The organism is Leucobacter sp. WKLB1 (genome assembly GCF_059696215.1).
Genome location: NZ_AP046115.1, coordinates 3,199,097 through 3,595,062, shown reverse-complemented (window position 1 = coordinate 3,595,062; position 395,966 = coordinate 3,199,097). Strand labels below are relative to the sequence as shown.

The window sequence follows — 395,966 nt, the reverse complement described above, 5'->3', positions numbered from 1 at the left end:
CCGTGTGGAAATGCTTGCGCCAACGTTAGTCACAGATTTGTCCACAGGCAAGTCCGCCGGTCAAAGTTGCACGATTTCACCGCAGTCGGTGCCGGAGCGTCGGAGAACATGCCGCGCGATACGCTTGACAACTTTGACGGAACGGCCCGAAGCGCGTAGAGTAAAGACCTTGTATGGGTAGCTCGTAACACGCGAGCGCGTAGTCGCATGCCCACCGACGAACAACATTCATCGGTGAACGTACGAACGCGAGTTGCCAACATCCGACTTCCTCGACGCTCAGACGCTCGGGGATCTATTCCATAAGTCACGGAGCCTTCACTATGAGCAAGCGTACCTTCCAGCCCAACAACCGCCGCCGCGCAAAGGTGCACGGTTTCCGTGCCCGCATGCGCACCCGCGCCGGTCGCGCCATTGTTGCAGCTCGTCGCGGCAAGGGCCGCTCGAAGCTCACCGCGTAATTTCTGCACCCCGAAGCTCGATCATGCCCGCAAGGCGCAATCGTGTCACCCGGGGTGAGGACTACCGGCGCACTCTTCGTGCCGGCCGCCGCGTGGGTGGTGCACTATGCATCACCCACGCGGTTTTGCGTTCAGGGGAAGACACGCCAGCACGCTATGGCTTCATCATTTCCAAGGCTGTGGGGAACGCGGTCACGCGCAATCGGGTGCGCCGCCGAATGAAAACTGTCGTCGATCGACAGATCGCCGGCGGGGCCACCGGAATCGATGTGGTCTTCCGCGCGCTTTCTGGGGCGGCGGACGCGAGCTTCGCCGAACTCGAGCAAGAGATGACCCGGGCGCTTGCTCGGATCACCTCCACCAAAGAAGCAGCACGCGCATGATCCGAATCATTCACGAGATCTGGCTCCTCCCCCGAAATACTGCGATTGCCTGCATGCACGCCTACCGGCGTCTTGTCTCGCCACTGTACGGCGAAGTGTGCAGGTATTATCCATCGTGTTCCAGATACGCTGTGGAGGCGTATCAACTTCGCGGCTTCACGGTCGGAACCGCGCTCACTGCGTGGCGGTTGCTGCGCTGCAATCCTTTCACCGCCGGCGGCGTCGATGATGTCCCTCCGCGCGCGCATGCACACTACGTGACCAACACCCGCGGCTTCGTCCGCCCCATCGAGCGAAAGGCTTAACCCGGTGGACTTCTTCGAAACAATTCTCTGGCCGCTTCGCTGGCTCGTCGAGCTCGTGCTCGCGGTCTGGCACCAGGCGTTCACGTGGATCGGTATGGATCCCGAATCCGGTCTCACCTGGGTGCTCTCGATCATCGGACTCGTCGTCGTGGTGCGTTCGGCACTGATTCCGGTGACCGTACGACAGATCAAGTCGCAGCGTCGCATGATGGATCTTGCCCCGGAGATGAAGAAGATCCAGGACAAGTACAAGGGCAAGAAAGATCAGTTCTCCCGCGAGGCCATGAGCCGCGAGACGATGGCGCTCTACAAGAAGCACGGCACGAACCCATTCTCGTCGTGCTTGCCGATCCTGATTCAGATGCCCGTCTTCTTCTCGCTCTTTTACGTGCTGCGTCACGCTGCCGACAACTCGGTGGGCATCGGCTTCATGACCAAGGAGCTCACGAACAACTTCAACGCTGCGTCGCTGTTCGGCGCACCGCTGAAGATGACCTTTACCCAGGGCTGGGAATCGGGCAACTGGACCGTTGTCGTGCTGCTCGGTATCAACGTCGTCTTGATGATCGGCTCGCAGTTCTTCACCCAACTGCAGATCATGTCGAAGAATGTCTCGGATGAGACGAAGAACTCTCCGATGTACCGACAGCAGCGCATCCTGCTGTACATCATCCCGTTCGCGTTCCTCTTCTCGGGCGTCGCATTCCCCCTCGCACTCAACGTCTACTGGTTCACCTCCAACCTGTGGACGATGGCGCAGCAGTTCATCGTCATCCGCAACATGCCGACGCCCGGCAGCGACGCGTGGCGTGAACGTCAGGCGCGACTGAAGGCCAAGGGAAAGCTCACCGATGACGAAAAGCGTGCCCAGGCCCGTGGCGAAGAGATCGTCGCTCCCCCGGAGGGCCAGCGTCAGCAGCCCCTCAGCTCCAAGCGTGCGAAGAAGAAGGGCAAGTAGCGTGACCGCTGAAACGACAACTCCCGAGACGGAGACCGAAGAGCTGAGCCTGGCCGATCTCGAGTCAGATGGTGACCTTGCCGCCGACTACATTGAGGGCTTGCTCGATATCGCTGACCTTGACGGCGATATTGACATCGACGTCGCCAATGGTCGTGCCTACGTATCAGTGACGGGCGGCGGCGCCGATCTCGATCGGATCGCCGGCCCCGATGCGGTTCAGGCGCTGCAGGACCTGACGCGACTCGCCGTGCAGGCCAAGACTGGGCGATTCTCTCGGCTGATCGTCGATGTCGGTGGATCGCGCGACGCCCGAGCGATTGAGCTCAAACGCATGGTCGATGGCGCAGTTGCACAGATCGTTGCCGGGCGCAGTACCGTCGAACTCGAACCGATGTCATCGTACGAGCGGAAGCTCGTGCACGACGAGGTGGCATCACGCGGGTACCACTCCGAGTCGCGCGGCGAAGGTCGCGATCGCCGACTCGTGATCAGCGCCGCCTGAACTCGTACTCGTTTCACGTGAAACTCCGGAAGGAGCCCCATGTCCGATGACGTGGTCATCGAGCAGGAACCCGCGGCTGCAGCAGAGATCGTCGGAGACCGCATCGAGTTGCTGCGAGCCTTCGCTGCAGATCTCGGCGGGCGAGGAGAAGAGCTTGGCCTCATCGGCCCGCTTGAGGCACCTCGCCTGTGGACGCGTCATCTGCTCAACAGCGCGGTACTCGCACCGCTTATCCGCACTGGCGCACAGGTCGCCGACATCGGCACTGGTGGCGGCATGCCCGGACTCGTGCTGGCCATCGTGCGGCCCGAGGCACACTTCATCTTCATCGAACCCATGGAGCGTCGCTGCGCCTGGCTGCAAGAGCAGATCGACACCCTCGGCCTGACCAATGCCGAAGTGCGCCGGGGGCGTGCCGAGGAGTACCACGATGCGTTCGAGGTCGACCAGATCACCGCGCGGGCGGTGACTGCTCTTCGCAAGCTGGTGCCATTGACCGCTCCCCTGCTCGTCGACGGTGGGGAGATGCTGTTTCTCAAAGGGGCATCTGTCGAGGCCGAGATCGAGACCGCGGAGAAAGCGCTCCGCAAGTATCGGGTACGCGACGTCAGAGTTGAAGAGCTCGGGGCAGGATTGCTGGCTGAAACGACGCGCGTCTTTCGGGCTAAAATCGTGAGACATGGCTGAAGCGGAGAAATCGCTCGTCGGCGACCACCTCGTCGACAAGATTCGGCGACGGCGCAAACTTGCCGAGACCGTCTCGCCACTTCCCGATGCAACACGGATTATCACCGTGTCGAATCAGAAGGGTGGCGTCGGTAAGACCACGACGACCGTCAATCTCGCTTCGGCGCTCGCACGACGCGGCGCCAATGTACTCGTGATCGACATGGACCCGCAGGGCAATGCATCCACAGCCCTCGGAGTGCCGCATCGGCCAGAAATCACGAGCATCTATGACGTGCTACTCGGCGATGACGACATTCCTGATGCGCTGCAACCGACAACGGATCACGAGAATTTGTGGTGCGTTCCGTCCACGATCAACCTTGCGGGTGCCGAGATCGAACTCGTCTCGTTGGTTGCACGTGAGCAGCGACTGCGCACGGCACTCCAGAACTTCCTTGAAGCCTCGGAGCGCACGTACCACTACGTCTTCATCGATTGCCCGCCGTCACTGGGGTTGCTGACTGTGAACGCATTCGTCGCCGCTGACGAAGTTCTGATTCCCATTCAGACCGAGTACTACGCACTCGAGGGTTTGAGTCAGTTGCTCGGCAACATCCAGTTGATTCAGAAGCACCTCAATCCTGGGCTGCGCATCTCAACGATTCTGCTTACGATGTACGACGCCCGCACGAATCTCGCTCAGGAGGTCGCCGGGGAGGTGCGGTCGCACTTCCCCGAGCAGGTGCTCGGAGCGATCATCCCGAGATCCGTGAGGATTTCGGAGGCTCCAAGCTACGGCCAGACGGTGCATGCGTACGATGCGGCATCGATCGGAGCACTTGCATACCTCGAAGCGGCTGCCGAGATGGCGGATCGCGGAGCAGGCGAGCCGGTGGCGGCCGGCACTCACGAAGACGGAAAGGCGTAACGGAATGGCGACGAAGAAACGAGGCGGCCTCGGGCGCGGTATCGGCGCGCTCATTCCGCAGTCGCCGTCGACGGGCGAACGTCCGGTTGACGTCTTCTTCCCGGCGAGCTCGTCGCCGGTTGATGTCGAGAGCACGACTGTGGCTGCCACACCTCAGATCGCTGCACCGAGTGCAGCCGACGAACAGCTGCAAGAGGTGCCCGGCGCCCGCCTGACTCGACTCGATGTCAGCGACATCGTGCCCAATCAGGTGCAGCCGCGTACGGAGTTTGACGAGCAGGCGCTCGACGAGCTCACGCACAGCATCCGCGAGTTCGGGGTGTTCCAGCCGATCGTGGTCCGTGCTATTGAGCCGGTACCCGAGCAGGGGCCGCGATACGAACTCATCATGGGTGAGCGTCGACTGCGTGCTTCGAAGCGGGCGGAACTCGAGACGATTCCCGCGATCGTGCGCAGCACCGCCGATGAGCACATGCTCCGAGATGCGCTGCTCGAGAACCTGCATCGCGCACAGCTGAACCCGCTCGAAGAAGCCTCGGCGTACCAGCAGTTGCTCGCCGACTTCGGGATCACCCAGGAACAGCTCGCCGAACGCATCGGTCGTTCGCGCCCGCAGATTTCCAACACCATTCGCCTGCTGCGTCTCCCCGAGACGGTGCAAGCGCGGGTTGCTGCCGGAGTGCTGTCAGCTGGGCATGCTCGAGCGATCCTGTCACTCGATGGCGACATCGATGCCATGCAGCGTCTTGCCGACAAGGTGGTAAACGAGGGCCTGTCCGTGCGCGCCGCAGAATCTGCCGCATCTGATGAGCCGAAGCGTCGCGGGCCGAAGGCTCGGGCCGGCGGCGTGCAGGCGCAGCTGGGTGAGATCGCTGATCGTCTCGGCGACCGTTTCAATACGCGAGTCGCGGTGAAGCTCGGTGCGAAGAAGGGGCAGATCGTCATCGACTTTGCCACCATCGCTGATCTGAAGCGCATCCTTTCCGACCTCGGAGACCCGGGGTTCGGGGCATAGCGTTTACGAGGTCGCAGCTTCGCACAGCATTCAGATGTGTTTGACTGTCGTCATGAGCGAAGAATCCCGAATCGTCACAGCTGAGCGAGTCGTCTCAGCCGATGCCGCTGCACTGTTCGAACTGATCGCCGACCCGTCGCGGCAACCCGAGTGGGATGGCAACGACAATCTCAGCGAGGCCGCCGCCGGCCAGCGGGTGCACGGCATCGGCGACGTATTCGTGATGCACAACACCAGCGGTCACGTGCGTGCGAATCATGTGGTCGAGTTCGTCGAGGGCCGACTGATCGCGTGGAAGCCGAGCCCGGTGGACGAGCCGCAACCCGGCCATGTGTGGCGATGGGAACTCGAACCAATCGGCGACAGCACGACGCTGGTGCGGCACACTTACGACTGGAGCGGGCTCACCGATGAGAGTCGATTCGAGCGGGCGCGATCCTTCACCGCAGATGCGCTCCGTGCGTCGGTCGATCGCTTGGCCGAACTCGCCGAAAGCAACGAGCGGGGCTGATCTCGCCGAACCGCGCTATTGCACCGGGTCGCCTCTGCGCTTGGGCCCGGCAGCACCGAAGCACCCGAGGAGAGCGCTCATGACAAACGGCTGTGGCCGGGAACCTCATCGGGATCCCGGCCACAGCCGTTGAGCAGCGCGAGTGCGCTCAGATGATGCCGTTGAGGTGCTCCTCGATCATGGGCTTCGGCATGGCGCCGATGATCTCGCGCACCTCTTCGCCGCCCTTGAAGACCTTCATCGCGGGGATCGAGGTGATGCGGAATTGAGCTGCGAGGTTGGGGTTCTCATCGACATTGAGCTTCGCGATGATGATCTTGCCTTCTTGCTCGGCGGCGATCTGGTCGAGCACAGGTGCGACAGCGCGGCACGGGCCGCACCATTCGGCCCAGAAGTCGACGAGCACGGGCACGTCGCTCTGGAGCACGGCCTGCTCGAAATTCTGCTCGTCTACGGTGATTGCGTTGGACACGATGACTCCTTCTGACAGTTCTGCTGGTTAGACGGCGGCGAGAGCGGTGTGCTCGGCCTGCTCGCGTGCGGCGAGGTAGTGCTCCGCATCGAGCGCGGCGACCGTTCCGGATGCCGCGGCGGTGATGGCTTGGCGGTACGACGGGTCGATGACGTCACCCGCAGCGAAGACACCGGGCGACGAGGTGCGCGAGGTGCGCCCTTCTACCGCGATGGTGCCGTCTTCCGTGAGATCGAGCTTGCCGTGCACGAGGTGCGTGCGAGGGTCGTTGCCGATCGCGATGAACAAGCCTTCGAGCGCGAGTTCGCTCTCGGTGCCGTCGACGGTGTCGCGCAGCGTGACACCGCTGAGCTGCTCATCTCCATGAATTGCGGCGACCTCGGAGTTCCACACGAACTCGATCTTCTCGTTGTCGAATGCGCGCTGCTGCATGATCTTCGACGCCTTGAGCTCTTCACGGCGGTGGATCACGTACACCTTGTCGGCGAAGCGGGTGAGGAAGGTGGCTTCCTCCATCGCGGAGTCGCCGCCGCCCACGACAGCGATCGTCTTCTCGCGGAAGAAGAAGCCGTCGCAGGTCGCGCACCACGAGACGCCGTGACCGGAGAGGCGATCCTCATCGGAAATGCCGAGTTTGCGGTACGCCGAACCGGTCGCATAGATCACGGTGTGGGCTTCGTGCACGGAGCCGTCGCCGGCGGTGACGCGCTTGATCTCGCCGGTGAAGTCGACCTCGGTGATGTCGTCGTAGATGACCTCGGTGCCGAACTTTTCCGCCTGCTCCTGCATTTTCTGCATGAGGTCGGGGCCCTGCACCCCCTCCGGGAAGCCGGGGAAGTTCTCGACCTCGGTGGTGTTCATCAGCTCGCCGCCGATGCCGACGGAGCTCGCGAAGAGCACTGGCTGCAGGCCGGCGCGCGCAGCGTAGATTGCGGCGGTGAACCCGGCGGGGCCGGATCCGATGATGATGATCTGGTGCATGAGGCTCCTTGCACACCGGTGACGGAATTCGCGGCCGGGGCCGCTCGGTGGGTACAACCCATCCTAGGTGCGCGGTATTCCTGCCGCTTCGGAGTGCGCTGAGGCGTCAACAGTGGGCGTCGGCGCGGGATCGCCCTGCCGGTCGCGGCGTGCGCGTCGACGGCGAATGCTGCGCCAGATGCCGAATCCGAGCAGTGCTGAGGCGAGGACGCCCAGCACCCAGAATGCGATGGTCTCGACACTGCTGCGGATGGTAATGGAGAGCGTTCCCGTGAAGACGGTGTGGGTGCCGTCGACCGTCGAGATGCCGACGACCAGACCGGACTCGCCCGAGGAGACGCGACTGCGCACGGGGACGAGTACTCGTTCATTGGCCTCGGCGGACACGAGGACGTCGGTAAAGCGTCGCTCGCTTACCGAGAGGGCCGCCGATGCCGGATCGACCTGCACGGTGACGACTGCATCGAACGGGAGAGCGTTCTTGATCTGCACGGGAACCCGCGTCGAGCTGCCCACGAGCTGAATGTGCTCCGTGCTGATGGCCTGCACGCCATCGAGCAGTTCGGCATCGCGCGCGCGGAACGCGGCGGCCGCGTCGGCGAAGTCGACGTCCGGGTCGGCGTAGCGGGTGGCGAAGAGCTCGAGGAGTCGGGTGCGCTGGTAGCCCGACAGATATTCGGGGTGCACGAGTACGGCGCCAACCTCGGCGACCGAGGCCTCTCGGTTGGCGGCGGAGCGCAGCAGTTCGAGGCGATCTTCAGACGGGCCCGATTCGTCGAGGCGCGCGCTGCCGACGGGCTGGTCTGACACGGCGGTCGGTGTCGCCCAGGTGAAACGGTCGAGTGCGTCGAGCAGGGTTGCGGGATCAGCGGCATCGCCGACGGCGCCGCGGTCGAGACCGATGACCACGCCGGTGGAGCCGGACTGCGCTTCGATGACGAGTCGTGCGGCGAGGTCGGCGAGCCCGGCTGAGCGCTCGGTCTCTGAAGCACCCGCGAGCGCGCGGCGCGCAGCTGCGTCGAGGCCGGCATCGGTGACGGTTGCTTCCGCGTCGCCGAGTGCGGCTCGGGGCCCACCGGTGCGGGTGACGGCGTCCGAGCTCAACACGAGTTGGCGTATTCCACTGCGTTCGAGCAGCTCAAGCGTTTCGGAATCGGCGCGTCCGCCGGCAGGCCATGCGGTCGCTGCGGTTTCTGCGGGCCACTCCAGCAGCTCGGTGAGTTTCGGGAGTGCGACGTCGGGCTCGTCGGCATCGACCGGCGAATTCGCCTCGTCCGCGTCCGCGTTCGCCTCGTCACCTGCATCCTGTGCGGGATTCGGTGACGGTGACGGGGTGCTGCTCGGGGCGGGAGTATCGGTGCCGCTATCGCTGCCTGTCGCATCTGACGATTGACCGGAGGAGTCGCCGGAGATGTCGGTGCTCACGTCTGGGAATGTGCCGAATCGCGATACGAAGTCGAGGCTGGTGGGTTCAAGCAGCGAGGTGAACCCGAGGGCCGCTTGAGCAGCGGGGTCGGCATCGGCGAACTGCAGCAGGAACGACGGCAGAGCGGTCGACTCGAGGCGACCCAGCAGCAGCTGCGCACTGCGCGGTGCGTCGTCTCCGTACGCGCGAATCCCCGCGATGATGCGGGGATCGATCGCGAGGGTGGCGCGGTGCGAACGCGCCGCAGTGAGCAGACGATCCCAGTTGCGCGAGAGCTCGTCGAGCTGCTGCCGGGTGGGCAGGGTGCGGATGTCGGAGGGCAGCACGAATGGCACGATGAGGCTCGTGGGCACGGTGGCCTCGCCGGCGCCGCGCCAGACGAGCGGGGTGGTCGCAATGAGGTCGCCCGGTGATTCGGGGTCGTCGTCATCGAACTCCGCAGGCCCCGATGCCGGAGTCGCGGCGAACGTCAGGGTGCCCTGTACGCGATAGACGCCGGCATCCGACGACGCGGTGAGCGGCAGCTCGGAGCGCGCCACCGCAATCGTTGCCGTCTGTTCTTCCCCCGCAGCCGTTGCGCCGATCTCGGCCGCACCGATGGCCATGGCGACGCCGGGCGATTCACCGTCGAGTTCGGTGAGCGCATCGAGATCGGCGAGGGGCCGGGATCCGATGACAAGCGACAGTTGCCCCGCGGGCAGGTCGACGTCACCGGTATTGCGCACCAGCACACTGAACTGCACATCGCTCGTGCCGGGCTCGAGCACGGTGTCTTGCGGTGCGATGACCAGATCGGCACTCGGCGTCGCAGCGTCTGAGTCCTCGGAATCGGCCTGCTGCTCGGTCTGCCGTTCGACCGGTTGCGCAGCCGCTTCGGGCGATCCGACGCGAACCCCAGTCGCAGCAGCCGGTGCCGCCGCCACCGGCACGGCCCCGAGGAATCCGCCGAGTGCGACTGCGGCGGCGAGTCCCCAGGCGCCGGCGACGCGAAGAGAAACTCGGGGCAGAGAAGGCATAGCGCCAAGTGTAGGGAACGGGGTCGTGGAGCGGACCCAGGTACCCTGGGGAGATGCCCTCCCTCGCTGCCTCGATGGACGCCGTGCGCGCCATCGCCGATTCGGCGCCGGTCGCCACGCTGGCCGCGGCATTCGCCGAACGCGGCCACGAATTCGCTCTCGTCGGCGGGCCGGTGCGTGACGCTCTGCTCGGCCGCCCGGTCACCGATCTCGACTTCACGACGTCGGCTCGTCCCGATGAGACGCGTGCCATTCTCGATTCGATCTCGGGCAATGTGTGGGATGTGGGGCGCGACTTCGGCACCATCGCCGCAAAAGTACATGGCGAAACTGTTGAGATCACCACGTATCGTGCTGAGATCTACCGCGACGATTCCCGCAAGCCCGACGTGCAATTCGGCGACTCCATCGAGGGCGATCTCGTGCGGCGCGACTTCACGATCAACGCGCTCGCGCTGATGCTGCCGGATCTGCGACTCGTCGACGTTTCCGGTGGCGTTGAGGATCTGCTGGCGGGCACGATCCGCACGCCGGGTGCACCCGAGATCTCGTTCACGGATGACCCGCTGCGCATGCTCCGAGCCGCACGGTTCGCCGCGCAGCTCGGATTCGCGGTCACCCCCGAAACGCAGGCCTCGATGTACGAACTCGCGGAACGCCTCGACATCATCTCGGCTGAGCGCATTCGCGATGAGTTCGTGAAGCTGCTCTCGGCACCCGATCCGGAACCCGGGATTCGCCTGCTCGTCGAGACCGGACTCGTCGAGCGCTTCCTCCCCGAGCTGACCGCGCTCGTCGAGACGCAAGACGACCACGGACGCCACAAGGATGTCTACGAACACAGCCTCACAGTGCTGCGGCAGGCCATCGCGCTCGAGATCGAGCGGCGCGATCCCGAATCGACCGAACCCGATATCGTGCTGCGCATCGCCGCACTGCTCCACGACATCGGCAAACCGGCGACACGGCGATTCGAACGCGGAGGCGTCACCTTCCATCACCACGATGTGGTGGGTTCGAAGCTGGCGAAGAAGCGGCTGCGCGAACTCCGCTTTGACAACGACACCGTGAAGCGCGTCGCCCGACTCGTGGAACTGCACCTGCGCTTCTTCGGGTACAGCGACCAGCAGTGGACCGACTCCGCCGTGCGACGCTACGTGCGCGACGCCGGCGCCGAGCTCGAGCGACTGCACATTCTTACGCGCGCCGACGTGACCACCCGCAACCGCCGCAAGGCGGAGCGGCTTGAGCACGCCTACGACGACATCGAGCGGCGCATCGATGAGCTCGCCGAAGCCGAGGAGCTCGCCGCGGTGCGCCCCGAACTCGATGGCGAGCAGATCATGGCGTTGCTCGGTATCGCGCCCGGGCCGATCGTTGGCCGAGCCTATAAGTATCTGCTCGAGGTGCGACTCGACGAAGGGCCCATCGGCGAGGAAGCCGCGGCCGATCGCCTGCGCGCCTGGTTCGCGGAGCACGCAGCCGCTTCCCTTCCCCCTTCGTCTCGAACCGCCCGACAGGAGACCCCCGATGAGTGACGCAGCGACCTGGTTCGACGGGCGCCCCCGGGCGATGTTCGTGCATGCGCACCCCGACGATGAGACCATCGCGACCGGCGGCACACTCGCCGCGCTCGCCGAAGCCGGGCGCGAACCGTTGCTGGTCACCCTGACTCGTGGCGAGCAGGGCGAGGTCGTCGCCGGCCCGCTCGAGGCACTGGTCGCGGCGCACGGCATCGCTGTCGCGCGGCAGAACGAGCTGAAGACCGCACTCGGCATGCTCGGTGTCGAGCGCCACGCGTTTCTGGGGGTCGAACCCGCGCGGGCCGAAGGCTTCCCGCCGGTGATCTACGAGGACTCCGGCATGATGTGGGGGCCCGATGGCCGCGCAACTGCCGCGCCCGATGCCGGGCCCGACGCGCTCACCTCGGCGCCCGCCGTCGAAGCGCTGAACGATCTGCTCGCTGCTGCGTACCAGTCGGGTGCGCAGGTTATTGTGAGCTACGACGACGGGGGTGGATACGGGCACCCTGATCACGTGTTTGCGCATCGCCTCGCGCGTGCCGTGGCCCAGGCGCTCGATCTCCCGTTCTGGGAGATCGTCGGCGACCAGGCGGCTGCCGACGCGACCGACACCGACGCGACCGACACCGACGCGCTCGAGGTCCACGATGTCGCCGAGTGGCTCCCCCGCAAGGTCGCCGCGCTGCGCGGGTACGCGACGCAACTCACCGTCGATGGTGACGACATTGTTCACGTGGGCGGCCAGCGTGAGGCCATCCGCACGGTCGAGGCGTTCCGTCGTCTGACTCCGGCACCGGAGTCGCGCACGCCGAATGCCGAAGCGCGGGGCTGACCCCGAACCGCACGCCCCGTCTCGCTAAGCTGACTCGTTGGGCGTTCTCGCGCCCGAATCACACGGAGAACAGGGGTGCGATGAGTGTGAAGGTGGCCCTCGCGGGCGTTGGCAATTGCGTGAGCTCGTTGGTGCAGGGCGTGGAGTACTACCGCGGCGCCGCCGACGATGAGCAGGTTCCGGGCCTGATGCACGTGCGACTCGGCGGATACCACGTCTCCGATCTGGAGTTCGTGGCGGCGTTCGAGGTCGACGCGACGAAGGTCGGCCTCGATCTCAGCGAAGCGATCTGGGCGGGGCACAACAACACGATCAAGTTCTCGGACGTGCCGACGCTCGGCATCGAGGTGCAGCGCGGCCCGACGCTCGACGGGCTCGGTGAGTACTACCGCGACGCGGTCGAGGAATCGGAGCTCACCCCTGTCGATGTGGCGCAGGTGCTGCGCGACTCGGGTGCCGAGGTGCTCGCGTGCTACTTGCCGGTCGGCAGCGATGACGCCGTGAAGTTCTACGCCCAGGCGGCGCTCGAAGCGGGGGTGGCTTTCGTGAACGCGGTGCCCGTGTTCGTGGCGAGCGATCCGGAATGGGCCGCGAAGTTCGTAGACGCCGGGCTGCCCATCGTGGGCGACGACATCAAGAGCCAGGTCGGCGCGACGATCACGCACCGCGTGCTCGCTCGCCTCATGGAGAGCCGCGGTGTCGCGCTCGACCACACGTACCAGCTCAATGTCGGCGGCAACATGGACTTCAAGAACATGCTTGAGCGCAGCCGCCTCACGTCGAAGAAGATCTCCAAGACGCAGGCGGTCACCTCGAACATCGACGTCGACCTGCCGGCCGATGATGTGCACATCGGGCCGAGCGACCATGTGCCGTGGCTCGAAGACCGCAAATTCGCGTTCGTGCGACTCGAGGGCCGCGGCTTCGGAGACGTCCCGATGAGCATCGAGTACAAGCTCGAGGTCTGGGACTCCCCCAACTCCGCCGGAACGATGATCGATGCCATCCGCAGCGCGAAGGTGGCGCTGGATCGCGGCCTCGCCGGTCCCGTCGAGTCCGCCTCGGCCTACTTCATGAAGTCGCCGCCGGTGCAGAAGCCCGATCACGCGGCGCGCGAGGAGCTCGAGGTGTTTCTGGGCGAGTGACCCTGGTGCGCGAGGGCGAGTGCGCCCTCGCGCGAGCTTCAGGTGAGGCTCAGGCTCGCGTAAATGCGTTCGAGCGCGGCGGCGTGCGTACTCCAATCATGGGAGAGTGCGTGCCGCCGCGCACTCTGCCGCAGACGGGTGAGGCGCGCGGGGTCGCGCAGCAGTGCAGCGATGACGGTGGCCCACTGCTCCGGATCCCGCCCCTCGACGAGGGCACCCGCAATGCCGTCGGGCGCGGCTTCGACGAGCCCGGTGTGCGCCGCCGCGACGACTGGAGTGCCGCTCGCCGCGGCTTCGAGGGCGACCAGGCCGAAGGCCTCCGAGTGCGACGGTACGAGCACGAGCGTGCTCTCGGCGAGCAGTTGAGCGGCGCTCTCGCGATCCTGCGCGGGAAGAAACCGCACCTGCTTCGCGATGCCACCGAGACGGGCGAGCTCGCGCAACTGTCGCGCGAATGGTTCCGCGCCGGGGGTCGGTTCCCCCGCAATGATCAGTTCGGTGCGCGACCAGAGTTCGGGATCGCGCTGCGCGAGCGTGACCGCGGCACGCACGGCGAGATCCTGGCCTTTGAGGGGTTGCACGCGACCGAGCACCGTGAGACGCAGCGTCGTCGGTGTTTCACGGGAAACATCGCGCGGTCGAGGATGAAACGTCGACGTGTCGACTCCCGGGAGCACGAGTCGATCATTGGCAATCGGCAACGCAGACGCGTGGCGGATCGCCGCGGCCTCAGCACGACTCACCGCGACCGCGGCACCGCGCATCACGACTGCGCGCTCGGCGGCGAGGCGCAGCGGGGGCTCGGGGCGTGCTCCAGGCGCGAGCAGCGCATTCTTCTGCGCCCCGACGGTGTGGAGCGTGATCGCGGGCACGACGCGAGACGACGCCGCCAGAGGAAGGGCCGCAACTCCGCTCAGCCAGTAGTGCGCGTGCACCGCATCGAATGCGTGATCGTCCGCGAACCGCGAGACCATGGCCCGCGAGAAATCGGGAACGAGCGCGGGCAATGCCTCTTTCGGCGCATCGGGATCACCCGCGGCGATGGAGATCAATCGTGCCCCGGTGGGATGATTGGCATGCAGTGGCCTGGTGCCTGCGGGCTCGGCAGCGGTCGCCCGCGTGATCACCGAAACATCGTGACCGCGAGCGGCGAGAGCGCTGGCTGCTTCGCGGACCACCACGTTCATTCCCCCGGCATCGCCTCTCCCCGGCACCGCCGCCGGAGAGGTGTGCATCGAGATGAGCGCGATCCGCATGGTGATCAGCCTAGGCGGGGTGGCGGCGGCAGGTCAGCGCACAGGTGCCAACGAGGCCGCAAAGTGCTAAGCTGTTGAGGTTGTCTGCGTGCCGCGCACCGGTGCGTCACGGAGGCACGATGCACAAACACCCTCCTGTCACAGAAATCCTGTGGCCGTGAAGTCCGAAGGAGGTGGGTCAATAATGCATCCGTACGAACTGATGGTGATCCTCGATCCGGGTATCGACGAGCGCACCGTTGCCCCCAGCATTGAGAAGTTCCTCGGCGTCATCCGCAATGCGGGCGGCGAGATCGAGAACATCGACATCTGGGGCAAGCGCCGTCTGGCCTACGAGATCAAGAAGCAGTCCGAGGGCATCTACGTCGTGGTGAACTTCACCGCGTCGCACGAAGCCACCGCTGAGCTCGATCGCCAGCTGGGCCTGTCCGAGGCCGTGCTCCGCACCAAGGTGCTCCGCTCCGACGAGCTCATCGCCCAGCGCGCTGCTCAGTCGAAGCGCGACCAGGCCAAGGCGGCACGCGCCGCTGCAAAGGTCGGCGCGTAGCTCATGGCCGGTGAGCCGCTGATCACAGTCGTTGGCAACCTGGTTGCCGACCCGGAGCCGCGTGTCAGCCAGGCGGGTAAGTCCTGGGTGACCTTCCGGATCGCCTCGACGCCGCGCGTGCGCGATCGTCAGTCGGGTGACTGGTCGGACGGCGAACCGTTGTGGCTCGGTTGCCGCGCGTACGGAGAGTACGCCGACAACATCGCCGCATCGCTCACGAAGGGCATGCGCGTCATCGTGCAGGGCCGCCTCACCCAGCGCAGCTACACCGATAACCAGGGGCAGCAGCGCACCTCTCTCGACCTTGAGGTCGAAGAGGTCGGGCCGTCGCTCCGCTTCGCCACTGCTCAGGTCGCTCGCGGCCAGGCACGTGGTCAGGTTGGCGGCTTCGGTGGCGGCAACTCGAATCAGCCCGCCGGGCAGAGCAGCTGGGGTCAGCCCGCAGCTCAGCCCCAGCAGCAGCAGGACAACCCCTGGACCAACTCGGGCCAGGGCGATTCCGGCGGCGGCTTCGGCGGCGGTTTCGACGACGAGCAACCCTTCTAAACTTCTTGATCCGGCCCAGCCGGAACGCATCACGAAAAGAGACCAATTATGGCAGGCAAGTCCAGCGGCGCAGCCCGCAAGCCGGGTCGCGGTAAGAACGCCAAGACCCTCGCACCCGCGAAGAAGCAGACCGTCGGCGTCATCGATTACAAAGATGTCGCAACGCTCCGCAAGTTCATCTCTGAGCGCGGCAAGATCCGCGCCCGCCGTATCACCGGCGTGTCCGTCCAGGAGCAGCGACTCATCGCCAAGGCAGTTAAGAATGCCCGCGAGATGGCTCTCCTCCCCTACGCCGGTTCCGGCCGCTAAGGAGTAGAGCAACATGTCGAAGGTTATTCTGACGAACGAGGTCCAGGGCCTCGGTTCCGCCGGTGACGTTGTAGACGTCAAGACCGGTTACGCACGCAACTACCTCGTGCCCCAGGGCTATGCAGTGCACTGGACCCGCGGTGGCGAGGCTCAGGTCGCGCAGCTCCGTGCAGCCCGCGACGCGCGTGCGCTCGCTTCAATCGAAGACGCGCAGGCGCTCAAGGCGAAGCTGCAGGCGGGCAAGATCCGTCTCCAGGCGAAGACCGGCACCGGTGGTCGTCTCTTCGGTTCGATCAAGCCCGCTGCGGTTGCAGAAGCTGTTTCGGCTGCTGGTATCGGAGAGATCGACAAGCGCAAGATCACGCTTCCCGCGATCAAGACCACGGGCGAGTACCAGGCGATCATCCACCTTCACGAGGGTGTCGACGCCAAGATCACGCTGCAGGTGATCTCGGAGCGCTAAAGCTTCGTTCTCGCGACACGGCGGGGTGCGGTTCCGGTGATCCGGAGTCGCACCCCGCCGTCGTGTTCTCGGGGTCTGTGCGCTGAACGCCTCGTGAACAGGAAGTTTGGATGTGGATCTGAAAGCACTATCAATTGCGCTCGGCGTGGCGCAAGTTCTCCACATGTCGGGCGTTTCGTCAAGATTCAATGTGCACCTGAGACTTGAATAACTTTTTCCCTGTGGAAAAGTAAAAAGCCAGATCAGATAAGCTAAATGACTTCTCATCCACAAGCCATCCACATGTTTTCCCCAGCGTTGTGGAAAACATGTGGCTCAGATCGGTGAGTTATTCACCAAGTTATCCACAGGGTGGAAAGCGGTTCGCCATTGGGCGATTGATACCGGACCTCCTGACCCCTACCGTGAATGTCCGGGGTCTGGTGTCTGATCGATCAGTAACCGAATCCACCGCAGCGAGAGGAAGTGACCGAGTGTCGATCGCGCACCTGGGCATACCGGACCCATTTGTCGAAGAAGAGTCGCGCGGGCACGAGCGCACACCGCCGTACGATCTGCTCGCCGAGCAGAGTGCGCTCGGTGGCATGCTGCTCTCGAAAGATGCCGTCGCCGATGTTACGGGTCTGCTCAAGGGGCCCGACTTCTACGTGCCGAAGCACGAGGTCATCTACGAGGCGGTGCTCTCGCTGTACTCCCGCGGTGAGCCGACCGACGTCATCACCGTCACCGACGAGCTCACCAAGAGCGGTGAGCTGCAGCGCGCGGGCGGCGCCGAGTACCTGCACACCGTGACCAGCATCGTGCCGACCGCCGCAAACGCGAGCTTCTACGCCGAGATCGTCGCGGAGAAGGCCCTGCTGCGTCGTCTGGTCGAAGCGGGAACCCGAATCGTGCAGATGGGGTATGCCGGCGAAGGCGAGGCGATCGATCTCGTCAACGTCGCGCAGTCGGAGATTTACGGTGTGACGGGCGAGAGCCAGGGTGAAGATTATGTGCCCCTGCACCTCGCCGTCGACGCCGCCCTCGAAGAGATCAACAAGGCCAACAGCCAGACGGATGGCATGCTTGGTGTGCCCACGGGCTTCAGCGAGCTCGATGCGATGACGAACGGGTTCGCCGGCGGGCAGATGATCATCATCGCGGCCCGACCGGCCATGGGTAAGTCGACGTTGGCCATGGATGTGGCGCGCAACGCTTCGGTGCACGCGAACGCGCCGACCGTCTTCTTCTCGCTCGAGATGGGGCGAGCCGAGATCGCGATGCGTCTGCTCGCCGCAGAGGCCAGCATTCCGATGCAGACGCTGCGTAAGGGCGCGCTCGATCAGCGCGACTTCCAGAAGCTCGCAGCCACGCAGGCGCGTGTCGCCGAGGCGCCGCTCTACATCGACGACAGCCCGAACCTCACGCTGGTCGAGATCCGAGCGAAGTGCCGTCGTCTCAAGCAGCAGCACGGGCTGCGCATGGTGGTCATCGACTATTTGCAGCTGCTCTCGAGCGGCAAGAAGTCGGAGAGTCGTCAGCAAGAGGTCTCCGAATTCTCACGTGCGCTCAAGCTGCTTTCGAAAGAGCTCGACGTGCCGGTCATTGCGCTGTCGCAGCTGAACCGTGCATCTGAACAGCGCGCCGACAAAATGCCCGCCATCAGCGACCTGCGCGAATCGGGCTCGCTCGAGCAAGACGCCGACATGGTGATCCTGCTGCACCGCGAAGCCGTCGGCGACCGTGACAGCCCGCGCGCGGGTGAGGCCGACTTCATCCTCGCCAAGCAGCGCAACGGGCCCACGGGCACCGTTACCGTCGCATTCCAAGGCCACTACTCGCGCTTCCAAGACATGCCTCAGGTCTGACACCGAGCGCCAGCCGCACGCGGGTGCGACCGGGATTCTCTCGGGTGGCGCCGGGGTAGACTGGGGCGAGACGAAGAAAGGGGTGTCATGGCTGCTGCAGTACCGACAGCTGCGGAATCACCGACTCCTGAGACTCCGGTCGCACGCCCCGTTCGGCTCGTGCGCGTTGCCGTGCTGATCATCGCCGGCATCGCTATCGCATTCACCGCAACCCTGCACGAGCAGCTGGGCTTCGACCTCGGCGTGACCGCGGCCATTTTCGGCCTCATCGCCATCGCGCACCTGCTCGAGTGGTTCTCGGTACGCGCCTCGGGCGGTAACGCCGTGCCGCTCCTGCTGGCGGTCGTGTCGATCGCCGCTGCGGTCGCGCTGCCGATCACCGGCTCCGTCATCGGTTTCGCGGTCGTCGTCGCGGCCTGGGCACTCGTGAGCGCGCTGCTCGAGTTCGTCGGCTCGACCGTGCGTCCGGGCAGCCGCCAAGACGCGGTGTTCCTCGGCGCGATCGGCATCCTCCTCGCGCTGCTCACCATCCTGGTCCGCACCGACCAGGTGGCTATTCTTGGCTTCCTCGGCGCCTACGCCATGGTCGCCGGCGTATTCCTCGGCATTTCGGCCTTCGACACGCGTCGCACTGCGACGTCGGTCGCGGCCACCGAGCAGTAGTTTCCCTGCACCTCTTCGAAAGCACACGATGACCCAGCCTCCCGAGCCCGCCAATCAGGATCGCGTGACCCCGTCGCGTCGTGACCGCCTGAAGCCGCTCGAACTCATCGGCTTCTCGCTCGTGCTCGGCGTCTTCGCCGGCTTGGTCGTGCTGCTCACCACGCGCGACCTGGTGCTCGGTCTGGTCTTTCTCGGTGTCGGCTTCATCGTCTCCATCATGATGGTCGCCCTCGTGGGTCTCGGCGGCAAGCCGAGCCAAGAAGACATTGACGCGCGCAAAGATCTGCGCGGACCCGACGACAAGCCCAACTGGCACTGACCTCGCTCGTGCAAGGGGCACCGGGACTGGCCGCGACGCCTGCGAATCTCCGTCGTTACGCCCGGCGCAGCTGACGCTTGTGCTCCCGGCGCGCATCCCGTCGGCCGATGGTCCACGCACGGGCGTCCCGGCTCGAGAGGGCGAGCAGGAGCAGTATGTCGAGTGAGAGTGTCAATAAGGTCGTGCGTACCGTGATCTCCGCGCCCGACACGAAGTAGTTGATGGCTGACGCGGTGATGCTGGCGGCCGCCCAGCACATCGCGAGCATGCGCGCACGATTGCTGCCCCGCCACAGCGCCCAGGCGAAGAGCGCCAACGAGCAGATCCAGAGCGCCTCGAACGCGACGAACACTCCGAGCACCAAGCCAGAACTGACGCCGTCGAGGTCGACGTCGCGCATGAGGCGCGGCCAGGCGATGACGACGCTCACGACCCACAGGATGCCGCCGAGGCAGCGCAGCAGCACGAGCAGGGCGCCCCCGGCCAGCGACAATGGGCGCTTCGCTGTGGGCGGTGCCGGGGCCTGCGGGCCAGCGAGAACCGCTGCCGCCTCTGAGGCCGACCGCTTGGCGTGAAGCTCGCTCATGCCTCCCCCACATCGAGAATCGGCAGATCGCCATCGGTGTGGATCGAATCGCCGCCACCATTGCGCGAGTGATACCCGGTGGCGAAGTCGCGCAGCACCTCGAGGCCGACTCCGGCATCCGCTGAACGCACGGTCGCGATGACGTGGTCGCGCTCGACATCGGTATCGGCGTCGATCTTGTGGGTCACCTGCAGGGTGAACAGCGACAATCCCACGGCCCGATCGAACGTGCCGGCGGCCAACCAGTCGACGCGGGCGCCACCGGGCAGCAGCCAGCCGTCAGGAGTGCGCCAGAATCGCACGTGGTGACGCTTCGCCGGATTTCCTTCGACCTCTTGCTGGTACGCGAAGTCTTGCATGCGTGAGAAGAGGAAGAGCGGGCTGACCGGTGCGCGATCATAACTGCGCCGAGTGATGGTCGAGCTGATGATCCGCGACGATGAGCCGAGCGTGACGGGGTCGGCCTTGATCCACCCCGCACGTTCCATTGCGCGGTGGAGCGCGTCTTCGTCACCGCGCACCGCGAGATTGATCGGATCGCCCAACAGGCCATCGCTCGTGCGGGCGCGGCCGATGAAGTAGTCGGGCACGTAGATCGTCGTCAGGATGCGATGCAGGCGAGGCAGTACGAGATATGCGAGGATCACCCAGAAAGCGATCATGAAGAGGATGCCGAACCAGCCGATTTGGAAGCTCTCGGTGAAAATGAGCCAGGCGAGCCAAATCGCCGCGATGCCTGCGTAGACGAAGAATGCGTGGTCGAGCGCGGTTGTCAGCGAAAATCGGCGACTCGGCTCCGGGCTCATGGTCACATCGTAGCTCGCGCTCAGCTCCGTCGAACAGCGCGGAGCCGAGCGCACGACCATACGATCAAGCCCAGACGCACGAACGGGATCGTGCGAAGGCGGGGCGTGCGCCCGGACTCCGCGCGATCCCGCGTATGCGAGCCGCGTCAGCGCTGCAGGAAGTCGACCAGACGCACGGCATCGCCAATGTAGGTCGCGGGAGTGAGTGCGAGCAACCGCTGCTTCGCGGCATCACCGATTTCGAGGCCCTGCACGAACTCAACGAGTTCGGTCTGGCCGATACGACGGCCGCGAGTCAGCTCCTTGAGCGCGGCATAGGGGTCGCTAATCGTCGAGCGACCGGCGGTCACCTCGGCACGGATCACGGTCTGGATCGCCTCGCCGAGCACCTCCCAATTGCTGTCGAGATCGGCGGCGAGCACATCGGGGGCCGCATCGATCTGGCCGAGGCCCTTGAGGATGTTGTCGAGGGCGAGCACCGAGTGACCGAGGCCCACACCGATGTTGCGCTGCGCCGAGGAGTCGGTGAGGTCGCGCTGCCAGCGGCTCGTCACCAGCGTTGCGGCGAGCGAGTCGAGGATCGCGTTCGAGAGCTCGAGGTTGGCCTCGGCGTTCTCGAACCGAATCGGGTTCACCTTGTGCGGCATGGTCGACGAACCCGTCGCGCCGGCGACCGGGATCTGGCGGAAGTAGCCGATGGAGATGTAGCTCCAGATATCGGTCGCGAGATTGTGCAGAATGCGGTTCGCGTGCGCGATGCGCGTGTAGAGCTCGGCCTGCCAGTCGTGCGATTCGATCTGCGTGGTGAGCGGGTTCCAGTCGAGCCCGAGGCCCTCGACGAACTGCTGCGACACCTCGGCCCAGTCGGTGTCGGGGTCGGCGGCGAGGTGCGCCGCGAACGTGCCGGTCGCGCCCGAGAACTTGCCGAGGTACTCGATGTCGTCGATCTGATTGAGCTGGCGCTCGAGGCGGTGCACGAAGACGGCGAGCTCCTTGCCGAGCGTCGTCGGCGTCGCGGGCTGGCCGTGCGTGCGGCTCATCATGGGGAGCTCGCGGTACTGCTCGGCCTGGGCGGCGATCGCACCGATGACCTTTTCGAAGCGGGGGCGCCACACGTCGGCGACGGCCTGCTTGACCGTCAACGCGTACGAGAGGTTGTTGATGTCTTCACTGGTGCAGCAGACGTGGGTGAGCTCGGCGAGCTGTCCGAGTCCCTGCGCTTCGAGGCGTGCGCGCACGAGGTACTCGACGGCCTTCACGTCGTGCTGCGTCGTGCGCTCGGTCTCGGCGAGCTCGTCGATCTCGGCCTGGCCGAAGTCGGCGGCCCAGGCACGCAGTGCCGCGAGTTGCTCGGGCGCGATCGGGGTGCCACCGAGCAGCGAGTGCTCGGTGAGATAGGCGAGCCATTCGACCTCGACGTGCACGCGAGCCTTGTTGAGGCCCGCCTCTGAGAGCGTGTTGCCGAGGTCGGCGACCGCTGCGCGGTACCGTCCGTCGAGCGGGCTGATGGGCTGCGTGGGAAGCGGGGTCATGTGAGCCTCTCGAGATTCGGGATCGCGGTCCGCCTCCTATTCTCCCATGCGGGGCAGCCGCAGCCTCGCGCTCATGCCGACACCTGCGGTACGAGGATGTGCGGATCGTTGATCAGCTCCGCGAGCAGCGCCGCGCAGGCGCGCTCGACCTGCGCACGTACCTCGTCGAATGCGTCTTGGTCGGAGAAGTAGGGATCGAAGACATCGGGATCAGACGGTCGTTCGGGGTCGAAGCTCGTGAGCAATACGATGCGCTCAGGATCGGCACCGCGAGCGATTATCGCGTCGCGATGCTCACGGGCGAGCGCGACGAACAGGTCGATGTCGGTGATGTCGGCGCCCGACAGCTGCGCGGCGCGGTGGGAAGTTCCATCGAACCCTGCGCGGTGCAGGGCGGTGACGGCCCGGTGATCCGCCCCGTCACCCACGTGCCAGTCGCCCGTGCCGCGCGACGACACCGCAAAGCGATCGGCCGCACCGGCGAGCTCGGCGAGGCGCCGGAAGATCACGTCGCCCATCGGTGAGCGGCAGATGTTGCCCGTGCAGACGAATGAGATGCGCAGTGGATCGCTCATCTCTCCAGTGTGCGGGATACTCCGTGTCAGCGGTCCTTCTTCTTCGACGTGCCGAGCAGTCCGTTCAGAATGCCCGACAGGATCGTGAGCACGAGCGCCGCGAGCACACCCCACCAGAAGCCTCCGAGCCGCAGCCCGAAGCCGGCGAGATCGGAGAGCCACGCGACGACCCAGAGCATGACTCCATTCACAATGAGACCGAAGAGCCCGATCGTGATGATGTAGAGCGGGATCGAGACGAATCGCACCACACGGCCAAGCGTGCCATTGACGAGACCGAAGATCAGCGCAACAAGCACGAGCGTAATGAGGTACCCGGTGCTCTCGGTGTTGAGCGGAACCACCCACACCCCGTGATTGCCGGGGCCCCCCACGATGAGTGTCGTGAGCCAGAGGGCGAAAGCGTTGACCAGTACGCGGATGACGGATCGCATGCGCCCATTCTCGCACCGCCACTCCGGGCGCGCTCAGGGTCGGCCGCACGCGTCACTAGACTCGGTGACCATGAGTGAGCCCGCAGTCTCCCCCGTCCGTCTTCGCGCTGACGTACTGGCCGTGCCGGCCTACCGTCAGGGAGCTGCGCCGACGAAGCCCGGGTTCAAGCTCTCGAGCAACGAGAACCCGTTCCCTCCGCTCCCCGAGGTGCTCGACGCGATCGCGGGGCGCACCGACATCAACCGCTACGCCGCGGTCGCGATGCCCGAGCTGCGCGCCGCCATCGGCACCGACTTCGGGGTGCCGGGAACGCACGTGCACCTCGCCGCCGGCTCGGTCGCGATTCTCTTTCAGCTCGTGCACGCGGCAGCCGGCGCGGGTGACGCGTACGTGCACGCCTGGCCGAGCTTCGAGGCGTACCCATCGCTCGGACTGGCCTCGGGCGCCAAGAATGCTGCGGTGCCGCTCACCGATGGTGCCGAACACGATCTCGATGCCATGGCCGACGCGATTACCGACCGCACCCGCGTTGTGCTGCTCTGCTCCCCCAACAACCCGACCGGCCCGACGATTCGCCGCGTCGACTTCGACCGCTTCATGGCGCGAGTTCCCCGTGACACCCTCGTGGTGCTCGACGAGGCGTACCGCGAATTCGTGACCGACCCCGAAGCGGTGCGCGGTGAAGATGTGCTGCGCGATCACCCGAATCTCGTCGTGCTGCGCACGTTCTCGAAGGCGTACGGCCTCGCGGGGCTGCGCATCGGGTACGGCGTCGGCGATCCGGTGATCTTCGCGGCCGCGGCGAGCGTCTCGATTCCGCTCTCGGTCACCGGTATCGCAGAAACCGCGGCTCGTGCGTCACTGACTCCCGAGGCGCGCGCGGTCCACGCAGAACGGGTCGCGGAGCTCGCGACCCGTCGCGATGCGCTCGCCGCAGCTCTGCGCGAACTCGGTCTCGCGGTGCCGCAGGCGCAGGGCAACTTCGTATGGATTCCCGAGCAGGATCGCTCGGCCGGCGGGGTTCCCGACGCCTTGGCGCTGGCCGCGGAGTTCGCAGAGGCCGGCACGCTCGTGCGCCCGTTCGCCGGAACCGGTGTGCGCATCACGGTCGCAGAGGCCGAGAGCGCAGAGGTCGTCGTCGCCATCGTACGCGAACACCTGGAGGTCCTCGCGGCGGGCTGATCGACCCCGCGCATTCGGTCAACGAGTACGGGTATATCCCGCGATGCGCAGACCCGCTCACTACACTGAATCGAGATGAGCGAACAGATCACAGAGCGCCTGCTGCACGGCGACGATCCCGAGCCGATCCGCTTCCTGGATGCGGATGGCGGGTACGCGCCGTCAGACACTGCTGCCGAATACGCCGCCGAACTCGAGGGCGTCACCACTGCCGACCTGCAGCAGTGGTACCGCGACATGGTCGGCACTCGAGCCTTCGATACCGAGTGCACGCACCTGCAGCGACAGGGCCAGCTCGCCCTCTGGGTGCCGAGCGTCGGGCAGGAGGGCTGCCAGGTCGGCCTCGTGCGCGCGACCGAACCTCAAGACCACGTTTTTCCGGCCTACCGCGAGCACCTCGTCGCGAGTGTGCGCGGCGTCGACCTGCTCGACATCGCCGCGCAATTCCGCGGCGTGACGCACGGCGGGTGGGACATCACCGACCCGGCCAACGGCAACGTGCACCTTTACACCCTGGTGCTGGGTTCGCAGACCCAGCACGCCACGGGCCACGCGCTCGGGCAGGTGCTCGACGCGAAGCGCCGCAACGGCGACACTGCGCTGGACGCGGGGGAAGCCGGCACGGCGACCGGCGAAGCCACCATGGTCTTCTACGGCGATGGCACCTCGAGCCAGGGCGACCCGAACGAGGCCATGATCTTTGCCGCGAGCTACCAGACGCCCGAGGTCTTCGTCGTGCAGAACAACGGTTGGGCCATCTCAGTGCCTGTCGCGCGCCAGTCGCGTACCCCGCTGTACCGTCGCGCCCTCGGTTTCGGCCTGCGTGCGGTGCAGATCGACGGGAATGACCCGCTCGCGGCGTTCGCCGTCGGCCGCCGATTCCTGCGTCTCGCGCGCGAGGGCGCAGGGCCCGGCTACATCGAGGCGCTCACGTACCGCATCGGAGCGCACACGACCGCCGACGACCCGACACGCTACCGGCCCGACGGCGAGCTCGAGGTCTGGCAGCAGCGCGACCCGATCGCACGACTCGAGGCCTACCTGCGCAGCCTGGGTGTCGACGACGCGTTCTTCGCCGAGGTCGCCGAGACCGCGGATCAGCGTGCGAAGGCGGTACGCGATCAGATCTTGACCCTGCCGAAGCCCGAGCCCGAGTCGATGTTTGCGCACGTCTACGCCGAACCGCATCCGCGCATCGACGAGCAGCGCGCCTGGTTCGCGCACTACGAGTCGTCGTTTGAAGGAGGCGCCGCATGACCGAGATCATGACGCTCGCCGAACGCACCACCCTGCCGATTGCGAAGGCGATCAACGAGGGCCTGCGCACGGCCATGGCAGCCGACGACCGGGTGCTGCTGATGGGCGAAGACATCGGCCCGCTCGGCGGCGTCTTCCGCGTGACCGACAAGTTGCAGGCGGAGTTCGGCTCGGCGCGCGTGCTCGACACCCCGCTCGCGGAGGCCGGCATCGTCGGCAGCGCGATCGGTCTCGCACTCCGCGGCTACCGCGCGGTCGTCGAGATCCAGTTCGACGGGTTCATCTTCCCCGCCTTCAACCAGATCACGACGCAGCTCGCGAAGATTCGTGCCCGGCACGACGGCAAGGTTGACATGCCGATCGTCATTCGTGTGCCGTACGGCGGCCACATCAACTCGATCGAGCACCACGAAGAGAGCCCCGAAGCCTACTTCGCGCACACCCCCGGGTTGCGCGTCGTCGCTCCATCGACTGCGAATGACGCCTACTGGATGATCCAGCAGGCGATCGCCTCGAACGATCCGGTGCTCTTCTTCGAGCCGAAGGCGAAGTACTGGCAGAAGGGCGAGGTCGATCCCGCAGCCCCCGCGGCCGATTTGCACCAGAGTCGCATCGCCCGACCGGGCACCGACTGCACGGTCGTCGGGTTCGGTGCGATGGTCAACACGCTGCTGCAGGCCGCCGAGATCGCTCAGACCGAGGGCACGAGCATCGAGGTCATTGACCTGCGCACCATCTCGCCCATCGACTACGAGCCCATTCTGGAGTCGGTGCGCAAGACCGGCCGCCTGGTCGTCGCGCAGGAGGCCTCGGGCAACGCGAGTGTCGGCAGCGAGATCGCGGCGACCGTCGCCGAGCGCGCCTTCTACTCGCTGCAGGCCCCCGTGCTGCGCGTCTCCGGTTACGACGTGCCCTTCCCCGCTGCGGCGATCGAACCGCTCTTCTTGCCCGACGCCGATCGGGTGCTCGAGGCTGTCGATCGCACGATGCAGTACTGACACAGACCATCCCGAACCCAGGAGCACCCATGAGCGAGATGACCTTCCCCCTCCCCGATGTCGGCGAGGGGCTCACCGAGGCCGAGATCGTCACGTGGCACGTGGCGCCCGGCGATACCGTCGCGCTGAACCAGGTGATCTGCGAGATCGAGACGGCGAAGTCGCTCGTCGAACTACCGTCGCCGTTTACCGGCGTCGTCGCCGAGCTGCTGGTCGAGGTGGGTGACACTGTGCCGGTTGGCGACCCCATTCTGCGGGTGACGGTGGCCGGTGAAGCGACCGGTGATCCGGAGCCTGCCGCGTCCGCTCACGTATCGGCCGACACGCATCCCGCGCCCGTCGACAGCGATGAGACACGCGAAGCGGTTGCCGATGCATCGGCGAGCGTGCAGCACGAGGATTCCGAGGGCGGCGCGGTGCTCGTGGGGTACGGTACCGGCGGTGCCGTCACGTCGCGGCGACGTCGTGGCGGTGAGCCGCCGTTGGCCGCAGGCGGCGCTGGTGCCGCTGCCGCATCGATTCCGGTCGCCGAAGCGGCCCCGGTGCTCGCGAAGCCACCGATTCGCAAGCTCGCGAAAGACCTCGGCGTCGACCTGGCAGAGGTCGCCGGCACAGGCATCGCCGGCGAGGTGCTGCGCGATGATGTCGTGCGCCAGGCGTCGCAGGCCAGCCTGTTCCGCAACCTGTCGACTCCCGAGCCGCAGGCGGCGCGTGAAGAGCGCATTCCGCTCAAGGGCATGCGCAAGCAGATCGCCAAGGCGATGGTCGAGAGCGCCTTCGAAGCGCCGCACGTCAGTGTGTTCACCGATGTCGATGCAACGCGCACGATGGAGTTCGTGAAGCGTCTCAAGGCCTCGACTGACTTTGCGGGTGTCAAGGTGTCGCCGCTGCTGATCTTCGCGAAGGCGATGCTCTGGGCGATCCGGCGCAACCCTGAGGTCAACTCGACCTTCACCGACACCGAGATCATTCGTCATAACTTCGTGAACCTCGGCATCGCGGCCGCGACACCGCGCGGCCTCGTGGTGCCGAATATCAAAGATGCGCAGGAGTTGAATCTGCGCGACCTCGCGACCGCGATCGAGCAGCTCACGATCACCGCGCGCGACGGTCGCACGCAGCCTGCAGAAATGGCGAACGGCACGATCACGATCACGAATATCGGGGTGTTCGGCATGGACTTCGGCACGCCGATTCTGAACCCTGGCGAGTGCGGCATCATGGCGATGGGCACGATTCGTGAGAAGCCGTGGGTCGTCGACGGCGAGGTGCGCCCCCGTATGGTGACCACCGTTGGCGGTTCGTTCGACCATCGCATCGTGGACGGCGACGTGATTTCGCGCTTCGTCGCCGACGTCGCCTCCGTGCTCGAAGAACCGGCGTTGCTGCTCGACTGATCGCCGCTGCACGCGAACGGATCACCGATGTATCAGCCGCCGACGCCGCTCAACCCGATGCGAGGGTGGCGCGGCGTGGGCGTGCAGGCGCCCGACCGACCACGGTGGATGCGCCGAGCGGCTCCGGCGTGCGTTGCGCTGCCGTGGATCTGGCTGGCGGTGTTCTGGATCGGGTTCTTGGCGACTGCCGATAGCTGGGCCGGGCTCACGTGGCTGTCGGTGATGTGGATGATCTGTGTCGCCGTGCTGCCCGCCGGCGTGCTCGGCAGCGTGTGGGCCGGGATGCTGCGCGAACGCGGCATGATGTGGGGCGGCATTGTGGGGTCGGTGCTGCTGATTCCCGGGTTCGGATTCGGGTTCGTGTTGCTGATGCAGCTGCTGCACACGCTCCTCACTCGGTGAACGCCGAAGGGCCCGACCGGAGGTGATCCGATCGGGCCCTTCGGGGTGCGGCGCTCGGCCGCGGAGGGTGCTCAGGCGTCAGCCTTCGCGAGGTCGTGGCTGTTGAGCGCACGGAATGCGAGGGCGGCCAGCGCGCCGCCGACGAGCGGGGCGAGGAAGTAGAGCCAGATGTTCGACCAGGCGAAGTCGCCGTGCACGGCGAGGCCGAGCGCGACGGCGGGATTGAAGCCGCCACCCGAGATCGGGCCGACGACGAACGCGCCGATGACGACGACGGAGCCGATGGCGAGGCCGTAGAACGAGTTGCCCTCGGTGTCCTTCGAGGTCGCGACGTTGAGTACGACGTAGACCAGGATGAAGGTGAAGATCGCCTCGACGAGGAACGCCGGGCCGACCTCGATCTCCTTGGCTGCCTCGGCTGCCGGGAAGATGAGCCCTGCGATGAGGGCACCGAGCACGCCGCCGACGAGCTGGGCGATCACATAGGCGACGAAGTCACCGGCGCTGAGCGCGCCGCGCAGCAGCGCGCCGAGCGAAACCGCCGGGTTGAGGTGGGCGCCCGAGAGATGGCCGGTCGCGTAGATGAGCACCATCAGCGTGAAGCCGATGGCGAGCGGCGCGAAGTCGCCTGCGTTGTTGATCGCCGCGACGATCGAGAAGACGAACAGCAGGGTCGCCAGGGCTTCAGCTACCGCATTGCGAACGGTACCGGTCATGTGAGGTACTCACTTTCTGAGAATTAGCTTTGATACACAGCTAATACTCATTATGTCAAAGGGGTGGCGCGCAGTCACGGGTTACGACAGAGCGCGACACCAGAATTCACCCGCACGATCATGCGGATCTCGCGAGGTCAGGCGTGGACGTGCTCGCCGGCAGTCTCGTGACTGCGGGGTTCGAGTTGCAGAGTGACGTGCGAGGTGTCGAAATGCTCGTGCAGGCAGGCGCGTACCTCGTCGAGAATGGCGTGGTAGCCGCGCTCGCTCCACGCCGAATCGGAGACGGTGACATGCGCTGAGAACGCAGGCACCCCCGAGGTGATGGTCCAGGCGTGTACATCGTGAACCTCTTCGACGCCCGGTACCGCCTCCATGTGCGTGCGCGCGGTATCGACGTCGATGTTCTTGGGGGAGGCTTCGAGGAGCACATCGACGACGTCTCGGAGCAGGCTGATGGCACGGGGGAAGATGAGGATCGCGATGAGGATCGATGCGATCTGGTCGACGGCGTTCCATCCGGTGAACATGATGATGACGCCGGCGATGATGACGGCGACCGACCCGAGCAGATCGCCAAGCACCTCAAGATATGCCCCGCGCACATTAAGGCTCTCCTTTTGGCCCGACTGGAGGATGAGCAGCGAGACGAGGTTTGCGGCGGCGCCGATGATTGCCGCGATCAACATCGGCCCCGAGTGCACCTCGACCTCGGTGCCGAAGCGCGAGATGGCCTGAATGAGGATCACCACGGCGATGACGCCGAGCACGATGCCGTTGACCAGCGCCGCGAGCACCTCAACGCGCAGAAAGCCGAACGTGCGCTTCGACGTGGGGGCGAGCCCTGCGATCAGGCTCGCGATGAGCGCGATGGCGACGCCGGTGGCGTCGGTGAGCATGTGACCGGCGTCGGCGAGGAGCGAGAGCGAATTTGAGATGAGTGCGCCGACGACCTGCACGACGAAGACGGTGAGAGTGATGACGAGCACCAGAATCAGCTTGCGACGGTGCTTCGCGGTGCCTGACGCGGCCCCCTGGAGACCGTGGTCGTGACTGTGGCCGCCGTGGCCCTCGCCCGCAGTGCGCGCGGGTCGCGCCGGGTGGCCGGCGCTGAACTCGGGTTCGCAGGCTTCGGCGCCGTCGCCGTCGCGCCGGTCGCCGTGCGGGTGATCGTGCTGGCCCATGACCCTCCTCGAATGATCAGATGCCTCGATGATACCCCCGAGGGGTATCGGGAGTCGAGGGTGCGAATCGAATACCGCTCGACGCACCGGGTACCCCGATCCTGCCACTACGCTCGACGTATGGATACCGCTTCGCTGTCGATCGGCTTCGTCATGCTCCACACGTCGCCGCTCGACGTGCCGGGCACGAAAGACGCCGGAGGCATGAACGTCGTCGTGCGCGCTCAGGCTGAGGCGCTCGCCGCAGCCGGGCACCGCGTGCGCATCTTCACTCGGCGCAGTGATACTGATACCCCGTCGCGGGTCGAGCTGCGCCCCAATCTGACCGTCGTGCTGCTCGACGCAGGTGCACCGCGCCTGCTCGCGAAGGGCGAGCACGAGGCGGTGATGGTGCAGTTCGGTGATCTGCTGGCCGACGAACTGCGCACCGACCCGGTGCAGGTGCTGCATGCCGAGCACTGGTTCTCGGGTATCGCGGCACTGCCGGTGGCCCGTGCACTCGGTGTACCTCTCGTGCAGAGCTACCACTCCATCGCGGCGCCGCCCGAATCGCCGCTCGGCGAGGGGGAGCGCCCGGAGTCGCCGGGTCGCCTTGCGGGTGAGGCGCGACTCGCGAATGAAGCCGATCTCATCATTGCGGTGAGCGAGGCGGAGCGGGCGACGGTGCTCGAGCGCCTCGCGGGCGACCCGGGTCGTGTGCGCGTCGTGCCGCTCGGAGTCGACACCGAACTGTTCCACCCGTGCGATACGGCCGCTTGCGAAGAGCAGCGCGACTGGTTGCGCGGAGGTGGTCGGGCCGAAGTGATCCTCGTCGGGCGCCTGCACCCGCTCAAGGGCTTCGATCTGGCCATCGACGCGATCTCGCGCATTCCCGAGGATCAGCGCCCGAGCCTGCGCATCGTCGGGGCGCCGCCGCCCGACGGCGACGAGTACGTGCGTGCACTCCACGACGCCGTGGCGCAACACGGCATGCTGCGCACCACCGCATTCGACGGCGCACTGCGCCGCCGCGAGCTCGCCGAGCGCATCCGGTCGGCGACCCTGATGCTCGTTCCATCGCACTCCGAGACCTTCGGCCTGGTCGCGCTCGAGGCGGCCGCCTCAGGCGTGCCGGTGATCGCGCGCGACGCCGGCGGGCTGCGCGAAGCGGTCGTCGCGGGGGAGACCGGAGCACTCGTCGCGGGTGACGACGCCTCGGTGTGGGCTGACGCGGTGCTCGAGATGCTCGGCGACGCGGCGCGTCTCAAGGAGATGGGCGATGCGGCTCGCGCGCACGCCCTGCGCCGCAGCTGGCAGGCGTCGTCCGAACGCCTGGTCGAGGTCTACCGCGACGTCATCGGCTGACCGTCGCACCGGCTCATCGTCGAGCGAATGCTCTGAAGGGCCGGACCAGGCTCCCTGGCAGCATTTTCCCGTGCATTTCGCGACGTGGAATGTGGTTTGTCAACGCTTCACCAGGTTTGCAGAAGTCGCAACTGGGAGTGACCGTGGGCAACGTGAACGGAATCACAACGCTCGCGGCAAGGCCTGAGGGTGTTCGGGTGCCTCGTGACCAGGGACGTCGTGAGCAAGGCGGCGGCGAGGATCGCGAGTTCGCGGGAGTGTCTGGCGCTCTCGAGGAGACCCTCAGACCCAACGCGGGCCAAGGGAGGAGTTTGTCGAACTCGGTCAAGTCGTAGCTTCGCGGGCGGTGGCAGGCGAGTGGGGTCCTGCCGTCAGGTTGTTCGACTCCGTGAAATTCATATTTGTAAATACTTGATGGGTATCGTAACGTCACTTTCTATTGGTCGTCCAAATTGGTGTTTCGCGAGGTCGCGGCACCGTACGCATCTGAGGGGAACATCGCATGTCGAATATCAAGGTCAGTTATGGGGAGATCGAGTCGGCTGCGTCGCAGTTGGGTGCGGGTCGTGAGGAGATTACGACGAAGTTGCAGGGCATGCAGTCGCAGATTCAGAGTCTGGTGTCGTCGGGGTTTGTGACGGATCAGGCGTCGGGCAAGTTCAATGACGCGTACACGAAGTACACGACGTCGGCGAACACGTTGATTGCGCAGCTGAATGAGATTCAGCAGTTCTTGACGGGGACGGCGAACGCGATGCGGGATCTCGATTCGCAGATCGCATCCAAGATCAACTGACCCCGCCGCCGGCGAAGCCGCGTTGAGCAGGAGTTGGCCGGGATAGCGGCCACAGGAACTGCTCTTGCGGTTCACCGTACGCATGCGTGACGGAGGAATGCATGAAGGTCGACTACAGTGCCCTCAAGGGTGCCGCATCCAGCCTTACGGGTGCGGCTTCGCGCGTCACTTCGGAGGCAGCGGTGTCTGGCGAACTCGGATCCGCTTCCGAAGGGCCCGACGGTGCGCAATCCGAAACTGCCGGTGACCGAATAGCGACACTGCGGCGACTCGGCGAACTCATGGAAGCGCAGAGCCGCTCCTGCACCGAGATGGTCACGCTCTTCCAGCTCCTCGATGCGCAGATCGCTTCGCAGGTGATTTCACGATGAATCGGAGACACGCGAGATGACTGCAGGCAGCAAAGCGCTCGCGGGCGATCCGGAGATGGCGAAGCAGATCGGCGGGGACCTCAAGCTGCGCACCCTCGGTGTCGACATCTTCACGAAGCTGATGGAGGCAGTCGGCGGACTGGGCGGTCAGTCCGGAAGCGCGGTATCGGTCGAACGGATCCTGACGACCATTCAAGCGAGCTCGGGACCGGCGAATCTGACCCAGGAGGCCGACCAGGCGTGGGGTACCGCTCTCGGTGATTTCGGGCTGCAGGCCGACGACATTAAGCGGCGGGCACAACAGGCCCGGGCGGACTTGGGGTCGGCGAACACCGAGGTGTCGAAGGCCCGAAATCGGTTGAGTGACTTCGACGACTCCAAGAGCTCGCCCGATGACGCTTCGCGTCGGCGCGGTCTCGTGAGCGCGATCAGTGGAGCGGAGGAAGAAGCGGCCGGCGCGCAGCAGCGGCTCAAAGCGCTCGATGAAGAGCGCCGGGGAGTGGATTCAGTGGTCTCGAACTCCATCACCGCCCAGCGCTCGCAGTACGTCGCCGCCCGAAACGCGTTGCCTGAACCTCCGACGGTCTCGGCCGGTGTCACTGTCAGCGTGCGGATGCCGAACGGTACCGTGCAGCAAGTCTCGGCAGTCAGCCTGGCACAGCTCAAGGATCCCTCGGAGATCCGAAGTGTCTGGGACGCGATGACCGAAGAGCAGCGGCTACAGCTCACCAAAGATTTCCCGTCGCTCGTCGGCAACCTGGACGGGATTCCGCTCCGCGACCGGAACACCGCGAACGTGATCACGGCGAAGGCGTACCGGAGCGAACTCGAGAAGCAGATCGAGATGCTCGATCTGCTGCAGAAGCAGCCGGGGGCGGAAGGCATTTTCACGGACAAGATCGCGAGCCTCCGCGGTGAAGTGACGAGCATCGATGCGATTCTCGGAGATCGGAACGACCGACACGAAAAAGGCTTCGGGCAGTACACGGTCTACGACGAAAGCGGCAAGAGTAATACGCAGGCAGGGGTGACGCTAGTGGGGTTCAACCCGTTGCGCGACAGCATCGTGACGTTCCAGGGGGCACTCGACCCGAAGACGGGAGACGTTCCGGCGTGGATGCAGCACGTCAGCGTCTATGTGCCGGGCACCAACTCGAAGCTCTCAGGGTTCACCGATGAGCTGAGCCGAGGGGCGGATCTCATGAGCAAGTCCGGCCCCACATCCGGGTACTTCACCTGGCACGGAGCTCCCATGCCGCAGTTCGACCCACCCGGGCACATCGTCGACGCTGCCGAACGGGGGTTCGCGGATGTCGCCGCCCCGCGACTCGCGTCGTTCGCGAACAGCCTGCGGCTCGGCCCCGAGACCGAGGTGATCCCCGTCGCGCACAGCTATGGTGCGGCGGTGCTCGGCGGTGCCGAATACCTGGGGCTCAAAGCGACCAGGGTCGTCTACGTCGCGCCCGCTGGGCTCGGGCACAATGCGGACGGCATCGAGGACTTCCCGGACACCAAGGATGTGCCGCACTTCGTGTTGCAGGCACGCAACGACTCGGTCGTGGGGTGGAACCAGGGAAATCCGATCGCCGGTTGGTTGGGCCTCGGGCACGGCCCGACCAACCCACTGGACACTCCCGGCGTCGTGCGTTTGGAAACCGGATATCTCGATATCGATCACCCGGAAAAAGGCACCATCGAGAGTCTGGGCGGGGTGGAAACGCACTCAACCCCGTTCAAGCAACACAGCACCTCCATGCAGAACATCACGAGTGTCGTGCAGGGGAAACCGGTCGCGGTGTATCACCCGAACGACACGAAGCAGGTGCACGTCGGGGGGCGGGTGCCCCGGAGCATCACGGTTGAGGTGCAGGACAGCGGGGCGGCGAAGCCTGAGGAAATGATTTCTTCCTTGGACCTGTCGAAGGTGAAGTAATGATGAAACGGCGCAGAGCATTCACGGCCATGCTTTCGGCGATCCTGCTCGTCGGGACGCTCGCCGGGTGCGGGAGCGAGGAACGAAAGGCAGAGCAAGCGGTGGAGCAGCAGGCGCAACTTGACCGATACATGGCCCAGGCAGACACGTGGGGCGAGGAGATCTACGCTCAACTCCCGCCAGAGGAAGTGAAGAACGCGATTCCCGGTGACGGGGGGGTGAGCAAAGCGAGCGACAGCTACGCCGAATGGCCGAAATACTATGTTTGGGACAATCTGGTCACCCTTAAATCGGACGCGCCGCGGACTCCGAGCAAGCTGGCTGATGATCTGGAGCCGTGGCTGGAATCCCAGGGGTGGGTTCGGAATCAGAATCGAGAATTTCCTCCGGGCAAAGAGAGCTTCACGCGCTACTACTTCAGGGATCACTACTCCTTGACGGTTGAGGTCTACACGTGGGCTCCACCGAAGGCCCAGAACATCTTCTTTACGATTGTCACCCCGGACACCAAGCCGACCCCCTAGGCGGTAGCCCGGATCTGGATCAAGACCGACGTAATCAACGCACCCTAGCGCGAGACGAGCGTGGTCTCGAACGAGTAGAGGTCGGGGCGATAGCAGTGGTGGCCTGCCTCGATGACGCTGCCGCCCTGGTCGAAGGCCACGCGATCCATCGTCAGCACCGGGCTGCCCTTCGCGACGTCGAGCAGCTCGTGCTCGTCGCTGTGGGTGCGGCGTGCCCCGATGGTCTGGTTCGCGATCTTGATGGCGATCCCGCGCGCACGCAGCATCTCGTAGAGCCCGTGAGTCTCGAGATCGTCGAGCGTGATGTCGGCGTACTCGGGGGGCAGCAGGTTCTCGAGGATTGCCATCGGTGTGCCGTCGGCGCTGCGCAGGCGGCGAATGCGGGTGATCTCCGTGCCGACGGCAATCCGTAACCGCACTGCGGCTTCTTCATCGGCAGGGATCTTTTCGAGTGAGAGCACGCGGGTCGTGGGGTGATGGCCGGCGCGGGTGAGATCTTCTTGCAGGCTGGTGAGCTCAACGGGGCGGCTGACGCGCGCCTGTACGACCTGGGTGCCGATGCCGCGGCGTCGTACGAGCAGACCCTTGTCGACCAGCTCTTGAATGGCGCGCCGCACCGTCGGACGCGAGAGGCCCAGGTGGTGGCCGATCGCGATCTCGTTTTCGAGGCGGGCCCCTGCGGGGATGATGCCGTCGCGAATCGCGCGCTCAAGACGGCTCGAGATCTGGAAGTAGAGCGGGATGGGCCCATTGCGATCGAGGTCGGCGAATAGTTCGCTCGGCCACACGGGGTCTGTACTCATAGGTGCTCCTCGGCGCTGGGGTGGCACGCGGGCTCGCGACGAGGGACAGTCCCCAGCCCTAATGTGCTGACAACATTACCCCTTTCCCGTATTTCCGGATGGTTTCCGTTCATCTTCGTGCTATTGTTAGGACAAATGCAGCGGTGCACCGGGCCCGCGCACGTCACCACGAGAAGGCGGGTATCGAATGTCGGAAGTGCGGCGTCCAGATGACGTCCTGGCCATGGGTCGACTCGGAGTCGACATCTACCCGTTGCAAGACGGGGTCGGCCTGGAAGATGTCACGAGCTTCGGCAAGTACCTCGGGGGCAGTGCGGCGAACGTCGCCGTCGCCGCCGCGAAGTACGGTCGGGCGAGCGCGCTGGTGTCGCGCGTCGGCGACGATCCGTTCGGGCGGTACCTGGTGCGTGAGCTCGATCGTCTCGGCGTCGACCCGCGCGAGGTGAAGGTCGACCCCGAGTTTCCGACCCCGGTGACCTTCTGCGAGATCTTCCCGCCCGACGACTTCCCGCTCTACTTTTACCGGAAGCCGAAGGCGCCCGATCTGCAGATCGCGACGGCCGACCTCGACTTCGACGCGGTGCGCGAAGCGCGCATCCTCTGGTTCACGCTGACCGGCCTGAGCGAGGAGCCGAGTCGCTCCACGCACTTCGCCGCGCTCGAAGCCCGTGCTGGCAAGACCCACACCATCTTCGATCTCGACTACCGCCCGATGTTCTGGGCCGACCCCGCCGATGCCACTGCGCAGGCGGGCGCAGCGCTCGCGCACGCCACGATCGCAGTGGGCAATAAAGAGGAATGCGAGGTCGCGGTCGGCGAAACCGAACCCGATCGCGCGGCAGACGCGTTGCTCGAGCGCGGCATCGAGCTCGCGATCGTGAAGCAGGGGCCGAAGGGCGTGCTCGCGAAGACCCGCGACGAGCGCGTCGAGGTGCCCCCGCACTTCGTCGACGTCATCAACGGGCTCGGCTCGGGCGACGCGTTCGGCGGCGCCCTCATCCACGGTCTGCTCGAGGGCTGGAACCTCGAGCGCATCTTCCGCTTCGCCAACGTCGCCGGTGCGATCGTGGCCACTCGTCGCGAGTGCTCCACGGCCATGCCCGACGCCGCTGAGGTCGAGGCCCTGCTCACGAAGGGGGCCTGATCATGGCACTCGATTTCCAAGCCTTGCGTGATCTCCGTGCGGGCAATCCGGCGGCGATCGGCCGCGCGCTCGCCGAGCGACGCCGGCGCGACGTCATCGCGGGTGACGGCCGTCTGTTCATCGTGGCGGCGGATCACCCGGCCCGCGGCGCCATCGCCGTCGGCAGTGACGCCACCGCCATGGCCAACCGTTACGACTTGCTCGAGCGCATGGCGATCGCGCTGTCGCGCCCCGGCGTCGACGGCGTGCTCGGCACCCCCGACATCATCGACGACCTCGCGGCGCTCGGCCTGCTCGATGACAAGATCGTCGTCGGTTCGATGAACCGCGGCGGGTTGCGCGGGGCCTCGTTTGAGCTCGACGACCGCTACACCGCGTACGACATCGATGCGATGGTGCGGCAGGGACTCGACTTCGCGAAGACGCTCATCCGTGTCGATCTGAACGACGCCGGTACTGCGGCGACGCTACAGGCGACGGCTCGTGCCGTTGACGATGCGGCGGCGGCCGGTCTGCCGATCATGCTCGAACCTTTCATGAGCAACCGCGTGAACGGCAAGGTCGTGAACGACCTGTCGGCCGACGCCGTCATTCTCTCGACCGCGATCGCCTCCGGGCTGGGCAATTCCAGCGCGTACACCTGGATGAAGCTGCCCGTGGTGCCCGAGATGGAACGCGTCATGGAGGCCACCACGATGCCGACGCTGCTGCTCGGCGGCGACAACGGCGGCGACCCCGACGAGACCTTCGCCTCCTGGGAGAACGCGCTCGCGCTTCCAGGCGTGCGCGGCCTCACTGTCGGCCGCACCCTGCTCTACCCCCACGACGGCGACGTGGCCGGCGCGGTCGACACGGCTGCACGGCTCGTGCACCGCGACCTCGCTTAGACTCCACGCGATCCCGCATCTGATTTCTGACACGACCACGAAGGACTGCAATGAGCACCGATTCACTCCCCGTCATCCCGCACTGGATCGATGGCGCGCGCCGCACCTCGAACAGCGGCCGCACCGCCCCCGTCTTCAACCCCGCCACCGGCGAGGTGCAGGCCCACGTCGCACTCGCCGATGAGGCCGAGATCACCGAGGCCATCGCGTCGGCGAACCGCGGCTTTGCGGTGTGGAGCGAGTTCTCCATGGCCAAGCGCCAGACCGTGATCTTCAAGTTCCGCGAGCTGCTGAACGCCCGCAAGGGCGAGCTCGCTGCGATCATCACCCGCGAACACGGCAAGGTCGTCTCGGACGCGATGGGCGAGATTCTCCGCGGCCAGGAGGTCGTCGAGCTCGCGACCGGGTTCCCCCACCTGATCAAGGGCGCCTTCTCCGAGAACGCCTCGACCGGCATCGACGTCTACTCGATCAAGCAGCCGATCGGCGTCGCGGGCATCATCGCGCCCTTCAACTTCCCGGCCATGGTGCCGATGTGGTTCTTCCCGATCGCCGTCGCCGCGGGCAACGCCGTGATCGTGAAGCCCTCCGAGAAGGATCCCTCGGCCGCGCTGTGGCTCGCCGAGCTGTGGCAGGAGGCCGGTCTTCCCGACGGCGTCTTCACCGTGCTCAACGGCGACAAGCTCGCTGTCGACGGCCTGCTGACCGACCCGGGCGTGAACTCGATCTCCTTCGTCGGGTCGACGCCGATCGCGCAGTACATCTACGAGACCGCCTCGAAGCATGGCAAGCGCGTGCAGGCGCTCGGCGGCGCGAAGAACCACATGCTGGTGCTGCCCGACGCCGATCTCGACCTCGTCGCCGACCAGGCCATCAACGCCGGTTACGGTGCCGCGGGTGAGCGCTGCATGGCGATCTCGGTCGTGCTGGCCGTCGAGCCCGTCGCCGACGAGCTGATCGAGAAGATCACCGAGCGCATCGCGAAGCTCAACATCGGCAACGGCGCAGCGACGCCCGAGCCCGACATGGGGCCGCTGATCACCGACGTGCACCGCGACAAGGTCACCGGGTACATCGACATCGCCGAGCAGGACGGCGCGACGATCGTCGTCGACGGCCGTAACTTCCAGGTCGAGGGGCACGAGAACGGCTTCTTCGTCGGGCCCACGCTCATCGACAACATCCCCACCACCTCGCGCGCCTACACCGAGGAGATCTTCGGGCCGGTGCTCGAGATCGTGCGCGTGCAGACTTTCGAAGAGGGCGTCGAGCTCATCAACTCGGGCGCATTCGGCAACGGCACGGCGATCTTCACGAACGACGGGGGAGCGGCCCGCCGCTTCCAGCACGAGATCCAGGTCGGCATGATCGGCATCAACGTGCCGATCCCCGTGCCCGTGGCCTACCACTCCTTCGGCGGCTGGAAGGCGTCGCTGTTCGGCGACGCGAAGGCTTACGGCGTGCAGGGCTTCGAGTTCTTCACTCGCGAGAAGGCCATCACGAGCCGCTGGCTCGATCCTGCCAAGCACGGCGGCATCAACCTCGGCTTCCCGCAGAACGACTAATTCGAGTACGGATCGGAGCAGGGGACGAATATGACGCAGCAATCGCAGCAGGTCGAACGCTGGTTCCACCGGCGCGGTGAACTCGCCGAGGGTGGATGGGAATCCGTCGTCGACGAGCGCATCCCGGGCTGGGAGCACACCGGCGTGCGGGTGGCTCGCCTGGCCGAGGGCGCAACCATCGCGCTCGAGGGCACGGGCATCGAGCGTCTCATCGTCCCCCTCTCCGGTTCGTTCTCGGTGACCTACCGCGACGGCGCTGCTGACGCCTCGAACGCCGGTGCCGAGACGACCTCGGAGCTCGCGGGCCGTCGCTCGGTCTTCGACGGCCCGACCGACGTGCTCTACCTGTCGTCGGCCGCCACCGCGGAGGTCACCGCGACCTCCGCGCCGAACGGCGAGGCGCGCTTCCTCGTCGCGACTTCTCCGGTGCCCGCCGACCAGCCGCAGCTCGTGCGCCCCTCGCGCTACATGCCGGTCGCCGACGTGCCCGTCGAACTGCGCGGCGCAGGCGCCTCGAGCCGCCAGGTGCACAACTTCGGGCGCAAGGAGTCACTCGACGCGGCCCGCTTCATCGTCGTCGAGGTCATCACCCCGGCCGAGAACTGGTCGTCGTACCCGCCTCACAAGCATGACGAGCACATCCCTGGCCATGAATCGGAGCTCGAGGAGATCTACTACTTCGAGGTCGCCCCGACGAAAGACGCCCCGGCCGGAGTCGATCCTGAGCGCGCATTCGGCATGTTCAGTACGTACTCCTCGCCCGCCGGGCCCATCGAGATCGATTCGCAGGTGCACACCGGCGACATCGCCCTCGTGCCCCACGGCTACCACGGCCCCGCCGTGGCCGCCCCGGGCTACGACATGTATTACCTCAACGTGATGGCCGGGCCCGACCCCGAGCGCACCTGGCTCATCAGCGACGACCCGGCGCACGGCTGGGTGCGCGACACCTGGGAGGGGCAGCAGCTCGACTCCCGTCTCCCCTTCGCTCCCGCCGACACCGGCGCCGCGAGCACCGCAACCGCCACCGAAACGGAGTCCGCACGATGACCACCCGGCGCATGACGGTCAGCCAAGCGCTGATCGAATTCCTCGCGAACCAGTGGACCGTGGATCGCGCGGCCGACGGCACCGAGATTCGCGAGCGCACCATTCCGGGCGTCTTCGGAATCTTCGGGCACGGCAACGTGGCCGGCATCGGCCAGGCGCTGAAGCAGGCCAATGTCGAACAGCCCGATCTGATGCCGTACTACCAGGCGCGCAACGAGCAGGCCATGGTGCACCAGTCGGTGGGCTACGCCCGCATGCATCGGCGCCGCGGCACGTATGCATCGGCCGCGTCGGTCGGGCCGGGTGCGGCCAACCTGCTCACCGGTGCCGCACTCGCGACCACGAACCGCTTGCCCGCGCTGCTGCTGCCGAGCGACACCTTCGCGACCCGCGTCGCCGACCCCGTGCTGCAGCAGCTCGAGCAACCCCACGACATCGGCCTGACCGTCAACGACGCGTTCCGCCCCGTCTCGAAGTTCTTCGACCGCGTGCAGCGCGCCGAGCAGCTCTTCTCGATCGCGCTCGCCGCCCTCCGCGTGCTCACCGACCCGGCCGAGACCGGGGCCGTGACGATCGCGCTCCCGGAAGACGTGCAGGCTGAGGCGCTCGACGTGCCCGAGGAGTTCTTGCAGCCCCGCGAGTGGCGCATTCGTCGCCCGCGCCCCGAGCGCGACGCGTTCGCCCTGGCACTCGAGGCGATCCGCACCGCGAAGCGCCCGCTGATCGTCGCCGGTGGCGGCGTGCTCTACTCGGATGCCGAGCAGCAGCTGCGCGAGTTCGTCGAGGCGACTGGCATTCCGGTTGGCACGTCGCAGGCCGGCGGCGGAGTGCTCGAGTGGGATCACCCGCAGTACCTCGGCGGCATCGGTGCGACGGGTACGCTCGCCGCCAACCGCCTGGCGGCCGAGGCCGACGTCATCATCGGCATCGGCACCCGATACAGCGACTTCACGACGTCGTCGCGCACCGCGTTCCAGGACCCGGGCGTGCAGTTCGTCAACATCAACGTCGCGTCGTTCGACGCGTACAAGCACGGCACGCAGATCCCTGTGGTCGCCGACGCCCGCGAGACGCTCCTGGAGCTGCTCGACGCCCACGGAAACGGGGCGGCAGGGGATCTGCGTGTCGATTCCTCCTATGCCGAGCGCATTGCCGCCGAGAAGGCGGAATGGGACGGCCTGGTCGACGAGGCGTTCGAGCCCTCGGGTCTCGACTTGCCGGGCCAGCCCGAGATCATCGGCGCCGTGCAGCGCTCGTCGGCGCCGGCCGACGTCATCGTGCAGGCGGCAGGATCGCTGCCCGGCGACCTCCACAAGCTGTGGCGCGTGCGCGACCCCTTGGGGTACCACGTCGAGTACGCGTTCTCATGCATGGGGTACGAGATCGCCGGCGGTATCGGCGCGAAGCGCGGGCTCGTCGAAGCCGGAGACGACCGAGACGTCATCATCATGGTGGGCGACGGCTCGTACCTGATGCTCAACACCGAGCTCGTCACCGCGGTCGCCGAGGGCATCAAGGTGATTGTGATCCTGATTCAGAATCACGGCTACGCCTCGATCGGCCACCTCTCGGAGACGGTCGGATCGGAGCGCTTCGGCACCTGGTACCGCGAGTACGACGGGGTCGCGAAGAACTTCCAGGGCGAGCAGGTGCTGCCGATCGATCTCGCGATGAACGCCCGCAGTTACGGCATGGACGTTATCGAGGTCGACCCGGGTGCGAGTGCGATCACCGACCTCGAGGCCGCGATCGCGCAGGCCAAGGCCTCGGATCGCGCGACCTTCATTCACATCAACAGCGACCCGCTGATCTACGCGCCCGACGGTGCGGGCTGGTGGGACGTGCCGGTGCCGCAGGTGTCGACGCTCGATTCCACGCAGCGGGCGCGGGCCGAGTACGAAGAGCAGGTTGCGGCGCAGAAGCCCCTGCTGGGCTGATTCTTCGTCGCGCGTTTTCGATCGACGGGCCCGGTTCTCGCACTGCGCGAGGCCGGGCCCGTCGGCGTTGGTGGGCTCGTCGCAAGCGATTCGCGTGAGGGATCGCGAACCTGTGCGTCGCCGACTGGAAACTTCGGCGAAATGGTCTACTATGGCTTATTGTCAATACAAAGACCCCCTGCGATGATGGACGGGAACGATCCGGCACCGTCGCCGAAAGAGAGGTTCTCGCCCATGGGTGAAACGAACGCCGAAAACCCCGGTCTGCGCATCGGAACCGCCCCCGACTCGTGGGGCGTCTGGTTCCCTGACGACCCGAACCAGGTACCGTGGGAGCGCTTCCTCGATGAGGTCGTGGCCTCGGGGTACGAGTGGATTGAACTCGGCCCGTACGGCTACCTGCCGACCGACCCCCACCAGCTCGAAGACGAACTCGGCAAGCGCGGCCTGAAGCTGTCGGCCGGCACCGTGTTCACCGGCTTCCACAAGGGTGACGACGAATGGCAGCGCGCCTGGGATCAGGCGCTCAACGTGGCGGGGCTCGCCTCGAAGCTCGGTGCCGAGCACCTCGTCGTGATCCCGGACCTGTGGCGCAGCGACGCGACGAGCGAGGTGCTCGAGTCGCGCACGCTGACCGATGAGCAGTGGGCGAAGCTCGGCGCAGGCCACGACCGTCTCGGTAAGGCGCTGCTCGAGGAGTTCGGGGTGAAGCAGCAGTTCCACTCGCACGCCGACAGCCACATTGGCACGACCCGCGAGGTGCTGCGCTTCCTCGACGAGACCGACGCGCGATACACGAACCTCTGCCTCGACACCGGCCACTTCGCCTACTACGGCGGCGACAACGTGAAGCTCATCGAGGAGCGCCCCGAGCGCATCGGCTACCTGCACCTGAAGCAGGTCGACCCCACGCTGCTCTTCGACGTGCTGAAGAACGACGTGCCGTTCGCCGAGGCCGTGACCCAGGGCATCATGATCGAGCCGCCGCACGGCATTCCCGACCTCGCGCCGGTCATCGAGGCGGTTGCGAAGATCGACTCCGAGATCTTCGCCATCGTCGAGCAAGACATGTACGGGTGCGACGTCGACCGCCCGTTCCCGATCGCGCAGCGCACGCGCGAGCACATCTTCGGGTGCACGCACCTCGCGCGCGTCTCGTAAGCGCCCCCCACTCACTCCTCGAAAGGATTCACCCATGACTGAAGATCTCCGCGTCGCCGTCGTCGGCGCCGGCATGATGGGCGCCGACCACATCGCCCGCATCACCCACCGCATCAGCGGCGCCCGTGTCTCCGCGGTCGTCGAGCCCGATGCCGGCCGCGCGGCAGCTGCCGCAGAGCACGCCCCCGGTGCCCAGGTGTTCGCGAGCGTCGAAGAGGCCATCGCGGCCGAAGCCCTCGACGCCGTGCTCATCGCGGTACCCGGTAAGTTCCATGCGCCCGTGCTGAAGCCCGCCCTCGAGGCGAAGCTGCCCATTCTCTGCGAGAAGCCGCTGACGCAGGATTCGGCGAGCTCGTGGGAGGTGCTCGAGCTCGAGCAGCAGCTCGACAAGCCCCACATTCAGGTCGGCTTCATGCGCCGCTTCGACACCGAGTACCAGGAACTGCGCCAGCTCGTCGAATCGGGCGAGAGCGGCGAGCTGCTCATGGTACGCGCCGTGCACCGCAACCCGACGGTGCCCGAGACCTACACCAACGACATGCTCATCACCGACTCGGTGGTGCACGAGTTCGACGTGGTGCCGTGGCTCGCCGGGTCGCGCGTCGTCAGCGTCGAGGTGAAGCACCCGCGCCGCAACTCGCTCGCACCCGAGCGCCTGCACGAGCCGATCCTGGTGATCATGGAGCTTGAGAACGGCGTGCTCGTCGACGTCGAGATGAGCGTCAGCGTGCAGTTCGGCTACCAGGTCGCCACCGAGGCCGTGTTCGAGCAGGGCGTTGCCCGCATCGGGCAGCCCTCGGGCCTGCAGCGCTGGAGCGCCGGGCGTTTCAGCGTGAAGGATCACGAGTCGTTCACGACCCGCTTCGCCGATGCGTATGACGCGCAGATTCAGCGCTGGGTCAACGCCGTGCACAACGGATCGCTCATCGACGGCCCGAACGCATGGGACGGCTACCTCGTCGCCCTCTCGTGCGAGGCCGGCGTCAAGGCCATGCACGAGGGCGGCACGGTCGCCGTCGAGGCGCCCGAGCGCCCCGCGTTCTACGCCTGATTTCGCATCCACACCGCATAGGAGCACCATGGTTCGCATTGCCCTCGACCCGACCCCGTACAACGATTCGGTGCATCTGCTCGACTTCCCCGATCTCGTGGCACGCCTCGGGTACGAGTACCTGCAGCTCACGCCGAGCCCCGACTTCGGGCGCCACTTCCACTACCCGAAGGTCGACAGCGACCTGATCGCGCAGCTGAAGAAGCGTGCGAAGGATGCCGGCGTCACGATCACCTCGGTGCTGCCCGTGCAGCGCTTCGGCGGCCCCGAGCCGCACCAGGTCGATGCTGCCGTCTTCAACACGACGCGCTACATCGAGATCGCTGCCGAGCTCGAGGCGCCGATCGTGAACACCGAATTCTCTGGCCGCCCCGAGCGCGAAGAGGAATCGGAGTACGCGTTCTACCGGTCGATGGAGCGGTTGATCCCCGTGCTCGAGCGCGAGGGCGTGACGCTGAACTTCGACCCGCACCCCGACGACTTCGTCGAGGACGGGCTCGAGGCGTGGCGCATCATCCGCGGGCTGAACACCGACCGTGTGGGGTTCGTCTACGTCGCCTCGCACACGTTCCACTACGGGGATCGCGCGACCAGCCTGATCCCGCAGCTCGGCGAGCGCCTGGGCGCCGTCTACGCGGCCGATACCTTCGATCACAATCGCTCGAACGGGCTCCGCTACATCACGAACCCGCCGGGCAACGCCGTGCGCGTGCACCAGCACCTCGCGATCGGTGACGGCGACGTCGACTGGACCGAGCTCTTCGGCGCCCTCAAGCAGTCGGGCTATCTCGACCGCGACGACGCCCTCATCGTCTCGAACGTCTTCGCCGAAGACGAGCGTGCCGACGAGATTTCGAAGTTCCAGCTCGCCAAGATCCGCGAGCTGGTCGGCCTGGCGTAGGCGGCTAGGTCGCACCACCCCTGCGAGCGGGGTCACTTTGGGAGCGTGTTGCGCACCGCGCACCGTCCCAAAGTGACCCCGCTCGCAGTGTTTCGCCGGCTGCGCCCGGATCGGGGCAACTTCGGGTGGGTGCCTGCGGCGATTTTCGTCGCCGCACCCACCCGAAGTTACCCCGATCGCAGGTTTGGGGCGCAGCAGGGCAGAGCAAGGCAGGCCAGGGCAGAGCGGTGGGGCAGTGGTCAGTGGCTGCCACCCCGCCGTCTCAGAAGAGCAGGAGGTAGAGGGCGCCGAGCACGGTCACGACGAGCACGGCGCCCTCGAACACCTGCTGCTTGACGCGCACGGCGATCCAGCGCCCGAAGAATGCGCCGATGACGACTCCCGGCACCAGGCAGAGGTCGAGCAGCAGGCTGCTGCCGTCGATGAGCCCGAGCCCGATCGAGAAGGGCAGCTTGGTGAGGTTGATGATCGCGAAGAACCAGGCCGCCGTGCCGAGGAACGCCTGCACCGGGAAGCGGGCGGCAAGGAAGTACATCGACATCACCGGGCCGCCGGCGTTCGCGACCATCGTGGTGAAGCCCGCGAGCGAGCCGTAGCCGATACTCGCGGCGAGCGGGTTGCCGGCCGCCGCCACCGCACCTGGGCGCTGTGACACCCAGCGGCGCCACAGGGTGAATGCGACGACGATGATGAGGATCGCGCCGATGACGCGACGCACCCACCCGTCATCGGCGACCGCGAGAAATACAGCGCCGAGCGCGAGCCCTGCCACGACTGCGGGGGCGAGCCGCAGAATCGTCGACCAGTTCGCGTGCTTGCGATACGACCAGACGGCAAAGATGTCGCCGACGATCAATAGCACGAGCAGCGCCCCCGTCGAGTGCTTGGCCGGCAGCAGTGCCGCGAAGATCGCGATCGAAATGGTGTTGATGCCGGGCAGCGCGGTCTTCGAGAAACCGACGATGACGGCGGCGACGCCGAGGATTGCCCAAGCCCACGGAGCGATTTCGGGCAGCAGTGACGTCACGTTCCCACTGTACTCCCAGGGAGAGTTTGTCCAAATGTAACGACATTGTTAAGCTCACATGTGCGGCCCGTTACCCGGCGCGCCGCACGCAGGACGAAGGAGTCACAGAATGTCAGTCGGAACCCCAGGCACGAGTCGAACATCGTTGCCGCCGTTGGGCACCGGAGCGCACCGAAGCCGTCTCGGCCTCGTCGCACTGGTCGCGACCTTCGGCGGACTGCTGTTCGGTTATGACACGGGCGTCGTCAACGGCGCGCTCAGCCCGATGTCGCAGGAACTCGGCCTCACTCCGTTCCTCGAGGGCTGGTTCACCAGCTCGCTCGTCTTCGCCGCAGCGATCGGCGCCATGGTCTGCGGCCGCCTCTCTGACGGATGGGGTCGACGCAAGACGATCATTCTGCTCGCCGTGCTCTTCTTCGTGGGCACCGCGTTCGTCGTCTTCGCGCCCGGCGGCGAGACGCTCGGCACCCACACCACCTTCGGCTTCTCGACGCTCATCGTCGGTCGCGTGCTGCTCGGCCTCGCGGTCGGCGGCGCCTCGACCGTCGTACCCGTGTTCCTCGCCGAACTCGCCCCCTACGAGATCCGCGGTTCGATCGCGGGTCGAAACGAACTCATGATCGTCGTCGGCCAGCTGGCCGCGTTCGTCGTGAACGCCATCATCGGCAACGTGTGGGGCCACATCGACAACATCTGGCGCGTCATGTTCGCCGTCTGCGCGCTCCCCGCGATCGCGCTATTCTTCGGCATGCTGCGCATGCCCGAATCGCCCCGCTGGCTCGTCAACCGCGGCGACTTCGATGGTGCCGAGCGCGTACTCGCGACCGTGCGCACCCCCGAGCGAGCCGCTGCAGAGACCGCCGACCTGCGAGCACTCGTCGAGGAGGAGCGCGGTGAGGAGCACCTCGGCTGGCGCGCGATCCTCTCGAACCGCAACCTGCTCAAGATCGTCTTCATCGGCATCGGCCTGGGCATCGCGCAGCAGCTGACCGGTATCAACTCGATCATGTACTTCGGCAGCCAGGTGCTCGAGCAGTCGGGCTTCTCGCAGAACGCCGCCCTCATTGCCAACGTCGCGCCCGGGGTCATCGCCGTGATCGGCGCGATCATCGCCCTGCAGATGATGGACCGCATCGATCGCCGCAAAACCTTCATCATCGGGTTCACGCTCACCACCATCAGCCACTTGCTGATCGGCATTGCTTCGCTCACGCTTCCCGAAGGCAGCGCGGTGCGCCCCTGGATCATCCTGGCCCTCGTAGTCATCTTCGTGGGCTCCATGCAGACCTTCTTGAACGTCGCACTGTGGGTGTACCTCTCGGAGATCTTCCCGCTGCATATGCGCGGCATCGGTATGGGCATCTCGGTCTTCGCGCTGTGGATCATGAACGGCATCGTCGCGCTCTTCTTCCTGCCGCTCGTCGACGGCGTCGGCATCTCGAGCACCTTCTTCGTCTTCGCCGTCGTGGGAGCCCTCGCCCTCTTCTTCGTGTGGAAGTGGGTGCCCGAGACCCGCGGGCGCACACTCGAAGCGCTCGAGGAAGAAGTGACCACGGGCATGATCTACGTGCCACGAAAGAAGTAAGGATCACGGCGGGTGGCGCATCAGCGCCACCCGCCGTTGTTATCGGTGCGGGTGCACACCCGCGTGCGATCGAAAGGATCACCCATGCGCATCGGACTCGTCGGATTCGGGGTCGGCGGACGACTGTTTCACCTGCCCTATATTCAGGCTGCGAGCGAATGGGAGCTCGTGGGTGTGGTCGCTCGCGCGGAGGCGACGCGTGCGTCGCTTGCAGAGGCGGCCCCCGGGGTCGAGGCGTTCGCTTCGCTCGATGAACTCATCGACGCGGGCGTTGACGCCGTTGTCATCACGACGCCTCCGGCGACCCGCCGCGAGCTCGTGCTCCGTGCGCTCGAGCGCGGCGTGCACGTGGTCGCCGACAAGCCGTTCGCGCCCGACGCCGAGACGGCCCGCGAGCTCATTGCTGCGGCCGATGCCGCCGGGCGTGTGCTCACGGTCTTCCACAACCGGCGCTGGGACACCGACCTCGTGACGTTGCGCTCCGTGCTCGACTCGGGTGTGCTGGGGCCGGTGTGGCGGGCGGACTTCGCGCTTGAGCAAGACGACCGCACCGTGCTCGATCAGGGCCCCGACGAGGGCCTGCTGCGCGACCTCGGTGCGCACGTCGTCGACCAGCTCACGCAGCTCTTCGGCCCGGTCGCGCGCGTCGACGCGCACCTCGACTGGGTCGGTGCGGGCGACGAGCGGGTCGATGTCGGGTTCTTTCTCGGTCTGCACCACGCCTCGGGGGTCTTCAGTTCGGTGTCGTCGACCAAGGGCGCGCGCCGTCAGGATCGCCGCATGATCGTGACCGGACTCGAGGGCAACTACGAGTCGCACATGAGCGACGTGCAGTTCGAGCAGTTGCTCGCCGGGCTGCGACCGGCAACCGACGCCGACGTCTGGGGCGTCGAAGCCGAGGAGCGCTGGGGCGTGCTGACGGTCGGCGCGGAGCCGATCCGCGTCCCCTCGCTGCGCGGCGACTACAGCGATTTCTACCGCGACCTGCATCGCGCAATCGCCTCGGGCACCGCGCCCTCGGTCACCCTTGACGAAGCGCTGCACACCGTATTGGTGCTCGACGCGGCCCGTGAGAGTGCGGTGACGGGGGAGCGCGTCTCCGTCTCGCAATGAAGCAAATCTGAACGGTAATGCACCGAATTCCTCGCTTTTCTTGAATCGCGGGGCGCGAGACGATGGCAGCAGTCACTACTCGAGCCCGCACGCGTGCGCGCTGATTCGGAAAGGCCGCTCGTGACCCCCACCGCAGCCGGCAGTGTTGCCCACCCGTCACCTTCCGAGGCGACTGGCCAGACCCGTCCGCAGGAGCTCGCGGATGCCGCGATCGCCCTGGTGCAGCGGTGGCTGCGCGAGGCCGCCGAAATTCCGGCGGACGCCTCAGCGGAGCGCCTCGCCGGGGTGCTCAAAGACCCGAACGGTCTCGCCTTCACCGTCGGATTCGTCGACGGCGTCGTGCGGCCCGAAGATCTGGGGGCAGCGGCGAAGCGACTGCGCGAGCTCGTGCCGCTCACCCCGTCGTTTCTCCCCGCGCCCATGCGGGGCGCGATCGGCCTCGGCGGTGCGCTCGCCGCCCCGTTCAAGGGTGCCGTCGTGCCGATCGCCCGTCGCGTGCTGCGCGAGATGGTCAGCCACCTCATCATCGATGCGACCGACAGCAAGCTGGGGCCGGCGATCGCGAAGATCAAGCGCGACGACGTGCGCTTGAATCTCAATCTGCTGGGTGAGGCGATCCTGGGCGAGCATGAAGCCGAGCGGCGTCTCGCCGGCACCCACCGGCTGCTGGCCCGCGATGATGTCGACTACGTCTCCATCAAGGTGTCGGCGACCGTCGCCCCGCACAATCATTGGGCCTTCGACGAAGCCGTGCAGCACATCGAGCACCAGCTGCTGCCGCTCTTCGAGCGCGCGAACACGGCGAGCCCGCAGAAGTTCATCAACCTCGACATGGAGGAGTACAAAGATCTCGACCTGACCCTCGCTGTGTTCATGCGGATGCTGAATCGCCCCGAGTTCCGCGATCTCGAGGCCGGCATCGTGCTGCAGGCCTACCTGCCCGATGCGCTCGGGGCGATGATGCGGTTGCAGCAGTGGGCCGCGACCCGCGTGGACGCCGGGGGAGCTCCGATCAAAGTGCGCATCGTGAAGGGGGCGAACCTGCCGATGGAGCAGGTCGACGCCGCGATGCACGGCTGGCCGGTCGCGACGTGGAGCTCGAAGCAGCAGAGCGACACGAACTACAAGGCGGTCATCGACTACGCACTCACCGCCGAGCGCGTGCGCAACGTGCGCATCGGGGTCGCCGGGCACAACCTCTTCGACATTGCGCTTGCGTGGCTGCTGGCGCAGGCGCGCGGCGCGACCTCGGGGGTCGAGTTCGAGATGCTGCTCGGTATGGCGACCGGTCAGGCCGAAGCGGTGAAGCGCGAGGTCGGATCGCTGCTGCTCTACACGCCCGTCGTGCACCCGCAAGAGTTCGACGTCGCGATCGCCTATCTCATCCGCCGCCTCGAGGAGGGCGCGAGCTCCGAGAACTTCATGTCGGCGGTGTTCGAGCTGAACGATGCACCGGAGCTGTTCGCGCGCGAACAACAGCGCTTCCTCGCTTCGCTCGCCGACCTCGAAGCGATCACGGCCGATGGTGCGCCCGAGCACTTCGCGGTGCCCGCCGCGAACCGGCAGCAGGATCGCCGCACCTTCGACTCTGACGGCGTCGAGGGGCGGGTCGACGCCCGAGTCGCCGCAGGCCGCTCGGGTGCCTTTGACAACGCGCCCGATACCGACCCAGATCTGCCGGGCAACCGTGTCTGGGGTCGCGCGATCGCCGAACGCATGGTCGAATCGCGTCTCGGCATCGATCTCGTCGCTGCAGCGGAGGTCGCCGACCGAGACGCGCTCGATGCGATCATTGCGCGCGGAGTGCAGGCCGCCGAGGGATGGCAGGCGCTCGGTGCCGATGAGCGCGCCCGCATCTTGACCCGCGCCGGCGAGCGTCTCGAGGCGAAGCGCGCCGAGCTGCTCCAGGTCATGGGGGCGGAGTGCGGCAAGACGCTCGATCAGGGCGACCCGGAGGTGAGCGAAGCCATCGACTTCGCGAACTACTACGCGATGCTCGGGCAGATGCTGCCGCAGGTCGACGGGGCCGTGTACCAGCCGCAGCGCCTCATCGCGGTGATTCCGCCGTGGAACTTTCCGGTCGCGATTCCGGCGGGCGGCGTGCTCTCGGGCCTCGCCTCAGGGGCGTCCGTGATCATCAAGCCCGCGTCGAATGCCGCGCGCTCGGGCGCCATCATGATCGAGGCGCTCTGGGAGGCCGGTGTGCCGCGCGACGTGCTGCAGCTCGTGCAGTTTCCCGACCGCGTGCTCGGCTCAGCCCTGGTCGCCGACCCGCGAGTCGATCGGCTGATCCTGACCGGCGCATACGAGACCGCGGCTCGCTTCCGCGACCTGCGCCCCGATCTGCCGATCCTCGCCGAGACCAGCGGCAAGAACGCGATCATCGTCACCCCGAACGCCGACCTCGACCTTGCGGCGAGAGACGTCGCCCTCTCGGCCTTCGGCCATGCGGGGCAGAAGTGCTCGGCGGCGTCACTCGTGATTCTCGTCGGCTCGGTGGCGACGTCGAAGCGCTTCCGTGGGCAGCTGCTCGACGCGGTGCGATCGCTCACCGTCGGCACCCCCGACGACCTCGACACTCAAATGGGCCCCATCATCACGGCGCCCGAGGGCAAACTGCTGCGGGGGTTGACCACGCTCGGACCGGGGGAGCGATGGCTCATCGAACCGGCTCCCATCGAAAGCGACCATCCGCTCGCGCAAGACCGTCACGGTGCGACGAAACTGTGGACGCCCGGCGTGCGCGAGGGGGTGCGACGGGGTTCGGAGTACCACCTCACCGAGTACTTCGGGCCGATTCTCGGCATCATGACCGCCGAGACGCTCGACGAAGCCATCGACCTGGTCAACGACATCGACTACGGACTCACTTCGGGGCTGCACTCGCTCGACCGCGACGACCTCGACCTGTGGCTGCGCCGCGTGCAGGCCGGCAACCTCTACGTGAACCGCGGCATCACCGGCGCGATTGTGCGTCGGCAGAGCTTCGGCGGCTGGAAGAAGTCGGCCATCGGCGCCGGCACCAAGGCGGGCGGCCCCAACTACCTGCACGGGCTCGGCGACTGGATCGACGCACCCGTCAACGCTCCGCTGCGCGCCCCGCGCCCACGGGCCGCACGACTGCTCACCGCGGCCGAGCGCGCGGGCGTCGCGGGCGCCGAACTCGCGTGGTTGCGCGCGGCGCTCGGCTCAGACGCGCAGGCATGGGATGACGAGTTCGGTATCGCCAGAGACGCCTCGCAGCTCGGCATCGAGGTCAACGCGCTGCGCTACCTTCCCGTATCGACCATCGTGCGCTGGGCCGCGGACGCGGCGCCGCATCACGCGGTGCGCGTCATCGCCGCCGCGCTCGCCGCAGGGGCCACGCCGCAGCTCAGCACGCCGGTCGCGCTGCCCGCGCCGATCGCCGAAGCGCTCGCAGCAGCAGGGGTGCAGGTCGCGTACGAAGATGCCGAGGCCTGGGCTGCGCGCCTGCGCCGGCTCGCCGCGCAGCAAGGGCCGACCGCCGGAGCGCGCGTGCGCATCGTCGCGGGCGACTCCCGCACGGCGGAGGTGGCCGCCGTCATCGCCGCGACCGGAGGTGTGCCCGACATCGCGGTCTACGGCGGGCCCGTAGTGTCGGCCGGCCGCGTCGAGATGCTGCCGCATCTGCACGAGCAGGCCGTGTCGATCACCGCGCATCGCTTCGGCACGCCGAATGCGCTGTCGGAGGGGTTGCTGTAGGTCGCAAGCGGCCGCATCGCCACCCCGTCCGCGACTATGTTGCCCGTGGCTCCGCCCCGCCTCGCCCGCGATCTGCGAGCGGGGTCACTTTCGGAGGGTGTCGGCCATGCCGCACCCTCCGAAAGTGACCCCGCTGCCAGAGAGATGGGGCGGAGCCGCACGAGGCGGCTCAGAGCCCCGCTACAGCGAGGCCTGCAGCGCCGCGTCGGCGTCGCGCAGCACCTTCGCCGCGACCTCAAGCCCTTCGATGCGGCCGAGCGACAGGTCTTCGTGCTCGATGTTGACCCACATCTGGGGGTCGACCTCGTGGATCGCGCGCAGGAACTCGGTCCAGAACGCGGTGTCGTGCCCCTTGCCGAGCGCCACGAAATCCCACGCCGACTGCTTCGGCCACTCGTTGGCCCACTCGTCGCCGCCCAGGTTGGTGCGTGGTTCGTCGGCGCCGAGGCGGCGGAAGGAGTTGTCGAGCACGCCGTTGAGCGCGGCCCACTCGGGGTTCACGCGTACGTCTTTCGCCGCGGCGTGGAACACGAGCTCACCGAGGTGGCGCACGACGGCGACCGGGTCCATCTGCTGCCAGAACAGGTGCGAGGCATCGAGTTCGACACCGACGTGCGTCGCGCCGGTCAGCTCAATGAGCTTGTGCACGTCGGCGGAGTTGAAGACGAGGTTCTGCGGGTGCAGCTCAAGGGCGACTTTGACGCCGTGCTCGGCGGCGAAGCGGTCGGTCTCGCGCCAGAACTTCGCGGCGACCTCCCACTGGTAGTCGAGCACGTCGAGTGCTGCCGAGTTCCAGGCGTTGACCACCCAGTTGACCACGGTGGCGCCGGGCTCGCCCCCGGGCAGTCCCGACATGGTGACCACGCGATCCTGCCCCAACCGCTCGGCGAGCTGGATCGACCGCCGCACGTCACCTGCGTGCGCATCGCCGATGGCGGCCTTCGGGTGCAACGGATTGCCGTTGCAGTTGAGGCCGGCGATGGAGACCCCGGTGCCGTCAAAGAGGCCGAGGAAGTCGTCGCGTGCAGCGTCGGATTCGAGGATCTGGTCGAAGGTGGGGATGTGCAGGGACGGCAGGAATCCGCCCGAGTTGAGCTCGATGCCGGTGAGGCCGAGGTCGCGGACGACCTCGATGGCCTCGGGCAGCGTGCGGTCGTGGAGAATTGCGTTGTAGACGCCGAGTTTCATGGGAGCGCTCGTTTCTGGGGTTGTCAAGTTCGGGGTGTGCGGGATCAGCGGACCGCGACCGCTGCGCCGCCGTGGGCTGCCGACTCTGCGACGGCCGCGAGAAACTCCATGTTGTGCACGCCGTCGTCGAAGCTCTTGCAGCGCGGCAGCGATTCGGCGGCGGGGATGCCGGCGACCTCTTCGAGGAACGCGCGCGCCTGGTGCACGAACAGGTCGTTCTGGCCGATGCCGACGCCGGGGGCGTCCATCGCCCAGCCGCCCGCGTAGTGCGGGTGCGCCGGGCCGAGCGGAATGGTGCGGTAGCCGGCGACATCGGCTTGCTCGTCGTGCAGCATGACCTCGACCTGTGCGGGGTTGGTCTGCGACCAGCGAGCCGCGCCGCGCGAGCCGAAGACCTCGAGGTAGATGTCGTTCGGGTGCCCGGCGGCGACTCGTGACACCTCGATCGTGCCGACGCAGTGCGCGAACTCGGCGTTGAATGTGGCGTAGTCGTCGTTGGTGACGGGAGCGGTCTCGTCGCTGACGTTGCCGCGGCTGTGGCCGACGACCTGGCCGAGCGGCTTCGGGCGCTCGGTGATCGCGGTGTGGAAGCGGCCCCCCGAGACCTCGCGTACGGGGCCGCAGAGGTACTCGGCCACGTAGCTCAGGTGGCTGCCCACGTCGCCGAGCGCGCCGGAGCCGGCCGGACCCTGGTAGCGCCAGCTGATGGGCGCATCGGGGCGGCAGCCGTAGTCGGTCCAGTAGCGGCCCGAGAAGTGCTGTACGTCGCCAAGACGCCCGTCGTCGATGAGTTTGCGCAGGAAGGCGATGCCCGGGGCGCGGAGGTAGCTGAAGCCGATGCGCGCGATCGTGCCCGTCGCGTCGGCGGCGCGTGCGACGTCGGCCATGGCGCGCGCGTCTTCGATCGTGTCGCTGAGCGGCTTCTCGCAGAGCACATGCTTGCCGGCGGCGAGCAAGCCCTCGACAATCTCGCGGTGCAGGGAGTTGGCGACGACAACGCTCACCACGTCGATGTCGTCGGCCGCGGCGATGTCGCGCCAGTCGGCGACGTGCCGCTCGAATCCGAATCGCTTCGCGGTCTCTTCACCGAGCGGCGCAAAGACGTCGCCGATGGCGACGAGGCGGATCTCGGGCAGCACGGGGGAGTAGAGGGTGGAGGCTGCACGGTACGCGGCGGCGTGGGCTTTGCCGGCCATGCCGGCTCCGATGACGGCGACGCCGATGGATGCGTTCACGAGGTTCCTTTCGAGGGGCTTCATTGCTGCGAGAACGTGAGCGCTGTTAGTGTTGGAGCGCTCCAATCGGAATTACGGTAACCCTGGTTTCATGTCCTGTCAATACGGCGCGCGGGGGGCTCGAGGCTGCCGTAGTCTGGGGCAGCGCACGTATGCAGGGCACCGCCTCTCGGGGGCTCCTGGCCCGCCCGCGGCGCGCTCCAAACGACTGCACCCCGACTGAAAGGCGCTCGCATGCGACGTCCGACGATCTACGACGTCGCCGAGCGCGCCGGGGTATCGAAGTCGCTCGTCTCGCTGGTGCTGCGCGATTCCCCGAAGGTGAGCGACGAGAAGCGGTCGGCCGTGCTCGCAGCGGTGGCCGAGCTCGACTACACGCCGAGTCGCCTGGCAGCGGGCCTGGCCGGCACGCGGACCCGCAGTATCGGCGTCGTCATCGACGACTTCGCCAACCTGTGGTTCGTCGAGGCGCTGGCCGGGCTGCGAGCAGCGCTTGAGCCTGGCGGGTACGCGCTCAGTGTGGCCGATGCGCGGCTCAACGCTCACCTCGGCGTCGACCCGATCGATGCCTTCCGCGCGCTCCGCGTCGACGGCATCGTGCTCGCCGGTGAGGCCAGTGCCGCGGCGGTTGCGCGGGCCGGCGTGCCCGCGGTGATCCTCGGCACTCGTGCGCTCGAGGCGCCCGAACTGCCCGTCATTGCGAGTGACGAGGTCGAAGGGGGGCGACTGGCGACCCTGCATCTGCTCGAGCTCGGACATCGGCGCATCGCCTGCGTCAGTGGCCCGGGTGCCAGCGCCGCCGCGCGAGAGCGGGGGTACCGGGAGGCGATGGCGCAGGGCGGCCACGCGGTGCACGTGGTCACGGCGACTGAGACCTCGGAGCGCGAGGCCCGTGATGCAGCCGTCGAACTGTTCACTGCCCGGCGGCGTGATGGCGCGACCGGCGCTGATGCCCCCACCGCCGTCTTCGCGGTCAACGATCCGATGGCGGTCGGTGTGATGGGAGCCGCCTACGATGCCGGGCTTGTGGTGCCGGAAGACCTCTCGGTGATCGGATACGACGACTCGCCGCTCGCGGCATACGGCATCGTGGCTCTGTCGACGATGAGCGGCGATCCGCGCGAGCTCGGTGAAGCCGCTGGCGAGGTGCTGCTTGCAGAACTCGGGGTGGGCAGAACGGGTCGGGGCGGCTCTGCGGCATCGGGTGCCGGATCGCGCATCTTCGCCCCCCAGCTCGTGATTCGGGCCTCGACCGCCGCAGTCGCCCGCGAGTAGGGTGAGATTCCGCTGCCGCTCCGGTCATGTGGGGGCTTTCGATGGTGTGGTCAACAAGCTCGCGGACATCGACCTGGCGGTGCTTCCAGGGTTCATCGCCGTTGCCTGGCTCGCGGCGACGACCCCTTGCCCGGGCGACCGCAGATCTCGCCGATGACGTGACCGTGACGCGCCCATGACGCTGCGGTTTCGCGGCCGCGGTTGAGGCGCTACACTCGCTTTGTCACATCAAATTAGCTCGTGCTAGTACCTGGCGCCCGACACCCGACGCCGACGCAGGGCCAGCACCCCATCGCAAGGGACCACCGCAATGACGCAGACCCCCGTTCGCTTCGGACTCATCGGCACCGGCCGCATCGGCCAGGTGCACGCAGCCAGCATCGCAGCGTCGCCGAACGCCACGCTCGCGTGGGTCGCCGACCCGTTCGTCGACGGCGCACGCAGCATCGCCGAACGCTACAGCGCCACTGCCACCGAGTCGGCCGAGGCGCTGATCGCCTCGGGTGAGATCGACGCGGTGCTCATCGCCTCTCCGACCCCCACGCACGTCGATCTCATCGAGGCCTCGGTGCGCGCGGGCCTGCCGGTGCTCTGCGAGAAGCCGATCGACCTCGACATCGCGCGCGTCGACGCCCTCAGCCCGCTCGTTGCCGAAGCCGGCGTGCCGGTCGCGCTCGGCTTCAACCGCCGCTTCGACCCGAACCACGGCGCCGCTCGCGCGCGGGTGTACGCCGGCGAGATCGGCAATCTGGAGCAGCTGATCATCATCAGCCGCGATCCCGCAGCCCCGCCCGCCGACTACGTCGGCATCTCGGGCGGCATCTTCCGCGACATGACCATTCACGACTTCGACATGGCGCGCTTCTTCGCCGGCGACGACGCGATCGTCTCGGTCACGGCAACCGGCACGCGCACCTTCGACCCGGGCGCCCGCGAACACGGCGACTTCGACACCGCTGTTGCGACGTTGCGCACGCAGAGCGGCGCCGTCATCACCATCGTGAACTCGCGCCACAGCGCGGTCGGCTACGACCAGCGCATCGAGGCGTTCGGTGCGCGCGGCATGCTGCAGGTCGGCAACCCGCAGACCAACACGGTGGTGGTGTCGACGGCCGACGCGGTCGAGGCTCGGCCCGCGTACCCCGAGTTCTTCTTGGAGCGCTACGCCGAGGCGTACTCCGCCGAGCTCGAAGAGTTCGTGCGGCTCGTGCGCGGAGAAGCGTCGACCAGCCCGACCTTCGCCGACGGGCGGGCCGCGCTGATCCTCGCCGATGCCGCGCAGCGATCCGCCGAAACCGGCGTCGCGGTCGCGGTCGAGCTCTGAACGCCACGGTTCGAGCGCAGGATCGCCGCATGACCTATCGCCTCGCCGCGTGCGCAGAAATGCTCTTCGTCGACCTTCCGTTCGTGGAGCGCGTGCAGCGCATCCACGAGCGCGGGCTGCTCGTAGAGATCTGGGACTGGAGCACGAAAGACCTCGCGGCGCTCGCCGCCACCGGAGCCGAGTTCTCATCGATGACGGGGTATCTGCGCGGAGACCTGACCACCGCCGACGGCCGTCGCGAATTGCTCGCCACCGCGCGTGAATCGCTCGCGGCCGCAGAGATCATCGACTCGCCGCGCCTGAACCTGCACGGAACCGGCCTGGGCGAGGGCGGCCTGCCGGTCGTGCCGCACGAGTACGTGACCGGCGCCGACTGGGTGCACGCGGCCGAGACGCTGCGTCAGGTCGCCGAACTCGGCAGGGCGGCCGGGCGCACCTTCGTGCTCGAAAACCTCAACCTCGCGGTTGACCACCCGGGCACCCCGTTCGCCCGTGCCGCCGACACGCTCGCGCTCGTGCGGGCGGTCGACCACCCCAACCTGCGCCTGAACCTCGACCTCTATCACGCGCAGATCGGTGAGGGGAACCTCGTCGAACTGGTGCGGGAGGCGCAGCCCTGGATCGGCGAGATCCAGGTCGCCGACGTACCGGGGCGCTGCGAGCCGGGCACGGGCGAGATTCGCTACGAAGCCGTGGCTCGGGCACTCCGCGACCTCGGATACGACGGGGTGATCGGCATGGAGGCCTGGGCGAGCGGCGATCCCGAGGCCGCTCTCGACGCGTTCACCGCCGCGTTCGGTGCGGGTGGCGCCGCGTAGGCGATCCGGCACCGCGGTCACCCTCGCGACCTTCAGCACGACCCTCCTCGCCACCCGACCCCTAAGATGAACGGGACGCGAGGAGGGTCGATGACTGAGCAGACGAGGGCACCCGAGAGCGGCCCGACCGCACCTGCGCGCCCGCCGACGATTCGCGACGTCGCCCGTGTCGCGGGCGTCTCGAAGTCGCTCGTCTCGCTCGTGTTCACCGGCGGCGACAACGTCAGCGAGGAGCGTCGACTGCGCGTGCTGCACGCCGCCGCGCAGCTCGGCTACCGCCCCAACCTCGTTGCCCAGTCACTCTCGTCAGGGCGCCGCGACATCGTCGCGATTCTCGTCTCGAACCTGCACAATCCGCTCTTCGCCGAGATCGTGGGTGCCGCGAAGGCGCGGCTCGCCGAGGCGGGGAAACGCACGATGATCGTGAGCGCGCAGGTCGACGACGGCGCGGGTGGCACGGTACTGGATCGCGACAACCTCGACGTGCTCCGCGATCTGCGCCCGTCGGGCCTCATCACCGTCGGCACCATTCCCGAGTTCACCGAACTGGCCGGGCTCACCGCCGCGATGCCCACCGTCGTGGCCAGCGCGATCGACGCCACTGCCGACGTTGTCGCGACCGTGCGCACCGACGATGTGGCGGGGCTCGACCTCGTCGTCGACCACCTCGTCGGTCAGGGCGTCTCGCGCATCGCGTTCATCGGCGGCGACGGCGGCACCGTGTCGGCCTCGCGCGAAGCGGCGTTTCGCGCCGCGGTCGAGCGCCGTGAGTTCGGTGCGCGCGCCTGGGTCGAGCGCGCCGACTTCACCGAGGCGGGCGCGCGCCGGGCGGTGGAGCGACTGCTCGCCGCCGACCACCTGCCCGAGGCGATCATCGCGGTCAACGACCTCACCGCGATCGGCGTCATCACGGCACTCGAAGCGGCCGGCATTGCGGTGCCGAGCGGGTGCCGCGTCGCCGGCTACGACGACACGACACTCTCGGCGATCCCGCGCATCTCGCTCACCAGCGTCGACCCTGACAACCGTCGCATCGGGCGCGAAGCGGCGGAGGCGCTGCTCGATGCGCTGGAGGCTGCGGTGTCGGGCGAGGCATCGGCGACCGCGGGTGAAATCCTGATTCCGCCGACGCTCGTGGTGCGCGCCTCGGCGTGAGTGCGACGACGCGCTAATGCCCGCGCGGTGCCGCGGTGCTCGCCCGCACCGTCAGCGTCGGCGATACCTGGTGGATCGCGGGTGCCCCGCCTGGCGCAGTGAGCCTGGCATGCACCGTCTCGATGGCCAACTGCGCCATACGATCGGTGTCTGCGCGCACCGAGGTGAGATCTATATGCGGCAGCGCGGCAGCCGTACTGTCGTCGAATCCGATGATCGAAACGTCGTCTGGCACTCGAACTCCCGCCCGCACCAGAGAATGCATGACCCCGATCGCACAATGATCATTCACGCAGACGAGAGCAGTCGGGCGTGGGGCAGCCGGCGATACCGACAGCAGCGCCTGGGCGGCTCGGTGCCCGCCGAGTTCTGACTGGTCGCTGTCGATCACGCGCGCCTCCAGACCCGCCGCCGCCATCACCGACTCGTAGGCGTGCAGCCGCGACGCAGAGTTGGGGCCGGTCTCCGACCCCACGTACGCAATCGCGGTGTGTCCTTGCGCGATGAGATGGTCGATGGCAAGTGCGATCCCGCGCTCATTTTCGACATCGACACGGTCGTGGGGTTCGGGTGAGGTCGGCCCGCCGAGCAGCAGCGTGGGGATTCCGGGCGGCAGATCGGTGAGCACGTTCGTGCGCGAACTCGCACTCCTGTCGATGCCGGCTCCCGAGTCGAGCACGATGAGCGCTTCGATGCGCTGACGCATCAGCCCCGCGAGTGCGGGCTCGAGGTCGCGGTGCTCGCCCATGGTGCCCAACGCCAGGGTGTAACCGTGTTGCGCGGCGTGGCGGTACAGCGCGTCGACGAGGTCGACCTCGAACGGCTGGCGCATCGTGAAGAGCACACCGAGTTGCCCGCTGCGGCGACGGCGCAGCATTCGGGCGGAGTCGTCGGGGTGGTAGCCGATCTCGCGGGCGGCAGCCAGGATGCGCTCGCGCGACGCCTCACTGGCGCCCGGAGCACCGCGAAGCACGATCGAGACGAGCTGCCGCGACATGCCGACGCGCTCGGCGACATCGCGCATGGTGGGGCGGGAGGCCGGCTCAGGGGTGCTCACGCTCCCATGGTGCCATGCGCGGGTGGTTGCCCGCCGCCCTTCTGCCTTGGGGCCCTCCTGCCCTTGCGGCCCTCCAGCCTCTGCGGCCCGTCATTCCTCAGCCGAACGCTCCCTTTCTCGCCGAGGGCTGTCTTTGTGTGCGTGCAGATCGGAGGGTCTCGGCGAAAAAGGGGGCGTTCGGCGTATGATGCGCCGGCCGCGAGTGACCTCCGTGGCCCGCGAGTGACCGCCGCGGTCGCGAATTACCGCCGGGGTCGTGAGTCACCGCCGCGGTCGCGCATGGCGACGGTGATTCGCGAGGTGGGAGGTGGCTCGCGGAGTGCCGTCGTCCGCGCCAAGCGCGGCACCGCCCCGAAACATGCGCTTGACCTCCGCGAAACGTTGTGCGTACAATTTGGACCGGTCCAAATCAAAGATGAAGCGGCACGATGAGAGGCGATCATGGGCGATCAGACAGTACCGGCGGGCAGCGCGCAGGCAGTCCGAGCAGAGGCAGCACCGGCGGGCACGGCGCCCCAGACGGGCACGACACTCGCGGCCGGCTCCGCGCACCAGCCCAGCACCTCGCACGAGACGCACACCACCCGCAGCTACGGACTGCTGCTCGGCGGCGAGTGGCGCGAAGCGCGCGACGGCAAGCGCGCGGCGATCCGGAGCCCGTTCGACGGCAGCATCGTGGGCGAGGTGGCCCTCGCCACGGCGCAAGACGCTGACGACGCCATCGAAGCTGCAGCAAGAGGCGCAGCCCAGTGGCGGCGCACGCCGGCGCATGAACGCGCGGCGATCCTGCTCCGTGCCGCGGCGCTCGCAGATGCCCGCACCGAAGAATTCGCGACGACCATCTCGCTCGAAAACGGCAAGCCGTTCGCCGAGGCGAAGGGCGAGGCCGGCCGTTCGGGCGCGCTGATCCGCCTCGCGGCACACGAGGGCACGCAGCTGTACGGCGACAGCCTGCCGCTTGACGCGAACCCCGGCACAGGCCAAGACAAGGTCGGTTTCACACTGCGCCAGCCCGTCGGCATCGTCGTTGCGATCACCCCGTTCAACTACCCCGCGTTGCTGGTGCTGCACAAGGTTGGCCCGGCCCTGGCCGCCGGCAACGCGGTCATTCTCAAGCCGGCGAGCGCCACCCCGCTCACGGCGCTCGCGCTCGCGAGCATCTTCGTCGAGGCGGGGGTGCCCGAGGGCGTGATCTCGGTGCTGACCGGCCCGGGCGGCCCGATCGGCGACGCGCTCGTGCGCGATCCGCGTGTGCGCAAGATCTCGTTCACGGGGTCGACCGGGGTGGGGGAGCGCATCGCGAGCCTCGCCGGCGTGAAGAAGCTCTCGCTCGAGCTGGGCGCTTCGTCGCCGACCGTCATCTTGCCCGGCGCCGACATTGAGAAAGCGGCGGCAGCCGTCGCCGCAGGCGGATACGTGAACGCCGGTCAGGTGTGCATCTCGGTGCAGCGCGTGATCGTGCACCGCGATGTCGAGGCCGACTTCCTCGACGCGTTGCGCCCGAAGGTCGAGGCGATTCGTATGGGTGATCCGCTCGCCGAGGGCACGACGCTGGGGCCGCTCGTCGCCGAGCGCGAAGCCGAGCGCGTCGCGCAGAGCATCGCCCGCGCGGTCGATGACGGCGCGACGCTGCTCACGGGCGGCGAGCGCGAGGGCGCCTTCGTGTCGCCCGCGATCGTCACGGGCGTCGACACCCGCCAGGCGTTCGCACAAGAAGAGCTCTTCGGCCCCGCCGTCGCCGTGACCACGGTCGACAGCTTCGACGCCGCCATCGACGCCGCGAACGGCACGCCGTACGGGCTCGCGGCGGGCGTCTTCGGCGGCACGCTCAGCGAGGGCGTGCGGGCGATGCGCGAGATCGACGCCGGCAGCGTGCACCTCGGCTGGACGCCGCTGTGGCGCGCCGACCTGATGCCCTACGGCGGGCTCAAGGCGAGCGGTTACGGCAAGGAGGGCGTGCGCTCGACCGTCGAGGAGATGACCGAGGTGAAGACCGTCATCATCCACGGCTAGCGGCGCGGGATCGGGGCCGCCGCACCGCATCACCCGCGACGGCCCAGTACCCGCCGATCCCCCAACCCGCCGAACCGCCACCCCACCAACCCGGCACCCGCACAATCAAGAACACCACAGATTCACCTACCGCATCACCCCACCCCGGCTCGCAAAGGAGCAGCACACATGGTCCAGGGAACCTCCGGTCAGACCGTCCGGCTCACGGTCGCGCAGGCGATCGTGCGATACATCGCATCGCAGTACTCGGTCGCCGACGGCGTGCGCCAGCGCTTCGTGCCCGCCGCGCTCGGCATCTTCGGCCACGGCAACGTTGCGGGCCTCGGCCAAGCGCTCGCCGAGCACGCGGATCGCCTGCCCTTCGTGCAGGGCCGCAACGAGCAGGCGCTCGGCCATCTCGCGACCGGTTTCGCGAAGGCGTCGAAGCGTCGCCGCACGCTCGCGGTCACCGCGTCGGTCGGCCCGGGCGCGACGAACCTCGTCACCGCCGCGGCGCTCGCGACGGTGAATCGCATTCCGCTGCTCCTGCTGCCGGGCGACACGTATGCGACCCGTCGACAGGGCCCCGTGCTGCAGCAGCTCGACCTGCCCGGCACCCCCGACGTGACCGCGAACGACACGTTCCGCCCCGTCTCGCGCTTCTTCGATCGCATCACCCGACCCGAGCAGCTGCTCACCGCGCTGCCGCAGGCGTTCCGCGTGCTGGCGAATCCCGAGGAGACGGGTGCCGTGGTGCTCGCGCTGCCGCAAGATGTGCAGTCGCACGCGTACGACTACCCCGTGGAGTTCTTCGCGGAGCGCGACTGGGTGATCCGCCGCCGCGTCCCCGATGTCGCCGAGGTCGCACAGGTTGCGGAGCTGATCCGCAGCGCCGATCGCCCGTTGATCATCGCGGGCGGCGGCGTGCACTACTCAGACGCGACCGCGGTGCTCACCGAACTCGGCACGCAGACGCACCTGCCCATCAGCGAGACCTTCGCGGGCAAGGGGGCGGTGACCGCCGACGGCCCCTGGAGCGTGTTCGGCATCGGGCTTGAGGGATCCCCCACCACCAACGGCCTAGCCGAGCGCGCCGACCTGATCGTGCACATCGGCACGCGCCTCACCGACTTTGCGACCGCCTCGCAGTCGATCTTCGCGAACCCCGACGTGCGCTTCGCGTCGATCAACGTCGTCGAGCACGACGCCGTGAAGCAGGGCGCGACCGCGGTGATCGCCGACGCGAAGCTCGCGCTCGAGGCGCTCGCCGCAGCGCTCGACGGGTACCGGGTGCCCGAGGCCTGGGGCGCCGACGTGGTCGCCGCGCGCGACGCCTGGCTGCCGGTGCGCGATGCGGCGCTCGACGCCGACACCCGCTTTCCGCGCGAGGAGCACCCCGAGCTGCCCGACACCGGCGCGACGCTCACGCAGGGGCAGCTCATCGGCTTGCTGCAGCAGCACGCGCGCCCCGGCGACACGATCGTCGCGGCGGCCGGCGGCCCTCCCGGCGACCTGCAGAAGGTGTGGGACGCGACCGAGGGGCGCCACGCGCACCTCGAGTTCGGGTTCTCATGCATGGGCTACGAACTGCCCGCCGCGATGGGCGTGCGCCTCGCCGACCCCGACCCCGAGCACCGCGTGACCGCGTTCATCGGTGACGGCACGTTCGTCATGATGCCGACCGAGATCGTCACGGCCGCGCAAGAGGGCATCCCCTTCACCGTCGTCATCTCCGAGAATCACGGCTACCAGGTGATCCGCCGCCTGCAGATGTGGCGCACGGGCGAGCACTTCGGCAACGAGTTCCGGTACCGCGAGGCGGGCGGATCGCTCGCCGGTGCCGACGCGGGCCGCCTCGAGGGCGACTACCTGCGCATCGACCTCGCGCAGATCGCCGCGGGCCTCGGCGCCGAGGTGCGCGCGGCCGAGACACCTGCCGAGGTGCGCGCTGCGCTCAATGAGACGCGCGGAGTGCGCGGCCCGGTCGTGATCGTCGTGCCCACGATTCCGCACGCCGACCTGCCGTCGTCGGAGGTGTGGTGGGATGTCTCGCCCGCCGAGGTCTGGGAACACGTCGATACGTCTGAGAAGCTCGTCGAGTACGGTGCGGGCCTGGCCGAACAGCGGTGGCACGGATGAGTGGGGCGCAGGTGAGCGGGGCGCAGCAGAGCGGCAAGCAGATCGGGGCAGGATCGAGCCCGCTCACTCCCGACTGGGCGCTCCGTGAGCGCTTTCTCGCCGGCGAGCCGACGGTCGGCACGTTCATCGGGCTCGGCTCGGTGACTGCGGCCGAGGTGTGCGCGTCGGCCGGTCTCGACTGGCTGCTCGTCGACCTCGAGCACGGCGGCGGCGACGAGCATCAGGTCGGTGCGATCGCGGCGGCAGCGGGCGGCTACGGGGTGGCGACGCTGGTGCGCATCGAGCAGCCGGATCGCATTCGCATCGGGCGCGTGCTCGACGCGGGCGCCGCCGGTGTCATGCTGCCGCGCATTTCGAGCGCGGCCGAGGCGGCAGACGCCCTGCGGCACCGGCTCTACCCGCCCGAGGGAGACCGCGGGGTGGCGAGCTACAACCGCGCTGCTCGTTGGGGTCGCGACTTCGGAGCCATCGACGCGGCGAACGACCGCGCGGTGGGAGTGGTGCAGATCGAGACCGCGGGCGCGATGCGCGAGCTCGACGCGATCGCCGCGCTCGACGGCGCCGACGTGCTCTTCATCGGACCGCAGGATCTGAGCTACGCGCTCGGCGTGCCGCGCCAGTACGACGCCCCGGTGTTCCAAGAGGCGCTCGACGCGGTGATCGCCGCCTGCCGCACGCATGGCAAAGTCGCCGGCATCTTGACCAATGACCGTGCCGGCGCCGAGGCCTACCTCGCCCGCGGGTTCGGCTTCGTGGCCATTGGTTCGGATGCGACGCTGCTCGCGGCGACGGTGCGCGGAGCGATCCCGAACGGGCTCGGAGTGGATCGCGAGGCGATCTCGTGAGTGCGAGTGCGAGTGTCGGCGCGGCCTCTCGTGCCGAGTCCGCGCGGGCCGACGCCGATCGACCCGTCGTCGTCGCGCTGGGCCCGGTGGCGCCCGAGCACGTGGTGCCGTATCTGCCCGACGACGCGATCTTCGTACCCGACCCGTCGGCGGGCGACCTGGCCATCGCCGAGGGAGCAATCGTGCGCGCCGCGTATCGGCTCGACCGTGCAGCGCTCGACCGCATGCCGAGGCTGCGGGTGATCGCGCGCACCGGCGTCGGGGTCGACCACGTCGACGTCGCCGCAGCGCACGAGCGCGGCATTCCGGTGGCGATCACCCCGGGCAGCAACAGTCGCGCGGTCGCTGAGGGGGCGTTCGCGATGATCGCGTCGCTCGTGAAGGGCCTCGGCGAATCGAATCGCTATGTTTCGGCGAACGAGTGGGGTCGCGAGCCGGTGCCGCCTGCCGGCGATCTGCACGGGCTCACGCTCGCGATCCTCGGCTACGGTCGCATCGGCCGCATCATCGCGGGGTTCGGTCGTGCGTTCGGCATGGAGATCGTGGTGCACGACCCGTTTGTGACGGCTGAGGACGCCGAGAATGTCTCGCTCGAAGACGCGGTGCGCCGGGCGGATGCCTTGACGCTGCACCTGCCCGGTGGCGGCGGGGAACTGCTGCCTCCGGCGATCCTGCGCACCGCGAAGCCGGGTCTGGTGCTCGTCAACTGTGCCCGCGCCGATCTCGTGTCGACCGAGACGCTGGTCGACGCACTCGACACCGGTGTGCTCGGCGGGGTGGGGCTCGATGTGTTCGCGGACGAGCCGGTGCGGGATCACCCGCTCGCCGGGCGCACCGACGTGCTGCTGAGTCCGCACACCTCTGGATTTTCCGCGGCCGCACTGCGCGCCACGGTGCGGATGGCGGCGGAGGCTGTGGGGGACACCCTTGCAGGTCGTTATCCAACCTTTACCGCAAGTGATGCTTGAATGCGGAAGTTACGGTACTGTAATCGCAAAGCATCAGCTTTGTAACGACATTAGTTCAATAACACGATGGAGTGAAACTATGTTGAAATCACGTTTCGGGCGTTGGTCGAAGTTCGGACTTGCCGGTATCGCAGCGGCGGGCGCCCTCATGCTCGCAGCCTGCGGATCGCCGGCAGGAGCGGGCGGCGCCGCAGCGGGTGGCGGCGGTGTGGAAGAGGACGAGATCAAGGTCGCCCTCATCACCCACGCAGCTCCGGGCGACACCTTCTGGGACACGATCCGCGCCGGCGCCGAGAACGCGGCAGAGCGCAACAACGTCGAGCTGCTCTACAGCTCGGATCCTGACGGAGCTCGCCAGGCGCAGCTCGTGCAGCAGGCAGTCGACCAGAAGGTCGACGGCATCGTCGTCACGCTGGCCAAGGCGGACGCCATGGCCGGCGAGGTCAAGAAGGCCGTTGACGCGGGCATTCCAGTCTTCAGCATCAACGCCGGTGAGAACGACTACAAGGATCTGGGCGTGCTGGCCCACTTCGGCCAGAACGAGTTCATCGCCGGTCAGGCCGCGGGCGAGCAGTTCAACGAAGCGGGTCTGAAGAAGGCCATCTGTGTCATCCAGGAGCAGGGCCACGTCGGCCTCGAAGCTCGCTGCGAGGGCCTCGCCGACACCTTCGAGGGCACCTCTGAGGTGCTGTACGTGCAGGGCACCGACATGACGAACGTCGCGTCGACCATCACGTCGAAGCTGCAGACCAACAAGGACATCGACGCCGTGCTCACCCTCGGTGCTCCCTTCGCGATGACCGCGCTGGATTCGATCAAGGACGCCGGATCGAGCGCAACGCTCGCCACCACCGACCTGAACGCTGACGTCTACAAGGGCATCAACGATGGCACGATCCTCTTCGGTATCGACCAGCAGCCATTTGTGCAGGGCTACTCCTCGGTCGAGGCCGTGCGCCTCTACAAGGAGGGCGGTTACGTGCTCGGTGGCGGCCAGGCCGTGCTGACCGGACCGACCGTCATCAACGCAGACAACGCATCGAGCGTCGCAGCCCAGTTCGAGGGCGGCGACGACGAGGCCGCAGAGTAACGAAAGGGTCGAACCGGAAGGTCGTATCCATGAGTACAGCAACAGCTCCTAAATTCGACGAGCGCGTCGCCTCGGGCAACCTGTTCACCAGGTTCTTCACCAAGCCCGAGGCGGGCGCCACCGCAGCCGCACTGGTCCTCGCGATCATGTTCGCCGTCGTCGCTCCGCAGTTCACCCAGCCCAGCTCGATCGCGACGATCCTCTACGGAGCGTCCACGGTCGGCATCATGGCGGTGGGCGTATCGCTCCTGATGATCGGCGGCGAGGTCGACCTGTCGGCAGGTGTCGGCGTCATCTCGGCAGCGCTCTCCTCGTCCCTGTTCATGTACTGGTTCGGGGGGAACGTCTGGGTCGGTGCGATTGTCGGCCTCGTGTTCTCGCTGCTGGTCGGTTTGCTGAACGGGTGGCTGTTGACGAAGACGAAGCTCTCGAGCTTCATCATCACTCTGGCGACCTTCTTCATGCTGACGGGGTTGAACCTCGGTGTCACTCGCGCGTTGACGGGCGGCGTCGCCGCTCCGTCGATCGCCGAGTGGCCCGGGTTCGCCTCGGCAGAGGCGGTCTTCGCTTCAGACATTCCGGTCTTCGGCGTCAACGTCAAGATCACGGTGTTCTACTGGATCATCCTCGTGCTCATGGCGACCTGGATTCTGCAGCGCACTCGCGTGGGTAACTGGATCTTCTCCTCGGGCGGCGCCCCGGATGCGGCACGCGCCGTGGGCGTGCCCGTCGTGAAGACGAAGATCGGCCTCTACATGGGCGTCAGCTTCTGCGCGTGGCTGCTGGGCATGCACCAGCTCTTCGCCTTCAAGACGGTGCAGTCGGGTGAGGGCATCGGCAACGAGTTCCTCTACATCATCGCGGCCGTCGTCGGCGGCTGCCTCATGACCGGCGGCTACGGTTCGGCGATCGGCGGCGCGATCGGCGCACTCATCTACGGCATGGCTCTCAAGGGTGTCGTGTACGCCGAGTGGAACCCGGACTGGCTGAAGTTCTTCCTCGGTGCAATGCTTCTGGGCGCGACCGTGCTGAACTTCACCCTGCAGCGTCGAGCCGCCCGAGGAGGGAAAAAGTGAACGCCACAGCAACCGAGACGGCAGTAGCGCCGTCGCAGGTCACGGGCCCGCTCGTCGAGCTCCGTGACGCCGAGAAGCGATACGGCAACATCATCGCCCTGCGCGATGTCAGCCTCAAGGTGGGCTCGGGCGAGGTGATGTGCGTGCTCGGCGACAACGGCGCCGGCAAGTCCACGCTCATCAAGATCATCGCCGGCCTGCATCAGCACACCGCCGGTGAGTACCTCGTCGAGGGCGACCCGGTGAAGTTCAACTCGCCGCGCGAGGCCCTGAACCGCGGCATCGCCACGGTGTACCAGGATCTCGCGGTCGCACCGCTCATGCCGGTGTGGCGCAACTTCTTCCTCGGCTCCGAGCAGACGAAGGGGTGGGGGCCGTTCAAGCGCCTCGACGTCGACTTCATGCGGAAGACGGCGAAGCAGGAGCTGCTCGACATGGGCATCGATCTGCGCGACGTCGACCAGCCGATCGGCACCCTCTCAGGTGGTGAGCGTCAGTGCGTCGCCATTGCTCGCGCGGTGTACTTCGGCGCGAAGGTGCTGATTCTCGATGAGCCGACCGCCGCCCTCGGCGTGAAGCAGTCGGGTGTCGTGCTCCGCTACATCATCCAGGCGCGCGACCGCGGTCTCGGCGTGATCTTCATCACGCACAACCCGCACCACGCGTACCCGGTCGGTGACCGATTCCTGCTGCTGAAGCGCGGCCAGAGCATCGGCTACCACGAGAAGTCAGACATCACGCTCGAAGAGCTGACCGGTCTGATGGCCGGTGGCGCCGAGCTCGAGCAGCTCGTGCACGAGCTGCGCAACGTCGGCACCTCGACCGATACCGTGCGCACCATCCGCGACGAGATCCAGGAAGACTCCGCAGCCGGAGTTGGCCGGGTGAGCGTCACGGAAGCCGTCAGCGTGATCCCCGGCGAGTACGAGGATGACGAAGACGACGAGGGTGATGGCGGAACGCGCCGCTGAGCTATACCGCGTAACACCGCTGAGCCGCACTTCCGAGTGACCGCGCTCATCACGAGTGACCGCCCCGAGACATTCTTGGGGCGGTCACTCGGTGTATAAGGGGGTACTCATGGTGCAGGCGGCGGCCCGCGGCCCGCGGTCGGAAATGCCGAAGTGAGGAGTCGCGAATGCACGCGAACCGTGTGAGCGGGCCCGGTCGTATCGGGGCCGTGGTGCTGATCGCCGCGCTGGTGAGCGGCGGGTTCGGGATCGGTGTCAGCGAATTCATCGTGATGGGCCTGTTGCCGCGCATCGCGAGCGACCTGCTGCCTGAGACATTCGCCGAGCACCCGGATGCGTCGCTCGGGGCGACCGGCGGGCTCGCGTCGGCGTACGCACTCGGCGTGGTCGTCGGCATGCTGGTGACTCCGCTGCTCATTCGGCGACTCTCGGAGCGCGGTGCGCTGCTCGCCTGTGCCGGCAGCATGCTGTTCTGGACCGTGCTCACCGCTCTCGCCCCGACGCTCGGCATCGCGCTGGTGCTGCGCTTTCTCGCTGCGCTCACCCATGCGAGCTTCATCGGTGTCGGGGCGATGGCGACGGCGCACCTGCTCGGGTCGCAGAAGTACGGGCGGGGCGCCGCGATTGTGCACGGTGGGCTCGCGGTGGCGACCCTGCTCGGGGTGCCCGTGCTGACGGCGTTCGGCGAGTTCGCGTCGTGGCGACTCGTGATCGGGGCGTGCGCCGTGCTGTTCGGGGTGCCGGTGGTCGCACTGCTGATCGTGCCGCTCGCGCCGGCGCCGCTCGCCGCGGGTGGATCGGGCGCTTCGGTGGGTGGGAGACGATTCGGCGGTCGCCGGTTGTGGTTCACCGCGACCGCGGCGGTGCTTGTCGCGTCGGGTGGATTCGCCGTAGTGACGTACGTTGCACCGGTGGTCGCCGAGGTGCAGGGCGATCGGGTGATCCTGACCCCAGCGCTCGCGATGCTGGCATTCGGTGTCGGTATGAACCTCGGCAACTTCGGGGCCGGGTGGGTGGCGGATCGCGCGGCCGCCCCCACCTTCCTCGCCGTGGCGCTGATCGGCGTCGCCGGTGGAGCCCTGCTGCTGGTGCCCGGGGTCGGCGCGGTCGGGGCAGCTGCGGGTGTGCTGCTCATCGGCGTGCTGCTGGGTGGGGGCAGCCCGGCCGCGCAGGTGCTGTTCCTCGACGAGCTGCGGCGCTTTCCGCGCCTCGCCTCGTCGATGCCGTCGGGCACCGCGAACCTCGGCAGCTTCATCGGCTCGCTCGCCGGTGCCGGCCTGCTTGCCGGATTCGGCGCAGCATGGCTGCCGGTCGGCACGCTCGTGCTCGCGGGGCTTGGCCTGCTGGTGTTCGTGCTGCGGGGCGTGTCGCTGGCACGTTGAACGATTCGGTCGGTCCGGCGTGAGTGTGAGGGTTATGCGTGAATGTGAGCCGGATTTCGCCTCACACTCACGGTTTCGCCTCACACTCACGGTCTCGCCTCACACTCACGGTTTCGTCCCACGCTCACGATGGGGCGGGGCGGAGCGAGCCATAGTCTGGGCCGGCTGACGAGCGCGGTCGGCGGGCAAGGCGCAGGATCGGCCGCGCGCCGCATTGACATCCGTTCTCCCATGTACGTACAATTTGGACCGGTCCATTTCCATTGGATTCCGCGCGGATTTCCGGGCGAATTCGAGAGGGGCCACGTTGTGAGCAACACATCAGACATCGAGCAACGGTGCTCAGCACCATGAAGACGGAAGCGAACGACTATGCGGACTCTTGCAGACGGCACGACCGAAATCGGCGTCGGCCTCATCAGCGTCGGGTGGATGGGCCAGCTGCACAGCCGCGCGTACGCCAACCTGAAGTACGCCTACGCTGACCTGGGCATCAAGCCGCGTCTAGTGCACGCCGCCGATCCGGCGCCCGCCCGCGCTGAAGAGGCCGTGCAGGTGCTCGGCTACGAGCGCGCCTCGGCCGACTACCACGAGGTCTTGAACGACCCCGAGGTCGACGTCGTATCGATCTGCGCGCCCAACTTCTTGCACGCCGAAATCGGCATCGCAGCGGCAAAGGCCGGCAAGCACTTCTGGATCGAGAAGCCCGTCGGCCGCGGCGAGCACGAGACCCGCGAGGTGGCCGAGGCAGCCGCAGACGCGGGCGTCGTCAGCTCGATCGGCTTCAACTACCGCCACGCGCCCGCCATCGAGTACCTCCGCGAACTGGTGCTCGAGGGCAAGCTTGGCCGCATCACGAACGTGCGCGGCCAGATGTTTGCCGACTACTCGTCCGACCCCCGCGGCGCCCTCTCGTGGCGCTTCGTGCGCGGCCTCGCCGGCAACGGCGTGCTGGGCGATCTCATGGGCCACCTCGTCGACCTCGTGCAGTACACGCTCGGCCCGATCGGCGAGGTCAGCGCGGTCACGTCGACCGTCTACACCGAGCGCCCTGAGCTGCCCATGGGCACCGGAACGCACTTCGCGGTGATCGAGGACGGGGTGATGAAGCCGGTCGAGAACGAGGACTACGCCGGCATGCTCGTGCGTCTTTCAGACGATGCGGCTGCGGCCGGCGCCGTCGGCACGCTCGAGGCTTCGCGCGTCTCGGTGGGCCCGCGCGCCAGCTACGGCATCGAGGTCTACGGCACCGAGGGCTCGGCGCACTGGGACTTCGAGCGCATGAACGAGCTGCACCTCTCGGGCGGCCTCGGCGCAGAGAACCAGGGGTACACCCGCGTCATGGCGCGCCCCGGCATGGGCGACTTCGGTCGCTTCCAGCCCGGTTCCGGCACCTCGATGGGCTACGACGACCTGAAAGTCGTCGAGGCCAAGAAGTTCTTGCAGGCCGTGCTCGGCCGCGAGGCGCTGAACTCGAACATCCAAGACGCGCTGTCGGCGGCGCAGGTCGTCACCGCGGCCGAGCGCTCGGCCGAGTCGCGCGCCTGGGAGTCCAGCGCACCCGTCGCCGGCACCACGGCCGCCGGCGCCTGAGCCGAAGCGCTCGATCACCTCCAACACCACCATTTGAATCGACGAAGGAGTCGCCCATGACCGCACGCATCGCATCCGCCCCAATCAGCTGGGGGGTCATCGAGGTTCCGAATTGGGGCCTGCAGCTGGGGCGCGAACGCGTGCTCGGCGAGATGGTGTCGCTCGGCATTACGGCAACCGAGTTCGGCCCCGAGGGCTTCCTGCCCGACGCGCCCGCCGATCGGGCCGAGGCCCTGGCTGCTGCCGGGCTCGCGGCCGTGGGCGGGTTCTTCCCGGTGGTGCTGCACGATGCCGCGCAGGATCCGCTGCCCGCCATCGAGCGCGAACTCGAAGCGTACGTCGCCGCCGGGGCATCCACGCTGGTGCTCTCAGCGGTGACGGGAGCGGAGGGGTACGACGGTGCGGCCGAGCTGAGCGATGCCGAGTGGCAGACGCTGCTTGCGAATCTCGACCGCGCGCTCGATGCGGCCGCCGCGGTCGGCGTCGTCGCGACGCTGCACCCGCACCTCGGCACCGTGGTCGAAGCTCCCGAGGCCGTCGAGCGCGTGGTCGCGGGCTCGCGCATCGGGCTCTGCCTCGACACCGGGCACTACACGCTCGGCGGTGGCGATCCGGTCGCATTCGTGCAGCAGCACGCCCCTCGCATCGTGCACGCGCACTTGAAGGATGTGAACTTGAGCATCGCCGCCCGCGTGCGCGCCGGTGAGATCGATTACCGCGAGGGCGTGCGCCAGGGCATGTATCAGGCGCTCGGCGACGGCGATGCGCGCATCGGCGAGATCCTCTCGGCGCTGCAGGGTGCCGGGTACGACGGCTGGTACGTGCTCGAGCAAGACACGGTGGTCGAGAACGACGACGATGCGGCTCGAGCGCTCGACAATGCGCGCCGCAGCGTCGCGTTCGTGCGCGCCGCCTTCGGCGAGGCTGCGGAGGGCTCGGCATGACCGCCCCCGAATCGCACGATGCGGCGCGGCCGCTGCGTATCGGCGCGCTTGGTGCCTCGCGCATCGCCGATCTCTCGATCATCGAGGCGGCCGGCGAAACCGGTGACGAGTTGGCCGTGGTCGCAGCGCGGGATCCCGAGCGCGCCCAGCGGTACGCGGCTGAGAAGGGGTTCACAGCGGCCACCGACACCTACGAGCAGGTCATCGCCGATGACAGTCTCGACCTGATCTATATCGGCCTGCCCAACGGGCTCCACGCCGAGTGGACCGCGCGTGCGCTCGACGCCGGACGCAACGTGCTCGTCGAGAAGCCGTTCGCGGCGAATCTCGCCGAGTTCGATCGAGTCGCAGCGCGGCTCGAGGGCTCTGCCGGTTGGGCCTGGGAGGCCTTTCACTACGCCGACCACCCGGGGGTGCACCGACTGATCGACCTTGTGCGCTCAGGCGCGATCGGCGAGGTGCGGGCCATCGACGTGCACATGGACATGCCTGATCCCGGAGCCGACGACCCGCGCTGGAACTTCGACCTCGCCGGCGGCACGCTCATGGATCTCGGCTGCTACGCGATCAATGCACTGTTGCTGCTCGGCGATACGTTGGGTGGGGCCGGGCTGCCGGTCGGCCCGGAGCTCACGCTCGCAGGCGCGCGAACGGAGACGTACGCCCCGGACCCGCGGCTGGATGCCACGGTCGTCGCAGAGTTGCGTCTCGGCGACGTGCCGGCGACGATTCACACGAGCATGGAGTCCGATTGGAACTTCGGTCTGCGTGTCAGCGGAAGCCTCGGCGAGGTCGTGCTGCCGAACTTCGTGAAACCGCAAGAAGACGGGCGACTCATCGTGCGCACGACCACCGGCGCCGGTGTCGAAGAGCGCGTCGAGCAACTCGGCTCGGTGTCGTCGTACACCTACCAGCTCCAGCGCATCCGCGCGGCCGTGCGCAGCGGTGAACGCGATGCCCGAGGTCTCGAGCGGTCTCGTCGCACGATGGCGCTCATCGATGACATCTACACGGCGACCGGTCTGCCGCTGCGCCCCGGCGCGCTCACCGACTGAGTCGCACAGCGCCGACTGACCACACCGACACCCAGGGGGACCACCACCATGCAGCAGTTGCTCGCAGACAAGATTCTGCTCGTCACCGGCGGCACACAGGGCCTCGGCCGTGCCGTCGCCGAGGCGGCCGCACGCGAGGGCGCGACCGGCGTCGCGATCGTTGGCCGCATCGCCGAGAAGGCGGAGGTCGCGCTCGAAGCGATTCGCACGCAGGGCGCAGTGGCCGGCACCGCGGGCTTCGACGCGATCGCGATCATCGCCGACCTCAGCGTGCCCGGTGAGGCCGAGCGCGCCGTCGCAGACACCATCGCCCGCTTCGGCCGCATCGATAGCCTCGTCAATGCCGCCGGTGCGACCAGCCGCGGCACGCTGCTCGACACCACCCGCGAGCTGCTCGACGAGCACCTGCACCTCAACATCACCGTGCCGTTCATGACGATGCAGGGCGCGGTGGCCGACATGCGCAGCCGCAAGGCTCCGGGCACGATCCTCAACGTCATCTCGATGTCGATGCACGGTGGGCAGCCCTACCTCGCCCCCTACGTCGCCTCGAAGGCGGGGCTCGCGGGGCTCACCAAGAACGCGGCGTTCGCGCACCGCTTCGACCGCATTCGCATCAACGGGCTCAACATCGGCTGGACGGCGACGCCCGGCGAGGCCGTGACGCAGCAGACGTTCCACGACGCCGACAGCACCTGGCTCGAGCAGGCGGAGGCCGCGCAGCCGATGGGCAAGCTCGGCCAGCCCGACGAGATCGCCGACGCGATCGTCTTCCTGCTCAGCTCGCGCAGCGGCGTGGTCACCGGGTCGATCATCGACTGGGATCAGAACGTGCCCGGCGCCTACGACCAGTAACGACCGGTAACCGCCAGGGCCCAGACCGGCACTGAACACTGCAGCATTACCCCACACTCACCAGAGGAGCACCATGAAGATCGGCATCATCGGCACGGGCGTGATGGGCGCCTTCCATGCCCAGCTGCTGCACGAACAGGTCTCGGGGGCGACCGTCGTGGCCGTCGCCGACCCCGATGCCGAGCGCGCGGGGGCCGTCGTCGCGGCGATCCCGGGCGCGGTCGCGTACACCGACCCGCTCGAGCTGATCACCGCCGACGAGGTCGAGGCCGTGCTCATCGCGTCGCCCGATTTCTTGCACGCCGAGCAGACCCTCGCGTGCATCGCGGCGGGCAAGCCGACGCTGTGCGAGAAGCCGCTGTCGTATTCGGTTGAAGACGCGGATCGCGTGATCGCCGCGCACCGCGCCGCCGTGGGCGAGGGTACGCCGCTAGTGCACCAGGGCTTCATGCGCCGCTTCGATCCCGGGTACGTCGAGCAGAAGCGCGAGGTCGACTCGGGCGTGCACGGGCGCCCTGTCATGGTGCACTCGATCGGCCGCGGCGTCACGACCGGGCCCGGTGCGACCGACGAGACCGTGATCTACAACTCGGCGATCCACGACCTCGACATCGTGCCGTGGCTGCTCGGCTCACCCGTCACCGAGGTGTCGTGGCATGCGCCCGAGACCCCGAGCTCGACGAGCGGCGGCCTACGCGAGCCGTTCTTCCTGCTGCTGCGCACCGCCGATGGCGCACTGTCGACCGTCGAGAACTCGCTCAACGCGCGCTACGGCTATGACATGCGCTCCGAGGTGCTGTGCGAGACGGGTGCGGTCTCGATCACCGAGCCGCATCGCGTGCAGTCGTTCTCGAACCTGGCGGCGAGCACGGGTATTCCGGTCGACTTCCGCCCGCGCTACGCCGAGGCGTACCGCCTCGAGCTGCAGGAGTGGGTGACGGCGCTGAACGAGGGCCGCGCGCCCACGCTCGCGACGGTCGAAGACGGTGCGCAGGCGACCCGCGTCGCTGCGGCCGCCGTCGCCTCGATGCACTCGGGCGGCGCGTTCGTGCGTGTGGAGGCCGGCGCATGAGCCACGCAGCCGGGCGTGTGCTGCCGCAGCCGAACGTGCCCGATCCGCGCGCGGTGGCGCCGAAGCGCTGGGCGATCCTCGGCACCGGATGGATCGCGTCGAAGTTCGTCGAGGCGCTGCAGGCGTCGACCGTGCAACAGGTTGTGGCGGTCGGATCGCGCACGCTCGACCGCGCCCAGCAGTTCGCCGACCAGTACGGCATCGCGCACGCCTACGGCTCGTACGAGGAACTCGTGGCGAGTGATGTCGACGTCGTGTACGTCGCGACCGGGCACCTCGACCACGTCGCGCACGCGAGTCTCGCGATCGAGGCAGGCAAGCCCGTACTCGTGGAGAAGCCGATGGCACCGCGCCTCGCCGATGTCGATCGGCTGGTCGAGCTCGCGCGATCCCGCCGTGTCTTTGCGATGGAGGCCGTCTGGACGCTCGCACTGCCGCGCTTCTCAGTCGTGCGCCAGGTGCTCGAGGCCGGTCTGCTCGGCGAGATCGTCGAGGTGCACGCCAACCTCGGCGAGCGGCTCGTCGACCACCACCGCGCCATGGACCCCGCGCAGGGCGGCGGCGTCATGAATGACATCGGCTCGTACACGTTGATGTTCGCGAACGAGATCATTCGGGGGCTCGAGGTGCGTGCGGCTCACGGCCGGCGCCAGGTCGTGCCGGGGGTCGAGGCTCCGGGTGCCGTCGGCGCGTTCCATGCGTTGCTCGGTGACGCGCAGGATCGCCTCGCCACCGTCAGCGCCTCCATGCTGGCGGATACGCCCACCACCGCATACATCGCCGGTACCGAAGCGACCCTCGTGCTCGATGCGCCGTTCTACCAGCCCGGCCCGGTCGAGGTGCGCTTCCACGATGGCGAGGTGCTGCGGTGGCACGAGGAACCGCTCGCGCACACCCAGTTGTTCTGGGAGGCGCTTGAGGTGGCTCGATGCCTCGACGCCGGGCTCACTGAGTCACCGCTCCGCCCGCTCGACCGCACGGTCGAGACCATTGCGCTGCTCGAGCGCGCACGTGAGCTGATGGGGGATCCGCTCGACGTCGCTTAGCTGTCGGTGGATGACCCGCCCGGCGATCCCATGAGGCCCTCGGGCATCTCGAGCTGCACGGCCGGCGGCTGGGGAGGCGCGCTGGCCGCGTTGACCGCATACGCGGTGCCGAATCCGCCGCCGAAGGCGAGGATGGCGATGCCGAGAGCTGCGACGCCGGCGCGCAAGGGGGAAAGCCAGCGCCGGCGGCTTACGGAGGTGCCCGCGAACGTTTCCCCGAGGCGAGACCGATCGACCGTGTGCTCGACCGCCGCGGTGGGGGGCGCGGGGGTCGGGAAGGAAGGGGTGGTGCGGTCGGTTTCTGCCGCGGAATCCGGGATCGCTGGGCGGGTCATGATTCGAGTGTGGGCGCCGATGCAATGCGCAGGCTATGTGCGAACTGCGCGTCGGCTCCACGGGGCTCCGCGGTGCGCGCGCAGTAGGGCCGCGTACGGTGTGTATATGGAGATTCGCGCGCGCTTGGCTCGGCGTGCGGCAATCTGCGTGCTCGGGGCAGTCGTGCTCACTGCGCTCCTTGCGGTCGCCGTCGCGCTCCTACGTACTCCGCCACCCACGCAGGCATCTCCGGTCATCACATCGTGCATTGATCCGCGTGGATTGGCGTGCGACTCGCGTGACACAGTTGTCGACTACATCGAGCAGGAAGCGTCAGTGAGGTTGCCAGGTGGCGCCGAGCTGCTGCATACGCGGTCGAATATGAACGCGTTGCAGACCGCGGCATTCGGGTTTGCAGTCTTCTCGCTGTCAGCCTCGGATGCCTACGCGACCGTCGATGGCCTCGAGCCGGGAAGCCCTGATGAATTCTCGAAGAAGTCGCAGGTCATCGCCGGACTCGGCGGAGAAAGCTTGGAGGGCACGTTCACCGGAAACGGCGTCACGTTTTCAACGCTGCAGACCGCCGACCCCGATCGGCGGTTACTGGTCGTTTCGAAGCAGTTTTATTACTGAGCGTGCGGCTGCACGGTGGCTGTCGACACGTGTGGATTGCGGTGAGGGTACAAGCCCGTTCGCAATGAAACTCAGGCGAGCGAACCGTCTGGCTTGAAGCCCAGGCCTGCCAGTGTGCTGTCGACGTGCAGTGCGACGCCAGGGCCGTCGGGCGCTTCGGTCAGGCCGAGCAGGCGCCGTCGGTGCGCTTCGCCGGTGAGCGCAGAGAAGAGGAGTTCGGCCGATGGCCTCGCCGGGTGGTCGCTCAAGCCCGAAGTCGCGTTCGGCGTCGACTCGAGCAGCGCCGCCAGCTCGTCGATCGACCGCTGCGGCCCTTCGGTGTAGAAGGCTGTGGCAACCTCCGGGTATCGCGTCGCCGCAGCGATCACGGCGCGGTGCACCCCGATCGCCTCATCGCTCAGCAGGGTCGTGACGAGAGTGGTCGCATATTCGCGCAGCGGCTGAGGGGTGTGTGCCGGATCGCCCGGCCCCGACTCCCCCGCCCCATCGTGCAGTCGCCGCACCGCCGCGCGCACCAGCCCACCGCGGTCGACGTAGTCGCGGTAGAGCGTGCGCTTGGCTACGCGGGCCTCGACCGCGACCCGGTCGAACGTGAGGGCATCGAATCCGTCGCTCGTGAGTAGCTGCGCGACCACTGCGGCGATGCGCACGCTGCGCTCGGCGCTGTCGGCCGCTGTCGGTCGCCCACGTTTTGACTCCATGGGAGTAGTCTACTCGTGAATGCTACGAAACCGTTTCATTAGCGAGGAGACGAGAAGATGACCGACCTGATTCACCACATCGCGATCGCAGACGACTGGGAGATGAGCCGTGGTTTCGGCGAGTACGAGGTGGCGACGCGGGGCACGCACCTCGACGACGCCGGGTTCATTCACGCCGCAACCGCCGAGCAGGTGCCGCAGGTGCTGGCCTCTCGCTACGCCGACATCTCGCTGCCGCTGCTCGACATCGCGATTCGGCTCGACGCGCTCGCCGCAGCGGGCGTCGACGTGGAATGGCACGAGGGCTTTCCGCACATCATGGGTGCAATTCCGATGACCCGCGATGTGGTGGCGTCAGAGTCGCCCATTGCACGCTGATCGAGGCGGTGCGACCGCTACCGCTCCATGAGCTGCGCTGCGAGCTGCAGCAGCAGCGCCTCTGACCCGGTGCGCCCGATGAGCTGCACCCCCATTGAGTGGCCAGACGGCAGCCGCACGATCGGCACGGCCACCGCGGGCAGCCCCGACACGTTGACCATCGACGTGTACGGCGCCCACTCGCACTGCAGTCGGTAGTCGCCGTCGGCGTCTTGCGCGGTGAACGCGCCGACGCGTGGGGGCAGCATCGCGAGCCCGGGGGTGAGTACTGCATCGTAGGCGCCCCACTGTGCGCGCACGTCGGATGCGAATTCGCGCAGGCGCGATCTTGCAGCCCGGTGTGTGTCGTCGCTGCGCGCGAGTGCCCGCTCACGGAACGTGCGGGTGAGTGGCATAAGGCGATCCACTGCCGCGTCATCCAGTTCGAGTCGTGACAGCCCCGCCGTCCATGACGTCGTGAATGCGTCGGGGTACCCGGGGTCGTATGCAAAGGCAGCGTCTTCGACCTTGTGACCGCGCGCTGAAAGCTGCGTGATCGCCGAAACGAAGGCTTGCTGAGCCTCCGCCGAGAGCACGATGGGGTAGACCGGTGCGAACGGCGAGACCGTGCTCGCGCCGATGCGTAGCCCGGTCACGCTGCCCGCAGCGCGCACCGCTGCCAGTGCTGGTTCGCCCGTCGCACCGCGCTGCGCATCGAAGAGCAGCGCCGCGTCGGCCGCGTCACGCGCGAGGGGCCCGGTGACGGCGAGGCGCGGAGCACCGAATTCATCGTGCAAGCTGCCATTGGCCAAGGCGCCACCGTCGAGGTCGCTCGGCACGGCGCCCAAACCGGGTTTCAGGCCGACGAGTCCGCAGGCGAGCGCGGGGATGCGGATCGACCCGCCCCCGTCACTCCCCGGCGCGACCGGCAATACACCCGCGGCGACCGCCGCCGCACTGCCGCCTGATGATCCGCCCGCGGTGCGCTCGGAATCGAGCGGGTTGCGAGCCGGCGGGGCGATGACGTTTTCGGAGTAGCCGGTCAGCCCGAGCTCGGGCACCTGGGTCTTGCCGATCGGGATTGCGCCCGCCCGCCGCAGCACCGCGACTCCGGGGGCGTCGTTGGCTGCCCGAGCGTGCGGCAGCGCGGCGCTGCCACGGGTGGTGACGAAGCCGGCGACATCGGTCAGATCCTTGAACGCGGTCGGCAGGCCGTGGAGCCGGGGCAGCGCCTCGGCGCGTTGGTCGGGAGCGAGGCTCGCGAAACCCGCGTCGGCCATCGCGGCCTGTGCGAGAGCGAGCTCGCGATCCACCGCAACGAATGCGCCCAGACCGCTCGCCACTTCTGCCCGCTGCAGCACCTCGGTGACAGCGTCGCGCGCCGAGATCTCGCCGCTGCGCAGTGCATCGCGCCAGGCGACGGCGCTCGGCACGGAGGCGACGGCGGGCGATGCGGGCGTCGAATCGGTCACCCCATCAGCTTACGAGCCGCCGCCGCGTGCGCTCAGATCAGTGGTGCGATCTGCTCGGCGAGCAGCAGCAAGCCCACGCCGATCATCATCACGCCGGTGATGCGGCTGACGATCGATCCCGCCCGTGGGCGCCCGCCGAGCACGCGACCCGACACCGTTGCGACGACGGTGTAGACAACTGCGCAGTTGAGCAGATGGAGCCCGCCGAGCGCGAGCATCTGCATCGGCTGCGACCACTCACCGCCTGGCCCAGTGAACTGCGGCAGCAGGGCGAGCAGCAGCATGACGCCTTTAGGGTTGATGCCGCTCACACCGGCGCCGCGCAAGTACTGCTGCAAGCCGCCGGTGTGCAGCGGCTCCCCGGTGACGTCGAGCGGGGCAGCCGGTCGCATGAGGGTGGTGACGCCGAGGTAGACGAGGAAGGCGCCGCCGGCCACGGTGAGGGCGGTGAGTGCGAGCGGGAAAGCGGTGACGACGGCACCGGCTCCGACCGCCACGACGCCGATGACGAGTACATATCCGCTGAGCAGCCCGAGCACCGCGGGTGCGGGGTGCTGGCGTCGGGCGCCGGCCGAGATCACGAACGCCCAATCGGGCCCCGGGGTGACGGCGAGTGCCGCAGCGATGATCCAGAACTGCCCCGCCAGCGTCCAATCCATGGCACCGTCCTCCTTTGACGCTCAGAGATTACGGCCTTCTTGGGGAAATGTGCTTCCGTTTTCTGAGTCGTTTGCGGGCCGATCTGCAAGAATCAACCGCATGGATGCGTTGGATCGCGAGATTCTGTCACGACTGCAAGAATCGGGGCGGGTGAGCGCCACCGAGCTCGCCGAGCAGGTCGGCCTGAGTCTCTCGTCGTGCCATCGCCGGGTGAAAGAGCTGGAGCGATCCGGAGTCATCGAGCGCTATCGCGCGGTGGTCTCGCCTCAGGCGGTCGGCCTGGGGTTCGAGTCCGTGATCTTTGTGACGATCGGTGTCACCTCGATCGACGTGATCACGGCGTTCGAGGCCGCAGTGGTCGAGATTCCGAGCGTCGTCGAGGTGCAGCGACTCTTCGGTGAGCCCGACTACATTCTGCGCGTGCTCACCACCGACCTCGCGGCATATCAGGAGCTGTACGACACGGTGCTCACCGGGCTGCCGGGCGTGCAGCGGCTGCAATCGACCCTCGTGATGAAGCGGGTGGGGCAGGATCGCGGGGTGCCGATCCCCTGATCGGGCGCGGGCGGTCGGCCTACACTTGCACCGACATGTCTTCGCGCCCCTCACCCCTCATCATTCGTCCGAGCCACGGCTCGGTCGAATACCCGCGGCTCGTCGAGATCTGGCGCAGCGCCGTTCGGGCGACGCACGACTTTCTCGCCGAGTCTGACTTCGCGAGCATCGAAGGCAGGCTGGCGACCGCGTACTTTCCCGCGGTCACGCTGCTCGTCACAGAGCGCGACGGTCAGGCGGTCGGTTTCGCCGGAGTGCTCGACGGCAACCTCGAGATGCTCTTCGTCGCCGATGAGTGCCGAGGCCAGGGGGTCGGCAGCGCCCTGCTTGCGGAGTCGATCACTCGGTACGGCATCACCGCGGTCGACGTGAACGAGCAGAATCCGGGCGCGACAGCGTTCTATCTGAGCCAGGGGTTCATGCAGGTGGGTCGCAGTGATGTCGACGGGGAAGGGAAGCCGTACCCCATCTTGCATCTCGCGCTCGCCGGCTGACGCGGCGCACCCGATCAGTGCAGCAGTGCTTGATACAGATGGTGATCCTGCCAGGTTCCCGCAATCTTGAGGTACTTCGGTGCGTACCCGATCTGCTCGAACCCGGCTTTCGCGAGCACGCGCTGCGATCCAAGATTGTGCACCAGCGTGCTTGCCTCTATGCGATGCAAGCCGAGCTCGATGCGTGCCCAGTCGAGCAACGCGCGCACGGTGGCTGTGGCGAGCCCGCGCCCCTCTGAGTCTTGGTCGACCCAGTAGCCCAGCCCGGCGCTTTCGAACGGACCATGAACGACGCCGGCCAGATTGAATCGGCCCACGATCTTCCCTGACGAGAAGAGTCCGAAACTGAAGCCGGTACCGGCTTCGCTGGCAGTGATGCGCTGACCGATGTCTTCCCGTTGCCAGGCTGCGGTGAAGAACTCTTCAGACCGTGTGGGCTCCCAGGGGGCCAGGTGATCTCGATTGCGCACGTACGCGCGGGCCAGCGCGTCGGCGTCGTTTCGATGCAGTAGGCGGATGTCGACGCCGAGGGCGGGGGAGCTCGGGGAACGCATGCGTCGAGCCTAGGTGGTGTGGTCACTCTTCCACCGCGCGCCGCCCTCGTGCCGGAACACGCCTGAACTTGCCCGGCTATTGTCGTCGGCATGGGTGAGCATGCGAATCACACTGGTCGCCGAGAGGTGATGCCGCTCCGTGTGCCCCGACGCATCCCCGCGGGCGCGCTCATCGCGGTGATCGTGCTGCTGCCGCTACTCGCCCTCGTGGGTGCCGGTGTATGGGTGCACTCCGCGAACAACGCGGCAGCGCAGCAGCTCGAGTCGCGGGTGCAGCAGTTGCCCGTACCTCCAGGCGCTGAGGTCATCGATTCAGGGTGGGCGGCGCAGCGACTGTCGGGAACCGGCAACGGCATGCAGTACGCCGGCGCGCTCTTGATCCGTAGCCATTTGGGTCTTGCTGATCTTGAAGCGGTCTACGCTGACATTGATCCTGATGCGCAAGTGATCGCAACGGTTGACCCGCGTATCGAACGATCGACTCTGCTCTTCAGTGATCTCCATGACCTGGATGAGGCTGACCTATTCATGGTGATGCTGCGCGACGAGCCGCCGGGCGGCTCGATCCTGCAGCTCGACCTGCGATCTCGCTGATGGTCATTGCTTGCTCCCTGTGAGTGCTCCAAGGCTTCGCCGGGTGATCCCGATGTGGGTATACGATCAGGCTTGGGTGCCCCGGAGCCGAGGCTCCCAGGAAGGAAACCCTGATGACTACGAACGCTCGCGCCGCGGTACTGCACGAGGTGGACGGACCCTTTGTGTTCGAGGACGTAACCCTCGACGACATTCGACCGTCCGAGATTCTGGTGAAGATCGTCGCGACCGGTCTGTGCCACACTGACCTCGCGGTGCAGCACGGGCACATTCCCGCCGCGTTGCCGTTCGTGCTTGGGCATGAGGGCGCCGGCATCGTCGAAGCGGTCGGCGACGGGGTGACCGGGCTCGCTGTGGGCGATCGCGTGGCAGTCTCGTTCGCCTCGTGCGGGCACTGCCGCAACTGCGTGACCGGCAAGGTGGCCTACTGCCTCAACTTCATGGCGCTGAACATCGCCGGGGTGCGCGCCGATGGATCGACCACACTCACCGCTGCCGACGGCTCGACGGTGCACGGCTCATTCTTCGGCCAGTCGTCGTTCGCGACGCACGCAATTGTCGACGCCCGCAACGCGGTCAAGCTGCCTGCGGACGCACCCGTCGAGCTCGTCGGCCCGCTCGGCTGCGGCGTGCAGACGGGCGCAGGGACTGTACTGAACTCGCTTGAGGTGCCTGCCGGCGCTTCAGTGATCGTGGCTGGAACTGGCGCGGTTGGGCTCTCCGCCATCATGGGTGCGGTCGTCGCCGGGGCGACCACCATCATCGCCGTCGACATTCTGCCCGAACGCCTCGAGTTCGCGAAGCGACTCGGAGCCACGCACACGATCGACAGCCGCACCGAGAACACGGTCGAACTCGTGCAGCAGATCACCGGCGGTGTCGGTGCTGACTTCGCGGTCGACACGACCGCGGTACCGGCAGTCGTCGAGCAGCTCGTGGGCGCAACCGCATTCGGAGCGAAGATCGCTGTGGTCGGTGTGCCGAAGCCGGGTGTCGAGATTCCGCTCGGGCTCGTCTCGGGCTCGGGCAAGACGCTCGTCGGTGCGATCGAGGGCGATGCGGTTCCGCAGACCTTCATTCCTGAGATGCTGGCGCTGCACGCTGCGGGCAAGTTCCCCTTCGATCAGTTGATCACGCAGTACCCGTTCGACCAGATCGAGCAGGCGATCGCCGACACGCAAAGCGGCAAGGCGGTGAAGGCCGTTCTCGTAATGCCGTAAGAACGGGGAGCGGCGGCGGGGTGAGTCACCCGCCGCCGCAGGTATCCCGAGGTGAAGGGATCGTCACTTTACTCGTGGGTAGCGAGCCAGATATGGTCGACGCCGTCGACGACCGCGACGATGGCGAGATCTTCGTGCAAATCGTTCTCGCTGAAGAGCTGCGTGGCGAATGCGTGCACGCCGAACCGGGTGAAGAACCACTGGCTGAGCTCTTGCGATCGCACATCCTGCCAGGTGAAAAACACCCCCTGCTTCTTGTCGCGGCGCTTGTAGGTCGCCTTTTCATCTGCCCTCGTCAGAGACGGGGGCAGTGCGCTGGTGACCGCCGTGAATGCCGCGCCGACGTTCGCGGTATCGGAGTCCGCGTCCCAGATGAGGTGCACCAAGAGCCCGGTTCCGGTGCCGCCTGGGGCACGGAGTGCTCGATGCGCGAAAACGCTGCGTTGCTCTGCGCGCTCCCAGATCTCCGCTGCTCGCGCGGCTTGCTTCTTGGCTCCGAATACGCGTGGTTCGTCGCACAAAGCGAGAAATGTGTCTTTTGAGTGCAGCCCCGAGGCCACCGCGGCGTAATCGATCATGACATCCCCCTGGAGTATTTTAGATATTCAGCGTAGTATACAGAATGTTAAGTACGTAATTCGAGCGGGATGGACGCACATGGAACAGAATCAGGGCGCCCGGAGGCGGGCAAAAGGTGTCGCTTCGAGTGCGGCTATCGTCGGCGCATGCATCGCCGCGCTCGGGATTGGAGCGGCGCCCGCGAGCGCGGTAGATGTCACCTTCCCTGATGCGCATTTCGCAGATTGCATCAATGACGCTCTCGGGCAGCCGGCCGGATCCACGATCACCGACGCCCAGGCGGCGAGCCTGCCGGTGCTGAACTGCAATTTCCGCGACATCGCAGACATTACGGGTGCCGACGCGCTCACGGGCACGACCGAGTTGATGCTCAGCGTGAACAACATCACCGACATCTCGCCGGTCGCAAGCCTCACTGGGCTGCGCACGCTGCACTTCTCGAACAATGCGGTGACCGATGTCTCATCGCTCGCAGGCCTCACCCAGCTGACGAATCTGAGCATGGGGTTCAACCAGCTCAGCGGCATCAGCGCGGTCGCTGGCCTGACGGAGCTGACCGACCTTGACTTCCAGCACAACCCGAACGTCGATCTCTCGGCGGTCTCCGGTCTGACCAAGTTGACGTGGCTCTCGGTGACGAACATTGACGGTGCAGACCTGACTCCGCTCAGCGGTCTCACCGAGCTGACGTCGCTGATCATGATGTCATCCGGGGTCACGGACATCGCTCCGTTGGCGCCGCTCACCAAGCTGAGCGTGGTGTACCTCGGTTCGAACTCGATTAGCGACCTGTCGCCGCTGAGCTCGGTCGCGGCAGCGGATCCGAGCGAGCCCGGCCACTTCATTGACGCGACCGGGCAGTATTTTGCAGTGCCAGACGGGGTCGTGGGTGTCACTTCGCACACGCCCATCGTTGGACTCGACGGCCAGCCCGTTCCCGTTTCGGTCTCAGGCGATGTTGTGGCTGATCCCTCCGGCCTGAGCTGGGTGCCGACGGCGCCGGGATACATCTCGGCGGGGTGGGCGATCGATTACGCTGCGGGCGCGACACACTCCTTCAACGGCTCCTTCGTGCAAAGTGTTGCGGCCGCGCGGCCCACGACGCTCGTCGACGACGCGGTCAGCACACCCGCGCAGACCCCGGTGACCGTTGATGTGCTCGCCAACGACGGCGCGACGGGGGAACCCGCACTCGACCCCGACACTCTGACGCTGGTCGATGTCCAGGGTGATCCTCAGTCGCTCGTTACCGCCGACGAAGGAACCTTCGAGGTGTCGAACGGCCAGATCGTGTTCGCGCCGGCTGCCGGATTCGCTGGTGTCGCTTCAGTGACGTATCGGGTCACTAACGCAGATGGGATCACGGGCGACGCGACGCTGACGGTCACGGTTGCTGCAGCGGTCGATGCTGATGCGGAGAGCGACGCTGGGGCGGCGGCGAGCGGCAACGCCGATTCGGGCGCAACGGCCGCGGCCGATGGGGCCGACGCAGCAGCGAACGGAGGCCCCGCAACGGCGAGTACCTCGGTTGCCGGTGCGACGACGGTCTCGCAGCAGAGCCGACTCGCACAGACAGGCGCGTCGAACGGCGAGATGGCCTGGATCGCGGGCGCTGCGCTCCTGCTCCTCGGTGCCGGTGCGTTCATCACCCGCGTACGCACCCGGCACTGAGCTGCCCTCGAGCGTGTGCGCCGTGCTCAACCCGAATAAACGGTTAAGCACGGCGCACATGGTTGTTCGATGCCGCTTCACCCGGCTTTCCCAGGAATGCGCGTCGATGAGTGAGAGTTGCCACTTGATATGGCCACTTCTGCAGCCCGCTCTCGCAAGCCCCTCATCATTGCGCTCATCGTCGTCGCCGCATTGGTCGCGGCCGGTGCGATCACCTGGATTGCGATCGCGCAGTCGGCGAGCGCACAAGGCGACGCCCGACCCGTCGCCGCGCTGCCCGACGAGACGCACATGGGTGTGGTCGAGATCGCGGTGCACGATCTCGAAAAGGTGCAGCAGTACTACATCGACGCGGTCGGCCTGCGGGTGCTCGATGACGAAGCTGACGCTGACGAAGAAGCAACTGGGGGCGGCGTGCTGCTGGGCCTCGACGAGCCGATCCTGCGCCTCACGCCCGACGACTCGGGCGAAGCCGGATCTACCCTCACCGACCCCGGGCTCTATCACACGGCAATTCTGTATCCAGATGCGCCCGCGCTCGCCGCAACCATTCTGAACGTCGCAACGGTCGCCCCCGACACGTTCCAGGGTTCGGCCGACCATGCCGTGAGCCAGGCCTTCTACTTCCTCGACCCCGAAGGCAATGGACTCGAACTGTATGTCGACCGGCCTCGCGACGAGTGGAAGTGGCAGGGCGGCGAGGTGCAGATGGGGTCGGAGGCGCTCGACCCGAACCAATTCATTACCGAGCACCTCGGCACCGACGCCGACGCCGACGCCGACGCGATCGACGAGGCCGCGCCCGATGCAGCGACGATGGGGCACGTGCACCTCAAGGTCGGCGACTTGCAGCAGGCCGAAGACTTCTACGCCGGCGCGCTCGGCTTCGCGGTGACGTCGCGCGCCGACGGTGCGCTGTTCTACGCCGCGGGCGGCTACCACCATCACCTGGCAACGAATGTGTGGCAGAGCGAGGGCGCTGAGACGCGCACCAACGCGACGGGGCTCGCGGGCTTCACGGTCACGCTGCCCGATGCGGCCGCGGTCGATGCGGTTGAGGATCGCCTGGCCGATGCCGGCTATACGTCCCAGCGCAGTGATGATGCGCTCACCGCGTGGGATCCGTGGGGCAACGCGGTGCACCTGGTCGTGGGGTCAGCGCAATAACTACCTGATTCCTCGTGATTGTCTACGCATTGTTATTCCGATTGCTAGGCACGCGGCCGTCTGCGGCTTAAGCTCTCGAGTATGCGTGTGAAACTCGGGGCAACCCTGTTGGCTGTGGCCGTTGCGACCTTGGGACTGCCGGTCGTGGTTGCCGCGCCGGCTCAGGCGGATGCCGCGTGCACCGTCGACGCCGGCGTCGCCACCTGCGAATTCGCGTTCACCGGCGCGACGGAGCAGTGGACCGTGCCGACCGGCGTCACCTCTATCACGGCCGACGTCTTCGGGGCCGCGGGTGGAGACGCGACGCAGTGGAACAACATGGTCGGCGGTCGGGGCGGCCGGGCGACTGCGGTGCTGCCGGTGCAGCCGGGCGACGTGCTCAACTTCACGGTCGGCGGCGTGGGAATCTCGAATGTGCTCTGTGAGCCCGGTGGCGTCGCCGGAGGGTTCAATGGCGGCGGCCGCACGTCGGCCAAGGGCTGTGCGAACGCCAGCGGTGGCGGTGCGAGCGATATTCGTGTGGGCGGCGCGGGCCTGGAGCACCGGGTGCTCGTCGCCGGCGGTGGAGGCGGGTCCGTTGCGGTTACCAACTCGCAGTACGGCAACTTCATCGGCGGTGCTGGTGGTGGGTTGGTCGGCGGTGCCAAGGTCGTGAGCATTGCGGGCGACGGCGCCGGCGGCGATCAGAACGGCGGCGGGAGCGGCATGCTCGGCATCGGCGGCGACGGGCGCGATACCACTTCATCTGACCCGCAATCGCCGGGAAGCGGTGGCGGTGGCGGTGGGTACTACGGTGGCGCGGGCGGCGGGCCGGGCTACCTGACGGTGTGGGGCACCGCCGGGGGTGGCGGATCGGGCTATGGTCCCGCCGGCACGGTCTTCGAAAACGGGGTGCGCGACGGAAACGGTCTCATCACGATCACGTACAACACGGCGGCTTCTTCAGTAGCGCTCGGCACCTCGAGTGAAGAAGTCTTCGCTGATGAGACGATCGATCTGACGGCCACTGTAGAGGCTGATGCCACGGTCGGCGACCTCGCCGGTACGGCGCGGTTCTGGGCGGGCGAAGAGATGCTCGGTGAGGTGCCCGTCTCGAGCGATGGCCGCGCCGAACTGCCTGGCGTGCAGCTTCCCGTCGGCGAGCATGCGCTCGCCGTGGAGTACTCCGGCAACGCGGGTGTGAACGGGTCGCGTTCGGCTGAGACCACCGTGACGGTGCAGCAGCGGGTCGCGACGGTGACGTTGTCGCTCGATCGCGCCGGCACGAAGGTCGGCGAGACGGTGCAGATGAGCGCGTCGGTCGCTCCCGCCGAGTTGACGGGATCAGTCGAGTTCTTCGCGAATGGCGAGTCGTTGGGCAGTGCGCCGATTGAATCGGGCGTGGCAACGCTCGCGATCGCCTCGCTCCCCGAGGGTAGTTACGTCATCACGGCGCGATATTCCGGCAACTCGGTGTTCGCGATCTCGACGTCGCAGCCGGTATCGCTCGCCGTGGCGCCGGCGCCCGTGGACCCGATTGATCCCGTCGATCCGGTCGAGCCGACGAAGCCCGCGGAATCCGGTGCCGAAGGCGCCCCGCCGACCACCGTCGTGACAACCTCGGCCCCGGCGGTCGCAGAGAGTGCTGCCAAGCCGCGGCTCGCGGCCACGGGTGATGCGCACGGCGCATCCGTTGCCGCGGCGCTCGCGATGACGCTCTTGCTGCTCGGCGGCACCGCGGTGGCCGCGGCACGAATGCGATCACGAGGCGACGCAACATCTGAGTGAGTGTATAGTGATACTCGTTCTCATTTAGAAAGTGTGTCATGACTCGTTACTCACGCCCCCTCAAGCCCGTCCTCCTCGCCAGCGCAGCGCTCGCCTCGCTGCTCGCGCTCACCGCCTGCAGTGGCGGCGCCACCGCGGATTCGGGAGACGGCGGCGGGGGCGGGGGCCTCAAGGTCGTCGCGACCACGACGCAGCTCACCGACTTCACCGGTGAGGTGGGCGGCGACGACATCGAACTCACTGGGCTGCTCGCTCCGAACGCCTCGGCGCACCACTTCGACCCGAGCCCGGCTGACCTGCTGGCGCTCGGCGAGGCCGACGTGCTCGTCGTCAACGGCGCGGGTCTGGAAGGCTTCGTCGACGATGCGGTTGAGGCCTCAGGCTTCGACGGCACCATCATCACCGCCGCTGATGGCATCGACCTCGACGAGGCGAAGCAGATCACCATCGCCGGTGGCGGCTTCGTCGACGATCACGATGACGAGGAAGAGGGCCACGATCACGCGGCCGAAGAAGATCATGATCACGCGGAAGAGGATCATGATCACGCCGAAGAGCCCGGCGACCTGAACCCGCACATCTGGACCTCGCCGAAGTTCGCCGAAGGCATGGTGAACGAGATCGCGAAGGGCCTCGAGCAGGCTGACCCCGATCACGCAAGCGATTACCAGCAGCGCGCCTCGGAGTACACCGACAAGCTCGCCGACCTCGACACCTGGGTCGCGGCCGAGGTGGATCGCGTGCCCGCCGCCGAGCGCCAGTTCGTGAGCGGTCACGACTCGATGCGCTACTACCTCAACGAGTACGGCATCACGTTCGCCGGGTCGATCCTGCCCAGCTTCGAAGACAATGCCGAGCCGAGCGCCGCCGACATCGATGCGCTCGTCGCCTCGATCAAGGAGAACAAAGTCAAGGCAGTCTTCGTCGAGTCGTCGATGAGCCCGAAGCTCGCCGAGACCATCGCCGCCGAGGCGGGCGTGCAGGTCATCGATGCCGAAACGCTGTACACCGACTCCCTCGGCGCCCCCGACAGCGACGGCGCGACGTACATCGGTGCGACCGTGCACAACACCCAGACGATTCTCGATGCCTGGGGCGTGAAGGCTGACGCCGCGCCCGATAGTCTGCAGGGATGAACCCCGAGCACGACCCGCAGCACTGCGCAGTGCCCGCAGCGACCGACGCCGCGCCCCTCACCGGGCGCGGCGTCGCGCTTGCACTGGCCGGTGCGGCGTTCGGGTATGACGGCGTTGCGCGAGTCGAGGGGCTCACACTCGAGGTGCCGACGGGAGCTGCGGTTGCACTGATCGGGCCGAACGGCTCGGGCAAGTCGACGCTGCTGCGCGGCATTTTGGGGCTCGCAGATCGCACGGCCGGCACGGTGCAGGTGCTCGGTGAGGCTCCGGATCGCGCCCGCCGACACATCGGCTCACTGCCTCAGGCGGATACCCGCGACGCCACCCTGCCCATAACGCTGCGCCAGGTCGTGACAATGGGCCTGTACCGCTCGCGCGGTGCGCTGCGCCCGATCGGTCGTGACGGTCGCGCGGCCGTCGGCGATGCCATGGAGCGGGTCGGCCTCGGCGCGTTCGCGTCCCGTCGTTTCGGTGAGCTCTCTGGCGGGCAGCAGCAGCGCGGCATCCTGGCCCGTGCGCTCGTCTCCGACCCCCGGTTGCTGCTGCTCGACGAGCCGTTCAACGGCCTCGACCGCGAGAATCGCGACGTGCTGCTGCAGCTCGTGCGCGAACTGCGGGCCGAGGGGCGCACCATCATCGTGTCGACGCACGACCTCGAGATCGCGCAGGAGGCGTGCACCCACGCGCTGCTGCTCGCGAGCGGGCACCATCCCAACCAGCCCGGGCACCCAGCCGCGTTCGGGTCGGTCGCCGATGCCCTCACGCTCGATGCCGTGCAGCACGCGTTCCAAGACACGACCGTCGAACTCGATCAGCACACGGTGACCACGACACGGGAGACCGAGTGATGTCGGTCGATCTGCTGACGGCCCTCCATCTCGCGCAATCCAGCCCACTCGACATTTTCGCGCTGCCGTTCATGTGGCGGGCCCTGGTGACCGTCGGCATCTTGGCGGTCGCGGCCGGCGTCGTCGGCCTCTTCATCAGTTTTCGCGAACTCGAATTCGTGAGCGACGGCCTCGTGCACTCCGTGTTTCCCGGTCTGGTCGTCGGCTCGATGATCGGGGGCACCGCCTTGCTGCTGCCTGGTGCCGTGGTTGCGGCGATCCTCGCTGCCGTGCTCTTCACCGTCATCGAGCACCGCGGCGGAGTCGGCGCCGACGCCGCGATCGCGGTCGTGCTCACCGGCCTGTTCAGCTTGGGAGTCGTGCTCGTCTCTCGGCAGGAGGGCTACGTCGCGCAGTTGCAAGAGCTGCTCTTCGGGCGTCTGCTCACGGTGACCGAGACGCAGCTCTGGCAGATCCTGCTCGTCGCCCTCATTGCGGTCGCAATCGTCGGGGTGACGTGGCGGGCGCAATTGTTCCGTTCGTTCGACGCGGCCGGTGCCGAAGCCGCGGGCTTCCGGCTGCTGCGCGCCGACCTCACGTTGGGCGTCGCGGTCGCGCTGCTCGTCGTCGCCGGGGTACAGGCGCTCGGCGTGCTCATGGTGATCGCGCTGCTCACCGTGCCGATGGCGGCCGCGCGCCTGCTGACGCGCCGCTTCGCGCTGCTCATTCCGATCGCGGTGCTGCTGCCGCTCTTCGTCGGGGTGGCCGGACTCTGGATCTCGTTCGAGTGGTCGACCACCGGCGGCGCGACGGTCTCGCCGGGCGCGGTCGTCGTGCTGCTGCTCGTCGCCGCGTACGTGCTCGCCGCGCTTGTGCGCTGGGGCGTCGGCGCAGTGCGGAAGCCGGCGTGGAAGCCGGTGCGCGCATGAGCTACTTCGCGCTCGCCTCGCTCGAGCTCGCGCTGCTCGGCCTCCTCTCCGGGGTCGCGGGCACCCTCATTGTGCTGCGCCGTCGCTCGTTCTTCGCGGTCGCGCTGAGCCACGCGACGTTCCCGGGCGGTGTGGTGTTCGCGCTGCTCGGCTGGAACCTGCTCATCGGTCAGGCGCTGTTCGCGCTCGTGCTGGTGCTCGCCATGACCCTGCTCGCGAAGATTCCCGGTCAGGGGCGTCAAGTGACCAGCGGGGTGGTGCTGTCGTTCGGGTTCGCGCTCGGTACGCTGCTCGCCGCACTCAACCCGGGCCTCGGCGTGCCCGTCGAGGCGCTGCTCGTCGGCTCACCGCTCGGCGTCAGCGTCTCCGACGTGACCTCGACAGCCGTGGTGCTCGTGGTGTCGCTCGTGCTTGCGGCCGCGTACGGCCGCCGCATCCTCTTCCACACCTTCGAACCCGTCGGATACGTGGCCTCGGGCTACCGCACCTGGCCGGTCGAACTCGTCGTCACTGGCATCATCGCCGCCGCAGTGGTCGTGGCGATGCCCGCGGTCGGGGCGATCCTCGGCGTCGCCGTACTCATCGCGCCTGCTGCGGCCGCGCGGGTGCTCACCGATCGCGTCGAGTGGATTCCGGTGCTCTCGGCAGTGCTCGGCATTGCGGGCAGCATCGCGGGTCTCTGGATCTCGCGCGAATACTCGGTCGCCGCCGGGGGATCGGTCGGTCTGGTGCTCACCGCCGTGTTCCTGCTCTGCGTCGCATTTCGCGCCCTCAAGCCGCGATTCGCGCCAGCACGGTGACGGCTTGGTAACGATTGGACCGGCCGCAGGCACAGCTCTAGCAGCGAGTCGACGCTTCCCCACGCCGTCCCGTCCGTTCCCCAACTTCATCAGGAGTTTTGTAGAACCCTAGTCGGCTTTGTGCGGCGAGCACAAGACCTTTCGCACGGCTCGGCTCTCTCAGTACGATCGCCGCATGGGAGAGACGACAGCGGTCAGAGTGGTCCGCGACGATCGAGAGCCACTCGTCATCATCAACGAAGTCAACAAGCACTATGGCGATCTACACGTGCTCAACAACATCAACACCCAGGTCGGCCGCGGTGAGGTCGTCGTGGTACTCGGGCCGTCAGGGTCGGGCAAGTCGACGCTCTGCCGCGCGATCAACCGTCTCGAAACCATCGACTCGGGCACGATCACCATCGACGGCGAACCGCTGCCCGAAGAAGGCCGGGACCTCGCGACGCTGCGAGCCGACGTCGGCATGGTGTTTCAACAGTTCAACCTCTTCGCGCACAAGACGATCCTGCAGAACGTGACGCTCGGGCCAATGAAGGTCCGCGGCCTCTCGCGCAAGGCCGCGGAGGAGAAAGCGATGGCGCTGCTCGATCGCGTGGGCATCGCGAACCAGGCCCAGAAGCTCCCGTCGCAGCTCTCGGGCGGACAGCAGCAGCGCGTCGCCATCGCTCGGTCGCTGGCGATGGACCCCAAGTTGATCCTGCTCGACGAACCGACGTCGGCACTCGACCCCGAGATGATCAACGAGGTGCTCGACGTGATGATCGGTCTGGCGAACGACGGCATGACCATGGTCGCAGTGACCCACGAGATGGGGTTCGCACGGCGGGCCGCCGATCGCATCGTGTTCATGGCCGACGGGCAGATCGTCGAGGAGGCGACGCCCGAGCAGTTCTTCACCGACCCGACGACGTCGCGCGCCAAGGACTTCCTGTCGAAGATTCTCGGCCACTGACGCCCCGATTCCCACGAACCAGACTCAACGCAGAGAAAGCAGGAATCATGAGATTCGCCAAGTACGCAGCAGTCATCGCGGCAGCTGGAGCTCTCGCCCTCACAGCGTGCGCTTCAGGATCGCCGAACGACGCCGGGGGAGACACCTCGGCACCGGCACCCGCCGAAGACGTCACCTTCGACGAAGGCACCACGATGGCGAAGCTCCACGACGCCGGCAAGATCACGATCGGCACGAAGTACGATCAGCCGCTGTTCGGCCTCATGAACCCGACCACCAACAAACCCGAGGGCTTCGACGTCGAGATCGGCAAGATCATCGCCGCAAAGCTCGGCCTCACCGAAGACCAGATCACGTGGAAAGAGGCCGTGTCGGCCAACCGCGAGCCGTTCATCGAGAAGGGTGAGGTCGACATCGTCGTTGCGACGTACACGATTAACGACGACCGCAAGCAGGTCATCGACTTCGGCGGCCCGTACTACATCGCCGGTCAAGACCTGCTGGTACTCTCGGGCAACCCCGACGGCATCTCGGGCATCGACGACGTCAAGGGCAAGAAGGTCTGCTCGGTCACCGGCTCGACCTCGGAGGAGAACCTCAAGAAGGAAGGGGTCGACGTGCTCGCCACCGACACCTACTCGAACTGCCTCGAGCCGCTGCGCTCGGGTGAGGTCGTGGCGGTATCCACGGACAACGTGATTCTCGCCGGCCTCGCCGACCAGAACCAGGGCGAGTTCGAGGTCGTCGAGAACCCCTTCACCGAGGAGCCCTATGGCATCGGTTTGAAGAAGGGCGACGACGACTTCCGCGGCTTCATCAACGACACGCTGCAAGAGTCGTTCGATGATGGCGACTGGGCCGCAGCTTGGGAGAAGACGGCCGGCAAGGTGCTCTCGACGCCTGAGCCGCCGAAGATCGACAACTACTGATCGTTCACGGTCACCTCGCGATGCCGGTACGGCACTCGCGTCCAGTCAGTATTGAGTCGGCCGGGGGCGGCGCACGCCGCCCCCGGGAGCCGCTCCGCAGAAGGGATCCAGCCCGTGGAAGTGCTGATCGCGAACGCCGGCGACATCCTCGCCGGATTCTTGATGACCCTGAGGCTATTGCTGTTCGGTGGCCTGGGGGCGCTGCTCATCGGCCTCATCGTGGCCGTCATGCGCATCTGCCCCGTCGCCTCGCTGCGTGCATTCGCCACGGTCTACACCGAGCTGATCCGCAACATTCCGCTCACCCTGTTGCTCCTGTTCATGGTGTTCGTGCTGCCGCTCATCGTGCCTGACAAGCCACCGTACGCGATCCTCGCGTCGATCGGCCTCGCTGTCTACACCTCCCCATTCGTTGCCGAGGCGCTGCGCAGCGGCATCAACGGTGTGCCGGTCGGGCAGGCCGAAGCGGCCCGTTCCATCGGTCTCGGCTTCGGGCAGACGCTTTCGCTCATCGTGCTGCCGCAAGCATTGCGCATGGTGGTTCCGCCGCTCATCAACGTGTTCATCGCTCTGACGAAGAACACCTCGGTGGCCGGCGGGTTCTTCGTGGTCGAGCTCTTCGCGACGGCCCGACAGCTGACGAACAGCAACGGTCAGGCGGTGATCCCGATTCTCGTCGGCGTCGCCTGCTTCTACCTCCTGATTACCATTCCGCTCGGTCTCATCGCCGGGCAGATCGAGAAGAAGGTGCGGGTGCTGCGATGAGTACCGCGACAGTTCTCTACGACGCCCCCGGCCCCAAGGCGCGGGTGCGATCCCGCATCATTTCAGTAGTGGGCGTTGTCGCGCTCGCCGCACTGCTCGGCTGGGTCGTCTGGCGCCTGGCCCAGCCGCAGATCGCGGTCAACGGCAACGAGACGCTCGGCATGTTCGACGGCTCGCGCTGGGATGTGCTGGCCTATGGCGAAGTGTGGCAGTTCATCGGCCGCGGCGTGCTGAATACGCTGCGCGCCGCCGCCGTTGCGATGGTCGGCGCCGTACTGCTCGGCATGCTGTTCGCCTTCGGGCGCCTCGCATCGTCGGCTCTGGTGCGCGTGCCCGTGACCGTGCTGCTCGAGTTCTTCCGCGGCATGCCCGTGCTGCTGATGATGCTGTTCATCTTGCTCGTCGCCTCGACCGGTGCCTTCTGGGCCGTCGTGATCGCACTCATCATCTACAACGGCGCGATCATCGGCGAGGCACTGCGGGCCGGCATCGTCGCGCTGAATAAGGGCCAGCGCGAAGCCGGCCTGTCAATCGGACTGACGCCGGTGCGCACCCGCTTGCTCATCGAGTTTCCGCAGGCGTTCACGCAGATGCTGCCGATCATTATCGCCCAGCTCGTCGTGCTGTTGAAAGACACCTCGCTCGGCTACATCGTGGCCTACTCCGAGCTCGCCTCGACGGTGAAGCAGGCGTCGACCTTCTACGGCAACCGCTACCTCTTCACCTTCTGGGTCGTGGCCGTCGTGATCTACCTCGCCATCAACCTCACCGTCTCATGGCTCGGGCGACGGGCCGGGCGGATGGCCGCGATGCGCAGCGGCAAGCCGGCGCCCGCCGCGAAGCGCGCCGCGGTGGCGGCAGCGGTCGGTGGCGAAATCGGCGCCGCGGGTGGTGCGGGCGGCGGCGTTGGCGGCGGGCCGGGGCCCGACGGGCCGAAGGCGTAGTGCGCTGGCGGCGCTGTTGCTGTAGCTGCGGCTGCGCCGCGCTGGATGCGATCGGGGTAACTTTCGACGGGTGTTGCCGCCCATTTGTGGCCGCGCACCCACCGCAACTTACCCCGATCGTGATCAGCATGGTGGGAGCACGGCGTTGCTAGGCTGCGCTGCATGAGCAGTGACGCCGCCTACGTCGACCCGACATCCGGAGCGCGTGTGCCGATCGAGGCGGGGCGCTGGCGTTCGCACGCTGGTGATCCGCTGCTGCTGACGCCTGGTGGCGGCATCACGGCTGCAGACATCGATGCGGGATCGCCCGGACTCTGGCGGTACCGCGCCGCCTTCGCGGTTGACGTACCCGACCCGATCTCGCTGGGCGAGGGGCGCACGCCGTTGGTGCCGACCGAGTGGCACGGTGCTCGACCGCTGTGCAAACTCGAGTGGGCGTCGCCGACGGGCAGCTTCAAGGATCGCGGGGCCAGCGTGATGCTCTCCGTGCTGCGGCAGCAGGGCGCGACGTCGGTGATCGAGGACAGCTCGGGCAACGGCGGTGCCTCGATCGCCGCGTATGGTGCCGCAGGCGGCCTTGACGTGACCGTCTTCGCGCGGCGTCGACCACGCCCGCGAAGCTCGTGCAGGCGCGCGCATATGGAGCGCGCATCGAACTCGTCGACGGGCTCCGCGAAGCCTCGCAGGCTGCGGCGATCGCAGCGGCTGAGCGCGGCGACGGTTGGTACGCGAGCCACAACTGGCAGCCGTTCTTTCTCGAGGGAACGAAGACGCTCGCTTACGAAATGTGGGAAGACCTCGGGTTCCGGGCTCCCGACGCCGTGGTGATGCCGGTCGGCGCGGGCAGCAGCCTGCTGGGGTGTGCGTTCGGGTTCCGTGAACTACTGCGAGTCGGCGCGATCGATCGCTTGCCGCGTCTGTATGCCGCGCAGCCCCTGCACTGCTCGCCGGTCGACGCGGCGTTCCACGTGAAACCGGCGCCCGGTGCGGCGGCCGCGCGGGCGGCGGCACTGCAGGCCGCGACCGCCCGCCCGGTGCTGCCGACGATCGCCGAGGGCACGGCGATCTCCCGCCCGCTGCGCCTCATGCCCATGCTCGAAGCGCTGCGTGAGAGCGGCGGAGGCACGGTCGCGGTTCCCGAGGCGGGGATCCGCTCCGCGCACGCCGGGTTCGCGGCGCGCGGGCTCTACACCGAGCCGACTAGCTGTACTGACCTCGACCGTTGTTGACGCGATCGATCGAGATTGGCCCCCGATACCGAGATGGGGCCTGTCCAGGTTGTAATAATCGAGCCAGGCAGTCAACCCTGCCCGGCGATCCTCGTTCGACGCCCACGGCCGCGCGTACGCCCACTCCGTCGCGAGTGTGCGATTCAAGCGTTCGACTTTCCCATTCGTCCACGGGCAATGCGGACGAATGAACCGTTGCGCGATGTTGTGAGCGTCAAGAACACCACGAACACTGCGGAGTGCCGGTATGCGAAAGCGTTATCGCTGATGACACGCTCGACCCGCACCCCAAGCAACGCATAGAACGCGATCGCACGCTCCAAGACCCCAGCCGCGGTAACACCTTTCTCATCATCGTGGATCTCGGCGTACGCGACACGCGAATGATCATCGATCACGGTATGGACATAGTCGTACCCGTGTCCCCGTTTCCGGTTCGGTCGTTCGCGACGACCGTGTAGCCGCCAACCGCCACCGTCGGGGATGCGGCCGAGTTTCTTGACATCGATATGGATCAACGAGCCTGGATGATCGTGCTCGTATCGGTTCGCGGATCGTCGTTCTGCGCGGATCCGAGTTCCCGTGACGGGATCGATATCGCGCAGCAATGGTTCCCGGTGGCGGCGCAGCACCCGTCCGACCGTCGAGGCGCATGCCGAGCTTGCCCGCAATGAAGACCGGGCCGCGGCGGGTCAACTCACGCATGATCCGCACACGACTTCCTCCGCGCACGCATTGTGCGGTTGGGATGCGTGTGCGTGATGCTGGACGATCTTTGAAGCCGACGATCCCCAACTCACGGAATCTGCGCCACCACCGCCACGCAGTCGCGCGAGAAATCGCCATCTCAGCGGCGACATGCGCGACCGCACGCCCGGACCGGATGCTGCTGAATCATGATCAAACGGCCCGCGGGAGCCAGTCGGGCGTTAGCGTGGGACATGAGAAGCCTCCGTGGTTCTAGATGTAGAACTACAGCTCCAACTCGACACCGGGGCTTCTCTTATGTCAACAACGATCCGGGTCAGTACAACTAGCGCGACGGCGGCTGCCGCACTCGAGGTGCTGGTCGAACGCGGGGCGATCCATCCCGACGAGACCACCGTGGTGCTGCTCACAGGGTCGGGGCTGAAGTCGGCCGGGTGATCCGCCGCTGCTCACTGCCCGGATCCGCGGAGGAGGCAACCACACCCGCTGGTGCGCCAACGCGCTAGGGCTTGGAGTCGCACTTCAACCTGCAGCGTCACCGCGGGCACCACCACCGCGTGCCGATTTTGCCGGTCGTACTTCCTGTCGAGTGGCCCGAAATTGCGGAGATTTATGCATCAGCGGACCGATTGGCTCGATCTCGGTCGCTCATGCGTGAATCTCCGCGGTGTGGGCGGGCGGGTGGGGGTGGTCTAGTGAGCGCCCCCGGGCTGGGGTGGTGGAGCTGGTTGTTGCTGGTTGTTGGCTGGTGGCTGCTGGCTGCTGCGCGGCTGGCGCGCTGATGGGCGAGAACCGCAGAGCGGGTACATTTTCGGAGGGTTGGCGATCTGCGCACACTCCGAAAGTGACCCCGCCCACACGTGGCGCGCAGCGCAGCGGAGGCCGACCGCGTTGGCGGCGCTGGCGGGGCGTCAGCGGCGTCAAGGGACGTCAGGAGCGTCAGCGGCATCCGGCCCCTCGCGCCGCACCCGACGAGTTTGCTGCATCTGCGCCACCCCCTTCGCGGCATGCTGCTCGGCCTGAAGCGCAGCTCGCGCCTCGCGCTCGGCAGTCCGCGCTTGGCGCTTCGCCGCCTTCGCGTCGACCTTCGCCGCGCGCTTTCTGCTTCGCCAACTGCGATCTGCCGCAAATGCCAGCTGGGCCTCGCGCGCCTCCGCCGCGCTCCTGCATCATCGGCACGACGCTTCGTGCGCTGTGCATCTCGGCGAGCGCGGCGCTCGGTCTGCTTGGTGAACTTGCGCTGATGGCCGCGCTCCATGAGCGTGTAGAAATAGGCACGAGGATGGAGGTCAGCAGCGTCGACGAGATGAGCCTGCTCATCACCACGATCGCCGCAGGCTTCGAGATCAACACGCCCCCGCCGGTCAGTCCGAAGCGACATCGGCATCAACGCGAACACCGTCGCCGCGGCCGACATCAGGATGGGGCGCAAGCGAAGACGTGTGCGGCAGGCTCCACGGCCTCGTTGAGCCCGGCGCCGCCTCGCGTAGACGGTTGATGAGGTCCATGAGCATGATCGCATCGGTGACGACGATGCCGATCAGCATCCCAGCAGGCCGATGCAGGGCTGGGAGGCCGAAGGGGGTGCCGGTGATGAGCAGGCCGAGGATCGCCCCGTCGCGCGCGAACGGGATCGAGATGAGATATACCAGCGGCCCGCGAAGCTGCGGAAGGTCGCGACCATCGACAAGCAGCACGAGCATGATCGCGCCGAGCATCGCGAGCCCGAGCCGCCCGCAACGCCTCGTCTTGTTCGGCAGACGCGCCGCCCTGCTCGAACGTGCGCCGGCTGGCAGGCATCGGCGTCGGCGATCGCCTCGTCGATGGCAAGCTGGGCGACCGCCAGTTGGCTGTCTTGCGGCGTCACCGTCAAGCGTTACCTGGCGCTCGCCGTCGGCGCGGGTGATCACCGGGGTGGTCAGCTCCTCCTCAACGGTGGCGATGGCCGAGAGCGCAATCGCGCTGCTGGTGATCTCGGCCGCCGCCTTTCGCTCGGCCTCGGCGGCTTCGGCTTCGGCTTGCTGCGTGGCCGCTTCGCTTTCCGCGCGTTGCGCAGTGCAGCGATCTGCTCATCGATGCCGGCGATGCCGCGCCTGAGCGCTTTCGATTGCGCGCTGCAGCCCGGCGAGCTGCTCGGTGGTGTCGATTTGCGCCTGCACGGCGGCCTCGGCCTCCGGGCTGAGCGGGGTTTCAGGCACGATGGTGGGGCCGACAGCGCGGCGAGCTGCGCGTTCAGCTCACCAATCTGCCCGACGAGCTCGGCGCGCTGATTCGTGGCGCCGGCGATCTGGCGCGGCCCACATCGGTTCTCGGCCTTGACCTGAGCCTCCTCGGCCTTCGCCTTTGCCTGTTCTTCCAGCGCATCGGCAGCTGCCTTTTGGGCCGCAGCGGTCTTGCTGCGCCGTGACGGGCAGGTCGTCGGCCAGCTGGCCGCGTTCGTCGTGAACGCCATCATCGGCAACGTGCGGGGCCAACATCGTCGACAGCTGGTGCGTCATGTTCGCCGTTGCGCGCTCCCCGCGATCGCGCTGAATCTTCGGCATGCTGCGCATGCCCTAATCGTCCTGCTGGCGCGCATCCGCGGCGACTTCGATGGCGCCGAAGCGCGTACTTGCGACCGTGCGCACCCCCGAGCGAGCCGCTGCAGAGACCGCCGACCTGCGAGCACTCGTCGAGGAGGAGCGCGGTGAGGAGCACCTCGCTGGCGCGCGATCCTCTCGAACCGCAACCTGCTCAAGATCGTCTTCATCGGCATCGGCCTTGGGCATCGCGCAGCAGCTGACCGGTATCAACTCGATCATGTACTTCGGCAGCCAGGCGCTCGAGCAGTCGGGCTTCTCGCACAACCCGCCCTCATTGCCAACGTCGCGCCCGGGGTGATCGCCGTGATCGGCGCGATCATCGCCCTGCACATGATGACCGCATCGATCGCCGCAAAACCTTCATCATCGGGTTCACGCTCACCACCATCAGCCACTCGCTGATCGGCATCGCTTCGCTCACGCTTCCCGAAGGCAGCGCGGTGCGCCCCGGGATCATCCTGGCCCTCGTAGTCATCTTCGTGGGCTCCATGAAGACCTCCTTGAACGTCGCACCGCGCGTGTGCCTCTCGGAGATCTTCCCGCCGCATATGCGCGGCATCGGTATGGGCATCTCGGTCTTCGCGCTGTGGATCATGAACGGCATCGTCGCGCTCTTCTTCCTGCCGCTCGTCGACGGCGTCGGCATCGAGCACCTTCTTCGTCTTCGCCGTCGTGGGAGCCCTCGCCCTCTTCTTCGTGTGGAAGTGGGTGCCGAAGACCCGCGGGCGCACACTCGAAGCGCTCGAGGAAGAAGTGACCACGGGCATGATCTACGTGCCACGAAAGAAGTAAGGATTACGGCGGGTGGCGCATCAGCGCCACCCGCCGTTGTTATCGGTGCGGGTGCACACCCGCGTGCGATCGAAAGGATCACCGATGCGCATCGGACTGTCGGATTTGGGTCGGCGGACGACTGTTTCACCTGCCCTATATTCAGGCTGCGGAAGCGAACGGGAGCTCGTGGGCGTGGTCGCTCGCGCGGAGGCGACGCGTGCGTCGCTTGCAGAGGCGGCCCCCGGGGTCGAGGCGTTCGCTTCGCTCGATGAACTCATCGACGCGGGCGTTGACGCCGTTGTCATCACGAGGCCTCCGGCGACCCGCCGCGAGCTCGTGCTCCGTGCGCTCGAGCGCGGCGTGCACGTGGTCGCCGACAAGCCGTTCGCGCCCGACGCCGAGACGGCCCGCGAGCTCATCGCTGCGGCCGATGCCGCCGCGCGTGTGCTCACGGTCTTCCACAACCGGCGCTGGGACACCGACCTCGTGACGTTGCGCTCCGTGCTCGACTCGGGTGTGCTGGGGCCGGTGTGGCGGGCGGACTTCGCGCTTGAGCAAGACGACCGCACCGTGCTCGATCAGGGCCCCGACGAGGGCCTGCTGCGCGACCTCGGTGCGCACGTCGTCGACCAGCTCACGCAGCTCTTCGGCCCGGTCGCGCGCGTCGACGCGCACCTCGACTGGGTCGGTGCGGGCGACGAGCGGGTCGATGTCGGGTTCTTTCTCGGTCTGCACCACGCCTCGGGGGTCTTCAGTTCGGTGTCGTCGACCAAGGGCGCGCGCCGTCAGGATCGCCGTATGATCGTGCCACCGTACTCGAGGGCAACGACGAGTCGCACATGAGCGACGTGCAGTTCGAGCAGTTGCTCGCCGGGCTGCGACCGGCAACCGACGCCGACGTCTGGGGCGTCGAAGCCGAGGAGCGCTGGGGCGTGCTGACGGTCGGCGCGGAGCCGATCCGCGTCCCCTCGCTGCGCGGCGACTACAGCGATTTCTACCGCGACCTGCATCGCGCAATCGCCTCGGGCACCGCGCCCTCGGTCACCCTTGACGAAGCGCTGCACACCGTATCGGTGCTCGACGCGGCCCGTGAGAGTGCGGTGACGGGGGAGCGCGTCTCCGTCTCGCAATGAAGCAAATCTGAACGGTAATGCACCGAATTCCTCGCTTTTCTTGAATCGCGGGGCGCGAGACGATGGCAGCAGTCACTACTCGAGCCCGCACGCGTGCGCGCTGATTCGGAAAGGCCGCTCGTGACCCCCACCGCAGCCGGCAGTGTTGCCCACCCGTCACCTTCCGAGGCGACTGGCCAGACCCGTCCGCAGGAGCTCGCGGATGCCGCGATCGCCCTGGTGCAGCGGTGGCTGCGCGAGGCCGCCGAAATTCCGGCGGACGCCTCAGCGGAGCGCCTCGCCGGGGTGCTCAAAGACCCGAACGGTCTCGCCTTCACCGTCGGATTCGTCGACGGCGTCGTGCGGCCCGAAGATCTGGGGGCAGCGGCGAGCGACTGCGCGAGCTCGTGCCGCTGACCCCGTCGTTCTCCCCGCGCCGATGCGGGGCGCGATCGGCCTCGGCGGTGCGCTCGCCGCCCCGTTCAAGGGTGCCGTCGTGCCGATCGCCCGTCGCGTGCTGCGCGAGATGGTCAGCCACCTGATCATCGATGCGACCGACAGCAAGCTGGGGCCGGCGATCGCGAAGATCAAGCGCGACGACGTGCGCTTGAATCTCAATCTGCTGGGTGAGGCGATCCGCGGCGAGCATGAAGCCGAGCGGCGTCTCGCCGGCACCCACCGGCTGCTGGCCCGCGATGATGTCGACTACGTCTCCATCAAGGTGTCGGCGACCGTCGCCCCGCACAATCATTGGGCCTTCGACGAAGCCGTGCAGCACATCGAGCACCAGCTGCTGCCGCTCTTCGAGCGCGCGAACACGGCGAGCCCGCAGAAGTTCATCAACCTCGACATGGAGGAGTACAAAGATCTCGACCTGACCCTCGCTGTGTTCATGCGGATGCTGAATCGCCCCGAGTTCCGCGATCTCGAGGCCGGCATCGTGCTGCAGGCCTACCTGCCCGATGCGCTCGGGGCGATGATGCGGTTGCAGCAGTGGGCCGCGACCCGCGTGGACGCCGGGGGAGCTCCGATCAACGTGCGCATCGTGAAGGGGGCGAACCTGCCGATGAAGCAGGTCGACGCCGCGATGCACGGCTGGCCGGTCGCGACGTGGAGCTCGAAGCAGCAGAGCGACACGACAACAAGGCGGTCATCGACTACGCACTCACCGCCGAGCGCGTGCGCAACGTGCGCATCGGGGTCGCCGGGCACAACCTCTTCGACATTGCGCTTGCGTGGCTGCTGGCGCAGGCGCGCGGCGCGACCTCGGGGGTCGAGTTCGAGATGCTGCTCGGTATGGCGACCGGTCAGGCCGAAGCGGTGAAGCGCGAGGTCGGATCGCTGCTGCTCTACACGCCCGTCGTGCACCCGCAAGAGTTCGACGTCGCGATCGCCTATCTCATCCGCCGCCTCGAGGAGGGCGCGAGCTCCGAGAACTTCATGTCGGCGGTGTTCGAGCTGAACGATGCACCGGAGCTGTTCGCGCGCGAACAACAGCGCTTCCTCGCTTCGCTCGCCGACCTCGAAGCGATCACGGCCGATGGTGCGCCCGAGCACTTCGCGGTGCCCGCCGCGAACCGGCAGCAGGATCGCCGCACCTTCGACTCTGACGGCGTCGAGGGGCGGGTCGACGCCCGAGTCGCCGCAGGCCGCTCGGGTGCCTTTGACAACGCGCCCGATACCGACCCAGATCCGCCGGGCAACCGTGTCTGGGGTCGCGCGATCGCCGAACGCATGGTCGAATCGCGTCTCGGCATCGATCTCGTCGCTCAGCGGAGGTCGCCGACCAGACGCGCTCGATGCGATCATTGCGCGCGGAGTGCAGGCCGCCGAGGGATGGCAGGCGCTCGGTGCCGATGAGCGCGCCCGCATCTTGACCCGCGCCGACGAGCGTCTCGAGGCGAAGCGCGCCGAGCTGCTCCAGGTCATGGGGGCGGAGTGCGGCAAGACGCTCGATCAGGGCGACCCGGAGGTGAGCGAAGCCATCGACTTCGCGAACTACTACGCGATGCTCGGGCAGATGCTGCCGCAGGTCGACGGGGCCGTGTACCAGCCGCAGCGCCTCATCGCGGTGATTCCGCCGTGGAACTTTCCGGTCGCGATTCCGGCGGGCGGCGTGCTCTCGGGCCTCGCCTCAGGGGCGTCCGTGATCATCAAGCCCGCGTCGAATGCCGCGCGCTCGGCGCCATCATGATCGAGGCGCTCTGGGAGGCCGGTGTGCCGCGCGACGTGCTGCAGCTCGTGCAGTTTCCCGACCGCGTGCTCGGCTCAGCCCTGGTCGCCGACCCGCGAGTCGATCGGCTGATCCTGACCGGCGCATACGAGACCGCGGCTCGCTTCCGCGACCTGCGCCCCGATCTGCCGATCCTCGCCGAGACCAGCGGCAAGAACGCGATCATCGTCACCCCGAACGCCGACCTCGACCTTGCGGCGAGAGACGTCGCCCTCTCGGCCTTCGGCCATGCGGGGCAGAAGTGCTCGGCGGCGTCACTCGTGATTCTCGTCGGCTCGGTGGCGACGTCGAAGCGCTTCCGTGGGCAGCTGCTCGACGCGGTGCGATCGCTCACCGTCGGCACCCCCGACGACCTCGACACTCAAATGGGCCCCATCATCACGGCGCCCGAGGGCAAACTGCTGCGGGGGTTGACCACGCTCGGACCGGGGGAGCGATGGCTCATCGAACCGGCTCCCATCGAAAGCGACCATCCGCTCGCGCAAGACCGTCACGGTGCGACGAAACTGTGGACGCCCGGCGTGCGCGAGGGGGTGCGACGGGGTTCGGAGTACCACCTCACCGAGTACTTCGGGCCGATTCTCGGCATCATGACCGCCGAGACGCTCGACGAAGCCATCGACCTGGTCAACGACATCGACTACGGACTCACTTCGGGGCTGCACTCGCTCGACCGCGACGACCTCGACCTGTGGCTGCGCCGCGTGCAGGCCGGCAACCTCTACGTGAACCGCGGCATCACCGGCGCGATTGTGCGTCGGCAGAGCTTCGGCGGCTGGAAGAAGTCGGCCATCGGCGCCGGCACCAAGGCGGGCGGCCCCAACTACCTGCACGGGCTCGGCGACTGGATCGACGCACCCGTCAACGCTCCGCTGCGCGCCCCGCGCCCACGGGCCGCACGACTGCTCACCGCGGCCGAGCGCGCGGGCGTCGCGGGCGCCGAACTCGCGTGGTTGCGCGCGGCGCTCGGCTCAGACGCGCAGGCATGGGATGACGAGTTCGGTATCGCCAGAGACGCCTCGCAGCTCGGCATCGAGGTCAACGCGCTGCGCTACCTTCCCGTATCGACCATCGTGCGCTGGGCCGCGGACGCGGCGCCGCATCACGCGGTGCGCGTCATCGCCGCCGCGCTCGCCGCAGGGGCCACGCCGCAGCTCAGCACGCCGGTCGCGCTGCCCGCGCCGATCGCCGAAGCGCTCGCAGCAGCAGGGGTGCAGGTCGCGTACGAAGATGCCGAGGCCTGGGCTGCGCGCCTGCGCCGGCTCGCCGCGCAGCAAGGGCCGACCGCCGGAGCGCGCGTGCGCATCGTCGCGGGCGACTCCCGCACGGCGGAGGTGGCCGCCGTCATCGCCGCGACCGGAGGTGTGCCCGACATCGCGGTCTACGGCGGGCCCGTAGTGTCGGCCGGCCGCGTCGAGATGCTGCCGCATCTGCACGAGCAGGCCGTGTCGATCACCGCGCATTGCTTCGGCACGCCGAATGCGCTGTCGGAGGGGTTGCTGTAGGTCGCAAGCGGCCGCATCGCCACCCCGTCCGCGACTATGTTGCCCGTGGCTCCGCCCCGCCTCGCCCGCGATTCGAGCGGGGTCACTTTCGGAGGGTGTCGGCCATGCCGCACCCTCCGAAAGTGACCCCGCTGCCAGAGAGATGGGGCGGAGCCGCACGAGGCGGCTCAGAGCCCCGCTACAGCGAGGCCTGCAGCGCCGCGTCGGCGTCGCGCAGCACCTTCGCCGCGACCTCAAGCCCTTCGATGCGGCCGAGCGACAGGTCTTCGTGCTCGATGTTGACCCACATCTGGGGGTCGACCTCGTGGATCGCGCGCAGGAACTCGGTCCAGAACGCGGTGTCGTGCCCCTTGCCGAGCGCCACGAAATCCCACGCCGACCGCTTCGGCCACTCGTTGGCCCACTCGTCGCCGCCCAGGTTGGTGCGTGGTTCGTCGGCGCCGAGGCGGCGGAAGGAGTTGTCGAGCACGCCGTTGAGCGCGGCCCACTCGGGGTTCACGCGTACGTCTTTCGCCGCGGCGTGGAACACGAGCTCACCGAGGTGGCGCACGACGGCGACCGGGTCCATCTGCTGCCAGAACAGGTGCGAGGCATCGAGTTCGACACCGACGTGCGTCGCGCCGGTCAGCTCAATGAGCTTGTGCACGTCGGCGGAGTTGAAGACGAGGTTCTGCGGGTGCAGCTCAAGGGCGACTTTGACGCCGTGCTCGGCGGCGAAGCGGTCGGTCTCGCGCCAGAACTTCGCGGCGACCTCCCACTGGTAGTCGAGCACGTCGAGTGCTGCCGAGTTCCAGGCGTTGACCACCCAGTTGACCACGGTGGCGCCGGGCTCGCCCCCGGGCAGTCCCGACATGGTGACCACGCGATCCTGCCCCAACCGCTCGGCGAGCTGGATCGACCGCCGCACGTCACCTGCGTGCGCATCGCCGATGGCGGCCTTCGGGTGCAACGGATTGCCGTTGCAGTTGAGGCCGGCGATGGAGACCCCGGTGCCGTCAAAGAGGCCGAGGAAGTCGTCGCGTGCAGCGTCGGATTCGAGGATCTGGTCGAAGGTGGGGATGTGCAGGGACGGCAGGAATCCGCCCGAGTTGAGCTCGATGCCGGTGAGGCCGAGGTCGCGGACGACCTCGATGGCCTCGGGCAGCGTGCGGTCGTGGAGAATTGCGTTGTAGACGCCGAGTTTCATGGGAGCGCTCGTTTCTGGGGTTGTCAAGTTCGGGGTGTGCGGGATCAGCGGACCGCGACCGCTGCGCCGCCGTGGGCTGCCGACTCTGCGACGGCCGCGAGAAACTCCATGTTGTGCACGCCGTCGTCGAAGCTCTTGCAGCGCGGCAGCGATTCGGCGGCGGGGATGCCGGCGACCTCTTCGAGGAACGCGCGCGCCTGGTGCACGAACAGGTCGTTCTGGCCGATGCCGACGCCGGGGGCGTCCATCGCCCAGCCGCCCGCGTAGTGCGGGTGCGCCGGGCCGAGCGGAATGGTGCGGTAGCCGGCGACATCGGCTTGCTCGTCGTGCAGCATGACCTCGACCTGTGCGGGGTTGGTCTGCGACCAGCGAGCCGCGCCGCGCGAGCCGAAGACCTCGAGGTAGATGTCGTTCGGGTGCCCGGCGGCGACTCGTGACACCTCGATCGTGCCGACGCAGTGCGCGAACTCGGCGTTGAATGTGGCGTAGTCGTCGTTGGTGACGGGAGCGGTCTCGTCGCTGACGTTGCCGCGGCTGTGGCCGACGACCTGGCCGAGCGGCTTCGGGCGCTCGGTGATCGCGGTGTGGAAGCGGCCCCCCGAGACCTCGCGTACGGGGCCGCAGAGGTACTCGGCCACGTAGCTCAGGTGGCTGCCCACGTCGCCGAGCGCGCCGGAGCCGGCCGGACCCTGGTAGCGCCAGCTGATGGGCGCATCGGGGCGGCAGCCGTAGTCGGTCCAGTAGCGGCCCGAGAAGTGCTGTACGTCGCCAAGACGCCCGTCGTCGATGAGTTTGCGCAGGAAGGCGATGCCCGGGGCGCGGAGGTAGCTGAAGCCGATGCGCGCGATCGTGCCCGTCGCGTCGGCGGCGCGTGCGACGTCGGCCATGGCGCGCGCGTCTTCGATCGTGTCGCTGAGCGGCTTCTCGCAGAGCACATGCTTGCCGGCGGCGAGCAAGCCCTCGACAATCTCGCGGTGCAGGGAGTTGGCGACGACAACGCTCACCACGTCGATGTCGTCGGCCGCGGCGATGTCGCGCCAGTCGGCGACGTGCCGCTCGAATCCGAATCGCTTCGCGGTCTCTTCACCGAGCGGCGCAAAGACGTCGCCGATGGCGACGAGGCGGATCTCGGGCAGCACGGGGGAGTAGAGGGTGGAGGCTGCACGGTACGCGGCGGCGTGGGCTTTGCCGGCCATGCCGGCTCCGATGACGGCGACGCCGATGGATGCGTTCACGAGGTTCCTTTCGAGGGGCTTCATTGCTGCGAGAACGTGAGCGCTGTTAGTGTTGGAGCGCTCCAATCGGAATTACGGTAACCCTGGTTTCATGTCCTGTCAATACGGCGCGCGGGGGGCTCGAGGCTGCCGTAGTCTGGGGCAGCGCACGTATGCAGGGCACCGCCTCTCGGGGGCTCCTGGCCCGCCCGCGGCGCGCTCCAAACGACTGCACCCCGACTGAAAGGCGCTCGCATGCGACGTCCGACGATCTACGACGTCGCCGAGCGCGCCGGGGTATCGAAGTCGCTCGTCTCGCTGGTGCTGCGCGATTCCCCGAAGGTGAGCGACGAGAAGCGGTCGGCCGTGCTCGCAGCGGTGGCCGAGCTCGACTACACGCCGAGTCGCCTGGCAGCGGGCCTGGCCGGCACGCGGACCCGCAGTATCGGCGTCGTCATCGACGACTTCGCCAACCTGTGGTTCGTCGAGGCGCTGGCCGGGCTGCGAGCAGCGCTTGAGCCTGGCGGGTACGCGCTCAGTGTGGCCGATGCGCGGCTCAACGCTCACCTCGGCGTCGACCCGATCGATGCCTTCCGCGCGCTCCGCGTCGACGGCATCGTGCTCGCCGGTGAGGCCAGTGCCGCGGCGGTTGCGCGGGCCGGCGTGCCCGCGGTGATCCTCGGCACTCGTGCGCTCGAGGCGCCCGAACTGCCCGTCATTGCGAGTGACGAGGTCGAAGGGGGGCGACTGGCGACCCTGCATCTGCTCGAGCTCGGACATCGGCGCATCGCCTGCGTCAGTGGCCCGGGTGCCAGCGCCGCCGCGCGAGAGCGGGGGTACCGGGAGGCGATGGCGCAGGGCGGCCACGCGGTGCACGTGGTCACGGCGACTGAGACCTCGGAGCGCGAGGCCCGTGATGCAGCCGTCGAACTGTTCACTGCCCGGCGGCGTGATGGCGCGACCGGCGCTGATGCCCCCACCGCCGTCTTCGCGGTCAACGATCCGATGGCGGTCGGTGTGATGGGAGCCGCCTACGATGCCGGGCTTGTGGTGCCGGAAGACCTCTCGGTGATCGGATACGACGACTCGCCGCTCGCGGCATACGGCATCGTGGCTCTGTCGACGATGAGCGGCGATCCGCGCGAGCTCGGTGAAGCCGCTGGCGAGGTGCTGCTTGCAGAACTCGGGGTGGGCAGAACGGGTCGGGGCGGCTCTGCGGCATCGGGTGCCGGATCGCGCATCTTCGCCCCCCAGCTCGTGATTCGGGCCTCGACCGCCGCAGTCGCCCGCGAGTAGGGTGAGATTCCGCTGCCGCTCCGGTCATGTGGGGGCTTTCGATGGTGTGGTCAACAAGCTCGCGGACATCGACCTGGCGGTGCTTCCAGGGTTCATCGCCGTTGCCTGGCTCGCGGCGACGACCCCTTGCCCGGGCGACCGCAGATCTCGCCGATGACGTGACCGTGACGCGCCCATGACGCTGCGGTTTCGCGGCCGCGGTTGAGGCGCTACACTCGCTTTGTCACATCAAATTAGCTCGTGCTAGTACCTGGCGCCCGACACCCGACGCCGACGCAGGGCCAGCACCCCATCGCAAGGGACCACCGCAATGACGCAGACCCCCGTTCGCTTCGGACTCATCGGCACCGGCCGCATCGGCCAGGTGCACGCAGCCAGCATCGCAGCGTCGCCGAACGCCACGCTCGCGTGGGTCGCCGACCCGTTCGTCGACGGCGCACGCAGCATCGCCGAACGCTACAGCGCCACTGCCACCGAGTCGGCCGAGGCGCTGATCGCCTCGGGTGAGATCGACGCGGTGCTCATCGCCTCTCCGACCCCCACGCACGTCGATCTCATCGAGGCCTCGGTGCGCGCGGGCCTGCCGGTGCTCTGCGAGAAGCCGATCGACCTCGACATCGCGCGCGTCGACGCCCTCAGCCCGCTCGTTGCCGAAGCCGGCGTGCCGGTCGCGCTCGGCTTCAACCGCCGCTTCGACCCGAACCACGGCGCCGCTCGCGCGCGGGTGTACGCCGGCGAGATCGGCAATCTGGAGCAGCTGATCATCATCAGCCGCGATCCCGCAGCCCCGCCCGCCGACTACGTCGGCATCTCGGGCGGCATCTTCCGCGACATGACCATTCACGACTTCGACATGGCGCGCTTCTTCGCCGGCGACGACGCGATCGTCTCGGTCACGGCAACCGGCACGCGCACCTTCGACCCGGGCGCCCGCGAACACGGCGACTTCGACACCGCTGTTGCGACGTTGCGCACGCAGAGCGGCGCCGTCATCACCATCGTGAACTCGCGCCACAGCGCGGTCGGCTACGACCAGCGCATCGAGGCGTTCGGTGCGCGCGGCATGCTGCAGGTCGGCAACCCGCAGACCAACACGGTGGTGGTGTCGACGGCCGACGCGGTCGAGGCTCGGCCCGCGTACCCCGAGTTCTTCTTGGAGCGCTACGCCGAGGCGTACTCCGCCGAGCTCGAAGAGTTCGTGCGGCTCGTGCGCGGAGAAGCGTCGACCAGCCCGACCTTCGCCGACGGGCGGGCCGCGCTGATCCTCGCCGATGCCGCGCAGCGATCCGCCGAAACCGGCGTCGCGGTCGCGGTCGAGCTCTGAACGCCACGGTTCGAGCGCAGGATCGCCGCATGACCTATCGCCTCGCCGCGTGCGCAGAAATGCTCTTCGTCGACCTTCCGTTCGTGGAGCGCGTGCAGCGCATCCACGAGCGCGGGCTGCTCGTAGAGATCTGGGACTGGAGCACGAAAGACCTCGCGGCGCTCGCCGCCACCGGAGCCGAGTTCTCATCGATGACGGGGTATCTGCGCGGAGACCTGACCACCGCCGACGGCCGTCGCGAATTGCTCGCCACCGCGCGTGAATCGCTCGCGGCCGCAGAGATCATCGACTCGCCGCGCCTGAACCTGCACGGAACCGGCCTGGGCGAGGGCGGCCTGCCGGTCGTGCCGCACGAGTACGTGACCGGCGCCGACTGGGTGCACGCGGCCGAGACGCTGCGTCAGGTCGCCGAACTCGGCAGGGCGGCCGGGCGCACCTTCGTGCTCGAAAACCTCAACCTCGCGGTTGACCACCCGGGCACCCCGTTCGCCCGTGCCGCCGACACGCTCGCGCTCGTGCGGGCGGTCGACCACCCCAACCTGCGCCTGAACCTCGACCTCTATCACGCGCAGATCGGTGAGGGGAACCTCGTCGAACTGGTGCGGGAGGCGCAGCCCTGGATCGGCGAGATCCAGGTCGCCGACGTACCGGGGCGCTGCGAGCCGGGCACGGGCGAGATTCGCTACGAAGCCGTGGCTCGGGCACTCCGCGACCTCGGATACGACGGGGTGATCGGCATGGAGGCCTGGGCGAGCGGCGATCCCGAGGCCGCTCTCGACGCGTTCACCGCCGCGTTCGGTGCGGGTGGCGCCGCGTAGGCGATCCGGCACCGCGGTCACCCTCGCGACCTTCAGCACGACCCTCCTCGCCACCCGACCCCTAAGATGAACGGGACGCGAGGAGGGTCGATGACTGAGCAGACGAGGGCACCCGAGAGCGGCCCGACCGCACCTGCGCGCCCGCCGACGATTCGCGACGTCGCCCGTGTCGCGGGCGTCTCGAAGTCGCTCGTCTCGCTCGTGTTCACCGGCGGCGACAACGTCAGCGAGGAGCGTCGACTGCGCGTGCTGCACGCCGCCGCGCAGCTCGGCTACCGCCCCAACCTCGTTGCCCAGTCACTCTCGTCAGGGCGCCGCGACATCGTCGCGATTCTCGTCTCGAACCTGCACAATCCGCTCTTCGCCGAGATCGTGGGTGCCGCGAAGGCGCGGCTCGCCGAGGCGGGGAAACGCACGATGATCGTGAGCGCGCAGGTCGACGACGGCGCGGGTGGCACGGTACTGGATCGCGACAACCTCGACGTGCTCCGCGATCTGCGCCCGTCGGGCCTCATCACCGTCGGCACCATTCCCGAGTTCACCGAACTGGCCGGGCTCACCGCCGCGATGCCCACCGTCGTGGCCAGCGCGATCGACGCCACTGCCGACGTTGTCGCGACCGTGCGCACCGACGATGTGGCGGGGCTCGACCTCGTCGTCGACCACCTCGTCGGTCAGGGCGTCTCGCGCATCGCGTTCATCGGCGGCGACGGCGGCACCGTGTCGGCCTCGCGCGAAGCGGCGTTTCGCGCCGCGGTCGAGCGCCGTGAGTTCGGTGCGCGCGCCTGGGTCGAGCGCGCCGACTTCACCGAGGCGGGCGCGCGCCGGGCGGTGGAGCGACTGCTCGCCGCCGACCACCTGCCCGAGGCGATCATCGCGGTCAACGACCTCACCGCGATCGGCGTCATCACGGCACTCGAAGCGGCCGGCATTGCGGTGCCGAGCGGGTGCCGCGTCGCCGGCTACGACGACACGACACTCTCGGCGATCCCGCGCATCTCGCTCACCAGCGTCGACCCTGACAACCGTCGCATCGGGCGCGAAGCGGCGGAGGCGCTGCTCGATGCGCTGGAGGCTGCGGTGTCGGGCGAGGCATCGGCGACCGCGGGTGAAATCCTGATTCCGCCGACGCTCGTGGTGCGCGCCTCGGCGTGAGTGCGACGACGCGCTAATGCCCGCGCGGTGCCGCGGTGCTCGCCCGCACCGTCAGCGTCGGCGATACCTGGTGGATCGCGGGTGCCCCGCCTGGCGCAGTGAGCCTGGCATGCACCGTCTCGATGGCCAACTGCGCCATACGATCGGTGTCTGCGCGCACCGAGGTGAGATCTATATGCGGCAGCGCGGCAGCCGTACTGTCGTCGAATCCGATGATCGAAACGTCGTCTGGCACTCGAACTCCCGCCCGCACCAGAGAATGCATGACCCCGATCGCACAATGATCATTCACGCAGACGAGAGCAGTCGGGCGTGGGGCAGCCGGCGATACCGACAGCAGCGCCTGGGCGGCTCGGTGCCCGCCGAGTTCTGACTGGTCGCTGTCGATCACGCGCGCCTCCAGACCCGCCGCCGCCATCACCGACTCGTAGGCGTGCAGCCGCGACGCAGAGTTGGGGCCGGTCTCCGACCCCACGTACGCAATCGCGGTGTGTCCTTGCGCGATGAGATGGTCGATGGCAAGTGCGATCCCGCGCTCATTTTCGACATCGACACGGTCGTGGGGTTCGGGTGAGGTCGGCCCGCCGAGCAGCAGCGTGGGGATTCCGGGCGGCAGATCGGTGAGCACGTTCGTGCGCGAACTCGCACTCCTGTCGATGCCGGCTCCCGAGTCGAGCACGATGAGCGCTTCGATGCGCTGACGCATCAGCCCCGCGAGTGCGGGCTCGAGGTCGCGGTGCTCGCCCATGGTGCCCAACGCCAGGGTGTAACCGTGTTGCGCGGCGTGGCGGTACAGCGCGTCGACGAGGTCGACCTCGAACGGCTGGCGCATCGTGAAGAGCACACCGAGTTGCCCGCTGCGGCGACGGCGCAGCATTCGGGCGGAGTCGTCGGGGTGGTAGCCGATCTCGCGGGCGGCAGCCAGGATGCGCTCGCGCGACGCCTCACTGGCGCCCGGAGCACCGCGAAGCACGATCGAGACGAGCTGCCGCGACATGCCGACGCGCTCGGCGACATCGCGCATGGTGGGGCGGGAGGCCGGCTCAGGGGTGCTCACGCTCCCATGGTGCCATGCGCGGGTGGTTGCCCGCCGCCCTTCTGCCTTGGGGCCCTCCTGCCCTTGCGGCCCTCCAGCCTCTGCGGCCCGTCATTCCTCAGCCGAACGCTCCCTTTCTCGCCGAGGGCTGTCTTTGTGTGCGTGCAGATCGGAGGGTCTCGGCGAAAAAGGGGGCGTTCGGCGTATGATGCGCCGGCCGCGAGTGACCTCCGTGGCCCGCGAGTGACCGCCGCGGTCGCGAATTACCGCCGGGGTCGTGAGTCACCGCCGCGGTCGCGCATGGCGACGGTGATTCGCGAGGTGGGAGGTGGCTCGCGGAGTGCCGTCGTCCGCGCCAAGCGCGGCACCGCCCCGAAACATGCGCTTGACCTCCGCGAAACGTTGTGCGTACAATTTGGACCGGTCCAAATCAAAGATGAAGCGGCACGATGAGAGGCGATCATGGGCGATCAGACAGTACCGGCGGGCAGCGCGCAGGCAGTCCGAGCAGAGGCAGCACCGGCGGGCACGGCGCCCCAGACGGGCACGACACTCGCGGCCGGCTCCGCGCACCAGCCCAGCACCTCGCACGAGACGCACACCACCCGCAGCTACGGACTGCTGCTCGGCGGCGAGTGGCGCGAAGCGCGCGACGGCAAGCGCGCGGCGATCCGGAGCCCGTTCGACGGCAGCATCGTGGGCGAGGTGGCCCTCGCCACGGCGCAAGACGCTGACGACGCCATCGAAGCTGCAGCAAGAGGCGCAGCCCAGTGGCGGCGCACGCCGGCGCATGAACGCGCGGCGATCCTGCTCCGTGCCGCGGCGCTCGCAGATGCCCGCACCGAAGAATTCGCGACGACCATCTCGCTCGAAAACGGCAAGCCGTTCGCCGAGGCGAAGGGCGAGGCCGGCCGTTCGGGCGCGCTGATCCGCCTCGCGGCACACGAGGGCACGCAGCTGTACGGCGACAGCCTGCCGCTTGACGCGAACCCCGGCACAGGCCAAGACAAGGTCGGTTTCACACTGCGCCAGCCCGTCGGCATCGTCGTTGCGATCACCCCGTTCAACTACCCCGCGTTGCTGGTGCTGCACAAGGTTGGCCCGGCCCTGGCCGCCGGCAACGCGGTCATTCTCAAGCCGGCGAGCGCCACCCCGCTCACGGCGCTCGCGCTCGCGAGCATCTTCGTCGAGGCGGGGGTGCCCGAGGGCGTGATCTCGGTGCTGACCGGCCCGGGCGGCCCGATCGGCGACGCGCTCGTGCGCGATCCGCGTGTGCGCAAGATCTCGTTCACGGGGTCGACCGGGGTGGGGGAGCGCATCGCGAGCCTCGCCGGCGTGAAGAAGCTCTCGCTCGAGCTGGGCGCTTCGTCGCCGACCGTCATCTTGCCCGGCGCCGACATTGAGAAAGCGGCGGCAGCCGTCGCCGCAGGCGGATACGTGAACGCCGGTCAGGTGTGCATCTCGGTGCAGCGCGTGATCGTGCACCGCGATGTCGAGGCCGACTTCCTCGACGCGTTGCGCCCGAAGGTCGAGGCGATTCGTATGGGTGATCCGCTCGCCGAGGGCACGACGCTGGGGCCGCTCGTCGCCGAGCGCGAAGCCGAGCGCGTCGCGCAGAGCATCGCCCGCGCGGTCGATGACGGCGCGACGCTGCTCACGGGCGGCGAGCGCGAGGGCGCCTTCGTGTCGCCCGCGATCGTCACGGGCGTCGACACCCGCCAGGCGTTCGCACAAGAAGAGCTCTTCGGCCCCGCCGTCGCCGTGACCACGGTCGACAGCTTCGACGCCGCCATCGACGCCGCGAACGGCACGCCGTACGGGCTCGCGGCGGGCGTCTTCGGCGGCACGCTCAGCGAGGGCGTGCGGGCGATGCGCGAGATCGACGCCGGCAGCGTGCACCTCGGCTGGACGCCGCTGTGGCGCGCCGACCTGATGCCCTACGGCGGGCTCAAGGCGAGCGGTTACGGCAAGGAGGGCGTGCGCTCGACCGTCGAGGAGATGACCGAGGTGAAGACCGTCATCATCCACGGCTAGCGGCGCGGGATCGGGGCCGCCGCACCGCATCACCCGCGACGGCCCAGTACCCGCCGATCCCCCAACCCGCCGAACCGCCACCCCACCAACCCGGCACCCGCACAATCAAGAACACCACAGATTCACCTACCGCATCACCCCACCCCGGCTCGCAAAGGAGCAGCACACATGGTCCAGGGAACCTCCGGTCAGACCGTCCGGCTCACGGTCGCGCAGGCGATCGTGCGATACATCGCATCGCAGTACTCGGTCGCCGACGGCGTGCGCCAGCGCTTCGTGCCCGCCGCGCTCGGCATCTTCGGCCACGGCAACGTTGCGGGCCTCGGCCAAGCGCTCGCCGAGCACGCGGATCGCCTGCCCTTCGTGCAGGGCCGCAACGAGCAGGCGCTCGGCCATCTCGCGACCGGTTTCGCGAAGGCGTCGAAGCGTCGCCGCACGCTCGCGGTCACCGCGTCGGTCGGCCCGGGCGCGACGAACCTCGTCACCGCCGCGGCGCTCGCGACGGTGAATCGCATTCCGCTGCTCCTGCTGCCGGGCGACACGTATGCGACCCGTCGACAGGGCCCCGTGCTGCAGCAGCTCGACCTGCCCGGCACCCCCGACGTGACCGCGAACGACACGTTCCGCCCCGTCTCGCGCTTCTTCGATCGCATCACCCGACCCGAGCAGCTGCTCACCGCGCTGCCGCAGGCGTTCCGCGTGCTGGCGAATCCCGAGGAGACGGGTGCCGTGGTGCTCGCGCTGCCGCAAGATGTGCAGTCGCACGCGTACGACTACCCCGTGGAGTTCTTCGCGGAGCGCGACTGGGTGATCCGCCGCCGCGTCCCCGATGTCGCCGAGGTCGCACAGGTTGCGGAGCTGATCCGCAGCGCCGATCGCCCGTTGATCATCGCGGGCGGCGGCGTGCACTACTCAGACGCGACCGCGGTGCTCACCGAACTCGGCACGCAGACGCACCTGCCCATCAGCGAGACCTTCGCGGGCAAGGGGGCGGTGACCGCCGACGGCCCCTGGAGCGTGTTCGGCATCGGGCTTGAGGGATCCCCCACCACCAACGGCCTAGCCGAGCGCGCCGACCTGATCGTGCACATCGGCACGCGCCTCACCGACTTTGCGACCGCCTCGCAGTCGATCTTCGCGAACCCCGACGTGCGCTTCGCGTCGATCAACGTCGTCGAGCACGACGCCGTGAAGCAGGGCGCGACCGCGGTGATCGCCGACGCGAAGCTCGCGCTCGAGGCGCTCGCCGCAGCGCTCGACGGGTACCGGGTGCCCGAGGCCTGGGGCGCCGACGTGGTCGCCGCGCGCGACGCCTGGCTGCCGGTGCGCGATGCGGCGCTCGACGCCGACACCCGCTTTCCGCGCGAGGAGCACCCCGAGCTGCCCGACACCGGCGCGACGCTCACGCAGGGGCAGCTCATCGGCTTGCTGCAGCAGCACGCGCGCCCCGGCGACACGATCGTCGCGGCGGCCGGCGGCCCTCCCGGCGACCTGCAGAAGGTGTGGGACGCGACCGAGGGGCGCCACGCGCACCTCGAGTTCGGGTTCTCATGCATGGGCTACGAACTGCCCGCCGCGATGGGCGTGCGCCTCGCCGACCCCGACCCCGAGCACCGCGTGACCGCGTTCATCGGTGACGGCACGTTCGTCATGATGCCGACCGAGATCGTCACGGCCGCGCAAGAGGGCATCCCCTTCACCGTCGTCATCTCCGAGAATCACGGCTACCAGGTGATCCGCCGCCTGCAGATGTGGCGCACGGGCGAGCACTTCGGCAACGAGTTCCGGTACCGCGAGGCGGGCGGATCGCTCGCCGGTGCCGACGCGGGCCGCCTCGAGGGCGACTACCTGCGCATCGACCTCGCGCAGATCGCCGCGGGCCTCGGCGCCGAGGTGCGCGCGGCCGAGACACCTGCCGAGGTGCGCGCTGCGCTCAATGAGACGCGCGGAGTGCGCGGCCCGGTCGTGATCGTCGTGCCCACGATTCCGCACGCCGACCTGCCGTCGTCGGAGGTGTGGTGGGATGTCTCGCCCGCCGAGGTCTGGGAACACGTCGATACGTCTGAGAAGCTCGTCGAGTACGGTGCGGGCCTGGCCGAACAGCGGTGGCACGGATGAGTGGGGCGCAGGTGAGCGGGGCGCAGCAGAGCGGCAAGCAGATCGGGGCAGGATCGAGCCCGCTCACTCCCGACTGGGCGCTCCGTGAGCGCTTTCTCGCCGGCGAGCCGACGGTCGGCACGTTCATCGGGCTCGGCTCGGTGACTGCGGCCGAGGTGTGCGCGTCGGCCGGTCTCGACTGGCTGCTCGTCGACCTCGAGCACGGCGGCGGCGACGAGCATCAGGTCGGTGCGATCGCGGCGGCAGCGGGCGGCTACGGGGTGGCGACGCTGGTGCGCATCGAGCAGCCGGATCGCATTCGCATCGGGCGCGTGCTCGACGCGGGCGCCGCCGGTGTCATGCTGCCGCGCATTTCGAGCGCGGCCGAGGCGGCAGACGCCCTGCGGCACCGGCTCTACCCGCCCGAGGGAGACCGCGGGGTGGCGAGCTACAACCGCGCTGCTCGTTGGGGTCGCGACTTCGGAGCCATCGACGCGGCGAACGACCGCGCGGTGGGAGTGGTGCAGATCGAGACCGCGGGCGCGATGCGCGAGCTCGACGCGATCGCCGCGCTCGACGGCGCCGACGTGCTCTTCATCGGACCGCAGGATCTGAGCTACGCGCTCGGCGTGCCGCGCCAGTACGACGCCCCGGTGTTCCAAGAGGCGCTCGACGCGGTGATCGCCGCCTGCCGCACGCATGGCAAAGTCGCCGGCATCTTGACCAATGACCGTGCCGGCGCCGAGGCCTACCTCGCCCGCGGGTTCGGCTTCGTGGCCATTGGTTCGGATGCGACGCTGCTCGCGGCGACGGTGCGCGGAGCGATCCCGAACGGGCTCGGAGTGGATCGCGAGGCGATCTCGTGAGTGCGAGTGCGAGTGTCGGCGCGGCCTCTCGTGCCGAGTCCGCGCGGGCCGACGCCGATCGACCCGTCGTCGTCGCGCTGGGCCCGGTGGCGCCCGAGCACGTGGTGCCGTATCTGCCCGACGACGCGATCTTCGTACCCGACCCGTCGGCGGGCGACCTGGCCATCGCCGAGGGAGCAATCGTGCGCGCCGCGTATCGGCTCGACCGTGCAGCGCTCGACCGCATGCCGAGGCTGCGGGTGATCGCGCGCACCGGCGTCGGGGTCGACCACGTCGACGTCGCCGCAGCGCACGAGCGCGGCATTCCGGTGGCGATCACCCCGGGCAGCAACAGTCGCGCGGTCGCTGAGGGGGCGTTCGCGATGATCGCGTCGCTCGTGAAGGGCCTCGGCGAATCGAATCGCTATGTTTCGGCGAACGAGTGGGGTCGCGAGCCGGTGCCGCCTGCCGGCGATCTGCACGGGCTCACGCTCGCGATCCTCGGCTACGGTCGCATCGGCCGCATCATCGCGGGGTTCGGTCGTGCGTTCGGCATGGAGATCGTGGTGCACGACCCGTTTGTGACGGCTGAGGACGCCGAGAATGTCTCGCTCGAAGACGCGGTGCGCCGGGCGGATGCCTTGACGCTGCACCTGCCCGGTGGCGGCGGGGAACTGCTGCCTCCGGCGATCCTGCGCACCGCGAAGCCGGGTCTGGTGCTCGTCAACTGTGCCCGCGCCGATCTCGTGTCGACCGAGACGCTGGTCGACGCACTCGACACCGGTGTGCTCGGCGGGGTGGGGCTCGATGTGTTCGCGGACGAGCCGGTGCGGGATCACCCGCTCGCCGGGCGCACCGACGTGCTGCTGAGTCCGCACACCTCTGGATTTTCCGCGGCCGCACTGCGCGCCACGGTGCGGATGGCGGCGGAGGCTGTGGGGGACACCCTTGCAGGTCGTTATCCAACCTTTACCGCAAGTGATGCTTGAATGCGGAAGTTACGGTACTGTAATCGCAAAGCATCAGCTTTGTAACGACATTAGTTCAATAACACGATGGAGTGAAACTATGTTGAAATCACGTTTCGGGCGTTGGTCGAAGTTCGGACTTGCCGGTATCGCAGCGGCGGGCGCCCTCATGCTCGCAGCCTGCGGATCGCCGGCAGGAGCGGGCGGCGCCGCAGCGGGTGGCGGCGGTGTGGAAGAGGACGAGATCAAGGTCGCCCTCATCACCCACGCAGCTCCGGGCGACACCTTCTGGGACACGATCCGCGCCGGCGCCGAGAACGCGGCAGAGCGCAACAACGTCGAGCTGCTCTACAGCTCGGATCCTGACGGAGCTCGCCAGGCGCAGCTCGTGCAGCAGGCAGTCGACCAGAAGGTCGACGGCATCGTCGTCACGCTGGCCAAGGCGGACGCCATGGCCGGCGAGGTCAAGAAGGCCGTTGACGCGGGCATTCCAGTCTTCAGCATCAACGCCGGTGAGAACGACTACAAGGATCTGGGCGTGCTGGCCCACTTCGGCCAGAACGAGTTCATCGCCGGTCAGGCCGCGGGCGAGCAGTTCAACGAAGCGGGTCTGAAGAAGGCCATCTGTGTCATCCAGGAGCAGGGCCACGTCGGCCTCGAAGCTCGCTGCGAGGGCCTCGCCGACACCTTCGAGGGCACCTCTGAGGTGCTGTACGTGCAGGGCACCGACATGACGAACGTCGCGTCGACCATCACGTCGAAGCTGCAGACCAACAAGGACATCGACGCCGTGCTCACCCTCGGTGCTCCCTTCGCGATGACCGCGCTGGATTCGATCAAGGACGCCGGATCGAGCGCAACGCTCGCCACCACCGACCTGAACGCTGACGTCTACAAGGGCATCAACGATGGCACGATCCTCTTCGGTATCGACCAGCAGCCATTTGTGCAGGGCTACTCCTCGGTCGAGGCCGTGCGCCTCTACAAGGAGGGCGGTTACGTGCTCGGTGGCGGCCAGGCCGTGCTGACCGGACCGACCGTCATCAACGCAGACAACGCATCGAGCGTCGCAGCCCAGTTCGAGGGCGGCGACGACGAGGCCGCAGAGTAACGAAAGGGTCGAACCGGAAGGTCGTATCCATGAGTACAGCAACAGCTCCTAAATTCGACGAGCGCGTCGCCTCGGGCAACCTGTTCACCAGGTTCTTCACCAAGCCCGAGGCGGGCGCCACCGCAGCCGCACTGGTCCTCGCGATCATGTTCGCCGTCGTCGCTCCGCAGTTCACCCAGCCCAGCTCGATCGCGACGATCCTCTACGGAGCGTCCACGGTCGGCATCATGGCGGTGGGCGTATCGCTCCTGATGATCGGCGGCGAGGTCGACCTGTCGGCAGGTGTCGGCGTCATCTCGGCAGCGCTCTCCTCGTCCCTGTTCATGTACTGGTTCGGGGGGAACGTCTGGGTCGGTGCGATTGTCGGCCTCGTGTTCTCGCTGCTGGTCGGTTTGCTGAACGGGTGGCTGTTGACGAAGACGAAGCTCTCGAGCTTCATCATCACTCTGGCGACCTTCTTCATGCTGACGGGGTTGAACCTCGGTGTCACTCGCGCGTTGACGGGCGGCGTCGCCGCTCCGTCGATCGCCGAGTGGCCCGGGTTCGCCTCGGCAGAGGCGGTCTTCGCTTCAGACATTCCGGTCTTCGGCGTCAACGTCAAGATCACGGTGTTCTACTGGATCATCCTCGTGCTCATGGCGACCTGGATTCTGCAGCGCACTCGCGTGGGTAACTGGATCTTCTCCTCGGGCGGCGCCCCGGATGCGGCACGCGCCGTGGGCGTGCCCGTCGTGAAGACGAAGATCGGCCTCTACATGGGCGTCAGCTTCTGCGCGTGGCTGCTGGGCATGCACCAGCTCTTCGCCTTCAAGACGGTGCAGTCGGGTGAGGGCATCGGCAACGAGTTCCTCTACATCATCGCGGCCGTCGTCGGCGGCTGCCTCATGACCGGCGGCTACGGTTCGGCGATCGGCGGCGCGATCGGCGCACTCATCTACGGCATGGCTCTCAAGGGTGTCGTGTACGCCGAGTGGAACCCGGACTGGCTGAAGTTCTTCCTCGGTGCAATGCTTCTGGGCGCGACCGTGCTGAACTTCACCCTGCAGCGTCGAGCCGCCCGAGGAGGGAAAAAGTGAACGCCACAGCAACCGAGACGGCAGTAGCGCCGTCGCAGGTCACGGGCCCGCTCGTCGAGCTCCGTGACGCCGAGAAGCGATACGGCAACATCATCGCCCTGCGCGATGTCAGCCTCAAGGTGGGCTCGGGCGAGGTGATGTGCGTGCTCGGCGACAACGGCGCCGGCAAGTCCACGCTCATCAAGATCATCGCCGGCCTGCATCAGCACACCGCCGGTGAGTACCTCGTCGAGGGCGACCCGGTGAAGTTCAACTCGCCGCGCGAGGCCCTGAACCGCGGCATCGCCACGGTGTACCAGGATCTCGCGGTCGCACCGCTCATGCCGGTGTGGCGCAACTTCTTCCTCGGCTCCGAGCAGACGAAGGGGTGGGGGCCGTTCAAGCGCCTCGACGTCGACTTCATGCGGAAGACGGCGAAGCAGGAGCTGCTCGACATGGGCATCGATCTGCGCGACGTCGACCAGCCGATCGGCACCCTCTCAGGTGGTGAGCGTCAGTGCGTCGCCATTGCTCGCGCGGTGTACTTCGGCGCGAAGGTGCTGATTCTCGATGAGCCGACCGCCGCCCTCGGCGTGAAGCAGTCGGGTGTCGTGCTCCGCTACATCATCCAGGCGCGCGACCGCGGTCTCGGCGTGATCTTCATCACGCACAACCCGCACCACGCGTACCCGGTCGGTGACCGATTCCTGCTGCTGAAGCGCGGCCAGAGCATCGGCTACCACGAGAAGTCAGACATCACGCTCGAAGAGCTGACCGGTCTGATGGCCGGTGGCGCCGAGCTCGAGCAGCTCGTGCACGAGCTGCGCAACGTCGGCACCTCGACCGATACCGTGCGCACCATCCGCGACGAGATCCAGGAAGACTCCGCAGCCGGAGTTGGCCGGGTGAGCGTCACGGAAGCCGTCAGCGTGATCCCCGGCGAGTACGAGGATGACGAAGACGACGAGGGTGATGGCGGAACGCGCCGCTGAGCTATACCGCGTAACACCGCTGAGCCGCACTTCCGAGTGACCGCGCTCATCACGAGTGACCGCCCCGAGACATTCTTGGGGCGGTCACTCGGTGTATAAGGGGGTACTCATGGTGCAGGCGGCGGCCCGCGGCCCGCGGTCGGAAATGCCGAAGTGAGGAGTCGCGAATGCACGCGAACCGTGTGAGCGGGCCCGGTCGTATCGGGGCCGTGGTGCTGATCGCCGCGCTGGTGAGCGGCGGGTTCGGGATCGGTGTCAGCGAATTCATCGTGATGGGCCTGTTGCCGCGCATCGCGAGCGACCTGCTGCCTGAGACATTCGCCGAGCACCCGGATGCGTCGCTCGGGGCGACCGGCGGGCTCGCGTCGGCGTACGCACTCGGCGTGGTCGTCGGCATGCTGGTGACTCCGCTGCTCATTCGGCGACTCTCGGAGCGCGGTGCGCTGCTCGCCTGTGCCGGCAGCATGCTGTTCTGGACCGTGCTCACCGCTCTCGCCCCGACGCTCGGCATCGCGCTGGTGCTGCGCTTTCTCGCTGCGCTCACCCATGCGAGCTTCATCGGTGTCGGGGCGATGGCGACGGCGCACCTGCTCGGGTCGCAGAAGTACGGGCGGGGCGCCGCGATTGTGCACGGTGGGCTCGCGGTGGCGACCCTGCTCGGGGTGCCCGTGCTGACGGCGTTCGGCGAGTTCGCGTCGTGGCGACTCGTGATCGGGGCGTGCGCCGTGCTGTTCGGGGTGCCGGTGGTCGCACTGCTGATCGTGCCGCTCGCGCCGGCGCCGCTCGCCGCGGGTGGATCGGGCGCTTCGGTGGGTGGGAGACGATTCGGCGGTCGCCGGTTGTGGTTCACCGCGACCGCGGCGGTGCTTGTCGCGTCGGGTGGATTCGCCGTAGTGACGTACGTTGCACCGGTGGTCGCCGAGGTGCAGGGCGATCGGGTGATCCTGACCCCAGCGCTCGCGATGCTGGCATTCGGTGTCGGTATGAACCTCGGCAACTTCGGGGCCGGGTGGGTGGCGGATCGCGCGGCCGCCCCCACCTTCCTCGCCGTGGCGCTGATCGGCGTCGCCGGTGGAGCCCTGCTGCTGGTGCCCGGGGTCGGCGCGGTCGGGGCAGCTGCGGGTGTGCTGCTCATCGGCGTGCTGCTGGGTGGGGGCAGCCCGGCCGCGCAGGTGCTGTTCCTCGACGAGCTGCGGCGCTTTCCGCGCCTCGCCTCGTCGATGCCGTCGGGCACCGCGAACCTCGGCAGCTTCATCGGCTCGCTCGCCGGTGCCGGCCTGCTTGCCGGATTCGGCGCAGCATGGCTGCCGGTCGGCACGCTCGTGCTCGCGGGGCTTGGCCTGCTGGTGTTCGTGCTGCGGGGCGTGTCGCTGGCACGTTGAACGATTCGGTCGGTCCGGCGTGAGTGTGAGGGTTATGCGTGAATGTGAGCCGGATTTCGCCTCACACTCACGGTTTCGCCTCACACTCACGGTCTCGCCTCACACTCACGGTTTCGTCCCACGCTCACGATGGGGCGGGGCGGAGCGAGCCATAGTCTGGGCCGGCTGACGAGCGCGGTCGGCGGGCAAGGCGCAGGATCGGCCGCGCGCCGCATTGACATCCGTTCTCCCATGTACGTACAATTTGGACCGGTCCATTTCCATTGGATTCCGCGCGGATTTCCGGGCGAATTCGAGAGGGGCCACGTTGTGAGCAACACATCAGACATCGAGCAACGGTGCTCAGCACCATGAAGACGGAAGCGAACGACTATGCGGACTCTTGCAGACGGCACGACCGAAATCGGCGTCGGCCTCATCAGCGTCGGGTGGATGGGCCAGCTGCACAGCCGCGCGTACGCCAACCTGAAGTACGCCTACGCTGACCTGGGCATCAAGCCGCGTCTAGTGCACGCCGCCGATCCGGCGCCCGCCCGCGCTGAAGAGGCCGTGCAGGTGCTCGGCTACGAGCGCGCCTCGGCCGACTACCACGAGGTCTTGAACGACCCCGAGGTCGACGTCGTATCGATCTGCGCGCCCAACTTCTTGCACGCCGAAATCGGCATCGCAGCGGCAAAGGCCGGCAAGCACTTCTGGATCGAGAAGCCCGTCGGCCGCGGCGAGCACGAGACCCGCGAGGTGGCCGAGGCAGCCGCAGACGCGGGCGTCGTCAGCTCGATCGGCTTCAACTACCGCCACGCGCCCGCCATCGAGTACCTCCGCGAACTGGTGCTCGAGGGCAAGCTTGGCCGCATCACGAACGTGCGCGGCCAGATGTTTGCCGACTACTCGTCCGACCCCCGCGGCGCCCTCTCGTGGCGCTTCGTGCGCGGCCTCGCCGGCAACGGCGTGCTGGGCGATCTCATGGGCCACCTCGTCGACCTCGTGCAGTACACGCTCGGCCCGATCGGCGAGGTCAGCGCGGTCACGTCGACCGTCTACACCGAGCGCCCTGAGCTGCCCATGGGCACCGGAACGCACTTCGCGGTGATCGAGGACGGGGTGATGAAGCCGGTCGAGAACGAGGACTACGCCGGCATGCTCGTGCGTCTTTCAGACGATGCGGCTGCGGCCGGCGCCGTCGGCACGCTCGAGGCTTCGCGCGTCTCGGTGGGCCCGCGCGCCAGCTACGGCATCGAGGTCTACGGCACCGAGGGCTCGGCGCACTGGGACTTCGAGCGCATGAACGAGCTGCACCTCTCGGGCGGCCTCGGCGCAGAGAACCAGGGGTACACCCGCGTCATGGCGCGCCCCGGCATGGGCGACTTCGGTCGCTTCCAGCCCGGTTCCGGCACCTCGATGGGCTACGACGACCTGAAAGTCGTCGAGGCCAAGAAGTTCTTGCAGGCCGTGCTCGGCCGCGAGGCGCTGAACTCGAACATCCAAGACGCGCTGTCGGCGGCGCAGGTCGTCACCGCGGCCGAGCGCTCGGCCGAGTCGCGCGCCTGGGAGTCCAGCGCACCCGTCGCCGGCACCACGGCCGCCGGCGCCTGAGCCGAAGCGCTCGATCACCTCCAACACCACCATTTGAATCGACGAAGGAGTCGCCCATGACCGCACGCATCGCATCCGCCCCAATCAGCTGGGGGGTCATCGAGGTTCCGAATTGGGGCCTGCAGCTGGGGCGCGAACGCGTGCTCGGCGAGATGGTGTCGCTCGGCATTACGGCAACCGAGTTCGGCCCCGAGGGCTTCCTGCCCGACGCGCCCGCCGATCGGGCCGAGGCCCTGGCTGCTGCCGGGCTCGCGGCCGTGGGCGGGTTCTTCCCGGTGGTGCTGCACGATGCCGCGCAGGATCCGCTGCCCGCCATCGAGCGCGAACTCGAAGCGTACGTCGCCGCCGGGGCATCCACGCTGGTGCTCTCAGCGGTGACGGGAGCGGAGGGGTACGACGGTGCGGCCGAGCTGAGCGATGCCGAGTGGCAGACGCTGCTTGCGAATCTCGACCGCGCGCTCGATGCGGCCGCCGCGGTCGGCGTCGTCGCGACGCTGCACCCGCACCTCGGCACCGTGGTCGAAGCTCCCGAGGCCGTCGAGCGCGTGGTCGCGGGCTCGCGCATCGGGCTCTGCCTCGACACCGGGCACTACACGCTCGGCGGTGGCGATCCGGTCGCATTCGTGCAGCAGCACGCCCCTCGCATCGTGCACGCGCACTTGAAGGATGTGAACTTGAGCATCGCCGCCCGCGTGCGCGCCGGTGAGATCGATTACCGCGAGGGCGTGCGCCAGGGCATGTATCAGGCGCTCGGCGACGGCGATGCGCGCATCGGCGAGATCCTCTCGGCGCTGCAGGGTGCCGGGTACGACGGCTGGTACGTGCTCGAGCAAGACACGGTGGTCGAGAACGACGACGATGCGGCTCGAGCGCTCGACAATGCGCGCCGCAGCGTCGCGTTCGTGCGCGCCGCCTTCGGCGAGGCTGCGGAGGGCTCGGCATGACCGCCCCCGAATCGCACGATGCGGCGCGGCCGCTGCGTATCGGCGCGCTTGGTGCCTCGCGCATCGCCGATCTCTCGATCATCGAGGCGGCCGGCGAAACCGGTGACGAGTTGGCCGTGGTCGCAGCGCGGGATCCCGAGCGCGCCCAGCGGTACGCGGCTGAGAAGGGGTTCACAGCGGCCACCGACACCTACGAGCAGGTCATCGCCGATGACAGTCTCGACCTGATCTATATCGGCCTGCCCAACGGGCTCCACGCCGAGTGGACCGCGCGTGCGCTCGACGCCGGACGCAACGTGCTCGTCGAGAAGCCGTTCGCGGCGAATCTCGCCGAGTTCGATCGAGTCGCAGCGCGGCTCGAGGGCTCTGCCGGTTGGGCCTGGGAGGCCTTTCACTACGCCGACCACCCGGGGGTGCACCGACTGATCGACCTTGTGCGCTCAGGCGCGATCGGCGAGGTGCGGGCCATCGACGTGCACATGGACATGCCTGATCCCGGAGCCGACGACCCGCGCTGGAACTTCGACCTCGCCGGCGGCACGCTCATGGATCTCGGCTGCTACGCGATCAATGCACTGTTGCTGCTCGGCGATACGTTGGGTGGGGCCGGGCTGCCGGTCGGCCCGGAGCTCACGCTCGCAGGCGCGCGAACGGAGACGTACGCCCCGGACCCGCGGCTGGATGCCACGGTCGTCGCAGAGTTGCGTCTCGGCGACGTGCCGGCGACGATTCACACGAGCATGGAGTCCGATTGGAACTTCGGTCTGCGTGTCAGCGGAAGCCTCGGCGAGGTCGTGCTGCCGAACTTCGTGAAACCGCAAGAAGACGGGCGACTCATCGTGCGCACGACCACCGGCGCCGGTGTCGAAGAGCGCGTCGAGCAACTCGGCTCGGTGTCGTCGTACACCTACCAGCTCCAGCGCATCCGCGCGGCCGTGCGCAGCGGTGAACGCGATGCCCGAGGTCTCGAGCGGTCTCGTCGCACGATGGCGCTCATCGATGACATCTACACGGCGACCGGTCTGCCGCTGCGCCCCGGCGCGCTCACCGACTGAGTCGCACAGCGCCGACTGACCACACCGACACCCAGGGGGACCACCACCATGCAGCAGTTGCTCGCAGACAAGATTCTGCTCGTCACCGGCGGCACACAGGGCCTCGGCCGTGCCGTCGCCGAGGCGGCCGCACGCGAGGGCGCGACCGGCGTCGCGATCGTTGGCCGCATCGCCGAGAAGGCGGAGGTCGCGCTCGAAGCGATTCGCACGCAGGGCGCAGTGGCCGGCACCGCGGGCTTCGACGCGATCGCGATCATCGCCGACCTCAGCGTGCCCGGTGAGGCCGAGCGCGCCGTCGCAGACACCATCGCCCGCTTCGGCCGCATCGATAGCCTCGTCAATGCCGCCGGTGCGACCAGCCGCGGCACGCTGCTCGACACCACCCGCGAGCTGCTCGACGAGCACCTGCACCTCAACATCACCGTGCCGTTCATGACGATGCAGGGCGCGGTGGCCGACATGCGCAGCCGCAAGGCTCCGGGCACGATCCTCAACGTCATCTCGATGTCGATGCACGGTGGGCAGCCCTACCTCGCCCCCTACGTCGCCTCGAAGGCGGGGCTCGCGGGGCTCACCAAGAACGCGGCGTTCGCGCACCGCTTCGACCGCATTCGCATCAACGGGCTCAACATCGGCTGGACGGCGACGCCCGGCGAGGCCGTGACGCAGCAGACGTTCCACGACGCCGACAGCACCTGGCTCGAGCAGGCGGAGGCCGCGCAGCCGATGGGCAAGCTCGGCCAGCCCGACGAGATCGCCGACGCGATCGTCTTCCTGCTCAGCTCGCGCAGCGGCGTGGTCACCGGGTCGATCATCGACTGGGATCAGAACGTGCCCGGCGCCTACGACCAGTAACGACCGGTAACCGCCAGGGCCCAGACCGGCACTGAACACTGCAGCATTACCCCACACTCACCAGAGGAGCACCATGAAGATCGGCATCATCGGCACGGGCGTGATGGGCGCCTTCCATGCCCAGCTGCTGCACGAACAGGTCTCGGGGGCGACCGTCGTGGCCGTCGCCGACCCCGATGCCGAGCGCGCGGGGGCCGTCGTCGCGGCGATCCCGGGCGCGGTCGCGTACACCGACCCGCTCGAGCTGATCACCGCCGACGAGGTCGAGGCCGTGCTCATCGCGTCGCCCGATTTCTTGCACGCCGAGCAGACCCTCGCGTGCATCGCGGCGGGCAAGCCGACGCTGTGCGAGAAGCCGCTGTCGTATTCGGTTGAAGACGCGGATCGCGTGATCGCCGCGCACCGCGCCGCCGTGGGCGAGGGTACGCCGCTAGTGCACCAGGGCTTCATGCGCCGCTTCGATCCCGGGTACGTCGAGCAGAAGCGCGAGGTCGACTCGGGCGTGCACGGGCGCCCTGTCATGGTGCACTCGATCGGCCGCGGCGTCACGACCGGGCCCGGTGCGACCGACGAGACCGTGATCTACAACTCGGCGATCCACGACCTCGACATCGTGCCGTGGCTGCTCGGCTCACCCGTCACCGAGGTGTCGTGGCATGCGCCCGAGACCCCGAGCTCGACGAGCGGCGGCCTACGCGAGCCGTTCTTCCTGCTGCTGCGCACCGCCGATGGCGCACTGTCGACCGTCGAGAACTCGCTCAACGCGCGCTACGGCTATGACATGCGCTCCGAGGTGCTGTGCGAGACGGGTGCGGTCTCGATCACCGAGCCGCATCGCGTGCAGTCGTTCTCGAACCTGGCGGCGAGCACGGGTATTCCGGTCGACTTCCGCCCGCGCTACGCCGAGGCGTACCGCCTCGAGCTGCAGGAGTGGGTGACGGCGCTGAACGAGGGCCGCGCGCCCACGCTCGCGACGGTCGAAGACGGTGCGCAGGCGACCCGCGTCGCTGCGGCCGCCGTCGCCTCGATGCACTCGGGCGGCGCGTTCGTGCGTGTGGAGGCCGGCGCATGAGCCACGCAGCCGGGCGTGTGCTGCCGCAGCCGAACGTGCCCGATCCGCGCGCGGTGGCGCCGAAGCGCTGGGCGATCCTCGGCACCGGATGGATCGCGTCGAAGTTCGTCGAGGCGCTGCAGGCGTCGACCGTGCAACAGGTTGTGGCGGTCGGATCGCGCACGCTCGACCGCGCCCAGCAGTTCGCCGACCAGTACGGCATCGCGCACGCCTACGGCTCGTACGAGGAACTCGTGGCGAGTGATGTCGACGTCGTGTACGTCGCGACCGGGCACCTCGACCACGTCGCGCACGCGAGTCTCGCGATCGAGGCAGGCAAGCCCGTACTCGTGGAGAAGCCGATGGCACCGCGCCTCGCCGATGTCGATCGGCTGGTCGAGCTCGCGCGATCCCGCCGTGTCTTTGCGATGGAGGCCGTCTGGACGCTCGCACTGCCGCGCTTCTCAGTCGTGCGCCAGGTGCTCGAGGCCGGTCTGCTCGGCGAGATCGTCGAGGTGCACGCCAACCTCGGCGAGCGGCTCGTCGACCACCACCGCGCCATGGACCCCGCGCAGGGCGGCGGCGTCATGAATGACATCGGCTCGTACACGTTGATGTTCGCGAACGAGATCATTCGGGGGCTCGAGGTGCGTGCGGCTCACGGCCGGCGCCAGGTCGTGCCGGGGGTCGAGGCTCCGGGTGCCGTCGGCGCGTTCCATGCGTTGCTCGGTGACGCGCAGGATCGCCTCGCCACCGTCAGCGCCTCCATGCTGGCGGATACGCCCACCACCGCATACATCGCCGGTACCGAAGCGACCCTCGTGCTCGATGCGCCGTTCTACCAGCCCGGCCCGGTCGAGGTGCGCTTCCACGATGGCGAGGTGCTGCGGTGGCACGAGGAACCGCTCGCGCACACCCAGTTGTTCTGGGAGGCGCTTGAGGTGGCTCGATGCCTCGACGCCGGGCTCACTGAGTCACCGCTCCGCCCGCTCGACCGCACGGTCGAGACCATTGCGCTGCTCGAGCGCGCACGTGAGCTGATGGGGGATCCGCTCGACGTCGCTTAGCTGTCGGTGGATGACCCGCCCGGCGATCCCATGAGGCCCTCGGGCATCTCGAGCTGCACGGCCGGCGGCTGGGGAGGCGCGCTGGCCGCGTTGACCGCATACGCGGTGCCGAATCCGCCGCCGAAGGCGAGGATGGCGATGCCGAGAGCTGCGACGCCGGCGCGCAAGGGGGAAAGCCAGCGCCGGCGGCTTACGGAGGTGCCCGCGAACGTTTCCCCGAGGCGAGACCGATCGACCGTGTGCTCGACCGCCGCGGTGGGGGGCGCGGGGGTCGGGAAGGAAGGGGTGGTGCGGTCGGTTTCTGCCGCGGAATCCGGGATCGCTGGGCGGGTCATGATTCGAGTGTGGGCGCCGATGCAATGCGCAGGCTATGTGCGAACTGCGCGTCGGCTCCACGGGGCTCCGCGGTGCGCGCGCAGTAGGGCCGCGTACGGTGTGTATATGGAGATTCGCGCGCGCTTGGCTCGGCGTGCGGCAATCTGCGTGCTCGGGGCAGTCGTGCTCACTGCGCTCCTTGCGGTCGCCGTCGCGCTCCTACGTACTCCGCCACCCACGCAGGCATCTCCGGTCATCACATCGTGCATTGATCCGCGTGGATTGGCGTGCGACTCGCGTGACACAGTTGTCGACTACATCGAGCAGGAAGCGTCAGTGAGGTTGCCAGGTGGCGCCGAGCTGCTGCATACGCGGTCGAATATGAACGCGTTGCAGACCGCGGCATTCGGGTTTGCAGTCTTCTCGCTGTCAGCCTCGGATGCCTACGCGACCGTCGATGGCCTCGAGCCGGGAAGCCCTGATGAATTCTCGAAGAAGTCGCAGGTCATCGCCGGACTCGGCGGAGAAAGCTTGGAGGGCACGTTCACCGGAAACGGCGTCACGTTTTCAACGCTGCAGACCGCCGACCCCGATCGGCGGTTACTGGTCGTTTCGAAGCAGTTTTATTACTGAGCGTGCGGCTGCACGGTGGCTGTCGACACGTGTGGATTGCGGTGAGGGTACAAGCCCGTTCGCAATGAAACTCAGGCGAGCGAACCGTCTGGCTTGAAGCCCAGGCCTGCCAGTGTGCTGTCGACGTGCAGTGCGACGCCAGGGCCGTCGGGCGCTTCGGTCAGGCCGAGCAGGCGCCGTCGGTGCGCTTCGCCGGTGAGCGCAGAGAAGAGGAGTTCGGCCGATGGCCTCGCCGGGTGGTCGCTCAAGCCCGAAGTCGCGTTCGGCGTCGACTCGAGCAGCGCCGCCAGCTCGTCGATCGACCGCTGCGGCCCTTCGGTGTAGAAGGCTGTGGCAACCTCCGGGTATCGCGTCGCCGCAGCGATCACGGCGCGGTGCACCCCGATCGCCTCATCGCTCAGCAGGGTCGTGACGAGAGTGGTCGCATATTCGCGCAGCGGCTGGGGTGTGTGCCGGATCGCCCGGCCCCGACTCCCCCGCCCCATCGTGCAGTCGCCGCACCGCCGCGCGCACCAGCCCACCGCGGTCGACGTAGTCGCGGTAGAGCGTGCGCTTGGCTACGCGGGCCTCGACCGCGACCCGGTCGAACGTGAGGGCATCGAATCCGTCGCTCGTGAGTAGCTGCGCGACCACTGCGGCGATGCGCACGCTGCGCTCGGCGCTGTCGGCCGCTGTCGGTCGCCCACGTTTTGACTCCATGGGAGTAGTCTACTCGTGAATGCTACGAAACCGTTTCATTAGCGAGGAGACGAGAAGATGACCGACCTGATTCACCACATCGCGATCGCAGACGACTGGGAGATGAGCCGTGGTTTCGGCGAGTACGAGGTGGCGACGCGGGGCACGCACCTCGACGACGCCGGGTTCATTCACGCCGCAACCGCCGAGCAGGTGCCGCAGGTGCTGGCCTCTCGCTACGCCGACATCTCGCTGCCGCTGCTCGACATCGCGATTCGGCTCGACGCGCTCGCCGCAGCGGGCGTCGACGTGGAATGGCACGAGGGCTTTCCGCACATCATGGGTGCAATTCCGATGACCCGCGATGTGGTGGCGTCAGAGTCGCCCATTGCACGCTGATCGAGGCGGTGCGACCGCTACCGCTCCATGAGCTGCGCTGCGAGCTGCAGCAGCAGCGCCTCTGACCCGGTGCGCCCGATGAGCTGCACCCCCATTGAGTGGCCAGACGGCAGCCGCACGATCGGCACGGCCACCGCGGGCAGCCCCGACACGTTGACCATCGACGTGTACGGCGCCCACTCGCACTGCAGTCGGTAGTCGCCGTCGGCGTCTTGCGCGGTGAACGCGCCGACGCGTGGGGGCAGCATCGCGAGCCCGGGGGTGAGTACTGCATCGTAGGCGCCCCACTGTGCGCGCACGTCGGATGCGAATTCGCGCAGGCGCGATCTTGCAGCCCGGTGTGTGTCGTCGCTGCGCGCGAGTGCCCGCTCACGGAACGTGCGGGTGAGTGGCATAAGGCGATCCACTGCCGCGTCATCCAGTTCGAGTCGTGACAGCCCCGCCGTCCATGACGTCGTGAATGCGTCGGGGTACCCGGGGTCGTATGCAAAGGCAGCGTCTTCGACCTTGTGACCGCGCGCTGAAAGCTGCGTGATCGCCGAAACGAAGGCTTGCTGAGCCTCCGCCGAGAGCACGATGGGGTAGACCGGTGCGAACGGCGAGACCGTGCTCGCGCCGATGCGTAGCCCGGTCACGCTGCCCGCAGCGCGCACCGCTGCCAGTGCTGGTTCGCCCGTCGCACCGCGCTGCGCATCGAAGAGCAGCGCCGCGTCGGCCGCGTCACGCGCGAGGGGCCCGGTGACGGCGAGGCGCGGAGCACCGAATTCATCGTGCAAGCTGCCATTGGCCAAGGCGCCACCGTCGAGGTCGCTCGGCACGGCGCCCAAACCGGGTTTCAGGCCGACGAGTCCGCAGGCGAGCGCGGGGATGCGGATCGACCCGCCCCCGTCACTCCCCGGCGCGACCGGCAATACACCCGCGGCGACCGCCGCCGCACTGCCGCCTGATGATCCGCCCGCGGTGCGCTCGGAATCGAGCGGGTTGCGAGCCGGCGGGGCGATGACGTTTTCGGAGTAGCCGGTCAGCCCGAGCTCGGGCACCTGGGTCTTGCCGATCGGGATTGCGCCCGCCCGCCGCAGCACCGCGACTCCGGGGGCGTCGTTGGCTGCCCGAGCGTGCGGCAGCGCGGCGCTGCCACGGGTGGTGACGAAGCCGGCGACATCGGTCAGATCCTTGAACGCGGTCGGCAGGCCGTGGAGCCGGGGCAGCGCCTCGGCGCGTTGGTCGGGAGCGAGGCTCGCGAAACCCGCGTCGGCCATCGCGGCCTGTGCGAGAGCGAGCTCGCGATCCACCGCAACGAATGCGCCCAGACCGCTCGCCACTTCTGCCCGCTGCAGCACCTCGGTGACAGCGTCGCGCGCCGAGATCTCGCCGCTGCGCAGTGCATCGCGCCAGGCGACGGCGCTCGGCACGGAGGCGACGGCGGGCGATGCGGGCGTCGAATCGGTCACCCCATCAGCTTACGAGCCGCCGCCGCGTGCGCTCAGATCAGTGGTGCGATCTGCTCGGCGAGCAGCAGCAAGCCCACGCCGATCATCATCACGCCGGTGATGCGGCTGACGATCGATCCCGCCCGTGGGCGCCCGCCGAGCACGCGACCCGACACCGTTGCGACGACGGTGTAGACAACTGCGCAGTTGAGCAGATGGAGCCCGCCGAGCGCGAGCATCTGCATCGGCTGCGACCACTCACCGCCTGGCCCAGTGAACTGCGGCAGCAGGGCGAGCAGCAGCATGACGCCTTTAGGGTTGATGCCGCTCACACCGGCGCCGCGCAAGTACTGCTGCAAGCCGCCGGTGTGCAGCGGCTCCCCGGTGACGTCGAGCGGGGCAGCCGGTCGCATGAGGGTGGTGACGCCGAGGTAGACGAGGAAGGCGCCGCCGGCCACGGTGAGGGCGGTGAGTGCGAGCGGGAAAGCGGTGACGACGGCACCGGCTCCGACCGCCACGACGCCGATGACGAGTACATATCCGCTGAGCAGCCCGAGCACCGCGGGTGCGGGGTGCTGGCGTCGGGCGCCGGCCGAGATCACGAACGCCCAATCGGGCCCCGGGGTGACGGCGAGTGCCGCAGCGATGATCCAGAACTGCCCCGCCAGCGTCCAATCCATGGCACCGTCCTCCTTTGACGCTCAGAGATTACGGCCTTCTTGGGGAAATGTGCTTCCGTTTTCTGAGTCGTTTGCGGGCCGATCTGCAAGAATCAACCGCATGGATGCGTTGGATCGCGAGATTCTGTCACGACTGCAAGAATCGGGGCGGGTGAGCGCCACCGAGCTCGCCGAGCAGGTCGGCCTGAGTCTCTCGTCGTGCCATCGCCGGGTGAAAGAGCTGGAGCGATCCGGAGTCATCGAGCGCTATCGCGCGGTGGTCTCGCCTCAGGCGGTCGGCCTGGGGTTCGAGTCCGTGATCTTTGTGACGATCGGTGTCACCTCGATCGACGTGATCACGGCGTTCGAGGCCGCAGTGGTCGAGATTCCGAGCGTCGTCGAGGTGCAGCGACTCTTCGGTGAGCCCGACTACATTCTGCGCGTGCTCACCACCGACCTCGCGGCATATCAGGAGCTGTACGACACGGTGCTCACCGGGCTGCCGGGCGTGCAGCGGCTGCAATCGACCCTCGTGATGAAGCGGGTGGGGCAGGATCGCGGGGTGCCGATCCCCTGATCGGGCGCGGGCGGTCGGCCTACACTTGCACCGACATGTCTTCGCGCCCCTCACCCCTCATCATTCGTCCGAGCCACGGCTCGGTCGAATACCCGCGGCTCGTCGAGATCTGGCGCAGCGCCGTTCGGGCGACGCACGACTTTCTCGCCGAGTCTGACTTCGCGAGCATCGAAGGCAGGCTGGCGACCGCGTACTTTCCCGCGGTCACGCTGCTCGTCACAGAGCGCGACGGTCAGGCGGTCGGTTTCGCCGGAGTGCTCGACGGCAACCTCGAGATGCTCTTCGTCGCCGATGAGTGCCGAGGCCAGGGGGTCGGCAGCGCCCTGCTTGCGGAGTCGATCACTCGGTACGGCATCACCGCGGTCGACGTGAACGAGCAGAATCCGGGCGCGACAGCGTTCTATCTGAGCCAGGGGTTCATGCAGGTGGGTCGCAGTGATGTCGACGGGGAAGGGAAGCCGTACCCCATCTTGCATCTCGCGCTCGCCGGCTGACGCGGCGCACCCGATCAGTGCAGCAGTGCTTGATACAGATGGTGATCCTGCCAGGTTCCCGCAATCTTGAGGTACTTCGGTGCGTACCCGATCTGCTCGAACCCGGCTTTCGCGAGCACGCGCTGCGATCCAAGATTGTGCACCAGCGTGCTTGCCTCTATGCGATGCAAGCCGAGCTCGATGCGTGCCCAGTCGAGCAACGCGCGCACGGTGGCTGTGGCGAGCCCGCGCCCCTCTGAGTCTTGGTCGACCCAGTAGCCCAGCCCGGCGCTTTCGAACGGACCATGAACGACGCCGGCCAGATTGAATCGGCCCACGATCTTCCCTGACGAGAAGAGTCCGAAACTGAAGCCGGTACCGGCTTCGCTGGCAGTGATGCGCTGACCGATGTCTTCCCGTTGCCAGGCTGCGGTGAAGAACTCTTCAGACCGTGTGGGCTCCCAGGGGGCCAGGTGATCTCGATTGCGCACGTACGCGCGGGCCAGCGCGTCGGCGTCGTTTCGATGCAGTAGGCGGATGTCGACGCCGAGGGCGGGGGAGCTCGGGGAACGCATGCGTCGAGCCTAGGTGGTGTGGTCACTCTTCCACCGCGCGCCGCCCTCGTGCCGGAACACGCCTGAACTTGCCCGGCTATTGTCGTCGGCATGGGTGAGCATGCGAATCACACTGGTCGCCGAGAGGTGATGCCGCTCCGTGTGCCCCGACGCATCCCCGCGGGCGCGCTCATCGCGGTGATCGTGCTGCTGCCGCTACTCGCCCTCGTGGGTGCCGGTGTATGGGTGCACTCCGCGAACAACGCGGCAGCGCAGCAGCTCGAGTCGCGGGTGCAGCAGTTGCCCGTACCTCCAGGCGCTGAGGTCATCGATTCAGGGTGGGCGGCGCAGCGACTGTCGGGAACCGGCAACGGCATGCAGTACGCCGGCGCGCTCTTGATCCGTAGCCATTTGGGTCTTGCTGATCTTGAAGCGGTCTACGCTGACATTGATCCTGATGCGCAAGTGATCGCAACGGTTGACCCGCGTATCGAACGATCGACTCTGCTCTTCAGTGATCTCCATGACCTGGATGAGGCTGACCTATTCATGGTGATGCTGCGCGACGAGCCGCCGGGCGGCTCGATCCTGCAGCTCGACCTGCGATCTCGCTGATGGTCATTGCTTGCTCCCTGTGAGTGCTCCAAGGCTTCGCCGGGTGATCCCGATGTGGGTATACGATCAGGCTTGGGTGCCCCGGAGCCGAGGCTCCCAGGAAGGAAACCCTGATGACTACGAACGCTCGCGCCGCGGTACTGCACGAGGTGGACGGACCCTTTGTGTTCGAGGACGTAACCCTCGACGACATTCGACCGTCCGAGATTCTGGTGAAGATCGTCGCGACCGGTCTGTGCCACACTGACCTCGCGGTGCAGCACGGGCACATTCCCGCCGCGTTGCCGTTCGTGCTTGGGCATGAGGGCGCCGGCATCGTCGAAGCGGTCGGCGACGGGGTGACCGGGCTCGCTGTGGGCGATCGCGTGGCAGTCTCGTTCGCCTCGTGCGGGCACTGCCGCAACTGCGTGACCGGCAAGGTGGCCTACTGCCTCAACTTCATGGCGCTGAACATCGCCGGGGTGCGCGCCGATGGATCGACCACACTCACCGCTGCCGACGGCTCGACGGTGCACGGCTCATTCTTCGGCCAGTCGTCGTTCGCGACGCACGCAATTGTCGACGCCCGCAACGCGGTCAAGCTGCCTGCGGACGCACCCGTCGAGCTCGTCGGCCCGCTCGGCTGCGGCGTGCAGACGGGCGCAGGGACTGTACTGAACTCGCTTGAGGTGCCTGCCGGCGCTTCAGTGATCGTGGCTGGAACTGGCGCGGTTGGGCTCTCCGCCATCATGGGTGCGGTCGTCGCCGGGGCGACCACCATCATCGCCGTCGACATTCTGCCCGAACGCCTCGAGTTCGCGAAGCGACTCGGAGCCACGCACACGATCGACAGCCGCACCGAGAACACGGTCGAACTCGTGCAGCAGATCACCGGCGGTGTCGGTGCTGACTTCGCGGTCGACACGACCGCGGTACCGGCAGTCGTCGAGCAGCTCGTGGGCGCAACCGCATTCGGAGCGAAGATCGCTGTGGTCGGTGTGCCGAAGCCGGGTGTCGAGATTCCGCTCGGGCTCGTCTCGGGCTCGGGCAAGACGCTCGTCGGTGCGATCGAGGGCGATGCGGTTCCGCAGACCTTCATTCCTGAGATGCTGGCGCTGCACGCTGCGGGCAAGTTCCCCTTCGATCAGTTGATCACGCAGTACCCGTTCGACCAGATCGAGCAGGCGATCGCCGACACGCAAAGCGGCAAGGCGGTGAAGGCCGTTCTCGTAATGCCGTAAGAACGGGGAGCGGCGGCGGGGTGAGTCACCCGCCGCCGCAGGTATCCCGAGGTGAAGGGATCGTCACTTTACTCGTGGGTAGCGAGCCAGATATGGTCGACGCCGTCGACGACCGCGACGATGGCGAGATCTTCGTGCAAATCGTTCTCGCTGAAGAGCTGCGTGGCGAATGCGTGCACGCCGAACCGGGTGAAGAACCACTGGCTGAGCTCTTGCGATCGCACATCCTGCCAGGTGAAAAACACCCCCTGCTTCTTGTCGCGGCGCTTGTAGGTCGCCTTTTCATCTGCCCTCGTCAGAGACGGGGGCAGTGCGCTGGTGACCGCCGTGAATGCCGCGCCGACGTTCGCGGTATCGGAGTCCGCGTCCCAGATGAGGTGCACCAAGAGCCCGGTTCCGGTGCCGCCTGGGGCACGGAGTGCTCGATGCGCGAAAACGCTGCGTTGCTCTGCGCGCTCCCAGATCTCCGCTGCTCGCGCGGCTTGCTTCTTGGCTCCGAATACGCGTGGTTCGTCGCACAAAGCGAGAAATGTGTCTTTTGAGTGCAGCCCCGAGGCCACCGCGGCGTAATCGATCATGACATCCCCCTGGAGTATTTTAGATATTCAGCGTAGTATACAGAATGTTAAGTACGTAATTCGAGCGGGATGGACGCACATGGAACAGAATCAGGGCGCCCGGAGGCGGGCAAAAGGTGTCGCTTCGAGTGCGGCTATCGTCGGCGCATGCATCGCCGCGCTCGGGATTGGAGCGGCGCCCGCGAGCGCGGTAGATGTCACCTTCCCTGATGCGCATTTCGCAGATTGCATCAATGACGCTCTCGGGCAGCCGGCCGGATCCACGATCACCGACGCCCAGGCGGCGAGCCTGCCGGTGCTGAACTGCAATTTCCGCGACATCGCAGACATTACGGGTGCCGACGCGCTCACGGGCACGACCGAGTTGATGCTCAGCGTGAACAACATCACCGACATCTCGCCGGTCGCAAGCCTCACTGGGCTGCGCACGCTGCACTTCTCGAACAATGCGGTGACCGATGTCTCATCGCTCGCAGGCCTCACCCAGCTGACGAATCTGAGCATGGGGTTCAACCAGCTCAGCGGCATCAGCGCGGTCGCTGGCCTGACGGAGCTGACCGACCTTGACTTCCAGCACAACCCGAACGTCGATCTCTCGGCGGTCTCCGGTCTGACCAAGTTGACGTGGCTCTCGGTGACGAACATTGACGGTGCAGACCTGACTCCGCTCAGCGGTCTCACCGAGCTGACGTCGCTGATCATGATGTCATCCGGGGTCACGGACATCGCTCCGTTGGCGCCGCTCACCAAGCTGAGCGTGGTGTACCTCGGTTCGAACTCGATTAGCGACCTGTCGCCGCTGAGCTCGGTCGCGGCAGCGGATCCGAGCGAGCCCGGCCACTTCATTGACGCGACCGGGCAGTATTTTGCAGTGCCAGACGGGGTCGTGGGTGTCACTTCGCACACGCCCATCGTTGGACTCGACGGCCAGCCCGTTCCCGTTTCGGTCTCAGGCGATGTTGTGGCTGATCCCTCCGGCCTGAGCTGGGTGCCGACGGCGCCGGGATACATCTCGGCGGGGTGGGCGATCGATTACGCTGCGGGCGCGACACACTCCTTCAACGGCTCCTTCGTGCAAAGTGTTGCGGCCGCGCGGCCCACGACGCTCGTCGACGACGCGGTCAGCACACCCGCGCAGACCCCGGTGACCGTTGATGTGCTCGCCAACGACGGCGCGACGGGGGAACCCGCACTCGACCCCGACACTCTGACGCTGGTCGATGTCCAGGGTGATCCTCAGTCGCTCGTTACCGCCGACGAAGGAACCTTCGAGGTGTCGAACGGCCAGATCGTGTTCGCGCCGGCTGCCGGATTCGCTGGTGTCGCTTCAGTGACGTATCGGGTCACTAACGCAGATGGGATCACGGGCGACGCGACGCTGACGGTCACGGTTGCTGCAGCGGTCGATGCTGATGCGGAGAGCGACGCTGGGGCGGCGGCGAGCGGCAACGCCGATTCGGGCGCAACGGCCGCGGCCGATGGGGCCGACGCAGCAGCGAACGGAGGCCCCGCAACGGCGAGTACCTCGGTTGCCGGTGCGACGACGGTCTCGCAGCAGAGCCGACTCGCACAGACAGGCGCGTCGAACGGCGAGATGGCCTGGATCGCGGGCGCTGCGCTCCTGCTCCTCGGTGCCGGTGCGTTCATCACCCGCGTACGCACCCGGCACTGAGCTGCCCTCGAGCGTGTGCGCCGTGCTCAACCCGAATAAACGGTTAAGCACGGCGCACATGGTTGTTCGATGCCGCTTCACCCGGCTTTCCCAGGAATGCGCGTCGATGAGTGAGAGTTGCCACTTGATATGGCCACTTCTGCAGCCCGCTCTCGCAAGCCCCTCATCATTGCGCTCATCGTCGTCGCCGCATTGGTCGCGGCCGGTGCGATCACCTGGATTGCGATCGCGCAGTCGGCGAGCGCACAAGGCGACGCCCGACCCGTCGCCGCGCTGCCCGACGAGACGCACATGGGTGTGGTCGAGATCGCGGTGCACGATCTCGAAAAGGTGCAGCAGTACTACATCGACGCGGTCGGCCTGCGGGTGCTCGATGACGAAGCTGACGCTGACGAAGAAGCAACTGGGGGCGGCGTGCTGCTGGGCCTCGACGAGCCGATCCTGCGCCTCACGCCCGACGACTCGGGCGAAGCCGGATCTACCCTCACCGACCCCGGGCTCTATCACACGGCAATTCTGTATCCAGATGCGCCCGCGCTCGCCGCAACCATTCTGAACGTCGCAACGGTCGCCCCCGACACGTTCCAGGGTTCGGCCGACCATGCCGTGAGCCAGGCCTTCTACTTCCTCGACCCCGAAGGCAATGGACTCGAACTGTATGTCGACCGGCCTCGCGACGAGTGGAAGTGGCAGGGCGGCGAGGTGCAGATGGGGTCGGAGGCGCTCGACCCGAACCAATTCATTACCGAGCACCTCGGCACCGACGCCGACGCCGACGCCGACGCGATCGACGAGGCCGCGCCCGATGCAGCGACGATGGGGCACGTGCACCTCAAGGTCGGCGACTTGCAGCAGGCCGAAGACTTCTACGCCGGCGCGCTCGGCTTCGCGGTGACGTCGCGCGCCGACGGTGCGCTGTTCTACGCCGCGGGCGGCTACCACCATCACCTGGCAACGAATGTGTGGCAGAGCGAGGGCGCTGAGACGCGCACCAACGCGACGGGGCTCGCGGGCTTCACGGTCACGCTGCCCGATGCGGCCGCGGTCGATGCGGTTGAGGATCGCCTGGCCGATGCCGGCTATACGTCCCAGCGCAGTGATGATGCGCTCACCGCGTGGGATCCGTGGGGCAACGCGGTGCACCTGGTCGTGGGGTCAGCGCAATAACTACCTGATTCCTCGTGATTGTCTACGCATTGTTATTCCGATTGCTAGGCACGCGGCCGTCTGCGGCTTAAGCTCTCGAGTATGCGTGTGAAACTCGGGGCAACCCTGTTGGCTGTGGCCGTTGCGACCTTGGGACTGCCGGTCGTGGTTGCCGCGCCGGCTCAGGCGGATGCCGCGTGCACCGTCGACGCCGGCGTCGCCACCTGCGAATTCGCGTTCACCGGCGCGACGGAGCAGTGGACCGTGCCGACCGGCGTCACCTCTATCACGGCCGACGTCTTCGGGGCCGCGGGTGGAGACGCGACGCAGTGGAACAACATGGTCGGCGGTCGGGGCGGCCGGGCGACTGCGGTGCTGCCGGTGCAGCCGGGCGACGTGCTCAACTTCACGGTCGGCGGCGTGGGAATCTCGAATGTGCTCTGTGAGCCCGGTGGCGTCGCCGGAGGGTTCAATGGCGGCGGCCGCACGTCGGCCAAGGGCTGTGCGAACGCCAGCGGTGGCGGTGCGAGCGATATTCGTGTGGGCGGCGCGGGCCTGGAGCACCGGGTGCTCGTCGCCGGCGGTGGAGGCGGGTCCGTTGCGGTTACCAACTCGCAGTACGGCAACTTCATCGGCGGTGCTGGTGGTGGGTTGGTCGGCGGTGCCAAGGTCGTGAGCATTGCGGGCGACGGCGCCGGCGGCGATCAGAACGGCGGCGGGAGCGGCATGCTCGGCATCGGCGGCGACGGGCGCGATACCACTTCATCTGACCCGCAATCGCCGGGAAGCGGTGGCGGTGGCGGTGGGTACTACGGTGGCGCGGGCGGCGGGCCGGGCTACCTGACGGTGTGGGGCACCGCCGGGGGTGGCGGATCGGGCTATGGTCCCGCCGGCACGGTCTTCGAAAACGGGGTGCGCGACGGAAACGGTCTCATCACGATCACGTACAACACGGCGGCTTCTTCAGTAGCGCTCGGCACCTCGAGTGAAGAAGTCTTCGCTGATGAGACGATCGATCTGACGGCCACTGTAGAGGCTGATGCCACGGTCGGCGACCTCGCCGGTACGGCGCGGTTCTGGGCGGGCGAAGAGATGCTCGGTGAGGTGCCCGTCTCGAGCGATGGCCGCGCCGAACTGCCTGGCGTGCAGCTTCCCGTCGGCGAGCATGCGCTCGCCGTGGAGTACTCCGGCAACGCGGGTGTGAACGGGTCGCGTTCGGCTGAGACCACCGTGACGGTGCAGCAGCGGGTCGCGACGGTGACGTTGTCGCTCGATCGCGCCGGCACGAAGGTCGGCGAGACGGTGCAGATGAGCGCGTCGGTCGCTCCCGCCGAGTTGACGGGATCAGTCGAGTTCTTCGCGAATGGCGAGTCGTTGGGCAGTGCGCCGATTGAATCGGGCGTGGCAACGCTCGCGATCGCCTCGCTCCCCGAGGGTAGTTACGTCATCACGGCGCGATATTCCGGCAACTCGGTGTTCGCGATCTCGACGTCGCAGCCGGTATCGCTCGCCGTGGCGCCGGCGCCCGTGGACCCGATTGATCCCGTCGATCCGGTCGAGCCGACGAAGCCCGCGGAATCCGGTGCCGAAGGCGCCCCGCCGACCACCGTCGTGACAACCTCGGCCCCGGCGGTCGCAGAGAGTGCTGCCAAGCCGCGGCTCGCGGCCACGGGTGATGCGCACGGCGCATCCGTTGCCGCGGCGCTCGCGATGACGCTCTTGCTGCTCGGCGGCACCGCGGTGGCCGCGGCACGAATGCGATCACGAGGCGACGCAACATCTGAGTGAGTGTATAGTGATACTCGTTCTCATTTAGAAAGTGTGTCATGACTCGTTACTCACGCCCCCTCAAGCCCGTCCTCCTCGCCAGCGCAGCGCTCGCCTCGCTGCTCGCGCTCACCGCCTGCAGTGGCGGCGCCACCGCGGATTCGGGAGACGGCGGCGGGGGCGGGGGCCTCAAGGTCGTCGCGACCACGACGCAGCTCACCGACTTCACCGGTGAGGTGGGCGGCGACGACATCGAACTCACTGGGCTGCTCGCTCCGAACGCCTCGGCGCACCACTTCGACCCGAGCCCGGCTGACCTGCTGGCGCTCGGCGAGGCCGACGTGCTCGTCGTCAACGGCGCGGGTCTGGAAGGCTTCGTCGACGATGCGGTTGAGGCCTCAGGCTTCGACGGCACCATCATCACCGCCGCTGATGGCATCGACCTCGACGAGGCGAAGCAGATCACCATCGCCGGTGGCGGCTTCGTCGACGATCACGATGACGAGGAAGAGGGCCACGATCACGCGGCCGAAGAAGATCATGATCACGCGGAAGAGGATCATGATCACGCCGAAGAGCCCGGCGACCTGAACCCGCACATCTGGACCTCGCCGAAGTTCGCCGAAGGCATGGTGAACGAGATCGCGAAGGGCCTCGAGCAGGCTGACCCCGATCACGCAAGCGATTACCAGCAGCGCGCCTCGGAGTACACCGACAAGCTCGCCGACCTCGACACCTGGGTCGCGGCCGAGGTGGATCGCGTGCCCGCCGCCGAGCGCCAGTTCGTGAGCGGTCACGACTCGATGCGCTACTACCTCAACGAGTACGGCATCACGTTCGCCGGGTCGATCCTGCCCAGCTTCGAAGACAATGCCGAGCCGAGCGCCGCCGACATCGATGCGCTCGTCGCCTCGATCAAGGAGAACAAAGTCAAGGCAGTCTTCGTCGAGTCGTCGATGAGCCCGAAGCTCGCCGAGACCATCGCCGCCGAGGCGGGCGTGCAGGTCATCGATGCCGAAACGCTGTACACCGACTCCCTCGGCGCCCCCGACAGCGACGGCGCGACGTACATCGGTGCGACCGTGCACAACACCCAGACGATTCTCGATGCCTGGGGCGTGAAGGCTGACGCCGCGCCCGATAGTCTGCAGGGATGAACCCCGAGCACGACCCGCAGCACTGCGCAGTGCCCGCAGCGACCGACGCCGCGCCCCTCACCGGGCGCGGCGTCGCGCTTGCACTGGCCGGTGCGGCGTTCGGGTATGACGGCGTTGCGCGAGTCGAGGGGCTCACACTCGAGGTGCCGACGGGAGCTGCGGTTGCACTGATCGGGCCGAACGGCTCGGGCAAGTCGACGCTGCTGCGCGGCATTTTGGGGCTCGCAGATCGCACGGCCGGCACGGTGCAGGTGCTCGGTGAGGCTCCGGATCGCGCCCGCCGACACATCGGCTCACTGCCTCAGGCGGATACCCGCGACGCCACCCTGCCCATAACGCTGCGCCAGGTCGTGACAATGGGCCTGTACCGCTCGCGCGGTGCGCTGCGCCCGATCGGTCGTGACGGTCGCGCGGCCGTCGGCGATGCCATGGAGCGGGTCGGCCTCGGCGCGTTCGCGTCCCGTCGTTTCGGTGAGCTCTCTGGCGGGCAGCAGCAGCGCGGCATCCTGGCCCGTGCGCTCGTCTCCGACCCCCGGTTGCTGCTGCTCGACGAGCCGTTCAACGGCCTCGACCGCGAGAATCGCGACGTGCTGCTGCAGCTCGTGCGCGAACTGCGGGCCGAGGGGCGCACCATCATCGTGTCGACGCACGACCTCGAGATCGCGCAGGAGGCGTGCACCCACGCGCTGCTGCTCGCGAGCGGGCACCATCCCAACCAGCCCGGGCACCCAGCCGCGTTCGGGTCGGTCGCCGATGCCCTCACGCTCGATGCCGTGCAGCACGCGTTCCAAGACACGACCGTCGAACTCGATCAGCACACGGTGACCACGACACGGGAGACCGAGTGATGTCGGTCGATCTGCTGACGGCCCTCCATCTCGCGCAATCCAGCCCACTCGACATTTTCGCGCTGCCGTTCATGTGGCGGGCCCTGGTGACCGTCGGCATCTTGGCGGTCGCGGCCGGCGTCGTCGGCCTCTTCATCAGTTTTCGCGAACTCGAATTCGTGAGCGACGGCCTCGTGCACTCCGTGTTTCCCGGTCTGGTCGTCGGCTCGATGATCGGGGGCACCGCCTTGCTGCTGCCTGGTGCCGTGGTTGCGGCGATCCTCGCTGCCGTGCTCTTCACCGTCATCGAGCACCGCGGCGGAGTCGGCGCCGACGCCGCGATCGCGGTCGTGCTCACCGGCCTGTTCAGCTTGGGAGTCGTGCTCGTCTCTCGGCAGGAGGGCTACGTCGCGCAGTTGCAAGAGCTGCTCTTCGGGCGTCTGCTCACGGTGACCGAGACGCAGCTCTGGCAGATCCTGCTCGTCGCCCTCATTGCGGTCGCAATCGTCGGGGTGACGTGGCGGGCGCAATTGTTCCGTTCGTTCGACGCGGCCGGTGCCGAAGCCGCGGGCTTCCGGCTGCTGCGCGCCGACCTCACGTTGGGCGTCGCGGTCGCGCTGCTCGTCGTCGCCGGGGTACAGGCGCTCGGCGTGCTCATGGTGATCGCGCTGCTCACCGTGCCGATGGCGGCCGCGCGCCTGCTGACGCGCCGCTTCGCGCTGCTCATTCCGATCGCGGTGCTGCTGCCGCTCTTCGTCGGGGTGGCCGGACTCTGGATCTCGTTCGAGTGGTCGACCACCGGCGGCGCGACGGTCTCGCCGGGCGCGGTCGTCGTGCTGCTGCTCGTCGCCGCGTACGTGCTCGCCGCGCTTGTGCGCTGGGGCGTCGGCGCAGTGCGGAAGCCGGCGTGGAAGCCGGTGCGCGCATGAGCTACTTCGCGCTCGCCTCGCTCGAGCTCGCGCTGCTCGGCCTCCTCTCCGGGGTCGCGGGCACCCTCATTGTGCTGCGCCGTCGCTCGTTCTTCGCGGTCGCGCTGAGCCACGCGACGTTCCCGGGCGGTGTGGTGTTCGCGCTGCTCGGCTGGAACCTGCTCATCGGTCAGGCGCTGTTCGCGCTCGTGCTGGTGCTCGCCATGACCCTGCTCGCGAAGATTCCCGGTCAGGGGCGTCAAGTGACCAGCGGGGTGGTGCTGTCGTTCGGGTTCGCGCTCGGTACGCTGCTCGCCGCACTCAACCCGGGCCTCGGCGTGCCCGTCGAGGCGCTGCTCGTCGGCTCACCGCTCGGCGTCAGCGTCTCCGACGTGACCTCGACAGCCGTGGTGCTCGTGGTGTCGCTCGTGCTTGCGGCCGCGTACGGCCGCCGCATCCTCTTCCACACCTTCGAACCCGTCGGATACGTGGCCTCGGGCTACCGCACCTGGCCGGTCGAACTCGTCGTCACTGGCATCATCGCCGCCGCAGTGGTCGTGGCGATGCCCGCGGTCGGGGCGATCCTCGGCGTCGCCGTACTCATCGCGCCTGCTGCGGCCGCGCGGGTGCTCACCGATCGCGTCGAGTGGATTCCGGTGCTCTCGGCAGTGCTCGGCATTGCGGGCAGCATCGCGGGTCTCTGGATCTCGCGCGAATACTCGGTCGCCGCCGGGGGATCGGTCGGTCTGGTGCTCACCGCCGTGTTCCTGCTCTGCGTCGCATTTCGCGCCCTCAAGCCGCGATTCGCGCCAGCACGGTGACGGCTTGGTAACGATTGGACCGGCCGCAGGCACAGCTCTAGCAGCGAGTCGACGCTTCCCCACGCCGTCCCGTCCGTTCCCCAACTTCATCAGGAGTTTTGTAGAACCCTAGTCGGCTTTGTGCGGCGAGCACAAGACCTTTCGCACGGCTCGGCTCTCTCAGTACGATCGCCGCATGGGAGAGACGACAGCGGTCAGAGTGGTCCGCGACGATCGAGAGCCACTCGTCATCATCAACGAAGTCAACAAGCACTATGGCGATCTACACGTGCTCAACAACATCAACACCCAGGTCGGCCGCGGTGAGGTCGTCGTGGTACTCGGGCCGTCAGGGTCGGGCAAGTCGACGCTCTGCCGCGCGATCAACCGTCTCGAAACCATCGACTCGGGCACGATCACCATCGACGGCGAACCGCTGCCCGAAGAAGGCCGGGACCTCGCGACGCTGCGAGCCGACGTCGGCATGGTGTTTCAACAGTTCAACCTCTTCGCGCACAAGACGATCCTGCAGAACGTGACGCTCGGGCCAATGAAGGTCCGCGGCCTCTCGCGCAAGGCCGCGGAGGAGAAAGCGATGGCGCTGCTCGATCGCGTGGGCATCGCGAACCAGGCCCAGAAGCTCCCGTCGCAGCTCTCGGGCGGACAGCAGCAGCGCGTCGCCATCGCTCGGTCGCTGGCGATGGACCCCAAGTTGATCCTGCTCGACGAACCGACGTCGGCACTCGACCCCGAGATGATCAACGAGGTGCTCGACGTGATGATCGGTCTGGCGAACGACGGCATGACCATGGTCGCAGTGACCCACGAGATGGGGTTCGCACGGCGGGCCGCCGATCGCATCGTGTTCATGGCCGACGGGCAGATCGTCGAGGAGGCGACGCCCGAGCAGTTCTTCACCGACCCGACGACGTCGCGCGCCAAGGACTTCCTGTCGAAGATTCTCGGCCACTGACGCCCCGATTCCCACGAACCAGACTCAACGCAGAGAAAGCAGGAATCATGAGATTCGCCAAGTACGCAGCAGTCATCGCGGCAGCTGGAGCTCTCGCCCTCACAGCGTGCGCTTCAGGATCGCCGAACGACGCCGGGGGAGACACCTCGGCACCGGCACCCGCCGAAGACGTCACCTTCGACGAAGGCACCACGATGGCGAAGCTCCACGACGCCGGCAAGATCACGATCGGCACGAAGTACGATCAGCCGCTGTTCGGCCTCATGAACCCGACCACCAACAAACCCGAGGGCTTCGACGTCGAGATCGGCAAGATCATCGCCGCAAAGCTCGGCCTCACCGAAGACCAGATCACGTGGAAAGAGGCCGTGTCGGCCAACCGCGAGCCGTTCATCGAGAAGGGTGAGGTCGACATCGTCGTTGCGACGTACACGATTAACGACGACCGCAAGCAGGTCATCGACTTCGGCGGCCCGTACTACATCGCCGGTCAAGACCTGCTGGTACTCTCGGGCAACCCCGACGGCATCTCGGGCATCGACGACGTCAAGGGCAAGAAGGTCTGCTCGGTCACCGGCTCGACCTCGGAGGAGAACCTCAAGAAGGAAGGGGTCGACGTGCTCGCCACCGACACCTACTCGAACTGCCTCGAGCCGCTGCGCTCGGGTGAGGTCGTGGCGGTATCCACGGACAACGTGATTCTCGCCGGCCTCGCCGACCAGAACCAGGGCGAGTTCGAGGTCGTCGAGAACCCCTTCACCGAGGAGCCCTATGGCATCGGTTTGAAGAAGGGCGACGACGACTTCCGCGGCTTCATCAACGACACGCTGCAAGAGTCGTTCGATGATGGCGACTGGGCCGCAGCTTGGGAGAAGACGGCCGGCAAGGTGCTCTCGACGCCTGAGCCGCCGAAGATCGACAACTACTGATCGTTCACGGTCACCTCGCGATGCCGGTACGGCACTCGCGTCCAGTCAGTATTGAGTCGGCCCGGGGGCGGCGCACGCCGCCCCCGGGAGCCGCTCCGCAGAAGGGATCCAGCCCGTGGAAGTGCTGATCGCGAACGCCGGCGACATCCTCGCCGGATTCTTGATGACCCTGAGGCTATTGCTGTTCGGTGGCCTGGGGGCGCTGCTCATCGGCCTCATCGTGGCCGTCATGCGCATCTGCCCCGTCGCCTCGCTGCGTGCATTCGCCACGGTCTACACCGAGCTGATCCGCAACATTCCGCTCACCCTGTTGCTCCTGTTCATGGTGTTCGTGCTGCCGCTCATCGTGCCTGACAAGCCACCGTACGCGATCCTCGCGTCGATCGGCCTCGCTGTCTACACCTCCCCATTCGTTGCCGAGGCGCTGCGCAGCGGCATCAACGGTGTGCCGGTCGGGCAGGCCGAAGCGGCCCGTTCCATCGGTCTCGGCTTCGGGCAGACGCTTTCGCTCATCGTGCTGCCGCAAGCATTGCGCATGGTGGTTCCGCCGCTCATCAACGTGTTCATCGCTCTGACGAAGAACACCTCGGTGGCCGGCGGGTTCTTCGTGGTCGAGCTCTTCGCGACGGCCCGACAGCTGACGAACAGCAACGGTCAGGCGGTGATCCCGATTCTCGTCGGCGTCGCCTGCTTCTACCTCCTGATTACCATTCCGCTCGGTCTCATCGCCGGGCAGATCGAGAAGAAGGTGCGGGTGCTGCGATGAGTACCGCGACAGTTCTCTACGACGCCCCCGGCCCCAAGGCGCGGGTGCGATCCCGCATCATTTCAGTAGTGGGCGTTGTCGCGCTCGCCGCACTGCTCGGCTGGGTCGTCTGGCGCCTGGCCCAGCCGCAGATCGCGGTCAACGGCAACGAGACGCTCGGCATGTTCGACGGCTCGCGCTGGGATGTGCTGGCCTATGGCGAAGTGTGGCAGTTCATCGGCCGCGGCGTGCTGAATACGCTGCGCGCCGCCGCCGTTGCGATGGTCGGCGCCGTACTGCTCGGCATGCTGTTCGCCTTCGGGCGCCTCGCATCGTCGGCTCTGGTGCGCGTGCCCGTGACCGTGCTGCTCGAGTTCTTCCGCGGCATGCCCGTGCTGCTGATGATGCTGTTCATCTTGCTCGTCGCCTCGACCGGTGCCTTCTGGGCCGTCGTGATCGCACTCATCATCTACAACGGCGCGATCATCGGCGAGGCACTGCGGGCCGGCATCGTCGCGCTGAATAAGGGCCAGCGCGAAGCCGGCCTGTCAATCGGACTGACGCCGGTGCGCACCCGCTTGCTCATCGAGTTTCCGCAGGCGTTCACGCAGATGCTGCCGATCATTATCGCCCAGCTCGTCGTGCTGTTGAAAGACACCTCGCTCGGCTACATCGTGGCCTACTCCGAGCTCGCCTCGACGGTGAAGCAGGCGTCGACCTTCTACGGCAACCGCTACCTCTTCACCTTCTGGGTCGTGGCCGTCGTGATCTACCTCGCCATCAACCTCACCGTCTCATGGCTCGGGCGACGGGCCGGGCGGATGGCCGCGATGCGCAGCGGCAAGCCGGCGCCCGCCGCGAAGCGCGCCGCGGTGGCGGCAGCGGTCGGTGGCGAAATCGGCGCCGCGGGTGGTGCGGGCGGCGGCGTTGGCGGCGGGCCGGGGCCCGACGGGCCGAAGGCGTAGTGCGCTGGCGGCGCTGTTGCTGTAGCTGCGGCTGCGCCGCGCTGGATGCGATCGGGGTAACTTTCGACGGGTGTTGCCGCCCATTTGTGGCCGCGCACCCACCGCAACTTACCCCGATCGTGATCAGCATGGTGGGAGCACGGCGTTGCTAGGCTGCGCTGCATGAGCAGTGACGCCGCCTACGTCGACCCGACATCCGGAGCGCGTGTGCCGATCGAGGCGGGGCGCTGGCGTTCGCACGCTGGTGATCCGCTGCTGCTGACGCCTGGTGGCGGCATCACGGCTGCAGACATCGATGCGGGATCGCCCGGACTCTGGCGGTACCGCGCCGCCTTCGCGGTTGACGTACCCGACCCGATCTCGCTGGGCGAGGGGCGCACGCCGTTGGTGCCGACCGAGTGGCACGGTGCTCGACCGCTGTGCAAACTCGAGTGGGCGTCGCCGACGGGCAGCTTCAAGGATCGCGGGGCCAGCGTGATGCTCTCCGTGCTGCGGCAGCAGGGCGCGACGTCGGTGATCGAGGACAGCTCGGGCAACGGCGGTGCCTCGATCGCCGCGTATGGTGCCGCAGGCGGCCTTGACGTGACCGTCTTCGCGCCGGCGTCGACCACGCCCGCGAAGCTCGTGCAGGCGCGCGCATATGGAGCGCGCATCGAACTCGTCGACGGGCTCCGCGAAGCCTCGCAGGCTGCGGCGATCGCAGCGGCTGAGCGCGGCGACGGTTGGTACGCGAGCCACAACTGGCAGCCGTTCTTTCTCGAGGGAACGAAGACGCTCGCTTACGAAATGTGGGAAGACCTCGGGTTCCGGGCTCCCGACGCCGTGGTGATGCCGGTCGGCGCGGGCAGCAGCCTGCTGGGGTGTGCGTTCGGGTTCCGTGAACTACTGCGAGTCGGCGCGATCGATCGCTTGCCGCGTCTGTATGCCGCGCAGCCCCTGCACTGCTCGCCGGTCGACGCGGCGTTCCACGTGAAACCGGCGCCCGGTGCGGCGGCCGCGCGGGCGGCGGCACTGCAGGCCGCGACCGCCCGCCCGGTGCTGCCGACGATCGCCGAGGGCACGGCGATCTCCCGCCCGCTGCGCCTCATGCCCATGCTCGAAGCGCTGCGTGAGAGCGGCGGAGGCACGGTCGCGGTTCCCGAGGCGGGGATCCGCTCCGCGCACGCCGGGTTCGCGGCGCGCGGGCTCTACACCGAGCCGACTAGCTGTACTGACCTCGACCGTTGTTGACGCGATCGATCGGAGATTGGCCCCCGATACCGAGATGGGGCCTGTCCAGGTTGTAATAATCGAGCCAGGCAGTCAACCCTGCCCGGCGATCCTCGTTCGACGCCCACGGCCGCGCGTACGCCCACTCCGTCGCGAGTGTGCGATTCAAGCGTTCGACTTTCCCATTCGTCCACGGGCAATGCGGACGAATGAACCGTTGCGCGATGTTGTGAGCGTCAAGAACACCACGAAACACTGCGGAGTGCCGGTATGCGAAAGCGTTATCGCTGATGACACGCTCGACCCGCACCCCAAGCAACGCATAGAACGCGATCGCACGCTCCAAGACCCCAGCCGCGGTAACACCTTTCTCATCATCGTGGATCTCGGCGTACGCGACACGCGAATGATCATCGATCACGGTATGGACATAGTCGTACCCGTGTCCCCGTTTCCGGTTCGGTCGTTCGCGACGACCGTGTAGCCGCCAACCGCCACCGTCGGGGATGCGGCCGAGTTTCTTGACATCGATATGGATCAACGAGCCTGGATGATCGTGCTCGTATCGGTTCGCGGATCGTCGTTCTGCGCGGATCCGAGTTCCCGTGACGGGATCGATATCGCGCAGCAATGGTTCCCGGTGGCGGCGCAGCACCCGTCCGACCGTCGAGGCGTGCATGCCGAGCTTGCCCGCAATGAAGACCGGGCCGCGGCGGGTCAACTCACGCATGATCCGCACACGAGTCTCCGCGCACGCATTGGTGCGGTTGGGATGCGTGTGCGCGACGCTGGATCGATCTTTCAAGCCCACGATCCCCAACTCACGGAATCGGCGCCACCACCGCCACGCAGTCGTGCGAGAGACCCCCATCTCAGCGGCGACATGCGCGACCGCACGCCCGGACTGGATGCGCTGAATCATGATCAAACGGCCCGCGGGAGCCAGTCGGGCGTTAGCGTGGGACATGAGAAGCCTCCGTGGTTCGAGATGTAGAACTAGACAGCTCCAACTCGACACCGGGGGCTTCTCTTATGTCAACAACGATCCGGGTCAGTACAACTAGCGCGACGGCGGCTGCCGCACTCGAGGTGCTGGTCGAACGCGGGGCGATCCATCCCGACGAGACCACCGTGGTGCTGCTCACAGGGTCGGGGCTGAAGTCGGCCGGGTGATCCGCCGCTGCTCACTGCCCGGATCCGCGGAGGAGGCAACCACACCCGCTGGTGCGCCAACGCGCTGAGGGCTTGGAGTCGCACTTCAACCTGCAGCGTCACCGCGGGCACCACCACCGCGTGCCGATTTTCGCCGGTCGTACCTCCCGTCCAGTCGCCCGAAATTGCGGAGATTCACGCATCAGCGGACCGATCGGCTCCATTCGGTCCGCTGATGCGTGAATCTCCGCGGTGTGGGCGGGCGGGTGGGGCGGGTCAGTGAGCGCCCCCGGGTCGGGCGGTGGAGCTGGTTGGTTGCTGGCTGTTGGCTGTTGGCTGCTGGCTGCTGCGCGGCTGGGCTGGCTGATGGGCGACAACCGCAGAGCGGGGTCACTTTCGGAGGGTGTCGCGATCTGCGCACACTCCGAAAGTGACCCCGCTCACACGTGGTGCACAGCGCAGCGGAGGCCTACTGCGTCGGCGGCTGCGGGGCGTCAGGGGCGTCAGGGACGTCAGGAGCGTCAGCGGCATCCGGCCCCTCGGCCGCACCCGACGCGTCCGCCGCATCTGCGCCACCCTTCGCGGCACGCCGCTCGGCCTGAGCGGCAGCCCGCGCCTCGCGCTCGGCAGTCCGCGCTTGGCGCTTCGCCGCCTTCGCGTCGACCTTCGCCGCGCGTGCCTCCTGCTTCGCCGACCGGCGATCTGCCGCAAATGCCAGCTGGGCCTCGCGCGCCTCGGCCGGCGCCCCCGCATCATCGGCACGACGCTCCGCGCGCTGTGCATCTCGGCGAGCGCGGCGCTCGGCCCGCTTGGCGAGCTTGCGCTCACGGCGGCGCTCGATGAGCGTGTAGAGAATCGGCACGAGGATGAGGGTCAGCAGCGTCGACGAGATGAGCCCGCCGATCACCACGATCGCCAGAGGCTTCGAGATGAACACGCCCCCGCCGGTCAGTCCGAGCGACATCGGGATCAACGCGAACACCGTCGCCGCGGCCGTCATGAGGATGGGGCGCAAGCGAAGACGTGTGCCATGCTCCACGGCCTCGTCGAGCCCGGCGCCGGCCTCGCGCAGACGGTTGATGAGGTCCATGAGCACGATCGCATTGGTGACGACGATGCCGATGAGCATCAGCAGGCCGATGAGGGCTGGGAGGCCGAGGGGGGTGCCGGTGATGAGCAGGCCGAGGATCGCCCCGGTCGCTGCGAACGGGATCGAGATGAGCAGCACCAGTGGCCCGCGGAAGCTGCGGAAGGTCGCGACCATGACAAGCAGCACGAGCATGATCGCGCCGAGCATCGCGAGCCCGAGCTGGCCGAACGCCTCGTCTTGTTCGGCGGACGCGCCGCCCTGCTCGAACGTGACGCCGGCCGGCAGATCGGTGTCGGCGATCGCCTCGTCGATGGCAAGGCTGGCGACCGCCAGTTGGCCGTCTTGCGGCGTCACCGTCAGCGTGACCTGGCGCTCGCCGTCGGCGCGGGTGATCACCGGGGCGGTCAGCTCCTCCTCAACGGTGGCGATGGCCGAGAGCGGAATCGCGGTGCCGGTGATCTCGGCCGCCGCCTTCTGCTCGGCCTCGGCGGCTTCGGCTTCGGCTTGCTGCGTGGCCGCTTCGCTCTGCGCGTCGCGCAGTGCAGCGATCTGCTCATCCATGCCGGTGATGCCGGCCTGAGCGCTTTCGATCGCGCCCTGCAGCCCGGCGAGCTGCTCGGCGCGGTCCATTTGCGCCTGCACGGCGGCCTCGTCCTCCGGGCTGAGCGGGGTTTCAGGCACGATGGGTGCGGCCGACAGCGCGGCGAGCTGCGCGTTGAGCTCACCAATCTGCCCGACGAGCTCGGCGCGCTGATTCGTGGCGTCGGCGATCTGCGCGGCCAGATCGTTCTCGGCCTTGACCTGAGCCTCCTCGGCCTTCGCCTTTGCCTGTGCTTCGAGCGCATCGGCAGCTGCCTTTTGGGCCGCAGCGGTCTGCTGCGCCGTGACGGGCAGCAGAATCTCGCCGAGCTTCTCGGCGGTGCGCGTCGACCCGGGGGTGCGCACGACGATGTCGCGCTCCTGACCCTCGTACATGAGGGTGCCGACTGTGGAGCCGGCCAGCGCCTCCTGCACGGACTTCGCGATGGTGGCGCGATCGAAGCCGAGTCGGGCGGCCTGATCCTCATCCACCTTGATGCGCATCACCGGCTGCTCGCCGGCCAGCTCGCTCTTGACCGAGCGCACGCCCTTCGCGTCAGCGAGGCGTTCTTCGAGCAGATCGCTCGCCTTGCGCAGCGCTTCGGGGTCATTGCCCTGAATCTGCAGCGCGATGCCGTCGCCGGCGCCCGAGACGAACGCATCCTGCGAGGCGAGTGCGACCTCGCCGGCATCGGGAAGCGCATCGAGCGCATCTTGCACCCGCGATTCCACCTGGGCGACATCGGCACCATCGGTGAGCTGCAGGTCGTAGCTGATCGTTGACGGCGTGCCCGGCGTCGGTACCGGAATCGACGTCATGACGTCGGCGATACCCGAGATCTCGCCGAGCGCTTGCTCGACGGGTTCGGCGGCGGCGACCAGATCGTCGGCAGCCTCCTTCGGCGGGGTCTGCGTCAGCTGCAGGCTCTCTTGGCCCGAGGAGCCGAGGAAATCGGTCTGAATGAACGCGGTCATGCCGAGCGTCGCGACGAGCAGCAGGCCCGAGACCACCAGGGTGATTACCGGGTGCCGGCGGGTCGCGCTGAGCGCGGGCATGAAGGTGCGCTGCAGACGGTCGGGCTCGGTGTGGATCTCATCGAGTTCCGACGGCACGGCGGCAGGAGCGGTGACGTCGCTCGCGGGTTCGGTGAGCACCGCGGTGTCGGCGAGCGCGGTCGTCTGGTCGGGGGCGGCTTCGCTGGAGGGCTGAGGATCCGCAGCCCGTGATCGGTTCAAGAACCAGTACGCGAGCACCGGCACGATGGTGAGCGCGACGACGAGCGAGGCGATCAGGGCGATCGACACCGTCACGGCGAAGGGGCGGAAGAGCTGCCCGGCGATGCCCGAAACGAACGCGATCGGCAGGAACACCGCCACGGTGGTGAGTGTGGACGCGGTGATGGCGCCGGCGACCTGTCGCACCGAGGCGACCACGCCCTCGACCGTCAACGGCCCGTCGCCCCGGCGCCGGCTGATGTTCTCGATCACCACGATGGAGTCGTCGACGACGCGGCCAATCGCGATCGTGAGCGCGCCCAGGGTGAGGATGTTGAGGGTGTTGCCGCTCCACCAGAGCCCGATGAGCGTGATGAGCAGCGAGAGCGGAATCGAGATCGCCGCGATGATGGTGGATCGCCACGACCACAGGAACGCGAGAATCACGAGCACGGCGAACAGCAGGCCCAGCCCGCCCTCGACCGACAAGTCGTGAATCGACTGCTCGATGTACGGCGCCTGATCGAAGATCGTGACGAACTCGGCGTCGAGCGTCGGGGCGAGGCGATCGAGCTCGGCATTGACGCCGTGAGAGATGTCGACGACGTTCGCGCCCTGCGCCGGCGTGATCTGCAGCGTCAGCGACGGGTTGCCGTTGACGCGCGAAATGGTCTGCGCCGGCACGGCCTCGGTCGAGACATCGGCGAAATCGGAGATCTTGACCGCGCCGTCGGCGGTCGGCACAGGGAGGTTCTGAATGTCTTCGAGCGTTGCGAGGCGCGAGCCGACGGTGATGGAGATCGGGCCCTCGGCCGAGTCGGCCTGACCGGCCGGCAGCGCGGCACCGTGGGCCTCGAGAATCGGCCCGAGCGTGGACGGCTCGACCTTCAACCGGGTGACGTCGGCGGCGCGCAGATCGATCATGATGCGGTGCGCCTCTTGGCCCGCGAGGGTGACGGTGCGCACGCCGTTGACACCCTGCAGCGCCGGCACGACGGTCTGCTCGAGGGCGTCGCCGAAGGCCTCCTGATCGCCGGTCGTGCCGGCGCTCAGCATCATCGCGGGGATGTCGTCGGCGCCGCCCGACATCACCTGCAGCTCGGTGCCCGACGGGAAGCTCGGCTTCAGCGCCTCAGCGGCACTGCGAATGGTGCGCAGCGTCTCCTCGTCGTCTTCGCCGAACGTCCACTCGACGGTGATCTGGGCGTCGCCGCTCGACGTCGTCGAGGTCACACCCGTCACCCCCGGCACCCCGCGCACGGCCTGCTCGATCGGCTCCGTGACGCTGCTCGCCATCTCTTCAGGCGCGAGCCCCTGCGACTGCGCAGACACAAAGGCCATCGGCACCTGCATCGACGGCATCAGCTCTTGTTTGAGCGAGCCCATCGAGACGAGGCCGAGTACGGCGATCGCGAGGGTGGTGAGGCCCACGATGAGGCGGTTCTTGAGACTGGTGCGCGTGAGGAACGACATGAACGCTTTCGGCTGAGGCCGCGCGGTGCCTGGGCAGGCGCGCGACTCGGAGGTCGCCACCCGAAACGCGGCCGAGCGGCGTGATCGACCCTTTCAGCTTGTCGGGTCGCGCGGGCGCGGGCATCGTCCCGCAGTACCATTCGGGTCGTCCTCCCGGATGATTCGGGAAACCCGGAAAAGTGCTCACGCCCGCCCGGTCACATCCGCCCACGCAGCAGCGGGGTCAGTTTGAGCGGGTGTCGCACGCGACGCACCCTCCCCAACTGACCCCGCTCCGCAGGCCGAGGTGGCTCGCCCCTACCGCACGTAGCGGTCGCGGCCGGCCTGCAGCCCGAAGCCGATGAGTGCGACGCCGAGCACGCCGAGCGTCCAGAGCGCCGGCATCCACGAGCCGGTGACGTCGTGGAGCAGACCGATGATGGGGGTGCCCACGGCGGCGCCGAGGTACCCGACGGCCTGCGCCATGCCCGAGACGGCTGCCGCGTGACGGTGGTGGTGCGTGCGCAGACCGAAGAATGAGAGCGCCAGCACGATCGCCATGCCGCCCGCGAGGCCCCCGAGCCCGGCCCACACGGCACCCCAGGCGGGTGCGAACGCCAGGCCGAGCGCGGTGCCGATGAAGAGCACGCCCGGAATCGCGCTCAGCAGCGCCTGGTCGCGCAGGCGGGGGATCAGCGCCGAGCAGACGGTACTGCCGATGATGGCGACCGCGTTCATGATGAGCAGGTGCACCCCCGCAGCGGTCGGCGTGATGCCCGACGCGGCTTCGACCGACGGCATCCAGGTGATCAGGATGTAGTACCCGATCGACTGCAAGCCCATGAACGCGGTGATCTGCCAGGCCAGGCCCGATCGCCACGGCGAGAAACGATCGTGCGAGGTGCCGCCGCCGGGCAGCTCGATCGGGGTGCTCGGGGCCGCGGCGCTCGGCGACTCGGCGCGCAGAATGCGCGGCAGGAGCACGGCGAGCGCGAGCAGCGCGAACCCGGCCCAGATGCCGAGCGAGAGCCTCCAGCCCAGGGCCGACGATTCGGCGAGCGGCACCGATACGCCCGCGGCGATGGCGGCGAAGAGTGACTGCACGACCGAATACGCGCCCGTGACCTGCCCGATGCGGTGCGGAAAGTCGCGCTTCACGAGCGCCGGTAGGGCGACGTTGATCGCGGCGATCGCGATCCCGAGCGCAATCGTGCCCACCCACAGCCAGACGCCGCCAAGCGACCGCACCACAATGCCTACGGTGAGCAGCGCCATGCTGCCGCCGAGCAGTCGCTCGAGACCGACGCGCGCCGCGATCGCGGGAACGATCGGCGAGATGCCGGCGAACGCCAGCAGCGGCAGGCTGATGAGCATCGAGGCCGCGAACGAGGTGAGACCGAGCGAGCTCTCGAGCATGTCGAGGATCGGCCCCACCGACGTGAGTGCCGCGCGCAGGTTGCCCGCGACCAGCAGCAGACCGGCAAGAGCGAGCGCCGCCGAGGCCCCGTTCGCGAACCGCCCGTTTCCGCTCACTGCACTCACCGCTGCTCCTCAGTCTCATCTGCCGGGCACACCGTGCGGAGCGCCCGACCGGAGCGTATCACTCCGCAACGCATCACCGGCCGGCGCTGCGGTGCGCGACCGCCGACGTTCCGGCTGGTACCGTGCTGGCATCGGACCGACCGCGACGCCGGCGACCCCTCGAAGGAGCACACATGACGCACACCCCCGTCGCCCTCGTCACGGGTGCCACCTCCGGCATCGGCATCGAGATCGCGCGCCACCTGCGCGCGGATGGCTTCGCGGTGGTGATCTCGGGCCGCTCGCAACAGCGAGGTGCCGAGGTGGCCGCGCACCTGGGCGAGGGCGTGCACTTCATCGCGGCCGACCTCACCGAAGCGGGCGCGGCGGCGCGTCTCGTCGCCGGGGTCGTGGCCAAAGCGGGGCGTCTCGATGTGCTCGTCAACAACGCCGGCATCGACCATACGAAAGACCTGCTCGAAGTCCAAGACGCCGAGATCGATGCGCTCTTCGAGACCAATACGTTCGCCGCGATGAAGCTGCTGCTCGCCGCTGCGCGCCAGATGCGCGCGCAGGGCGATGGCGGTGCGATCATCAACATCACGTCGCGCCTCGCCAGCATCGGCGTGCCGACCATGGGCATCTACAGTGCCACCAAGGGGGCGATGCACGCCTTCACGACGGCGGCTGCGGTCGATCTGGCGCCGTACAACATCCGCGTCAACGCGGTCGCTCCGGGCATGACGCGCACGCCGCTGTATCAGGAGTGGCTCGACGGGCACGCGGATCCGTCAGGCGAGGCGGCGCGGGTGGCCGCGGCGATTCCACTGGGCCGGATCGCGGAGCCCGCCGACGTGGCCGCCGCCGTCCGCTTCCTCGCGTCACCCGGCGCCGCGTACATCACCGGGGCATCGATCCCGGTCGAGGGCGGGTACCTCGCGACGTAGCCGCGCTACACCGCGCGCGGCTCGACGCGGGTCCACTCCGCATACTTCGCCGTGCGCCCGTCGCCGCTCGAGCGGCCGGTGAGCCGACGCTGCACCCAGGGCACCACGTGTTCGCGGGTGTAGCGCAGCTGATCCCGCCGCGTCGGGCGCGGGATCGGGTCGGCCGTGACCACCCAGTCGCTGGGGGCCGAGTACCCCAGTGCACGCAGCACGTTGGACGCCACCCGGTGATGCCCGACCGGGGCGAGGTGCAGGCGGTCGGGCGACCAGTACTGGCGGCCGGTGAGCTCCGCGTCGCTCCAGTTGTCGGCATAGCGCACCCCGAGGCGGTCGGCGAGCACCGCGGCGGATCGCACCATCTCGTCACCCTTGACCCGCACGCGCTGACCGCTCGGCAAGCCCGCCGTCGGGTTGGCCCCCGCGAGCAGAATCGGTTCGGCGCCCGCTTCGCGGATGCGCAGCAGCGCGCGTTCGGTCTCGCGCATGATCCAGGCGATGTCGGTGCGGGGGCGCAGCATGTCGTTGCCGCCCCCATTGAGCGTGACGATCGTCGGGCCGAGCGCCAGCGCGGGTTCGAGCTGCTCGGCCAGAATGGGACCGAGCAGACGCCCCCGGATCGCGAGATTCGCGTAGTCGATGGCCGTGCCCGTGGCGTCGGCGATGCCCTGGGCCAGCAGATCGGCCCACCCGCGCACGCTGCCGTCGGGTTGCTCGTCGCCGACGCCCTCGGTGAAGCTGTCGCCGATCGCGACGTAGCGGATCAGTGCGTCGGAGCTGCGCGCAGCAGTAGGGTCGATCTCGTGGAGCTGTGACACGTCGTCAGCTTACGCCGCCGAGAGGGGAACGCACATGAGACGCCTGCCGCTGCCGATCGCGCTGGTGATCCTGAGCGTCGTCATCGCGGTCGTGCTGCTCGCACTCGCGCTCATTCCGCTCGTGATCGCGCCCTGGAGTCTCGTGTACGCGATCCCGTACCTCCTCGTTCCCGGCGTGCTGGGCAGCGTCGTCGCGGGCCTGTGCGCAGCGCTCGGTTCGCGCTGGGGTCGGCAGAGCTCGGTCGGGGCGCGGCTCGGTGCCGGGCTCGGTGCGCTCGTCGGCGGATTGCCGCTCGTTGCCTACCTGATCTGGGTGATGCAGGAGAACGTCTGGGCGATCCTGCTGATCATCGTCGCGGCGCTCGGTATCGCCGCGGTGCTCGGCTGGTTCGCAGGAGCGCACCCGCGTTCGTCTCGCGGATTCGAGCTTGCGACACGCGCGGACGTGAGCTAAGCTCGATCTTTGGCTGTGCGCCGTCCCAGTGCACAGACCGCGTGAGCTCTCGCAGCGAGACCGGATCCCCGGTCGCGACGCAGGCTCGTGCAGACAAGAAATCTTGGGTGAGGCCGTCCGGTCTCACGGTATGAGAGGAAACATCATGGCAGCAGTGTGCCAGGTGACCGGCGCCGTTCCCGGCTTCGGACACAACATTTCGCACTCGCACCGTCGCACCAAGCGTCGGTTCGATCCCAACATCCAGAAGAAGACCTACTTCGTGCCCTCACTCGGCCGCAAGGTGACGCTCACCCTGTCGGTCAAGGGCATCAAGCTGATCGATGCCCGTGGCATCGAGTCGGTCATCGCTGATCTGCAGAAGCGCGGGGTGAAGTTCTAATGGCGAAGGATAAGGACGTACGTCCGATCATCAAGCTCCGTTCGACGGCCGGCACCGGGTTCACCTACGTGACCAAGAAGAACCGTCGCAACACCCCCGACCGCCTCGTGCTCAAGAAGTACGATCCGGTCATCCGCAAGCACGTCGAGTTCCGAGAGGAGCGTTAATCATGGCGAAGAAGAGCATGATTGCGAAGAACAAGCAGCGCCAGGCGATCGTTGCCCGCTACGCGGAGAAGCGCCTTGAGCTGAAGAAGGCCCTCGTGGACCCGAACGGGACCGACGAGAGCCGCGAAGCCGCTCGCGTGGGCCTGCAGAAGCTGCCCCGCAACGCTTCGCCGGTGCGCGTGCGCAGCCGCGACGTCATCGACGGCCGCCCCCGTGGCGTGCTGACGAAGTACGGCGTCTCGCGTGTGCGTTTCCGCGACATGGCGCACCGTGGCGAGCTGCCCGGTATCACCAAGTCGAGCTGGTAACAGCTCGACCGATAAGCGCTGCTGGGCTCGAGGAGGCGCGTGAGCGACTGCTCGAGCTGGTAAGCACGATTTGAGCGGGTAACTCCGCTTGCAGAAACGGCCGTGGATCCTTCGGGATCCGCGGCCGTTTCGCGTTTGGGGGCCGGGCGGGCCCTCTCGCCGCCCTCTCGCCGCCTGCCTCGCCTGCCTCGCCTGCCCTCGCCGCCCCGCCCGTGCGCGGATCGGTGTCACTTTGTGCGGTCGATGAGCCGATTCCTGGCCGAAATCGAGCACACAGTGACACCGATTCGGCGTTTGGGGGCTCGCGAACGTGCGTGAGCTGTCCGCTGGGGGCGAAATCGACCCTTTACGACGCTTCCCTGGGGAATTTCCGACCGAAGTTCCGCATCATTCCGCCGAATTGGGGTAGATTCGAACCGATCATTCGATCGGACCCTCCATTCGGAGGGGTACCAGAACCAAGATCTAGAGGCATGACCGTTTCGGTTCATCGCCTTGGAAGGAAACAACATGGCACTCAACAAGACCGAGCTCGTCGCCAAGATCGCTGCCGAGACCGGCCAGAGCCAGGCCGCCGTCTCCAGCGTGATCGACGGACTGTTCTCCGCTGTTTCCGAGACCGTTGCCTCGGGCGACAAGGTTTCGATCCCCGGCTGGATCTCGTTCGAGACCGCGACCACTGCTGCTCGCACCGGCCGCAACCCCCGCACCGGCGAGACCATCGACATCCCCGCTGGCAAGCGCGTCAAGGTGTCGGTCGGCTCGAAGCTCAAGGCTGCGGTCAAGTAACCTCGTCTTCCTCAGCACCCCCGGTCGCACTGCGGCCGGGGGTGCTGTCGTTTGGAGGGGGTTTGCGGGCCGGTGATGCTGAGGGCCCCGAGTGACCCCGAGGAGCACCGAAGCAACGCCGAAAGAACCCCTGTATTGCGAGATGACATGTGAATCGCACCTGCTCTCGAGAGAAAGTGGTGCTTTCGCGAGCGTGGGCCAGGTGACTCTCGGCAGCGAGCGCGGGGCGGCACCCGAGGTCGTCGCTCGCATCGACCGAGCTCACACCGCGCAGCGCGTAGGCTAGGCGGGTGCCCCGTTACGTCCGCATCCTCGCCCCCGCTGTACTCCTCGGGGTGACACTGCTGGCACTCTGGCTCGGCCTCGCCATCGGCGGCGCGGCGGCAGAGCGCGCGCTCGCCGACCCGGGCGCCATCGTGCGATACGGCCTGCCCATCACACGCACGCTCGTCAACGTCGCGATGGCCGGGCTCATCGGCTCGGTCGTGATGGCCGTGTGGGTATTCGCGAGCGATCGCCCCGAGACGCGTGTGGCGATGGAATTCGCCGCGGGATCCGCCGCCGTCTTGACCGTCGCCAGTGCGGCGGCGACGCTCTTCACGTACATGGACGTGTCGAGCCAGCCGTTCTCGGGTGATGCTTCGTTCGGTGCTGGTCTGGCGCAGTTCTTGACGGAAATCGAACTCGGCCAGTTCTGGCTGCTCGAACTGCTGCTCGCCGCGATCACGACGGTGCTCGCATTCGCGGTGCGCGGCCGCAAACTCACACTCGTGGTGCTCGTCGCCGCCCTCGCCACGGCGCTGCCGCTCGCGCAGCAGGGCCACGCGGCCGGCGCGTCGGGCCACGGTGCTGCGGTCAACGCGCTGCTCGTGCACATCGTGGGTGCGGCCGTGTGGCTCGGCGGTCTGCTGACGCTCATCATCATCGCCAAGACGGTTGATCATCGGCGTCTGGCCGCGCTGACCGAGCGCTACTCGAGCCTCGCCCTGCTCGCGTTCATCGGTGTCGCCGCGTCGGGCGTCGTCAGCGCCTGGCTGCGCGTCGGCACGTGGGATGCCCTCTTCGGCACCGGTTACGGCCAGCTCGTGCTGCTGAAGACCGGCTCGCTCGTGGTGCTCGGTGCGTTCGGCGCGCTGCAGCGCACGCGACTGATCCCGCGCATCGCGAACTCCGCGAAGGGGCTGCGGCCGTTCGCCTGGTTCGTCGTCTGCGAGCTCGCCGTGCTCGGCGTCGCGAGCGGCATTGCGGGCGCACTCGGGCGCACGGCGACGCCGGTCGCGCTCGAGCCGGTGCGGGATCAGCCGGGCGGCATCGGCCCGGCCGAGTGGCTCACGGGCGACCCGTTGCCCCCCGAGCTCACACCGCTGAGCTACCTGACCGAGTGGAAGTTCGACCTGTTGTGGGCGCTTGTCTGCGCGTTCGGCGTGGGGATGTACCTGCTCGCGGTGATCCGACTGGCGCGCCGCGGAGACCGCTGGTCGGCGGGGCGCACCACGGCCTGGATTCTCGGCATCTTGCTGCTCGCCTACACGACGAACGGTGCGCTCAACGCGTACGAGCAGTACCTGTTCAGCGTGCACATGCTCGGGCACATGATGCTGACGATGCTGATTCCGCTCTTCCTCGTGCTCGGCGCTCCGGTCACGCTCGCGCTTCGGGCGACGCACAAGCGCTCCGACGGCTCGTGGGGCGGTCGCGAATGGATTCTCTGGGCGGTGCAGACGCCGTTCTCGAAGATCGTCACGCACCCGGCATTCGCTGCGGTGATGTTCTCGGGGTCGCTCTGGGTCTTCTACTTCACGCCGATCGCGCGCTGGGCGGCCGAGGAGCACCTGGGGCACCAGTGGATGATCATCCACTTCCTCATCTCGGGATACCTCTTCAACCTGTCGATGATCGGTGTCGACCCGGTGCCCTATCGATTCCCCTACCCCCTGCGCATCGTGACGCTGTTCGCGACGATGGCGTCACACGCGTTCTTCGGCGTGACGATCATGACGGGCGACGGTCTGCTGCTCGCCGACTGGTACGGCGCGATGGGACGCACCTGGGGTGCTCCGCCGCTCGAAGACCAGTCGACCGGCGGCGGCATCGCGTGGGGCATCGGCGAGCTGCCGACACTCGCACTCGCGCTCATCGTCGCGATTCAGTGGTCGCGCAGCGACGAGAAAGAGCAGAAGCGCAAAGACCGTGCGGCCGATCGCTCGGGTGACGCCGAGCTCAACGCGTACAACGAGATGCTCGCGCAGCAGGCCGTGCGTGACGCGCGGCCGATGAAGCGGCGCCGATGAGCCGGGCCTGGCTGTTTCTCGCGACGGCCATTGTGCTCGAGGTCACCGGCTCGATGAGTTTGAAAGCGGCGCTGGATCACCCGGCCCTCTACATCGTCGTCGCCGTCGGGTACATCGGGTCGTTCGTGTGCCTCGGCAAGGTGCTGTCGCTCGGCATGGCGCTCGGTGTCGCCTACGGCATCTGGGGCGCGACCGGGGTCGCGCTGACCGCGAGCCTGTCGACCGTGATCTTCCACGAACCGTTTACCGCCCTCATGGGGGCCGGCATCGTGCTCATCATCGGCGGCGTGCTGCTCGTCGAACTCGGGTCGCAGGCGGCGCACCGCAAGGCGGCTCGTGCGGCGGCTGAGCTGTCAGCGGAGCCCGCGAATGGTGCGGAGGCCAGCGCATGATGTGGGTGACGCTGTTTGTCGCGATCCTGAGCGAAGTGTCGGCCTCGTTGTCTTTACGTGCCGCGACGGCAGGGGATCAGCCCAAGCGCCGCTGGTACATCGTCGTGGTCGCCGGGTACCTGACGGCGTTCGTGATGCTGTCGCTGACCCTGCAGCTCGGAATGGCGCTCGGCGTCGCCTACGGCATCTGGGCGGCGCTCGGCGTCGCGTTGACCGCGGTGCTCAGCAAGTTCATCTACAAGGAGCCGCTGACCTGGGTGATGGGCGCCGGCATCGTGCTCATCGGCGCGGGCGTGCTGCTCGTGGAGCTCGGGGCTGCGCACTGAGGGTGCGGTGCTCTGGCGTATTCGCCGCACCGCACCCACGAATCGCGAGCTGCCTAGTTGGTGGTGAGCAGCACCTTCGTCGCGCGGCGCTCGTGCATTGCGCGGTAGCCTTCGGCGGCTTCTTCGAGCGGCAGCGTCAGGTCGAACACGACGCCAGGGTCGATCTTGCGGTCCCAGATGAGCTGGATCAGCTCGGGCAGAAAACGGCGCACGGGCGCCGGGCCGCCGTGCAGGTGCACGCCTGAGAAGAAGAGCTCGCGGCCTTCGAGCGAAACATCGTGTGAGACACCGACGAAGCCGACGTGGCCTCCGGCTCGAGTCGCCCGGATCGCCTGCTGCATCGCCTCTTGAGTGCCCACCGCTTCGATCGTGCTGTGGGCTCCGAGCCCACCGGTGAGCTCCTTGATGCGCGCCACCCCGGCATCACCGCGTTCCTCGACGATGTCGGTCGCGCCGAAGCGGCGCGCCAGAGCCTGACGGTCGGCGTGACGCGACATTGCGATGATGCGTTCGGCGCCGAGCTGCTGCGCTGCGAGAATGCCGAGCAGCCCGACGGCGCCGTCACCGACGAACGCGACCGGCTTGCCGGGGCCGACCTCTGCGGCGACCGCTGCAAACCAGCCGGTGCCGAGCACGTCGGATGCGGCGAGCAGCGAGGGGATGAGTTCGGGGTCGGGTTGCCCGGGCGTCGCGACGAGCGTGCCGTCGGCGAGGGGAATGCGTGCGTACTCTGACTGCGCTCCGGTCGGTGCGCCCGGCTGCCGATGGACGCAGTGCGTCTGGTACCCCGAGAGGCAGATGTCGCACGTGTTGTCGGAGGCGAAGAACGAACCGACCACGAAGTCACCCACGGCGATCGTGCGCACGTCGGCACCGATCTCGGTGACGACACCGACGTATTCGTGCCCCATCGGCGAGTGATCGACGGGCTCTGCGCCACGGTAGGGCCACAGGTCGGACCCGCAGATGCAGGATGCCGAGACCTTGATGACGGCATCGGTCGATTCGACGATCGTGGGGCGCTCGCGATCTTCGACACGAACATCGCCGGGGGCGTGCATGATGACACCGCGCATGGAAACTCCTTCTGCAATGTGGCCGCCTGACAGGTCGGCGCAACTGAACCCGTCCATACTGCCGCGCAGACCTGCGTGCGCGGAGTCTCTGGTGGAGGGTGTACTGGCAGGGTACGGTTCACCGCCGACATTTCGACTAGCCTGCTCGCATGGACAACCGAGCCGAGGTGCGCGAATTCTTGATGAGTCGGCGCGCCCGCCTAACCCCCCATGCCGCAGGCCTGCCCACCAGCACGAATCGCCGCGTCACCGGTCTGCGTCGTAGCGAGGTCTCGGGGCTGGCCGGCGTCAGCGTCGAGTACTACGCGAAGCTTGAGCGAGGCGCGATCGCGGGTGCGTCGGCGTCGGTGCTCGACGCACTGGCGCGTGCGTTGCAACTTGACGATACGGAGCGCGCGCACCTGCTCGATCTGGCGCGTGCCGCCGATGGCATTCCCACCAGCGGGCGGGCGCGTCGTCGACCGGTGAGACCGGCGCAGCCCCGACCGAGCCTGCAGTGGGCGCTCGATGCGATGGGCGGGAGCGTGGCGTTCGTGCGCGATCCTCGACAGAATCTCATCGCCGTGAATGCGCTCGGCCGCGCGTTCTACTCGCCCCTGATCGGCGACGGCGGGCGCACGCCAAACCTGGCGCGGTTCCAGTTTCTCGACCCGGCGGCTCGCGAGTTTTACCCCGACTGGGAGCTTTTCGCCGAGATGTGCGTCGGCATCATGCGCTCGGAGGCGGGGCGGGATCCCCATGACTCTGCGCTGCAGGACCTCGTCGGGGAGCTCTCCATGCACAGCGAAACGTTCCGCGCGCTCTGGGCCGCACACAACGTGCGCACGCACGGCACGGGAACGAAGCGATTCGTGCACCCGATCGTTGGAGAGCTCACGCTCGCCTACGAGGAGCTCGCCGTCACTGCGGAGCCGGGAAACGTGATGCTGGTGTACTCGGCGGAGCCGGGGTCGCCCTCGGCTGAGCGGTTGGCGCTGCTGGCGTCGTGGGGTGCTCGGCGCTTCGTCTCAACTCCGGAAGGTACGCAGCACGTCGACGGCTGACTGCAACGCGTCATTGGCGGGATGCTGCTGCGGCAGCACACCTTCGGTTCCGGGAGCTGAAGCGCGAGCCGCAGCTTCGCGACCGGTGATGTACCAGGTACCAACCGCGGGGGCGTCTGAGTGATTCACAAAGAGGTGTGGACGCTGGGAGTCGAATGCCACGGAATCGCCGGCGCTGATGACGTGGGTGTCGAATTCGAGCTGCAGCGTCAGCTCGCCTTCAAGCATGTACACGTGCTCGATGCCGAAGTGGCGCATCAGCCGGCCTTCGATCGAACTCGAGGCGCCGGGCTGGTAGGTGACGCGGAGCGCCTCGACATCGGTACCGCCGAGGACGATGAGGCGCTCCCACTTCACCCCGTTGTCCATCTCGAGCGTGGGATTCTCGTCGGCGCGCTGCGCTGCAAAGGTGGTGGCGGGACGTGGCGCGGGAGTGAAGTCGGCTCGGGGTGGCGCCGCGTGCGTCGAATGTTCGTCGCGACCGAGCAGCGCATCTGTCGAGATGTTCAACTGTGAGACCAAGGCGTACAAGGTGCTGACAGAAGGCTTAGTCTTCCCGGTTTCCACCTGCGAGAGCAAGCTCGGAGAGACGCCGATCGCAGTGGCGAGTGCGCGCAAACTCATGCCGCGCGCTTCGCGCGCCTCTCGCAAACGGCTGCCGATGGAATCGGACATGAGCTCTCCTTTGGTTGGGCGGCGCGTGCGAACCTCCCGCGCTGGTGTGCAGTTCAAGCTTACATTGGGGGTGGTTTCGTGGACGTTTCAGGTGAACCTCCGCGGAATTACGCCAATGGATGGCGCCTGAACGTTCAGTCTGGTGCGCGGCTGGTGAACACTTCGGCGAGGGGATAATCCACCACCGACTTCGATTCGACCAGCCGGGCAACCACTGCCAGGGCTGCCTGATGCTCGGGATGAGCTTGGTACGCAGCGAGTGCTTCAGCGGACTCGTGCACGGAGACGAGGGCGGCATCCCAGTGGCCGGGCACGCTGCCGTCGTCGACTCCAATCTCAAGTGAGATGATGCCCGGAATGCGGTCGGCAAGTGGTTCGAGTGCGGCACGCAACTGCTGCGCAGCCTGTGCACGATCGGGCGGGGTCTGCGCGATGAATGCGAAGGTGACGATGTGGCGAATCACGGGAGCTCCATTCTGTGTGCGGTGGTGTGCCGCGAGTTTCGTGCGGGAATGAGTACGGGCTCATGGACCAGTGCGCGCAGCATATCGGCGTTCGCCAGACTGGGAATGAGTTCTCCGCGCTCGATGCGTTCTCCGATGTGCAGGATCGCTTCAGTCACGGGAGCGCTGCCTCCGAGCGCTGCGCGGCGTGATACGACGAAACCGTTGAATCCATCGAGCTCCGCTCGTCGCCCTTTTTCCCAATCTTGCAGCACGGCCACGCGGGTATCGGGAAGGGAAAAGGTATTGAGTACCGCATCGAGCAGGTCGAGCGCGTATTGATCGGAGTCGGGCACGTCGTCGGCTGTCTTGCCGAGGATCGGCAGCATGATCGCGCCGTCGTCGAGTGCGAGGCGGTACGCCTCCCGGGCGGATGCGTCCATGACGGCCCGGATGCCTGGGTGTCCGACGGCACCCAGCAGGGGGAGCCCGAGGATCGCTGACGGCAGCATCTCCGGGATGTTGGTGATGAGCTTCATCCACTTCGAGGAGCGGATGTCGGTGGAGATCTCGACAGTGCCAGCATGGCGCAGCAATGTTGCGACGAGCTCGAGCTCGGGGCTGTTCTCGCCATCGAGCGTGCCGATGGTGAACCAGGTGCGTTCGACGGGTACCTGGCGCACCACTTGCCCTGGCTCAGGGAGGTTCGCGGCTATTCCGAGCACGGCACCGATCGTGCGCTCCGCGCCGACAATCTCGGCGACGTCGTCGATCGTCATGCCGTTCTGTAACCCGACGACCACGGAGCGATCGTGCAGCAGCGGCGCGATGAGATTCACTGACCAGCGCGTGTCATAGGACTTGGTTGACAGGAATACGATGTCGAAGGGCTCTCGCATCTCAGCGACTTCGCACAGATGGTGCGCTCGAACTCGAGTCACCGTGGTGCGATCGGGCGTCGTGACGGTGATCCCCGATGCGCGCATGGCTTCAACGTGAGCCGGCCACTGATCAATGAAATCTACGTGGTGCCCGGCATTCACCAGATCGGCCCCGATCGCTGCACCGTTCGCGCCGGCTCCGAGGACGGCAATGCGCGGCGCGGTCAACGGAGTGCCTCCGTTGCGTGAGGCGTACTCCGCGCGCCGCGCTGGCGTATGATCTCGGCGATAATCGACCAATCGCCCTCCGCGAGTTCTGGATCGTTAAGTGCCGCAGTGAACAACTCGCGCAGCACGGGTTCGGCGGGAAGTGCGGCGCCGAGTTCATCGGCTGCGTTGCGGGCGAGCGTGAGGTCTTTCAGTCCCAATGCGACCGAGAACGCTGCGGGGTAGTACTCCTGCTCCGCGATCAGATGGCCGTACCCCGTGTAGGCGGATCCGGTGAAGGAGGTGTCGGTGAGGAGTTCGACGAACTGGCGGGCATCGACTCCTCCGCGCGCGACCAGCGTGAGCGATTCGCCCAGAGCCTGCAACGCATGTATGAGGGTGTAATTCACTCCGATCTTGACCAGGTTTGCCTGGGCGGGGTCGTCGCCCACGTGCCAGATGCGCTTCCCGAAGTGCTGCAGAACGGGGCGAGCCCGGTCCAGATGCTCCGCTGAGCCGGCGGCCACGATGTTCAGCTGGCCGGCCACGGCGACCTCCGGGCGACCGAGCACCGGGGCGGCGAGATACCCGACGTCCGCTGAAGTGTGGCGGGCGGCGAGGATGCGACTCGCTGCGGGGCTGATCGTCGACATGTTCACATGGAGTGAACCCTGCGCGGCAGCCAGTGTGGGAGCGTTGAACGTCGCGTCGACAGCCTCATCATCGGCGAGCATGGAGCACACGACATCGGCCCCAGCGAAGATGTCTGCTGGGGTCGTGAGGTCGAGCGCACCGAGTTCGACCAGTCCCTTGGCGCGACCAGGCGTTCTGTTCCAGACGCTTACCTCGTTGCCTGCATGAATCAAACGCGTCGCCAGCGCGCGCCCCATCGTGCCGAGGCCGATAAATCCCACGCGTGTCGTCATGGTGCTCCTTAGGCGTGCTACTTGCAGATGTGATTTCACTACGTTTAGTCTAACTGTACATAATGTGCAATAGAACACCGCAACAACGCTGTGTCGGTGAACAAACGTGAAGGACTGGTGGGTCATGGCAATTCCAACCTTTGGTATGAACGATGTGGATTGGGAGACGCGCATCGATCGTGATGCACTGCGCGACGGGCGGGTCGCCCGATTGCGCGCAGAACTCGAGCGCTCGGATCTGGGGGCGTTGCTCGCGTTCGACTTCTCGAACATCCGTTACATGTCGGCGACGCACATCGGCACCTGGGCGATGGATAAAGCGATTCGCTTCTCGCTCATCACGCGCCACAGTGACCCGATCGTTTGGGATTTCGGCTCCGCCGCGAAGCACCACGACCTGTTCAACCCGTGGCTGCACACGACCACGACGGAGATGGACGCCGACCCGCACCAGCCCCACCACGGTGCGGTGAAGCCCCGTGCCGAATCCGGTGCACGCGCCGGTATCTCGACGCTGCGCGGCGCTTTCCACCCCGACGCGGGCATCGCTGAGGAGGTTGCGCGCAAGGTACAGCGCGAGCTCGAGAAATTCGGCTTGCTGGGCGAACCACTCGGCGTCGACATCGTCGAGATGCCGATCTTGATCGCGCTGCAGCGTGCGGGCGTCTCGGTGGTCGACGGGCAGCAAGTGTTCCTCAATGCGCGCTCGGTGAAGATGAAAGAGGAGATCCAGCTCCTCACGCAGGCCGCCTCCATGGTCGACGCGGCGTACGACGAGCTCTACCGATTCTTGAAGCCGGGCGTGCGCGAGAACGAAACCGTCGGGCTGGTCTCGAAGGTGCTGTACGACCTCGGTTCCGAATACGTCGAGGGGGTCAACGCGATTTCGGGGGAGCGGTGTTCGCCGCACCCCCACGTCTTCTCGGATCGCTTGATCAGGCCGGGTGATCCGGCATTCTTCGACATCTTGCACAGTCATCAGGGCTATCGCACCTGCTACTACCGCACCTTCGCCGTCGGCTCTGCGAGCCGCGCGCAGGTCGACGCCTACAAGCGCGCGCGAGAGTACATGGACCGCGCGATCGCACTCGTGCGGCCCGGCGCGACCACCGCCGAAATCGTGGCCGTCTGGCCGAAGGCCGAGGAGTTCGGCTTCCCGAACGAGGAGGCCGCGTTCGCCCTGCAGTACGGGCACGGCGTCGGGCTCTCGATCTGGGAGAAGCCGATCTTCTCGCGCCTCGTCTCGTTCGACCACCCGGAGGAACTGAAGGAAGGCATGGTGTTCGCGCTCGAGACCTACTGGCCGTCGGCCGACGGCATCGGTGCGGCGCGCATCGAGGAGGAGATCGTCGTGACCGCCGACGGGTGCGAGGTCATCACGAGGTTCCCCGCCGAGGAGCTGCTGGTCGCCGGACCGAAGTATCACGCGGTCGGCTTCGACCTGCCGACGATGCGCGACTCGCAGTCGCATCTGAACACCGCATGGGGTCGTGGGGAGGCGTAGGGCGTGATGGGCACTCCGACGAGCATGCGCGCCGCGGTCTACTACGGGCCGGGCAAAGTGGAGATCGAACAGCGCGCGGTGCCGCGCCCGGCTGCGGGTGAGGCGCTCATCAGGGTGACTCGAAGTGGAATCTGCGGAACCGACGCGTCGGAGTGGAAATCTGGCCCATCGGTGTTCCCGGTGCATCGTGCCCACCCGCATAGCGGCCATTTGGGGCCGCTCATCTTCGGTCATGAATTCGTCGGGGTCGTGGTGGAGAGCCGCGACCCTGACGTCGCTGTGGGATGGCGCGTTGCATCGGGTGCGGGAGTGTCTTGCGGAGTGTGTGCGCGGTGCGCTGAGGGGCGCACCAACCTCTGCGTGCGCTATCGCACCCACGGGCTGAATATTTCAGGAGGCCTGGCAGAATACGTCGCAGTGCCGACGACCACCCTCCTGCGCATACCGGATGAACTCGACGATGACGCGGCGGGGCTCGCGCAGCCCCTGGCAGTCGGACTGCATGCCGCGCGGCGCTCGGGAGTCAGGACGGGAGATCGGGTCATGCTGATCGGGGCCGGGGCGATTGGCACATTTGTGCTTGCCGGGTTGCTGCACCTCGCGGAAGCCGATGTCACCGTACTCGACTTCAGTGGGGTACGCCTCGAACGTGCGCTGCGTCTCGGCGCGGCTCAGGTGCTCGCCGTTGACGATCCGGAGTTCGATGACCAGTTCTTGGCGCTTGGCGCTGTGCACGATGTCGTGATCGAGGCGAGCGGTGCGCCCGGACAGCTCAACCGGGCGATCGCTGCAACCCGCGATGGCGGCACCGTGCTGCAGGTCGGGTTGCCGCGCGAACCGGAGGAAGTCGATGTCCACCAACTCGTCTTCCGTGAGATCACCATTCGCACGACGCTCGCGCATGTATGCGCTGAAGACCTGCCCGATGCGCTCGCGGTGCTATCTGGGTCGCATCTCGCCGAGGAAATGCTCGATTCGGTGCGTGATCTTTCCGCAATTGCGGAACAGCTCGACCTACTCGCGGGCGGCCGGATCGAAGGTAAGGTGCTCTTCGACCCGGCCCTGACGGCCGCTCATCGGTGACCGCTGGCTGCTGGGCGGTATTACGCCTCCAGCAGTTCGGAGAGATTGTGCATCCCACGCGAACGCGTGCCGGCTTCGATCTCGGCCGCGAGTGAGACGGTGCGCGTGTTGCACGGGGATGGTCGGCCGTGAGCGGTGAGCGTCGAGACCACGTGACCGTTGAGCTCGTGCACTTCGGAGCGACGGCCTTTCATCCAGTCTTGCAGCACGGTCGTCAGCGTGGTCGGGGAGGAGAAGGTCTCCGCGACCTCGTCGAGAAGACTTGCTGCGTAATTCGTCGCGTCGGCCGCGTGTGCGTCGTCGAGACCGAATATCGGCACGAGTGCAGCGCCGTCGAGCTGCGCAGCCTCGGTCGCCTCCTGGCCACAACGCACCATGAAGTCGCGCACGCCGGGCACGCGCAGCGAATCGACGAGCGCGAGATCAAGAATGGCTGAAGGGACGAGTTCACCGGCGTTGGCAACGAGCTTCATCCACTTCGACGAGTGGATGTCGGTGGCCATCTCTACGACGCCCGCATGGCGGAGAGCGGTCGCGGCCTCCTCGCTGCGCGAGTGAGCTCTCGGATGGAGCGCACCGAGTGCGAACCAGGAGTTTTCGGGGCGGTTCTCGCGATTGACCACGCCCGGTTCGAACATGTTGGACCCCAGTTCGAGCACCCCACCCGCGGTGCGCTCAAGACCCACGATGTCGGCGATGATCGGCATGGTCATGCCGTTCTGCAACCCGACCACCAGCGAATCATCGTGCAGGCGACTCGAGATCAGCTCGGTGGCCCAGCGCGTGTCGTAGGCCTTGACCATGACGAAGACCAGGTCGAATGCGTCACGCATTTCTGCGACTTCGCACAGGTGTCGCGCATTGACCGGCAATGTGATCGCCTCGTCGGGATACTGCACTGTCAGGCCGTTGCTGCGCATCGCCTCAACGTGCGCCGGCCACTGTTCGATGAAGGTGACGTCAAGTCCCGCGCGAACGAGGTCGGACCCGATACCTGCTCCCTGCGCGCCAGCGCCGACGAACGCGATCTTCGAAATGCTCACTGCGATCCTCCTGTGGATGGTGATGCTGCCGCGACCTGAGATGAACATCAGTGAACACCAGAACCGCGTCATTGTGGTTAGTTCTACTTACTATGTACAGTAACACTAATCGTTCGGAGTTCCGTGGACTGCGCGGCAGCGATTGGGCTGAGGCGCACACGGGGTACCGATCCGCCAGACAAAGGAGTTGCAGGTGGCACCACAGATTGTGATCAAGAACGCGGCAATTGCAAGCGTCGATCCTTCGATCGGAGACATTCCGCGCGGCGATATTCTCGTGCGCGACGATCGCATCGTGAGTGTCGGGCCCAGGGTTGACGTCGAAGACGCTGAAATCATCGATGCCTCTCAGATGATCGCGATCCCGGGCATGGTGGACACCCACCGGCACACCTGGCAGACGGGACTGCGGGGGATTCTTGCCGACGGCAACATCCCTGATTATCTCCGCGGAATTCGTCTCAACATGGCGCCCAGGTATCGCGCCGAAGACATGTACGCGGGCAACTATGTGGGCGCACTGGACGCCCTCAATAGTGGAGTGACAACGCTCGTCGACTACTGCCACAACATTCTGAGCCCCGACCATGCGTACGCCGCGGTCGAGGGATTGCGGGATGCGGGAATCAGCGGAGTCTTCGGCCACGGACTGACCCCGATCACTTCAAACACCTGGGGTGAAAGTAGAGGTGGAGGTTCGGGGGTTGGGGATCCTGCCGAGTTTGAAACCCGTGCGCGCCTTGCCCGTGCTGTACGCGCCGAATACTTCGCAGCTTCGGAAGGACTCCTGCGGTTCGGGATCGCTCCGCAGGAATTCGCCATCGCCCCTGCAGCGGAAGTAGTGCGAGAGTTTGCATTGGCGCGGGAGCTGGATGCGCGAATCACGATCCACGCGAATCAGGTAATGGTGCGGCAGCTGTTTCAAGATGTGCGTCAACTCGAAGCGCACGGGTTGCTCGGGGATGATGTGCTGCTGGTGCACTGCTCGTTCAATACCGATGAGGAGTGGGGACTGCTCGCAGGCACGGGGGTGCGCGTCTCCGTCTGCGCGGAGACCGAGATGCAGATGGGTATGGGGTACCCGGCAATCGCGGAAGCGACGCTCGCCGGCATGCATCCGAGCCTCGGCATCGACTGTGTGAGCGGCTGCGGCGGTGACATGATTTCCCACGCCAGGTTGGTGCTGCAAGCGACGCGGTACCGAGGCGATGAAGCGGGATACGCCCGCATGGTTGCTCCGCAGGAGATGCGGTGGACGACGCGGGACGCGTTGCGTTGGGCAACACTGAACGGGGCCGAGGGGGCCGGTCTGGCGCACGAAATCGGGTCGCTCACTCCGGGCAAGCGCGCGGACATCGTGCTCGTCGATATGAGTGGCATCAGCCAGGCGGGCTGGAACCGAAATGATCCGACGGGAGCCGTTGTCTCGCAAACGCACGCCGGCTGCGTGGATACGGTGCTGGTCGCAGGCGAGTGCGTCAAGCGCGACGGAGTCTTGACGCACGTCGACCTTGCTGGCGCCCGTCGTGCCCTGGATGCGTCGAGTGCATACCTGTACGAAGCGATGGGGCGCGACGGCGGGTTCATTCCTCAGCCGCCGGTGGAAATCCCGCTGTACGCCGAGCGTGCATGAGCGATACTTGAGTGTTCATTTAAACTAGACGAATTGTGTAGTTTCACTTACTATTGCAGGGACGGCGGGGCAGTGGCGCCCCGCGATATCAATCTCAGGAGCAAAGATGACCATGAGTACACGCACGCTACTTCGAGGCGGCATCGTAGTGACCTCGGCGTCGGCCGGTCAGTTGCTGCACGGCCACGACGTGCTGATTGCTGCGGACGGCAAGATCGAAGCCATCGGAGTAGCGCTCGACGCTGCAGATGCTGAAATCGTCGATGTCACCGGGCGAATCGTGATGCCCGGTTTCGTCGATACCCACCGGCACACCTGGCAGTCGATTGTGCGCAACATCGCCTCCGACTGGTCGCTCACCGAGTACCTCGCCGGTCTTCATACCGGTCTGAGCCGTTACTTCCGGCCCGAAGACACCTACGTCGGCAACTATCTCGGTGCGCTTGAAGCACTGGATTCCGGGATCACGACGCTCGTGGATTGGTCGCACAACCTGGCCACGCCGGATCACGCCGACTCGGCGATCGGCGCACTTCGTGACGCCGGCCTGCGAGCCGTCTTCGCCCACGGCGGCGGGGCGCAGCAGTGGGGCGGCCCGTTTCCCTCCAATGTTGCGCATCCCGAAGACGCGCGACGAATTCGTGCGGACGTGCTCTCCGATGACGACGCCCTGGTGACGATGGCGCTCGCTCTGCGCGGGCCGCAGTTCACCACTCCAGAGGTCAACCGTGGCGATTTCGCGCTCGCGAACGACCTCGACCTCCGCGTCACCGTGCATGTCGGCGACGGACATCTGGGGAAATCGGGACCGATCAAGCGTCTTGCGGAAGATGGACTCCTGTCCGATCGCACCACCTATGTGCACTGCTGCACGATCGGCGACGACGAACTGCAGATGATCGCCGATAGCGGCGGTACCGCATCGGTCTCGCCAGATGTCGAGATGCAGATGGGGCACGGCTTCCCGGCCACTGGTCGATTGCTCGCGCACGGTATCCGTCCGGCCTTCTCGATCGATGTTTGCAGCTCCAACGGGGGCGACATGTTCGGCACGATGCGCACGGCCATTGGTATGCAGCGGGCTCTCGATAACGCGCCTGCGGTCGAGTCGGGCGCCGTGATCGAGAGAATCGGTTTGGAGTGCGATGATGTGCTGCAGTTCGCAACGATCGATGGGGCCCGTGCCGCGGGTCTCGACCGGGTCACCGGTTCTCTCGAGGTGGGGAAAGCCGCCGACATCGTCGTACTGGAGAACCGAACCTTGGCGCTCACCCCGCTGAATCACGTTATCGGCGCGATCGTGTACAACGCTCACCCAGGACTCGTGCGCGATGTGTTCGTGCAGGGCCGCCGTGTGAAGCGCGACGGACAACTGGTCGGAGTCGATATCGACGCGCTGCGCGAGCGCGCACTGCATTCGCAAGAGCACGTCATTTCATCGATGGCTGGTGCATCGGTATCGGGCGCATGGCACCCTCAGGTCGGTGCCGAGTGACCTCCGTGGAACCGCGTGTCGCCGCGAATCCGCGCGCTGCCAATGCATCCGCTCCCGCAAACCGCCCCCCGCGCATCTCAGCGTTCTTCGGCCTCCCTGGGACGCGGGCACTCATCGCCGTCATCGCGCTCTTCGTGATCAGCGCATTACTTGCCCCCGGCAGCGTGAGCGAAGGGGCGTTGGCCTCGATGCTGCCGTTCGCGGCGCTGATCGCCGTCGTCGCGGTCGGCCAGACACTGGTGATTCAGCAAGGCGGGCTCGACCTTTCGATTCCTGGAGCAGTCACCCTGGGCGCGCTCCTGGTCGCGAAGTTCGGACACGAGAACTCATGGGGGCTGCCTGTCGCGCTGGTCGCCGCTGTCTGCGTCCCCGCACTCTTCGGTCTGCTCAGCGGCATCATGGTGTCGTTCGTCGGGCTGCCACCACTGGTGGTGACGATCGCGAGCAACGCGCTCATGATCGGCGTGGTCTTCGCGATCTCGGGAGGATTCGGCTCGCAAGTCACCGACGCGCTCAGCAAATTCTCGCTCGGCAAATGGTGGGGTATCCCAGTGCTTGCGGTGATTGCAACGGTCATCGTGTTCCTCGGACATGTGCTGCTGAAACTGACCCGCTGGGGGCGCCGATTCGAACTCGTCGGGGAGAATCCACGGAGCGCCGCGAACCTGGGAATCTCGACCCGCGCCTACATTGCAACGGCGTACATCGCAGCGAGCGCGCTCGCCGGCGCGGCCGGTGCGCTGCTTGCCGGCCTGCTCCGCTCCCCGACCCTGACCGCGGGCAACGACTATCTGCTTCCCTCGATTGCGGCGGTGGTGCTCGGCGGCACCGCGCTCACCGGCGGCAAAGGCAGCTGGATCGGCACCGCGCTCGGCGCGCTCTTCCTCGCGCAGCTCACGCAACTCGTGCAAACGTTCACGCAGGCCACCGCTGTGCAAAACATCGTCCAAGCGATCATCATCGGCGTCGGCATTGTCGCCCAACTCCAGCTCGGCGGCTCGACCGCGCGTCTGCGCCGTCTCTTCACCAGACCTCAACATGACACTGCATCGAATCACTCATAGGAGAGTACCCATCATGATTCAGACTCGAACCGTCAAGCGCACGAGCGCGGCGCTGTCCGCAATCGCTGTTCTGGCCCTGGTCGGTTGTTCATCGACGAACAGCACCGGTGCCTCGGAAGACAATCGACTCCAGGCCGATATCGCCGCTGGCAGCGTCGGCGACATGAGCCAATTCACTGACATCGCCGATGTTTGCGGCGACGAGCCGGTGACGGTAGGCGTCGTCGACGGCCTGGGCACGAACTCGTGGTCGAAGACGGTGCTCGCAGAGATCGAGAGCGAAGCCGCGAAATGCGATTCGATTACCAGCGTCGATTTCATCGCGGGTCGCGGCGACCTCGAAGCGACCACCTCTGGCATTACGAGCCTCGCATCGAAGGGCACCGACATTATCCTCGTCATCCCTGATGCGGGCCCCGGTGAGGCGCACCTGCCGGCGATCCGTCAGGCGACCGAGGCGGGTTCCATCGTCGTCAACTTCGCCTCCGATCCCAGCGGAGAAGCTGGCGTCGATTACCTTGACTACGTCGATCAGTCACCGAACTACGTGGGCAAGTCATGGGCTAACTGGGTGGTCGACCAGCTCGGCGACGCCGGTGGGACTGTTGCGTTCCTGGGGGGACCCGCGGGTGTCGCCGTCTCGGCTCAAGAATTCGAGGGGGTGCAGGAGGTTTTCGCAGACAACCCGCAGATCGACCTCATCACGCCCGAGCCGGTCGTCACGAACTGGGATCCGGCACAAGCGCAGCAGGCTATGGCGGGCCTCATTGCCCAGCACGATCAGATCGATGCGGTGATTGCCGACTACGGCGCTGCAGCAACCGGGATCATCCGTGCCTACGAGTCGGCCGGGGTCTCGGTGCCCCTACTCACCTCAACTGACGATAACTCGCTGAGCTGCGGTTTCGACGCGCTGAAAGCCGACAATCCCGAGTACGAACTCGCGACGGTATCGGGACGCACCTGGGTCGGCCGCGTCGCACTGCGGAAGGCGCTCGCCGCCGTAAACGATCGCTCGGATGGCGAACCGTCGATCTACAACCTGGAGCTCTTCGAGGATTCCACGGGGAGCACGCCGGGCTCGGTGACGCCGGCGAAGGCTTGCCTGGCTGATGCGCCGACGGACGCGACGCCCTCGACACTGCTCACGACCGATGAGCTGCAGAAGCTGTTCGGCTGATGCAGACGAACAACGCAATCGACCCGGTGCTCGAGCTCCGGGGGATCACCAAACAGTATCCGGGCGTGCGCGCTCTCGGGAATGTCAGCCTGGCGGCGTTCCCTGGTCGGGTACACGCGGTGCTTGGCGAGAACGGCGCCGGAAAGTCGACGCTGGTGGGCGTGGCGGCGGGATCGGTGATCCCTGACGACGGCACGGTATCGCTCGCCGGAGTATCTTCGGCGCGCGTATCGACGAGCGAGGCGCGTGATCGCGGGTTGGCGATTGTCTACCAGACGCCTGCGCTTGCACCCTCGCTCACCGTGACTGACGCCATGCTGCTCCTCTTGCCGGCGCGCATTCGGCCGAAGCGCAGCAAAGCTGCGGCGTGGGTGCGCGCGCTCTTCACGGAGTACGGCCTGAGTATCGAGGCGCACGCGACAGTCGCGGATCTGTCGCTGCGCGAGGCTCACCTGGTGGAGATCGCCGCAGCGCTTGCCGCGGAACCCGCTGTGCTCATCCTCGATGAGCCAACCGAGGCGCTCGGACCAGAGGAAACGGAGTGGTTGTTCGCCCGGGTGCATGAGCAGCTGCACCGCGGTACTGCGATCATCTACATAACGCATCGCATCCCCGAGGTCGTGGCCATCGGTGACGACCTCACCGTGCTCAGAGACGGTAGCGTCGTGGGCCGCGGCGTCGTCTCGGACTATTCCGCAGATGAAATCGTCGAACTCATCATCGGGCGGTCGCTCGAGACGACGTTTCCGGACAAGCCGATGTCATCAGAAGGGGCGACGCCGTCCTTCGTGGTCGACGGGCTCAGCGGCGACGGCTTCACTGAAGTTTCCTTCGCGGCGACGCGCGGTGAAATCATCGGGCTCGCGGGAGTCGAGGGCAACGGCCAACGCGAGGTACTTCGCGCGTTGGCGGGTTCGGGAGGAACTGCTGGAACCGTGAGCTTGGACGGCACTGCGGTCGATCTCCGGTCGCTTCGAGCGGCCGCTGCCGATGGTGTCGCGTTTCTGCCGGGCGACCGGATGGGCGAGGCGATGTTCGGCAAGATGTCGATTCGTGAAAACGTCATCGCCGCGGCAATTCCGCGGGCAATGCCGCAGGGCGTTGTCAGCAGTCGTCGCGAGTACGCATTGACTCGTGAGGCCATCGCGGGGTTCGCCGTGAAGACGCCAACGCTCGAAACACCGGTGGGGGCGTTGTCGGGTGGTGGCCAGCAAAAAGTGCTGCTGGCAAGATCCCGTGTCAGCGCTCCCCGGATCCTGCTCGTGGAGGACCCGACGCAGGGCGTCGACGCCGGCGCTCGCGTTGAGATCTACCAGTTCCTGCGCGAGGTCGCGGCAAGCGGCGTCGCCGTCGTCGTGCTGTCAACGGATGCCGTAGAGCTCGAGGGGCTCTGCGATCAAGTCGTCGTCTTCTCGCGCGGGCGGGTGCAGGCCGTGCTGCGTGAGCACCAGATCACCGAGCGGGCGATTACCGGTGCGGCCGTGCTCTCGACGGAGACCGGTGCGACCATCGTTCTGGATAAGGAAGCCGAGACGCGCGGCACGGTGAAGCCGAAGCGCGAATCTCAGGCGGTGATCCTCCTCGTACTCGCCGTCGTGCTCGCCGGGCTCACCGTGCTGCAGTCGTCCGCATTTCTCAGCCCGCTCAACGTCAGCCAGATGCTGCTCGCGTCATCGGTGCTGGTATTCGTGGGGCTCGCGCAACTGGTTGTCGTCATGACGGGCGGCATCGACCTCAGCGTCGGTGCCGTTGCCGCACTCTCCGGTGTGGTGATCTCGTACTTCGGCCAGGGCGGCCCCGCTGTCTTCCTCCTGGGTATTGTGCTCGCGATCCTCGTCGGAGCCGCGGCGGGCGCGGTAAACGGGCTCCTGGTCACCCGGCTCTCCTTGCCCCCAGTCATCGCGACACTCGTTGTTTCGATCGCGGTACTCGGAATTGCACAGGTGCTGCGTCCGAGCCCGGGCGGCTCGACAACTGCCGACATCATGACCGTATTGGGAACGACGATCGGCGGTGTGCCAATGCTGCTTGCGCTTGCGCTCGCCGTCGCCGTAGCGACCTGGTTCGTGCTGCAGCGCACGCATGTGGGGCGCAGCTTCCGGGCGGCAGGATCTGATGCGATCAAAGCGAATCGCATGGGTGTGGGCGTGCTGCAGATGCGCTTCTCGGCGCTCGTCGCGTCGGGAGCGCTTGCGTCGCTCGCAGGTGTCGTGCTCTACGCCAAGACGGGAATCGGTGATGCAAACACGGGGGACGCGCTGACGCTCATCTCGGTGACGGCGATCGTCATTGCCGGGGTCAGTATCTTCGGTGGGTCCGGTTCCGCTCTTGCTGTTGCTGCGGCAGGGATTCTGTTGCAGGTAATTACCAGTGCGCTCAGCTTCCTGTCGCTCAACCTCTCCTGGCAGTACTGGGTGCAGGGCGCATTCGTGCTCCTGGCTGCCGCCGTGCCGTTGATCGTCCACGCGGTGCGCAGTCGACGTGGGCGGGCAGCGGTGACGCAGCGCTGAGCTGTCACCGAACCGATCGGGGGCGTCGGGAGCGATTACGCTCCGGGCGCCCCCGCTTCGGTCCCGGTGACATTTGCCCGGTGAAAATTGAGATGCGAGCGAGAAGCAGTCGGCCCCCGCTGGCCGAGATAGCGTGAGAAGGTCGCTCCGGAGCCGTACGGCCGCTCGGCCGCTGAGGACAGCTGGAAGAAGCACAGCTGGCCGATCTTCATTCCGGGCCAGAGGCGAATCGGCAGCGTCGCAACGTTCGAGAGTTCGAGGGTGACGTGCCCCTCAAACCCGGGGTCGATGAACCCGGCGGTCGAGTGCGTCAGTAGGCCCAGACGCCCGAGTGAGCTTTTGCCCTCGAGACGCGCTGCGATGTTGTCGGGGAGCGAGACCTGCTCGAACGTCGAGCCGAGCACGAATTCACCGGGGTGCAAGATAAAGCCCTCGGTCGGGTCGACCTCGATGAGTCGTGTGAGCTCGGGCTGTTCTTCAGCGGGGTCGATCACCGCGTACTTGTGGTTGTCGAAGAGCCGGAAGTAACGGTCGAGGCGTACGTCGACGCTCGACGGCTGCACCATCGACGGCTCGCTCGGCGAGAGGCCGATGCGCCCCGATTCGAGTTCGGCTTTGATGTCGCGATCTGAGAGCAGCACGATCACAATTCTATGACAGCGGGGCGACTGCCGGACCGCCCGGCGCTGCGAAGATCTCGGGTGCTGGGCGCGCTGAACTTACTCGTGTTCTGCCTGCCCGCGCAGATGTTCGTTTGCGACGGGGTTGGGAAATGCGCCGCCAGGAGCCGCAGCCGAGACATCGTGCTGATCGAGGATGAACCAGATTGCTCGGACCTCCTGCGACGTGTTGTTCCAGAAGCGGTGGGGGATGCTTGAATCCAGGGCGATTGAATCGCCCGTGTGCAGCGTCGTCGCCTCGAAGCCAACGAGAACGTCCAAGCTGCCCTGCGTGATGATGCCGTACTCGCGCCCCGAGTGCCGCACGACATCTGTTGGCGGGCCGTTCGGGCCTGATGCCGGGGCGTAGATCACCTCTATGAACTCGGAGGATGCTTCGGCGCGAGGTGTGAGTCGTTCCCATCGGGGACCTGAATTCAGCGTGATCGACGGTCGACGGTCGGCGCGAAGAACGACACCGATTCGATCGAGTTCTGACGCATCGGCTGGAGTGCGCTGAGTGCTCTTGGCTCTCTGGGGGGCAGTCGAATCGTGTTCTGGTTCGAACAGGCTGTCCATCGAGACACCGAGTTCGCTGGCGACCGTGTAGAGCGCGCGAACACTGAACGATGCAAGCCCGCGCTCGACCTGGGAGACGTGGCTGGGTGAGACGTCGATGCGTCGAGCGAGCTCTCGCATACTGAGTCCGACTCGCTCGCGTGCCGCGCGTATGCGTTCGCCGACCACGGCCCATTCGTTGTGCTGAGTGTCGTCCATCGTGTCTCCCTCACAGCGGCTTCTTCGGCGGAGTCAGGGAGGTCTGGGCGCGAGGGGTGAGCCGCAATGCGTACTTTCGTTCTCTCAAACATAACGTAATTTCGATCTTGTTGCGATATGCGACCGAATATGTAAACTGTGGGAGAACACCACGCCAGCGAAGTCGCCGGTTTGTGGCGATCTGTATTTTCAGAGCAAACAATGTCAGCACTCAGAATGGACTGGGAACACATGGATACGACTCGACTTGCAGGCAAGCACGTTCTGATCACGGGAGCGGCTCAGGGCATGGGGGCCGCGATCGGCGCTCATTACGCAGCTCAGGGAGCGAGCGTTTGCTTGGCCGACGTAAACCTTGCGGGCGTCGAAGAGGTCGCCGCGCAGATTCGCGCTGATGGTGGCATTGCGACTGCCGTGCAGCTCGACGTCACTCAGCCCGAACAGGCCGCGGCCGCGGTCGCTCACACCGTCGCCGAGTTCGGCAGCATCAACGTTCTCGTCAACAACGCCGGCGTGAACAAGCCGATGTTCTTTTTGGACGTCACCGAGGAGAACTGGCGTCGTCTGAACGACATCAATACGTGGGGCACCTTCGTCTGCATGCAGGCGGCAGCGCGACAGATGCGCGAGCAGGGTCGCACTGACCAGCCGTACAAGATCATCAATGTTGGCTCGATCCTCTCTCGCGACGCATTCATCGATTCCCCGGTGTACACTGCGACGAAGCACGCGGTGCTCGGCCTCATCAAGGCGGGCGCGAAGTCGCTCGTCGAGTACGGCATCACAGTGAACGGGTACGCCCCGGGTGTGGTGCGCACCGAAATGTGGGAGCAGCTCGACAAGGAGCTGACCGAGATGGGCCTGTTCGAGAAGCCGGGCACCTCGATGGACACGATTGCGGCGACCGCGATTCCGCTGGGTCGCTACTCCTATCCCGCTGACATCGTGGGTGTGGCGTCGTTCCTGGCGAGCCCCGAGAGCGACTACATGACGGGACAGCTCATTCAGATCGACGGCGGCATGGTGATGATCTAGGCGGATCACCCGGCGCGCCCGCGCCCGCCGCTGGCGGGTGGGGTTCGTGTGGCATGCCATGACGCAGACGAAGAACGAAAGGAACGGAGGTGATGCTCGATGACTGACGCAGAGACGCGGGGTCAGCAGCCGCCCGTGATCGAGGCCATTGACGTGGTGAAGCGATTCGGTGGAGCGACCGCGGTCGACACCGTGTCGGCGGCCGTGCGACCGGGAGAAATTCACGCGGTCGTGGGTGAGAACGGTGCCGGGAAGTCGACGCTGATGCGCATGCTTGCCGGTGTGCTCACCCCCGACGCCGGCGAGATTCGCGTGGGCGGTGAGCGTCTCGCGAGCACTCCGCGCGCAGCGATCGACGCTGGCGTGGCGCTCGTGCACCAGGAGCTCAGCCTGGTTCCCGAGATGACGGTTGCCGAGAACATCGTGCTCGGGTCGACGCCCACGCGTGCGGGGTTCATCAGCCGCCGCAAGATGCACTCGCTGGCGAGCGCGGCGCTCGCCGAGATCGGTGTCGAGGTCGACCTCGATGAACGGATCGCGCGGCTTTCGATGTCGCTGCGCCAGTTCGTCGAGATCGCTCGCGCGGTGGCCCGCAAGCCTCGCGTGCTGATCTTGGACGAGCCGACCGCCACCCTGACTCCGGCAGAGACCGACTATCTGCTCGATATGCTGCAGCGCCTTGCGCACGGTGGCATGGCGATCATCTACATCTCGCACCGCATCCCCGAGGTGTTCCGCATTTGCGACGAGGTCACGATTCTGCGCGACGGTCGGTTCATCGACTGCGTCAGGATCTCGGAGACGTCGCCCGACGCCATCGTCGATGCGATGGTCGGCCGCGAGCTAGCGAAAGACATGGGCGTTCGTCGCGTCGCGAACCCCGGGGCGGTGGTACTCGAGGCCCGCGACATTCGAGCGAAGAAGGTGCACGGCATCGACATGCAAGTACGCGCCGGTGAAATCATCGGCTTGGGCGGACTCGTGGGCGCTGGCCGCACCGAGCTGGTGCGGGCCATCATCGGTGCGGACCCGCGCACTTCGGGCTCCGTCACGATGACGGTGAATGGGCGCACGCGCGCGATCGGCGGCTATCGCTCCGCTGTCCAAGCCGGAATCGGCTACGTCCCCGAGGAGCGTCGCACCGATGGCGCTGCGCTGACGATGACCGTGCAAGACAACATCGCACTGCCGCACCGCTGGGCGTTGGCTCCCGGTGGAGTGACCAGCGTGCGCAAGACCACAGAGTACGCCCGGCGGCTCGCATCAGAGGTCGGCCTGCGGCCGCCTCGCATTGACGCCGAGGTGGGCTCGTTCTCCGGGGGTAACCAGCAGAAGGTGGTGATCGCGAAGTGGTTGGGTCGGGAGCCCGACCTCATCATCCTTGATGAACCCACGCGCGGCGTCGACGTCGGCGCGAAGGCGGAGATCCACCGCCTGGTGCGCGCGCTCGCCGACCGCGGAGCGGCGGTGCTCATCGTAAGTTCCGATCTCCCCGAACTGCTGGAGCTCTCGGACCACATTCACGTCATTAGGGACGGCAAGATTGCCGGCTCGTTGACTCAGGACGAGGCGACCGAGCGGGCAGTGATGTCGTTGGCCTCAGGAGGACAGGCGGTGCAGGCATGACGCGGCAACCCACTCACACACAGCTCGTCTCCGTCGGCGATGAGCCCGTCGCTGCAGCAGCGGCCCCGCAGCGCGGTCGAGCCCTGCTGTGGGTTTCCGAGCGCGGCGTGGTCGTGGTGACGATCCTGCTGATCGTGTTCGCGCTGATCTTCGTAGATGGCTTCGCATCCACGGCGAACATCACCGACGTCTTCTATCGCGCTGCCCCCATCGGCATCGTCGCCCTCGGTATGACGTTTGTCGTGGTGAGCGGCAACTACCTCGACCTCTCGATCGTTGCGCAGATCGCGACCGCGGCCGTCATCCTTATCGGCGTGAGTAACCAGTACGGCATTCCGGTCGCGATTCTCGCCGCCTTGGCCGTCGCGCTGCTGTACGGCGTGGTCAACGGACTCGCCGTGGGCTTTTTCAAAGCCAATGCCGTCATCGTCACGCTGTCGACCACGTTCGTCGGGCTGGGCATCTTGCGCTGGCTCTCGGGCGGCAGCATCGTGTTCGGGCCCGAGGACGGCCCGATCCGGGCCTTCGGCCAGGCGAAGCTGGGGCCGATCCCGCTGTCGGCGCTCGCGTTGATCCTCATCGCGGTGCTGCTGTGGTTTGTCATGAGTCGCACCCCGTTCGGATTTTCGGTGCGTGCCTATGGATCGAACAAGGAGGCCACGCGTCTCGCAGGCGTGCGCACCGACGCGGTCGTGATCGGGGCGTTCCTCATCACGTCGATCGCCGCGATGCTGGCCGGGTTCACCCTGGCGGCGTTCTCGAATACCGCGGTCTCGTCGATGTCTGACGGCTACGACTTCCGGGCGCTGGCCGCCATCATCATCGGAGGCACGAGCGTCTTCGGCGGCAAGGGCAGCGTGCTGCGCACCCTCTTGGGTGTCGTGTTCGTGAGCGTCCTCACCAATGTCCTGGTGCTGTCGGGCATCGGGTTCGGATTCCAGCAGATGGCGATTGGCGCATTGATCGTCATCGCGGTCTCCATCGACGTACTCGCGCGAAGGGCGGCGAAGCGATGACTCAGACCATCAGACTCGATACGGCACCGGAGGGTGCATTCGGGAAGCTGCGCACGTTGATCGCGCGCCGCACCGAGGGGCGTGCCGTGGTGCTACTGATCGTGGTGGCCATCTTCGCCGCGACCACCGCTCCCGTCGTGTTCACGTCGTACCAGGTGACGCTGGGACGTGTGGCACTGATCGGCCTCGTCGCCCTGGGGCTCACGACCGTGATTCTGCTCGGCGAACTCGACCTGAGCGTCGCGAGCACCCTCGCGCTGTCGGGCGTCGTGATGGCTTCGGCACCGAACATCGGGTGGGGGATCGCGGCGGCGTTGGCGGTGGGGCTTCTGGTGGGCGCCATCAACGCGTTCTTCGTCATCGTCGTCGGCATCAACTCGTTTATTGCCACGCTGGGCATGCTGTTCGCGCTCCGCGGTCTCGCATTCGTGCTGTCGAACGAGGAGCCGATGCGCGTCGCAGACATCGACTTCGGGCTCGTCTTCGGGGCGCCGGTCATCGGGCCGCTGACGCCGCGCGTGCTGCTCTTCTTCCTCGCGTTCATTTTGCTACAGGTGTTCCTCACCCGCACCCGCGCCGGGCGTGAGTTCTACGCCGTGGGCGGCAACCGGCAGGCCGCGGTCGACGCGGGCATCCCGGTGCGTCGCCGACTCGTCACCGGGTTCATGATCTCCGGGTTCGTGGCGGCCCTCGCCGGCGTGATTAACACTCTGGAGCGCACCGCAGCAGACCCGACCGCGGGTTCGTCGGTGCTGCTCGCAAGTATCGCGGCGGCGATCATCGGCGGCGTGCTGCTGAACGGTGGTCGCGGTTCGGTGCTGGGGACGCTGATCGGGGCGTTCTCGCTCGGCATGCTGCAGGTCACGTTCACGCTGACCGGCGTGCAGGTCGACATTCAAGACATCTTCGTCGGCGCGATCCTGCTCATCGCCGTCATCACGGACCCCGCGAGCCTGCGTGCCGCGTTCAGCATGTTGCGCCAATCCCTCTTCGGCCGCCGTGCCGCGGTTCAGGCCGCGTCATCGAGCTCAGGCTGATCCTCAACGTGTCACTCCCAACCATCCACTCCGCATTACTACGAAAGAAGCACACTATGCGCGCACAACGAGCACTGGCGCTCACCGCAGCATCTGCTGCCGCACTCATCGCCCTCAGCGGCTGTTCCGCCACGAGCACCGGCGGTTCGGGGTCCGAGGGCGGTGACCAGACATACAACGTGTACGCCCTCCTGCCGCAGGGCACGGATCAGCCATACGGCACGACCTACCTGCCAGCGCTGCAGAGCAAGGCGGACGAACTGGGCCTGAAGCTCACCATTACGAACTCGAAGTACGACGCCGACCAGCAGGCCAGCGAGTGCGAGGTTGCAGTCGCCGCGCAGCCGAACGCCATCATTCTATGGCCCGCCGTCGGCGACACGGTGCGTCCGTGCCTCGCAGCCGCGCAGGCCGCCGGCATTCCCGTGACCATCACGAACTCGAACGTCAACAAGGAAGACCAGGCCTTCACCGCCGGTTTCTCGGGGCCCGACACGTACGGGCAGGGCGCTGCATCCGCTGAGATCATGTGCGACATTGTCGACGGCAAGGACGTCGGCATTCTCATGGTGAACGGGTTGACCGGAAACTCGACGGCGACCACGCGCCGCCAGGGCTTCGTGGACACCATTGAGAAGTCGTGCCCCAACGTCAAGGTGCTCGCTGAGCAGCCCGGCGATTGGAACAAGGACGACTCGCAGATCGCCGTCTCCGAGATGCTCACCTCCGTCGGTGCCGACAAGGTGCAGGGCATCTACGCGGCAGACGACACCATGGTCGCCGGTGCGATCGACGCGCTGAAGGCGCGCGGCATCGACCCCAAGCCGCTCTTCATCACGTCGATCGGCAACACCAAGCTCGGCAATCCGCTGGTGGTGTCGGGCGAGCTCGACGGCACGGTGTTCCAGTCGTCGTCCTGGGACGGATCGAACGCCGCAGTCTTGGCCGGCGAGGTGCTCAACGGGGGCAAGGCAGAAGATCTGTTCATGCCGTCCGTCAAGGTGACGCAGGAGAACGCGAGCGATCCGGACGTCGCGCCTGAGTGGTAAACCGCTCTGACTCGGGCCGGGCAGCGGAGGCAGCAGCCTCCCCTGCCCGGCATTGCACCCACCCCTGACAGGAGAAACAGATGTGCGCACCCAGCGCTTCCCTCGACCGTGCGTCAGCCGGCCCCTCCCCGGCGTATGACTGGTCGCGCCCCATCCCGGCGCCGGGTCACGCGGCAGTCGATTACGAAACCCGCGTCGACTTCGACCGGCTGCGACGCTACCGTCTCTCGCGCGCACAGGAAGCCCTGCACGCTTCGGGCTGCGGCGCGTTTCTGCTCTTCGACTTCTACAACATCCGCTACACCACGCAGACGTGGATCGGTGGTGCGCTGGGCGACAAGATGATTCGCTACGCGCTCCTCCTCCCCGGCAAAGACCCGATCCTGTGGGACTTCGGGTCGGCGGTGAAGCATCACCAGATGTACTCGCAGTGGACACCGGAAGATCACTACCGCGCGGGGTTCCTCGGGTTCCGAGGAGCCGTCGCGCCCCGCGCCGGACTGATGCGCACGGCCGTCGCCGAGATCAAGTCGATTCTGGCGGCGGAAGGCCTCGCTGACGCCCCCCTCGGCATCGACATCGTCGAACCGCCGTTCCTCTTCGAGCTCGAGCGCCAGGGTATTCGCATCGCCGACGCCCAGCAGCCGATGCTCGACGCGCGTGTCATCAAGTCGATCGACGAAATCTCGCTTCTCAACCAGGCGGCCGCAATGGTCGACGGGGTATACCAGAACATCGTCGACGTGTTGAAGCCTGGGGTCCGTGAGAACGAGATCGTCGCCCTCGCGAACGAGCGCCTCTACGCTATGGGCTCCGAGCAGGTCGAAGCGGTGAATGCGATTTCGGGCGAGCGTTGTAACCCGCACCCGCACAACTTCACCGATCGGGTAATCCGGCCAGGTGATCAAGCGTTCTTCGACATCATTCACTCGTTCAACGGTTACCGCACCTGCTACTACCGCACCTTCAGTGTTGGTTCGGCCACCCAGATTCAGCGCGACGCCTACAAGCAGGCCCGCGAATGGATGGACGCCGCGATTGATGCGATCCGCCCGGGAATCGGCAGCGATGACGTAGCGAAGGTATTGCCGAAGGCTGAAGAATTTGGCTTCGACAACGAGCTCGCCGCCTTCGGGCTGCAGTTCGCGCATGGGCTTGGGCTCGGCCTGCACGAACGACCGATCATCTCTCGACTGAACTCCTTCGAGGATCCGGTGGAGCTGCGTCCCGGCATGGTGTTCGCGATGGAGACCTACTTCCCCGCTTCCGATGGGATTTCAGCAGCCCGCATTGAAGAGGAATTGGTGGTGACGGATACCGGCACGGTGGTTCTGACGAAGTTCCCGGCCCAGGAACTCTTCGTGGCGAACGAGTACTGACGCACTGTCAACTGCCGCACATACTGCAGGCCCCGGTCCTCACCAAGAGGATCGGGGCCTGCAGTGTGTGCAAGGCCTGCGGCACGGCTCCGCGACTAGCTGTACTGACCTCGACCGTTGTTGACGCGATCGATCGGAGATTGGCCCCCGATACCGAGATGGGGCCTGTCCAGGTTGTAATAATCGAGCCAGGCAGTCAACCCTGCCCGGCGATCCTCGTTCGACGCCCACGGCCGCGCGTACGCCCACTCCGTCGCGAGTGTGCGATTCAAGCGTTCGACTTTCCCATTCGTCCACGGGCAATGCGGACGAATGAACCGTTGCGCGATGTTGTGAGCGTCAAGAACACCACGAAACACTGCGGAGTGCCGGTATGCGAAAGCGTTATCGCTGATGACACGCTCGACCCGCACCCCAAGCAACGCATAGAACGCGATCGCACGCTCCAAGACCCCAGCCGCGGTAACACCTTTCTCATCATCGTGGATCTCGGCGTACGCGACACGCGAATGATCATCGATCACGGTATGGACATAGTCGTACCCGTGTCCCCGTTTCCGGTTCGGTCGTTCGCGACGACCGTGTAGCCGCCAACCGCCACCGTCGGGGATGCGGCCGAGTTTCTTGACATCGATATGGATCAACGAGCCTGGATGATCGTGCTCGTATCGGTTCGCGGATCGTCGTTCTGCGCGGATCCGAGTTCCCGTGACGGGATCGATATCGCGCAGCAATGGTTCCCGGTGGCGGCGCAGCACCCGTCCGACCGTCGAGGCGTGCATGCCGAGCTTGCCCGCAATGAAGACCGGGCCGCGGCGGGTCAACTCACGCATGATCCGCACACGAGTCTCCGCGCACGCATTGGTGCGGTTGGGATGCGTGTGCGCGACGCTGGATCGATCTTTCAAGCCCACGATCCCCAACTCACGGAATCGGCGCCACCACCGCCACGCAGTCGTGCGAGAGACCCCCATCTCAGCGGCGACATGCGCGACCGCACGCCCGGACTGGATGCGCTGAATCATGATCAAACGGCCCGCGGGAGCCAGTCGGGCGTTAGCGTGGGACATGAGAAGCCTCCGTGGTTCGAGATGTAGAACTAGACAGCTCCAACTCGACACCGGGGGCTTCTCTTATGTCAACAACGATCCGGGTCAGTACAACTAGCCGCGCCAGACCGACTTCAGGTTGCAGAATTCGCGGATTCCTTCGGCCGAGAGCTCGCGGCCGATGCCTGAATCCTTGACCCCGCCGAATGGCAGTTCGGGGTATGAGATCGACATGCCGTTGACGAACACCGCGCCGGCATCGAGCCCGTTCACGAAGTACTCCTCTTCGTCGGCGTCGCGCGTCCACACCGCGGAGCTCAGTCCGAATGTGGTGTCGTTCGCGAGTTGCAGCGCTTCCTGACGATCGGCGACACGGAAGACGCTCGCCGCAGGCCCGAAGGCCTCTTCGGCGTAGAGGCGCATGTCTCGGGTGACGCCGGTGATCACGGTCGCGGGGTAGAACCAGCCCGGGCGATCGAGGCGCTCGCCACCCGTCGTGATGCGGGCGCCGTGCGCACGCGCGTCGACGACGAGTTCATCGAGGTCTTGCAGGCCGGCCTCGGTCGCGAGCGGCCCGAGTTCGGTCGCCTCGTCCATCGGGTCGCCGATGACGAGCGCGTCCATCGCCGCGGTGAATCGATCGAGGAAGGCTTCGTAGATGTCGGCGTGCACGATCACGCGCTTCGCGTTGATGCACGCCTGACCGTTGTTCGTCGTGCGTGAGGCTACGGCTGTCTGCACTGCGGCGTCGAGATCGGCAGAGGGCATCACGATGAATGGATCGGACCCGCCGAGTTCGAGCACCGCGTGCTTGACCTCGGAGCCGGCGATGCTCGCGACCGAGCGCCCCGCGGGTTCCGAACCGGTGAGCGTTGCGGCGACGACGCGTCGGTCGCGGAGCACCCCCTCGACGCGCGACGCCGGAATCAGCAGCGAACGGAAGCTGCCGCTCGGAAACCCGGCTCGATCGAACAGCGTGTCGAGGTAGATGGCGGCCTGCGGCACGTTCGAGGCGTGCTTGAGCACTCCGGCGTTGCCCGCCATCAGCGCGGGCGCGGCGAAGCGGATCACCTGCCACAGCGGGTAGTTCCAGGGCATCACGGCGAGCACGACGCCGAGCGGCTGGTACCGCGACTCGGCCGAGCTGGCGCCGATGGTCTCGGGGTCGTCGACGGTGCGCGGGCTGAGAAACTCCTCGGCCCGGTCGGCGTAGAAACGCATCCCCTTCGCGCACTTGAGTACCTCGCCGCGGGCCTGTGTGATGGTCTTGCCCATTTCGAGCACCAGCATTTTGGCGGCAGCGTCGAGGTCGGCCTCGAGCAGATCGGCGGCACGGTGCATCCATGCCGCTCGCGCGGCGAAGTCGGTGGTGCGCATCGCGAGATAGGCGGCGTGCGCTTCTGCGATGCGTGCATCGACTTCGGCGTCGGTGTGCGCGGTGAATTCGGCGACGAGTTCGCCGGTGGCGGGGTTGATGGTGGCGATGGCCATTGATGGTGCTCCTTTGCGTTCAGCGGGTCATGCGGAAGCTGCCGGATCGCCCGGAGCTGCGAAGATTTCGGGGTGCTGGGCGAGCTGTCGGCGCGTGCGCCGGATGTGCCCGGCGAGCACGCGCTCGGCCTCGTCGAGGTCGCCGTCGCGCAGCATCTCGATGAGCAGTCGGTGTTCGTCGTCCGCGAGCCGGCGCAGCCGCGGCGTCCACGTCGCCACGTATGCGCGTCGGTAGGGGGCGGTCGTGTTCCAGAGCTTGGTGATGAGTTCGCTGAGCTGCTGCGTATCGGCGTGCGCGTAGCTGGCGAGGTGGAACGCGCGGTCGGCGCGCAAAAAACCGTCGACGTCGCCGCTGGCCGACGCGTCGGCGACTTCGGCAGCCAGGCGTTCGAGCTCGGCGAGGTCGTCGGGAGTGAGATGGGGGGCACTGAAACGCAGCAGGAGCGGCTCGAGCCGTTCGCGCATGAGGTACACCTCTTCGCATTCGGCCGGGGTGAGCCGTGACACCCACGAGCCCGCATTGGGGCGCGTCGTCACCAGGCCCTCGTGCACGAGAATACGGATCGCCTCGCGCACCGGCACTCGGCTCGCGCCGAAACGCTCGGCGAGTTCCTCTTGGCGAATGCGGGCGCCTGGCTGCAGGTCGCCCCCGAGGATGTCGTCGCGAATGCGCCGGGCGATCCGCTCGCCTGCGTCGCCGCCGCGTGCCTGGCCCTGCTCGGCGGTCAGATGCTCGTGAGTGCTGCTCATTCGTTCACCGTAGTTCACGGTTCGGGCTTCCTGGGTCAGCGCTCGGGGTGCGCGGGATGCCAGAGCACGGTGTCGGCGTCACGCTCGTAGGCTTTGCCCCGCGGAAAGCTCACCAGTTCGAACTGCATGCCCCACGGTGAGCGGAAATAGATCCAGTGCTGCCCCTCGGCCGACTGCTTGCTCGCCGTCGGCGATCCCATTACCTCGACGCCCTCGGCTCGCAGATAGGCCACCGCCGCCTCCAGATCATCGACGTAGAACGCCAGGTGATGCCCCCCGATATCGCTGTTGCGCGGTTCGGGCAGCTGACCATCGGCGGATTCGTAGAGGAACACCTCGAAGTTCGTGCCGTGGCCGAGCCGGTAGAACCTGATCTCGGAAATCACGGTGCGCGGGTGCACGCCGATGTGCGAGTGCATCCAATCGTCATCGGCTCGTTTCGCGCCGAGCGTGTAGATCTGCTCGCAGCCGAGGATGTCGACCAGGAATCGGTGCGCCTCTGAGAGGTCGGGCACGGTGAAGCCGATGTGATCGGTGCCGCGCACGCCGGGAATCGGCATGAGTCCTCCTTGAATCGTTCGCTTAATTGTATCCAAATATGCGCCAAATGCGCCAGTATGTGCAAGAAATGCGCCGCAATGGATTGCATTTGTATCCAATCGGGCATATGTTCGTCACGACGATCGACGAACGAATCAACGGAGATGCACATGCCGCGACGCCGCCAACTCGAGACCGGGGTTCCCTGGGTCGAGCTTTCCACGACCGCTGCCGACTGGAAGCGGGCCGATCCCCAGCTGCTCGCCACGATGCTCGGCGAGATGCAGCTCATCCGCACGTTCGAGGAGACCGTGCTCGACTTGGCCGGCGCCGGGCTCGTGCACGGTCCGGCGCATTCGAGCATCGGGCAAGAGGGCGGTGCGGTCGGCTCGATCGTCACCCTGCGGTCAACAGACGGTGTCAACGGTTCGCACCGCGGGCATCATCAGTTCCTCGCGAAGGCCATCACCCATCTCTCGGGTGGTCGGCTCGATCTCGGTGCGCTCGTCGACGGCGACATGCAGGCGATGCTCCAACGAACTCTCGCCGAGATCCTCGGTCTCGCGCAGGGGTTCTCGGGGGGCCGTGGCGGCTCCATGCACCTGCAGTGGCTGGAGGCCGGGGCGCTCGGCACGAACGCGATCGTCGGCGGCGGGGCGCCGCTCGCCGCGGGCAACGCCTGGGCGCAGCACTTCGCCGGTACCGACGACGTCAGTATCAACTACTTCGGCGACGGGTCGAGCCAGATCGGCTCAGTGCTTGAATCGATGAACCTTGCCGCAACGTGGAATACGCCGGTGATGTTCTTCATCGAGAACAACCTCTACGCGGTGTCGACCCACGCCAGTGAAGCCACCGCCGACCCCCGGTTCTCGGTGCGCGGCCAGGGCTTCGCGGTGCCGTCGTGGCGCGTCGACGGCATGGATCCGCTCGCCGTGCACCTGGCCACGCAGGAGGCGCTCGAGCGCATGCGCGGCGGCGAAGGGCCCGCGATCATCGAAGCGGAGGTCTACCGCTTCTTCCACCAGAACGGCCCGTTCCCGGGCAGCGCATTCGGGTACCGCAGCAAGGACGAGGAGCGATCGTGGAAAGATCGTGACCCCATCGCGCTCGTCGCCGCCCAGCTGCAGGAGCTCGGGCACGCGAGTGAAGCCGAAGTCGGTGCGGTGCGCGAGCAGGCGAAGCAGGCGATGGCCGACATCGTGCGCGCCCTGATCGAAGACGACCCGGAGCGCGAGGGCAAGCGTCGCATCGTGCCCGCACTCTGGCCGGACCCGGCCGTCGTGGACACGGGGATCCGCAGCGATGCCGGCGAACTCGCCGAGCTCACCGCGAGCGAGCCGGCCGACATCGGTGGCGAATGGCGCGACGTGAAACTGGTCGATGCGATCGCGCAGACCATTGACCGACGCATGGAACTCGACGACCGCATCGTGGTGCTCGGTGAAGACGTGCACAAGCTCGGCGGGGGCACCAATGGGGCGACGAAGGGCCTGGCCCAGAAGTACGGGCCGCAGCGCGTCGTCGGCACCCCGATTAGCGAGAACGCGTTCTTCGGGTTCGCAACGGGCGCGGCGCTCGACGGGCGCATTCGGCCCATCGTCGAATTCATGTACCCCGACTTCATGTGGGTAGCTGCCGACCAGGTCTTCAATCAGGCGGGCAAGGCGCGTCACATGTTCGGCGACAACAACGACGTGCCGCTGGTGCTGCGCACAAAGGTGGCAATGGGGGTCGGCTACGGATCGCAGCACCTCATGGACCCCGCAGGCATCTTCGCAACGCAGGCCGGGTGGCGCATCGTCGCGGCCTCAAACGCCGCTGACTACGTCGGACTCATGAACGCGGCGCTCGCCCTTGAGGATCCGGTGCTCGTGATCGAGCATGTCGATCTCTATGGCAAGTCCGATCGGGTGCCCGCGGGCGACCTCGACTACGTCATTCCGCCGGGAAACGCGGCGGTGCGTCGCGCAGGATCGGACGTCACCGTGCTCACCTATCTGTCGATGGTCGATCACGCGCTCGAAGCCGTCGAGCAGACCGGCATCGACGCGGAAGTCGTCGATCTGCGCTGGCTCGATCGCGCGTCGATCGACTGGGAGACGATCGGGGAGAGCGTGCGCAAGACCAACGCCGTGTTGATCGTCGAGCAGGGGGCGCGCGGTTCGTCGTACGGCGCGTGGCTCGCCGACGAGATTCAGCGCCGATTCTTCGACTGGCTCGACCAGCCCATCGAGCGCGTCACCGGCGGTGAGGCCAGCCCGAGCATCTCGAAAGTGTTGGAGCGGGCGGCGATCGCCGGGACCGAGGAAGTGGTTGCGGGCCTGGAGCAGGTGCGCGCTGCCTGGGGAGGAAAGTAATGGCCATCATCGTGCGCATGCCCGAGATCGCGACCGGCTCGGCCGAGGCCGCGATCGCCGGGTGGCTCGTCGCCCCCGGCGATGAGATTCAGGCGGGTCAGGCGATCGTCGAGATCGAGACCGAGAAGGCGACGGTCGAGTACGAGGTCGAAGACGGCGGCGTCTTCGCCGGCACGCTTCTCGACGCCGGCGCCGCGGCGAACGTCGGCACGCCCATCGCCGTGCTTGCCACCGGGGGGCAGACAATCGAGAGTGCGCTTGCGGAGGCCGGCGGCCCGGCCTCGGCGAATGCGGGATCGGCGTCGGCTGATCCGGCACCCGAACCCACCACAGCGACCGAGTCTCGACCCGCCACGGCACCTGAACCCGCGGGCGGCGCGATCGACGTGATCGAAGCGGATGCAGCGCTCGGGGTGCAGGCGGGCGAGCGTCGGTTCGCGAGCCCGCTCGTGCGCAAGCTGGCGCGGGAGCGCGGCCTCGACCTGTCGAACGTGCGGGGCAGCGGGCCGCACGGCCGCATCGTGCGCCGCGACCTCGATGGGCTCGAGGCGGTGGCTCCCGTCGCGGCATCCAGCGAAGGCACGAACATGGCAGTGCCGACGACGGCACCGGCAGGCTCGTCCACGCCGCCCTCGGCGCCCGCCAAGTCCGCTCCGCCGGCTTCCGGTACCGGCAGCGCGTCTTACACCGACGAGCCGCACACCGGCATGCGCCGAGCGATCGCGCGGCGGCTCACCGAGAGCAAGAGCACGGTGCCGCACTTCTACCTCGTCGCCGATTGCCGGGTCGATGCGCTGCTCGCGCTGCGTGCCCAGATCAACGAGCTCGAGGGCACGAAGGTCTCGGTCAACGACTTCGTCGTGAAAGCGGTCGCGGGGGCCTTGCGTGATGTGCCGGGCGCAAATGCGATCTGGACCGACGACGCGACCCGCCGTTTCGACGGCGTCGACATCTCGGTTGCGGTCTCGGTGCCCGGAGGGCTGTTGACCCCGGTCGTGCGCGGCGTCGAGACGCTGTCGCTCGGCGCGCTCAGCGCTGCGATCAAGGATCTTGCGGGCCGCGCTCGTGATGGCAAACTGAAGCAGCACGAGCTTGAGGGCGGATCGTTCTCAGTGTCGAACCTGGGAATGTATGGCACGACGCAGTTCTCTGCGATTCTGAACCCGCCGCAGTCGGGCATTCTCGCGGTCGGAGCGGCCACGCGGCGGCCCGTGGTCGAGCCCGATGGGTCGCTCGGCGTCGCCACGGTGATGACGGTCACGCTCTCGGCGGATCACCGGGTGCTCGATGGGGCGCTCGCCGCAGAGTGGCTCGCCGCGTTCCAACGCCGCATCGAGCAGCCGATGAGTATTCTCGTCTCGTAACCCACGGAAGGGGCCGCAATGCCGACACTGCTGCAGCTCGACGGAGCTATCGCCGATGAAGCCTCGCGCACCCGCGCGCTGACTCGGGCCGTTGCCGATGCATGGACGGCGCGGGGTGACGAGTTCACGGTCGTGCATCGCGATCTCCACCTCGATCCGCCGCCGCACCTCGCCCAGCGCGCGCAGCACTGGCCCGAGTCGCTGAGGGGCGGTGCCGCGCTGGCGCCGCCGATGCAGTCGCTGCAGGATCACCTCATCTCCGAACTGCTCGCCGCCGATGCGGTGGTGATCGGTGCGCCGATGTACAACTACGCGATGCCGTCGACGCTGAAGGCGTGGATCGATCTGGTGCACGTGCCCGGCGTGACCTCATCGTGGGCAGACTCGGTGCTGCCGCTCGCCGGCCGTCCGGCGATCATCGCGACCGCGCAGGGCGGGCCGCTCGAGCCGGGGGTCGAGGACTTCGTGACGAAGCCGCTCGCCCACCTCTTCGGCGCGGCGTTCGGCATGGAAGTTCACGTCCTCGGCACGAGCCGCACGCTCGCGGAGATGATCCCCGAACTCGGCCCCGACTGGGCCGCCGCCGATTTCGCGCGCGCTCGCGGCGAAGCTTCGGCGCTGGGCGCGTCAGTCTGATTTCGCGGATCGGGGTAACTTTGCGCAGGTGTAGGCGTCCCATCCGGGCCCAACACTGGTCCGAAGTTACCCCGATCCGCAGAAGCGGGTGGGTTCAGCGGCACGGGCGGCACGAGCCGCGCTGAGCGGCGCGGCAACGGCGCCGCGGCTCAGCCGCGCAACAGTACTCAGCCGATCGGCTCCGTGACGGCGAAGAGCAGTTCGCCGATCTGGTGGGGCAGGGCCGCGATGCCGCGCGGGTGATCCTCGCCCTCGAGCACGGTGATGCGGATCGCCCGATCGCACATGCCGTCGATGATCTCGGTGGTGCGGTCGGCGGGAAAGATGAAGCGGCGACCCGCAGCGGCGATGGCGACCTCGACGAGCGCGGCGAAGCTCGCGGTGGCCCGGTCGAGCAGTGCGATGTAGCCGGGGGCGATCTCGGGATCGCGCATCGCGAGCAGTGCGAACTCGTTTTCGAGCACGAACCACTGCGGAGCGTGCTGTTCGGGGGCGATGAAGCGGGTGATGTATTCGGCGGCCTGCTCGGCGTCGATGTTGCCCTGCAACTGCTCGAGTGCCGGGGTGAGTTCGGCAATGGTGGCTTCGACCTCGACGACGCGACGGTCGAACTCGCGCTCGAGGAGAGCGAGGAAGAGCTGCTCTTTTGATGAGAAGTTCGAGTAGAAGGCGCCGCGCGAGAACCCGGCTCGGGCGCACACCTGCTCGACTGATGATGCCTGCACGCCGACTTCGGCGAAGACGTCGACGGCGGCGTCGAGCAAGCGCGTGCGCGTTTCGCGGCGGCGCGCGGTGGGTGCGTCGTGCGGGGCGGTGCTCATCGCGTCGCGCTCCTTCCGTCGGGTGGTCTCAGCATGCCGAGCATAGCCTGAGCGAATTCTGCATACATCAGTGTATCGAATCGGATACACTCGTGTATCGAACGCTCGATACACCCCTGTATCGGCACCGCGCGACGAAGCACGGCGGCTTCTCCGCGCAGCCGTCGTGCGTCTCGGGCGCCGCCGCGACGAAAGGCATCACCCGTATGTCCACACTGCTGCACGCGATCGGCCTGTGGGCCACTCGCGCCAAGTGGCTCGTGCTCGCGCTCTGGATCGCCGTGCTCGCCGTGCTCGGCGTCGGCGCGGGGCTGTTCTCGCAGGGCGCCAACGCCCCGATCACCATCCCCGGCACCGAGTCGCAGGAGGCGATCGACACGCTTTCGCGCACCTTTCCCGAGGTGAGCGGAACGAGCGCGACGATCATCGTGGTCGCGCCCGACGGCGACCGCGTCGACGCAGCGCCGTACGAGCAGGCGATCACGGATGCCGCCGATGAACTCGAGGGGCTGCCCGACGTCAACGCGGTGTCGTACCCGTTTGCCGAGCAGGCGGCCGCGGGCCTCAGCGACGACGGTCGAGCCGCGCTGCTCACTATTCAGATCGCCGATGCGCAGAGCGACGTGCCCGATGCCACGAAGGAGGGCATCCAGAGCGTCACCGGTGAGCTGCAGGATCACCTGCCCGCCGGCACCCAGGTCTCGTACGGTGGCGACGTCTTCTCCGTCTCGATTCCCGGCTTCACCGCCACCGAGGCGATCGGCGTCGTCGTCGCCTTCATCGTGCTGCTGTTCACGCTGGGTTCGCTTGTCGCAGCCGGCATGCCGCTGATCATCGCGATCCTGGGCGTCGGCGTCACCATCGCGGGCCTCTTCATCACGACGGCGTTCGCCGAGATGACCTCGACCACGCCGATGCTCGCCCTGATGCTCGGGCTCGCCGTCGGCATCGACTACACCCTCTTCATCGTGAGCCGGCATCAAGAGCAACTCCGCTCGGGCCTCGGCGTCACCGAATCGATCGCGCGCGCAACCGCGACCAGCGGCTCAGCCGTGGTGTTCGCCGGCCTGACCGTGATCATCGCCCTGCTCGGCCTCTCGGTCGCGGGCATCCCGTTCCTCACCGCGCTCGGCGTCGCCGCGGCTGCCGGTGTCGCCGTTGCGGTGCTCATCGGCGTTACGCTCACCCCGGCCATTCTCGCGATGGCGGGCATGCGCATTCTGCCGAAGAAGCAGCGCGCTGCGCTCGCGGCGGGCGAGACGATCGAGAAGCCGGTGCGCGCTGCTCACCGGCCGACCCGTGCAGACCGCTTCTTCAGCGGGTGGGTGCGCGGCGTCACGGCGAAGCCCGTCGCAACGATCCTGGCTGTGCTCGTCGTGCTGGGTGTCGCCGCGATTCCGATGACGCAGCTGCGCCTGGCGCTCCCCGGCGCCGAGACGCTCGAAGAGACCGACCCGGCGCGTATCACCTACGAACTCACCGGTGAGCACTTCGGGGAGGGGGCCAACGGTCCCCTGATCCTCACCGGATCGATCATCACGAGCGACGACCCGCTCGGGCTCATGGACGACCTCGCCGACGAGGTTCGCGCGATCCCGGGCGTCGCCGATGTGCCGCTCGCGACCCCGAACCAGAACGCCGATACCGGCATCATCCAGGTCACTCCCGAGGAGGGGCCGCAGGCCGAGAGCACATCGGCGCTCGTTGCCGAACTGCGCGCGCACCACGACGAGTGGCTCGAGAAGTACGGCGTCAGCCTCGCGGTGACCGGCTTCACGGCGGTCGGCATCGACGTGTCGAACCTGCTGGGCGAGGCACTGCTGCCCTTCGGCATCTTGGTGGTGGGGCTCTCGCTGATCCTGCTCGCCATGGTCTTCCGCTCCGTGTGGGTGCCGATCAAGGCGACCCTCGGGTACCTGCTCTCGGTGGGGGTCGCGTTCGGCGCGGTCGTCGCGGTGTTCCAGTGGGGCTGGCTCGGCGACGCGCTCAACGTGCACGCGACCGGCCCGGTGCTGAGCTTCATGCCGATCATTCTGATGGGCGTGCTGTTCGGGCTCGCGATGGACTACGAGGTGTTCCTGGTGTCGCGCATTCGTGAGGAATACGTGCACGGCGCCGACGCGCAGACTGCGATTCGCCGCGGGTTCGTGGGCAGCGCCAAGGTGGTGACCGCTGCGGCCCTCATCATGTTCGCCGTGTTCGCGGCCTTCGTTCCCGAGGGCGACCCGAGTATCAAGGTGATCGCGCTCGGACTCGCCGTCGGCGTCGCCGTCGACGCGTTCATCGTGCGCATGACGCTCGTGCCCGCCGTGCTCGCGCTGCTCGGCGATCGCGCGTGGCGCATGCCGCGCTGGCTCAGCCGCGTGCTGCCGTCGTTCGACGTCGAAGGCGAGGGGCTCGCGCGCGAGATCGCGCACGCCGAGTGGCCCGCCGACCAGCCGCAGGCGCGTGTCGCGGCAGACGGCCTGCTGCTGCCCGGCAGCATCGCCGTGCCCGATCTGCGCGTCGCCGGCGGTCAGGCGCTGCTGCTCGACCCGCGCGATGCGCGCACCCCGGGCATGGCGGCTCTCGCGCTGCCGCTCGCCGAAGCCCTCACCGGGCGCGGTGCGATCGTCACGGGCACCGTGAAGGTCGCCGGGCTGCTGCTGCCCGAGCGCGCCGCGTCGCTGCGGGCGCGATCGGCGTGGGCGACCCCCGCCACGCTGCGCTCTGCGCTGCAGGATCGCCCAGCCGTGCTCGTGCTCGACCTTCGAGAGGCGGGCGAAGCCGTCGTGCCGCTGCCGGTCGTCGACGGCATGCGATCAGCGCTCGCGGCGCAGTTCGCGTCGGCCGCTCGAGGCGTGGTGCCCGAGGTCACCGTGGTGGTGGTCGGCGAGGCCGCGTTGGCCGAGCGCGTGCTGCCCGCGGGGGTGGAACTGGTGCGACCGGGTGATCCCGCGCCGCCCGTGGGTGCTGCGCGAACCGCTGCGCAGACCGCCACCGCCGACCTGTCGAGTACCGCCTCGCTCAGCACTGCCACCGAAGGGACCGCACGATGACCGCCGCACTCACCCGGTTGAAGACCGACCGCCCGGTGCGCTGGACGACGCTGCTCGGCATTCTGCTCGTGCCGCTCACCGTCGCCGGCGTGCTGCTCTGGGGGCTGTGGAACCCGACCGATCGCCTCGAAAACGTCACCGCCGCGGTGGTGAACCTCGACGAGGCGGTCGAGCTCGACGGGCAGACCGTGCCGCTCGGGCGCGTGCTCGCCGGTGAGCTGATTGGCGAGGCGGGCTCTGGCGCTGCTGCTGCTGCTGCGGGCTCTGACTCCGATGCCACCAACTTCACGTGGGTGCTCACCGACGCCGATGACGCTGAGGCCGGGGTCGCCGACGGGCGGTACGCGACGGTCGTCACCATTCCGAAGAGCTTCTCGGCCGACGCCACCTCGCTCTCGGGCGACCCGACCGACGCGACGCAGGCGCGCATCGATGTGACCGAGAGTCACCGCGGCCGCCTCATCGACACGGCGCTCTCGAACATCGTGACCCAGACCGCGACGCGAGTGCTGAACGAGCAGCTCGGCGAGCAGTTCATCGACGGCGTGTACGTCGGCTTCAACACCCTCGGCGACGGGATTACCGATGCCGCAGACGGTGCCGCCCAGCTCGCCACCGGCACCACCTCGCTCACCGACGGAGCGAAGCAGCTCGACGACGGGGCCACGCAACTGGCCGACGGTACGCAGCAGCTCTCCGACGGTACGCAGCAGCTGGCCACCGGAGCGGGCACGCTGTCGTCGGGCGCCGGCGAGCTGTCGTCGGGCGTCGGGCAGTACGTCGCCGGGGCGCAGCAGCTGGCCGACGCGTACCCGCAGTTGCAGGCCGGGGCGACCGCCGTGGTGCAGCAGCTGCAGGGCGTCATCGCGGGCCTGGGCCAGATGCAGGCGGCGACCGAGGAGCCCACCGTGCAACTGCAGAACGGTCTCACGTCTGCGGGGGCCAGTGTGCAATCGTTGGTCGGCGATATCGAGCCCATCGTGACGCAGTGCATCACTGAAACCGGCAATCTCGTCTACTGTCAGGGGCTTGGTCAACAGTTGACGGGTCACGCCGAGGCCATTGGTGCGGGCGTGACGACGGCGGGGGACGGGGCCAAAGGCTTGTCGACGGTGCTGCAGGGTGCTTCCGACCAGATGGACGGGGCTTCCGCGGCAGACGCGAGCGCCCAGCTCGACCAGCTCACCGCCGGGCTTGACCAGTTCGGCACCGGCATCAGTCAGCTCGCCGCGCAGGGCGGCCAGCTCACTTCGGGCGCCGCCCAGCTCGCCGACGGTGCGTCTCAGCTGAGCGCGGGAACGTCCGAGCTCGCGGCCAACGCGCCGCAGCTCGCCGACGGTGCGACCCAGCTCGCCGAAGGCACCTCCGAGCTCGCCGATGGCAGCGCAAAACTCGCCGACGGTGCCGGCGACCTCGCGAGCGGACTCGACACGGCCGCCGACCAGGTGCCGACCACGACCGACGCCGAGCGCGAGCAGCTCGCGAAGACGGCGGCGACCCCGGTGACCGCCGAGGGCGGTAGTGACGAACTCTTCAACGCGTCAGGAGTGCCGCTGTTTGCCGGCATCGCGCTCTGGGCGGGGGCCCTCGCGGCCTTCTTGGTGCTCGCGCCGCTGTGGCGCCGCACCCGCGACGCCGCGCGCGGAGTCGGATACATCACGCTGCGCAGCGCACTGCCGGCGCTCGCGCTCGGCGCGGTGCAGGGCGCGCTCGCAGGCATCGTGCTGCCGATCGCGCTCGGCTACGACCTCGGTCAGGGTGCCCGGTTCTTCGGGTTCGCGCTGCTCGCCGGCATCGCGTTCGCCCTCATGGTGCAGGGACTCTCGGCGCTGCTCGGCGGGTTCGGGCGCTTCATCGCGTTCGCGCTGCTCGTCGTCGCCTTCGCCGTGGGCATTGTTTCGACCGTGCCGGGCGCGCTCGCCGCAGTCGGAGACTTCAGCCCGCTCGGATCGGCGCTCTCGGGATTCCAGTCGATCGCGACGGGCGGCGGCTCGGCAGGCGGGGCCGCGGTGATCCTGACCCTGTGGGGGGCGCTCGGCCTCGTGTTCACGGCGTTCGCCGTGATGCGGGCTCGTCGCGCCCGGTAGCGGGGCGGCGTCGTGCTCGCGCACTTGCGCACCGGGGTCGCTTTCGGAGGGTTGTGAGGTCATGACACCCTCCGAAAGCGACCCCGCTGCAGAGGCGGCGGGCGTGAACCCTTCGTGAACGCCGACCGCACTCTGCCGCACCCGGCCGACGATCGGCGTAGGGTGGAGAGCGATAGCGCCTAGGGTTCCGGGGCCGCGCGGAGGTGCGGCCCGACTGGTCCGAGCGGCGCCACGCTCGGTTCCACGACCGGGCGTCATCTGACAGGACAAAAGCCCGGAGGAACCGCGCTCGCCTGCCCAGAATCGGCGAGCAGAAGGTTCCGATGTCTGCCACCGCTTTCGCCCTCGTTCTCGCCGCGGCCTGCGCCCACGCCGCATGGAACATCATTGCCCACGGCGCCAGTCGCACCGGCGTTCCGTTCCTCTGGTGGGGCTCGGTGTTCGGCACGCTGCTGTGGGTCGGGGTCATTCCATTCACCGGGGGCATCGGGAGCGCGGCAGCACACGGTGCCGGATCACCCGGCGCTCTCGACCCCGCCCCCTGGGGCGGTTTTCTGCTCGGCGCCGCCGTCTCTGCCCTGCTGCACGTGGGCTACATGTTCGTGCTGCAGCGCGGCTATGCGGTCGGCGATCTCTCGACCGTCTACGCGACGGCCCGCGGCACCGGCCCGCTCATCACTGTGGTCGTCGCGGTTACGCTCCTCGGGGAGCGCCCGGCCCCCCTCGCGCTCGTCGGGGTGCTCGTCGTGGTGTGCGGCATCGTCGCGATCGGGGTGATCGGGCGGCCGGATCCCGCACCGCGCACCGCGCCGGGAACCGCGCCTCGCAGCGGAGCACCGCGTCGCCGATTCCGTCTCGACCCGGGCATCGCCGCGGGCCTCGCGACCGGGGTCGCGATCGCGGCCTACACGGTGTGGGACGCGCACGCGCTGCGTGAGTGGAACCTGTCGCCGGTGGCGTTCATGGTGGGGTGCACGGCGCTCGAGATTCCGCTGTTCACGCTCGCCGTGTGGCGGCGTCGGGCCGAGCTGCTGCCGACGCTGCGCGCGCAGTGGGGGCGGCTCGTCGCGTTCGGGGTGCTGTCGCCGCTGTCGTACATCTTGGTGCTCACGGCGATCACGATCGCCCCGGTCGCGCTCGTCGCCCCGGTGCGCGAGGTGAGCGTGGTGCTGGTGAGTCTGTTCGGGGCGCTTGTCTTCCGCGAGCGCCGACCCGTGGCGCGCGTTGCGGCCTCGGTGGTGGTGGTCGGCGGCATCATGCTGCTCGCGCTGCCGGGCTGAGGGGCGGCGCGGCCCGGCCCGCACCAACTCTTTGCGATCGGGGTAACTTCGGACCAGTGTTGCGGCGGTTGTGGGCTATCGCACCGGTCCGAAGTTACCCCGATTCGGCTGAGGGAAACTCCCCGACGACCCCGCGCACCGCGCGCTCGACGATCGCCCGCTCGGGTGGGGCGCCAACGAAGGCGCGGTGCAGGTTCCACCCCTCCATGAGGGCGTCGAGCGCTGCTGCGGTGTCGCGCGAGAAGTGGGGTGCGAGCGTGTCGGCGGTGACGCACAGCCAGTCGCGGCTGAGTGCCGCGACGCGCGCGTTGCGGTTCGCGAACGCGTACATCTCGGCGAGACCGCGCATCTGATCGGGGGTGGGGCCGCGGTCGCCCGAGATGAGTTCGACGATGGCGTCGACGGCGTCATCGCGGGATCGCGCGGCCCCCAGTACGTCCCGGTGCTCGTCGGCGATGCGGCGCTGCAGCAGCGAGAACGCCTCTTCGAGCAGTTCGGTGACGCCGTCGAAGTAGTAGGTCATGGAGCCGAGCGGCACGCCCGCGCGCTCGGCGACGGCGCGGTGGCTCGTGCCGTGCACGCCGCGCTCGACGATGGTGTCGAGCGCGGCCGCGATGATGCTCGATCGGCGGTCTTCGCCGCGGGCGGTGCGCGGTTGCGGCGCGGGATCAGTCATGTGTACGATCGTACATCTCACCACATGTGTACGAACGTACAAGTTTCACGGCGGGTGATCCCGCACCCACGTCACACCATGCATCACCGCAAGAACGGAGCACGCCAGTGCGCGCACGGCAGATCGCCCTCTCGATCATGTTTCTCATCCCTGGGTTGGGCATCGCCTCGTGGGTGACGCGCACGCCCGCGATTCGCGACGCGATCGGGGCGTCGACTGCCGAGATGGGCTTCGTGCTGTTCGGGCTGTCGACCGGATCGATGATCGGCATCCTTGCCGGCGGCCCGCTCGTGCTGCGGCTCGGCGCCCGCCCGCTGATCGCCGCGGGCATGGCCGGCATCGTGCTCTGCATGCCCGTGCTCGGCATCGGCACGGTGATCGGTTCGCCGATCGTCATCGCGCTCGGGCTCTTCCTGTTCGGCTTCGGCATGGGTGGCAGCGAGATCGCGATGAACGTCGAGGGCGCCGAGGTCGAGCGGGTGCTTGGCCGCACCTTCCTGCCGGCGATGCACGGGTTTTTCAGCCTCGGCACCGTGATCGGCGCATCCGCCGGCATCGTGGCCACCGCCGTGAGTTTCCCGGTGATCTGGCACCTGCTCATCGTCGGCGTCATCGCGCTCATCGGGTTCATCGGTGCGATTGGGCGCCTGCCGCGCGCGACCGGCAAGACCGAGCGCGCACGCGGTTCCGCGGTAGCCGAACCAGGCGCCGTTGCGCCGACTGCTGCGCCGGTCTGGAAAGACCGTCGCCTCCTGCTGATCGGCGCCATCGTGCTCGCCATGGCGCTGGCCGAGGGCACCGCGAACGACTGGCTGCCGCTCATCATGGTCGATGGCCACGGGCTCGATCCCGCGTGGGGCTCCGCGATGTTCGCGATCTTCGCCGCGGCGATGACGATCGGCCGCTTCTTCGGCGGCGCCTTCGTGACCCGCTTCGGGCGCGGCCCGGTGCTCGGAGCCAGTGCGCTCTTCGCGGCGATCGGGCTGCTCACGGTGTCGCTCGTCGACAACTGGGTCGTCGCGCTCATCGCCGTGATCTTCTGGGGCCTCGGAGCCTCGCTGGGCTTCCCCGTCGCACTGTCGGCAGCGGGCGACTCCGGCCCCGAATCGGCCAAGCGCGTTTCGATTGCAGCGACTGTCGGCTACATTGCCTTTCTCGTCGGGCCGCCCGCGCTCGGGCTGCTCGGTGAGGCCGTCTCGCTGCGCGGGGCGCTGCTCGCCCCGATGGTGCTGGTGCTGCTGGCGGTGCTTTGTGCCCCGGCAGCGGGCGGGCGAGCGACGCGGGCTGCGGTGGCGGATCGCGATCCGACGCCCGAGCCCGCGTCGACGGCCCGGTAGCGCCCGGCCGCGCCGCCCCTCTGCGGATCGGGGTAACTTCGGACCAGTGTGGGCGCTGGTTGTGGCCGAAACACCGGTCCGAAGTTACCCCGATCCGTGGTCGGCGCGGGCCGCTACGCCGCTACGCCGCTACGCCGCTACGCCGCGGCCGTCTCCGACGCAGCGGCCTCCGCCGGGTCTGCTGAGGTGCGGAAATGACCGATGAGGGCGAGCGCGAAGCCGCCGACGACCCAGCCACCGAGCACCAGCCACGGGAACGGCGTCACCGCGTCAGGGAAGTACGACAGTTCGCGCACCAGGGTGGCCGAGGCCCCAGGCGGGAACCACTGGCCCAGCGAGCCCCAGATGCCCGGGAGAAACTGCGCCGGGATCGTGCTGCCGGCAATGGGGTTGGCGAAGAGCATCATCACGACCGGCCCGACCGCGACGCCGGCCCGACCGATGAGCGCGACGAAGCCGATCATGGGTGCTGCGATCGACGCGATTGCAAGCGAGAACACCGCGACGTCGAGCCAGTAATCGCCGAGGATCGACCCGAACCAGTTGTGCAGCACGCTCGTGAGTACGATGCCGCCGATTGCGGCGTACGCCACGACGCCGAGAATGCGGCGCATCGAGCCCCGTACCACGATGCCGAAGACCACGCCACCGATGATTCCGCCGAGCAGCAGCGGGAAGAACGCCGAGTTGAGCAGTGCGCCATTCGGGTCGTCGTCAGAATAGGGCACGACGTCGGTGACGGTGAGTTGAGGTGCTGCGGCCGCCGCGGCGGCGGGCGGGGCGCCGGCAGCCTCGGCGGCCTGCTGGGCCTGGGCCGAGATCGCGGCCTGCAACGGAGTGGCGAGCTGCGCGACGGCCTGGTTGATGGTGCCATTGGCCGCGGCGGTGAGCAGCTCGGGATCGGCCCCGAGCACAATGGCTCCCAGGTACGTGCGGTTCTTGATGCCGGCTTCGGCTGCGCCGCGGTCACTCACCGCGGTGACGTCGAATACGTCGTCGCCGTGCGAGGCGAGTTGGGTCTCGAGTGCGGTCACGGCCTGCTCGGGCCCGACTGCGGCGATCGGAATGTGCTTCGGGCTCGCGGTCAGTGCGGGCCACGAGAATGCGAGCACCACGAGCGTGATGACGGCGCTCATGAGTACCGAGATCAGCAGTACGCGGGGGAGCGGTGTGTGGGGAGGCTCCGGGTGAGCGACCGCGGGCGTGGTTGCACCCGCGGCGACTGGATCGGCGGCGTGGTGCGGCGTGGGTGTGAGCGAATGCGTCACGATGGCTCCTTAAAACGAATGTTCGTTCTTTATAGTAAACTACGAATCATGCGGAAAGAACTCCAATGCCGAAAGTGACCGAAGCGCACCGAGCGGCTCGGCGCGAGGAGATCCTGAGTGCAGCAATGCGTGTATTCAAGCGCAAAGGCTTTCGTGGCGCGTCGATGGCCGATGTGATCGCGGAGGCCGGGCTGTCTGCCGGGGCGATCTACAGCTACTTCGACGGCAAGCAGTCGCTCTTCGCCGCGGTCGTGGAGCGGGTGCTGGCCGCGCGATCGGAGGAGTTCGCGGCGCAGCTCGCCGATGCACCGCGGTCGCCGGCCGCGCTCGTGCAGCACGCGCAGCGCACGATGATCGGCAAGCCCATCATGGCGATGGCGCCGCAGATCTGGGCCGAGGCCGCGGTCGAGGCGGAGACCCGCGAGGTGCTGCAGCGCGTTTTCGGGCACATGACCGGGCTCTTCCGCACCGAGCTGGAGGCGTGGGGGCGGGCCAACGCCGAGCGCATCCCGACCGCACCCGAGGCGTGGGCAGCTCGGGTGGCGCCGGCGCTGGTGTCGTTCATGCCCGGCTTCATTCTCCTGCGGCTGCTGATGCCCGACTTCGACGACGAAGCGCACTTCGCCGCCTTCGACGACCTCTTCATCGGCTGAGGGGAGTGGGCGCCGCTGCCCACTCCCCACTCCCCACCGTCCACCGTCCACTGCCCGTCGCCCCTCGCGCCTCGCTGCGATTGGGGTAACTATGGGTGGGTGCAGAGGCGCAGATTGCCGCTCACACCGGTCCGAAGTTACCCCGATGCGCAGAGGGGGCAGCGGGGGCAGAGGGGCAGAAGGCGCGGCGGGTCGCCACCGGCTCCGCGTCAGCTCTGCAGCGCGCGGAGGTACTGGCCGCCGTTCGTCGACCGGGCCGACGCGCCGACGGCGCCCGGGGCCGCGAACGTGAAGCGCACGATGTCGCTGCGGTAGAGATCGTCGGAGACTTCGGTGATGCGCCCCGTGGCGTCGCGCGACACGCGATGCAGGCGCAGGATCGGCGAGCCCTCGACGACCCCGAGCAGTTCGCTGTCGACCGCGTCGGCCGCGATCGCGTCGATCTCGTGCTCGACACCGCCCTGCAGAAAGCCATTGGCGGCGAGCAGCTCGGTGATTGAGACGCGGTCGAGGTCGTGCGCGAAGAGCATGGGCCCGATGTCGTCGATGTAGACCAGCCGCTCGAGCATGGTGGGCTTGCCGTCGAGCAGCCGCAGTCGCAGTACCTCGATGACGGGGTCGCCCTCGGCGATGTCGAATTGCGCGGCGGTGCGGGCGGTGGCGCGCTTGCGCGAGATCTCGTGCGTGATGGCTCCGGGCTGGGCGCCCGACTCCTCGGCCCACCGTGTGAACGGCACTTTCACATCGAGGGTTTGGGTGGAGGCGGCCACGGCGACGCGCGCCGGGCGGCCCCGCCCCGTGTCGATGAGGCCCTCGGCTTTGAGTGTGGCGAGCGCGTTGCGCACGGGGCCGCGCGACGTGCCCCAGATCTCGGCGAGCTCGGCCTCGGTCGGCACGTCGGCACCCGGGGCAAGCTGCCCCGAAGCGATGCGCTCGCGCAACGACTCGGCGATCCTTATGTAGACAACTTGACTCACATAGGCAGTCTACCTCGGCATCAACGCTGCGGATGCGGGTAAACAACCGGCCACCGGCTGTTCAATTGCGCCGGGTGAACGGTGAACAGGGGCTGAATCATCGCGAGATAGGTACATTTCCGGCGCGCATGGGTGCGATGGTAGTCGCGGCTCGTTCCCACCCCTGTGAAAGGCAATCATGAAGCTCCGTGCCCTCAAGTCGACCGCTGCGCTCGCGGCCGTCGCATTCCTCGGCCTCGGCCTCGTCTCCTGCGCCAGCTCGGCAGACGCCGCCGGCAGCGACGACAGCAGCGCGAGCGCGGAGGGCACCTTCGCGGTCGACTCCGACACGCTCGTCTTCGGCGTCGTGCCCGACTCGGTCGACACCGAGACCAACTACCAGCCGCTCATGGACTACATCGCGCAAGAGACCGGCAAGACGGTCGAGTACCACGAGTCGACCGACTACGCGGCGCTCATCGAGGGTGCGATCGCCGGCAAGATCGATGTCGCCTCGTTCTCGGGGTTCACCTACGTGACCGCGACCAACAACGGCGCGAAGCTCACCCCGATCTCGTCGATCGTCACCGAGGAGGGCCAGGAGCCCGGCTACTACTCGCAGACCATCGTTCCCGCGGGCAGCGACATCACCTCCATCGACGATTTCGCGGGCAAGAAGGTCTGCTTCGTCGACCCGTCGTCGACCTCGGGCTACCTCTTCCCGAGCTACAACCTGCTCAAGGCGGGCATCGACCCGAAGACCGACATCACCCCGGTCTTCGCGGGCAAGCACGACGTCAGCGTGCAGAAGGTCGGCGAGGGCGTCGAGTGCGAGGCGGGCTTCGCCGAAGACAGCGAGGTCGAGAAGTCGGACAAGGTGAAGGTCATCGGCGAGACGATGGTGCCGGGCGCCCCGATCGTCATGTCGAGCACCCTGCCGGCCGACCTGCAGACGCAGCTCACCGAGATCCTGGGCGAGGTCAGCATCGACCAGATCATCGAGTCGGGCATCACCAGCGCCGACAGCGACGCGTTCCGTGCGGCGTTCTTCTCGACCGAGCCGGTCGACGACGCGTACTACGACACGATCCGCGACATCTGCAAGGAGACCAACGCGGATCAGTGCCAGGCGTAATCGCGCCTGACCGCAGCGTCTGACCCCGTACCCGGATCCGAGAGGCCAGCAACATGACCGAGAACCCCACCGCACCCGTGCTCCGCTTGACCGGACTCACGAAGCGATATGACGAGACCACCGCGCTCGATGCGGTCGACCTGCGCGTCGATCGCGGGGAGATCGTCGTGCTGCTCGGCCTCTCGGGGTCGGGGAAGTCGACGCTGCTGCGACACATCAACGGGCTCGAGACGCCCACTGCCGGCACCGTCGAGGTGCTCGGCGAGCCGGTGCCGCAGTTGCGCGGCCGCCGCCTGCGCGAGTTGCGCAGCCGGGTCGGCTTCATCTTCCAGCAGTTCGAGCTGGTCGGCTCGCTCACGGTGCTCGAGAACGTGCTCAGCGGCGCGCTCGGCACCCTGCGCGGCCCGCGCCTCGGACTCTTCAGCTACCCGCGCGAGCTCAAGCACCGTGCTCTCGGCCACCTCGACCGAGTGGGCCTGCTCGACCGCGCGTATCAGCGTGCCGATACCCTGTCGGGCGGCCAGCAGCAGCGCGTGGCGATCGCCCGCGCGCTCATGCAGAATCCCGAGGTGTTGCTCGCCGACGAGCCGGTGGCCTCACTCGATCCCGAGTCGAGCGATCAGGTGATGGCGCTCATTCGCGAGATCGCGGCCGCCGACGGCCTCACCGTGGTGTGCAGCCTGCACCAGGTCGACCTCGCGATTTCGTGGGCGGATCGCATCGTCGGTCTGCGCCACGGCGCCCGAGTGCTCGACCTCCCCGCAGAGGGATTGACCCGCGCCGAGGTTATGGAGATCTACGGCCGCGTGGCAACGTCGACCGCCGAGCTCGAAGCCGTCTCCCGTGAACTGCGCGAAGCGGGTGCGGAAGTCGCTGCGGACGTCGCTCGCGCCGCCGCGAAGCGCACCGAGTCCGCCGGCGAGCCGGAGCTCGTGCGATGAGGCTCACGCTCTCGCCGAAGAGCGCCGACCTGCTGGGCCGGGCTCCCGAACGCAAGCGCGACCCCCAGCGCACGGCCGCGGGCATCGCCCTGGTGATCCTGCTCGTGCCCGCCATTTTCGCCCTGACGCGCGTCAACATCTCCATTCCGGGGATGCTTGAGAGCGCGTCGAACGCCGAGCGCTTCTTCGAGCGCGTCGGCGCCCTCAAATTCCCGGAACCGATAGAGCTGCTGCAGCTCACCGTGCTCACGGTCGGCCTCGTGCTCACCGGCACCGTGCTCGCCGCGGCGCTCTCGGTGCCGATCGCCTACCTGGCCGCCGAGAACACGACGCCCGGGCCCGGCTGGCGCGCGTTCGCCCGTTTCGTCGGCGTCTTCACCCGCGCGATGCCCGATGTGGTGCTCGCGATGGTGTTCGTGCTGCTGTTCTCGCTGGGCGCCCTGCCCGGCATCCTCGCGATCGGCATCCACTCGATCGGCATGATCTCGAAGATGTTCGCCGATGCGATCGAGCAGATCGACGAGGGCCCGCGCCGTGCCGTGCGCGCCGCCGGCGGGTCCAAGATGCAGGAGTTCACGGTCGGCATCCTGCCCCAGGTGATGCCCTCGTGGGTGGCGACCGTGCTGCACCGCAACGACATCAACCTGCGCGGCTCGGTGGTGCTCGGCTACGTCGGTGTCGCGGGCCTCGGCCTGCAGATGTCGTACGCGTTCAAATCGTTGAACTACGGCCTCGGCCTCGGCATCGCCCTCGTCATCTTCATTCTGTGCGTCGTCATGGAGATCATCTCGAGCGCGGTGCGCGTGAGCATGCTCGGTGAGCAGGCGGGTCGCGGCGTCTTCGTGAAGCTGCTGCGTCGTGCCGGTTCGGGGCCCGCGGGTGCAGGTGCTGCCGGATCGGGCCGTGCCCTCCGCATCTCGGCCCCGAGCCGCCGCTTCATCTCCGTCGACGCGGCGATGCGCCGCCCCTGGACGGGCACCCGCATTCGCAACACCGCCGCCGCGTGGATCGCGGTCGCGGTCGTCGTCGCCGGCGTGGTCGTCAGTAACATCAACTGGGGCGACTTCGTCACGTTCTGGGCCAAGGTGCCGCCGGTCGCGGCGTCGTTCTGGCCGCCGAACTTCGGCAACTACGGCTTCGCGACGATCTTCGGCGCCATGATCGAGACCGTCGAGATCGCGCTCGCCGCAACGCTGCTGACCTGCATCGCGTCGATCGTGATCGGTTCGCTCGCCGCCCGCAACGTCGCGCCGAATGCGGCAACGCGATCCGGATTCCGCTTCCTGCTCGTCGGAATCCGCGGCATCCCCGAGCTGATTCTCGCGATCGTGCTCATCGTCATCACCGGGCTCGGCGCGCAGGCGGGCACCATCGCCCTCGCGTTCGGCGGCATCGGGTTGCTCGGCAAGCTCATCGCCGACTCGCTTGAGGAGGTGCCGCGCGGGCCCGAGCGGGCGCTCATCGCGGGCGGTGCGACGCGCACGCAGATGTACTTCGGAGCGACCGTGCCGCAGGGTGCGCAGGCGCTGATCGGGCACACGTTCTACCTGCTCGATACCAACATTCGTGCCGCAACCCTGCTCGGCATCGTCGGCGGTGGCGGCGTCGGCTACTACCTGCTGAATGCGGGTCAGGGGTCGAACTACCAACTCGTCGGATCGATCGTGCTCATGATTCTCGTGGTCGTGCTCGTCGTCGAGGGCCTCGCGATGTGGATGCGGAAGGCGCTGCGGTGAGATCGGGCGCTGCCGGATCGGTGCCTCGCGGCGGCTTCGATGTCGCCGTGGTCGGTTCGGGGATCGTCGGGCTCGGCGCGGCCTATGCGGCTGTGCGCCGCGGACTGAGCGTGGTCGTGATCGACCGCGGCGCGCGCATCACCGGCGCATCGATTCGCAACTTCGGGCACCTCTGCATCGGGGCGCAGAAGGGGGAGGCGCGCGGGTACGCCGATGCGGCGCGCGAGCTCTGGCTGCGACTGTCGCGCGATGCCGACTTCTGGCTGCGCGAATCGGGCACGCTCATTGCGGCCCGACACGCCGACGAGCTCGCACTCATCGAGGCTGCGGCCGGTGCCGGCGGAGGGATCCGGCTGCTCGATGCCGCCGAGATCGCTGCGGCCGCGCCCATCGCTCCCGGCGTCGCCGTGGGCGGCGGTGTCATCGAGACCGACCTGCAGACGAACCCGCGCATCGCTGCCGACCGCATCGCCGCGCACCTCACGGGTCTCGGCGTCGAATTCCGCATGCGCACCGCCGTGACCGCGCTCGCGACCGGCCGCGTCGAGACCACTCGCGGGCCCGTTTCGGCGGGCACCGTCATCGTCGCCGTCGGCCATGACATCGACCAGTTGCTTCCCGAACTCGCCGAGTCGGCCGAGGTCGAGCGGTGCGCGCTCGACATGATGCGGGTGCAGGCCGAGCTTGCCTGGCCGCTCGACGCTCCACTGCTCACCGGCTGGTCGCTCGTGCGCTACGGCCGGTTCGCCGGGCTCGACGCCGCTGCGCCCGTGCGCGAGCGACTGCACCGTGAGCGCCCCGACCTCGCCGCCATCGATCTGAACCAGATGTACACGCAGCTGCCCGACGGCAGCCTGCTGCTCGGCGATACGCACGTGCGCGACACGGTGGCGTCGCCGTTCCAATCTGAAGACGCGCAGCAGGCGATCCTCGACGAGGCACAGTCGCTGTTCGGCGTGCCCGCTCCCCGCGTCATCGAACGCTGGCAGGGCGTCTACGCGAGTGCCCCGAACGACTTCTTGCGCCGCGAGGTCGAGCCCGGGGTGCATGTCATCGCCGTCACCACCGGCATCGGCATGACCTGCGGGCTCGGGTTCGCCGAGCACGCGGTCGCCGCCGCGACCGACCAGCCCTTCCCCGCGCTCGGCTCCCCAGAAGTCGGCGCCTTCACCCCTGGAGAACAGGAACATTCATGACCGCACTCGCCGCATTGCCCACCGATCTCGCCCCTGCACCGATCGAACTCGTCGTGCTCGACATGGCGGGCACGACGGTACGCGACGACGGCGTCGTCGAGCGCGCCTTCACCCGCGCGAACGAGCGCACCGGCGTCGCCTCGCGCATGCCGTGGGAGGAGGCGCTCGACTACGTGCGCCACACCATGGGCCAGTCGAAGATCGACGTCTTCACCTACCTCGCGGGCGGTGATGCCGAGCTCGCCGCCGAAGCGAACGCCGCCTTCGAAGCGGCCTACGGCGAACTGGTCGAGGCCGAGGGCGTCGAAGAGATTCCGGGCGCCGCCGACACCATCGCCGCCCTGCGCGACGCCGGGCTCAAAGTGGCGCTCACCACCGGGTTCGCCCCGCCGACCCGCGATGCGATTCTCGACGGGCTCGGATGGGACTACCTCGTCGATGTCGCCCTCTCGCCGATCGAGGTCGGCCGCGGCCGACCCGCGCCCGACCTCGTGCTCGCGGCCCTCATGCGCACCGACACCCACTCGGTCGATCGGGTCGCCGTGATCGGTGACACCGCGAGCGACATCGCTTCGGGCCGCCGCGCGGGGGCCGGGTTCGTCGCCGGCGTGCTCAGTGGAGCCCATGACCGCGCGACACTCGAGGCTGCTGGCCCCGACGCCGTGCTCGCCGACCTCACCCGACTGCGCGAGACGCGCGTGCTCGGTGACGCTGCGGCGGCCCTGGCGCGATGACCAGCATCGCGGCCGCGCGATCCGGCACCGGGAAGGCGCGCTCCGCGGGGCGTGCCGCCCGCATCGCCGGGTCTGCGGCCGCGGCATCGGCCGGTGCTGCTGCTCGGGCGGGCGCTGCCACTGAGGCGTCCGCAGATTCCGAGACTCCGGGCACCCCTGCCGCATCGGCCATGCTCTTCCACGCCCCGGGTCGCGCACATGAGCGCCGCGACGTCGCGCGGGTCTCGCTCGGTGCCGGTGACGTGCTCGTGCGCGTCGAACTCGCGACGGTCTGCGGGTCTGATGTGCACACCACCCACGGCCACCGCCAAGAACCCGTGCCCCTCGTGCTCGGCCACGAGGCCGTCGGTCGGGTGGAGCGGATCGGCGGAACGGTGCAGTACCTCGACGGTTCAGCGGTGTCGGTCGGTGACCGCATCGTCTGGGAGATCGCGGTGCACTGCGGCGAATGCGACCGCTGCCTGCGCGGGCTCACGCAGAAGTGCCGCACGCTGCGCAAGTACGGTCACGCGCGCTTCGGTGCGGCCGGGGCGCTCGGAACACGATGGGACTTGAGTGGCGGGTTCGCGACCCATGTGCACGTGCTCTCGGGCACCGGGCTGGTGCGGGTCGCCGACGAGGTGCCGGCCGAGGTGCTCGCTCCAGTGAGCTGCGGGATCGCCACCGCGTGGGCGGCACTCGCCGCTGCGGCGCGCACCGTGCCGATCGCCGGCGACATCGGTGTGCCGCCGGCGTCGGTGCTCGTGACGGGCGGTGGGCTGATCGGGCTCGCGCTCGCGGCGATGGCGACGGAGCGCGGCGCATCGGTAACCGTCTCGGACCCCGACCCCGGTCGACGCGCGTGGGCGCGACGCTTCGGAGCGGCCGAGGTCTGCGCACCCGCACGCGATGCGCTCGAGCCCGGATCGTTCGATGTCGTCATCGATGCGTCTGGGGCTCCGGCCGCAGTTGCCGCGGGGCTCGACGCGGTCGCCGTCGGAGGAGCGGCCGTGTGGGTGGGCAGCGTGTTTCCGACCGACCCGGTGCCGGTCGTTCCCGAGCGCGTCGTGCGCGGACTCGTCACGATCTCGGGCGTGCACAACTACGCGCCCGCCGACCTCGTCGGGGCGGTCGCGTTCGTGACGGAGCACTGGCGCGACTACCCGTTCGCCGACCTCGTCGGCGCGGAGTTCGCGCTGACCGACCTCGACGCAGCGGTCGCCCGTGCGGCGGAGCAGCGCGAGGTGCGCGTGGCGGTGCGCCCGTAGGCTGCTGCTGTCGTCGCTGTCGCTCCTCTGCTCCAGACGCAATGGCAGCGGGGTCACTTTTGGACAGTGCGGCTACGCCGACACACTCCAAAAACGACCCCGCTGCCACGAGGCGGCGCACCGCCGCCTCGCAGACGCGCCGTGGCGTCAGCGGCGGCGGTGTCAGGCCGCGGCGCCCGCCAGCTGCGGCACCGAGATCTGATCCATGTCGGCGAACGCCTGGTTCTCGCCCGCCATCACCCACAGGAACGAGTAGTTCGTCGTGCCCGCGCCGAAGTGCATCGACCAGGCCGGCGAGATGACGGCGTCGCCGTTGCGCAGCACGACGTGGCGAGTCTGCCCGGGCAGCCCCATGAAGTGGAACAGGCGCTCGCCCTCGTCGAGATCGAAGTAGACGTAGACCTCGGTGCGGCGGTCGTGCGTGTGCGGCGGCATGCTGTTCCAGACGTTGCCGGGTTCGGGCGCGGTGATGCCGAGCACGAGCTGGCTGCTGCGCACCCCGTCTTCGTGGATGTGCTTGCGCACGATGCGCCGGTTGGCGTGCTGCTGCTCGCCGGTCTCCGTGGTGAGGGCCTCGGCGGCGGGAATCAGCGTTGTCGGGTAGTCGCTGTGCGATACCGCTGATGAGAGGAAGAAGCGGGTGTCGACGACGTCGGCTTCGAACGAGATGTCGCGGGCGCCGCGCCCCACGTACAGCACGTCCATGCGCGCCAGCGGGTAGCGGGTGCCATCTACCACGGCGTGCCCCGATCCGCTCAGCGCTGTGATGGCGAGTTCGCGTCGCTGGCAGAAGTACTCCGCGCGCAGATCGGCGAAATTCTCAAGCGCGACGGTCGTACCCGGGATGGGGCTGACCCCGCCGAGCACCATCCGGTCCTCATGGCTGTAGACGGCTTTGAGTCGGCCGGGGATGAAGAGGTCGCTGATCACGAAACGGGCGCGAATCTGCTCGTCGCTCATGCCGCTGAGTTCGTCGGGATGGGTGGCGTGACGGATTTCCATGGGGGTGAACTTTCTCGTAGCGCTGGTGCGCGGAATGGGGTGAGGCTGAGGCGAAGCGGGTTAGACGTGTGCGCTCTGCACGACGTTGCGCGGAGCACCGTCGGCGAACGCGACGATGTTGCGCCCGGCGATGGCGAAGACGTCATCGGCCTCGTCGGTGTGGAAGCCGATGTGGGGCGTCAGCACGAGGTTCGGCAGGTCGACGGGCAGCGAGTCGAGCTGCGGCGGTTCCGATTCGAACACGTCGAGCCCGGCACCGAAGATGCGCCCCTCACGGAGCAGGGTGAAGAGCGCCTCGCGATCCAGCACCTCATCGCGAGCGGTGTTGATGACGATCGCGCGCTCGGGCAGCAGCCCCAGCAGCTCGGCCGAGATGATGCCCTCGGTCTCAGGTGTGTGCGTCAGGTGCAGCGAGACCGCGTCGCTGAGGCGGAAGAGCTCGTCGAGCGCGACGCGGCGGCCGGGCAGTTCGGCCTCGTCCTCGGGTCGCTCCGTGCGATTCCAGAACACGACATCCATGCCGAGCGCCGCGCCGATGCGGATGACCTCGCGGCCGATGGCTCCGGTGCCGACGACGCCGAGCGTGCGGCCGGCGAGCTTCAGCCCCTGGTGCTTCGCCCACTCGCCCGCGCGCACGATGCGGTCGCCCTCGGGCACGCGCCGAGCGACTGCGAAGAGCAGCGCGATGGCGTGCTCGGCGACGCTGCGGCTGGCGAAGTCGGGCACGTTGGTCACGGTGATGCCGAGGCGCTCGGCCTCGGCGACGTCGACGAAGCGGTGCGCACCGGTACCGACGAAGCTCACCAGTTGCAGCCCGGGTACCCCGGCGAGGAAGTCGGCGGGCAGTGGGCCCTGATCGCCGATGATGTACACGGCGTCGTAGCCCTGCGCGCGGGCGATCGTCGCCTCGGCGTCGGCGAACTGCTCTTCGAACCAGTCGAGCTGGTGGCCGGCTTCGGCGAGCGGGGCGATCACGTCGCGGCGCACGATGTCGGCGTACTGCGATTCTCCGTCGATGCAGACGATTCTCACGGGGGTTCCCTTTCGTTCGGGGTGGGGTTGGTGCGGGGTTCCGGATCGCTGGGCGGGTCGACCCGGAACCCCGCGGCTCATTACTGCGCGGCCGAGGTGCTGGCAGGCAGGGTCACTGCGCGACCCAGCGGTTGAACTGGTCGGTCAGCGCAGCGTTGTTCTCCTTGTAGTAGTCGGCATCGAGCGTGATCGCCGTCTGGGTGTTGTCGCCGACGGGCAGGAACGGCTGGATGTCTTCGGGGAAGTCGCTGACGGCGACGTCGGTGCTCGACGCGGGGATCGGCGTCGGCACCTTCGATGCGAAGGCGATCTGGCCCTCGGTGTTCTCGATGACGCTCTTCAGCAGGTGCTGCGCCGCCTCGGGGTTCGGGGCATCGGCAGGGATCGCCCAGACGCTGTTCGCGTAGCCGGCCTGATCCCAGCTCACCGAGATCGGGAAGCCGTTCTGGCTTGCCGTGAAGGCGCGGTTGGCCCACACGATACCGAGGTCGCACGACCCGTTCTCGAAGCTCTCGATCGACTGCGCACCGCTTGACCACCAGGTGACGTTGTCTTTAATCGTGCCGAGCTTGTCGAGCGCGCGCTCGGTGTCGAGCGGGTACAGGTCGTCGGCGGCCACGCCGTCGGCGAGCAGGGCCGACTCGAGGGTCCACCCGTACTGCGGGTTGTTGAAGAGGCAGCGCTGGCCGGGGAACTTGGCCGTGTCGTACAGGTCCTCCCAGTTCTCGGGGTGCTCGCCGTCGAGCGGCCACGTGTCGGTGTTCCAGGCGAGCACCATGCCGAAGGTGCCGACCTCGATGCCGGTCTTCGAGTAGGTGCCCTCGACCAGCTGATCGACGGGCACGATGCTCGTGTCGATGTCGGCGAGGTAGCCCTCGTCGGCGGCCTGCTGCGCGTCGCTCAGTGAGGGGAGGAAGACGAGGCTCCAGTCGACGGCGCCGTTCTGCGCACCGGCGAAGAACTTGGTCGACGCCTCGTTGTAGTCGTCGACGACCGCGACACCGGTCTGCTCGGTGAAATCGGCGAAGAGCGTGTCGTTGAGACCCTCCCAGACGTCGCCGCCGCTGGTGTCGTAGAACAGGATCTCGCCCGAGAGATCGGCGCCGTCGGCCGAGCCCGAGCCCGAATCCGAGCCGGAATCGGCGCCGGCGCAGCTCGTCAGCGCGAGTGCGCCGGCGAGGGTCAGAGCGCCGAGCGAAGCGGCGCGGGTGATGGTGGAACGCATATGCAGGTCCTTCCTTGGATGCATGTGTGGTGCGGTGGGGTGGGAACGGGGCGGCTAGGCCGCGGGCAGGAGCACGGCGCCGCCGGCGCGCACGCTCATGACAGTGGGGGTGCCGACCTCGGGGATCGCTTCCGCGGAGTCAAGGTCGACGAGGTAGGTGCCGCGGTCGTCGGCGAGACGCACGCGGATGGTCTGCCCGAAGAAGCGCGCGTCGGTGACGGTGACGCGGGCCACGGCTTCGTAGCCAGCGGGCACGTCGGCTTCACTGCTCAGGCGAATCTGCTCGGGCCGGGCACTGAGCGTGCACGCTGCGCCAGGCGCGAGCGCCGGGCTCTCGGTCGCCGACAGCACGAACTCGCCGCTGCGCACCGTGGTGACACCGGCGCGCTGCTCGAGTACCTCAGCTGCGAACGTGTTGGTCTCCCCGAGGAAGTTCGCGACGAAGTCGCTGTTGGGGGCGCTGTAGACCTCGCGCGGAGCGCCGACCTGCCGAATATGGCCTGCCTCCATGACACCCATGCGATCCGACAGAATGTACGCCTCCTCCTGATCGTGGGTGACGTAGATCGCCGTGGTCTCCGACTCCTGCTGAATGCGGCGGATCTCCGAGCCGAGATCTTGCCGCAGCCGTCGATCGAGGGCGCCGAGCGGCTCATCGAGCAGCAGTACTCGCGGGCGCTGGGCCAGCGCGCGGCCGAGGGCGACGCGCTGCTGCTGGCCGCCCGAGAGCTGCGACGGGTGGCGATCCCGCAGCGCACCCAACTCGGTGAGCTCGAGCATCTCATCGACGCGCTTGGCGAGCGCGGCCCCACGGATCTTGCGGATCTTCAGGCCGAACGCGATGTTCTGCGCGACCGTGAGGTGCGGAAAGAGCGCGTAGTTCTGGAAGACGAACCCGAGGTCGCGCTGCTGAGTCGGCAGCTGCGTGACGTCGCTCCCGTCGATCGCGATGCGGCCCGACGTGAAGTCGATGAGGCCGGCGATGATGCGCAGCAGTGTCGTCTTGCCCGAGCCCGACGGGCCCAGCAGGGTGAAGAACTCGCCGGCCTCGACCGTGAGGTCGGTCGCGTGGAGCACACGGGTGCCGCTGAAGTCGCAGGTGATCTGGTCGACGATGACCTCGCCGCGCTTGCCGCCGGGCTGCGCAGGTGCGTGGGTGGCAGACATGCCGGTCCTCATTTCTGGTCGGCCGCGACGGCGGCGCGTGCGGCCCGTCGAGACTGGATAATGCGCTGGGAGACGATGATGGCGACGACGAGCAGCGTCAGCAGTGCCGCGATCGCCGGGACAGTCGGCACGATGCCGCTCTCCAGGTACTGGTAGATGGTGACGGGCAGCGTCTTCACCGGGCCGGTCTGCAGGAACAGCGCGAGCACGACCTCGTCCCATGAGGTGACGAACGCGAGGCCGAAGGCCGAGAGCAGCACCGGGATCATGCCGCGCACCGTCACCGTCCAGAACGCCGAGATGCGCGACGCGCCCATCGTCCACGCGGCGGTCTCGAGATCGAGGCCGCGCGACGCGAGCGACGTGTTCAGGATCGCGAAGGCGAGCGGGAACGAGACGAGCGTGTGCGCGAGCACGAGTCCGGGAATCGTGCCCGCGAGATCGAGTCGCAGCTCGACCGCGTAGATGCCGATCGCGAGCAGGATCGCCGGCGTGATGATCGGAGCGAATGCGAGGCCCGAGACGAGCAGCTTCGTGCGCTCCGACTTCGCGGTCTGCACGACGCGCGCCAGGTAGAGCGCCAACGCCGTCGACGCGAGACCGGTGAGCGTTGCGACGAGCAGGCTGCGCACGATCGGGTTGATCCAGGTGCGCGTGGTGACCGCCTCGCCGTACCACTCGAGTGTGAAGCCGCGCGGCGGGAACACGACCGTCTGCGTCTCGCCCACCGAGAGCGGGAAGACGATGAGCACGGGCACCAGCAGCACGAGCAGCGACACCAGGGTGAGCACGCCGGTGACGATCGTTCCGCCCGACCAGCGGAAGCGCTGCTCCTGGCTCACGCCCTTTGCCTGGCCGCCGAGGCCGGGAGCCGTGAAACCCCCGCCGATCCGGATCACCGCGACGTACAAGATGAGCGTCGCCGCGAGCAGCACGACGCCGAGCGCCGAGGCCACACCCCACTGGAAGAGGTCGATCTGCTGCTGAATGTAGACGGCAACCGTCTGCTCCTGCGGCCCGCCGAGAATCGCGGGCACGATGAAGAAGCTGAGTGCGAGGATGAAGCAGAGCAGCGCACCGCTCAAAATCGACGTGCGCACGAGCGGCAGGAAGACCTTCACGAAGATCTGGAAGCCCGAAGCTCCCATCGTCTTCGCCGCGAGAATCACGTTGTGATCGATGCCCGTCATGCCCGAGTAGAGAATCAAAATCATGTAGGGGAGCAGGTACATCACGGTGCCGACGAGGGTGCCGCCCTGCGTGTACAGCAGCGAGAAGCGCTCGCCGCCGAGCGCCTGGCTCGCCTGGCTGAGCAGGCCATTCGGGCTGAGGATCGAGGTCACCGCGAACAGGCGCACGACGATCGAGACCTGGAACGGGATCAGGATGAGCAGCAGGACGACGCCCGCCGAGCGTGCGGGAAGCCGCGAGATGAAGTACGCCGTGGGGAAGCCGAGCAGCAGCGCGAGCAGCGTGGAGTTCACGGCCAGCTTGATGGTGCGCCACTCGACGAGGTGCAAGTAATCGTCTTGCAAGATCGTCAGGTAGTGCGCGAACGTGAAATCGGGCTCGCTCCAGCTCATGACCCCGTCGGCGCTGATGCTGCGCAGCACCACGTCGAGCAGCGGCCAGAAGAAGAAGATTACGAAGAATCCCGTCGCCGCGAGGGCGAGCGCGATCTTCGGGAGGCGGGCGGGATCGAAGAGCGAACGCCGCGGTGGGCGAACGGTCGGTATCCCGGTCGTGCTCAGGGTCATCGGTGATCCTTGGTCTGCGTGCGGGTTAGGCCGGCGTCTGCGTGATGAGGTAGATCTTGCGCGCGGTCTCGCGCACGTCCCAGATGACGTGCGAACCGTCGGGCAGCACGACATACGTGTCGGGGCCGAACTCGACGACCTCGCCCGACTCGCGCGTGATGGTGCCGGCACCGCTGAGGAAGTACATGACCTCGGAGACGCCGACCTTACTCGAGTGGAAACTGCCGGGCGTGATCTCCCAGACGCCGATCTCGATCGTGTCGTCTTCGTGGAGGATCTGCTCGGACGCCTGCGGCTCGCCGCTGATGACGCGGCTCGGATCAGCGCTTTCGCCGAGCACTGCCGTGGCGAGGCCCTGGTGGGTGACCGGATCGAAGAGGAAAGCGGTCATGAGGTATCAGCCCTTTCGTCGCCGGCGCTGCGATGCGCCGACTCGTGCTTTAAATTTGAAACACTGTCTCATAAGTGGTGAAATGATGTCAAGACGGAATGTGTCAGTTGATGCAAGTTCGTAAGATAAGCACCGCGGGTGCAGCGCGACGGCGCGCCGGCCCCGCCGAACGAGGATGGAGATCCAATGACTGAACGCGTGATTTCGACGGGCGGGCTGACCTCTTCCGAGCGCGTGACCGGAACGCAGAGTCTCGAGAAGGCCGTTGACATCCTCGAGTACATCGCGTCGGCGCCCCGGCCGGGCGTGACCCTCGCCGAGTGCACTGGCATTCTCGGCTACAGCAAGGCCACGACGCAGCGCATGCTGCTGACGCTCACCCGCCGCAACCTGCTGCACTTCGATGAAGAGCTCGGCGTCTACTCGCTTGGCATGCTCACAGCCAAGCTCGGATCGGAGTACCTCAGCCGGCTCGACACCCGCAAAGCCGCGCTGCCCGTGCTGCGCGACATCGTGACCGAGACGGGGGAGACCGCGCACCTCGGGGTGCTCTCGGGCAAGGATGTCGTCTATATCGAACTGGTCGACAGCCCGCAGCCGATTCGTATCTTCAGCAAGGTGGGGGACTCGGTGCCGGCGTATGCGACCGCTATCGGCAAATCGATTCTGGCGCAGCTGCCCGGCGATGTGCGCCAGCATCACCTGCCTGACACCCTGCTGGGGCGAACCGCCAACACGCTCACGACGTTCGAAGCGCTCTACCGCGATCTCGCGCACACGCGAGAGCGCGGCTACGCGATCGACAATGGCGAGAACCGCGAGGGAATTCGCGGGTTCGCGGCACCCATCTTCGACTTCTCGGGCAACGTTTGCGCGGGGCTGAGTCTCGCGGGCCCGACAGCGCGCGTCGTCGCCGAAGAAGACGAGCAGCGCTTCGGCGAGCTGGTGACCCGCGCGGCTCGGCGGGTATCCCAGGTGCTCGGCGCCCCTGAGGCCTGAGCGCTGACGTTTCGACACCCGACCAGCGTGCTCGGGGTGGGTTTCGCGACCATTTCTACACCGTGACGGCTTGGCGAAATTCTCGGTTTATGAAATGATGTTTCAAATTTCATTCACCGATGGAGGCTTCAGTGGAGCAGCAACGTCGTCAGCAGGATCACCAAGAGGGTCATCACCAGCATCGCCGCGTGGTGATCACCGACTGCGATCACGGCAGTGTCGCAATCGAGCGGGAGGTCGCGCAGCGGTACGGATACGAACTCGTGCTCGCCGCGTGCACCACGAGTGCCGATGTGATCGCGGCGTCGGCGGGAGCCGACGCGATCCTCACGCAGTACGCCCCGGTCACCGATGAGGTGCTGGCCGCGCTGCCCGACCTCGCGGCCGTCGGGCGCTACGGCGTGGGTGTCGACACCGTCGATCTCGACGCGGCGACGCGACGCGGTGTCGCCGTCTGCAACGTGCCCGACTACGGCACTGAAGACGTGAGTGATCACGCGATTGCGCACGCCCTTGCGGTGCTCCGCGGACTGCCGGCGCTGCACGCCGGGCTTGCCCGCGGCGAAGCCGACCTCGGCCCGGTGCGCCCGCTGCATCGCTTCGCGGCGACCACCTTCGGCGTCTACGGCCTCGGGCTCATCGGCGAGGCGACGGCGCGCAAAGCACGCGCGCTCGGCTTCCGCGCGCTCGGCACCGACCCGCGTTTCGCGCCTGGCTCGGTCAGCCCCTCGGGTACCGACGTCGTATCGCCGGCCGAACTGCTCGCGCAGGCCGACCTGCTGTCGTTGCACCTGCCGCTCATTCCGCAGACGCATCACCTCATCGATGACGCGGCCTTCGCGCAGATGCGCGACGGCGTCAAAATCGTGAACACCTGCCGCGGCGGGGTCATGGACACGGCGGCGCTCGTGCGCGCGCTCGACTCCGGGCGGGTCGCCGCTGCCGGTCTCGACGTGTTCGAACAGGAACCGCTGCCCGTCGAGCACCCACTGCACCGCTTCGACCAGGTGCTGCTCACCCCGCACGCCGCCTGGTACAGCGAGGAATCATTCGTCGAACTGAAGCGTCGAGCGATGGAGAACATTCTCGACGTCTGCACCGGAGCGGGCAGCACCAACACGGTCAACGCCGCCGGGCTGGCCGCCCGCGACGCAGCGGTCGCCGACGCCGGACAGGAGGGCTGAGATGTTCGACCAGATTCTGACCGGCCGCACGGCCGTCGTCACCGGAGCGTCGCGCGGCATCGGTGAGGCCGTCGCCGCCGGATTGCTGCGCAGCGGCGCCGACGTCATCACACTGCAGCGCAGCGTCCACTCCGATCGGCTCGCAGCCGTCGCGGCCGAGACCGGTCGCATGTTGTCGCATCGCACGGTCGACTTCGGCGATGCCGAGTCGATCGCCGAGACCATCGACACCGTGACCGCGGAGTTCGGGGCGGTCGACATCCTCGTGAACAACGCGGGCACGCAGATCCGCCACGATTCCGTCGACTTTCCGCTCGCCGATTTCGAGCGCGTGCTGGCGGTGAACCTCAACTCCGTGTTCCAACTGAGCCAGGGGTTCGGGGCCGGAATGGTCGAGCGCGGCAGCGGCTCGATCGTGACGCTCGCATCGCTGCTCTCGTTCCAGGGCGGGCTCCGGGTGCCGGCCTACGCCGCGTCGAAGGGTGCGGTCGCGCAGCTCGTCAAAGCGCTGAGCAATGAGTGGGCGGCGCACGGCGTCAACGTGAACGCCGTGGCTCCCGGCTACGTGCAGACCGACATGAACGAGGCGTTGCTCGCCGACCCCGAGCGCTTTCGGCAGCTCAGCGAACGCATTCCGGCGGGGCGCTGGGCGCAGCCCGAAGACATCGCGAACGCGGTCGTCTATCTGTGCACGCCCTACGCCGCGTACATTCACGGCACCGTGTTGCCGGTCGACGGCGGGTGGCTAGCGAGATGAGCGGGGAGAGCGAGATGAATGACGTGAACGGGATGACCGCGACGACTTCTGCGCGACTGCCCGTGCCCGACGAGCTGCGCGCGTCACCGGTGGTTGCCGTGCTGCGCGCACCGAGCCCCGGCGATTACGCGCCTGTCATCGATGCGCTGCTGCGCGGCGGTATCACGCACATCGAGATCACCCTGAGTACTCCGGGAACACTCGCCGAGCTGCCCGCGTTGCGCGAGCGCTTCGGTGATGACGCGCAGATCGGCGTCGGCACGGTCACCCGGGTCGATGAGGCGCTCGAGGCCATCGGGGCGGGCGCACGCTATCTGGTCACCCCGACGACGGTGCCCGCGGTGATTGATGCGGCGGTCGCGGCAGGCCTTCCCGTCTTCCCCGGCGGCTGCACGCCGACCGAGCTGCACGCGGGGTGGACCCGCGGTGCTACGGCCGTGAAGGTCTTCCCGGCGTCGCACTGGGGGCCGGGCTATCTCGGCGATTTGCGCGGCCCGTTCCCCGACATCGAGGCGATCCCTTCGGGCGGGGTCGACACCGAGAGCGCGTTGGCGTGGCTCGCGGCCGGAGCGTGCGCGGTGAGCGTGGGCGGCCCGCTGCTGCAGGACGCATTCAGGGGCGGAGACGTCGCGGCACTCACCCGGCGGGCCCAGGAGCTCGTCACTCGTGCCCGCGACGTGCGGAGCGGATCGTGACCGCCGCTGCGGCCGGGCAACCCTATGTGCTCACACTCGGCGAGTCGATGGGGCTCGTGCGGCAGGCCGGCATCGGGCGTCTCGCCACGCAGCGCGCGATCGAGCTGGGTTTCGGCGGCGCGGAATCGAACGTAGCGATCGGGGTGCAGCGCCTCGGCATCGATGCCGTGTGGTGCGGTCGCCTCGGTACCGACAGCCTCGGCGACCTCATCGAACGTGAGCTGCGTGCCGAGGGGGTGCGCGCCGAGGTTATTCGCGATCCCGAAGCACCCACTGGCCTGATGCTCAAAGAACACCCCGCCGCGGGCGCGACCCGCGTGACCTACTATCGGCGAGCGAGCGCGGGATCACGACTGGCGCCCGACGACCTGCCCGATGGGCTCGTCGAGCACGCCGCACTGCTGCACGTGACCGGCATCACGCCGGCGCTGTCGCCGTCTACTGACGCTGTCGTCGAGGCTTCGATGCGGCGGGCGCGTGCCGCTGGGGTGCCCGTGTCGATCGACCTCAACTATCGCTCCGCGCTGTGGTCGCCCGAGCGCGCGGGGGCGCGGCTGCGCGAACTCGTCGCCCTCGCCGACGTGGTGTTCGCCGGCGACGACGAGGCTGCTTTGGTCGTCGGTGCCGGGCCCGCCGCCGAGCTCGCTGCGCGATTGTCTGCGCTCGGCCCGACCGAGGCCGTGATCAAGCTGGGCGCCGACGGATGCATCGCGCTGATCGACGGCGAGCGGTTCGCGTTGTCGGCCGTGATGGTCGACGCCGTCGATACGGTCGGCGCCGGCGATGCGTTCGTCGCGGGGTACCTCGCGGAGCGGGTGCGCGGCCTCTCGCCCGAAGCGCGCCTGCGCACTGCGGTCGCCGCGGGTGCCTCCGCATGTCTCGCGCCGGGCGACTGGGAGGGCCTGCCGTCGCGCGACGACCTGCGGCGGCTCGGCGGCGATGGCGGCGGTGATCCGGTGCAGCGGTAGCGCTTCTGCTGCAACTGCTGCGCTCAGCGCCCGCACCCCCTCCGAATCGGTGTCAGTTTGTGCTGCCGGCGACGCCGATTCGGTCGTTTCGATCGCACAAAGTGACACCGATTCGGCTGGCTGGCTGGCTGGCTGGCAGTGCTGGCCCGCGTAACGGGTGGGCGGCACGGCGAGGCGGATCAGCCGCGGTATTTCGCGCGGAGCGAATTCGCCGCTGACTTTCATTGCAATCGCATGCAGCGCATGGGGTTCGGCGCGTAGGCTCAGCCGCATGACCACGATTCGCGCCATCACCGTTCCCCACGCCGGCGGCTCCGAGCTGCTCGAGTTCACCGAGGTCGAGAGCCCCGCTGCCGGGCCGGGCGAGCTGCTGGTGCAGACGCGCGCCGTGGGCGTGAACTTCATCGAGACGTATCAGCGGTCGGGGCTCTACTCGGTCGAGTATCCGTTCACGCCGGGCGGCGAGGGCGCGGGCGTCGTGCTCGAGATTGGCGATGGTGTCGAGGGGTATGCGGTCGGCGACCTCATCACGACCGCCGAGGCATCGCGCACCTACGCGGAGCGTTTCGTTGTCGCCGCCGAGAAAGCGGTGCACGTGCCCGAGGGGATCGCAGCCGATGTGGCCGCGGCGATTCCGCTCCAAGGGCTGACCGCCCACTATCTCGCGACCTCGGCAGCCCATCCCCAGGCCGGCGACACGGTTGTCGTGCACGCCGGGGCCGGTGGCGTCGGGCTGCTGCTCACGCAGTTGCTCGTCGCGCGCGGGGTGCGCGTGTTCACCACGGTGTCGACGCCCGAGAAGCGCGAGCTCAGCCTCGCGGCCGGCGCCGCCGAGGTCTTCGACTACGACGACTTCGCCGCCCGCGCGCGCGAACTGACCGACGGCGAGGGCGTCGCGGTCGTCTACGACGGCGTCGGCGCACGCACGTTCGACGACTCGCTCTCGGCGCTGCGCGTGCGCGGCACGCTCGTGCTCTTCGGCGCCGCGAGCGGCCCGGTGCCCCCGTTCGACCTGCAGCGGCTGAACGCCGGGGGATCCCTCACCGTGACGCGCCCGTCAATGGGCCACTTCTTGCTCACCCCCGAGGAGCGCGAATGGCGCTACCGCGAGCTGTTCGAAGCGATCGCCGCAGGTTCGCTCGACTTCCGCATCGGCGCGCGCTTTCCGCTGTCGGAAGCGGGCTACGCGCACGCGCAGCTCGAGTCGCGGGCGACGACGGGCAAGGTGATCCTTGAGCCGTAACGTGCGCGACCAGTGAGGGCATCCACAATGACCAGTGACACTCCTGAACCAACGCAGGAGCGCAGCCGCCACACCACAGAAGCGCTGAAAGAGCGCATCTACGCGACGTTCACCGGTCTGGCGATCGTGCTGGTGCAACTGGGCAACGTTGAGCATCTGCACGCATCGAATGCGACCATCACGCTGCTCGTGGGCATTGCGGCGATTTCACTCGCAGGATTCGTTGCCGAGATCCTTGCCCATACCGTGACGCACGGCGCATTTCCGCCGCGCGGCGAACTGAAATCGATGGTGGGCATCGCGGCAACCGCGCTGCTGTCGGCCTCGGCGCCGCTGCTGTTGCTCGGGCTGGCGTGGATCGGCGTGCTGGGCCTTGACGTTGCATTGCGGGGCGGGGCGATCGTGTACATCGCAACACTCGGGCTCGTCGCCTGGCTCGCGATTCACCGAACGAAACTCTCGCGATGGAAGCAGGTGCTGGCTCTCGCGCTCATCGTTATGCTCGGCGTCTGCGTGCTCGCGCTGCAGCAGTTGGCGCACGGTCACTGAGCGACTGGGCCGCCGAAGCCTCCGCTCGCAGCCGTTCGCGCGAGTCAGGCGTCAGGATCAGAGTCCGTGGTGAGCTCGAGCGGCAGCAGGGTGGTCAGGGTGCGCACCACGGTTTCCGCGGGTGCCGGATCGGTATCGCCCAACCACTGCAGCAGGGCGTAAACGGTCCCGGCGCTGATGAACGAAGTCGTGAGTGAGACCGTCGAGTCGTCGGCGCCCTGCAGCTCGGCCTCGACGGTGCGACGGGTGAGCGTGGTGAACCGGGCGACGAGATGCTCGAAGACCTGCGCGCGAGACCCGACGGTGATGGCGTAGTCGAGCAGTGGGCGAGACCGTTCGAGCTCGGCGATGAGGCGTTGCAACCCGTCGCGGGTGATGAGGTCTCGTCGGGAGTGGGCCCCGGTTCGGCGAGCGACATCGGTCTCGGAGATTTCGGAGAGGGCATCGGTGATCGCTTCTGCGGCGAGTTCATCGACCGTCGCGAAATGCGTGTAATAGGTGCTCCGGCCGACCCCGGCGCGCTCGCACAGCCAGGTCGCACTGAGTCTGGGTGTGCGTTCTTCGGCTGCCGCGCGGAATGCGGCGATGAGGCGAGATCGGGTCTGAGTCGTCTGGTCGTCGTTCGCAGAGCGGAGCTCGGCACGGCGGTTCGCCTGAGGCGACGGTTCCCTGCCAGGAATCATGGCTTTCCCTTCCTGTAGACAGTGTCTATTTGGGCGTAACATGAGGCATGCGACCCGCACCTATTCTGTCGCCCGTTGCGTTGTGACGGGTCGCGTGCAGCGTGCGGGCATCCGAAACGAGGTACACACCGTGAAAGCTTGGTTCCTAGATGAGGTGCACGCACCGTTGCGTGAGGCAAATATCGATCGGCCGGTTCCCGGCCCCGGGCAGGTGCTCATGCAGGTGCGCGCTTCGGGTCTTTGCCACAGCGACGTGGGCTACAGCGAAGGCGTCATTCCGGTCGCCATCCCGTTTCCCGTGATTCTGGGCCACGAGGCCTCCGGCGTCATCGCAGAGCTCGGTGAGGGCGTGTCCGGGTGGGCGATCGGAGACGCCGTCGCAAGCGCGATTGCCCCTGACGATGCGCCTGGCGTGTCACGAGATGGCGCTTACGCGGAATACACGATCGTGAACGCGTCGAAGCTGGTGCGCCTGCCGGCAGGTATGGATTGGGCGCAGGCGGCCGCCGCGACCGACGCTGGATTGACGTCGTACACGGGTGTCGTGGTCTTCGGCGAAGTGCAGGCCGGGGATCGCGTCGGCATCGTGGGCCTCGGGGGTTTGGGCATGACCGGCGCTCAGATCGCCGTCGTGCAGGGCGCCACCGTGTACGGCGTCGAGCCCCGAGAAGCTCTGTGGGAGACTGCGCAGGGGCACGGGGTCGCCGAGGTGTTCGCCGACGTCTCAGCGCTAGAGGGCATGGATCTCGACGTGGTCATCGATTTTGCAGGCTTCGGAACGACGACCGCGGGGGCGATCCGCGCCGTGAAAACGCGTGGTCGCGTCGTGCTCGTCGGCCTGGGCCGCTCGGAATGGACCATCAACTCCATCGATCTCGTGTCGCGCGCCATCGAACTGCGTGGGGCGACAGTCGCTGGTGAGCCGGCGCATCTCCAGGCGGTCATCGATCTCATCGCCGCAGGCAAGCTCAGCGTGAAAGCCGAATCGATCACCTTCGACGAGATTCCCGATGGGCTCGGTCGACTGCAGCGCGGCGAAGTGAACGGGCGATTGGTCGCGATCCTGCCGGAGTAGGCGGTATTCGAAGTTCTCATGCACACACCATTTACCGAAGGAGCAACATCATGAAAGCAGCAGTCGTGCGACAGTTCGGCGGAGGGTTCCACACCGAAGAAGTCGCATTGGCCAGCCCAGAGGGCCGAGAAGTCCGCGTGCACGTCCGGGCGTCGGGTCTCTGCCACAGCGACGAACTCGCCGCGAGCACGAACCTGGGCTATGACGTGCCGGCCGTGCTCGGTCATGAGGTCGCGGGCGTGGTCGAGGCGATCGGCCCCGATGTGACCGAGTTCGCCGTGGGCGATCATGTCGTGGGGTGCCTCGTGCAGTTCTGCGGTGCGTGCGACCGGTGTCTCACCGGCCGCGTGCACCTGTGCCGGCGCCCCGAATCGACCGTTCGAGGCGAGCGCAGCGAAGCGCGGTTGACCGACGCCGAGGGTCAGGCACTGAGCCAGGGTATGGCGCTCGGCGGGTTCGCCGAGTTCGCATTGATCCATGAGAACCAGCTGGCGAAAGTGCCCGACGCCATCCCGTTCCCGCAAGCCGCGCTCCTGGGCTGCGGCGTGGCGACGGGCGCTGGAGCCGTCATGAACACTGCGAACGTGCAGGCCGGCGACACCGTCGCCATCGTGGGCGTCGGGGGAGTCGGCTTGAACGCGGTCAGCGGCGCGGTCGTTGCCGGGGCCTCCCGCATCATTGTGATCGACATCGCCGATGACAAGCTCGAAACTGCGAAGGGACTCGGCGCCACGGTCGGTATCAACTCACGCAACGTGGATCCCGTTGCCGCGGTGCTCGAGGCGACGGATGGCAACGGTGCCGATCACGTCTTCGACTTCGTCGGTGCCGGTGAGACGACCGCTCAGGCGCTGCAGATGGTGGGCAAAGGCGGCGGCCTGTATCTCATCGGGGTGCTCGATCCGACCATGTCGGTCACGGTCGCCAATATCGACATGCTGATGCGCCAGAGCCGCATTCAGGGGGTGTACATGGGGTCGACGAACCCCAAGCGCGACATTCCGATGATCGCGGAACTCTACCTGCAGGGGCGCTACGAGCTCGACGCTCTCGTCTCGAAAGAGATCTCGATCGATGAGATCAACGAGGGCTACGCAGCCCTGAAGGATCCGAAGATCAACCGTGTTGTGATCACGTCGTTCTGACGGCGGACTGAGAGCGGGACTCGCGGGTGCCTCCGACGAGACCCGCTCTACGGCACCCGCCGAATCCAGGCCTCGGTCGTGAACTTCTGCTCGACGAGACGCTCGGCGGCGTCCCATTCACCCTCGGTCACTTCGCCCTCGGTGCCGCCATGGCGGCGCTTGAACACCTCGATCATCTTCTCGATGATCTCCTCGCGCGCGAGGCCGGTCTGGCTGCGCAGAGGGTCGACACGCTTCTGCGCGCTGGCGGTGCCTTTATCCGAGAGCTTCTCGCGCCCGATGCGCAGCACCTGGGTCATAGCCTCGGGATCCATGTCGTAGGCCATCGTGACGTGGTGCAGCACGGCACCCGACCCGAGGCGCTTCTGTGCGGCTCCGCCGATCTTGCCGTGCGGGCTCGTGATGTCGTTGAGCGGCTTGTAGACAGCGTCGATGCCGAGCGACTTGAGCGCCTCGAGCACCCACTCGTCGAGGTAGGCGTAGGAGTCGGCGAAGCTCATGCCGCGGACGAGCTCGCCGGGCACGTAGAGCGCGTAGGTGATGCACGCCTCCGGCTCCATGTACATCGCCCCGCCGCCCGAGATGCGGCGCACGATGCGGGCGTGCCGCGCAGCGGCCTGCTCCTCATCGACCTCGTTCTTCACCGACTGGAAGCTGCCGATGAACACGGCGGGCTCGTTCCACTCCCAGATGCGCAGCGTCGGCCCGCGCAACCCTTCGCCGACGGCCGCGGTGAGCACCTCGTCGAGTGCGGCGTTGAGCACGGGAGTGATGGGCGGTTCGTGGATGATCTGCCAGTCGTAGTCGCGCCAGTGCGCGGCCCCGGTGACGGCGCGGCGGATCGCCACTCCGACCGAATCGGGGGTGAATCCGAGCAGGTGCACCTCGCTGGGCAGCTTCGCCGAGATCGCGGTCGAGAACTCCTCGATGGTGCCGTTCGGGTGCAGTCCCTCGATGGCCTCGTTGATGCAGCCGAGCGCGTCGTCGGGCTCCAAGAAGAAGTCGCCCGAGAGGCGGAAGTCGCGGATGCGGTCGTCGATGACGTCGAAGTCGACGACCACCAGCTTGCCGCCAGGGACCTTGTACTCGCCGTGCATGCTCATAGCTTTAGGGTACGCCTGCGGGGGCGCGTCCGCCTAGCTGCTCATCCCATCCCGGATCGGGGTAACTTCGGACCAGCGCAAACGGCGAACGCGCCCGCTTCACCCACCCAAAGTTACCCCGATCGCAAAGTGGTAGCGCCGACCCGCGACCGCAGCTCAATCGCTGGCGACGCGCTCCTGAATCCAGGTCGTGACATCGGCGAAGACCTCGTCGCGGTTGGTCTCGTTCAAGATCTCGTGCCGCGCTTCGGGGTAGAGCTTGACGGTGACGTCGCGCACCCCCTTCGCGCGATAGGCGTCGGCGAGCAGCCGGATGCCATCGCCGCGGCTCAGCGGGTCGTCGGCACCGGCGACGAGCAGCAACGGCACGTCGGGTGCGAGCCCCGAGCCGGGCTTGCCGAAGAGTCGCAGGCCGTCGGCCACGCCGAACAGCTTCAAGATGTCGGCGTCGAAGCACAGCGGGTCGTCGGCGAATGCCCGCCCGACACTCGCGTCGCGGCTCAACCACTCGAACCCGCTCTCGGCCTCGGCCGCCCACAGCGCGTTGAGGTTGCCGCTCTCCATGTGGCGGAAGGTGCGGAATGCCGTGCCCGACAGCACCACCGCATCCCAGGTGCGCGGGTGCTCGTTCAAGATGCGCTGCGCCATGAGCGAACCCCACGAGTGAGCGAACAGCACGAGGGGCAGATCTGGGTGGCGCTCGCGGGCGACTTCCGTGAATTGGCGCAGGGCGGCTTCGGTCGCGACGAGCCCGCCCGGCCCCAGTTTGCCGAGTCGTGAGACGTCGCCGTCGTGCTGGCGTCGCCCGGTCTCACCGTGCCCGCGGTGGTCGTCGGCGACGACGGTGAAGCCTGCGCCGACGAGGTGCCGCGCGAACGGTTCGTAGCGCAGCGCGTAATCGCCGATGCCGTGCGCGATCTGCACCACGCCGATCGGGTCTGCGGCGACCCACTCGTAGCAGTGAATCTCGACTCCGTGCGCGTCGACGTAGTCGAATTCGGTGCGCTCGCCCTCGGTGCTCATTGCCCCATTCTGTCGGCTCGGGGTCGAGTGCGCCAGGGAGGTCGCTGGGTGCGCTGAGATGTGCAAGGGCGCCGGATCACCCGGCGTCGCCGACACCCCAGCCGTAGGCGAGTTTGTGGGCCTTCAACACGAAGAACGACTCGGTGCGCACGACACCGGGAATGCGCTGCACGGTCTGGAACATGAGATCGGTGTAATGCTCGATGTCGCGGCACACCACCTCGACCATGACGTCGAAGCCGCCGCTCGTGAGTACGACGTAGCTCGTCTCGGTGAGTTCGGCGAGCGCTTCGCACACGTCGGGTGCCGTGCCCGGATCGCACGTAATGCCGACGAGTGCGAGCCGATCGAACCCGATGTTGAGGGGGTTTGCGATGCCGACGATCTGAAACATGCCGCTGTCTTGCAGCCGCTGCACGCGGTACCGCACCGACGATGCCGAGACCCCGAGCTGATCGGCGAGGGTGCTGAACGGTGCGCGGCCGTCGATCTGCAGCGCGGCGATGAGCTTGCGATCCAACTCGTCGAGATCGAGGTGCGCGGTTGCGGGCTCGTGTTCCGTCATGGACCCTCCTGGGGTTCGGGCGTCCCGACAATCCTATGACTCGATGGCTCCGGGGTGCCGAAGCGATGCCCCGAAGCCATCGACGGCATTACCCTTCTGCGACGGCCGCCTGCCCGTCGACCACGGTCAGCACTGCGGCCGCGCCGAGCAGCAGCTCGGGCGCTTCGACGAGCGGGTTCACGGCCCACACGACGAAGTTTGCGCGGTAGCCGGCGGCGATGCGGCCGAGCTCGTGGTCGCGGCCGGTCGCGTAGGCGGTGCCCACGGTGAAGGCTTCGAGGGCCTGCGGGGGCGTAAACACGCGCTCCGGCTGATAGGGCGCGCGCTCGCGTTCGAGCACCGATTTCGCGGTGAGCGCGATGAACAGGTTGTCGGCGGCCTCGTGCGGTGCGGTCGGGGCGTCGGTGCCGAGGGCGAGGTGCACGCCGGCCTCGCGGAACTTGTGCCAGGGGAACCCGGTGACGGCGCGCTCGTCGCCGAGCACGGCCTGCCAGTTGTCGAGCACCGCGGGGTCGCAGTGCACCGGCTGCATCGACGCGGTGACGCCGAGCTCGGCCATGCGCGCGATCGTGTCGTCGGCGACGTATTCGAGGTGTTCGACGCGAGGGCGGCGGTTCGGGTGCTCACCATTGACGCGCACAGTTTCCGCGATCATGTCGAGCGCGATGGTGCTCGCCTCGTCGCCGATGGCGTGCAGCGCGAACTGCAGCCCGGCGGCGTCGGCGGCCACGGCCACGGGCAGCGCGAACTCGCGCTCCCAGATCGGCCCGGGCAGCTCGCCGTTGGCGTAGGGGGCGCGCATGGCGGCGGTGCAGGCGTCGATGACGCCGTCGAGGATGAACTTGACGCCCGCGATGCGCAGCCAGGTGTCGCCGTAGGTGGCGGCGATCTCATCGCGAATGCGCGCGACCTCTGCGATCTCGGCGAGGTCGGTCTCGAGGTCGCCCGACGCGGTGAGCAGCCAGTGCGCGTTCACCGGGAAGGGGAGCCGCCCGTCGCGGTCGAGGATGCGGCGATAAGTGGCCAGGTCTGCGTGCCCGAACGACATCTCGGTCGCGCCGGTGACGCCGGTCTCGAGATACGCAGCAAACGCGTTCGCGAGGAAGCGGTCGCGGTCGACGTCGGTCGAGACCGACTCCAGGTACCCCCAGGCGTACTTGACGGCGGCGGTCTCGAGCAAGAATCCGGTGGCCTCGCCCGATGCGTCGCGCACGATCTCGCCGCCGATGGGGTCGGGAGTGTCGCGCGTGATGCCCATGGCGGCGAGAGCGGCCGTGTTGACCCAGACCGAGTGCAGGTCGTTCGCGTCGAGCACGACGGGCACGTCGGCGATCACCGCATCGAGGGCGGCCGCGGTGGGGCGCTCGCCGTCGGCGAAGATGTCGAAGAGCCAGCTGACGCCGGTGATGATCAAGGCGTCGGGCTGAGCGGCGCGTGCGGCGGCGAGGCGGCGCTGCACCTCGGCGACCGAGTCGGCATCGCGCAGCTGCACCTTGCCGAGCGCCTCGCCGAGCATGAGCATGTGGGCGTGCCCCTCGGTGATGCCCGGGGTGACGAAGGATCCGGCGAGGTCGATCTCAGCCGCACCTGCACCGGCGGCCTCGCGCACCTCGGCGAGGCTGCCGACCGCGAGCACCCGGTCGCCCTGTACGGCGAAGGCCTCCTCGGTGTCGGCGTCGGCGGGGCCGGTGAAGACGACGGCGTTGGCGTAAACGGTGGTGGGGGCCGACATGAGGCTCGCTTTCGATCGGGGTGCTGCGTGGTGATGCGGGGTGGTGCGGTGCTGCGCGCGGTTCAGACGTTCGCTGCCTCGCGGGCGGCGGATCGCGCCAGCGCTCGTTCGGCACCCGTCGAGACGCGCGCGACGAGCACAACGGGAACGATCACCGCGAAGCTGACGATACCGGTGATGAGCGTGAATCCGCCGATGCCGAACCAGGCGATGAACAGACCACCGATGAGCGGCGCGAAGCTGGAGCCGACGAGGTAGGCGCCGAGCAGCGGCCCCGACCACCGCCCGCGCGCGTCGAGGCCTGCCGCGGTGGCGATGAAGAGCGCGAACGCGAACGCGTAGATCGAGCTGACGGCGATGATGAGCACGGCGTAGATCGTGGGGTCGGGAGTGAGGCCGGTCCAGACCTTAAGGGCACCGCCGATCACGAGGGCGATCGCGAGCGGCCAGGCCCGGCCGAAGCGATCGCCGATGATCGCGGCGATGACCATGCCGACGATGCCGCCGCCGGCTGCGAGGCTGAGGGTGAAGCCGAGCGATTGCTCGCCGATGCCGAGGGCGTCGCCCATCACGGGTGCCATCGTCCAGATCGCGTCCTCGCTGGTGCCCCAGAGCGGGAAGAGGATGAGGATCGCGATGCCCGCGAGGGTGATGCGGCGCGGCTCGGCGATCTGCAGCGACGAGGTGACATCGACCGGTGCGGCGTGTTCGGGTGCGTTCGGTAGCCAGGAGGTCAGTGCGAGCCCGACGAGCGAGATACCCGCGAGGGTGCCGAACACGCTGCCCTGGGTGATCCCGATCAGCGGAATGATGGCGAGGATCACGGTGATGAGGGCGCGATTGACGAGCCCGCTCGTCGCTGAGACGCGGTTGGGGTTGCGGAGTGCCGCGATGGCGGCGCCCGACGTCGAAATCGCCGCCCCGACGCCCGCGCCGCCGACGATGAGACCGGCAATGGCGACGGCGGGCGTCGCGACGAATGTGGCGAGCCCGAACGCGAGCACGGCGACGATCAGCCCGCCCGCGGCGAGTGGGCGGCGCAGGCGCCCGGAGGCGATTCGCCCCGTACCGAGCCCGACGACCGCCGAGGCGAGCAGCGCCCAGGTGAGGATGTTGCCAGCGGCGACCGCGTCGAAGCCGAGCGTCATGAGTGCCGTGATGATGAACGGTGCGAGATTCGCCATCATCAGGCTCGCGAGTGCGATAAGGAAGGTGGCACTCCCGCCTCGCAGCGTCAGCGGGTGGCGCGGATCGGTGTCGGCCAGTCGGGGCGGCATCGTCGGTGATGACAAGGGAACTCGATTCTTCGGCTGCGTCGCCGAGCTCATTAACCGAATCAGTTTCGGTTATGCTGCGACCATGCTCCTCGCTGTGGGAGGATCTGTCAAGACGGCGGCGATCCTGCCCCCGAATCATCACCTGAAACACCCGAAACCCCCGAACCGCGAACTCAGGAGACACCCCGTGGCCCGACCGAAAACCGCGCGCCTCAGCCGCGAGATCATCGGTCGCGCCGCTATCGAGCTGGCGGAGTCGGGCAAAGAGCTGCAGGTCGTGCCGCTCGCGAAGAAGCTCGGCGTCAGCGTCTCGTCGCTCTACCACCACGTCAACGGGCGCGACGGAGTGATCCGCGCGATGCGCGAGGTGCTCGTGCCGCGGTACCTGCTCGAGGTGCCCGACGGGGCGACGTGGGAGCAGCGCATCCGCCTCGAGGTCGAACGCACCTGGCGCATGTACGCCGACCATCCCCGGGTGCTCCAGTACATGGTGACGTCGGTGATCGACGAGCCCGATGTGATGCGTTTCTACAACGCGCTTGCCGACGCCCTCACCGAGGCGGGTCTGCCGTCGGACGAAATTCTCTCTACGATCGAGGTCATCGACGCCTTCACCTTCGGTGCGGCCCTCGATACGCTCTCGCCCGACACGATTCTCGACCCGGCGAGCGCCGGCGACGTGCTGGGCGCATTGATGGTGGATCACCCCACCGGTGCCGCACGAAATCGCCGATTGTTCGACCTCGGTCTCGAATTGTTACTCTCAGGCATCACGGCGCGTGCCGCTTCCCAGGGGAGCTCGCTTACACTGTCCGAGTGACGCGCCCCTCCGGTCGCCGCTCCGCACCGCGCGGCCGGCTCGTGTCTCCGCTGCTGGCGGGGATGGCGTTGGTCGCGCTCGCCGCAGCGGTGCCCGTCACCGTGGTCGCGCCGGGGCCCGCCATTCGGGCGGAGGCCGGCACCCTCGACACCCCGGAGGCCCGCACCGTGCACGTGACCGACCTGAGTGTTCCCGGCCCCGCACTCGGCGTGATTCTCGAATCCCCGAACCGGTTGGGCTCGCCGCGCGTTCCTGTGCGCGCCTACGAACCCGAGGGTCGAGCCTGGGCCACTCTCGTCTGGGCGCACGGCGGCTCATTCGTGCACGGCACGCTCGACGGCCCCGAGTCCGATTGGGTGTCGCGCCGCTTCGCCGAAGCCGGGGTGCGCGTGTACGCCGTCGACTACGTGCTGGCCTCGCAGACGGTGAAGGCGCCCGCACCCGCGAACGATGTCGCGGCCGTGCTCGCGTGGGCGTCGGCGCAGCATGACGGCCCGCTCGCGATCGGCGGAGCGAGCGCCGGCGGTCAGCTCGCGGTGCAGACGGCGCTGCAGCAGGCGGATCGTGCGGCCGCCGACCCGCTCGGCGTGGTGCGCCGGGCCGACGCCGCGCTGCTCGAGTACCCGACGCTGCACCGGGTACAGCAGCCCGACGCCTCCATCGCCGCGTTGACCGCCGGCCTGGTCGAGCGACGCCAGTTCGGCCCCGAGCGCATCGCACAGATGTACGACTTCTACCTCGGCGGCGCAGCCGGGGAGCCGACAGACGGCTCTGCGAATGCGAACGTGGTGGGCGAGCTGCCTGCCCCGCGCCTCGCCGCGCTGCCCGCCACCGTCATCGTGAACGCCGACCTCGACGACCTGCGCGCATCGGCCGAGCAGTTCGCGGGGCAGTTGCGCGAGGCCGGGGTGCGCGTCGCCGAGTCGCTCCAGCCCGGCACCGATCACGGCTACCTCAGCCGACCCCAGGAGTCGCCCGAGGCTGACGCCGACGCACGCGAGACCATCGAACGCTTCGTCACGGGGTTGCGCGAGATCGTCGCCGCGCGCTGACGCTCGGCGATCCGGCTCGCGCACCGATTCGTCCTTGCACACCGATTCGTCCTCGCGCACCGATTCGACGAAACGCAGACAGTTTCTCGCCGCAACTGATATCAGTTCGTCGAATCGGTGCGCGAGGGCAAGCGGTGTGGCCCGCGCCCGAGCGATTCAGATCTGGTATTCGAGCTTGTGGTACTTGCCGCGGTAGAACAGCAGCGGTGCGCGCTCGGGGTCGGTCGAGATGCCCGAGACGGCGACCAAGAAGATGAGGTGGTCGCCCGCCTCGATCTCGCGCTCGATCTCGCCGGCGACCCAGCCGGTGCCGCCCGCGAGGGTGGGTGCACCGTTGCTCTCGGAGGGGTACCAGTCGACGCCGGCCCACTTGTCGGTGCCGGATCGGGCGAACTGCCCGCTGAGGTGCTGCTGCTCGGCGCTCAAGAAGTTGACGACGACCTGCCCGTGCTCGCGCACGGCGGCGAGGCTCTTCGACGTGCGGGCGACCGAGAACGAGATCAGCGGCGGGTCGATCGACACGCTGTAGAACGACTGGCACGTGAAGCCGACGGGGCCGTCGGGTCCGTGCGTGGTGATGATGGTGATGCCCGAGGCGAAGCCGCCCATGGCGTCGCGGTATTCGCGCTGGTCGAACGCGGCAACGGGGGCTGCGGCCTCGATGGCCGGCTCGACCGCGGTGGCGGTGTCGGGGAGCTCGATGGTGGTGGTGTCGGTGCTCAAGCGGAGACCTCCGTTCGGTCGAGTGCGGGCAGCAGCAGGCGCCCTTCGGATGCGATCCACTCGTCGAGAATCTCCTCGCGGCGGTCGAAGCGCGGGGTGGCGAAGGCGAGGCCTCGGGTGGGCACGCTCGCCCCGAGCTCGACGAGCAGGGGGCGCAGCGTGAATTCGACGGCGAGGGCGTGCTCGTCTGACGCGGTGGTGAAGACGGGAATCGCGGTGACGCCGTCGAGGCCGCGCGCCGGGTAGCGGTCAAGGAAGGCCTTCAGCAGGCCGGTATAGCTGGCCTTGTAGGTCGGGGTGGCGATGATCGCGTAGGTGGAGGATCGCAGTTGCTCGTTCAGCGAGTCGACCGAGGGCGCGGGCCAGGCGAAGAGCTCGGCGGCGTGGTCGATGAGGTCGACGGTCGGCAGTACCTCGGCGCCGGTGGTCGCAGCGACGCGCTGCGCGAGGTCTTCGGCGATCTGTCGCGTGCGCGATTGCGGCTTCGGGTTGCCGACGATGACGGAGATGGTGGACAAGACGCTCCCTTCGGGAAAGCAGCTGGGTGCGGCGCCGCGGTCGTGCTCATGAGCGCGCTCGGCGTCGCATGGCTCCATCGGCTGCATGCGGGCGGTTGGGTCATGATCCACGGTGTGATGTCGCGGAGTCGCCTCGGGATCTCATCCCGGGGAACTGTGCTCCAGTGTATGACTGCCATTCGCTGCGGTGAAGATTCGACTGCAATCGGGCGTAACGGTCATGGTTCGTCATCTTTCTTCCACGATTGTGATCGGTTCGCATAAGCTCCACGCATGTCTTCCATAACGATAACCGCAGCGGGTGCCGCCGTTCCGACGGTCGGCATCGCCCTCGATGGCGCCGGGTGGCACCCTGCGGCCTGGCGCGAGCCGAGTGCACGCCCCGGTGCGCTCTTCACCGCTGACTACTGGCAGCAGCTCGTCGAGACCGCCGAAGCCGCGGGTGCCGATTACGTCACGTTCGACGATGCGCTGCGTCTGCAGAGCGCTCCGGTGTTCGGCGGCGCGGCCGATGCAACGGATGAGGCGGGGGTTGACCCGACCATCGTCGAGGGGCGCCTGGACGCACTGCTCACCGCGAGCTGGATCGCGCCGCGTACGCGCAGTATCGGCCTGATCCCGACGGTCACGACCACGCACACTGAACCGTTCCACGTCGCGACCGCGCTGCAGACGCTCGATCACGTCTCCGCCGGCCGTGCGGGCTGGCAGCTCCGGTTCTCGGCCGAAGCAGCATCGGCCGACGCGTTCGGGCGCCGCGCCGCACCACAGATCGATGTCGAGCGCGTGCTCGCGGGCGAGGCCGACGCGGGCCTGACCGAGCTGCTCGACGACGCGCACGATGCGGCAGAGGTCGCACGCCGACTCTGGGACAGCTGGGAAGACGACGCGATCATTCGCGACCTCGAGACGGGTCGCTTCTTGGATCGCGATCGCGTGCACCACATCAACTTCGAGAGCGAGCGCTTCTCCGTCGTCGGGCCGTCGATCGTGCCCCGTTCGCCGCAGGGCCAGATCGTCGCGACGCTGCTCGCACACGCCGCACCGATCTACGATCTCGCCGCGCGCGTCGCCGACGTCGTCTTCATCACTCCCGAGAACGACGCCCCGAACGCCGGTGCGTCGCGCGGCAAGCGCACGGCCGAGATCGTCGCCGAGGTGCGCGCCGCCGAGGCCGAGGCAGACCGTGCTGCGGCAGGCCTCGCACCGCTGCGCATCATCGCCGATCTCGTGGTCGCGCTCGACGCGACCGAGGAGCTCGCCGTCGATCGCATCGCGCGAGTCGACGACGCGGCCGGTGCGGCTTTCGCGAGCGATGCGCGCATCGAAGCCGGCAGCGCCGCGCAGATCGCCGACCGCATCGCCGAGTGGCATGCGGCCGGCATCGACGGGGTGCGTCTGCGCCCGGCCGCCCTTCCGCTCGATCTCGACCTCATCGCCGCCGATCTGCTGCCGCTGCTGCGCGAGCGCGGTCTCGCGGGGGTCGCCGCAGCCGGTTCGCTGCGCGACCGCTTCGGCCTCGGCAGCGCCGTCAACCGTCATACCGCGGCCCGCACTGCGTCCGAGCACGCCGAGGAGGCCGCAGCATGAGCAAGCGTCAGGTGCGACTCGTCGCGCACTTTCCGGGCGTCAACAGCACGACGGTCTGGAGCGACCCCGAGTCGGGCAGCCAGATCGACTTCGCCTCGTTCGAGCACTTTGCCCGCACGGCCGAGCGAGGGTTCTTCGACTACGTCTTCTTCGCCGAGGGCCTGCGCCTGCGCGAGCACGGCGGGCAGATCCACGATCTCGACGTCGCGGGCCGCCCGGCCACGCTGGCGATCCTCGCCGCCATCGCTTCGGTGACCGAGCACATCGGGGTCGTCGGTACACTCTCGGCGACGTTCAACGAGCCCTACGAACTCGCGCGCCAGCTCGCGACCATCGACCATCTGTCGGGCGGTCGCGTGGGCTGGAACGTCGTGACGTCGCCCGACGCGTTCCATGGCGGCAACTTCCGACGCGGTGGATTCCTGCCCTACGACGAGCGCTACACCCGTGCGGAAGAGTTCGTCACGCTGGCGAAGCACCTGTGGGATTCGTGGCAGCCGGGCGCCGTGATCGCCGACCAGCAGCTGGGACGCTTCGTCGATCCGGCACTCGTGCAGCGCGTCACCCACACCGGCCCCCAGTTCGATGTCACCGCCACCAGCACCGTGCCGCGCAGCCCGCAGGGGTACCCGGTCATCGTGCAGGCGGGTGACTCGCCCGCCGGCCGCGACTTCGCTTCGGCGAACGCCGAGGTCATCTTCTCGCGGCACACGGGCTTCGCCGAGGGCCAAGCGTTCTACCGCGATGTGAAGGGACGCCTGCCCGCGGTGGGTCGCACGGAAGACTCGCTGCTGATCCTGCCCGCCGCCACGTTCGCGCTCGGCGACACCGACGCCGAAGCGCGCGAGGCATCGCGCGAGATCGGCTTCGCGCAGACCACCCCGCAGACCGCCGTCGCCTGGATCGAGGCGATCTGGGGGCAGGAACTGCCGGGCCTCGACCCCGACGGGTCGTTGCCGACCGTCGAACCGCAGGAGACCGAGCAGCGCCAAGGGCAGGCCGCGACAAAGATCGACCGGGCGGCCCGAGCGGCCGAGCTGCGGGATCGCGCCCAGCGCGACGGGCTCACCGTGCGCCAGCTGGTCGCCGCCGAGACGGCCTCGCACACGTTCGTCGGCTCGGCCGAGACCATCTCCGCCGAGATCGACCGCTACGTGCAGGGCCGGGCCTCTGACGGATTCGTGCTCGTGCCGCACTTGACCCCGGGCGGGCTCGACGGATTCGTCGACCAGGTGGTGCCGCTGCTGCAGGAGCGCGGCGTGTTCCGCGAGGAGTATGAGACCGATGCGCAGACCGGCGAGCCCGTGACACTGCGCCGCACGCTCGGTCTGCCGACCCCTCCCGGGCCCGCCGATGCGTCGACCGTACCGGGCTCCGTACTCGCCGCCGAGGCCGCCGCATGAGCGCGACCATCGCACTGCCCGAGACCGGCCCGGTCGCCGGGGCCTCCGAACTCACGGTGTCGGATCAGGATGCGTTCGAAATCCGCATCGTGCACCCGGACGACGCGCTCGCCCGGCCGCTGCTCGACGACCTCGAGCGCGAATACGACGCGCGCTACGGGGTCGAGGTCTTCGGCGAACCCGCTTCGGTCGAGATCAACCGCTACCCGGTCGCCGACTTCACAGCACCGAACGGCACCTTTCTGGTGCTGCTGCAGGGCGGTGCGCCCGTCTCGGGCGGCGCCTTCATGCGGTACGACGAGCGCACGGCCGAGTTCAAGCGCATCTGGACGCGTGCCGACCTGCGCGGTCGCGGGCTCGCGCGTCGAGTGCTCACCGCGCTCGAGCAACAGGCGGCTCGCCTCGGCTACGAGCGGGTGTACCTGACCACCGGGCCGCGTCAGCCGGAAGCCGTGACACTGTACCTCCGCACGGGCTACACCCCGCTCTTCGACCCGGCGCTCAGCGCCGAGGAGATCGGTGTGCACGCCTTCGAAAAAGCACTCCCGCCCATCGCCGCCCGCGAAGGTGCGGAATCCGCAACATCCCCCGCCCATACCGCGAAGGAGGCACGATCGTGACCGCAACACTCGACGCACCCCAGGCCGAGGTGGTGAACCGCACCGCGAAGCCGAAGCAGAAGCTCGACGTCGTGCCGCTGCGACACTGGTGGCGCTGGGCGTTCAGCGCCATCGGCATCTTCCTGCTCGCCCAACTCGTCTGGACGTTCTTCTCGAACCCGCAGTGGCGCTGGCACATCTTCGCCGAGTACTTCTTCAACGATGCGGTGCTGCGCGGCCTCTGGCTGACCCTCTGGCTCACCGCGGTTTCTGCGGTCATCGGGTTCATTCTCGGCGGACTGCTCGCCGTGGCGCGGCTGTCGGGCTCGGCGATCCTGAACTCATTCGCCTGGGGCTTCATCTGGTTCTTCCGCTCCGTGCCCCTCGTCGTGCAGCTGGTGATCTGGTACAACCTCGGGTACCTCTTCCCCACGCTCGGGATCGGCTGGCCGTTCACGTACGACTTCTTCGTGGTCGAGTTCGACACGGTGCGCCTGCTCTCGGGTTCCGTCGCCGCCATCCTCGGACTGTCGCTGCACCAGGCTGCCTACTCCGCCGAAATCATTCGCGGTGGGCTGCTCTCGGTCGACCAGGGTCAGCTCGAAGCCGCCCGCGCCCTCGGCATTCCTCGGGGTCGCCGCTTCTTCCGCATCGTGCTGCCGCAGGCGGCGCGAGCGATTCTGCCGAACGCCTTCAACGAGGTCATCGGTCTGCTGAAGGGCACCTCGGTCGTCTTCATTGTCGCGCTGCCCGAGCTCTTCTACACGGTGCAGGTGATCTACAACCGCAACCAGCAGGTCGTGCCCCTGCTGCTCGTCGCGGCCGTCTGGTACACGATCTTCACGACCGTGCTCAGCATCGCCCAGTTCTACATCGAGCGACGCTTCGCGCGCGGCACCGCCCGAGAGCTGCCCCCGACGCCGATTCAAAAACTGCGTCGCCGTATCTCGCAGTTCACCGGGCGCGGCACCGCCATCGCACCGTCGGCGCCCGTCGCCGCAGCCCCCGGTACCGCCCTGTCCAACCACTCCGGCGCGGCCACCTCCGCGAGCGCCCAGTAAGGAGGCCGTCATGACCATCACCACTGCATCAGCCACGGCGGCCGCCGAGGCTTCCGCCTCGGACGCCGCGGCACCTGCCGTCGAACCCGGCGGCGCCGCGAATCCAGAGGCGGCCGCGACCCCCGCCGTTCGGTCGGGCAAGGGGCTCGTCGAGATCACCGGCGTGCACAAGTCGTACGGCGCCCATGAGGTGCTCCACGACATCACCCTGCGCGTCGAGCCCGGCCAGGTCGTCTCGCTGCTCGGCCCGTCGGGTTCGGGCAAGTCGACCCTGCTGCGCGCGATCAACCACCTTGAGACCATCGATGCCGGGTCGATCACCATCGACGGCGAATACATCGGCTACGAGCAGCGCGGCGGCAAGCTGCACGAGCTGCACGAAAAGCAGGTGCTCGAGCGCCGCACCCGCGTCGGCATGGTGTTCCAGAACTTCAACCTGTTTCCGCACCTCACGGCGATCGAGAACATCATCGAGGCGCCGATCGGTCTGAAGCGCGCCAAGCGCGCCGAGGCCATCGCCCAGGCGAAGGTGCTGCTCGAGCGGGTCGGCCTCGCCGACCGGGCCGATCACTACCCCCGCCAGCTCTCGGGCGGCCAGCAGCAGCGCGTCGCGATCGCCCGCGCGCTCGCCCTGCAGCCCGACGTGCTGCTTTTCGACGAGCCGACGAGCGCGCTCGACCCCGAACTCGTGGGCGAGGTGCTGCGGGTGATCCGCGACCTCGCGCACGGCGGCACCACCCTGATCATCGTCACGCACGAAATCGGCTTCGCGTCAGAAGTGTCAGACCACGTCGTCTTTCTCGACGGCGGCCGCGTGATCGAAGAGGGCACTCCCGAGCAAGTACTGCGAGCCCCTGAACAGGCTCGCACCCAGGAGTTCCTCGACTGGGTCATCTGACCCTCCTGTACCACCCCGCAACACCCCATATTCCCTTTCATGACCAAAGGACATCACGCATGCCCACCATCACTCGCCGGCTCCGCACCGGCTCCGCGCTCATTGCGCTTTCCGCCCTCGCCCTCGCCGGACTCACCGCCTGCAGCGCCGTCGTCAGCGATGAAGACGCCGCGAAGGCCGATTCCGGCAGCGAGACCACGAAGGGCGGCGAGTCGCCGTTCGATCTCACGAGTGCGAACGCCGACGAGCGCCTGCACATCGACCCCGTGCCCGAGGCCGTGGAGGCACTGAAGAAGAGTGGCTTCACGCCCATTCAGGACGGCAAGTTCACCGTCGCCCACTCGGCGTACGAGGCGCCGCTGGGCTTCCTCGCCGAGGACGACAACACGACTCTGCTCGGCATCGAGCCCGATATTGCGAACCTCGTCGCCGACGGTCTCGGCCTCGAGTACGCCCCCGAGAACGTCGCCTGGGCCGACTGGCCCCTGGGTGTCGAGTCGGGCAAGTACGACGCCGTTGTCTCGAATGTGACCGTGACCGAAGAGCGCAAAGACATCTTCGACTTCGCCACGCACCGACAGGATGTGCTCGCGTTCGCCGTGAACGCAGACAGCGACATCGACTCGATCACCGAGGCGAAAGACGTCTCCGGCCTGAAGGTCGTCGTCGGCAGCGGCACGAACCAGGAGAAGATTCTGCTCGATTGGTTCGCCGAGAACGAGGCTGCCGGCCTCGAGCCCGGCGAGCCCGTCTACTACGACGACAACGCCGCAGCCCAGCTCGCGCTCGCGTCGGGTCGCGTCGACGCCATCTTCGGCCCGAACCCGACGGCCGCATTCGCCGCCGCGGTCAGTGGTGAGTCGAAGGTCGTCGGCACGCTCAACGGCGGGTTCCCCGAGAACGCCGAGATCGGCGTGACCACCGCCAAGGGCAACGGCCTCATCGAGCCCGTGCAGATCGTGCTCAACTCGATCATCGAAGACGGCACCTACGAGAAGGCGCTGGCGCGCTGGAACCTTGAGGACGAAGCCGTCGACGAGTCGCGCATCAACCCGCCGGGCCTGCCCCGCCCGTAGCGGTGTGGGGTCGGGGTGCGCCGAAAGGCGCACCCCGACCCCCGGCCCGTCGGCCTGTCGGCCCGCACGCGCCCCGCGCACTCACGCTGAAACACCCCGTCGCGATCCTGTATCGCGTCATCACCCACCTGGAGATCTCCGTGACCACCACACGCACCGCCCACATCATTCGCCGTGGAGCGACCCTCGTCGGCCTGCTTGCCGCCGCGACCCTCGCACTCACCGCCTGCTCGGCGGTGGTCACCAAAGACGAGGCCGCCGCGAAGCAGACCGGGGAGAGTGCGGCGCAGACGGAGGCGCCCTTCGACCTCACCACCGGCAACCTCGACACCCGCCCGCACATCGATGCGGTGCCCGAGGCCGTCGCCGCACTCAAGGCGAGCGGGTTCGAGCCCGTGCAGCCCGGCAAGCTCACCGTCGCGATCAACGGCGCGGGCACCCCGCCGACCACATTCTTCGCCGAAGACGACGCGCAGACCATTCTCGGCAGCGACGCCGACTTCGCCTCGCTCCTCGCCGAGGGGCTGGGGCTCGAATACACGCCCGAGAACGTCGCCTGGGCCGACTGGCCGCTGGGCGTCGAGTCGGGCAAGTACGACCTCGCCCTCACCAATATCGGCGTGACGGAAGAGCGCAAGGAGCTCTTCGACTTCGCCACCTACCGCGACGCCGTCATGGCGTTCACGGTCGCCGACGACTCCGACATCACGTCGATCGATGCGCCGGCCGACGTGTCGGGTCTCAAGGTGATCGTGGGCAGCGGCACGAACCAGGAGGCGTACCTGCTCGACTGGTTCGACCAGAACGAGCAGGCCGGCATCGATCCCGGCGAGCCCGTCTACTACGATGACGCCGCCGCCGCGACCCTCGCGCTTTCGTCGGGCCGAGCCGATGCGAACATCACTCCGTACGCACTCGCCGCCTTTCAGCAGGCCACACTCGGCGACACCCGCATCGTCGGCAAGTTCAACAGCGCCTACCCCGTCGACGGGCAGGTCGGAGCGGTCACCGCGAAGGGCAGCGGGCTCATCGAGCCGGTACAGCTCGTCTTCGCCTCACTGCTCGCCGACGGCACCTACGACGCCGTGCTCGAGCGCTGGGGCCAAGAAGAAGAGGCGGTCGCTGAATCGCTCATCAACCCGCCGGGGCTTCCGAAGCCGTGAGGCAGTTCTCTCACGCACCCGCGGCGCCGGTCACCATCGCATGGGTGGGGGCCGGCCCCGGAGCGATCATGCTGCTCGAACGCGTGATCGCGAACCACGCCCGTGACACCCCGGGCACTCCGGTGTCGGTGCACCTCATCGACCCGCACCGGCCCGGTGGCGGGCGCATCTGGCGCCGCGAGCAGTCGCCGCTGCTCAAGCTGAATTCGATGCTCGAAGACGTCGCGTTCTTCACCGACGCCTCATGCACCATCGACGGCCCCATCGCTCCGGGCCCATCGCTTGCCGAATGGGTGCGGGGGGTGCGCGCGGGCGAGATCGCTCGGCCCGCATGGATCGACGCGGCCCTCGAACGCGAGATCGCCGAGATCGGCGACCGCGATTTCCCGACGCGACGCCTCAACAACGCTTACCTGAGCTGGGCGTACGACGAGACCCTGAGACGAGCCGACCCCGCGTTCTCCGTGACCTGGCATCAGGACACGGCGGTATCGGTTGGCGCTGGTGCTGGTGCTGATGCCGGTGCTGGCGTTGATGCTGATGCTGGTGCTGCGCAGGATCGCCCTGCCGCGCTTGACTCCGCCAGGCATCGCCCTGCCGCGCACCGCCCTGCCGCGCACCGCGTGCAACTTGCCTCTGGGCAGACGATCGACGCCGACCTCGTCGTCTACACGCTCGGTCACAACGGCACCGACCCCTCGGCCGACGCGCTGCGTCTCGAAGCATTCGCCGCACGTCACGACCTCGATTACGTCGCGCCGGCGTTCACCGCTGAACTCGACCTGGACTTTATTGAGCCCGGCACTGAGGTGATCGTGCGTGGCCTCGGTCTCGCCGCCATTGACCTCGCCGTGATGCTCACGGGTGGGCGAGGCGGCGAATTCTCGACGCGAGCCGACGGCACACTCGCCTACACGCCCAGCGGGCGCGAACCCGTGCTGCACTTCGCCTCGCGACGCGGCGTGCCCTACCGCTCGAAGATCACGAGCCGCATGGTCGGCGATCCGGTTGCGCTCGAGTACCTCGGCGCAGAGTTCCATGCGCAGCTCGCCGAGCGCACCGAATCGCTCGACTTCGAGCGCGACGCCTGGCCCCTGATCGCCGCCGAACTCGTCACCGGCTACTACCGCGAACTCTTCACCGGGCACCCGGAGCTCGTCGTCGGGTCGTGGGATGCGTTCGGACCCGCGCTTCGAGCGGCGCTCGCGCAGGAGCGCGGGTGGGATTCGCCGCAGCTCACCGCCCTCATCGCCGAGCACGTGCCCGACGCAGACCACCGCTTCGATCTCGAGGCGTTCGACCGACCGCTCGCGTTCTCGCCTGAGGACGGGGGTGCCGCTGGTGCTGGTGCTGGTCTTTTGGCAGATGTCGATGCTGGCGCCGCAGCGGTGCAGCAGCGCGTGCTCGATCACATCGCCACCGATCTGCGGCACCGCACGAGCCAAGATCACAGCGCGACGCAGGCGCTCTTCATGACCTGTCTCTTCGCGTACATCTCGCTTGCCGAAGTCGCCCCCGAGCGCTGGAATGCGCGGAGCCGCACCAACCTGTTGCCGCGCCGCTGGCATACGTACTTCAGCTACCTCGCGAGCGGCCCGCCCGGGCACCGCCTTGAAGAACTCGTCGCGCTCGCCGAGGCGGGTGTGGTGCGCTTTCTCGGCGGTGACGTCGAGCTGGTCGCGGACGAGGAGCGCGGGGTCTTCACCGCGACCGGCACGGTCGTGCTGGGCGAGACAGCGGGCAGCGGTTCCGCTTCTGCTGCCGCCACCGCTTCTGCTTCCGCTTCTGCCTCGGTGACCTCGGGCACCTTGATCGATGCGTGGCTGCCCGAAGCGCGTGCATCGCTGAGCGACAATGCGCTGCTGCGGCAGCTCGTCACATCGGGTCGCGTCGCCGAGCTCTCGGTGACCGATGCCGAGGGCACCTCGTCGACGGGGCAGATCGGCGTCGACCCCGGCGGGCGCATTCCGGGCAGCACGACGGAGTTCGCGCTCGGGCCGTTCGTTGCCGGGCCCAGTGGGGGAGCCTTTACGCGACCGAACCTCAACTCGCTGCCGTTCCGCATCCATGATCGGGTGGCTCGGGCGATCGTCGATTCGGTGGAGTGGGCGGGCGGTGGTGATGCGAATACCGATGCGGGTGCTGCTGGTGCGGGTCCTGGTGTCGCTGGTGCTGCTGACGCGAGTGCGGAAACCGACGCCGAAGCCGAAGCGTTCGACGCGGCCGCGGTGTAACCCGGTCGGTGGCCTCGCGCCAACGAGTCTTCCGTCGGACCGGAGACATTCACTGGCGCAGGAGACACCTCGAAGGCTCGACCGCGCAATGCAATTTTTCCGGTCCGACGGAACACACGGCGCCGCGCACCCCACCTCAGTTCAGCGACACCCCTGGACGCAACTCCCCGGCTTCGATGCGCACGGGCAGGCGATTCTCGGCAGGAGGGAACGGGCAGGTCGCGGCATCCGAGTATGCGCACGGCGGATTGGTCGCCCGATTGAAGTCGATGCGTACTGTGTCGGCGTCGACGAGCTGCGCACCGACGAATCGCACGGCCGGGTAGGTGAGATCGTGCCCGGTTTCATCGGCGAAGAGCGCGCGCAAGTTGCCGGCCTCGGGCGAACCGAACAGGGTGAGCGCAACGGGTTTTCCGTTGACCTCGAATGCTGCGGATCCCGCTGATTCGTAGAGCTGTGTGCGCCCCTCGCCCGCAGCGCTATCGACTTCGACGATGCGCGGTTCGGCGGGCGCGAAGCGTGCGGTGACGGCCCAGCGCTCATCTACCGGAAACGTAGCGGTGCCGGCGTACTCGAGGCGATCCGGAGATGCCGGATCGCGCGGCCGCACCACGATCGCTCCGCTGCGAGCCGCGATCTCGATCTGCACCTCGCCCCATCCCAGCGTCGTCGATTCAATGCCGGTGAGCGGCCCGATCTTCGCGGTGCCGGTGAGCGCGGCACCGTCTCGGGTGACGCCATCGTCTTCGGAGAATTCGACCGTGGTGAGGCCATTGGCATCTGCGCTCCAGGCGCCGGGCAACCCGGGGAGCGCGGTTGGTGTCGCGGAGAGCCAGTGCAGCGCTGTGACGCTCAGCGGGCCGAACGGAGCGGTGCGCCCGGCCTCGACCTGCGCGTGCCACGCCGCGTGAGCGTCGCTGAAGGGGGTGGTGTCGGCGGTCATGCGGCTCCCTCGGGTCGGGGCGTGCGGTTGCGTCGGGTGGTGCATCCAGTGTCGAATCACCAGCCCACCACATGCCACCGACATTCGGTCGAGTGTGACTGCAGATTGCGGGGTGCTGGCGAGCGCCGCGAATTTGAGAGAGTGGCCTCAATAAGTTTTTCGGCAGTGTGTCACGTTTCTCGCGCCGATGAACAGGTAGAGGTGACGAACGAAGCGGGAGGACGCTATGCACATGACGGAAGCGGGGATCGACGCGCGGCTCTCTGCGCAAGCGCGCCCGACCCCAGAGATCGATCGGGGGCTTGTGCAAGCTCTCATGAACCGAGCTGCATCGCGCGCGCGTGGGCGGCGTCGCCGCTGGTTGGCTCTGGGAGCAGGGGTCGCACTTGCCGGCTGCGGTCTCGCGGTGCCGGCGACGGCGATTGCGACGCACCTGTTCCGCGCGCAGACCGGCGTGTTCAACGTGGAAGCGGACGGCTCAGCGCCCGTCGCGGCGCAGTCGAACGAGCATGCCGAAGTGTTTGACCCGGGAACGGAGGGCGCGCCTGGCGCCGAATGGGTCGATATGGCCTCGCCCGACCTCGAATCGTACATGCGGTCCGTAGCTCCCATCGATTTGCCGTTGCCGCCGAGCATGACCTGGGCCGAAGCAATGGATGACTTCTTGGCCGGTTTCTCGCAGAGCGAGTACCTCGCGTCAAATGACCTGGGTGGCGGAGGCGGCGTGCGTGCCGAGAGCGTGGTGATTGACACCATGCTGGAGAACCATGCCCGAAAGCTGTGGCTGACGGAGTGGTTCGACGCCTATGGCGCGCAAGACCGAGCGCGCATGCTGGGGGCGGGAGACGCGCTGACCGCGTCTGTGGATTGGCCTGCTGAGGTGGCGACCTCCGGCGGCGCGTATGCCGATCAGATGCGTGTATGGATGCGGGTGATCGGCGCCGGAGACTTCGATGCAGCGCAGGCCTACGCAGAGGCAATGGAGTGGTCGGAGCTTTGGGATGGCCGAGAGCGCGGAGACCTCATCGGTGACCTGTACGCAGGTACCGTTGTTGCGCCCAGCGAAGGCGGTACCGCATGACCCGCGCTTCCCGGGCGGCTGATTCCGCCGCACGCCTCGACGACGCCAAGCGCGCGCTCGCGGGAATGTTCCCCGAGCTCGTCGGGTACTTTTCGCGCCGGCTCGGCAACCTCGAGGATGCCGCAGACGCCGCGTCGATGACCGTCGTCGAACTGCTCGCCCGGCCTCGCCGATTGCCGCTGGAGCTCTCCGCGCTGCGTCAATACACCTATGGAACGGCCCGCCACGTGCTTGCCAGGGTGCGCAAGGGCCGCCTGCGCGATCTGCACCTCGCCGATCAGATCAAGGTCGAATTGCGCGTGCAGGATCAGTCGATCCACATCCCTGAAGATCGGGGGATCGCAGATGCGCTCGCTCGGTTGAGCGTCGCTGACCAGGAACTGCTGCTCATGGTGGCCTGGGAGGGGTTCGGGATCGCCGAGGCCGGTGCGATTCTCGGGCTTCGGCCAGAAGCTGCCCGCAAACGTTACTCGCGTATTCGACTGAGGCTGCGAAGCGAGCTCGCGGCCGCCGAAGGTGTTGATGAGGTCCGCTCTTCAGCGTGACCGAACCGCACACTTGCCCGCTACGCGGTTACTCGGCCGAGTGCACGGTCATGCGGTATCCATCGGGATCGACGAAGGTGAACTGCATCCTGAACTTGCCGTCGGTGGGGGCGTCGGCGATCTCGACGCCGGCGGCCGCCAGCCGATCGTGCAGGCCAATGGCGTCGTCGGCGTGGAACCACAGCGAGATGCCGAGCCCGGGTCGCCCGGTGTCGAGGTCGGTGCCGGGCAGGAGGTCGCGCACCGCGAAGGTGAGGCCGCCGGTCGTGAAGAGCGAGACAACGGGGTTCGGGGCAGGCAGCGGCGTGAGGCCGACGAGTCGTTCGTAGAAGTCGGCGGATGCAGCGCGGTCGCGCACCTGGAGTGAAATGAAGTCGAGCGCGGGTACCTGGGTCATGGGGTCTCCTTGGGAGTGAGGTCCGGTCTATGTCAATATCCTGACACTGGCTCGTGAGGTGTGTCAAACTATTGACATGGATGGAATGGCGCCCGCCGATCAGTTGGGCCTGCTGATGAAAGAGGCCCAGGCCGTGCTGCACCTCCGCATGACTGAGGCATTGCGACCCCTCGGGCTCAGCGTGCCGCAGTACGCCTGCCTGACTGCGCTGCACGAGCGGGCCGGGCTCACGAGTTCGGAGCTGGCGCGTCGGGCGTTCGTCTCGCGGCAGTCGATGAACGTGCTGCTCCAGGGGCTCGAGCAGCGCGGGCTGGTGCTGCGTTCCGCGGAATCCGGACCGCGGCGAGAACGCGCGGCAATGTCGACGGAAGCGGCGGGGCCACTGCTCCTCGACGCGCATCGGGCGGTCGGCGAGGTGACGCGAGTGATGACGAGTGGGCTCTCGGGCGGTGACGTCGAGCGGACCCTGGCGATCCTAAGTGCCTGCCGCGACGCGCTGCTCGACGCCGACTGATCGGCGCGCGTGCGGCCCAATGTCGGTGGCGCGGTGGAGAATACCGGCATGGCTCTCGATCACCCCGGCAGGCTGCGCGGCACCCTTGTCACTCTCGAACCGCTCGAACTCGGTCACCTGGAGGGGCTCGCAGCCGCCTCCGCTGATGGTGAGATGTGGAAGGTCTGGTACACATCGATCCCGGCGCCCGATGAGATGGAAACGGAGATCCGTCGTCGTCTCGCGCTGCAAGAGGCCGGGTCGATGCTGCCGTTCACCGCTCGACGCAATGACACGGGCGCGATTATCGGCATGACGACGTTCATGAACATCGACGCGGTCACCCCGCGCGTCGAGATCGGTTCCACGTGGAACGCCCTGAGCGCGCAGGCGACGGGAACGAACCCCGAGTCCAAGCTGATGCTGCTGCGGCACGCGTTCGAAGTCTGGGACTGCTCGGCGGTCGAGTTCCGCACCGACCACAACAACCATCAGTCGCGCGCCGCGATCGCGCGACTGGGTGCGAAACAAGACGGAATTCTGCGCGCGCACCTGCGACCGCCGGCGGGCTACGTGCGCGACACCGTCGTCTTCTCGATCACTCAGCCCGAGTGGGCAGGGGTGAAGCTCGGGCTCGAGTACCGCATCGCACGCCACCTCGCTCGCTGAGCGAGGTTCACTGGCCGTCTGCGGTTCCGGGTATATCGCTGTGGGAGCGGGGAATCGTGGTGCTGGCAGCGGACGGGCCCAGTGCGACCGTGATGAGGCCGTCGATCGAGGCGGCATCGAGCGGGGAGCGGCTCAGCGCACGCAGCACGAGTGCGCCGACGAGCGCCTCTGAGATCTCGTCGACTGGGGCGCCCGGAGCAAGCGCTGCCTCGGTGCCGGCTGCGGCGTGCAGGCGTGTCGAGAGCGCGCCCGACCCGGCGATCGCGTCGCGCAGTCGGCGGCCCACATCGGCGTTGTCGGTCGCCGCGGCAATCAGTGAGCGCGACAGAGCCTCGCCCTGCGAACTGAGCAGCAAATCGCCCACCGCTTCGAGCCACGTGCGCAGATCGGCGCGCACGTCGCCCGTGTCTGGCAGGTTCAGGCGGTCGCGCAAGATCATGCCTTCAAGTAGCGCCTCCGCAATGATGTCGCTCTTCGACTTCCACCACCGATAGATCGTCTGCTTGCCGACCCCGGCACGCGAGGCGATGGCCTCGATGGCGAGGTGATCGTAGCCGCGTTCCGCAAGCAACTCGACGGCGGCGGTCAGGATCGCCCGGCGTGCTGCTTCGCTGCGTACGGGGCCGGATCGGGTGGTGGACGTCACGGGTCTCCTTTCGCCCTGAATCGGTAGTCGCGCCGAAATGCTCGGTTCGTCAACAGTCTCGCAGCGTACCCAGTCAAGACGAGACGGTCCGTGTTATCTTACCCTTGCTGGTCGAAGACGATGGCGACCGGTCACTGCGGTCGCCCCGTGAACTGAGGAGATTGCATGGCCGAGTTGCTGCACCGCTTGGGTACGTTCGCCGCGCGGCGGGCCTGGACGGTGATCATTGCCTGGGCGGTGATCGTCGGCATCGCGGTCAGCGGCTTCCTCGTCGGGTTCAAGGGCCTCAGCTCAAGTTTCGACGTGCCCGGCACCGCCTCGGGCAAGGTACTCGAAGAGCTCGAAGACTCACTCCCCGACTTCAGTGGAGCGTCGGGAACGGTCGTCTTCCACTCCGAAGACGGCGAAGCGTTCACCGACGCCCAGCGGGCCGAGATCACGAAGCTCGCTGAGAGCGCGAAAGATCTGCCCGACGTCGCCGACGTCATCGACCCCTTCGAGGCGCAGCAGCAACTGGCAGATCAGCAGCAGCAGATCATCGATGGTCAGCAGCAACTCGACGACGGACGCGCGCAGGCCGAAGCCGGCCAGCAGCAGCTCGAAGCGGCGCGCCAGCAGATCGCAGACGGACAGGCCCAACTCGACGCCGCGAACGCTCAGCTCGCGGCCATTGAGATGCCCGATGAAGCGCGCGCTCCACAACTCGCCGCGCTCGAAGCGCAACAGCAGCAGCTCGATGCGGGCAACGCCGAGCTCGACGCGCAGCAGCAACAACTCGACGCAGGCATTGCGGAGCTCGATGCGAACCAGGTGAAACTCGACCAGGGCGCCGCACTCGCCTCGTTCGCCGAGGGCATCGGAGTGGTCTCCGACGACGACGCGACCGCGTTGGTCAATGTCTCGTTCACCGAGCCCCGACTCGACCTCTCGCAAGAGACCAAAGACGCGGTGATCGAGCACTTCGAGGGCACGAAGATCGACGGCGTCGAAGTCGCGCTCTCCACCGACATCTCGCAGGGTGTTCCCGAAATTCTCGGGGTCGGCGAGGCCGTCGGCGTGCTCATCGCCGCGATCGTGCTGATCGTGGTGCTCGGGTCGATCCTCGCCGCTGCATTCCCCATCGTGACGGCGCTCGTCGGTGTCGCCGTCGGTGCGATGGCCACCCTGTCGTTCGCCGGAGTCGTGCAAATGGCCTCGGTCACGCCGATCCTCGGCGTCATGCTCGGTCTCGCCGTCGGTATCGATTACTCCCTCTTCATCCTGTACCGCCACCGCCGCCAACTGCTGCAGGGTGCGGGCGTCGAAGAATCGATCGGTCTCGCGAACGGCACCGCCGGCAACGCCGTTGTCTTCGCCGGCACGACCGTCATCGTGGCCCTGCTCGCGCTGAACATCACGGGCATCCCGTTCCTCGGGCTCATGGGCACCGCGGGTGCTGTGAGCGTCGCGGTCGCCGTGCTCATCGCCATCTCGTTGACGCCAGCGCTGCTCGGTCTCGCGGGCACCCGGGTGCTCAGCCGCCGAGCACGCGCCCGTGCTGCGGAAGCGGCGGCGCACGAGCCGGGGACGGCGCCCGACCCCATGCGGTCGGTGAAGCCGATGAGCAATGTGCGGGCGATCCTGACCGCCGTCGTGTCCGTCGTCGTGCTGCTCGTCATCGCGATCCCATCGATGTCGATGCGTCTCGGACTGCCCGACGGAGGCTCTGAAGCCGCAGACTCCACCGCCTACCGTGCGTACACGCTGACGAACGACGCGTTCGGTGAGGGATCCAACGGGCCGCTGCTCGTCACCGCCGACCTGCCGGCCGGACTCGACGACGACGGGGTGCTCGACGCTCAGGTCGACGTCGCCACCGCACTGGCAGACCAGAGCGACGTGGTCGCCGTCGCGCCGGTGGCGGTCTCAGACGATCACCGTCTGGCCGCCTTCCAGGTCATTCCCGCGGAGGGGCCGAACAGCGAGTCGACCGAGGCTCTCGTGCGCGACCTCCGCGAATTGCCCGCCATCGACTCCTCCGAGGGCGACATCACTCTGGGCGTCGCGGGCCAAGCCGCAATCAACATCGACATCTCTGAGGGCCTGCAGAACGTGCTTCCGCTGTACCTCAGCGTCGTCGTCGGATTGTCGTTCCTCATCATGGTGATGGTGTTCCGCTCGCTGGTCGTGCCCCTGCTCGCCACCGGCGGGTTTGTGCTGTCGCTGTTCGCGACCTACGGTGCCGTGACCGCGGTGTTCCAGTGGGGATGGTTCGGCGAGCTGCTTGGGGTGCACAACCCCGGGCCGATCCTGAGCTTCCTCCCGGTGATCCTCGTCGGCATTCTCTTCGGGCTCGCGATGGATTACCAACTCTTCCTGGCCACCGGCATGCGCGAGGCGTATGCGCACGGCGCACCGGCACGCCTCGCCGTCGCGCAGGGGTTCCGTGCCGGACGCACCGTCGTGATTGCCGCAGCGATCATCATGGTGGCCGTGTTCGGCGGCTTCATCGCTTCGGAATCGGTGATGATCAAGTCGATGGGCCTCGGGCTCGCGCTCGGGGTGCTGTTCGACGCGTTCGTCGTGCGCATGCTGCTTGTTCCCGCACTCATGCACCTCGTCGGGCGCGGCGCCTGGTGGTTGCCGAAGTGGCTCGACCGCATCATTCCGAACGTCGACGTGGAGGGCTCGGCGCTGGAGCGCCGCCACCCCGTGCATCACGGATAGGACCGGGCCCGGGGCAGTGCGCGGCAGCGGCTCCGCCGCCGCTGCCGCCGCCAGGCTCTTCTTGGATCGGGGTAACTTCGGACCAGTGTTGACGCTCAAATGGCGCTCCACACCGGTCCGAAGTTACCCCGATCGGCGACTGAGCGCTGAGCTGCGGTCGCCACAGCAATCGCGCGAGCGAGCGCGGTGATGAAGTCCGTGGGATCCGCCAGATCTTCGTCGGTGGCCTGCAATACTGTCCAACCGGCATCGATCATCGCTCGCCGACGGCGCAGGTCGAACTTCACCTGCGTCGCATTGGCGAAATGGTATTTGCCTTCGTATTCGATTGCGATGCGAAGCTCGGGGTATCCGAGGTCGGCGAAGAGCACGCGGTCGCGCGTCGCTACGGGGCAGTTCACGATGGGCTCGGGGAGTGGCGCGCGGAGGATCGCCAAACGCAGATACGATTCAGGCGGTGAGTCAACGGGAGCCCGCAGCATCGCGACCGCGCGGCGTCTCAGAGGCGAGCCCGTGGTGCCTTGATGGCGTCGTCGAGCTCGCTCAATGTCGTCGAGTGTGCAGAGCGGCGGCGTGCGCCGTTGGGCAGCGTGCGGGCGTGCGGAGACGTCAACGATCGGTGTGCCAGAGATGAGGAAGTCGCCCGCGGCGACCAGTTGTTCGAACGTGACGACTGCAGCAAGTTGGCACCAGATGTCGGCTGGTGTCGGCGTGACGATTCCGTCGATTTTCGCCCATTCCACCGATCCGGTTCGGACTCGATGCCCCGAAACGATGCGGGTCTGTGGCGCCTTGAGCGGGCTGAATGAGGACACATCGACTCGTCCGCCAGGGGTTACTGGCGCGGGCACTCCCCACAGGGTGGCGGCAGATCGGTGCGAGATGAAGTGGCCGTTGCGCAGTGTTTCTGCCACTGCGATACAGCGCTGCCGATAATCGAACGGGTCGAATTGCAGTGCAGGATGAATGACATAGCCGCGCGCGATGCGGCGAATGTCGGTCGCACGCAGTCTCTGCGCCGAGACCCCGTGGTCGCGCAGCTCGGAGGTCCGGTACACGCGGGGGCTGAGGTGAAGCGGGCGGCGACGGGTCATACGATCAGCTTCGGGCCCGCGTGGTGCTGAAACCCGTCAAAAGGTGCAACCTGTGGAGAGTGGGCAGCAGCGGGTGCCTATCCGCACACTGTGAGCGCACCATCGATATCGGCGAATGGGCGAATGGGCGTATGGGCGCCGGGACGGGCGCCGACACACAGCACGATCGGGGTAACTTCGGACCGGTGCTGAGTCGTTTGAGAGCGTCGACACTGGTCCAAAGTTACCCCGATCGCATAAGGAAGCTGGGGCAGACCGCACTCCGCAGACAGCGCGAACGCGGTCGGCCTGCGGGCGTCGTGGGCGCGACATCCGCTGGCCGACCGCGTTCGCAGTCTGGGAGCGTGATCGATGGGCCGCGTGCGGACCCGCGACCTACAGGCCCGCGCGGGCGCGGGCGGCGAGGCCGGGTTCGACCGGCGCGAGGCGCTGCAGCTGGGTGACGTGCGCCGGCTCGAGCTCCTCGATCGACGAGACACCGAGCAGCTTCATCGTGCGCTCGATCTCGCTCTTGAGGATTGCGATGGTGCGGTCGACGCCAGCGCGACCGCCGGCCATGAGGCCGTAGAGGTAGGCGCGGCCGATGAGCGTGAACTTTGCACCCTGCGCGATCGACGCGACGATGTCGGCGCCGTTCATGATGCCGGTGTCGACCATGACGGTCGCGTCTTGGCCGACCTCGCGCACGACCTGCGGCAGCAGGTGGAAGGGGATCGGTGCGCGGTCGAGCTGGCGCCCGCCGTGGTTCGACAGGATGATGCCGTCGACGCCGTGATCGGTCAGCTTCGCCGCGTCTTCGACGGTCTGCACACCCTTGACGACAAGCTTGCCCGGCCACATCTCGCGGATCACGCGGAGGTCGTCGAAGCTGATCGTCGGATCCATCGCCGCGTCGAGCAGCTCGCCGACGGTGCCGCCGGTGGTCGACAGCGATGCGAATTCAAGCTTTGGCGTAGTGAGGAAGTCGACCCACCACCAGGGGCGGGGGATCGCGTTGACGATGGTGCTGAGCGTCAGCTGCGGCGGAATCGAGAAGCCGTTGCGCTTGTCGCGCAGGCGAGCGCCGGCAACGGGGGTGTCGACGGTGAACTGCAGGGTGTCGAACCCGGCCTCGGCGGCACGCTGCACGAGGCCGTAGGAGATTTCGCGGTCGCGCATGACGTACAGCTGGAACCAGTTGCGGCCGTGCGGGTTCGCGGCTTTCACGTTTTCGATCGACGTCGTGCCGAGCGTCGAGAGTGTGAACGGAATGCCTGCGGTACCTGCGGCGCCGGCGCCGGCGATCTCGCCCTCGGTCTGCATCAGGCGGGTGAACCCGGTTGGTGCGATGCCGAAGGGCAGTGCCGAGCGATCGCCGAGAATTTCGACTGACGTGTCGACGTTGGCGGCGGGTTTCAAGATGCCGGGGTGGAACTCCACGTCTTCGAACGCCTGACGCGCGCGCGCCAGCGACAGCTCGCCTTCGGCGGCACCGTCGGTGTAGTCGAATGCCGCCTTCGGGGTGCGGCGCTTCGCGATGGTGCGCAGATCGTTGATGGTGAGTGCCGAGTCGAGGCGGCGCTTCTTGCCGTCGAGTTCGGGGCGTTTGAACTGCATGAGTTCGAGCAGTTCTTTGGGGTTGGGAAGCTGTCGGGTGACCATGGTTGAGACCTTACGCAAAGCTCGGGAGGTAGCGGATGGGGGCGGTGGATCGAGCCACGACGGCGCGCAGCTCGGCGAGGCCGGGCTCGATGAGCCCGAGTGCCTGCGCCTGAATGAGCAGGTTGCCCATAGCGGTTGCTTCGACGGGGCCGGCGAGCACCTCGAGGCCTGAGCGATCGGCGAGACGCTGACAGAGCAGGGCGTTTTGGGAACCGCCGCCGACGACGTGAATCACCGACACCGGTCGATCGGCGAGGCGGCTGGCGGTCGACACCGCGTCCGCGAACGCCACCGCGAGACTCTCGGTGATGGATCGCAGGATCTCGGCTCGGCCCTCGGGAGCGCGCTCGCCGCGCTCCGTGAACCAGCCCACGATGCGCTCGGGGAGGTCGCCGGGCGGGAAGAACCGGGCATCGTTCGCGTCGAACACCGGTGCGGGCCCGGTGAGCGTTGCGGCCTCGGCGAGGAGCTCTCCCAGCAGACTCGAGCGCTGGGCGTCGGTCGCGCCGGGCTCCCAGGCGCGGAGCGACTCGGAGAAGAGCCAGGTGCCCATCACGTTGTGCAGGAATCGTGTGGTGCCTTCGATCCCGCCTTCGTTGGTGAAGTTGGCCTCGCGAGCTTCGTCGGTGAGCACCGGAGCATCGAGCTCCAAGCCCACGAGCCCCCAAGTGCCGCAGGAGATGTACGCGAAATCAGGGCGAGTAGCCGGCACCGCCGCAACGGCCGACGCGGTGTCGTGCGATGCGACCGACACGACGTCGAATGACCGGCCGATCACTCGGGCGGCTTCCTCCGAGGTCTGACCGAGTCGCTCACCTGCCTCGATCAGCGGGGGAAGGATGCGAGCGGGAATGCCCGCAGCCTCGGCCAGTTCGAGATCCCATTCTCGGGTGCGCGGATCGAGCAACCCAGTGGTTGAGGCGTTGCTCCGCTCGGCAGCTTCGACGCCGGTCAGCCAGTAGTTGAACAGGTCGGGCACGAGGAGTGCGCGTTCTGCGACCTCCAGGAGCCCGTCTTCTGCCGCCAGCTGGAAGATCGTGTTGAAGGTGAGGTGCTGCAGCCCGTTGCGCGCGTAGAGTTCGTCGGCAGGCACTCGGGAGTGCACCGCGGCGACGCCCAGGTCACAGCGCGCATCTCGGTAGTGGAATGGAATGCCGATCAGCCGGCCATGGCGCAGCAAGCCGTAGTCGACCGCCCAAGAATCCACGCCGACTGACGCGATCTCGCCGGGGGCGCTGCGCTCGGCGGCGGCCAGCCCGTGCAGCGCCTGCCGGTACAGCTCGAGGAAGTTCCAGTGCAGGCCATCTGGAGTGCGAACCGGGTCGTTCGCGAAACGTGCGATGTGTTGCGTGTGCAGTTCGGCGCCGTCGGCCCCCTGCGCGATCCGCCCGACGATGACGCGCCCACTGGTCGCCCCGAGATCGACGGCCGCGACGGCGGTGCCAGCGGTCGAACCGCTGGCACCGCCGACGGGGGCCGTCGAGTCTGAAGCCGAAACGCTCATCGCAGGAACGCCGCCGCGACGCCGGAGTCGACCGGGATGTGGAGGCCCGTGGTGCGCGTCAGCTCGGGCCCGGTGAGCACGTACACCGCGTCGGCCACGTTCTCAGGGACGACCTCGCGCTTGAGGATCGTGCGGTTCGCGTAGAACTGGCCGAGATCTTCTTCCTTCACACCGTAGGTCGCGGCGCGGTTGGCGCCCCAGCCCGCGGCGAAGATGCCCGAACCGCGCACCACGCCGTCGGGGTTGATGCCGTTGACGCGGATGCCGTGCTCGCCGAGCTCGACGGCCAGCAGGCGAACCTGGTGCGCCTGGTCGGCCTTCGTCGCCGAGTAGGCGACGTTGTTGGGGCCCGCGAAGACGCTGTTCTTCGACGAGATGTAGATGACATCGCCGCCGAGGCCCTGGGCGATCATGGCGCGTGCCGCGGCCTGCGAGACGAGGAAGGAACCCTTCGCCATGACGTCGTGCTGCAGGTTCCAGTCGGCCTCGGTGGTGTCGAGCAGCGACTTCGAGAGCGACAGGCCGGCATTGTTCACGATGAGGTCGATGCCGCCGAACGCGAGCACTGCGGCGTCGATGGCGCCCTGCACGGCCGCCGCGTCCGCGACATTCGCGGCGACGCCGATCGCAACGTCGGTGCTGCCGAGCTCTGCGGCTGCGGCCTGCGCCTTCTCGAGGTCGAGGTCGGCGACGACGACGCAGGCGCCCTCGGCTGCGAGGCGCGTTGCGATGGCCTTGCCGATGCCCGATGCCGCGCCCGTCACAAAGGCGATGCGACCCTGGTGCGACTTTGGCTTCGGCAGGCGCTGCAGCTTCGCCTCTTCGAGCGCCCAGTACTCGATGCGGAACTTCTCGGCATCGCTGATCGGGGCGTAGGTCGAGAGTGCCTCAGCGCCGCGCATCACGTTGATGGCGTTGATGTAGAACTCACCGGCGACGCGGGCCGTCTGCTTGTTCGCGCCATAGCTGAACATGCCGACTCCGGGAACCAGCACGATGAGCGGGTCTGCGCCGCGCATGGCCGGGCTCGCCTCGTCGGCGTGCGCCTCGTAGTACGCGCGGTAGTCGTCGCGGTACGCGGCGTGCAGCTCCTGGAGGCGAGCCACCTGCTCTTCGATCGTGGCCGACGTCGGCAGGTCGAGCACGAGTGGCTTCACCTTGGTGCGGAGAAAGTGGTCGGGGCAGCTGGTGCCGAGTGCGGCGAGCGGCGCGAGTTTCTCGCGCGACAGGAAGTCGAGTACCGCGTCGGCGTCGGTGAAGTGACCGACCATGGGCTTGTCGGTGCTTGCGATGCCGCGCACGACGGGGGCGAGTCGTGCAGCGCGTTCGCGACGTTCGGCTTCAGGAAGCGGCTCGAAGCCGGAGACGACGGGGCCGAAGGGCTCAGGAGCGCCATGCTCGGCGATGTAGGCCGCAGCGGTGTCGATGATCCAGAGCGAATTCTGCTCGGTTTCTTCGCTCGTGTCGCCCCACGCGGTGATGCCGTGGCCGCCGAGGATGCAGCCGATCGCCGCGGGGTTGTCGGCCTTGATGGCCGCGATGTCGAGACCGAGCTGGAAGCCGGGTCGGCGCCAGGGCACCCACACGACCTTGTCGCCGAAAATGGTGCTGGTGAGGGCTTCGCCGTCGGCGGCGGTCGCAATAGCGATGCCGGAGTCGGGGTGCAGATGATCGACGTGGGCGGCATCGACGAGGCCGTGCATGGCGGTGTCGATTGACGGCGCGGCACCGCCCTTGCCGTGCAGGCAGTAGTCGAGAGCGGCGACCATCTCGTCTTCGCGCTCAAGGCCCGGGTACACGCCGACGAGCGCGCGCAGGCGGTCGATACGCAGCGTCGACAGGCCGGCCTCGGTCAGCGTGCCCAGGTCTCCGCCTGATCCCTTGACCCACATGAGCTCGACGTCGTCGCCGGTCACGGGATCTTTCGTGAACCCCTTGGCCGACGTGTTGCCGCCGGCGAAGTTGGTGTTCTTCTTATCGGCGCCCAGTCGGTTCGAGCGAGCGATCAGTGCCTGGGCGGTGGGATCGGTGTGCGTCATTGGCGGCCTTTCGAGATCCGTTGGGTACGAGTCAACCATAGGCATTTGAGCTTTCAAAAACAAGCTCAATTGATTCCGTTCGAAAGTGAATATGTTTCGAAACTCGTACCGAGGTTGCGGGATCGCGGTATCATCGACAACTATGACCCCACCGGCAGATCAGCGCGACGAGCGCATCCTCGACCTTCTCGAGGGCCGCGAACGTGTGCCGGTCGTCGAGCTGGCCGAGCACGTGGGGGTTTCGGAAGTCACGATCCGAAAAGATCTTGAACGATTGGTGCGCAGCGCGCTGATCGAGCGCGTGCGCGGCGGTGCCCGACTGCGCACCGGTGAAGAGTGGCCTCTGGCCGAGCGCCTGGGGCAGCGCGTGACGGCCAAGCGCGCGGTGGCCCGGCGTGCGGCCGAGTTGGTCGAGCGCGAGGCAGTGATTGCCATCGACTCGTCGTCGACCGGCTACTACCTCGCACTCGAGCTCGCCGAGCGCACAGATGCGACGGTGGTGACCAATTCGCTGCGCGTGGCGAGTCAACTTGCTGAGCGATCCGGCCCGGCTGTCGTGATGCTCGGCGGCACCGTGCGACGCACCTCGTTCTCGACGGTGGGCTTTCCGCCCGAACTGCTCCGCGGGTACGGCACGATCGATATGGCATTTCTTGGAGTCTCGGCACTTTCGCCCGAGCAGGGGTTGCTCGAGCGATCGTTCTCTGAGGCGGAGACGAAGCGGGCGATCGCATTGGCGGCGAATCGAGTCGTCGGGCTCTTCGACTCTTCGAAGGCTTCGGGCTTCGGTCAGCACAGCGTGGTTCCCGCCGTGGCGGTTGATCGCCTGATCACTGATGATGGGTTCAGTGAGCTCGACGCCGCGCCCTGGCTCGCGCTCGGTATCGACGTCGATCGCGTCTGAATCGCACGGCACGCCGCTACGCTGGGGTCACTATGGTCTCTCTTGCCGCCGAAGAACGCCGCGCCTGGCTGCTGCAGCGCTTGCGCGAGATGCAGCGGGTCTCGCTCGCTGAGGCTGCGGTGGAGCTGGGAGTGAGCGAGATGACGGTGCGCCGTGATCTCGACGGACTCGAGATGGGCGGCGCGATCCGACGCGTGCGCGGTGGTGCGATGTTCACCGGCCCGGTCAGTTTTCATGGTCGAGAACGCGCGCACGCAGTGGAGAAGGCTGCGGTTGCCGAAAAGCTGCTGCCGCTCGTGCCGGATCGTGGCCTGATTGCGCTCGATTCGTCGACGACGATGCACCAGTTGGCGCAGAGGATCACGGGTGCGGGCGATTTGACGGTCGTCACGAACGGAATGCTGACCTTCCAGGCTCTGCAGGAGCGGCCCGGGTTGACCGCCGTGCTGACGGGTGGCGCGGCTGACCGTCGCAGTGATTCTCTCGTTGGCCCGGTCGCAACCGGATTCGTGTCGCGGGTGCATTTCGCGGCCTTCTTCGCCTCGGCGGCGTCGCTCGATCTTCGGGGTTGCCATGAGAGCACGCTCGAGGAGGCAGAGGTGAAGCGTTCGATCGCGGGTGCCTCAGAGCGGGTGTTTATTGGAGTGCACAGCGAGAAGCTGAACAACGTGTCGTTGGCGCATGCGGTCGATATGAGTGACATCGATGTGCTCGCGACCGAGCTGGCGCCGCAGTCGCGCGACCTCACGGAGTACCGAGGGCTCGTTACCGAGCTGCGCTGAGTCGGCGGCGCCCCCGCTGCATTGACTGTCGGCCCGCCGTCTAGCGACGCGCCGTTGTGTCATCGTTATCTAACAAAAATTGACAAAAGCTCACATTTTGTAACAAACTTCATTTCAGTCAAGTGACGGCACGATGAAGTGAGGTGAGTGCAGGATGTCTGCAGACATGAGGTCGGACGGTTCCGCACCGGCCGCGGGCTTGTCCCTGCGGGTAGACGATCTCGTCAAGGAGTACCCAGGCGTCCGTGCGCTCGACGGGGTCAGCCTGGACCTGCGCCCGGGCGAGGTGCACGCCATTATCGGCGAGAACGGCGCGGGCAAGTCCACGCTGATCAAAGCGCTCGCCGGAGCCATCGCCCCGACAGCGGGCACGATCACCGTCGGAGGCACCGCGTACGATCGGCTTACGCCGCAACTCGCGCGCGAGCTCGGCATCGCCGTGATCTATCAGGAGTTCACACTCTTCCCGAACCTGAGCGCGTCAGAAAACGTGTTCCTCGGCGAGTTTGTGCGCAAGGGCCCGGTGCTCGACCGCAAGACGATGGCCGCGCGCTCGCAGGCGCTATTCGCGCGTCTCGGCGTCAAGATCTCACCGAATGCGCTCGTCGAGACGCTGACGACGGGGTATCAGCAGATCGTGGAGATCGCCAAAGCGCTCGCCAAGGATGCCCGACTTCTCATCATGGACGAGCCCTCCGCACCGCTCACCGCCGCCGAGGTCGATGCGATGTTCGCGATTGTCGATGCGCTGAGGCGCGAGGGCATGACGATCGTCTACATTTCGCACCGCATGGAAGAGATCTTCCGGCTCTCCGATCGCGTTTCGGTATTGCGCGACGGCGCGTACGTGGCGACGCGCGACACCGCCGAGACCACGAAAGGGGAGCTGATCTCGCTCATGGTCGGGCGTGAGTTGAGCGAGGGATATCCGCAGCGCACGCACGCACTCGCCGAGCCGTCGCTCACCGTCACCGGGCTCACGGGCAACGGCGTGCACGACATCAGCTTCACTGCGCGCGCGGGCGAGATTCTGGGCTTCGCCGGTTTGATCGGAGCAGGTCGCACCGAATTGATGGAGCTGATCTTCGGTGCGAAGCGGCCCGAGGCCGGCACGGTCGAGCTGCACGGCAACTCGGTGCTCGCAATGAATCCCGTTCAGGCGATCCGCAACGGCATCGCTCTCGTTCCCGAAGACCGCAAGCGCCACGGCCTGATCCTCGATTTCTCGATCGAACGGAACATCTCGCTGCCGCGGCTCGGCGAACTCTCTCCAGGCGGTGTGATCTCGCGCTCGGCCGAGCGCGATCTCGCCGCGCAATACATGCGCGAGCTGCGCATCAAGGCGCCGAGCGCCGACGAGATCGTCGGCAACCTGAGCGGGGGCAATCAGCAGAAGGTCGTGCTGGCGAAGTGGCTCGCGACGAGCCCCGAGGTGCTCATCTTCGACGAGCCCACCCGCGGTATCGACATCGGCGCCCGTCACGAGATCTATCTGATCATGAATCGCCTGGCCGAAGAGGGCAAGACGATCCTCATGATCTCTTCCGACATGGAAGAACTCATCGGCATGTCCGACCGAATCGTGGTGCTCCAGGAGGGCCAGCAGCGCGGCCTGCTCGAGCGCGACGCCATTACGCAGGAAGCCATTCTCACCCTGGCCTCAGAAGGAGTCCCCGCATGAACTCGAAGATCCGCGCGCGGCTGCACGGACTGGGCATTGTGCTCGTCTTGGTGCTGCTGATCATCGGCTTCAGCGTGCTGTCGCCGAACTTTCTCGACACGAACAACCTCTTCAATATTTTGCGGCAGGTGACGACGCTCGGCATCGTCGCGGTCGGGTTCGCATTCGTGCTGCTGACGGGCGGTATCGATCTGTCGGTCGGCTATCAGATTTCGCTCTACGTGGTGGTCTGCGGCATCATGATGTCGCAGTTTGATGTGCCGTGGCCACTCGCGATCCTGCTGGTGCTCGTGCTCGGAGTGCTCATTGGCTTGCTGAACGGCCTCATCATCACGCTCACCGGTGTCGCACCGCTGATCGTGACGCTGTCGATGATGACGATTCTCAACGGCGTCAGTTACCTGCTGTCGAAGGGACTGCCGATCTCGGGGTTCCCAAGCGACTTCTCGGTGCTCGGCCAAGGGGCTGTGATCGGGATCCCCATTTCGGTCATCGTGCTCGCCATCGTGTGGGCGATCGGCTACTTCATCGCGAACCAGACTGCGCTCGGGCGCTACTTCTACGCGATCGGCAACAACGCCGAGGCCGCGCGCCTTTCGGGTGTGAACACTCGTCGCACGCTGCTGATCGTCTACGCCACCTGCGGGCTCTTCACCGCCGTCGGCGCGGTGCTGCTGCTGTCGCGGCTGAACTCGGCGCAGTCGGCGACGGGCGCCGGGTTCGAGTTCAGCGTGCTGACCGCCTGCGTGCTCGGCGGTGTCAGTGTCATGGGCGGACGCGGCAGCCTCTTCGGCGCGTTCATCGGTGTGCTGATCGTCGGGGTGCTCGACAACGGTCTCGTGCTGTTGAACGTCAGCGAGTACGTGCAGCTGGTGATCAAGGGCGTCATTCTGCTCGTGGCGGTCATCTACGACGCGATGTCGAAGCGGTCGTCAGGATCGCGTAAGCAGATCGGTGGCATCTCGATCGGCCGTGGGCCGGCCGCAGCGCCCGAGGCGAAGACCGCCACCGTTCCGCTCGGCTAAGGCGCACCGCGAAGCCGCCGGCACGCACCCCTCAACGTCGAAATCGACTCCCGCAGTACCCATGTGAAAGGAACACCTATGAAGAAGATCACCGCGATTGCGGCGGCCGGAGCACTGCTGCTCGGCCTCGCCTCGTGCAGCTCGGGCGGCAGTGCGGCCGCCCCCGACGCCGAATATACGGTCGGGGTCACGTTCTCCGACCTGTCGAACCCGGTGTGGGCCGAACTGGTGCAAGAGGCGAAGACCTACGGTGCCGACGAGGGCATTTCGGTCAACTACGTCGATGCGAAGAGTGACGCCGCCACCCAGGTGACGCAGATCGAGAACTTCATTCAGCAGGATGTCGACGCGATCATCATCTGCGCCGTCGATTCGAAGTCGCTCATCGCCGCCACACAGAAGGCGCAGGATGCCGGCATCAAGGTCGTCGGCTACACGCAGGTGCTCGACAACTACGACGCGCAGTACCTCGTCGACGCCTACGCGACAGGCTACGCCAATGGTGAGGCCGCAGCGGAGTGGATCAACGAGACCTACCCCGATGAGGACGTCGTCGAGTGGGGCCTGATGGATCTGCCCACCTTCCCCGAAATCATCGATCGTGCGAACGGCATCAAGGATGCCGTCGAAGAGCTCGCACCGAACGCGAAGCTCGTCGCGACGAACTCGGCGCTCACGGCGGAGGAAGGCGTGACGAACGCCGAGAACTTCCTCCAGGCGAACCCGAAGATGAAGATGATTGCCACGATCGGCGGCGGTGGTGCCCAGGGCGGCAACGAAGGCGTGAAGGCCAGCGGCATCACCGACTACGACCAGTTCGGTCTCTTCGGCATTGACGCGACGCAGATCGAGATCGAGAACATCATCAAGGGCGACCCCCAGAAGAGCTCGATCAGCCTCGGCGGCGGTAAGGCGCACGGCCGCACGCTCATCGATATCACTGCCGACCTGCTCGCGGGCGAGGACGTCGAAAAAGATCAGTACATGCCGGTGACCGTGATCAACGCCGACAACGCGCAGGACTACTTCGACGAGATGTTCGCCGGATAGTTCCGACGACGGTGGGGCCCTTCCGGCCCCACCGTCACAGGCCGCGGGCCCGCAGACCCGTCACTTTTCCTACTCGCCGCCCGAACCCGAGGACACAGACACATGACACGCATTCTTGCCGCCGGCGACCGCTTCATCCGGTCATCGCACCTGCGCACCGCGCTCGAGCGCGCGCTCGGAACCGCCGCTGACGTCGAGATCAGCGAGATCGAGTTCCCGTGGCCCGATGCTCCGTTCGGTCGGGTCGGAGAGGTCGATGAGGCTTCGGGTTCCGAAGACGAACTCATCGAAGCGCTTTCAGGTGTGACCGCGATCGCCACGCAGTTGGCCCCGCTCACCGAACGCGTGATCGCTGCATCGCCTGAACTGCGCCTCATCGCGGTGTCGCGCGGCGGCCCCACGAACATCAATCTGGAGGCCGCCGAAGCGCACGGCGTCGCCGTCGCGAACGTACCCGGACGCAACGGGATCGCCACTGCCGAGATGACCATCGGCCTCGCTCTGGCACTGCTGCGCCGCATTCCCCTCTCGCACAACACGCTGCTCGATCATGAGTGGCGAGGGGAGTTCTATCGCTTCGACGAGGTCGGTGGCGAGGTGCAGGGATCCACCATCGGTCTGCTCGGTGCCGGCGCCGTGGGCGGCCACGTGGCCGCGGTCTTCGCAGCCATGGGCGCCTCCGTGCTCGTCTACGATCCGTACCTGCGACCCGAGTCGCTCGGCGCCGGCGTACAACTCGCCGCGACCCCTGAAGAGCTCTTCGAGCGCTCCGATCTCGTCTCAGTGCACGCGCGTCTCACACCCGAGACCACGCACCTGGTGAACGCCGAGCGGCTCGCACTCATGCGCCCCGGCTCGCGTCTCGTCAACGCCGCACGCGGTGGGCTCGTCGATTACGATGCCGTCGCTGACGCGGTCGAAAGCGGTCAATTGGCCGGTGCCGCCTTCGACGTGTACCCCGAGGAGCCCGTCGATTTCGGTCACCGACTCTTCTCGTTGGCTGCTGCGGGTCACGACATCGTGTTGACTCCCCACATCGCCGGTGCCAGCCGGGAGACAGCCGACCGTGCCGCAGACGGGGTCGCTGAGGAGATTCGACGTCTGCTCGCGGGCGAGCCGCTGCTGCACCCGCTCGTCGCGGTGCCCGCGCCCGCGGCGCGATAGTCTGCAGGCCACGCCCTCTCTGAAGGACCCCAGAACATGAATGATGTGCTCCTCGGCATCGATGTCGGCACCAGCTCGGTGAAGGTGGTCGCCACCGATCGAGACGGGCGCCTCGTGGCAGATGCCTCGCAGCGCTATCCGACCGCGACCGACGGTGCCGCCGCCGAGCAGGATGCGATGGCCTGGTGGCGCGCAGTGTGCGACGTTACGTCGCGGGTGGTCGCCGGCAGGCGCGTCATCGCCGTCGCTGTGACCGCTCAAGCGCCCACGTTCGTGCCGGTCGATGCGCACGGGGCGCCCACGCATCCGGCACTGACGTGGCTCGATCGCCGCGCGGTCGAAGAATCGGCGCGCATCGCCGCACTCGTGCCGCAGTCGCGCAATGGGGCAGATCCGTTCTTCGGCACGGCGAAGCTGCTCTGGCTCGAGGTCCATCGCCCCGAGGTGCTCGCCGCTTCACGGCACGTACTGTCGGCCAACGGGTTCATTGTTGCGCAGCTGAGCGGCGAGTTCGCGCTCGATGACACGACTGCCGCGCTGATGCAGGGCTTCGATGATGACGCGAGCGCGTTCGACGCGGCGCTCGTCGCGGCCGAGCCGTCGCTCGCGCTGCTGCCCCCGGTCGTAGCCGCGAACGCGATTGTCGGCACGGTCACCGAGGCCGCATCTGCTGCGACCGGCATCACCGCCGGCGCGCAGGTGGTCGCCGGAGGCATCGATTCCATCGGTTCGGCGCTTGAGGCCGGCATTCTCGAGTTCGGGGATCCGCTCGTCGACATGACCGGCTTCTCAAGCGTGACGATTCTTCCGGTGCCGCGCGGCACGCGTGTGCCCGGGTTCATCCACACGCGCCACTGCGTGCCCGGGGTCGATCTGCTCATCACCGCACAGGTCACCGCCGGCGCCACGATCGACTGGGTCAACGGGCTCGACGCCGCCACCGACCTGCGCAGCGACGCAGCGCTGCTCGCGCTTGAGCGACCCGGTGCGCTCACGATGGTCACGAGCCTCGCCGGCGAGCGCACGCCGACCTGGAACCCGCACTCGCGCGGCATCATCGACGGCATCTCCCTGGCGACGACCGGTGAAGAACTGATGCTCGCGGCTATGGAGGGGAACGCCCTCGCGCTCGCCCGCGATGTCACCACGATTGTGGACGCGGGCTATCCCGTGCCGCGCGTGGTGTCGACGGGCGGCGGATCGGCGTCGCGCGCGTGGTCGCAGATCAAGGCCGACGTGCTCGGAGTGCCGGTGGATCGCCCGGCCAGCGGGCACGGTGCTGCTCAGGGGGCGGCGATGCTCGCGGGTCTGGCGACTGGAGTGATCGCGTCGCTCGATACGGTGCGCGCCCTCGCCAGCGAGGTGCAGGCGAGTTTTGCGCCGGATCCGCAGCGCACGGCTGCGTACGCCGAGCGGGCAGCTCACTTCGCGGAGCTGGCCGCGCTCAACGAGCGCCGTCGCTAAGCGCGGTGCCGCTGCAGTGGTACGAAAAAGCGGCGGGAGCGTTCAACGCTCCCGCCGCTTCGTCGTCGCTGAAGCCTACGCCCCCCAGCTCGCCTGAGCGCCGCCGACGCGGTCGGCGTTGATGCGCTGCTGGTAGCCCGACGCGGCGTATGCGGCCATCGGGTCGGCGGGCAGGCCGCGCGATTCGCGCCACTCGGCGAGCGCGGGGCGCACGTCGGTGTAGAACGCGTCCATGAACACGGCGTTGGCGCCGAGCACGTCGCCGGCGGCCTCAGCGGCGCCGAGGGCGTCGCGGTCGAGCAGCAGGGCGCGCGCCGTCATCTCTTGCACGTTGAGCACGGAGCGGATCTGGCCGGGGATCTTCTCTTCGACGTTGTGGCACTGGTCGAGCATGAAAGCGACATCGGGGTTGTTGAGCCCGCCGCCGCGCACCACCTCGACGAGAATGCGGAAGAGCTGGAACGGGTCGGCCGCGCCGACGATAAGGTCATCGTCGGCGTAGAAACGGCTGTTGAAGTCGAACGAACCCAGCTTGCCGAGGCGCAGCAGCTGCATCACGATGAACTCGATGTTGGTGCCGGGGGCGTGGTGGCCGGTGTCGAGGCAGACCATGGCCTTCTCGCCGAGCGACGACACCTGCGCGTACGAGGTGCCCCAGTCGGGAACATCGGTGTGGTAGAAAGCCGGCTCGAAGAACTTGTACTCGAGCACGAGCCGCTGGTCGGCCGAGAGACGTGCGTAGATCTCCTGGAGCGACTCCTGCAGGCGATCCTGACGGCCGCGCATGTCGGCCTGACCCGGGTAGTTCGAGCCCTCGGCGAGCCAGATCTTGAGGTCGCGCGATCCGGTCTCGTCCATGACGTCGATGCACTTCAGGTGGTGGTCGATGGCCTTGCGGCGCACGGCGGCGTCGACGTGGGTGAGGGCGCCGAACTTGTACTCGTCGTCTTGGAACGTGTTCGAGTTGATCGTGCCGAGTTCGACCCCGAGGTCTTCGGCATGCTTGCGCAGCACCCCGAAGTCGTCGACGAGATCCCACGGAATGTGCAGCGCGACGGCGGGCGCGAGGCCCGTGACGCGGTGCACCTCGGCGGCGTCGGCGATCTTCTCGAACGGGTCGCGCGGGGTGCCCGGCGTGCCGAACACCTTGAATCGCGTGCCCGAGTTGCCGTAGGCCCACGACGGCACCTCGATCGCCTGCTGGGCGAGGGTCTGCTGGATTTCTGGGGTGAACAAGGAGCTCATGATCTGCGCTTTCTTTCCGGTACTGCGCTATGCGCGATTCGTGCTCGCGTGGTGGCGGGCGAGTTGGTCCTCGAGGTTGAACACCTCGGGAAGTCGGGGGGCCTCCTGGTCGGGGCGGCCGGTTGATGCGACGAAGTAGTCAGCCATCTTCGCCTCCCACGCGGCGGTGCGGGGGGCGGCTTCGAGCGCTCGCTGCGCGGCTTCGTCGTCATCGGTCTCGTAGTAGCCGATGAGCAGCCCGTCGGGGCGCAGGAAGAGCGAGTAGTTGCGGCGGCCGGCGTCGGCGATGGCCTCGAGCATGTCGGGCCAGACGGCGGCGTGGTGCTCGGCGTACTCGGCCAGGCGGTCGGGCTTGACCTGCATTTGGAAGCACACGCGCATGGGAGTCTCCGAGTCTGGGTGGGGCGCGGCTGAGCCTGCGCGGGGTGGGGCGGTGGTGCGGTACAGCGGGTGTTCGGGGGTGGTGCGGGGGCGGGGTCGCAATCGGTCCGGCCCCCGCACCGTGGCGGCTTAGAAGTCGAAGTCGCCGATGTTGTCTGCGTTGAAGCGGAACGGATCGCCGAGCAGCACGACGCCGTCCTTGCCCACGGTGAAGTCGCCGAGGTCGCCGGCGGTGAAGGTGTCACCCTCCTTGCCCTCGATCTCGCCCGAGACGAGTGCGTTGGCGGCGTAGGCGGTCAGGTAGCCGAGGTCCTCGGGGTTCCACAGTGCGAACTCGGTGACGGTGCCGTCTTCGACGTACTCGCGCATCTGGTTCGGGGTGCCGAGGCCGGTCACTGCGACCTTGCCCTTCGCGTCCGAGGTCGAGACGTAGCGCGCGGCAGCGGCGATGCCGACGGTGGTCGGCGAGACGATGCCCTTGAGCTCCGGGTAGGTCTGCAGCAGCGCCGCGGTCTTGTCGAACGAGGTCTGATCGTCGTCGTCGCCGTAGACGGTCTCGACGAGCTCGACGTCGGGGTGGTTGGCCTTGAGCTCTTCCTTCATGAGGTCGATCCAGGCGTTCTGGTTGGTCGCGTTCGCCGCGGCCGAGAGAATTGCGATCTGACCCTTGTCACCGATCTGCTCGGTGATCATGTCGACCTGCACCTTTGCGATGCCCTCGGCATCGGCCTGGTTGATGAACAGGTCGCGGCAGTCGGCGCTGGTGTCGGAGTCGAACGTGACGACCTTGACGTCGTTATCGCGCGCCTCGTTGATCGCGTCGCAGATAGCCTTCGGGTCGTTCGCCGAGATGGCGAGCGCGTCGACGCCCTGCTGCGTCGCGGTGTTGATGAAGCTCACCTGCGCGTCGGGGGTCGCCTCGGTCGGGCCGACCTCGTTGAAGGTGCCGCCGAACGCTTCGACGGCCGCCTTGCCGCCCTTGCTCGACGTATCGAAGTACGGGTTGCCGAGGTTCTTGGGCAGGAAGGTGACGCTCGCGCCGGATCCGCCCGAGCCCGAGTCCGATCCGCCGTCGCCCGCGTCGCCGCCGCCGGTGGAGCAGCTCGAGAGCAGCAGCGCTGCGCTGGCTGCGAGCGCGAGAACCGCGCCCGCCTTCTTCTTATTCTTCGTGAACCACATCGCTCGGTGTTTCCTTTCCTGGCCCGCGATTGCGGGGGTGTGGGTGTGGTGGGTCGTGAAAGTGAGGGTCAGGCCGTGGTGGCGGCCCGTGCGCCCGCGATCTGCAGCTTTCTGCCGGTTTTGCGCCGGTTCTTGAATGCTGCAATAACGCTGGTCGAAATCACGGCGGCGATGAGCAGCACGCCGGTGATGATGTTGATGACGTCGGAGGTGACATTCGCGAGGCGCAGCGCGCTGCCGAGCACGCCGATCAGCAGCACGCCGGCGATGACGCCGTGCAGTGCGCCGCGGCCGCCGAAGATCGAGACGCCGCCGAGCAGCACCGCGGCGATGACCTGCATCTCCATGCCCGTCGCGTTGTCGCCGCGCGCGCTGCCGTACCGCAGTGTGTAGTAGATGCCGGCGAGTGCGGCAACGGCACCGCTGAGCACGAACAGCACCATCTTGGTGCGAGCGACGTCGACGCCCGAGAAGCGCGCAGCTTCGGGGGAGAGGCCGATCGAGAAGACCCCGCGACCGAACTTCGTGAAGTGCAACAGAATCGTGAAGACGGTGGCGAGCAGCACGAAGAGCACGATGACGACGGGAATGCCGGTCGAGCCGATCTTCTCCTTGGCCAGGTCGGTCCAGAACGACGGGAAGTCGGTAACTGCGGTGGTGCCGAGCAGGCCGACCGCGATGCCGCGGTAGAGCGCCAACGTGCCAATCGTCACTGCAAGCGAGGGGAGCCCGACCGCGGTGATGAGCCAGCCGTTGATGGCGCCGCCTACCGCACCGGCTGCGATGGCGAGCACGATGGTGATCCCGAACGGCACGCCCGCCTGGGTGAGCACACCGGTGAGCACACTCGAGAGTCCCACGACGCTGGCGACCGACAGGTCGATCTCGCCGGTGACGATGATCGCGGTCATCGGCAGGGCGATGATGAGAATCGGGAACATGTCGAGCAGCAGGTAGGTCATCGTGATCTTGCTGCCGAAGTTCGGCACCAGGATCGCGGCGACGAGCACGACCACGACGAAGAGGGCGATGATCGCGCTCTCGCGGGTCAGCAGCAGGCGCTGCCAGAGGGGGCGGTCGTAGTCAGCGATGTGGCGGATGCCGGTCGTCGCGGTGGCGGTGGTGGTCGCGGTCATCGCTGCGTCTCCCGTTCTTCGATGAGTTTGCGGTGCTGTCTCAGCGAGAGCACGCGGTCGAGCACGATGGCTCCGATGATGAGCACGCCGACGACGGCGCGTTGCCAGAAGTCGGGTACACCGAGCACGGGGAGCGCGCGGTTGATGGTCATGAGCAGGAAGGCGCCGATGGCTGCGCCCCACACCGAGCCGACGCCGCCGAAGATCGCGACGCCGCCGATGACCGCGGCACCAATCGCGTCGAGCTCCCAACCCGATCCGGCCTGCGAGTTGATTGTGCCGTAGCGGGCGGCATAGAGCACGCCGGCGAAACCGGAGAGCGCGCCCGACAGAACGAACGCCGAGAGGATGCGGCGGGTGACGGGCAGGCCGTAAAGGTGCGCGGCGTCGGGGTCGGAGCCGATCGCGTAGCTCTCGCGGCCGGCGCGCGTGTTCTTCATCCACCACGCGACGGCGATCAGCACGACGAGGGCGATGATGGTCAGCACCGGAATCGTGAAGACCTGTGCGGTGCCGAGTGCGAGGAAGCCCTTCGGCATGTCGGAGGCGTTGATGCGATCCGAGCCGGTCCAGAGCACGTTGATGCCGCGGAAGGCATACATGGTGCCGAGCGTGATGACGAGCGCGGGCACCTTCGCGAAGGCGACGAGTGCACCGTTGATCAAGCCCAGCAGGCCGCCGAAGACGATGGCGATCAGCACCACGACGATCGCCGGAAGGCCCGGCATGTCGATGAAGAGGCGGCCGGTGAGGTAGGCGCTCAGGCCCAGGATCGAGCCGACCGACAGGTCGACGTTGCGCGTGATGAGCACGACGGCCTGCCCGACCGCGACGAGCAGCAGCAGCGAGGGCGTGAGCCACAAGTCGCGATAGCCGTCGGTCGAGAACAGGAAGTTCGGGTTCTTGATCGTGGCGGCCGCGACGACGAGCAGCACGGCGAGCAGGATGCTGGCCTCGCGAGCTCGGGTCAGGCGCCCGACGATCGCGCCGAAACCGACGCTCGGGGCATTCAGGGTAGTGGCGCTCATGCGTGCTGCTCCGTATCTGCGTTCGCGCTGTGCGTGGCGGCACGCATCACGTTCTCTTGCGTTGCATCGTCGCGGTCGATGGTGGCGGTGATGCGACCCTCATGCATGACGACGACGCGGTCGGCCATGCCGAGCACCTCGGGCAGCTCACTCGAGATCATCAGCACGCCCATGCCTTGACTCGCGAGCGTCGAGAGGAGGCGGTGCACCTCTGACTTGGTGCCGACGTCGATGCCGCGGGTCGGTTCATCGATGATGAGCACGCGCGGGTCGGTGGCGAGCCACTTGCCGAGCACGACCTTCTGCTGGTTGCCGCCCGACAGGGTGCCGGCGATCGTGGTGAGCGCGTTGGTCTTCACTTCGAGCTTCTCGGACCAGGGGCGTGCGGCGCGGTTTTCCGCGCCGGTTGTGACGATGCCGAGCTTCGCCAGCGAATCGAGGATGACCGACGTCGTGTTGCGGCCGACGCTCGACTCGAGCACCAGGCCCTGCTTGCGACGATCTTCGGGAACCAGTGCCAGGCCGGCGCGCATGGCGGCGGTCGGCTTGCCCTTGGCGACGTTCTTGCCCGCGACCTGCACGCTGCCGCTGCGGTACCCGTCGACGCCGAAGACGGCGCGGGCGACCTCGCTGCGGCCGGCGCCGACGAGGCCCGCCAGGCCGACGATCTCACCGGCGTGCACGGTGAAGCTGATGTCGTTGAAGACGCCTGGGCTCGTGAGCCCGTCGACCACGAGCAGGGGCTCGCCGACCTCGGTCTCGAGCTTCGGGAAGAGCTCGGTGATCTCGCGGCCGACCATCTCGGCGACCACACTGTCGGGGTCGGTCTCGCTGATCGCGCGGGTCGAGACGTAGCTGCCATCGCGCATGACGGTGATGGTGTCGCAGAGAGCGAACACCTCGTCGAATCGGTGCGAGATGAAGACGAGGGCGCGGTTCTCATCGCGCAGTGCTCGTGCGACCTGGAACAGGCGATCGACCTCGACGCCCGAGAGGGCTGCGGTGGGCTCATCCATGATCAGCACGCGGGCGTCGAGCGAGATGGCCTTCGCGATCTCGATCATCTGCTGGTCCGCGATGGAGAGCCCGTCGGCCGTGCGATCCGGATCCATGGCGACGCCCAGTCGAGCGAACAGCGACTGCACCTCGGCGCGCATGGCGGCGCGATTGATGCGACCGAAGCGGCCGCGGGGCTGGCGGCCCATGAAGATGTTCTCGGTGACCGAGAGGTCGGGGAAGAGCGTGGGCTCCTGGTAGATCACCGCGATGCCTGCCGCCTTCGACTCGGCGGTCGACGCGAAGTCGACGGTCTCGCCGTCGAGGCGGAAGTCGCCCGAGTCGCGACGGTACAGGCCGGCGATGATCTTGACGAGCGTCGACTTGCCGGCGCCGTTCTCTCCCACGAGCGCGTGGATCGAGCCCGGGTGCAGAGCGAGTGTGCTGTCGCGCAGTGCGATGACCTGGCCGAAGGCCTTCGCAACGCCGCGCAGTTCGAGCAGCGGCTCGCCAGCGGGTGGTTTCTTCATTGAACTCACGACTTCCTGCCATTGGAAGGGCATCTCAGGGTGTTGCTGAAACGGATCGACAGCCGATTGAACAATCGATCAATGAATCGTTTCAATATCAGTGAGCCTGAGTTTACGCACGGCGATTGAAATGCGTCAAGTCGAAGTCATAACGGTTTCCAAGTCGTTATTGAAGCGTTTCAATATTGTGAGCGCATCGAATAGACTCTGGCGAATACAAGACACTGACGACCGGATAGGGGACAACGCTATGGCAGCGAGTATCCGAGACGTCGCGCGTGCCGCGGGGGTGTCGGTGGGCACGGTCTCGAACGTGCTGAACCGGCCAGAGATCGTGGCCGCAGCGACCGTGGAACGCGTGGCGCAGGCGATCGAAGAACTCGGCTTCGTGCGCAACGACGCCGCTCGGCAGCTGCGCGCCGGGCGCAGCACCAGCTTCGGGCTCGTCGTACTCGACACCCGCAACCCGTTCTTCATGGACCTCGCGCACGGTGCCCAGCGCCGCGCGATCGACGACGGCTACACCGTGCTGATGGGCGGCAGCGACGACTCGAGCACGCGCGAGCACAGCATCCTCGACATGTTCGAGGAGCATCGCGTCGCGGGGGTGCTCATCTCACCCGTCGACACCGACCTCACGCAGCTCTGGAAGCTGCGACAGGCCGGCACCCCGGTCGTGCTCGTCGACCGCGGCTCGAGCGACCGCTCATTCTCATCGGTCTCGGTCGACGACGTCGAGGGCGGGCGCATCGCTGCGCGCCACCTGCTCTCGCTCGGTCGGCGCCGTCTGGCGTTTATCGGCGGGCCGCTCGGCATCAAGCAGGTCTCCGATCGTCTCAACGGAGCGCGCTCCGTCGTCGCCGAAACACCTGACGCCACGCTTACCGTGCACGAGACGCCGGCGTTGAGTGTCATCGAGGGGCGCCGGATCGCGGAAGAGATCGTTGCGCTGCCCCCCGAGCGCAGGCCCGACGCCGTCTTCGCAGCCAACGACCTGCTCGCGATGGGGGTGCTGCAGGCGTTCGTGATGACCGGATCACTGCGCGTCCCCGAAGACATCGCGCTCGTCGGGTACGACGACATCGACTTCGCGAACGCCGCCGTGGTGCCCATCACCTCGGTGCGCCAGCCGGCGATCGAGATCGGTGCGACCGCGGTCGGTCTGCTCATCAAGGAGGCCCAGGCCGGGCCCGATGCTCCGCGCGAGCAGATCGAGTTCACGCCCGAGCTCGTCGTGCGCGCATCGACCGTCGGTGCCGCTGCCGAGAGCTGAGGCGCGGCTGTCTGCGGTACCGACGCGGAACTACGCCTGAGCGAGTACCGCGTCGCCGGGAGTGGCGTTCTTCGCGGCACCGTCGCGACGCGTGAGGCGACCGGTGCGGCGCAGCCAGATCTCCATCGGGATCGTCACGAGCGGCGGAACCGAGGCGGCGAGTGCGAGCAGCGCGACCCACCAGCCCCAGCGCAGCCGGATTGCGGCGACGATCGTGATGATGCCGTAAACGATGAACGCGCCCCCGTGCAGCGAGCCGAAGATGGTGACGCCCAACGCTGTCGTCTCGGTCACATACTTCAAGAACATGCCGACGAGCAGACCGGCCCAGGTGAAGGCCTCGACGAAAGCGATCCAAGCGTAGGCGCGGCCGATTCCTGTGGCTTTCGTCATGGTCGGCATCCTATCGATGCAGGATCAGCAGGTCCCGTGAAGCTGCAGTGTCGGCGGCTGTCGATAGCCTCGAATCATGCACCTTCTTCTCCTGTCGTTGCACACCGGCGCGCTGCCGCAGTTCATCGCAGACACCACTCCCGTCACTGATCGCCGACTCCGCATCGGATACGTCATCGACGCAGAGGTGCCCTACTCAGGTATGCCGTTTGTTGCGGCGGCGCGGCAGAGTATCGCGTCCCTCGGGCACGAGGTGGAGCTGCTGGAGCTGCGGCAGATGAGCCCCGACGATACGGATCGCGCGTTGCAGTCGCTCAATGTGCTGTACGTCGCGGGCGGCAGCACATTTGCGCTGCTCGAAGCGTTGAGAGTTAGCGGCAACGACGAGGTGGTGATTCGGCACGTGCGGGCGGGCTTGCCCTATATCGGCTGCAGTGCCGGTTCGGCCGTCACGGGGCCTGACATCGCCCCGCTGTCGCTGATGGACGACCCCGCTGACGGCCCGCATCTGCGGGGTACCGCTGGTCTCGCGCTGATCGACCGCACCGTCTTGCCGCACGCTGACGGGAGGTTGCCTCAATATCCCGTACAACTCATCGAGCGCACCCTGCAGACTTATGGCGACGAGCATCCCTTGGTGCTATTGTGTGACGACCAAGCGTTGCGCGTCGATGGCGCCGAGGAGCGAATCGTTCCGTCTGAGGAATGAAGCTCGCCCGTCGGTCAGCTGCGGGTGTGCGCCCAGACGACGGCCTGGATGCGGTCGCGCACCCCGAGCTTCTGCAGCAGGTTCGAGACGTGCGTCTTGATGGTGGCTTCGCCGAGGAAGAGCGCTTTGGCGATCTCAGCGTTCGAATGCCCCTCTGCGACGAGCGCGAGGACTTCGCGCTCGCGCTCCGTGAGCCCCGCAGCCTCCATCGCTGCGCTCGTGGCGTCGAGGTCGGAGACAGCGTCGGCCGCCGGGGCCGTCGCATCTGCGGGGGAAGCGGTGCCTGCCCCGGTGCTTCGTTCTGCCGCAACGCGCTCGATCACGGCACGCGTGACGTCAGGGCCGAGCAATGCGTTGCCGGCCGCGAGTGAGTGCACTGCGTCGATCAGTTGCTCGGCGCGAGACGTCTTGAGGAGAAAGCCGCTGACCCCCGCTGCGAGGGCGTCGAAGAGGTACTGCTCGTGACCGAATGTGGTGAGCACGAGCACCGAAGGTGCGGCATCAGTGGACGCTGCAGTGAGGATGCGGCGCGAGGCCTCGATGCCGTCGAGCACGGGCATCTCGACGTCCATGCAGATGACGTCGGGCGCGAGCTCGGCAGCGAGCTCCACGGCGATTGCGCCGTTCTCGGCTTCACCGACGACCTCGATGTCGGGCTCCGATTCAAGGATGATGCGGAAACCCGAGCGCACCAGCGCCTGGTCGTCGACGAGGAGCACGCGAGTCATGCGGGCCTTTCAATCAGGGCGGATGCTGAGGAGGAAACGGGCACGCTGGCCCGCACGATGAAACCGCCGCGCTCGCGGCGGTCGGCGGTCACGGTGCCGCCGACGGCGCCGATGCGTTCGCGCATGCCGCGCAGCCCGAGCCCGGAACCGGCAGCACGCTGCCCAAGCTCCTGACGCACGCCGTCGTCGGAAATCTCGACTTCGGTGGCGTCGGGAGTGAACCGGAGCCGCACCTCGGCGCGGGCGCCGCGACCGGCGTGCTTGCGCACGTTGGTCAGTGCCTCCTGCACCACGCGGTACAGGGCAACGTCAACGAGCATCGGTACCGGGCGCGGTTCTCCGGCGACGATGAGCGTTGCCGGGGTGCCTGAGCTCTGGGACTCGGAGACGAGCGTCGAGAGATGCGCGACACCGATGGTGGTCGGAGCCGAGGCGTCGCTGCCCGGGTCGCGCAGCGTGCCGAGCAGTGCGCGCAACTCGGCGACAGCGGTGCTGGCACTCTCTTCGACGACCTCGAGCGAGGCAACCGCGCGTTCGGGGTCGCGCGCGATGCTGCGTCTGGCCGCAGCGGCTTGAATGCCCATGACCGATACGTGGTGCGCAACGACGTCGTGCAGCTCGCGCGCGATGGCGATGCGATCGAGAGCGACCGCCTGCGCCGCGCTCGTCTGCCGCTCGAGTTCGAGCTCGCGCCCCTGCGCCTCAAGCAGCGCCTGCGCACGCGCCGCGTTCCAGGATCGCTCGCCGAAGAAATAAGCGCCGCCGAAATACAGGAGATTGGTGATGATCTGAATGACGGCGTAGGTTGCGTACGCAGAGAAGATGCCCGAGCGAGATATGCCCGGGAACGCATCCTCTTGCGATGACGCGATGATGAGCGTGATCACGAGCCACACGATCATGATGACCCCGATGCCGACGCGCGACCACACGGCGAGCGCGCGACGCCGCTCCCAGGCTCCCACCGTGTACATCGCGCAGAACAAGGTGATGTTGATGATGAGCACCTCAGGTACACCGAACTGACCACACACGAAGAAGCCGATGGCCACCACGATGGCGACGGGCACGGGGTACGTGCGGCGCACCGCGAGCGGCAGGGTCGAGAGCCCGAGGCCGATGACCCACACCCAACCGGGTGCCGGATTCTCGTACATGCCGGTGCGCGCATACAGGAGTGCGGTGGTGGCCGCCGCGAAGGCGAGAAGCACCGCGAGCCCGATATCGGCGCGCAGCGCGCGACGATCGGGCGCGGGGCGGCTCCAGGCGGCGTTCGGCTGCATGACTCCAGCGTAGGGGGAGCCGTCGACATCGGGCATCCGCCCCGAGGGGGAGCGCTGGCCGCGCCGGGCGATCCCGCAGTCATTCGCTCGGGGGAAGCGCAATGTCGACGGCACCCGCCAAGCTTGAACCAACGACAGAAGGGAACGAGATGATCGACATCGCAGGCGTCACCCGCAGCTTCGGCGACCGACGCGTGCTCGACGACGTGAGCTTCACAGTCGAGGGCGGTCGCATGACCGGCTTCGTCGGGGGCAACGGCGCGGGCAAGACCACCACCATGCGCATCATTCTCGGGGTGCTGTCGGCCGACGCCGGCACGGTGAGCCTCGACGGGTCACCGCTCACCCCCGCAGATCGGGCGCGCTTCGGCTACATGCCTGAAGAGCGCGGGCTCTACCCCAAGATGCAGGTGCTCGAGCAGCTGGTGTACCTCGGCAGACTGCACGGCTTCAGCGCGTCAGACGCGAAGGCCTCGGCGACCGAGCTCATCGAGCGGCTCGGCCTGGGCGAGCGCGCAACCGACACGCTCGAGAGCCTCTCGCTCGGCAACCAGCAGCGCGCGCAGATCGCGGCGGCCCTCGTGCACCGCCCGTCGGCGCTGGTGCTCGACGAGCCGTTCTCGGGGCTCGACCCGATGGCGGTCGAGGTGGTGCTCGGTGTGCTGCGCGACTATGCCGCGCAGGGCGTGCCCGTGCTCTTCTCCTCGCATCAGCTCGACATCGTCGAACGCCTCTGTGACGACGTGGTCGTGATCGGTGGGGGCAAGATCCTCGCCTCCGGCTCACGCGAAGGGTTGCGTGCGCAGCACTCCGGCAGCAGCTTCGAGCTCGAAGTCGTCGGCACCGGAGCCGACGCCGGGTGGGTGCGCGAGCAGACCGGCATCACGGTGACGCACCTCGACGGCGGGTTCGCCCGCTTCGACGCCGTCGACGAGCACGCCGCCCAGAGCGTGCTGACCGCCGCGGTGCAGCAGTCGCAGCCCGGCGTGACAGTGCGCCGATTCGCCCCGATCACCCCGTCTCTGGCCCAGATCTTCAAGGAGGTCGTGCGATGAACGCCCCCACACCCGCCGCGACGCAGTCGTCGCGATCCACGTCGCGCCCCGTGAGCGGCGCCCAGGGCGCCTGGCTCGTCGCCGAGCGCGAGATCACCACGAAACTGCGCAGCAAAGCCTTCCTCATCTCGACGGCGATTCTGCTGCTGCTCGTGCTCGGATCGGTGCTCTTCAGCGGCTTCATGGCGAAGAACGGCGGGTTCGCCAGCGATACCTCGGTAGCGGTGGTCGGAGAGGCCGCCGCGACGGTCGATCCGCTCGACGGCAATGGCTTCGAGGTGACCGAGGTGGCGGATCGCGCGGCCGCCGAACAGGCCGTGCGCGATGGCGAGGTCGACGCCGCGGTGGTGCCGGGCGGCGACACCCCGGTCGGCCTCACCATTCTCGCGAACGACAGCCCCCCGACCGGGCTGCTGCAGGCGCTCTCGGCGTCGCCGACGGTCGAGCTGCTTGAGCCGACGAGCAAGAATCCCTTCCTGGCGTACATCATTGCGATCGCCTTCGGCGTCGTCTTCATGATGAGTGCAATCACGTTCGGCACGACGATTGCGCAGAGCGTGGTCGAAGAGAAGCAGACGCGCATCGTCGAGATTCTGCTCGCCACCGTCTCGGCGCGCACCATGCTCGCGGGCAAGATCCTCGGCAACAGCATCCTTGCGCTCGCCCAGGTCGTCGCGATCGCGGCGCTGGCCTCCGTGGGCATGCTCGCGACCGGGCAAGACCTGCTGTTGGGTGAACTCGGCACGGCACTGATCTGGTTCGGCATCCTGTTCGCGTTCGGGTTCGTGCTGCTCGCCGCGATGTACGCCGCACTCGCCGCCTTGGTCTCGCGTCAGGAAGACATCGGCTCGGTGACCAGCCCCGTCATGATGCTGGTGATGCTTCCGTACATCGGAGTGATCGTGTTCTACGACAACCCGACCGTGCTCGCGATCATGAGCTACCTGCCTTTCTCGGCCCCGGTCGGCATGCCGATGCGCCTCTACCTCGGCACCGCCGAATGGTGGGAGCCGATCGCATCGCTCGGCATCCTCGCCGTGTCGATCGCGATCGTCATCTCGATCGGGTCGCGCATCTACAGCAACTCGATCCTGCGCACCGGCGCTCGGGTGAAGCTGGGCGACGCGCTCAAGGGATAGCGGTCGAACCTCCGCAACTGCGGGCCCGGGGCGCTGTCGCGCTCCGGGCCCGCAGTGCGAGGTGCGCCGATACGCTGGTCGCATGGCACCCGAGATCGACTGGACCGCGCTGCAGCAGGCGGCACTCGCCGCTGCGGAGCACGCGTATGCGCCCTACTCCGGCTACTCCGTCGGGTGCGCCGCACTGGTCGACGACGGCCGGGTGATCACCGGCTGCAACGTCGAGAATGCCAGCTACGGGGTGACGCTCTGCGCCGAGTGCGCGATGGTCGGCCAGCTGCACCTCGGTGGGGGCGGGCGCCTCGTCGCGTTCACCTGCGTCGGCAACGGTGAGGTCATCACTCCCTGCGGGCGCTGCCGCCAGGTGCTCTCGGAGGCCTCGGCCCCCGGCATGCTGCTGCAGACCACCGCGGGGCTCGCCACGATCGAGCAGATGCTGCCCGAGGGCTTCGGCCCGGCGGCACTCGCTACCCCCTAGCAATGTCCGTGGCCGGGAGTAGTCTGCTCGGGTGAGTACCGAACACCCCTCCGCCAGTCAGCCCACTCCCGGCGCCACCCCGGCCGCCAAACCCGACATTCGGCCCTGGCCGGCGCTGTGGTCACTGGTGCTGGGCTTCTTCATGATCCTCGTCGACACGACGATCGTGTCGGTGGCGAATCCGTCGATCATGGAGGGCCTCGAGACCACCATGGTCGCGACGCTGTGGGCGACCAGCGCCTACCTGCTGGCCTACGCCGTGCCATTGCTCATCACCGGGCGACTCGGTGACCGCTTCGGCCCGCGCCGCATCTACCTGTTCGGGCTCACGATTTTCACGCTGTCGTCGCTCGCGTGCGGGCTCTCGGGCACCATCGAGGCGCTCATCATCGCCCGCGTGTTCCAGGGCCTCGGAGCCGCTCTCATGACGCCGCAGACGATGGCCGTGATCACGCGCATCTTCGCGCCTCGCGAGCGCGGTTCGGCAATGGCCGTCTGGGGCATCACCGCCGGGGTGGCGACACTCGTCGGCCCGATCTTGGGCGGCGTGCTGCTCGACGGCTTCGGCTGGGAGTGGATCTTCTTCATCAACGTGCCGGTCGGCATCATCGGGTTCGTGCTCGCGATGCGCTACGTGCCGCAGCTCGAGACCCACGCGCACCGCTTCGACTGGGTCGGGGTGCTGCTGAGCGCCGCGGGCATGTTCATGTTGGTCTTCGGTATTCAAGAAGGCGAGAGCTACGACTGGGGGCAGATCTGGGGGCCGATCTCGGTGTGGAGCCTGATCGTGCTGGGCATCGTGGTGCTCGCGCTCTTCGTCATCTGGCAGCGGGTGCAGCGCGGCGAACCGCTGTTGCCGCTCGAAATCTTCCGAGACCGCAACTTCTCCGTCGGCTCCTCCGCCATCACGATGGTCGGTCTCGCGGTGACGAGTATGGGCCTGCCGCTCATGTTCTACTACCAGCTCGTGCGCGGCCTGACGCCGACGCAGTCGGCACTCATGCTCGTTCCGATGGCACTGCTCTCTGCTGGTCTCGCGCGGCCGATTGGTTTGCTCATCGACCGCACCGACCCCCGCCGCATTGCCACCCTCGGGCTCGTGCTCGTCGGCGCGGGCATGCTGCTTTACAGCTTCCTGCTGCAGCCCGACACCCCGCTCTGGCTCCTGCTCGTACCGAGCGCGATGCTCGGCATCGCGAACGCCTGCATGTGGGGGCCGCTCGCCTCGATCACCACCTTCAGCCTCGCACCCGAACTCGCCGGTGCCGGCTCGGGCGTCTACAACACTTCGCGCCAGGTCGGCGCGGTGCTCGGTTCGGCCGCGATCGCCGCGCTCATGCAGTCACGCATCTCCGCCGAACTCGGGGCAGGCGCGGCCGATGGCATGAGCGGCGGTGAGTCCGCAGGTGCCGCAGGCCAACTGCCTGAAGCGCTGCACGCGGGCTTCGCGGCAGCGATGGGGCAGTCGCTGTACCTGCCGATCGCCGCCATTCTGCTCGGCGCCATCATCTCGCTCTGGTTCGGTCGCCGCCCGCAGAAAGCGACCACCCGGCCGGTCGAGGTGCCCGCCGAGGCCTGAGCGCGCCGGGCGCTCTACCGTCATTCCATCACTCTTTTCACGAACGGACCTGACCATGATCCTCGCCTTCTCCGTCGCCCCGTCGGGCACCGGCAACGCCTCCGTCTCAGACGCCGTCGCCGAGGCGGTGAAGATCGTGCGCGCCTCGGGGCTGCCGCACCGCACGTCGTCGATGTTCACCGAAATCGAGGGCGAGTGGGACGAGGTCTTCGACGTCGTGAAGCGCGCGACTGAGGCCGTGCTGCCGTTTGGCTCACGCGTGTCGCTTGTGATGAAGGCCGACATTCGGCCCGGGTTCGAGGGCGAGCTCGACGGGAAGCTGGAGCGGTTGGAAGCGGCGATCGAGGGAGCTAAAGAGGCTCACTGACGGTGTGGGCACTCGCTTGACAGACCGTTCTGGCTTTGCACTCCACTCTATGGGTCAGCCCTGAAGTCGGACGGGGTAACAGTCCATACAGCTCATCCCAGCTGACGTACAAAGGTTGTCGTCGGCCTGCGGCGTGGTGAACTCTGAGGGTGACGGTGCCGTCAAGCGTTGCGCAGTATCGTGAGTCTCGCTCGGAAAGCTCGGAGCAACCGGAAGCGCGGCAATGCGTTGATTGCGGCATCGCAGAGGGCTCGTGGCTGCTCCAGCAAAACGTGGACAGTTTTGTCACACCCCTCTCACTTTTTTGTCATGTCGCATAAAGATTGGCTCTGACGGACACCAACGTGGGTGACTCGTCTGCACTGAAACGGTGAACCCGATGGGGTAACCCGGCACCAGCGCATACAACTTCGAACGCACAATGGAGTGAACAGATGAAGACTGTAAAGAAGTCTCGATGGGTGAGTACAGCTTTTGCGGGAGTCGCATTCACCGGCGCACTGCTGCTCTCGGCTTGCGGGAGCCCTGCGGGGGCGGGCGGCGGCGCTGACGCATCTGGCGGCACCGAATCGCCCGAGACCAAAGTGGCTCTCATCACTCACTCGACACCGGGGGACACGTTCTGGGATATTCTCCGCAAGGGTGCTGAGGCGGCCGCGGTGAAAGACAACGTCGAGTTGCTCTACAGCTCGGACCCAGACGGAGCGCGCCAGGCACAGCTGGTGGAACAGGCGGTCGATCAGGGGGTCGACGGCATTATCGTGACGCTGGCCAAGCCGGATGCGTTGGAAAGTGCGGTGCGCAAAGCGGTCGATGCCGGAATCCCGGTGTACAGCATCAACGCCGGTGAATCCGCGTACGCGGCGATGGGTGTGACGGCGCACTTTGGCCAAGACGAAAAAGTGGCCGGGCGGGCGGCAGGCGAGAAGCTGAATGAGCTCGGTGCGAAGCGCATTATCTGCGTGGTGCAGGAGCAGGGGCATGTCGGTCTCGAGAATCGGTGTGCTGGCGTGAAAGAGACGTTCTCGGGTCAGTCGGAGCCGCTCTACGTGCAGGCCGCTGATGCAACGAACGTCTCTTCCACGATCACATCGAAGCTGCAGACGAACGCCGATATCGATTACGTGCTGACCTTGGGAGCTCCACAGGCTCCCATCGCTCTCGAATCGATCAGTGATGCGGGCAGCAGCGCCAAGCTGGCGACCTTCGACATGAACCCTGAGGTGCTCGCAGGTCTGCAGAGCGGTGACATTCAGTTCGCTGTGGATCAGCAGCCGTATTTGCAGGGCTACTCCGCAGTCGACGGGGTCTGGCTCTACAACACCAACGCGAACGTGCTCGGGGGCGGACTCCCGGTGCTCACCGGGCCGCAGATCATCTCGCCTGCCGATGCCGAGGTGCTTGCGGAGTACGTGTCCCAGGGAACGCGGTAGCTCGAACCCCTCAAGAAGGTCGTATCCATGAGTACAGCAACAGCTCCTAAATTCGACGAGCGCGTCGCCTCGGGCAACCTGTTTACCAGGTTCTTCACCAAGCCCGAGGCGGGCGCCACCGCAGCCGCACTGGTCCTCGCGATCATGTTCGCCGTCGTCGCTCCGCAGTTCACCCAGCCCAGCTCGATCGCGACGATCCTCTACGGAGCGTCCACGGTCGGCATCATGGCGGTGGGCGTATCGCTCCTGATGATCGGCGGCGAGGTCGACCTGTCGGCAGGTGTCGGCGTCATCTCGGCAGCGCTCTCCTCGTCCCTGTTCATGTACTGGTTCGGGGGGAACGTCTGGGTCGGTGCGATTGTCGGCCTCGTGTTCTCGCTGCTGGTCGGTTTGCTGAACGGGTGGCTGTTGACGAAGACGAAGCTCTCGAGCTTCATCATCACTCTGGCGACCTTCTTCATGCTGACGGGGTTGAACCTCGGTGTCACTCGCGCGTTGACGGGCGGCGTCGCCGCTCCGTCGATCGCCGAGTGGCCCGGGTTCGCCTCGGCAGAGGCGGTCTTCGCTTCAGACATTCCGGTCTTCGGCGTCAACGTCAAGATCACGGTGTTCTACTGGATCATCCTCGTGCTCATGGCGACCTGGATTCTGCAGCGCACTCGCGTGGGTAACTGGATCTTCTCCTCGGGCGGCGCCCCGGATGCGGCACGCGCCGTGGGCGTGCCCGTCGTGAAGACGAAGATCGGCCTCTACATGGGCGTCAGCTTCTGCGCGTGGCTGCTGGGCATGCACCAGCTCTTCGCCTTCAAGACGGTGCAGTCGGGTGAGGGCATCGGCAACGAGTTCCTCTACATCATCGCGGCCGTCGTCGGCGGCTGCCTCATGACCGGCGGCTACGGTTCGGCGATCGGCGGCGCGATCGGCGCACTCATCTACGGCATGGCTCTCAAGGGTGTCGTGTACGCCGAGTGGAACCCGGACTGGCTGAAGTTCTTCCTCGGTGCAATGCTTCTGGGCGCGACCGTGCTGAACTTCACCCTGCAGCGTCGAGCCGCCCGAGGAGGGAAAAAGTGAACGCCACAGCAACCGAGACGGCAGTAGCGCCGTCGCAGGTCACGGGCCCGCTCGTCGAGCTCCGTGACGCCGAGAAGCGATACGGCAACATCATCGCCCTGCGCGATGTCAGCCTCAAGGTGGGCTCGGGCGAGGTGATGTGCGTGCTCGGCGACAACGGCGCCGGCAAGTCCACGCTCATCAAGATCATCGCCGGCCTGCATCAGCACACCGCCGGTGAGTACCTCGTCGAGGGCGACCCGGTGAAGTTCAACTCGCCGCGCGAGGCCCTGAACCGCGGCATCGCCACGGTGTACCAGGATCTCGCGGTCGCACCGCTCATGCCGGTGTGGCGCAACTTCTTCCTCGGCTCCGAGCAGACGAAGGGGTGGGGGCCGTTCAAGCGCCTCGACGTCGACTTCATGCGGAAGACGGCGAAGCAGGAGCTGCTCGACATGGGCATCGATCTGCGCGACGTCGACCAGCCGATCGGCACCCTCTCAGGTGGTGAGCGTCAGTGCGTCGCCATTGCTCGCGCGGTGTACTTCGGCGCGAAGGTGCTGATTCTCGATGAGCCGACCGCCGCCCTCGGCGTGAAGCAGTCGGGTGTCGTGCTCCGCTACATCATCCAGGCGCGCGACCGCGGTCTCGGCGTGATCTTCATCACGCACAACCCGCACCACGCGTACCCGGTCGGTGACCGATTCCTGCTGCTGAAGCGCGGCCAGAGCATCGGCTACCACGAGAAGTCAGACATCACGCTCGAAGAGCTGACCGGTCTGATGGCCGGTGGCGCCGAGCTCGAGCAGCTCGTGCACGAGCTGCGCAACGTCGGCACCTCGACCGATACCGTGCGCACCATCCGCGACGAGATCCAGGAAGACTCCGCAGCCGGAGTTGGCCGGGTGAGCGTTACGGAAGCCGTCAGCGTGATCCCCGGCGAGTACGAGGATGACGAAGACGACGAGGGTGATGGCGGCAAGCGCCGCTGAGCTGTACCGCGTAATACCGCTGGGCCGCACTTCTGAGTGACCGCGCTCATCACGAGTGACCGCCCCGAGACATTCTTGGGGCGGTCACTCAGTGTGAGGGGTCACTCTTGGCGAACGAGCTGCGCCGCAAACCGTGACCGACGCAGCCTGTTGAGTGCGGCCGCGACGCGACGCGACTGAGCTCCAACCAGCGCATTCGCGTGTCATTCGGGCCCGTCGCGTATCCCATAACGTGCCAGGGCACTCTCGTTAATGGACAGTTTTGTCCGTTTCTTGAACAAAATTGGCCATCTCGTTTGAATGAAGACAGACCAACTGACATCGAAGTCGATCGGAGAAACACATGGCGCAGGCGAACGCACCGCGGGGTATTCCCACTGCTCGAAGCGTGGACCACGTCGGGCTGACGGTACCGAACTTGGAGGAGGCCGTCGCTTTCTTCACTGAGTACTTGGGCTGTGATCTCATCTGGGAGTTCGGCCCCTACGGGAACGACGGAGACACGATGTTGCGCCAGCTCAATGTTGCGCCGGAGGCGACGGCACGTATCGCCTTCCTCCGCATGGGGCCGACCTGCAATCTGGAGCTGTTCGAATACGAAGCGCCGGAACAGGTGACTCGCACGCCGCGAAATAGCGATATCGGAGGCACGCATATCGGGATCTACGTCGATGACATCGAAACCGCCGTCGCGTACCTGCGAGAGATCCCAGGGGTGACGGTGCAAGACGGACCGAACCACAACACGGGAGACACGGACCCGTCGGGTTTGAGCTTCTGCTACTTCCAAACGCCGTGGGGGTACCAAATGGAACTCGTTTCTGCGCCCAATGGGATGGGGTACGAGCGCCGTACCGTGCAGCGCTCAGCTCCACCGGCCGAATATTGGCACACGGGCCCGGGTGGCCGCCGTGCCTCCGTGGGGCAGGAGGCATGAGCAGCATGGCAAACTTTGAACAGCAGGCGCAGGCACTGATCGCACGTCTGGGGCGACGCGTGCGTTTCGGCATTGTCGGTGGCGGGAGCGATTCGGTCATCGGAAGCATCCACCTCCTCGCTCATCGTGTCGACGGGTTGGGGGAACTCGTGGCCGGCGCGATGAGCATCGACCCCGCAGTCGCGGAGTCATCGGCAGCGGCTCAACTCATCGCGCCGGATCGCCGGTACACGGACTGGCGCACCATGCTCGAGACCGAACGGAACCGCGAAGACGGCATCGATGCGGTGGTGATCGCCACGCCCCCGCATGTGCACGCCGAACCGACCATCGCCTTTCTCGAAGCAGGCTTCAGCGTGTTCTCCGAGAAACCACTCGCGGCGAGTGTCGCAGAGGCACGAGACGTTGCCGCTGCCGTCGACCGAGCGAACGGGGTGTTCGCACTGAACCATTGCTACAGCGGTTACCCGATGGTGCGACATGCTCGTGCGCTCATTGCCGCTGGCGAGATCGGCGACGTGACGCTGGTCGAAGGAGAATACGGGGTCGGCGTCGGGGCGTTGCTCCATGAGCCCGATCCCGGAGAGAACCGACACTGGCACTTTCGTCCCGGGCCGATGGGAAAGGCCGTCGTGCTCGGCGAGATCGGTTCCCACTTGCATCACCTCAGTGAGTTCGTGCTGGGAGACACGGTCGAATCTGTATCCGCCGACCTCCAGATGATCGCCGCGCGCCGCGAAGTCTACGACAACGCCTATCTCAACGTGCGATTCCGCGGCGGTGCCGTGGGGCGACTCTGGTCGAGTTACGTCGCGGCAGGTCAGGAACACGGCCTGCAGATTCGCGTCTTCGGCACGACGGGCTCACTGCGCTGGTCGCAGGAATCGCCGGAGCACCTGTGGCTCTTGCGACCCGATACCGGAGCCACCCTGCTTTCGCGTGGATCTGCCGATCTGTCACTCCAAGCTGCGCACGCGACGCGAGTTCCTCCAGGCCACCCCGAAGGCTATGTGCTCGCGTTCGCGACGCTGTACCGCGAATTCTTCGCCGACGTTGCGCAACGCCTGCTCGGTGATGACGCCCGCGATCTGGGCTCGTTGCTCCCGAACGCAGCAGATGGCGTGCGCACGCTGCAACTGATCGAGGCGGCAGAAGCATCGCACGATGCCGGAACACGAGTCGAGCTCGACCGATGATCGCCGACACGCAGACCAGCGCAGATTCGGGGCATGTCGCTCGCACCATCGGCGCGCTCGAATTGCTGTCGAAAGAACCGCACACGGTGAACACCTTGGCCGAGGGGCTTGAGGTGCACCCGCGGACGGTCAAGCGGCTGCTCGGTGCGCTCGTTCAACTGCAGTACGTCGGGATCGTCGGCAAGCTCGGGCAGCAACCGCTGTATCGGGCGACACTGAAGCTTGCCGCGCTGTCGGAACGGCTTTTGCAGGATTCCGACCTGCTGAAGATTGCGGCTCCATTCGTCATCAAACTCCGCAACATTACGGGAGAGGCGTCGCATCTCAGCATTGGTAGTCGTGAAGGCGTGAGCCATGTGCTGCAGGAAGGCGGGCAGGGGATCGTGGTTGCGAAGCCCCGAACGGGAGAATTCGTGCCATATCACGCCACTGCGGTGGGCAAGGCGCTACTGGCATTCGACGAATCGTACTGGGAATATCTGCCGGAAAATCTCGTGCCATTCACGAAGCACACCGCGACGAATCGCATGCAATTGAGTGAACGTCTCGCCGAAACGCGGCGCACCGGTGTCAGCCATGATGCGTTGGAGAACAGCTTGGAATTGCGCTGCATGGCGGCACCCATCTGTGATGCGACTGGCGTGGTGGCGGCGCTGGGAGCGTCTGCGCCGTCATCGCGGTTCACGCTCGACCTCGTGCCGACGATGGCACGAACGGTGTTCGATGTCGCTGCCGAGCTGTCGATGCAACTCGGCGGTGATCTCCGAGCGCTGGTGCGTTCGGTGGCAGAGACGCCGAGCACCACTTCATCTTGATCGCGCGTCACCGCCGACGCTTATTCTGAGGAGACCACATGCACATCGGGCTCATTACGACTGCCCTGTTCGATCGCGATCTGGAGCGAACGCTCGATGCGGTTCGCGCGCTCGGCATCACTCACGTCGAAGTCGCCGCATACGGCGGGTTTTGGCCAGACCGCCATCTTGATCCGCTGCGTACACTCGCTGATCCATCCGAAATCAGACGCATCATTGACCTCTTCGGCGAGCGAGATCTGACCCTTTCAGCGATTTCGCTCCACGGCAATCCGCTCGATCCTGACCGTGAAGCCGCTGAGCGGTATCGGGCGCAGTACGACGCGACCTGCGAGCTCGCGCCGCTCCTTGGTACGCAAACCGTGTCTCTATTGGCTGGCCTGCCTGCTGCCGGCCCTGATGACGCCTATCCGAACTGGATCACGTTTCCGTTCCCGCAGAAGCTCGCCGATGCGCTCGCGTGGCAGTGGGAGGAGCGTGTGCTGCCGTACTGGCAAGATGCAGCCCCCCAAGCGACCGCCGCGGGGGTGCAGCTCGCATTTGAAATGGTGCCGAACGACACCGTGTACAACCCGGAGACGCTGTTGCGGTTACGCGCAGAGATCGGTGCGGTCGTTGGGGCGAACTTCGACCCGTCGCATTTCTTGTTCCAGCAGATTGATCCACTCGCGGCGGTACGAGCACTCGAGGGAGCGATCGTGAATGTGCATGCGAAAGATGTCGGCATGAACCCCCACCTATTGGCGACCCGCGGAGTGCTCGACACGACGTCCTTGGGTGCGACCGCTGAGCGCTCGTGGGCGTATCGAACGATGGGCTGGGGTCAGGGGCGCGAATTTTGGACCGCACTGCTCACCCAGCTGCGCATCAGCGGGTACGACGGTGTGCTCGCTATCGAGCACGAAGATTCGTTGTTATCGCCCGACGAAGGGCTCGCTCAGGCAGTCGCATTTCTCGCCCCCATCACCCCAAGCCAGCCGGCTCAGAGCGATTGGACAAGTGCACTGTGAGTTCCCCGAAACGAGTCGTCGTCACGAGTTTTGCGGCTACGGTCGACACCCAGTTCGTCGGCGTGCTGGAGACCGCCGGAGCTGAAGTGGTGATCTCCCCGGGCCTCGGCAAGAATTCGTCCGCTGACGAGATCGTCGCGACGGTGAGCGGGGCCCGAGCGATCATCGCCGGCACTGAACCGTATCCTCGAGAAACGCTCGAGCGTCTCCCCGAGTTGCGTGCGATCGTTCGAGCCGGCGCCGGAACCGACGGCATCGATGTGGAGGCAGCGGCGGAGCACGGGATACACGTGTCGAGCACCCCCGGGGCGAACGCACAATCGGTCGCCGACTACACGGTCGCGCTAATGCTCGCGGCGGGTCGTCTGCTTCATGCGAATGATCGCAGCGTGCGTCAGGGCAGCTGGCGTCAACCGGTGCAAGGCATTGACCTGTACGGGAAGACCGTGGGCATCGTGGGATACGGTGCGATCGGCAAGGCCGTCGCGCGTCGTCTCACCGGGTTCGACTGCGAAATTCTCGCATTCGACCCGATTTTGCCAGAAGGGGTCGCCGAGCACGGTGCTCACGTCGTGCCACTCGACGCCCTGCTGGAGCGTAGCCGCTTCCTCACGATCCACGTTCCGCTGCTTCCGCAGACCACGCATCTCATCGACGCGCGAGCGCTCGCCCGCATGCCGCGCGGCAGCGTGGTCATCAACGCGGCGCGCGGCGGCATCGTGGATGAGCAGGCGCTGCGCGATGCGATCGACTCGGGGCAGGTGCGGTCTGCTGCGGTAGACGTATTCACTGACGAACCAGTCGCCCCAGACAATCCCCTCTTGGGGCACGAACGAATCTTGACCACCGCACATGTCGCGGCGTTCAGCGCGGACGGCGCCGATGCGATGCTGCATCAGGCTGCGACCGAGCTGCTGCCCATTATTTGAACAGCGAGGAATACCACCATGAATGATCACGAGTCGACGGGTATCCGTCTGACGGTAGGCCAGGCCGTCGTGAAGTACCTGGCGGCGCAGCACACTGAGCGCGACGGTGTCACGCGCCGTGCGATCCCGGGAATTTTCGGAATCTTCGGGCATGGCAATGTCGCTGGGGTCGGCCAAGCCCTCGCCGAATTCCGTACCGAGATGACGTACCACCAGGTGCGCAATGAGCAGTCGATGGTGCACGCGGCATCGGCATACGCAAAAGAGAGCAAGGGGTTGTCCACGTACGCGTGCACGGCTTCGATCGGACCGGGATCGACCAACATGGCGACCGGTGCCGCCACGGCGACAATCAATCGGTTGCCAGTGCTGCTGCTACCCAGCGACATCTACGTCACCCGTCGACAAGGGCCCGTGCTGCAACAACTCGAGCACCCGCTTGCGGGCGACGTGAGCGTCAACGATATCTTCCGCCCGGTGAGCCGGTACTTCGACCGCATCTCACGTGCAGAGCAGCTGCTCACCGCTCTCCCGGAAGCGATGCGGGTGCTGACGACTCCTGGTGACACGGGAGCGGTTACGCTGTCATTGCCGCAGGATTTGCAGTCGTTCGCGCATGAATTCCCGGCGAACTTCTTCGCACCGCGTACGTGGCGCATCGACCGGACCCCGGCCGCCGACGAATCGATCGCAGACGCGCTGCGCTTATTGCGCGCGGCGCAACGTCCATTGATCGTCGCCGGTGGAGGGGTGCGCTATTCCCAAGCGGAGCAGGCGCTGCACGACTTCGCGCACCGGCACGGCATTCCGGTGGCGGAAACGTTCGCCGGACGGGGATCGAGTCTTGAGGAGGACGACCTGGCACTCGGCGGTCTCGGAGCGACCGGAAACATCGCTGCTGGGCGTATCGCCCGCGATGCCGACCTCGTCATCTGCATTGGTACCCGGCTCAATGACTTCATTACGGGGTCGCACAGCGTCTTCCGTCACCCGCTCGTTCGGTTCGTGAACATCAATGCGTCGCGCTACGACGCGTACAAGAATGGTGGTGTTCCCGTCATTGGGGACGCCCGCCGTGTACTCGAACAGATGATGGTCACATCCGACGCGGCCGCTACCTCAGGGGAGTATCGGCGCGAGGTCGCAGAAACCCGAGCATCGTGGCGCACGGAGCGTGACCGAGTCTTTGCCGCGACCGACCTTGAGGTGCCGCCGCAGGCGGAAGTCATCGGAGCCTTGCAGCGGCAAGCTCGCGCTGGTGACCTGGTGGTGGCCGCGGCCGGTTCGGCCCCCGGCGACCTGCAGCGCGGCTGGGAGGCGACGGAGGGTCGCGACTGCCATATCGAGTGGGGCACCTCGTGCATGGGGTATGAGATTCCCGCTGCGATCGGTGCACGATTCGCGCGACCCGAAGGCCGCATCACGGTCGCGATCGGTGACGGCACATTTCTGATGCTGCCGAGTGAAATCGTCACAGCGGTGCAGGAAGGCATCGACATGACCATCCTGCTCTCCGAGAACCATGGGTTCCAGTGCATTCGAGATCTGCAGCTCGCAACGACCGGCTTCGATTTCGGCAACGAGTTCCGCCATCGAGGATCACAATCCCTCTCGGAGGAGTACGTCGAGTTGGACCTGGGCAAAGTCGTCGAGGGACTGGGCGCACACCTCACCCGTGTGCGTGGCGCCGCCGCATTCGAGCAGGCACTCATCGACACGCGAGATGCGCGGGGAGTCACGGTGATCCTCATCGAGACCGACCGAGAGCGCACCCTGCCCGACTCGGATGTGTGGAATGAAGTGATTCCCCCGGAGGTCACACACTCGGGCACCGGGGCGGAACTCTTCCCGGCATACGAGCGCGTTCGCGATGAGCGCCAGCAGTACTACTACTGATCGAACACCCGCTACACCCCACACGCAACGCAGCTGAAGGAGTACCGAACCATGTCTCACACTCTGATCGTCGGCGGTGCCGGCGGCATCGGAAGCGCAACCGCTCGACGTCTGCTCGACGACGGGCACCGCGTCACCATCGTCGACGCGTTGCCGGCCGAATCGGCAGACGAGCGACTCGTCGATATTCGCCAGGCGTTCGGCGACGTTGCATACGTGCAGGCCGATATCACCTCGCGTGAATCGGTCGAGGTCGCCCTCCGCTCGATCACCGACTTCGACCGCGTCGTCGTCTCCGCCGCGGTCGTGCAGGAGCAGCCGTTTCTCGAGGTCGAGCACGACGTCTTCCAACTGCACCTCAACGTCAACGTATACGGGTCTTTCAACGTCGGCCAAACTGCGGCGCGCCTCTTCGCCGAACGCGGTGTCGAAGGTCGCATCGTCTTTTTCTCATCATGGGTGCAAGACTTCCCGTGGCCCGATATCACCGCATACAGCGTCAGCAAAGCGGCAGTCAAGCAGCTGACGAAACAGATGGCCCGGGAGCTCGCACCCCACCGAATTCGCGTCAACGCGATCGCGCCGGGCATCGTGGATTCGGGCATGGCGCGTCATTCACTCGATCATGACCCGAAGTACGCGGCTCGCGTCAACGGTCGTATTCCGCTCGGTGATCTGCAACAGCCGAGCGATATCGCAGCGGGAGTGTCGTATCTCCTTTCGGCCGACGCGCAGGCGGTCACCGGAACGGTGCTCGTCGTCGACGGCGGGCTCTCCCTCTTCAAGTTCGAAGAGCCGGGTGCCGAATGACCGCCGCAGATCCGTTCGCACGGGAGCGAAAGCAGCACCCGCACTTCGGAGTCTTCGTGAACACGGGGAGCGCGGTGAATGCCGAAGTATGTGTATTTGCCGGTGCCTCATGGGTGATGGTCGACCTCGAACACGGGGCAGGGTCGGAGGCGGCGTTGCTGCCGACGCTCTGGGCCGTGCGCGCCGCAGGCGGTCACGCGCTCGTCCGTGTCGAGTCGGGGGACGCGGCGCGCATCGGTCGCGCCCTCGACCTCGGAGCGGATGCCGTCATGATCCCTTCGGTGTCGTCTGCGGCCGAGGCCGAAGCGATCGTGCAGGCCGCGTTCTGGCCGCCGCTGGGCCGCAGAGGCGTCAGTTTGCAGAGCCGTGCCGGTGGCTACGGCAATGTGCAGCACAGCGAAGTCGCGGCTCGTGCTGATCGACCGTACATCGTCGTGCAGATCGAAACCCGTGAAGGTCTTGCACAGGTACGAGAGATTGCCGCAGTGCCGGGCATCAGCGCGCTGTTCCTCGGGCCGACCGATCTCACTCACGATCTGGGCATACCCGGGCAGCAGGATCATCCGCTCTTTCGGAACGCGGTAGCCGCAGTCGCAGAGGCCGCGGTAACGGCAGGTATCGACGCCGCGGTACTCGCTTCTGACCGCGCTGCAGCGGAGCGTTTTGTGGAGCAAGGGTACGCGCTCGTGGCGATCGGATCCGACGCTGGCCACCTTCGCGGTGCACTCACCGCATCAATTCCATCGAGCGACATTGTGTTCGCTCGTGCATCGATAGTGTCAGGAGCCATCTGATGGACATGTATATCGCAGGTGAATGGGTCGGGTCGGATCGCACGCGCAATGTGATCAATCCGTTCGACGGCAGCGTCGTCGATACCGTGCCGCTCGCCGACGAAACGGCAGTCGAACGCGCTCTCGCAGCGGCGGAGCGAGCCGCTTCTCGGCTGATGGAATCGACCGGCGCAGATCGCCAGCGCATCATGCAGCGCGCTGGCCAGATTGCCGACGAGCGCGTCGAAGAGCTCGCACGCACGATCAGCCTGGAACTGGGAAAACCCATCGGCGAAGCGCGCATTGAGGCTTCGCGCGCCGGTGATCTCATTCGTCTGGCCGGTTTCGAAGGGTCGCAGTTGTATGGTCAGGGACTCCCTCTCGACGCTCACCCCGGCGGCGGCAGGCAGCGTCTCGGGTTCACACTTCGAGAACCCTGCGGTGTCGTCGTGGCGATCACGCCATTTAACTTTCCGTTGCTCCTGGTGCTGCACAAGATCGCGCCGGCGCTCGCCGCGGGCAATTCCGTCATCCTGAAACCCGCGTCGCACACACCGCTGACCGCTCTCGCGCTCACTCGCATCTTCCTCGACGCGGGCATTGACCCTGAAGCGATCAGCTGCATTACAGGTTCAGGATCAACTGTGGGCGATCGGCTCTGCGTCGATGATCGCGTGCGTAAGATCACGTTCACCGGGAGCACAGCCGTCGGCAACCATATCTCTTCGGTCGCCGGGGCCAAGAAGTTGTCGCTCGAACTCGGCGCGAGCTGCCCGGCGGTCGTGCTCGACGATGCAGATATCGAACGCGCTGCCGCCGCGATTGCCTCCGGTGGATACGCGAACGCGGGTCAGGTCTGCATATCCGTGCAGCGCGTGATCGTGCACGAGCGGGTCTATGGCGATTTCCTCGATGCGCTCCGTCCGCGTGTCGAAGCACTGGTTCTGGGTGACCCGTTGGACGCATCAACGACCCTCGGGCCATTGGTGACAGAGCATGAAGCGGAACGTGTCGAGCGCAGTATTCGGGAGAGCGTGCAGCGGGGCGCGCAACTGGTGACGGGGGGCGAACGCTCGGGTGCGGCGGTCTCTCCGGCGATCGTTGCTGGCGTCGCCGTCGATGATGCGCTCAGCCAGGAGGAGCTCTTCGGGCCCGCAGTCGCGGTCTCCCGGGTCTCTTCGTTTGATGAGGCCATCCGCGCGGCCAATGCAACGCGTTATGGGCTCGGGGCGGGGGTCTTCACCGAAAACATCGGGAAAGGAATCTCCTTCCTGCGCAGAGTGAACGCCGGGGTACTGCATATGAATTGGACGCCGTTGTGGCGTGCCGACCTCATGCCCTACGGCGGCACGAAGGGCAGCGGAATCGGCAAAGAGGGGATCCGCTCCGCCGTTGCCGAAATGACTGAAGAAAAGACGATTGTGCTGCACGGCGACGTGTGAGTGCAGCCACCGAGTAAGTGAGGAGACCTGATGTCCGAAAAGAATATTCTGATCACCGGAGGATCTGGAGGGCTCGCAGTGCCGACTGCTGAGCTCCTGCTTCGCGACGGCGCCAACGTCACACTCTTTGCGCGCGATGAGCAGAAGTTGCAGCATGCCCAACAGTCGCTGGAGGCCCTCGGGACTTCGGGCGACGTGCGCATCTTCGCCGGCGATACGGTAGACGAGATCGATGTGCGACGAGCGGTGGAGGTCGCGACCGGGGGCTCCGGAACGCTTGACGGCCTCGTGGCATGCGCGGGGACCGGGCAGCAGGTTCCGATCGTCGACCTTGAGTTCGATGATTGGCGTCGAGTTATCGACGTGAATCTGCACGGGGTATTTCTGGCGATTCGGGAGGCCGCGCGAGTCATGACCCGCCAGCGATTTGGCAGCATCGTGGCGTTCTCCTCGATCGCGGCTGCGGTCACGCACCGATATGTATCGGCGTATTCGGTGAGCAAAGAAGCGGTCGACTCTCTGGTGAAGAACAGTGCCGATGAGCTCGGACCCTGGGGCATCAGAGTGAATGCGGTGCGCCCCGGAGTCATCCTTACGGAGATGTCGGCTGACCTGGTCGCTGACGAGCAACTCGCCGGCGACTATCTCGCGCAGACTCCGCTCGGACGCTTCGGCGAACCGCTCGAAGTCGCCCGAGTCGTACGGTTCCTGCTCGGGGAGGAGGCCTCGTGGGTCACCGGAGTGAGCGTCAGCGCTGATGGCGGTCAGCATCTGCGGCGCGGACCCGACTTGACGACGTACCTCGGTATCGAACTGCCCGAATAGTCGGGTGGATTCAGAACATTCGGCAAGGAGGACGCATGCACGCGTTGGTGTTTCACGGTGAGGGTTGCGCGTCGCTCCGCGATGTCCCAGAACCCGCGATTCAGAACTCGCACGAGGTGAAGCTCGCCCCGCTCGCGTGCGGTGTCTGCGGCACCGACCTGCACATTCTGGCGGTGCCCCAGTCGCACCCTGGCACGCCGGGGGTCGTGCTCGGACATGAGTTCGTGGCAGACGTCGTCGAAGTCGGCGCGGATGTCGTGACGGTTTCGCCCGGGGATCGGGTCGTGGTGCGTCCGATCATCACCTGCGGGGCCTGCGAGATGTGTCTGCTGGGGCGAGCCAATCTCTGCTCGAACCAACGAGCTATGGGGGTGACGGTCGACGGCGGGCTCGCCGAGTTCGTGATCGCATCCGATACGGCCTGCGTGCGAATCGACTCACGCGTTCCCTTACAAGTGGCCGCACTTGCCGAACCATTGGCCTGTGTGCTGAGCGGCGTGGCGAAAGCCGCACCGCGCACGGGCGAGAGCGCGGTCATCTTCGGTGCAGGCGCTGCGGGTCTCTTGTACCTCGCGGTGTTGCGCGCGTCGGGAATCGGCAGAGTAGTGGTCGTCGAACCCTCGACCGAACGCGCTGCAGTCGCCCGCACTATGGGGGCTGCTGAGGTGATCGACCCGATGCGTGCGGACGCCGTCGCCGAAGTGCGACGCGTGCTCGGCGACGGCGCCGATATTGTGGTCGACGCGGTCGGGTCGCAACTCGGCGTAGCGATGCAGGTCGCCGGGAGACGTGGGCGTATCGTGCTCTTCGGGATGAACACGCACGCTGAATCAACAGTCAAGCAACACCTGATTACGGAGCGGGAGCTCCAGTTGCTCGGCAGCTTCGTTGGTCAGTACGCGTTTCCCGAGGCGATTCGAACGATCGAGTCGGGTGTGATCGATTTTTCACCGATCGTTTCGCACGAGATTGCGCTCGACGATCTCGCTGCCAATCTGGCAGCGATCCGCGATGCCGCCGTGGTGAAAGCGATCATCATGATGCCGCGCGCATCGTGAGGCACCGCCCACTCAGCTCGCGGCCGTTCTGGGCGGAGCCCGTCTGGCTGATCTGATACTCAGACGGCCTCACCCGGCCTCGAAGTTCTCCAAGAATGCATTCAGCTCGAGCGCTAGGGCGTCGGGAGCATCTTGCATGACCTGATGCCCGACATCGGGAACGATCACGCGTGCGGCGGCGGGGTTCGCGGCGACGAGCCCGTCGTACACGGCATCCAAGGCTCGGGGCATATCTAACTCGCCGCGCACGAGCAGGGTTGGCAATCGCGACGGCGGGGGCGCGTGCACGCTCTCGAAACCGCTGAGGCCGAGCTGCAGATAGGTGGCGCGGCCCGTCGCGATGAGGCACTCCCGCACGTACGCGCGAGTCTCGGGGTTGTGACTCGACCACGAGCCCCCGAAACGCGCGAAGAGCCGCCACGGCACCACTCGATACACCTGCCCGGCGAACCGCATGGCCGAGAGCTCGCCGCGGCGCAGGGTGCGGTGCTGGCCGGGGCTGCCGATCGTCACCAGGGCACGCATGCGACCGGGGTGCAGGTGGGTGAACTCCTGCGCGACGTTGCCACCAAACGAATGGCCCAGCAGCAGCCAGGTGCCTCCGTCGGTCCGCAAACTCTGGTCCGCGTGCGTGAGGATCACCGCAAGATCATCAATCACGGTGTCGATAGTGGCGACTGCGCCGTCATGGAGCCGTGACTGGCCGTGACCTCGCATATCGAACACCACGATGTTCCACGCGGCGTCGATCAGATCGATGAGCGGCAGGAATTCGCGGTGGTCGACTCCCGCACCGTGCACCATCGCCATCCACAGCTCCGGGTCGCTGCCCTCGCGGTGCCAAACGGCGAGGTCGGCCCCCTCGGCGGCGATGCGGAGCGGAGAGAGACGGGGATGAGTCACGAGGCGCTCCCGCCGGCGAGCGCATCCAGTGCATCGAAGAGCCCGGTGCGCCACCACGCGTAGTCGTGGCCGCCCGAGTGCACCCGCCAGTCGATACTCGCCCCAGCCGCGCGAGCCGCCTCGCCAAAGCGTTCGGCAGAATCGGTCATGCCGGTCTCCTCGGTGCCCGACTGAATGACGAAGCGACGCCCGGCAAGCGCATCGCTGCCGGCCATCTCGCGAACGCGCTCGACCAGGTCGCCGGTGTCGCCCGCGGGCGGCCTCGGCTCTTCGCCTGCGCGAAAGTGGAACGACCCGGATTGCACGATCGCGGTGGTGACGAGGTCGGGCCGCAGCGCCACGAGCGCGGCGGCGGCGAGCCCGCCATAGCTCTGGCCTGCGACGATGGTGCGATCGGGGGTCGGCATTGCGGAGCCGCGCAGGGAAGAAGCGTGGGTGCGCAGTGCGGCCAGTACCGCTGAGAACAGGTCGGCGACGCGATCCGGATGCGGCAGCACCGCCGATCGTTGCTCAAGCGTGCCCGAGGGAACCAGCACGACGGTGTTCGGAGCGTTGCTCGCCGCAGGGTGCGCGAGCGCCTCACGGATGCCGACCCGTTGCCAGTTCTCGCCATCGAGCAGCACGAGCACCCGTGAATCGGTCTCACGCTGCGGCCCGGTGAGCGTGAACACGGTGGCGGTGCGGTCGGCGAAGTCACCACCGAGTGCGAGCGCGGTCTCGTCGATGCGCGCGGTCGGATCCGGCCCCGCGGCCCACGCCGGGTGCTCGACGGTGCCGGGGGCGACCAGCACCGATGACCAGCGGCCGAGCGGGTTGGGCAGCCGGCGCGGGTTGCGTGGGTCGGGAGCTCCCGCGTCGTGCACGCGCAGCCATCCCGCGCGCGTCGCGCCCACGTCGTCGGGCAGCTCAGCAGCGGGGAGCGAGACAAAGCGATAGCTCGCGATGAGATCTTCGGGGAGGAGGTAGTCGATCACCCGTACGGAGCTGCCGGGCACCGCATCGAGCACTGCCGGCCGAATGTCGGTGCGGTGGGCGTCGGTCGTGCCGTTCAGATGGATCATCACCCGGTCGTCGACCCGCTCGGCTTCGGCCACGAACGCGACTTCGCGGTGGGCCCTTCCGTTGAGCTCGACACGTTCGCCGAAGGCCGGCCACACCGGCGAGACGAGATCGGGGGATTCGCCGGCGAGCACCCGTCGCCAGATCGTCGATTCAGCGCGGATGGGTGCCTCGCCCTCCCTGCGCGCGCTCATGCGGCCAACGCCGCTCGGCCGGCGAGGGGCACCACCATCGGCGTACCGGTGATCGGATCGCTGACGACCGAGGCGCGCAGCCCGAACACGCGCTCGATGAGCTCCTCGGTCATGAGCTCGGCCGGCGGCCCCTCGGCGACGATCGCGCCATCGCGCATCGCCACGAGGTGCGTGGCGTACCGGCAGGCCTGATTGATGTCGTGCAGCACGGTGACCACGGTGCGGCCCGCGCGGTGCAGTTCGCTGACGAGTTCGAGCACCTCGATCTGATGGGCGAGGTCGAGAAACGTGGTGGGCTCGTCGAGCAGCAGCAGATCCGTCTCTTGGGCCAGCACCATGGCGAGCAGCACACGCTGTCGCTGGCCGCCCGAGAGCTCATCGAGGCTGCGGTCGGCGAGGTCGTCGACACCGGTGACCTCCAGGGCCCGGTCAACGGCACGCTCATCGTCGACCGACCATTGGCGCAGCAGCTTCTGATGCGGAAAGCGCCCGCGGGCGACGAGATCGGCCACGGCGATGCCATCCGGCGCAACGACCTGCTGGGGCAGCAGGGCGAGCAATCGCCCGGCTTCCTTGGCACGGTAATCCTCGATCGGGCGACCGTCTAGCCGCACTTCGCCGCGCTCCGGTTTCAGCAACCGCGCGAGTGCACGCAGCAGCGTGGATTTGCCGCAGGCGTTCGGCCCGACGATCACGGTGAAACCGCCATCGGGAATGCTCAGTTCGAGCTCGTCGACGACCGTTCGCCCCTCGTAGGCGAGCCGGAGAGAATCGGCGACGAGCCGGGAATCGGCGGGGGTGGGAGACACGAGACAGCCTTTCACGGGAAGGGAGAGAAGAGGGGAGGCGATCCGGATCGCCTAACGCCCTCGCGAGAGCATCCAGAGCAGGTACCCGCCGCCCAGCACGCCGGTGACGAGCCCGACCGGCGCCGAGAGCGAGAACGGCAGATACTGCGAGAAGAGATCGGCCGTGACCAGCAGCACGGCGCCCATCACCGCGGAGCCGAGCAGCGGTAGGGAGGGCGAGCGCGAGATGCGGGCGATGAGTTGCGGTGCGGCCAGCGCCACGAACGAGATCGGGCCGGCCGTGGCGGTGGCGAAGGCCGCCAATGCGACGGCGATTGCCACGGTCGTCAACCGAATGGCTCCCACCGCCGCGCCGGTTTGGCGGGCCATGTCGTCGCCGAGTTCGAGCGCCGCGAGCCCGTGTCGTGAGACGAGCAGGATCGGCACCAGCACGATGATCGCGATCACGGTGGGCAGTACCTCGTCCCACCCCCGCGCGTTGAGCGTGCCCACGAGCCAGATTTGCGCCGCGATGGCATCGTCGCGCTGGCTGCGGGTGAGGAGGAGGTCGTTGAGGGCGGCCAGCAATGCGCCGACGCCGATGCCGACGAGAATCAGGCGGTAGCCGCCAGCGGATGCCTGGCCGCGACGGCCGGCGGTCAGGAGCGCCACGATCACCGCGGTGAAGACACCGGAGACAACGGCGGCGGCCGAGACCATCAGTGCGGGGGCCTCGAAGACCAGGATGGCGACGATTGCACCGGTCGCCGCACCCGTGACGAAGCCGATGATGTCGGGAGAGCCGAGCGGATTGCGGGAGATCGTCTGGAAGACCGCGCCGCTCAGTCCGAGCGCGGCGCCCACGACGATGCCGCCGACGTACCTCGGCAGCCGAATCCCCTCGAGTACACGCAGCACCTTGGGGTCGCCGTCTCCGGAGACCGCAGCCCAGAAGGCGGCCCAGTCGACCGTGAAGCTGCCGGTCATCATCACGGCGACGCCCAGCGGCACCAGGCACAGGGCGAGCACGATGGTGACCCGCAGGGTGCGTCGATGCCAGCGCAGCGAAACGGAGTCGCCGCGGCTGCGCCAGCTGCTCATCGCAGGGGAGCGTCTCGCCCTACTCTTCGGCAATGCGGTGAGGGGCGCGTTCACAGGCGCATCAGCCGTCGGCGCCGGGCGAGCAGGATGAACACGGGTGCACCGATCAGTGCGGTCACGATCGAGGTCTCCAATTCGGTGGGTGGCAGCAGGATGCGGCCGATGATGTCGGCGCCGATCACGAGCACCGCAGCGTAGACGGCCGACAACGGGATGATCCAGCGGTAGTCGGGACCCACGAGCAAGCGCACGGCCAATGGTGCGGTGAGGCCGACGAAAGCGATCGGCCCCGCGACCGCGGTCGCGGTCCCCGCGAGCAGCACCAGCAGTACGGCTCCGGCCCACAGCGTGCGACGAGGATCGGCACCGAGTGTGCGACCGAGATCGCTGCCGAGCGCTGTCGCGTTGAACTGGCGACCGAGCAGTGCGGCGACGATGATCGCCGGCACGATCAGCAGGGTTGCCGGAAGCACGAGGGTGCCGTCGCGGCCCTGCACCGAGCCGACGGCCCAGTGCCGGAACGAGTCGAACACCTCGGGGAAGTTGATGAGCAGCGCTTGGGTGTACGCGCCGAGGGTCACGGCGAGTGCCGCGCCGGCGAGCACGAGCCGCACCGGGTCCGCTCCTCGCCGGAAGATGCCGCCGAGCCCCGCCACGGCGACGGAGGCGAGCGCCGCGCCGAGAAAGGAGAACCCGATCAGGCCGAACGTGCCGAGGGATCCGCCGAAGAGCCCGATGCCGGTGGCCGTCGCCGCTGCCGCGCCCGCGTTCACACCCAGAATGCCGGGCTCTGCGAGCGGGTTGCGGGTCAGCGCCTGCATGATCGTGCCGGCCACGCCCAGGGCGGCTCCCACGAGAATCGCCAGGGCTGTGCGCGGCAGACGCAACTCGGTGACGACCAGGTGCACCCCGTTCGTGGGATCGGGCGCGATGATCGCCTGCCAGACCTCGCTCGGGGCGAGGGGCCGGGTGCCGACGAACACGCTCAGTACCGCGAGTACCGCGAGCGCGCCGACGCCGAGGGCCAGCGCGAGCACCAACTTGCGGCGTCGTGATCGTCGCGTCGAGGCGGAGGCGGACGGGCCGCCTGCGCGACCGGGAGATGCCGTGACCGGCTCCCCGTGTACACCTGCCGATTCGCGCGGGGTGCCCCGCCGGCGCAGGGCCGACGGGGCGGTGGTGCTGCTGGTCACGCGAAGTCGGCGGCGACCAGGTCGACGATCTCGGACGCGCTGTAATAGTCGATGCGGAACGAATCCGGGCCGAGCGGGTAGACCTGCTTGGCGGCGATCGCTGGAGTGGTCGCGAGCACCGGCGTGCTCAGGAGGTCGGCCTCGCTCGAGTCGCCGCCCGAGATCAGGAACACGACCTCGCCGGTCAGCGCGCTCGTCACGTTCTCAACTGCCAGGAACGCGAAATCGTCGCGCGCCTGCTCGCTGGTGTCGAGGTCATCTGAGGCACCTTCGATCGAGAATCCGAGCGACTCGAGCAGGTCGGCGTGCGAGCTGCCGGGCTTGGCGAATGCCGTGGGGTTCTCGGTGCCGTTCCAGACGATCGCGTTCGCGGTGCCCTCGGGCACGGTGATTGCGTCGGCGACCTCGGCGACGTGGTCGTCGAAGCCCTGCACCACGGCAGTCGCATCGTCTTCGTGGCCGGTGGCCTCGCCGAGTTCGGCCGCCAGGTCTTGCCAGGTCTTGTCGCCGTAGTTCAGCACGATGGTCGGAGCGATCGCCGAGAGCGCGTCGTACTGATCGACGGTGGAGTCAGCGCCGCTCGCCGAGACGATGATCAGATCGGGATCGGCCGCCAAGACGGCCTCTTCATCGAACTCGAGGTTGGGGTAGAGCGATTCGACGCCGCGTTCAGACGCGACATCCGCCCACTGGCTGAAGAAGCCATCGGCGTCGGTGATCTCGCTGGGCGTCGTGGTGGCGGTCGCCGTGACCGGTGCATCGATGGCGAGCAGGCTGCCGGTGAGCGTGATCGACGTCGAGACGATGTTTTCGGGCATCGCGGGGATGACCGTCGTTCCCGCCTCGTGCTCGATGGTGCGCGGCCACTCGCCCGCGGAGGCGGATGCCGGTGCGTCGGCGTTGTCGCTCGCCGAGCCCGAAGTCGAGCAACCGGTCAGGGCGAGCGCCGTCGCGGCGAGCAGGGCGGCGATGGACAGGGGTGTTCGCTTCATTCGTCGACTTTCTCTGGGGTGTACTGCGGGTGGTGCTCAGTCGTCGTCGTCGACGATGTGGTGGTCGAGGTTCACGGTGCCCTGCCGCCAATACCCGTCGACCTCGTACTGGTCGCGGTGCAAGCCGCGCGCTTTGAGGGCGCGACGGAGGGGCTTCAAGCTGTCGGCCTCGCCGGCCGCCCAGACGAACGTGTCATCGGTGAGCTCAAGGTCGTGAGTGAGCTGTTCGAGCACGGTCGTGCGGGCGCGTCCCAGCGCATGCACGTGGTGCGTAACGGTGGTGTGGTCGCGCGGCGGCAGCGGGTATTCGTCGGCGCTCTGCACCAGGGCGTGCACCTCGACTCGCGCGGCCCAACCCGGCTCATCGAGCCAGCGGCCGACGGCGGGGAGCGCGGTTTCGTCGGCGATCAGCACGTAGTGCGCGTAGCCGTCGGGGTAGATGTGCGAGCCGCGCGGGCCGAGGACGCCGAGCGGCGATCCGACCGCCGCCTGTGCGGCCCAGCTGCCCGCGGGGCCATGCTCGTGCAGTACGAAATCGATGACGAGTCCGTCGGGGCTCACGGCGCGCACGGTGTAATCGCGCACGGGCGTCGGGATCTCCTGGAGTCGCACGAGCCGACCATCATCGGAGAGGCCGGGCACCGGCACCTCGCCGCTTTGCGGGTCGGGCAGCACGATCTTCACGTGATCGGCGGCGGCGAACGCGGGTGCCGGAAAACCGGGCTCGAGCTGCTCGCCGTTCAGCGTGATGCGCTGCATGCGCGGCCCGATGCGTTCGGTCTTCGTGACGAAGAGAGTGCGTACTCGGAGATCGTGCATCTCGACGCGAACGGCGCGGGGTGTGGCGGGCATGACAACTCCATCAGAACACTCGGAGCGTTCCTCCGATGAAGGTAAGCCTAGCCTGGCTTAGGTGGAGCGCGTCAAGTCGCCGATCAACTCGACGCATGTTATGCGCCGAGCGCCGAGCGCACCGGTTTCTCTCGAGTGCATGCCCAGAGTGCTGGTGCGCTCGAACAAAAGCGGTACGTTCGATGCGCTCGGCAGAGGGCGCTCCGCAGCTTACGCACGTGGTTGGCCGTGGTCTGCGCGCTCTTACCCGCCATCGGCGAAGAGCGCGACGAGCTCCAAGTGATCGAAGCACCCGACGCGTTGTTGGTCAGGCTTCAGCTGATCCAAGCCGCGCTCTCGCAGGTGACCGTGGTCAACCCGCGATCGATGTGATCGATGACGCCTGCGTCACTCCATTCCGTCGAGCAGGTCCGAAAGGGCGTTCGGCGTCGCCCCGGACGCTTCCGCGAGTTCACCGAAGCGGGCATCTACTGCGGCCTGCTCGGCGTCACCGCCGCCTTCGAAGAGCGAGAGGTACTCCGCATTGCCCCCGGTTTCCTCGACGGATTGCACGCGGATAAGCCAACAGGTCGCGTCAGGCGTGAAGCCCGCATGGACCTCCCACGCAAGTGCGAGCGCGCCGATGCACACGGTATTGGCATCGAGGAGGTCGTCGGCGGTTGCATCCTCTTGCACGATGGCCAACTCGAAGAGATCGGCCATCGTGTGCGTGGGCGAAATGCTCGCGTTGTTCGAGAGGAAGCTGTCGGCGGCATCGCGGTGCTCTTCGCAGAGGAACCGTGCGGCGAGCCACGTCATGGCCGGGTCCGAGAGCTCTGCTGCGTCAGTCGCGTTATCCGCCCGTTCGCAGGCATCGAGCCCCATGGTCACGATCGTGTCGCGAGCTGACGGATCGGCGTCGTCCCAAGCGGCCAACTCAAGCGACGCCCAGGTCGACGTGGGGTCGAAGCTCGTGACCATCGGGATCATGAGCACCGCGTTGTCAAAAAACCGTTGCTGCGCTGCTGGGTCTTGACGGTCTTCAGTGGCGGCGCGCGCATCGGAGCTGCCCGCGGAGTTTTCGTCTGAAAGAAAACTCGGCACGATTCCGCATCCGCTCAGCACGACGGACCCGGCAATCGCCGCGCTGGCCATGAGCGCCGACCACAGGCGCCCCGGTCGTGAAACTGACATCTTCGTTCTCCCCACTTTCGGCGATTGCCGCGTCAACGACGTCGAGCATCTTCGCGCTTTCCCCTGCACTCTATTGTGGCGCGACGACATGCGGTTTGGGGCGATGCGAAGGGGAGGGGGTCTTGCGGGAACGCGCCGGGGAGGATCGGCAATGCACGCCGACCCTCCCCAGCCCTGGGCGGGGCTCACCTCTGCGCCGCCGACCTCCTCAGTGAACGTGGAGCACGAGGCAATTCCGATCAGGCGCTGACGGCCCGCTGCTCGGTCGAGGCGCCGACCCGGATCTTCCGGGGCTTAGCACGTTCCGCCATCGGGACGATCACCGAGAGCACGCCGTGCTCGTAGTTCGCGGTGATCTTCTCCACATCGACTCCATCCCCGAGTGTGAATTGACGCACGTAGGTGCCGTGTGGTCGCTCGTGCGCCAGCCACTTCACGTTCTCGCTCGCCGGCGCAAGTCGCTCAGCTCGGATGGTGAGGAGCTGGCCGTCGACGTCGAGGTCGACTGAATCCGGATCGATGCCGGGAAGATCAGCGCTGAGCACGTATTGATCTCCCTCGCGGAAGAGGTCAACCGGCATGAGGCGGGGCGACCTGGCCGTGTCGAACACGCTCGAGGTGATGCGATCGAGCTGGCCCAAGATATCGAACGAATTTGTCATGATGATTCTCCTTTCGCGATGCGAGTGAGGGTCATGCGGGGTCGCTTGACCCGGTACTGATTTTAGCACTCTCGTACGGAGAGTGCCAGCGCTCGAGCAGCGCTCGGAGCTCGGCCGGATGGGTCAAGTTCGGGTAGTGGCCGGCCCCGGGGATTGAGGAGATGGACCGGGCATCGAGAGATGCGGTGAGGTCGGATGCCAGGGGATCCAGCTCTCCATAAATGATGTGGATCGGCCCGCCGTATGAGTTGAGCATCGCGCGGAGCTCGCGTCGCCAGGCCGATGATGACGCGGCGGCAAGATATTCGGAGGCAGATCGTGCGCCGTGTCGCCTGAGGTCCGAGGCAGACGACGCGAGTGGCTTGGAGAGGGCCTGATTGCCTGTGAGTGCGCGTGCGAGCCAGGTCGGTCGAGCGTGCCGAAGGAACGCGCGAATCAGCCGTCGACGCACGGGAGAGAGGCGACGAGAGTGCTGCAGAAAGAACGGCGCGACGAGCGTGAGCGACCGTACGCTTGCGAGGTGCCGGTGCGCGGCGATCACCGCGGCGGCGGCGCCCAGAGAGTGCCCGATCAGGTCGACCGGATGATCCTCGATCAGCCCAGACGTCCACGCGTCCCAATCGCGCACGGGGGCGCCGTTGCTGAGCCCCATCCCGGGCAGATCGACGACTCGAGCATCCAGTGACGCAGCGATCGGCTCCCACGTTTCCGCGTTGAGCGGGAGGCCTGGCAAAATCAAGCGCGAGGCATCAGGGGGACCAGCGGTGAAGGTGCGCGTCCCGCCGGGGGAGATGAACCGGCGTGCACTCCGGCCTGGTAAGTCGAAACGGTGGGCGACGAGGTAGTCGGCCCAGCGGCGCAATGATTCCGTAACATCGGGCTGTCGCAGCCCGTGACGTTGCGCCAACTCGTTCGCGGTGCGAGTGGGATACGTGTCAGACGAAAGGAAAGAGAGCGTCTCGGGGTCGGCGCCGGTGATCCACCTCGGGAGTCTGGTGATCACCCCCACCGGAATTCGGAGCCGCGGGGGAGTCACGCCCACGTGAATCGCGAGGTCTCGGAGCAGGGCGGACAGTGGCGGTGTGCGGTCATCGAGCACCCAGTACGACTCATTGGCGGCGAGCGGATCAACGGCCGCCGCGATCATGAACTCGGCGAGGTAGTCCACAGTCACCACGGGGAGGAAGGTCGAGGCGTTTCCGGGAAGTGCCGCTACTCTGCCATTCCAGATTTGCTGCAACGTGGTGGCGAGTCCGATCAACTGGTCGGTCTCACCCGTCACGCTGTCACCGATGACGCTGGACGGATTGACGACGGTGAACGGCACGTTGTGCTGGAGTGCGCGGGCTTGAAGCACCGCATCTGATTCCATTTTCGATGCTTCATACGCCCCGAGGCGCTGGTACAAATCCGCGCGGTAGTGCTCGGGCCAGGGAACCGACGCGGGGTCTTGGCCGCCGACGCGGTATCCAGACACGTGAACGAGGCGCGTGAGGGCGGGGAGCCCGGCGGCGAAATCGACGATTCGCTCCACGATTCCCACGTTGGCGTTTCTCGCTTCACTGGCTGTCATGCCGAAGCGATACACGCCCGCGCAGTTGTAGATCTCTGTGACGCGGGAGCGCGCTGCCGCTTCGTCGTGCACCACCGGAGTCGACGAGAAATCCACCAACACCGTGCCCACGTGCTCGCGCAGGCCATGGTCGGCGAGCCACTGCATCAGGCGATCCGCAGACGCGGCGCTGCGCACGGCAGCCGTCACGCGCACTCCTGCCGTGCTGAGTGCCAGAACCACATGTCTGCCGACAAGCCCTGATGCGCCGAAGACCAAGGCGTGTCGAGAATGAAGGGTGGTACTCATGCAGTGGCTCCCACGGCGGTGCCTGGCTCGACGAGGCGCGTCAGCACCGCTGCTGCGGCATCGAGCGGTTGCGTGCTGCGCGATGCGCGAGCCATGATCACCGCTCCTTCGATCGAGGCGATAATGACGGTCGCGAGGTTCGTGGCGTCGGCGCGCCTGAAGCCTTCGCGCGTCAGCATGTCGGAAATCGGATCGGTCCACGACGTAAACGCAGACGCGCATGCATCGCGCAGGCCCTCGCTCGCGCCACCCATCTCAAGAGTGACGACCGAAACTGGGCATCCCAGCTGGTAATCGCTGTCGGACACGAGACGACTGAGCGCCTCGATGGCGAACTGCAGTGCAGACGCGGGGCCATCGGACGACCCGAGGGCTTCGGCGATCAACTCGGTGAACTGCGTTGCCGCGAGGTGCACTGCCGCCAGCCCAATGCCTTCTTTGCCGTCGGGGAAGTGAAAGTACAGGGAACCTTTCGGGGCGTCGGCGTGCTCTGAAACCTCGGTGATTCCGGTGCCCGAGTATCCCTGCCGCTGGATCAGTTGCAACATCGACTCGGCCATGCGCGATTTCGTTTGGTCACCTTTTGCAGTCATGCATCAAAAATAGACCGGTCTACATATTTTATCAAAGCGGCCCGGTGCTGTGTCAGATCTGCGCCCCTCGCAGAGGCGCTCCCACGCGCCGCAAGAGTGCCAATCCCTTCGGGCCGGTGCTCTTTTCGGCTCGCTGAAGACACGGGTGCGGCGGGGCTCAAAAGGTGTGAAGTTCTCTGTGACATTTTTCGAACTTGCGGTCTCTTAGAGACAGAACTCACGATGAGCTCGACCCCGCACGATCCGGGGCACTCTGACAGAAAGAATGGAGCACCCCATGACCGAGAACCAGAAGCACACCGTTGATGCGACCCACGCAGACGTTGCAGAGGCCGTTGCTGCGCACCCCGGTGAGGCTGGTACGCGGGGAGCCACTCCGCGCCCGAGCGTCGACCGCTCGGCACCGAAGGTGTCGCACCCAGCGTACGTCGCTCAGTCGACGCGCCGGGTACCCGTGACGTGCCAGGTCGCATCACCGTTCTCGACGGCGTCCTGCAGAAAGTGGCGACTCACGTCGTCGCGCCCGCCGTGCACAGCGGGTCGCGTGACGTCCGCGTCAACGCCGTCGCTTCGGCCGACGGTGTCGTGATCAATGCCCGCATACCGTTGCCGGTGCCCGCGCTGAGCGATTCGGATGCCGTGATACGGAGCCCGTCAGTCATCGAGCTCGCGCAGGCGGTGCAGCAGCAGGTGGCTCGCACAGCCGAGGCGTCGCTGGGCCGTCCGGTGTCGCGCGTGAACCTCACCATTGATGGAGCCCGGATACCGAAACAGAGGAGGGTGCGATGAGTACCAGTGCATTGCGCCGCGTCGTTCGCCGCGAGACGCACTCACCGCGAACGGTTGCGATGATCATCTTGAGTCTCGCGGGGCAACCCGCCCTGCTGCTCTGCCCAGCAGCTGCGTTCGGGTGGGCGGTCGGCCTGCCGGCCGAGGTGCCAGCTGGCGTCACCATCGCGACCGGCGTGGTCATCGCGCTCTTCGGCAATGTCTGTCTGGTGCTGGCCGTGGCTCCGGGTCGCCTTGCCAAACACGAGCTGCAAGGAGGTGAGCGCCGTGCCGTGGTCGTCGACGACGGCGTCATTGCTGCGGCGATTGCGCAACGAGTCAGCGACGAGCTCTTCGTTGCCCGTGATCGTGTGCGCGTCGGCGTCGGGCATCGCCTGGTCGATGTGGCCGTGAGCCCCGAAGATGGCATCGAGATCGAGATCGAGATCGAGAACGAACGCGTGAGAGCCGTGATCGACGCAGAGCTCGAAAGCTACCGACTGCATCCGAAGCCTCGGGTCACGGTGCACGTCAAGCAGAGACACGGGGCCGCGTCATGAATCAGACGAATCGGGGTGTGAACCGCACCCTGCTCTTTGTGCTGGGAGCCATTCTCCTCGCGATCGGGGCTCTGCTCATCGCATCGGCCGCCGTGCCGCAAACGGCGGATGCGTGGAAGAGTCTCGGCACGGATGCGCAGGGGTGGATCGCCGAGACGTGGGATGCCACCGCGATCGCGGGCACGAACCTCGCGTGGGTCGCTCTGGCGCTCGTCGCGGCACTCACTGGTGCTCCTAGCCGTGCTGCTGGTGCTGCTCGTGGCGCGCACGATTCGCGGGCGGCGGCGCACGACCCTGCAGGCCGCGGCAGAGGAGCACGAGGGCGGCCGCATCATCGTGACCGAGGGCTTTGCAGCGTCGGCGGTGAAGCAAGCCATCGACGATCATGACGAGATGTTGTCGAGTCGTGTGACTGCCAGCGAGGTGCGCGGTCGCCCCGTTCTGCACGTTGCGATCACGCCTCGGCAGAACACGAGCCCGTGCCACATCGCTACTCTCGCCGACCGGCTCGTCGAGAATCTCGAGACGCTCACGGGCGAACAGCTCGACACCTTCATTTCGATACACACCGGATTGCGCGCTCGTCTCGCTCGAGACGAGCGGCGCGTGCACTAACTCCTCACTCAACTCCGCGAGTGAGTTCACCACAAGAAAGGAATCCTCTCATGGGACTCGACGACAAGATCAAGAACGCCGGGCAGGATCTCACCGGCATGGCGAAGGAAGCGATCGGCAACGCGACCGACAACGACAAGGTCGCCGCCGAGGGCAGGGTCGACCAGGCCAAAGCTCAGGTGAACAAGGCTGCGGAGGACGTCAAGGACACGTTCACGAAGTAGCGTCGCTGCAGGGAGCGCCCGGCGGCGGTCGTCGCACTGACGGCCGCGCTCCTGAGCGGGGAGTTCGCGACGGTGATGCGGACGGAGTCGTTCGTCGAAGCACCGTGGTGGATTCGTGCGTCGATAAGATGCACAGAGGAGCCAGCGAGGCTCGTGCACCGATGCGTCGGGAGACGAAATGCCCAGACCGAACGAGCGAGAACTCAGCGATGCGGCGCTGCTCGATTTCACAGCGGTTCACGTGCCCGGAGCTGAGCCGGTCATGGATGCGCTCGCCGTGATCGTCGAGCGTGCACGAAGTCGGGTCGTGCAATCGGACATTATGCGCGAGGTCGGTTTTGACGATTCGGATCACAGCGCCTTCGCAGTCTTCGACCACCTGGTGTATCACGGTGCTGCACCGCCGTCGCGGCTCGCGGCGGTGCTGGGATTTGCCCCATCAGGAATGACGAAAGTCGTGCGCAGGCTCCTCGATGTCGGGCTCGTGGCACAGGCAGCCGATCCGACCGATGGCCGCTCATCGGTCATCGCGCTGACCGATGAGGGCCGCACGTGCGGAGCGCGCGTCCTCGAGTACTCGCGAAAGCACATCGCTGCAGAGCTGAGCGGCTGGGATTCGCATGAGGCCGCTGAGTTTGCCCGAATGCTGACCGCGTTCGCAGCAGGAGCGCACAGCTTCGAGTCCACGATCCAGCCGAGGGCCGAGTCGGTCGTTTCTCCCTGAACGCAGCGTGCGGTCGGCGGGACGCACGGCGTTCGCGTGCAACAGTGTATTGCGCTGAGCGCAATAGTGACGCTATCCTCACTTCTGAATCGTTTCAAACGCGCACGATGATGCGTGCGCGGTCGCCGATGCGCGAGGGCGATTCGCGGCGGTTCGCCGACCTGTTCAACGATGAAGGGATTTGCAGTGACCGTTTTTCGACGCGCGACTCGGCTGGGGGCGACGGCAGTGCTCGCGGGCGTCATGGTCCTGCCGATGGTGGCGGTTATGGTTCCGGCGCACGCAGAGGAACCAGTGCCTGCACTGGCCGGGAGCTCTGTGTCGGCGGCGAGCTTCGCAGAGCCGCCCATGAATGTGCGACCGCTGTATCGGTGGTGGATGCCGTTGGCATACACCGAAGATGCGGTGCTCGAAGCTCAGCTCGAAGATATCGCGGCTTCGGGAGCCGGGGGCGTGGAAGTCGCACCGTTTGTCGTCGCCGGTGCTGAGCATCAGACCGATGCGTTTCTCGCCGAGTATGGATGGGGCACGCCCGCCTGGGCGCACAAGATGGAGGTCATCACTGCGAAAGCCGCGGATCTCGGATTGCAGGTGGACCAGAACCTCGGTCCGCACTACCCGGCGACTGTTCCAACATTGAGCAGTTTCAACCAGCCCGAGGCCGAACAGCAGCTGCTGTTCGGCTGGGAAACCGTGGGGGCAGGCGCAAGTCGAACGGGGGCGCTGCCGGCTCCCACTGTCGCGTCACCGCAGGTCAAGACGCAGCTGACTGCTGATGCTGCTGCGGGGCAGACCGAGCTGACCGTTGCCAGCCTCGGCGGGCTCGCGGCCGGGGATACCGTCACCGTCGGCACCGCCGAGCGGGCAGAGCGTGTCGAGATTTCGGCGGTCGGCGATCGGCTCGCATCTCCGCTCACCGTGACCGTTGCCCCGCTCACGCAGGCGCATACAGCCGGCGAAACGCTGACGAATAGCGCACGCACCACTCGGGTGCGTACGGTCGTCGCGCAGTGCTCGGCAAGCTGTACCGAATCGGGTGCCCCGATCGGGCTGGTGCCCGAATCGGTGCAAGATGTGACGGCGGCGGTGGTCGACGGAGCATTCGATTTCACCGCGCCGGCGGGGGATGCGCCCTGGGTCGTCATCGACTTTCAGCAAACGGCATCCGGTGTCGTCGCGCAGAGCAACGGGTACACGGCGACGCAGCCGAACTATGTGCCCGACCATCTGAGCGCCGCTGGCGCGCAGATTCAAGCCGACTTCTGGGACGCATCGGTGCTTACCGATGCCGTGCGTGCGAATCTCGCGAAGATCGGCGGGGGATCGATTTTCGAAGATTCGCTCGAACTGGGTGACAGCCAAAAATGGACCTGGGATCTGCCGCAGCGGTTCTCCGATGCGCGCGGTTACGACATCGCGCAGGTGTTGCCCGCACTCGCAGGAATCGGTGCGCAGGGCACACACGCGCCAGCGTTCGAGCTATCGGGAGTGGGCGTGCAGGCACGTGAGGACTACCGAAAAACGGTGAGCGACCTGTACATCGACGGGTACGTGCGGACATTGCAGGCCTGGGCCGATGGCCACGGTCTGAACTATCGCGCGCAGTCGTACGGATTACCGACCTCGACATCGCAGGCCTCTGCGGTCGCCGGCATTCCTGAAGGCGAATCGCTCAACTTCGGAAGCCCAAACTCCTCCGGTGCTGAGCAGGATTACCGCGTTGTCGCGAGCGGCGCCCACCTTACCGGGAAGAACCTGGTTTCAGTGGAATGCTGCGCCGTCTTCCTCGGCGGGTACCGTTCGAGCATGGCTGGCGCGAACATCGGCGGGCAGTTCAGCGACCCGAGCCCGGCAGACTCGCTCGGCGGGGCCCGATCGCAGGGGTTGCTCGACAGCGTGTACAAGAGCTACGCGGGAGGCGTCAACCAACTCGTCTGGCACGGATACGCCTACCCTGATGCGCCCACTGGCACGGGCATCGCTGGCCGTGATGGCGGTACCTGGCCCGGCTATCAGCCGTGGGATTTCTATGGGCAGCTCAACGTCAACGATGTCTTCGGACCGCGGCAGGCGAACTGGGAGGACAATGCGAAGGTGAACGAAGCGCTCGCGCGGACCCAGTTGGTGTTGCGACAGGGGCGTGCTCAGCTCGATCTCGGCGTCTACTACGAGGATCTGGGGCTGGCGGGTTCTTCAGTCAGCCCGCAGCAGCCCGATCAGCACTTCTTCGGCACTGACTCGGCGCTGTCGCAGGCTGGCTTCACCTACGAATACGTCGATCCGGAATTCTTATCCGATCCTGGTCTGGCTCCGAGTCAGAACGGAGGTTTGTTCGAAAACCAGTCGGCTTATAACGCGGTTGTGCTGAACAACCAGCGCACGATCTCTCTTGCCGGCGCCCAAGATCTTGCGCGCCTTGCGCAACAGGGACTTCGAGTCTTTGTCGTCGGAGATGCGCCATCGGCGTCGACCGGGTTGGGCGCAGACGCGTCGCTTCTCACTTCGGTCATCGATACGTTGATGACCCAACCGACGGTGGTGCATGTGGCTCAGGCTGACGCGCTTCCCGAAGCGCTCGCAGAGGCTGGCATCATCCCAGCGGTCGCACCCGCTGAACCGATGTCTGCGCTGGGGTTCGTCACCCGTGCCGCCGACAGCTCAACCTTCACCTACGTGTACAACCGGAGCGGCACTGCGGTCTCTCAAGATCTCACGATCAGCGGCAGTGGCACCCCGGTGCGCCTGGACCCGTGGACCGGTGAGATCGAGCCGATTGCGAGATTCACGGACAACGGTGGCTCGGTCACGCTTCCGGTCGAAGTCGGCGCGCACGATGCGGAGATCATCGCGCTCACCGCTGAACCGCTCGTGGCCGTGCCGCACACGCACGCGATCGCAAGCTCTGCGGAAGTACTCAGCGCCGGCAAGGGTCTTGAGGTCCGTGTGGAGCAGGACGGCACCTATGAAACGACGCTCGCCGATGGAACCGTCGTCGAGACCGAGGTATCCGGCGTTGTTCAGGCCCCCGCACTGACCTCCTGGTCGCTCGAAGCCGAGACCTGGGGGCCTGCTGACGACGCGATCGGCATGACCGCTTCGCACACCAAGAAAATAGACCAACCGGCAATCGAATTGAAGGTCGGTGAAAACGGCCGCTTGCCGTCTTGGCTCGACATCGCCGGTGATGTCGATCTCTCGCGTTCCTCCGGCCTCGGCACCTATCGCACGTCGTTTGCGCTGCCCGAGTCCTGGGCGGAGCGTGACGGGCTGACCTTGAGCCTGGGGGATGTGCTCGATACTGCTTCCGTGACGGTCAACGGAGCAGCAGTCGCCGTGGACCAGGCGGACCGCTCGTCCATCGATCTCGGTGAGTATCTTCGCGCCGGCGAGAACACGCTCGAGGTGCGCGTCGCGACGACGATGTTCAACGCCGTGCGGTCGACCGGAGACAGCAATTATCAAGGTCAGGCCTGGCAGCGCACTGGTTTGATGGGGCCGGTGTCGTTGACTGCTTACCGCGATGCGGTCGTCGAGATCGGAGATGATCCGGGTGATGCGACTGCTGATGCACAGGGTGCGTCGGAGGGCGAATCGGCAGCGGCGGCGAACACTGCGGCTGCCGCCAACACCGATGCATCGAGCGATGGTGCTGCGTCTGGTGCGGGGGCCGATGGAAGCGGTTCCGATGGTGAGCACCATGCGACGAACAGTGCCGCGAATGCTTCGGGGGGCGCTGGTGGGGCTGCCGGCGCGAACGAAGCCGGGGCTCCTGATCGGGGCGATCTTGCGAGCACCGGTGGCCAGTCGGGTTGGTGGCTCGGAGGTGTCGCGCTGCTACTGGTAGCTGCAGGCGGCGTACTGGTGATGGTGCGACGGAAGAAAACGGGAGCAGATCAGTAGCCGCCGTTCGATGATGAGTCGGGCCCGTTCCTCGTCAGGGACGGGCCCGTCTCGGCGTCCGACTTCCGGCCGCCACCGTGCCAGTGTTGCAGCGGGAGTCCCTGCGAGTGCCCGGGCGGTTGAAGGCCGTTGGGCGGTCGTGTCAGCATGAACTCCATGATCGAACTCCGCGATGCTCGAGATGCCGATGCCGGCCAGATGGCCGAGGTGCAGAACGCGATCTACCGCGCCGGCCTGCGTACCGCACCGGTGACCGAAGCGCTGATCTTCGAGCGCTACCTCGCGCCTGAGCACACGGTGGCGTGCACGGTAGTCGAGCAGCACGGCCGCGTCGTGGGGTTTCAATCGCTGAAGCGCGCGTGGCCGGGCAACCCCTACGAGGTGGCTGAGGGGTGGGGGATCATCGGCACCCACATCAGCCCAGACGCTGGGAGAAGCGGACTCGGGCGGCGCCTGTTCGCCGTGTCGCTGAGCGCCGCGCGAGAAGCCGGGCTCACTGCAATCGACGCCAGCATCGGCGCGAGCAACGCGGCCGGATTGGCGTACTACCGCGCTCTGGGTTTCGTGCCCTACCGCGAACGCGGCGACACCCTGCCGCATCGCTTCGACGTGTGATGCGGTGGCCAGGTCGGGATCACAGCTCCAAGGTCATGAACACGCTGTGGGGGTCGGGGCTGTACGACCCGAACGGCTCGCACCGTACGAACCCAGCGGACGCATAGAGCCTCCGGGCCGGCGCGAAGAACTCCATGCTGCCCGTTTCGAGCGACAGCTGTTCGACCCCGCGACTGCGAGCATCAGCGATCAGGTGCGCGAGCATCGCCGAGGCGATGCCTTCGCCGCGCACTGCGGGATCGGTGCGCATGCTCTTGAGCTCTTCGTGATCCGCTGAAATCGCACTGAGCGCTCCGGTTGCGACGAGTGCCCCGGCACGGTGGCCGACCCACAGCTGCACGCCCGGGGCGCCGAGAGCCGAGAGGTCGAGCGCATGCCGGCTCTCAGGCGGCGCCGTCGGCGCCAGGTCCGCGAGGTGCGCGTTCAGAAACGCGTGCAGCTGTGGGGCAGTCAAGTCCGCGCGGAAGATCTGGAGAGCCATCGGGCTATCTTCCCCGACGCGGATGTCGCGGGTGTAACGCGCCTGCCCGCGGAGTGCCGCCGCGCGCAGGCCGATCCGCCCCCCTTACTTCTTCTTCGGCGTGCGGTTCTCCGCGCTGACCATCCACGAGAGCTGCTCGAGGCGCTCGAGCACGGCGTGCAAGATGTCGGCGCTCGTCGGATCCTCCTCGTCGACCTCGTCGTGCACGTCGCGGCAGGTGCCGATTGTGGCCTCGAGTCGCTCTGTCATGAGATCGATGACCTCTTTCGTGGCGATCTCGCCCTGCGGAAACTCGGGGAGGCTCGTGGTCTCGGCGACGCTGTCGCTGCGGCCGTCGGGCAGGGCATGCAGGGCGCGCATGCGCTCGGCGACGGTGTCTGCGAACTCGCGCGCCGCATCGATGATCTCATCGAGCTGCAGGTGGGTGTCGCGGAAGTTCTGGCCGACAACGTTCCAGTGCGCCTGCTTGCCTTGCAGTGAGAGCTCGATCAGGTCGACGAGCACCTTCTGCAGATTGTCGCTGAGCTGCTGCGACGCCTGGAAACCGCTCTCGGCGTTCTGCTCGTCAGTCAGGCCGGCGCCGGAGCCTCCACGAGCTGCGCGGCGCTGATTACGGGGTGCGGTGCTGGTTGCCATAACAATGTCCTCTCATCGGTGAACACCTTCGACGCTACGGGTGCGCGGCCGGTTTGGCAGCGGGGTTGACACGGTTCGAGCGGCGCGGGAGAGTGCCGTGCCATGACGGTCGCTTGGACGCGGGTCTGCTCACGCAATCCCCTTGTCGGTGTTGCGTCTCGGCCTCAGGATAAGGAGTGTGGGGGCGCTGAGCTGCCCGCGCAATCAGAGAAGGGACTGGCATGGAGGATCGCCCACCGCAAAGCGTTGCCGAAGCACTTGAGCATGCGCAGCGCATCGCACCCGAGTTCCCGTCGCCGGGCCTGGGGTCGACGCGACGGCTGTGGGATCACCTCGCGGCGCTCGCCGCAGCCGACCTGGCGGTTGCGCGAGCGATCGAGCCGCACCTCGACGCGTGTGCGATCTTCGAACAGGCAAGCCTGCCGCGACCCGAGGGGGTGTGGGGCGTGTTTGCTTCTGAGGGCGGCGCGCACCCCGTTCGCGCAACACAGGCTGATGATAGATGGACGATCTCTGGCGAGAAACAATGGTGCTCGCTCGCGGCTGAGCTCGACGGTGCGCTGGTCACCGCCGCCACTGACGCGGGCCCGGGCCTTTTCGCGATCGACCTGCGCGGTTCGGGGGTGCATGTGCGTGAGGGCGCGTGGGCGGCGCGCGGGCTCGTCGAGATTCCCAGCGGGCCGGTCGCATTCGACAACGTGCGGGCGACGCCCGTGGGTGGGCCCAGCTGGTATCTCGAACGCGATGGGTTCTGGTGGGGCGGTATCGGCGTTGCGGCCTGCTGGTTCGGCGGAGCGATCGGCCTGATACGTGCGTTGCAGCGTGCCGCGGCCGCGAAGCCCGATCCGTATCGCACGGCGCATCTCGGTGCCCTCGACACTCTGCTGCATGCGTGCCGATTGGCGCTGCACGACGCTGCCGACGCGATCGACGATCGCCGTGAGGTGAACGGCCCGCTGCTGGCGCATCGTGTGCGCTCCCTCGTCGCTCGCACCTGCGAGGAAGCAATTTGGCGTGTCGGGCATGCACTCGGGCCGGCCCCGCTGGCGATGGATCGGGATCATGCCAAGCGCGTGAGCGACCTGCAGTTGTACATCCGTCAGCACCATGCCGAGCGTGATGACGCTGCGCAGGGCACGCTGCTGCTGCAATCGGAGACCCTGCAGTGGTGACCTTCGACGCGGCAGAACCGGGCACGTCGCGAGAAATCTGGGAGCAGGACGCGCGATTCGCCGCACTCCCGGAGTTCGACCCGACGCAGTACCCAGCGGTGCTCGTGTTCGCCGCGCACCCCGATGATGAGACGCTTGGAGCCGGTGGGCTGATTGCCCGGTGCGCCGACGCGGGGATTCCGGTGCACGTGATCTGCGTCACCGACGGCGCGGCCTCGCATGCAGACGTGCACGACCTCGCTGCGATTAGACAGCGGGAGCTGCAGGAGGCGCTGCGGATCCTGCACCCCGACATCGTGCTGAGCTGGCTCGCCTTCTCCGACGGTCGCGCTGAAGCGCAGGCTGCCGAGGTATCACTGGCGATCGCTGAAATCTTGGACGCGGCACCCTCCGGGGCGCTCCTGGTGGCACCCTGGCGTGGCGACGCGCACCCCGATCATCGGGTAACGGGACAGCTCGCCGTGCGGCACTCGGGTGGGCGCACCGTGCTCGAATACCCGATCTGGATGTGGCACTGGGCATCGCCCCATCACGATGCAACCCCCTGGCAAAACCTCGTCCAGGTTGAGATCGACGCCGGCATCAAACAGCGGGCAATCGAGGCCTTCGCCTCGCAGGTCCGCGTGCCGACAACCGCGCAGGGAGAGCCACTGCTGCGAGCCGACTTCCTCGAGCACTTCCGCCGGCCGGTCGAATCCTTCGTTGCATCGACCGAAGCGTTCGGTGTCGACTACTTCGAATCGTTGTACGCGAACTCCGCCGATCCGTGGAGTTTTCGCACCCGCTGGTACGAGTCGCGCAAGCGCGCCATCACCCTGGCGTCGCTGACTCGCGAGCGCTTCGCGAACGCGTTGGAGATCGGATGCTCGGTGGGGCACCTGACTGAGATGCTCGCCGAGCGCTGCGATGCCGTGCTCGCGGTTGATATCGCGAAACGCGCGATCGCCGAGGCGAGCACGTCTGCGCTAGCACACGTGCGCTTCGAGGTGCGTGATGCGCTCGCAGATTTTCCCGAGGGCCCATTCGACCTGATCGTGCTGTCAGAGGTCGGCTACTACTGGGGCGAGCCCGAGCTGCGTGAGATCCGCGCGCAAATTCGGGATCATCTCACCACCGACGGGCTCCTGGTCGCGTGTCACTGGCGGCACCCGGTGGCGGGTCATCGACTCAGCGGTGACCGTGTGAACGCGATCTTGCGCGAAGAGCGCTGGCACCGATTGGTCACGCACACCGAGGAAGACTTCGTGCTCGAGGTCTTCGGCTGCGACGACCGATCGGTCGCGGCGCGCGAGGGGCTGACATGATCACGCACATCGCTGTGGTGGTTCCGGCGAAGAACGAGGAGGACCGCATCGAGGCGTGCCTGTCAGCCGTGCGTGTTGCGGCATCGCGATGCCCGGTTTCCGTGTCGATCACGCTCGTTGCCGACACCTGCACAGACCGCACGGTCGAGCGAGCTCTGACGTTTCGCGGGGTGCGCGTCATCGAGGTCAGCGTCTCGAACGTGGGAATCGGCCGAGCCACCGGAGTGCGGAACGCGCTGGGGCGCTGTGGCACGGACGTTCGCGGGGTGTGGATCGCCAATACGGACGCCGACTCGGTCGTGCCGGCGGACTGGCTCGTGCAGCAGCTCTCGCTCGCCAACGCAGGGGCGGATCTGGTTCTGGGGGATGTGGTGCCGCACACCGATGAGTACCCGCGCACGCTGCAAGAGGAGTGGGCGTACGCGCACCCACCGGGACGCGTGCGCACCGAGATCTACGGCGCGAACCTCGGCCTGCGCGCCGCGGCCTATCTGCGCGTCGGAGGGTTCGCCCCGCTCTCCGAGCACGAGGACGTCGATCTGGTGCGGCGGCTCGAACACTCGCGCGGAGTGCGGGTGCGGTACTCCGAAGCGGCCCCGGTGCAGACGTCGGCACGACTCGAGGGGCGAACACAGGGCGGCTTCGCGGGGTACCTCCGCGCGGAGCGAGCGGCGATGTCGGTGGGGGCCGGGGCGGTTCTTACTTCGTGAGATCGAGGGCGTCGACGACCGTCGCCACCTGCGCAGCCGCGAAGTCGCCGTCGACGGCCGGTCGAGAGATGCTGAGTGCGGCCTCGGGCAGCGTGCCGCCGATCACTCAGTAGGAAGAGGTAGTTCTCGTGACCCACAACGACTAGTGAACTACCCAAGATTACACTTACGCTACGGCCCCTCAAAGTGCCCTCGCTCGCTTCTGACCGAAAATGACGGTTTGGAGTCGTCTTTCACTTCTTACTGGACCTTCGGTCAGCGTCAGCGCGAGCACTGCGGCAAATGCGACCGGTACATGCGGAGAAAACTGCCAGCCGCTCATTGACCCTCGACACCCGGCGGGAATGTGACTGGAATCGGTCCAATTCATTCCGCAGGTGCGCTGGCGTTTGAGGTCCGAGTGCCCCCCCTTTGCGCAGCTGCCCCGCTCGTCACGACCAGGACGATGCCGATGAACTGCCACACTGAGGGCGTCTGGTGCAGCACCACTAAGCCGATGAGCACACCGAACGCGGGTTCGAGTGCGAGCAGGGTGCCGAAAGCCGTATGTGTCATTCGCTTCAGGGCGAGCATCTCAAGTCCGAACGGGATTACCGGAGCCAGAATTGCGAGCGCAAATGCGAGCGGCAGCGCCCACCAGTTGAAGCCCGAAATGACTCCCGGTGCGCCGAAGATCGCGGCGACGATGGCGGCAATGGGAATCGTGATTGACAATCCACTGAGCCCTGGAAATCTGTCACCGATCTGTTGCGTCAGAACGACATACGCACCCCATCCCACACCTGCGATCGCGGCGAAGGCTACCCCAGCGATGTCGATCGCACCATTCCACGGCTCGGTCAGCAGCACCACCCCAACAAGTGCGAGTACTGGCCAAACGAGGGTGCGTTTGTCAGCACTCCGCAGGGCGGCGACGCTAAGCGGGCCGAGAAATTCGATGGCGACCGCGGTGCCGAGAGGGATTCGTTCAATAGCCGAGAGGAAAGCCAGCATCATTGTCGCTGTTGCGACGCCTAGGCCCAGAAGAGGGAGCAAATCTGAACGACTGATCTGCGAGAGGCGCGGCCTCACCAGCACCCAAAACACAATTGCGCCCATGAGGAGGCGAAGCCACCCCGCGCCTGCGGCGCCGACAGCGTCAATGAGTCCGACGGAGAGTGCGTTGCAGAGCTGAATCATCATCATTGCGGTGACGGCGAGCACCCACGGCGGCACTGAAACTCTGCGTTGAGTGTTCATTGCTCGGCTTTATACGAGCGATTGGAACCGGTGCCCGGTTCGAAAACCGCTAGAGAGAACTGCGCCGGGGTTCCGCTGGTGTTCTCGTAAGAGTGCTCAACATCTCCGAAGAAGGCGAGCGAGTCCCCGCGCTCCAGGTAGTACTCATCACCACTGACTGTAACAAGCATCCGCCCTGCGAGAACCTGCAGAAGCTCACGCGTTGCAGGTGAGTGCGCCTCGCTCTTGTGGATCTCCGACGGGTAAAGCGTCCATTCCCAGAGTTCGAAGGCATCGGGAGAGGCGTTACCAGCGACGAGCACCCCGGTGCCACCATGGGCGCCCTCCCAAAGCACCGCGCCCTCGCCGTCACGGGTCACTTTGACGCCTGAGGGCGAGGGGGGCTCCACGAGTGCGGGAAGGCCAATACCTAGCGCTTCGCTCAGTCTTAATAGCGTGCCAATACTCGGGTTTACCGCACCCTGCTCGACATTGACGAGCATTCGTCTGCTGAGACCGGCTGCGGTGGCCAGGGTATCTAGAGTCCAGCCTCGGCCGGTCCGCTCGTTGCGGACTCGCGTGCCGATCAGCGAAGTGAGCGATTCCGTGTTGCTTGTCATGGGAGCATAATACTGCACTTGGGGGTCCGAAACTGGATGAGGTGAGGCGAATGAATCTAATGAACTCCTCTTGGCCGAGACTCACTGAGCTCGCAGGCCGGTGTGATCTTGTCTGGTGGGAAGTTATGCACTATCGTGCACATTTGTATCCCTCAGTCCCATAAGGGTGGAAGGCGGTCGCATGACCGGGGCAGGCACTCGCACCTCCGCTTCGCCGTTGCCAAGCGAGGTGCTGCACACCTTGCGTCTCATTGCACAAGAAGGTTCGTTCGAGCGGGCCGCTACAATGCTCGGGGTCACGCCATCTGCGGTGAGTCAAAGAATGAAGTCGCTGGAAGAACATTTAGGGCGCGCCGTCCTCCACCGCACCAGACCTGTCCGTGCGACTGCAGCGGGCCTGACGCTGCTGCGCTTCGTCGAGCAGTCGCAGAGCTTGGAGAACGACGCGCTTACCGAGCTAGGTATCGGTGCACGCTCGGGGCCGCATCCGACGCTCGGAATCGCACTCGAGTCCGATTTGCGCGTGAGCTGGCTTGCGGCGCTGCACCGAGCCGAACGGCCAACGGATATAGATCTGAGGATCCTCGACGGGGACCGAACTGACGATGTGCTGGTTGCGGACGCGCTGCTGTCTCGAGTGTCGCAGCCGCCATCCGGTTGGGTATCAGAAGCACTGGGGGCACTTCGTTATGGTGCGTTCTGCAAACCGGAGTTGGCGCGGCCCGATGGCATCAACCTCGATGCGGAGACTTCAGTGCGACTCGCGAATCGGGTTGCGGCGCACGCTCACTATGCAGAGCAGACCGGCATTGTTCTGGGGAGGGCCCCGCAGATTGTCGTCCAGAGCGCGGAGCTCCTCCTCGAAGCTTTGCTGCTCGGCATGGGGTGGGCGCTGGTGCCAGTCTCGGTGGCGCAGCCGCATGTGGAGCGTGGTGAGCTCGCGCTTGCCTCGCACATGGAGGGCCCTGCCGAGGTGATCCACTGGCAGCACCCGCGTGCGAATCACACCCGTATCGAGTGGGCAACCCGTGCGGTTCGAGCAGAGGCTCGGCGGCTACTTGAGCCAATTTTGGAATAGTAATGCGCTAAATCGTGCACTATGATGCATTACGTGGGTAGGAAATCAGGCGCGATAACAGAGATTATCGCCTTGCGCGTGCGTACCCGCCGCGTCGAGCTTGGTTTGACGCTTGAGCAACTCGCAGACCTCGCTGGAGTCTCCCGCCGCACGCTCATCAATATTGAACAGGGGACAACCAACTGCAGCGTTGTCGTCCTCTCGCGACTGGGGATGGCGCTCAACACTCCGATGAGCGAGCTATTCAGCGATTGGGGAGCCTCCTCGGCAGAGATCGTGAATCAGGGGGAAGCTGCGGTGCGCTGGACGGGCCCCAACGGCGGAATCTGTGAACGGCTCGCAAGCGTCGGGCGACATCCACACGTCGACCTCATGAGGTGGACACTCCAGCGCGACGAGGCGTGCCGGCTTCGCGATTTCTCGACCGACGCTTCCGGCTTGGTGCAATTACTGGAAGGAAGCATCGCACTCGAAGTGGGCGCGACCCGTTCGACTCTGCACGCCGGCGACAGTGCGAGCCTCCCCCTCATCTCAGAGTTGACGATTACGAATCTCGGAGATCAGACCGCGGTGCTCATGCTAGTGCTGAGCGGCCGTTCCAAGCAGATCTTCTCATTGATGGACGACAGAAAGGACTCGTGAACCACGATGGAATTGAACCAGTATCTGGACCGGGCTGCAGTCTCGGAGGAGGTGTTCGCGCTGCGCCCGGACTACCGGGTCGGGCTGCTCGCCGTTTCGGGCATTGAGCCCGGCGCGAGTGACGAACGCAGCGATGCGTTGCTCAAGGCGGCCGAGCAACAGGCGAGGCAACTGACTGCTGCCACTTCCGTGGAAGAGCTCGCTCACATTGCTTCGTGGCGGGAAGCATACCGATCGTTTGGTGCGAAGCCGCAACGTACGCGCAATAGCTTGGAAGCGCTGACTCGGCGTGCAGTCGACGGGCTGCCGCGGGTGAACCGACTGACGGATATCTACAACGCGATCTCGGTTGCTCATCAGATGCCGCTTGGGGGAGAGGATCTTGACCGTTACGACGGCGCCCCGAGACTCATCCGCGCGACTGGATCCGAAGCGTTCGACACTGCTGCGGGCGGCGAGGACGTGACTGAATTTCCTCCCGCCGGCGAGGTCGTGTGGTGTGACGCTAGCGGAGTGACCTGCCGGCGATGGAACTGGCGACAGGGGCGGCGAACTCAGCTCACCGACGGCACGACGTCTGCGCTCTTCATTCTCGACGCGCTGGACCCGGTGGATGTTGCCGGGCTGTCGAGCGTGATCGCCGCGCTGCAGGAAGAACTCTCGCGGTTGGGCACCGACGTTCACTTCGCGCATCGCATCATTACTCAAGACTCGATCTAGGGAGCACCCATGACCACGCAACCGAACAAGCACGATGCCACGACTGTCACCGACGCCACGTGGTCGGTGCACGGCGGGAATTCAATTGACGAGGGCAGCGGCGCAGTGCGCACGCCGCTCGTGATGGCGAACTCGTACCGTCTGCCTTACGATCCTGCCTCAATGGATTGGTCCGACGTCGAGGGCCTGACCTACACGCGAAATGGTGGCTTCAACGAGTTCGCACTCGAGCGCAAGCTTGCGGCGCTTGAGGGTGCACCGGCAGCGGCGGCCTTCGCCTCCGGTGTAGCTGCACTGCACGCCACCTTCTTCACGCTGCTGAAGTCGGGGGATCATGTCGTCGTGTCGAACGTAACGTACGAGGCGGTCTGGAAGCTCTTTTCCGAGCTGCTCCCTGAGCGCTACGGAATCGAGGCTACGTTTGTAAACGTAGGTGACCTGGACGCAATCCGTGCGGCAGTACGACCGAATACCAGGCTCATTCACGTCGAGACGATTGCGAATCCGACCACTCGAGTGGCCGACATCCGTGGCATTGCCGATATCGCGCACGAGACTGGCGCCCTCCTCACCGTGGATGCGACGTTCACCCCGCCGCCGTTCTACCGTGCGACGGCTGATGGTGCAGATTTGGTCATCCACTCACTCACCAAGTTCATCAACGGACACGGTGACGCGATGGGTGGCATCATCATCGGAAGCACCGAGAAGATTACGCAGATCAAGCATGCGGCCATGGTCGATGTTGGCGGCATCATTTCACCGTTCAATGCGTGGATGATCATGCGCGGTTCCGTGACGCTTCCGCTCCGCTTGAAGCAGCATTTGAGTTCCGCGCAAAAGGTCGCAGAGTTTCTCGCGAGCGATCCGCGGATCGCATATGTCGAGTTCCCGGGGCTCCCGTCCCATGATCAGCACGAGCTCGCGGTGCGGCAGTTCGGCGGTACCGGCTTCGGTGCCGTCATGGCGTTTGCAGTCGATGGCGACCCGGACACCCAGAATCGGTTTGTGAGCAATCTGGGCGTCATTACTTCTGCAGTTTCGCTCGGGCATGATGAATCACTCATTGTGCACGTCGGGCCTGAAGCTCGTGGAGGCAGCGAGTCCTACCCGGCGGGCTTCCTGAAATACGGCCACTTGCGTCTTTCCGTCGGCCTCGAAGACCCTGACGACCTCATCGCTGACATCAGGGGCGCGCTCGATCGCACGCAGATCACCCCGCTCGGCTAGTCGCACTGGTCTGCGGGTGCGCCTTTCGCCGGCACTCGGTGGCGGGCGCACCCGCGCTTCGTGAAAGGAATCCACTATGGCATGGGTGGTACTTATTGCTTCGGGCATGCTCGAAGCCGTTTGGGCAGGCGCACTCTCTGCGTCGAACGGTCTGAAGCGATGGCGACCCGCACTGCTGTTCGTAGCTTCGCTTGCGTTGAGTATGATCGGCCTGGCATGGGCAATGCGTACGCTGCCGGCAGGGACGTCTTACGCGGTGTGGGTGGGTATTGGTGCGACGCTCACACTCATCTGGGGATTCATCAAGAAAGAGGAGCCGTTCACCGTCGGCAGAGCGTTGCTGCTCGTGCTCCTGATCGGTTCTGTGATCGCTCTGAAAGCGGTGAGCTGATCATGGCGTGGGTGATCCTCCTGACCAGTGCGGTGTTCGAGGCTGTATGGGCGACGGCGCTGGGACTCTCTCACGGCCTTACCGAACCGATTCCGACAATTATCTTCGTGCTGGGCGCCATTGTGAGCATGAGTGGCCTCGGATGGGCGTTGAAATCGATTCCCATCGGCACGGCATACGCGGTATGGGTAGGAGTCGGGGCGGCGCTGACGGTTAACTACGCGATGCTCTCGGGCATGGAAGAATTCACACTTCCAAAGGTGATCTGCATCGCCGGAATCATCGCGGCCGTGATCGGTCTGAAGCTCCTCCCTGCGAAGTCCGCGAAGCCCGCGAAAGTGAGACCGGCCGGCTAGCCGGCGGGAACTCCAGAATTCATCGGCATGGATATCCAGTGGTTGCGCGTGCTCGTCAATCTCGACGAGCTGGGGACGCTGAGGGCTGTGGCTCAGGCGATGGGATACAGCACCTCCGCAGTCTCGCAGCATTTGGCGCGGCTGCAGATCGAATTGGGGCAAGAGCTCGTCGCGCCGGTCGGACGCAAACTCATACTGACGCCTGCGGGTCACGCTTTCCTCCCGCACGCCCGCGGTATCATCGGTGAACTCGAGGCGGGTCGCGGAAAGATCAGCGACTCGGGGCCGGTGGAGGGTTCTCTGCGCGTTGCCGGGTATGCGACGAGCATCGTGCGACATATCGCACCAGCTGTCGCCCGTCTGTACGTGCGTCACCCGCACTTGCGCGTGCAAATGACGGAGCTGGAGCCCAGCAGTATTCACGAGATGATCCGACAAGACGCAATCGACGTCGGCGTGATCTACACGCACAGTTTGATCTCTGCGAGAGCCGCAGAACGTCCATTTGCCACGTCCCCCTTGTTGCTCGCAGTCCCCGGAGATGATTCGAGAAGTGCCGCCGAGATCATTGCCGATTCGCGGACCTGCTGGATCGGGGATTCTCGAGCATCTGACGACGACGACATAATTCGGCACATTACGGCGGAATTCGGAGTGAGTCCCCTGATCCTGCATCACATCGATAGTCTCCCGCTGGTGGCCCAGTTGGTTGCGGACGGGCACGGAGTCGGCCTGACAGCCGCCGACGCGGAGCGGCATCCAGAGGTGCGATACATCGACCTTGACGGCCGCGCCGGGGTGCGCAACAGCTTCACCGTCACCCGACCGGGACGTGAGAAGTGGGGCGGCATCGCCGCGCTCATCGAAGAACTTGGGGTGAGTCGATGAACGCGGCGATGCCGCACCGGTGACCTGCGCACCGCGGAAGGCCTACAGCACCTTCGAGAGGAATGCTTTGGTGCGCTCCCGCTGCGGATTGGAGAGCACTTCGGCGGGGTCGCCTTCTTCGACGACGACGCCGCCGTCCATGAAGACAAGCTTGTCGGCGACTTCGCGTGCAAAGCCCATCTCGTGCGTCACGACGATCATCGTCATGCCGCTCTCGGCGAGCCCCTTCATGACATCGAGCACTTCACCGACGAGCTCGGGGTCGAGCGCCGAGGTGGGCTCGTCGAAGAGCATCAGCTTCGGCTCCATGGCGAGTGCCCGGGCGATGGCGACGCGCTGCTGCTGACCACCCGACAGGTGTGCCGGGTAGTAGTCGTGGCGCTCGGCGAGCCCGACGCGTGCGAGCAATTCCATCGCGCGCGACTTCAGCTTCGCCCGGTCGCCCTTCTTCAACAGGGTCGGCGCGATCATCACGTTCTCGAGCGCGGTCATGTGCGGAAACAGGTTGAAGCGTTGAAACACCATGCCGATGTCGCGTCGCTGTGCCGCAGCCTCGCGCGGATGCATCTCGTAGAGCTTGTCGCCCTTCTGCTTGTACCCGACGAGTTCGCCATCGACCGACAGGCGGCCCGAGTTGACGGTTTCGAGGTGGTTGATGCAGCGCAGGAACGTGGACTTGCCCGAGCCCGACGGCCCGACGAGGCAGAGCACTTCACCGCGCTGCACCTCGAGCGAGATCGACTTGAGCACGAGGTTCGAGCCGTAGGACTTGGACACGCCCTGGGCGAGCACCATGGGCGTTTCGGTCGCGTGGACGCTCATGCGCCTCCCCCTCCGGGTCGCTCGTGCGGGGGCACGATGTTCTCGCCGCCGCCCGCGCTGGGGTAGGTCGGGTGGGTGTCGTCCGTGAGGCCGATGACGCGCACCGACTGGGTTTCGACGGTCGGCTTCATCACGTCGGGGCGCTGCGAGACGCCCTTCGCGAACTTCTTCTCGAGGAAGTACTGCCCGACCATCAGGATCGACGTGACCGTCAGGTACCAGATCGACGCGCAGATCAGCATCGGCACAGGCTGGTAGGTGACCGCCGAGATATCGCGCGCACGACCGTACAGGTCGAGCGTGAACGGCACCGCGGTCACGAGCGAGGTCGTCTTGAGCATCGAGATGACCTCGTTGCCGGTCGGCGGGATGATGACGCGCATGGCCTGCGGCAGAATGACGCGGCTCATGGTGTGCCACCAGCCGAGGCCGAGCGCAGTCGCCGCCTCGTCTTGGCCCTTGTCGACCGAGAGCAGACCGGCGCGCACGATCTCGGCCATGTAGGCGGCTTCGTTCAGTGCCAGGCCGATCACGGCGAGCGTGAAGTAGCTCAGCAGGTCTTTGGTATTCAGCGTCGCAACGGCATCGGTGAACGGAATACCCAGGCTGATCGATTTGTAGATCGTGGGGATCAGGCCCCAGAAGACGAGCTGCACGTACACCGGGGTGCCGCGGAAGAGCCAGAGGTAGACCCAGGCGACGGCCTTGACAACCGGGTTCGGCGACTGCCGCATCACGGCGACGGTGACGCCGAGGGCCACCGCGATGATCATCGAGTAGACCGTCAGTTGCAGGGTGTACCAGGCACCCTCGACGATGCGCACATCGAAGAGGTATTTGCCGACTTCGCCCCAGTTGTAGACCGGGCGGTTGACGGCGGTGTCGTAGATGAAGAGCCCGGCGAGCACGATGATCACGACGGCGAAGACCGTGCGCCAGGGGTGCCGGAGTCGGATAGCCTCAATGGCCTCCGACTCGGGGTGCGGGGCGCTCGGTGGACGGGCGGTATGAGTGACGAGAGACATCATGCTGCCGGCGGGTTGATCACAGCTTCATCTACGGCGCCGACGCTGATGCCGGCGGAATCCAAGATCCTGCCGTACGTGCCGTCTGCAATGAGGGATTGAACCGCCGCCTGCACGGCCTCCGCCATGCCGCTATCCTTCCGCACGGGGAAACCATAGGGCGAAGTCGTCGCAACATCACCGACGAGATCAAGTTTGCCGTCGAGCTGTTTGACCGCGTCGCCGGTGACTGCGAGATCGGCCGTGAACGCATCAGCTCGACCGTCAATCACAGCATTCGTGGCCTCGGGCTGTCCGGGAAAGGCAAGAATCTCGATAGCGGGCTTGCCCGCATCCGTGCAGGCTTTGGACTTGGCGGGGAGCTCCTCGGTGTACTGGATCGTGCCTTGATTGACAGCGACGGTTAATCCGCACGCGTTCTCCGGGTCGACGTCCTCACCCGCGGCGGCGGCCCACTGGGTGCCGGCCTTCAGATAGGTGACGAAATCCACCGATTTCTGACGTTCCGGCGTGCTGGAGAACGAAGCGACTCCCACGTCGACCGTGCTTTCTTGGATGCGAGGCAGAATGCTGTCGAAGCCGAGAATCTCCCACTCAGGCGTTTTCCCGAGTTTCGCTGCGACGGCGTCGGCAAGGTCCACTTCCCACCCTGTGGGGTTGCCGTCGGAGTCCTTGTACGCATTGGGCGGGTAAGCCGCATCGGTGCCCAGGACGATGCTGTCGGCATCGCGCACTGCCTCGGGGAGCAAAGCAACTGCCTTCTGGTCAGGGCTGATGGAGGATGTGTCCGTGCTGTTCGATGCAGGCCCCTCGGTATTGGTGCAGCCGGTGAGGGCGAGGCCCAGCACCAGGAGGGGTAGGGGGGCGATGTACTTGATCCTCATTGATCACTCCAGAATGATGAAGCTGCCCCTTTCTCGGGGCAGCGAGTGTAGAGCACCGTCCCGAAATAGGAAACGCGGTGCACCATTATGATGAAGCGAGCATAAGAGATACGTCTATCGCAGAATCGTGCACTATCGGTCCGCGGATTCGGGATAGATTCGTTGCCACTAGCTAGGTGCGGGAGCGAGAACAGAGACGGTGCGAATCGCCATCATCTCCAACGTTGGTTCAACGGGAAAATCAATCACCTCGCGCACGGAGAGCTGCGTGGAAAGGAAAGACTTGATCTCAGCGATGCGATCTTCGTCTTCGACCAGGAGTCTAAGAAGAATGCTGTGGTCCGCCGCGAGAACGTCAAAATGGAGCAGTTCTGGGATAAAGCGTAGGCTCCGCACCACATCAGCACCGGAATGCCCCGCTTCCGTGTGCAGGCGGAGCAAATGAATGATCGGCCGGGAGCCTGGGTCAGGAAAACCGGGAATGAACGTGTATCCAAGCACATATCCATCCTGCTCCAGCCGATGTAGGCGTTCGTGGCACTCTTCGACCGACAGGTCCAGGGTGTGAGCAAAGGCTGAGACGTCTGGACGGGCGTTGGTGCTGAGTGCGTCGAGTATGCGGCGGTCTGCTTCATTGAGCGATCGTGGTTTTGCATTATTTTGCATTTTTTGCCTCCAGGCTAACCCTAAATTTGAACACGAATAAGATCAACTAAAAGTAATTTGACTCATGCTTTAGTCTGTGTGTATGGAATTGCATCACCTCCACGTATTGCGTGCGATCGCAGATTCAGGAAGCGTCTCTGGTGCTGCCCGGCTGATTCATGTGACTCCGTCTGCGGTTTCACAGGCGGTCAGTTCGCTGCAGAAGGAGTTCGCGGCGCAGCTCACGGTTAAGCGCGGACGAACTGTCGTGCTCTCTGAGGCAGGCACGCGGCTTGCATCGGCGGCAATAGAAGTTGAGATTGCCATGGAGCAGGCCAGAAACGCGGTCGATGACTACCTTGAGAGTCCTGCGGAGCCGGTATCGGTCTCAGCCTTTCACAGTGCAGCGGCAGTGTTTTTCCCGCCATTGGCTTCGATGTCCCTGGCCGACGGCGGGAGGGTGACCTGCCGCGACGAGGATGTTGATCAAGATTCCTTCCCCCTCCTTACGATGAGCAATGACATTGTCATTGCGCATCGCATGAGCAATTCAGCGCCCTGGCCCACCAGCCGGCTCCAGGTGGTGCCGCTGCTGCAAGAACCGCTCGACGTGGCAGTTCGCGCCTTCGACCCGCTGGCTCAGCAAATGGAAGTCGCGCCAACCGATGTGATTCATCGAGAGTGGATCTCTTCCAGGGAGGGGTTTCCGCCTGATGACATGCTCAAGGTGGTCGCGGCGATGGCGGGCCGGCCCCCGGTGATTCGCCACAGGGTCAACGATGTGGCGTCAGCTGCCGCGGTTGTCCGTGAGAGCCCGCTGCTTGCGCTGATGCCGAGGTTCATGTCCCAGCATTACGCCGGCACGGGAATCGTGCTCCGGCCGGTACAGGGTCTGCATGCTGTGCGGCATGTCGACGCCCTGATCCGACCCGAGCAGTTGGCGCGCAAGCGAGTGCGCGACACACTGGATGTTCTCACGACAGTTGCGAGTGAGTTCGGTGCCGCTCGTGGCGCTGAAGAAGGAGTGGGGGATGATGAAGTCGCTCGATGAAATTGACGTGAAGCTCATGCGGGAGCTTCGTGCAAATGCGCGGGTGCCGCTATCGGCGTTGAGCGGTCGCGTGCACTTATCGCGCAACGCGGTGAAACAACGCATCGAGCGGCTCGAACGAGACGGTCGTATCCTCGGTTACACCATCATCGAGGACACGACGCCGCCGAACTCCGCAGTGGTGGCGTACCTCCAGGTGCAGCGAGTGGATCGGCTGCGCGGAAGCGATGTGATCGATTTCTTAGAGCACATTCCAGAGATCATTCTGTGCGATGTGCTGACGGGCGAATTCGACATTCTCGTGCGCGTCGAAGCCGCACGTGCGGAGCGCGTGCAAGAGATCTGGCAGGAGATCGCACGCCACCCAGGAGTGAAAGACACAACGACCTCCATCGCGCTGGCTACGAAAATTCGACGTTTCCCCGAGTAGGCCGGGAGGGCGGGGCCAGCGCGAGCGCCGCCGACCCCGCAAACCTCACCGCGTGATGCAGATGACCTTCGGCTGCGTCATCTCTTCATATGCGAACTTCACGCCCTCGCGCCCCATGCTTCCGTATTTCGATCCGCCGAACGGCATCGCATCGAAACGGTAATCGGAAGAATCGTTAATCATGACGCCACCAGCGTCGATCGCTGCGGCCACTCGGAGCGCGCGGTCCAAATCACGCGTGAAGATGCCGGCGTGCAGCGAATACTCGACGGCATTCGCGCGCCGCACCACATCGTCTTCGTCAGAGAACCGCTCGAGCGTCACGATCGGCGCGAACACCTCTTCACCCCATACCTCGCACGTTTCGGGTACTTCGGCGAGCACCGTGGGTTCGAGCACATTTCCGTGCAGTTGCCCGCCGGCGAGCAGCGTACCGCCCTGCTCGATTGCTGCCGTCACTTTTCGCGCGGCTTCGGAAGCGGCTCGCGAGCTGATCATCGGACCGACATCGGTCGCATCGCTTGCAGGGTCACCGACGACAAGCTCCCTGGTTGAAGTGACGAACTGCTCCGTGAATGCTTCGTACAGGCTGTCGTGGATCATGATGCGCTGCGCGCCGATGCAATTCTGCCCCGCTGCCCAGAATGAGCCCGAGACGCATGCCTCGACGGCGATCTTCAAATCGGCGTCTTCGAACACGATGATCGGGGCATTGCCGCCCAGTTCCATTGATAGCCGTTTGAGCCCTGCATTCGCCGCGATAGCTTCACCGGTCACGAATCCTCCGGTGAACGACACCATGCGGATCCGTCGCACGCCGATGATGGCGCTTGCGAGGCGGCGGTCTCCGTGAACGACGGTCACGACGCCCTTAGGCAATCCAGCCTCGATGAGCAGCGCGACCAGCGCACGTGCGACGAACGGGGTGAGCTGCGACGGCTTGAGGATCACGGAGTTTCCACCCGCGATCGCCGGACCGATTTTATGCGCAACCAGGTTCAGTGCATCGTTGTACGGCGTAATGGCTGCGATGATTCCCAATGGTTCCCGTTCGTACCATCCCTGGCGGTTCTCAGAACCTGCGTAAGCGGCGAACGGAATCAGCTCGCCGGCATTCTGGGAAGCCTCGATAGCCGAGAGTCGAAGGGTATTGACGGCACGAGAAATCTCTTTCGCCGCCTGCTGTCGGGTCTTGCCGGCTTCACGAACGATCAGGTCGCGCATGTCTGCAGCGCGGTCCTCGAGCAAGGCGGCGGCGCGATTGAGAATTGCGGTCCGTTCGAAACGCGGTATCGCGGCGCTGACAACCGCGCCGTGGTCTGCGCGATTGAGTATGGCGTCGAGATCCGCAGCGGTGTTCTGATCGAGTGTGCCGACGATAGAGTCGTCGTACGGATTGGTGACGACCAGTGCATCGGCGCCGCTGGTGGGCAGCGTTTGCGTAAGACTCGTCCAGGTCACTTGGTGGCTCCTGCACCGTGGTGAATTGCGGTGATATCGGAGAGCAGTGCGTAGGCGGTCTCTGTGAGCCCAGCGCCGGGTCCGGATACCGTGACATCTCCGAGGAATTCAGTGTGGAACGACACGGCGTTCGTAGCTCCCGAGATGCCCGCGAGCGGATGTGCGGCGTCAAGATCCTCCGGTGCGACCGAAGCAGAGACTGAGCCGGCTGCATCGATCGAAGCGCGCCCTATGAGCTTCCAAACTTTGCCTGCTGCTGCAGCTGAGGTGACGTGGTCGCCAGTGATGACGTCAATACCGGTGGTCTCGACGTCTGCAACAGAGATGTTCGTGCCGAAGAGCTCGTTCGCGAGAATCGATACCTTCAGGCGCACATCTGAACCGCCGATGTCAGCAGTCGGATCGGCCTCCGCATATCCAAGACTTTGAGCTTCCGCAATCGCATCTTCGAGGGACAGACCCTGACCCATGCGACCGAGAACGTAATTGCTCGTACCATTGAGGATCCCGGCGAAGCCGTCAATCGTGTTCCCGGCGAGTTGTTCATGCGCGAATCGAACGACCGGGGTGCCACTCATGACGGTGCCCTCGTACTCGAAATGCGCGCCGTTGGCGCGGCCGAGTTCGAGCAACTCAGCACGGTGCAGAGCGATCGGGCCCTTATTCGTCGTCGTGACGTGTTTGCCTGCTTCGAGCGCCCACCGTACGTGAGTGGATGCGGGCTCTCCGTCAATCGGATTGGTGAAAGTGGCTTCGACAATGATGTCGGCACCGGCATCCTGGATCGCGGCGCGGTTGTCCATGTCAGCGCTTCCACCCATGAGCGTGCCGAAGTTTCCTCCGCGCGGAACGTCGAGGGCGGCGTCGATGTCAACGCCATCGGCGGCAATCACGCTGCCCAGTGCAAGGTCCGTGATGGCAACGATCTTCAGCGTATAGCCGAGCGTCGACGCGAAGTGATCATTGCGGTCTCGCACGAGTTTTGCGAGAGCGCGGTTCACGCCTCCGAAGCCGATGAGGGCGAGTGAGTACTGGGTCATTTCTCCTCCTAGAGAACTGCTGCCAAAAACGATGCCTTCAGTCTTGAGGAGAGTGGCGTCACTCAGTCCATGTCAAAGTGACGCGTCAACATGCCGAATGTGCGGAGTTCCGGAAAGGTCAGAGCCATTGTGGCGGTACGTTCGTACCGGCATTACGCGAAGGCCTCGTCGTGCCAGCGGGTTTTAGACGAACCGCTGCCCGCAAGTCGTTGTTGAGCGTGACGGGTATCTTGTCAGCATCAATGCGGGAGTCGCCCGAGAATTGAATGTGCAGCCGTCTTCTTGGCATGAACATGTTATTGATCGAACGGCGATCGTCAATCTCCTTCTCGCAGAAGTGCCGGCTGACGTTGCTGCCTTAGTCTCTGCGAAGGAGATTGGGAGACGACATATCGTACGTGGATGGTCTCGCAGCGACGCACGTTTCGCTCATCACCGCAGAGTCGCTCGGTGAGTATTTCACCGCACTCGATGGATATGGGTCGGTGGGGGAAAGACTTAGCCGCGACGGCTGGCCCCTGGCTGCACTCAGTGCCAGCGAGGCATGCCCGCGCGACGATGTACATTAACGTAAGCGATGATGCCTTTCGAGTGGGTCTTGATGCAACGATCAGTGTTTTTCGTTCGCAGCTTGCGGCATCTCAGCCACCGGATCGATGTAGGTGCGCGCTGCACGTGTGCCGAGGCGTGTGACGATTTCGTCACCGAAAGTGCCGCACGCCAGCCCCCACGCGTTTGCATCGAGCGAATCTCCATCGGGCGTCGACCCGATGAGTGTTGCGAGAGCACCGACTGGGAGTTGCACGTCGCCGAGATCAAGCACGAGTTGATCCATATTGACGGATCCTGCAATGGGAAAGTCCAGCCCGTTGACGCGAACGCTATGGCCGGCTGATTGCTTCGGGACTCCGTCGGTGAATCCTGCAGGGACAAGAGCGACAAAACTTGGTTTCGCCAGCACATACTTCGCCCCATACCCGATCGCGGATCCGGCGGGGAGCCGTTTCACCTGCACCACGGGTGCGCGAACCGTCATGACTGCCTGCAGGTTCCAGTCGTCCGCCGTGCGCCCTTCCTCGGGCGAAACTCCAAACAACGAGAGGCCCAGACGTACCAGATTCCCCGGCGCCGGCGGCAAGCTCGTGTCGAGTGCACGCGTGGAGCTCGCGGCATGAATGAACTGGGGGGTCAGCCCTGCGTGTCGAGCATGAGCGACAGCGGTGGCGAAGCTTGCCTCATGGAGACGCTGATACGCATGCGTCGGCGTATCGGCATAGCTAAAGTGGGTCCAGACCCCAACCACCTCTACCTGTCGGAGATCTGAAGCGACCGACGTGCGGCGGACAAGCGCATCCCACTCTGCTGCTGTAGCGCCGCCACGTCCAAGGCCACTATCAAACTCGAGGTGGATCCGAGCGGTGACGCCGAGACGCGTGCTCGTGGCTGCCACGGCGTCGAGGTGCGGCAAGGAGCCAACCGATAGATCGACGCGCTGCGAAATCGCTGAGGAGATGCTCTCAAAGTCAGCGGGTGAATACAACCAGGCCAGCACGCGCCCTTCGCGGCCCATGATGCGTCGCACCTCGCACGCCTCACCGATCTGCGCTGTGCCGAACCAGTGCGCCCCCGCGTCTCGGAGCGCTCGTACTGAAAGTTCAATTCCGTGGCCGTAGGCGTCACCCTTCACGACACTCATGATCTGATGCGTGGTGATCTGAGAGCTGAGCTCGCGAAAGTTGGCACGGAGTGCACTTAGATTCACTTCTGCTTCGATGTTGTGCATGCGGTCCTCTGGGTTCAGCGCAGCGCGATATTGACTAGATTCCGATCATATGTTCACAAGTAGGGCCAGAATTCCATGGCGTGCGCAGATGTCTGGATGAATGGTTTCGAAATTGCGGATTAAAACCGAGAAGTATCGTGCACTCTGGCTCGTATTGTAGACACCGGCGAGAGCAACCTGTCAACAGTGATGCGCGCGAAGAAGGAGTCGATGATGACGAAGAAGGAGTCGATGATGGCGAAGAATCAGTCGCTTCCGTTGTTCACTCAGCTGCGACGGAGAAAGCCACTGGAGCAAATGGTCTCTTCCAGTGAACTCTCGGGGCGGGAGGGAGGCCTGAAGCGAACGCTTGGCGTGTGGCAACTTACGGCGATCAGCATTGGTGCGACGGTGGGAACTGGGATCTTTGTGATTCTGGGTGCTGCGGTGCCGCTTGCTGGCCCGGCGACATTTATTGCCTTTCTCCTGGCCGGGCTTGCCGCGATTCTGTCTTCGCTCTCTTATGCAGAGATGGCTGGTGCCGTTCCGGTCTCGGGGTCGAGTTATTCCTATACGTATGCCACGGTGGGGGAAGGAATGGCCTGGTTCATCGGTTGGTGCCTGGTACTTGAGTACGCGGTATCGGTCGCGACCGTCGCAGTTGGCGCTGGACAGTACGTTAATGACAGCCTCAACTCGTTCGGGCTGGCGATTCCCGATGCGATCTCCCAACCCCCGGGCGGTGGCGGCGTGTTCAACTTGCCCGCTGTCGTGATCGTTGCGGTCGCCATGCTTCTGCTGGTGCGCGGTACCAAAGAGAGCGCGTGGGTAAATGGGGCGTTGGTTGCGGTGAAGATTATGATTCTGCTCGTTTTCGTAGTGATTGCCTTCACAGCGTTCAACGCCGGCAACTTTGCTCCTCTCGCCCCGATGGGGACAGCTGGTATCGCGGCGGCGGGCTCCCGCCTTTTCTTCTCCTACATTGGCTTTGATGCGGCCAGCACGGCGGGCGATGAGGCGAAGAACCCGAGGCGTGATCTACCGCGCGCGATCATCTATTCCATGGTGATCGTGACGGCGCTTTATGTGCTCGTTGCCATTGCTGCGATTGGGGCGCGCCCGTGGACTTGGTTCACCGACGACAAACCGGCTCTGGCACAGATTCTCCGTGAGATCACGGGCAACCCGTGGATGGCACTCATCTTCTCGATCGGGGCGGTGATCTCGATTTTGAGCATCACACTCGTGGTGCTGTACGGCCAAACACGCATTTTGTACCGAATGTCGCATGATGGTCTGGTCCCGCGGGTGTTCGGAAAGGTCTCGCGCCGCACGAGCACACCCGTCGCTGGCATTCTCATCGTGGGAACTGCTGTAGCCCTCACTGCCGCATTCATTCCGCTCGGTCAGCTTGCAGATGCTACAAGCATCGGTACGCTAGTCGCGTTTGCGCTGGTCAACGTCTCTGTGATCTGGCTGCGTCGCAATCGGCCAGAGTTGCCGCGGACATACATGGTGCCGTTCTTTCCCGTTGTCCCGGTGCTGGGCATTGTTGCGTGTATCGCGCTCGCAATTGGTTTGGGCGTCTTGACCTGGGTTGCATTCGGTATTTGGACGCTGGTCGGGTTGGTTTGTTACTTCGGTTACGGCCGCCGCAACTCGATAGTCGGTCGGATGACGCCGCAAGAGTACGATGTGGCTGCAACGGCTGCGACTCCGGTTGTCGGCGAACGCCCCGCGATGATGCACGAATGACAATGTGGCAAACGACTTCACGATGGGCGACCTCGCCCACAACCTGCTGTTGCTCTCGATGACGGCAACGTGAGCCGCGGTATATTAATTCCGCCACGGTTGACGTCGCGCTCATTCGCATCTCGAGAATCGGGCGCGACGTCGATGCCATGGTGGTCGAGCGGTGTCTCAGGCATTGGCTTCGCCTGAGCGCCCCCGCCCCACCCGATGCTCCACCACGCACCACACCCCGACGAGTGCCGTCAGCACCGCGAACGCGGCGACCGGTACGGACGCGCCGAACGTGATGAGCGCTCCCGCGGTCGCGGTGCCGGCTGATCCCGCAGCGATCTTCAGAGCACCGACCCAGATGAACACCTGACCGCGCGCCTCCGCGGGAGCGAACTCGCTGCGCGCCGCGAGCGTCGCCGCGAAGAACAGTGCGTTGCCGGCGCCGGCGACCGCGAACGCGATGGCGCTCAGCGCGGCCGACTGCGGGGCGAGCACGATGCCGAGCGTGCCGGCGACGACGAGCGCGAGCACTCCCGTGAGCACGTCGGCATTGCCGCGTAGGGGGCGGATCATCAGCACCCCCGAACCCACGAGGTTGCCGATGCCGTACCCGGCGACGAGCAGTCCCGCGAGCTCGGCGCCGCCGAATCGTGGAGCGACGGCGACCGCGTAGATCGGGAGCGCAGCGACCGAGAACGCCACGACGACGGTCAGTATCAGGGTGCGGCGGAGTGCGCCGGAACGGAGGATGATCCGGAGCGTGCGACCCGGCGATGGCACCTCGCCGGCGGCGATCGGTGGCGCCTGCCGGGGAAGCAGCAGCACCGCACCCGACCCGACGATCGCGGCGACCGCGAGCACCAGGGTGGCAGCGAGCGGCGACCACGAGGTGGCGATCCACGCGACGACCGCGGGGCCGAGGGTGCCGCTGAGGCCGTAGCTCGCGACGTCCCAGCTCTGCGCGCGACGCTGCGAGGTCTGTGACGGGCCGGCGATCGATGGGAGGCGGCTGCTGATGCCGCCCGTGAGCATCGGGCCGAACAGCCCCGACACGATGAGCAGTGCCGCCGGCACGATTGGCCAGGTCGCCCCGAGGAGCAGGCCCGCGGCGCCGAGCAGCAGCCCGTGCGCGGCGGCCGAAAACGCGATGACGCGGCGCCCGTCGGGTGAGGTGTCGAGGCGACGAGAGATGAACGGGCCGAGCAGGTGCGGTGCGGTGATCGATGCCCCCATGACGCCGGCGAGCAACGGGGAGAGCCCGCTCGCCTGCGCGAGCAGCACGACGGCGACGACCGCGCCACCGTCGGCGCTGCGCACCAGTGTGGCGGCGAAGACGTAGCGAACGAGCCCACCGGGCCCCGGGGTGCGCGTCACTGCGGCGATCCCTCCGTCACCTACTTCGTGAGGTCGAGGGTGTCGATGAGCGTCGCCACCTCCGCGCGCTGCGTGCGAGTGAGCCCCTGAATGGGCAGTGGCAGCGAGTTTTGCTGCGCGAGCCCCAAGTGTTCGGCGATTGCGGCGGTGACGCGGTAGCTGCCGCCGAACTCCGCGAACGCATTCCACAGCGGTTCGAGCGCGTCAGACGCGAGTTGCGCCGCCGCGAAGTCGCTGTCGGCGGCGGGTCGGGAGATGCTGAGGGCGGCCTCGGGCAGCGTGCCGCCGATCACCGAATACCAGGCGTCGCAGCCGGCCGCGAAGCCCTGCGCGGCGAAGCGGTCGCCCGAGACGCCGATGCTGATGTGCTCCGGAACCTCGGCGCGGATCTGCGCGATGAGCGCCCGCGCTTCTTCCGGATCGTTCGGAACGCCCGGAATCTTGATCGACGCGACCCCGGGCAGTTTCGCGAGGCGCGCGTACAGCTCGTGCGAGAACTGGAAGTGCGTGGTGCCCGGGTTGTCGTAGACGATGACGGGTAGATCGGTGTGCGTGCTCACGGTGCGGAAGAGCTCATACACGTCGTCTTCGGTGAGCGGCTGATACGACATCGGCGCGAGCAGCAGCCCGCTCGCGCCCGCCGCTTCTGCCCGCTCGATGTGGTCGAGCACGTGCGAGGTGCGCAGTGCGCCGACGCCCACGAACACCGGGATCGATCCCGCATTCTCGACCGCGATGCGCACTGCAATCGCGCGCTCTTCGGCGGTGAGATACGCGTACGATCCGGTCGAGCCGAGCACCGTGATCGAGTCGACGCGGGCAGCCACGAGCCGACGAATCAGGTTCGTGAACGCCGACTTGTCGATGCGGTCGTCGTGGAGCGGGGTCAGGGGGAAGGCGCTCAGTCCGGTGATCATGCGTCGCTGCTTTCGGTGTCGGTGCTGGTGTTGGTGCTGGTGCTGGTGGTCTCGTTTTCTGCGGGTGCGGGATCGCCGGCCGGCACGTGCTCGAGCCCGAGCGCGGGGTTGCCGTACACCGACTGCACCTCGGAGATCACCACGCGGTACTCGCCGAGCCACTCGCCGTAGCGGCTCTTCGCGAGGCGGTGAATGTCCATGGTCGCGAGTTCCTTGAGGGCTTCGCGGGTCGACCAGTAATAGACCTCGGCGTGCAGGCCGGTCTCCTCGTTGTGCCAGGCCTCTTCACCGAGAAAGCCCGGGATCACCCGAGCGCGCCGCGCGATTTCGCTGTCGATGCGGTGAAACTCGTCGGTGAGGGTGCCCACCTCGAAGATGAACGTGGAACTGTACTTCGGTCGCGTCATGCCAGTGCCTTTCGTGAGGGGGTCGGTTCGATCACGGTGAGGAGGAATCGCGTGGTGCGCTCGCCGCGGTTGCCGTAGGCGTGCGGAGCGTCGCCGTGGAACATGAGGGAGTCGCCCGCGTCGAGTCGATACTCGGTGCCGTCGTGCTCGAGCCAGAGCGTGCCCGCCTGCACCTGCAACAACTCGCGCGTGCCGCCGATGTGCGGGTCGCTCGCGTGGCGCTCGCCGGGTTCGAGGGTCCACTCCCACAGCACCATGACGTCGGGCGGATCGGCCCGCGCGACGATGGCGCCGCTGCCCCCGTGCGGGCCCTGCCACAGCACCGTGCCGTCGCCGGCGCGGGTCACCTCGGCGGTGATGCTCGCCGGCTCGGGCTCGAGCAGCTCGGGCAAGCCCGCGCCGAGCGCATTCGAGAGCTTGAGCAGCACGCCGATACTGGGGTTCGCGCCGCCCTGCTCGATCGCCTGCAGCATGGTGCGGCTGACGCCTGATTCGGCGGCGAGCCGGGTGAGCGGCCACCCGAGGCGCGCACGGAGCTGCCGCACGCGATCACCGATCTCGCGCGAGAGTGCTGCCGCATTGCGTTCCATGTGCTCAATATAGTGCACTCGGTGAACGATATAGGTGCACGATTGCCTGGTGCGGTGCAGAGGGGTGCTGGAGGACGGGGACTCGTCAACGACTTCAGCACTCGGACGCTGAACCGCATCGACTCCGAATTGGTGTCACTTTGTGCTGTGAACTCCCGGATTTGGGCGTTGAAAACCGCAAAAGGTGACACCGATTCACTGGAGGCGGGCGGAATGCGACGGCGACGTCTGCTCGACCCGCTGAGACCAGCGGCATTACGGCGTGTGTCCCTCCGCCGCCGCACCGTGCGGAGGATGAGTTAGCGTGGCGCTGTTCGTAGGAGGCACGCATGTCCATCGCATCCGAAGGCCAGCTCGGGGAAAGCGCGCGGGCGCTCGGCGCATTTCTGCGCGCCCATCGCGAGAAGATCACCCCCGAACGGGTGGGGCTCCCGGCGACCGCGCGACGGCGGACCCCGGGATTGCGACGCGAAGAAGTGGCCGCCCTCGCCGGTGTCGGCCTCGCCTGGTACACGTGGCTCGAACGCGGGCGCGTGACGGCGTCTCGGCAGGTGCTCGAAGCCGTCGGACGCGCACTGCGCCTGCACGATTCGGCTCACAGCTACATGCTGGCGCTCGGCGGCTACGCGACGCTGCCCGAAGCCCCTGCCCCGCAGTTCTCGAGCGCGCACACGTTCATCGTCGACGACTGGCGTCACGGCCCGGCCTTCCTGATCGATTCCTGGTTCACGCTCCGCGCGTGGAACGCTTCGTTCTCCGCGGTCTGGGGCGACCCAGAGGAGTGGGACGGGGCAGACCGGAACCTCATCGTGATGCTCGCCGACCCGAGTCGCGCGGACGCGGTGCTCGGCGCCGATCGGCACCAGATTCTGCGCCGACACCTCGGCATCTTCCGGAAGCAGACGGCGCTGCACGCCGCTGACCCGAGGTTGGCTCCCGTGTACGAGCGGCTCAACGAGCTGGCGCCGAGCCTCGCCGATTGGTGGACGTGCCAGGGCATGGATCCGCTGCAGGATCACGCGCAGGAGCTGCGCATCGGAGGGCACCGTGCGAGCGTGTGGCAGTCCGCGCTGCACATCGACGATGACGCACTGATCGTGCTGCAGCGCGGGCGCACGGCGGCGGATAGCGACGCCCTGTCTCCGGTGAGCGCGCGACTGCGCGCGGCAGCCGTGCCGATGCAGCGCGCGTTGGCAATCGCGTCCTGACCCGCACACGTGCGGTGCATCCGTGATTGGGTGATCCCGCAACCGGTGACCTCGGGTACCCCCATAACCCGACTCCTGGTTGACTCGGCGACTTCTCACGAAGCTGGGGTGATCCACATCCCGAGAGGTCACCATGCCCGTATTCACACGCACACCACGTTCCATCGCGACCGCGGGCCTCGGCCTCGCCCTGATCACACTGCTCGCCGGCTGCTCGACCGGGCCCACGAACGACGCGGGGAACTCGGGCACGCCTGAGGTCGACGGCACGCTGCGCGTCGGTCTCAGCACCGCCGTCGACTGCTTCGATCCGCAGATCAGCCCGTCGAGCATCACCAGCGGCGTGATGCGCGGAATCTACGACTCACTGGTCTCGGAGAACCCCGACGGCACCTTCTCGCCGTGGCTAGCATCGGCTTGGGAGATCTCCGAAGACGGTCTGAGCTACACGTTCACGCTCCGCGACGACGTCCAGTTCCATGACGGCACCGCGTTCGACGCCGCCGCGGTCAAGACGAACTTCGACCGCATCGTCGACCCCGCGACGGCATCGCAATATGCCGGGCAACTGATTGCTCCCTACCAGTCGACTGAGGTCGTCGACGAGCACACCGTCACGGTGCACCTCGACGCGCCCTACAGTCCATTCTTGCGGGCCGTGGCAAGCACCAACCTCGGGTTCCACTCACCGGATTCGATCGCGGAGTTCGGCGACGACCTCTGCCAGGGCGGCCCCGCGCAGGTGGGCACGGGACCCTTCGTCTTTACCTCGTCGACCGCCGGTCAGGGCTTCGAATTCGAGCGGAACGACGACTACGACTGGGCGCCCGAAACCGCGGGTCACTCCGGGCCGGCGTACCTGGCGTCGGTGGAGTACCGCCTCCTCCCCGAAACCGCCGTGCGGTTGGGTGCCCTGACGAGTGGAGAAGTCGATCTCATCGACCAGGTGGCCACCACCGATACCGCGTCGATCGAGTCAGCGACGGACCTCGCACTCAGTGCGCAGGATCCCACGGGCATCCCCTACACCTACTTCTTGAACACCTCGCACGCGCCCTTCGACGACGCCCGAGCCCGACGCGCGTTCCAGCAGGGCGTCGATTTCGCGACGCTCACCGAGTCCATCTTCGGAGGGGCGTACACGCCGACCTCGTCGCCGTTGAACCCCGCGGTCGCCGGATACACGGAGGTCACCGCACCGGAGTACGACCCCAGGGCCGCAGGGAAACTGCTCGATGAACTCGGGTACACGGACCGTGATGCCGCGGGCTACCGGGTGAAGAACGGTGAGCGGCTCAGACTCGAGCTCATCTACGACCCCACCTACCAGCGGCCCGAGCGAGTCACCTACGACACCGCGGTGCAGGCCGAACTCGAGAAGCTGGGCATCGAGCTCGTCATCACGCCGATCGGAGACGGCACCTACGTCGACGTGCGCAACACCGGTGCATACGATGTCGTCGCATTCGCGTGGTCGGGCACCGACCCCGATCTGCTGCGTACCATCTACGGGTCCGATCAGCAGCTCGCCGACGGGGGCGCGAACGGGTCGCACGCCCGCAACGAGGCACTCGACGCCCTGCTGCAGCAGGGCGTCACGGAGACCGACGCCGAAGCTCGGGCAGAGATCTACGCCGAAGCGCAGCAGCTTGTCGTCGATGAGGCATACGGCGTGCCCGCGTACGTCGCACCGGTGCTCACCGCGCACCGGACCACGGTGCAGGGCCTGACCTACGACGCCAACATTCTGCCCGGGCTCTTCGACGCGTGGACTCCCGCTCAGTAGTGACCTTCGGCCGGGCGCTGATCTGGCTCGGCCGAAGGATCGGCAGTATCGTTGCGGTGCTGTTCGCCGCAGCGACACTGTCGTTTCTCGCGCTCCAGCTGCTCCCCGGCGACCCGGTCGACGCACTCCTGGGCCCGAACGTCGGCGCCGGCCCCGAACTTCGCGCGACCATCCGAGCGGAACTCGGGCTCGACCAGCCGGTGCTCGCCCAGTACGGTGCGTTCTTGCTCAGACTGGCAAGCTTCGACCTCGGACGGTCGTACCGCCTCGGCCGCTCGGTGAGCGACCTGCTCGCCGAACAACTACCCTCGACGCTGGCGCTCGCCGCAGGAGCCGTGCTCGTCGCTGCGGTGCTCGCCATCGGACTGACGGTGGTCGCAGCGCTGCTGCGCCCGGCGCACCGATGGCCCATCACCGCGGCAGCCCTCGTCGGGAGCTCCGCCCCATCGTTCTGGATCGGGTTGGTACTCCTTTCCGTGTTCGCCTTTCAGCTGGGATGGCTGCCCGGAACCAGTAGCGGGAGCCTCGCGGGTCTGGTGCTGCCGAGCATCACACTGGGGGTGCCGCTCGGCTCCGTGCTCAGCCAAGTGATGATCCGCTCCCTGCAAGAGGCCGAAGAGCAACCGTTCTGGGTCTCGGCTCGGTCGCGGGGCGAATCGCGGGCTCGAGTGGTGTTCGTGCGCGGGCTGCGGCACGCCGCGATTCCCGCACTCACCCTCGGCGGGTGGGCTGCAGCGGGCCTGATCGGCGGTGCAGTGCTCATCGAGACGGTCTTCGCTCGGCCCGGAATCGGGCGCACGCTCGTGGACGCGATCACGACGCGTGACATCCCCGTGATCACGGGAGTCGTGCTGCTCTCCGCCCTCGCCTTCACGCTGATGACCACGGCGATCGATGTCGTTTCGCGACTGGTCGACCCCCGGTTGAGAGGTGCCGCGTGAGCGTGGACATCGTTGCAGAGACCGTCTCCTCAGTCACCCGCCGAGGCGGGGGAGGCCGCGCACGCCTCATCGCCCCGATCGCGGCGATCGCCGTTCTGGCGCTGCTCGCGGTCGCGGCAGTCGCGCCGCAGCTGCTCACCGGTGCCGATCCGGCCGCGACTGACTACGCAGCGATTCTGCGGGCGCCGAGTGCCGCGCACCCGCTCGGCACCGACCAGCTCGGGCGCGATCTCTACGCGCGACTCGTATTCGGTGCGCGTCCATCACTCGCGATCGGCGTGAGCGCGACGCTGATCGGAGTGGTGCTCGGCGGCGTGATCGCCCTCGCCGCGCTCCTCGGACCGCGCATCGTCGACGGTGCGCTGATGCGAGCGACCGACGTGGGACTCGCGTTCCCGGAGATCTTGCTCGCCCTCATCGTGATCGCGGTGCTCGGGCCCGGCCCGGCGAACGCGGCGATTGCGATCGGAGTGGGATCGGCGCCGGGATACGCGCGGCTGCTCCGCGCCCAGGCTCGGGTCGTGCAGACCGCCGTGTTCGTCGAAGCCGCACGCGGCCTCGGGGTGCGCCCCGTCACGAACGTGATGCGGCATGTGCTCCCCAACGCGCTCGGCCCGGTGGTGGTGCTCGCGACGATCAGCGCGGGAACCAACATCGTCCTCGCCGCGGGGCTCAGCTTCTTGGGCTTCGGAACCCCACCGCCCGGCGCGGAATGGGGCCTGATACTTGCCGAAGGACGCAACGTGATCGCGCAGGCCTGGTGGCTGACGCTCTTCCCCGGCGCGTTGATCACCGGAGTGGTGATCTCGGTGACGGTGGCGGGCCGCGCCCTGGAATCGCGAATCGGGCGTCGCGCATGAGCGCGCTCGAGATCACCGGGCTGCGGGTGCGTCATGCGAGATCGGCGTCAGACGTACTCCACGACGTCTCGCTGCACGTCGCTCGAGGCGAATGCGTCGCCGTCGTCGGGGCGTCCGGGTCGGGGAAATCGACACTGGCAAGGGCCGTACTGGGACTCGCCCCCGCGGGCGCGAGCGTCGAAGCCGTCACGCATCGCATCGACGGAGTCGACGCACGCGACGGATCCGAACGGGTCTGGAATCGCGTGCGTGGGCAGCGCGTGGGGTTCGTGCTGCAAGACGCATTGGTGTCCCTGGACCCGCTGCGCACGATCCGCGACGAGTTGCTGTCCGCGCTCGATGCGCAGCGCCGGGTGCCCCGAGTGGAGCGGGACCGCACCGCTGCCGCGATCCTGCGCCGCGTGCATGCCCCGGAACTCATCGACCGACTTGGATCCCGTGCCCACGAGCTCTCCGGAGGGCAGCGTCAACGCGTGCTCATCGGAGCCGCGATCGCGGCCGAACCCGCCGTGCTCGTCGCAGACGAGCCCACATCGTCACTGGACCGGGCGGCTCGCGACGGCGTGCTCGCCCTCCTAGCGGAATGGCGCGATGCCGGGGGCAGCGTGCTGCTCGTGACACACGACCTCGAAGCTGCACGCGACACGTCAGATCGGATCGTCGTGCTCGACGACGGGCGGATCGTCGAGCAGGGGACGCCGGAGCAGGTGTGGACGGCGCCGCGGTCATTGGCCGCGCGGATGCTCGTAGCGGCCACCAGCGCACCACCTCGGGTGACCGCCGCGCCGCGCTCTGACCTCGCACCGGCGGTGCTCGCGTTTGACCGCGTGGAGTTCGGGTACCGCAGTGGCGCGGAACTGCGCGACCTCACATTCGCGCTGCACCGCGGGGAAAGCCTCGGAATCATTGGCGCATCGGGTGCGGGCAAGAGCACGATCGCGCGTCTCGCCCTCGGATTCGCTGCGCCGCAGGCCGGCAGCATCTCCGTGACATCCCATGCCTGGTCGGCGCTGCGCGAACGGGAGCGGAGGCCGCTTCGCGGGGCGATCCAGCTCGTGCATCAAGACGGCTTCGGGGCGTTCGACCCTCGGTTCTCGGTCAGGCGCATCCTCGACGAAGCCTGGGACCTGCGGGGGCTGGCGCGCAGTGCACGTGACGCCCGCGCCCGCGCGCTCCTCGGCCAGGTCGCGCTCCCGGAGCATGTGCTCGACCGCCGCGCCTCACAGCTCTCAGGTGGGCAGCGCCAGCGGGTCGCGATTGCGCGCGCGCTGGCCGTGCAACCCGAGGTGCTCGTCTGCGATGAGTCGGTCTCGGCGCTCGACACCGTCACCCAGGCGGCAATTCTGCGACTGCTGCGCGAGGTGCAGGAGCGCACCGGCGTCGCCCTGCTCTTCATCTCGCACGACCACCGCGCGGTCGAGACCCTCTGCTCGCGCGTGCTCGAACTGCGCGACGGCACCTTGTATCCCACTCCCCACAGGAAAGGACACTCATGACTGTCGAAATCGTCGGCGGCGTGCTCTCGGCACCCGTACTCGGTGACACAGAGTTCGAACGGCGGGTGCGCAACTTCACCCCCGACCCCCGTGCACGCGAGGTGGATCCCGCGCACATCGCCACCCAGGCGCAGCAGGACGAAGCCGACGGATACGACCGAGCGCTCGTGCACATCTACAGCTCATGGGCCGACCCGTGGGTGGTCGCCACCTGGGCGGCCGCGGCCACCACGGAGATCGGGCTGACCGTCGCGCACCGGCCGGGCGTGACCGAACCCACGGTGTCGGCGCGCCAGTTCGCGACGCTCGATCGTGTGAGCGGAGGTCGCGCCGGCGTGCACGTGGTGATCGGTTCGTCCGATTCCGACGTGCGGCGCGACGGCGACTGGCTCGGGAAGGCGGCGCGCTATCGTCGCGCCGACGAGTACCTCTCGGTATTCAGGCGCGCCCTGCACGCTGCGGAACCGTTCGACCACGAGGGCGAGTTCTACCGCGTGGCCGACGCCTGGTCGGGGTTCAGGCCGATCGGGCCCGTTCCGATCTCGGTCGGCGGCGCGTCGCCCGAGGCGCAACAGCTCGCCGCTGCGCACGCCGACATCTACGCGGGGACCTACGGCACTCCCGAGCTCGCCGCCGAGGTGGTGCGAGACGTGCGCGGCCTCGCCGCAGGGCACGGGAGGGAAATCGGGTTCTGGAAGCAGGCATTCGTGATCTTGGGCGATACCGACGCCGACGCGCGCGAGACCGCACGAGCGCTCCGTGCCGGCGCACAGCGGCTCGTCTCAGAGGAGCCCGCGGCGGTTCTGGCCGCGTCCGCGCAATTCGCCCGCTCGCGCGAGCGGGAGCTCGAGAACATCGACGACCTGCGCGTGGCCGCTGCCTCGCACGTGAACCGCACCTTCGACGGCGTGCTGGTCGGATCCGTGGAGCGCATCGCGGAACAACTCGACGCGTTCAGGCGGGCCGGAGTGAACACCCTGCAGGTGGTCGCGCTGATCGAGACGGAAGCGGACCGGCGACTGCGGCGATCGCTCGTCTCGGAACTGCAGCGAGGCGCCCAGTGAGCGGGTCAGAGATCGAACGCCTGATCGACGACTCCCGAGGGTTGCCCCCGCGCACCCTGATCCGGGTGTTCACCGGACTCGACGCGTTCGCAGCACGAGTCGCGTTCTACGAGCACCTGCTCGGAGTCGAGGCCGATGGGCGCTTCCCGTTTCCCGCGGCCCGCCTGCAACTCGCCACGGTCGGGTCATTCCTCATCATCGGGGGCGACGACGAAGCGCTCGAACCGTTCCGAAGCACCACCGGAACCATCCTGGTCGACGACATCGACCCCTACTACGAGCGCGCAGTCGCGGCCGGGGCGCACATCGTGTTCCCGCTGCAGGACGTGCCGACGGGGCGCGCCTTCAACGCGGAGTTCCCCGACGGCACAGTGGTCGAATTCGTGCACCATCGGCCGAGATGACGGGGGCGGGGCCGGCGCCTGCCGGCTAGCTGCGCGCGCCGGCGCCCGCCCGCGCCGGCTCCTGCCGCAGCTCCGAATCGGTGTCACTTTTTGCTCTGAAATCGCGGATTTCGGCGGTCTCGACTGCACAAAGTGACACCGATTCGGGCGGAGTCCGTATTGCCTCGTGCGGTGCAGAGGGGTGCTGGAGGGCGGGGGTTTCGCCGGAGCTCGAAGTCGGCAACACTGGAAAGCATGACGGCATCGCGAAGACCAGTTCGCGTATCGAAGCGCACCTTTTTGATCGGCCTCAGCGTGCTGATCGCGATATCGCTCGCACTGGTTCCGCTCCGCATCACCGGGATCGCCCCGTCGGGCTTCGACTTCGTGATGCCGCTCCTGGTGCTGGGCTGGATCTTGCTCGACCCGCGCCCCGTGAGTCGTCACCGCCGGTCCAAGAGCCCGTAACCCTGCCCGCTGCCCGAATCGGTGTCACTTTGTGCTCTGAAATTGCGGGTTTCGGCGGTCTCGACTGCACAAAGTGACACCGATTCGCGGGCGCGGGAGCGAGAGCGGGCGTGGAGGCCGGGCGACGGCTCGGCGCGGCTCGCCGCGCCAGGGCCTCGCAGTCTCAGCAGCGGCGCGCGCCGCCGCCGATGCGATCCGGCGCCGACACGGCGAGCTGCCCCAGCGTCCACAGCCGGAAGCGGCGCGGGCCAGTTGTGGCAACCGCGGCGCGCGCGTCTTCGCCAAGCCTCAGCGTGCGCACGGAGACCGGGCGAGCGGCCGACGCTCGACTCTCCTCACCCAACCCGTGTGCGTGACGCCATGCGCCTACTCCCAGCGCGCGCGCAGCGGATGACGCACTCAAGGCGATCGACGCCGGCTCGACCCGCAGCCCGTCACCGGTCGCCTTCAGTACGGCCTCCTTCTGCGTCCACACACCGACACGCTCCGCGACGCCGGCCCGCGTGCCAGGCGCTGACAGGTTCGCTCGTTCACTCGGGTGCAGCGCATACTCGTCGAAGCCATCCCAGAGCCGGCTCGGGATCACCTCGACATCCACGCCGAGATCGACGGGATGGGATGAGGCGTCTGCTACCGCGACGAGCACGCGGTCGCCGCTCGTCGACGAACTCAGCGCCCACCCGTCCAGGGTTGGACGTCCATGGGGTTCGTCGCAGTCGAGACAGGTGCGATCGATGGGGATCTCTCTCGCCGCGTCGATCGCGACGCCGAGGCATCGTGCAGCGAGCAAGCGGAGTGCTGCCCGACCAGCGAGCGTGCGCCGCTGCAGCTCGGGAGTGCGGCGGCGTTCGGCGGCCCGGTGATCCTGCCCGCTCGCGCACGCCTGAGCGCCCGCGAGCACCTCAACGACTCGAGCGCTCAGCAGTTCGATCATCGGCGGCTGATGCGTCGGTACTGGCCGACGGCGATCGGCGCGAAGACCACGATGATCGCGATACTGCACAGGAACGCGTAGAGCACGGCGTGATCCGCGGGCCAGCCGCCCGCGACCGCGAAGCCCTCGGGGGCCCCGTTGCCGAAGAGTTCTCGAATGGCCGTGGCGACTGCGGTGACCGGATTCCACTCGGCAAACGCACGCAGCGGCCCCGGCAGCATGTCGGCCGAAACGAACGCTCCCGAGATAAAGCACACCGGGAACAGCCAGAGCAGTCCCAAGCTCTGCGCCACTTCCACGCTGCGCGCGGTGAGCGCGATCGTCGCACCGATCCACGAAGTCGCGAACGCGAACAGGATGAGGAGCAGCACGCCGGTGAGCACCTGCAGCGCACCGGTTTCCACCCGCCAGCCGATGGCCACTCCGCACACCAGAATCACCACGATCGAGATCACACTCGTCACGAGATCGGAGGTGGTGCGGCCGAGGATCACGCCGACCCGCGACATCGGCAACGTGCGGAGCCGGTCGATGAGCCCCGACTGCAGGTCTTTCGCAAGGTACACGGCGGTGAACGACGAATTGAACGTGAGCGTCTGCGCCAGAATGCCGCCGATGAGGAACTGCCGGTAATCAGCGCCTCCGAGGGCGCCGCCGAAGACGAAAGCGAGGATGAGGACGAAAATGATGGGCTGCGCGATGCCGGTGACGAGGGCGCCGGGGGTGCGCCGCACGTTGACGACATTGCGGCGCGCAACGATGCCACCGTCGCGGAATGCTGCGGTGATGGCGTTCATCGGCGAACCTCCTCGATCGGGCGGGCGGTGTCGGGCGCGAGCGGTTCTTGCGCGGGCGTCGCACCGGTGAGCTGGAGAAATACTTCGTCGAGCGTCGGCTGGCGCAGCGCGGCCTCGACGACGTCGATATCGGCATCTGCCAGGGCTGCGAGCACGGTGGTCAGATCCGCACTCCCTCGGGGGGCCGACGCGGTGATGCGGGTGCCGCGCTCGTCGAGACCGGCGCGCAGACCGGTGCGGCTCGTGAGCTCGGCCGCCCGTGCACCGTCAGCGGCCGAGGCGAGTACGAGATCGATGGCGGCGCCTCCCGCCCGGAGCTTCAGATCTCGGGCTGACCCCTCGGCGACGATTCGCCCGGAGTCGATTACCGAGATGCGATCGGCGAGCTGGTCTGCCTCCTCGAGGTACTGCGTGGTGAGCAGCACGGTGGTACCGGCCTGGGTGAGCGTCTGCACGGCGTCCCACGTGTCGCGTCGTCCACGCGGGTCGAGCCCGGTGGTGGGCTCGTCCAGGATGACGACGGGAGGCCGCGCCACGATGGCCCCCGCGAGGTCGAGCCGCCGGCGCATGCCGCCCGAGTACTCACCCGCTCGTTTCTGGCGCGGGAGGTCGTCGAGCCTGAAGTCACGCAGCAGCTCGGCGGCGCGGGCCTGCGCGTCTCGTCGGCGCATGCCGTAGAGCTCGCCGACGAGGGTGAGGTTCTCCGCACCGGTGAGCTTCTCGTCGACGGCGGCATACTGCCCCGAGACGCCGAGGCTCGCTCGCGCTCCATGCGCATCGTGCCGCACGGAGTGCCCGGCGACCTCGACCTCTCCGCCATCTGGCTCGAGCAGCGTGGTCAGCACGCGCACGGTGGTCGTCTTTCCGGCGCCGTTCGGGCCGAGCAGGGCGTGCACCGAACCTGCTGGAACCTCCAGGTCAACCTCGTCGAGCGCCGTGAACGACCCGAATCGCTTGCTCAGTCCGCGAACAGAGATCACGAGACCGCCAGGTCGCGAGTGCGAACCGGGGTGATGTCTTCCCAGTTCTCGGTCACGTAATCGAGGCAGGCGGGTTTCGAGGCGGGGCCGAAGACCGCCACCCATCCAGCGGGCACGTCTGCGAACTCGGGCCAGAGCGAGTGCTGTTGCAGCTCGTTCACGAGCACTCGGAAGTCTGCTGACGTGTCATCGAACGGGTTGGTCATGATGAACTCTTCTCTCTCCGTCGGGTGTGGTGCGACGCCGGTCGTGCCGACATCGAGCGTGAATCAGGGGCTCTCTGGTGCTTCGGAACCCTCCGCGGTTCGGTTTGCGCGACGCGCCTGAGCATCAGCGATGAGTCGTTCGAGCTCCGGAGCGAACTCGCGCACGGCGTCGTCTGACAGCAGGGCGGAGTGCCGTGCGGCCACCCCGCTCGTGGTCACGGAACCCCGGGTGTGCGGCTCCCAGGCTGCAGGTTCGGGCCGGTCGCCCGGCACGTCGACGGTGGCTTCGAACACGTGCAGATCACCGGTGAAGGTGGGTACTGCCGTTTCATCGAGCAGAGCGCCGAGGTGCAGGAACCCCTGCACCATGCGCTCGATCGATTCGTCGGGGATGTCTGCGGCCGGGTTGCCGGCGTCGGCGAGCACCCGTCGTGTCGACGCCGCGTCGAGCTCGAACTCGGGCGCGACCACGTCATTCGCGTCGAGGAACGCGCGCCACATGCGGTCGCCGCCGGCGACGCCCGCGATCGCGGAGTGCTCGGTCGGGTAGGCGTCGAGGATGGCAAGCAGTTCTACGACCTCTCCCTGCTGCTGCAGGTGCGCGGCGAGGTGCTGCGCGAGTCGCCCGCCGAACGACCAGCCGATGAGTCGGTACGGGCCATCGGGCTGCACGGACCGCATCGCGGCGACGTAGTGGTCGAGCAGTTCGGGCAGCGCGTCGGTGGCAACGGGCTCCGTGTCGGGTGCGATCCCAGGCAGCTGCAGCCCGTACAGCGGCTGCGACGTGTCGAGGTGCGCGAGGAGCGCGGCGAACTTCCACGAGACCCCAGATGCCGGGTGCACCGCGAACAGCGGTGTACGTGCCGCGCCGGGGTTGCTCGCGGGGCGCAGGGGCAGGATCGGCTGCAGGCTGGCAGCGATATCGCCCTCCCCACGCTCCGCCAGAGCGGCGAGGCCGGCCACGGTCGGCGCCTGGAACACGGCCTGCACCGGGAGCGTCGCCCCGATCGCCGCATTGATCGCACGGATGACGGGCTGCGCGATGAACGAGTGCCCGCCGAGCGCGAAGAACGAGTCGTCGGCACGGACGTCATCGATCGCGAGCGCCTCGGCGAACGCGGCGGCCACGGCGATCTCCGCGGGCGTTTCGGGTGCGCGCCCGGCCCCGCCAGAGGCGTGCAGTTCGGGCAGCGCGCCGCGATCCAGCTTGCCGTTCGGCGTCAGCGGGACGCGGTCGATGAACGCGATTGCCGAGGGCACCATGTATTCGGGAACGCGCCCCTGCGCGGCGTCGCGCAGCGCAGTCTCGAGCCCGGTCAGATCACTGATGTGAGCGGCCACGACCCACGCGCCGAGCACGGTCTGCTCGCCCTGAGTCACGGGCAGCACCACGGCGCGCTCGACTTCCGCCTGCGCCTCGAGCACGAGCCGCAGCTCGTCTGGCTCGACGCGATGACCGCGGATCTTCACCTGCGCGTCGCTGCGGCCGAGCGAGACGACCCGGCCCGCTTCGCCGCTGTGCGGATCGCGAACGGCGACGAGGTCGCTGGTGCGGTACATGCGCGAACCGTCGCGCGCGAAGGGGTCGGCGACGAACCGGTCGGCGGTTGCGGCCGAGCGACCGAGATACCCGTCGGCCAGCTGCGGGCCGGCGAGCCACAGTTCGCCGATGCTGCCCACCGGTACCGGACGCAGCTGCCGATCGAGTACGTAGCCGACCGTGTCGGTGGTCGTCGCTCCGAGCGTCGGACGCGATGACGCTGAGACATCGGCAATCATCGAGTCGACGCCCACCTCGGTGGGGCCGTACAGATTCCAGGCCCGCAGCGCGTGTCGTTCGCGCGACCACTGCCACAGCTCGTCGGTGACCGCCTCGCCGCCGAGCAGCAGCGCGAACGGCGCGTCGGTTTCGAACGCGTCGAGCCACTCCGCGAGCCCCGTCTGACGTGACACCGCCTCGACATAGCTGGGCGTCGTCTCCCACGCGGTGATGCGCTGTGCGGCGAAGTACTGCAGCAGAGCCTCGGGATCGCGGCGCGTCTCATCATCGACCAGGTGGATCTCGTGCCCCTGCGCCAGCCAGAGCACCGGATCCATCGCCGCGTCAAAGCCGACACCGGTGGTGTGCGCGAATCGCGCTCGCCGCAGCGCCGGCTCGGGCAGGAGGGTCGCCCGATGGCTGCGGAGCAGGCTCGCGAGTGCGCGGTGCGGCACCTGCACGCCCTTGGGCTCGCCGGTCGTACCCGAGGTGAAGATGAGGTATGCCGGATCGTCGAGGGACCCGACCCCAGCGTGCGCCGGCTCAGCGTGCGCGAGCTCGGTCCGATCCCACTCGGCAGTGCGCAGCGCTGTGTCGACGTCTCCATCGATCACGAGCGCCGGATCGGCTGCGGCGAGCATTGCAGCGACGCGCTCGTCCGGATACTCCGGATCGATCGGCATCGCGACGGCGCCCGCGCGCCAGATGCCGAGCAGCACGGCGACCGTGTCGAGCGAGCGGGGGAGGCGGGCGGCCACAACCGCACCCGTGCCGACCCCCGCCGCTCGCAGCCCCGCAGCGATTTCGGTGGAGCGGTGTGCGAGCTCCGCGAAGGTCGCGCTGCCGCTGTCGGTGACGAGCGCCGTGTCGGTCGCGGCGAGTGCGACCGTCGCATCGAACGCATCGAGCACGCTGACCGCAGCGGGGGTCGACTCGGCCGGCCACGCCGGAAGGCGCGGCGTCGTCCCCGCGATGTCGGTCGCCGTGATCGGAGCGTCCGGTGCTTCGAGAGCGCTCTCGAGGAAGTCGACAAAGCGCTGCACGAGCCCGTATGCCGCGGCCTCGCTGAAGAGTGCGGAGTTGAACTCGAGCGTGCCGCGCACCTCCTCACCGGGCGCGGTGGGGCGCAGCGTGAACGACAGGTCCGCTTTGGCGGCGCCCGTGCTCTCCGAGACCTCCGGGGTCACGGCGACTCCCGGCAGGTCGAGGCCGAGCTCGCGCGGCTGCTCCACCGTCAGCAGGGTCTGGAACAGCGGGTGCCTCCCGAGCACGCGCTCGGGCCCAGCCGCCTCGACGATGCGTTCGAACGGGACGTGCTCGTGTTCGATGCCGAACAGGGCAGCGGATCGCGCCGCAGCAACGGCGTCGGCGAGCGACGCCGCAGCGTCGAGCTCCAGACGCAGGGGCAGCGTGTTGACGAAGAATCCGATGAGCGGCGCAAGGTCGGGGTCTGACCGCCCGGCTGATGGCGTGCCGATCACGAGGTCCGACCCCGCGCCGGTGCGCATCAGGAATGCACCGAGCGCGCCCAGCCAGCCGTGGAAGTCGGTTGCGCGGATGCCCGCGGCGAACGAGGAGAGCGCGTTGGCCGTGCGCGCCGGTACCGTGAACGCGACCTGGGCCGCTGGCTGCGTGGCGCGGTGCTCGCGCGCGCCGTCGGCTGGCAGGCTCGCCTGGTCGGGTGCGCCGGCGAGGTGCTCGGTCCAGGCGTCCAGATCGGCGTCCTCTTGGGCCGCGTCGCGGGTCGCCGCGAGCTGACGAGCGTAGTCGCCGAACTGCCCCGGCAGCGGGTCGAGATCGGCCTGAGTCGCTCCGGTGCGCACGGCATAGGCTGCGGCCAGGTCGCGCATCATCGGCGCGAGCGAGGCGCCATCGGTTGCGATGTGGTGCACGACGAGCTGCAGGCGCCAGCGCTGCTCCCCGAGGGATTCGATGCCGGCGCGCACGGGAAGCTCGCGCGTCAGTTCGAACCCGGCCGCGGTGTCGATGCGGCCGTGCTGCAGGATTCCCGCAGTCGCCGCATGCACGCGCTGTACGGGCTCACCGCGAACTTCGGGGTAGGTGGTGCGCAGGATCTCGTGGCGTGCGACCAGGTCATCCAGAGCCGCGGAGAGCGCGTCGACATCGAGATCGCCCGACAGTTCGGCGCCCAGCACGACGTTGTAGTCGCCCGTGGTCGCATCGAGGCGATTCACGAACCAGAGTCGTGCCTGGCCGGGGGAGAGCGGGGCGTCGCTGTCGGGGTCACGGGGATGGGCAGCGGCCCAGACGGACAGCGGTTCGCGCTGCGCATCGGGAGCGCTCGACGCCGAAGGAACCGCGCGATCATCGGTCGACTGCAGGGTGTGGGCGAGCAGGCCCGCAGGGGTCGGCGCGTCGAACACGGCGCGCACTGCGGGAGCCGTGCCGAACTGTTCGCGGATCTCGCCGATCAGCGCGACGGCGAGCAGCGAGTGGCCGCCGAGGGCGAAGAAATCGTCGTCCATGCCCACGGATTCGGCGCCGGTGATCGACGCGAACGCCGCGCACATCCGAAGCTCTGCGTCGCTCTCGGCGGCGCGCGAGCGGGTGCGCGATTCGAGGGCGGGAAGCGCTGCGACGTCGACCTTGCCGTTCGGCGTCAGCGGGATGCGGTCGATCGTGCGAACGGCGGTCGGCACCATGTAGGCCGGCAGCTGCTCGCGCGCCGTCGCGAGGATGCGATCGCCCTGCGGGGCGTCATCGGAGGCGCCCGAAGTCGCCGCCCAGGCGACGATGCGTGCGCTGTCGGGGCCGGCGGGGGTATCGACGCGAGCCACGGCGCCCGTAACCCCCGGGGCGCGTTCGAGTGCGCGCTCGACATCTGCGAGCTCGATGCGGTACCCGCGCAGCTTCACCTGGTCATCGTCGCGACGCAGGTATTCGAGGGAGCCGTCGGAGTGGCGTCGCACGAGATCGCCGGTGCGATACATCCGCGAGCCGGTGGCGCTCGGATCGGCGATGAATGCGCTCGCCGTCTCTGCGGCGCGTCCGCGGTAGCCGTGGGCCTCGGATGCGCCGGAGAGGTACAACTCGCCGGTGACGCCGTCGGGCACCTCGCGCAGGTACTCGTCGAGCACCCGTGCGCGCACGTTGCTGATCGGGTGGCCGATGCGCACCCCCGAGTCGCCCTGCACGCGCGCAACGACGGAGTCGACGGTGAACTCGCTCGGTCCGTAGAGGTTCCACGCTTCGATCGAGTGCGCCGCGGCGAGCGAGTGCCACAGCTCCGGGGAGACCGCTTCGCCTCCGACCGCGACGAGCAGCGGAGCGGAACGCTCGTCTGCCCGGTCGAGCAGGCCGCTGGACACGAGCTGTCGCACGTACGACGGCGTCGTCTCGAGCACATCGATGGCGTGCGTGTCGAGCGCGTCGACGAGGGCCGCGGCGTCGCGTCGCGTCGCGTCGTTCGCCATGACGATGGTCGATCCGGCGGCCAGCCAGAGGATCGGATCCCACGCGGCATCGAACCCGAGACCGGCGACGTGCAGCACGCGCGGAGCGCGACCGTCGATCTGTGCGCGGAGCGGATCGATCATCGCGTCACGGTGCTGCGAGAACACGTTCATCAGTGCCGAGTGCGGCACCTGCACGCCCTTGGGGGCGCCGGTGGTGCCTGAGGTGAAGACGAGGTAGGCGGCGTCTTCGGCATGCAGCTGCGGAAGCCCGGGCCCGGGCTCAGCGCGACGGTCGCGCTCCACCAGCGTCACGGGGTCGATCACCGCGGTACCGGCGGCCTCGGCGAGGGGGCCGAGGCGGAGCGTGTCGGTGGCGATGAGCAGCTCGGGTGTCGCCGCCTCCAAGATTTGGGTGATGCGGGCATCCGGGTACTCGATATCGACCGGAACCGCGACCGCACCCGCGCGCTGTGCCGCGAGCACGGTGATGATCGCGTCGGCGGAGCGGGGCAGCGCGACAGCGACACGATCACCGCGCTGCACCCCGGACAGCCGCAGTGCTCGGGCGAGCGCGTCGATACGGGCGCCGACCTCCGAAAAGGTCAGCGATCCGGCATCGTCGCCGAGGGCGGTCTCGTCGGGGTGCGCGCCGACCTGGGCGTCGAGCGCGTCGAGCACGGTGCCCGAAACCTCACGCGTCGGGCCGTACGACTGACCGACGATGCGCTCGCGATCCGATTCCTCGATCGTGGCGATGTCGGAGAGCGGTCGATCGGAGTGCTCGACCAGTGCTGCGAGCAGGCGATCGACCGAGTCGCGCATGCCGGCGATGGTGGCCTCATCGAAGAGGGCGCGGTCGTACGCCAGTGCAGCGTGCAGTGCGCCAGCGTCGCCCGCGGGCGTTGCGAAGTCGAGCATCAGGTCCGTCTTCACGCCCGCGCTCGTGACCTGGCCGGGCACCGTGACCTCGACTCCGTCGAGATCGAGGTGTGCGGGCGCGGTGTTCTGCAGGGTGAGGAGTACCTGGAACACGGGGTGCCGATCCGCCACTCGCGACGGGCGCAGCGCGTCGACGATCGCATCGAACGGGACGTCCTGGTGCGCATACGCCTCGGTGTTGCTGGCGCGCACGCGCTCGATGAGTTCATCGAGCGTCGGATTGCCGCTCAGCGAGGTGCGCAGCGGCACCGTGTTCACGAAGAAGCCGATGAGGTCGTTCAGCTGCGGATCGCTGCGCCCGGCGACCGGCGTGCCGATCACGATGTCCGTACCGGCGCCGTGCTGGCCGAGCGCGGCCGCGACCGCCGCGTGCAACAGAATGAACAGGCTCGTGCGATGCTCCTGAGCCGCGGCGCGCAGCCGGGCGTGACGCTCGGCGTCGAGCTCGAAGGTGAGGTGCCCGATGTCGCTCGGCGCGTGACCGCGCGGGCGATCCCGCGGCAGCTCGATCTCCTCGGGAGCGTCGGCGAGGGTGCGGCGCCAGAAGTCGAGCTGCGCGCTGATCGCGCTTTCGGGGTCCTCGGGTGAGCCGAGCGACTCCCGCTGCCACAGTGTGTAATCGGCGTAGCTGACCTGGAGTTCGGTGAGCGGGTCACCGCCCGTTGCGTGCGCCCGGTAGGCCCGCGAGAGGTCGGCGGCAAACGGTGCGAGCGACCAGCCGTCGGCGGCGATGTGGTGCATGATGACCACGATCGTGCGGCGGGTCGGCGCGGTGCGCAGCAGCACGGCGCGCAACGGCACCTCGGCGGTCACGTCGAAGGGGCGCAGGGTTTCTTCGTGCAGGATCGCATCGAGTCGTGCAGCGGGAACGTCCACGGCAACGAGCGTCGGTGCGCCCGACTCCGCATCGAGGATGCGCTGCCGCGGTTCGCCGTCGATGTAGGGGAACACGGTGCGCAGCGGCTCGTGACGCGTGACCACGTCGCGGAGTGCTGCTCGGAGCGCACCCTCATCGAGGTCGCCCTCGAGGTGCAGCACGATCGGAATGTTGTAGGCGCTCGACGTCGGGTCGAGCGAGTTCAAGAACCACAGGCGTCGCTGCGTCGGAGACACCGGCACGAGCGCGTCGTGCGCCACGGGCCGCAACGGTACGGCGACCTGCGCCGAGTCGGAAGCCTCCGCGAGCCCGGCGAGTTCAGCGGGCGTGGGACGTTCGAAGACATCGCGCACGGTGACCTGGCGCTCCAGACGCTCGGTCAGCAGCGCGGCCAGACGCGTGGCGAGCAGCGAGTGGCCGCCGGCGGCGAAGAAGTCCTCATCCACGCCGATCGACGGCACCTCGAGCACCTCCACGAACGCCTCGACGACGATGCGCTCCTCGGGAGTGCGCGGCTGCTGCACGCGATCCTGAGAGACGGCGGTCGGTTCGGGCAACGCCCGGCGATCCAGCTTGCCGTTCGGAGTCATCGGCAGTTCCGCGAGAGCCAGCACGCTCCCCGGCACCATGTAGGCGGGGAGCTCGGCGGCGAGCGCTGCCTTCACACGGGCGCCCAGTCCGTTCAGTTCGGCATCGCCGGTGACGTAGCCGATGATTCGAGCGGATGCGCCGGAGCCCTGCACCACCGCGGCGGCGCCCGTCACGCCGTCGCATCGGCGCAGGGCCGACTCGACCTCCGAGAGTTCGACGCGGTACCCGCGGATCTTGACCTGCTCGTCGATGCGGCCGAGGAAGCGGAGTGAACCGTTGCGACGCCGGCGCACCACGTCGCCCGTGCGGTACATGCGGCTGCCGTCCGCGGTGAACGGGTCGGCGAGGAACCGCTCAGCGCTGAGTCCCGGCTGCCCGATGTACCCGGCGGCGACGTTCGCGCCCGCGAGGTACAGCTCGCCGATCGCACCGTCGGGTACGGGGGACAGTGCGGAGTCCAGCAGATAGTGGCGCGTGTTGCGCACCGACGTGCCGAGGTGCGGATCGCGGCCCTCCGTGATCGGAGCGATCAGGCTGTCGACCGTCGTCTCAGTCGGACCGTACAGATTGACGGCGTACACGTCGCCGCGCGCGGCGAGTGCGTTCCACAGTTCGGGCCCGACGGCCTCGCCGCCGAGTGCGATCTCGGTCGGGTATCGGCGTTGCGTGAAGAGGCCAGCCGCGATGAGCGCTTCCGCGAACGACGGGGTGGTCTCGATCGAGTCGATTTCGTGCTCAGCCAGGAAAGTCGCAAGGCGTTGCGGGTCGCGGCGCACGTCGTCGTCGACGAGGTGCAACTCGTGGCCGGCGAAGAGCCACAGCAGCGGATCCCAGGCCGCGTCGAACGACAGCCCGGCGGTGTGCGCGACGCGGGCGGGGCGTCCGAGCCGTGCCTGCGCAGGATCGAACATCTCCGCGCGGTGGTGCTCGAACAGGTTGCGCAGCGCGAGCCGTTCCACACCGACGCCCTTCGGGCGACCGGTGCTGCCCGAGGTGAACACCACGTAGGCGAGGTCTGTGGCGGGGGGAATGGGAAGCTGCGCACGATCCGCACCCACCAGCGGCCATTCAGCGGCGGCGGTCTCATTGATGATGAGTGTCGGCACAGTCCAGTGCGCGCCCGAGACCCGATCGCGCTCGTCCTGGCCGGGGCTGGTGAGCAGGAGGTCCGGTGACGCGTCTTCGATCATGTTGCTCACACGGTCAGTCGGGTATTCGGGATCGAGCGGCACGTATGCGCCTCCCGACTTGAGGGCGGCGAGCACCAGCACAGGGAGGTACTTGCTGCGCTCGATGCGCACGGCAACGGTGCTGCCCGCGCCGACACCTCGGTCGACGAGGACGTGCGCGAGACGCGAGGAGAGATCCTGCACCTCTGCGAATGACAGCGAGCCGTCGGCGGCGAACACTGCGGGAGCGGACCCGCGCACGTCGGCGATGTCGGCGAACGCGGTCAGCACGGACTCCTGGCCGATCGGGATCTCGGCGCCGGCTCCGCGCGCAAGCAGACGCGCTGCCTCTGCCTCGCCCACGACCGTCGCGTCGGTGACCGCCGTGGATGCGGGCTCATCGAGCACCTGGGTGAGCAGCTCGAGCAGGCGGGTGGCGTGCTCGGCGAGCGTGCGCGCGGAGTAGAGATCCGCGTCGCCCTCGAGTTGCAGTGTGGGTTCCGCAGCGTCGCTCGTCAGGCCCGAGATCACGACGGACAGATCACGCACCGGGCCGGTCGACAGGATCGTCACGGTGCCTCGGGCGCGGCCGAACGTGAGGTCGTCGATCACGGGGAGCAGGTTGACCGAGGGGCCGGTGGCGCCGTGCCCGGGCGCGAGCTCACCGATGGGGAACTGCTGGTGGGCGACCGCGCCGCGCACGGCGTCGCCGGCGCTCACGATGACCTCGGCAAGATTCTGGTTCGCCGAAACGTCGACGCGGAGCGGCAGAATGCTCGACAGCATCGACGGGGTCTGCTTCGCGATCGGTCCGCGACGCGCCGTCACCGGGAGTCCGAGCGACACCTCCGATTGCCCCGTCATCTTCGAGAGATAGAGCGCAACCAGCCCGACCGCGGTCTTCGGCATATCGCGTCCGAGTGCGCGCAGGCGCGCGGCGTCGGCGTCGGGAATGGGGGCCGAGGCTCGCTCGACGCGGCGGGCTACGCGGCTCGCGGTCCCCTCAAGGCCGGTCACTTCGAAGTCTGCAGCGAACTGGCCTCGCCAATACTCCGCATCGTTCGCGTACTGCTGGGACGAGCGGTACTCGTCGAGGTGCGCCTGCAATTCGGCGAGGCTCGGCAGGGGAGACGCTGCACGCGCGGCGAGGTACGAGATCGGAGCCGACAGCACCGCCCCGAGAATCCCGCTCGGCGCGCTCTTTACGAGTCGCGAGTACGCGCCCGCCAGGTAGCGCAGGCCAATGACCGCCGAATAGCCGTCCAAGAGCACATGATGCACGCGCTGGAAGAGGAGCCACCGCTCATCGGCGATCCGGAACAGGACCGTGGCGAAGAGGTCGCCCTCGACGATGTCGCGCGCCGTGGCGAGCTCGGAGTCCATGCGGTCGAGCGCCGCAGCCCGAGCATCGCCCTCGCCACGGTCACGCAGATCGACGACCTCAAGCAGATTCGTCGTCGGCGATGGCCGGTCGATGACGCCGAATGGGCCCGCCCCGTCGTCACGAATGCGGAGGCTCATCGCGTCGAGATCGGCGACGGTCTTCGTCAGTGCGATGCGCAGCAGCCGTTCGTCGAGCGGGCCGCGCAGGTCGAGGTACTGCCCGATCTGGTAGCTCGGGTTCTCGGGATCGAGCTGCTGGGCGTACCAGATGCCGCGCTGAGCAGCAGTGAGCTCGATACTCTGGGATCCCTGCGCGCGAGCGCGAGCATCCGGGGCGAAGGGCGGGCGGTTTTCGATCACTGGGCGCTCCTGTACTGGCGCCGAATTCGAGTTCGGCGCCTTGTCTGCATCTCGGCTTACGGCGTGACGCCGTTCGTCAGTGCAGCGTTACTGGAACTGCCCGATCTGCAGGAAATTGAGGATGCCGCCGATGTCGATGAGCGGGCCATCGATGAGGGGCCCGTCGATGAGCGCACCCTGGGCGCTCGCAGAGGTTGCGGGCGCAACCACGGGGGCCTGCACGGTCTGCGCTGGCTCAACCGCGCTCGCGGGAACGGCCGTGACGGCGAGTGCGCCGATCGAGATCGCCGCTGCGGTGGCGGCGCTGGCAAAGGTGCGGGTCGACTGCTTCATTGTGCTGCTCCTCGTTTCACGGTGATGTGCCGGGTTGGTCACATGCGGGGTTCGGAGCATTGCTGAGATCGGTTTGGAGACATTCCGAGGATTGCGGGAACGGTCAGGTTCGCTGAGGTTTGAGCGCGCCGACACTGAATTGAGCCTGATGGCTATTCAGTCTTGTGCGACGCATTCACTCGCATGGCGCGCGCCGAGCGCACCGGTTTCGCTCGAGTGCAGGCCTGAGGCGCTGGTGCGCTCGAAGAAGAAGGGTGCGTTCGATGCGCTGCGCGGAGTGCGAGGTGCCGGGTGCGCTGCGGGCTGCGCTCAGGCGGCGCCGCCCACCGCACTGCGGAGTGACGTTGCGATCGGTGTGAGGTCAAGCTTCTGCACACTTCGCGGCCGGTGAGCGTCTTCGAACCCCGTTGAGATCCAATCGACGAGCGCGGCCTCCTCGCCGCCGTCCGCGACGCGCTCGACGGTGGAACGCCCGATCACGATCTTCACCGTCAGGCGCGAGTCACGTGAGAAGTACTTCATCGATGAGTGTGTTGAGCTCGGTGAGGTGCCGGTCTCGGCAGCCCCCGACGCGTAGTCGGTCAGGCTTCCGCTGATCCACACCGCAATTTCGCAGGTCTCAACCCCCAGCACCTCGAGTGACGCGAGCGCCTCCTTGCCGCGTTGTCGCAACTGCACCAGCGACGCGTGGAACCGACCTGCTTCGGGGCCGCCCATTCGGCCACTGAGTGACATCTCCATGCAATTCAGGCTAGCGTCGCGGTGTCGTCACAGCGACGCCGAACGAACGCTCAGAGCGGCACGTTCAGATTGACCGCCCAGTCGCGGATCGCCTGTCGCTCGGCCGCGTCGCAGACGTATCCGTAACCGAGGCTCTCTGACCCGTTGCTCAACGACCACTGTTCGTAATAGGTGAGCGCGTAGCAGTCGGCCATGACTTCTTTGCTGCCTTGGAAGAGGCCCTGCGCGAGCAGATCGTTGTAGGCGCCCGAGTAGTCTTCGGCGCCCTGATCGTCAGCCCGTTGATACACGTGCGCGAGTTCGTGGGTGACGAGCATCAGGTTCATCCACTCGCTGCCGACCTCGGCCTCCGGCAGCAGATGCACCGTGAGCGGTTGGGCTGCGAGCACGCAGCCGATGTTCTCCGTGCCCGGCCTCGGTTCGGTTACGCAGGCCGTTGCGGCGTCGTACTGCACGTCGATGAAACCGTTGCCCGCCGCATCGACGACGCCCTCCGTCAGCGATCCCGATGCATTTGAGCGGCGCGCTTCGGCAGCTGACACGCTCTGTTCGAGTTCTGCGCGAAACGCAGCGGCCCGCTCTGCGATGGGCTTCGCCTCATAAATGCCGATCGTCGGGTCGGCGGCACGCTTCTCGTCGAGCCTGAACGTGCGCAGGTCGGCGACGAGCGGTGCGACGGGGTTGCCCTCCAGCTGGGCGGCGAGCTCGATGATTCGCGGCCGGTCTGCTTCGAATCGGGAGATCTGCGCGTCGACCTCCGGGTCCGAGGCCGGCGGCGCAGCTTGCGGGGTGTCGGGCGCAGCACTCTGAGACGGGAGGGGCTGCGAAACGTCGCGAGTATCGGGCGCCGACACCGTTGCTCCGAGGCCGAGCGCGGCAATAATCGCGATGATCGCGATTACGGCGACGACCAGGCACCCGCAGCCGGCGAACCACCATCCTGCGCCGCTGCGTCGTCGGGGCGCGGGAGGCGACTGCGGCCACGAGGGTGCGCGCACCGGGATTGCCGTGCCCGCCGTGCCTGCCGCCCTCACCGGCGATGCCGGCTGCGTCGGCACGTACGCGAATGCTGACGGATTCACGGCGCGCATCCACTGGATCAGTTCGGGGTACGCGTTGGAGTTCGCGGCGATCTCGGCGTGCAGATCCCACCGCCGCGCGGCGATGTCGGCCAGCACGCGCGGGGGTACGCCGCGCGCGTTCGCCGCGTACCGGTCAGCGTCTTGCGGCGTGTTCACGATTCGTCGCTCCGGTGTGTTGCATCCACCCCCTGAGCGTATTCGGTCGACCGCCCGGGTTCGGCACGACGATCCGAACCCACCGTATGTGTCTGCGCGCACACGCGGCCGCTACCCTGGCGTGAACCGTGAGGGAGGGGCACGATGCCGAATCGAACGACACGTCGGAGACGCGGCGGAGGTCTGAGGGTCGTGACCGGCGCCATGGTCGTCGGAGCGATGCTGCTGACCTCAGGGTGCACGGTCATTGCGGGGCAGCAGGCCCGAACTGTCGCGGAAGCGAAGCTCGCGCAGACCATCGCCAAGACGCAAGAGGCCGTGTGGGATCACCGAGACGCGCTCGCCGCAGACGTCGACGGTGCGGTCGACGCGATACTCGAGAACGACTTCATGCCGATCACCGACGCGCGACGTGCCGCCAACGGAGAGGTGATCGAGGTCAGCTCGGGACGGGCAGCACTGCTGAACGTCGAGGCATCGTCCCAGAGTTCGGTGCTCACATTCGCGGTCGTTGATTCCGCCACGGCCGGCGACTACCTGACGTCGACAACTCGCACCGAAGGCCTGTGCTTCGCGCTGCGCATTCCCGTCGATGAGGCGGTTCTCCTCACGGAAGACGCTGCCTGCCCGTCAGGCGGCGAGTTGCGCCTCTCCGGTGACGCAGGCGAAGGTCGACCGGCCGACCTCGTCGCGCTCGCTCGGCTGGATGTGCGCACGACCGTCTTTGCGTCCGATTTCCGGCCGCCGCCGTGCCAGTGTTCCAGCGGGAGTCCCTGCGAGTGCCCTGGCGGTTGAAGGTCGTTGGGCAGTCGTGTCAGCATGAACGCCATGACCGAACTCCGTGATGCCCGAGATGCTGATGCCGGACAGATGGCCGAGGTGCAGAACGCGATCTACCGCGCCGGCCTGCGTGCCGCACCGGTGACCGAAGCACTGATCTTCGAGCGCTACCTCGCGCCCGAGTACACGGTCGCGTGCACGGTGGCCGAGCAAGACGGCCGCGTCGTGGGGTTTCAATCGCTGAAGCGCGCGTGGCCGGGCAACCCCTACGACGTGGCCGAGGGGTGGGGGATCATCGGCACCCACATCAGCCCAGATGCCGGGCGAAGTGGACTCGGGCGGCGCCTGTTCGCCGTGTCGCTGAGCGCCGCGCGAGAAGCCGGGCTCACTGCAATCGACGCCAGCATCGGCGCGAGCAACGCGGCCGGGTTGGCGTACTACCGCGCTCTGGGTTTCGTGCCCTACCGCGAACGCGGCGGCACCTTGCCGCATCGCTTCGATGTGTAGGCGAGCGTCATACGCTGGCTATCCCGCAGTGTGCTCCTGCCCGGAACGCACAAGCGGTACCCGCATGATGAACGTCGTGCCCGTCCCCTCTCTCGACTCCGGGCCAGTGGTCACCTCCAGCGTGCCGTCGTGAGCGGCAACGATTGCAGCTGCGATCGACAGACCGAGCCCGGAACCGCCCGAGCTCCGATTCCGGGAGGCGTCGCCACGGGCGAACCGATCGAACAGTCGAGGGAGTAGCGCCGCGTCGATCCCCGGCCCGGTATCTGACACGGTGAGCACCGCGTCATCCGACGCTTCGGCGATGGAGACGGTGACACGGGTGCCCGGCGGCGTGTGCGCCGCGGCATTGCCGAGCAAGTTGATCACGACCTGACGAAGTCGATACGGGTCGCCCGACACCTCCACCGAGTCGTCGACGTCGATCACCCATTCGTGGTCGGGTGCGGTGACGTGCGCGTCGGTTACGGACTCGATGGCAATCAGAGCGAGGTCGACCGGTTCGAAGCGCAGCGGTTGGCCGGAGTCCAGGCGGGCGAGCAACAGCAGATCGTCGACCAGAGCACCCATGCGGTCGGCCTCTGACGCGATGCGCCCGAGCGACCGTTCCAGTACCTCCGACTGCGTCGCACCCTCATCCGATTGCGCGAGTTGGGCGTACCCCCGAATCGAGGCCAGCGGGGTGCGGAGCTCATGGCTGGCGTCCGCGACGAAAGCTCGGAGCCGATCCTCACTCTGCTGACGAGACGTGAGTGCGTTCTCGACGTGGTTCAACAGCGTATCGAGCGCGACGCCGACGCGGCCAACCTCGGTTCCAGGGTCCTCGGTGAGAGCGGCGCGCTCAGGGAGCGCCACCGCTCCGGCGGCGAGCGTCCGCTGCGAGACCCGCTCCGCGGTGTTGGCTACGCGCCGCAGGGGGCGCAGCGAGCGGGTCACGAGCCACCCGATGCCCGCGCCCGCGAGAGCCAGCGCGATTGCGGTGACCACGCCGAGAATCACCGTCAGCGACGACAGCGTGGCTCCGAGATCGTTGAGGGAGAGACCGGACACCGCGGTGCCGGAGGTCGTCGTCGCGGAGGCGATGCGGAAACTGCCGAGCGCGCCACCGAGGTCGACCGTCACCGGCGTCGCGGATGCACCGAGCACTGAGTGAATCACGTCGAGTTGTGTCTCGGTCAGCGTGACCGTGGTGCCGTCGGAGCGGACGTAGGCCGAGCGCGTGACAGCGCCCGCGCTGTCGAATTCGACCTCGAGCGTGTTGATGCGTTGCCGCGGACCCGCATCGCTCGGCGCGGTATCGGAGAGCTCTGGGGCGTCCGTCGGGCCCGCGTCGGTGGATCCGTCTGAGGCCACGCGATCCGGCCCCGCCACAATGCCCACCCCGACGAGCACCTCGGCGTCGAGTCGTTCCATCAGGGAGGTGCGCAGGGTGACGACGGTCGCGATACCCGAGCAGAGCATGGCGGCAAGTACGAGCAGGATGGTGCCGGTCACGAGTCGGCGGCGCAGCGTCCAACGCCGAGGCCCGGGCCCCGCGGTCATGCGACGACCGGTTTGATGGTGTACCCTACGCCCCGCACCGTATGGATGAGTGCCGGCCCGAGCGCGTCGATCTTCTTGCGCAAATACGAGATGTAGATCTCGACGACGCCCGACTTGCCACCGAAGTCGTAGCTCCACACGTGCTCGAGAATCTGCGCGCGCGTCAGCACCTGGCGGGGATGCTGCATCAGATAGCGCAGCAGTTCGAACTCTTTGGCGGTGAGCTTGATGGGGGTGCCGCCGCGGGCGACTTCGTAGCTGCGGTCGTCGAGAGTGAGGTCTCCGACGGTGAGCGCGGTCTCGCTCGCGCTGGAGCCGACATACCGGCGGGCCATCCCGCGGGCGCGGGCGACCACTTCCTGCAGATTGAACGGTTTCGTGACGTAGTCGTCGCCACCGGCAGTGATCGCCGCGATGCGGTCGTCGACCGCGTCCTTCGCCGTGAGAAACAGCACCGGGACGTCGTTGCCCGCGCCCCGGAGACGCTGCAGCACCTCGAGGCCGTCGAGGGCCGGCATCATGACGTCCAGCACCACGATGTCGGGCGCGTGCTCGCGGATGGCGTTGAGCGCTTCCTGTCCGTTCGAAGCGGTGACGACGGCCCAGCCCTCCGCGGAGAAGGCCATCGCGAGCAATTCAGTGAGGTTGGTCTCGTCATCCACGACTACGGCGCGCACGGGAGAACCGTCGGGTCGTGTCAGGCGCTGAGGAGGCTGCGAAGTCATGGCTCCAGTTTCGCCCACCGCCCGCCTGCGAGGAAACGCTTCGGACACATCCATATCAACCGCTTGTTCGCCTCTTATCAAGCGTGAATGTTTCTCGACTTTTCTGGAGAGCAGATCACCACACTGAAGGAGTCATCATGACGCACACCAAGATTCGCAAGCGCACCCTGGGGGCTGCCGGCCTGCTGCTCGTCTCGGGCCTGCTGCTCACCGGCTGCGCGGTCGGCGCAGAGAGCACCACGGGAACGAGCACGTCGAGTACGTCGAGCTCGTCGTCGAGTTCGAGTTCGACGGCGGTGGAGACTGCGGCGTCGACGAGCGGCACCGATGCGACCACGACGAGTGGCACGATCGCCGACACGACCGCAGCGGTCGAGGCATTCCTCGCGACCCTGTCGGATGAGCAGCGCGAGACCGTGCTCTACGATTTCGACGACGAGACGAAGACCACCTCGTGGTCGAACTTCCCGGTCACCTTCGTGCAGCGCGCCGGCCTGAACCTCAACGATCTCACTGAGGAGCAGCAGGCGGCCGCGCTGAACGTGCTGCAGGCGCTGCTCAGCGACGAGGCGTACGAGACCGTGTCGGGCATCATGGGCGGCGACGAATACCTGCTCGAGAACTCGAGCAGCACCGAAACCTCTCTCGGGCAGTACTACATCGCGCTCTTCGGCGACGCGTCGACCGATGACGCCTACGAAGTGCAGTTCGGTGGGCACCACCTCGGGATCAATGCGACGCTCGACACCGCCGCGAATGAGATCACCTTCGCGCCCACGCACCTCGGAGTGCAGCCGGCCGTCTACACCACCGAAGACGGCACAGAAGTGCAGCCCTTCGATGGGATCTACACCGATGCGTTCGCGTTCTTCGACAGCCTGACCGATGAGCAGCCGGCCACGCTGACCTCCGGTGACGTCACCATGTGCGCTCCGGGCGACACGTGCGATTTCACGACCGGGAGCGGGTTGACCGGGGCGGATCTCACCGACGAGCAGCGCGAGCTGCTGCTCGACCTCATCGCTAACTGGTCGGAGATGGCCGATGCGGAGAGCGCGGCCACGACGCGAGCCGAGATCGAAGCAACGCTTGACGACACGGTGATCGCCTGGTCAGGCGAAACGACCTACGACATGAGCATCGGCGACGGCATTTCGTTCTCGATCTCCGGCCCGAACGTGTACGTCGCCTTCCAAGCTCAGGGCGGGTCTGCGGGAGCCGATGTCGAGGGTGTCTCGACGTCGGGCTGGGGTCACGTCCACACGATCTACCGCGACCCGACGAACGACTATGAGAACAGCGTGACGCAGCAGGCCGCGACCGGGATGTCGGGTGGTGCCGGCGGCGGAATGCCCGGCGGTGACGGAGAGATGCCGTCCGGTACTCCGGGTGCCGCTCAGGAGGAATCGACTGCGGCTGCCGAGTAGGGGAGTGCGACCTGGGGATGGCGCAGGATGCGCCGTCCCCAGGTTGCTTCTGAGACGAATGTGGCCGACTTGCGCGGCCGCGAGTCGGCCCCGGATCACAGCTCCAGCGTCATGAACACACTGTGGGGGTCGGGGGCGTACGCGCCGAACGGCCCGCACGTCACGAAGCCCGCGGCCGCGTAGAGCCTCCGGGCCGGCGCGAAGAACTCCATGCTGCCCGTTTCGAGCGACAGCCGTTCGACCCCGCGCGCCTGAGCATCAGCGATCAGGTAGGCGAGCATCGCCGACGCAATGCCCTCGCCGCGCACTGCGGGATCGGTGCGCATGCTCTTGAGTTCTTCGTGATCAGTTGAAATCGCACTGAGTGCTCCGGTTGCGACGAGCACCCCGGCACGGTGGCCGACCCACAGCTGCACGCCCAGGGCGCCGAGCGACGAAAGGTCGAGCGCATGCCGGCTCTCCGGCGGTGCCGTCGGCGCCAGGTCCGCGAGGTGCGCGTTCAGAAACGCGTGCAGCTGCGGGTCGGTCAAGTCCGCGCGGGAGATCTGGAGAGCCATCGGGCTATCTTCCCCGACGCGGATGTCGCGGGTGTAACGCGCCTACCCGCGGGGTGTCGCCGCGGGTAGGCCGATCCGCCCCCTTACTTCTTTTTCGGCGTGCGGTTCTCTGCGCTGACCATCCACGAGAGCTGCTCAAGGCGCTCGAGTACGGCGTGCAAGATGTCGGCGCTCGTCGGATCCTCATCATCGACCTCGTCGTGCACGTCTCGGCACGTGCCGATCGTGGCCTCGAGCCGCTCCGTCATCAGGTCGATGACCTCCTTCGTGGCGATCTCGCCCTGCGGGAACTCGGGGAGGCTCGTGGTCTCGGCGACGCTGTCGCTGCGGCCATCGGGTAGAGCGTGCAGGGCGCGCATGCGCTCGGCGACGGTGTCCGAGAACTCGCGCGCCGCGTCGATGATCTCGTCGAGCTGCAGGTGAGTGTCGCGGAAGTTCTGGCCGACAACGTTCCAGTGCGCCTGCTTGCCCTGAAGCGACAGCTCGATCAGGTCGACGAGCACCTTCTGCAGGTTGTCGCTGAGCTGCTGCGACGCCTGGAACCCATTCTCGGCGTTTTGTTCGTCGGTCAGGCCGGCGCCTGATCCTCCCCGTGCTGCGCGGCGCTGATTGCGGGGTGCGGTGCTGGTTGCCATGACAGTGTCCTCTCGTCGGTGAACACCTTTGACGCTAGGCGCGTGCAGCGGAATCTGCAGTGGGGTTGATCAGGGGCGAGAGGGTTGGTACGGGCGCGAGTTCCGCGGCGCGGCGCTACCTACCTCGTGAGTCCGAGGGCGTCGATGAGTGTCGCCACCTGCGTGCGCTGCGTGCGGGTGAGCCCCTGAATGGGCAGCGGCAGCGAGCTCTGCTGCGCGAGCCCCAGGTGTTCGGCGATCGCGGCGGTGACGCGGTAGCTGCCGCCGAACTCCGCGAACGCACTCCACAGCGGTTCGAGCGCGTCGGACGCGCGCTGGGCCGCAGCGAAGTCGCCGTCGACGGCGGGTTGGGAGATGCTGAGTGCGGCTTCGGGCAGCGTGCCGCCGATCACCGAGTACCAGGCGTCGCAGCCGGCCGCGAAGCCCTGCGCGGCGAAGCGGTCGCCCGAGACGCCGATGCTGATGTGCTCCGGAACCTCGGCCCGGATTTGCGCGATCAGCGCGCGGGCATCGTCGGGGTCGGTCGGTACGCCCGGGATCTTGATCGACGCGACGCCGGGCAGCTTCGCGAGGCGCGCGTAGAGCTCGTGCGAGAACTGGAAGTGTGTGGTGCCCGGGTTGTCGTAAACGATGACGGGCAGCTCGGTGTGCGTGCTCACGGTGCGGAAGAGCTCGTACACGTCGTCTTCGGTGAGCGGCTGATACGACATCGGTGCGAGCAGCAGCCCGCTCGCGCCCGCCGCCTCGGCCCGCTCGATGTGGTCGAGCACGTGTGAGGTGCGCAGTGCGCCGACACCGACGAACACCGGGATCGATCCCGCATTCTCGACCGCGATGCGCACCGCGATCGCGCGCTTTTCGGGGGTGAGATACGCGTACGATCCGGTCGAGCCGAGCACGGTGATCGAGTCGACACGGGCCGCCACGAGTCGGCGAATCAAGTTCGTGAACGCCGACTCGTCGATGCGGTCGTCATGGAGCGGGGTCAGGGGGAAAGCGCTCAGTCCGGTGATCATGCGTCGCATATGGCCAACCTAATGCACTGCCTGGTCAGGAAGCAGGTTGTGCCGGCTCGCTGCGATGCAGCGCTCTGCACCGCACCGAGCGCACCGGTTTCTCTCGAATGCATGCCCACTACATGAGTGCGCTCGAGCGAAACCGGTGCGCTCGGCGCGCTCGCGCGAAAAGGGTGCGCTCGGTGCGGGCCTCGCCCGCTCGGAACCCCAGCCGATACCCTGGGCCCGTGGAATCCGAGCAGATGGAACACCTCAGCGCGACGCCTCAGGCCCTGCTTGTGCCGGTGCCCGCGGACGCACCGCATCACTTCTCAACAGCCACCGTCGTCATGGGTACTCGCCATCTCGTCACCTCGTGGGTCGAGGGGCGATCCGCGTATCGCATCGGCGTGCTCGACCTCAGCACGGGCGAGTGGCGTGTGGTGCGCGGGGTGCGCGGAACACTGCGCGACGCACTCGAGCTCGATCACGACCGAGCCCTGCTGCTCACCGAGTTTGCCATCGCCGAGATCGACCTGGAGGCCGCGGAGATTCGGCGCCAGCTCACCTCCGGGTTCGGCAAGCAACAGACCTATCTTGAGCGTGCAGCAGACGACGCGGTCGCGGTCGGCAGCACCAGCGCCACGATGGAGACCCTCGTGTCGCTCAGCTCCCTGTCGCCGCTGCGCCGTCGCCGCCGAGCGCGAACCTTGGTGCAGACGAGTGGTGCGTTGCGGGTGCTGACATCGGACGAGCACCGCGTCGTGGAGGCGACCGAGCGCCGAGCATCTGCCCCGCAGCACGTGCTGGTGCGGGCGGCAGGCGATGAGACGGAGATCGCACGCATCGACTCGCCGCTCGGCGTGCAGTCGGCCCACTTGGTCGGTGGCGGCGTGATCGCGGCCGCACCGGACCTGGGGCAGGCGCGCGCGCTCATCGCCCTCCCCGGTGTCGGTGATCGCGCGGCTGGTGATCCGGCACTGCCGCTCGATGAGTTGGTGGATCGCGCGAACGAGTCGACGCACCGCCTGCTGCAGGCTCGCGCCCGCACGTCACCGCCGCGCATCGTGCTTCGCGATTATCGACTGCGGCCCGGTGACACGCTCGTCGATATCACCACGCGGCGCATCACTTTGACCAACTGTGTCGCTGAGCTCGCCGAAACCGCGCACGAGCGCCCTCGGATCGCTCGGGTGCACGTCACGGACCTCGAACTGCAGTCGAGCTCCGTGAGCGGCGCCGTGCTCGAAGACGTCACGATCGACGGGCTGCGCAGCCCCGAGGGTTCGGGGTTTGTCTTCGGGTGCGAATTGCACCGCGTCACCCTGAAGGGCCGCATGCACGGGCTGATTCTGAACCCGACGCTCAGCCATCTCGACCCCGTGATCACCGAGCGATATGCGCAGTGGCAGCGAGATCGATTGCAGGACCCGGAGTGGATGCTCGACCTCACCGAAGCGACCGGCAACATCACGATTCGGGGATATCCGTCACGCTTCATTCGCCGCAATCCCGAGCGACAGGTGGTCGTGACCGCGGCAACGGCGCGCAGCGCCGACTGGCGCTCGATCGACACCGGGCGATCGTCGCTCCATGTCGAACTCGACCAACTCGAGCAGTCGGATTGGGAAGACGTCGTGCTCGTCGCCGACACGCACGGGGCGCACGCCGCTGACGACCGCCGTTATCTGCAACGGCTCCGCGATGCGGGTATTGCGGGGCGAGATTGAGGGCTGAGGATCGTCGGTAATCGTCGACCTACCGCAGAATCCCCTGCCGTCGTGCTGCCGAGACGGCCGCGGTGCGTGAGGTGACACCGAGCTTTGCGAAGATGTGCGACAGATGCGATTTCACCGTCGTCTCGCTGATGAACAGCCGGGCGGCGATCGCGGTGTTGGCGTGACCCGCTGCGACAAGCTCGAGCACCTCGATCTCCCGGCTGCTCAAACTGATCTGCGGTGCTCGCATGCGGTCGAGCAAACGTGAGGCGATGACCGGGGCGAGCGCGCTCTCTCCGGCTGCGGCCGCGCGAACTGCGGCAACGAGTTCGTGCGGTGGTGCGTCTTTCAGCAGGTAGCCGCTTGCGCCGGCCTCGACGGCGCCGAGAATGTCGGAGTCCGAGTCGTAGTTCGTGAGCACGAGCACGTAGGGTGGCGCCTCGAGCGCGCGGATGCGCCGTGTCGCGTCTGCACCCGTCGAGCGGATCGCCGACCCGAACTGCAGATCCATGAGCACCACATCGGGGTTGGTGCGTGCAGCCAGGTCGACGGCGTCGTCAGGGGAAGCGGCTTCGCCGACGATCTCGAGATCGGTTTCGAGGCCGAACAGTGCAACCAGGCCGGCGCGCACGATCGGATGGTCGTCGGCGATGAGGAGTCGAATCATGCGGCGCTCGGAACATCGAGGTCGACGGTGAGCGTGGTGCCGCGACCGGGCGCAGCGTCGATCGTGAGCTCCCCGCCGAGTTGCTCGACCCGTTCTGCGGTGGCTCGCAGGCCGAACGAGTCGGATCTGCCGGATGCCTCGTCGTTCACCGCGGCCGGGTCGAACCCGATGCCGTCATCGGCAACGGTGCAGCGCAGATGATCACCCTCGAGAGTGATGGCGACGGTCGCCCGGGTCGCGCGTGCGTGCTGCAGCACATTCGCGATGGCTCCCTGAGCGATGCGCAGCAGCGCGGTTTGGAGGTGCATGGGAAGTGTCAGCGTGTCTGAGACGTGCACCCGAACTGCGAACCCTGGTGCGGACCATTGCGTCTGCGCGAGTCGGCGCAGGGCGGCGCCGAGGGTCTGATCTTCGAGTTGCGGCGGGGTCAGCTCCCGAACGAACCTGCGCGCTTCATCGAGGTTGGCCGCAGCGGACTCCCGAGCCAGCCGAATGTGCTCGATGCCGGGTCGATCTGCATCGGCGCGTTCAGCGGCGTGCAGCAGCATCTGGATGCTCGACAATCCCTGGGCGAGGGTGTCGTGGATCTCGCGGGCGAGACGCGCGCGTTCGGCGAGCACTCCCTGTTCGTGCTGGGTGACGGCGAGGAGACCCTGCGTGGCGATCAGTTGGCTGACCAGTGCCTCGCGTTGCGCGGCTTCTCGTGCGAGCGCTTGGTACCCGAGCCCGATGAGGAGCGCAACGCCAGCACCGACAAGCGGGCCGACAACCCCTCCGACGCTCCAACCGCTGTGCATGCCGAGTGCAACGATCGCGGTGATCGTCGAGACGAGGATCGCCGCAGCGCCTCGCCAGCGGCCGAGCATGTGGAGGTAGAGAAAGAAGAGTGGGAACACGAGATAGGCGGCATCGGGGGTGAGCCACAGGAGCACCGCCCACTCCGCACTCAGCGAAATCAACCAGACCAGCTGCAGCACGCGGTTCGACCGACCTCCGTGGGCCAAAGCCGCGCCGCACGCATAGGTCAGGCCGAGGAGCGCAGCGAGCGTGATCGCGATCGCACTCGTTGCACTCGGCGTGATTGCCAGACGAACGATGACCAGCAGGGTGAGCGCGGCGAACAGTGCGTGCAGGCCGGCGCGCAGACCCACGAACACCGGGGTCAACGCGGTACGGGTCATACCCTGCATGCTACGCGGCGGGGGGTTGGCGTGACATCGTTCGAAAGGATGATCAGCGGCTCCCCATTTTGGAGCGCGCAAACGGCCCGTGCAGCCGATGCCCGAAGCGTGTGGTAACGGGAGAGTGGAATGGTCGCCGCTTCCTGCGGCAGAGAAAGGACCATTCCATGTTCGTTGCACTGCGCGACCTGCGATTCGCGCGAGGGCGGTTCGTGCTCATCGGAGCCGTGGTCGCGCTCATCACCGTACTCGTCGGCTTCCTCAGCGGCCTCACGGGGGGATTGGCCACCCAGAACATCTCGGCGATCCTGTCGCTCCCCGCAGATCGCATCGTGTTTTCCGCACCTGCCGATGCATCGAGCGGCCCGAGCTTTTCCGACTCCGCGATCTCCGAAGAGCAGGCGTCGAGCTGGGCTGCCGAGCGCGGTGTGACCGAAGCCCGACCGATCGGCATCAGCCAGACCCGTGCGGAGGCCGGCGACGCTCGCACCGCGATTGCGCTCTTCGGCGTGGAGCCCGGTTTCGACCGCGCGGCTCCAGGGCAAGACGGCCGGGTGACGCTCTCAGCGCCTGCGGCGAAGGAGCTCGGTGCCGAGGTTGGCGACACGATCACCATCGCCGACACCGGCTTCACCGTTGACCAGATCACCGGCGACGACTGGTACAGCCACACCCCCGTCGTGCGGATGACGCTCAACGACTGGCGACACTATTCCGCAGCGACGGGTGCACCGAACGCGTACGCAACCGTGCTCGCCGTCTCGGGTGACCCCGATTGGGGGTCTGCGGACGCCGCGACCGAGACTGTCTCGGAGACGACGACCGGCTCGCTCATGGCCCTCAGCTCATTCCGTTCGGAGATCGGCTCGCTGCTGCTCATGGTCGTGATGCTCTTCGGTATTTCGGGGCTCGTCATCGGTGCATTCTTCACCGTCTGGACGATGCAACGGGCCGGTGACATCGCCGTGCTGAAAGCGCTTGGGGCGGCAACGTCGGCGCTGGTTCGCGACGCGCTCGGCCAGGCGCTGCTGGTGCTGCTGGTCGGTATCGGTGCCGGATCAGCCGTCGTACTTGCGCTCGGTGCCCTCGCTGGTTCGGCGCTGCCGTTCCTGATCAGCCCACTCACCACCGTGCTGCCGGGCGCGATCATGGTGATCCTGGGCCTCGCCGGTGCTGCATTCGCGCTCCGTTCCATTACGTCCGCTGATCCACTGACCGCACTCGGGAGCCACCGATGATTCGCCTCGACCACATCACCCTGACCTTCCCTGACGGCGATGCTCGCATCACTGCGGTCGACGATGTCTCACTCGTCGCCCAGCCGGGTACCGTCACCGGTATCACCGGCCCCAGTGGGTCGGGCAAATCGAGTCTGCTCGCCGTCGCGGCGGCATTGATACGACCCGACTCGGGGCAGGTCATCATCGGCGATCGTGAGGTCAGCGCACTGAGTGCCGCCGACGCGACCGCGGTGCGTCGCGAGCACCTCGGCATCGTGTTTCAGCAGTCCAACCTGATTCCGTCGCTCACCGCCCGCGAACAACTGACGGTGATGAACGAACTGGGCGAGCGGCATCATCGGCGCCACCGCGCGCGGGCCTCGGCTCGCGCCGACCTGCTGCTCGACGCGGTCGGCCTCGCCGATCACGGAGGGAAGCGGCCTCATCAGCTGTCAGGCGGACAGCGCCAACGCATCAACATCGCGCGCGCACTGATGAACGAGCCGTCGGCACTGCTCGTCGACGAACCCACGAGTGCGTTGGATCAGGAGCGCGGCGCCAGCATCATCGATCTCATTCTGCGGTTGACCGATGAGCTGAACACCGCGACGCTGCTCGTCACCCATGATGTGACGCACCTCCCGAGAATGCACGGTGCAGTGCGCATCGTGGACGGTCGCATTCGCGACGGGGCCGCACAAGCGCACTGATGCAATCGGACTGGATCAGTCGTGTATTCGCTCGCGCTGCATCTTGGGTGCGACGACGGGGTTGCGAAAGTCTCACACTATATAAATTGCTTCTGACCAGGCGTTTTCGTCGCGTGGCGATGGGTGGCCGGGTGGGGGCGCGAACTGCGGGAAATATTTATGAAGTTTTTTGTGACATTTTTCGAACTTGTGGTCTCTTATACATAGAACTCATTTCGAGCTCGGCCTCGCCAGAAGCGGGGCATACCCTCACACTGATCGGAGCACCTCATGACTGAGAGCCAGAAGCACACCGTCGATGCAACGCCCGCTGATGTTGCGGAGACCGTCGGAGCGCACCCCGGCGCAACGAACGCGCCCGGGGCCACGTCGCGTCAGCGCGTCGACCGTTCTACTCCGGCGTCACCCGCCGCAGCGCCGGGTGGCGCGGACGTCGACGGGAAGACGATCATCTCTGACGGTGTCATCGCGAAGGTTGCGGGTATTGCGGCACGCGAAGTGCCGGGAGTGCACGCCCTGGGCGGTGGAGGTGCCCGTGCGTTCGGCGCGATCCGCGACGCGGTCAACGCGACCGATCTCGGTCAGGGCGTGAAAGTCGAGGTTGGCGAGACGCAGGCCGCAGCCGACATTACGATCGTTGTCGCCTACCCGGCGCCGATCCATCAGGTCGCCGCGAACGTGCGCGCCGCGGTCGCCGGCGCCATCTCGCAGCTCGCCGGGCTCGAAGTGGTCGAGGTCAATGTCGAGGTGAACGATGTGCACGTGCCTGGCACTGACGACGAAGACGACGCCGAATCGCGGGTCGCGTAATGAGTGCCACTCTGACTGGCGCAGCCGTCGGTGCAGTGCTGGCCATCTCGGCACTCGTGTTCGGCTTCTGGGGCTTACTCCTCGTGGCACTGTTCATGGGGATCGGAGCCGTGGTCGGTCGCATCGTGACCGGCAAGCTCGACGTGCGCGACCTTGCCGGAGCGCTCTCGGGGCGGAAGACCTCGTAATGTCGGGCACTGACGGAGTCACGCGGGGTGAGGCGCGATCGGGCGTCACCCCGGAACAATCGGAGATCCCTGGTCGCATCACGGTTCGTGATGGCGTGTTGCAGAAACTTGCGACTCACGTGGTTGCGATCGCAGCGCACAGCAGTTCTCGAGATGTTCGTGTGAACGCCGTCGCATCCGTCGACGGCGTGGTCATCAACGCCCGCATCCCGCTGCCGGTTCCCTCGCTCGGTGATGCGGAGGCCATTCAGCGAAGTCCTACGGTCATGGAGCTCGCGCAGGCGGTGCAGCAGCAGGTCGTTACGACGGCAGAAGCATCATTCGGGCGCCCCGTGGCGCGGGTGAACCTCACAATCGATGGAGCTCGGGTTCCCCAGCAGAGGAGGGTGCGATGAAGTCCAACGCCTTGCGCCGCGTGGTGCGCCGGGAGACGCACTCACCGCGAACGGTCGCGATGGTGATCGCAGTGGTGATCCTGATTCTTGCGCTCGCGTATGCGGTACTCGAAACCGTACTGAGCCTTGCCGGCCAGCCGGCGCTGCTGCTCGGCCCGGCTGCCGCCTTCGGTTGGGTGGCCGGATTGCCCACCGAGCTCCCTGCGGGAGCGACGATTGCCGCCGGCATCTTCATCGCGCTGGTCGGACTCGTCTGCATCGTGCTGTCGGTTGCGCCGGGCCGCCTGTCGAAGCACGAACTGCAGTGGGGGGAGCGCCGGGCAGTCGTCGCCGACAACGGCGTGATCGCCGCGGCCGTTGCCCAACGGGTGAGCGACGAACTCTTCGTCGCTCGAGACCGCGTGCGTGTGGGGGTGGGCCACCGCCTCATCGACGTGACGGTCACGCCCGAGGCCGGGATCGAAATACCCAACGAGCGCGTGCGCGCAGTGATCGATACCGAACTCGAGGGCTACCGTTTGCATCCGACCCCGCGGGTGTCGGTGCACGTGTATCAGGGCCGGGAGGTTGCACCATGAATCAGACGAATCGATTCGTGAACCGCTTCGTGCTGTTCGTACTGGGAGCGGTGCTTCTTGCGATCGGCGCCCTGCTCATCTTCACCGCCAGCGCCCCTCCCGTCGCAGACGTGTGGTCGAGTATCGGCTCGGGGGCACAGGGATGGATCGCAGACACTTGGGATGCGACCGCGATTGCCGGCACCGGTCTCGCATGGATCGCTCTGGCGTTCGTCGTGGCGCTCGTGCTCGTGCTCGTGCTGCTCGTGATCCTCGTGACACGGACGATCCGAGGACGTCGACGTACGGCGCTCCAGGCCACGGCCGAGGAGAACACCGGGGGGCGCATCGTGATCACCGAGGGTTTCGCTGCTTCAGCGGTAAAACAGGCGGTGGATGCACACGATGAGGTGCTGTCGAGCCGGGTCACCGCCAGTGCGGTATCGGGTCGGCCCGTGCTCCATGTCGCCATTACACCGCGTCAGAACACGAGCCCGCGACAGGTTGCGCACATGGTCGACGAGCTCGTCGAAAACCTGGGCGCGCTGACCGGCGAACAGCTCGATGCATATGTATCCATTCATACCGGCCTGCGCGCGCGTCTCGCCCGAGACGAACGGCGCGTGCACTGACCCCTCACTCGTGCGCTTGCGAGTGAACATCCAGAAGAAAGGAAGTCCATCATGGGACTCGACGACAAGATCAAGAACGCTGCACAGGATCTCACCGGTAAGGCGAAAGAGGCGATCGGCAATGTGACCGATAACGACAAGCTCGCCGCCGAGGGGAAGGCCGACCAGGCGAAAGCTCAGGTGAAGCAGGCTGCGGAAGACGTCAAGGATAGCTTCACCAAGTAACCTCGCGCGACGGAGTGTCGAGTGCCCTGGCCGATCACGGCTCGGGCACTCGGTGTTTCACCGCCGAATTACTCGGGTGTCGTTACGCTGCGGCGTTGGCCGCACGGGCGGCGCGAACTCGGAACCAGAGGGCGAGTTCTTTCGCTGCACGACCCGTCGTGAACGCGTCTGGAGAGGCTTCGATGTCCGCGAACGAATCGCGGAACCCCTCGGGCAAAGGATCGGTGCTTTCAGCACTGACCTGGTAGCCCATGCTCCAATCGTCGAACTGCCGGTCGTTGACAAGCTCGTCGATGACCACGCGAACAGTCGTGTGCCGAGGGTCGCGCTCGATGCGCTCCATGAGCGCGTCGACCTCGGCCGGTGGCCCCTCAAGGAACTGAATAAACCGGTTGCTCTTGTAGAGCAGGATTCCCGTGATTCCGGCCGAATGGTTGTGTGCGCGGGCTGAAGTCAGCAGCGCTTCGAGGTCGTCGGGATAAAAACGCATCACGGCTTCGCTCGTGTAGACGAGGAACTTGAGCGTCTGCACTTCAGGTATGGCGGTGTTCACCCTCGGTTCGCCTCCTGGGCATCGTCGTGCTGGGGATCCTCGTCGACCGCGCGCAGGGCCGCGCTGAGCGTTTCGAACTCACCGATCACTTGCGAGAACATATCACTTGCGATGTACAGGCCGCTCGGCTCCTGGTCGACGTAGCCGAGAAACTCACCGTTTCGGCTTCCCACATAGAACCCGTCTTCGACCTTCGCCCACGTGGCAAAGGCCGTGGGTGGCAGGGCGATGCTCATCAGTAGAGCCCTTCTGCAGACCCGCGAGTGACATCACGCTGATGCCGAATGAACACACGGTGTTCAGGCCGCTCAGCAAGATTATCGGTGGAGAAATGCCCCCGCGAATGTACATTTCTTGTCACAAAATCGAATGCATACAGGAAGCGAAACGTTCAGGCCGTGCGCGCACATTTTCGCCTCGACACGCCTCACGCGGTGGCCGGCGACGTGGGCTTTCGCTCCAGAAGAAGTTCGTTCAGCTTGCCGTACTCCAGGCCTTCGGTGACAGATTCGTAGGTGCCCTGCAGCATCAGTTCACTCGCGGCGCGTTCTGCGACGGCGTAGACGGCTTGCGCGATGCCGGAACCAAGACTGATGCGCGCTACTCCGAGCCCCGCAAGCCTGGACACGGTGGGTGATCCGGCGCCCACCATCACGTTGACCGGCGCGTCGATGCCGTCGACGAGCTGGTGAATCACGCCAGGCTCTGTCACCCCGGGCACGAACACACCGTCGGCCCCGGCGTCGATGTATCGCGCGGCCCGCGACAGCGTTTCGGTGACGCGAGCTTTGGGTGAGACGAGGCCGGCGAGCACGACATCGATGCGCGCGTTGATAAAGAGCGGCACCTCTGCACGATCAGCTGCGTCTCTGGCGGCGCGCACGCGATCGGCGAAGGCGTTGGGCGAGAGCGTGCCGTCTTCGAGATTGATACCGACGGCTCCCGCCTCGAGCGCGGCTGCCACGGTCTCGCCGACCTCGGCAGCGGAGCCTCCGTACCCCAGCTCGAGGTCGGCGGTGACGGGAACGGACACCGCCGAGGTGATGCGACGGATTGCCGAGATGCTCTCGTCGCGCGTGAGCGCGTTGCCATCAGGTCGCCCGAGCGCCCACGCGATGCCGGCGCTCGTCGTCGCCACGGCCCGGGCCCCGGACGCCTCGACGATGCGTGCCGAGGCAGCATCCCAGGCGTTCGCGAGGAGCAAGGGAGCGTCAGGCGCGAAGTGGAGCGAGCGGAAGGTGTCGAATGCGGAAGTCGCTGAAGAGTGCATGCCATTCAGTCCACACCGATCGCGGTGCATACGCTGGCGGATTTCGGACGAGGCAGAGGCCGAACTTCAATTGAGTGCGCCGCGCATGCGTCGGAGCGCAACTCCTTGGCTCACGGCGAATGCGGCGACATCGATCGCGAGCACGATCGAGGCCAGGGCAAGTACCGTAGCGCCCGAGACCGCGCCCGTTGCCGCCAGTGCGAGACTTGCAGCGATATTCGCAATCAAGACGAACCGAGTGCTGGTGCGCATCGGCTGCTGCCGCGACGCCCAGCCCACGTAACCGCCCCACGCGAAGACGCCGACGCCGACAACCATGAGTACCGCGAGCGGCACCGCAACGCGGGTCACGGTGAGTGGTGCCGTGCCCGCGATGGCGATTCCGAGCACCATGCAGTAGATCGCGTCGATGCGTAGGCTGAGTCGGGCGGCATTGCGCGGCATTACGACGGCGCTCGCAGAAATCGACAAGGCGGGCGTACGGTGACCTCGTGCCTGAATCTGTGACCCTGCCGGCCCGCGCGCTCCCCGAAGAGTTCGCCCAGGTGCCGGCCCTCGACAACGCTGCTTGGTATGCACTGACCGGCCCGCACTCGTCGTTCGCCATCGGTGGCGACTTGGTGCGCCGGTACCCCGACGACGTCGCGCCATTCGTCGCGGTGCGCAGTTGGGATGACCCAGAGGTGTGGTCCGAGCTGCTGCGCGCCGTGGGGCCGGGGCAGGAGTTCGGTCTGAGCAATTTCGATCGGGATCTGCCGGACGGCTGGGATGCTCTGTTCCGGGGTGCGGGAGTGCAGCTGGTGCAGACCGACGCGTTGCAGGCCCGGCCCGATGCCGACGCGATCGAACTCGGTGCCGATGACGCGACCGACATGCTCGACATCGTCGCGCGCAACCAGCCCGGGCCCTTCCGGCCCCGCACCTACGAGCTCGGCCGCTACATCGGTATCCGTCGCGAGGGGCGACTCATCGCGATGGCGGGGGAGCGTCTGCACCCCGAAGGCTGGACGGAGATCAGCGCGGTCGCGGTCGACGCCGACCACCGCCGGCAGGGCCTTGCTTCTCGCCTCGTCTCAGACGTCGCCTTCCACATTCAGCAGCGCGGCGACCGAGCATTCATGCACGCCTCTGCCGAAAACACGGGAGCCATTGCCGCCTACATTCGGCTCGGGTTCGCGTTGCGTCGCGAGATCGGGTTCGCGTCGGTGCGCTCTCCGGGGTGAGCCGGGCCGCGCATCTCTGTCGCGAATGCGAGGCGACATCGTGAGTGTGAGCCGAAACGCCGAGTGTGAGGGTAAATAACCCTCACACTCGGCGTTTCGGCTCACACTCGGTGAGGCTTGGCGTGCTGCGCGTTAGACCTCGCTGCGGCGACGGCGCGCGGTTGCCACTGCAACCGCGCCCGCGAGCAGCAGGCTCGCTCCCGCCCACATTGCGAGGATCGGCGCCGACGCGCCGGTGGTCGCCAACTGCGCGGAGGTCGGCTGCGCGGTGGGAGACGCACCATTGGCGGCACCGCTGGCCGCTGCGGGTGATCCGGAGCCGCTTGCCGAGCCGCCGCCCGAGGTACTCGAACCATTGCCCTCCGCGCCGTCAGCGCCCGCGGATCCACCCGAGCCTGCCGTGCCTTCGGCGCTGGCGGTCGCTGTCGCCGTGACCGTGAACGCGGCGGTTGCGACGACTTCGCCGTTCACGCTGAACTCGACGGTGTGCTCGCCGGTTTCGAAGTTCGCAGGAACCGCCCACGAGAATGCCACGGCGCCGTCGGCGTCGGCAATCTCGGTGCCGATGGTGACGGGCTCCGAGTGCGCTACCGCGGTCACTCCGTCTCCGGGAGTGAACCCGGTGGCGGTGAACTCGAGTGTGCCGCCCTGCGCGACCGAGTTCGATGCGGGGAAGACAACCGACGGCTCGGTGGGCTCGGTCGGCACGCTCGGCTGCGCGACCGTGACCTCGGCGAACGCGTCGAGCGAGCGGTCGGTGATCGAGAGGGCGTGCGCGGCCGAGGTCGCGACGTGGTAGCGCTTAC

377 protein-coding genes and 4 pseudogenes (1 of these 381 cut by a window edge) are annotated in these 395,966 nt (G+C 67.1%); 251 read left to right on the top strand and 130 right to left on the bottom strand.

The window, feature by feature from the left end; translation table 11 throughout:
* Positions 1–323 precede the first annotated feature (323 nt).
* The 9 genes from rpmH to ACZF5Y_RS16540 are packed head-to-tail and all read left to right on the top strand — an operon-like array spanning position 324 to position 5,735.
* Positions 324–461, top strand: a complete 138-nt coding sequence (gene rpmH / locus ACZF5Y_RS16580) for a 50S ribosomal protein L34 (protein WP_010155609.1) — start codon at positions 324–326, stop codon at positions 459–461.
* A gap of 23 nt (positions 462–484) precedes the next feature.
* Positions 485–844 (top strand): ribonuclease P protein component, encoded by a 360-nt coding sequence (rnpA, locus tag ACZF5Y_RS16575; protein ID WP_497533778.1) that lies wholly within the window; start codon positions 485–487, stop codon positions 842–844.
* A complete protein-coding gene (yidD, locus tag ACZF5Y_RS16570) occupies positions 841–1,149 on the top strand; it encodes a membrane protein insertion efficiency factor YidD (RefSeq protein ID WP_497533777.1) in 309 nt (102 codons plus the stop codon). The genes rnpA and yidD overlap by 4 nt, the downstream gene beginning before the upstream one ends.
* 4 nt (positions 1,150–1,153) lie before the next feature.
* On the top strand, positions 1,154–2,107 hold the full coding sequence (gene yidC, locus ACZF5Y_RS16565) for a membrane protein insertase YidC (RefSeq protein ID WP_497533776.1): 954 nt from the start codon (positions 1,154–1,156) through the stop codon (positions 2,105–2,107).
* A gap of 1 nt (position 2,108) precedes the next feature.
* Positions 2,109–2,612 (top strand): Jag family protein, encoded by a 504-nt coding sequence (locus ACZF5Y_RS16560; RefSeq protein ID WP_497533775.1) that lies wholly within the window; start codon positions 2,109–2,111, stop codon positions 2,610–2,612.
* 39 nt (positions 2,613–2,651) lie between these two features.
* A complete protein-coding gene (gene rsmG / locus ACZF5Y_RS16555; RefSeq protein WP_497533774.1) occupies positions 2,652–3,299 on the top strand; it encodes a 16S rRNA (guanine(527)-N(7))-methyltransferase RsmG in 648 nt (215 codons plus the stop codon).
* A complete protein-coding gene (locus ACZF5Y_RS16550; protein ID WP_497533773.1) occupies positions 3,292–4,209 on the top strand; it encodes a ParA family protein in 918 nt (305 codons plus the stop codon). Before rsmG ends, ACZF5Y_RS16550 begins: the two co-directional genes overlap by 8 nt.
* A 4-nt stretch (positions 4,210–4,213) precedes the next feature.
* The gene (locus ACZF5Y_RS16545; protein WP_497533772.1) at positions 4,214–5,224 is read left to right on the top strand and encodes a ParB/RepB/Spo0J family partition protein; all 1,011 of its coding nucleotides are present in this window, start codon (positions 4,214–4,216) and stop codon (positions 5,222–5,224) included.
* Positions 5,225–5,276: 52 nt separating this feature from the next.
* Positions 5,277–5,735 carry an SRPBCC family protein gene (locus ACZF5Y_RS16540; protein ID WP_497533771.1) on the top strand — a complete coding sequence of 153 codons (459 nt, stop codon included), beginning with the start codon at positions 5,277–5,279 and terminating at the stop codon, positions 5,733–5,735.
* A 148-nt stretch (positions 5,736–5,883) separates the two neighbouring features.
* Here ACZF5Y_RS16540 and trxA read toward each other — a convergent pair whose 3' ends face one another.
* The 3 genes from trxA to ACZF5Y_RS16525 all read right to left on the bottom strand — a co-directional run bounded on the left by trxA (position 5,884) and on the right by ACZF5Y_RS16525 (position 9,630).
* The gene (gene trxA, locus ACZF5Y_RS16535) at positions 5,884–6,207 is read right to left on the bottom strand and encodes a thioredoxin (RefSeq protein WP_053351434.1); all 324 of its coding nucleotides are present in this window, start codon (positions 6,205–6,207) and stop codon (positions 5,884–5,886) included.
* 27 nt (positions 6,208–6,234) lie between these two features.
* Positions 6,235–7,188 carry a thioredoxin-disulfide reductase gene (gene trxB / locus ACZF5Y_RS16530; RefSeq protein WP_497533770.1) on the bottom strand — a complete coding sequence of 318 codons (954 nt, stop codon included), beginning with the start codon at positions 7,186–7,188 and terminating at the stop codon, positions 6,235–6,237.
* A gap of 63 nt (positions 7,189–7,251) precedes the next feature.
* A complete protein-coding gene (locus ACZF5Y_RS16525) occupies positions 7,252–9,630 on the bottom strand; it encodes a DUF6049 family protein (RefSeq protein ID WP_497533769.1) in 2,379 nt (792 codons plus the stop codon).
* Positions 9,631–9,683: 53 nt separating this feature from the next.
* Between ACZF5Y_RS16525 and ACZF5Y_RS16520 the strand changes: the two genes are divergently transcribed.
* The 3 genes from ACZF5Y_RS16520 to ACZF5Y_RS16510 all read left to right on the top strand — a co-directional run bounded on the left by ACZF5Y_RS16520 (position 9,684) and on the right by ACZF5Y_RS16510 (position 13,130).
* Positions 9,684–11,168: a CCA tRNA nucleotidyltransferase gene (locus ACZF5Y_RS16520; protein WP_497533768.1), complete on the top strand. Its 1,485-nt coding sequence runs from the start codon at positions 9,684–9,686 to the stop codon at positions 11,166–11,168.
* On the top strand, positions 11,161–11,985 hold the full coding sequence (locus ACZF5Y_RS16515) for a PIG-L family deacetylase (RefSeq protein ID WP_497533767.1): 825 nt from the start codon (positions 11,161–11,163) through the stop codon (positions 11,983–11,985). The genes ACZF5Y_RS16520 and ACZF5Y_RS16515 overlap by 8 nt, the downstream gene beginning before the upstream one ends.
* Before the next feature lie 80 nt (positions 11,986–12,065).
* Positions 12,066–13,130, top strand: a complete 1,065-nt coding sequence (locus ACZF5Y_RS16510) for an inositol-3-phosphate synthase (protein ID WP_497533766.1) — start codon at positions 12,066–12,068, stop codon at positions 13,128–13,130.
* 38 nt (positions 13,131–13,168) lie between these two features.
* Here ACZF5Y_RS16510 and ACZF5Y_RS16505 read toward each other — a convergent pair whose 3' ends face one another.
* The gene (locus ACZF5Y_RS16505) at positions 13,169–14,386 is read right to left on the bottom strand and encodes a glycosyltransferase (RefSeq protein ID WP_497533765.1); all 1,218 of its coding nucleotides are present in this window, start codon (positions 14,384–14,386) and stop codon (positions 13,169–13,171) included.
* Between the two features lie 184 nt (positions 14,387–14,570).
* Here ACZF5Y_RS16505 and rpsF point away from each other — a divergent pair, with 184 nt between their 5' ends.
* The 7 genes from rpsF to ACZF5Y_RS16470 all read left to right on the top strand — a co-directional run bounded on the left by rpsF (position 14,571) and on the right by ACZF5Y_RS16470 (position 19,080).
* Positions 14,571–14,933 carry a 30S ribosomal protein S6 gene (gene rpsF, locus ACZF5Y_RS16500; RefSeq protein ID WP_497533764.1) on the top strand — a complete coding sequence of 121 codons (363 nt, stop codon included), beginning with the start codon at positions 14,571–14,573 and terminating at the stop codon, positions 14,931–14,933.
* A 3-nt stretch (positions 14,934–14,936) separates the two neighbouring features.
* On the top strand, positions 14,937–15,479 hold the full coding sequence (gene ssb, locus ACZF5Y_RS16495; RefSeq protein WP_053351442.1) for a single-stranded DNA-binding protein: 543 nt from the start codon (positions 14,937–14,939) through the stop codon (positions 15,477–15,479).
* Positions 15,480–15,527: 48 nt separating this feature from the next.
* On the top strand, positions 15,528–15,788 hold the full coding sequence (gene rpsR / locus ACZF5Y_RS16490; RefSeq protein ID WP_053351443.1) for a 30S ribosomal protein S18: 261 nt from the start codon (positions 15,528–15,530) through the stop codon (positions 15,786–15,788).
* Between the two features lie 13 nt (positions 15,789–15,801).
* Positions 15,802–16,251: a 50S ribosomal protein L9 gene (gene rplI, locus ACZF5Y_RS16485; protein ID WP_497533763.1), complete on the top strand. Its 450-nt coding sequence runs from the start codon at positions 15,802–15,804 to the stop codon at positions 16,249–16,251.
* 473 nt (positions 16,252–16,724) lie between these two features.
* Entirely contained in the window at positions 16,725–18,098 is a 1,374-nt protein-coding gene (gene dnaB / locus ACZF5Y_RS16480; protein WP_053386041.1) for a replicative DNA helicase, read from the top strand.
* An 87-nt stretch (positions 18,099–18,185) separates the two neighbouring features.
* Positions 18,186–18,761, top strand: coding sequence for a hypothetical protein (locus ACZF5Y_RS16475; protein ID WP_497533762.1), 576 nt, complete (start codon positions 18,186–18,188; stop codon positions 18,759–18,761).
* A 28-nt stretch (positions 18,762–18,789) separates the two neighbouring features.
* Positions 18,790–19,080, top strand: a complete 291-nt coding sequence (locus ACZF5Y_RS16470) for an ABC transporter ATP-binding protein (RefSeq protein WP_497533761.1) — start codon at positions 18,790–18,792, stop codon at positions 19,078–19,080.
* Between the two features lie 55 nt (positions 19,081–19,135).
* Here the strand turns inward: ACZF5Y_RS16470 and ACZF5Y_RS16465 are convergent, their stop codons facing one another.
* From ACZF5Y_RS16465 to ACZF5Y_RS16445, 5 genes are all read right to left on the bottom strand, one after another.
* The gene (locus ACZF5Y_RS16465) at positions 19,136–19,666 is read right to left on the bottom strand and encodes a hypothetical protein (RefSeq protein WP_497533760.1); all 531 of its coding nucleotides are present in this window, start codon (positions 19,664–19,666) and stop codon (positions 19,136–19,138) included.
* Positions 19,663–20,472 (bottom strand): LssY C-terminal domain-containing protein, encoded by an 810-nt coding sequence (locus ACZF5Y_RS16460; RefSeq protein ID WP_497533759.1) that lies wholly within the window; start codon positions 20,470–20,472, stop codon positions 19,663–19,665. Before ACZF5Y_RS16460 ends, ACZF5Y_RS16465 begins: the two co-directional genes overlap by 4 nt.
* Before the next feature lie 146 nt (positions 20,473–20,618).
* A complete protein-coding gene (purB, locus tag ACZF5Y_RS16455; RefSeq protein WP_497533758.1) occupies positions 20,619–22,004 on the bottom strand; it encodes an adenylosuccinate lyase in 1,386 nt (461 codons plus the stop codon).
* A gap of 71 nt (positions 22,005–22,075) precedes the next feature.
* Positions 22,076–22,579, bottom strand: coding sequence for a low molecular weight protein-tyrosine-phosphatase (locus tag ACZF5Y_RS16450; protein WP_497533757.1), 504 nt, complete (start codon positions 22,577–22,579; stop codon positions 22,076–22,078).
* A gap of 26 nt (positions 22,580–22,605) precedes the next feature.
* The gene (locus ACZF5Y_RS16445; RefSeq protein ID WP_497533756.1) at positions 22,606–23,013 is read right to left on the bottom strand and encodes a phage holin family protein; all 408 of its coding nucleotides are present in this window, start codon (positions 23,011–23,013) and stop codon (positions 22,606–22,608) included.
* A 70-nt stretch (positions 23,014–23,083) separates the two neighbouring features.
* Between ACZF5Y_RS16445 and ACZF5Y_RS16440 the strand changes: the two genes are divergently transcribed.
* The 5 genes from ACZF5Y_RS16440 to ACZF5Y_RS16420 all read left to right on the top strand — a co-directional run bounded on the left by ACZF5Y_RS16440 (position 23,084) and on the right by ACZF5Y_RS16420 (position 28,250).
* Complete coding sequence (locus tag ACZF5Y_RS16440; RefSeq protein ID WP_497533755.1) at positions 23,084–24,196, top strand: histidinol-phosphate transaminase; 1,113 nt, start codon at positions 23,084–23,086, stop codon at positions 24,194–24,196.
* A gap of 75 nt (positions 24,197–24,271) precedes the next feature.
* Entirely contained in the window at positions 24,272–25,453 is a 1,182-nt protein-coding gene (locus ACZF5Y_RS16435; protein WP_497533754.1) for a thiamine pyrophosphate-dependent enzyme, read from the top strand.
* On the top strand, positions 25,450–26,451 hold the full coding sequence (locus ACZF5Y_RS16430; RefSeq protein ID WP_497533753.1) for an alpha-ketoacid dehydrogenase subunit beta: 1,002 nt from the start codon (positions 25,450–25,452) through the stop codon (positions 26,449–26,451). Before ACZF5Y_RS16435 ends, ACZF5Y_RS16430 begins: the two co-directional genes overlap by 4 nt.
* Positions 26,452–26,480: 29 nt before the next feature.
* Positions 26,481–27,848, top strand: coding sequence for a dihydrolipoamide acetyltransferase family protein (locus tag ACZF5Y_RS16425; RefSeq protein WP_497533752.1), 1,368 nt, complete (start codon positions 26,481–26,483; stop codon positions 27,846–27,848).
* A gap of 27 nt (positions 27,849–27,875) precedes the next feature.
* Entirely contained in the window at positions 27,876–28,250 is a 375-nt protein-coding gene (locus ACZF5Y_RS16420; RefSeq protein WP_497533751.1) for a hypothetical protein, read from the top strand.
* Between the two features lie 71 nt (positions 28,251–28,321).
* Here the strand turns inward: ACZF5Y_RS16420 and ACZF5Y_RS16415 are convergent, their stop codons facing one another.
* Both ACZF5Y_RS16415 and ACZF5Y_RS16410 read right to left on the bottom strand, forming a co-directional pair.
* Positions 28,322–28,966 carry an MIP/aquaporin family protein gene (locus ACZF5Y_RS16415; RefSeq protein ID WP_497533750.1) on the bottom strand — a complete coding sequence of 215 codons (645 nt, stop codon included), beginning with the start codon at positions 28,964–28,966 and terminating at the stop codon, positions 28,322–28,324.
* A 137-nt stretch (positions 28,967–29,103) separates the two neighbouring features.
* A complete protein-coding gene (locus ACZF5Y_RS16410) occupies positions 29,104–30,150 on the bottom strand; it encodes a cation diffusion facilitator family transporter (protein WP_497533749.1) in 1,047 nt (348 codons plus the stop codon).
* A gap of 120 nt (positions 30,151–30,270) precedes the next feature.
* Between ACZF5Y_RS16410 and ACZF5Y_RS16405 the strand changes: the two genes are divergently transcribed.
* The 5 genes from ACZF5Y_RS16405 (at position 30,271) to ACZF5Y_RS16385 (ending at position 35,118) form a co-directional block, all read left to right on the top strand.
* Positions 30,271–31,494 (top strand): glycosyltransferase, encoded by a 1,224-nt coding sequence (locus ACZF5Y_RS16405; RefSeq protein WP_497533748.1) that lies wholly within the window; start codon positions 30,271–30,273, stop codon positions 31,492–31,494.
* A 502-nt stretch (positions 31,495–31,996) separates the two neighbouring features.
* Positions 31,997–32,290 (top strand): WXG100 family type VII secretion target, encoded by a 294-nt coding sequence (locus ACZF5Y_RS16400; RefSeq protein WP_053386261.1) that lies wholly within the window; start codon positions 31,997–31,999, stop codon positions 32,288–32,290.
* A 101-nt stretch (positions 32,291–32,391) separates the two neighbouring features.
* Positions 32,392–32,661, top strand: a complete 270-nt coding sequence (locus tag ACZF5Y_RS16395) for a hypothetical protein (protein WP_497533747.1) — start codon at positions 32,392–32,394, stop codon at positions 32,659–32,661.
* Between the two features lie 16 nt (positions 32,662–32,677).
* Entirely contained in the window at positions 32,678–34,594 is a 1,917-nt protein-coding gene (locus ACZF5Y_RS16390; protein ID WP_497533746.1) for an alpha/beta hydrolase, read from the top strand.
* Positions 34,594–35,118: a hypothetical protein gene (locus ACZF5Y_RS16385; protein ID WP_497533745.1), complete on the top strand. Its 525-nt coding sequence runs from the start codon at positions 34,594–34,596 to the stop codon at positions 35,116–35,118. The genes ACZF5Y_RS16390 and ACZF5Y_RS16385 overlap by 1 nt, the downstream gene beginning before the upstream one ends.
* Before the next feature lie 44 nt (positions 35,119–35,162).
* Here the strand turns inward: ACZF5Y_RS16385 and ACZF5Y_RS16380 are convergent, their stop codons facing one another.
* Entirely contained in the window at positions 35,163–35,921 is a 759-nt protein-coding gene (locus ACZF5Y_RS16380; protein ID WP_497533744.1) for a GntR family transcriptional regulator, read from the bottom strand.
* Between the two features lie 187 nt (positions 35,922–36,108).
* On the opposite strand from ACZF5Y_RS16380, the gene iolC reads away from it, so the two are divergent.
* The 8 genes from iolC (at position 36,109) to ACZF5Y_RS16340 (ending at position 45,617) form a co-directional block, all read left to right on the top strand.
* The gene (gene iolC, locus ACZF5Y_RS16375) at positions 36,109–37,065 is read left to right on the top strand and encodes a 5-dehydro-2-deoxygluconokinase (RefSeq protein ID WP_497533743.1); all 957 of its coding nucleotides are present in this window, start codon (positions 36,109–36,111) and stop codon (positions 37,063–37,065) included.
* Positions 37,066–37,067: 2 nt separating this feature from the next.
* Positions 37,068–37,952: a class I fructose-bisphosphate aldolase gene (locus tag ACZF5Y_RS16370; RefSeq protein WP_497533742.1), complete on the top strand. Its 885-nt coding sequence runs from the start codon at positions 37,068–37,070 to the stop codon at positions 37,950–37,952.
* Positions 37,953–38,002: 50 nt separating this feature from the next.
* Positions 38,003–39,517, top strand: a complete 1,515-nt coding sequence (locus ACZF5Y_RS16365) for a CoA-acylating methylmalonate-semialdehyde dehydrogenase (RefSeq protein ID WP_497533741.1) — start codon at positions 38,003–38,005, stop codon at positions 39,515–39,517.
* Positions 39,518–39,547: 30 nt separating this feature from the next.
* The gene (gene iolB / locus ACZF5Y_RS16360; protein WP_497533740.1) at positions 39,548–40,567 is read left to right on the top strand and encodes a 5-deoxy-glucuronate isomerase; all 1,020 of its coding nucleotides are present in this window, start codon (positions 39,548–39,550) and stop codon (positions 40,565–40,567) included.
* Positions 40,564–42,504 carry a 3D-(3,5/4)-trihydroxycyclohexane-1,2-dione acylhydrolase (decyclizing) gene (gene iolD, locus ACZF5Y_RS16355; RefSeq protein ID WP_497533739.1) on the top strand — a complete coding sequence of 647 codons (1,941 nt, stop codon included), beginning with the start codon at positions 40,564–40,566 and terminating at the stop codon, positions 42,502–42,504. The genes iolB and iolD (ACZF5Y_RS16355) overlap by 4 nt, the downstream gene beginning before the upstream one ends.
* A gap of 234 nt (positions 42,505–42,738) precedes the next feature.
* Positions 42,739–43,665 (top strand): sugar phosphate isomerase/epimerase family protein, encoded by a 927-nt coding sequence (locus tag ACZF5Y_RS16350; protein WP_497533738.1) that lies wholly within the window; start codon positions 42,739–42,741, stop codon positions 43,663–43,665.
* A gap of 34 nt (positions 43,666–43,699) precedes the next feature.
* On the top strand, positions 43,700–44,716 hold the full coding sequence (locus ACZF5Y_RS16345) for a Gfo/Idh/MocA family protein (protein ID WP_497533737.1): 1,017 nt from the start codon (positions 43,700–43,702) through the stop codon (positions 44,714–44,716).
* 28 nt (positions 44,717–44,744) lie between these two features.
* Complete coding sequence (locus tag ACZF5Y_RS16340) at positions 44,745–45,617, top strand: sugar phosphate isomerase/epimerase family protein (protein WP_497533736.1); 873 nt, start codon at positions 44,745–44,747, stop codon at positions 45,615–45,617.
* A gap of 262 nt (positions 45,618–45,879) precedes the next feature.
* On the opposite strand, the gene ACZF5Y_RS16335 is transcribed toward ACZF5Y_RS16340, so the two are convergent.
* Positions 45,880–46,644 carry a sulfite exporter TauE/SafE family protein gene (locus tag ACZF5Y_RS16335; protein WP_497533735.1) on the bottom strand — a complete coding sequence of 255 codons (765 nt, stop codon included), beginning with the start codon at positions 46,642–46,644 and terminating at the stop codon, positions 45,880–45,882.
* 109 nt (positions 46,645–46,753) lie between these two features.
* On the opposite strand from ACZF5Y_RS16335, the gene ACZF5Y_RS16330 reads away from it, so the two are divergent.
* The 3 genes from ACZF5Y_RS16330 to ACZF5Y_RS16320 all read left to right on the top strand — a co-directional run bounded on the left by ACZF5Y_RS16330 (position 46,754) and on the right by ACZF5Y_RS16320 (position 53,065).
* Positions 46,754–48,229: a sugar porter family MFS transporter gene (locus ACZF5Y_RS16330; protein ID WP_497533734.1), complete on the top strand. Its 1,476-nt coding sequence runs from the start codon at positions 46,754–46,756 to the stop codon at positions 48,227–48,229.
* 84 nt (positions 48,230–48,313) lie between these two features.
* Positions 48,314–49,342 carry a Gfo/Idh/MocA family protein gene (locus tag ACZF5Y_RS16325; RefSeq protein WP_497533733.1) on the top strand — a complete coding sequence of 343 codons (1,029 nt, stop codon included), beginning with the start codon at positions 48,314–48,316 and terminating at the stop codon, positions 49,340–49,342.
* 120 nt (positions 49,343–49,462) lie between these two features.
* Positions 49,463–53,065, top strand: coding sequence for a bifunctional proline dehydrogenase/L-glutamate gamma-semialdehyde dehydrogenase (locus tag ACZF5Y_RS16320; RefSeq protein ID WP_497533732.1), 3,603 nt, complete (start codon positions 49,463–49,465; stop codon positions 53,063–53,065).
* 180 nt (positions 53,066–53,245) lie between these two features.
* Here ACZF5Y_RS16320 and ACZF5Y_RS16315 read toward each other — a convergent pair whose 3' ends face one another.
* Complete coding sequence (locus ACZF5Y_RS16315) at positions 53,246–54,253, bottom strand: sugar phosphate isomerase/epimerase family protein (RefSeq protein WP_497533731.1); 1,008 nt, start codon at positions 54,251–54,253, stop codon at positions 53,246–53,248.
* Positions 54,254–54,297: 44 nt separating this feature from the next.
* Positions 54,298–55,488, bottom strand: a complete 1,191-nt coding sequence (locus ACZF5Y_RS16310; protein WP_497533723.1) for a Gfo/Idh/MocA family protein — start codon at positions 55,486–55,488, stop codon at positions 54,298–54,300.
* Positions 55,489–55,722: 234 nt separating this feature from the next.
* On the opposite strand from ACZF5Y_RS16310, the gene ACZF5Y_RS16305 reads away from it, so the two are divergent.
* The 4 genes from ACZF5Y_RS16305 (at position 55,723) to ACZF5Y_RS16290 (ending at position 60,060) form a co-directional block, all read left to right on the top strand.
* Positions 55,723–56,763: a LacI family DNA-binding transcriptional regulator gene (locus ACZF5Y_RS16305; protein ID WP_497533722.1), complete on the top strand. Its 1,041-nt coding sequence runs from the start codon at positions 55,723–55,725 to the stop codon at positions 56,761–56,763.
* Between the two features lie 310 nt (positions 56,764–57,073).
* Positions 57,074–58,087, top strand: a complete 1,014-nt coding sequence (gene iolG, locus ACZF5Y_RS16300; protein WP_497533721.1) for an inositol 2-dehydrogenase — start codon at positions 57,074–57,076, stop codon at positions 58,085–58,087.
* 29 nt (positions 58,088–58,116) lie between these two features.
* Positions 58,117–58,905 (top strand): TIM barrel protein, encoded by a 789-nt coding sequence (locus ACZF5Y_RS16295; RefSeq protein WP_497533720.1) that lies wholly within the window; start codon positions 58,117–58,119, stop codon positions 58,903–58,905.
* Positions 58,906–58,995: 90 nt separating this feature from the next.
* A complete protein-coding gene (locus ACZF5Y_RS16290; protein ID WP_497533719.1) occupies positions 58,996–60,060 on the top strand; it encodes a LacI family DNA-binding transcriptional regulator in 1,065 nt (354 codons plus the stop codon).
* 13 nt (positions 60,061–60,073) lie between these two features.
* On the opposite strand, the gene ACZF5Y_RS16285 is transcribed toward ACZF5Y_RS16290, so the two are convergent.
* The gene (locus tag ACZF5Y_RS16285) at positions 60,074–61,117 is read right to left on the bottom strand and encodes a LacI family DNA-binding transcriptional regulator (protein WP_497533718.1); all 1,044 of its coding nucleotides are present in this window, start codon (positions 61,115–61,117) and stop codon (positions 60,074–60,076) included.
* A 441-nt stretch (positions 61,118–61,558) separates the two neighbouring features.
* Here ACZF5Y_RS16285 and ACZF5Y_RS16280 point away from each other — a divergent pair, with 441 nt between their 5' ends.
* The 14 genes from ACZF5Y_RS16280 (at position 61,559) to ACZF5Y_RS16215 (ending at position 78,145) form a co-directional block, all read left to right on the top strand.
* Positions 61,559–63,130 (top strand): aldehyde dehydrogenase family protein, encoded by a 1,572-nt coding sequence (locus tag ACZF5Y_RS16280; RefSeq protein ID WP_497533717.1) that lies wholly within the window; start codon positions 61,559–61,561, stop codon positions 63,128–63,130.
* Between the two features lie 168 nt (positions 63,131–63,298).
* Positions 63,299–65,248: a 3D-(3,5/4)-trihydroxycyclohexane-1,2-dione acylhydrolase (decyclizing) gene (gene iolD, locus ACZF5Y_RS16275; RefSeq protein WP_497533716.1), complete on the top strand. Its 1,950-nt coding sequence runs from the start codon at positions 63,299–63,301 to the stop codon at positions 65,246–65,248.
* Positions 65,245–66,093, top strand: a complete 849-nt coding sequence (locus tag ACZF5Y_RS16270) for an HpcH/HpaI aldolase family protein (protein ID WP_497533715.1) — start codon at positions 65,245–65,247, stop codon at positions 66,091–66,093. The genes iolD (ACZF5Y_RS16275) and ACZF5Y_RS16270 overlap by 4 nt, the downstream gene beginning before the upstream one ends.
* The gene (locus tag ACZF5Y_RS16265) at positions 66,090–67,061 is read left to right on the top strand and encodes a 2-hydroxyacid dehydrogenase (protein ID WP_497533714.1); all 972 of its coding nucleotides are present in this window, start codon (positions 66,090–66,092) and stop codon (positions 67,059–67,061) included. The genes ACZF5Y_RS16270 and ACZF5Y_RS16265 overlap by 4 nt, the downstream gene beginning before the upstream one ends.
* Positions 67,062–67,140: 79 nt before the next feature.
* Positions 67,141–68,151, top strand: a complete 1,011-nt coding sequence (locus ACZF5Y_RS16260) for a sugar ABC transporter substrate-binding protein (protein WP_497533713.1) — start codon at positions 67,141–67,143, stop codon at positions 68,149–68,151.
* Positions 68,152–68,180: 29 nt separating this feature from the next.
* Positions 68,181–69,227, top strand: a complete 1,047-nt coding sequence (locus ACZF5Y_RS16255) for an ABC transporter permease (protein ID WP_497533555.1) — start codon at positions 68,181–68,183, stop codon at positions 69,225–69,227.
* Positions 69,224–70,198, top strand: coding sequence for an ATP-binding cassette domain-containing protein (locus ACZF5Y_RS16250; protein ID WP_497533712.1), 975 nt, complete (start codon positions 69,224–69,226; stop codon positions 70,196–70,198). Before ACZF5Y_RS16255 ends, ACZF5Y_RS16250 begins: the two co-directional genes overlap by 4 nt.
* Before the next feature lie 167 nt (positions 70,199–70,365).
* Positions 70,366–71,580: an MFS transporter gene (locus tag ACZF5Y_RS16245; protein ID WP_497533711.1), complete on the top strand. Its 1,215-nt coding sequence runs from the start codon at positions 70,366–70,368 to the stop codon at positions 71,578–71,580.
* Between the two features lie 372 nt (positions 71,581–71,952).
* Positions 71,953–73,173, top strand: coding sequence for a Gfo/Idh/MocA family protein (locus ACZF5Y_RS16240; protein ID WP_497533710.1), 1,221 nt, complete (start codon positions 71,953–71,955; stop codon positions 73,171–73,173).
* Between the two features lie 56 nt (positions 73,174–73,229).
* Entirely contained in the window at positions 73,230–74,117 is an 888-nt protein-coding gene (locus ACZF5Y_RS16235; protein ID WP_497533709.1) for a sugar phosphate isomerase/epimerase family protein, read from the top strand.
* The gene (locus ACZF5Y_RS16230) at positions 74,114–75,172 is read left to right on the top strand and encodes a Gfo/Idh/MocA family protein (protein WP_497533708.1); all 1,059 of its coding nucleotides are present in this window, start codon (positions 74,114–74,116) and stop codon (positions 75,170–75,172) included. The genes ACZF5Y_RS16235 and ACZF5Y_RS16230 overlap by 4 nt, the downstream gene beginning before the upstream one ends.
* A gap of 48 nt (positions 75,173–75,220) precedes the next feature.
* A complete protein-coding gene (locus ACZF5Y_RS16225; RefSeq protein ID WP_497533706.1) occupies positions 75,221–76,027 on the top strand; it encodes an SDR family oxidoreductase in 807 nt (268 codons plus the stop codon).
* A 73-nt stretch (positions 76,028–76,100) separates the two neighbouring features.
* Complete coding sequence (locus ACZF5Y_RS16220) at positions 76,101–77,099, top strand: Gfo/Idh/MocA family protein (protein ID WP_497533704.1); 999 nt, start codon at positions 76,101–76,103, stop codon at positions 77,097–77,099.
* Entirely contained in the window at positions 77,096–78,145 is a 1,050-nt protein-coding gene (locus ACZF5Y_RS16215) for a Gfo/Idh/MocA family protein (RefSeq protein ID WP_497533702.1), read from the top strand. Before ACZF5Y_RS16220 ends, ACZF5Y_RS16215 begins: the two co-directional genes overlap by 4 nt.
* Here the strand turns inward: ACZF5Y_RS16215 and ACZF5Y_RS16210 are convergent.
* Positions 78,142–78,480 (bottom strand): hypothetical protein, encoded by a 339-nt coding sequence (locus ACZF5Y_RS16210; protein ID WP_497533701.1) that lies wholly within the window; start codon positions 78,478–78,480, stop codon positions 78,142–78,144. The two genes, ACZF5Y_RS16215 and ACZF5Y_RS16210, sit on opposite strands and share 4 nt — an antisense overlap.
* Before the next feature lie 106 nt (positions 78,481–78,586).
* Between ACZF5Y_RS16210 and ACZF5Y_RS16205 the strand changes: the two genes are divergently transcribed.
* Complete coding sequence (locus ACZF5Y_RS16205) at positions 78,587–79,093, top strand: hypothetical protein (RefSeq protein ID WP_497533700.1); 507 nt, start codon at positions 78,587–78,589, stop codon at positions 79,091–79,093.
* A 71-nt stretch (positions 79,094–79,164) separates the two neighbouring features.
* On the opposite strand, the gene ACZF5Y_RS16200 is transcribed toward ACZF5Y_RS16205, so the two are convergent.
* Positions 79,165–79,794, bottom strand: a complete 630-nt coding sequence (locus ACZF5Y_RS16200; protein WP_497533730.1) for a TetR/AcrR family transcriptional regulator C-terminal domain-containing protein — start codon at positions 79,792–79,794, stop codon at positions 79,165–79,167.
* 57 nt (positions 79,795–79,851) lie between these two features.
* On the opposite strand from ACZF5Y_RS16200, the gene ACZF5Y_RS16195 reads away from it, so the two are divergent.
* Positions 79,852–80,172, top strand: a complete 321-nt coding sequence (locus tag ACZF5Y_RS16195; RefSeq protein WP_497533695.1) for a DUF952 domain-containing protein — start codon at positions 79,852–79,854, stop codon at positions 80,170–80,172.
* A gap of 17 nt (positions 80,173–80,189) precedes the next feature.
* Here ACZF5Y_RS16195 and ACZF5Y_RS16190 read toward each other — a convergent pair whose 3' ends face one another.
* Positions 80,190–81,623, bottom strand: a complete 1,434-nt coding sequence (locus ACZF5Y_RS16190; protein ID WP_497533694.1) for an amidase — start codon at positions 81,621–81,623, stop codon at positions 80,190–80,192.
* Positions 81,624–81,655: 32 nt separating this feature from the next.
* On the bottom strand, positions 81,656–82,282 hold the full coding sequence (locus tag ACZF5Y_RS16185) for a LysE family translocator (protein ID WP_497533693.1): 627 nt from the start codon (positions 82,280–82,282) through the stop codon (positions 81,656–81,658).
* A gap of 100 nt (positions 82,283–82,382) precedes the next feature.
* Here ACZF5Y_RS16185 and ACZF5Y_RS16180 point away from each other — a divergent pair, with 100 nt between their 5' ends.
* Complete coding sequence (locus ACZF5Y_RS16180) at positions 82,383–82,838, top strand: Lrp/AsnC family transcriptional regulator (protein ID WP_497533692.1); 456 nt, start codon at positions 82,383–82,385, stop codon at positions 82,836–82,838.
* A 35-nt stretch (positions 82,839–82,873) separates the two neighbouring features.
* The gene (locus ACZF5Y_RS16175; protein WP_497533690.1) at positions 82,874–83,332 is read left to right on the top strand and encodes a GNAT family N-acetyltransferase; all 459 of its coding nucleotides are present in this window, start codon (positions 82,874–82,876) and stop codon (positions 83,330–83,332) included.
* 14 nt (positions 83,333–83,346) lie between these two features.
* Here the strand turns inward: ACZF5Y_RS16175 and ACZF5Y_RS16170 are convergent, their stop codons facing one another.
* On the bottom strand, positions 83,347–83,886 hold the full coding sequence (locus ACZF5Y_RS16170) for a GNAT family N-acetyltransferase (protein WP_497533689.1): 540 nt from the start codon (positions 83,884–83,886) through the stop codon (positions 83,347–83,349).
* Positions 83,887–83,976: 90 nt separating this feature from the next.
* Here ACZF5Y_RS16170 and ACZF5Y_RS16165 point away from each other — a divergent pair, with 90 nt between their 5' ends.
* Both ACZF5Y_RS16165 and ACZF5Y_RS16160 read left to right on the top strand, forming a co-directional pair.
* Entirely contained in the window at positions 83,977–84,480 is a 504-nt protein-coding gene (locus ACZF5Y_RS16165; protein WP_497533688.1) for a hypothetical protein, read from the top strand.
* Between the two features lie 113 nt (positions 84,481–84,593).
* Positions 84,594–85,700 carry an NAD(P)-dependent alcohol dehydrogenase gene (locus ACZF5Y_RS16160; RefSeq protein WP_497533687.1) on the top strand — a complete coding sequence of 369 codons (1,107 nt, stop codon included), beginning with the start codon at positions 84,594–84,596 and terminating at the stop codon, positions 85,698–85,700.
* Between the two features lie 68 nt (positions 85,701–85,768).
* Here ACZF5Y_RS16160 and ACZF5Y_RS16155 read toward each other — a convergent pair whose 3' ends face one another.
* Positions 85,769–86,278, bottom strand: coding sequence for a hypothetical protein (locus ACZF5Y_RS16155; protein ID WP_497533686.1), 510 nt, complete (start codon positions 86,276–86,278; stop codon positions 85,769–85,771).
* A 79-nt stretch (positions 86,279–86,357) separates the two neighbouring features.
* Here ACZF5Y_RS16155 and ACZF5Y_RS16150 point away from each other — a divergent pair, with 79 nt between their 5' ends.
* The 12 genes and pseudogenes from ACZF5Y_RS16150 to ACZF5Y_RS16095 all read left to right on the top strand — a co-directional run bounded on the left by ACZF5Y_RS16150 (position 86,358) and on the right by ACZF5Y_RS16095 (position 99,395).
* Positions 86,358–87,950 (top strand): leucine-rich repeat domain-containing protein, encoded by a 1,593-nt coding sequence (locus tag ACZF5Y_RS16150; protein ID WP_497533685.1) that lies wholly within the window; start codon positions 86,358–86,360, stop codon positions 87,948–87,950.
* Positions 87,951–88,079: 129 nt separating this feature from the next.
* Positions 88,080–89,117, top strand: a complete 1,038-nt coding sequence (locus tag ACZF5Y_RS16145) for a VOC family protein (protein WP_497533684.1) — start codon at positions 88,080–88,082, stop codon at positions 89,115–89,117.
* 81 nt (positions 89,118–89,198) lie between these two features.
* Complete coding sequence (locus tag ACZF5Y_RS16140; protein ID WP_497533683.1) at positions 89,199–90,884, top strand: Ig-like domain repeat protein; 1,686 nt, start codon at positions 89,199–89,201, stop codon at positions 90,882–90,884.
* A 38-nt stretch (positions 90,885–90,922) separates the two neighbouring features.
* Positions 90,923–92,020 carry a metal ABC transporter substrate-binding protein gene (locus ACZF5Y_RS16135; RefSeq protein WP_497533682.1) on the top strand — a complete coding sequence of 366 codons (1,098 nt, stop codon included), beginning with the start codon at positions 90,923–90,925 and terminating at the stop codon, positions 92,018–92,020.
* A complete protein-coding gene (locus ACZF5Y_RS16130) occupies positions 92,017–92,868 on the top strand; it encodes a metal ABC transporter ATP-binding protein (protein ID WP_497533680.1) in 852 nt (283 codons plus the stop codon). Before ACZF5Y_RS16135 ends, ACZF5Y_RS16130 begins: the two co-directional genes overlap by 4 nt.
* A complete protein-coding gene (locus ACZF5Y_RS16125) occupies positions 92,868–93,776 on the top strand; it encodes a metal ABC transporter permease (RefSeq protein WP_497533679.1) in 909 nt (302 codons plus the stop codon). The genes ACZF5Y_RS16130 and ACZF5Y_RS16125 overlap by 1 nt, the downstream gene beginning before the upstream one ends.
* Complete coding sequence (locus ACZF5Y_RS16120; RefSeq protein ID WP_497533678.1) at positions 93,755–94,576, top strand: metal ABC transporter permease; 822 nt, start codon at positions 93,755–93,757, stop codon at positions 94,574–94,576. Before ACZF5Y_RS16125 ends, ACZF5Y_RS16120 begins: the two co-directional genes overlap by 22 nt.
* 175 nt (positions 94,577–94,751) lie before the next feature.
* The gene (locus tag ACZF5Y_RS16115; RefSeq protein WP_053351512.1) at positions 94,752–95,528 is read left to right on the top strand and encodes an amino acid ABC transporter ATP-binding protein; all 777 of its coding nucleotides are present in this window, start codon (positions 94,752–94,754) and stop codon (positions 95,526–95,528) included.
* A gap of 47 nt (positions 95,529–95,575) precedes the next feature.
* Complete coding sequence (locus ACZF5Y_RS16110) at positions 95,576–96,457, top strand: glutamate ABC transporter substrate-binding protein (RefSeq protein WP_497533676.1); 882 nt, start codon at positions 95,576–95,578, stop codon at positions 96,455–96,457.
* A 114-nt stretch (positions 96,458–96,571) separates the two neighbouring features.
* Positions 96,572–97,222 carry an amino acid ABC transporter permease gene (locus ACZF5Y_RS16105; protein ID WP_497533675.1) on the top strand — a complete coding sequence of 217 codons (651 nt, stop codon included), beginning with the start codon at positions 96,572–96,574 and terminating at the stop codon, positions 97,220–97,222.
* On the top strand, positions 97,219–98,166 hold the full coding sequence (locus tag ACZF5Y_RS16100; RefSeq protein ID WP_497533674.1) for an amino acid ABC transporter permease: 948 nt from the start codon (positions 97,219–97,221) through the stop codon (positions 98,164–98,166). Before ACZF5Y_RS16105 ends, ACZF5Y_RS16100 begins: the two co-directional genes overlap by 4 nt.
* Positions 98,167–98,328: 162 nt before the next feature.
* Positions 98,329–99,395 (top strand): annotated as a pseudogene (locus ACZF5Y_RS16095) (pyridoxal-phosphate dependent enzyme).
* A gap of 18 nt (positions 99,396–99,413) precedes the next feature.
* On the opposite strand, the pseudogene ACZF5Y_RS16090 reads toward ACZF5Y_RS16095, so the two are convergent.
* Positions 99,414–100,338 (bottom strand): annotated as a pseudogene (locus ACZF5Y_RS16090) (IS481 family transposase); the annotation flags it as partial.
* 62 nt (positions 100,339–100,400) lie between these two features.
* On the opposite strand from ACZF5Y_RS16090, the gene ACZF5Y_RS16085 reads away from it, so the two are divergent.
* Positions 100,401–100,541 carry a hypothetical protein gene (locus ACZF5Y_RS16085; protein WP_497533672.1) on the top strand — a complete coding sequence of 47 codons (141 nt, stop codon included), beginning with the start codon at positions 100,401–100,403 and terminating at the stop codon, positions 100,539–100,541.
* Positions 100,542–101,467: 926 nt separating this feature from the next.
* On the opposite strand, the gene ACZF5Y_RS16080 is transcribed toward ACZF5Y_RS16085, so the two are convergent.
* Complete coding sequence (locus ACZF5Y_RS16080; protein ID WP_497533729.1) at positions 101,468–102,013, bottom strand: efflux RND transporter permease subunit; 546 nt, start codon at positions 102,011–102,013, stop codon at positions 101,468–101,470.
* On the opposite strand from ACZF5Y_RS16080, the gene ACZF5Y_RS16075 reads away from it, so the two are divergent.
* The 7 genes and pseudogenes from ACZF5Y_RS16075 (at position 101,927) to ACZF5Y_RS16045 (ending at position 108,309) form a co-directional block, all read left to right on the top strand.
* Positions 101,927–102,373, top strand: coding sequence for a hypothetical protein (locus tag ACZF5Y_RS16075; RefSeq protein ID WP_497535357.1), 447 nt, complete (start codon positions 101,927–101,929; stop codon positions 102,371–102,373). The two genes, ACZF5Y_RS16080 and ACZF5Y_RS16075, sit on opposite strands and share 87 nt — an antisense overlap.
* Positions 102,374–102,695: 322 nt before the next feature.
* Entirely contained in the window at positions 102,696–102,983 is a 288-nt protein-coding gene (locus tag ACZF5Y_RS16070; RefSeq protein ID WP_497533728.1) for an MFS transporter, read from the top strand.
* Positions 102,984–103,026: 43 nt separating this feature from the next.
* Positions 103,027–103,269, top strand: a pseudogene (locus ACZF5Y_RS16065) (MFS transporter); the annotation flags it as partial.
* Positions 103,270–103,357: 88 nt separating this feature from the next.
* Entirely contained in the window at positions 103,358–103,477 is a 120-nt protein-coding gene (locus ACZF5Y_RS16060) for a hypothetical protein (RefSeq protein WP_497533727.1), read from the top strand.
* A 174-nt stretch (positions 103,478–103,651) separates the two neighbouring features.
* A complete protein-coding gene (locus tag ACZF5Y_RS16055) occupies positions 103,652–104,302 on the top strand; it encodes a Gfo/Idh/MocA family protein (RefSeq protein WP_497533726.1) in 651 nt (216 codons plus the stop codon).
* Positions 104,299–104,592, top strand: coding sequence for a Gfo/Idh/MocA family oxidoreductase (locus tag ACZF5Y_RS16050; protein WP_497533725.1), 294 nt, complete (start codon positions 104,299–104,301; stop codon positions 104,590–104,592). Before ACZF5Y_RS16055 ends, ACZF5Y_RS16050 begins: the two co-directional genes overlap by 4 nt.
* A gap of 210 nt (positions 104,593–104,802) precedes the next feature.
* Positions 104,803–108,309 (top strand): annotated as a pseudogene (locus ACZF5Y_RS16045) (bifunctional proline dehydrogenase/L-glutamate gamma-semialdehyde dehydrogenase).
* A gap of 178 nt (positions 108,310–108,487) precedes the next feature.
* On the opposite strand, the gene ACZF5Y_RS16040 reads toward ACZF5Y_RS16045, so the two are convergent.
* Together ACZF5Y_RS16040 and ACZF5Y_RS16035 are read right to left on the bottom strand one after the other, a co-directional pair.
* Positions 108,488–109,495: a sugar phosphate isomerase/epimerase family protein gene (locus ACZF5Y_RS16040; protein ID WP_497533724.1), complete on the bottom strand. Its 1,008-nt coding sequence runs from the start codon at positions 109,493–109,495 to the stop codon at positions 108,488–108,490.
* Between the two features lie 44 nt (positions 109,496–109,539).
* Positions 109,540–110,730, bottom strand: a complete 1,191-nt coding sequence (locus ACZF5Y_RS16035; RefSeq protein ID WP_497533723.1) for a Gfo/Idh/MocA family protein — start codon at positions 110,728–110,730, stop codon at positions 109,540–109,542.
* A 234-nt stretch (positions 110,731–110,964) separates the two neighbouring features.
* Here ACZF5Y_RS16035 and ACZF5Y_RS16030 point away from each other — a divergent pair, with 234 nt between their 5' ends.
* The 4 genes from ACZF5Y_RS16030 to ACZF5Y_RS16015 all read left to right on the top strand — a co-directional run bounded on the left by ACZF5Y_RS16030 (position 110,965) and on the right by ACZF5Y_RS16015 (position 115,302).
* A complete protein-coding gene (locus ACZF5Y_RS16030) occupies positions 110,965–112,005 on the top strand; it encodes a LacI family DNA-binding transcriptional regulator (RefSeq protein ID WP_497533722.1) in 1,041 nt (346 codons plus the stop codon).
* Positions 112,006–112,315: 310 nt separating this feature from the next.
* Positions 112,316–113,329 (top strand): inositol 2-dehydrogenase, encoded by a 1,014-nt coding sequence (gene iolG, locus ACZF5Y_RS16025; RefSeq protein WP_497533721.1) that lies wholly within the window; start codon positions 112,316–112,318, stop codon positions 113,327–113,329.
* Positions 113,330–113,358: 29 nt separating this feature from the next.
* Entirely contained in the window at positions 113,359–114,147 is a 789-nt protein-coding gene (locus tag ACZF5Y_RS16020; RefSeq protein ID WP_497533720.1) for a TIM barrel protein, read from the top strand.
* A gap of 90 nt (positions 114,148–114,237) precedes the next feature.
* Positions 114,238–115,302, top strand: coding sequence for a LacI family DNA-binding transcriptional regulator (locus ACZF5Y_RS16015; RefSeq protein ID WP_497533719.1), 1,065 nt, complete (start codon positions 114,238–114,240; stop codon positions 115,300–115,302).
* 13 nt (positions 115,303–115,315) lie between these two features.
* On the opposite strand, the gene ACZF5Y_RS16010 is transcribed toward ACZF5Y_RS16015, so the two are convergent.
* Positions 115,316–116,359: a LacI family DNA-binding transcriptional regulator gene (locus tag ACZF5Y_RS16010; protein ID WP_497533718.1), complete on the bottom strand. Its 1,044-nt coding sequence runs from the start codon at positions 116,357–116,359 to the stop codon at positions 115,316–115,318.
* Positions 116,360–116,800: 441 nt separating this feature from the next.
* On the opposite strand from ACZF5Y_RS16010, the gene ACZF5Y_RS16005 reads away from it, so the two are divergent.
* The 14 genes from ACZF5Y_RS16005 (at position 116,801) to ACZF5Y_RS15940 (ending at position 133,387) form a co-directional block, all read left to right on the top strand.
* Complete coding sequence (locus tag ACZF5Y_RS16005) at positions 116,801–118,372, top strand: aldehyde dehydrogenase family protein (protein ID WP_497533717.1); 1,572 nt, start codon at positions 116,801–116,803, stop codon at positions 118,370–118,372.
* Between the two features lie 168 nt (positions 118,373–118,540).
* Entirely contained in the window at positions 118,541–120,490 is a 1,950-nt protein-coding gene (gene iolD / locus ACZF5Y_RS16000; RefSeq protein ID WP_497533716.1) for a 3D-(3,5/4)-trihydroxycyclohexane-1,2-dione acylhydrolase (decyclizing), read from the top strand.
* The gene (locus ACZF5Y_RS15995) at positions 120,487–121,335 is read left to right on the top strand and encodes an HpcH/HpaI aldolase family protein (RefSeq protein WP_497533715.1); all 849 of its coding nucleotides are present in this window, start codon (positions 120,487–120,489) and stop codon (positions 121,333–121,335) included. Before iolD (ACZF5Y_RS16000) ends, ACZF5Y_RS15995 begins: the two co-directional genes overlap by 4 nt.
* Positions 121,332–122,303, top strand: a complete 972-nt coding sequence (locus tag ACZF5Y_RS15990) for a 2-hydroxyacid dehydrogenase (RefSeq protein WP_497533714.1) — start codon at positions 121,332–121,334, stop codon at positions 122,301–122,303. The genes ACZF5Y_RS15995 and ACZF5Y_RS15990 overlap by 4 nt, the downstream gene beginning before the upstream one ends.
* 79 nt (positions 122,304–122,382) lie before the next feature.
* Positions 122,383–123,393 carry a sugar ABC transporter substrate-binding protein gene (locus tag ACZF5Y_RS15985; RefSeq protein ID WP_497533713.1) on the top strand — a complete coding sequence of 337 codons (1,011 nt, stop codon included), beginning with the start codon at positions 122,383–122,385 and terminating at the stop codon, positions 123,391–123,393.
* Between the two features lie 29 nt (positions 123,394–123,422).
* Entirely contained in the window at positions 123,423–124,469 is a 1,047-nt protein-coding gene (locus tag ACZF5Y_RS15980) for an ABC transporter permease (RefSeq protein ID WP_497533555.1), read from the top strand.
* Positions 124,466–125,440 (top strand): ATP-binding cassette domain-containing protein, encoded by a 975-nt coding sequence (locus ACZF5Y_RS15975; protein WP_497533712.1) that lies wholly within the window; start codon positions 124,466–124,468, stop codon positions 125,438–125,440. The genes ACZF5Y_RS15980 and ACZF5Y_RS15975 overlap by 4 nt, the downstream gene beginning before the upstream one ends.
* Before the next feature lie 167 nt (positions 125,441–125,607).
* Positions 125,608–126,822: an MFS transporter gene (locus ACZF5Y_RS15970; RefSeq protein ID WP_497533711.1), complete on the top strand. Its 1,215-nt coding sequence runs from the start codon at positions 125,608–125,610 to the stop codon at positions 126,820–126,822.
* Positions 126,823–127,194: 372 nt separating this feature from the next.
* Complete coding sequence (locus ACZF5Y_RS15965) at positions 127,195–128,415, top strand: Gfo/Idh/MocA family protein (RefSeq protein ID WP_497533710.1); 1,221 nt, start codon at positions 127,195–127,197, stop codon at positions 128,413–128,415.
* 56 nt (positions 128,416–128,471) lie between these two features.
* Complete coding sequence (locus ACZF5Y_RS15960; RefSeq protein WP_497533709.1) at positions 128,472–129,359, top strand: sugar phosphate isomerase/epimerase family protein; 888 nt, start codon at positions 128,472–128,474, stop codon at positions 129,357–129,359.
* Positions 129,356–130,414, top strand: coding sequence for a Gfo/Idh/MocA family protein (locus ACZF5Y_RS15955; RefSeq protein WP_497533708.1), 1,059 nt, complete (start codon positions 129,356–129,358; stop codon positions 130,412–130,414). Before ACZF5Y_RS15960 ends, ACZF5Y_RS15955 begins: the two co-directional genes overlap by 4 nt.
* A 48-nt stretch (positions 130,415–130,462) precedes the next feature.
* Positions 130,463–131,269, top strand: a complete 807-nt coding sequence (locus ACZF5Y_RS15950) for an SDR family oxidoreductase (RefSeq protein WP_497533706.1) — start codon at positions 130,463–130,465, stop codon at positions 131,267–131,269.
* A 73-nt stretch (positions 131,270–131,342) separates the two neighbouring features.
* Positions 131,343–132,341, top strand: a complete 999-nt coding sequence (locus ACZF5Y_RS15945; protein WP_497533704.1) for a Gfo/Idh/MocA family protein — start codon at positions 131,343–131,345, stop codon at positions 132,339–132,341.
* Positions 132,338–133,387, top strand: coding sequence for a Gfo/Idh/MocA family protein (locus tag ACZF5Y_RS15940; RefSeq protein ID WP_497533702.1), 1,050 nt, complete (start codon positions 132,338–132,340; stop codon positions 133,385–133,387). Before ACZF5Y_RS15945 ends, ACZF5Y_RS15940 begins: the two co-directional genes overlap by 4 nt.
* On the opposite strand, the gene ACZF5Y_RS15935 is transcribed toward ACZF5Y_RS15940, so the two are convergent.
* On the bottom strand, positions 133,384–133,722 hold the full coding sequence (locus ACZF5Y_RS15935) for a hypothetical protein (RefSeq protein WP_497533701.1): 339 nt from the start codon (positions 133,720–133,722) through the stop codon (positions 133,384–133,386). The genes ACZF5Y_RS15940 and ACZF5Y_RS15935 overlap by 4 nt on opposite strands.
* Positions 133,723–133,828: 106 nt before the next feature.
* Between ACZF5Y_RS15935 and ACZF5Y_RS15930 the strand changes: the two genes are divergently transcribed.
* On the top strand, positions 133,829–134,335 hold the full coding sequence (locus ACZF5Y_RS15930) for a hypothetical protein (protein WP_497533700.1): 507 nt from the start codon (positions 133,829–133,831) through the stop codon (positions 134,333–134,335).
* 71 nt (positions 134,336–134,406) lie between these two features.
* On the opposite strand, the gene ACZF5Y_RS15925 is transcribed toward ACZF5Y_RS15930, so the two are convergent.
* Together ACZF5Y_RS15925 and ACZF5Y_RS15920 are read right to left on the bottom strand one after the other, a co-directional pair.
* A complete protein-coding gene (locus tag ACZF5Y_RS15925) occupies positions 134,407–134,715 on the bottom strand; it encodes a TetR/AcrR family transcriptional regulator C-terminal domain-containing protein (RefSeq protein ID WP_497533698.1) in 309 nt (102 codons plus the stop codon).
* A 10-nt stretch (positions 134,716–134,725) separates the two neighbouring features.
* A complete protein-coding gene (locus ACZF5Y_RS15920) occupies positions 134,726–135,034 on the bottom strand; it encodes a TetR/AcrR family transcriptional regulator (RefSeq protein WP_497533697.1) in 309 nt (102 codons plus the stop codon).
* A gap of 57 nt (positions 135,035–135,091) precedes the next feature.
* Here ACZF5Y_RS15920 and ACZF5Y_RS15915 point away from each other — a divergent pair, with 57 nt between their 5' ends.
* Positions 135,092–135,412 (top strand): DUF952 domain-containing protein, encoded by a 321-nt coding sequence (locus tag ACZF5Y_RS15915; RefSeq protein ID WP_497533695.1) that lies wholly within the window; start codon positions 135,092–135,094, stop codon positions 135,410–135,412.
* A 17-nt stretch (positions 135,413–135,429) separates the two neighbouring features.
* Here the strand turns inward: ACZF5Y_RS15915 and ACZF5Y_RS15910 are convergent, their stop codons facing one another.
* Positions 135,430–136,863, bottom strand: coding sequence for an amidase (locus ACZF5Y_RS15910; protein ID WP_497533694.1), 1,434 nt, complete (start codon positions 136,861–136,863; stop codon positions 135,430–135,432).
* 32 nt (positions 136,864–136,895) lie between these two features.
* Positions 136,896–137,522, bottom strand: coding sequence for a LysE family translocator (locus ACZF5Y_RS15905; RefSeq protein ID WP_497533693.1), 627 nt, complete (start codon positions 137,520–137,522; stop codon positions 136,896–136,898).
* 100 nt (positions 137,523–137,622) lie between these two features.
* Here ACZF5Y_RS15905 and ACZF5Y_RS15900 point away from each other — a divergent pair, with 100 nt between their 5' ends.
* The gene (locus ACZF5Y_RS15900) at positions 137,623–138,078 is read left to right on the top strand and encodes an Lrp/AsnC family transcriptional regulator (RefSeq protein ID WP_497533692.1); all 456 of its coding nucleotides are present in this window, start codon (positions 137,623–137,625) and stop codon (positions 138,076–138,078) included.
* 35 nt (positions 138,079–138,113) lie between these two features.
* Positions 138,114–138,572: a GNAT family N-acetyltransferase gene (locus tag ACZF5Y_RS15895; RefSeq protein ID WP_497533690.1), complete on the top strand. Its 459-nt coding sequence runs from the start codon at positions 138,114–138,116 to the stop codon at positions 138,570–138,572.
* 14 nt (positions 138,573–138,586) lie between these two features.
* Here ACZF5Y_RS15895 and ACZF5Y_RS15890 read toward each other — a convergent pair whose 3' ends face one another.
* Entirely contained in the window at positions 138,587–139,126 is a 540-nt protein-coding gene (locus tag ACZF5Y_RS15890; protein WP_497533689.1) for a GNAT family N-acetyltransferase, read from the bottom strand.
* Between the two features lie 90 nt (positions 139,127–139,216).
* Between ACZF5Y_RS15890 and ACZF5Y_RS15885 the strand changes: the two genes are divergently transcribed.
* Positions 139,217–139,720, top strand: coding sequence for a hypothetical protein (locus ACZF5Y_RS15885; RefSeq protein WP_497533688.1), 504 nt, complete (start codon positions 139,217–139,219; stop codon positions 139,718–139,720).
* A gap of 113 nt (positions 139,721–139,833) precedes the next feature.
* Positions 139,834–140,940, top strand: coding sequence for an NAD(P)-dependent alcohol dehydrogenase (locus ACZF5Y_RS15880; protein WP_497533687.1), 1,107 nt, complete (start codon positions 139,834–139,836; stop codon positions 140,938–140,940).
* A 68-nt stretch (positions 140,941–141,008) separates the two neighbouring features.
* Here the strand turns inward: ACZF5Y_RS15880 and ACZF5Y_RS15875 are convergent, their stop codons facing one another.
* The gene (locus tag ACZF5Y_RS15875) at positions 141,009–141,518 is read right to left on the bottom strand and encodes a hypothetical protein (RefSeq protein ID WP_497533686.1); all 510 of its coding nucleotides are present in this window, start codon (positions 141,516–141,518) and stop codon (positions 141,009–141,011) included.
* Positions 141,519–141,597: 79 nt separating this feature from the next.
* Between ACZF5Y_RS15875 and ACZF5Y_RS15870 the strand changes: the two genes are divergently transcribed.
* The 12 genes from ACZF5Y_RS15870 to ACZF5Y_RS15815 all read left to right on the top strand — a co-directional run bounded on the left by ACZF5Y_RS15870 (position 141,598) and on the right by ACZF5Y_RS15815 (position 154,637).
* Positions 141,598–143,190, top strand: a complete 1,593-nt coding sequence (locus ACZF5Y_RS15870) for a leucine-rich repeat domain-containing protein (RefSeq protein WP_497533685.1) — start codon at positions 141,598–141,600, stop codon at positions 143,188–143,190.
* Positions 143,191–143,319: 129 nt separating this feature from the next.
* Complete coding sequence (locus ACZF5Y_RS15865) at positions 143,320–144,357, top strand: VOC family protein (protein WP_497533684.1); 1,038 nt, start codon at positions 143,320–143,322, stop codon at positions 144,355–144,357.
* Positions 144,358–144,438: 81 nt separating this feature from the next.
* Entirely contained in the window at positions 144,439–146,124 is a 1,686-nt protein-coding gene (locus tag ACZF5Y_RS15860) for an Ig-like domain repeat protein (RefSeq protein ID WP_497533683.1), read from the top strand.
* 38 nt (positions 146,125–146,162) lie between these two features.
* Positions 146,163–147,260: a metal ABC transporter substrate-binding protein gene (locus ACZF5Y_RS15855; protein ID WP_497533682.1), complete on the top strand. Its 1,098-nt coding sequence runs from the start codon at positions 146,163–146,165 to the stop codon at positions 147,258–147,260.
* Positions 147,257–148,108 carry a metal ABC transporter ATP-binding protein gene (locus tag ACZF5Y_RS15850; RefSeq protein ID WP_497533680.1) on the top strand — a complete coding sequence of 284 codons (852 nt, stop codon included), beginning with the start codon at positions 147,257–147,259 and terminating at the stop codon, positions 148,106–148,108. The genes ACZF5Y_RS15855 and ACZF5Y_RS15850 overlap by 4 nt, the downstream gene beginning before the upstream one ends.
* Positions 148,108–149,016 carry a metal ABC transporter permease gene (locus ACZF5Y_RS15845; RefSeq protein WP_497533679.1) on the top strand — a complete coding sequence of 303 codons (909 nt, stop codon included), beginning with the start codon at positions 148,108–148,110 and terminating at the stop codon, positions 149,014–149,016. The genes ACZF5Y_RS15850 and ACZF5Y_RS15845 overlap by 1 nt, the downstream gene beginning before the upstream one ends.
* Positions 148,995–149,816, top strand: coding sequence for a metal ABC transporter permease (locus tag ACZF5Y_RS15840; protein WP_497533678.1), 822 nt, complete (start codon positions 148,995–148,997; stop codon positions 149,814–149,816). The genes ACZF5Y_RS15845 and ACZF5Y_RS15840 overlap by 22 nt, the downstream gene beginning before the upstream one ends.
* A 175-nt stretch (positions 149,817–149,991) precedes the next feature.
* Positions 149,992–150,768: an amino acid ABC transporter ATP-binding protein gene (locus ACZF5Y_RS15835; RefSeq protein ID WP_053351512.1), complete on the top strand. Its 777-nt coding sequence runs from the start codon at positions 149,992–149,994 to the stop codon at positions 150,766–150,768.
* Positions 150,769–150,815: 47 nt separating this feature from the next.
* Positions 150,816–151,697 (top strand): glutamate ABC transporter substrate-binding protein, encoded by an 882-nt coding sequence (locus ACZF5Y_RS15830; protein WP_497533676.1) that lies wholly within the window; start codon positions 150,816–150,818, stop codon positions 151,695–151,697.
* Between the two features lie 115 nt (positions 151,698–151,812).
* The gene (locus ACZF5Y_RS15825) at positions 151,813–152,463 is read left to right on the top strand and encodes an amino acid ABC transporter permease (RefSeq protein WP_497533675.1); all 651 of its coding nucleotides are present in this window, start codon (positions 151,813–151,815) and stop codon (positions 152,461–152,463) included.
* Positions 152,460–153,407 (top strand): amino acid ABC transporter permease, encoded by a 948-nt coding sequence (locus ACZF5Y_RS15820; protein ID WP_497533674.1) that lies wholly within the window; start codon positions 152,460–152,462, stop codon positions 153,405–153,407. The genes ACZF5Y_RS15825 and ACZF5Y_RS15820 overlap by 4 nt, the downstream gene beginning before the upstream one ends.
* Before the next feature lie 162 nt (positions 153,408–153,569).
* Entirely contained in the window at positions 153,570–154,637 is a 1,068-nt protein-coding gene (locus ACZF5Y_RS15815) for a pyridoxal-phosphate dependent enzyme (protein WP_497533673.1), read from the top strand.
* Here ACZF5Y_RS15815 and ACZF5Y_RS15810 read toward each other — a convergent pair.
* Positions 154,609–155,583 (bottom strand): IS481 family transposase, encoded by a 975-nt coding sequence (locus tag ACZF5Y_RS15810; protein ID WP_497532199.1) that lies wholly within the window; start codon positions 155,581–155,583, stop codon positions 154,609–154,611. The two genes, ACZF5Y_RS15815 and ACZF5Y_RS15810, sit on opposite strands and share 29 nt — an antisense overlap.
* Positions 155,584–155,648: 65 nt before the next feature.
* Here ACZF5Y_RS15810 and ACZF5Y_RS15805 point away from each other — a divergent pair, with 65 nt between their 5' ends.
* Complete coding sequence (locus tag ACZF5Y_RS15805; RefSeq protein WP_497533672.1) at positions 155,649–155,789, top strand: hypothetical protein; 141 nt, start codon at positions 155,649–155,651, stop codon at positions 155,787–155,789.
* A gap of 448 nt (positions 155,790–156,237) precedes the next feature.
* On the opposite strand, the gene ACZF5Y_RS15800 is transcribed toward ACZF5Y_RS15805, so the two are convergent.
* Positions 156,238–160,125: an efflux RND transporter permease subunit gene (locus ACZF5Y_RS15800; RefSeq protein ID WP_497533671.1), complete on the bottom strand. Its 3,888-nt coding sequence runs from the start codon at positions 160,123–160,125 to the stop codon at positions 156,238–156,240.
* 297 nt (positions 160,126–160,422) lie between these two features.
* On the bottom strand, positions 160,423–161,646 hold the full coding sequence (locus tag ACZF5Y_RS15795; RefSeq protein ID WP_497533670.1) for an MFS transporter: 1,224 nt from the start codon (positions 161,644–161,646) through the stop codon (positions 160,423–160,425).
* 173 nt (positions 161,647–161,819) lie between these two features.
* On the opposite strand from ACZF5Y_RS15795, the gene ACZF5Y_RS15790 reads away from it, so the two are divergent.
* Positions 161,820–162,572, top strand: a complete 753-nt coding sequence (locus ACZF5Y_RS15790; RefSeq protein ID WP_497533669.1) for an SDR family NAD(P)-dependent oxidoreductase — start codon at positions 161,820–161,822, stop codon at positions 162,570–162,572.
* A gap of 5 nt (positions 162,573–162,577) precedes the next feature.
* Here the strand turns inward: ACZF5Y_RS15790 and ACZF5Y_RS15785 are convergent, their stop codons facing one another.
* Positions 162,578–163,387 carry an SGNH/GDSL hydrolase family protein gene (locus ACZF5Y_RS15785; RefSeq protein WP_497533667.1) on the bottom strand — a complete coding sequence of 270 codons (810 nt, stop codon included), beginning with the start codon at positions 163,385–163,387 and terminating at the stop codon, positions 162,578–162,580.
* A gap of 34 nt (positions 163,388–163,421) precedes the next feature.
* On the opposite strand from ACZF5Y_RS15785, the gene ACZF5Y_RS15780 reads away from it, so the two are divergent.
* From ACZF5Y_RS15780 to ACZF5Y_RS15745, 8 genes are all read left to right on the top strand, one after another.
* A complete protein-coding gene (locus ACZF5Y_RS15780; RefSeq protein ID WP_497533666.1) occupies positions 163,422–163,841 on the top strand; it encodes a hypothetical protein in 420 nt (139 codons plus the stop codon).
* Between the two features lie 145 nt (positions 163,842–163,986).
* Positions 163,987–164,223, top strand: coding sequence for a 50S ribosomal protein L28 (gene rpmB, locus ACZF5Y_RS15775; RefSeq protein ID WP_053351517.1), 237 nt, complete (start codon positions 163,987–163,989; stop codon positions 164,221–164,223).
* The gene (gene rpmG, locus ACZF5Y_RS15770; protein WP_017884003.1) at positions 164,223–164,390 is read left to right on the top strand and encodes a 50S ribosomal protein L33; all 168 of its coding nucleotides are present in this window, start codon (positions 164,223–164,225) and stop codon (positions 164,388–164,390) included. The genes rpmB and rpmG overlap by 1 nt, the downstream gene beginning before the upstream one ends.
* A 2-nt stretch (positions 164,391–164,392) precedes the next feature.
* A complete protein-coding gene (gene rpsN / locus ACZF5Y_RS15765; RefSeq protein ID WP_025134217.1) occupies positions 164,393–164,698 on the top strand; it encodes a 30S ribosomal protein S14 in 306 nt (101 codons plus the stop codon).
* A gap of 510 nt (positions 164,699–165,208) precedes the next feature.
* Positions 165,209–165,487 carry an HU family DNA-binding protein gene (locus ACZF5Y_RS15760; RefSeq protein WP_053351518.1) on the top strand — a complete coding sequence of 93 codons (279 nt, stop codon included), beginning with the start codon at positions 165,209–165,211 and terminating at the stop codon, positions 165,485–165,487.
* A gap of 290 nt (positions 165,488–165,777) precedes the next feature.
* Positions 165,778–167,778, top strand: coding sequence for a bifunctional copper resistance protein CopD/cytochrome c oxidase assembly protein (locus tag ACZF5Y_RS15755; RefSeq protein ID WP_497533665.1), 2,001 nt, complete (start codon positions 165,778–165,780; stop codon positions 167,776–167,778).
* Positions 167,775–168,170: a DMT family transporter gene (locus tag ACZF5Y_RS15750; RefSeq protein WP_497533664.1), complete on the top strand. Its 396-nt coding sequence runs from the start codon at positions 167,775–167,777 to the stop codon at positions 168,168–168,170. Before ACZF5Y_RS15755 ends, ACZF5Y_RS15750 begins: the two co-directional genes overlap by 4 nt.
* Positions 168,167–168,496: a DMT family transporter gene (locus ACZF5Y_RS15745; protein ID WP_497533663.1), complete on the top strand. Its 330-nt coding sequence runs from the start codon at positions 168,167–168,169 to the stop codon at positions 168,494–168,496. Before ACZF5Y_RS15750 ends, ACZF5Y_RS15745 begins: the two co-directional genes overlap by 4 nt.
* 53 nt (positions 168,497–168,549) lie before the next feature.
* On the opposite strand, the gene ACZF5Y_RS15740 is transcribed toward ACZF5Y_RS15745, so the two are convergent.
* A complete protein-coding gene (locus ACZF5Y_RS15740; RefSeq protein ID WP_497533662.1) occupies positions 168,550–169,572 on the bottom strand; it encodes a zinc-dependent alcohol dehydrogenase family protein in 1,023 nt (340 codons plus the stop codon).
* Positions 169,573–169,721: 149 nt separating this feature from the next.
* Here ACZF5Y_RS15740 and ACZF5Y_RS15735 point away from each other — a divergent pair, with 149 nt between their 5' ends.
* Complete coding sequence (locus ACZF5Y_RS15735; protein WP_497533661.1) at positions 169,722–170,615, top strand: helix-turn-helix transcriptional regulator; 894 nt, start codon at positions 169,722–169,724, stop codon at positions 170,613–170,615.
* Here ACZF5Y_RS15735 and ACZF5Y_RS15730 read toward each other — a convergent pair.
* The 4 genes from ACZF5Y_RS15730 to ACZF5Y_RS15715 form a co-directional block, all read right to left on the bottom strand.
* On the bottom strand, positions 170,580–171,290 hold the full coding sequence (locus ACZF5Y_RS15730; protein ID WP_497533660.1) for a helix-turn-helix domain-containing protein: 711 nt from the start codon (positions 171,288–171,290) through the stop codon (positions 170,580–170,582). The two genes, ACZF5Y_RS15735 and ACZF5Y_RS15730, sit on opposite strands and share 36 nt — an antisense overlap.
* 134 nt (positions 171,291–171,424) lie before the next feature.
* The gene (locus ACZF5Y_RS15725; RefSeq protein ID WP_497533659.1) at positions 171,425–171,754 is read right to left on the bottom strand and encodes a Dabb family protein; all 330 of its coding nucleotides are present in this window, start codon (positions 171,752–171,754) and stop codon (positions 171,425–171,427) included.
* The gene (locus ACZF5Y_RS15720; protein WP_497533658.1) at positions 171,751–172,842 is read right to left on the bottom strand and encodes a ketopantoate reductase family protein; all 1,092 of its coding nucleotides are present in this window, start codon (positions 172,840–172,842) and stop codon (positions 171,751–171,753) included. Before ACZF5Y_RS15720 ends, ACZF5Y_RS15725 begins: the two co-directional genes overlap by 4 nt.
* The gene (locus ACZF5Y_RS15715; protein ID WP_497533657.1) at positions 172,839–173,747 is read right to left on the bottom strand and encodes an NAD(P)-dependent oxidoreductase; all 909 of its coding nucleotides are present in this window, start codon (positions 173,745–173,747) and stop codon (positions 172,839–172,841) included. Before ACZF5Y_RS15715 ends, ACZF5Y_RS15720 begins: the two co-directional genes overlap by 4 nt.
* A gap of 124 nt (positions 173,748–173,871) precedes the next feature.
* Here ACZF5Y_RS15715 and ACZF5Y_RS15710 point away from each other — a divergent pair, with 124 nt between their 5' ends.
* Positions 173,872–175,251 carry a M24 family metallopeptidase gene (locus tag ACZF5Y_RS15710; RefSeq protein ID WP_497533656.1) on the top strand — a complete coding sequence of 460 codons (1,380 nt, stop codon included), beginning with the start codon at positions 173,872–173,874 and terminating at the stop codon, positions 175,249–175,251.
* A gap of 6 nt (positions 175,252–175,257) precedes the next feature.
* Positions 175,258–176,334 carry a zinc-dependent alcohol dehydrogenase gene (locus tag ACZF5Y_RS15705; protein WP_497535350.1) on the top strand — a complete coding sequence of 359 codons (1,077 nt, stop codon included), beginning with the start codon at positions 175,258–175,260 and terminating at the stop codon, positions 176,332–176,334.
* A 20-nt stretch (positions 176,335–176,354) separates the two neighbouring features.
* On the opposite strand, the gene ACZF5Y_RS15700 is transcribed toward ACZF5Y_RS15705, so the two are convergent.
* Positions 176,355–177,377, bottom strand: coding sequence for a ketopantoate reductase family protein (locus ACZF5Y_RS15700; RefSeq protein ID WP_497533655.1), 1,023 nt, complete (start codon positions 177,375–177,377; stop codon positions 176,355–176,357).
* Positions 177,378–177,570: 193 nt separating this feature from the next.
* Here ACZF5Y_RS15700 and ACZF5Y_RS15695 point away from each other — a divergent pair, with 193 nt between their 5' ends.
* The 5 genes from ACZF5Y_RS15695 to ACZF5Y_RS15675 all read left to right on the top strand — a co-directional run bounded on the left by ACZF5Y_RS15695 (position 177,571) and on the right by ACZF5Y_RS15675 (position 185,259).
* On the top strand, positions 177,571–179,010 hold the full coding sequence (locus ACZF5Y_RS15695) for an amidohydrolase family protein (RefSeq protein ID WP_497533654.1): 1,440 nt from the start codon (positions 177,571–177,573) through the stop codon (positions 179,008–179,010).
* 106 nt (positions 179,011–179,116) lie between these two features.
* Positions 179,117–180,505: an amidohydrolase family protein gene (locus ACZF5Y_RS15690; protein WP_497533653.1), complete on the top strand. Its 1,389-nt coding sequence runs from the start codon at positions 179,117–179,119 to the stop codon at positions 180,503–180,505.
* A gap of 5 nt (positions 180,506–180,510) precedes the next feature.
* On the top strand, positions 180,511–181,569 hold the full coding sequence (locus tag ACZF5Y_RS15685) for an ABC transporter permease (RefSeq protein WP_497533652.1): 1,059 nt from the start codon (positions 180,511–180,513) through the stop codon (positions 181,567–181,569).
* Positions 181,570–181,582: 13 nt separating this feature from the next.
* Complete coding sequence (locus tag ACZF5Y_RS15680) at positions 181,583–182,749, top strand: substrate-binding domain-containing protein (protein WP_497533651.1); 1,167 nt, start codon at positions 181,583–181,585, stop codon at positions 182,747–182,749.
* Positions 182,749–185,259, top strand: coding sequence for an ATP-binding cassette domain-containing protein (locus ACZF5Y_RS15675; protein ID WP_497533650.1), 2,511 nt, complete (start codon positions 182,749–182,751; stop codon positions 185,257–185,259). Before ACZF5Y_RS15680 ends, ACZF5Y_RS15675 begins: the two co-directional genes overlap by 1 nt.
* 35 nt (positions 185,260–185,294) lie before the next feature.
* Here the strand turns inward: ACZF5Y_RS15675 and dcd are convergent, their stop codons facing one another.
* Both dcd and ACZF5Y_RS15665 read right to left on the bottom strand, forming a co-directional pair.
* Positions 185,295–185,900 (bottom strand): dCTP deaminase, encoded by a 606-nt coding sequence (dcd, locus tag ACZF5Y_RS15670; protein ID WP_497533649.1) that lies wholly within the window; start codon positions 185,898–185,900, stop codon positions 185,295–185,297.
* A gap of 78 nt (positions 185,901–185,978) precedes the next feature.
* A complete protein-coding gene (locus ACZF5Y_RS15665) occupies positions 185,979–186,695 on the bottom strand; it encodes a helix-turn-helix domain-containing protein (protein ID WP_497533648.1) in 717 nt (238 codons plus the stop codon).
* A 231-nt stretch (positions 186,696–186,926) separates the two neighbouring features.
* On the opposite strand from ACZF5Y_RS15665, the gene ACZF5Y_RS15660 reads away from it, so the two are divergent.
* From ACZF5Y_RS15660 to ACZF5Y_RS15635, 6 genes are all read left to right on the top strand, one after another.
* Entirely contained in the window at positions 186,927–187,730 is an 804-nt protein-coding gene (locus tag ACZF5Y_RS15660) for an SDR family NAD(P)-dependent oxidoreductase (protein ID WP_497533647.1), read from the top strand.
* A 99-nt stretch (positions 187,731–187,829) separates the two neighbouring features.
* A complete protein-coding gene (locus ACZF5Y_RS15655) occupies positions 187,830–189,356 on the top strand; it encodes a sugar ABC transporter ATP-binding protein (protein ID WP_497533646.1) in 1,527 nt (508 codons plus the stop codon).
* On the top strand, positions 189,353–190,372 hold the full coding sequence (locus ACZF5Y_RS15650; protein ID WP_497533645.1) for an ABC transporter permease: 1,020 nt from the start codon (positions 189,353–189,355) through the stop codon (positions 190,370–190,372). Before ACZF5Y_RS15655 ends, ACZF5Y_RS15650 begins: the two co-directional genes overlap by 4 nt.
* A complete protein-coding gene (locus ACZF5Y_RS15645; protein WP_497533644.1) occupies positions 190,369–191,409 on the top strand; it encodes an ABC transporter permease in 1,041 nt (346 codons plus the stop codon). Before ACZF5Y_RS15650 ends, ACZF5Y_RS15645 begins: the two co-directional genes overlap by 4 nt.
* 56 nt (positions 191,410–191,465) lie before the next feature.
* Positions 191,466–192,458, top strand: a complete 993-nt coding sequence (locus ACZF5Y_RS15640) for a sugar ABC transporter substrate-binding protein (RefSeq protein WP_497533643.1) — start codon at positions 191,466–191,468, stop codon at positions 192,456–192,458.
* An 80-nt stretch (positions 192,459–192,538) separates the two neighbouring features.
* Positions 192,539–193,837 (top strand): M24 family metallopeptidase, encoded by a 1,299-nt coding sequence (locus tag ACZF5Y_RS15635; RefSeq protein ID WP_497533642.1) that lies wholly within the window; start codon positions 192,539–192,541, stop codon positions 193,835–193,837.
* A 95-nt stretch (positions 193,838–193,932) separates the two neighbouring features.
* On the opposite strand, the gene ACZF5Y_RS15630 is transcribed toward ACZF5Y_RS15635, so the two are convergent.
* The 4 genes from ACZF5Y_RS15630 to ACZF5Y_RS15615 all read right to left on the bottom strand — a co-directional run bounded on the left by ACZF5Y_RS15630 (position 193,933) and on the right by ACZF5Y_RS15615 (position 197,687).
* Complete coding sequence (locus ACZF5Y_RS15630; RefSeq protein WP_497532199.1) at positions 193,933–194,907, bottom strand: IS481 family transposase; 975 nt, start codon at positions 194,905–194,907, stop codon at positions 193,933–193,935.
* Between the two features lie 93 nt (positions 194,908–195,000).
* Complete coding sequence (locus tag ACZF5Y_RS15625) at positions 195,001–196,377, bottom strand: NADP-dependent succinic semialdehyde dehydrogenase (RefSeq protein ID WP_497533641.1); 1,377 nt, start codon at positions 196,375–196,377, stop codon at positions 195,001–195,003.
* A 27-nt stretch (positions 196,378–196,404) separates the two neighbouring features.
* On the bottom strand, positions 196,405–197,127 hold the full coding sequence (locus ACZF5Y_RS15620; protein ID WP_497533640.1) for a GntR family transcriptional regulator: 723 nt from the start codon (positions 197,125–197,127) through the stop codon (positions 196,405–196,407).
* A gap of 35 nt (positions 197,128–197,162) precedes the next feature.
* Positions 197,163–197,687, bottom strand: coding sequence for a VOC family protein (locus ACZF5Y_RS15615; RefSeq protein WP_497533639.1), 525 nt, complete (start codon positions 197,685–197,687; stop codon positions 197,163–197,165).
* A gap of 150 nt (positions 197,688–197,837) precedes the next feature.
* Between ACZF5Y_RS15615 and ACZF5Y_RS15610 the strand changes: the two genes are divergently transcribed.
* Genes ACZF5Y_RS15610 through ACZF5Y_RS15600 form a run of 3 tightly spaced genes read left to right on the top strand, consistent with a single transcriptional unit; the run spans position 197,838 to position 202,027 of the window.
* Positions 197,838–200,027, top strand: a complete 2,190-nt coding sequence (locus tag ACZF5Y_RS15610) for a thiamine pyrophosphate-dependent enzyme (RefSeq protein ID WP_497533638.1) — start codon at positions 197,838–197,840, stop codon at positions 200,025–200,027.
* Positions 200,027–201,391 carry a 2-oxo acid dehydrogenase subunit E2 gene (locus ACZF5Y_RS15605; RefSeq protein WP_497533637.1) on the top strand — a complete coding sequence of 455 codons (1,365 nt, stop codon included), beginning with the start codon at positions 200,027–200,029 and terminating at the stop codon, positions 201,389–201,391. The genes ACZF5Y_RS15610 and ACZF5Y_RS15605 overlap by 1 nt, the downstream gene beginning before the upstream one ends.
* Positions 201,392–201,409: 18 nt before the next feature.
* Positions 201,410–202,027 (top strand): FMN-dependent NADH-azoreductase, encoded by a 618-nt coding sequence (locus tag ACZF5Y_RS15600; RefSeq protein ID WP_497533636.1) that lies wholly within the window; start codon positions 201,410–201,412, stop codon positions 202,025–202,027.
* Between the two features lie 167 nt (positions 202,028–202,194).
* Here the strand turns inward: ACZF5Y_RS15600 and ACZF5Y_RS15595 are convergent, their stop codons facing one another.
* Positions 202,195–202,848: a TetR/AcrR family transcriptional regulator gene (locus tag ACZF5Y_RS15595; RefSeq protein WP_497533635.1), complete on the bottom strand. Its 654-nt coding sequence runs from the start codon at positions 202,846–202,848 to the stop codon at positions 202,195–202,197.
* Between the two features lie 206 nt (positions 202,849–203,054).
* On the opposite strand from ACZF5Y_RS15595, the gene ACZF5Y_RS15590 reads away from it, so the two are divergent.
* The 3 genes from ACZF5Y_RS15590 to ACZF5Y_RS15580 all read left to right on the top strand — a co-directional run bounded on the left by ACZF5Y_RS15590 (position 203,055) and on the right by ACZF5Y_RS15580 (position 209,253).
* Complete coding sequence (locus ACZF5Y_RS15590) at positions 203,055–205,886, top strand: MMPL family transporter (RefSeq protein WP_497535349.1); 2,832 nt, start codon at positions 203,055–203,057, stop codon at positions 205,884–205,886.
* On the top strand, positions 205,883–207,973 hold the full coding sequence (locus ACZF5Y_RS15585; RefSeq protein WP_497533634.1) for a YhgE/Pip family protein: 2,091 nt from the start codon (positions 205,883–205,885) through the stop codon (positions 207,971–207,973). The genes ACZF5Y_RS15590 and ACZF5Y_RS15585 overlap by 4 nt, the downstream gene beginning before the upstream one ends.
* Before the next feature lie 323 nt (positions 207,974–208,296).
* Entirely contained in the window at positions 208,297–209,253 is a 957-nt protein-coding gene (locus tag ACZF5Y_RS15580) for an EamA family transporter (protein WP_497533633.1), read from the top strand.
* A gap of 94 nt (positions 209,254–209,347) precedes the next feature.
* Here the strand turns inward: ACZF5Y_RS15580 and ACZF5Y_RS15575 are convergent, their stop codons facing one another.
* The gene (locus tag ACZF5Y_RS15575) at positions 209,348–209,929 is read right to left on the bottom strand and encodes a TetR/AcrR family transcriptional regulator (protein ID WP_497533632.1); all 582 of its coding nucleotides are present in this window, start codon (positions 209,927–209,929) and stop codon (positions 209,348–209,350) included.
* A gap of 107 nt (positions 209,930–210,036) precedes the next feature.
* On the opposite strand from ACZF5Y_RS15575, the gene ACZF5Y_RS15570 reads away from it, so the two are divergent.
* Positions 210,037–211,266, top strand: coding sequence for an MFS transporter (locus tag ACZF5Y_RS15570; RefSeq protein WP_497533631.1), 1,230 nt, complete (start codon positions 210,037–210,039; stop codon positions 211,264–211,266).
* Between the two features lie 137 nt (positions 211,267–211,403).
* Here the strand turns inward: ACZF5Y_RS15570 and ACZF5Y_RS15565 are convergent, their stop codons facing one another.
* A complete protein-coding gene (locus tag ACZF5Y_RS15565; protein WP_497533630.1) occupies positions 211,404–212,534 on the bottom strand; it encodes a hypothetical protein in 1,131 nt (376 codons plus the stop codon).
* 74 nt (positions 212,535–212,608) lie between these two features.
* On the opposite strand from ACZF5Y_RS15565, the gene ACZF5Y_RS15560 reads away from it, so the two are divergent.
* On the top strand, positions 212,609–213,187 hold the full coding sequence (locus tag ACZF5Y_RS15560) for a TetR/AcrR family transcriptional regulator (protein WP_497533629.1): 579 nt from the start codon (positions 212,609–212,611) through the stop codon (positions 213,185–213,187).
* Positions 213,188–213,396: 209 nt separating this feature from the next.
* Here the strand turns inward: ACZF5Y_RS15560 and ACZF5Y_RS15555 are convergent, their stop codons facing one another.
* Entirely contained in the window at positions 213,397–214,164 is a 768-nt protein-coding gene (locus ACZF5Y_RS15555) for a GntR family transcriptional regulator (RefSeq protein WP_497533628.1), read from the bottom strand.
* Positions 214,165–214,342: 178 nt separating this feature from the next.
* On the opposite strand from ACZF5Y_RS15555, the gene ACZF5Y_RS15550 reads away from it, so the two are divergent.
* From ACZF5Y_RS15550 to ACZF5Y_RS15525, 6 genes are read left to right on the top strand one after another with little or no spacing between them, the layout of a single operon-like run.
* On the top strand, positions 214,343–215,278 hold the full coding sequence (locus ACZF5Y_RS15550; RefSeq protein WP_497533627.1) for a phosphate/phosphite/phosphonate ABC transporter substrate-binding protein: 936 nt from the start codon (positions 214,343–214,345) through the stop codon (positions 215,276–215,278).
* A 53-nt stretch (positions 215,279–215,331) separates the two neighbouring features.
* Positions 215,332–216,219: a phosphonate ABC transporter ATP-binding protein gene (gene phnC, locus ACZF5Y_RS15545; protein WP_497533626.1), complete on the top strand. Its 888-nt coding sequence runs from the start codon at positions 215,332–215,334 to the stop codon at positions 216,217–216,219.
* Positions 216,216–217,955, top strand: a complete 1,740-nt coding sequence (locus ACZF5Y_RS15540) for a PhnE/PtxC family ABC transporter permease (protein ID WP_497533625.1) — start codon at positions 216,216–216,218, stop codon at positions 217,953–217,955. Before phnC ends, ACZF5Y_RS15540 begins: the two co-directional genes overlap by 4 nt.
* Complete coding sequence (locus ACZF5Y_RS15535; RefSeq protein WP_497533624.1) at positions 217,952–219,151, top strand: TIGR03364 family FAD-dependent oxidoreductase; 1,200 nt, start codon at positions 217,952–217,954, stop codon at positions 219,149–219,151. Before ACZF5Y_RS15540 ends, ACZF5Y_RS15535 begins: the two co-directional genes overlap by 4 nt.
* A complete protein-coding gene (locus ACZF5Y_RS15530; protein ID WP_497533623.1) occupies positions 219,148–219,885 on the top strand; it encodes a phosphonatase-like hydrolase in 738 nt (245 codons plus the stop codon). The genes ACZF5Y_RS15535 and ACZF5Y_RS15530 overlap by 4 nt, the downstream gene beginning before the upstream one ends.
* Positions 219,882–221,132, top strand: coding sequence for an alcohol dehydrogenase catalytic domain-containing protein (locus ACZF5Y_RS15525; protein ID WP_497533622.1), 1,251 nt, complete (start codon positions 219,882–219,884; stop codon positions 221,130–221,132). Before ACZF5Y_RS15530 ends, ACZF5Y_RS15525 begins: the two co-directional genes overlap by 4 nt.
* 162 nt (positions 221,133–221,294) lie before the next feature.
* Here ACZF5Y_RS15525 and kduI read toward each other — a convergent pair whose 3' ends face one another.
* The 6 genes from kduI to ACZF5Y_RS15495 all read right to left on the bottom strand — a co-directional run bounded on the left by kduI (position 221,295) and on the right by ACZF5Y_RS15495 (position 227,706).
* Positions 221,295–222,134 (bottom strand): 5-dehydro-4-deoxy-D-glucuronate isomerase, encoded by an 840-nt coding sequence (gene kduI, locus ACZF5Y_RS15520; protein ID WP_497533621.1) that lies wholly within the window; start codon positions 222,132–222,134, stop codon positions 221,295–221,297.
* Between the two features lie 60 nt (positions 222,135–222,194).
* Positions 222,195–223,166, bottom strand: coding sequence for a 2-hydroxyacid dehydrogenase (locus ACZF5Y_RS15515; protein ID WP_497533620.1), 972 nt, complete (start codon positions 223,164–223,166; stop codon positions 222,195–222,197).
* 112 nt (positions 223,167–223,278) lie between these two features.
* Positions 223,279–224,391 carry an extracellular solute-binding protein gene (locus tag ACZF5Y_RS15510; protein WP_497533619.1) on the bottom strand — a complete coding sequence of 371 codons (1,113 nt, stop codon included), beginning with the start codon at positions 224,389–224,391 and terminating at the stop codon, positions 223,279–223,281.
* A gap of 54 nt (positions 224,392–224,445) precedes the next feature.
* On the bottom strand, positions 224,446–225,558 hold the full coding sequence (locus ACZF5Y_RS15505; protein WP_497533618.1) for an ABC transporter ATP-binding protein: 1,113 nt from the start codon (positions 225,556–225,558) through the stop codon (positions 224,446–224,448).
* Positions 225,559–225,566: 8 nt separating this feature from the next.
* A complete protein-coding gene (locus ACZF5Y_RS15500; protein WP_497533617.1) occupies positions 225,567–227,315 on the bottom strand; it encodes an ABC transporter permease subunit in 1,749 nt (582 codons plus the stop codon).
* 25 nt (positions 227,316–227,340) lie between these two features.
* On the bottom strand, positions 227,341–227,706 hold the full coding sequence (locus ACZF5Y_RS15495; RefSeq protein WP_497533616.1) for a cupin domain-containing protein: 366 nt from the start codon (positions 227,704–227,706) through the stop codon (positions 227,341–227,343).
* 186 nt (positions 227,707–227,892) lie between these two features.
* Between ACZF5Y_RS15495 and ACZF5Y_RS15490 the strand changes: the two genes are divergently transcribed.
* The 7 genes from ACZF5Y_RS15490 (at position 227,893) to ACZF5Y_RS15460 (ending at position 234,101) form a co-directional block, all read left to right on the top strand.
* Positions 227,893–228,705 carry an IclR family transcriptional regulator gene (locus ACZF5Y_RS15490; protein ID WP_497533615.1) on the top strand — a complete coding sequence of 271 codons (813 nt, stop codon included), beginning with the start codon at positions 227,893–227,895 and terminating at the stop codon, positions 228,703–228,705.
* 131 nt (positions 228,706–228,836) lie between these two features.
* A complete protein-coding gene (locus ACZF5Y_RS15485) occupies positions 228,837–229,889 on the top strand; it encodes a C-terminal binding protein (RefSeq protein ID WP_497533614.1) in 1,053 nt (350 codons plus the stop codon).
* A 1-nt stretch (position 229,890) separates the two neighbouring features.
* On the top strand, positions 229,891–230,646 hold the full coding sequence (locus ACZF5Y_RS15480) for a glucose 1-dehydrogenase (protein WP_497533613.1): 756 nt from the start codon (positions 229,891–229,893) through the stop codon (positions 230,644–230,646).
* Positions 230,647–230,660: 14 nt separating this feature from the next.
* A complete protein-coding gene (locus tag ACZF5Y_RS15475) occupies positions 230,661–231,341 on the top strand; it encodes a bifunctional 4-hydroxy-2-oxoglutarate aldolase/2-dehydro-3-deoxy-phosphogluconate aldolase (protein WP_497533612.1) in 681 nt (226 codons plus the stop codon).
* A complete protein-coding gene (locus ACZF5Y_RS15470; protein ID WP_497533611.1) occupies positions 231,338–232,309 on the top strand; it encodes a sugar kinase in 972 nt (323 codons plus the stop codon). Before ACZF5Y_RS15475 ends, ACZF5Y_RS15470 begins: the two co-directional genes overlap by 4 nt.
* A gap of 271 nt (positions 232,310–232,580) precedes the next feature.
* On the top strand, positions 232,581–233,552 hold the full coding sequence (locus ACZF5Y_RS15465) for a quinone oxidoreductase family protein (RefSeq protein WP_497533610.1): 972 nt from the start codon (positions 232,581–232,583) through the stop codon (positions 233,550–233,552).
* A 27-nt stretch (positions 233,553–233,579) separates the two neighbouring features.
* Entirely contained in the window at positions 233,580–234,101 is a 522-nt protein-coding gene (locus ACZF5Y_RS15460; RefSeq protein ID WP_497533609.1) for a hypothetical protein, read from the top strand.
* Between the two features lie 44 nt (positions 234,102–234,145).
* On the opposite strand, the gene ACZF5Y_RS15455 is transcribed toward ACZF5Y_RS15460, so the two are convergent.
* A complete protein-coding gene (locus ACZF5Y_RS15455; protein ID WP_497533608.1) occupies positions 234,146–234,784 on the bottom strand; it encodes a TetR/AcrR family transcriptional regulator in 639 nt (212 codons plus the stop codon).
* 130 nt (positions 234,785–234,914) lie between these two features.
* Between ACZF5Y_RS15455 and ACZF5Y_RS15450 the strand changes: the two genes are divergently transcribed.
* Together ACZF5Y_RS15450 and ACZF5Y_RS15445 are read left to right on the top strand one after the other, a co-directional pair.
* Positions 234,915–235,859 carry an alcohol dehydrogenase catalytic domain-containing protein gene (locus ACZF5Y_RS15450; RefSeq protein WP_497533607.1) on the top strand — a complete coding sequence of 315 codons (945 nt, stop codon included), beginning with the start codon at positions 234,915–234,917 and terminating at the stop codon, positions 235,857–235,859.
* A 50-nt stretch (positions 235,860–235,909) separates the two neighbouring features.
* A complete protein-coding gene (locus ACZF5Y_RS15445) occupies positions 235,910–237,004 on the top strand; it encodes a zinc-binding dehydrogenase (RefSeq protein WP_497533606.1) in 1,095 nt (364 codons plus the stop codon).
* A gap of 47 nt (positions 237,005–237,051) precedes the next feature.
* Here the strand turns inward: ACZF5Y_RS15445 and lplAB are convergent, their stop codons facing one another.
* The 5 genes from lplAB to ACZF5Y_RS15420 form a co-directional block, all read right to left on the bottom strand.
* Positions 237,052–238,101: a lipoate-protein ligase LplAB gene (lplAB, locus tag ACZF5Y_RS15440; protein WP_497535348.1), complete on the bottom strand. Its 1,050-nt coding sequence runs from the start codon at positions 238,099–238,101 to the stop codon at positions 237,052–237,054.
* A gap of 162 nt (positions 238,102–238,263) precedes the next feature.
* Positions 238,264–239,130 (bottom strand): alpha/beta fold hydrolase, encoded by an 867-nt coding sequence (locus ACZF5Y_RS15435; protein ID WP_497533605.1) that lies wholly within the window; start codon positions 239,128–239,130, stop codon positions 238,264–238,266.
* 76 nt (positions 239,131–239,206) lie between these two features.
* Entirely contained in the window at positions 239,207–239,695 is a 489-nt protein-coding gene (locus tag ACZF5Y_RS15430) for an Lrp/AsnC family transcriptional regulator (protein WP_497533604.1), read from the bottom strand.
* 88 nt (positions 239,696–239,783) lie between these two features.
* A complete protein-coding gene (locus tag ACZF5Y_RS15425; RefSeq protein ID WP_497533603.1) occupies positions 239,784–241,427 on the bottom strand; it encodes an amidohydrolase in 1,644 nt (547 codons plus the stop codon).
* Between the two features lie 62 nt (positions 241,428–241,489).
* Complete coding sequence (locus ACZF5Y_RS15420) at positions 241,490–242,719, bottom strand: MFS transporter (protein WP_497533602.1); 1,230 nt, start codon at positions 242,717–242,719, stop codon at positions 241,490–241,492.
* 172 nt (positions 242,720–242,891) lie between these two features.
* Here ACZF5Y_RS15420 and ACZF5Y_RS15415 point away from each other — a divergent pair, with 172 nt between their 5' ends.
* Both ACZF5Y_RS15415 and ACZF5Y_RS15410 read left to right on the top strand, forming a co-directional pair.
* Positions 242,892–243,524, top strand: a complete 633-nt coding sequence (locus ACZF5Y_RS15415) for a TetR/AcrR family transcriptional regulator (protein ID WP_497533601.1) — start codon at positions 242,892–242,894, stop codon at positions 243,522–243,524.
* Positions 243,521–244,576: an alpha/beta hydrolase gene (locus ACZF5Y_RS15410; protein WP_497533600.1), complete on the top strand. Its 1,056-nt coding sequence runs from the start codon at positions 243,521–243,523 to the stop codon at positions 244,574–244,576. The genes ACZF5Y_RS15415 and ACZF5Y_RS15410 overlap by 4 nt, the downstream gene beginning before the upstream one ends.
* 156 nt (positions 244,577–244,732) lie before the next feature.
* On the opposite strand, the gene ACZF5Y_RS15405 is transcribed toward ACZF5Y_RS15410, so the two are convergent.
* On the bottom strand, positions 244,733–245,299 hold the full coding sequence (locus ACZF5Y_RS15405; protein WP_497533599.1) for a flavin reductase family protein: 567 nt from the start codon (positions 245,297–245,299) through the stop codon (positions 244,733–244,735).
* Positions 245,296–245,817: an NADPH-dependent FMN reductase gene (locus tag ACZF5Y_RS15400; RefSeq protein WP_497533598.1), complete on the bottom strand. Its 522-nt coding sequence runs from the start codon at positions 245,815–245,817 to the stop codon at positions 245,296–245,298. The genes ACZF5Y_RS15405 and ACZF5Y_RS15400 overlap by 4 nt, the downstream gene beginning before the upstream one ends.
* Before the next feature lie 273 nt (positions 245,818–246,090).
* Here ACZF5Y_RS15400 and ACZF5Y_RS15395 point away from each other — a divergent pair, with 273 nt between their 5' ends.
* The 8 genes from ACZF5Y_RS15395 (at position 246,091) to ACZF5Y_RS15360 (ending at position 255,841) form a co-directional block, all read left to right on the top strand.
* The gene (locus tag ACZF5Y_RS15395) at positions 246,091–247,407 is read left to right on the top strand and encodes an LLM class flavin-dependent oxidoreductase (RefSeq protein ID WP_497533597.1); all 1,317 of its coding nucleotides are present in this window, start codon (positions 246,091–246,093) and stop codon (positions 247,405–247,407) included.
* A complete protein-coding gene (locus tag ACZF5Y_RS15390) occupies positions 247,404–248,810 on the top strand; it encodes an NtaA/DmoA family FMN-dependent monooxygenase (protein ID WP_497533596.1) in 1,407 nt (468 codons plus the stop codon). Before ACZF5Y_RS15395 ends, ACZF5Y_RS15390 begins: the two co-directional genes overlap by 4 nt.
* Entirely contained in the window at positions 248,807–249,430 is a 624-nt protein-coding gene (locus ACZF5Y_RS15385) for a GNAT family N-acetyltransferase (protein WP_497533595.1), read from the top strand. Before ACZF5Y_RS15390 ends, ACZF5Y_RS15385 begins: the two co-directional genes overlap by 4 nt.
* On the top strand, positions 249,427–250,470 hold the full coding sequence (locus tag ACZF5Y_RS15380; protein ID WP_497533594.1) for an amino acid ABC transporter permease: 1,044 nt from the start codon (positions 249,427–249,429) through the stop codon (positions 250,468–250,470). Before ACZF5Y_RS15385 ends, ACZF5Y_RS15380 begins: the two co-directional genes overlap by 4 nt.
* Positions 250,471–250,480: 10 nt before the next feature.
* Complete coding sequence (locus ACZF5Y_RS15375) at positions 250,481–251,368, top strand: amino acid ABC transporter ATP-binding protein (RefSeq protein ID WP_497533593.1); 888 nt, start codon at positions 250,481–250,483, stop codon at positions 251,366–251,368.
* A 59-nt stretch (positions 251,369–251,427) separates the two neighbouring features.
* Positions 251,428–252,444: an ABC transporter substrate-binding protein gene (locus ACZF5Y_RS15370; RefSeq protein ID WP_497533592.1), complete on the top strand. Its 1,017-nt coding sequence runs from the start codon at positions 251,428–251,430 to the stop codon at positions 252,442–252,444.
* Positions 252,445–252,584: 140 nt separating this feature from the next.
* Positions 252,585–253,607, top strand: coding sequence for a transporter substrate-binding domain-containing protein (locus tag ACZF5Y_RS15365; protein ID WP_497533591.1), 1,023 nt, complete (start codon positions 252,585–252,587; stop codon positions 253,605–253,607).
* A 44-nt stretch (positions 253,608–253,651) separates the two neighbouring features.
* Positions 253,652–255,841 (top strand): FAD/NAD(P)-binding protein, encoded by a 2,190-nt coding sequence (locus ACZF5Y_RS15360; RefSeq protein WP_497533590.1) that lies wholly within the window; start codon positions 253,652–253,654, stop codon positions 255,839–255,841.
* A gap of 136 nt (positions 255,842–255,977) precedes the next feature.
* On the opposite strand, the gene ACZF5Y_RS15355 is transcribed toward ACZF5Y_RS15360, so the two are convergent.
* Positions 255,978–256,784, bottom strand: coding sequence for a DUF1684 domain-containing protein (locus ACZF5Y_RS15355; protein ID WP_497533589.1), 807 nt, complete (start codon positions 256,782–256,784; stop codon positions 255,978–255,980).
* 226 nt (positions 256,785–257,010) lie between these two features.
* Here ACZF5Y_RS15355 and ACZF5Y_RS15350 point away from each other — a divergent pair, with 226 nt between their 5' ends.
* On the top strand, positions 257,011–257,865 hold the full coding sequence (locus tag ACZF5Y_RS15350; protein ID WP_497533588.1) for a hypothetical protein: 855 nt from the start codon (positions 257,011–257,013) through the stop codon (positions 257,863–257,865).
* Positions 257,862–258,410, top strand: a complete 549-nt coding sequence (locus tag ACZF5Y_RS15345; protein ID WP_497533587.1) for an RNA polymerase sigma factor — start codon at positions 257,862–257,864, stop codon at positions 258,408–258,410. Before ACZF5Y_RS15350 ends, ACZF5Y_RS15345 begins: the two co-directional genes overlap by 4 nt.
* Before the next feature lie 28 nt (positions 258,411–258,438).
* On the opposite strand, the gene ACZF5Y_RS15340 is transcribed toward ACZF5Y_RS15345, so the two are convergent.
* Positions 258,439–258,807 (bottom strand): VOC family protein, encoded by a 369-nt coding sequence (locus ACZF5Y_RS15340; protein ID WP_497533586.1) that lies wholly within the window; start codon positions 258,805–258,807, stop codon positions 258,439–258,441.
* Between the two features lie 76 nt (positions 258,808–258,883).
* On the opposite strand from ACZF5Y_RS15340, the gene ACZF5Y_RS15335 reads away from it, so the two are divergent.
* Positions 258,884–259,321: a MarR family winged helix-turn-helix transcriptional regulator gene (locus tag ACZF5Y_RS15335; protein ID WP_497533585.1), complete on the top strand. Its 438-nt coding sequence runs from the start codon at positions 258,884–258,886 to the stop codon at positions 259,319–259,321.
* Between the two features lie 48 nt (positions 259,322–259,369).
* A complete protein-coding gene (locus ACZF5Y_RS15330; RefSeq protein WP_497533584.1) occupies positions 259,370–259,969 on the top strand; it encodes a GNAT family N-acetyltransferase in 600 nt (199 codons plus the stop codon).
* A gap of 7 nt (positions 259,970–259,976) precedes the next feature.
* Here ACZF5Y_RS15330 and ACZF5Y_RS15325 read toward each other — a convergent pair whose 3' ends face one another.
* Positions 259,977–260,615, bottom strand: coding sequence for a TetR/AcrR family transcriptional regulator (locus ACZF5Y_RS15325; RefSeq protein ID WP_497533583.1), 639 nt, complete (start codon positions 260,613–260,615; stop codon positions 259,977–259,979).
* Between the two features lie 165 nt (positions 260,616–260,780).
* On the opposite strand from ACZF5Y_RS15325, the gene ACZF5Y_RS15320 reads away from it, so the two are divergent.
* A complete protein-coding gene (locus ACZF5Y_RS15320; RefSeq protein ID WP_497533582.1) occupies positions 260,781–263,321 on the top strand; it encodes an MMPL family transporter in 2,541 nt (846 codons plus the stop codon).
* A gap of 95 nt (positions 263,322–263,416) precedes the next feature.
* On the opposite strand, the gene ACZF5Y_RS15315 is transcribed toward ACZF5Y_RS15320, so the two are convergent.
* From ACZF5Y_RS15315 to ACZF5Y_RS15300, 4 genes are all read right to left on the bottom strand, one after another.
* Complete coding sequence (locus ACZF5Y_RS15315; protein ID WP_497533581.1) at positions 263,417–264,415, bottom strand: putative endonuclease domain-containing protein; 999 nt, start codon at positions 264,413–264,415, stop codon at positions 263,417–263,419.
* A 375-nt stretch (positions 264,416–264,790) separates the two neighbouring features.
* A complete protein-coding gene (locus tag ACZF5Y_RS15310; RefSeq protein ID WP_497533580.1) occupies positions 264,791–266,056 on the bottom strand; it encodes an alpha-hydroxy acid oxidase in 1,266 nt (421 codons plus the stop codon).
* Between the two features lie 10 nt (positions 266,057–266,066).
* Positions 266,067–267,560: a rhamnulokinase gene (locus ACZF5Y_RS15305; protein ID WP_497533579.1), complete on the bottom strand. Its 1,494-nt coding sequence runs from the start codon at positions 267,558–267,560 to the stop codon at positions 266,067–266,069.
* Positions 267,557–269,599, bottom strand: a complete 2,043-nt coding sequence (locus ACZF5Y_RS15300) for a bifunctional aldolase/short-chain dehydrogenase (RefSeq protein WP_497533578.1) — start codon at positions 269,597–269,599, stop codon at positions 267,557–267,559. The genes ACZF5Y_RS15305 and ACZF5Y_RS15300 overlap by 4 nt, the downstream gene beginning before the upstream one ends.
* A gap of 142 nt (positions 269,600–269,741) precedes the next feature.
* Between ACZF5Y_RS15300 and ACZF5Y_RS15295 the strand changes: the two genes are divergently transcribed.
* From ACZF5Y_RS15295 to ACZF5Y_RS15265, 7 genes are all read left to right on the top strand, one after another.
* A complete protein-coding gene (locus ACZF5Y_RS15295) occupies positions 269,742–270,503 on the top strand; it encodes a DeoR/GlpR family DNA-binding transcription regulator (protein WP_497533577.1) in 762 nt (253 codons plus the stop codon).
* Positions 270,504–270,535: 32 nt separating this feature from the next.
* Complete coding sequence (locus tag ACZF5Y_RS15290; RefSeq protein WP_497533576.1) at positions 270,536–271,285, top strand: DeoR/GlpR family DNA-binding transcription regulator; 750 nt, start codon at positions 270,536–270,538, stop codon at positions 271,283–271,285.
* Positions 271,286–271,439: 154 nt separating this feature from the next.
* Complete coding sequence (locus ACZF5Y_RS15285; protein ID WP_497533575.1) at positions 271,440–272,966, top strand: sugar ABC transporter ATP-binding protein; 1,527 nt, start codon at positions 271,440–271,442, stop codon at positions 272,964–272,966.
* Positions 272,963–273,991, top strand: a complete 1,029-nt coding sequence (locus tag ACZF5Y_RS15280; protein ID WP_497533574.1) for an ABC transporter permease — start codon at positions 272,963–272,965, stop codon at positions 273,989–273,991. The genes ACZF5Y_RS15285 and ACZF5Y_RS15280 overlap by 4 nt, the downstream gene beginning before the upstream one ends.
* Before the next feature lie 78 nt (positions 273,992–274,069).
* Positions 274,070–275,041: a sugar ABC transporter substrate-binding protein gene (locus ACZF5Y_RS15275; protein WP_497533573.1), complete on the top strand. Its 972-nt coding sequence runs from the start codon at positions 274,070–274,072 to the stop codon at positions 275,039–275,041.
* A 102-nt stretch (positions 275,042–275,143) separates the two neighbouring features.
* Positions 275,144–276,205: an NAD(P)-dependent oxidoreductase gene (locus tag ACZF5Y_RS15270; RefSeq protein WP_497533572.1), complete on the top strand. Its 1,062-nt coding sequence runs from the start codon at positions 275,144–275,146 to the stop codon at positions 276,203–276,205.
* Between the two features lie 36 nt (positions 276,206–276,241).
* A complete protein-coding gene (locus tag ACZF5Y_RS15265; protein ID WP_497533571.1) occupies positions 276,242–277,669 on the top strand; it encodes a xylulokinase in 1,428 nt (475 codons plus the stop codon).
* Positions 277,670–277,744: 75 nt separating this feature from the next.
* Here the strand turns inward: ACZF5Y_RS15265 and rhaI are convergent, their stop codons facing one another.
* The 6 genes from rhaI to ACZF5Y_RS15235 form a co-directional block, all read right to left on the bottom strand.
* Positions 277,745–278,914 carry an L-rhamnose isomerase gene (gene rhaI / locus ACZF5Y_RS15260; RefSeq protein WP_497533570.1) on the bottom strand — a complete coding sequence of 390 codons (1,170 nt, stop codon included), beginning with the start codon at positions 278,912–278,914 and terminating at the stop codon, positions 277,745–277,747.
* A 27-nt stretch (positions 278,915–278,941) separates the two neighbouring features.
* On the bottom strand, positions 278,942–279,295 hold the full coding sequence (locus ACZF5Y_RS15255; protein ID WP_497533569.1) for an L-rhamnose mutarotase: 354 nt from the start codon (positions 279,293–279,295) through the stop codon (positions 278,942–278,944).
* 129 nt (positions 279,296–279,424) lie between these two features.
* The gene (gene rhaS / locus ACZF5Y_RS15250) at positions 279,425–280,474 is read right to left on the bottom strand and encodes a rhamnose ABC transporter substrate-binding protein (RefSeq protein WP_053351624.1); all 1,050 of its coding nucleotides are present in this window, start codon (positions 280,472–280,474) and stop codon (positions 279,425–279,427) included.
* Between the two features lie 68 nt (positions 280,475–280,542).
* Positions 280,543–281,610 carry an ABC transporter permease gene (locus ACZF5Y_RS15245; protein WP_497533568.1) on the bottom strand — a complete coding sequence of 356 codons (1,068 nt, stop codon included), beginning with the start codon at positions 281,608–281,610 and terminating at the stop codon, positions 280,543–280,545.
* On the bottom strand, positions 281,607–282,638 hold the full coding sequence (locus tag ACZF5Y_RS15240; RefSeq protein WP_497533567.1) for an ABC transporter permease: 1,032 nt from the start codon (positions 282,636–282,638) through the stop codon (positions 281,607–281,609). Before ACZF5Y_RS15240 ends, ACZF5Y_RS15245 begins: the two co-directional genes overlap by 4 nt.
* A complete protein-coding gene (locus ACZF5Y_RS15235; RefSeq protein ID WP_497533566.1) occupies positions 282,635–284,164 on the bottom strand; it encodes a sugar ABC transporter ATP-binding protein in 1,530 nt (509 codons plus the stop codon). The genes ACZF5Y_RS15240 and ACZF5Y_RS15235 overlap by 4 nt, the downstream gene beginning before the upstream one ends.
* 250 nt (positions 284,165–284,414) lie before the next feature.
* On the opposite strand from ACZF5Y_RS15235, the gene ACZF5Y_RS15230 reads away from it, so the two are divergent.
* Positions 284,415–285,437 carry a LacI family DNA-binding transcriptional regulator gene (locus ACZF5Y_RS15230; RefSeq protein ID WP_497533565.1) on the top strand — a complete coding sequence of 341 codons (1,023 nt, stop codon included), beginning with the start codon at positions 284,415–284,417 and terminating at the stop codon, positions 285,435–285,437.
* A 30-nt stretch (positions 285,438–285,467) separates the two neighbouring features.
* On the opposite strand, the gene ACZF5Y_RS15225 is transcribed toward ACZF5Y_RS15230, so the two are convergent.
* Complete coding sequence (locus tag ACZF5Y_RS15225; RefSeq protein ID WP_497533564.1) at positions 285,468–285,830, bottom strand: DUF3817 domain-containing protein; 363 nt, start codon at positions 285,828–285,830, stop codon at positions 285,468–285,470.
* A gap of 76 nt (positions 285,831–285,906) precedes the next feature.
* On the opposite strand from ACZF5Y_RS15225, the gene ACZF5Y_RS15220 reads away from it, so the two are divergent.
* Positions 285,907–286,539 (top strand): Type 1 glutamine amidotransferase-like domain-containing protein, encoded by a 633-nt coding sequence (locus ACZF5Y_RS15220; RefSeq protein WP_497533563.1) that lies wholly within the window; start codon positions 285,907–285,909, stop codon positions 286,537–286,539.
* A gap of 14 nt (positions 286,540–286,553) precedes the next feature.
* On the opposite strand, the gene ACZF5Y_RS15215 is transcribed toward ACZF5Y_RS15220, so the two are convergent.
* Positions 286,554–287,267: a response regulator gene (locus tag ACZF5Y_RS15215; protein WP_497533562.1), complete on the bottom strand. Its 714-nt coding sequence runs from the start codon at positions 287,265–287,267 to the stop codon at positions 286,554–286,556.
* A complete protein-coding gene (locus tag ACZF5Y_RS15210; RefSeq protein WP_497533561.1) occupies positions 287,264–288,550 on the bottom strand; it encodes a sensor histidine kinase in 1,287 nt (428 codons plus the stop codon). The genes ACZF5Y_RS15215 and ACZF5Y_RS15210 overlap by 4 nt, the downstream gene beginning before the upstream one ends.
* A gap of 149 nt (positions 288,551–288,699) precedes the next feature.
* On the opposite strand from ACZF5Y_RS15210, the gene ACZF5Y_RS15205 reads away from it, so the two are divergent.
* The 19 genes from ACZF5Y_RS15205 to ACZF5Y_RS15115 all read left to right on the top strand — a co-directional run bounded on the left by ACZF5Y_RS15205 (position 288,700) and on the right by ACZF5Y_RS15115 (position 308,337).
* Positions 288,700–289,605 (top strand): ABC transporter ATP-binding protein, encoded by a 906-nt coding sequence (locus ACZF5Y_RS15205; RefSeq protein ID WP_497533560.1) that lies wholly within the window; start codon positions 288,700–288,702, stop codon positions 289,603–289,605.
* Positions 289,602–290,744 (top strand): ABC transporter permease, encoded by a 1,143-nt coding sequence (locus ACZF5Y_RS15200; protein ID WP_497533559.1) that lies wholly within the window; start codon positions 289,602–289,604, stop codon positions 290,742–290,744. The genes ACZF5Y_RS15205 and ACZF5Y_RS15200 overlap by 4 nt, the downstream gene beginning before the upstream one ends.
* Positions 290,745–290,826: 82 nt before the next feature.
* The gene (locus tag ACZF5Y_RS15195) at positions 290,827–291,222 is read left to right on the top strand and encodes a cytidine deaminase (protein ID WP_497533558.1); all 396 of its coding nucleotides are present in this window, start codon (positions 290,827–290,829) and stop codon (positions 291,220–291,222) included.
* A 97-nt stretch (positions 291,223–291,319) separates the two neighbouring features.
* Complete coding sequence (locus tag ACZF5Y_RS15190; RefSeq protein WP_497535347.1) at positions 291,320–292,801, top strand: DHA2 family efflux MFS transporter permease subunit; 1,482 nt, start codon at positions 291,320–291,322, stop codon at positions 292,799–292,801.
* Between the two features lie 55 nt (positions 292,802–292,856).
* Positions 292,857–293,168 carry an MTH1187 family thiamine-binding protein gene (locus ACZF5Y_RS15185; RefSeq protein ID WP_497533557.1) on the top strand — a complete coding sequence of 104 codons (312 nt, stop codon included), beginning with the start codon at positions 292,857–292,859 and terminating at the stop codon, positions 293,166–293,168.
* 461 nt (positions 293,169–293,629) lie between these two features.
* Complete coding sequence (locus ACZF5Y_RS15180; RefSeq protein WP_497533556.1) at positions 293,630–294,601, top strand: sugar ABC transporter substrate-binding protein; 972 nt, start codon at positions 293,630–293,632, stop codon at positions 294,599–294,601.
* A gap of 27 nt (positions 294,602–294,628) precedes the next feature.
* Positions 294,629–295,675: an ABC transporter permease gene (locus tag ACZF5Y_RS15175; protein ID WP_497533555.1), complete on the top strand. Its 1,047-nt coding sequence runs from the start codon at positions 294,629–294,631 to the stop codon at positions 295,673–295,675.
* Positions 295,672–296,646, top strand: a complete 975-nt coding sequence (locus tag ACZF5Y_RS15170) for an ATP-binding cassette domain-containing protein (protein ID WP_497533554.1) — start codon at positions 295,672–295,674, stop codon at positions 296,644–296,646. The genes ACZF5Y_RS15175 and ACZF5Y_RS15170 overlap by 4 nt, the downstream gene beginning before the upstream one ends.
* A 343-nt stretch (positions 296,647–296,989) precedes the next feature.
* Positions 296,990–297,583, top strand: coding sequence for a VOC family protein (locus ACZF5Y_RS15165; protein ID WP_497533553.1), 594 nt, complete (start codon positions 296,990–296,992; stop codon positions 297,581–297,583).
* The gene (locus tag ACZF5Y_RS15160; protein ID WP_497533552.1) at positions 297,580–298,779 is read left to right on the top strand and encodes a Gfo/Idh/MocA family protein; all 1,200 of its coding nucleotides are present in this window, start codon (positions 297,580–297,582) and stop codon (positions 298,777–298,779) included. Before ACZF5Y_RS15165 ends, ACZF5Y_RS15160 begins: the two co-directional genes overlap by 4 nt.
* A 95-nt stretch (positions 298,780–298,874) precedes the next feature.
* Positions 298,875–299,594 carry an IclR family transcriptional regulator gene (locus ACZF5Y_RS15155; RefSeq protein ID WP_497533551.1) on the top strand — a complete coding sequence of 240 codons (720 nt, stop codon included), beginning with the start codon at positions 298,875–298,877 and terminating at the stop codon, positions 299,592–299,594.
* 38 nt (positions 299,595–299,632) lie between these two features.
* On the top strand, positions 299,633–300,604 hold the full coding sequence (locus ACZF5Y_RS15150) for a sugar phosphate isomerase/epimerase family protein (RefSeq protein WP_497533550.1): 972 nt from the start codon (positions 299,633–299,635) through the stop codon (positions 300,602–300,604).
* Positions 300,601–301,533 (top strand): phosphoglycerate dehydrogenase, encoded by a 933-nt coding sequence (locus ACZF5Y_RS15145; RefSeq protein WP_497533549.1) that lies wholly within the window; start codon positions 300,601–300,603, stop codon positions 301,531–301,533. Before ACZF5Y_RS15150 ends, ACZF5Y_RS15145 begins: the two co-directional genes overlap by 4 nt.
* Positions 301,534–301,551: 18 nt before the next feature.
* A complete protein-coding gene (iolD, locus tag ACZF5Y_RS15140; RefSeq protein WP_497533548.1) occupies positions 301,552–303,429 on the top strand; it encodes a 3D-(3,5/4)-trihydroxycyclohexane-1,2-dione acylhydrolase (decyclizing) in 1,878 nt (625 codons plus the stop codon).
* Between the two features lie 51 nt (positions 303,430–303,480).
* A complete protein-coding gene (locus ACZF5Y_RS15135; protein WP_497533547.1) occupies positions 303,481–304,239 on the top strand; it encodes an SDR family NAD(P)-dependent oxidoreductase in 759 nt (252 codons plus the stop codon).
* Positions 304,236–305,033, top strand: coding sequence for an HpcH/HpaI aldolase family protein (locus ACZF5Y_RS15130; protein WP_497533546.1), 798 nt, complete (start codon positions 304,236–304,238; stop codon positions 305,031–305,033). The genes ACZF5Y_RS15135 and ACZF5Y_RS15130 overlap by 4 nt, the downstream gene beginning before the upstream one ends.
* The gene (locus ACZF5Y_RS15125; protein WP_497533545.1) at positions 305,033–306,454 is read left to right on the top strand and encodes an aldehyde dehydrogenase family protein; all 1,422 of its coding nucleotides are present in this window, start codon (positions 305,033–305,035) and stop codon (positions 306,452–306,454) included. Before ACZF5Y_RS15130 ends, ACZF5Y_RS15125 begins: the two co-directional genes overlap by 1 nt.
* Before the next feature lie 30 nt (positions 306,455–306,484).
* Entirely contained in the window at positions 306,485–307,279 is a 795-nt protein-coding gene (locus ACZF5Y_RS15120; RefSeq protein WP_497533544.1) for an SDR family NAD(P)-dependent oxidoreductase, read from the top strand.
* 35 nt (positions 307,280–307,314) lie between these two features.
* On the top strand, positions 307,315–308,337 hold the full coding sequence (locus tag ACZF5Y_RS15115; protein ID WP_497533543.1) for a zinc-binding dehydrogenase: 1,023 nt from the start codon (positions 307,315–307,317) through the stop codon (positions 308,335–308,337).
* Positions 308,338–308,406: 69 nt separating this feature from the next.
* Here ACZF5Y_RS15115 and ACZF5Y_RS15110 read toward each other — a convergent pair whose 3' ends face one another.
* The 11 genes from ACZF5Y_RS15110 to ACZF5Y_RS15060 form a co-directional block, all read right to left on the bottom strand.
* Positions 308,407–309,240: an alpha/beta fold hydrolase gene (locus ACZF5Y_RS15110; protein WP_497533542.1), complete on the bottom strand. Its 834-nt coding sequence runs from the start codon at positions 309,238–309,240 to the stop codon at positions 308,407–308,409.
* Positions 309,237–310,493 (bottom strand): enterochelin esterase domain-containing protein, encoded by a 1,257-nt coding sequence (locus ACZF5Y_RS15105; protein ID WP_497533541.1) that lies wholly within the window; start codon positions 310,491–310,493, stop codon positions 309,237–309,239. Before ACZF5Y_RS15105 ends, ACZF5Y_RS15110 begins: the two co-directional genes overlap by 4 nt.
* Positions 310,490–311,302, bottom strand: coding sequence for an ABC transporter ATP-binding protein (locus ACZF5Y_RS15100; RefSeq protein WP_497533540.1), 813 nt, complete (start codon positions 311,300–311,302; stop codon positions 310,490–310,492). Before ACZF5Y_RS15100 ends, ACZF5Y_RS15105 begins: the two co-directional genes overlap by 4 nt.
* A 51-nt stretch (positions 311,303–311,353) precedes the next feature.
* The gene (locus ACZF5Y_RS15095; RefSeq protein WP_497533539.1) at positions 311,354–312,382 is read right to left on the bottom strand and encodes a FecCD family ABC transporter permease; all 1,029 of its coding nucleotides are present in this window, start codon (positions 312,380–312,382) and stop codon (positions 311,354–311,356) included.
* Positions 312,383–312,432: 50 nt separating this feature from the next.
* Positions 312,433–313,575, bottom strand: a complete 1,143-nt coding sequence (locus ACZF5Y_RS15090; protein ID WP_497533538.1) for a FecCD family ABC transporter permease — start codon at positions 313,573–313,575, stop codon at positions 312,433–312,435.
* Positions 313,572–314,567 (bottom strand): Fe2+-enterobactin ABC transporter substrate-binding protein, encoded by a 996-nt coding sequence (fepB, locus tag ACZF5Y_RS15085; protein WP_497533537.1) that lies wholly within the window; start codon positions 314,565–314,567, stop codon positions 313,572–313,574. The genes ACZF5Y_RS15090 and fepB overlap by 4 nt, the downstream gene beginning before the upstream one ends.
* A 36-nt stretch (positions 314,568–314,603) precedes the next feature.
* The gene (locus ACZF5Y_RS15080; RefSeq protein WP_497533536.1) at positions 314,604–315,419 is read right to left on the bottom strand and encodes a siderophore-interacting protein; all 816 of its coding nucleotides are present in this window, start codon (positions 315,417–315,419) and stop codon (positions 314,604–314,606) included.
* A 387-nt stretch (positions 315,420–315,806) separates the two neighbouring features.
* Positions 315,807–316,592, bottom strand: coding sequence for a hypothetical protein (locus ACZF5Y_RS15075; RefSeq protein WP_497533535.1), 786 nt, complete (start codon positions 316,590–316,592; stop codon positions 315,807–315,809).
* A 239-nt stretch (positions 316,593–316,831) separates the two neighbouring features.
* A complete protein-coding gene (locus ACZF5Y_RS15070) occupies positions 316,832–317,254 on the bottom strand; it encodes an Hsp20/alpha crystallin family protein (RefSeq protein WP_497533534.1) in 423 nt (140 codons plus the stop codon).
* 31 nt (positions 317,255–317,285) lie between these two features.
* Positions 317,286–319,115: an alpha/beta fold hydrolase gene (locus ACZF5Y_RS15065; RefSeq protein WP_497533533.1), complete on the bottom strand. Its 1,830-nt coding sequence runs from the start codon at positions 319,113–319,115 to the stop codon at positions 317,286–317,288.
* Positions 319,112–319,675 carry a TetR/AcrR family transcriptional regulator gene (locus ACZF5Y_RS15060; RefSeq protein ID WP_497533532.1) on the bottom strand — a complete coding sequence of 188 codons (564 nt, stop codon included), beginning with the start codon at positions 319,673–319,675 and terminating at the stop codon, positions 319,112–319,114. Before ACZF5Y_RS15060 ends, ACZF5Y_RS15065 begins: the two co-directional genes overlap by 4 nt.
* A 492-nt stretch (positions 319,676–320,167) precedes the next feature.
* Between ACZF5Y_RS15060 and ACZF5Y_RS15055 the strand changes: the two genes are divergently transcribed.
* From ACZF5Y_RS15055 to ACZF5Y_RS15025, 7 genes are all read left to right on the top strand, one after another.
* Positions 320,168–320,497 (top strand): hypothetical protein, encoded by a 330-nt coding sequence (locus ACZF5Y_RS15055; RefSeq protein ID WP_497533531.1) that lies wholly within the window; start codon positions 320,168–320,170, stop codon positions 320,495–320,497.
* Positions 320,494–321,036 (top strand): DUF6286 domain-containing protein, encoded by a 543-nt coding sequence (locus ACZF5Y_RS15050; protein ID WP_497533530.1) that lies wholly within the window; start codon positions 320,494–320,496, stop codon positions 321,034–321,036. Before ACZF5Y_RS15055 ends, ACZF5Y_RS15050 begins: the two co-directional genes overlap by 4 nt.
* A gap of 228 nt (positions 321,037–321,264) precedes the next feature.
* Positions 321,265–321,651, top strand: a complete 387-nt coding sequence (locus ACZF5Y_RS15045; protein WP_497533529.1) for a hypothetical protein — start codon at positions 321,265–321,267, stop codon at positions 321,649–321,651.
* Between the two features lie 50 nt (positions 321,652–321,701).
* Positions 321,702–321,875 carry a CsbD family protein gene (locus ACZF5Y_RS15040; protein ID WP_497533528.1) on the top strand — a complete coding sequence of 58 codons (174 nt, stop codon included), beginning with the start codon at positions 321,702–321,704 and terminating at the stop codon, positions 321,873–321,875.
* A 178-nt stretch (positions 321,876–322,053) separates the two neighbouring features.
* Entirely contained in the window at positions 322,054–322,599 is a 546-nt protein-coding gene (locus tag ACZF5Y_RS15035; RefSeq protein ID WP_497533527.1) for a MarR family winged helix-turn-helix transcriptional regulator, read from the top strand.
* A 348-nt stretch (positions 322,600–322,947) separates the two neighbouring features.
* Positions 322,948–326,499, top strand: coding sequence for a glycosyl hydrolase (locus ACZF5Y_RS15030; protein WP_497533526.1), 3,552 nt, complete (start codon positions 322,948–322,950; stop codon positions 326,497–326,499).
* A 156-nt stretch (positions 326,500–326,655) separates the two neighbouring features.
* Positions 326,656–327,114: a GNAT family N-acetyltransferase gene (locus ACZF5Y_RS15025; protein ID WP_497533525.1), complete on the top strand. Its 459-nt coding sequence runs from the start codon at positions 326,656–326,658 to the stop codon at positions 327,112–327,114.
* A gap of 19 nt (positions 327,115–327,133) precedes the next feature.
* On the opposite strand, the gene ACZF5Y_RS15020 is transcribed toward ACZF5Y_RS15025, so the two are convergent.
* A complete protein-coding gene (locus tag ACZF5Y_RS15020) occupies positions 327,134–327,595 on the bottom strand; it encodes a GNAT family N-acetyltransferase (protein WP_497533524.1) in 462 nt (153 codons plus the stop codon).
* Between the two features lie 84 nt (positions 327,596–327,679).
* The gene (locus tag ACZF5Y_RS15015; protein WP_497533523.1) at positions 327,680–328,231 is read right to left on the bottom strand and encodes a Dps family protein; all 552 of its coding nucleotides are present in this window, start codon (positions 328,229–328,231) and stop codon (positions 327,680–327,682) included.
* 221 nt (positions 328,232–328,452) lie between these two features.
* Between ACZF5Y_RS15015 and ACZF5Y_RS15010 the strand changes: the two genes are divergently transcribed.
* Genes ACZF5Y_RS15010 through ACZF5Y_RS15000 form a run of 3 tightly spaced genes read left to right on the top strand, consistent with a single transcriptional unit; the run spans position 328,453 to position 331,417 of the window.
* Positions 328,453–329,403 (top strand): acyl-CoA dehydrogenase family protein, encoded by a 951-nt coding sequence (locus tag ACZF5Y_RS15010; RefSeq protein ID WP_497533522.1) that lies wholly within the window; start codon positions 328,453–328,455, stop codon positions 329,401–329,403.
* Positions 329,397–330,707: a PIG-L family deacetylase gene (locus tag ACZF5Y_RS15005; RefSeq protein WP_497532194.1), complete on the top strand. Its 1,311-nt coding sequence runs from the start codon at positions 329,397–329,399 to the stop codon at positions 330,705–330,707. Before ACZF5Y_RS15010 ends, ACZF5Y_RS15005 begins: the two co-directional genes overlap by 7 nt.
* On the top strand, positions 330,704–331,417 hold the full coding sequence (locus tag ACZF5Y_RS15000; RefSeq protein ID WP_497533521.1) for a glycosyltransferase family 2 protein: 714 nt from the start codon (positions 330,704–330,706) through the stop codon (positions 331,415–331,417). Before ACZF5Y_RS15005 ends, ACZF5Y_RS15000 begins: the two co-directional genes overlap by 4 nt.
* 366 nt (positions 331,418–331,783) lie before the next feature.
* Here ACZF5Y_RS15000 and ACZF5Y_RS14995 read toward each other — a convergent pair whose 3' ends face one another.
* The gene (locus ACZF5Y_RS14995; protein ID WP_497533520.1) at positions 331,784–332,656 is read right to left on the bottom strand and encodes an EamA family transporter; all 873 of its coding nucleotides are present in this window, start codon (positions 332,654–332,656) and stop codon (positions 331,784–331,786) included.
* Positions 332,653–333,255, bottom strand: a complete 603-nt coding sequence (locus ACZF5Y_RS14990) for a helix-turn-helix domain-containing protein (RefSeq protein WP_497533519.1) — start codon at positions 333,253–333,255, stop codon at positions 332,653–332,655. Before ACZF5Y_RS14990 ends, ACZF5Y_RS14995 begins: the two co-directional genes overlap by 4 nt.
* Positions 333,256–333,436: 181 nt before the next feature.
* On the opposite strand from ACZF5Y_RS14990, the gene ACZF5Y_RS14985 reads away from it, so the two are divergent.
* The 7 genes from ACZF5Y_RS14985 (at position 333,437) to ACZF5Y_RS14955 (ending at position 338,560) form a co-directional block, all read left to right on the top strand.
* Positions 333,437–334,333: a LysR family transcriptional regulator gene (locus ACZF5Y_RS14985; RefSeq protein WP_497533518.1), complete on the top strand. Its 897-nt coding sequence runs from the start codon at positions 333,437–333,439 to the stop codon at positions 334,331–334,333.
* A gap of 33 nt (positions 334,334–334,366) precedes the next feature.
* A complete protein-coding gene (locus ACZF5Y_RS14980) occupies positions 334,367–334,975 on the top strand; it encodes a helix-turn-helix domain-containing protein (protein ID WP_497533517.1) in 609 nt (202 codons plus the stop codon).
* A 6-nt stretch (positions 334,976–334,981) separates the two neighbouring features.
* Positions 334,982–335,695 carry a B3/B4 domain-containing protein gene (locus ACZF5Y_RS14975; protein WP_497533516.1) on the top strand — a complete coding sequence of 238 codons (714 nt, stop codon included), beginning with the start codon at positions 334,982–334,984 and terminating at the stop codon, positions 335,693–335,695.
* A gap of 9 nt (positions 335,696–335,704) precedes the next feature.
* Complete coding sequence (locus ACZF5Y_RS14970; protein WP_497533515.1) at positions 335,705–336,925, top strand: trans-sulfuration enzyme family protein; 1,221 nt, start codon at positions 335,705–335,707, stop codon at positions 336,923–336,925.
* A 76-nt stretch (positions 336,926–337,001) separates the two neighbouring features.
* Positions 337,002–337,316, top strand: coding sequence for a DMT family transporter (locus ACZF5Y_RS14965; RefSeq protein WP_497533514.1), 315 nt, complete (start codon positions 337,002–337,004; stop codon positions 337,314–337,316).
* 2 nt (positions 337,317–337,318) lie between these two features.
* A complete protein-coding gene (locus ACZF5Y_RS14960) occupies positions 337,319–337,672 on the top strand; it encodes a DMT family transporter (protein ID WP_497533513.1) in 354 nt (117 codons plus the stop codon).
* Positions 337,673–337,699: 27 nt separating this feature from the next.
* Positions 337,700–338,560, top strand: coding sequence for a LysR family transcriptional regulator (locus ACZF5Y_RS14955; RefSeq protein WP_497533512.1), 861 nt, complete (start codon positions 337,700–337,702; stop codon positions 338,558–338,560).
* Between the two features lie 42 nt (positions 338,561–338,602).
* Here the strand turns inward: ACZF5Y_RS14955 and ACZF5Y_RS14950 are convergent, their stop codons facing one another.
* From ACZF5Y_RS14950 to ACZF5Y_RS14935, 4 genes are all read right to left on the bottom strand, one after another.
* Positions 338,603–339,382 (bottom strand): amino acid ABC transporter ATP-binding protein, encoded by a 780-nt coding sequence (locus ACZF5Y_RS14950; protein WP_497533511.1) that lies wholly within the window; start codon positions 339,380–339,382, stop codon positions 338,603–338,605.
* Positions 339,379–340,407 (bottom strand): amino acid ABC transporter permease, encoded by a 1,029-nt coding sequence (locus ACZF5Y_RS14945; protein WP_497533510.1) that lies wholly within the window; start codon positions 340,405–340,407, stop codon positions 339,379–339,381. The genes ACZF5Y_RS14950 and ACZF5Y_RS14945 overlap by 4 nt, the downstream gene beginning before the upstream one ends.
* Entirely contained in the window at positions 340,407–341,291 is an 885-nt protein-coding gene (locus tag ACZF5Y_RS14940; protein ID WP_497533509.1) for an ABC transporter substrate-binding protein, read from the bottom strand. Before ACZF5Y_RS14940 ends, ACZF5Y_RS14945 begins: the two co-directional genes overlap by 1 nt.
* Positions 341,292–341,459: 168 nt before the next feature.
* A complete protein-coding gene (locus ACZF5Y_RS14935) occupies positions 341,460–341,957 on the bottom strand; it encodes an Lrp/AsnC family transcriptional regulator (protein WP_497533508.1) in 498 nt (165 codons plus the stop codon).
* Positions 341,958–342,039: 82 nt separating this feature from the next.
* Between ACZF5Y_RS14935 and ACZF5Y_RS14930 the strand changes: the two genes are divergently transcribed.
* Both ACZF5Y_RS14930 and ACZF5Y_RS14925 read left to right on the top strand, forming a co-directional pair.
* A complete protein-coding gene (locus tag ACZF5Y_RS14930) occupies positions 342,040–342,987 on the top strand; it encodes a LysR family transcriptional regulator (protein WP_497533507.1) in 948 nt (315 codons plus the stop codon).
* A complete protein-coding gene (locus ACZF5Y_RS14925; RefSeq protein ID WP_497533506.1) occupies positions 342,944–343,417 on the top strand; it encodes an Lrp/AsnC family transcriptional regulator in 474 nt (157 codons plus the stop codon). Before ACZF5Y_RS14930 ends, ACZF5Y_RS14925 begins: the two co-directional genes overlap by 44 nt.
* Positions 343,418–343,462: 45 nt before the next feature.
* Here ACZF5Y_RS14925 and ACZF5Y_RS14920 read toward each other — a convergent pair whose 3' ends face one another.
* The 3 genes from ACZF5Y_RS14920 to alr all read right to left on the bottom strand — a co-directional run bounded on the left by ACZF5Y_RS14920 (position 343,463) and on the right by alr (position 347,701).
* The gene (locus ACZF5Y_RS14920) at positions 343,463–344,878 is read right to left on the bottom strand and encodes an aldehyde dehydrogenase family protein (protein ID WP_497533505.1); all 1,416 of its coding nucleotides are present in this window, start codon (positions 344,876–344,878) and stop codon (positions 343,463–343,465) included.
* Positions 344,875–345,918, bottom strand: coding sequence for a homoserine dehydrogenase (locus ACZF5Y_RS14915; RefSeq protein ID WP_497533504.1), 1,044 nt, complete (start codon positions 345,916–345,918; stop codon positions 344,875–344,877). Before ACZF5Y_RS14915 ends, ACZF5Y_RS14920 begins: the two co-directional genes overlap by 4 nt.
* A 610-nt stretch (positions 345,919–346,528) precedes the next feature.
* Entirely contained in the window at positions 346,529–347,701 is a 1,173-nt protein-coding gene (gene alr / locus ACZF5Y_RS14910) for an alanine racemase (RefSeq protein ID WP_497533503.1), read from the bottom strand.
* A 213-nt stretch (positions 347,702–347,914) separates the two neighbouring features.
* On the opposite strand from alr, the gene ACZF5Y_RS14905 reads away from it, so the two are divergent.
* Positions 347,915–349,435 (top strand): amino acid permease, encoded by a 1,521-nt coding sequence (locus tag ACZF5Y_RS14905; protein ID WP_497533502.1) that lies wholly within the window; start codon positions 347,915–347,917, stop codon positions 349,433–349,435.
* A gap of 168 nt (positions 349,436–349,603) precedes the next feature.
* Here the strand turns inward: ACZF5Y_RS14905 and ACZF5Y_RS14900 are convergent, their stop codons facing one another.
* From ACZF5Y_RS14900 to ACZF5Y_RS14885, 4 genes are read right to left on the bottom strand one after another with little or no spacing between them, the layout of a single operon-like run.
* Positions 349,604–350,800, bottom strand: coding sequence for an MFS transporter (locus tag ACZF5Y_RS14900; RefSeq protein WP_497533501.1), 1,197 nt, complete (start codon positions 350,798–350,800; stop codon positions 349,604–349,606).
* Positions 350,801–350,820: 20 nt separating this feature from the next.
* Positions 350,821–351,717 carry a dihydrodipicolinate synthase family protein gene (locus ACZF5Y_RS14895; protein WP_497533500.1) on the bottom strand — a complete coding sequence of 299 codons (897 nt, stop codon included), beginning with the start codon at positions 351,715–351,717 and terminating at the stop codon, positions 350,821–350,823.
* Entirely contained in the window at positions 351,714–352,124 is a 411-nt protein-coding gene (locus ACZF5Y_RS14890) for an antibiotic biosynthesis monooxygenase family protein (protein ID WP_497533499.1), read from the bottom strand. Before ACZF5Y_RS14890 ends, ACZF5Y_RS14895 begins: the two co-directional genes overlap by 4 nt.
* Complete coding sequence (locus tag ACZF5Y_RS14885) at positions 352,121–352,714, bottom strand: helix-turn-helix domain-containing protein (RefSeq protein ID WP_497533498.1); 594 nt, start codon at positions 352,712–352,714, stop codon at positions 352,121–352,123. Before ACZF5Y_RS14885 ends, ACZF5Y_RS14890 begins: the two co-directional genes overlap by 4 nt.
* 329 nt (positions 352,715–353,043) lie before the next feature.
* On the opposite strand from ACZF5Y_RS14885, the gene ACZF5Y_RS14880 reads away from it, so the two are divergent.
* The 8 genes from ACZF5Y_RS14880 to ACZF5Y_RS14845 all read left to right on the top strand — a co-directional run bounded on the left by ACZF5Y_RS14880 (position 353,044) and on the right by ACZF5Y_RS14845 (position 360,920).
* Positions 353,044–353,922, top strand: coding sequence for a helix-turn-helix domain-containing protein (locus ACZF5Y_RS14880; protein WP_497533497.1), 879 nt, complete (start codon positions 353,044–353,046; stop codon positions 353,920–353,922).
* Between the two features lie 133 nt (positions 353,923–354,055).
* The gene (locus ACZF5Y_RS14875; protein ID WP_497533496.1) at positions 354,056–355,708 is read left to right on the top strand and encodes an ABC transporter substrate-binding protein; all 1,653 of its coding nucleotides are present in this window, start codon (positions 354,056–354,058) and stop codon (positions 355,706–355,708) included.
* Positions 355,708–356,649 carry an ABC transporter permease gene (locus ACZF5Y_RS14870; protein ID WP_497533495.1) on the top strand — a complete coding sequence of 314 codons (942 nt, stop codon included), beginning with the start codon at positions 355,708–355,710 and terminating at the stop codon, positions 356,647–356,649. The genes ACZF5Y_RS14875 and ACZF5Y_RS14870 overlap by 1 nt, the downstream gene beginning before the upstream one ends.
* Positions 356,646–357,509, top strand: coding sequence for an ABC transporter permease (locus ACZF5Y_RS14865; protein ID WP_497533494.1), 864 nt, complete (start codon positions 356,646–356,648; stop codon positions 357,507–357,509). Before ACZF5Y_RS14870 ends, ACZF5Y_RS14865 begins: the two co-directional genes overlap by 4 nt.
* Complete coding sequence (locus tag ACZF5Y_RS14860; protein WP_497533493.1) at positions 357,506–359,005, top strand: ABC transporter ATP-binding protein; 1,500 nt, start codon at positions 357,506–357,508, stop codon at positions 359,003–359,005. Before ACZF5Y_RS14865 ends, ACZF5Y_RS14860 begins: the two co-directional genes overlap by 4 nt.
* On the top strand, positions 359,002–360,069 hold the full coding sequence (locus ACZF5Y_RS14855) for an LLM class flavin-dependent oxidoreductase (RefSeq protein WP_497533492.1): 1,068 nt from the start codon (positions 359,002–359,004) through the stop codon (positions 360,067–360,069). Before ACZF5Y_RS14860 ends, ACZF5Y_RS14855 begins: the two co-directional genes overlap by 4 nt.
* Positions 360,066–360,473, top strand: coding sequence for a VOC family protein (locus tag ACZF5Y_RS14850; RefSeq protein WP_497533491.1), 408 nt, complete (start codon positions 360,066–360,068; stop codon positions 360,471–360,473). Before ACZF5Y_RS14855 ends, ACZF5Y_RS14850 begins: the two co-directional genes overlap by 4 nt.
* A 234-nt stretch (positions 360,474–360,707) precedes the next feature.
* A complete protein-coding gene (locus ACZF5Y_RS14845) occupies positions 360,708–360,920 on the top strand; it encodes a hypothetical protein (protein WP_497533490.1) in 213 nt (70 codons plus the stop codon).
* A gap of 163 nt (positions 360,921–361,083) precedes the next feature.
* Here the strand turns inward: ACZF5Y_RS14845 and ACZF5Y_RS14840 are convergent, their stop codons facing one another.
* The 8 genes from ACZF5Y_RS14840 to ACZF5Y_RS14805 all read right to left on the bottom strand — a co-directional run bounded on the left by ACZF5Y_RS14840 (position 361,084) and on the right by ACZF5Y_RS14805 (position 376,643).
* Positions 361,084–361,854, bottom strand: coding sequence for a 4'-phosphopantetheinyl transferase family protein (locus ACZF5Y_RS14840; protein WP_497533489.1), 771 nt, complete (start codon positions 361,852–361,854; stop codon positions 361,084–361,086).
* The gene (locus tag ACZF5Y_RS14835; protein WP_497533488.1) at positions 361,851–362,651 is read right to left on the bottom strand and encodes an ABC transporter permease; all 801 of its coding nucleotides are present in this window, start codon (positions 362,649–362,651) and stop codon (positions 361,851–361,853) included. Before ACZF5Y_RS14835 ends, ACZF5Y_RS14840 begins: the two co-directional genes overlap by 4 nt.
* Entirely contained in the window at positions 362,648–363,631 is a 984-nt protein-coding gene (locus ACZF5Y_RS14830; RefSeq protein ID WP_497533487.1) for an ATP-binding cassette domain-containing protein, read from the bottom strand. The genes ACZF5Y_RS14835 and ACZF5Y_RS14830 overlap by 4 nt, the downstream gene beginning before the upstream one ends.
* Entirely contained in the window at positions 363,628–363,837 is a 210-nt protein-coding gene (locus ACZF5Y_RS14825; RefSeq protein WP_497533486.1) for an MbtH family protein, read from the bottom strand. The genes ACZF5Y_RS14830 and ACZF5Y_RS14825 overlap by 4 nt, the downstream gene beginning before the upstream one ends.
* A gap of 63 nt (positions 363,838–363,900) precedes the next feature.
* On the bottom strand, positions 363,901–374,331 hold the full coding sequence (locus ACZF5Y_RS14820) for a non-ribosomal peptide synthetase (protein WP_497533485.1): 10,431 nt from the start codon (positions 374,329–374,331) through the stop codon (positions 363,901–363,903).
* Between the two features lie 87 nt (positions 374,332–374,418).
* On the bottom strand, positions 374,419–374,664 hold the full coding sequence (locus ACZF5Y_RS14815; protein WP_497533484.1) for a hypothetical protein: 246 nt from the start codon (positions 374,662–374,664) through the stop codon (positions 374,419–374,421).
* A gap of 309 nt (positions 374,665–374,973) precedes the next feature.
* Positions 374,974–375,405, bottom strand: a complete 432-nt coding sequence (locus ACZF5Y_RS14810; protein ID WP_497533483.1) for a hypothetical protein — start codon at positions 375,403–375,405, stop codon at positions 374,974–374,976.
* A gap of 50 nt (positions 375,406–375,455) precedes the next feature.
* Positions 375,456–376,643 carry a variant leucine-rich repeat-containing protein gene (locus tag ACZF5Y_RS14805; protein ID WP_497533482.1) on the bottom strand — a complete coding sequence of 396 codons (1,188 nt, stop codon included), beginning with the start codon at positions 376,641–376,643 and terminating at the stop codon, positions 375,456–375,458.
* Positions 376,644–376,835: 192 nt separating this feature from the next.
* On the opposite strand from ACZF5Y_RS14805, the gene ACZF5Y_RS14800 reads away from it, so the two are divergent.
* Together ACZF5Y_RS14800 and ACZF5Y_RS14795 are read left to right on the top strand one after the other, a co-directional pair.
* Positions 376,836–377,438: a hypothetical protein gene (locus ACZF5Y_RS14800; protein WP_497533481.1), complete on the top strand. Its 603-nt coding sequence runs from the start codon at positions 376,836–376,838 to the stop codon at positions 377,436–377,438.
* 33 nt (positions 377,439–377,471) lie between these two features.
* Positions 377,472–377,930, top strand: coding sequence for a GNAT family N-acetyltransferase (locus tag ACZF5Y_RS14795; RefSeq protein ID WP_497533480.1), 459 nt, complete (start codon positions 377,472–377,474; stop codon positions 377,928–377,930).
* Between the two features lie 18 nt (positions 377,931–377,948).
* Here ACZF5Y_RS14795 and ACZF5Y_RS14790 read toward each other — a convergent pair whose 3' ends face one another.
* Entirely contained in the window at positions 377,949–379,472 is a 1,524-nt protein-coding gene (locus tag ACZF5Y_RS14790) for a sensor histidine kinase (RefSeq protein ID WP_497533479.1), read from the bottom strand.
* Positions 379,469–380,197 carry a response regulator transcription factor gene (locus ACZF5Y_RS14785; RefSeq protein ID WP_497533478.1) on the bottom strand — a complete coding sequence of 243 codons (729 nt, stop codon included), beginning with the start codon at positions 380,195–380,197 and terminating at the stop codon, positions 379,469–379,471. Before ACZF5Y_RS14785 ends, ACZF5Y_RS14790 begins: the two co-directional genes overlap by 4 nt.
* Positions 380,198–380,334: 137 nt before the next feature.
* Between ACZF5Y_RS14785 and ACZF5Y_RS14780 the strand changes: the two genes are divergently transcribed.
* Complete coding sequence (locus tag ACZF5Y_RS14780) at positions 380,335–381,624, top strand: DUF3500 domain-containing protein (protein ID WP_497533477.1); 1,290 nt, start codon at positions 380,335–380,337, stop codon at positions 381,622–381,624.
* Positions 381,625–381,719: 95 nt separating this feature from the next.
* On the opposite strand, the gene ACZF5Y_RS14775 is transcribed toward ACZF5Y_RS14780, so the two are convergent.
* From ACZF5Y_RS14775 to ACZF5Y_RS14765, 3 genes are all read right to left on the bottom strand, one after another.
* Positions 381,720–382,181, bottom strand: a complete 462-nt coding sequence (locus ACZF5Y_RS14775; protein WP_497533476.1) for a GNAT family N-acetyltransferase — start codon at positions 382,179–382,181, stop codon at positions 381,720–381,722.
* An 83-nt stretch (positions 382,182–382,264) separates the two neighbouring features.
* Entirely contained in the window at positions 382,265–382,816 is a 552-nt protein-coding gene (locus tag ACZF5Y_RS14770; protein ID WP_497533475.1) for a Dps family protein, read from the bottom strand.
* Between the two features lie 119 nt (positions 382,817–382,935).
* On the bottom strand, positions 382,936–383,832 hold the full coding sequence (locus tag ACZF5Y_RS14765; RefSeq protein ID WP_497535346.1) for a dihydrodipicolinate synthase family protein: 897 nt from the start codon (positions 383,830–383,832) through the stop codon (positions 382,936–382,938).
* Between the two features lie 227 nt (positions 383,833–384,059).
* Here ACZF5Y_RS14765 and ACZF5Y_RS14760 point away from each other — a divergent pair, with 227 nt between their 5' ends.
* On the top strand, positions 384,060–385,541 hold the full coding sequence (locus ACZF5Y_RS14760; protein ID WP_497533474.1) for a hypothetical protein: 1,482 nt from the start codon (positions 384,060–384,062) through the stop codon (positions 385,539–385,541).
* Positions 385,542–385,569: 28 nt separating this feature from the next.
* On the opposite strand, the gene ACZF5Y_RS14755 is transcribed toward ACZF5Y_RS14760, so the two are convergent.
* Both ACZF5Y_RS14755 and ACZF5Y_RS14750 read right to left on the bottom strand, forming a co-directional pair.
* Positions 385,570–386,196 (bottom strand): LuxR C-terminal-related transcriptional regulator, encoded by a 627-nt coding sequence (locus ACZF5Y_RS14755; protein WP_497533473.1) that lies wholly within the window; start codon positions 386,194–386,196, stop codon positions 385,570–385,572.
* Positions 386,193–387,377 carry a sensor histidine kinase gene (locus tag ACZF5Y_RS14750; RefSeq protein ID WP_497533472.1) on the bottom strand — a complete coding sequence of 395 codons (1,185 nt, stop codon included), beginning with the start codon at positions 387,375–387,377 and terminating at the stop codon, positions 386,193–386,195. Before ACZF5Y_RS14750 ends, ACZF5Y_RS14755 begins: the two co-directional genes overlap by 4 nt.
* Before the next feature lie 167 nt (positions 387,378–387,544).
* On the opposite strand from ACZF5Y_RS14750, the gene ACZF5Y_RS14745 reads away from it, so the two are divergent.
* From ACZF5Y_RS14745 to ACZF5Y_RS14710, 8 genes are all read left to right on the top strand, one after another.
* Positions 387,545–388,615 carry an ABC transporter permease gene (locus ACZF5Y_RS14745; RefSeq protein WP_497533471.1) on the top strand — a complete coding sequence of 357 codons (1,071 nt, stop codon included), beginning with the start codon at positions 387,545–387,547 and terminating at the stop codon, positions 388,613–388,615.
* Positions 388,612–389,307 carry an ABC transporter ATP-binding protein gene (locus tag ACZF5Y_RS14740; protein WP_497533470.1) on the top strand — a complete coding sequence of 232 codons (696 nt, stop codon included), beginning with the start codon at positions 388,612–388,614 and terminating at the stop codon, positions 389,305–389,307. The genes ACZF5Y_RS14745 and ACZF5Y_RS14740 overlap by 4 nt, the downstream gene beginning before the upstream one ends.
* A 270-nt stretch (positions 389,308–389,577) precedes the next feature.
* Complete coding sequence (locus ACZF5Y_RS14735) at positions 389,578–390,117, top strand: Asp23/Gls24 family envelope stress response protein (protein WP_497533469.1); 540 nt, start codon at positions 389,578–389,580, stop codon at positions 390,115–390,117.
* Entirely contained in the window at positions 390,117–390,305 is a 189-nt protein-coding gene (locus ACZF5Y_RS14730) for a DUF2273 domain-containing protein (protein ID WP_497533468.1), read from the top strand. The genes ACZF5Y_RS14735 and ACZF5Y_RS14730 overlap by 1 nt, the downstream gene beginning before the upstream one ends.
* Positions 390,306–390,466: 161 nt before the next feature.
* Entirely contained in the window at positions 390,467–390,700 is a 234-nt protein-coding gene (locus tag ACZF5Y_RS14725; RefSeq protein ID WP_497533467.1) for a hypothetical protein, read from the top strand.
* Positions 390,697–391,278 (top strand): DUF6286 domain-containing protein, encoded by a 582-nt coding sequence (locus tag ACZF5Y_RS14720; RefSeq protein ID WP_497533466.1) that lies wholly within the window; start codon positions 390,697–390,699, stop codon positions 391,276–391,278. The genes ACZF5Y_RS14725 and ACZF5Y_RS14720 overlap by 4 nt, the downstream gene beginning before the upstream one ends.
* A complete protein-coding gene (locus tag ACZF5Y_RS14715) occupies positions 391,275–391,889 on the top strand; it encodes a hypothetical protein (protein ID WP_497533465.1) in 615 nt (204 codons plus the stop codon). Before ACZF5Y_RS14720 ends, ACZF5Y_RS14715 begins: the two co-directional genes overlap by 4 nt.
* A gap of 51 nt (positions 391,890–391,940) precedes the next feature.
* Positions 391,941–392,114 (top strand): CsbD family protein, encoded by a 174-nt coding sequence (locus ACZF5Y_RS14710; protein ID WP_497533464.1) that lies wholly within the window; start codon positions 391,941–391,943, stop codon positions 392,112–392,114.
* 82 nt (positions 392,115–392,196) lie between these two features.
* Here ACZF5Y_RS14710 and ACZF5Y_RS14705 read toward each other — a convergent pair whose 3' ends face one another.
* From ACZF5Y_RS14705 to ACZF5Y_RS14690, 4 genes are all read right to left on the bottom strand, one after another.
* The gene (locus ACZF5Y_RS14705; RefSeq protein ID WP_497533463.1) at positions 392,197–392,667 is read right to left on the bottom strand and encodes a BLUF domain-containing protein; all 471 of its coding nucleotides are present in this window, start codon (positions 392,665–392,667) and stop codon (positions 392,197–392,199) included.
* On the bottom strand, positions 392,664–392,903 hold the full coding sequence (locus tag ACZF5Y_RS14700; RefSeq protein ID WP_497533462.1) for a hypothetical protein: 240 nt from the start codon (positions 392,901–392,903) through the stop codon (positions 392,664–392,666). The genes ACZF5Y_RS14705 and ACZF5Y_RS14700 overlap by 4 nt, the downstream gene beginning before the upstream one ends.
* Before the next feature lie 191 nt (positions 392,904–393,094).
* Positions 393,095–393,937 (bottom strand): isocitrate lyase/PEP mutase family protein, encoded by an 843-nt coding sequence (locus ACZF5Y_RS14695; protein WP_497533461.1) that lies wholly within the window; start codon positions 393,935–393,937, stop codon positions 393,095–393,097.
* Between the two features lie 66 nt (positions 393,938–394,003).
* Positions 394,004–394,408, bottom strand: a complete 405-nt coding sequence (locus tag ACZF5Y_RS14690; protein ID WP_497533460.1) for a hypothetical protein — start codon at positions 394,406–394,408, stop codon at positions 394,004–394,006.
* A 20-nt stretch (positions 394,409–394,428) separates the two neighbouring features.
* Here ACZF5Y_RS14690 and ACZF5Y_RS14685 point away from each other — a divergent pair, with 20 nt between their 5' ends.
* A complete protein-coding gene (locus ACZF5Y_RS14685) occupies positions 394,429–395,160 on the top strand; it encodes a GNAT family N-acetyltransferase (RefSeq protein WP_497533459.1) in 732 nt (243 codons plus the stop codon).
* Between the two features lie 132 nt (positions 395,161–395,292).
* Here the strand turns inward: ACZF5Y_RS14685 and ACZF5Y_RS14680 are convergent, their stop codons facing one another.
* Positions 395,293–395,966: the end of an LPXTG cell wall anchor domain-containing protein gene (locus ACZF5Y_RS14680; RefSeq protein WP_497533458.1), read on the bottom strand. It continues 1,192 nt past the right edge of the window; 674 of the gene's 1,866 nt are visible here — the last part of the coding sequence; its start codon lies beyond the right edge, outside the window — the gene reads right to left on this strand; the stop codon is at positions 395,293–395,295.

Coding starts and splice junctions, on each gene's coding strand:
- rpmH (WP_010155609.1), top strand. CDS start 324: ATGAGCAAGCGTACCTTCCAGCCCAACAACCGCCGCCGCGCAAAGGTG.
- rnpA (WP_497533778.1), top strand. CDS start 485: ATGCCCGCAAGGCGCAATCGTGTCACCCGGGGTGAGGACTACCGGCGC.
- yidD (WP_497533777.1), top strand. CDS start 841: ATGATCCGAATCATTCACGAGATCTGGCTCCTCCCCCGAAATACTGCG.
- rsmG (WP_497533774.1), top strand. CDS start 2,652: ATGTCCGATGACGTGGTCATCGAGCAGGAACCCGCGGCTGCAGCAGAG.
- ACZF5Y_RS16550 (WP_497533773.1), top strand. CDS start 3,292: ATGGCTGAAGCGGAGAAATCGCTCGTCGGCGACCACCTCGTCGACAAG.
- ACZF5Y_RS16545 (WP_497533772.1), top strand. CDS start 4,214: ATGGCGACGAAGAAACGAGGCGGCCTCGGGCGCGGTATCGGCGCGCTC.
- ACZF5Y_RS16540 (WP_497533771.1), top strand. CDS start 5,277: ATGAGCGAAGAATCCCGAATCGTCACAGCTGAGCGAGTCGTCTCAGCC.
- trxB (WP_497533770.1), bottom strand. CDS start 7,188: ATGCACCAGATCATCATCATCGGATCCGGCCCCGCCGGGTTCACCGCC.
- ACZF5Y_RS16525 (WP_497533769.1), bottom strand. CDS start 9,630: ATGCCTTCTCTGCCCCGAGTTTCTCTTCGCGTCGCCGGCGCCTGGGGA.
- ACZF5Y_RS16520 (WP_497533768.1), top strand. CDS start 9,684: ATGCCCTCCCTCGCTGCCTCGATGGACGCCGTGCGCGCCATCGCCGAT.
- ACZF5Y_RS16515 (WP_497533767.1), top strand. CDS start 11,161: ATGAGTGACGCAGCGACCTGGTTCGACGGGCGCCCCCGGGCGATGTTC.
- ACZF5Y_RS16510 (WP_497533766.1), top strand. CDS start 12,066: ATGAGTGTGAAGGTGGCCCTCGCGGGCGTTGGCAATTGCGTGAGCTCG.
- ACZF5Y_RS16505 (WP_497533765.1), bottom strand. CDS start 14,386: ATGCGGATCGCGCTCATCTCGATGCACACCTCTCCGGCGGCGGTGCCG.
- rpsF (WP_497533764.1), top strand. CDS start 14,571: ATGCATCCGTACGAACTGATGGTGATCCTCGATCCGGGTATCGACGAG.
- ssb (WP_053351442.1), top strand. CDS start 14,937: ATGGCCGGTGAGCCGCTGATCACAGTCGTTGGCAACCTGGTTGCCGAC.
- rpsR (WP_053351443.1), top strand. CDS start 15,528: ATGGCAGGCAAGTCCAGCGGCGCAGCCCGCAAGCCGGGTCGCGGTAAG.
- rplI (WP_497533763.1), top strand. CDS start 15,802: ATGTCGAAGGTTATTCTGACGAACGAGGTCCAGGGCCTCGGTTCCGCC.
- ACZF5Y_RS16475 (WP_497533762.1), top strand. CDS start 18,186: ATGGCTGCTGCAGTACCGACAGCTGCGGAATCACCGACTCCTGAGACT.
- ACZF5Y_RS16470 (WP_497533761.1), top strand. CDS start 18,790: ATGACCCAGCCTCCCGAGCCCGCCAATCAGGATCGCGTGACCCCGTCG.
- ACZF5Y_RS16465 (WP_497533760.1), bottom strand. CDS start 19,666: ATGAGCGAGCTTCACGCCAAGCGGTCGGCCTCAGAGGCGGCAGCGGTT.
- ACZF5Y_RS16460 (WP_497533759.1), bottom strand. CDS start 20,472: ATGAGCCCGGAGCCGAGTCGCCGATTTTCGCTGACAACCGCGCTCGAC.
- purB (WP_497533758.1), bottom strand. CDS start 22,004: ATGACCCCGCTTCCCACGCAGCCCATCAGCCCGCTCGACGGACGGTAC.
- ACZF5Y_RS16450 (WP_497533757.1), bottom strand. CDS start 22,579: ATGAGCGATCCACTGCGCATCTCATTCGTCTGCACGGGCAACATCTGC.
- ACZF5Y_RS16445 (WP_497533756.1), bottom strand. CDS start 23,013: ATGCGATCCGTCATCCGCGTACTGGTCAACGCTTTCGCCCTCTGGCTC.
- ACZF5Y_RS16440 (WP_497533755.1), top strand. CDS start 23,084: ATGAGTGAGCCCGCAGTCTCCCCCGTCCGTCTTCGCGCTGACGTACTG.
- ACZF5Y_RS16435 (WP_497533754.1), top strand. CDS start 24,272: ATGAGCGAACAGATCACAGAGCGCCTGCTGCACGGCGACGATCCCGAG.
- ACZF5Y_RS16430 (WP_497533753.1), top strand. CDS start 25,450: ATGACCGAGATCATGACGCTCGCCGAACGCACCACCCTGCCGATTGCG.
- ACZF5Y_RS16425 (WP_497533752.1), top strand. CDS start 26,481: ATGAGCGAGATGACCTTCCCCCTCCCCGATGTCGGCGAGGGGCTCACC.
- ACZF5Y_RS16420 (WP_497533751.1), top strand. CDS start 27,876: ATGTATCAGCCGCCGACGCCGCTCAACCCGATGCGAGGGTGGCGCGGC.
- ACZF5Y_RS16415 (WP_497533750.1), bottom strand. CDS start 28,966: ATGACCGGTACCGTTCGCAATGCGGTAGCTGAAGCCCTGGCGACCCTG.
- ACZF5Y_RS16410 (WP_497533749.1), bottom strand. CDS start 30,150: ATGGGCCAGCACGATCACCCGCACGGCGACCGGCGCGACGGCGACGGC.
- ACZF5Y_RS16405 (WP_497533748.1), top strand. CDS start 30,271: ATGGATACCGCTTCGCTGTCGATCGGCTTCGTCATGCTCCACACGTCG.
- ACZF5Y_RS16400 (WP_053386261.1), top strand. CDS start 31,997: ATGTCGAATATCAAGGTCAGTTATGGGGAGATCGAGTCGGCTGCGTCG.
- ACZF5Y_RS16395 (WP_497533747.1), top strand. CDS start 32,392: ATGAAGGTCGACTACAGTGCCCTCAAGGGTGCCGCATCCAGCCTTACG.
- ACZF5Y_RS16390 (WP_497533746.1), top strand. CDS start 32,678: ATGACTGCAGGCAGCAAAGCGCTCGCGGGCGATCCGGAGATGGCGAAG.
- ACZF5Y_RS16385 (WP_497533745.1), top strand. CDS start 34,594: ATGATGAAACGGCGCAGAGCATTCACGGCCATGCTTTCGGCGATCCTG.
- ACZF5Y_RS16380 (WP_497533744.1), bottom strand. CDS start 35,921: ATGAGTACAGACCCCGTGTGGCCGAGCGAACTATTCGCCGACCTCGAT.
- iolC (WP_497533743.1), top strand. CDS start 36,109: ATGTCGGAAGTGCGGCGTCCAGATGACGTCCTGGCCATGGGTCGACTC.
- ACZF5Y_RS16370 (WP_497533742.1), top strand. CDS start 37,068: ATGGCACTCGATTTCCAAGCCTTGCGTGATCTCCGTGCGGGCAATCCG.
- ACZF5Y_RS16365 (WP_497533741.1), top strand. CDS start 38,003: ATGAGCACCGATTCACTCCCCGTCATCCCGCACTGGATCGATGGCGCG.
- iolB (WP_497533740.1), top strand. CDS start 39,548: ATGACGCAGCAATCGCAGCAGGTCGAACGCTGGTTCCACCGGCGCGGT.
- iolD (WP_497533739.1), top strand. CDS start 40,564: ATGACCACCCGGCGCATGACGGTCAGCCAAGCGCTGATCGAATTCCTC.
- ACZF5Y_RS16350 (WP_497533738.1), top strand. CDS start 42,739: ATGGGTGAAACGAACGCCGAAAACCCCGGTCTGCGCATCGGAACCGCC.
- ACZF5Y_RS16345 (WP_497533737.1), top strand. CDS start 43,700: ATGACTGAAGATCTCCGCGTCGCCGTCGTCGGCGCCGGCATGATGGGC.
- ACZF5Y_RS16340 (WP_497533736.1), top strand. CDS start 44,745: ATGGTTCGCATTGCCCTCGACCCGACCCCGTACAACGATTCGGTGCAT.
- ACZF5Y_RS16330 (WP_497533734.1), top strand. CDS start 46,754: ATGTCAGTCGGAACCCCAGGCACGAGTCGAACATCGTTGCCGCCGTTG.
- ACZF5Y_RS16325 (WP_497533733.1), top strand. CDS start 48,314: ATGCGCATCGGACTCGTCGGATTCGGGGTCGGCGGACGACTGTTTCAC.
- ACZF5Y_RS16315 (WP_497533731.1), bottom strand. CDS start 54,253: ATGAAACTCGGCGTCTACAACGCAATTCTCCACGACCGCACGCTGCCC.
- ACZF5Y_RS16305 (WP_497533722.1), top strand. CDS start 55,723: ATGCGACGTCCGACGATCTACGACGTCGCCGAGCGCGCCGGGGTATCG.
- iolG (WP_497533721.1), top strand. CDS start 57,074: ATGACGCAGACCCCCGTTCGCTTCGGACTCATCGGCACCGGCCGCATC.
- ACZF5Y_RS16295 (WP_497533720.1), top strand. CDS start 58,117: ATGACCTATCGCCTCGCCGCGTGCGCAGAAATGCTCTTCGTCGACCTT.
- ACZF5Y_RS16290 (WP_497533719.1), top strand. CDS start 58,996: ATGACTGAGCAGACGAGGGCACCCGAGAGCGGCCCGACCGCACCTGCG.
- ACZF5Y_RS16280 (WP_497533717.1), top strand. CDS start 61,559: ATGGGCGATCAGACAGTACCGGCGGGCAGCGCGCAGGCAGTCCGAGCA.
- iolD (WP_497533716.1), top strand. CDS start 63,299: ATGGTCCAGGGAACCTCCGGTCAGACCGTCCGGCTCACGGTCGCGCAG.
- ACZF5Y_RS16270 (WP_497533715.1), top strand. CDS start 65,245: ATGAGTGGGGCGCAGGTGAGCGGGGCGCAGCAGAGCGGCAAGCAGATC.
- ACZF5Y_RS16260 (WP_497533713.1), top strand. CDS start 67,141: ATGTTGAAATCACGTTTCGGGCGTTGGTCGAAGTTCGGACTTGCCGGT.
- ACZF5Y_RS16255 (WP_497533555.1), top strand. CDS start 68,181: ATGAGTACAGCAACAGCTCCTAAATTCGACGAGCGCGTCGCCTCGGGC.
- ACZF5Y_RS16245 (WP_497533711.1), top strand. CDS start 70,366: ATGCACGCGAACCGTGTGAGCGGGCCCGGTCGTATCGGGGCCGTGGTG.
- ACZF5Y_RS16240 (WP_497533710.1), top strand. CDS start 71,953: ATGCGGACTCTTGCAGACGGCACGACCGAAATCGGCGTCGGCCTCATC.
- ACZF5Y_RS16235 (WP_497533709.1), top strand. CDS start 73,230: ATGACCGCACGCATCGCATCCGCCCCAATCAGCTGGGGGGTCATCGAG.
- ACZF5Y_RS16230 (WP_497533708.1), top strand. CDS start 74,114: ATGACCGCCCCCGAATCGCACGATGCGGCGCGGCCGCTGCGTATCGGC.
- ACZF5Y_RS16225 (WP_497533706.1), top strand. CDS start 75,221: ATGCAGCAGTTGCTCGCAGACAAGATTCTGCTCGTCACCGGCGGCACA.
- ACZF5Y_RS16220 (WP_497533704.1), top strand. CDS start 76,101: ATGAAGATCGGCATCATCGGCACGGGCGTGATGGGCGCCTTCCATGCC.
- ACZF5Y_RS16215 (WP_497533702.1), top strand. CDS start 77,096: ATGAGCCACGCAGCCGGGCGTGTGCTGCCGCAGCCGAACGTGCCCGAT.
- ACZF5Y_RS16210 (WP_497533701.1), bottom strand. CDS start 78,480: ATGACCCGCCCAGCGATCCCGGATTCCGCGGCAGAAACCGACCGCACC.
- ACZF5Y_RS16205 (WP_497533700.1), top strand. CDS start 78,587: ATGGAGATTCGCGCGCGCTTGGCTCGGCGTGCGGCAATCTGCGTGCTC.
- ACZF5Y_RS16200 (WP_497533730.1), bottom strand. CDS start 79,794: ATGGAGTCAAAACGTGGGCGACCGACAGCGGCCGACAGCGCCGAGCGC.
- ACZF5Y_RS16195 (WP_497533695.1), top strand. CDS start 79,852: ATGACCGACCTGATTCACCACATCGCGATCGCAGACGACTGGGAGATG.
- ACZF5Y_RS16185 (WP_497533693.1), bottom strand. CDS start 82,282: ATGGATTGGACGCTGGCGGGGCAGTTCTGGATCATCGCTGCGGCACTC.
- ACZF5Y_RS16180 (WP_497533692.1), top strand. CDS start 82,383: ATGGATGCGTTGGATCGCGAGATTCTGTCACGACTGCAAGAATCGGGG.
- ACZF5Y_RS16175 (WP_497533690.1), top strand. CDS start 82,874: ATGTCTTCGCGCCCCTCACCCCTCATCATTCGTCCGAGCCACGGCTCG.
- ACZF5Y_RS16170 (WP_497533689.1), bottom strand. CDS start 83,886: ATGCGTTCCCCGAGCTCCCCCGCCCTCGGCGTCGACATCCGCCTACTG.
- ACZF5Y_RS16165 (WP_497533688.1), top strand. CDS start 83,977: ATGGGTGAGCATGCGAATCACACTGGTCGCCGAGAGGTGATGCCGCTC.
- ACZF5Y_RS16160 (WP_497533687.1), top strand. CDS start 84,594: ATGACTACGAACGCTCGCGCCGCGGTACTGCACGAGGTGGACGGACCC.
- ACZF5Y_RS16155 (WP_497533686.1), bottom strand. CDS start 86,278: ATGATCGATTACGCCGCGGTGGCCTCGGGGCTGCACTCAAAAGACACA.
- ACZF5Y_RS16150 (WP_497533685.1), top strand. CDS start 86,358: ATGGAACAGAATCAGGGCGCCCGGAGGCGGGCAAAAGGTGTCGCTTCG.
- ACZF5Y_RS16145 (WP_497533684.1), top strand. CDS start 88,080: ATGGCCACTTCTGCAGCCCGCTCTCGCAAGCCCCTCATCATTGCGCTC.
- ACZF5Y_RS16140 (WP_497533683.1), top strand. CDS start 89,199: ATGCGTGTGAAACTCGGGGCAACCCTGTTGGCTGTGGCCGTTGCGACC.
- ACZF5Y_RS16135 (WP_497533682.1), top strand. CDS start 90,923: ATGACTCGTTACTCACGCCCCCTCAAGCCCGTCCTCCTCGCCAGCGCA.
- ACZF5Y_RS16130 (WP_497533680.1), top strand. CDS start 92,017: ATGAACCCCGAGCACGACCCGCAGCACTGCGCAGTGCCCGCAGCGACC.
- ACZF5Y_RS16125 (WP_497533679.1), top strand. CDS start 92,868: ATGTCGGTCGATCTGCTGACGGCCCTCCATCTCGCGCAATCCAGCCCA.
- ACZF5Y_RS16115 (WP_053351512.1), top strand. CDS start 94,752: ATGGGAGAGACGACAGCGGTCAGAGTGGTCCGCGACGATCGAGAGCCA.
- ACZF5Y_RS16110 (WP_497533676.1), top strand. CDS start 95,576: ATGAGATTCGCCAAGTACGCAGCAGTCATCGCGGCAGCTGGAGCTCTC.
- ACZF5Y_RS16100 (WP_497533674.1), top strand. CDS start 97,219: ATGAGTACCGCGACAGTTCTCTACGACGCCCCCGGCCCCAAGGCGCGG.
- ACZF5Y_RS16085 (WP_497533672.1), top strand. CDS start 100,401: ATGTCAACAACGATCCGGGTCAGTACAACTAGCGCGACGGCGGCTGCC.
- ACZF5Y_RS16075 (WP_497535357.1), top strand. CDS start 101,927: ATGGCAAGCTGGGCGACCGCCAGTTGGCTGTCTTGCGGCGTCACCGTC.
- ACZF5Y_RS16070 (WP_497533728.1), top strand. CDS start 102,696: ATGGCGCCGAAGCGCGTACTTGCGACCGTGCGCACCCCCGAGCGAGCC.
- ACZF5Y_RS16050 (WP_497533725.1), top strand. CDS start 104,299: ATGAGCGACGTGCAGTTCGAGCAGTTGCTCGCCGGGCTGCGACCGGCA.
- ACZF5Y_RS16040 (WP_497533724.1), bottom strand. CDS start 109,495: ATGAAACTCGGCGTCTACAACGCAATTCTCCACGACCGCACGCTGCCC.
- ACZF5Y_RS16030 (WP_497533722.1), top strand. CDS start 110,965: ATGCGACGTCCGACGATCTACGACGTCGCCGAGCGCGCCGGGGTATCG.
- iolG (WP_497533721.1), top strand. CDS start 112,316: ATGACGCAGACCCCCGTTCGCTTCGGACTCATCGGCACCGGCCGCATC.
- ACZF5Y_RS16020 (WP_497533720.1), top strand. CDS start 113,359: ATGACCTATCGCCTCGCCGCGTGCGCAGAAATGCTCTTCGTCGACCTT.
- ACZF5Y_RS16015 (WP_497533719.1), top strand. CDS start 114,238: ATGACTGAGCAGACGAGGGCACCCGAGAGCGGCCCGACCGCACCTGCG.
- ACZF5Y_RS16005 (WP_497533717.1), top strand. CDS start 116,801: ATGGGCGATCAGACAGTACCGGCGGGCAGCGCGCAGGCAGTCCGAGCA.
- iolD (WP_497533716.1), top strand. CDS start 118,541: ATGGTCCAGGGAACCTCCGGTCAGACCGTCCGGCTCACGGTCGCGCAG.
- ACZF5Y_RS15995 (WP_497533715.1), top strand. CDS start 120,487: ATGAGTGGGGCGCAGGTGAGCGGGGCGCAGCAGAGCGGCAAGCAGATC.
- ACZF5Y_RS15985 (WP_497533713.1), top strand. CDS start 122,383: ATGTTGAAATCACGTTTCGGGCGTTGGTCGAAGTTCGGACTTGCCGGT.
- ACZF5Y_RS15980 (WP_497533555.1), top strand. CDS start 123,423: ATGAGTACAGCAACAGCTCCTAAATTCGACGAGCGCGTCGCCTCGGGC.
- ACZF5Y_RS15970 (WP_497533711.1), top strand. CDS start 125,608: ATGCACGCGAACCGTGTGAGCGGGCCCGGTCGTATCGGGGCCGTGGTG.
- ACZF5Y_RS15965 (WP_497533710.1), top strand. CDS start 127,195: ATGCGGACTCTTGCAGACGGCACGACCGAAATCGGCGTCGGCCTCATC.
- ACZF5Y_RS15960 (WP_497533709.1), top strand. CDS start 128,472: ATGACCGCACGCATCGCATCCGCCCCAATCAGCTGGGGGGTCATCGAG.
- ACZF5Y_RS15955 (WP_497533708.1), top strand. CDS start 129,356: ATGACCGCCCCCGAATCGCACGATGCGGCGCGGCCGCTGCGTATCGGC.
- ACZF5Y_RS15950 (WP_497533706.1), top strand. CDS start 130,463: ATGCAGCAGTTGCTCGCAGACAAGATTCTGCTCGTCACCGGCGGCACA.
- ACZF5Y_RS15945 (WP_497533704.1), top strand. CDS start 131,343: ATGAAGATCGGCATCATCGGCACGGGCGTGATGGGCGCCTTCCATGCC.
- ACZF5Y_RS15940 (WP_497533702.1), top strand. CDS start 132,338: ATGAGCCACGCAGCCGGGCGTGTGCTGCCGCAGCCGAACGTGCCCGAT.
- ACZF5Y_RS15935 (WP_497533701.1), bottom strand. CDS start 133,722: ATGACCCGCCCAGCGATCCCGGATTCCGCGGCAGAAACCGACCGCACC.
- ACZF5Y_RS15930 (WP_497533700.1), top strand. CDS start 133,829: ATGGAGATTCGCGCGCGCTTGGCTCGGCGTGCGGCAATCTGCGTGCTC.
- ACZF5Y_RS15920 (WP_497533697.1), bottom strand. CDS start 135,034: ATGGAGTCAAAACGTGGGCGACCGACAGCGGCCGACAGCGCCGAGCGC.
- ACZF5Y_RS15915 (WP_497533695.1), top strand. CDS start 135,092: ATGACCGACCTGATTCACCACATCGCGATCGCAGACGACTGGGAGATG.
- ACZF5Y_RS15905 (WP_497533693.1), bottom strand. CDS start 137,522: ATGGATTGGACGCTGGCGGGGCAGTTCTGGATCATCGCTGCGGCACTC.
- ACZF5Y_RS15900 (WP_497533692.1), top strand. CDS start 137,623: ATGGATGCGTTGGATCGCGAGATTCTGTCACGACTGCAAGAATCGGGG.
- ACZF5Y_RS15895 (WP_497533690.1), top strand. CDS start 138,114: ATGTCTTCGCGCCCCTCACCCCTCATCATTCGTCCGAGCCACGGCTCG.
- ACZF5Y_RS15890 (WP_497533689.1), bottom strand. CDS start 139,126: ATGCGTTCCCCGAGCTCCCCCGCCCTCGGCGTCGACATCCGCCTACTG.
- ACZF5Y_RS15885 (WP_497533688.1), top strand. CDS start 139,217: ATGGGTGAGCATGCGAATCACACTGGTCGCCGAGAGGTGATGCCGCTC.
- ACZF5Y_RS15880 (WP_497533687.1), top strand. CDS start 139,834: ATGACTACGAACGCTCGCGCCGCGGTACTGCACGAGGTGGACGGACCC.
- ACZF5Y_RS15875 (WP_497533686.1), bottom strand. CDS start 141,518: ATGATCGATTACGCCGCGGTGGCCTCGGGGCTGCACTCAAAAGACACA.
- ACZF5Y_RS15870 (WP_497533685.1), top strand. CDS start 141,598: ATGGAACAGAATCAGGGCGCCCGGAGGCGGGCAAAAGGTGTCGCTTCG.
- ACZF5Y_RS15865 (WP_497533684.1), top strand. CDS start 143,320: ATGGCCACTTCTGCAGCCCGCTCTCGCAAGCCCCTCATCATTGCGCTC.
- ACZF5Y_RS15860 (WP_497533683.1), top strand. CDS start 144,439: ATGCGTGTGAAACTCGGGGCAACCCTGTTGGCTGTGGCCGTTGCGACC.
- ACZF5Y_RS15855 (WP_497533682.1), top strand. CDS start 146,163: ATGACTCGTTACTCACGCCCCCTCAAGCCCGTCCTCCTCGCCAGCGCA.
- ACZF5Y_RS15850 (WP_497533680.1), top strand. CDS start 147,257: ATGAACCCCGAGCACGACCCGCAGCACTGCGCAGTGCCCGCAGCGACC.
- ACZF5Y_RS15845 (WP_497533679.1), top strand. CDS start 148,108: ATGTCGGTCGATCTGCTGACGGCCCTCCATCTCGCGCAATCCAGCCCA.
- ACZF5Y_RS15835 (WP_053351512.1), top strand. CDS start 149,992: ATGGGAGAGACGACAGCGGTCAGAGTGGTCCGCGACGATCGAGAGCCA.
- ACZF5Y_RS15830 (WP_497533676.1), top strand. CDS start 150,816: ATGAGATTCGCCAAGTACGCAGCAGTCATCGCGGCAGCTGGAGCTCTC.
- ACZF5Y_RS15820 (WP_497533674.1), top strand. CDS start 152,460: ATGAGTACCGCGACAGTTCTCTACGACGCCCCCGGCCCCAAGGCGCGG.
- ACZF5Y_RS15815 (WP_497533673.1), top strand. CDS start 153,570: ATGAGCAGTGACGCCGCCTACGTCGACCCGACATCCGGAGCGCGTGTG.
- ACZF5Y_RS15810 (WP_497532199.1), bottom strand. CDS start 155,583: ATGTCCCACGCTAACGCCCGACTGGCTCCCGCGGGCCGTTTGATCATG.
- ACZF5Y_RS15805 (WP_497533672.1), top strand. CDS start 155,649: ATGTCAACAACGATCCGGGTCAGTACAACTAGCGCGACGGCGGCTGCC.
- ACZF5Y_RS15800 (WP_497533671.1), bottom strand. CDS start 160,125: ATGTCGTTCCTCACGCGCACCAGTCTCAAGAACCGCCTCATCGTGGGC.
- ACZF5Y_RS15790 (WP_497533669.1), top strand. CDS start 161,820: ATGACGCACACCCCCGTCGCCCTCGTCACGGGTGCCACCTCCGGCATC.
- ACZF5Y_RS15780 (WP_497533666.1), top strand. CDS start 163,422: ATGAGACGCCTGCCGCTGCCGATCGCGCTGGTGATCCTGAGCGTCGTC.
- rpmB (WP_053351517.1), top strand. CDS start 163,987: ATGGCAGCAGTGTGCCAGGTGACCGGCGCCGTTCCCGGCTTCGGACAC.
- rpmG (WP_017884003.1), top strand. CDS start 164,223: ATGGCGAAGGATAAGGACGTACGTCCGATCATCAAGCTCCGTTCGACG.
- rpsN (WP_025134217.1), top strand. CDS start 164,393: ATGGCGAAGAAGAGCATGATTGCGAAGAACAAGCAGCGCCAGGCGATC.
- ACZF5Y_RS15760 (WP_053351518.1), top strand. CDS start 165,209: ATGGCACTCAACAAGACCGAGCTCGTCGCCAAGATCGCTGCCGAGACC.
- ACZF5Y_RS15750 (WP_497533664.1), top strand. CDS start 167,775: ATGAGCCGGGCCTGGCTGTTTCTCGCGACGGCCATTGTGCTCGAGGTC.
- ACZF5Y_RS15745 (WP_497533663.1), top strand. CDS start 168,167: ATGATGTGGGTGACGCTGTTTGTCGCGATCCTGAGCGAAGTGTCGGCC.
- ACZF5Y_RS15740 (WP_497533662.1), bottom strand. CDS start 169,572: ATGCGCGGTGTCATCATGCACGCCCCCGGCGATGTTCGTGTCGAAGAT.
- ACZF5Y_RS15735 (WP_497533661.1), top strand. CDS start 169,722: ATGGACAACCGAGCCGAGGTGCGCGAATTCTTGATGAGTCGGCGCGCC.
- ACZF5Y_RS15730 (WP_497533660.1), bottom strand. CDS start 171,290: ATGTCCGATTCCATCGGCAGCCGTTTGCGAGAGGCGCGCGAAGCGCGC.
- ACZF5Y_RS15715 (WP_497533657.1), bottom strand. CDS start 173,747: ATGACGACACGCGTGGGATTTATCGGCCTCGGCACGATGGGGCGCGCG.
- ACZF5Y_RS15710 (WP_497533656.1), top strand. CDS start 173,872: ATGGCAATTCCAACCTTTGGTATGAACGATGTGGATTGGGAGACGCGC.
- ACZF5Y_RS15705 (WP_497535350.1), top strand. CDS start 175,258: ATGGGCACTCCGACGAGCATGCGCGCCGCGGTCTACTACGGGCCGGGC.
- ACZF5Y_RS15690 (WP_497533653.1), top strand. CDS start 179,117: ATGACCATGAGTACACGCACGCTACTTCGAGGCGGCATCGTAGTGACC.
- ACZF5Y_RS15680 (WP_497533651.1), top strand. CDS start 181,583: ATGATTCAGACTCGAACCGTCAAGCGCACGAGCGCGGCGCTGTCCGCA.
- ACZF5Y_RS15675 (WP_497533650.1), top strand. CDS start 182,749: ATGCAGACGAACAACGCAATCGACCCGGTGCTCGAGCTCCGGGGGATC.
- ACZF5Y_RS15665 (WP_497533648.1), bottom strand. CDS start 186,695: ATGGACGACACTCAGCACAACGAATGGGCCGTGGTCGGCGAACGCATA.
- ACZF5Y_RS15660 (WP_497533647.1), top strand. CDS start 186,927: ATGGATACGACTCGACTTGCAGGCAAGCACGTTCTGATCACGGGAGCG.
- ACZF5Y_RS15655 (WP_497533646.1), top strand. CDS start 187,830: ATGACTGACGCAGAGACGCGGGGTCAGCAGCCGCCCGTGATCGAGGCC.
- ACZF5Y_RS15650 (WP_497533645.1), top strand. CDS start 189,353: ATGACGCGGCAACCCACTCACACACAGCTCGTCTCCGTCGGCGATGAG.
- ACZF5Y_RS15645 (WP_497533644.1), top strand. CDS start 190,369: ATGACTCAGACCATCAGACTCGATACGGCACCGGAGGGTGCATTCGGG.
- ACZF5Y_RS15640 (WP_497533643.1), top strand. CDS start 191,466: ATGCGCGCACAACGAGCACTGGCGCTCACCGCAGCATCTGCTGCCGCA.
- ACZF5Y_RS15635 (WP_497533642.1), top strand. CDS start 192,539: ATGTGCGCACCCAGCGCTTCCCTCGACCGTGCGTCAGCCGGCCCCTCC.
- ACZF5Y_RS15630 (WP_497532199.1), bottom strand. CDS start 194,907: ATGTCCCACGCTAACGCCCGACTGGCTCCCGCGGGCCGTTTGATCATG.
- ACZF5Y_RS15625 (WP_497533641.1), bottom strand. CDS start 196,377: ATGGCCATCGCCACCATCAACCCCGCCACCGGCGAACTCGTCGCCGAA.
- ACZF5Y_RS15620 (WP_497533640.1), bottom strand. CDS start 197,127: ATGAGCAGCACTCACGAGCATCTGACCGCCGAGCAGGGCCAGGCACGC.
- ACZF5Y_RS15615 (WP_497533639.1), bottom strand. CDS start 197,687: ATGCCGATTCCCGGCGTGCGCGGCACCGATCACATCGGCTTCACCGTG.
- ACZF5Y_RS15610 (WP_497533638.1), top strand. CDS start 197,838: ATGCCGCGACGCCGCCAACTCGAGACCGGGGTTCCCTGGGTCGAGCTT.
- ACZF5Y_RS15605 (WP_497533637.1), top strand. CDS start 200,027: ATGGCCATCATCGTGCGCATGCCCGAGATCGCGACCGGCTCGGCCGAG.
- ACZF5Y_RS15600 (WP_497533636.1), top strand. CDS start 201,410: ATGCCGACACTGCTGCAGCTCGACGGAGCTATCGCCGATGAAGCCTCG.
- ACZF5Y_RS15595 (WP_497533635.1), bottom strand. CDS start 202,848: ATGAGCACCGCCCCGCACGACGCACCCACCGCGCGCCGCCGCGAAACG.
- ACZF5Y_RS15590 (WP_497535349.1), top strand. CDS start 203,055: ATGTCCACACTGCTGCACGCGATCGGCCTGTGGGCCACTCGCGCCAAG.
- ACZF5Y_RS15585 (WP_497533634.1), top strand. CDS start 205,883: ATGACCGCCGCACTCACCCGGTTGAAGACCGACCGCCCGGTGCGCTGG.
- ACZF5Y_RS15580 (WP_497533633.1), top strand. CDS start 208,297: ATGTCTGCCACCGCTTTCGCCCTCGTTCTCGCCGCGGCCTGCGCCCAC.
- ACZF5Y_RS15575 (WP_497533632.1), bottom strand. CDS start 209,929: ATGACTGATCCCGCGCCGCAACCGCGCACCGCCCGCGGCGAAGACCGC.
- ACZF5Y_RS15550 (WP_497533627.1), top strand. CDS start 214,343: ATGAAGCTCCGTGCCCTCAAGTCGACCGCTGCGCTCGCGGCCGTCGCA.
- phnC (WP_497533626.1), top strand. CDS start 215,332: ATGACCGAGAACCCCACCGCACCCGTGCTCCGCTTGACCGGACTCACG.
- ACZF5Y_RS15540 (WP_497533625.1), top strand. CDS start 216,216: ATGAGGCTCACGCTCTCGCCGAAGAGCGCCGACCTGCTGGGCCGGGCT.
- ACZF5Y_RS15530 (WP_497533623.1), top strand. CDS start 219,148: ATGACCGCACTCGCCGCATTGCCCACCGATCTCGCCCCTGCACCGATC.
- ACZF5Y_RS15525 (WP_497533622.1), top strand. CDS start 219,882: ATGACCAGCATCGCGGCCGCGCGATCCGGCACCGGGAAGGCGCGCTCC.
- kduI (WP_497533621.1), bottom strand. CDS start 222,134: ATGGAAATCCGTCACGCCACCCATCCCGACGAACTCAGCGGCATGAGC.
- ACZF5Y_RS15510 (WP_497533619.1), bottom strand. CDS start 224,391: ATGCGTTCCACCATCACCCGCGCCGCTTCGCTCGGCGCTCTGACCCTC.
- ACZF5Y_RS15505 (WP_497533618.1), bottom strand. CDS start 225,558: ATGTCTGCCACCCACGCACCTGCGCAGCCCGGCGGCAAGCGCGGCGAG.
- ACZF5Y_RS15500 (WP_497533617.1), bottom strand. CDS start 227,315: ATGACCCTGAGCACGACCGGGATACCGACCGTTCGCCCACCGCGGCGT.
- ACZF5Y_RS15495 (WP_497533616.1), bottom strand. CDS start 227,706: ATGACCGCTTTCCTCTTCGATCCGGTCACCCACCAGGGCCTCGCCACG.
- ACZF5Y_RS15490 (WP_497533615.1), top strand. CDS start 227,893: ATGACTGAACGCGTGATTTCGACGGGCGGGCTGACCTCTTCCGAGCGC.
- ACZF5Y_RS15480 (WP_497533613.1), top strand. CDS start 229,891: ATGTTCGACCAGATTCTGACCGGCCGCACGGCCGTCGTCACCGGAGCG.
- ACZF5Y_RS15475 (WP_497533612.1), top strand. CDS start 230,661: ATGAATGACGTGAACGGGATGACCGCGACGACTTCTGCGCGACTGCCC.
- ACZF5Y_RS15465 (WP_497533610.1), top strand. CDS start 232,581: ATGACCACGATTCGCGCCATCACCGTTCCCCACGCCGGCGGCTCCGAG.
- ACZF5Y_RS15460 (WP_497533609.1), top strand. CDS start 233,580: ATGACCAGTGACACTCCTGAACCAACGCAGGAGCGCAGCCGCCACACC.
- ACZF5Y_RS15455 (WP_497533608.1), bottom strand. CDS start 234,784: ATGATTCCTGGCAGGGAACCGTCGCCTCAGGCGAACCGCCGTGCCGAG.
- ACZF5Y_RS15445 (WP_497533606.1), top strand. CDS start 235,910: ATGAAAGCAGCAGTCGTGCGACAGTTCGGCGGAGGGTTCCACACCGAA.
- lplAB (WP_497535348.1), bottom strand. CDS start 238,101: ATGCACGGCGAGTACAAGGTCCCTGGCGGCAAGCTGGTGGTCGTCGAC.
- ACZF5Y_RS15435 (WP_497533605.1), bottom strand. CDS start 239,130: ATGAGCACCGAGGGCGAGCGCACCGAATTCGACTACGTCGACGCGCAC.
- ACZF5Y_RS15430 (WP_497533604.1), bottom strand. CDS start 239,695: ATGACGGAACACGAGCCCGCAACCGCGCACCTCGATCTCGACGAGTTG.
- ACZF5Y_RS15425 (WP_497533603.1), bottom strand. CDS start 241,427: ATGTCGGCCCCCACCACCGTTTACGCCAACGCCGTCGTCTTCACCGGC.
- ACZF5Y_RS15395 (WP_497533597.1), top strand. CDS start 246,091: ATGTCTTCCATAACGATAACCGCAGCGGGTGCCGCCGTTCCGACGGTC.
- ACZF5Y_RS15390 (WP_497533596.1), top strand. CDS start 247,404: ATGAGCAAGCGTCAGGTGCGACTCGTCGCGCACTTTCCGGGCGTCAAC.
- ACZF5Y_RS15385 (WP_497533595.1), top strand. CDS start 248,807: ATGAGCGCGACCATCGCACTGCCCGAGACCGGCCCGGTCGCCGGGGCC.
- ACZF5Y_RS15375 (WP_497533593.1), top strand. CDS start 250,481: ATGACCATCACCACTGCATCAGCCACGGCGGCCGCCGAGGCTTCCGCC.
- ACZF5Y_RS15370 (WP_497533592.1), top strand. CDS start 251,428: ATGCCCACCATCACTCGCCGGCTCCGCACCGGCTCCGCGCTCATTGCG.
- ACZF5Y_RS15355 (WP_497533589.1), bottom strand. CDS start 256,784: ATGACCGCCGACACCACCCCCTTCAGCGACGCTCACGCGGCGTGGCAC.
- ACZF5Y_RS15350 (WP_497533588.1), top strand. CDS start 257,011: ATGCACATGACGGAAGCGGGGATCGACGCGCGGCTCTCTGCGCAAGCG.
- ACZF5Y_RS15345 (WP_497533587.1), top strand. CDS start 257,862: ATGACCCGCGCTTCCCGGGCGGCTGATTCCGCCGCACGCCTCGACGAC.
- ACZF5Y_RS15340 (WP_497533586.1), bottom strand. CDS start 258,807: ATGACCCAGGTACCCGCGCTCGACTTCATTTCACTCCAGGTGCGCGAC.
- ACZF5Y_RS15335 (WP_497533585.1), top strand. CDS start 258,884: ATGGATGGAATGGCGCCCGCCGATCAGTTGGGCCTGCTGATGAAAGAG.
- ACZF5Y_RS15330 (WP_497533584.1), top strand. CDS start 259,370: ATGGCTCTCGATCACCCCGGCAGGCTGCGCGGCACCCTTGTCACTCTC.
- ACZF5Y_RS15320 (WP_497533582.1), top strand. CDS start 260,781: ATGGCCGAGTTGCTGCACCGCTTGGGTACGTTCGCCGCGCGGCGGGCC.
- ACZF5Y_RS15315 (WP_497533581.1), bottom strand. CDS start 264,415: ATGACCCGTCGCCGCCCGCTTCACCTCAGCCCCCGCGTGTACCGGACC.
- ACZF5Y_RS15310 (WP_497533580.1), bottom strand. CDS start 266,056: ATGGTCACCCGACAGCTTCCCAACCCCAAAGAACTGCTCGAACTCATG.
- ACZF5Y_RS15305 (WP_497533579.1), bottom strand. CDS start 267,560: ATGAGCGTTTCGGCTTCAGACTCGACGGCCCCCGTCGGCGGTGCCAGC.
- ACZF5Y_RS15300 (WP_497533578.1), bottom strand. CDS start 269,599: ATGACGCACACCGATCCCACCGCCCAGGCACTGATCGCTCGCTCGAAC.
- ACZF5Y_RS15295 (WP_497533577.1), top strand. CDS start 269,742: ATGACCCCACCGGCAGATCAGCGCGACGAGCGCATCCTCGACCTTCTC.
- ACZF5Y_RS15290 (WP_497533576.1), top strand. CDS start 270,536: ATGGTCTCTCTTGCCGCCGAAGAACGCCGCGCCTGGCTGCTGCAGCGC.
- ACZF5Y_RS15285 (WP_497533575.1), top strand. CDS start 271,440: ATGTCTGCAGACATGAGGTCGGACGGTTCCGCACCGGCCGCGGGCTTG.
- ACZF5Y_RS15280 (WP_497533574.1), top strand. CDS start 272,963: ATGAACTCGAAGATCCGCGCGCGGCTGCACGGACTGGGCATTGTGCTC.
- ACZF5Y_RS15275 (WP_497533573.1), top strand. CDS start 274,070: ATGAAGAAGATCACCGCGATTGCGGCGGCCGGAGCACTGCTGCTCGGC.
- ACZF5Y_RS15270 (WP_497533572.1), top strand. CDS start 275,144: ATGACACGCATTCTTGCCGCCGGCGACCGCTTCATCCGGTCATCGCAC.
- ACZF5Y_RS15265 (WP_497533571.1), top strand. CDS start 276,242: ATGAATGATGTGCTCCTCGGCATCGATGTCGGCACCAGCTCGGTGAAG.
- rhaI (WP_497533570.1), bottom strand. CDS start 278,914: ATGAGCTCCTTGTTCACCCCAGAAATCCAGCAGACCCTCGCCCAGCAG.
- ACZF5Y_RS15255 (WP_497533569.1), bottom strand. CDS start 279,295: ATGCGCGTGTGCTTCCAAATGCAGGTCAAGCCCGACCGCCTGGCCGAG.
- rhaS (WP_053351624.1), bottom strand. CDS start 280,474: ATGTGGTTCACGAAGAATAAGAAGAAGGCGGGCGCGGTTCTCGCGCTC.
- ACZF5Y_RS15245 (WP_497533568.1), bottom strand. CDS start 281,610: ATGACCGCGACCACCACCGCCACCGCGACGACCGGCATCCGCCACATC.
- ACZF5Y_RS15240 (WP_497533567.1), bottom strand. CDS start 282,638: ATGAGCGCCACTACCCTGAATGCCCCGAGCGTCGGTTTCGGCGCGATC.
- ACZF5Y_RS15235 (WP_497533566.1), bottom strand. CDS start 284,164: ATGAAGAAACCACCCGCTGGCGAGCCGCTGCTCGAACTGCGCGGCGTT.
- ACZF5Y_RS15230 (WP_497533565.1), top strand. CDS start 284,415: ATGGCAGCGAGTATCCGAGACGTCGCGCGTGCCGCGGGGGTGTCGGTG.
- ACZF5Y_RS15225 (WP_497533564.1), bottom strand. CDS start 285,830: ATGACGAAAGCCACAGGAATCGGCCGCGCCTACGCTTGGATCGCTTTC.
- ACZF5Y_RS15220 (WP_497533563.1), top strand. CDS start 285,907: ATGCACCTTCTTCTCCTGTCGTTGCACACCGGCGCGCTGCCGCAGTTC.
- ACZF5Y_RS15215 (WP_497533562.1), bottom strand. CDS start 287,267: ATGACTCGCGTGCTCCTCGTCGACGACCAGGCGCTGGTGCGCTCGGGT.
- ACZF5Y_RS15210 (WP_497533561.1), bottom strand. CDS start 288,550: ATGCAGCCGAACGCCGCCTGGAGCCGCCCCGCGCCCGATCGTCGCGCG.
- ACZF5Y_RS15205 (WP_497533560.1), top strand. CDS start 288,700: ATGATCGACATCGCAGGCGTCACCCGCAGCTTCGGCGACCGACGCGTG.
- ACZF5Y_RS15200 (WP_497533559.1), top strand. CDS start 289,602: ATGAACGCCCCCACACCCGCCGCGACGCAGTCGTCGCGATCCACGTCG.
- ACZF5Y_RS15195 (WP_497533558.1), top strand. CDS start 290,827: ATGGCACCCGAGATCGACTGGACCGCGCTGCAGCAGGCGGCACTCGCC.
- ACZF5Y_RS15185 (WP_497533557.1), top strand. CDS start 292,857: ATGATCCTCGCCTTCTCCGTCGCCCCGTCGGGCACCGGCAACGCCTCC.
- ACZF5Y_RS15175 (WP_497533555.1), top strand. CDS start 294,629: ATGAGTACAGCAACAGCTCCTAAATTCGACGAGCGCGTCGCCTCGGGC.
- ACZF5Y_RS15165 (WP_497533553.1), top strand. CDS start 296,990: ATGGCGCAGGCGAACGCACCGCGGGGTATTCCCACTGCTCGAAGCGTG.
- ACZF5Y_RS15160 (WP_497533552.1), top strand. CDS start 297,580: ATGAGCAGCATGGCAAACTTTGAACAGCAGGCGCAGGCACTGATCGCA.
- ACZF5Y_RS15150 (WP_497533550.1), top strand. CDS start 299,633: ATGCACATCGGGCTCATTACGACTGCCCTGTTCGATCGCGATCTGGAG.
- iolD (WP_497533548.1), top strand. CDS start 301,552: ATGAATGATCACGAGTCGACGGGTATCCGTCTGACGGTAGGCCAGGCC.
- ACZF5Y_RS15135 (WP_497533547.1), top strand. CDS start 303,481: ATGTCTCACACTCTGATCGTCGGCGGTGCCGGCGGCATCGGAAGCGCA.
- ACZF5Y_RS15130 (WP_497533546.1), top strand. CDS start 304,236: ATGACCGCCGCAGATCCGTTCGCACGGGAGCGAAAGCAGCACCCGCAC.
- ACZF5Y_RS15125 (WP_497533545.1), top strand. CDS start 305,033: ATGGACATGTATATCGCAGGTGAATGGGTCGGGTCGGATCGCACGCGC.
- ACZF5Y_RS15120 (WP_497533544.1), top strand. CDS start 306,485: ATGTCCGAAAAGAATATTCTGATCACCGGAGGATCTGGAGGGCTCGCA.
- ACZF5Y_RS15115 (WP_497533543.1), top strand. CDS start 307,315: ATGCACGCGTTGGTGTTTCACGGTGAGGGTTGCGCGTCGCTCCGCGAT.
- ACZF5Y_RS15105 (WP_497533541.1), bottom strand. CDS start 310,493: ATGAGCGCGCGCAGGGAGGGCGAGGCACCCATCCGCGCTGAATCGACG.
- ACZF5Y_RS15095 (WP_497533539.1), bottom strand. CDS start 312,382: ATGAGCAGCTGGCGCAGCCGCGGCGACTCCGTTTCGCTGCGCTGGCAT.
- fepB (WP_497533537.1), bottom strand. CDS start 314,567: ATGAAGCGAACACCCCTGTCCATCGCCGCCCTGCTCGCCGCGACGGCG.
- ACZF5Y_RS15080 (WP_497533536.1), bottom strand. CDS start 315,419: ATGCCCGCCACACCCCGCGCCGTTCGCGTCGAGATGCACGATCTCCGA.
- ACZF5Y_RS15075 (WP_497533535.1), bottom strand. CDS start 316,592: ATGTCAGTTTCACGACCGGGGCGCCTGTGGTCGGCGCTCATGGCCAGC.
- ACZF5Y_RS15070 (WP_497533534.1), bottom strand. CDS start 317,254: ATGACAAATTCGTTCGATATCTTGGGCCAGCTCGATCGCATCACCTCG.
- ACZF5Y_RS15065 (WP_497533533.1), bottom strand. CDS start 319,115: ATGAGTACCACCCTTCATTCTCGACACGCCTTGGTCTTCGGCGCATCA.
- ACZF5Y_RS15060 (WP_497533532.1), bottom strand. CDS start 319,675: ATGGCCGAGTCGATGTTGCAACTGATCCAGCGGCAGGGATACTCGGGC.
- ACZF5Y_RS15050 (WP_497533530.1), top strand. CDS start 320,494: ATGAGTACCAGTGCATTGCGCCGCGTCGTTCGCCGCGAGACGCACTCA.
- ACZF5Y_RS15040 (WP_497533528.1), top strand. CDS start 321,702: ATGGGACTCGACGACAAGATCAAGAACGCCGGGCAGGATCTCACCGGC.
- ACZF5Y_RS15035 (WP_497533527.1), top strand. CDS start 322,054: ATGCCCAGACCGAACGAGCGAGAACTCAGCGATGCGGCGCTGCTCGAT.
- ACZF5Y_RS15030 (WP_497533526.1), top strand. CDS start 322,948: ATGAATGTGCGACCGCTGTATCGGTGGTGGATGCCGTTGGCATACACC.
- ACZF5Y_RS15025 (WP_497533525.1), top strand. CDS start 326,656: ATGATCGAACTCCGCGATGCTCGAGATGCCGATGCCGGCCAGATGGCC.
- ACZF5Y_RS15020 (WP_497533524.1), bottom strand. CDS start 327,595: ATGGCTCTCCAGATCTTCCGCGCGGACTTGACTGCCCCACAGCTGCAC.
- ACZF5Y_RS15015 (WP_497533523.1), bottom strand. CDS start 328,231: ATGGCAACCAGCACCGCACCCCGTAATCAGCGCCGCGCAGCTCGTGGA.
- ACZF5Y_RS15010 (WP_497533522.1), top strand. CDS start 328,453: ATGGAGGATCGCCCACCGCAAAGCGTTGCCGAAGCACTTGAGCATGCG.
- ACZF5Y_RS15000 (WP_497533521.1), top strand. CDS start 330,704: ATGATCACGCACATCGCTGTGGTGGTTCCGGCGAAGAACGAGGAGGAC.
- ACZF5Y_RS14995 (WP_497533520.1), bottom strand. CDS start 332,656: ATGAACACTCAACGCAGAGTTTCAGTGCCGCCGTGGGTGCTCGCCGTC.
- ACZF5Y_RS14990 (WP_497533519.1), bottom strand. CDS start 333,255: ATGACAAGCAACACGGAATCGCTCACTTCGCTGATCGGCACGCGAGTC.
- ACZF5Y_RS14985 (WP_497533518.1), top strand. CDS start 333,437: ATGACCGGGGCAGGCACTCGCACCTCCGCTTCGCCGTTGCCAAGCGAG.
- ACZF5Y_RS14975 (WP_497533516.1), top strand. CDS start 334,982: ATGGAATTGAACCAGTATCTGGACCGGGCTGCAGTCTCGGAGGAGGTG.
- ACZF5Y_RS14970 (WP_497533515.1), top strand. CDS start 335,705: ATGACCACGCAACCGAACAAGCACGATGCCACGACTGTCACCGACGCC.
- ACZF5Y_RS14965 (WP_497533514.1), top strand. CDS start 337,002: ATGGCATGGGTGGTACTTATTGCTTCGGGCATGCTCGAAGCCGTTTGG.
- ACZF5Y_RS14960 (WP_497533513.1), top strand. CDS start 337,319: ATGGCGTGGGTGATCCTCCTGACCAGTGCGGTGTTCGAGGCTGTATGG.
- ACZF5Y_RS14955 (WP_497533512.1), top strand. CDS start 337,700: ATGGATATCCAGTGGTTGCGCGTGCTCGTCAATCTCGACGAGCTGGGG.
- ACZF5Y_RS14950 (WP_497533511.1), bottom strand. CDS start 339,382: ATGAGCGTCCACGCGACCGAAACGCCCATGGTGCTCGCCCAGGGCGTG.
- ACZF5Y_RS14945 (WP_497533510.1), bottom strand. CDS start 340,407: ATGTCTCTCGTCACTCATACCGCCCGTCCACCGAGCGCCCCGCACCCC.
- ACZF5Y_RS14940 (WP_497533509.1), bottom strand. CDS start 341,291: ATGAGGATCAAGTACATCGCCCCCCTACCCCTCCTGGTGCTGGGCCTC.
- ACZF5Y_RS14935 (WP_497533508.1), bottom strand. CDS start 341,957: ATGCAAAATAATGCAAAACCACGATCGCTCAATGAAGCAGACCGCCGC.
- ACZF5Y_RS14930 (WP_497533507.1), top strand. CDS start 342,040: ATGGAATTGCATCACCTCCACGTATTGCGTGCGATCGCAGATTCAGGA.
- ACZF5Y_RS14915 (WP_497533504.1), bottom strand. CDS start 345,918: ATGACCCAGTACTCACTCGCCCTCATCGGCTTCGGAGGCGTGAACCGC.
- alr (WP_497533503.1), bottom strand. CDS start 347,701: ATGCACAACATCGAAGCAGAAGTGAATCTAAGTGCACTCCGTGCCAAC.
- ACZF5Y_RS14905 (WP_497533502.1), top strand. CDS start 347,915: ATGACGAAGAAGGAGTCGATGATGGCGAAGAATCAGTCGCTTCCGTTG.
- ACZF5Y_RS14895 (WP_497533500.1), bottom strand. CDS start 351,717: ATGATCACCGGACTGAGCGCCTTCCCCCTGACCCCGCTCCACGACGAC.
- ACZF5Y_RS14890 (WP_497533499.1), bottom strand. CDS start 352,124: ATGACGCGACCGAAGTACAGTTCCACGTTCATCTTCGAGGTGGGCACC.
- ACZF5Y_RS14885 (WP_497533498.1), bottom strand. CDS start 352,714: ATGGAACGCAATGCGGCAGCACTCTCGCGCGAGATCGGTGATCGCGTG.
- ACZF5Y_RS14880 (WP_497533497.1), top strand. CDS start 353,044: ATGTCCATCGCATCCGAAGGCCAGCTCGGGGAAAGCGCGCGGGCGCTC.
- ACZF5Y_RS14875 (WP_497533496.1), top strand. CDS start 354,056: ATGCCCGTATTCACACGCACACCACGTTCCATCGCGACCGCGGGCCTC.
- ACZF5Y_RS14860 (WP_497533493.1), top strand. CDS start 357,506: ATGAGCGCGCTCGAGATCACCGGGCTGCGGGTGCGTCATGCGAGATCG.
- ACZF5Y_RS14855 (WP_497533492.1), top strand. CDS start 359,002: ATGACTGTCGAAATCGTCGGCGGCGTGCTCTCGGCACCCGTACTCGGT.
- ACZF5Y_RS14845 (WP_497533490.1), top strand. CDS start 360,708: ATGACGGCATCGCGAAGACCAGTTCGCGTATCGAAGCGCACCTTTTTG.
- ACZF5Y_RS14840 (WP_497533489.1), bottom strand. CDS start 361,854: ATGATCGAACTGCTGAGCGCTCGAGTCGTTGAGGTGCTCGCGGGCGCT.
- ACZF5Y_RS14835 (WP_497533488.1), bottom strand. CDS start 362,651: ATGAACGCCATCACCGCAGCATTCCGCGACGGTGGCATCGTTGCGCGC.
- ACZF5Y_RS14825 (WP_497533486.1), bottom strand. CDS start 363,837: ATGACCAACCCGTTCGATGACACGTCAGCAGACTTCCGAGTGCTCGTG.
- ACZF5Y_RS14815 (WP_497533484.1), bottom strand. CDS start 374,664: ATGAAGCAGTCGACCCGCACCTTTGCCAGCGCCGCCACCGCAGCGGCG.
- ACZF5Y_RS14810 (WP_497533483.1), bottom strand. CDS start 375,405: ATGGAGATGTCACTCAGTGGCCGAATGGGCGGCCCCGAAGCAGGTCGG.
- ACZF5Y_RS14795 (WP_497533480.1), top strand. CDS start 377,472: ATGACCGAACTCCGTGATGCCCGAGATGCTGATGCCGGACAGATGGCC.
- ACZF5Y_RS14790 (WP_497533479.1), bottom strand. CDS start 379,472: ATGACCGCGGGGCCCGGGCCTCGGCGTTGGACGCTGCGCCGCCGACTC.
- ACZF5Y_RS14785 (WP_497533478.1), bottom strand. CDS start 380,197: ATGACTTCGCAGCCTCCTCAGCGCCTGACACGACCCGACGGTTCTCCC.
- ACZF5Y_RS14780 (WP_497533477.1), top strand. CDS start 380,335: ATGACGCACACCAAGATTCGCAAGCGCACCCTGGGGGCTGCCGGCCTG.
- ACZF5Y_RS14775 (WP_497533476.1), bottom strand. CDS start 382,181: ATGGCTCTCCAGATCTCCCGCGCGGACTTGACCGACCCGCAGCTGCAC.
- ACZF5Y_RS14770 (WP_497533475.1), bottom strand. CDS start 382,816: ATGGCAACCAGCACCGCACCCCGCAATCAGCGCCGCGCAGCACGGGGA.
- ACZF5Y_RS14765 (WP_497535346.1), bottom strand. CDS start 383,832: ATGATCACCGGACTGAGCGCTTTCCCCCTGACCCCGCTCCATGACGAC.
- ACZF5Y_RS14755 (WP_497533473.1), bottom strand. CDS start 386,196: ATGATTCGACTCCTCATCGCCGACGACCATCCGATCGTGCGCGCCGGC.
- ACZF5Y_RS14750 (WP_497533472.1), bottom strand. CDS start 387,377: ATGACCCGTACCGCGTTGACCCCGGTGTTCGTGGGTCTGCGCGCCGGC.
- ACZF5Y_RS14745 (WP_497533471.1), top strand. CDS start 387,545: ATGTTCGTTGCACTGCGCGACCTGCGATTCGCGCGAGGGCGGTTCGTG.
- ACZF5Y_RS14740 (WP_497533470.1), top strand. CDS start 388,612: ATGATTCGCCTCGACCACATCACCCTGACCTTCCCTGACGGCGATGCT.
- ACZF5Y_RS14735 (WP_497533469.1), top strand. CDS start 389,578: ATGACTGAGAGCCAGAAGCACACCGTCGATGCAACGCCCGCTGATGTT.
- ACZF5Y_RS14730 (WP_497533468.1), top strand. CDS start 390,117: ATGAGTGCCACTCTGACTGGCGCAGCCGTCGGTGCAGTGCTGGCCATC.
- ACZF5Y_RS14720 (WP_497533466.1), top strand. CDS start 390,697: ATGAAGTCCAACGCCTTGCGCCGCGTGGTGCGCCGGGAGACGCACTCA.
- ACZF5Y_RS14715 (WP_497533465.1), top strand. CDS start 391,275: ATGAATCAGACGAATCGATTCGTGAACCGCTTCGTGCTGTTCGTACTG.
- ACZF5Y_RS14710 (WP_497533464.1), top strand. CDS start 391,941: ATGGGACTCGACGACAAGATCAAGAACGCTGCACAGGATCTCACCGGT.
- ACZF5Y_RS14700 (WP_497533462.1), bottom strand. CDS start 392,903: ATGAGCATCGCCCTGCCACCCACGGCCTTTGCCACGTGGGCGAAGGTC.
- ACZF5Y_RS14695 (WP_497533461.1), bottom strand. CDS start 393,937: ATGCACTCTTCAGCGACTTCCGCATTCGACACCTTCCGCTCGCTCCAC.